Source organism: Devosia rhodophyticola (genome assembly GCF_028816475.1).
GTDB lineage: Bacteria > Pseudomonadota > Alphaproteobacteria > Rhizobiales > Devosiaceae > Devosia > Devosia rhodophyticola.
On record NZ_CP118247.1, the window covers coordinates 456,990 to 913,782 of the forward strand.

At 57.8% G+C, this 456,793-nt stretch carries 439 protein-coding genes, 5 tRNA genes, 13 pseudogenes, 3 riboswitches and 1 other annotated feature (1 of these 461 running past the window's edge); of the genes and pseudogenes, 187 read left to right on the forward strand and 270 right to left on the reverse strand.

Translation table 11 applies throughout. The features are described 5' to 3' along the window. The 3 genes in view from PSQ90_RS02215 to PSQ90_RS02225 are tightly spaced (at most 60 nt apart) and all read left to right on the forward strand, a layout consistent with a single transcriptional unit that may run on beyond the window. Positions 1-411, forward strand: the 3' portion of a protein-coding gene (locus PSQ90_RS02215; RefSeq protein ID WP_282211815.1) for a sterol desaturase family protein. Its footprint begins 408 nt before the window's first position; 411 of the gene's 819 nt are visible here — the last part of the coding sequence; its start codon lies beyond the left edge, outside the window; its stop codon occupies positions 409-411. 27 nt (positions 412-438) lie between these two features. Next, positions 439-1,185, forward strand: coding sequence for a TVP38/TMEM64 family protein (locus PSQ90_RS02220; RefSeq protein WP_282211816.1), 747 nt, complete (start codon positions 439-441; stop codon positions 1,183-1,185). A 60-nt stretch (positions 1,186-1,245) separates the two neighbouring features. Beyond that, positions 1,246-2,694 (forward strand): dihydrolipoyl dehydrogenase family protein, encoded by a 1,449-nt coding sequence (locus PSQ90_RS02225; RefSeq protein WP_282211817.1) that lies wholly within the window; start codon positions 1,246-1,248, stop codon positions 2,692-2,694. A 6-nt stretch (positions 2,695-2,700) separates the two neighbouring features. On the opposite strand, the gene PSQ90_RS02230 is transcribed toward PSQ90_RS02225, so the two are convergent. Then, a complete protein-coding gene (locus PSQ90_RS02230; RefSeq protein WP_282211818.1) occupies positions 2,701-3,348 on the reverse strand; it encodes an arylesterase in 648 nt (215 codons plus the stop codon). Between PSQ90_RS02230 and PSQ90_RS02235 the strand changes: the two genes are divergently transcribed. From PSQ90_RS02235 to PSQ90_RS02275, 9 genes are all read left to right on the forward strand, one after another. Next, the gene (locus PSQ90_RS02235; RefSeq protein ID WP_282211819.1) at positions 3,347-4,048 is read left to right on the forward strand and encodes an ABC transporter ATP-binding protein; all 702 of its coding nucleotides are present in this window, start codon (positions 3,347-3,349) and stop codon (positions 4,046-4,048) included. The two genes, PSQ90_RS02230 and PSQ90_RS02235, sit on opposite strands and share 2 nt — an antisense overlap. Next, positions 4,045-6,594, forward strand: a complete 2,550-nt coding sequence (locus PSQ90_RS02240) for an ABC transporter permease (protein WP_282211820.1) — start codon at positions 4,045-4,047, stop codon at positions 6,592-6,594. The genes PSQ90_RS02235 and PSQ90_RS02240 overlap by 4 nt, the downstream gene beginning before the upstream one ends. Before the next feature lie 75 nt (positions 6,595-6,669). Beyond that, the gene (locus PSQ90_RS02245) at positions 6,670-8,070 is read left to right on the forward strand and encodes a sigma-54 interaction domain-containing protein (protein WP_282211821.1); all 1,401 of its coding nucleotides are present in this window, start codon (positions 6,670-6,672) and stop codon (positions 8,068-8,070) included. Between the two features lie 173 nt (positions 8,071-8,243). Beyond that, positions 8,244-9,029: a 3-hydroxybutyrate dehydrogenase gene (locus PSQ90_RS02250; protein ID WP_282211822.1), complete on the forward strand. Its 786-nt coding sequence runs from the start codon at positions 8,244-8,246 to the stop codon at positions 9,027-9,029. After that, complete coding sequence (locus PSQ90_RS02255) at positions 9,026-9,811, forward strand: ABC transporter ATP-binding protein (RefSeq protein WP_282211823.1); 786 nt, start codon at positions 9,026-9,028, stop codon at positions 9,809-9,811. The genes PSQ90_RS02250 and PSQ90_RS02255 overlap by 4 nt, the downstream gene beginning before the upstream one ends. Further along, positions 9,804-10,547 (forward strand): ABC transporter ATP-binding protein, encoded by a 744-nt coding sequence (locus PSQ90_RS02260; RefSeq protein ID WP_407648153.1) that lies wholly within the window; start codon positions 9,804-9,806, stop codon positions 10,545-10,547. Before PSQ90_RS02255 ends, PSQ90_RS02260 begins: the two co-directional genes overlap by 8 nt. Positions 10,548-10,592: 45 nt before the next feature. After that, complete coding sequence (locus PSQ90_RS02265; protein WP_282211825.1) at positions 10,593-11,792, forward strand: ABC transporter substrate-binding protein; 1,200 nt, start codon at positions 10,593-10,595, stop codon at positions 11,790-11,792. A 64-nt stretch (positions 11,793-11,856) separates the two neighbouring features. Further along, positions 11,857-12,747 (forward strand): branched-chain amino acid ABC transporter permease, encoded by an 891-nt coding sequence (locus PSQ90_RS02270; RefSeq protein WP_282211826.1) that lies wholly within the window; start codon positions 11,857-11,859, stop codon positions 12,745-12,747. Next, complete coding sequence (locus PSQ90_RS02275) at positions 12,744-13,718, forward strand: branched-chain amino acid ABC transporter permease (RefSeq protein ID WP_282211827.1); 975 nt, start codon at positions 12,744-12,746, stop codon at positions 13,716-13,718. The genes PSQ90_RS02270 and PSQ90_RS02275 overlap by 4 nt, the downstream gene beginning before the upstream one ends. Positions 13,719-13,733: 15 nt before the next feature. On the opposite strand, the gene PSQ90_RS02280 is transcribed toward PSQ90_RS02275, so the two are convergent. Together PSQ90_RS02280 and PSQ90_RS02285 are read right to left on the reverse strand one after the other, a co-directional pair. Then, positions 13,734-13,892, reverse strand: a complete 159-nt coding sequence (locus tag PSQ90_RS02280) for a hypothetical protein (protein ID WP_282211828.1) — start codon at positions 13,890-13,892, stop codon at positions 13,734-13,736. Next, positions 13,889-14,521 (reverse strand): class I SAM-dependent methyltransferase, encoded by a 633-nt coding sequence (locus PSQ90_RS02285; RefSeq protein ID WP_282211829.1) that lies wholly within the window; start codon positions 14,519-14,521, stop codon positions 13,889-13,891. Before PSQ90_RS02285 ends, PSQ90_RS02280 begins: the two co-directional genes overlap by 4 nt. A 115-nt stretch (positions 14,522-14,636) precedes the next feature. Between PSQ90_RS02285 and PSQ90_RS02290 the strand changes: the two genes are divergently transcribed. From PSQ90_RS02290 to PSQ90_RS02315, 6 genes are all read left to right on the forward strand, one after another. Then, the gene (locus PSQ90_RS02290; protein ID WP_282211830.1) at positions 14,637-15,773 is read left to right on the forward strand and encodes an ABC transporter substrate-binding protein; all 1,137 of its coding nucleotides are present in this window, start codon (positions 14,637-14,639) and stop codon (positions 15,771-15,773) included. Between the two features lie 2 nt (positions 15,774-15,775). Continuing rightward, positions 15,776-16,852, forward strand: coding sequence for a FecCD family ABC transporter permease (locus tag PSQ90_RS02295; protein ID WP_282211831.1), 1,077 nt, complete (start codon positions 15,776-15,778; stop codon positions 16,850-16,852). Continuing rightward, entirely contained in the window at positions 16,846-17,601 is a 756-nt protein-coding gene (locus PSQ90_RS02300) for an ABC transporter ATP-binding protein (RefSeq protein ID WP_282211832.1), read from the forward strand. The genes PSQ90_RS02295 and PSQ90_RS02300 overlap by 7 nt, the downstream gene beginning before the upstream one ends. A 99-nt stretch (positions 17,602-17,700) precedes the next feature. After that, positions 17,701-19,449, forward strand: coding sequence for an ABC transporter ATP-binding protein (locus PSQ90_RS02305; RefSeq protein ID WP_282211833.1), 1,749 nt, complete (start codon positions 17,701-17,703; stop codon positions 19,447-19,449). Then, positions 19,433-21,190, forward strand: a complete 1,758-nt coding sequence (locus PSQ90_RS02310) for an ABC transporter ATP-binding protein (RefSeq protein WP_282211834.1) — start codon at positions 19,433-19,435, stop codon at positions 21,188-21,190. The genes PSQ90_RS02305 and PSQ90_RS02310 overlap by 17 nt, the downstream gene beginning before the upstream one ends. 84 nt (positions 21,191-21,274) lie before the next feature. Beyond that, complete coding sequence (locus PSQ90_RS02315; RefSeq protein ID WP_282211835.1) at positions 21,275-22,234, forward strand: nucleoside hydrolase; 960 nt, start codon at positions 21,275-21,277, stop codon at positions 22,232-22,234. A gap of 16 nt (positions 22,235-22,250) precedes the next feature. Here PSQ90_RS02315 and PSQ90_RS02320 read toward each other — a convergent pair whose 3' ends face one another. Next, positions 22,251-22,496, reverse strand: coding sequence for a DUF2934 domain-containing protein (locus PSQ90_RS02320; protein WP_282211836.1), 246 nt, complete (start codon positions 22,494-22,496; stop codon positions 22,251-22,253). 59 nt (positions 22,497-22,555) lie between these two features. Then, positions 22,556-22,951, reverse strand: coding sequence for a PRC-barrel domain-containing protein (locus tag PSQ90_RS02325; RefSeq protein ID WP_282211837.1), 396 nt, complete (start codon positions 22,949-22,951; stop codon positions 22,556-22,558). A gap of 290 nt (positions 22,952-23,241) precedes the next feature. On the opposite strand from PSQ90_RS02325, the pseudogene PSQ90_RS17100 reads away from it, so the two are divergent. The 10 genes and pseudogenes from PSQ90_RS17100 to PSQ90_RS02370 all read left to right on the forward strand — a co-directional run. Beyond that, positions 23,242-23,499 (forward strand): annotated as a pseudogene (locus PSQ90_RS17100) (hypothetical protein); the annotation flags it as partial. 176 nt (positions 23,500-23,675) lie between these two features. Continuing rightward, positions 23,676-27,896, forward strand: a pseudogene (locus tag PSQ90_RS02330) (NAD-glutamate dehydrogenase domain-containing protein); the annotation flags it as partial. Between the two features lie 88 nt (positions 27,897-27,984). Then, positions 27,985-28,953: a class 1 fructose-bisphosphatase gene (locus PSQ90_RS02335; protein ID WP_282211838.1), complete on the forward strand. Its 969-nt coding sequence runs from the start codon at positions 27,985-27,987 to the stop codon at positions 28,951-28,953. A gap of 108 nt (positions 28,954-29,061) precedes the next feature. Further along, the gene (locus PSQ90_RS02340) at positions 29,062-30,327 is read left to right on the forward strand and encodes an AGE family epimerase/isomerase (RefSeq protein ID WP_282211839.1); all 1,266 of its coding nucleotides are present in this window, start codon (positions 29,062-29,064) and stop codon (positions 30,325-30,327) included. Between the two features lie 132 nt (positions 30,328-30,459). Beyond that, complete coding sequence (gene nadC / locus PSQ90_RS02345) at positions 30,460-31,335, forward strand: carboxylating nicotinate-nucleotide diphosphorylase (protein ID WP_282211840.1); 876 nt, start codon at positions 30,460-30,462, stop codon at positions 31,333-31,335. Next, a complete protein-coding gene (gene cysQ / locus PSQ90_RS02350) occupies positions 31,332-32,138 on the forward strand; it encodes a 3'(2'),5'-bisphosphate nucleotidase CysQ (protein ID WP_282211841.1) in 807 nt (268 codons plus the stop codon). Before nadC ends, cysQ begins: the two co-directional genes overlap by 4 nt. A gap of 132 nt (positions 32,139-32,270) precedes the next feature. Beyond that, the gene (locus tag PSQ90_RS02355) at positions 32,271-32,822 is read left to right on the forward strand and encodes a PadR family transcriptional regulator (RefSeq protein WP_282211842.1); all 552 of its coding nucleotides are present in this window, start codon (positions 32,271-32,273) and stop codon (positions 32,820-32,822) included. Positions 32,823-32,833: 11 nt separating this feature from the next. After that, the gene (locus PSQ90_RS02360; protein WP_282211843.1) at positions 32,834-34,099 is read left to right on the forward strand and encodes an efflux RND transporter periplasmic adaptor subunit; all 1,266 of its coding nucleotides are present in this window, start codon (positions 32,834-32,836) and stop codon (positions 34,097-34,099) included. After that, a complete protein-coding gene (locus tag PSQ90_RS02365; RefSeq protein ID WP_282211844.1) occupies positions 34,096-36,297 on the forward strand; it encodes an efflux RND transporter permease subunit in 2,202 nt (733 codons plus the stop codon). The genes PSQ90_RS02360 and PSQ90_RS02365 overlap by 4 nt, the downstream gene beginning before the upstream one ends. After that, positions 36,258-37,448, forward strand: a complete 1,191-nt coding sequence (locus tag PSQ90_RS02370; RefSeq protein WP_282211845.1) for an efflux RND transporter permease subunit — start codon at positions 36,258-36,260, stop codon at positions 37,446-37,448. The genes PSQ90_RS02365 and PSQ90_RS02370 overlap by 40 nt, the downstream gene beginning before the upstream one ends. 77 nt (positions 37,449-37,525) lie before the next feature. Here the strand turns inward: PSQ90_RS02370 and PSQ90_RS02375 are convergent, their stop codons facing one another. Beyond that, a complete protein-coding gene (locus PSQ90_RS02375) occupies positions 37,526-37,939 on the reverse strand; it encodes a DUF5655 domain-containing protein (RefSeq protein WP_282211846.1) in 414 nt (137 codons plus the stop codon). A gap of 81 nt (positions 37,940-38,020) precedes the next feature. Between PSQ90_RS02375 and PSQ90_RS02380 the strand changes: the two genes are divergently transcribed. Beyond that, a complete protein-coding gene (locus tag PSQ90_RS02380; RefSeq protein ID WP_282211847.1) occupies positions 38,021-38,305 on the forward strand; it encodes a type II toxin-antitoxin system RelE/ParE family toxin in 285 nt (94 codons plus the stop codon). Next, a complete protein-coding gene (locus tag PSQ90_RS02385) occupies positions 38,277-38,591 on the forward strand; it encodes a HigA family addiction module antitoxin (RefSeq protein WP_282211848.1) in 315 nt (104 codons plus the stop codon). Before PSQ90_RS02380 ends, PSQ90_RS02385 begins: the two co-directional genes overlap by 29 nt. Before the next feature lie 508 nt (positions 38,592-39,099). Here PSQ90_RS02385 and PSQ90_RS02390 read toward each other — a convergent pair. The 12 genes from PSQ90_RS02390 to PSQ90_RS02445 form a co-directional block, all read right to left on the reverse strand. Then, on the reverse strand, positions 39,100-40,998 hold the full coding sequence (locus PSQ90_RS02390; protein WP_282211849.1) for an ABCB family ABC transporter ATP-binding protein/permease: 1,899 nt from the start codon (positions 40,996-40,998) through the stop codon (positions 39,100-39,102). Further along, positions 40,998-41,321 carry an ArsR/SmtB family transcription factor gene (locus tag PSQ90_RS02395; RefSeq protein WP_282211850.1) on the reverse strand — a complete coding sequence of 108 codons (324 nt, stop codon included), beginning with the start codon at positions 41,319-41,321 and terminating at the stop codon, positions 40,998-41,000. The genes PSQ90_RS02390 and PSQ90_RS02395 overlap by 1 nt, the downstream gene beginning before the upstream one ends. A 95-nt stretch (positions 41,322-41,416) precedes the next feature. Further along, positions 41,417-42,703 (reverse strand): LysM peptidoglycan-binding domain-containing protein, encoded by a 1,287-nt coding sequence (locus tag PSQ90_RS02400; RefSeq protein WP_282211851.1) that lies wholly within the window; start codon positions 42,701-42,703, stop codon positions 41,417-41,419. Between the two features lie 7 nt (positions 42,704-42,710). After that, a complete protein-coding gene (locus PSQ90_RS02405) occupies positions 42,711-43,445 on the reverse strand; it encodes a hypothetical protein (protein WP_282211852.1) in 735 nt (244 codons plus the stop codon). A gap of 118 nt (positions 43,446-43,563) precedes the next feature. After that, positions 43,564-45,174: a citramalate synthase gene (gene cimA / locus PSQ90_RS02410; RefSeq protein ID WP_282211853.1), complete on the reverse strand. Its 1,611-nt coding sequence runs from the start codon at positions 45,172-45,174 to the stop codon at positions 43,564-43,566. Between the two features lie 10 nt (positions 45,175-45,184). Then, positions 45,185-45,667, reverse strand: coding sequence for a GFA family protein (locus PSQ90_RS02415; RefSeq protein ID WP_282211854.1), 483 nt, complete (start codon positions 45,665-45,667; stop codon positions 45,185-45,187). Then, positions 45,667-46,626: a prolyl aminopeptidase gene (gene pip, locus PSQ90_RS02420; RefSeq protein ID WP_282211855.1), complete on the reverse strand. Its 960-nt coding sequence runs from the start codon at positions 46,624-46,626 to the stop codon at positions 45,667-45,669. The genes PSQ90_RS02415 and pip overlap by 1 nt, the downstream gene beginning before the upstream one ends. Further along, positions 46,623-47,105, reverse strand: a complete 483-nt coding sequence (locus PSQ90_RS02425; RefSeq protein ID WP_282211856.1) for a GFA family protein — start codon at positions 47,103-47,105, stop codon at positions 46,623-46,625. The genes pip and PSQ90_RS02425 overlap by 4 nt, the downstream gene beginning before the upstream one ends. Next, positions 47,092-47,466, reverse strand: coding sequence for a VOC family protein (locus PSQ90_RS02430; protein WP_282212969.1), 375 nt, complete (start codon positions 47,464-47,466; stop codon positions 47,092-47,094). Before PSQ90_RS02430 ends, PSQ90_RS02425 begins: the two co-directional genes overlap by 14 nt. Before the next feature lie 5 nt (positions 47,467-47,471). Continuing rightward, positions 47,472-48,935, reverse strand: a complete 1,464-nt coding sequence (cysS, locus tag PSQ90_RS02435) for a cysteine--tRNA ligase (protein WP_282211857.1) — start codon at positions 48,933-48,935, stop codon at positions 47,472-47,474. A 256-nt stretch (positions 48,936-49,191) separates the two neighbouring features. Next, positions 49,192-49,647 (reverse strand): c-type cytochrome, encoded by a 456-nt coding sequence (locus PSQ90_RS02440; RefSeq protein WP_282211858.1) that lies wholly within the window; start codon positions 49,645-49,647, stop codon positions 49,192-49,194. A gap of 102 nt (positions 49,648-49,749) precedes the next feature. Then, positions 49,750-50,766 (reverse strand): fumarylacetoacetate hydrolase family protein, encoded by a 1,017-nt coding sequence (locus tag PSQ90_RS02445; RefSeq protein WP_282211859.1) that lies wholly within the window; start codon positions 50,764-50,766, stop codon positions 49,750-49,752. 158 nt (positions 50,767-50,924) lie between these two features. Between PSQ90_RS02445 and PSQ90_RS02450 the strand changes: the two genes are divergently transcribed. After that, positions 50,925-52,100 carry a DUF2865 domain-containing protein gene (locus PSQ90_RS02450; RefSeq protein WP_282211860.1) on the forward strand — a complete coding sequence of 392 codons (1,176 nt, stop codon included), beginning with the start codon at positions 50,925-50,927 and terminating at the stop codon, positions 52,098-52,100. On the opposite strand, the gene gltX is transcribed toward PSQ90_RS02450, so the two are convergent. The 3 genes from gltX to PSQ90_RS02465 form a co-directional block, all read right to left on the reverse strand. After that, positions 52,045-53,373: a glutamate--tRNA ligase gene (gene gltX / locus PSQ90_RS02455; protein ID WP_282211861.1), complete on the reverse strand. Its 1,329-nt coding sequence runs from the start codon at positions 53,371-53,373 to the stop codon at positions 52,045-52,047. The genes PSQ90_RS02450 and gltX overlap by 56 nt on opposite strands. Further along, positions 53,370-55,037, reverse strand: a complete 1,668-nt coding sequence (locus PSQ90_RS02460) for an NAD+ synthase (RefSeq protein WP_282211862.1) — start codon at positions 55,035-55,037, stop codon at positions 53,370-53,372. The genes gltX and PSQ90_RS02460 overlap by 4 nt, the downstream gene beginning before the upstream one ends. A 118-nt stretch (positions 55,038-55,155) precedes the next feature. Further along, entirely contained in the window at positions 55,156-56,148 is a 993-nt protein-coding gene (locus PSQ90_RS02465; RefSeq protein WP_282211863.1) for a hypothetical protein, read from the reverse strand. Between the two features lie 204 nt (positions 56,149-56,352). Between PSQ90_RS02465 and PSQ90_RS02470 the strand changes: the two genes are divergently transcribed. Beyond that, complete coding sequence (locus PSQ90_RS02470) at positions 56,353-56,778, forward strand: response regulator (RefSeq protein ID WP_282211864.1); 426 nt, start codon at positions 56,353-56,355, stop codon at positions 56,776-56,778. 17 nt (positions 56,779-56,795) lie between these two features. On the opposite strand, the gene PSQ90_RS02475 is transcribed toward PSQ90_RS02470, so the two are convergent. The 5 genes from PSQ90_RS02475 to rpiA form a co-directional block, all read right to left on the reverse strand. Further along, a complete protein-coding gene (locus PSQ90_RS02475) occupies positions 56,796-58,709 on the reverse strand; it encodes a PAS domain-containing protein (protein WP_282211865.1) in 1,914 nt (637 codons plus the stop codon). 114 nt (positions 58,710-58,823) lie between these two features. Next, a complete protein-coding gene (locus tag PSQ90_RS02480; RefSeq protein WP_282211866.1) occupies positions 58,824-60,197 on the reverse strand; it encodes a class II 3-deoxy-7-phosphoheptulonate synthase in 1,374 nt (457 codons plus the stop codon). A gap of 112 nt (positions 60,198-60,309) precedes the next feature. Then, on the reverse strand, positions 60,310-61,683 hold the full coding sequence (gene gorA, locus PSQ90_RS02485; RefSeq protein ID WP_282211867.1) for a glutathione-disulfide reductase: 1,374 nt from the start codon (positions 61,681-61,683) through the stop codon (positions 60,310-60,312). Between the two features lie 94 nt (positions 61,684-61,777). Then, complete coding sequence (locus PSQ90_RS02490; RefSeq protein ID WP_282211868.1) at positions 61,778-62,293, reverse strand: DUF2059 domain-containing protein; 516 nt, start codon at positions 62,291-62,293, stop codon at positions 61,778-61,780. Positions 62,294-62,332: 39 nt separating this feature from the next. After that, positions 62,333-62,965 carry a ribose-5-phosphate isomerase RpiA gene (gene rpiA / locus PSQ90_RS02495; RefSeq protein ID WP_407648192.1) on the reverse strand — a complete coding sequence of 211 codons (633 nt, stop codon included), beginning with the start codon at positions 62,963-62,965 and terminating at the stop codon, positions 62,333-62,335. 312 nt (positions 62,966-63,277) lie between these two features. Between rpiA and PSQ90_RS02500 the strand changes: the two genes are divergently transcribed. Together PSQ90_RS02500 and moaA are read left to right on the forward strand one after the other, a co-directional pair. Next, positions 63,278-63,859: a L,D-transpeptidase gene (locus PSQ90_RS02500; RefSeq protein WP_407648193.1), complete on the forward strand. Its 582-nt coding sequence runs from the start codon at positions 63,278-63,280 to the stop codon at positions 63,857-63,859. 95 nt (positions 63,860-63,954) lie between these two features. Continuing rightward, the gene (gene moaA / locus PSQ90_RS02505; RefSeq protein ID WP_282211871.1) at positions 63,955-64,989 is read left to right on the forward strand and encodes a GTP 3',8-cyclase MoaA; all 1,035 of its coding nucleotides are present in this window, start codon (positions 63,955-63,957) and stop codon (positions 64,987-64,989) included. Here the strand turns inward: moaA and PSQ90_RS02510 are convergent. From PSQ90_RS02510 to PSQ90_RS02520, 3 genes are all read right to left on the reverse strand, one after another. Continuing rightward, the gene (locus PSQ90_RS02510; RefSeq protein WP_282211872.1) at positions 64,986-65,402 is read right to left on the reverse strand and encodes a VOC family protein; all 417 of its coding nucleotides are present in this window, start codon (positions 65,400-65,402) and stop codon (positions 64,986-64,988) included. The two genes, moaA and PSQ90_RS02510, sit on opposite strands and share 4 nt — an antisense overlap. Continuing rightward, entirely contained in the window at positions 65,392-65,877 is a 486-nt protein-coding gene (locus PSQ90_RS02515; protein ID WP_282211873.1) for an Lrp/AsnC family transcriptional regulator, read from the reverse strand. The genes PSQ90_RS02510 and PSQ90_RS02515 overlap by 11 nt, the downstream gene beginning before the upstream one ends. A gap of 151 nt (positions 65,878-66,028) precedes the next feature. Further along, positions 66,029-66,544 (reverse strand): thermonuclease family protein, encoded by a 516-nt coding sequence (locus PSQ90_RS02520; RefSeq protein ID WP_282211874.1) that lies wholly within the window; start codon positions 66,542-66,544, stop codon positions 66,029-66,031. A gap of 83 nt (positions 66,545-66,627) precedes the next feature. Here PSQ90_RS02520 and PSQ90_RS02525 point away from each other — a divergent pair, with 83 nt between their 5' ends. Further along, entirely contained in the window at positions 66,628-68,172 is a 1,545-nt protein-coding gene (locus PSQ90_RS02525; protein ID WP_282211875.1) for a sensor histidine kinase, read from the forward strand. A gap of 15 nt (positions 68,173-68,187) precedes the next feature. On the opposite strand, the gene cobT is transcribed toward PSQ90_RS02525, so the two are convergent. Continuing rightward, a complete protein-coding gene (cobT, locus tag PSQ90_RS02530) occupies positions 68,188-69,216 on the reverse strand; it encodes a nicotinate-nucleotide--dimethylbenzimidazole phosphoribosyltransferase (protein ID WP_282211876.1) in 1,029 nt (342 codons plus the stop codon). A 64-nt stretch (positions 69,217-69,280) separates the two neighbouring features. Here cobT and PSQ90_RS02535 point away from each other — a divergent pair, with 64 nt between their 5' ends. Further along, the gene (locus PSQ90_RS02535) at positions 69,281-70,123 is read left to right on the forward strand and encodes an adenosylcobinamide-GDP ribazoletransferase (RefSeq protein ID WP_282211877.1); all 843 of its coding nucleotides are present in this window, start codon (positions 69,281-69,283) and stop codon (positions 70,121-70,123) included. Between the two features lie 82 nt (positions 70,124-70,205). Then, positions 70,206-70,892: a retropepsin-like aspartic protease family protein gene (locus PSQ90_RS02540; protein ID WP_282211878.1), complete on the forward strand. Its 687-nt coding sequence runs from the start codon at positions 70,206-70,208 to the stop codon at positions 70,890-70,892. Between the two features lie 3 nt (positions 70,893-70,895). Here PSQ90_RS02540 and dusA read toward each other — a convergent pair whose 3' ends face one another. Beyond that, the gene (dusA, locus tag PSQ90_RS02545) at positions 70,896-71,885 is read right to left on the reverse strand and encodes a tRNA dihydrouridine(20/20a) synthase DusA (protein ID WP_282211879.1); all 990 of its coding nucleotides are present in this window, start codon (positions 71,883-71,885) and stop codon (positions 70,896-70,898) included. A 247-nt stretch (positions 71,886-72,132) separates the two neighbouring features. Between dusA and PSQ90_RS02550 the strand changes: the two genes are divergently transcribed. The 5 genes from PSQ90_RS02550 (at position 72,133) to PSQ90_RS02570 (ending at position 76,853) form a co-directional block, all read left to right on the forward strand. Further along, a complete protein-coding gene (locus PSQ90_RS02550) occupies positions 72,133-73,044 on the forward strand; it encodes a sulfurtransferase (protein ID WP_282211880.1) in 912 nt (303 codons plus the stop codon). A gap of 112 nt (positions 73,045-73,156) precedes the next feature. Beyond that, positions 73,157-74,377 carry a YeeE/YedE family protein gene (locus tag PSQ90_RS02555; RefSeq protein ID WP_282211881.1) on the forward strand — a complete coding sequence of 407 codons (1,221 nt, stop codon included), beginning with the start codon at positions 73,157-73,159 and terminating at the stop codon, positions 74,375-74,377. Positions 74,378-74,694: 317 nt separating this feature from the next. Beyond that, positions 74,695-75,303 carry a DUF6969 family protein gene (locus tag PSQ90_RS02560; RefSeq protein WP_282211882.1) on the forward strand — a complete coding sequence of 203 codons (609 nt, stop codon included), beginning with the start codon at positions 74,695-74,697 and terminating at the stop codon, positions 75,301-75,303. 156 nt (positions 75,304-75,459) lie between these two features. Next, on the forward strand, positions 75,460-76,443 hold the full coding sequence (locus PSQ90_RS02565; RefSeq protein ID WP_282211883.1) for a DUF3179 domain-containing protein: 984 nt from the start codon (positions 75,460-75,462) through the stop codon (positions 76,441-76,443). A 35-nt stretch (positions 76,444-76,478) separates the two neighbouring features. Next, a complete protein-coding gene (locus PSQ90_RS02570) occupies positions 76,479-76,853 on the forward strand; it encodes a hypothetical protein (RefSeq protein ID WP_282211884.1) in 375 nt (124 codons plus the stop codon). 27 nt (positions 76,854-76,880) lie between these two features. Here PSQ90_RS02570 and PSQ90_RS02575 read toward each other — a convergent pair whose 3' ends face one another. From PSQ90_RS02575 to PSQ90_RS02590, 4 genes are all read right to left on the reverse strand, one after another. Then, on the reverse strand, positions 76,881-78,137 hold the full coding sequence (locus tag PSQ90_RS02575; protein WP_282211885.1) for a bifunctional alpha/beta hydrolase/OsmC family protein: 1,257 nt from the start codon (positions 78,135-78,137) through the stop codon (positions 76,881-76,883). 5 nt (positions 78,138-78,142) lie between these two features. Beyond that, positions 78,143-78,847, reverse strand: a complete 705-nt coding sequence (locus tag PSQ90_RS02580; RefSeq protein WP_282211886.1) for a flavodoxin family protein — start codon at positions 78,845-78,847, stop codon at positions 78,143-78,145. A gap of 231 nt (positions 78,848-79,078) precedes the next feature. Then, positions 79,079-81,574: a beta-mannosidase gene (locus tag PSQ90_RS02585; RefSeq protein WP_282211887.1), complete on the reverse strand. Its 2,496-nt coding sequence runs from the start codon at positions 81,572-81,574 to the stop codon at positions 79,079-79,081. A 220-nt stretch (positions 81,575-81,794) separates the two neighbouring features. Continuing rightward, complete coding sequence (locus tag PSQ90_RS02590) at positions 81,795-83,657, reverse strand: ABC transporter ATP-binding protein (RefSeq protein ID WP_282211888.1); 1,863 nt, start codon at positions 83,655-83,657, stop codon at positions 81,795-81,797. A gap of 291 nt (positions 83,658-83,948) precedes the next feature. Between PSQ90_RS02590 and pepN the strand changes: the two genes are divergently transcribed. After that, positions 83,949-86,585: an aminopeptidase N gene (gene pepN / locus PSQ90_RS02595; RefSeq protein WP_282211889.1), complete on the forward strand. Its 2,637-nt coding sequence runs from the start codon at positions 83,949-83,951 to the stop codon at positions 86,583-86,585. A 193-nt stretch (positions 86,586-86,778) separates the two neighbouring features. Beyond that, a complete protein-coding gene (locus PSQ90_RS02600; RefSeq protein ID WP_282211890.1) occupies positions 86,779-88,221 on the forward strand; it encodes a sensor histidine kinase in 1,443 nt (480 codons plus the stop codon). Here PSQ90_RS02600 and PSQ90_RS02605 read toward each other — a convergent pair whose 3' ends face one another. The 7 genes from PSQ90_RS02605 to ccmE all read right to left on the reverse strand — a co-directional run bounded on the left by PSQ90_RS02605 (position 88,222) and on the right by ccmE (position 99,021). Then, positions 88,222-91,107, reverse strand: a complete 2,886-nt coding sequence (locus tag PSQ90_RS02605) for a bifunctional [glutamine synthetase] adenylyltransferase/[glutamine synthetase]-adenylyl-L-tyrosine phosphorylase (RefSeq protein ID WP_282211891.1) — start codon at positions 91,105-91,107, stop codon at positions 88,222-88,224. Positions 91,108-91,273: 166 nt separating this feature from the next. After that, positions 91,274-92,599 (reverse strand): sensor histidine kinase, encoded by a 1,326-nt coding sequence (locus tag PSQ90_RS02610; protein WP_282211892.1) that lies wholly within the window; start codon positions 92,597-92,599, stop codon positions 91,274-91,276. Between the two features lie 3 nt (positions 92,600-92,602). Next, entirely contained in the window at positions 92,603-93,274 is a 672-nt protein-coding gene (locus PSQ90_RS02615) for a response regulator transcription factor (protein ID WP_282211893.1), read from the reverse strand. 51 nt (positions 93,275-93,325) lie between these two features. Beyond that, entirely contained in the window at positions 93,326-94,846 is a 1,521-nt protein-coding gene (locus PSQ90_RS02620) for a Do family serine endopeptidase (RefSeq protein ID WP_282211894.1), read from the reverse strand. A gap of 169 nt (positions 94,847-95,015) precedes the next feature. Next, positions 95,016-95,483 carry a cytochrome c-type biogenesis protein gene (locus PSQ90_RS02625; protein ID WP_282211895.1) on the reverse strand — a complete coding sequence of 156 codons (468 nt, stop codon included), beginning with the start codon at positions 95,481-95,483 and terminating at the stop codon, positions 95,016-95,018. Beyond that, entirely contained in the window at positions 95,480-97,453 is a 1,974-nt protein-coding gene (locus PSQ90_RS02630) for a heme lyase CcmF/NrfE family subunit (protein WP_282211896.1), read from the reverse strand. Before PSQ90_RS02630 ends, PSQ90_RS02625 begins: the two co-directional genes overlap by 4 nt. Beyond that, on the reverse strand, positions 97,453-99,021 hold the full coding sequence (gene ccmE / locus PSQ90_RS02635; protein ID WP_282211897.1) for a cytochrome c maturation protein CcmE: 1,569 nt from the start codon (positions 99,019-99,021) through the stop codon (positions 97,453-97,455). The genes PSQ90_RS02630 and ccmE overlap by 1 nt, the downstream gene beginning before the upstream one ends. 141 nt (positions 99,022-99,162) lie before the next feature. Here ccmE and PSQ90_RS02640 point away from each other — a divergent pair, with 141 nt between their 5' ends. Both PSQ90_RS02640 and PSQ90_RS02645 read left to right on the forward strand, forming a co-directional pair. Beyond that, on the forward strand, positions 99,163-100,221 hold the full coding sequence (locus PSQ90_RS02640; RefSeq protein WP_282211898.1) for an FAD-binding oxidoreductase/lyase: 1,059 nt from the start codon (positions 99,163-99,165) through the stop codon (positions 100,219-100,221). After that, entirely contained in the window at positions 100,218-102,269 is a 2,052-nt protein-coding gene (locus tag PSQ90_RS02645) for an FAD-dependent oxidoreductase (protein ID WP_282211899.1), read from the forward strand. The genes PSQ90_RS02640 and PSQ90_RS02645 overlap by 4 nt, the downstream gene beginning before the upstream one ends. On the opposite strand, the gene PSQ90_RS02650 is transcribed toward PSQ90_RS02645, so the two are convergent. From PSQ90_RS02650 to PSQ90_RS02785, 28 genes are all read right to left on the reverse strand, one after another. Continuing rightward, complete coding sequence (locus tag PSQ90_RS02650) at positions 102,231-103,358, reverse strand: hypothetical protein (protein ID WP_282211900.1); 1,128 nt, start codon at positions 103,356-103,358, stop codon at positions 102,231-102,233. The genes PSQ90_RS02645 and PSQ90_RS02650 overlap by 39 nt on opposite strands. Before the next feature lie 180 nt (positions 103,359-103,538). Further along, entirely contained in the window at positions 103,539-104,018 is a 480-nt protein-coding gene (locus PSQ90_RS02655) for an RT0821/Lpp0805 family surface protein (RefSeq protein WP_282211901.1), read from the reverse strand. 60 nt (positions 104,019-104,078) lie between these two features. Then, positions 104,079-105,452 carry a sensor histidine kinase gene (locus PSQ90_RS02660; RefSeq protein ID WP_282211902.1) on the reverse strand — a complete coding sequence of 458 codons (1,374 nt, stop codon included), beginning with the start codon at positions 105,450-105,452 and terminating at the stop codon, positions 104,079-104,081. A 30-nt stretch (positions 105,453-105,482) separates the two neighbouring features. Then, on the reverse strand, positions 105,483-106,142 hold the full coding sequence (locus PSQ90_RS02665; RefSeq protein WP_282211903.1) for a response regulator transcription factor: 660 nt from the start codon (positions 106,140-106,142) through the stop codon (positions 105,483-105,485). Positions 106,143-106,168: 26 nt separating this feature from the next. Then, positions 106,169-106,465, reverse strand: coding sequence for a hypothetical protein (locus PSQ90_RS02670; protein ID WP_282211904.1), 297 nt, complete (start codon positions 106,463-106,465; stop codon positions 106,169-106,171). A gap of 68 nt (positions 106,466-106,533) precedes the next feature. Further along, complete coding sequence (locus PSQ90_RS02675) at positions 106,534-107,292, reverse strand: glycoside hydrolase family 108 protein (protein ID WP_282211905.1); 759 nt, start codon at positions 107,290-107,292, stop codon at positions 106,534-106,536. Continuing rightward, entirely contained in the window at positions 107,285-111,025 is a 3,741-nt protein-coding gene (locus tag PSQ90_RS02680; RefSeq protein ID WP_282211906.1) for a baseplate multidomain protein megatron, read from the reverse strand. Before PSQ90_RS02680 ends, PSQ90_RS02675 begins: the two co-directional genes overlap by 8 nt. A gap of 26 nt (positions 111,026-111,051) precedes the next feature. Continuing rightward, entirely contained in the window at positions 111,052-111,477 is a 426-nt protein-coding gene (locus PSQ90_RS02685) for an NlpC/P60 family protein (protein ID WP_282211907.1), read from the reverse strand. Further along, positions 111,474-112,364, reverse strand: a complete 891-nt coding sequence (locus PSQ90_RS02690; protein WP_282211908.1) for a DUF2163 domain-containing protein — start codon at positions 112,362-112,364, stop codon at positions 111,474-111,476. The genes PSQ90_RS02685 and PSQ90_RS02690 overlap by 4 nt, the downstream gene beginning before the upstream one ends. Next, positions 112,361-112,981, reverse strand: a complete 621-nt coding sequence (locus PSQ90_RS02695) for a DUF2460 domain-containing protein (protein WP_282211909.1) — start codon at positions 112,979-112,981, stop codon at positions 112,361-112,363. Before PSQ90_RS02695 ends, PSQ90_RS02690 begins: the two co-directional genes overlap by 4 nt. 43 nt (positions 112,982-113,024) lie before the next feature. Further along, positions 113,025-113,573, reverse strand: coding sequence for a phage tail tape measure protein (locus PSQ90_RS02700; RefSeq protein WP_282211910.1), 549 nt, complete (start codon positions 113,571-113,573; stop codon positions 113,025-113,027). Continuing rightward, the gene (locus PSQ90_RS02705) at positions 113,563-113,754 is read right to left on the reverse strand and encodes a rcc01693 family protein (protein ID WP_282211911.1); all 192 of its coding nucleotides are present in this window, start codon (positions 113,752-113,754) and stop codon (positions 113,563-113,565) included. The genes PSQ90_RS02700 and PSQ90_RS02705 overlap by 11 nt, the downstream gene beginning before the upstream one ends. Then, complete coding sequence (locus PSQ90_RS02710) at positions 113,751-114,065, reverse strand: gene transfer agent family protein (protein ID WP_282211912.1); 315 nt, start codon at positions 114,063-114,065, stop codon at positions 113,751-113,753. Before PSQ90_RS02710 ends, PSQ90_RS02705 begins: the two co-directional genes overlap by 4 nt. Before the next feature lie 23 nt (positions 114,066-114,088). Then, positions 114,089-114,502: a phage major tail protein, TP901-1 family gene (locus PSQ90_RS02715; protein WP_282211913.1), complete on the reverse strand. Its 414-nt coding sequence runs from the start codon at positions 114,500-114,502 to the stop codon at positions 114,089-114,091. 29 nt (positions 114,503-114,531) lie between these two features. Continuing rightward, positions 114,532-114,939, reverse strand: coding sequence for a DUF3168 domain-containing protein (locus tag PSQ90_RS02720; protein WP_282211914.1), 408 nt, complete (start codon positions 114,937-114,939; stop codon positions 114,532-114,534). 4 nt (positions 114,940-114,943) lie between these two features. Beyond that, positions 114,944-115,285, reverse strand: coding sequence for a phage head closure protein (locus PSQ90_RS02725; protein WP_282211915.1), 342 nt, complete (start codon positions 115,283-115,285; stop codon positions 114,944-114,946). Further along, positions 115,282-115,848 carry a head-tail connector protein gene (locus PSQ90_RS02730; RefSeq protein WP_282211916.1) on the reverse strand — a complete coding sequence of 189 codons (567 nt, stop codon included), beginning with the start codon at positions 115,846-115,848 and terminating at the stop codon, positions 115,282-115,284. Before PSQ90_RS02730 ends, PSQ90_RS02725 begins: the two co-directional genes overlap by 4 nt. 76 nt (positions 115,849-115,924) lie before the next feature. Continuing rightward, positions 115,925-117,142 (reverse strand): phage major capsid protein, encoded by a 1,218-nt coding sequence (locus tag PSQ90_RS02735; RefSeq protein ID WP_282211917.1) that lies wholly within the window; start codon positions 117,140-117,142, stop codon positions 115,925-115,927. Positions 117,143-117,152: 10 nt separating this feature from the next. Then, the gene (locus tag PSQ90_RS02740; RefSeq protein ID WP_282212970.1) at positions 117,153-117,641 is read right to left on the reverse strand and encodes an HK97 family phage prohead protease; all 489 of its coding nucleotides are present in this window, start codon (positions 117,639-117,641) and stop codon (positions 117,153-117,155) included. After that, complete coding sequence (locus PSQ90_RS02745; protein WP_282211918.1) at positions 117,641-117,769, reverse strand: hypothetical protein; 129 nt, start codon at positions 117,767-117,769, stop codon at positions 117,641-117,643. The genes PSQ90_RS02740 and PSQ90_RS02745 overlap by 1 nt, the downstream gene beginning before the upstream one ends. 3 nt (positions 117,770-117,772) lie before the next feature. Beyond that, positions 117,773-117,961, reverse strand: coding sequence for a hypothetical protein (locus PSQ90_RS02750; protein ID WP_282211919.1), 189 nt, complete (start codon positions 117,959-117,961; stop codon positions 117,773-117,775). A gap of 18 nt (positions 117,962-117,979) precedes the next feature. Next, on the reverse strand, positions 117,980-119,134 hold the full coding sequence (locus PSQ90_RS02755; RefSeq protein ID WP_282211920.1) for a phage portal protein: 1,155 nt from the start codon (positions 119,132-119,134) through the stop codon (positions 117,980-117,982). Positions 119,135-119,163: 29 nt separating this feature from the next. Continuing rightward, on the reverse strand, positions 119,164-120,420 hold the full coding sequence (locus PSQ90_RS02760; RefSeq protein WP_282211921.1) for a DNA-packaging protein: 1,257 nt from the start codon (positions 120,418-120,420) through the stop codon (positions 119,164-119,166). Then, the gene (locus tag PSQ90_RS02765) at positions 120,398-120,826 is read right to left on the reverse strand and encodes a hypothetical protein (protein WP_282211922.1); all 429 of its coding nucleotides are present in this window, start codon (positions 120,824-120,826) and stop codon (positions 120,398-120,400) included. Before PSQ90_RS02765 ends, PSQ90_RS02760 begins: the two co-directional genes overlap by 23 nt. A 47-nt stretch (positions 120,827-120,873) precedes the next feature. Further along, positions 120,874-122,109 (reverse strand): DUF2254 domain-containing protein, encoded by a 1,236-nt coding sequence (locus PSQ90_RS02770; RefSeq protein WP_282211923.1) that lies wholly within the window; start codon positions 122,107-122,109, stop codon positions 120,874-120,876. 73 nt (positions 122,110-122,182) lie between these two features. After that, positions 122,183-123,451: an Hsp70 family protein gene (locus PSQ90_RS02775; protein ID WP_282211924.1), complete on the reverse strand. Its 1,269-nt coding sequence runs from the start codon at positions 123,449-123,451 to the stop codon at positions 122,183-122,185. 60 nt (positions 123,452-123,511) lie between these two features. Continuing rightward, complete coding sequence (locus PSQ90_RS02780) at positions 123,512-124,198, reverse strand: GGDEF domain-containing protein (RefSeq protein ID WP_282211925.1); 687 nt, start codon at positions 124,196-124,198, stop codon at positions 123,512-123,514. 106 nt (positions 124,199-124,304) lie between these two features. Then, on the reverse strand, positions 124,305-124,760 hold the full coding sequence (locus PSQ90_RS02785; protein WP_282211926.1) for a YcgN family cysteine cluster protein: 456 nt from the start codon (positions 124,758-124,760) through the stop codon (positions 124,305-124,307). Between the two features lie 146 nt (positions 124,761-124,906). Between PSQ90_RS02785 and PSQ90_RS02790 the strand changes: the two genes are divergently transcribed. From PSQ90_RS02790 to PSQ90_RS02800, 3 genes are all read left to right on the forward strand, one after another. Further along, positions 124,907-127,069 (forward strand): transglycosylase domain-containing protein, encoded by a 2,163-nt coding sequence (locus PSQ90_RS02790; RefSeq protein WP_282211927.1) that lies wholly within the window; start codon positions 124,907-124,909, stop codon positions 127,067-127,069. 132 nt (positions 127,070-127,201) lie between these two features. Beyond that, positions 127,202-127,777, forward strand: coding sequence for a DUF1214 domain-containing protein (locus PSQ90_RS02795; RefSeq protein ID WP_282211928.1), 576 nt, complete (start codon positions 127,202-127,204; stop codon positions 127,775-127,777). Then, complete coding sequence (locus PSQ90_RS02800; protein WP_282211929.1) at positions 127,774-128,319, forward strand: DUF1254 domain-containing protein; 546 nt, start codon at positions 127,774-127,776, stop codon at positions 128,317-128,319. The genes PSQ90_RS02795 and PSQ90_RS02800 overlap by 4 nt, the downstream gene beginning before the upstream one ends. 1 nt (position 128,320) lies before the next feature. On the opposite strand, the gene PSQ90_RS02805 is transcribed toward PSQ90_RS02800, so the two are convergent. After that, entirely contained in the window at positions 128,321-129,103 is a 783-nt protein-coding gene (locus tag PSQ90_RS02805) for a hypothetical protein (protein ID WP_282211930.1), read from the reverse strand. Between the two features lie 403 nt (positions 129,104-129,506). On the opposite strand from PSQ90_RS02805, the gene PSQ90_RS02810 reads away from it, so the two are divergent. Continuing rightward, entirely contained in the window at positions 129,507-130,649 is a 1,143-nt protein-coding gene (locus tag PSQ90_RS02810) for a DUF2336 domain-containing protein (RefSeq protein ID WP_282211931.1), read from the forward strand. On the opposite strand, the gene PSQ90_RS02815 is transcribed toward PSQ90_RS02810, so the two are convergent. From PSQ90_RS02815 to PSQ90_RS02825, 4 genes and pseudogenes are all read right to left on the reverse strand, one after another. Continuing rightward, complete coding sequence (locus PSQ90_RS02815) at positions 130,646-130,984, reverse strand: DUF1491 family protein (RefSeq protein ID WP_282211932.1); 339 nt, start codon at positions 130,982-130,984, stop codon at positions 130,646-130,648. The genes PSQ90_RS02810 and PSQ90_RS02815 overlap by 4 nt on opposite strands. Next, positions 130,984-131,127 carry a peptidoglycan-binding domain-containing protein gene (locus tag PSQ90_RS17105; RefSeq protein ID WP_407648155.1) on the reverse strand — a complete coding sequence of 48 codons (144 nt, stop codon included), beginning with the start codon at positions 131,125-131,127 and terminating at the stop codon, positions 130,984-130,986. Before PSQ90_RS17105 ends, PSQ90_RS02815 begins: the two co-directional genes overlap by 1 nt. A gap of 503 nt (positions 131,128-131,630) precedes the next feature. Beyond that, positions 131,631-132,164, reverse strand: a pseudogene (locus PSQ90_RS17110) (peptidoglycan-binding domain-containing protein); the annotation flags it as partial. Then, a complete protein-coding gene (locus PSQ90_RS02825; RefSeq protein ID WP_282211934.1) occupies positions 132,134-133,945 on the reverse strand; it encodes a PAS domain-containing sensor histidine kinase in 1,812 nt (603 codons plus the stop codon). The pseudogene PSQ90_RS17110 and the gene PSQ90_RS02825, both read right to left, overlap by 31 nt. 321 nt (positions 133,946-134,266) lie before the next feature. Between PSQ90_RS02825 and PSQ90_RS02830 the strand changes: the two genes are divergently transcribed. Beyond that, the gene (locus PSQ90_RS02830; protein WP_282211935.1) at positions 134,267-134,560 is read left to right on the forward strand and encodes a hypothetical protein; all 294 of its coding nucleotides are present in this window, start codon (positions 134,267-134,269) and stop codon (positions 134,558-134,560) included. Between the two features lie 137 nt (positions 134,561-134,697). After that, positions 134,698-135,123 (forward strand): SufE family protein, encoded by a 426-nt coding sequence (locus tag PSQ90_RS02835; RefSeq protein ID WP_282211936.1) that lies wholly within the window; start codon positions 134,698-134,700, stop codon positions 135,121-135,123. A gap of 15 nt (positions 135,124-135,138) precedes the next feature. Here the strand turns inward: PSQ90_RS02835 and PSQ90_RS02840 are convergent, their stop codons facing one another. From PSQ90_RS02840 to PSQ90_RS02925, 18 genes and pseudogenes are all read right to left on the reverse strand, one after another. Beyond that, positions 135,139-135,906, reverse strand: a complete 768-nt coding sequence (locus tag PSQ90_RS02840; protein WP_282211937.1) for a DUF6456 domain-containing protein — start codon at positions 135,904-135,906, stop codon at positions 135,139-135,141. Further along, the gene (locus PSQ90_RS02845) at positions 135,893-136,159 is read right to left on the reverse strand and encodes a helix-turn-helix domain-containing protein (RefSeq protein WP_282211938.1); all 267 of its coding nucleotides are present in this window, start codon (positions 136,157-136,159) and stop codon (positions 135,893-135,895) included. Before PSQ90_RS02845 ends, PSQ90_RS02840 begins: the two co-directional genes overlap by 14 nt. A gap of 330 nt (positions 136,160-136,489) precedes the next feature. After that, a complete protein-coding gene (locus PSQ90_RS02850; RefSeq protein ID WP_282211939.1) occupies positions 136,490-137,590 on the reverse strand; it encodes an ABC transporter ATP-binding protein in 1,101 nt (366 codons plus the stop codon). Between the two features lie 10 nt (positions 137,591-137,600). Beyond that, entirely contained in the window at positions 137,601-138,632 is a 1,032-nt protein-coding gene (locus PSQ90_RS02855) for a LacI family DNA-binding transcriptional regulator (RefSeq protein ID WP_282212971.1), read from the reverse strand. Positions 138,633-138,639: 7 nt separating this feature from the next. After that, the gene (locus tag PSQ90_RS02860) at positions 138,640-138,765 is read right to left on the reverse strand and encodes a hypothetical protein (RefSeq protein WP_282211940.1); all 126 of its coding nucleotides are present in this window, start codon (positions 138,763-138,765) and stop codon (positions 138,640-138,642) included. Between the two features lie 4 nt (positions 138,766-138,769). Further along, positions 138,770-140,719: a beta-galactosidase trimerization domain-containing protein gene (locus tag PSQ90_RS02865; protein WP_282211941.1), complete on the reverse strand. Its 1,950-nt coding sequence runs from the start codon at positions 140,717-140,719 to the stop codon at positions 138,770-138,772. Between the two features lie 2 nt (positions 140,720-140,721). Beyond that, complete coding sequence (locus PSQ90_RS02870; protein ID WP_282211942.1) at positions 140,722-141,546, reverse strand: carbohydrate ABC transporter permease; 825 nt, start codon at positions 141,544-141,546, stop codon at positions 140,722-140,724. Beyond that, on the reverse strand, positions 141,543-142,469 hold the full coding sequence (locus PSQ90_RS02875; RefSeq protein WP_282211943.1) for a carbohydrate ABC transporter permease: 927 nt from the start codon (positions 142,467-142,469) through the stop codon (positions 141,543-141,545). Before PSQ90_RS02875 ends, PSQ90_RS02870 begins: the two co-directional genes overlap by 4 nt. 220 nt (positions 142,470-142,689) lie before the next feature. Further along, a complete protein-coding gene (locus PSQ90_RS02880) occupies positions 142,690-143,322 on the reverse strand; it encodes an extracellular solute-binding protein (RefSeq protein WP_328517538.1) in 633 nt (210 codons plus the stop codon). Then, on the reverse strand, positions 143,258-143,995 hold the full coding sequence (locus tag PSQ90_RS02885; RefSeq protein WP_282211944.1) for an ABC transporter substrate-binding protein: 738 nt from the start codon (positions 143,993-143,995) through the stop codon (positions 143,258-143,260). The genes PSQ90_RS02880 and PSQ90_RS02885 overlap by 65 nt, the downstream gene beginning before the upstream one ends. A gap of 469 nt (positions 143,996-144,464) precedes the next feature. Beyond that, positions 144,465-144,887 (reverse strand): MucR family transcriptional regulator, encoded by a 423-nt coding sequence (locus tag PSQ90_RS02890; RefSeq protein ID WP_282211945.1) that lies wholly within the window; start codon positions 144,885-144,887, stop codon positions 144,465-144,467. A gap of 130 nt (positions 144,888-145,017) precedes the next feature. After that, positions 145,018-145,365, reverse strand: a complete 348-nt coding sequence (gene mnhG / locus PSQ90_RS02895) for a monovalent cation/H(+) antiporter subunit G (protein ID WP_282211946.1) — start codon at positions 145,363-145,365, stop codon at positions 145,018-145,020. Beyond that, positions 145,362-145,655: a cation:proton antiporter gene (locus tag PSQ90_RS02900; RefSeq protein WP_282211947.1), complete on the reverse strand. Its 294-nt coding sequence runs from the start codon at positions 145,653-145,655 to the stop codon at positions 145,362-145,364. Before PSQ90_RS02900 ends, mnhG begins: the two co-directional genes overlap by 4 nt. Then, entirely contained in the window at positions 145,652-146,131 is a 480-nt protein-coding gene (locus tag PSQ90_RS02905; protein WP_282211948.1) for a Na+/H+ antiporter subunit E, read from the reverse strand. The genes PSQ90_RS02900 and PSQ90_RS02905 overlap by 4 nt, the downstream gene beginning before the upstream one ends. Beyond that, positions 146,128-147,750 (reverse strand): proton-conducting transporter transmembrane domain-containing protein, encoded by a 1,623-nt coding sequence (locus tag PSQ90_RS02910; protein ID WP_282211949.1) that lies wholly within the window; start codon positions 147,748-147,750, stop codon positions 146,128-146,130. The genes PSQ90_RS02905 and PSQ90_RS02910 overlap by 4 nt, the downstream gene beginning before the upstream one ends. Before the next feature lie 9 nt (positions 147,751-147,759). After that, positions 147,760-148,128: a Na+/H+ antiporter subunit C gene (locus PSQ90_RS02915; RefSeq protein WP_282211950.1), complete on the reverse strand. Its 369-nt coding sequence runs from the start codon at positions 148,126-148,128 to the stop codon at positions 147,760-147,762. A gap of 19 nt (positions 148,129-148,147) precedes the next feature. Further along, a pseudogene (locus tag PSQ90_RS02920) lies at positions 148,148-148,552 on the reverse strand (MnhB domain-containing protein); the annotation flags it as partial. Then, positions 148,552-150,894, reverse strand: coding sequence for a putative monovalent cation/H+ antiporter subunit A (locus tag PSQ90_RS02925; protein ID WP_282211951.1), 2,343 nt, complete (start codon positions 150,892-150,894; stop codon positions 148,552-148,554). The pseudogene PSQ90_RS02920 and the gene PSQ90_RS02925, both read right to left, overlap by 1 nt. Positions 150,895-151,096: 202 nt before the next feature. Here PSQ90_RS02925 and PSQ90_RS02930 point away from each other — a divergent pair, with 202 nt between their 5' ends. The 3 genes from PSQ90_RS02930 to PSQ90_RS02940 all read left to right on the forward strand — a co-directional run bounded on the left by PSQ90_RS02930 (position 151,097) and on the right by PSQ90_RS02940 (position 154,681). Continuing rightward, positions 151,097-153,175: a S9 family peptidase gene (locus PSQ90_RS02930; protein WP_282211952.1), complete on the forward strand. Its 2,079-nt coding sequence runs from the start codon at positions 151,097-151,099 to the stop codon at positions 153,173-153,175. Positions 153,176-153,276: 101 nt separating this feature from the next. After that, entirely contained in the window at positions 153,277-153,882 is a 606-nt protein-coding gene (locus PSQ90_RS02935) for a superoxide dismutase (RefSeq protein WP_282211953.1), read from the forward strand. A 253-nt stretch (positions 153,883-154,135) separates the two neighbouring features. After that, the gene (locus tag PSQ90_RS02940) at positions 154,136-154,681 is read left to right on the forward strand and encodes a hypothetical protein (RefSeq protein ID WP_282211954.1); all 546 of its coding nucleotides are present in this window, start codon (positions 154,136-154,138) and stop codon (positions 154,679-154,681) included. Between the two features lie 19 nt (positions 154,682-154,700). Here PSQ90_RS02940 and PSQ90_RS02945 read toward each other — a convergent pair whose 3' ends face one another. Both PSQ90_RS02945 and PSQ90_RS02950 read right to left on the reverse strand, forming a co-directional pair. Next, entirely contained in the window at positions 154,701-155,258 is a 558-nt protein-coding gene (locus PSQ90_RS02945; protein ID WP_282211955.1) for an LOG family protein, read from the reverse strand. A 1-nt stretch (position 155,259) separates the two neighbouring features. Continuing rightward, on the reverse strand, positions 155,260-156,768 hold the full coding sequence (locus PSQ90_RS02950; RefSeq protein ID WP_282211956.1) for a helicase HerA-like domain-containing protein: 1,509 nt from the start codon (positions 156,766-156,768) through the stop codon (positions 155,260-155,262). Between the two features lie 132 nt (positions 156,769-156,900). On the opposite strand from PSQ90_RS02950, the gene PSQ90_RS02955 reads away from it, so the two are divergent. Beyond that, positions 156,901-158,025, forward strand: coding sequence for a TIGR03808 family TAT-translocated repetitive protein (locus tag PSQ90_RS02955; RefSeq protein ID WP_282211957.1), 1,125 nt, complete (start codon positions 156,901-156,903; stop codon positions 158,023-158,025). Then, positions 157,989-158,228, forward strand: coding sequence for a hypothetical protein (locus PSQ90_RS02960; RefSeq protein WP_282211958.1), 240 nt, complete (start codon positions 157,989-157,991; stop codon positions 158,226-158,228). Before PSQ90_RS02955 ends, PSQ90_RS02960 begins: the two co-directional genes overlap by 37 nt. On the opposite strand, the gene PSQ90_RS02965 is transcribed toward PSQ90_RS02960, so the two are convergent. The 4 genes from PSQ90_RS02965 to PSQ90_RS02980 form a co-directional block, all read right to left on the reverse strand. Beyond that, positions 158,225-158,935, reverse strand: a complete 711-nt coding sequence (locus PSQ90_RS02965; RefSeq protein WP_282211959.1) for an asparaginase — start codon at positions 158,933-158,935, stop codon at positions 158,225-158,227. The genes PSQ90_RS02960 and PSQ90_RS02965 overlap by 4 nt on opposite strands. Before the next feature lie 4 nt (positions 158,936-158,939). Beyond that, positions 158,940-159,227 carry an asparaginase gene (locus tag PSQ90_RS02970; RefSeq protein ID WP_282211960.1) on the reverse strand — a complete coding sequence of 96 codons (288 nt, stop codon included), beginning with the start codon at positions 159,225-159,227 and terminating at the stop codon, positions 158,940-158,942. Positions 159,228-159,317: 90 nt separating this feature from the next. Further along, the gene (locus PSQ90_RS02975; RefSeq protein ID WP_282211961.1) at positions 159,318-159,656 is read right to left on the reverse strand and encodes an SH3 domain-containing protein; all 339 of its coding nucleotides are present in this window, start codon (positions 159,654-159,656) and stop codon (positions 159,318-159,320) included. A 119-nt stretch (positions 159,657-159,775) separates the two neighbouring features. After that, a complete protein-coding gene (locus PSQ90_RS02980; RefSeq protein WP_282211962.1) occupies positions 159,776-160,333 on the reverse strand; it encodes a hypothetical protein in 558 nt (185 codons plus the stop codon). Between the two features lie 101 nt (positions 160,334-160,434). Here PSQ90_RS02980 and PSQ90_RS02985 point away from each other — a divergent pair, with 101 nt between their 5' ends. The 3 genes from PSQ90_RS02985 to PSQ90_RS02995 all read left to right on the forward strand — a co-directional run bounded on the left by PSQ90_RS02985 (position 160,435) and on the right by PSQ90_RS02995 (position 162,747). Beyond that, entirely contained in the window at positions 160,435-161,301 is an 867-nt protein-coding gene (locus PSQ90_RS02985; protein ID WP_282211963.1) for an NAD-dependent epimerase/dehydratase family protein, read from the forward strand. Positions 161,302-161,376: 75 nt separating this feature from the next. Beyond that, positions 161,377-162,285: an alpha/beta fold hydrolase gene (locus PSQ90_RS02990; protein ID WP_282211964.1), complete on the forward strand. Its 909-nt coding sequence runs from the start codon at positions 161,377-161,379 to the stop codon at positions 162,283-162,285. A gap of 45 nt (positions 162,286-162,330) precedes the next feature. Further along, positions 162,331-162,747: a DUF1801 domain-containing protein gene (locus PSQ90_RS02995; protein ID WP_282211965.1), complete on the forward strand. Its 417-nt coding sequence runs from the start codon at positions 162,331-162,333 to the stop codon at positions 162,745-162,747. Positions 162,748-162,764: 17 nt separating this feature from the next. On the opposite strand, the gene PSQ90_RS03000 is transcribed toward PSQ90_RS02995, so the two are convergent. From PSQ90_RS03000 to osmF, 4 genes are all read right to left on the reverse strand, one after another. Further along, on the reverse strand, positions 162,765-163,517 hold the full coding sequence (locus tag PSQ90_RS03000) for an ABC transporter permease (RefSeq protein ID WP_282211966.1): 753 nt from the start codon (positions 163,515-163,517) through the stop codon (positions 162,765-162,767). Further along, entirely contained in the window at positions 163,514-164,446 is a 933-nt protein-coding gene (locus tag PSQ90_RS03005) for an ABC transporter ATP-binding protein (protein ID WP_282211967.1), read from the reverse strand. Before PSQ90_RS03005 ends, PSQ90_RS03000 begins: the two co-directional genes overlap by 4 nt. Then, positions 164,443-165,630 carry an ABC transporter permease gene (locus PSQ90_RS03010; protein WP_282211968.1) on the reverse strand — a complete coding sequence of 396 codons (1,188 nt, stop codon included), beginning with the start codon at positions 165,628-165,630 and terminating at the stop codon, positions 164,443-164,445. The genes PSQ90_RS03005 and PSQ90_RS03010 overlap by 4 nt, the downstream gene beginning before the upstream one ends. Before the next feature lie 92 nt (positions 165,631-165,722). Continuing rightward, the gene (gene osmF / locus PSQ90_RS03015) at positions 165,723-166,634 is read right to left on the reverse strand and encodes a glycine betaine ABC transporter substrate-binding protein OsmF (RefSeq protein ID WP_282211969.1); all 912 of its coding nucleotides are present in this window, start codon (positions 166,632-166,634) and stop codon (positions 165,723-165,725) included. Positions 166,635-167,007: 373 nt separating this feature from the next. On the opposite strand from osmF, the gene ybaK reads away from it, so the two are divergent. Beyond that, on the forward strand, positions 167,008-167,481 hold the full coding sequence (ybaK, locus tag PSQ90_RS03020; RefSeq protein ID WP_282211970.1) for a Cys-tRNA(Pro) deacylase: 474 nt from the start codon (positions 167,008-167,010) through the stop codon (positions 167,479-167,481). Between the two features lie 68 nt (positions 167,482-167,549). Here ybaK and PSQ90_RS03025 read toward each other — a convergent pair whose 3' ends face one another. Further along, positions 167,550-167,693: a DUF1127 domain-containing protein gene (locus tag PSQ90_RS03025; RefSeq protein ID WP_282211971.1), complete on the reverse strand. Its 144-nt coding sequence runs from the start codon at positions 167,691-167,693 to the stop codon at positions 167,550-167,552. Between the two features lie 345 nt (positions 167,694-168,038). Here PSQ90_RS03025 and PSQ90_RS03030 point away from each other — a divergent pair, with 345 nt between their 5' ends. The 10 genes from PSQ90_RS03030 (at position 168,039) to lhpI (ending at position 177,266) form a co-directional block, all read left to right on the forward strand. Then, entirely contained in the window at positions 168,039-168,989 is a 951-nt protein-coding gene (locus tag PSQ90_RS03030; protein ID WP_282211972.1) for a DMT family transporter, read from the forward strand. Between the two features lie 124 nt (positions 168,990-169,113). Further along, entirely contained in the window at positions 169,114-169,785 is a 672-nt protein-coding gene (locus PSQ90_RS03035) for a hypothetical protein (RefSeq protein WP_282211973.1), read from the forward strand. A 31-nt stretch (positions 169,786-169,816) separates the two neighbouring features. Further along, complete coding sequence (gene rbfA / locus PSQ90_RS03040) at positions 169,817-170,227, forward strand: 30S ribosome-binding factor RbfA (protein ID WP_282211974.1); 411 nt, start codon at positions 169,817-169,819, stop codon at positions 170,225-170,227. Between the two features lie 18 nt (positions 170,228-170,245). Then, positions 170,246-171,148, forward strand: coding sequence for a tRNA pseudouridine(55) synthase TruB (truB, locus tag PSQ90_RS03045; RefSeq protein ID WP_282211975.1), 903 nt, complete (start codon positions 170,246-170,248; stop codon positions 171,146-171,148). Positions 171,149-171,313: 165 nt separating this feature from the next. Next, positions 171,314-171,583 (forward strand): 30S ribosomal protein S15, encoded by a 270-nt coding sequence (rpsO, locus tag PSQ90_RS03050; protein ID WP_282211976.1) that lies wholly within the window; start codon positions 171,314-171,316, stop codon positions 171,581-171,583. A 354-nt stretch (positions 171,584-171,937) separates the two neighbouring features. After that, a complete protein-coding gene (gene pnp / locus PSQ90_RS03055) occupies positions 171,938-174,061 on the forward strand; it encodes a polyribonucleotide nucleotidyltransferase (RefSeq protein WP_282211977.1) in 2,124 nt (707 codons plus the stop codon). A 72-nt stretch (positions 174,062-174,133) separates the two neighbouring features. After that, the gene (locus PSQ90_RS03060; protein ID WP_282211978.1) at positions 174,134-174,559 is read left to right on the forward strand and encodes a bleomycin resistance protein; all 426 of its coding nucleotides are present in this window, start codon (positions 174,134-174,136) and stop codon (positions 174,557-174,559) included. A 151-nt stretch (positions 174,560-174,710) separates the two neighbouring features. Then, positions 174,711-175,331: a L,D-transpeptidase gene (locus PSQ90_RS03065; RefSeq protein WP_282211979.1), complete on the forward strand. Its 621-nt coding sequence runs from the start codon at positions 174,711-174,713 to the stop codon at positions 175,329-175,331. A gap of 88 nt (positions 175,332-175,419) precedes the next feature. After that, entirely contained in the window at positions 175,420-176,268 is an 849-nt protein-coding gene (gene sseA / locus PSQ90_RS03070; RefSeq protein ID WP_282211980.1) for a 3-mercaptopyruvate sulfurtransferase, read from the forward strand. A gap of 56 nt (positions 176,269-176,324) precedes the next feature. Further along, positions 176,325-177,266 carry a bifunctional Delta(1)-pyrroline-2-carboxylate/Delta(1)-piperideine-2-carboxylate reductase gene (gene lhpI, locus PSQ90_RS03075; RefSeq protein WP_282211981.1) on the forward strand — a complete coding sequence of 314 codons (942 nt, stop codon included), beginning with the start codon at positions 176,325-176,327 and terminating at the stop codon, positions 177,264-177,266. A gap of 1 nt (position 177,267) precedes the next feature. Here the strand turns inward: lhpI and PSQ90_RS03080 are convergent, their stop codons facing one another. From PSQ90_RS03080 to PSQ90_RS03130, 11 genes are all read right to left on the reverse strand, one after another. After that, entirely contained in the window at positions 177,268-178,299 is a 1,032-nt protein-coding gene (locus tag PSQ90_RS03080; protein WP_282211982.1) for a trans-3-hydroxy-L-proline dehydratase, read from the reverse strand. A gap of 23 nt (positions 178,300-178,322) precedes the next feature. Beyond that, positions 178,323-179,426 carry a cis-3-hydroxy-L-proline dehydratase gene (locus tag PSQ90_RS03085; RefSeq protein WP_282211983.1) on the reverse strand — a complete coding sequence of 368 codons (1,104 nt, stop codon included), beginning with the start codon at positions 179,424-179,426 and terminating at the stop codon, positions 178,323-178,325. 17 nt (positions 179,427-179,443) lie between these two features. After that, the gene (locus PSQ90_RS03090) at positions 179,444-180,445 is read right to left on the reverse strand and encodes a 4-hydroxyproline epimerase (protein ID WP_282211984.1); all 1,002 of its coding nucleotides are present in this window, start codon (positions 180,443-180,445) and stop codon (positions 179,444-179,446) included. A gap of 14 nt (positions 180,446-180,459) precedes the next feature. After that, a complete protein-coding gene (locus tag PSQ90_RS03095; RefSeq protein WP_282211985.1) occupies positions 180,460-181,710 on the reverse strand; it encodes an NAD(P)/FAD-dependent oxidoreductase in 1,251 nt (416 codons plus the stop codon). A gap of 13 nt (positions 181,711-181,723) precedes the next feature. Continuing rightward, positions 181,724-182,632, reverse strand: coding sequence for a dihydrodipicolinate synthase family protein (locus tag PSQ90_RS03100; protein ID WP_282211986.1), 909 nt, complete (start codon positions 182,630-182,632; stop codon positions 181,724-181,726). Positions 182,633-182,664: 32 nt separating this feature from the next. Further along, positions 182,665-183,390, reverse strand: a complete 726-nt coding sequence (locus tag PSQ90_RS03105) for an ABC transporter ATP-binding protein (protein WP_282211987.1) — start codon at positions 183,388-183,390, stop codon at positions 182,665-182,667. Beyond that, positions 183,387-184,172 (reverse strand): ABC transporter ATP-binding protein, encoded by a 786-nt coding sequence (locus tag PSQ90_RS03110; RefSeq protein ID WP_282211988.1) that lies wholly within the window; start codon positions 184,170-184,172, stop codon positions 183,387-183,389. The genes PSQ90_RS03105 and PSQ90_RS03110 overlap by 4 nt, the downstream gene beginning before the upstream one ends. 1 nt (position 184,173) lies before the next feature. After that, positions 184,174-184,914, reverse strand: a complete 741-nt coding sequence (locus PSQ90_RS03115; RefSeq protein WP_328517540.1) for a branched-chain amino acid ABC transporter permease — start codon at positions 184,912-184,914, stop codon at positions 184,174-184,176. Then, a complete protein-coding gene (locus PSQ90_RS03120) occupies positions 184,839-185,135 on the reverse strand; it encodes a hypothetical protein (RefSeq protein ID WP_282211989.1) in 297 nt (98 codons plus the stop codon). The genes PSQ90_RS03115 and PSQ90_RS03120 overlap by 76 nt, the downstream gene beginning before the upstream one ends. A gap of 2 nt (positions 185,136-185,137) precedes the next feature. Next, entirely contained in the window at positions 185,138-186,052 is a 915-nt protein-coding gene (locus PSQ90_RS03125; protein ID WP_282211990.1) for a branched-chain amino acid ABC transporter permease, read from the reverse strand. Between the two features lie 79 nt (positions 186,053-186,131). Next, the gene (locus PSQ90_RS03130; protein WP_282211991.1) at positions 186,132-187,229 is read right to left on the reverse strand and encodes a branched-chain amino acid ABC transporter substrate-binding protein; all 1,098 of its coding nucleotides are present in this window, start codon (positions 187,227-187,229) and stop codon (positions 186,132-186,134) included. Between the two features lie 182 nt (positions 187,230-187,411). On the opposite strand from PSQ90_RS03130, the gene PSQ90_RS03135 reads away from it, so the two are divergent. Continuing rightward, positions 187,412-188,086: a GntR family transcriptional regulator gene (locus PSQ90_RS03135; protein ID WP_282211992.1), complete on the forward strand. Its 675-nt coding sequence runs from the start codon at positions 187,412-187,414 to the stop codon at positions 188,084-188,086. 12 nt (positions 188,087-188,098) lie between these two features. Here the strand turns inward: PSQ90_RS03135 and PSQ90_RS03140 are convergent, their stop codons facing one another. From PSQ90_RS03140 to PSQ90_RS03155, 4 genes are all read right to left on the reverse strand, one after another. After that, positions 188,099-190,414, reverse strand: coding sequence for a glycoside hydrolase family 15 protein (locus tag PSQ90_RS03140; RefSeq protein ID WP_282211993.1), 2,316 nt, complete (start codon positions 190,412-190,414; stop codon positions 188,099-188,101). Positions 190,415-190,417: 3 nt separating this feature from the next. Continuing rightward, the gene (locus PSQ90_RS03145; RefSeq protein ID WP_282211994.1) at positions 190,418-191,203 is read right to left on the reverse strand and encodes an SDR family oxidoreductase; all 786 of its coding nucleotides are present in this window, start codon (positions 191,201-191,203) and stop codon (positions 190,418-190,420) included. A gap of 173 nt (positions 191,204-191,376) precedes the next feature. Continuing rightward, a complete protein-coding gene (locus tag PSQ90_RS03150; RefSeq protein WP_282211995.1) occupies positions 191,377-192,081 on the reverse strand; it encodes a J domain-containing protein in 705 nt (234 codons plus the stop codon). Position 192,082: 1 nt separating this feature from the next. Continuing rightward, on the reverse strand, positions 192,083-192,802 hold the full coding sequence (locus PSQ90_RS03155; protein WP_407648156.1) for a VWA domain-containing protein: 720 nt from the start codon (positions 192,800-192,802) through the stop codon (positions 192,083-192,085). 148 nt (positions 192,803-192,950) lie between these two features. Here PSQ90_RS03155 and lhgO point away from each other — a divergent pair. Continuing rightward, positions 192,951-194,158: pseudogene (gene lhgO, locus PSQ90_RS03160) on the forward strand (L-2-hydroxyglutarate oxidase). A 46-nt stretch (positions 194,159-194,204) separates the two neighbouring features. Here the strand turns inward: lhgO and PSQ90_RS03165 are convergent. Further along, on the reverse strand, positions 194,205-195,365 hold the full coding sequence (locus tag PSQ90_RS03165) for a mandelate racemase/muconate lactonizing enzyme family protein (RefSeq protein ID WP_282211997.1): 1,161 nt from the start codon (positions 195,363-195,365) through the stop codon (positions 194,205-194,207). 271 nt (positions 195,366-195,636) lie between these two features. Between PSQ90_RS03165 and PSQ90_RS03170 the strand changes: the two genes are divergently transcribed. The 5 genes from PSQ90_RS03170 (at position 195,637) to PSQ90_RS03190 (ending at position 199,456) form a co-directional block, all read left to right on the forward strand. Then, positions 195,637-196,326, forward strand: coding sequence for a GntR family transcriptional regulator (locus PSQ90_RS03170; protein WP_282211998.1), 690 nt, complete (start codon positions 195,637-195,639; stop codon positions 196,324-196,326). 62 nt (positions 196,327-196,388) lie between these two features. Further along, entirely contained in the window at positions 196,389-196,895 is a 507-nt protein-coding gene (locus PSQ90_RS03175; protein ID WP_282211999.1) for a hypothetical protein, read from the forward strand. A 150-nt stretch (positions 196,896-197,045) separates the two neighbouring features. Then, positions 197,046-197,396: a hypothetical protein gene (locus tag PSQ90_RS03180; protein WP_282212000.1), complete on the forward strand. Its 351-nt coding sequence runs from the start codon at positions 197,046-197,048 to the stop codon at positions 197,394-197,396. A gap of 47 nt (positions 197,397-197,443) precedes the next feature. Further along, complete coding sequence (locus PSQ90_RS03185) at positions 197,444-198,865, forward strand: multicopper oxidase family protein (protein ID WP_282212001.1); 1,422 nt, start codon at positions 197,444-197,446, stop codon at positions 198,863-198,865. A gap of 96 nt (positions 198,866-198,961) precedes the next feature. Continuing rightward, positions 198,962-199,456 (forward strand): DUF305 domain-containing protein, encoded by a 495-nt coding sequence (locus PSQ90_RS03190; protein ID WP_282212002.1) that lies wholly within the window; start codon positions 198,962-198,964, stop codon positions 199,454-199,456. A gap of 17 nt (positions 199,457-199,473) precedes the next feature. On the opposite strand, the gene PSQ90_RS03195 is transcribed toward PSQ90_RS03190, so the two are convergent. After that, positions 199,474-199,980 carry a DUF2249 domain-containing protein gene (locus PSQ90_RS03195; RefSeq protein WP_282212003.1) on the reverse strand — a complete coding sequence of 169 codons (507 nt, stop codon included), beginning with the start codon at positions 199,978-199,980 and terminating at the stop codon, positions 199,474-199,476. Between the two features lie 690 nt (positions 199,981-200,670). Here PSQ90_RS03195 and PSQ90_RS03200 point away from each other — a divergent pair. The 5 genes from PSQ90_RS03200 to rfbD all read left to right on the forward strand — a co-directional run bounded on the left by PSQ90_RS03200 (position 200,671) and on the right by rfbD (position 208,569). Further along, on the forward strand, positions 200,671-204,945 hold the full coding sequence (locus tag PSQ90_RS03200) for a peptidoglycan-binding protein (RefSeq protein ID WP_282212004.1): 4,275 nt from the start codon (positions 200,671-200,673) through the stop codon (positions 204,943-204,945). 212 nt (positions 204,946-205,157) lie between these two features. After that, positions 205,158-206,039: a glucose-1-phosphate thymidylyltransferase RfbA gene (gene rfbA, locus PSQ90_RS03205; RefSeq protein ID WP_282212005.1), complete on the forward strand. Its 882-nt coding sequence runs from the start codon at positions 205,158-205,160 to the stop codon at positions 206,037-206,039. After that, positions 206,036-206,587 carry a dTDP-4-dehydrorhamnose 3,5-epimerase gene (gene rfbC / locus PSQ90_RS03210; protein ID WP_282212006.1) on the forward strand — a complete coding sequence of 184 codons (552 nt, stop codon included), beginning with the start codon at positions 206,036-206,038 and terminating at the stop codon, positions 206,585-206,587. Before rfbA ends, rfbC begins: the two co-directional genes overlap by 4 nt. A 15-nt stretch (positions 206,588-206,602) precedes the next feature. Further along, the gene (rfbB, locus tag PSQ90_RS03215) at positions 206,603-207,676 is read left to right on the forward strand and encodes a dTDP-glucose 4,6-dehydratase (RefSeq protein ID WP_282212007.1); all 1,074 of its coding nucleotides are present in this window, start codon (positions 206,603-206,605) and stop codon (positions 207,674-207,676) included. Beyond that, positions 207,673-208,569: a dTDP-4-dehydrorhamnose reductase gene (rfbD, locus tag PSQ90_RS03220; protein WP_282212008.1), complete on the forward strand. Its 897-nt coding sequence runs from the start codon at positions 207,673-207,675 to the stop codon at positions 208,567-208,569. The genes rfbB and rfbD overlap by 4 nt, the downstream gene beginning before the upstream one ends. Before the next feature lie 14 nt (positions 208,570-208,583). Here rfbD and PSQ90_RS03225 read toward each other — a convergent pair whose 3' ends face one another. The 3 genes from PSQ90_RS03225 to PSQ90_RS03235 form a co-directional block, all read right to left on the reverse strand. Next, entirely contained in the window at positions 208,584-209,261 is a 678-nt protein-coding gene (locus PSQ90_RS03225) for a class I SAM-dependent methyltransferase (RefSeq protein WP_282212009.1), read from the reverse strand. Positions 209,262-209,351: 90 nt separating this feature from the next. Beyond that, positions 209,352-210,419 carry a LacI family DNA-binding transcriptional regulator gene (locus PSQ90_RS03230; protein WP_282212010.1) on the reverse strand — a complete coding sequence of 356 codons (1,068 nt, stop codon included), beginning with the start codon at positions 210,417-210,419 and terminating at the stop codon, positions 209,352-209,354. Between the two features lie 35 nt (positions 210,420-210,454). Further along, positions 210,455-210,826: a tripartite tricarboxylate transporter TctB family protein gene (locus PSQ90_RS03235; RefSeq protein ID WP_328517518.1), complete on the reverse strand. Its 372-nt coding sequence runs from the start codon at positions 210,824-210,826 to the stop codon at positions 210,455-210,457. A 277-nt stretch (positions 210,827-211,103) separates the two neighbouring features. Between PSQ90_RS03235 and PSQ90_RS03240 the strand changes: the two genes are divergently transcribed. The 4 genes from PSQ90_RS03240 to PSQ90_RS03255 all read left to right on the forward strand — a co-directional run bounded on the left by PSQ90_RS03240 (position 211,104) and on the right by PSQ90_RS03255 (position 215,526). Then, positions 211,104-212,267 carry an ABC transporter ATP-binding protein gene (locus PSQ90_RS03240; protein WP_282212012.1) on the forward strand — a complete coding sequence of 388 codons (1,164 nt, stop codon included), beginning with the start codon at positions 211,104-211,106 and terminating at the stop codon, positions 212,265-212,267. Positions 212,268-212,371: 104 nt separating this feature from the next. Then, the gene (locus PSQ90_RS03245) at positions 212,372-213,592 is read left to right on the forward strand and encodes an ABC transporter substrate-binding protein (RefSeq protein WP_282212013.1); all 1,221 of its coding nucleotides are present in this window, start codon (positions 212,372-212,374) and stop codon (positions 213,590-213,592) included. A 72-nt stretch (positions 213,593-213,664) separates the two neighbouring features. Next, positions 213,665-214,654 carry a carbohydrate ABC transporter permease gene (locus PSQ90_RS03250; RefSeq protein WP_282212014.1) on the forward strand — a complete coding sequence of 330 codons (990 nt, stop codon included), beginning with the start codon at positions 213,665-213,667 and terminating at the stop codon, positions 214,652-214,654. Then, positions 214,651-215,526, forward strand: a complete 876-nt coding sequence (locus PSQ90_RS03255; RefSeq protein WP_282212015.1) for a carbohydrate ABC transporter permease — start codon at positions 214,651-214,653, stop codon at positions 215,524-215,526. The genes PSQ90_RS03250 and PSQ90_RS03255 overlap by 4 nt, the downstream gene beginning before the upstream one ends. Before the next feature lie 53 nt (positions 215,527-215,579). On the opposite strand, the gene PSQ90_RS03260 is transcribed toward PSQ90_RS03255, so the two are convergent. The 3 genes from PSQ90_RS03260 to PSQ90_RS03270 all read right to left on the reverse strand — a co-directional run bounded on the left by PSQ90_RS03260 (position 215,580) and on the right by PSQ90_RS03270 (position 217,526). Next, positions 215,580-215,798 carry a hypothetical protein gene (locus PSQ90_RS03260; RefSeq protein ID WP_282212016.1) on the reverse strand — a complete coding sequence of 73 codons (219 nt, stop codon included), beginning with the start codon at positions 215,796-215,798 and terminating at the stop codon, positions 215,580-215,582. A gap of 234 nt (positions 215,799-216,032) precedes the next feature. Beyond that, positions 216,033-216,833: a hypothetical protein gene (locus PSQ90_RS03265; RefSeq protein WP_282212017.1), complete on the reverse strand. Its 801-nt coding sequence runs from the start codon at positions 216,831-216,833 to the stop codon at positions 216,033-216,035. A 618-nt stretch (positions 216,834-217,451) separates the two neighbouring features. After that, positions 217,452-217,526: transfer RNA gene (locus PSQ90_RS03270), tRNA-Gln, on the reverse strand. Between the two features lie 145 nt (positions 217,527-217,671). Between PSQ90_RS03270 and PSQ90_RS03275 the strand changes: the two genes are divergently transcribed. After that, positions 217,672-217,748, forward strand: a tRNA-Pro gene (locus tag PSQ90_RS03275). 156 nt (positions 217,749-217,904) lie between these two features. Further along, positions 217,905-220,277: a glucose/quinate/shikimate family membrane-bound PQQ-dependent dehydrogenase gene (locus PSQ90_RS03280; protein WP_407648157.1), complete on the forward strand. Its 2,373-nt coding sequence runs from the start codon at positions 217,905-217,907 to the stop codon at positions 220,275-220,277. A 64-nt stretch (positions 220,278-220,341) separates the two neighbouring features. Here PSQ90_RS03280 and PSQ90_RS03285 read toward each other — a convergent pair whose 3' ends face one another. Continuing rightward, a complete protein-coding gene (locus PSQ90_RS03285) occupies positions 220,342-220,956 on the reverse strand; it encodes a biotin transporter BioY (RefSeq protein WP_282212018.1) in 615 nt (204 codons plus the stop codon). A 264-nt stretch (positions 220,957-221,220) separates the two neighbouring features. Between PSQ90_RS03285 and PSQ90_RS03290 the strand changes: the two genes are divergently transcribed. Continuing rightward, on the forward strand, positions 221,221-221,967 hold the full coding sequence (locus PSQ90_RS03290) for an MBL fold metallo-hydrolase (RefSeq protein WP_282212019.1): 747 nt from the start codon (positions 221,221-221,223) through the stop codon (positions 221,965-221,967). On the opposite strand, the gene PSQ90_RS03295 is transcribed toward PSQ90_RS03290, so the two are convergent. After that, positions 221,964-222,776 (reverse strand): DUF1499 domain-containing protein, encoded by an 813-nt coding sequence (locus tag PSQ90_RS03295; protein WP_282212020.1) that lies wholly within the window; start codon positions 222,774-222,776, stop codon positions 221,964-221,966. The two genes, PSQ90_RS03290 and PSQ90_RS03295, sit on opposite strands and share 4 nt — an antisense overlap. A gap of 79 nt (positions 222,777-222,855) precedes the next feature. After that, positions 222,856-223,485 carry a pyridoxamine 5'-phosphate oxidase gene (gene pdxH / locus PSQ90_RS03300; protein ID WP_282212021.1) on the reverse strand — a complete coding sequence of 210 codons (630 nt, stop codon included), beginning with the start codon at positions 223,483-223,485 and terminating at the stop codon, positions 222,856-222,858. A 142-nt stretch (positions 223,486-223,627) separates the two neighbouring features. On the opposite strand from pdxH, the gene PSQ90_RS03305 reads away from it, so the two are divergent. Next, on the forward strand, positions 223,628-224,584 hold the full coding sequence (locus PSQ90_RS03305; RefSeq protein WP_282212022.1) for a DnaJ C-terminal domain-containing protein: 957 nt from the start codon (positions 223,628-223,630) through the stop codon (positions 224,582-224,584). Positions 224,585-224,606: 22 nt separating this feature from the next. Here PSQ90_RS03305 and PSQ90_RS03310 read toward each other — a convergent pair whose 3' ends face one another. Continuing rightward, positions 224,607-225,545 (reverse strand): L-threonylcarbamoyladenylate synthase, encoded by a 939-nt coding sequence (locus PSQ90_RS03310; RefSeq protein ID WP_282212023.1) that lies wholly within the window; start codon positions 225,543-225,545, stop codon positions 224,607-224,609. Between the two features lie 80 nt (positions 225,546-225,625). Between PSQ90_RS03310 and PSQ90_RS03315 the strand changes: the two genes are divergently transcribed. From PSQ90_RS03315 to PSQ90_RS03330, 4 genes are read left to right on the forward strand one after another with little or no spacing between them, the layout of a single operon-like run. Further along, positions 225,626-226,573, forward strand: coding sequence for a histone deacetylase family protein (locus tag PSQ90_RS03315; RefSeq protein WP_282212024.1), 948 nt, complete (start codon positions 225,626-225,628; stop codon positions 226,571-226,573). A 10-nt stretch (positions 226,574-226,583) separates the two neighbouring features. After that, positions 226,584-226,835 carry an exodeoxyribonuclease VII small subunit gene (locus PSQ90_RS03320; RefSeq protein WP_282212975.1) on the forward strand — a complete coding sequence of 84 codons (252 nt, stop codon included), beginning with the start codon at positions 226,584-226,586 and terminating at the stop codon, positions 226,833-226,835. A gap of 26 nt (positions 226,836-226,861) precedes the next feature. Continuing rightward, on the forward strand, positions 226,862-227,458 hold the full coding sequence (locus PSQ90_RS03325) for an SCO family protein (RefSeq protein ID WP_282212025.1): 597 nt from the start codon (positions 226,862-226,864) through the stop codon (positions 227,456-227,458). Beyond that, entirely contained in the window at positions 227,455-228,192 is a 738-nt protein-coding gene (locus tag PSQ90_RS03330; protein ID WP_282212026.1) for a TlyA family RNA methyltransferase, read from the forward strand. Before PSQ90_RS03325 ends, PSQ90_RS03330 begins: the two co-directional genes overlap by 4 nt. 4 nt (positions 228,193-228,196) lie before the next feature. On the opposite strand, the pseudogene glyS reads toward PSQ90_RS03330, so the two are convergent. The 6 genes and pseudogenes from glyS to PSQ90_RS03360 all read right to left on the reverse strand — a co-directional run bounded on the left by glyS (position 228,197) and on the right by PSQ90_RS03360 (position 234,964). After that, positions 228,197-230,220 (reverse strand): annotated as a pseudogene (gene glyS / locus PSQ90_RS03335) (glycine--tRNA ligase subunit beta). 78 nt (positions 230,221-230,298) lie between these two features. Next, positions 230,299-232,206, reverse strand: coding sequence for a DUF2207 domain-containing protein (locus PSQ90_RS03340; RefSeq protein WP_282212027.1), 1,908 nt, complete (start codon positions 232,204-232,206; stop codon positions 230,299-230,301). A gap of 4 nt (positions 232,207-232,210) precedes the next feature. Continuing rightward, on the reverse strand, positions 232,211-232,771 hold the full coding sequence (locus PSQ90_RS03345; protein ID WP_282212028.1) for a LemA family protein: 561 nt from the start codon (positions 232,769-232,771) through the stop codon (positions 232,211-232,213). Positions 232,772-232,874: 103 nt separating this feature from the next. Continuing rightward, positions 232,875-233,777 (reverse strand): glycine--tRNA ligase subunit alpha, encoded by a 903-nt coding sequence (locus tag PSQ90_RS03350; RefSeq protein WP_282212976.1) that lies wholly within the window; start codon positions 233,775-233,777, stop codon positions 232,875-232,877. Between the two features lie 73 nt (positions 233,778-233,850). After that, positions 233,851-234,090, reverse strand: coding sequence for a hypothetical protein (locus PSQ90_RS03355; RefSeq protein ID WP_282212029.1), 240 nt, complete (start codon positions 234,088-234,090; stop codon positions 233,851-233,853). An 88-nt stretch (positions 234,091-234,178) separates the two neighbouring features. Beyond that, positions 234,179-234,964: a tRNA1(Val) (adenine(37)-N6)-methyltransferase gene (locus PSQ90_RS03360; protein WP_282212030.1), complete on the reverse strand. Its 786-nt coding sequence runs from the start codon at positions 234,962-234,964 to the stop codon at positions 234,179-234,181. A gap of 83 nt (positions 234,965-235,047) precedes the next feature. Between PSQ90_RS03360 and PSQ90_RS03365 the strand changes: the two genes are divergently transcribed. After that, positions 235,048-236,076: a polyprenyl synthetase family protein gene (locus tag PSQ90_RS03365; RefSeq protein ID WP_282212031.1), complete on the forward strand. Its 1,029-nt coding sequence runs from the start codon at positions 235,048-235,050 to the stop codon at positions 236,074-236,076. Here PSQ90_RS03365 and PSQ90_RS03370 read toward each other — a convergent pair. The 3 genes from PSQ90_RS03370 to PSQ90_RS03380 are packed head-to-tail and all read right to left on the reverse strand — an operon-like array spanning position 236,070 to position 240,587. Then, positions 236,070-236,957, reverse strand: coding sequence for a 4-(cytidine 5'-diphospho)-2-C-methyl-D-erythritol kinase (locus tag PSQ90_RS03370; protein WP_282212032.1), 888 nt, complete (start codon positions 236,955-236,957; stop codon positions 236,070-236,072). The genes PSQ90_RS03365 and PSQ90_RS03370 overlap by 7 nt on opposite strands. Beyond that, positions 236,958-238,814, reverse strand: coding sequence for a tetratricopeptide repeat protein (locus PSQ90_RS03375; protein ID WP_282212033.1), 1,857 nt, complete (start codon positions 238,812-238,814; stop codon positions 236,958-236,960). 57 nt (positions 238,815-238,871) lie between these two features. Then, positions 238,872-240,587 carry an electron transfer flavoprotein-ubiquinone oxidoreductase gene (locus tag PSQ90_RS03380; protein ID WP_328517519.1) on the reverse strand — a complete coding sequence of 572 codons (1,716 nt, stop codon included), beginning with the start codon at positions 240,585-240,587 and terminating at the stop codon, positions 238,872-238,874. A gap of 115 nt (positions 240,588-240,702) precedes the next feature. Between PSQ90_RS03380 and PSQ90_RS03385 the strand changes: the two genes are divergently transcribed. The 3 genes from PSQ90_RS03385 to moaB all read left to right on the forward strand — a co-directional run bounded on the left by PSQ90_RS03385 (position 240,703) and on the right by moaB (position 243,417). After that, positions 240,703-241,518, forward strand: a complete 816-nt coding sequence (locus PSQ90_RS03385; protein ID WP_282212034.1) for a uracil-DNA glycosylase — start codon at positions 240,703-240,705, stop codon at positions 241,516-241,518. A 77-nt stretch (positions 241,519-241,595) separates the two neighbouring features. Then, entirely contained in the window at positions 241,596-242,888 is a 1,293-nt protein-coding gene (locus tag PSQ90_RS03390; protein WP_282212035.1) for an MFS transporter, read from the forward strand. Beyond that, on the forward strand, positions 242,881-243,417 hold the full coding sequence (gene moaB / locus PSQ90_RS03395) for a molybdenum cofactor biosynthesis protein B (RefSeq protein WP_282212036.1): 537 nt from the start codon (positions 242,881-242,883) through the stop codon (positions 243,415-243,417). Before PSQ90_RS03390 ends, moaB begins: the two co-directional genes overlap by 8 nt. On the opposite strand, the gene PSQ90_RS03400 is transcribed toward moaB, so the two are convergent. After that, positions 243,414-244,313 (reverse strand): aminoglycoside phosphotransferase family protein, encoded by a 900-nt coding sequence (locus PSQ90_RS03400; protein WP_282212037.1) that lies wholly within the window; start codon positions 244,311-244,313, stop codon positions 243,414-243,416. The genes moaB and PSQ90_RS03400 overlap by 4 nt on opposite strands. A 1,014-nt stretch (positions 244,314-245,327) precedes the next feature. Beyond that, positions 245,328-246,812, reverse strand: a complete 1,485-nt coding sequence (locus PSQ90_RS03405; RefSeq protein WP_282212038.1) for a SulP family inorganic anion transporter — start codon at positions 246,810-246,812, stop codon at positions 245,328-245,330. A gap of 80 nt (positions 246,813-246,892) precedes the next feature. Next, positions 246,893-246,948, reverse strand: a sequence feature (sul1 is cis-regulatory element that is thought to sense ions involved in sulfur or methionine metabolism; They are found in Alphaproteobacteria). 323 nt (positions 246,949-247,271) lie between these two features. Here PSQ90_RS03405 and infA point away from each other — a divergent pair. Then, a complete protein-coding gene (infA, locus tag PSQ90_RS03410) occupies positions 247,272-247,490 on the forward strand; it encodes a translation initiation factor IF-1 (RefSeq protein ID WP_282212039.1) in 219 nt (72 codons plus the stop codon). A 37-nt stretch (positions 247,491-247,527) separates the two neighbouring features. Here infA and PSQ90_RS03415 read toward each other — a convergent pair whose 3' ends face one another. Further along, on the reverse strand, positions 247,528-249,015 hold the full coding sequence (locus tag PSQ90_RS03415) for an MDR family MFS transporter (protein WP_282212040.1): 1,488 nt from the start codon (positions 249,013-249,015) through the stop codon (positions 247,528-247,530). Between the two features lie 220 nt (positions 249,016-249,235). Between PSQ90_RS03415 and PSQ90_RS03420 the strand changes: the two genes are divergently transcribed. Beyond that, positions 249,236-250,384, forward strand: a complete 1,149-nt coding sequence (locus PSQ90_RS03420) for a PA0069 family radical SAM protein (protein WP_282212041.1) — start codon at positions 249,236-249,238, stop codon at positions 250,382-250,384. 7 nt (positions 250,385-250,391) lie between these two features. Here PSQ90_RS03420 and PSQ90_RS03425 read toward each other — a convergent pair whose 3' ends face one another. Continuing rightward, a complete protein-coding gene (locus PSQ90_RS03425) occupies positions 250,392-250,964 on the reverse strand; it encodes a hypothetical protein (protein ID WP_282212042.1) in 573 nt (190 codons plus the stop codon). Positions 250,965-251,077: 113 nt separating this feature from the next. On the opposite strand from PSQ90_RS03425, the gene PSQ90_RS03430 reads away from it, so the two are divergent. From PSQ90_RS03430 to PSQ90_RS17115, 7 genes are all read left to right on the forward strand, one after another. Further along, complete coding sequence (locus PSQ90_RS03430; RefSeq protein WP_282212043.1) at positions 251,078-251,749, forward strand: ribonuclease HII; 672 nt, start codon at positions 251,078-251,080, stop codon at positions 251,747-251,749. 92 nt (positions 251,750-251,841) lie between these two features. Next, positions 251,842-252,975 (forward strand): site-specific DNA-methyltransferase, encoded by a 1,134-nt coding sequence (locus PSQ90_RS03435; RefSeq protein WP_282212044.1) that lies wholly within the window; start codon positions 251,842-251,844, stop codon positions 252,973-252,975. 178 nt (positions 252,976-253,153) lie between these two features. Then, positions 253,154-253,513 carry a GFA family protein gene (locus tag PSQ90_RS03440; protein WP_282212045.1) on the forward strand — a complete coding sequence of 120 codons (360 nt, stop codon included), beginning with the start codon at positions 253,154-253,156 and terminating at the stop codon, positions 253,511-253,513. A gap of 304 nt (positions 253,514-253,817) precedes the next feature. Further along, a complete protein-coding gene (locus PSQ90_RS03445) occupies positions 253,818-254,318 on the forward strand; it encodes a molybdopterin-dependent oxidoreductase (RefSeq protein WP_282212046.1) in 501 nt (166 codons plus the stop codon). A 76-nt stretch (positions 254,319-254,394) separates the two neighbouring features. Continuing rightward, positions 254,395-256,047: a putative bifunctional diguanylate cyclase/phosphodiesterase gene (locus PSQ90_RS03450; protein WP_282212047.1), complete on the forward strand. Its 1,653-nt coding sequence runs from the start codon at positions 254,395-254,397 to the stop codon at positions 256,045-256,047. Further along, entirely contained in the window at positions 256,025-256,696 is a 672-nt protein-coding gene (locus tag PSQ90_RS03455; protein ID WP_282212048.1) for an EAL domain-containing protein, read from the forward strand. Before PSQ90_RS03450 ends, PSQ90_RS03455 begins: the two co-directional genes overlap by 23 nt. A gap of 90 nt (positions 256,697-256,786) precedes the next feature. After that, entirely contained in the window at positions 256,787-257,272 is a 486-nt protein-coding gene (locus PSQ90_RS17115) for an FkbM family methyltransferase (protein ID WP_407648194.1), read from the forward strand. A gap of 135 nt (positions 257,273-257,407) precedes the next feature. Here the strand turns inward: PSQ90_RS17115 and PSQ90_RS03465 are convergent. Beyond that, positions 257,408-258,484: pseudogene (locus tag PSQ90_RS03465) on the reverse strand (A/G-specific adenine glycosylase); the annotation flags it as partial. Between PSQ90_RS03465 and PSQ90_RS03470 the strand changes: the two are divergent. From PSQ90_RS03470 to PSQ90_RS03505, 8 genes are all read left to right on the forward strand, one after another. Next, a complete protein-coding gene (locus PSQ90_RS03470; RefSeq protein WP_282212050.1) occupies positions 258,478-258,975 on the forward strand; it encodes a DUF721 domain-containing protein in 498 nt (165 codons plus the stop codon). The pseudogene PSQ90_RS03465 and the gene PSQ90_RS03470 sit on opposite strands and share 7 nt — an antisense overlap. An 88-nt stretch (positions 258,976-259,063) precedes the next feature. Further along, the gene (locus PSQ90_RS03475; protein ID WP_282212051.1) at positions 259,064-259,873 is read left to right on the forward strand and encodes a thioredoxin domain-containing protein; all 810 of its coding nucleotides are present in this window, start codon (positions 259,064-259,066) and stop codon (positions 259,871-259,873) included. Positions 259,874-259,909: 36 nt separating this feature from the next. Beyond that, positions 259,910-263,356 carry a chromosome segregation SMC family protein gene (locus PSQ90_RS03480; RefSeq protein ID WP_407648158.1) on the forward strand — a complete coding sequence of 1,149 codons (3,447 nt, stop codon included), beginning with the start codon at positions 259,910-259,912 and terminating at the stop codon, positions 263,354-263,356. 205 nt (positions 263,357-263,561) lie between these two features. After that, complete coding sequence (locus PSQ90_RS03485) at positions 263,562-263,951, forward strand: AtpZ/AtpI family protein (protein WP_282212052.1); 390 nt, start codon at positions 263,562-263,564, stop codon at positions 263,949-263,951. A 24-nt stretch (positions 263,952-263,975) separates the two neighbouring features. After that, positions 263,976-264,728, forward strand: a complete 753-nt coding sequence (locus PSQ90_RS03490) for a F0F1 ATP synthase subunit A (protein ID WP_282212053.1) — start codon at positions 263,976-263,978, stop codon at positions 264,726-264,728. Positions 264,729-264,807: 79 nt separating this feature from the next. Next, positions 264,808-265,035 (forward strand): F0F1 ATP synthase subunit C, encoded by a 228-nt coding sequence (locus PSQ90_RS03495; protein ID WP_035032694.1) that lies wholly within the window; start codon positions 264,808-264,810, stop codon positions 265,033-265,035. A 111-nt stretch (positions 265,036-265,146) separates the two neighbouring features. Next, a complete protein-coding gene (locus PSQ90_RS03500) occupies positions 265,147-265,749 on the forward strand; it encodes a F0F1 ATP synthase subunit B family protein (RefSeq protein ID WP_282212054.1) in 603 nt (200 codons plus the stop codon). A 6-nt stretch (positions 265,750-265,755) separates the two neighbouring features. Further along, the gene (locus PSQ90_RS03505; protein ID WP_282212055.1) at positions 265,756-266,259 is read left to right on the forward strand and encodes a F0F1 ATP synthase subunit B family protein; all 504 of its coding nucleotides are present in this window, start codon (positions 265,756-265,758) and stop codon (positions 266,257-266,259) included. 45 nt (positions 266,260-266,304) lie between these two features. Here the strand turns inward: PSQ90_RS03505 and PSQ90_RS03510 are convergent, their stop codons facing one another. The 8 genes from PSQ90_RS03510 to PSQ90_RS03545 all read right to left on the reverse strand — a co-directional run bounded on the left by PSQ90_RS03510 (position 266,305) and on the right by PSQ90_RS03545 (position 273,872). Beyond that, complete coding sequence (locus PSQ90_RS03510; protein ID WP_407648195.1) at positions 266,305-266,967, reverse strand: HD domain-containing protein; 663 nt, start codon at positions 266,965-266,967, stop codon at positions 266,305-266,307. After that, entirely contained in the window at positions 266,964-268,511 is a 1,548-nt protein-coding gene (gene gcvPB, locus PSQ90_RS03515; RefSeq protein WP_282212057.1) for an aminomethyl-transferring glycine dehydrogenase subunit GcvPB, read from the reverse strand. Before gcvPB ends, PSQ90_RS03510 begins: the two co-directional genes overlap by 4 nt. Continuing rightward, positions 268,508-269,851, reverse strand: coding sequence for an aminomethyl-transferring glycine dehydrogenase subunit GcvPA (gene gcvPA / locus PSQ90_RS03520; protein ID WP_282212058.1), 1,344 nt, complete (start codon positions 269,849-269,851; stop codon positions 268,508-268,510). The genes gcvPB and gcvPA overlap by 4 nt, the downstream gene beginning before the upstream one ends. A 32-nt stretch (positions 269,852-269,883) precedes the next feature. After that, positions 269,884-270,249, reverse strand: coding sequence for a glycine cleavage system protein GcvH (gene gcvH, locus PSQ90_RS03525; RefSeq protein ID WP_282212059.1), 366 nt, complete (start codon positions 270,247-270,249; stop codon positions 269,884-269,886). 27 nt (positions 270,250-270,276) lie between these two features. After that, on the reverse strand, positions 270,277-271,446 hold the full coding sequence (gene gcvT, locus PSQ90_RS03530) for a glycine cleavage system aminomethyltransferase GcvT (RefSeq protein ID WP_282212060.1): 1,170 nt from the start codon (positions 271,444-271,446) through the stop codon (positions 270,277-270,279). Positions 271,447-271,497: 51 nt separating this feature from the next. Continuing rightward, positions 271,498-271,602: riboswitch (glycine riboswitch) on the reverse strand. An 8-nt stretch (positions 271,603-271,610) separates the two neighbouring features. Then, a riboswitch (glycine riboswitch) is annotated at positions 271,611-271,697 on the reverse strand. Positions 271,698-271,810: 113 nt separating this feature from the next. Further along, positions 271,811-272,404, reverse strand: a complete 594-nt coding sequence (locus PSQ90_RS03535) for a hypothetical protein (RefSeq protein WP_282212061.1) — start codon at positions 272,402-272,404, stop codon at positions 271,811-271,813. Between the two features lie 25 nt (positions 272,405-272,429). Next, positions 272,430-272,924, reverse strand: a complete 495-nt coding sequence (locus tag PSQ90_RS03540; RefSeq protein WP_282212062.1) for a peroxiredoxin family protein — start codon at positions 272,922-272,924, stop codon at positions 272,430-272,432. A gap of 138 nt (positions 272,925-273,062) precedes the next feature. Beyond that, positions 273,063-273,872: a protein-disulfide reductase DsbD domain-containing protein gene (locus tag PSQ90_RS03545; protein WP_282212063.1), complete on the reverse strand. Its 810-nt coding sequence runs from the start codon at positions 273,870-273,872 to the stop codon at positions 273,063-273,065. 131 nt (positions 273,873-274,003) lie between these two features. Here PSQ90_RS03545 and PSQ90_RS03550 point away from each other — a divergent pair, with 131 nt between their 5' ends. Beyond that, positions 274,004-274,579 carry a YqgE/AlgH family protein gene (locus PSQ90_RS03550; protein WP_282212064.1) on the forward strand — a complete coding sequence of 192 codons (576 nt, stop codon included), beginning with the start codon at positions 274,004-274,006 and terminating at the stop codon, positions 274,577-274,579. Between the two features lie 12 nt (positions 274,580-274,591). Here PSQ90_RS03550 and PSQ90_RS03555 read toward each other — a convergent pair whose 3' ends face one another. The 11 genes and pseudogenes from PSQ90_RS03555 to coxB all read right to left on the reverse strand — a co-directional run bounded on the left by PSQ90_RS03555 (position 274,592) and on the right by coxB (position 287,056). Continuing rightward, positions 274,592-277,471, reverse strand: a complete 2,880-nt coding sequence (locus PSQ90_RS03555; protein ID WP_282212065.1) for an EAL domain-containing protein — start codon at positions 277,469-277,471, stop codon at positions 274,592-274,594. A gap of 173 nt (positions 277,472-277,644) precedes the next feature. After that, positions 277,645-278,247 (reverse strand): GNAT family N-acetyltransferase, encoded by a 603-nt coding sequence (locus PSQ90_RS03560; protein ID WP_282212066.1) that lies wholly within the window; start codon positions 278,245-278,247, stop codon positions 277,645-277,647. A 48-nt stretch (positions 278,248-278,295) separates the two neighbouring features. Next, the gene (locus PSQ90_RS03565) at positions 278,296-279,558 is read right to left on the reverse strand and encodes a M16 family metallopeptidase (RefSeq protein WP_282212067.1); all 1,263 of its coding nucleotides are present in this window, start codon (positions 279,556-279,558) and stop codon (positions 278,296-278,298) included. A gap of 62 nt (positions 279,559-279,620) precedes the next feature. Further along, on the reverse strand, positions 279,621-281,012 hold the full coding sequence (gene thrC, locus PSQ90_RS03570) for a threonine synthase (RefSeq protein WP_282212068.1): 1,392 nt from the start codon (positions 281,010-281,012) through the stop codon (positions 279,621-279,623). Positions 281,013-281,080: 68 nt separating this feature from the next. Further along, positions 281,081-281,848, reverse strand: a complete 768-nt coding sequence (locus PSQ90_RS03575; protein WP_282212069.1) for an SURF1 family protein — start codon at positions 281,846-281,848, stop codon at positions 281,081-281,083. Between the two features lie 66 nt (positions 281,849-281,914). Then, entirely contained in the window at positions 281,915-282,754 is an 840-nt protein-coding gene (locus PSQ90_RS03580; RefSeq protein WP_282212070.1) for a cytochrome c oxidase subunit 3, read from the reverse strand. Positions 282,755-282,756: 2 nt separating this feature from the next. Next, on the reverse strand, positions 282,757-283,308 hold the full coding sequence (locus PSQ90_RS03585; protein ID WP_282212071.1) for a cytochrome c oxidase assembly protein: 552 nt from the start codon (positions 283,306-283,308) through the stop codon (positions 282,757-282,759). A gap of 2 nt (positions 283,309-283,310) precedes the next feature. Beyond that, the gene (locus tag PSQ90_RS03590; protein WP_282212072.1) at positions 283,311-283,493 is read right to left on the reverse strand and encodes a hypothetical protein; all 183 of its coding nucleotides are present in this window, start codon (positions 283,491-283,493) and stop codon (positions 283,311-283,313) included. After that, positions 283,490-284,425: a heme o synthase gene (locus tag PSQ90_RS03595; protein ID WP_282212073.1), complete on the reverse strand. Its 936-nt coding sequence runs from the start codon at positions 284,423-284,425 to the stop codon at positions 283,490-283,492. The genes PSQ90_RS03590 and PSQ90_RS03595 overlap by 4 nt, the downstream gene beginning before the upstream one ends. 63 nt (positions 284,426-284,488) lie before the next feature. After that, the gene (gene ctaD / locus PSQ90_RS03600; RefSeq protein ID WP_282212074.1) at positions 284,489-286,189 is read right to left on the reverse strand and encodes a cytochrome c oxidase subunit I; all 1,701 of its coding nucleotides are present in this window, start codon (positions 286,187-286,189) and stop codon (positions 284,489-284,491) included. Between the two features lie 22 nt (positions 286,190-286,211). After that, a pseudogene (gene coxB / locus PSQ90_RS03605) lies at positions 286,212-287,056 on the reverse strand (cytochrome c oxidase subunit II). Positions 287,057-287,490: 434 nt separating this feature from the next. Between coxB and PSQ90_RS03610 the strand changes: the two are divergent. After that, positions 287,491-287,949, forward strand: coding sequence for an invasion associated locus B family protein (locus tag PSQ90_RS03610; RefSeq protein WP_282212977.1), 459 nt, complete (start codon positions 287,491-287,493; stop codon positions 287,947-287,949). Between the two features lie 12 nt (positions 287,950-287,961). Continuing rightward, positions 287,962-288,207 carry a PilZ domain-containing protein gene (locus PSQ90_RS03615; RefSeq protein ID WP_282212075.1) on the forward strand — a complete coding sequence of 82 codons (246 nt, stop codon included), beginning with the start codon at positions 287,962-287,964 and terminating at the stop codon, positions 288,205-288,207. A gap of 163 nt (positions 288,208-288,370) precedes the next feature. Here PSQ90_RS03615 and PSQ90_RS03620 read toward each other — a convergent pair whose 3' ends face one another. After that, the gene (locus PSQ90_RS03620; RefSeq protein ID WP_282212076.1) at positions 288,371-288,628 is read right to left on the reverse strand and encodes a hypothetical protein; all 258 of its coding nucleotides are present in this window, start codon (positions 288,626-288,628) and stop codon (positions 288,371-288,373) included. Positions 288,629-288,782: 154 nt separating this feature from the next. Here PSQ90_RS03620 and PSQ90_RS03625 point away from each other — a divergent pair, with 154 nt between their 5' ends. Together PSQ90_RS03625 and PSQ90_RS03630 are read left to right on the forward strand one after the other, a co-directional pair. Beyond that, the gene (locus PSQ90_RS03625) at positions 288,783-289,673 is read left to right on the forward strand and encodes a LysR family transcriptional regulator (protein WP_282212077.1); all 891 of its coding nucleotides are present in this window, start codon (positions 288,783-288,785) and stop codon (positions 289,671-289,673) included. A 138-nt stretch (positions 289,674-289,811) separates the two neighbouring features. Next, a complete protein-coding gene (locus tag PSQ90_RS03630) occupies positions 289,812-290,282 on the forward strand; it encodes a hypothetical protein (RefSeq protein ID WP_282212078.1) in 471 nt (156 codons plus the stop codon). A gap of 243 nt (positions 290,283-290,525) precedes the next feature. Here the strand turns inward: PSQ90_RS03630 and PSQ90_RS03635 are convergent, their stop codons facing one another. Both PSQ90_RS03635 and PSQ90_RS03640 read right to left on the reverse strand, forming a co-directional pair. Then, the gene (locus PSQ90_RS03635) at positions 290,526-291,896 is read right to left on the reverse strand and encodes a glutamate--cysteine ligase (RefSeq protein ID WP_282212079.1); all 1,371 of its coding nucleotides are present in this window, start codon (positions 291,894-291,896) and stop codon (positions 290,526-290,528) included. Positions 291,897-291,970: 74 nt separating this feature from the next. Continuing rightward, positions 291,971-292,720 carry a 16S rRNA (uracil(1498)-N(3))-methyltransferase gene (locus PSQ90_RS03640; RefSeq protein ID WP_282212080.1) on the reverse strand — a complete coding sequence of 250 codons (750 nt, stop codon included), beginning with the start codon at positions 292,718-292,720 and terminating at the stop codon, positions 291,971-291,973. A gap of 55 nt (positions 292,721-292,775) precedes the next feature. Here PSQ90_RS03640 and ubiA point away from each other — a divergent pair, with 55 nt between their 5' ends. After that, the gene (gene ubiA, locus PSQ90_RS03645; protein ID WP_282212081.1) at positions 292,776-293,711 is read left to right on the forward strand and encodes a 4-hydroxybenzoate octaprenyltransferase; all 936 of its coding nucleotides are present in this window, start codon (positions 292,776-292,778) and stop codon (positions 293,709-293,711) included. A gap of 144 nt (positions 293,712-293,855) precedes the next feature. Here the strand turns inward: ubiA and PSQ90_RS03650 are convergent, their stop codons facing one another. Then, positions 293,856-294,371 (reverse strand): DUF6101 family protein, encoded by a 516-nt coding sequence (locus PSQ90_RS03650; protein ID WP_282212082.1) that lies wholly within the window; start codon positions 294,369-294,371, stop codon positions 293,856-293,858. 303 nt (positions 294,372-294,674) lie between these two features. On the opposite strand from PSQ90_RS03650, the gene PSQ90_RS03655 reads away from it, so the two are divergent. Together PSQ90_RS03655 and PSQ90_RS03660 are read left to right on the forward strand one after the other, a co-directional pair. Next, positions 294,675-295,514, forward strand: coding sequence for a 3'(2'),5'-bisphosphate nucleotidase CysQ (locus tag PSQ90_RS03655; protein ID WP_282212083.1), 840 nt, complete (start codon positions 294,675-294,677; stop codon positions 295,512-295,514). Positions 295,515-295,523: 9 nt separating this feature from the next. After that, positions 295,524-295,763, forward strand: a complete 240-nt coding sequence (locus PSQ90_RS03660) for a DUF4170 domain-containing protein (RefSeq protein ID WP_282212084.1) — start codon at positions 295,524-295,526, stop codon at positions 295,761-295,763. Between the two features lie 12 nt (positions 295,764-295,775). Here the strand turns inward: PSQ90_RS03660 and PSQ90_RS03665 are convergent, their stop codons facing one another. The 3 genes from PSQ90_RS03665 to xseA are packed head-to-tail and all read right to left on the reverse strand — an operon-like array spanning position 295,776 to position 298,819. Continuing rightward, complete coding sequence (locus PSQ90_RS03665; RefSeq protein ID WP_282212085.1) at positions 295,776-296,924, reverse strand: glycosyltransferase family protein; 1,149 nt, start codon at positions 296,922-296,924, stop codon at positions 295,776-295,778. A gap of 2 nt (positions 296,925-296,926) precedes the next feature. Then, positions 296,927-297,151 (reverse strand): DUF2093 domain-containing protein, encoded by a 225-nt coding sequence (locus tag PSQ90_RS03670; protein WP_282212086.1) that lies wholly within the window; start codon positions 297,149-297,151, stop codon positions 296,927-296,929. A gap of 51 nt (positions 297,152-297,202) precedes the next feature. Continuing rightward, a complete protein-coding gene (gene xseA, locus PSQ90_RS03675) occupies positions 297,203-298,819 on the reverse strand; it encodes an exodeoxyribonuclease VII large subunit (protein WP_282212087.1) in 1,617 nt (538 codons plus the stop codon). A gap of 95 nt (positions 298,820-298,914) precedes the next feature. Here xseA and purD point away from each other — a divergent pair, with 95 nt between their 5' ends. After that, positions 298,915-300,201 carry a phosphoribosylamine--glycine ligase gene (gene purD / locus PSQ90_RS03680; RefSeq protein ID WP_282212088.1) on the forward strand — a complete coding sequence of 429 codons (1,287 nt, stop codon included), beginning with the start codon at positions 298,915-298,917 and terminating at the stop codon, positions 300,199-300,201. 28 nt (positions 300,202-300,229) lie between these two features. Then, complete coding sequence (locus tag PSQ90_RS03685) at positions 300,230-301,216, forward strand: patatin-like phospholipase family protein (RefSeq protein ID WP_282212089.1); 987 nt, start codon at positions 300,230-300,232, stop codon at positions 301,214-301,216. A gap of 9 nt (positions 301,217-301,225) precedes the next feature. Here PSQ90_RS03685 and PSQ90_RS03690 read toward each other — a convergent pair whose 3' ends face one another. From PSQ90_RS03690 to PSQ90_RS03700, 3 genes are all read right to left on the reverse strand, one after another. Next, positions 301,226-301,681, reverse strand: coding sequence for a nucleoside deaminase (locus PSQ90_RS03690; protein ID WP_282212090.1), 456 nt, complete (start codon positions 301,679-301,681; stop codon positions 301,226-301,228). A gap of 39 nt (positions 301,682-301,720) precedes the next feature. After that, positions 301,721-302,584: a DMT family transporter gene (locus PSQ90_RS03695; protein WP_282212091.1), complete on the reverse strand. Its 864-nt coding sequence runs from the start codon at positions 302,582-302,584 to the stop codon at positions 301,721-301,723. A 69-nt stretch (positions 302,585-302,653) separates the two neighbouring features. Further along, on the reverse strand, positions 302,654-304,894 hold the full coding sequence (locus PSQ90_RS03700; RefSeq protein WP_282212092.1) for an AAA family ATPase: 2,241 nt from the start codon (positions 304,892-304,894) through the stop codon (positions 302,654-302,656). 731 nt (positions 304,895-305,625) lie between these two features. Between PSQ90_RS03700 and mutL the strand changes: the two are divergent. Continuing rightward, positions 305,626-307,430 (forward strand): annotated as a pseudogene (mutL, locus tag PSQ90_RS03705) (DNA mismatch repair endonuclease MutL). A 3-nt stretch (positions 307,431-307,433) separates the two neighbouring features. Here mutL and edd read toward each other — a convergent pair. From edd to PSQ90_RS03725, 4 genes are all read right to left on the reverse strand, one after another. Next, positions 307,434-309,248, reverse strand: a complete 1,815-nt coding sequence (edd, locus tag PSQ90_RS03710; RefSeq protein WP_282212093.1) for a phosphogluconate dehydratase — start codon at positions 309,246-309,248, stop codon at positions 307,434-307,436. A gap of 61 nt (positions 309,249-309,309) precedes the next feature. After that, on the reverse strand, positions 309,310-310,005 hold the full coding sequence (gene pgl, locus PSQ90_RS03715; protein WP_282212094.1) for a 6-phosphogluconolactonase: 696 nt from the start codon (positions 310,003-310,005) through the stop codon (positions 309,310-309,312). A 1-nt stretch (position 310,006) separates the two neighbouring features. After that, on the reverse strand, positions 310,007-311,488 hold the full coding sequence (zwf, locus tag PSQ90_RS03720) for a glucose-6-phosphate dehydrogenase (RefSeq protein WP_282212095.1): 1,482 nt from the start codon (positions 311,486-311,488) through the stop codon (positions 310,007-310,009). Between the two features lie 27 nt (positions 311,489-311,515). Beyond that, complete coding sequence (locus PSQ90_RS03725) at positions 311,516-312,397, reverse strand: BadF/BadG/BcrA/BcrD ATPase family protein (RefSeq protein ID WP_282212096.1); 882 nt, start codon at positions 312,395-312,397, stop codon at positions 311,516-311,518. Positions 312,398-312,568: 171 nt separating this feature from the next. On the opposite strand from PSQ90_RS03725, the gene cobU reads away from it, so the two are divergent. Further along, positions 312,569-313,123 carry a bifunctional adenosylcobinamide kinase/adenosylcobinamide-phosphate guanylyltransferase gene (gene cobU, locus PSQ90_RS03730; RefSeq protein WP_282212097.1) on the forward strand — a complete coding sequence of 185 codons (555 nt, stop codon included), beginning with the start codon at positions 312,569-312,571 and terminating at the stop codon, positions 313,121-313,123. On the opposite strand, the gene cbiB is transcribed toward cobU, so the two are convergent. Genes cbiB through cobA form a run of 4 tightly spaced genes read right to left on the reverse strand, consistent with a single transcriptional unit; the run spans position 313,120 to position 317,663 of the window. Beyond that, on the reverse strand, positions 313,120-314,088 hold the full coding sequence (gene cbiB, locus PSQ90_RS03735) for an adenosylcobinamide-phosphate synthase CbiB (RefSeq protein ID WP_282212098.1): 969 nt from the start codon (positions 314,086-314,088) through the stop codon (positions 313,120-313,122). The genes cobU and cbiB overlap by 4 nt on opposite strands. After that, entirely contained in the window at positions 314,088-315,551 is a 1,464-nt protein-coding gene (locus tag PSQ90_RS03740; RefSeq protein ID WP_282212099.1) for a cobyric acid synthase, read from the reverse strand. The genes cbiB and PSQ90_RS03740 overlap by 1 nt, the downstream gene beginning before the upstream one ends. Then, a complete protein-coding gene (locus PSQ90_RS03745) occupies positions 315,548-316,834 on the reverse strand; it encodes a cobyrinate a,c-diamide synthase (RefSeq protein WP_282212100.1) in 1,287 nt (428 codons plus the stop codon). Before PSQ90_RS03745 ends, PSQ90_RS03740 begins: the two co-directional genes overlap by 4 nt. Further along, positions 316,827-317,663 carry a uroporphyrinogen-III C-methyltransferase gene (gene cobA / locus PSQ90_RS03750; protein WP_282212101.1) on the reverse strand — a complete coding sequence of 279 codons (837 nt, stop codon included), beginning with the start codon at positions 317,661-317,663 and terminating at the stop codon, positions 316,827-316,829. Before cobA ends, PSQ90_RS03745 begins: the two co-directional genes overlap by 8 nt. A 41-nt stretch (positions 317,664-317,704) precedes the next feature. Between cobA and PSQ90_RS03755 the strand changes: the two genes are divergently transcribed. Next, positions 317,705-318,799, forward strand: a complete 1,095-nt coding sequence (locus tag PSQ90_RS03755) for a cobalt-precorrin-5B (C(1))-methyltransferase (RefSeq protein ID WP_282212102.1) — start codon at positions 317,705-317,707, stop codon at positions 318,797-318,799. Next, positions 318,800-319,516 carry a cobalt-precorrin-6A reductase gene (locus PSQ90_RS03760; RefSeq protein ID WP_282212103.1) on the forward strand — a complete coding sequence of 239 codons (717 nt, stop codon included), beginning with the start codon at positions 318,800-318,802 and terminating at the stop codon, positions 319,514-319,516. Here PSQ90_RS03760 and cobM read toward each other — a convergent pair. The 6 genes from cobM to PSQ90_RS03790 are packed head-to-tail and all read right to left on the reverse strand — an operon-like array spanning position 319,513 to position 325,752. Further along, positions 319,513-320,298 (reverse strand): precorrin-4 C(11)-methyltransferase, encoded by a 786-nt coding sequence (gene cobM, locus PSQ90_RS03765; protein WP_282212104.1) that lies wholly within the window; start codon positions 320,296-320,298, stop codon positions 319,513-319,515. The two genes, PSQ90_RS03760 and cobM, sit on opposite strands and share 4 nt — an antisense overlap. Next, on the reverse strand, positions 320,295-322,022 hold the full coding sequence (gene cobJ / locus PSQ90_RS03770) for a precorrin-3B C(17)-methyltransferase (protein WP_282212105.1): 1,728 nt from the start codon (positions 322,020-322,022) through the stop codon (positions 320,295-320,297). Before cobJ ends, cobM begins: the two co-directional genes overlap by 4 nt. An 11-nt stretch (positions 322,023-322,033) precedes the next feature. After that, a complete protein-coding gene (gene cobI / locus PSQ90_RS03775; protein ID WP_282212106.1) occupies positions 322,034-322,738 on the reverse strand; it encodes a precorrin-2 C(20)-methyltransferase in 705 nt (234 codons plus the stop codon). Further along, entirely contained in the window at positions 322,735-323,928 is a 1,194-nt protein-coding gene (cbiE, locus tag PSQ90_RS03780) for a precorrin-6y C5,15-methyltransferase (decarboxylating) subunit CbiE (RefSeq protein ID WP_282212107.1), read from the reverse strand. The genes cobI and cbiE overlap by 4 nt, the downstream gene beginning before the upstream one ends. Next, on the reverse strand, positions 323,925-324,554 hold the full coding sequence (locus PSQ90_RS03785; RefSeq protein WP_282212108.1) for a precorrin-8X methylmutase: 630 nt from the start codon (positions 324,552-324,554) through the stop codon (positions 323,925-323,927). Before PSQ90_RS03785 ends, cbiE begins: the two co-directional genes overlap by 4 nt. A 4-nt stretch (positions 324,555-324,558) precedes the next feature. Then, positions 324,559-325,752 (reverse strand): sirohydrochlorin chelatase, encoded by a 1,194-nt coding sequence (locus tag PSQ90_RS03790; protein ID WP_282212109.1) that lies wholly within the window; start codon positions 325,750-325,752, stop codon positions 324,559-324,561. 291 nt (positions 325,753-326,043) lie between these two features. Here PSQ90_RS03790 and PSQ90_RS03795 point away from each other — a divergent pair, with 291 nt between their 5' ends. Together PSQ90_RS03795 and PSQ90_RS03800 are read left to right on the forward strand one after the other, a co-directional pair. Continuing rightward, the gene (locus PSQ90_RS03795) at positions 326,044-326,958 is read left to right on the forward strand and encodes a cation diffusion facilitator family transporter (protein WP_407648159.1); all 915 of its coding nucleotides are present in this window, start codon (positions 326,044-326,046) and stop codon (positions 326,956-326,958) included. A gap of 43 nt (positions 326,959-327,001) precedes the next feature. Then, positions 327,002-327,487, forward strand: a complete 486-nt coding sequence (locus tag PSQ90_RS03800) for a hypothetical protein (protein ID WP_282212111.1) — start codon at positions 327,002-327,004, stop codon at positions 327,485-327,487. Between the two features lie 14 nt (positions 327,488-327,501). On the opposite strand, the gene cobO is transcribed toward PSQ90_RS03800, so the two are convergent. The 5 genes from cobO to PSQ90_RS03825 are packed head-to-tail and all read right to left on the reverse strand — an operon-like array spanning position 327,502 to position 333,919. Further along, positions 327,502-328,140: a cob(I)yrinic acid a,c-diamide adenosyltransferase gene (gene cobO, locus PSQ90_RS03805; protein ID WP_282212978.1), complete on the reverse strand. Its 639-nt coding sequence runs from the start codon at positions 328,138-328,140 to the stop codon at positions 327,502-327,504. Between the two features lie 7 nt (positions 328,141-328,147). Next, positions 328,148-331,885, reverse strand: a complete 3,738-nt coding sequence (gene cobN / locus PSQ90_RS03810) for a cobaltochelatase subunit CobN (RefSeq protein ID WP_282212112.1) — start codon at positions 331,883-331,885, stop codon at positions 328,148-328,150. Continuing rightward, positions 331,885-332,928: a cobalamin biosynthesis protein CobW gene (gene cobW / locus PSQ90_RS03815; protein WP_282212113.1), complete on the reverse strand. Its 1,044-nt coding sequence runs from the start codon at positions 332,926-332,928 to the stop codon at positions 331,885-331,887. The genes cobN and cobW overlap by 1 nt, the downstream gene beginning before the upstream one ends. Then, the gene (locus PSQ90_RS03820; protein WP_282212114.1) at positions 332,925-333,698 is read right to left on the reverse strand and encodes a CbtA family protein; all 774 of its coding nucleotides are present in this window, start codon (positions 333,696-333,698) and stop codon (positions 332,925-332,927) included. Before PSQ90_RS03820 ends, cobW begins: the two co-directional genes overlap by 4 nt. A gap of 38 nt (positions 333,699-333,736) precedes the next feature. Continuing rightward, on the reverse strand, positions 333,737-333,919 hold the full coding sequence (locus tag PSQ90_RS03825; RefSeq protein WP_282212115.1) for a CbtB domain-containing protein: 183 nt from the start codon (positions 333,917-333,919) through the stop codon (positions 333,737-333,739). 39 nt (positions 333,920-333,958) lie between these two features. Next, positions 333,959-334,171: riboswitch (cobalamin riboswitch) on the reverse strand. Positions 334,172-334,394: 223 nt separating this feature from the next. Here PSQ90_RS03825 and aztA point away from each other — a divergent pair. The 4 genes from aztA to PSQ90_RS03845 are packed head-to-tail and all read left to right on the forward strand — an operon-like array spanning position 334,395 to position 337,377. Continuing rightward, positions 334,395-335,162, forward strand: coding sequence for a zinc ABC transporter ATP-binding protein AztA (gene aztA, locus PSQ90_RS03830; protein WP_407648196.1), 768 nt, complete (start codon positions 334,395-334,397; stop codon positions 335,160-335,162). Beyond that, entirely contained in the window at positions 335,159-336,031 is an 873-nt protein-coding gene (aztB, locus tag PSQ90_RS03835) for a zinc ABC transporter permease AztB (protein WP_282212117.1), read from the forward strand. The genes aztA and aztB overlap by 4 nt, the downstream gene beginning before the upstream one ends. Before the next feature lies 1 nt (position 336,032). After that, positions 336,033-336,929, forward strand: coding sequence for a metal ABC transporter substrate-binding protein (locus tag PSQ90_RS03840; protein ID WP_282212118.1), 897 nt, complete (start codon positions 336,033-336,035; stop codon positions 336,927-336,929). Between the two features lie 22 nt (positions 336,930-336,951). After that, the gene (locus PSQ90_RS03845) at positions 336,952-337,377 is read left to right on the forward strand and encodes a Fur family transcriptional regulator (RefSeq protein WP_282212979.1); all 426 of its coding nucleotides are present in this window, start codon (positions 336,952-336,954) and stop codon (positions 337,375-337,377) included. Between the two features lie 4 nt (positions 337,378-337,381). Here the strand turns inward: PSQ90_RS03845 and rsmD are convergent, their stop codons facing one another. From rsmD to PSQ90_RS03895, 10 genes are all read right to left on the reverse strand, one after another. Continuing rightward, on the reverse strand, positions 337,382-337,936 hold the full coding sequence (rsmD, locus tag PSQ90_RS03850; protein WP_282212119.1) for a 16S rRNA (guanine(966)-N(2))-methyltransferase RsmD: 555 nt from the start codon (positions 337,934-337,936) through the stop codon (positions 337,382-337,384). Positions 337,937-337,939: 3 nt separating this feature from the next. Continuing rightward, complete coding sequence (locus PSQ90_RS03855) at positions 337,940-339,613, reverse strand: pseudouridine synthase (protein ID WP_282212120.1); 1,674 nt, start codon at positions 339,611-339,613, stop codon at positions 337,940-337,942. 90 nt (positions 339,614-339,703) lie between these two features. Continuing rightward, entirely contained in the window at positions 339,704-340,399 is a 696-nt protein-coding gene (locus PSQ90_RS03860) for a hypothetical protein (protein ID WP_282212121.1), read from the reverse strand. A gap of 123 nt (positions 340,400-340,522) precedes the next feature. Continuing rightward, a complete protein-coding gene (gene lspA, locus PSQ90_RS03865) occupies positions 340,523-341,080 on the reverse strand; it encodes a signal peptidase II (RefSeq protein WP_282212122.1) in 558 nt (185 codons plus the stop codon). A gap of 77 nt (positions 341,081-341,157) precedes the next feature. Further along, positions 341,158-344,199 (reverse strand): isoleucine--tRNA ligase, encoded by a 3,042-nt coding sequence (ileS, locus tag PSQ90_RS03870; protein WP_282212123.1) that lies wholly within the window; start codon positions 344,197-344,199, stop codon positions 341,158-341,160. A gap of 88 nt (positions 344,200-344,287) precedes the next feature. Beyond that, a complete protein-coding gene (locus tag PSQ90_RS03875; protein ID WP_282212124.1) occupies positions 344,288-345,145 on the reverse strand; it encodes an SDR family oxidoreductase in 858 nt (285 codons plus the stop codon). Positions 345,146-345,155: 10 nt separating this feature from the next. Further along, positions 345,156-345,545 (reverse strand): riboflavin kinase, encoded by a 390-nt coding sequence (locus tag PSQ90_RS03880; RefSeq protein ID WP_282212125.1) that lies wholly within the window; start codon positions 345,543-345,545, stop codon positions 345,156-345,158. A 112-nt stretch (positions 345,546-345,657) separates the two neighbouring features. Then, a complete protein-coding gene (locus tag PSQ90_RS03885; RefSeq protein ID WP_282212126.1) occupies positions 345,658-346,131 on the reverse strand; it encodes a nucleotidyl transferase family protein in 474 nt (157 codons plus the stop codon). A gap of 69 nt (positions 346,132-346,200) precedes the next feature. After that, positions 346,201-347,061, reverse strand: a complete 861-nt coding sequence (locus PSQ90_RS03890) for a TIGR01459 family HAD-type hydrolase (RefSeq protein WP_282212127.1) — start codon at positions 347,059-347,061, stop codon at positions 346,201-346,203. Between the two features lie 110 nt (positions 347,062-347,171). Further along, entirely contained in the window at positions 347,172-348,404 is a 1,233-nt protein-coding gene (locus PSQ90_RS03895; RefSeq protein WP_282212128.1) for an EAL domain-containing protein, read from the reverse strand. 228 nt (positions 348,405-348,632) lie between these two features. On the opposite strand from PSQ90_RS03895, the pseudogene PSQ90_RS03900 reads away from it, so the two are divergent. The 3 genes and pseudogenes from PSQ90_RS03900 to PSQ90_RS03905 form a co-directional block, all read left to right on the forward strand. Next, positions 348,633-349,561: pseudogene (locus tag PSQ90_RS03900) on the forward strand (sigma-54-dependent transcriptional regulator); the annotation flags it as partial. Continuing rightward, positions 349,541-349,996 carry an AAA-type ATPase lid domain-containing protein gene (locus tag PSQ90_RS17190; RefSeq protein WP_456077453.1) on the forward strand — a complete coding sequence of 152 codons (456 nt, stop codon included), beginning with the start codon at positions 349,541-349,543 and terminating at the stop codon, positions 349,994-349,996. The pseudogene PSQ90_RS03900 and the gene PSQ90_RS17190, both read left to right, overlap by 21 nt. Continuing rightward, entirely contained in the window at positions 349,938-350,060 is a 123-nt protein-coding gene (locus PSQ90_RS03905; RefSeq protein WP_456077454.1) for a helix-turn-helix domain-containing protein, read from the forward strand. Before PSQ90_RS17190 ends, PSQ90_RS03905 begins: the two co-directional genes overlap by 59 nt. Here PSQ90_RS03905 and PSQ90_RS03910 read toward each other — a convergent pair whose 3' ends face one another. Beyond that, on the reverse strand, positions 350,061-350,423 hold the full coding sequence (locus PSQ90_RS03910; protein ID WP_282212130.1) for a DUF427 domain-containing protein: 363 nt from the start codon (positions 350,421-350,423) through the stop codon (positions 350,061-350,063). Positions 350,424-350,638: 215 nt separating this feature from the next. Between PSQ90_RS03910 and groES the strand changes: the two genes are divergently transcribed. The 4 genes from groES to PSQ90_RS03930 all read left to right on the forward strand — a co-directional run bounded on the left by groES (position 350,639) and on the right by PSQ90_RS03930 (position 353,465). Further along, a complete protein-coding gene (gene groES / locus PSQ90_RS03915) occupies positions 350,639-350,929 on the forward strand; it encodes a co-chaperone GroES (protein ID WP_282212131.1) in 291 nt (96 codons plus the stop codon). Between the two features lie 50 nt (positions 350,930-350,979). Next, entirely contained in the window at positions 350,980-352,629 is a 1,650-nt protein-coding gene (gene groL, locus PSQ90_RS03920; protein WP_282212132.1) for a chaperonin GroEL, read from the forward strand. Between the two features lie 143 nt (positions 352,630-352,772). Further along, positions 352,773-353,006, forward strand: a complete 234-nt coding sequence (locus PSQ90_RS03925; RefSeq protein ID WP_282212133.1) for a BrnA antitoxin family protein — start codon at positions 352,773-352,775, stop codon at positions 353,004-353,006. Between the two features lie 12 nt (positions 353,007-353,018). Continuing rightward, positions 353,019-353,465: a GNAT family N-acetyltransferase gene (locus PSQ90_RS03930; RefSeq protein ID WP_282212134.1), complete on the forward strand. Its 447-nt coding sequence runs from the start codon at positions 353,019-353,021 to the stop codon at positions 353,463-353,465. Positions 353,466-353,500: 35 nt separating this feature from the next. On the opposite strand, the gene PSQ90_RS03935 is transcribed toward PSQ90_RS03930, so the two are convergent. Then, positions 353,501-354,250: a TSUP family transporter gene (locus tag PSQ90_RS03935; protein ID WP_282212135.1), complete on the reverse strand. Its 750-nt coding sequence runs from the start codon at positions 354,248-354,250 to the stop codon at positions 353,501-353,503. 98 nt (positions 354,251-354,348) lie between these two features. Between PSQ90_RS03935 and PSQ90_RS03940 the strand changes: the two genes are divergently transcribed. After that, complete coding sequence (locus PSQ90_RS03940; protein ID WP_282212136.1) at positions 354,349-355,308, forward strand: glycosyltransferase family 2 protein; 960 nt, start codon at positions 354,349-354,351, stop codon at positions 355,306-355,308. A gap of 1 nt (position 355,309) precedes the next feature. Then, on the forward strand, positions 355,310-355,699 hold the full coding sequence (locus PSQ90_RS03945) for a GtrA family protein (RefSeq protein WP_282212137.1): 390 nt from the start codon (positions 355,310-355,312) through the stop codon (positions 355,697-355,699). Here PSQ90_RS03945 and hisG read toward each other — a convergent pair. From hisG to PSQ90_RS03970, 5 genes are all read right to left on the reverse strand, one after another. Beyond that, on the reverse strand, positions 355,696-356,403 hold the full coding sequence (gene hisG, locus PSQ90_RS03950) for an ATP phosphoribosyltransferase (protein ID WP_282212138.1): 708 nt from the start codon (positions 356,401-356,403) through the stop codon (positions 355,696-355,698). The genes PSQ90_RS03945 and hisG overlap by 4 nt on opposite strands. Next, positions 356,400-357,470 carry an ATP phosphoribosyltransferase regulatory subunit gene (locus PSQ90_RS03955; RefSeq protein WP_282212139.1) on the reverse strand — a complete coding sequence of 357 codons (1,071 nt, stop codon included), beginning with the start codon at positions 357,468-357,470 and terminating at the stop codon, positions 356,400-356,402. Before PSQ90_RS03955 ends, hisG begins: the two co-directional genes overlap by 4 nt. After that, positions 357,467-359,008 (reverse strand): histidine--tRNA ligase, encoded by a 1,542-nt coding sequence (gene hisS, locus PSQ90_RS03960; protein WP_282212140.1) that lies wholly within the window; start codon positions 359,006-359,008, stop codon positions 357,467-357,469. The genes PSQ90_RS03955 and hisS overlap by 4 nt, the downstream gene beginning before the upstream one ends. Positions 359,009-359,164: 156 nt before the next feature. Then, positions 359,165-359,413 carry a hypothetical protein gene (locus tag PSQ90_RS03965; RefSeq protein WP_282212141.1) on the reverse strand — a complete coding sequence of 83 codons (249 nt, stop codon included), beginning with the start codon at positions 359,411-359,413 and terminating at the stop codon, positions 359,165-359,167. 337 nt (positions 359,414-359,750) lie between these two features. Continuing rightward, complete coding sequence (locus tag PSQ90_RS03970) at positions 359,751-360,386, reverse strand: DNA-3-methyladenine glycosylase I (protein ID WP_282212142.1); 636 nt, start codon at positions 360,384-360,386, stop codon at positions 359,751-359,753. 70 nt (positions 360,387-360,456) lie between these two features. On the opposite strand from PSQ90_RS03970, the gene PSQ90_RS03975 reads away from it, so the two are divergent. The 4 genes from PSQ90_RS03975 (at position 360,457) to PSQ90_RS03990 (ending at position 363,648) form a co-directional block, all read left to right on the forward strand. Beyond that, a complete protein-coding gene (locus PSQ90_RS03975) occupies positions 360,457-360,888 on the forward strand; it encodes a response regulator (RefSeq protein WP_282212143.1) in 432 nt (143 codons plus the stop codon). A gap of 141 nt (positions 360,889-361,029) precedes the next feature. After that, on the forward strand, positions 361,030-361,644 hold the full coding sequence (locus tag PSQ90_RS03980) for a L,D-transpeptidase (protein WP_407648160.1): 615 nt from the start codon (positions 361,030-361,032) through the stop codon (positions 361,642-361,644). 64 nt (positions 361,645-361,708) lie between these two features. After that, complete coding sequence (locus PSQ90_RS03985; protein WP_282212145.1) at positions 361,709-362,782, forward strand: TadE/TadG family type IV pilus assembly protein; 1,074 nt, start codon at positions 361,709-361,711, stop codon at positions 362,780-362,782. After that, a complete protein-coding gene (locus PSQ90_RS03990; RefSeq protein ID WP_282212146.1) occupies positions 362,779-363,648 on the forward strand; it encodes a vWA domain-containing protein in 870 nt (289 codons plus the stop codon). Before PSQ90_RS03985 ends, PSQ90_RS03990 begins: the two co-directional genes overlap by 4 nt. Before the next feature lie 25 nt (positions 363,649-363,673). On the opposite strand, the gene PSQ90_RS03995 is transcribed toward PSQ90_RS03990, so the two are convergent. After that, complete coding sequence (locus PSQ90_RS03995; protein WP_282212147.1) at positions 363,674-364,423, reverse strand: SDR family NAD(P)-dependent oxidoreductase; 750 nt, start codon at positions 364,421-364,423, stop codon at positions 363,674-363,676. Positions 364,424-364,681: 258 nt separating this feature from the next. Here PSQ90_RS03995 and PSQ90_RS04000 point away from each other — a divergent pair, with 258 nt between their 5' ends. Continuing rightward, positions 364,682-365,404, forward strand: a complete 723-nt coding sequence (locus PSQ90_RS04000) for a FadR/GntR family transcriptional regulator (RefSeq protein WP_282212148.1) — start codon at positions 364,682-364,684, stop codon at positions 365,402-365,404. Here the strand turns inward: PSQ90_RS04000 and PSQ90_RS04005 are convergent. After that, positions 365,396-366,901, reverse strand: coding sequence for a sulfatase-like hydrolase/transferase (locus tag PSQ90_RS04005; protein WP_282212149.1), 1,506 nt, complete (start codon positions 366,899-366,901; stop codon positions 365,396-365,398). The genes PSQ90_RS04000 and PSQ90_RS04005 overlap by 9 nt on opposite strands. Positions 366,902-367,118: 217 nt before the next feature. Continuing rightward, positions 367,119-367,195: transfer RNA gene (locus PSQ90_RS04010), tRNA-His, on the reverse strand. Between the two features lie 287 nt (positions 367,196-367,482). Here PSQ90_RS04010 and PSQ90_RS04015 point away from each other — a divergent pair. The 7 genes from PSQ90_RS04015 to PSQ90_RS04045 all read left to right on the forward strand — a co-directional run bounded on the left by PSQ90_RS04015 (position 367,483) and on the right by PSQ90_RS04045 (position 378,056). Further along, a complete protein-coding gene (locus PSQ90_RS04015) occupies positions 367,483-370,089 on the forward strand; it encodes a sensor histidine kinase (protein ID WP_282212150.1) in 2,607 nt (868 codons plus the stop codon). Positions 370,090-370,290: 201 nt separating this feature from the next. After that, positions 370,291-371,337, forward strand: coding sequence for an extracellular solute-binding protein (locus tag PSQ90_RS04020; protein WP_282212151.1), 1,047 nt, complete (start codon positions 370,291-370,293; stop codon positions 371,335-371,337). A gap of 80 nt (positions 371,338-371,417) precedes the next feature. Further along, the gene (locus tag PSQ90_RS04025) at positions 371,418-373,028 is read left to right on the forward strand and encodes an ABC transporter permease (RefSeq protein ID WP_282212152.1); all 1,611 of its coding nucleotides are present in this window, start codon (positions 371,418-371,420) and stop codon (positions 373,026-373,028) included. 114 nt (positions 373,029-373,142) lie between these two features. Further along, entirely contained in the window at positions 373,143-374,624 is a 1,482-nt protein-coding gene (locus PSQ90_RS04030; RefSeq protein WP_282212153.1) for an ABC transporter substrate-binding protein, read from the forward strand. Positions 374,625-374,717: 93 nt separating this feature from the next. Beyond that, positions 374,718-375,671 carry an ABC transporter permease gene (locus PSQ90_RS04035; protein WP_282212154.1) on the forward strand — a complete coding sequence of 318 codons (954 nt, stop codon included), beginning with the start codon at positions 374,718-374,720 and terminating at the stop codon, positions 375,669-375,671. After that, positions 375,668-376,510 carry an ABC transporter permease gene (locus PSQ90_RS04040; RefSeq protein WP_282212155.1) on the forward strand — a complete coding sequence of 281 codons (843 nt, stop codon included), beginning with the start codon at positions 375,668-375,670 and terminating at the stop codon, positions 376,508-376,510. Before PSQ90_RS04035 ends, PSQ90_RS04040 begins: the two co-directional genes overlap by 4 nt. After that, positions 376,497-378,056 (forward strand): dipeptide ABC transporter ATP-binding protein, encoded by a 1,560-nt coding sequence (locus tag PSQ90_RS04045; protein WP_282212156.1) that lies wholly within the window; start codon positions 376,497-376,499, stop codon positions 378,054-378,056. Before PSQ90_RS04040 ends, PSQ90_RS04045 begins: the two co-directional genes overlap by 14 nt. Here PSQ90_RS04045 and bglA read toward each other — a convergent pair. The 7 genes from bglA to PSQ90_RS04080 all read right to left on the reverse strand — a co-directional run bounded on the left by bglA (position 378,053) and on the right by PSQ90_RS04080 (position 384,815). Continuing rightward, complete coding sequence (bglA, locus tag PSQ90_RS04050; protein WP_282212157.1) at positions 378,053-379,726, reverse strand: beta-galactosidase BglA; 1,674 nt, start codon at positions 379,724-379,726, stop codon at positions 378,053-378,055. The two genes, PSQ90_RS04045 and bglA, sit on opposite strands and share 4 nt — an antisense overlap. 158 nt (positions 379,727-379,884) lie before the next feature. Next, positions 379,885-380,961, reverse strand: a complete 1,077-nt coding sequence (locus PSQ90_RS04055) for an Mrp/NBP35 family ATP-binding protein (RefSeq protein ID WP_282212158.1) — start codon at positions 380,959-380,961, stop codon at positions 379,885-379,887. Positions 380,962-381,105: 144 nt separating this feature from the next. Further along, the gene (fsa, locus tag PSQ90_RS04060; protein WP_282212159.1) at positions 381,106-381,759 is read right to left on the reverse strand and encodes a fructose-6-phosphate aldolase; all 654 of its coding nucleotides are present in this window, start codon (positions 381,757-381,759) and stop codon (positions 381,106-381,108) included. A 79-nt stretch (positions 381,760-381,838) separates the two neighbouring features. Further along, positions 381,839-382,156 carry an aminotransferase class I/II-fold pyridoxal phosphate-dependent enzyme gene (locus PSQ90_RS04065; protein WP_328517541.1) on the reverse strand — a complete coding sequence of 106 codons (318 nt, stop codon included), beginning with the start codon at positions 382,154-382,156 and terminating at the stop codon, positions 381,839-381,841. Continuing rightward, positions 382,078-383,022 carry an amino acid aminotransferase gene (locus PSQ90_RS04070; RefSeq protein WP_282212160.1) on the reverse strand — a complete coding sequence of 315 codons (945 nt, stop codon included), beginning with the start codon at positions 383,020-383,022 and terminating at the stop codon, positions 382,078-382,080. The genes PSQ90_RS04065 and PSQ90_RS04070 overlap by 79 nt, the downstream gene beginning before the upstream one ends. A 90-nt stretch (positions 383,023-383,112) precedes the next feature. Then, complete coding sequence (locus PSQ90_RS04075) at positions 383,113-384,057, reverse strand: electron transfer flavoprotein subunit alpha/FixB family protein (protein WP_282212161.1); 945 nt, start codon at positions 384,055-384,057, stop codon at positions 383,113-383,115. Continuing rightward, on the reverse strand, positions 384,057-384,815 hold the full coding sequence (locus PSQ90_RS04080; RefSeq protein WP_282212162.1) for an electron transfer flavoprotein subunit beta/FixA family protein: 759 nt from the start codon (positions 384,813-384,815) through the stop codon (positions 384,057-384,059). Before PSQ90_RS04080 ends, PSQ90_RS04075 begins: the two co-directional genes overlap by 1 nt. A 180-nt stretch (positions 384,816-384,995) precedes the next feature. On the opposite strand from PSQ90_RS04080, the gene PSQ90_RS04085 reads away from it, so the two are divergent. The 3 genes from PSQ90_RS04085 to PSQ90_RS04095 are packed head-to-tail and all read left to right on the forward strand — an operon-like array spanning position 384,996 to position 387,579. Beyond that, on the forward strand, positions 384,996-386,165 hold the full coding sequence (locus tag PSQ90_RS04085; protein ID WP_282212163.1) for a M20 aminoacylase family protein: 1,170 nt from the start codon (positions 384,996-384,998) through the stop codon (positions 386,163-386,165). Continuing rightward, a complete protein-coding gene (locus PSQ90_RS04090) occupies positions 386,162-387,229 on the forward strand; it encodes an AbrB family transcriptional regulator (protein ID WP_282212164.1) in 1,068 nt (355 codons plus the stop codon). Before PSQ90_RS04085 ends, PSQ90_RS04090 begins: the two co-directional genes overlap by 4 nt. Before the next feature lie 47 nt (positions 387,230-387,276). After that, positions 387,277-387,579: a hypothetical protein gene (locus tag PSQ90_RS04095; protein WP_282212165.1), complete on the forward strand. Its 303-nt coding sequence runs from the start codon at positions 387,277-387,279 to the stop codon at positions 387,577-387,579. Positions 387,580-387,707: 128 nt separating this feature from the next. Here PSQ90_RS04095 and PSQ90_RS04100 read toward each other — a convergent pair whose 3' ends face one another. The 3 genes from PSQ90_RS04100 to PSQ90_RS04110 all read right to left on the reverse strand — a co-directional run bounded on the left by PSQ90_RS04100 (position 387,708) and on the right by PSQ90_RS04110 (position 390,952). Then, positions 387,708-389,285: an alpha-glucosidase gene (locus PSQ90_RS04100; RefSeq protein ID WP_282212166.1), complete on the reverse strand. Its 1,578-nt coding sequence runs from the start codon at positions 389,283-389,285 to the stop codon at positions 387,708-387,710. A 120-nt stretch (positions 389,286-389,405) separates the two neighbouring features. Continuing rightward, entirely contained in the window at positions 389,406-390,026 is a 621-nt protein-coding gene (locus PSQ90_RS04105; RefSeq protein WP_282212167.1) for a glutathione S-transferase family protein, read from the reverse strand. After that, positions 390,023-390,952 (reverse strand): 2-hydroxyacid dehydrogenase, encoded by a 930-nt coding sequence (locus PSQ90_RS04110; RefSeq protein ID WP_282212168.1) that lies wholly within the window; start codon positions 390,950-390,952, stop codon positions 390,023-390,025. Before PSQ90_RS04110 ends, PSQ90_RS04105 begins: the two co-directional genes overlap by 4 nt. Before the next feature lie 178 nt (positions 390,953-391,130). Between PSQ90_RS04110 and PSQ90_RS04115 the strand changes: the two genes are divergently transcribed. From PSQ90_RS04115 to PSQ90_RS04125, 3 genes are read left to right on the forward strand one after another with little or no spacing between them, the layout of a single operon-like run. Further along, positions 391,131-392,552 carry a circularly permuted type 2 ATP-grasp protein gene (locus PSQ90_RS04115; RefSeq protein WP_282212169.1) on the forward strand — a complete coding sequence of 474 codons (1,422 nt, stop codon included), beginning with the start codon at positions 391,131-391,133 and terminating at the stop codon, positions 392,550-392,552. Between the two features lie 2 nt (positions 392,553-392,554). After that, positions 392,555-393,499: an alpha-E domain-containing protein gene (locus PSQ90_RS04120; protein ID WP_282212170.1), complete on the forward strand. Its 945-nt coding sequence runs from the start codon at positions 392,555-392,557 to the stop codon at positions 393,497-393,499. Between the two features lie 26 nt (positions 393,500-393,525). Further along, entirely contained in the window at positions 393,526-394,332 is an 807-nt protein-coding gene (locus tag PSQ90_RS04125) for a transglutaminase family protein (RefSeq protein ID WP_282212171.1), read from the forward strand. A 12-nt stretch (positions 394,333-394,344) separates the two neighbouring features. Here the strand turns inward: PSQ90_RS04125 and PSQ90_RS04130 are convergent, their stop codons facing one another. Further along, entirely contained in the window at positions 394,345-394,863 is a 519-nt protein-coding gene (locus PSQ90_RS04130; RefSeq protein WP_282212172.1) for a CAP domain-containing protein, read from the reverse strand. A gap of 160 nt (positions 394,864-395,023) precedes the next feature. Between PSQ90_RS04130 and PSQ90_RS04135 the strand changes: the two genes are divergently transcribed. Further along, positions 395,024-395,458, forward strand: coding sequence for an EamA family transporter (locus tag PSQ90_RS04135; RefSeq protein ID WP_282212173.1), 435 nt, complete (start codon positions 395,024-395,026; stop codon positions 395,456-395,458). On the opposite strand, the gene PSQ90_RS04140 is transcribed toward PSQ90_RS04135, so the two are convergent. Then, positions 395,455-396,306: an aminoglycoside phosphotransferase family protein gene (locus PSQ90_RS04140; protein ID WP_282212174.1), complete on the reverse strand. Its 852-nt coding sequence runs from the start codon at positions 396,304-396,306 to the stop codon at positions 395,455-395,457. The genes PSQ90_RS04135 and PSQ90_RS04140 overlap by 4 nt on opposite strands. 235 nt (positions 396,307-396,541) lie before the next feature. Between PSQ90_RS04140 and PSQ90_RS04145 the strand changes: the two genes are divergently transcribed. Beyond that, complete coding sequence (locus PSQ90_RS04145) at positions 396,542-396,712, forward strand: hypothetical protein (RefSeq protein WP_282212175.1); 171 nt, start codon at positions 396,542-396,544, stop codon at positions 396,710-396,712. A gap of 1 nt (position 396,713) precedes the next feature. On the opposite strand, the gene uxaC is transcribed toward PSQ90_RS04145, so the two are convergent. After that, complete coding sequence (uxaC, locus tag PSQ90_RS04150; protein WP_282212176.1) at positions 396,714-398,123, reverse strand: glucuronate isomerase; 1,410 nt, start codon at positions 398,121-398,123, stop codon at positions 396,714-396,716. A gap of 182 nt (positions 398,124-398,305) precedes the next feature. On the opposite strand from uxaC, the gene PSQ90_RS04155 reads away from it, so the two are divergent. Then, positions 398,306-398,446: a hypothetical protein gene (locus PSQ90_RS04155; protein ID WP_282212177.1), complete on the forward strand. Its 141-nt coding sequence runs from the start codon at positions 398,306-398,308 to the stop codon at positions 398,444-398,446. Here PSQ90_RS04155 and PSQ90_RS04160 read toward each other — a convergent pair whose 3' ends face one another. The 14 genes from PSQ90_RS04160 to PSQ90_RS17010 all read right to left on the reverse strand — a co-directional run bounded on the left by PSQ90_RS04160 (position 398,447) and on the right by PSQ90_RS17010 (position 410,449). Continuing rightward, on the reverse strand, positions 398,447-398,731 hold the full coding sequence (locus PSQ90_RS04160) for a DUF6894 family protein (protein WP_282212178.1): 285 nt from the start codon (positions 398,729-398,731) through the stop codon (positions 398,447-398,449). A 233-nt stretch (positions 398,732-398,964) separates the two neighbouring features. Continuing rightward, a complete protein-coding gene (locus tag PSQ90_RS04165; RefSeq protein ID WP_282212179.1) occupies positions 398,965-400,002 on the reverse strand; it encodes an NADP-dependent oxidoreductase in 1,038 nt (345 codons plus the stop codon). A gap of 288 nt (positions 400,003-400,290) precedes the next feature. Continuing rightward, positions 400,291-401,493 (reverse strand): GIY-YIG nuclease family protein, encoded by a 1,203-nt coding sequence (locus PSQ90_RS04170; protein ID WP_282212180.1) that lies wholly within the window; start codon positions 401,491-401,493, stop codon positions 400,291-400,293. Beyond that, a complete protein-coding gene (locus PSQ90_RS04175; RefSeq protein WP_282212181.1) occupies positions 401,486-403,552 on the reverse strand; it encodes a DEAD/DEAH box helicase in 2,067 nt (688 codons plus the stop codon). The genes PSQ90_RS04170 and PSQ90_RS04175 overlap by 8 nt, the downstream gene beginning before the upstream one ends. After that, positions 403,549-403,761, reverse strand: coding sequence for a hypothetical protein (locus PSQ90_RS04180; RefSeq protein WP_282212182.1), 213 nt, complete (start codon positions 403,759-403,761; stop codon positions 403,549-403,551). The genes PSQ90_RS04175 and PSQ90_RS04180 overlap by 4 nt, the downstream gene beginning before the upstream one ends. After that, complete coding sequence (locus PSQ90_RS04185; RefSeq protein ID WP_282212183.1) at positions 403,754-406,570, reverse strand: class I SAM-dependent DNA methyltransferase; 2,817 nt, start codon at positions 406,568-406,570, stop codon at positions 403,754-403,756. The genes PSQ90_RS04180 and PSQ90_RS04185 overlap by 8 nt, the downstream gene beginning before the upstream one ends. Before the next feature lie 120 nt (positions 406,571-406,690). Beyond that, on the reverse strand, positions 406,691-406,945 hold the full coding sequence (locus tag PSQ90_RS04190; protein ID WP_282212184.1) for a hypothetical protein: 255 nt from the start codon (positions 406,943-406,945) through the stop codon (positions 406,691-406,693). Then, on the reverse strand, positions 406,930-407,808 hold the full coding sequence (locus PSQ90_RS04195; RefSeq protein ID WP_282212185.1) for a tyrosine-type recombinase/integrase: 879 nt from the start codon (positions 407,806-407,808) through the stop codon (positions 406,930-406,932). The genes PSQ90_RS04190 and PSQ90_RS04195 overlap by 16 nt, the downstream gene beginning before the upstream one ends. Positions 407,809-407,810: 2 nt before the next feature. Continuing rightward, positions 407,811-408,296, reverse strand: a complete 486-nt coding sequence (locus PSQ90_RS04200) for a helix-turn-helix domain-containing protein (RefSeq protein WP_282212186.1) — start codon at positions 408,294-408,296, stop codon at positions 407,811-407,813. Further along, on the reverse strand, positions 408,296-408,475 hold the full coding sequence (locus PSQ90_RS04205; RefSeq protein ID WP_282212187.1) for a helix-turn-helix domain-containing protein: 180 nt from the start codon (positions 408,473-408,475) through the stop codon (positions 408,296-408,298). Before PSQ90_RS04205 ends, PSQ90_RS04200 begins: the two co-directional genes overlap by 1 nt. A 105-nt stretch (positions 408,476-408,580) precedes the next feature. Beyond that, positions 408,581-408,934: a hypothetical protein gene (locus PSQ90_RS04210; protein WP_282212188.1), complete on the reverse strand. Its 354-nt coding sequence runs from the start codon at positions 408,932-408,934 to the stop codon at positions 408,581-408,583. 419 nt (positions 408,935-409,353) lie between these two features. Then, positions 409,354-409,674, reverse strand: a complete 321-nt coding sequence (locus tag PSQ90_RS17000) for a tyrosine-type recombinase/integrase (protein ID WP_328517521.1) — start codon at positions 409,672-409,674, stop codon at positions 409,354-409,356. Next, on the reverse strand, positions 409,671-410,093 hold the full coding sequence (locus tag PSQ90_RS17005) for a tyrosine-type recombinase/integrase (protein ID WP_407648161.1): 423 nt from the start codon (positions 410,091-410,093) through the stop codon (positions 409,671-409,673). The genes PSQ90_RS17000 and PSQ90_RS17005 overlap by 4 nt, the downstream gene beginning before the upstream one ends. Positions 410,094-410,098: 5 nt before the next feature. Further along, complete coding sequence (locus PSQ90_RS17010; protein ID WP_328517523.1) at positions 410,099-410,449, reverse strand: Arm DNA-binding domain-containing protein; 351 nt, start codon at positions 410,447-410,449, stop codon at positions 410,099-410,101. A gap of 314 nt (positions 410,450-410,763) precedes the next feature. Here PSQ90_RS17010 and PSQ90_RS04220 point away from each other — a divergent pair, with 314 nt between their 5' ends. Together PSQ90_RS04220 and PSQ90_RS04225 are read left to right on the forward strand one after the other, a co-directional pair. After that, positions 410,764-411,243, forward strand: a complete 480-nt coding sequence (locus PSQ90_RS04220) for a hypothetical protein (protein WP_282212189.1) — start codon at positions 410,764-410,766, stop codon at positions 411,241-411,243. Further along, positions 411,240-412,514 (forward strand): relaxase/mobilization nuclease domain-containing protein, encoded by a 1,275-nt coding sequence (locus PSQ90_RS04225; RefSeq protein WP_282212190.1) that lies wholly within the window; start codon positions 411,240-411,242, stop codon positions 412,512-412,514. The genes PSQ90_RS04220 and PSQ90_RS04225 overlap by 4 nt, the downstream gene beginning before the upstream one ends. Before the next feature lie 218 nt (positions 412,515-412,732). Here PSQ90_RS04225 and PSQ90_RS04230 read toward each other — a convergent pair whose 3' ends face one another. Continuing rightward, on the reverse strand, positions 412,733-413,446 hold the full coding sequence (locus PSQ90_RS04230; protein ID WP_282212191.1) for a hypothetical protein: 714 nt from the start codon (positions 413,444-413,446) through the stop codon (positions 412,733-412,735). 81 nt (positions 413,447-413,527) lie between these two features. On the opposite strand from PSQ90_RS04230, the gene PSQ90_RS04235 reads away from it, so the two are divergent. Further along, positions 413,528-414,673 (forward strand): TraM recognition domain-containing protein, encoded by a 1,146-nt coding sequence (locus PSQ90_RS04235; protein WP_282212192.1) that lies wholly within the window; start codon positions 413,528-413,530, stop codon positions 414,671-414,673. On the opposite strand, the gene PSQ90_RS04240 is transcribed toward PSQ90_RS04235, so the two are convergent. The 6 genes from PSQ90_RS04240 to PSQ90_RS04265 form a co-directional block, all read right to left on the reverse strand. Next, positions 414,658-415,419, reverse strand: coding sequence for an abortive infection family protein (locus PSQ90_RS04240; RefSeq protein WP_282212981.1), 762 nt, complete (start codon positions 415,417-415,419; stop codon positions 414,658-414,660). The genes PSQ90_RS04235 and PSQ90_RS04240 overlap by 16 nt on opposite strands. 8 nt (positions 415,420-415,427) lie before the next feature. Then, positions 415,428-415,832: a hypothetical protein gene (locus tag PSQ90_RS04245; RefSeq protein ID WP_282212193.1), complete on the reverse strand. Its 405-nt coding sequence runs from the start codon at positions 415,830-415,832 to the stop codon at positions 415,428-415,430. After that, positions 415,829-417,190, reverse strand: a complete 1,362-nt coding sequence (locus PSQ90_RS04250) for an ATP-dependent nuclease (RefSeq protein WP_282212194.1) — start codon at positions 417,188-417,190, stop codon at positions 415,829-415,831. The genes PSQ90_RS04245 and PSQ90_RS04250 overlap by 4 nt, the downstream gene beginning before the upstream one ends. Next, positions 417,105-417,422: an AAA family ATPase gene (locus PSQ90_RS04255; protein WP_328517524.1), complete on the reverse strand. Its 318-nt coding sequence runs from the start codon at positions 417,420-417,422 to the stop codon at positions 417,105-417,107. Before PSQ90_RS04255 ends, PSQ90_RS04250 begins: the two co-directional genes overlap by 86 nt. Before the next feature lie 142 nt (positions 417,423-417,564). Further along, on the reverse strand, positions 417,565-418,152 hold the full coding sequence (locus PSQ90_RS04260; protein ID WP_282212195.1) for a hypothetical protein: 588 nt from the start codon (positions 418,150-418,152) through the stop codon (positions 417,565-417,567). A gap of 14 nt (positions 418,153-418,166) precedes the next feature. Next, positions 418,167-419,000 (reverse strand): Cthe_2314 family HEPN domain-containing protein, encoded by an 834-nt coding sequence (locus PSQ90_RS04265; RefSeq protein ID WP_282212196.1) that lies wholly within the window; start codon positions 418,998-419,000, stop codon positions 418,167-418,169. Between the two features lie 91 nt (positions 419,001-419,091). Here PSQ90_RS04265 and PSQ90_RS04270 point away from each other — a divergent pair, with 91 nt between their 5' ends. Beyond that, positions 419,092-420,387 carry a hypothetical protein gene (locus PSQ90_RS04270; protein WP_282212197.1) on the forward strand — a complete coding sequence of 432 codons (1,296 nt, stop codon included), beginning with the start codon at positions 419,092-419,094 and terminating at the stop codon, positions 420,385-420,387. A 383-nt stretch (positions 420,388-420,770) separates the two neighbouring features. Here PSQ90_RS04270 and PSQ90_RS04275 read toward each other — a convergent pair whose 3' ends face one another. Further along, positions 420,771-421,757 (reverse strand): trypsin-like peptidase domain-containing protein, encoded by a 987-nt coding sequence (locus PSQ90_RS04275; RefSeq protein ID WP_282212198.1) that lies wholly within the window; start codon positions 421,755-421,757, stop codon positions 420,771-420,773. A 363-nt stretch (positions 421,758-422,120) separates the two neighbouring features. Here PSQ90_RS04275 and PSQ90_RS04280 point away from each other — a divergent pair, with 363 nt between their 5' ends. From PSQ90_RS04280 to PSQ90_RS04290, 3 genes and pseudogenes are all read left to right on the forward strand, one after another. After that, entirely contained in the window at positions 422,121-422,363 is a 243-nt protein-coding gene (locus tag PSQ90_RS04280; RefSeq protein ID WP_282212199.1) for a hypothetical protein, read from the forward strand. Positions 422,364-422,689: 326 nt separating this feature from the next. After that, on the forward strand, positions 422,690-423,025 hold the full coding sequence (locus PSQ90_RS04285; protein ID WP_282212200.1) for a hypothetical protein: 336 nt from the start codon (positions 422,690-422,692) through the stop codon (positions 423,023-423,025). Next, positions 423,022-424,023 (forward strand): annotated as a pseudogene (locus tag PSQ90_RS04290) (recombinase family protein); the annotation flags it as partial. The gene PSQ90_RS04285 and the pseudogene PSQ90_RS04290, both read left to right, overlap by 4 nt. Positions 424,024-424,047: 24 nt before the next feature. On the opposite strand, the gene PSQ90_RS04295 reads toward PSQ90_RS04290, so the two are convergent. The 11 genes and pseudogenes from PSQ90_RS04295 to PSQ90_RS04340 form a co-directional block, all read right to left on the reverse strand. Next, positions 424,048-424,389 carry a hypothetical protein gene (locus PSQ90_RS04295; RefSeq protein WP_282212201.1) on the reverse strand — a complete coding sequence of 114 codons (342 nt, stop codon included), beginning with the start codon at positions 424,387-424,389 and terminating at the stop codon, positions 424,048-424,050. Positions 424,390-424,534: 145 nt separating this feature from the next. After that, positions 424,535-424,610, reverse strand: a tRNA-Phe gene (locus PSQ90_RS04300). 130 nt (positions 424,611-424,740) lie between these two features. Continuing rightward, positions 424,741-424,950 (reverse strand): DNA gyrase inhibitor YacG, encoded by a 210-nt coding sequence (yacG, locus tag PSQ90_RS04305; protein ID WP_282212202.1) that lies wholly within the window; start codon positions 424,948-424,950, stop codon positions 424,741-424,743. 5 nt (positions 424,951-424,955) lie between these two features. Continuing rightward, positions 424,956-425,594, reverse strand: coding sequence for a Maf family nucleotide pyrophosphatase (locus tag PSQ90_RS04310; protein ID WP_282212203.1), 639 nt, complete (start codon positions 425,592-425,594; stop codon positions 424,956-424,958). A 146-nt stretch (positions 425,595-425,740) separates the two neighbouring features. After that, a complete protein-coding gene (locus PSQ90_RS04315; protein ID WP_282212983.1) occupies positions 425,741-426,241 on the reverse strand; it encodes an arsenate reductase ArsC in 501 nt (166 codons plus the stop codon). Continuing rightward, positions 426,227-426,700 (reverse strand): annotated as a pseudogene (locus PSQ90_RS04320) (UPF0262 family protein); the annotation flags it as partial. The pseudogene PSQ90_RS04320 and the gene PSQ90_RS04315, both read right to left, overlap by 15 nt. 6 nt (positions 426,701-426,706) lie before the next feature. Beyond that, positions 426,707-427,999: a histidinol dehydrogenase gene (hisD, locus tag PSQ90_RS04325; protein WP_282212204.1), complete on the reverse strand. Its 1,293-nt coding sequence runs from the start codon at positions 427,997-427,999 to the stop codon at positions 426,707-426,709. A 12-nt stretch (positions 428,000-428,011) separates the two neighbouring features. Next, positions 428,012-428,443, reverse strand: coding sequence for a DUF2948 family protein (locus PSQ90_RS04330; RefSeq protein ID WP_282212205.1), 432 nt, complete (start codon positions 428,441-428,443; stop codon positions 428,012-428,014). Between the two features lie 537 nt (positions 428,444-428,980). Further along, positions 428,981-429,715: an HNH endonuclease gene (locus PSQ90_RS17120; RefSeq protein ID WP_407648163.1), complete on the reverse strand. Its 735-nt coding sequence runs from the start codon at positions 429,713-429,715 to the stop codon at positions 428,981-428,983. A gap of 223 nt (positions 429,716-429,938) precedes the next feature. Beyond that, a complete protein-coding gene (murA, locus tag PSQ90_RS04335; protein ID WP_282212206.1) occupies positions 429,939-431,231 on the reverse strand; it encodes a UDP-N-acetylglucosamine 1-carboxyvinyltransferase in 1,293 nt (430 codons plus the stop codon). A 129-nt stretch (positions 431,232-431,360) separates the two neighbouring features. Continuing rightward, positions 431,361-431,516, reverse strand: coding sequence for a hypothetical protein (locus PSQ90_RS04340; RefSeq protein ID WP_282212207.1), 156 nt, complete (start codon positions 431,514-431,516; stop codon positions 431,361-431,363). Positions 431,517-431,692: 176 nt separating this feature from the next. Here PSQ90_RS04340 and PSQ90_RS04345 point away from each other — a divergent pair. The 3 genes from PSQ90_RS04345 to PSQ90_RS04355 all read left to right on the forward strand — a co-directional run bounded on the left by PSQ90_RS04345 (position 431,693) and on the right by PSQ90_RS04355 (position 434,870). After that, positions 431,693-431,767 (forward strand) — tRNA-Thr (locus PSQ90_RS04345). Positions 431,768-432,187: 420 nt separating this feature from the next. Continuing rightward, positions 432,188-433,459 carry a glycosyltransferase family 4 protein gene (locus PSQ90_RS04350; RefSeq protein ID WP_282212208.1) on the forward strand — a complete coding sequence of 424 codons (1,272 nt, stop codon included), beginning with the start codon at positions 432,188-432,190 and terminating at the stop codon, positions 433,457-433,459. An 88-nt stretch (positions 433,460-433,547) separates the two neighbouring features. Beyond that, complete coding sequence (locus PSQ90_RS04355) at positions 433,548-434,870, forward strand: DUF2793 domain-containing protein (protein WP_282212209.1); 1,323 nt, start codon at positions 433,548-433,550, stop codon at positions 434,868-434,870. Here the strand turns inward: PSQ90_RS04355 and PSQ90_RS04360 are convergent. Continuing rightward, on the reverse strand, positions 434,849-435,937 hold the full coding sequence (locus PSQ90_RS04360; protein WP_282212210.1) for a glycosyltransferase family 4 protein: 1,089 nt from the start codon (positions 435,935-435,937) through the stop codon (positions 434,849-434,851). The genes PSQ90_RS04355 and PSQ90_RS04360 overlap by 22 nt on opposite strands. A gap of 235 nt (positions 435,938-436,172) precedes the next feature. Between PSQ90_RS04360 and PSQ90_RS04365 the strand changes: the two genes are divergently transcribed. Beyond that, a complete protein-coding gene (locus tag PSQ90_RS04365) occupies positions 436,173-437,447 on the forward strand; it encodes a lipopolysaccharide biosynthesis protein (RefSeq protein ID WP_282212211.1) in 1,275 nt (424 codons plus the stop codon). 1 nt (position 437,448) lies between these two features. On the opposite strand, the gene PSQ90_RS04370 is transcribed toward PSQ90_RS04365, so the two are convergent. Then, on the reverse strand, positions 437,449-438,189 hold the full coding sequence (locus PSQ90_RS04370) for a hypothetical protein (RefSeq protein ID WP_282212212.1): 741 nt from the start codon (positions 438,187-438,189) through the stop codon (positions 437,449-437,451). A 1,087-nt stretch (positions 438,190-439,276) separates the two neighbouring features. On the opposite strand from PSQ90_RS04370, the gene PSQ90_RS04375 reads away from it, so the two are divergent. Beyond that, complete coding sequence (locus PSQ90_RS04375; protein ID WP_282212213.1) at positions 439,277-439,567, forward strand: hypothetical protein; 291 nt, start codon at positions 439,277-439,279, stop codon at positions 439,565-439,567. Positions 439,568-439,657: 90 nt separating this feature from the next. Here the strand turns inward: PSQ90_RS04375 and PSQ90_RS04380 are convergent. The 6 genes and pseudogenes from PSQ90_RS04380 to PSQ90_RS04405 form a co-directional block, all read right to left on the reverse strand. Beyond that, positions 439,658-440,414: pseudogene (locus PSQ90_RS04380) on the reverse strand (SDR family NAD(P)-dependent oxidoreductase). Between the two features lie 66 nt (positions 440,415-440,480). Continuing rightward, the gene (locus tag PSQ90_RS04385; RefSeq protein WP_282212214.1) at positions 440,481-441,482 is read right to left on the reverse strand and encodes a substrate-binding domain-containing protein; all 1,002 of its coding nucleotides are present in this window, start codon (positions 441,480-441,482) and stop codon (positions 440,481-440,483) included. 41 nt (positions 441,483-441,523) lie between these two features. Beyond that, on the reverse strand, positions 441,524-442,522 hold the full coding sequence (locus PSQ90_RS04390) for an ABC transporter permease (protein ID WP_282212215.1): 999 nt from the start codon (positions 442,520-442,522) through the stop codon (positions 441,524-441,526). Next, positions 442,519-443,523, reverse strand: a complete 1,005-nt coding sequence (locus tag PSQ90_RS04395; RefSeq protein WP_282212216.1) for an ABC transporter permease — start codon at positions 443,521-443,523, stop codon at positions 442,519-442,521. Before PSQ90_RS04395 ends, PSQ90_RS04390 begins: the two co-directional genes overlap by 4 nt. Next, the gene (locus tag PSQ90_RS04400; RefSeq protein ID WP_282212217.1) at positions 443,520-445,040 is read right to left on the reverse strand and encodes a sugar ABC transporter ATP-binding protein; all 1,521 of its coding nucleotides are present in this window, start codon (positions 445,038-445,040) and stop codon (positions 443,520-443,522) included. Before PSQ90_RS04400 ends, PSQ90_RS04395 begins: the two co-directional genes overlap by 4 nt. After that, positions 445,040-446,077, reverse strand: a complete 1,038-nt coding sequence (locus PSQ90_RS04405; RefSeq protein WP_282212218.1) for an aldo/keto reductase — start codon at positions 446,075-446,077, stop codon at positions 445,040-445,042. The genes PSQ90_RS04400 and PSQ90_RS04405 overlap by 1 nt, the downstream gene beginning before the upstream one ends. Before the next feature lie 167 nt (positions 446,078-446,244). Here PSQ90_RS04405 and PSQ90_RS04410 point away from each other — a divergent pair, with 167 nt between their 5' ends. The 8 genes from PSQ90_RS04410 to PSQ90_RS04445 all read left to right on the forward strand — a co-directional run bounded on the left by PSQ90_RS04410 (position 446,245) and on the right by PSQ90_RS04445 (position 452,937). Next, positions 446,245-447,132, forward strand: a complete 888-nt coding sequence (locus PSQ90_RS04410) for a dihydrodipicolinate synthase family protein (protein ID WP_282212219.1) — start codon at positions 446,245-446,247, stop codon at positions 447,130-447,132. A 12-nt stretch (positions 447,133-447,144) separates the two neighbouring features. Further along, complete coding sequence (locus tag PSQ90_RS04415) at positions 447,145-448,320, forward strand: L-rhamnonate dehydratase (protein WP_282212220.1); 1,176 nt, start codon at positions 447,145-447,147, stop codon at positions 448,318-448,320. A gap of 11 nt (positions 448,321-448,331) precedes the next feature. Next, on the forward strand, positions 448,332-449,207 hold the full coding sequence (locus PSQ90_RS04420) for an amidohydrolase family protein (protein WP_282212221.1): 876 nt from the start codon (positions 448,332-448,334) through the stop codon (positions 449,205-449,207). Between the two features lie 33 nt (positions 449,208-449,240). After that, entirely contained in the window at positions 449,241-450,014 is a 774-nt protein-coding gene (locus tag PSQ90_RS04425) for a FadR/GntR family transcriptional regulator (RefSeq protein WP_282212222.1), read from the forward strand. A gap of 13 nt (positions 450,015-450,027) precedes the next feature. Next, on the forward strand, positions 450,028-450,345 hold the full coding sequence (gene rhaM / locus PSQ90_RS04430) for an L-rhamnose mutarotase (RefSeq protein ID WP_282212223.1): 318 nt from the start codon (positions 450,028-450,030) through the stop codon (positions 450,343-450,345). Next, entirely contained in the window at positions 450,342-451,526 is a 1,185-nt protein-coding gene (gene rhmD, locus PSQ90_RS04435; RefSeq protein WP_282212224.1) for an L-rhamnonate dehydratase, read from the forward strand. The genes rhaM and rhmD overlap by 4 nt, the downstream gene beginning before the upstream one ends. A 256-nt stretch (positions 451,527-451,782) precedes the next feature. Next, a complete protein-coding gene (locus tag PSQ90_RS04440) occupies positions 451,783-452,562 on the forward strand; it encodes an SDR family NAD(P)-dependent oxidoreductase (RefSeq protein WP_282212225.1) in 780 nt (259 codons plus the stop codon). Between the two features lie 114 nt (positions 452,563-452,676). Continuing rightward, positions 452,677-452,937 carry a hypothetical protein gene (locus PSQ90_RS04445; protein ID WP_282212226.1) on the forward strand — a complete coding sequence of 87 codons (261 nt, stop codon included), beginning with the start codon at positions 452,677-452,679 and terminating at the stop codon, positions 452,935-452,937. Between the two features lie 47 nt (positions 452,938-452,984). On the opposite strand, the gene PSQ90_RS04450 is transcribed toward PSQ90_RS04445, so the two are convergent. Together PSQ90_RS04450 and PSQ90_RS04455 are read right to left on the reverse strand one after the other, a co-directional pair. Continuing rightward, positions 452,985-453,650, reverse strand: coding sequence for an OmpA family protein (locus tag PSQ90_RS04450; protein WP_282212227.1), 666 nt, complete (start codon positions 453,648-453,650; stop codon positions 452,985-452,987). Positions 453,651-453,758: 108 nt separating this feature from the next. After that, entirely contained in the window at positions 453,759-454,529 is a 771-nt protein-coding gene (locus PSQ90_RS04455; RefSeq protein ID WP_282212228.1) for an SDR family NAD(P)-dependent oxidoreductase, read from the reverse strand. 275 nt (positions 454,530-454,804) lie between these two features. Here PSQ90_RS04455 and hemA point away from each other — a divergent pair, with 275 nt between their 5' ends. Continuing rightward, the gene (hemA, locus tag PSQ90_RS04460) at positions 454,805-456,085 is read left to right on the forward strand and encodes a 5-aminolevulinate synthase (RefSeq protein WP_282212984.1); all 1,281 of its coding nucleotides are present in this window, start codon (positions 454,805-454,807) and stop codon (positions 456,083-456,085) included. Between the two features lie 102 nt (positions 456,086-456,187). On the opposite strand, the gene PSQ90_RS04465 is transcribed toward hemA, so the two are convergent. Then, a complete protein-coding gene (locus tag PSQ90_RS04465) occupies positions 456,188-456,652 on the reverse strand; it encodes an NUDIX hydrolase (RefSeq protein WP_282212229.1) in 465 nt (154 codons plus the stop codon). Between the last annotated feature and the right edge of the window lie 141 nt (positions 456,653-456,793).

Here is a 456,793-nt window from a genome sequence, read left to right on the forward strand (position 1 = left end):
ACCACCGCCCTGCGCTTCCATCCCCTTGAAATTGTGCTCTCGATGTTCTGGAAGGCTGCAATCGTTATTGCCCTGGGCGCACCGGCATGGTCGGTGCTGGTATTTGAGGTGGTGCTCAATGGCACGGCAATGTTCAATCACTCCAATGTGGCACTGCCGCTCTGGGTGGACCGGTTATTGCGCAAATTCATCGTGACGCCCGACATGCACAGGGTCCACCATTCGAGCACGCCCGCTGAAACCGACAGCAATTATGGTTTCAACCTGTCGATCTGGGATCGACTATTTTCGACCTATACCCAGCAACCGGCGGCGGGGCACGAAGGCATGGAAATTGGCTTGAAAGCCTATCGCGGCAAGGAACCCTCGGGGCTTTGGTGGATACTCAAACTCCCGTTTGCCAAGCGCTGATCGCGCGCCCGTGGAGAAAGAACTGTCATGGCCGAGAACGCGACAAAACCCACCGGGCGCCGTTTCCTGCGCTTCCTGCCGCTCGGTATTCTGGCCGGCATATTGATTGTCGGGCTGCTTTTGGGATGGCAACGCTATTTCACGCTCGATTATCTGGCCGAAGTCCGCACCACCATCAAAACTTTTGCCGCCGAACAGGGGATTGTTGCCATATTGGGCTATGTGCTGGCCTATAGCGTGGCCGTGGCCGTGGCGTTCCCTGCAACCTGGCTGCTGACATTGATTGGCGGTTTTCTCTATGGCTGGCTATTTGGCGGGGTGCTGGCGGCGGTTGGTGCCACCATCGGTGCAACAGCCCTGTTCTGGGCGGCGCGGACCGCTTTTGGCGACTGGCTGCGAGAACGCGCAAAGGGGACGGCCAGCAAGGTGGCAAGTGGATTTGAAGGCAATGCCTTTAGCTATCTGTTGGCATTGCGTCTGCTGCCGATCCTTCCATTTGCGCTGGTCAATATTGTGCCTGCCCTATTCAAAATTCCAACACGCATCTATGTGGCGGCAACTTTTTTGGGCATTCTGCCTGGTGTTTTCGTTTACGCCTATCTCGGCCAGGGTATCGAGGGTGCCTTGTCCCTCGCGGCGGAAAGCGGGCGAACAGTGGGGCTGGGCGATCTGGTGACACCCGAAATTACGCTTGGCCTTTTGGGGCTGGCCCTGCTGGCCTGCGTGGCGCCTGTCTACAAGTTTATCCGTTCGCGCCGCCAGCCCGCCGGATAATCGGCTCTGTAACGCGACAGCGGTTCGCAACACCAATGCACAACCAGTCAGGACTTTTATATGCCAGAAGCCAGTGCACGCCCCTCCACCATCGAGTGTGACCTTTGTATCATTGGCGCGGGGTCTGCGGGGCTGACAGCGGCTGCGGGCGCCGCTCAACTTGGGGCAAAGGTCGTGCTGATCGAGCGCGGTGAAATGGGCGGCGATTGCCTCAATACCGGCTGCGTACCATCAAAATCACTGATCGCCGCAGCACATATGGCGCACAGTTTTACGGCTGGCCTTGAAATGGGCGTTGGCGAAGGACTTGCGCCGCGGATCAATTTCCAGGCCGTACACGACCATATTCACGGCGTTATCGGCCAGATTGCGCCGCACGACAGTGTTGAGCGTTTTGAATCACTTGGCGTGCAGGTTCTCAAGGAAAGCGCGAAGTTTACCGGCCCGGACCAGGTGGTCGCCGGTCCCTATACTGTCAAGGCACGGCGCTTTGTTGTGGCGACCGGATCGCGCGCCGTGGTGCCACCAGTGCCGGGTTTGCGTGAGTTGGAACCAATGACCAACGAAACTGTGTTTGATCTCACCGAACTGCCCGAGCATTTGCTCATTGTCGGCGGTGGTCCGATCGGGCTGGAAATGGCGCAGGCATTTGCGCGACTCGGCTCCAAAGTCACAGTCGTCGATGTGGCCACTATCCTGCCCCGCGACGAACCGGAGGCGGCTGAACTGGCGCGCAAGAAACTGGGGGACGAGAGAATTGTCCTTTATGAGAATGCCAAGTTGATCGACCCCAAACGAACAGCTGACAGCGTGTCGGCGACCATTGAGGCCAATGGCGAAGACCACCAGATTGCGGCCTCCCATATTCTGGTGGCGGCCGGGCGGTCGGCCAATGTCAATGACATCGGGCTGACCGCAGCGGGTGTGGAGTTTACGCCTAAGGGCATTACTGTTGATGGTCGACTGCGCACCAGCAATCGTAAGATATTTGCCGTTGGGGACGTGGCCGGAGGTCCACAGTTTACCCATATTGCGGGCTATCACGCGGGGATTGTCATTCGCAATGCCTTGTTCGGACTTCCAGCCAAGGTGGATTATGCGGCCCTGCCGTGGGTTACCTATCTTGATCCCGAGGTTGCCCATGTTGGCCTGGTTGAATCGGAGGCCCGCAAACAGCACGAGGACGTGCAGATCCTGGTTGAGCACTTTGATGAGAATGATCGCGCTCAAACCGAAAAACGGGTGGAAGGCTTTATCAAGCTGGTTTTGACCAAGCGAGGCAAGGTTGTCGGGGCGACTGTTGTCGGGCCCCACGCCGGCGAGTTGATTGGAATTTGGGGGCTGGTGATCTCCGGAAAACTGTCGCTCGCAGCCGTTGCGGGCATGATTGCGCCCTATCCGACGCTTGCCGAAATTTCAAAACGGGTGGCAGGCTCTTACTATAAACCCAAGCTTTTCAGCCCTTTGACTCAAAATTTTGTCAAACTGATTCAACGTTGGCTGCCCTGAAATGGCTCAAGCGCCATCGAGCAGGCTGATGACATAGGGCATTATCGCGGCAATGATTTTCTTGACGCCTGCGGCATTGGGATGGCGCATATCCGGTTGGTTCAATGCCGGGTCGAGTGCCACCCCATCGAGATAGAACGGGTACAGGATTGCGCCATATTTGCTGGCAAGATCAGGATAGATGGCGTCGAATTGTTTGACATAGTCAGGACCAAGGGCCCGGTTTGCCATCATGCCAGCGATGAGCACTGGCACCTCCTTGGCCGCAAGCGCTGCCAGAATTTGGGACAGATTATCCCGGACGATTTCAGGCGATACTCCCTGCAACATGTCGTTGGCGCCAAGGCCGAGCAGGACGGCGTCCGGCGTGTCGACCAAGGCCCAATCGAGCCGTTCAAGACCTGCCGAGGTCGTATCGCCCGAAACGCTGGCATTGATCACCAGCACGTCGATGTTCTGAGCGTCCAGCGCTGCCTGCAATTGCCCCATGAACGCATCATTTTGTGATAGCCCATAGCCAGCGAGCAAAGAGTCCCCATATAGGAGCAGGGTTTTTTCGGCCGCCAGGGTCGGCGAGACCAGCAAGATGACCAAGGCAAAAGCTGCCGCCCATCCTCGAACGAGCCGATTTCGCAAATACAGGCCTGACTTCATGACAAATTCCATAGCAGACACGGCGGGGATGAACCTGCACCTCACCTCGGGTAAGGCGCAGTTGCACATTCTCAAGGATATCACGTTCGATATCAAACCGGGCGAGGTTGTGGCGGTGGTCGGCCCCTCTGGCAGCGGCAAAACGTCCCTGTTGATGGTCATGGCCGGTCTTGAACGCGCGACAGGTGGCAAGGTTGGAATTGCCGGGACGGTGCTTGATCAGCTTAACGAAGACCAGTTGGCCATCGTTCGACGTAAGAACATTGGCATTCTGTTTCAGAATTTTCATTTGATCCCCTCGATGACGGCGCTGGAAAATGTAGCGCTGGCGCTCGAAATCGCAGCCGACGATACCCCGATTGCCGATATCAAGGCACAAGCGGCAGCGGCGCTAAAAAGCGTTGGGCTGGGTGCGCGGCTCGATCATTTGCCCAGCGCGCTGTCGGGCGGCGAGCAGCAACGGGTGGGGTTGGCCCGGGCAATAGTGGGGCAACCCAAACTTTTGCTGGCGGATGAGCCAACGGGCAATCTCGATCAGGAAACCGCCGCAACGGCAATCGACCTGCTTTTTTCACATGCGCGGGCCGACAAGACCGCCATGCTTCTGATTACCCATGACATGGCGCTGGCGCGTCGCGCCGACCGGGTTATGCGGATGGATCATGGTACGCTGCAGGAAATCACCATGGTCCCGTCATGAACCGTTACGCCGACTGGCTTCGGGTTGCGCTGATCGACCTCCGGGGCAGCACAAAGCGATTTGTCATCCTGATTGCGTGTCTGGCGCTGGGCATTGCCGCCATTGGCGTCATCAGTTCAGTCAGTTCGGCGATCAATGGCGCGATTGTGCGCGATGCGCGGGTAATCCTGGGCGGCGATCTGGAACTGCGGGCCTCGAATAAGGATATCGGCGCGGCTGAAAAAGAGGCTTTGGCCGCGCTGGGACCGGTTAGTCGCGAGGTAGAACTCAATGCCCGCGCGACCAAGGGCGATCTCAGTGCCTTTTTGTCATTACGCGCCGTAAGCGGCCGGTTTCCGTTGGTCGGTTCGGTAACGCTGGAACCGAATGGCGCGGTCGGTGACATGTCCCAGTTGCTGGAGTCCAGGAATGGCGTTTTCGGTGCGCTATTGGCGCCGCAGGCAGCGCAACGGCTGGCGGTCTCCCGCGGCGACATTGTGCGCATCGGCAGTCTCGACTTCGAGCTACGGGGCATTATCGACACCGTACCGGATCAGGCCGCCCAAGGGTTTCAACTGGGCATTCCCGCGTTCATATCCGATGCGGCGCTGGACGCTTCGGGCCTTAGTCAGGAAGGGGCGCTCAACCGGTTCCACTACAAGGTTGATCTGGGCGACACGAGCTTTGCGGCGGCAAAAGCGACGCTGGACGAACAATTTCCCGACCATGAATGGCGACTGCGCGCGCCGCGCGATGCCAGCGCCAATATCGCGCGCTTCCTCGACATTTTCGGCAATTTCCTGCTGTTGGTGGCGCTTTCTTCGCTGGTGGTGGGCGGATTGGGCATCTCCAATGCGGTCACCGCCTATGTGGGCGAACGGCAAATGTCGATTGCCACGATGCGGGCGTTGGGGGCGAGCAATCACCGGCTATTGTTTCATTTCGTTGCCCAAATACTGGTGCTGTCGATGGTTGGGCTGGTCATTGGTCTTTTGATTGTTGCGGGCGCGTCGCTGATCCTTTTGCCCTGGCTATCGGGCGCGCTGGGTCTGGCGCTACCGGCGGGTATCGATATTGGTTCGATGCTGGGGGCGGCGGCAATCGGGCTGACAACGGCGCTGCTTTTTGCCTGGCTGCCACTTGGTTCGGTTCAATCCATTCGCCCGGCCCTGCTGTTTCGATCCGCGTCGGCGGGTAACTCATCGCATATGGCGTGGCGCGATGTGCTGCGTTGGCGCACCGGCCTGCCGCTGTTGGCGGGGCTGGTGTTGTTGCTCGGACTGACCGTTGCGATCACCGGCGATCTGGTGCTGGTTTTGATTTATTTTGTCGCCACGGCCTTGGCCCTGGGTCTGTTGCGACTGGCCGCAACATTGCTCACCGCGCTGTTGCGGCGGATGCCTGTGTCGTCCAATCGGGCGTGGCGCTTTGCCATTGCCGCTATCCAGCGCCCCGGCGCGCCGACAGCCACCGTTCTGGTGTCGCTGGGCATGGGGCTATCGCTGTTGCTGTTCATTATCCTGACGCAGGGGAACCTGACCAACCAGATCGCCGCAGAAGTCACCAATGATGCGCCAGCCTTTGTGCTGCTCGATGTCGACAAGGCCACGCAATCCGAACTTGAGGCGATGTGGGCGGACAATGGCGACATCACAGCACTTGATCTGGTGCCGATGTTGCGCGGCACGATTGTTCAACTGAACGGAAAACCGGCGCCTGACCCTTCGGGCTTGCCACGCGATGTCGCCGACATGTTTCGGGGCGACACAGCCCTGACATGGGCCGCAGACATGCCAGCCGACACTGTCATTTCATCGGGCGATTGGTGGCCTACTGACTATTCTGGCGATACGCTTGTGTCGCTCAGCACTGAAATGCAGAACGATCTTGGGCTGACGCTGGGCGACACCATGGAAATGAACATTCTGGGGCGGCCGATAACGCTGACCATTGCCAGTTTCCGTGCCATCGACTGGCGCGCCCCCACGTTCAATTTCCGCATCATCCTGTCCCCGGGCATCATCGACAAGGCACCACAATCCTATATGGGCACCATCAAGGTTGCCGAGGACGCGGGGCCAACTGTTGAACAGCAATTGGTCGAAGCGTTTCCCCTGCTCACCTTCATTCCGGTCGGCGATGCGATTGCGCGGGCGCAATCCATTCTGCAATCACTGATACAGGCAGTTGCGCTGGTCAGCGGACTGGCGCTGGTTGCCGGGGTATTGGTGTTGGCAGGTGCGCTCAGCGTTGGTCGCAGCCAGCGCGAGGCTGATGCGGTGGTCATGAAGGTGCTGGGCGCAACGCGGCGCGATGTGATCAGTGCGTTCCTGCTCGAATATTTGCTGCTGGGCGCCCTGGCGACGGTTCTGGCCACAATCATTGCCGGGCTCGGCGCATGGGCGGTCAGCCAATTTCTGCTCGAAATCGACTTTGCCATCAACATCGCATTGATCTTTGCGGTTGCGGTGGGTGTAATCGCTTTGACTGTGGGAACGGGGGCACTGACGACTTGGGCGGCGATGTCGGCGCGACCGGCCAGTCGATTGCGGGCGGAAAGCCAATAGGGTTACCCCTTTCTGCCCTATAGAGGTTTGCGGACAAGCCAGTTAGCATGGGGCGGCATAGTTCGGAGAAGAGAGTTGCCGACCCCACCGACCGAAACCGACCACACCATCGAGCACGCTGTCGATGCGTTCAGCCAATTGCGCGACTATTTCGAGGGCGCAATAGTCGTTGATAGCCAGACCCGGATTACCTGGATCGATGCGCGCTATCGGCAATTGCTCAAACTGGATCCGGCCTTTGACCCACTTGGGTTGCATGTTGAAGAGGTCATCCCGCACTCGCTGTTGCGACGCGTCGTGGACACTGGCCAACCGATCCTGCTCGACATCATGAATTTTGACGACCGACAATTTGTCGTTTGCCGCATTCCGCTCAAGGACGATGATGGGACCGTGCAGGGGGCCGTCGGGTTCGTTTTTTATGACAATGTCAATTATCTCGCCCCGATCCTCGAAAAATTCGAGCATTTGCAACGCCAGCTGAGCCGGGCGCAGGCGGCGCTGACGCGCGAACGCAAGACCAAATATTCGCTCTCCAGCTTTGTCGGGGTAAGCGACACGGTCAAGGAGTTGAAATCAGTCGTCCGTCGCTTTGCCCTGCGCGATGGTGCGGCGCTGATCCTGGGTGAAACCGGTACCGGCAAGGAACTGCTGGCCCATGCCATGCACCAGCAATCGGACCGCGCGGATGGGCCGTTCGTGGCGGTTAATGTCGCAGCCATTCCCGAATCCCTGCTCGAAGCAGAATTTTTCGGCGTGGCACCGGGCGCCTTTACCGGCGCCGACCGCAAGCCGCGACCGGGCAAATTCGAACTCGCCCACAGCGGCACCCTGTTTCTAGATGAAATCGGGGATATGCCGGCATCGCTGCAGGCCAAATTGTTGCGGGCCCTACAGGAAGGTGAGTTTGAACCGCTGGGGTCCAACACGGTTAAAAAGGTTGATGTGCGCATCATCGCCGCCACCTCACAGGATCTCGAAGCGCGGCTGGCCGACAAGTCGTTTCGGGCCGACCTTTATTATCGCATCGCTGTATTGACCGTGCACGTCCCGCCCCTGCGCACGCGCCTCGACGATATTGGCCCGCTTTGCGATGCGTTACTGGAGCAGACGCCGCGCGCATCCAATCAACACGGTTGGATCATCACGACAGACGCGGTCGAATTGCTGCAAGACTATGGTTGGCCCGGCAACGTGCGCGAATTGCGCAATGTGCTGGAGCGCGCAGCGGCGCTAGCAACAACCGAAACGCTTGATGGCAGCGTAGTGCGGCGTGCGATGCCGCGTCACGGCGGATCAGTGCCGCCTCTTGCCCCGACGCCATATCTGGCAGCCGCCAAGGCCAATACCGAACGGCAGGCGATCCTTGATGCGCTGGCCGCCAGTGGTGGCCAAAAAACGGCTGCGGCGACGCGCCTGGGAATCTCACGCTCGCAGTTCTATGAGAAATTACGCCGCCATAGCATTGATAGCTAACCGTCCGACTTTCCGGACAAATCCGCCAAATTTGTCCTGACACCCAGACACATGACCGGACGTTTGCCTGCGAAATTGTTGCGAATAGCCCACAAAACCGGAACTGGCACGGAACTTGATACTCTCTAGCCAAAAGACCGGGCCAAAAAGGCTCGCAACAGGGCGGAGCAAGAGTGACTGCAACCAAGCGCGTCGCGTTGGTAACTGGTTCGACGAGCGGAATCGGACTGGCCATTGCCAAGAAATTTGCGAGCATCGGATATGATGTCGCTGTAAACAGCTTTGAGAGCGAAACCGACATCGCCGAGGCGATGGCGGAAATTGGTGCCAATGCTTCGGGCCGGGTTGCGTATTTTCGGGCCGATCTTGCCGACCCCACCGACAGTTTCGAACTCGTAGGCTCCGTCATTGCAAAATTTGGCCAGCTCGATGTTCTGGTCAACAATGCCGGGGTTCAAAAGGTTGCGCCGGTAGAGGATTTTCCACCCGGTGATTGGGATCGCATATTGGCGATCAGCCTTGATTCAGCTTTTCACACTATTCGCGCCTCAATTCCAGGCATGACAGAGCGTGGATGGGGGCGCATTATCAATATCGCATCGGCCCACGGGTTGCGTGCGTCGCCATTCAAATCGGCCTATGTGGCCACCAAACATGCCGTTATCGGGCTGACCAGGACGGTTGCGCTGGAAACGGCGGAAAAGGGAGTCACCGCCAATGCGATCTGTCCGGGCTATGTCTGGACACCGCTGGTGGCGACCCAGGTTGCTGATCAGGCGCGCGCGCATAATCTGAGCGAGGAAGAGGTTGTCCGGCAAGTCATGCTGGCGCCTCAGCCGACGCGGCAGTTTGTGCAACCTGAGGAAATCGCTGAAATGGCAGCCTATCTCTGTTCCGATTTTGCCCGGTCCATAACCGGCTCAGCGATCTCGATCGACGGCGGATGGACCGCCAAATGATCGAAGCATTTGAACCAGCACCGGACACCAGGGGCGAAATAATCCTTTCGGCCCGCGATCTGACCAAACGCTTTGCGGGATTTGTTGCGGTCAATGGAGTCAATCTGAATGTCGAACGTGGCACGATCCACGCACTGATCGGCCCCAACGGCGCTGGCAAGACCACGTGCTTCAATCTTTTGACCAAATTCCTGCAACCCAGTTCAGGCACGATCCATTTCAATGGCCGCAATATAACCAATCTCCCCTCGGCTGACATTGCGCGGCTGGGCGTTGTGCGCTCATTTCAGATTTCAGCGGTTTTTCCGCGCATGAGCGTGACAGACAATGTGCGCATTGCCCTGCAGCGGCGGCGCGGCGACAGTTTTGATTTCTGGCGCTCGCAAAGCGTTTTGAGCGCTTTTGACGATGAAGCGCTGCGACGGGTCGATGAAGTGGGGCTCAGCGAATTTGCCCATGTGATGGCGGGCGACCTTTCCTATGGCCGCAAACGGGCGCTGGAAATTGCCACCACACTGGCGCTCGAACCAGAAATGATGCTGCTTGACGAGCCGATGGCGGGCATGGCGCAGGAGGATGTGACGCGCATTTCAGCGCTGATCCGCAAAATTTCGGCCAACCGCACCATTTTGATGGTCGAGCATAATCTGTCTGTGGTCGCCGATCTTTCGGACCGGATTACCGTTCTGGCGCGCGGGGAAGTTCTGGCCGAAGGAAGTTACGACGAAGTCTCCAGGCATCCCGGCGTTGTCGAAGCCTATATCGGGGCCAGCCATGAGTGAGGCGATGACAATGGATACTACACCAATGGCCAACGGTGCCCCGATGCTCAAGGTGGAAAATCTTGAAGGTTGGTATGCCGAAAGCCATGTGTTGCACGGCGTATCGTTTGACGTGCGCCCCGGCGAAGTGGTGACGCTTCTGGGCCGGAATGGCGCGGGAAAGACAACGACACTGCGCGCCATCATGGGCATTTTGTCCAAGCGGCAGGGGTCAGTGCAATTTGGCGGGCGTGAGCTGATCAAGCTGGCACCGCGCGATATTGCCCGTGCCGGAATTGCGTTTTGCCCTGAAGAGCGCGGGATTTTTGCCAGCCTGTCGGTTGACGAGAATCTGATGCTGCCGCCACAGGTCAAGTCCGGCGGTTTGAGCCGCGAAGAAATTTTGGAAATGTTTCCCAATCTGCGCGAACGGCTTTCGAGTCAGGGCACCAAGTTGTCAGGCGGGGAACAGCAGATGCTGGCGATCGGGCGCATCCTGCGCACTGGTGCAAAATTCCTGTTGCTCGATGAACCCACCGAAGGTCTGGCCCCAGTCATTGTCCAGCAAATCGGGCGGACGCTGGTTGATCTCAAGGCGCGCGGCTTCACCATCGTACTGGTGGAGCAAAATTTCCGGTTTGCAGCTTCGGTTGCAGATCGACACTTCGTTGTCGAACAGGGGCGGGTCATCGACATGATCCCCAATGAGGACATCAACAACAACATCGAAAAACTGCATGCCTATCTCGGCGTGTAAGAAACTGCCGGCAATTGGGCCGGTGCAATCGGGAGGATATCGACTATGAAATTAAGAACTTTGGCACTGGCCTCGTTGGCCGCCCTGCTCATGGCGGGATCTGCCATGGCGCAGACTTCGGTCAAGATCGGCGTGCTCAATGACCGCTCCGGCATTTATGCCGACTTGTCGGGCGAAGGCTCGGTCATCGCGGCGCGCATGGCTGTCGAGGATTTTGACGCGGCTGCCAAGGGCATCAACGTCGAAATCGTTTCGGCGGACCATCAGAACAAGCCCGATATTGCCTCCAACATCGCTCGCCAGTGGTATGATCAGGATGGTGTAGACGCCATTTTTGACGTGCCCACATCTTCGGCAGCTTTGGCCGTGGCTGAAATCAGCCGCGACAAGAACAAGATCTTCATGGATTCGGGCGCTGGTTCGGCCGATCTGACTGGCAAGTCCTGTTCGCCCAACACCGTACACTGGACCTATGACACTTGGGCCCTGGCTCATGGCACCGGTTCTGCCCTGGTCAAGGAAGGCTTCAAGAAGTGGTTCTTCCTGACCGCCGATTATGCCTTTGGGCAGGCTTTGGAAAAAGACACCAGCGCTGTGGTTGTCGAAAATGGTGGTGAAGTGGTTGGCGCCGTGCGGCACCCCTTCCCCGGCACCGACTTCTCGTCCTACCTGCTTCAGGCACAGGCCTCTGGTGCTGACGTTATCGGGCTGGCCAATGCTGGCGGCGACACCGTCAATGCCATCAAGCAGGCCGCCGAGTTCGGCATCACCCAAGCCGGCCAGAAACTTGCCGCGCTGCTGATCTTCATCACCGACGTGCATGCCCTTGGCCTGGAGACTGCTCAGGGTCTGGTACTGACTGAATCCTTCTATTGGGACATGAACGATCAGACCCGCGCATGGTCCAAGCGCTTTGCCGAACAGAACGGTGGCAACATGCCAACCATGGTGCATGCCGGCGTTTATGCCAGCGTATTGCACTATCTCAAGGCCGTCGAAGCAACGGGTGGCAAGGACACCACCGCCGTTATGGCCAAGATGAAAGAAATGCCAACCGACGATCCGCTGTTTGGCAAGGGCGAAATCCGCGCCGATGGCCGTCACATCCACGACATGTACCTGTTCCAGGTTAAATCCCCTGAAGAATCCAAGGGGCCTTGGGACTATTACAAGCTGCTCGCCACCATCCCTGCCAAGGACGCTTTCCGTCCGCTGGCTGATGGCGGTTGCGATCTGGTCAAATAAAGTCTGAAACTGACGCTCCCGCGCTGCGGGGGCGTCTCCCTATATTACAAGGCAGGATCACTTCATGTTCGAGCTATTGGGCATTTCACCTCAGGTGCTCTTCGGGCAATTGCTGCTTGGGCTGATCAACGGCTCTTTTTATGCCCTTCTCAGTCTCGGCCTGGCCGTGATCTTTGGCCTGTTGAACATCATCAATTTCAGCCACGGCGCTCAATATATGATGGGCGCGTTCGTCGCCTGGATGCTGCTGACCTATACCGGCATCAATTATTGGTGGGCCCTGGCTCTTGTGCCAATCATCGTTGGCGCTTTCGGGGTTGGTATCGAGCGGCTGATGATTTCAAAGCTCTACCATCTCGATCATCTTTATGGCCTGCTGCTGACCTTCGGGCTGGCGCTGATCATTCAGGGCGTTTTCCGCAATGAGTATGGCGTTTCGGGCCTGCCTTATTCCATCCCCGCCGAACTGTCGGGCGGACAAAATCTTGGCTTCATGTTCCTGCCCAATTATCGAGCCTGGGTGATATTCGCCTCAGCTATCGTTTGTTTTTGCACCTGGTTTGCCATTGAACGCACCCGGCTTGGGGCCTATTTGCGCGCCGCGACGGAAAATCCGACGCTGGTTGGCGCCTTTGGCATCAATGTGCCACGCATGATCACGCTGACCTACGGGTTCGGCGTGGCGCTTGCCGCTTTTGCCGGAGTGCTCGCCGCCCCGATCTATTCGGTCAATCCCAATATGGGGGCGGACCTGATTATCGTGGTGTTTGCCGTGGTCGTCATTGGCGGTATGGGATCAATCCTTGGAGCCATCCTGACCGGCTTTGGCCTGGGGATCGTTGAGGGGCTGACCCGGGTGTTCTATCCAGAAGCGTCTGCCGTTGTGATTTTTGTCATCATGGCCATTGTGCTGCTATTCAAGCCCGCAGGTCTGTTCGGAAGGGCCGCATCATGAGTTTGGAAACCCCGGCGCAGAGTCAGGCCGAAGCCCTGCCCGTAGGCACGCCGCGCCTGCACCTCATCATTTTCGCGGTGCTGCTGGTCCTGCTGCTGATCGCGCCATTTGTGCTCTATCCCGTGTTCTTGATGAAGGTGCTGTGCTTTGCGCTGTTCGCCAGTGCGCTCAATCTGCTGTTGGGTTTTGGGGGGCTGCTCTCGTTTGGCCATGCAGCGTTTTTCGGTTCGGCCAGCTATATAACCGCCTACGCCGCCAAGGATTGGGGCCTATCGCCAGAGTTGGCCATTCTATTGGGTACCGCTGCGGCGGCCGTTCTGGGGCTAGGCATTGGCGCCTTGGCCATTCGTCGACAGGGCATCTATTTTGCCATGGTGACGCTGGCCTTTGCGCAGATGGTGTTCTTCTTTGCGGTGAAAGCCCCGTTTACCGGCGGCGAAGACGGCATTCAGGCCGTGCCGCGCGGGCATCTGTTTGGCTTTATCGACCTCTCGTCGGATCTGACGCTCTATTTCGTGGTGCTGGTCATTGCCTTTGGTGGATTGCTCGGCATCTATCGGATCATTCATTCGCCTTTCGGGCAGGTGCTCAAGGCCATTCGCGACAATGAACCGCGTCTGATTTCGCTCGGCTACAAGGTGCAGCGCTACAAGCTGGCGGTTTTTGTCATGTCTGCCACGCTGGCCGGGCTCGCCGGGGCGACCAAGGCGCTGGTGTTTCAACTTGCCTCGCTCACCGACGTTTATTGGACAATGTCAGGCGAAGTTGTGCTGATGACGCTTCTGGGCGGCATGGGTACCGTGTTCGGCCCATTAGTGGGTGCAGCCGCACTGGTCACCATGGAGAATTATTTCGCCGGGTTGGGGGCTTGGGTTACCGTTTTGCAAGGCGTTATCTTCGTTGCCAGCGTATTGCTGTTCCGCGAAGGCATTGTCGGGGTCATTGCGCGGCTCACCAAAAAGTCGCTTTAGGCCTGCCGGTCGTTTTTATCGCAGGGGCTTGGTGACGCAGATGGCATAGCGATCCTGTGCCAGCCGCTCCAGCCCTTGCAACGGCCTCATCTTGCGGGCCTGCGCCCAGTGGATGGCGCCTAACTTCCGGTCGATAACCGGATTGGCAAAACCGGCCTCAAGCAGCAATTTCACCACCGCTTCGGCGGGCATGGCGCCAGAAAAATGGACCTGGGTGCGAATTGCGGCCAGACGCTGGGCCATAGCTGGGGCCAGGTGTTGGCGCGGTTTTGCCAGCGAAAAGCGCTCCAACACAGCGCGCAAATGCGATACCCAGCTTTTTTGCCCATATTGGCATCAACGATCAGCAGTTTGCCGCCGGGTCGGAGCAACGCGAACCATTCGGCGAATGCGGCCTTTGGATCAACCAGCGTCCAGACGAGGTGGCGATTGGTGATCACGTCAAAGCTTTGACGCGGCTCCATGGTGTTTTCGGCATCGCGCAGGATAAAGCGAATATCAGCCTGACGCTGGGCGGCCTTGTTGCGCGCCTGTTCGAGCATTGCCTCTGACCAATCGGCACCGGTTACACCAAATCCCGCGTCGTGCAGCAGGTGCGAAATAACGCCTGTGCCACTGGCCAGATCCAGAGCGTTTCGCCCTGCCCCGTCGCCCAAATGTCGGGCCAGCAATTGACGCCAGCCGCGCCGCTCGGCCTCAGAAAAAATCTCATGGCCGACGCCTTGATCAAAAGTTGCCGCGCGCTCGGACCAGAAAGCCTGAATTTCATCGCGAATGGAATAGTTTGAGCCCGTCCCGCTCATGCTCGTCTGCTCAGTCAAAACGCTATCACCTTGGAATTGCTCTAAAAGATATAACTTGATATTCGCCATCATGTTTTATATCGCAGCGATGTAGCACTAATTTTGTGAGATGAAAATGAACTTTATGCGTCGTCTGGCGGCACCAGCATTTGTGCTGGCCGCCCTGTTCGCCGGCCCGTCGTTTGCACAGGCTTTCAGCGTAACTGACATTGCGGGGCGTGAAATCAAATTCGACAAACCAGTTAAGCGGATCATTCTTGGCGAGGGGCGAATGATCTATGCCATCGCTTCGGTCACCGAAGGCGATCCATTTGCCAAGATCGTCGGTTGGCGCAATGATTTGTGGACCACCGACGTCACCAGTTTTGACCAATATGCGGCCAAGTTTCCGGAGGTCAGGAATTTGCCGTTCCTGGGCAACATCACTGACGGAACCTTGCAGACCGAGGCTGTGGTTGCGCTGCATCCCGATCTGCTATTGCTGCCAATCGGGGCCAAGGGCGCTGCCGACGAAATCAAGCTGCAAGACACGCTCGATGGCATTGGCGTCAAAATTGTCTATGTGGATTTCCGCGAGCATATCCTTGCCAACACTGAACCCAGCCTCGAAATTCTGGGCAAGATTTTTGGTGAGCATGATCGCGCCGAAGCGGTGGCAAAATTCCGCCGTGAGCAGTTGGCCCGGATCACCGATGTCATTGCGGCCAGCAATCCGCCCCGCCCCGACGTATTCATGTATCGCGCCGCCGGCCTGATCGAATGTTGCGGCACTTTTGGCCCCGATAATTTTGGCTTGATGGTGGATATGGCGGGCGGCAATAATCTGGGTTCGCAATTCCTGCCCGGCTATACCGGCTCGATCAACCCTGAACAGGTCATTGCGTCAAACCCCGATGTTGTTGTGGTCACCGGATCGGACTGGACCCATGTTGCCAATGGCAAGTCCTATGTCAGCGTTGGCCCGGGCACGGCTAGTTCAGCCGACGCCAGTCGCGCCGCCCTCAAGGCCTTGATTGATGTACCAGCCTTTACGGGTTCCAAGGCGCTTAAAACCAATAATGTTCATGCGATCTGGCATCAATTCTACAACAGTCCCTACCATTTTGTGGCGGTACAGCAGCTGGCCAAATGGTTCCACCCTGAACTGTTTGCAGACCTTGACCCTGAGGCAACCTTCAAGGCGTTTTCAGAGGAATTCCTGCCGATTGATTTCAAACCCGGCTATTGGGTTTCGCTGGACGACGGTAACTGATCATGGCCGTAGTCGAAGCCTTTGTTGGTGCGGCGACGGTTGAACCGGGGCGCGGTCTTTACCGCGTCCACACCCGCCGCAAATTGATGATATTGACTGCGATGGCAATAGCACTCTGCGTCAGTTTTGCAGTGGATCTGGCGTGGGGTCCAGCGCGATACGGGCTGGATCAGGTGCTTCTGGCGCTATTTGATCCGGGCGCGGTTTCTGATCAGGTTCGCACCGTGGTGTGGGACATTCGCATGCCCGTAGCGGTTATGGCCATTGTGGTTGGCGCGGCACTGTCGCTGGCCGGGGCACAAATGCAGACCATTTTGGCCAATCCGCTGGCCAGCCCCTTTACGCTGGGTATATCGGCCGCCGCCAGCTTTGGCGCCGGCCTTGCCATTGTTACCAGTGTGCCGTTGCTACCGGTTGCCGCCAGCCTGATCGTACCGGCAAACGCCTTTATCGCGGCCCTTGGGGCGACGCTGTTTATTTACCTGATTTCGCAGGCGCGCGGCGTTTCGGTGCAAACCATCGTCCTATTGGGCATTGCGCTGGTCTTTACATTCAATGCCCTGTTGGCGTTCTTGCAGTTTCTGGCTTCCGAACAGGCGCTCTCGGCGGTTGTGTTCTGGACCATGGGCAGCCTTTCCAAGGCTACATGGCCAAAGATCGGGGTTACGCTCGCCGTACTATTGATCGCGCTTCCGCTGTTTGCACGCAATGCATGGGCGCTGACGGCGATCCGTCTCGGCGACGACAAGGCCGCCAGTTTTGGCGTCAACGTGCGCCGCATCCGGCTCGAAACCATGTTGATGGTGTCCCTCTTGACCTCTGTTCCTGTCAGCTTTGTCGGCACCATTGGCTTTGTTGGTTTGGTGGGGCCGCATATTGCGCGGATGATCCTTGGCGAAGATCAACGGTTTTTCCTGCCCGGATCGGTGCTGGCGGGCGCGCTGTTGCTGTCGCTGACCTCGATTGTATCGAAATCCATCATACCGGGTGTGGTGTTTCCCATCGGCATCATCACGGCGCTGGTTGGTGTGCCGTTCTTCTTTTCCCTGATCATCACCACGATGAGGAAATCATGGTAGGGCTGCAACTGGATGAAGTTGGCGCCGCGTATGGCCGCAAGACCATCATATCGGGTGTTTGCGTTCCCAAAATTGCCGCTGGCGAGGTGGTGGCGGTAATCGGCCCCAATGCTGCGGGCAAATCTACCCTGTTCAAGCGGATCGCGGGCCTTGTCAAAGGACCGGGCACCGTGCAGGTCACGGGCAGCGACAAGGGCCGTAACGCCATCGGCTATATGCCACAGGACAGTTCGGCCAACGCGGTGCTGAGCGTTTATGAATCACTTTTGCTGGCACGCAAGCAGAAATCATCCTGGTCGGTGGCTGATGCGGACCTAATTTATATCGACCGGGTGCTTGGAGCGCTCAATATCACAGATTTGAGTTTTCGCGATCTGGGCGCGCTCAGCGGCGGCCAGCGCCAACTAGTTTCGATGGCGCAGGCACTGGTGCGCGAGCCTGATATTTTGTTGATGGATGAGCCGACCAGCGCGCTGGACCTTCATCGTCAGGTTGAGGTGCTCGACTTTGTGACCACCCAGGCCCGCCAGCGCGGCATGATCGTGATGATTGCCCTGCATGACCTCAATCAGGCGCTGCGTTTTGCTGACAGGGTGGTGTTGATCGACCATGGTGTCATGCGCGCCTTCGGCACGCCAAGCGAGGTCATTACCGCCAGCATGTTGCGCCAGATCTATCGGGTCGAAGCGCGGATTGAAAAATGCTCACGCAATTTCGACCATGTAATCGTTGACGCCACGGCCGCCTGATTAATCGGCAAATCGTCGCGCACCTGACGTCGCGGGTTTCAATATCGCTGGGGCATGCTAGGAGTGTGCCGAGCAAAAATCAGTGCGGATACTGCACAAATGTCGTCGCCTAATAGCGCCAGAGCGCGCCCCAATTCAGGTAAACTGTTCGCATTGCTTGTGCCTTACTGGCGCTGGATTGCCCTGCTTGTTGGGCTGACGATTGCCGGCAACAGCCTGAATCTGGTTGGGCCACAACTGATTGCGCGCGCCATTGACGGGGCGGGCACAGCCAATTATTCGCTCACCAGCCTGATTGAGCAGTTTCTGGCATTGGCCGCGGGCGTTTTCATTTTGACCTACGGACAGTCAATTGTTCAGACGCTTGCTGCCGAAAAAGTGGCCCGCGATCTTCGCACCAAATTGATTGCCACCATTTCGGGTCAGGACTTTGCCTTTGTCCAGAAGGTGACGGCATCGAAGCTTCTGACCAATCTCACCTCGGATGTTGATGCGGTAAAATCCTTTGTGTCGCAGGCGATTGCCTCAATCGTTTCATCCCTTTTCCTGATCGTCGGGGCGAGCATCCTGTTGATGCTGATCGATTGGCAATTGGCGCTGCTGGTCTTGATGGTCGTGCCGATCATTGGCTTTTCGTTCTATTTCGTACTCAGCCGGGTGCGCCCCCTGTTCCGGCGCGGACAGGAAGCGCTCGATTGGCTCAATAAAGTAATCAACGAATCCATTCTCGGATCATCCCTGATCCGCCTGCTCAATTCCCAGGCGTTGGAATACGACAAGTTCATCGTTGCCAACGGCGAATCCAAGGCGATAGGCCTGCGGATCGTCGGGATGTTTTCAGCCCTTATTCCCATCATCATTTTCGTGACCAATCTGGCGACGCTGGCAATCGTTTCCTTTGGGGGGCATCTGGTGATTTCGGGCACCATGACATTGGGCGATTTTACCGCGTTCAACAGCTATCTGGGCATTTTGATTTTTCCCATCCTGATCATCGGCTTCATGAGCAATGTGGTGGCGCAGGCCTCGGCTTCCTACGAGCGCATCGGAACGGTTCTGGCCAGCCCACCGCCCGAGCCCTGGGGCCGGCGCGACGACCCGCTGCATGGCGATATCGAGGTTGCCGGCCTCAATGTGCGCTATGGCGACAAGCTGGCGCTGGAAAACGTCAGTTTTAGCGTGCCCGCGGGCAGTCGCACAGCCGTTATCGGCCCGACCGCCGCAGGCAAGACCCAATTGCTTTACGCCATGAGTGGGTTGATTGTGCCCGAGAGCGGCCATGTCCGCTATGATGGCCACGAGATTACCGACTACGACAAGCAGGCCCTGCATCAACAGGTGGCGCTGGTATTTCAGGACAGCGTGACCTTTGCGTTGAGCCTGCGCGAAAATATCGCCTTTTCGAACACTGTCGATGACCTGAGCCTGCAAAAGGCCATTGAGACCGCCGAATTGCAGGATTTCGTCGCCACCCTGCCCGATGGGCTCGACACCATTATTTCGGAGCGCGGCACGAGCCTTTCGGGTGGCCAGAAGCAGCGGATCATGCTGGCGCGGGCCTTGGCCCTTAATCCCCGCGTTCTGCTGCTTGATGATTTTACCGCGCGTGTCGATAGCCGTACCGAAAGCAAGATTTTGGCAAATGTTGCCGCCAATTATCCCGGCCTGACCCTGGTGTCGGTTACCCAGAAAATCGGGCCCATCGAGAATTATGATCAGGTTGTCGTTCTGATGGAGGGGGCAGCGCTTGCCATCGGCACCCATGCCGAGTTGATCCACACTTCGCCCGAATATGTGCAGATCCATAACTCCCAGCAAAGCACTGACGATTATGCATTACAGGCTTAATACCCAGGACACCAACCAGTCCAAAGAGCCGCTACGCGTTGGCCTCACGCGCCTGTTGCCGGTTATGGCGGGCGAAGGGCGCAATGTGGCGCTGGCGGTTTTTGCCATCATCATTTCATCGGCCACCACCCTGACTGCGCCGTTGATCATCGCCTATATCGTTGATCGCTTCATCGCGACAAATGATTATCAGGGCGTGTTTGTCTGGTCGGGGTTGTTGCTGGGCGTTTTTCTGATCGGGTTGGTTTCGTCTTATGTTCAGAGCCGCACCATGGGCGGCGTTGGTCGCCGCATCCTGTTCAATCTGCGCAATGCGATTTTCACTAAATTGCAGGCGTTGCCGGTCGCGTTCTTTAATCAGAACAAGTCGGGCGATCTGATTTCGCGCATCAATAACGACACCGACAAGATCAACCAGTTCTTTGCGCAGGCCCTGATGCAGTTCCTGTCAAACGCTGCCCTGATGCTGGGCGCGGGCGTCTTGCTGGTAAGCCTCAATGTGCGGCTGGGGCTGGCGGCGCTGGTCCCGGCCATTATCGTGTTGATCGCAACCCGGATGTTGAGCGGCTGGGTCAAGCGCGCCAGCTTCAAAAGCCTGCAAACGCTGGGCGGGCTGAGTGGCGAGGTTCAGGAGAGCCTTGCCAATTTCAAGGTGATCGTGGCCTTCAACCGATTGGACTATTTCCGCAACAAGTTCGCGGGCGCCAATCAGGCCAATTATTCAGCCTCGGTCAAGGCCGGTGTTGCCAGCAACATTTTCCTGCCACTCTACGGCCTCGCCGCCAATCTGGGCACGCTGATCGTTCTGGCCTATGGCATCATTCTGATCGGCAATGGCGAACTGACCACAGGCCTGTTGATCGGCTACATTCTTTACGTCACCAATTTTTATACCCCGATGCGGCAGCTGGCCAGCATTTGGGCATCGCTGCAATTGGCACTGGCCGGGCTTGATCGGATTTCCGAAGTTCTGGCACTCAACTCGGACATGACCATCGTTCCATCCGATGAGGTTGTGGGCGACGCAGTCATGGCGTTTGACGACGTATCGTTCAGCTATTCTGGTGGTCAGGACGTATTGAGCGATATCTGCTTTTCGCTGGAGCGCGGCAAGACCTATGCATTGATCGGCCCCACCGGCGGCGGCAAGACCACCACAGCCTCGCTGATGGCGCGGCTTTACGATCCCAGCGCCGGAACCGTGCGCCTTAATGGGCGCGACATCCGCGCCTTTACTGCCGAGGAACGCGCCGAAACCATCGGCTTTATCCTGCAAGAGCCTTTTCTGTTCAGCGGCACGGTGGGCGACAATATCGTTTATGGCAATCCGGCCTATGCCGATCTGGCCGGTGGCCAGCTTGTCGATCGACTCGACGAAGCCGGCCTTTCAGGCTTGCTGAAGCGGTTTGATCAGGGGCTGGAAACGCCGGTTTCGGCCAGTGGCGATGCGATGAGTCTGGGGCAAAAGCAGTTGATCGCCTTCATGCGCGCGGCGTTGCGCAACCCGCAGCTGTTGATCCTTGATGAAGCGACCGCCAATATTGATACGGTCACCGAAAAACTGCTCGAGGAAATTCTGGCCGCCCTGCCCGCGCAAACGACCACTGTCATCATTGCCCACCGCCTCAACACCATCAACAATGCCGACGAGATATTCTTCGTCAATGGCGGGACAGTGACCCCGGCCGGGTCGATGGAAAGTGCTGTCGACATGCTGCTTAATGGCCAGATGCAAAGCTAACACGCTTTCCCCCTTGGTCTGGGGGTAGCGCCGTCACCGGTTTTTCGTGTAGAGGGCAGGTTTACCCGCCAAAGGAAATCCAGCATGGCCCAGCACAAAGTGATTTTTGATACCGATCCCGGTGTTGATGATGCCATGGCCCTGCTGTTTCTCGACCAGCATCCCGATATTGATCTGGTCGGCATCACCAGCGTTTTCGGCAATGCCAGCATTGATACCACGACGCGCAATGCGCTGTTCCTCAAGCAATTATGGGCGATAGACGCCCCGGTGGCGCGCGGAGCCGGTCGGGCGGTTCATCCTGATCGTGTTGAGGGACCGCCGCCGACCTTTGTGCATGGCGACAATGGGCTGGGCAATGTCGCGGGCGTGCCCGACAGTGTTGATATTGCGCCGGACCCACGTCCGGCGGCGCAATTCATCATTGATCTGGTGCGCGCCAATCCCGGCGAAATCAGCATTGTTGCGGTGGGCCGAATGACCAATCTGGCGCTGGCTTTGGCGCTTGCCCCCGATATCGTTGGTCTGGTCAAACAGGTGGTGATCATGGGCGGTGCCTTTGATGTGCCCGGCAACCTTTCGCCGGCGGCGGAAGCCAACATCATTGGCGACCCTGAGGCGGCTGATAGCGTGATGACGGCCGATTGGAAGGTCGTCGCCATCGGTCTGGATGTAACGCACAAGACAGTGATGACCCGCGCCGAAATGGCCGAAGTTGCCCGGATTGGCGGTCCAAAGGCGCAGTTCCTGTCCGATGTTTCCCAGTTCTATATCGACTTTTACCAGCACATTATCGCCGACGGGATGTTTGTGCATGATAGTTGCGCTGCTGTTTATGTGGTGGCGCCCGAACTGTTCACCCTGCGGCGCGGCGCCATTCGCGTTTCATGCGAAGGCATTGCGGTAGGCCAGACCATCCAGAAGCCTGATGGGATGTTTTTTCCACCCGGGCCATGGGACGGGATGCCGAGCCAAAGTGTCTGCGTCGAAATTGATGCGCCTGCAGTCATGTCGCTGATCAAAAAGACCCTTTCGGGGCAATAGCGCCTGCCCTTTTCGGCTATTTGCCGGAACGCCGCTCAAAGTCCTTTTCGCCTCCATCCGAGGTGCCTTGGCGTAACCGGACATCATAGGCGCGCTGACGAAGGTGCTTTTCTTCGGCGCGCTGCCAATATTGATCGGCCCTGCCTTCGGGAGAGCCGTCCTGTTGCCAGAGAAAATAGGCTGTATTGGCGATAGCCTGATGCCACGCGTCCAGTGCTGCCTCGTCTTCTTCGGGATCCGCGGGTGGTTCTGGCGGTAACATCGTTCAAGTCCAAACAGGAAATGCCCCACCCGAGTGTTCGGGCGGGGCAAGGTATGCGCTTAGATCCAATAGGGTGCAATGCCATAGTAGTCGTAAACCTGGCGACCGCGTTCAGGCGTCCACACATAGTCGTCTTCGTCGTGATATTTGGGGGCGCCCTCAAGCTGCTCCTTGGTCACATCGACGCTATAGCCGTTGAGGTCTTCGTCATAATCGAGCTTGGACCAGGGCAACGGATAGTGATCGTGCCCCATGCCCATGAAACCGCCAAAAGCCAGCACCGCATAGGATACCTTGCCGCTACGCTTTTCGATCAGCACGCGTTCAATATTGCCGATATGTTCGCCCTGAAGCGAATAGACCTTGGTGCCTTCAACTCGATCGCTGGCGATCAGATTGTGGCTTTCCCTGATGTCAGCATTCTTGTCCGAAACGTCAGAATATTGGCTTGCCATTGTCATTCTCCATTGCTGGGTGGAAGTGACAGCACAACGGGTGTAAATCGCGCATGGTTCCGTAAATTTGATTGGGTACGGGTTCGTACAAAACCCCGTCTGGCGCGATTCCGGCATTCGCAATTTCCCAAGATTTTCTGTTGCGGCCGGGCAAAAAGGGCATTGATGTCACACTATTGAGGCAAGGCAATAATACAGAGCTTTTGACAGGTTCAATTGCGTGACTAGACTGGTTGAGGCTCTTGGGGAGACAGCAATTGACCGATTCGATTCTGGACGGACGTGCCGCCATGCTGACGCGGGCCAATGGGTTGCAAACCAGTGACCCTGAGTTTGCCGCCTTTCTTACCCAGGTCGTTGAGGCGGCTGACGAGGACGACCTGATCGGTCTTGATCCCGCCGTCATAGAGCGCATCCTGCGCCATTCGCTGACCCATTTGGGCTCCAGGGTGCCCGAGGCCAGCCAGACATTTATCGACAGCGTCGACGATGGCGGGCTGATTATCGATGTCGTTTCCCCCGATACCCCGTTTATCGTTGATAGTGTGCTGGGCGCTGTGCGCGCGGCGGGCGGCACGGTCCGCATGTTTGCCCATCCGGTGTTCGAGCGTTCGGGCGGCAAGATTTCAATGCTGCACATTCACACCGATCCAGTTAGCGATGTGGTGGCGTTACGTGCTGAAATCGAAACCGCCATGAGCGAAGTCGCAAAGGCGGTCCGCGATTGGCAGTCGATGCTGAACCGGATCAATAATGCGGCGGCGGCGCTCCAGACATCGAAAGCCAGTGTGCCCAATGCGCAGCGCGATGAGGCCATCTATTTTCTCGGCTGGCTGACCGAACATAATTTCACATTTCTAGGGATGCGCGAATATCGGTTGGGTGATGGCATGCAGCTTGAGCCCATTGCTGAGAGCGGATTGGGCATTCTCAGCGATGTCGAAACGCGTTTCCTGCGTTCTGGTCCCGACTATGTCGAAATGACCCCGCAGCATGTCGCGTTTCTCAAGTCGCGCGATCCGCTTCTGGTTACCAAGGCCAATATCCGGGCACGGGTGCATCGGCGCGCTCACATGGATTATGTCGGCATCAAGCTTTACGATGCCGATGGTCAGGTAAGTGGGGAGCTGCGAGTTTTGGGGCTCTATACCTCCAAAGCACTTGCCATGCCGCACAATGAAGTCCCGATGATCCGCCAGAAAATCACGGCGGTGATGCAAAAATCCGGGCTGGACCCGGCCAGTCACGCCGGTCGGGCATTGCTCAGCGCGCTCGACACCTATCCGCGCGATGAACTTTTCCAGATTGATGCCGATGTTCTGGCCGAATATGCCCATGCCATCGCCGGACTTTATGACCGGCCACGGGTGCGGGTGCTGCCGCGCATCGACCAGTTCGACAATTTCGTATCAATCCTGATTTTCCTGCCCCGCGACCGGTATGACAGCGATGTCCGGGTTCGGGTCAACGACTATCTGGCAGATCGCTACGATGGCCGGATATCGGCCTATTATCCGCACTTCCCGGAAGGGGATCTGGTGCGGTTGCATCTGATCATCGGACGCAACGGCGGGGCAACGCCCCGCCCCGAGCGGTCTGAACTTGAAGCGCGCGTCGAAGAATTGACACGCAGTTTTGGCGATATGCTGATCGCCGCAGCAAGCGATCCTGCGGGCATCGTGAAGTATCGCGACGCCTTTTCGGCGGCCTACCAGTCGCGCAATGATACCCAGGACGGTTTGCGCGACATTGCAGTGCTGCAGGGGCTCGAAAATGAAGCCCACATCGCGATCAAACTGCGCCATCGCCAAGGTGGTGAAGGCGATCTGGGGCTGAAATTTTATCATAGCAACAGCGCTATCCCCCTGAGCGACCGTGTGCCGATGCTGGAATTTTTCGGATTCCGCGTTATTGACGAGCGCACTTATACCGTCACGCCCACGGACGGTGTGGACCGCTACATCCACGACATGGTGCTGGCGGCTGCCGATGGGCATGCAATTGATATTGCCAGCGTCGCCGACCCGATAGAGGCGGGATTGCTGGCGGTCTGGGACGGGTTGGCTGAAAGCGACGGCTTTAACGGCCTGATCCTCAAGGCCGGATTGAGTTGGGATGATGCGGCGCTGTTGCGGTCATTGGCGCGCTATTTACGCCAACTCAACATATCCTACGGTCACCGTTATCTGGCGCAGGTAATGGTCACTCAGGCCAGCGCGTCGCAGGCGCTGGTCAGTCTGTTTCAGGCGCTGCACGATCCGGCCGCACAAGATCGCGAGGGGCGTGCGAAGGCGGCGCGCGACTCGCTGGCCATCACGCTTGAAGCTGTCACATCGCTTGATGAAGACCGCATCGTGCGACGGTTTCTCAATCTGATCGATGCTTCGGTGCGCACCAACGCCTATCAGCGCGATGAGGCAGGCAATCGCAAACCAGCATTGGCGGTCAAATTTGACTGCGCCAAGGTCGAGGGCATGGCGGCCCCACGACCCTATCGCGAGATTTTTGTCTATTCGCCCCGCGTTGAGGGTGTGCATCTGCGCTTTGGTGCCATTGCGCGCGGCGGCATACGCTGGTCGGATCGGCCAGAAGACTTCCGCACCGAGGTTCTGGGTCTGGTCAAGGCGCAGCAGGTCAAAAACGCCGTCATCGTGCCGGTTGGTGCCAAGGGTGGCTTTTTCCAAAGCGTTCGACCGCCGGGCTTGCCCGCGAAGCGGTCCTGGCCGAAGGGATAGCCAGTTACACCGTCTTTATCGGATCGCTGCTCGATATCACCGACAATTTGGTCGGCGACACTGTGGCTCCGCCAGAAAATGTCCGCCGGATGGATGGCGACGACCCCTATCTGGTGGTCGCAGCCGACAAGGGCACGGCGAGTTTTTCAGATACCGCGAACGCCATCGCCATCAACCGTGATTATTGGCTGGGCGATGCTTTCGCCTCCGGCGGCTCGGCGGGTTATGACCACAAGGAAATGGGCATCACCGCGCGTGGCGGTTGGGAAGCGGTCAAGCGTCACTTCCGCGAAATGGATCGCGATATTCAGACCAGTCCCGTCACAGTGGCCGGCGTTGGCGACATGTCGGGCGACGTGTTTGGCAACGGCATGCTGCTATCGCGCGAGATCAGGTTGGTGGCCGCCTTTGACCACCGTGATATTTTTATCGACCCAACGCCCGACGCCGCCAGCAGTTTCGCAGAGCGGCAGCGCCTGTTCGAATTGCCGCGATCAAGCTGGAAGGATTATGATCTCAAACTGATCTCGCAGGGCGGCGGGGTGTTCCCGCGCACGCTCAAGGCCATCCCCATCAGTGCCGAAATGCAGGAACTTCTGGGCATCAGTGCCAGTGCGGCCACGCCGCAGGAGATCATGTCGGCAATTTTGGCGGCCTCAGTCGATCTGTTGTGGTTTGGCGGTATCGGCACCTATATCCGCTCCAGTCACGAAACCAACGCTGATGCAGGGGACCGCGCCAATGATTCAATCCGTATTCCGGCAACGCTGGTTCGAGCCAAGGTCGTTGGTGAAGGTGCCAATCTGGGGATAACCCAGCGCGGGCGCATCGAATATGCGTTGGCGGGAGGGGCCATCAACACCGACGCCATCGACAACTCAGCGGGCGTCAATTCGAGTGACCTTGAGGTCAATATCAAGATCGCGGTAGCGCCCCTGTTGGCCGATGGCAGCTTCAATCAGGAGCAACGCAACAGTTTTCTGGCGGAAATGACTCCAGAGGTGGCAGCGCTTTGCCTGCGAAACAATTATCTGCAGAGCCTTGCCCTGTCGTTGGCAGAGCGCTCGGGTCTTTCAGAATTGCCCGACCATCGCGAATTCATGGCTCGGCTGGAACAGCGCGGACTTCTGGATCGACAGGTGGAATTCCTGCCCTCAGAGGTGGTTATCACTGAACGCGCTGCCAAGGGCCATGCATTGAGCCGACCGGAGCTGGCGGTTTTACTGGCCTATGCCAAGTTATCGCTTTACGCCGATCTTTTGGAATCCCCGCTGCCGGACAATCCCCATCTGGGCGATGAGCTATTCCGCTATTTCCCGGAAACATTGCATAACCGCTATCCCGAATGTGTCATTACCCATCGGTTGCGGCGCGAAGTCATCGCCACGGTTCTGGCCAATGCCATCATCAACCGGGGCGGGCCAGCCTTTGTCACCGAACTGATGGCCGCGACCAGCACCGGGGTTGGCGATGTTGCCATTGCCTATGTGGCGACGCGGGACATTTACGGACTGGGCGAGCTTAACGCGCTGGTTGACGCGCTGGACAATAAAGTATCTGGCGATGTCCAGCTTGAGCTTTACGAGCGAATGCGGGCGCTGCTGCAGCAGGAAGTCTTGTGGTTTCTGCGCAATAGCGATTTAAGCCAGCCTCTACCCGATATCATTGCCCGCCATGCTGGGGGTGTCGCCACCCTGCGCGATATGCTGCCCGAACTGGTTTCCCCCAGCATCACCGAGGCAATCTCTGCCGAGGTTTCAAAGGCCGAGGCGCATGGTGTTCCGGCACAAACTGCCCGCAGGATCGCCGAATTGCCGGTGCTTTCCTATGCCAGCGACATTGTCCTGATCAGTGAACGGGGTGGTGTTTCGGTTGGCGAGGCCGCCCACGCGTTCTTCGGGGTGTTTGCGATCTTTGAGCTTTGGTCCATCCTTGATCAGGGGCGCGCCATCAAGCTGGATGATCGGTTTGATCGCATGGCACTGGATCGGGCCCTGGCCAATCTGATGCGTGCCCAGCGCGATTTAACCATTGATGTGCTTGGATCGGGCAAAGGCAGCATGGCCGATCGGCTGGCGCGCTGGCGCAAGTCACGAGCCGCCGGCATCGAACGGGCGGCAACCGCTGTTGGCGAATTGCGGCAGGGCCAGTTAAGCGTCTCGCGCCTTTCGGTTGCCGCGGGTCTTTTGGGTGATCTGGCGCGACAAAGTTGATTGGTCAAGTGCAATGTCGCGCTTGCCAAATGCGGGCTTTCGCGACATTACCAATTGACCCATACCAGTATCGAGGAAGCTATTGATGAGCGCGCCCAAGACTTTGCAGGACTGGCTTCAGGCCGAGGCTCCCTCGTCCGAACTGGCTGGCGTCATCACAACGATTGCGGCGGCCTGTGCCGAAATTGCCAAGGTGCTGCGCACCGCACCGACCGACGGCTTGGCCGGTGCCACCGACCACACCAATGTGCAGGGGGAGACGCAAAAGCAGCTCGACGTTGTTTCAAACGATATATTCATCAAGCACATACGCCAGAATGCTGCCATTTCGATTCTGATATCGGAAGAGTTGGATGAAGAACTTCACATGCAGAATCAAGGGCGCTTCGCCATCGCCACCGATCCTTTGGACGGGTCTTCAAATCTGGACGTAAACGTCACGGTGGGCTCGATTTTTTCGGTTCTCGCCGTCGATCCCAATGCGCCCGATCTATTGCAACCCGGCAGCGAACAACTCGCGGCGGGCTATGCAGCCTATGGCCCCTCGACCAGCCTGCTGTTGACGTTTGGCAAGACGACGGCGGCGTTCACGCTCTCTAACGAGGGGGTGTTCATGCTGGATCGCGAGGCGGTTCAGGTGGCGGCACAGTCGGGTGAATATGCCATCAACAGTGCGCGCCAGCGGTTCTGGGACGCGCCAACCTCAACCTACGTAGCCCAAAACATTGCGGGCGAAGAGGGCGAACTCGGCAAGCGCTACAATATGCGCTGGGTCGGTTCGATGGTTGCCGACATTCACCGCATTCTGATGCGTGGCGGTATTTTTCTTTATCCGCTCGATAGCGAAACCACGGCCAAGGGCGGCCGCCTGCGCCTGTTGTACGAAGCCAATCCGATGAGCCTGCTGCTCGAAGCGGCGGGTGGGGCTGCCTCGACCGGCCATGGGCGCATTCTGGATGTGGTCCCAACCGACATTCACCAGCGCGTGCCGGTGATCATGGGATCATCGGCCGAAGTGGCGCGCCTCGATGCGCTATATGCCAAAGCCAAATAGACAAGAGAGGTAAATCGTTAGCCGGACAAATTGCATGGTTGCGATTGTCCCGATATAGGAAGGGTAGAACACCAGAAATCGGCAGCCGACCGATTTGAGGAGCCCCCTATGTCCGATTATGCCAAACTCCTGCCCTCCACAAATGCTGCATCTTGGGCGGGCCGCCCCTTCCATAGGCAATGGCTGATGCGGCAGGCCAACAATCTGTTTGATTTTTTTCAGGAAACCTCGATCGATCCTGATGGCGGGTTCTACGAACTCGATGACAAGGGCAACGCCCTTAACGCCGACCACAATATCTGCCAGATCCACACAGCCACACGCATGGTGCATTGCTTTGCTGTTGGTGCCCTGATCGGGCGCCCCGGTTCCGATGAAATGGTTGACCACGGCATGCGCTTTATCTGGGAGCGTCTGCGCGACGAGCGCCACGGCGGCTATTTCTGGTCATGTGACCGTAACGGCCCGGTCAACACGATCAAACAGGCGTACGGCCATGCCTTCGTGCTTCTGGCGGCCTCGAGCGCCAAACTGGCCGGACACAGACTGGCGGATCAAATGCTGGCGGATGTTACCGAGGTGATCAACACCCGCTTCTGGGACGATAAACGCGGGGCGGTGCGCGAAGAATTTAACGCTGACTGGTCCCCGGTCGCTGAATATAACGGCCAGAATTCCAATATGCATATGACCGAAGCGCTCATGGCCGCCTTTCAGGCCACAGGCGAAAAAAGCTATCTGGACAAGGCCGAACGCATTGCCGAATTGATCATTGGCAAACACGCAGTTGCCATGGACTATCGGGTTGCCGAACACTTTGATGGCGATTGGGTGCTCGACAAATCCTATCTGGGCAACGAAATGTTCCGCCCGGCGGGCACCACACCCGGCCATTGGCTGGAATGGTCCCGCCTGCTGCTGCAATTGTGGACGCTTGGCCACAAGCGGCTAAGCTGGATGACCGATGCCTCGCGCCAATTGTTCCGCCGCTCGATTGAGCTGGGCTGGGACGATAAGCATGGTGGGTTCTTTTACACGCTCGATTGGGACAACAAGCCGGTCATGACCGAAAAGCTCTGGTGGCCGCTCAGCGAGGCCATTGGGGCGGCGGCCTATCTCAGCGACCATGATCGCGATCAGTTCTTTCAGCTCTGGTATCGCAAATTGTGGGATTTTGCGGCCAATCACCTGATCGACACCAAGAGCGGGGGCTGGCGGTCGGAATTGACGACAGATTTACGCCCCAGCGCCCGGCTGTTTACCGGCAAGCCTGACATTTATCACGCGCTACAGGCCTGCCTCATTCCGCTCTATCCCACGACGGGGAGCCTGGCCAACGCCATTATTGAGGCAGACCACACCAGTCACTATTGATCTGACGCGTTTTCCGTTTCACACCCCAGGTGCGAAACAGGAAAACGGTCAAGGAGTTGGCATTCGGCCCGCAACGGTTGCAAGTGATGCGGACCCCGCGTACATGTCCAGCAACGCAAATACAGGCTGGCCATGTCACATTCCCCTAGCTTTCCTGCGCACCTGCCGCGCCCTACTGTTGAACGCGCCGTTCTGGCGGCGCTGGAGGAAGATTTGGGGCTGGCTGGCGATTTGACCAGCCAGGCGACCCTATCGCCAAATGATCGCGCCACGGCCTTGCTCGGCGCGCGCGAGGCAGGCGTCATTGCCGGGCTTGATCTGGCAGCGGCAGCCTTTCGGTTGATCGGCGATGGCGTGACCTTCACGCCCCAGCTTGCCGACGGCGACAGCGTTGCGGCGGGAGCTCTGGTTGCGCGCATAGATGGTCCGGCCCGGTTGGTGATGTCGGCGGAACGCGTGGCGCTCAACTTCCTCAATCATTTGAGTGGCATTGCGACCCTCACCCGACGCTATGCTGACGAGGTGGCGGGCACCTCGGCGCGCATCTGCGACACGCGCAAGACAACGCCCGGATTACGGGCGTTCGAAAAATACGCTGTGCGCTGCGGGGGCGGTGCCAACCACCGCTACAGTCTGGATGACGCGATCCTGATCAAGGATAATCATATCGCCGTGGCTGGTAGTGTTACCGCCGCCTACAAGGCAGCCACGGCCTTTGCCGGACATTTGGTCGCCATTGAAATTGAAGTTGCAAGTCTTGACGAACTTGGTGAGGCGCTCGAAGCCGGTGCGCGGGTCATATTGCTCGACAATATGGACAATGAGAAATTGAAGCAGGCGGTCGCGCTGAACAAGGGCCGGGCCCGGCTTGAGGCTTCAGGAGGGGTCAAGCTGGATCGGGTCCGCTCCATTGCTGAAACCGGGGTAGATTTCATTTCGACCAGTCAAATCACAATGGCGGCGGTGCCACTCGATCTTGGCCTTGACGTGGAGATTTTGCGTCCATGAGCCAATCCATGGTTGAATTGATGGTCGATGCGTCGATGGCTGCGGCCCGCCTGATCAATATGGTCTATGCGCGCCCCATTGCGGCAACGCAGAAATCGGACGGCTCGCCCGTTACCGAGGCAGATGCCGCCGCCGAAACTGTCATATTGGAAATGCTGGCCGCAACCAGGTTGCCCGTCCTCGCCGAGGAAAGCGCCTCTGCGGGCCGAATTCCGGCCCTGGGGGAACGCTATTTTGTCGTCGATCCACTCGATGGCACCAAGGAATTTATCAAGCGCAATGGCGAGTTTACTGTCAATATTGCTCTGATTGAACATGGTCGCCCCACCATTGGCGTTGTTCTGGCACCCGTAACCGGGGCGACCTATGTCGGCAGTTCGGCGGGCGCATTCATTTGCGATACCAGCGGCGGCATCATCGAAAACAAGCGCCCGATAAGGGTCAGCCCGGCCGGCCCCATTCGAATTGTTGCCAGTCGTTCGCATGGGCATGAAGCGCTGGCGCACCTATGCGAAAGCCTCAAGGTTGTTGAGGATGTCTCAATCGGGTCCTCGCTCAAGTTCTGCCTTTTGGCGCAGGGCGCGGCAGAGCTGTATCCGCGTTTCACCCCCACCTGCGAATGGGATACGGCAGCGGGTCAGGCAGTTCTTGAAGCGGCAGGTGGTGCGGTTTTGACGCTTGATGGCCATCCCCTGCACTATGGCAAACGCTCGAGCGATTTTCTGAATCCGTTTTTCGTTGCAGCGGCCAGCACTGACCTTGCCAAGCAGGCCGCGCGCGAAATGGTGCACCTGGTCGCCTGAACCTTCCCTCCTATACGACAAATTAACGCAATGGGGTGATGAGTCACCTGTGCACACTTGCGTCAATCCGAACGAGCATATATAGCGCCGATATATGTTCGGCCACTATATACTCATTCGAGGGGCGTCCGCATGAACGTCAGAACACTTTGCCTGTCGATCCTGTTCGAAGGCGATGCCACCGGTTACGAAATTCGCCGCCTGTCCGTAGAGGGCGAGTGCGCCTATTTTGTTGAAGCCAGTTTCGGTTCGATCTACCCAGCGCTCGCCAAGCTTGACGAAGAGGGTTTGGTCACAAGCCGAATTGAACCGCAGGAAGGCAAGCCTTCGCGCAAGGTCTATTCGATTACCGATGCGGGGCGCGCCGAATTTGTTCAGGCCTTGCAGGGCCCACTGGAAGATGATGTTTTTCGCAGTCCCTTCCTGCTATTCGCCCGCTTTGCCCACCTGTTGCCAGCCGATCTGGTCGAGGCACGGCTGACGGAGCACTTGAACCGACACATAGAATCTCAGAAAAAATTCGATGACCTGCTTGCGGAGCGCTCCTCCACTGCGTCAGACGCATGGGTCATCAACTACGGACGTGCCATAATGGCGGTTGCAGAACACCATTTACGCACCCATATGCACGAACTGGTCACTTTGGCGCGATCTGAAGCCGACGACCGAGACGCAGCCGAATAAGGGGCAACATAATGCGAGCTTATATTTCATACGGTATAGCCGGATTGATCATTCTTGGCGTGGCCGCATGGCTTTCGACCGGAGTATTGGTGATCGGCGGCAACGGGCCGGGGCATGGCGAAAAGCCATTGATTGCAGTCATTGAAGGTCAGGAAGACGGCCCGATTGCCAATTCACTGGATGGCGCGGGCCTGTTGGCCGAGCCAGAGCATAACGCCGAAGCGTCCGATCCGGCCCTTACCATCGCTGAACGCGTCGCCTTGACCAGTACGGGCGACAATGTGCCGCTTCAGTCGGTGCGTACGGTAACCTACATGGTCAAACCCATGGCTCTTCAGGTTCCTTTGCGCGGCCGCACGCAAGCCAAATCCACGGTGACTGCGGTGGCGCAGACCTCGGCGATTGTCGACACCGTCCATGTAGCCAAGGGCCAGAAGGTTGCCGTCGGCGACAAACTTTGCACCCTTGATCAGGGTACGCGGGTTGCGGCGCTCGAGCAGGCCAAGGCGGGTCTTGAACAGGCCAAGGCATCTCAGGTTCAGGCCCAGCTTGATTTCGACACCAATGCGGAATTGCGCAAGAAGGGTCTTGCTGCGTCCAACAGTGGTCGCGGTCCCGAGGTGGCGCTGACAGCTGCCAAAGCGGGTGTCAGTTCGGCTCAGGCCGGTCTTGACAATGCCCAGGCTGAACTTGATCGCACCGAAATTCTGGCCAAGGTTGCAGGCATTGTGCAGGATCCTGTCGCCTCGGCAGGCTCCATGCTGGCCATGGGCGCGCCGTGTGCCAGCATCGTGCAGCTGGATCCAATGGTATTTGTCGGCCAGGTGCCCGAAGCGCGCATTGGATTGGCCAAGACCGGACTGGAAGCGCAGATCACTACAGTGACTGACCAGAAGGTTGAGGGCAAAGTCAGTTATATCGCGTCGACCGCCGACCCGGCGACCCGCTCATTCCCCGTCGAGATCGAATTTCCCAATCCCAATGGCGCGATCCGCGATGGCATTACCGCCACCGCTACCGTTGATATGGGTAGCGCACCAGCACATCTGTTGCCTCAGTCGGTTTTGACGCTCAATGACGATGGCGTGCTCGGTGTGCGGGCCGTTGATCAAGAAAAGGTCAAATTCTACCCGGTTCAGATTGCCAGCGACACGCGCCAGGGCGTCTGGGTACTCGGCCTACCCGCCAAGGTTGATGTGATTGTCATTGGCCAGGAATATGTGACTGACGGCCAGTCGGTCGATGCGACCAACGTTCCGGAGAGTGCTGCGCTATGATGAATATTCTCGAGCGCGTCCTGCGCATGCCGCGCGTGGTGCTGACGGTTATGGCACTGCTGCTTATAGCCGGCTTTGGCGCTTACACCACTCTGCCCAAGGAAAGCTTTCCAGCGATTGATATTCCTTACTTCTATATCTCGGTCTCCCAGACCGGGGTATCGCCGCGCGACGCCGAACAACTCCTGGCTAAGCCGATTGAGGACCGCATCAAGGACCTCGATGGGCTGGAGAATTATTCCACCACTTCGACGACGGGCCATGTCTCAGTATTCCTCGAATTCAACGTCAATACTGACAAGGATCAGGCACTGTCGGACATTCGCGCCAAGATGGACGGTGCCAGCGCCGACTTGCCTGACGACGCGAAGGCGCCGACGGTTAATGAGATTTCATTTACTGACACCCCATCCATCTCGGTAGCAGTCTATGGCAAAGTGCCTGAGCGCGAGTTGGTGCAGCGCGCCAAGGATTTGCAGACTGAGCTTGAGGGGATCAATGACGTTCAGAGCGTGACCATTTCGGGTTCGCGCGATGAAATGCTTGAGGTCACCATCGATCTCAACCGTCTCGAAGCCTATGGCTTGACCGCCTCCCAATTGTTCGACGCCTTGGCCAAGAACAATATGGTGGTTCCCGGTGGCACGCTCGATACTGGCCAGGGTTCGTTCAACGTCGAAGTCCCCGGTCTGATCAAGAGCGCCCAGGACGTTTATTCGCTGCCGCTCAAGACCAGTGGCGATACAGTGGTGACCTTTGGCGACGTGGCCAACATCAAGCGTACTTTTCAGGACGCAACCGAATATTCGCACGTCAACGGCCAGCCCGCCATTACGCTTGGCGTAATAAAGAAGCTTGGCACCAACGTCATCAGTGTGTCCGACGAAGTGCGTACGGAGACGACGAAATTCACCTCCGCGTGGCCTACTGGCATCCAGCACAGCTTCCTGATTGATCAGGCTGACACCACCAAAAACCTGTTCCGCTCACTTGAAGCGGCGGTTTTGACGGCCGTGGCTCTGGTGATGATTACCTGCGTTGCCACCCTTGGTGTGCGCCCTGCCCTGATGATCGGCATGTCGATCCCGATATCATTCATGATCGCCTTCCTTGTCGTTCAGATGATGGGCATGACCATCAACATGATGATCATGTTCGGTCTGGTGCTGGCGGTGGGCGTTCTGGTGGATGATCCGATCGTTGTGGTTGAATATGCCGAGCGAAAGCTGCAGGAAGGCGTGCCCAAGCGGGAAGCCTTCATCATGGCCGCCAAGAAAATGTTTGTGCCCGTCGTGTCGGCCACGTTCACGACGCTGGGTGCCTTCATTCCGCTGCTGTTTTGGCCCGGTATTATCGGCAAGTTCATGAGTTACCTGCCAATCATCGTGATCGTGGTGATGATTGCCTCGCTGGTGTCAGCGCTGATTTTCATGCCTATCATCGGTGCCTTCATTGCCTCGACCCATGTGGACGAAAAGGCGCGCGAAGCGGCTGACATCGTCATGTATGCCGACAAGTTCGACCCCAAGAAGGTCAAGGGCCTGACCGGCATCTACGTGCGCACCATGTCCCATCTGATGCACCAGCCCCTCCTGACGCTTGGCGTCGGCTTCACCATCGTGGGGCTGATGTTCTTTGCCTACATATCGAATCCGACCGGCACCGAAGCGTTCCCTGCCTCCGAGCCCGAGTTCGGCACGGTCAATGTGATTGCACGCGGCAATTATTCGCCAGTCGAAGTCCGCGACATGCTGATGGAGGTCGAAAATCAACTGCTGCAGGTCCAGGGCATCCAGGACGTGATCATGACATTTGGCGGTCAGGGTGGTTTTGGCGGCAGCGCGCCGCCTGACACCATTGGCTCGTTCAATCTCCAGTTGGTCGACTACAAGGAACGCGTCAAGGCTGAGGAAATCTTTACCGATATCCGCAAGCGTGTCGCCCCGATTTCGGGCCTTGAAGTTCAGATCGCGGCGCAGGAAAACGGTCCGCCAGCGGGCAAGTCCATCAATCTGCGGGTTGAGGGCAATACCTATGACGACCTTAGCCCGGCCGTTGCCAAGCTGCGCGACTATATCGAAAATGATCTGGGCAACACCATCGACGTTGAAGATGGTCGGCCCTCCCCGGCATTGACTGGCAGATCACGATTGATCGTGTGGAAGCGGCAAAATATGGCATCGGCGTCCGCGAACTGAGCCCCTATGTTCAGTTGGTGACATCGGGCGTCAAGCTGGGCAGCTACCGCCCTGAAGACGGCAATGATGAGCTCGACATCAAGGTTCGCCTTCCCGAGGACGAGCGCACCTTCAATGCGCTGGACTCGTTGCGGATCATCACCTCACAGGGTCTGATACCGGTGTCGAATTTCATCAATCGCAAGGCCGTGCCCAAGGTCGCCAACATCGCGCGTCGCAATGGCGTCTATGCGATGACGGTTGCCGCAAATCTTGAGCCGGGCACTGCCAGCGACGAGAAGATCAAGCAACTCAAGGCCTGGCAGGATACCCAGACCTGGCCTGATAGTGTCAAGATCGTCTATGGCGGTGCCGCCGAGCAGGTTGATGATACCAATGCGTTCATCGTCCAGGCTTTCGGGGCTGCGATGTTCCTGATCTTCTTCGTGCTACTGCTGGAGTACAACAGCTTCTATCAGGTGCTGGTCACGCTCTCGACGGTGATCATGTCGCTGGCAGGCGTGCTGTTGGGCATGCTGGTTACCGGCATGAGCTTTTCAGCGATCATGACCGGGTTGGGCATTGTAGCGCTCGCGGGTATCGTGGTGAAAAACGGCATCGTTCTGATCGATACCTATAACCACTATAATCGCGATGAAGGGGTTGAACCGATCAAGGCCATGCTGATCACCACTTCACAACGTGTGCGTCCTGTGTTGCTGACGGCAACCGTGACGGCGCTGGGCGTCATCCCGATGGCGATGAATGTCGAGTTCGACTTCATCCGTCGTGAAATCGTTGTTGGCGGCATTGCCGGTTCGTGGTTCATCCATCTGTCGGCAGCGCTGGTTTCGGGGCTGTTCGTTTCGACCGCCCTGACGCTGATCATGGTGCCGGTGATGGTGGTTGCGCCTACGGTATTGTGGGGCCAGATCAAGTGGGTGGGTGCGCGGTTTGCGGGCCTTGGCCTGCTGATTGCCAGCCCCTTCCGTCGTCGCGAGACAGCGGCCCCTGCCGGGTTTGATGGCATGGCGCTGGAAGTGCCCACCGGCACCGATAGTTCACAGCGCTATATTGTCTCCAAGGACGTCAGCGTTCCCAAGGATGTCGGGCTGGTTGAAAACGAAAAGAACGGCGTTACCGTCGTCAGCCGCCCAGAAGCGGCCGAATAGACCGAACCCAATCCAGACAAAGGCCCGCAGCGATGCGGGCCTTTTTTTGTTGGTTACCCTGGCGGTTTTCGTTTGGTTCACGACGTGGATCTCGTCCCCGGCCCAACATTTGCAGATGCTTCCTGTAGCCACGCCTTGATTTGCTGGTCGACCTTCTCTCCCAGTTCGAGCGTGAAGCGGTTGGTGACGACTTTCCTGGTTGTGTGAAACGATGCCTTGAGATGCTGATGGTCAACTGGGTGCAACAGATCGATCGAGCATTCCAGGTACTTGCCTTTGATATAAGCTGTAGCGAAAGTGCGCTTGACACGCCAGGCGACCATTGTTTTAGAGACCTTCTCATCAACGTCGGACCCAGCAGCGAGCGCGGCGGCGCGAAACGCCAGAAACAACGCTACCGCCGCCTCGTTCTTGTCCTTGAGATATTCAGCAATTTTCTCGTCTGACTCGCGCATCGGAAAAACCATGTCTTCGGTGTGACTTTCGGGCATTACATAGTCTGCCCCTCAATCCATTTCGGTTCAATGTATATAACGTATTGCGTTATATAACGTATCGCGTTATATTCCCACATGATCCAAAGTTTCGCTGATCCTGAAACCGAATTGATATGGTCAGGACGGCGAAGCCGCAAACTGCCGCCGGATATTCAGACGGTATCCCTGCGCAAGCTGCGCATGCTCAATCAGGCCCGTGTTCTACAGGATATGCGGGTGCCACCTGGCAATCGTCCTGAAGCCCTCAAAGGGCCGCACATCGGGCAGCATAGCATCCGGATCAATGATCAATGGCGCATCTGCTTTGAATGGCAGGATGGAGGACCGAGCAATGTCGAAATCGTCGACTACCATGACTGACCTTCTGCCCAATCCGCATCCCGGCGAAATTTTGCTGGATGAATTTTTGAAGCCGATGGGCATCAGTCAGAATGCGGTGGCGCGGGCAGTGCATGTGCCGCCACGCCGCATCAATGAAATTGTCCTGGGCAAACGTAGTCTGACTGCGGACACCGATCTGCGGCTTGCCCGCTATTTCGGCATGTCCGAGGGGTTCTTTCTTGGGCTACAAGCGGATTACGATCTTCTGGAGCGCCGCCGGGAAATTGAAAGCGATCTGAGCGCGATCAATCCAAGGGCTGCCTGAAAAAGGGATAGTCCGTCGCAAATTCTGGTGCGGTTAGGCACTATCATTTCTTAAACTTATCCCCTGCCCCCAAAACACCGCCATATTATTCGGGTCGCCCCCTCTTGCGAGGTCATGACGAGTGATGAGGGGGCGAGGCTGGTGGATCGGAGGTCGCTCCGGTTCGGGCCAAGCCGCAACGGGTTGGCTGTCTCGGGGTAGGCAGCTGTCTTAAAATGCCGCGACGGGGACTGTTTTCTTCGTCAAGACTGGCTCGGCTCACGGATTCGCTTGATGCGGCCAGTGGGCCAAAACGGGAGCCAAGCGGTGACGGGCAGTCCTTTATTGTCCCAAACCCTTGTGGAACAGGTCAAAAACTCCGGTCACCTCGGGCGAGGCAAGCCTCGTTACTTTAGCTAGTTTCTGGGGCTTGTCTCGCCCGAGGTTCGCGATCAATCTTACCGCAGGCGCAGGGCGTCGGCGCGCTTTTGCACGCCAACCTTTTGCAATATCATCACCTGATGCTCGCCTATTCGGCTGCCGGCATGCCGCGCTTGACGAAACCGTCGGGATCGTTGGCGGTGCGCAATAGCCGCTCTTCGGCTTCGGTCGCTTCACGCTGACGGTTCCACATTTGTGCATAAAGCCCGTCCCGCTTCAGCAGGTCGTCGTGACGGCCCCGTTCAGCAATATGGCCTTCGCGCAGCACCAATATCTCATCGGCGTTGATCACGGTCGACAGACGGTGCGCAATCACTACCGTGGTGCGATTGGCCGAGACGGCATCGAGCGCTGACTGAATGTCGCGCTCGGTCTTGGTATCGAGTGCGGACGTTGCCTCATCAAGGATCAGAATGGCCGGTCCCTTGAGGATAGTACGGGCGATGGCAACGCGCTGCTTTTCGCCGCCCGAGAGCTTGAGGCCGCGTTCGCCTACCGGGGTGTCATATCCCTTGGGCAATGTCTCAATAAAGTCGCCCACCTGCGCCATTTTGGCGGCATCGTGGATTTCGCTCTGGCTGGCACCGGGACGACCATATTCGACGTTATAGCCGATAGTATCGTTAAACAGCACCGTGTCCTGTGGCACCATGCCGATAGCAGCACGCAGGGAGTTCTGGCTGACGTCGCGCAGATCCTGCCCGTCGATAGTGATCGAACCATCGGTTACATCATAAAAGCGATAGAGCAGCCGCGAGATCGTGGATTTGCCCGCCCCGGTCGGCCCGACAATGGCCACGGTTTTGCCAGCGGGAACCTCAAAGCTTACGCCCTTGAGAATTTCACGATCCGGATCATAGTTGAATTTGACGTCGTTGAAGCGGATCACCGGACCGGTGACCTCCAGCGGCCTGGCACCGGGCTTGTCCTCGATTTCGGGGCTCTGATCGAGCAGCTTGAACATTTCCTCGATGTCGGTCAGCCCCTGCCGCAGTTCGCGATAGACAAAGCCGATGAAGTTCAGTGGCCGGTAGATCTGCATCAGGAAGGTATTGAGCAACACGAAGTCGCCCAGCGTCAGGGTTTTGTTCATGACGCCAACAACCGCCATGATCCCGATGACGACAAAGCCACTGTAAAAAATCACCGCCTGACCGAAGTTCAGAAAGCCCAGCGAGGTCCAGATGCGGATGGCGGAACGCTCATAGCCGGACATGGCATGGTCGAACCGGTCGGCCTCCATTTTCTCATTGGCAAAATATTTGACCGTCTCGAAGTTCAACAGGCTGTCGATGGCCTTGGAATTGGCATCGGTATCGCTGTTGTTCATGTCGCGGCGGATGCCGATACGCCAGTTGGAAGCCTTGATGGTGAAAAACAGATAGCCCCAGATCATCAGAATCAGCACGCCGAGATAGCTGATGCCGAACATGGTGACAAAGATCACTGCCGTTATGCAGAACTCGACAATGGTGGGGGCAATATTGAGCATGGTGAAACGCACGATGGTTTCAATGCCCTTGGTGCCACGTTCGATAACGCGGCTCAGTCCGCCGGTGCGCCGTGCCAGATGGAAGCGCAGCGACAGCCGGTGCATGTGATTGAACGTGCGGAAGGCCAGTTTGCGAACGGCGTTCTGCCCGACGCTGGCGAACAAGACGTCGCGGAGCTGCTGAAAGCCCGCATCGACAATGTTACCCACGCCATAGGCGAGCACCAGTACAATAGGTACAGCAAGGCCGAGTACCAGCGCGCTATCGGGCGCTGCAACATCAAGGCTGTCGATAATGCCTTTGTACGCGAAGGGGATGAGTGTGGTGGCAACTTTTGAAACCAGCAGAGCGCCAATGGCCAGAACGACACGCAATCGCAGGTCAGGACGGCCCACCGGCCACATGTAGCCCCAAAGGTTTTTGACAGTTGAAAGCAAAGAGCCTTCGTCCGCGCTCACCGTCGGTTTTTTAGTCCCATCGCTTTGTGACGTCATCAGACTGGGTCCATTTCCAGTTCTTTTACCGGACCACCGGTCAAACCGGCGAGCAGGCCCGTATAGGCGGCACCAAGCTCAGCGAGCCGATCGTGCCGGATGGTATAGCAATTGCGCGTGCCGCGAGACTTGCGTTCAATCAGGCCCGCGTCGAGCAGCACCTTGATGTGCTGGGATACCGTGGACTGCGCCAAAGGCAGCGACACGGTAACATCTGAACAACAACACGGAGACTGCTGCTGAGTTGCAAGAATGCGCAAGATATTGAGGCGCACAGGGTGCCCCAGGGCTCGCATAGCGGTGGCAATATCGTCGTCGCGCATTGGTTTTCTTCTTTAATCGGTACATTACGATAAAAGAAGGCAAGCCAACCTGCAAGCCCTATCGCCCCCGCCCGGTGGACAGGGACGATATTTTGTTATTGCGCTTCGCCCTCGGGCAAGGCGAACACCTGTCCGGGATAGATACGGTCGGGATCGCGGATCTGATCGGTGTTGGCATCATAGATGGTGGTGTACTTTATCCCCGCGCCATAGACCCGGCGGGCGATGGTCCAGAGATTGTCGCCGCGCCGGATAATTACCTTGCCGGACGCGAACCGCTGATTTTCAGGGCCACCAACTGCGGTACCAACCAGAGTGGGCACTTCGGGCTCGGTCGAGGCCGGTTCCGCTGTTGCTTGCTCAACCGATGGCGACGCCTGCTCGGTCGGTGCGACGGCAACATTGGCGGGTGTTGACTGGTCGGTCGCCGTCGTTTCCGGGACGGCCGCCGCAGGCTCTGCCGTCGCAACGGGTGCGGTTGAAGCGTCCGTTTCGGTCGCAACCGCCGAGGACGGCGCTTCGGTGCCCGCCTGCTCTGGTTGGGCAGGTTCGGGCGTTGGCACGGACGCTGTGTCCGCGTTAGCCGTTGCCACCGGAGGCGTTGGCGCTTCGACCAGCGGTGTTGGTGTGGCGACCGGTTGATCGTTGGTCGCGACGGCGACTGGTGCATCAGCGGCATCAGGCAGGTCGACCTTGAAATCCACTTCGGCGCGCGCCGTTACGGCGGCGGACCCGGATTTGAGAATATCCACCCGAATACGTTGGCTGGGCTTGGTCAGCACCTTGCCTGCTTCAACCAGCCAGCGGCCATCCTCCACCGTAGTGTCGGCCACGAACTGGTCATCAACATACAGCCGGACGGTTGCGCCATCAGGCCCGCCGCCCGCAATAAAGGTCCGATCGCCATCGATCTCAATGGCGTCAATTGTCGGCTGAACCTCGGCGATGGCTGTCGTTGCGGGCACAACTGGCTCGGCCGCTTCTGGTGCCTCAGGCGCAGTCGCTGTTGCCGTTGGCGTTGCGGTGTCGCTTACCGGTGGGACCGGCTGTGTAGCGGTTGCTGCATCGGGGGTCGCTAATTCAGCTGCGGGCTGAGACGTTGTCGCGTCAGACGTCTCCATGGTTGGTTCTGCCGTCGGCGTCGGTTCTGCCGATGCAACCGCCGATTGAGAGGCTGGACGGGGGGGCGTTTCTGGGGTTTGAACCGGCTCGGTCGTCGAGGCCACTACAGTTCCCTGATCGTCCACTGCCGTGTCAGTGGACGGCACAAGCGGAACTGAGACGGCCCCTGGTTCGGTTGATGGGGTGACAGCGGGCGTTTCGGCACCAGTCGTCGTTTCTGGAGCGGGCGCCGTGTCAGGAACAGCTGGTTCGCTGACCATGGCCATCTCAGGCGCTGTCGCGGCTTCTGGCTGCGTGTCGGACTGAGTAGTCGCTACATCGGGCGCTTTCTCGGCAGCTACAATCGAGATCGACGGCAGGCGTTTGCGGCGCGGTTGGTTCGGCAGTGGCTGTCTGGACAGGTGCCGGGCGCGACAGGCCCTGCAAAATATCGCTGGCCTGGCCGGGTTCACTGGTGACAACCAGCGGCTCGGTTTGCCTGTCGGGGTCGATGACGACGACAAAAGATTTATCGGCAACGGCTGTTTTACCGGTTTCGCCAAGAGTAATTTCTACCCCGCCCGGCGGCAGCGGCGCGTCGGGAACCAGTACCCAGTCGCCGCTCGATTCAACCGTTGTCTTGCCCAAAAGGTCGCCATTGGCGAAAACTTCGATCTCAGACGTTGGCGTCCCGGAACCGGCGATGACGACTGAACCATCGGGTTCGGCACGCAACAGGCCAAAGGTTGCGGCAACCAGATCGTCGGGTACCGTCAATCCTTCCGGCGCTGATTCAACTGGCGCATCGGTGGCGCCGTTCGGCGGCGTTACACTCACCTCGGTTTCACCTACCGCTGCCTGGGCACCGTCCGCGGCGGCCGCCTGTTCTGGCAAGGCCGCCGTTTCGGTTGTTGTTGCCGGCACGCCAGGCATGTGGCCGCGCAGACACAGGCCCATACCCTCGGGGCTATTGAAACAATTCACCACTGTTGGCCCGGTGAGAACACCAATAACAATGAGCAAAGTAACCGCAGCCGCACCTATGGTGAGCGCCAGGGGTTGTTTGGATGCGGAATCGGCCAGTGTTGCCTCCTGGGCAAGTTTGGCTGCGCGCCCACTTGGGTGCGCCGCCTGATTAAATTCACATCGCTACCAAAGACTGCGCCGCTTCAGTCTTCAACAGCTTGTATGTGATGGATTCATACAGTGCCTCAAACGAAGCATCAATGATATTGGGCGAGACGCCTATCGTATACCAGCGTTCTCCGCTGGCATCGCGACTTTCGACCAGTACACGGGTGACCGCGCCCGTGCCTCCGTTGAGGATACGCACCTTGAAGTCGACCAACTCCATATCGCCAATACGGTCCGAATACTTGCCCAAATCCTTGCGCAAGGCCAAATCCAAAGCATTGACAGGCCCATTACCCTCGGCGACCGACATCAATAGTTCATCATCGATCCGAATTTTGACCACCGCTTCGGTCAGTGCATCCAGCGTTCCGGCATCATCGACCCGCTGCTCGACACTCGCCCGAAAACTGGTGACGGTGAAAAAATGTGGCAAGATGCCCAGCACGCGTCTAGCCAGAATTGCGAATGAAGCGTCCGCGCCATCATAGGAATAGCCGCGCGATTCGCGGTCCTTGACGTTTGACAGCAACGTATTGAGGCGCGGATCGTCCTTTTCAACAGGGATGCCGTGGCGGGCCAGCGCGCTCAGCAGGTTGGATTTGCCTGCCTGCTGGCTAACCAGAATGGCGCGTTCATTGCCGACACTTTCGGGCGGCACATGCTCATAGCTGGAAAAATCCTTGGCCAGCGCCGAGGCATGAATGCCGGCCTTGGTGGTGAATGCCGACGCGCCGACATAGGGGCTCTGCCGCTCTGGAGCACGGTTCAACCGATCATCAAAAGCGCGTGAAACCTGCGTGAGATTGGCGAGTTGTTCGTCGGATATGCTGAGCGAAAATTGGTTGGCAAACACGGGCTTTAGCGCCAGGGTCGGGATCAGGGTTATCAAGTTGGCGTTGCCGCAGCGTTCGCCAATACCGTTTAGAGTGCCCTGCACCTGGCGCGCACCCGCCTCCACAGCTGCCAAAGTGTTGGCAACCGCTTGGCCGGTGTCATCGTGGGCATGGATGCCAATTTTGTCGCCGGGCACGACCGCCACGACTTTTCGGACGATCTCTGCGATCTCGGAGGGCATGGTGCCGCCGTTGGTATCGCAAAGAACAACCCAGCGAGCCCCAGCGTCTATGGCACCGAGAACGCAGGAAAGGGCGTAGTCGGGGTTGGCCTTGAAACCATCAAAGAAATGTTCGCAATCGATCATAGTCTCCTTGTTGGCGGCAACCGATGCCTGGACGGTATCAATCAGATTGGCCAGATTTTCCTCTGGCGAGATTTCGAGAGCCACGCGCACCTGCTCATCCCATGCCTTGGCGACAAAGCAGGTGGCTTCAGCGCTGGAATTGAGTAGCCCCTGCACGCCCGGATCATTGGCGGCGGACCGCCCCGCGCGCTTGGTCATGCCAAACGCGGTAAAGCGGGCTTGTTTGGTGCGCTTCTCGCTGAAAAACTCGGTGTCGATGGGATTGGCACCGGGATAACCACCCTCAATATAGTCGACGCCCAAGCGCTCAAGCAGCCCGACGATGGAAATCTTGTCTTCCAGTGAAAACTCGATACCCGCCGTCTGGGCGCCGTCTCTAAGGGTTGTGTCGAATATATAAAGGCGTTCTTTGGACATGCCGAATGCTCTATTTCTGGTCAGGCCAATTGGCCGTATCATGGTCAGGATGCTGGTGGTTGCTGGCGCGAATGAGCGCCGCGCCTTCGGGATCCTGCACTTCTGTTGCCGGGCGATCAGGAAGTCCACCCAGGCCATTAGCATAACTCAGCCGACTTTCCGTTCCGTGCTGGTCGACGGGCGGAAAAACCTCCGGGTGATCAAGTGAACCGATCGACACCGCTATGTATTTACCGCCGATGGCGCCAAAGGTCAGTGGAGTGCCGCAGGCTGCGCAGAAGCCGCGCTCGACCTGATCTGACGACTTGAAGACGCTCAGCGTGCCGCGCGTAAACTCAAACGTCGTTTTGAGCCCGCCGACCAGTGGCGCATAAAAGCTGCCAAAAGCCTTTTGGCACATGCGGCAATGGCAGATATGGGCGTGACTGGGCGGCTGGGTAAAACGATAACGTATGGCGCCACATTGGCAGCCGCCGCTCACGGGCTGGTCCATTAGATATCCTTTCCGGCGAAACGATCCGTTGCCTCTATCAGATGGTGCAAAATACCGGGTTGGCTCAAGGCGTGACCGGCATCATCGACGAATTGAAACTCTGCTTCGGGCCAGGCGCGGTGCAATTCCCACGCAGTGATGGCAGGTGTGCAAACATCGTAGCGTCCCTGAACGATCACGGCTGGAATGTCGGCAAGCTTGTTAGCGTCGCGAATGAGCTGGCCCTCATCCATCCAGCCGGCATGGACAAAGTAGTGATTTTCGATCCGGGCAAAGGCGAGGGCATAGTGGCCGTCATAGAAGGCATCGCTGACCGACGGGTCGGGCAGAAGCGTCAGCGTTTCGCCCTCCCATTTGGCCCAGGCCTTAGCGGCCTCGAGTTGGACAGTTTCATTGTCGGAGACCAGGCGCTTGCGGTATGCGCCCATAAGGTCATCGCGTTCCGAAAGTGGAATTGGAGCGACAAAGCCCTCCCACTTGTCGGGATATATGTTTGATGCCCCCTCCTGATAGTACCAGTGAAGTTCGGAACGCCGCAGGGTGAAGATGCCGCGCAACACTAGTTCACTGGCTCGTTCGGGGTGTGTTTGGGCGTAGGCCAGTGCCAGTGTTGATCCCCACGAACCACCAAAAACCAGCCAGCTCTCGACGCCGACCATTTCGCGCAATTTTTCAATATCGGCCACCAGATCCCAGGTGGTGTTGTGATCAAGCCCGGCGTGGGGCGTTGAGCGACCGCAGCCACGCTGATCAAACAGCAGCACATCATAGAGGGCAGGATCAAATACCCGTCGCTGGCCGGCACTAGTGCCGCCGCCGGGGCCGCCGTGCAGAAACACCGCCGGCTTGGCGCTGGGCGTGCCAACTCGCTCCCAATAGACGCTGTGGCCGTTGCCAACGTCGAGATGGCCCGACGCATAGGGTTCAATTTCCGGATAATATGTGCGGCGCTGGTTCATTTCGTCTCGTTTGTTGGAGGCCAATCATCGGTGTCATGATCGGGATGCTGGTTGGAGTGAATACCGGCAAGAAAGTCGACCCATTCATCGCTTTGCTCGGTGCGAATGGGAAGGCTGGTCAAACCTTCAAAGAATGGCAGCTTGTCGTGCATGTTGACCTGAAGGGCCGGCGCCGCACTCGCCGGATCATCGAAAGCGCCAATGGCCAGTTCCAATCCAAAGCGGGTTTCGTAGGCCAAGGGCGTGCCGCAGTCACCGCAAAAGGCGCGGCGGGCGGCGTTGGAGCTTTGAAACCATTTTGGCGTGCCCCTCGTCCAAACAGCATCGTGGGCAGTGATTAACGGGCCGAAAAAGCCGCCGAAGGCTTTTTGGCACATGCGGCAATGGCAGATTGAGCCTCGCCCCAAAAGGCGCACGGCAAAGCGCACCGCGCCGCACTGACAACCGCCGGTCAGACTTGGCCGCTTATTGTTCGGCATGACAGACCGCCTCGATATTGTTGCCGTCCGCGTCGAGAACAAAGGCGCCATAATAGTGGGGATGGTATATCTCGCGCACGCCGGGGCCACCATTGTCACGACCACCAGCAGCAATGGCGGCGGCGAAAAATGCATCAACCTGTGCGCGAGTTGTGGCAGCAAATGCCATATGCAATGAGGTTTGCACCGTCTTGCCCGTGCCAATCCAGAATACCGGTCGGTCGACGCCAAAACCGGCGTGGCGATTATCGCTGTAGGTAAAATCGGTCAGAAGCGAAATGCCAAGCGGCGCGAGTGCCGTTCCATAAAACGACTTGGCTGCGTCAAAATCTGACACCACAAAGCCAACATGATCGAAAATAGCGCTCATCGCTTTATCTCCCATTTTGTTCGGCGTTCGCCGGTTTCCGAGTCCTTGTAATCCATCAGGGCAATGCCCTGTTCGCTCAACTCGTTGCGGATATTATCCGCTGTGGCAAAGTCCTTGGCGTTCAAGGCGTAGAGGCGCGCTGTGACCATTTCGGTGATTGCGTGCTCGCCGGGTCCATCGCGAACCTCCTGCCGCAAAAGAACATCTGAGTTCTGTTCTTCATATAGTCCTATTAGCTCAAGTGCTGCCCTCAGCCGTCCCGCGGCCTCGACCTTTGCGGTATATGTAGCTGCGGCATTGACCGACTTTGCCAGCGCATGCAGGATCGTTATGGTGCCCGAGGTATTCAAATCCTCACAAAGTGCGGCGAGCAATTCGGCAGGAACAGGCTGTGTTGGCGCGTCATGGGCCGCCATATTCCAGTCATAGAGCAACGAGCGGCATTCAAAGAGACGATCTGCTGTCCAGTCGATGGGTTGGCGATAGTGGGTGGTCAGCATCGCCAGCCGAAGCACGCGGCCATGCCATTTCTGACCGCCGAATTTTGTGGTTTCCAGCAGATCATTGATGGTGATGAAATTGCTAAGGCTCTTGGACATTTTCTGCCCTTCGACCTGCAGGAAGCCGTTGTGCATCCAGATATTGGCCATGGCGCGCGTCCCATGAGCGCAGCGGGACTGGGCAAGTTCGTTTTCGTGGTGAGGGAAAATCAAATCCAACCCGCCACCATGGATGTCGAAAACTTCGCCCAAAAAGGCGGCGCTCATGGCGGAGCATTCGATATGCCAACCGGGGCGCCCCCTGCCCCATGGGCTGTCCCAACCCGGTTCGTCGGCTGAGGATTGCTTCCACAGAACGAAATCGGCGGGATTTTTCTTGTGTGCATCGACGGCAATGCGGGCACCCGCAAGGTTGTCGGCAAGATTGCGGCCGGACAACTTTCCATAGTCGGGCATCGAAGTTACCTCGAACAACACCTCACCATTTGCTTCGTAGGCATTGCCTTTTCCAATCAGTGTGGCGATCAGACTGATCATGTCGGGCTTGCCATCGGTCCGGGGGGCAACAAAATCGGTGGCCCGAGGCTGATGATTGGGTCGCAGGCAGCCGAGCGCTTCTGAGTCGGCAATAAACTGCGCTGCAGTCTTCTCGGTCACCCGGCGAATGGCCTCATTGAGCGGTAAATCGGGGAAATCGCGAACTGCGCGGGCGTTTATCTTGTCATCAACATCGGTGATATTGCGCACATAGGTAACCTGATCGGCGCCATAAAGGTGGCGCAGGAGCCGAAACAGGACATCGAAAACAATCACCGGCCGCGCATTGCCGATATGGGCGAAGTCGTAGACCGTCGGACCACACACATACATGCGCACATTATTGTCGTCCAACGGGCACAACGGCTCCTTGGTGCGCGTCAGTGTGTTGTAGAGATTGATGGTCGTTTTGGCCGAAGTCATTGATTGCGTCCTGAGCATAAAGATGCACTGGCGGCGGAGTCTTCGGGTCATGTAATTTGGGATGAAGAGAACCGCGCCGCCAACAAGTGGTTAGCAGCTAATAATGCAGCCAATAATGCAGATTGCGTTTACGGTTTTCATTTGTGGCGAGATTGACCGCAGACGCGGTGGAAATCAAGCTTTTTTGCGTTGAGCAATCGGGCAAAGAAAAGGGGCGGCGCAAGCACCGCCCTAGATCGCTTTGGAGGCGATATATTTATTGGGGTTGGCGAAACTGCTGATGGCAAGCGCCACACGAGCCGCCGAGAGCCTTGAGCGCTGCGCCATATGCGGTGCCGTCGCCCGCTTCAGCCGCAGCCATGGCCGTTTTGGCAGCTTCGGTTCCGGTGTCAACAATGGCTGTGAAAGCATCAAAATCTTCCCAGATGACGGGCAAGGCTCCAGAGTCGCCAACAATGGAGCCTTCGGGGAACAAAGCTGGAATATGGGAATAGTTGGTGATGACTGTTTGCATGGCAGCGACCGCTTCTGCGCCCGAAAGCTCCCCAGCCTGGCGGAGAATACCGCCATCCTCCTTCATCAGCGCCTGACGGACGGCCACGATATCCTCGGGAGAGTCAGGGACAACAAATTCATCCTGCGCGAAGCCTAGGGAAGTGCCCACGAGAACGAGGGCGGCGCTGGCTAGAATTGAGAATGATTTGAGGCGCATGACAATTCCTTTTGGCCGACCCGCCACCGCAGCGGTCTGATTTGATTGCGACAGTTTGGCACGGGTATGTGACAGTTCGGAACCGCCACACATAATTGTTATCTAGGCCGAAGCATCGCCCCGAATAGTGACGATCTGGTCGATCTGGCCAAATACGGGCGAGCCGTCGCTGTCGATTGCTGCGATCCGGATGCGGTCGCCAGATTTGAGGAATGGGGTGCGCGCGCGGCCATATTTGAGTTTTTCAACGGTGCGCGCCTCGGCGATGCAGGCAAATCCGATGCCGCCTTTCTTGGTAGGCAGTCCCTCATCGTGCCGGTTGGACACCGTTCCCGAGCCGATGATGGTTCCGGCGCCAAGATCGCGGGTACGTGCGGCTTCAACGATCAGATCGGCGAAGTCGAAATGCATGTCGACGCCAGCATTCGGTTGACCGAACACAGCATCATTGATCAAGGTTTGGACGCGCAAATGCAGCCTGTTGTCGCGCCAGGCGTTACCGAATTCATCAAGCGTGACAACCAGGGGCGCGAAGGCGGTGGAAGGCTTGGCGTGGAAAAAGCCAAAGCCGTTCTGCAGATCATCCACGACCAGACGGCGCAACGAAACGTCGTTGCACACGGTCAGCAATCGGATGGCGGCGGTGGCAGTTGCGTGGTCGGCGCCCATGGGTACCGGGCCGAGAATGGCCGCAACTTCGGCTTCGAAATCTATGGCGAGCGTTTCATCGGTGACTGTAATCGGGGCCATGGGGGCGGAAAGCGAATCAGATCCGCCCTGGTACATCAGGGGGCGAGCCGATTGCAGCTCGGCGTCCTTGCTGCCCTTGAGCGACCGCACGCGTTCAAGATGACTGAGGTAACCGGCTCCATCGATCCACTGAAAAGCACGCGGCAGCGGGGCCAGGCACAAGGCGGAATCGAACATCTGGCCAGCAATTTCACCGGCATTCAATTGGTCGTAAAGGGCTGACAGCGCTGGGCTTACCTCAGCCCAATCGTCAAGTGCCGCCTGAAGCGTCGGGGCAATGCGGCTGGCAGACACGGTGCGTAGTCGGTCGCTTGATACAACGACCAATTGTCCGTCGGGTCGACCATTTTTCAAGGTGGCAAGTTTCATATGGGTTCATCCGGTCGCGACGGTGTGTCTTTGATACGCTACCAACATAAGCGCGATGGGACTATAATGTTGCACTACGCCCTAGCGTTGTCTTAAAGCCCCATTGGGTTAGACGCACCGACTAGGTAATAGCGTCAACATGTCGGATGCAAAGCCTGATGGTCGTTTCGAGTAGAGTATTTTTTCGCCTGATGGCCCTTGCGATGGCCGTTCTTGCGGCTGGTCTGGCCGATGTAACGACCGCCTACGCGCAATCCTCGACTTGTTCGCGGCTGCAATCCAGTCTGCGCACGTTCGACCGCAATGGCGATTTTCGCAACATTCAGGCGAATACGCGCAATGCGCGCGATCTGGCCCGGCAGGTTCAGGCCGCCGAAAGCTCCTATATTCGCAATGGCTGCAATGCCGATGCCAAAGCGGGTCGGACGTTGACCCGCGAGTGCCAGGGCATCGGCCGCACCGTTCTGAAGCTGCGCGATGATTATGCCAATGTTTCCGGCGCGGTTGAAACCGCCAATGCCGTGGCCCAGCAACGCGAGGCGATCCTGCAGGAGTTGGCCCGGTTTGGTTGTGGTGCCGAGCAGCGCGGTTCGAGCGCAACGTTTTCCAACCAGCGCCAAGGGATTTTTGACCGCATTTTTGGTAATGATTCAGGCGGCGGCTATCGCGATGGCGACATTGTTGAAGATGACAATTGGGGCTACGGCAATTCGGGCACAGTGCGTACCGTCTGCGTTCGGTTGAGCGACGGATATTTCTGGCCCGTGAGCTACGCGACACTGCCAGATATGGTGGGCAACGACGCGGCCATGTGCAAGAGGCAATGCCCCGGAACGCCGGTTGATATCTACTATTACGACAATCCCGGCCAGGAGCCGGAACAGATGCGTAATATGTTCAATCAGCCTTATTCCGACCTGCCCAACGCTTTTCGCTATCGGCGCGAGTATGACAGCGCCAGCACCTGCAGGCCCGAAGATCAGGCCGGCAATGTTTCGGTTGTCGAGTTGGCCAACGGCCAGAAGCGACAGTTCGCCGATCTGGGTGGCAATCGCTTTGCGCTACCGTTGCCCGATCCGCGCCGCAGCCAGGCCCAGACTGCTGTCGCCGCGCCAGTGGAAGCGGTTCAGCCAACACCCGCTCTGGTCGAAACGGCGCAATTGGCCGACATACCATTGCCGCGGGTGCGTCCACGCGCACCCGGCGAAACGCCGATTGCCAAGCCCATCATTCAGGCCGACAAGAGCATGCGGCTGGTTCAGTTTGGCGACAAGGTGGTCAGAGTAGTCGGTCCAGACACGCCTTACGCCCAACCAGCGCCAGCAGGAACTTAAGCTCGGGACCATCCGACCTTCCGGTCAATGCGAGACGCAATGGCAGGAAAAGCGACTTGCCCTTGCGACCCGAATTTTCCTTGAGCGCGTTGGTCCACTCGCTCCAGGTATCATTATCCCAGGGTTCTTCAGGCAATAGCTCACGAGCCTGCGTGATGAACTCGCGGTCTTCAGCGGCAATGACCGGTGCGACCGGGCCCGTTACCAGTTTGGACAATTCCCTTATGTCGTCGAACTTGTGCAGGTTGTCGCGCAGCAGGTTCCACATCGCTTCGTCGGCCAGGCCAGTGGCCTCCAGACGGGGCTTTGCATCCGCATAGGGCATGGCATGCAAAATGCGCGCGTTCAAACTATCCAGCTCGGCCGGGTCAAATCGGGCCGAACCGTGCGAGATCATCGACAGATCCAGCTTTTCGCCGATTTCGGCAAAGCTTGAATAGGGTTCGATGGGCAGACTGGTGCCTGTCAGGACTGCCATGATGGCGACCGCCATGGGCTCGTAACCCTGCGTCCGCAAATCCGACAGCGACAGCGAGCCGAGGCGCTTGGAGAACCCCTGCCCTTCGGCGTCGGTCAACAGGTTGTGGTGCGCAAAATCAGGTACCTTTCCGCCAAGCGCCTCAAATATCTCTATCTGGGTGCCCGAATTGGAAACGTGATCTTCGCCCCGGATGACGTGGGTGATGCCAAGATCAATATCATCGACCACGGAGGGCAATGTGTAGAGATAGCTGCCGTCTTCGCGCACCAGAACCGGGTCGGACATTGACGCGGTATTGACGGTCTGAGGGCCTTTGATCAGGTCATTGAACTGTACCGGCCTTCCATCGAGCTTGAAGCGCCAGTGAGGCCTGCGGCCTTCGGCTTCGAGTCCAACGCGATCCTCGTCGGTGAGGCGCAGGGCGGCCCGATCATAGATCGGCGGATTGCCCAAGGCTCGGGCGCGCTTGCGGCGGCGGTCCAATTCGTCGCCAGTTTCGTAGCAGGGGTATAAACGACCGGCGGCCATTAGCCGGTCCCGCGCCGCATCATACATTTGTGTGCGTTCGGACTGACGCACCAGACTATCGGGGCGAACACCCAGCCATGACAGGTCCGCCTCGATGGCGTCGGCGAATTCGCGCGTCGAGCGCGCCACGTCGGTATCGTCCATTCGAAGGACAAATTGCCCACCATTGGCCTTCGCGTAAAACCAGTTGAGCAGCGCTGGTCGGGCATTGCCAAGGTGGATGCGGCCGGTCGGAGACGGCGCGTAGCGGACTATTGGGGTCATGATGCGGACTCGTCGCGGTAACCGTTGGTGATGGGATATTTTCGGCCCATGCCAAAGGCTTTTGGGGACAATTTGGGACCGGGTGCCGATTGACGCCGCTTGTATTCGGCAATGTTGACCAGCTTTTCGATACGCTTGACCAGCGCAAGATCGAACCCGCTGGCGACAACTTCCGCAATCGAGCGTTCCTGCTCGACCATGGCTTCCAAAATCGCGTCGAGAACCGGATAAGGTGGCAGACTGTCCTGATCCGTCTGATCGGGGCGCAGTTCGGCACTGGGTGCCTTGTCGATGATTGCCTGGGGTATGACTTCACCTTCGGGGCCGAGGCAATTATCGGGCTTGTGCGCATTGCGCCACGCCGCCAGATGATAGACCTGCATCTTGAGCAGATCCTTGATTGGGTTGTAGCCCCCATTCATGTCGCCATAGATCGTGGCATAACCGACGGCCATTTCAGATTTGTTGCCGGTGGTGATCAGCATTGAACCCAGTTTGTTGGACACGGCCATCAGCATGACGCCACGCATTCGCGACTGGATGTTTTCTTCAGCCAGATCGGCGGGTCGGTCGCCAAAAATCGGGACCAGTTCGGTCAAGGCACCGTCAACCGGATCACCGATGGCAACGATGTCGTAGCGCACGCCAAGCCGTTCTGCACAATCCCTGGCATCGCGCAGGCTCGTTTCGGATGTGTAACGATAGGGCAGCATCAGACAATGGACGTTTTCGGGGCCAAATGCATCAACGGCCATAGCGGCGACAATGGCACTGTCGATGCCGCCGGAAAGGCCGAGCACCACCCGCTTGAAACCGTTCTTGTGGACATAGTCGCGCAGACCGAGGACGCAGGCGCGCCAAGGTGCGGCGTCGATGTCGGTCAACGGCGTGACTTCGCCGGAAACGCAGGTCCAGCCATCGTCCTCATAGGTCCAGTCCGAGACGATAAAATCAGGCTCGAACGACTTGCCCTGAAAGGCCAGCTTGTCGCCGGGTTCGATGGCAAATGAGGCCCCATCATAGACAAGTTCATCTTGCCCGCCGACCTGATTGAGGTACAGCATGGGCACGCCATCCTCGGCAACTCTGGCACGGACCAGTTCCTTGCGCACATGCTGCTTGTTGGTCCAATAGGGGGACCCGTTCGGGCACAGCAGGATTTCGGCGCCAAGGCGCACCAATTGGGCGCTGACCCAAGGGTGCCAAATGTCTTCGCAAATCGGGATACCGATGGAAACGCCCTTGATCATAACCGGCTCGGGCAGAGGGCCGGCGGTGAAATAGCGCTTTTCATAGAACACATCGGTGTTTGGCAGTTCACGCTTGTATCGGACCGCAGTAATTTCGCCGTTCTCGGCCACGACAACAGCGTTGTAAGAAACGCCCTGTTCGATCCAGACTGTGGGCAGGACCAGTGTGGTCTGAAGGCCTTTTGTGGCCGCGACCAATGACTTGGCAGCTGAAATGGCATCAGACACGAATTCCGGTTTGAACAGCAGATCATCTGGGAAATAACCCGTCAGAAAAAGTTCCGAAAGCATCAGCACGTCGGCTTTGGCCGCGACGGCATCGTTCAATGCGGATTTTGCAAGGGCAAGGTTGTCGTCGAGCGCGCCAACTTTGGGATTAAGCTGGGCGAGCGCGATGCGTAGACGATTGGTCAAGAAACTAGCTCGCTGCCAAGAGAAAAAGGCTCGGTCCGTTAATGAATACGGACGTGACAAACACTTATCCGCTCACCCCGGCAGGGGCAAGCGGACAAAGTGAAATTGCAGCTGTGGGTTAGAAGCGGCCGGTTAACTCAAACAGGGCACCGTAGCGGAAAATGCGGGCATAATTGCTCTTGAGGTTCATGTCGGCATTTTGAATGACGGCTGGCCCGACAACTGTGTTGGATTTAAACTCGGCCTCAAGATCACCCTGAACATACCAGGCGCGGCCACCGACACGCAGTGTCAGATTTTCCGTGGGATGGAAGCCGACCATCAGTTCGCCCATGGCGCCATACCCGTGACCACTAAGCGTGGTTGGTGCGCGCTCATAAACTTTTGCTCCACCAAGGGCTGGGAACATGAACGGCGACGAACCGCTGCCGCCGAGCGAACCGGTAACCCATGCGTATGGCACCGCCGCGACTTCGGCCTGCAAGTCGAATTGATCGCTCAGGTCAGCCTGCATCTTGACGCCAAGACGCAGGGCGTGAATGTCAAAGTCATCCTTGGCCGTGCCGTAGCTGGCCGGATTGCCCGCACCATCAAAGGATGCCGCGTAAGTGCCCTGCCCGATGTCGGGGGCATCTTTCCAGTATTGATAGCCAATAAGGCCGCCAATGGCGACGCCGCCATCCATATTGCCAAACGGCAGCCAACCAAAATCGGCGCCAGCATATCCGATGGATGAATTAGGACCGATATTACCAGAACTCGCTGGCGCTATGTTGTAGGTGCCCGACGTACTAAAGCCCAAGCCAGCAATGGCATTCACATAGGTCTGGGTGGACAGGTCGGTTATCTTGCCGTGCAGTTCGCCGATATGGGTTCGATCATCGACCGACAGATTGACATCGCCGATACCGGGTGCGGTGAAGCCCGCTTCCTGCTTACCCCAGGAATACCAATAGCGGGTGCCGAACTCGAAGCGGACAGGTCCCTGCCCTGAGTCGGAGAACATTTCGCTAAAAGCGGGCCGAAGCTCTGGCGCTTCGGGAAAATCCGCCGCCAACGCTGGTGTGGCCGCAACCAGAGTTGCAACAGCAGCTAGTTTGATCGAACGCACGGCGTGTCCCCCAAAGTGACGGATCGATTTCGGTCGGGTTTGGACAATAGTTATGATGGATTAGAGTTAACGTTCCGCTAACCGTAAGTGTCGATTCGTGCTGTATTTTTGGGATTGTGAACACGGTTCCGAGAATTGGCGCAACCGATCCTGACCCGGCGGGTTGGTGAGATAGACAGAATGGATTGACCCAAGAGAAGTGTGATGAGTTGCAGAATACTGGTCGTTGAAGATGAGATTTTCGTCGCCGCCGAGATCGAACATGTTGTAACTGAAATGGGTCACACAGCCGTTGGGGTTGTGGCTAACAAGCAGAGCGCCCTTGCACTTGGCCCCGAAACGGACATTGCGCTCGTAGATCTCAATCTGGAAGATGGACCGACGGGGATTGCGGTAGGCCGTATTCTGGCTCAAATCCATGGTGTCACGGTATTGTTCATGACCGCCAACCCGTCGCAGTTGGGTAAAGGGGTTTCTGGTACGCTGGGAGTCCTCGCCAAGCCGGTCGGCGGCAAAGAGCTGAAGCAAGCGGTTGAATATGCTGTTGCTCAGCATGAGAAGAAAAAGGCAACACCACCGCGTCGGCTTCAGCTATTTAACTGGGGTGGTGGCGGCGCATTGTTGGCGTAGGCGCGCCAAAGACGATTTCAGCTTTCAACCTTTTCGGGCAAAAGCTTTCCTGATCGGCGCAAGGCACTGAGAGGGACCTCAACTTCTATGCGCAGTCCATCCACTTCCCAGACGCGTTCCAGCTTGCCGTGGAGCTGACCTTCAACACTCAGGCTTATCAGGCGCGAACCAAAGCCAGCGTGATCACTTGGCTTCAACTGCGGTCCGCCTCGTTCTTTCCAGGTCAATGTGTACTTGTCGTTTGCAATCGAGCCCGTCAGCAATATTGATCCGTCGGGCACGGATAGGGCACCGTATTTGGCGGCATTGGTTGCCATTTCGTGCACTAGCAAGGCCAGCGGAGTGGCAGCGCCTTCGTCAATTATCGCGTTTGATCCAGCAAATTCCACCCGCCGCTGATCGCCAGCCTGATAAGGCGTAAGCAGTTTTTCAATCAACGCCCAGAGTTCAGACTGGATTTGCTCCTCCTGCCCGCCAGGTCCGTGCGGCCGCACGAAGTCGTGCGCTTCGGACAGGGCAAAAATGCGCTGGCGCAATTGATCGGCGAACTGTTTCATTTCGGGTTGATTGCGCGCCGATAGGCTGATTATGCCTGTCATCACCGAGAATATATTCTTGATGCGATGGCTTAATTCCTGGGCGATCAGTTCACGTTCTTCGGCCAGCAGGCGGGTTTCATGAATGTCTGTGCAGGTGCCGAACCAGCGAACGATCTTGCCGTCGGCATCGCGGATTGGCAATGCCAGTCCGAGCGTCCAGCGGTAATTGCCGGAGCGGTGACGCAGGCGATATTCAATCTTGTAGGGCTCGCCCGTTGCCAGACTGTGCCGCCATGCGGCCCATGCGCGGTCCCGATCATCTGGATGGAACATGCCGTTCCAGGCTTCACCATCGGTCGACCCCGGGGGAACACCGGTGTACTCGTACCAACGCGCATTATAGTAGTCATGCATGCCGTCAGGAAGCGTTGACCAGACCATTTGCGGCATTGTGTCGGCGAGCGTGCGGAATTTGGCTTCACTTTCGGCCAGCGCCTCAACGGCTTGCTTTTGTTCGGTAACATCGACCACAACGCCCGGAAAACGGGCGGCCTTGCCATCACTACCCACGCGGGCGCGGCCCGAAGCAACGAGCCAGCGCACGGTCCCATCCGAGGCGACAACGCGATGTTCGGAATGAAAATCGGCGCCGAACCGGAGTGCGGCTTCAACGCCCTCGGTAACCCGTTCAAGGTCGTCGGGGTGGATCGCCTCGCCAATCAACTCAGCCGGCACGCCTATACCGGCGCGCAGTGGATCGATATTGTGAAGTGAAGCGAAAAGATCATCAGCGGTCACCCGGCGCGCGTCAACATCCCAGTCCCACGTACCTACCAGATTGCTGCCACTCAGGGCCAGCGACAGTCTTTCCTCGCTGCGGGTCAACGCTGCCTCAGTCATGACCCGATCGGTCGTTTCGTGGACGATGCACAATGCGCCTAGAGACCGCCCGTCATCGCCCAGGATCGGGCTATAATTGAGATCGAGCCAAACGGGCTCGGGTTGCCCGTGCCGGTTCAATGACAGTTCGGCGTCGTGAAGAACCAAGGTTTCCCCGCGAAGGCCGCCAGCAATACGTTCCCGATTGAAATCAGCAACTTCGGGCCAGGCGTCCATCGCTGGCCTGCCAAAAATTTCGGGATGCCGGTCGCCGGCGAACTTGGCGTAGGCATCGTTGTAGATCAAGATGCCTTCAGGCCCCAAAAGTACAACCATCGGGGCCGATGCGGTGACCAACATGCGCACAACGCCTTTAACGCTGTCGGCCCAGGAACTTATCGGTCCCAAAGGGCTAGCGGCCCAATCGTAATCATTGATGAGCTTTAGAGTTGGAAACGCTTCAAGCTGAACGCGAAGTTCGGGCGTGGCGGCGGGGAACAGAGTACGGGGCATGGCTAGCGCCTGTGTCTCGCGGTTGGTTGCAACGGTCGCCGGGCCGATACTAGGGGCCGCGCGCTCTCAGTGAACGCGCGAACCCGTCAAACAGTTCATAGACAACAAGTATTATTATTCAGCCGATCGGAGCACCCGGACAGGCTTTTGCGCATGCACTTCCTCGGCGACCAGAAAAGCTAACTCCAGCGCCTGACTGGCGTTGAGGCGTGGGTCGCAATAAGTGTGGTAGCGATCCGACAGGGAAGCTTCCGTCACCGCCGAGACGCCGCCGACACATTCGGTTACATCATCGCCCGTCATTTCGATATGGACGCCACCGGCATATGTGCCCATTTCCCGGTGCACGTCGAAAAAGCCTTTCACCTCCGAAAGCACCTTGTCGAACGGGCGAGTCTTGAAGCCTGTCGAAGCCTTGATGGTGTTGCCATGCATAGGGTCTGAACACCAGACAACGGTACGTCCGGCGCGCTGCACGGTTTCGATCAAGCGCGGCAGATGCTCTTGGACCTTATCAGCGCCAAAGCGCCCGATCAGAGTTATGCGCCCCGCTTCGTCCTTGGGGTTTAACCGATCCAGCAAACGCAGCAAATCATCATCCTGCAGCGAGGGACCACATTTGATGCCGATTGGATTGTGAATGCCGGAGAAATATTCAACATGTGCGGCGTCCGGCTGACGGGTGCGATCGCCAATCCAAAGCATATGACCCGAGGTCGCATACCAGTCATTGGTTATGGAATCGCGCCGGGTCAGTGCCTCCTCATAGCCAAGCAGCAGCGCTTCATGGCTGGTGAAGAACCTCGTTTGGCGCAGGGCGGGCGTATTTTCGGGTGTCAGCCCGAGCGCCGCCATGAATTCGATGGCGTCATCAATCTTGCGGGCCAGTTCTTCGTAACGCGGATACCAGTTGGAGTCCTTGAGGAATCCGACGGTCCACTCGTGAATGCGCGTCAGGTCGGCGTAACCGCCCGAGGCGAAGGCACGAAGCAGGTTGAGCGTTGCGGCGGACTGCCGATAGGCGTGCAACATCCGATCTGGATCAGGTAGCCGCGCGCTCTCGTTAAACTCGATGGCATTGATAATGTCACCCCGATAGCTGGGCAGTTCCACGCCATTGACGGTTTCAGTGTCCGACGAGCGTGGTTTGGCGAACTGACCGGCAACGCGCCCAACCTTGACCACCGGCTTGGAGGAACCGTGGGTTAGAACAACTGCCATTTGAAGGAAAACGCGGAAGAAGTCGCGGATGTGGTCAGCGCCATGTTCGGCAAAGCTTTCCGCACAATCGCCGCCCTGCAGCAGAAACGCGTCGCCCTTGGCAACAGCGGCGAGCTGCGATTTCAGATCGCGAGCTTCCCCGGCAAACACCAGTGGCGGAAAAGTGGACAGTTGCCGCTCGGCTTCCTGAAGCGATGCAGCGTCGGGGTAGTTGGGGACCTGCGAGATTGGCCGGTCCCGCCAGCTACCTGGTGTCCATGTGCTCATGTCTTTTCTCACTCAGCCGGGCGGCAAATGCTGGTACCGCGATTGATCTGGCAGGGAGATAGCAAGCTATGCCCAACCTGCCAAGGCACAATTGCCGTTGTCGCCTACGCCGTTAGACCTTCTTGCCATCGCGATAGCTGTAACTTGGTGCCTTGAATGTCACCAGTTCTTCGGCCGCCGACGGATGCAGCGCCATTGCTTTGTCGAAATCGACCTTTGTTGCGTTCATAATGAGCGGGATGGCAACCAACTGGATCATTTCTGCCGCTCCCGGCCCCAGAATATGGCAGCCGAGAACCTTTCCGCCATCCGCTTCGGTGATCAGTTTGAGGATCATGCGATCGGTTTTCGTGGTAAGGGTATTGATCATCGGGCGGAAACGGGAAACGTAGACATCAACGTCGCCGTGGGTTGCGGCCTCTGCCTCTGTCAGGCCGACAACGCCGAGTTCGGGTTCTGCAAATACCGCCGTCGGGATCCTGGAATGATCCACCGCCATTGGGTTATTGTTGTAAACGGTCTCAGCGAAATACCAGCCCTCACGGATGGCCACCGGCGTCAGCGCTGCCCGCCCGGTCACATCGCCCACCGCATAAATTGATGGGGTCGATGTCTGGGAATAGCTATCAACTTTGATATTGCCGACGTCGTCCAATGCCACGCCTGCCGATTCCAACCCCAACCCTTCAACATTGGCCACGCGACCAGTCGCAAACATTACCGCCCCATATGGCGCGGTAACACCATCGCTTAGCGCAACCGAAATGTCGTCGCCCTGTTTTTCCAGGGACCGGATGGTGGTTTCGTAGATCAGCTTTACGCCGCGGTTCTGCAGCCCGGCTTCCAAGCCGCGGCGCATGTCGAGATCAAAGCCGCGCAGGACGCAGTTACCACGGTAAATAAGGGTTGTATCGACGCCAAGGCCGGCAAAGACCGTGGCAAATTCAACAGCAATGTAGCCGCCGCCTTCGATCAATATAGAATGGGGCAGCTTTTCCAGATCAAAAACCTCGTTGGAGGTAATGCCAAGTTCAACACCGGGAATATCTGGCAGTCGCGGATGCCCGCCGGTCGCGACGAGGATGTGCTTGGCCCGCAGTTCTTCGCCCGACTTGACCAGTTTGACGCTATTGGGTCCGGTTACGACAGCGCGATCGCGGATGATATCGACCCCTGGCGATTCCAGTGCCGAAACATAGGCCGCTTCAAGCCGGGTTATTTCTTTTTCCTTGTTGGCCACCAATGTTGGCCAGTCAAAGCTTGCGCTAACCTGCCAGCCGAAGCTTTGCGCAACATCGAACATGTCGGCAAAGCGACTGGCGTAGACGTAAAGTTTCTTGGGAACACAGCCGCGAATGACGCAGGTTCCGCCAACGCGGAACTCTTCGACAATCACAACGTTGGCGCCAAACCCCGCGGCCATGCGCGCAGCTCTCACCCCGCCTGAGCCCGCACCGATGACGACCAGATCATAATTCTTGCTCATTGGGGCACTCCAGATTGGCGACTACATGTGGGGTGCGAGTCGCATAAAAAAAGGCCCCGCACAAGCGAGGCCTCTGGTCAGCGACTGGCCGCGATTACAAATCGACGCCGTCGGCTTTTAGTTCGGCGCGAACCTTGGCAAAGAACTCGCGATTGAGATTATTGGTGAATACCTGAAGCACCTGCTGCATGTCGCTATTGACTTCGAAATTGGCCTTTGCCAGCTTTTCTCCGGTCGGAGAGCTGTAAAAGGCGACAATTTCCTGGAGCTCTTCGATACTGAACCTCAGCGCGTAAATGCGGGCAAATTGATCAAGCAATTCGCCTTTGCGGCTTTTATATTCCCCCAAGACCTTTTCGATTGCCTTGTTGGTAACATCAGCGAGATCGGGGCTTTGGGAAAGGATTTGCCTGGATGTCTGGATAGCCGTTTCGACCAATGTGGTCTCATATATTGCGGCGCGATCGGTCAAATCAACATATTCGCGCGCTAGCGCTAGATGATCGGGCGCCACTTCCTGTGCCATTGTCGGCGCAGCCAGAGCCAGCATGCTCAGACTGAGAACGATAGCTGTAACGGCCCGAAGGCGTTTGACTGCGCTCGTCATCATCGAAAAACCCATATTCTTGATCCACCCGTTGGTCAGCTTTTAGTCGTTGAGAGTTCTTACGCCATCTGGGCTTGCGACATAAGCCCTTTTGCACAACCCCAGAAACAGCCCGTGCTGAACAACACCGGGTATATTCAGCAACGCCTGTGAAAGCGCTTCTGGCGCGGAAATGCGGCCAAATAAAGCATCAAGAATAAGGTGACCGCCGTCGGTAACAAAAGGATTGCCTGCACTATTGAGGCGCAAATTAAGCGCGCCCTGCGCCTGATGTTCGACCAGAACCAATTCGAGGGAACGACGCGTTGCCCCAAGGCCGAAGCGATTCACCTCGACGGGCAGGGGGAAACGGCCCAGCGCTTCGACGACCTTGGAAGAGTCGGCGATCACCACCATGCGGTCAGATGCGGCCGCCACGATCTTTTCGCGCAACAGCGCCCCGCCCCCACCTTTGATCAAGGACAGGCCGGGACCGATCTCGTCAGCGCCGTCTATTGTAATATCGAGCCGGTCGATGGTTTCGAGGTCGGTCAGGGGAATGTTGAGGGCCGCAGCCTGATCTGCTGTCGTTTCGGAGGTGGGGACGCACAGGCACTCAAAACCATTTGCGACTCGCTCGCCGAGCAAATCCACAAAGTGCCTTGCCGTAGAACCAGTCCCAAGACCAATGCGCATGCCCGATCGGACTTCTTCCAAGGCGCAGGCGGCAGCTTGACGCTTTTCAATCTCGCTCACTTCAGCTCCTCATATGCCATTATGGCATCGTGATGCGGACTGACGCCAGATCTGTCAACCAAGACCAAAGAATGTCTTTTGGAAAATTGTAACCTGTCAGCAACACTATTAAGGCGATAGTGCCCGAAGTGTGGCAAAATCACGGCGGCGCTCTGTTCGGCTCCTGCCAAACCGCGTAGTTAACTCGTAATCTTTTCCCCGACCGGCCGTGTAGTCGGGCACAGTGATGAGGCGTTGCGACAAATGTCTAAAATGAAAACTGCAGCCATCTTATTGGCATCCATAGCGTTATCGATGACCTTTGTCTCCGAAGCCATGGCGACAAAACGCTACAATGCAGATACCAACACGTTTGAAGAAGTAACCTATGGTGCCCGTACTGGCGGCAGAAGTGCGATCAAGCGCGAAGTGGTGTCCTATCAATCCAATCAGCGCCCCGGCACCATTATCATCGAAACAGGAGAGCGGCGGCTCTATTTCGTGCTGGGTGATGGCAAAGCGGTCAAGTATGGCGTCGGTGTTGGCCGCGATGGTTTCCGCTGGTCCGGACAAAACCGGATTTCGCGCAAAGCCGAATGGCCAGGCTGGACTCCACCGGCGCAGATGCGCAAGCGCGTTCCCGATTTGCCAGCATATATGCCGGGTGGTCCAGACAACCCGTTGGGCGCACGGGCGCTTTATATCGGTTCGACGCTTTATCGCGTGCACGGCACATCGGAGCCTTGGACAATTGGCCAGGCCGTTTCATCGGGCTGCATCCGCTTGACCAACGAAGATGTGATGGACCTTTATGAGCGTGTCAGGGTTGGCGCCAAGGTTATCGTCAACAGGTAGTTCTGCCGCAATTTACGGTTTTGAGGGGCAGTCTTTTGACTGTCCCTTTTTGTTTGTGGCTTTCAAAATCTGACAAACGGGACCAAAATAGAGCGATGAGTTTACCCGCGCCTCCCCATTCGCTGCAGCCCAGCAGCCGCCCGCTTATTGATAGTTTCGGGCGCCATGTCAGCTATTTGCGCATTTCGGTTACCGATCGATGCGATTTCCGGTGCACCTACTGCATGGCCGAAAACATGAGTTTTTTGCCCAAGCGTGAGGTTCTCTCTTTTGAAGAGATTGAAACCATTGCCGCGGCATTTGTCGCGCGCGGGGTCACCAAGCTCAGGCTGACGGGCGGCGAACCGCTGGTGCGGCGGGACATTATTGATCTGGTCAATGCTCTGGGCCGCCACCTCGGAACGGGCGGGTTGAACGAGCTGACCATGACGACCAATGGTAGTCAGTTGGCGCGCCACGCCCAAGCGCTCGCAGCGGCGGGCATTCGCCGCCTCAATGTTTCGCTTGATACGCTTGATCCTGAAAAATTTCGCGCCATCACGCGCCGGGGCCGCATTGAAGATGTCCTGGGCGGGATCGAAGCGGCGCGCAAAGCAGGGCTGCAGATAAAAATCAATATGGTGGCGATGCGCGGCACCAATGACGATGAAATTGAACCGATGATGGCGTGGGCGCATGCCAAGGGCATGGGTTTGACGCTGATCGAAGGCATGCCGCTGGGTGAGGTTGGAATCGACCGTGTCGACAGCTACCTGCCGTTGCGGGAACTTCGCGACCGGCTGGCGCAACGCTATTCGCTCGAAAAACTGGATCGAACAACGGGCGGACCGGCGCGCTACGTAAAGGTCGCTGAAACGGGCGGAATATTGGGGTTTATTGCCCCGATGAGCCATAATTTTTGTGAAAGTTGCAACCGTGTCCGGCTGACGGCGACAGGGCAGCTATTTCTGTGTCTTGGGCAGGACGATCAGGTCAATCTGCGCGATGCGTTGCGTGATGGTGGATTGAGCGCTTTGGACGCGACGTTAGATCACGCCATGGTCATCAAACCAAAGGGCCATGATTTTGTCATTGACCGTAGTGCACCAGCTCCGGCGCTGAACCGACATATGTCAGTGACCGGCGGCTAGCGGCCCTCGGCGCGTTCTGCCAACTCGATCAAGATGCCGTCCGGATCGCGCACGAATGCGACACGTTTGAACATTTCAACATTGTGGGCCAGTCGCGGCGCCTCGACGGGTTCGGCACCAGCGCTGACAAGCTTTTCGAACATCAAGCCAATGTCATGATAGGCAAAGGTCAGATGGCGCAGGCCAGACTGGTTTGGCGCAACATCGCTGGCGGGGGCAGTCGGGCCCGTGCGCCCGAATATTTCAAGCATGGCACCGCCAGCATCAAGAAAAACCGTGTCCCCTTGCGCGTTGGGCTTGCGCAGGACCAGTTTAAGCCCAAGCTGGCCACAATAGAACGCGATGGTTCGATCAATATCTGCGACGGTCATGCCGATATGTTCAAAGCCAATCAGGCCCTGTTCACTTGTCATCGTCGGCGACCATGACATATTCCAACGGCAGCGCCGTGGTGTATTTGATCTGCTCCATGGCAAATGACGAACTGACATCGGTCAGGGCAATCTTGGCAATGAGGCGTTTGTAGAAGGCATCGTAGGCAGCAATATCGGGCACGACAACGCGCAACAGATAGTCGATATCGCCACTCATCCGGTAAAATTCGACGACCTCATTGAAATCCTCGACGGTGGTCGCAAATTTGCGCAGCCAGCCGTCGCTGTGCTCGTTGGTCTTAACCGAGACAAAAACTGTTACCCCAGCGTTGACCTTTGTGGGCTCGAGCACGGCAACGCGGCGCTTGATAACACCATCTTCTTCCATTTTCTGGATGCGACGCCAGCATGGGGTTGTCGACAGACCGACCTTGCGACCGATTTCGGCCACCGGCATGGTTGCGTCTTTCTGCAATAATGTCAGAATCTTGCGATCTATCTTGTCGAGCGCCACTTTAGCATCCTGGAAAATGTGATTGCGTGAATCGCGTGTATTTTGCCGAATTTTGGCGCGAGACCTAGGACATGTTGCCTGTCGGCGCAATATTCTTGCTAGAACCTACTATGGTGCAACTGGCATGTAAATCAGGTCCGGCACACGATTTTTATCTTGGATGACGATCCCGCCAGGCACGTGGATTTTCAAAGGTTCCGGCCCAAATACCCCTTTTAGCGGCGCGGGCCGATGATTGTTCACGATTGTAGCCCTCTGTTGCAACAGCCAACCCCTGCGACACCATGACCGCACCGATATCGCGGCCATCGCTTTGGCAATTGGCGAGAACGCGATCGAAGCGGTCCCGGCTGGATTGAGCGCAACTGACCTGCCCAAGCAACAGTGTTTCAAGTTGCTCGCGGGCGCGCTTGCCGCAGGCCCACTGTGCGCCGCTTGGAGACAGGCAGGTTTGAGCGAGCTCGGGGGAATCGATACCGAGCAACCTCACCCGGTCTGATCCAAAGTGAAAGCTATCGCCATCACTGGCGCGCAGCTGGCCGGAAAGCCTGTCTGACGGCGGTTCCAGCCGCGCGGCGATCACGGCGAAGGCGACGAGAATCATAACGGCGACCACCGCGCCACGGCGTCCGGAGAACAGTCGGCTTTTGCGAGAATAGGAAGGCAAGATTTCACCGGGCGTTAACTACGAAGTCGCTAAAGTCACAGACGAGCATTGCGAATGTGTTTCTGGTTCGCCTGATTTAGTAAATGAGTAATAGTGCCATGCCGCAAGAACCGGCGACGTTTGATATTGACGTCCGCGCCCGTATGGGTCGAGAACACAAGGGAAATGCGCAAAAAACGGTTTCGGATGCGCGCCAGCGCCTGACGTCCAGTTCAGGCACGCGCGCTTCCTATGATTTCGAACTCATGCAGGAATATGCCGACGCCCGGTTGACGGGCGCGTTTCCGATTGCGGCGATCGTGGTCATCCTTGCCTGCGTCTCCTCTCTTTGGGTGCCTGCGTTGTTTACCGCACTTTGGGCGGGTGTGGTGTTGCTCAGTCTGGCTACCGTTGCTTTGATCGCACGCCGCTTTCAGAGAACCAACCCGCAAAAATTCAACGCCAGCCAATGGACCACGACATTTGTAGTCGCCGAGTGCATCTACGGGCTTACATGGTCGACATTGGCGCTGTTCACGCTGGTGGCCAATCTGGAATCGCTGACAGCGGTGATGTTCGCCATGGTTCTGGTGTGTATTGCGGCCAATGCCGTTTCGACCCGCTCGCTGCCGCCCGCGACTATTTTCAGCACCCTGCCCGCAACACTGACTGTCAGCGTCAATTTGATCGCTTTGGGTGGCACGCTCAATTACACCCTTGCCGGGGTGACAATTTGCGGCGAAATCTTCTTTGTTTATATCGCCCGTCAGATGCATACGGCCGATCTCGACACCATCACCCACCAATCTGAAAAAGACGCGCTGATCAATGATCTGGAAGAAGCGCGGCAGATGTCGGACGAAGCGCGCCGCCACGCCGAACAGGCCAATATTGCCAAGTCGCAGTTCCTGGCGACGATGAGCCACGAACTGCGTACCCCGCTCAATGCGATCATTGGGTTTTCCGAGGTTTTGCAATCGGAACTTCTGGGGCCGCATCAGGTTGCGCAAGACAAGGAATATGCGGGCGACATTCATAGCAGCGGTCAGCATTTATTGAACCTTATCAACGAATTGCTTGATCTGTCGCGCATTGAGGCGGGCAAGTATGAGCTAAACGAAGAAGTGGTTTCACTGGTCGAAATCGCTGAAGACTGCCGCCGTATGATGGAACTGCGCGCCAAAGCCAAAGGCATCGAGTTGATCTACAATGTTGGCAGAAACCTGCCCAGGCTTTGGGGTGACGAACGGGCCATTCGGCAAGTGGTGCTCAATCTCTTGTCGAACGCCATCAAGTTTACACCGCAATCGGGCAAGGTCATCCTGATTGTTACCCGCAGCGGGGATGGCGGGCAGATGGTCTCGGTCAAGGACAATGGCCCCGGCATTCCCGATGAGGAAATTGCAACGGTGCTGTCCTCTTTTGGTCAGGGATCGCTGGCGCAAAAGACTGCGGAACAGGGCGCGGGCCTAGGCTTGCCAATTGTTCAAAAAATCATGGACCTACATCAGGGGCGCTTTGATCTGTTTTCCAAACTGCGCTTTGGGACCGAAGTCATTGCCACCTTCCCGCGCGCCCGCGTTATGGATGCACTGGCCCCGGTTGTTGAGCGCAAGCAGAAGCTGGAAATTTATTCTGATGCCAGCTGAGGCGCTGCTCGCATTCTAGTCTGATTGGCGACCGCTGACCGAAGCGCTGGCAAAGGTCGCCATATTGTTATGCAGGTGCAGGGCGGTCTTGGCGAGGACCGCAGCAAGAGCCGCGCCGCTGCCTTCCCCCAATCGCAGACCAAGATCCAACAGGCCGGTTTTGCCCATTGCCCTGAGTGCCTTTGGATGACCGCCTTCAGCAGACACATGGGCAAAAATGCAATGATCGATTGATGCCGGATTGACCGCAAAAGCCACAGCGGCGGCGGCAGTCGCCACAAACCCATCGATTATGACCGGAATTTTTTGCTGACGCGTAGAAATCAAGGCGCCGAGCATGGCTGCGATTTCACGACCGCCGACGCGCGCCAATATCGAGCAGGGGTCACTTAGTGCATCGCCGTGAAAGGCCAACGCACGATCCACGGCGTCGGCCTTGCGCCGTAGGCCAGCATCGTCAACGCCGGTACCGCGTCCTACCCAATCCGCACCGGTGCCGCCGAACAGGGCCGCATAGATCGCGGCGGCAACCGTTGTGTTGCCAATCCCCATTTCGCCGATACAAATCAGATCGGGCTTACCGGCAATGGCTTCCATGCCATAAGCGATAGTGGCGGCGCACATGCGATCATCGAGCGCTGCTGCCGTGGTGATGTCCCCTGTTGGTAGTTCCAGCGCCAGCTCGAACACCCGCAGGTTGATTTCGTGCAACCCGCAAATCTGCGAAATAGCCGCACCGCCATTGGTGAAATTTGCGACCATCTGGGCCGTCACTTCGCGCGGAAAGGCCGAAACACCCTGATCGGTAACGCCATGGTTGCCAGCAAAGATTGCCACCATAGGATTATCGAGGGTTGGGGTGGCCTTACCCTGCCAACGGCCCAAAAATTCTACCAGCTTTTCCAGCTGCCCCAATGACCCCGGCGGCTTGGTCAAGGTCGAATCACGCTCACGAATCGCGGCTACGGCTGCTTCGTCGCCCTCGGGCAGAATGGTCAAAAGTTCGATGACATCGGCGTAGACGGCGTTTGGCGAGGCGGGCATGGCTGGTCCGGCGGTAAAGTGCTAGGAATGGCGACCTTGTTACGCAAACTCGATGGAAATGCAATTGAGCGCCGAGCATCAGGGCAGCCCGCCGATTACAGAAGAACGCGAACCGACGGTGCCACTTGAAGCGCCGCCAGTTCCGGGGCTCAGAGCCGATTTCCTGATGGCGTTGCGGTTTTTTTCCCGGCTGCCGACCGGCGACGCAACGCACGAAATTCCCGATCTCAATCGAATCGCCTTGGCATTGCCCTTTGCCAGTCTGGTGATTGGGGTTGGACCGGCGGCCTTGTTGTTGCTGACGGGCTGGCTGGGATTGCCGAGCTATTTTGGCGCTGCGCTGGCCGTTGGCGCCGCCGTTCTGGTTGGCGGCGCCATGTCAGAGGACGCAATTGCGGACAGTGCGGACGGGCTTTTCGGTGGCGCAACGGCAGCGCGGCGCCTCGAAATCATGAAGGACAGTCGGCATGGCACCTATGGGGTGGCTGCACTATGCCTGTTTCTGGTCTTGCGGATTGCAGCACTTGGCGCCATTGCGATGGTCAATCCCCTCGCTGCAGCCGGATTATGGCTGGGCGCGAGCGTCATGGGGCGCTCCTGCGCGCTGTGGCTGGCGGCCAGTGCCGCGCCTGCCCGCACGGATGGGGCTGGCGCGACGGCGGGACAATTGCTCAAGCGCAATTTTGCCGTCGGGGCGGGTTTTGCGCTGTTGATCGGGTTTGTTTTGGCAGCGCCGTTCGCGGGTTTGCTTGGGCTCGGGCTTGGATTGGCCATCGGCTTGGCAACAATCCTTGGATGGACAGTGTTGTGTGTGCGGCTGGTTGGCGGGCAAACCGGTGATTTGGTCGGCGCGCTGGTGGCTTTGCTCGAAATCGGTCTTTTGACGGGCTTTCTGGCTGGCCTCTAGGTGGGCAGCGTATGCGACTTGAAAAAGCCGTATCGGTCCCCATTATCAATTGTAGGTACGCGGTGGTGAGGTAAGCGAAGCGATGGCATTTATCGGAATCGCATTGCTGATCGCCATAGCGTTGGCCTTGGTGGTTATTGCCGACGCCGGAGCCTTGGTCGGCCTGAACCAGTTCCAGACGGCGCAAGTGCTGCCGCTGTTGTTACTACTGGTCATATTTGCCGGCGGCCTGTTTTCCCGGCGTCGACGGGCCTCTGAGCTTTTTGGCAATCTGGCGATCTGGATTGCCATCGCGACCGCAGCCGGTCTGGGTTACGTCTATCGCTATGATCTGAGCAACGTTGCCTGGAAGGTGGCCGGGCAATTCCGGCCTGGCGTCGCCGTAATTGACGCTGAGCGCGGTACCGCCATTTTTTCGCGTGGGCTGGGCGGCCATTTTGAAGTGCGTGCCAACATAAATGGCCATGTCACACCCTTGATATTTGATACCGGTGCCAGCGCAGTGGTACTCAACAGCAGCGATGCCGCCGCTGCCGGAATTGACGTTGACCGCCTGCAATTCAACATTCCGGTTTCCACCGCCAATGGCACTGGCCAGGCGGCGTTTATAACGCTCGATCGTATGGAAATCGGTGGCATCACCCGCACCGGCGTGCGTGCTTTTGTTACATCCGATGATTCCCTCGAAAAAAGCCTTTTGGGGATGACTTTTCTGGAAACACTAACCCGGTATTCGGTCAGTCAGGATGCGTTGGAATTGACCGACTAGGCTCTAAACTGCCAATGCGCTCAACGCAGCAACGGCTGCAAGAGCGCGGTCCAGCACTTCTGGCCCCGCCTGAGGACGGCATGCCTCAACGCTCAGGATCTGGCGGAACTGGCGGGCACCGGGCAGGCCATTGGCCAGACCCAGCATATGGCGGGTGATCTGATTGATCCGAACGCCTTTACCTAGTTGGGCCTCGGCGTAGGAGGCCATTTCCATCATGACTGTTTCTAGCGTGACTGGATCGCCAGGTTCCCCGAAAATCCTGCTATCGACCTCGGCCAGCAGCATGGGCGTGTGGTATGCGGCGCGCCCCATCATGACGCCATCGGTGAGCGCCAATTGTTGGGTGGCATGTTCCAGCGTATCGATGCCCCCGTTGATCATGACGGGCAACGGCGCAAGGCGGGTCCGCAAGCGATGCACCCGGTCATAGTCAAGGGGCGGGATGGTGCGGTTTTCCTTTGGCGACAGTCCGTTTAGCCAAGCTTTGCGGGCATGCACATAAAGCGCATCAACCTTTGCCTCCACCATGGCGTCGGCGAACAGATCTAGCCCGGTTTCAACGTCCTGATCATCAATGCCAATGCGGCACTTGACTGTGATCGGACGGTCCGTGGCGTTGCGCATGGCGCGAACGCAATCGGCCACAAGGTCCGGCTCGGCCATCAGGCAAGCACCGAAACGACCCGACTGCACTCGGTCAGAGGGGCAACCGACATTGAGATTAATTTCCGCGTAACCGAACTCTGCCCCGATGGCAGTTGCCTCTGCCAGTTCGGTGGGATTGGAGCCGCCCAATTGCAGCGCTACGGGTTGTTCGACCGGATCAAACCTCAGCAACCGCTCCCTGTCGCCCCGCACCAGAGCAGCACTGGTGACCATTTCGGTAAACAGCAACGTCCGGCGGCTCAACAAACGGTGCAGATACCGGCAGTGGCGATCGGTCCAGTCCATCATCGGGGCGACGGAAATTGTTCGGTCTATATTTTTCAAGGTGTTACGGCTTCTTTTCGCGATGGCGTTCCGGAAACGATCATGAGTGGACGCCTTCTTTAATGCAAAATCGGGCAATTGTGCACCCTGCCGAATGTCATTGCTGCGATGAAACGAAATCGAATTGCTCAAAGATTAGGCATTGGGGCAGGATAATCTCCTAACGCCAATGTCTTTGCGATTGGATGCCCGGACAGATGCGGGGGCAATTTGGTACAACTCTTTCAGTAACAAATTGGAGCTCCCCATGCGTTTTTCAACGTTTGCTGCAACCGTTCTGATCGGGTTCAGCCTTATTTCTGGCGCTCACGCTGAACGCATGACCGACCAGCCACTGGTCAATGCGGATTGGCTTGAGCAACATCTGGGCGACAAGAGCCTGGTCGTTCTGGATAGCCGCGATGCCGTCAAGGATGTGTTGCCATATGACGTCGCTCACATCCCCGGCGCGATCAGCGCGCCCTACTCCACCTCGGGCTGGCGCAATTCAATTGATGATGTACCCGGCCAGTTTCCTGGCGTGGAAAAAACATCGGCTCTGATTGCAGCGCTGGGCATTTCTGATGACAGCCATGTGGTCATTGTGCCTGCTGGCACCAACTCAAGCGAGTTTGGCGCTGCAACGCGCATCTACTGGACATTCAAGGTACTGGGACATGATGCGGTTTCCATTCTTGATGGCGGATCACGCGCCTGGGATGCGACTGGTGGGGAAGTAACCAACGTCGCCACCGTCTTGCCCCCAGCAACCTTTACCCCCAATTTCCGTCAGGAACTGCTGGCCACGACCGCCGATGTCAAAGCCGCGATGGCCGATGGCACGCCGCTGATTGATGGTCGTCCTGCGGCGCAATACAAGGGTGAATCCAAGAGCCCCGTGGTTCGGGTTGCCGGCACCATTCCGGGTGCAGTCAACATTGAAAACATGAGCCTGTATGACAACGACAAGGCGTCCTTTGCTGACCCTGAAAAAGTCGCAAGTCTTGCCGCCAGCGTTGGTGTAGAAGCCGACGAGTCCAATATCGCCTTCTGCAATACAGGGCATTGGGCTTCGGTAGTCTGGTTTGGCCTTTCCGAAGTCCAGGGCAACAAGAATACCCGCATGTATGATGGCTCGATGGCTGAATGGGCCGCCGATCCTGAGCGCCCCGTTGAATAGGATCGACGGATCGTTATAGGCAATTACAATGTCCAGGGCCTTGCTCTGGACATTGACGTATCGGGCTCTTTAAAGCCTTTTCATTGGCTCCATCGTTGGCAGTATTGATCTCATGAGTATGGCTTCCGCCTCCGTTCCGCAGTCTTCTCCCGGTGCCAGCGGCATTAACGTCGACCGTGGCGTCGTGCTTTTGGTCAGTCTTGCCGTTGTGGTCGTGGCCCAGATTATCGGGCAGGTTATCAGCCCGCGCCAATCGCTGCTGTTTCTGGTCGGCGGGCTGTTAGGAGTCACGCTTTATCACGCCTCGTTCGGCTTTACCGGTGGTTGGCGCCGCATGGTAGTCGAGGGCCGTGGCCGGGCGATGCGGGCACAAATGCTGATGATCGGTGCCGCAGCGATTGCTTTTATTCCCCTTCTAGCTCTGGGTAATGTGTTCGGCCAACCTCTGGTTGGGGCAACCGCGCCGGTTGGGGTATCGGTGCTGGTTGGGGCGGCCCTGTTCGGGCTTGGCATGCAGCTGGGCGGCGGGTGCGGATCGGGCACACTGTTTACCGTGGGCGGCGGCAGCGCGCGGATGCTAGTGACATTGGCGTTTTTTATTGTCGGCGCATTACTGGGCACCGCACATCTGCCATGGTGGTTGGGGATGCCTTCAATGCCGCCAACAAGCCTTGGTTTAGTGCTCGGCGTGCCGGGTGGCGTTGCTGTGACGTTGCTCGGTTTGGCTGCTGTTGCAGGGGTAACCGTGTTAATCGAACGTGCACGTCATGGTAGCCTTGAGCGTCCCGCCGAACCATCTCGGCGTGGCTTGACGCGACTTCTGCACGGTCCATGGCCACTCGTCGGTGCTGGACTGGCACTGGCTGCCCTAAATTTGGTCACCTTGCTGGTGGCTGGCCATCCATGGTCGATCACTTACGGCTTTGGTTTGTGGGGGGGCAAGATTGCCAGCGCGGTTGGTGTGCCGGTGGCGAGTTGGGAATTCTGGACCTGGCCGGGTCAGGCGGCGGCTCTTAATGATAGCGTTCTGGCAGATGCGACGTCGGTGATGAATTTTGGCATATTGCTTGGCGCGGCGCTGGCGGCCGGGTTGGCCGGCAAATTTGCGCCGAAGGCCAAATTACCGTTCTTGTCCCTCTTGGCGGCAGCCATCGGCGGGGTGGCGATGGGCTATGGCGCCCGGCTATCATTTGGGTGCAATATCGGGGCGCTGTTTTCCGGCATTGCCTCGGGTAGCCTGCATGGATGGCTCTGGTTTGCCGCCGCGTTCGCCGGCAGTTTCGGCGGTATCCTGGCGCGTCCGCTGTTTGGACTGGATGGGTTCAAGAAATGAGTAATCGCAATACATTTCTTTTTGGCGCGGCGCTGGCCACCGCCGTGACAGCGGTGGCGGTTGATCACGTCAGCCATCGCGTGGCACCGGCCCCCGCGGCCGTCACAGCCGCGGTTGTCAGCGCGGTAGCAAGTGACGCGTCGCCATGTTCTGCCGCAGCTCCCTGCTCGGCTGCTTCACCGTGTTCTGCTGCAGCGCCCTGTTCTGCCGCAGCACCCTGTTCTGCCGCAGCACCTTGCGCGGCAGTGGCTCCGTGTGCTGCTGCGGCTCCGTGTGCGGCGGTTGCACCGTGTTCGGCGACGGGGCAGTAAAGGGAGATGCAACCCGACCGCACTCGCGCTGCTCAAGAGGCCTTGTTTTGCGAAGCAACGCTTGCCAAATCGGGCGACAATGTTTTGCTGGAGACGCTACGCGGTGCTGAGACCATCAAGGCCTGGAGCCATTATCCGGCGGGGGATGTGTTTGACCCGGAAAGTGGCGCGCAGTGGTATTATCATTGCCACGACCCACAGTCCGAGCAGGAACACGGTCATTTCCATTGCTTCGTGCGACCGGACGGCGCCAAGGGCCCCATCCACCATCTGATCGCGGTTGGGGTCGATCCCTATGGGAAGCTAGTTCGCCTTTTTAGCGTCAATCAGTGGGTGGTTGGCGACGATTGGGCCGATGCGGCAAAAACTGTTGATCTACTTGAACGGTTTGATGTGCAGATGGGGCGCCCCTCCTATCTGGTCAATCGTTGGCTGACGGCGATCATTGCGCTTTACCAAGAGGAAATCGCTGACCTGATCCGGCAGCGCGACGAGGTAGTCGCGGGCCTATCCGCTGTTGGGCCGGATGCAGCGCGGGCTGACAGGACTCTGGAAGTAGCGTCTGAACTGACGGTCGATCTTTCGGCCAAGGCAAAAGCGATCCTGGCCAACTAGTTTACCCACCTGCGACGAGCGCCCCAATCAACATTACATGCCGTCCCATTCGATGATTTTGTAACTTTGGGGCCTGCGTGAACGAATGACCCACATATCCCGCCAAAAATGTCCCGGCAGCCTCGCTGCCCGGTGTACAAAGTGGAGTTTGGGTATATGGAACGCAATCATCAGATCTATCCTGTTATGGCGTTGGCCTGCCTGATTTATCTCGCATCGGCCGCCTTTGCGCAGGCGCAGACCAGCGCCTGGAGCGGTGAAGGCTGGGAAACCGATTTTTCCCAATCAAGCATCGACCTATCGGAAATAATCTCGGGCGGACCGCCGCGTGACGGCATTCCGTCCATCGACAATCCTCGGTTTGAATCAGCCGATGCCATTACCGATATTGATGGGCGTGAGCCGGTTATTCAATTTCCAATCGAGGGCGATAGCCGGGCCTATCCGCTGCGCGTGCTGATCTGGCATGAGATTGTCAACGACGTTGTCGATAGCGTCCCTGTCGCCGTCACCTATTGCCCGCTGTGCAATGCAGCCATCGTTTTTGACCGGCGGCTGGATGGGCAGACGCTGGAATTCGGAACAACGGGCAAACTGCGTCATTCCGACCTGATCATGTATGACCGCACCACCCAAAGCTGGTGGCAGCAGTTTTCTGGCGACGCCGTTGTAGGCGCGCTGACGGGGCGTGATCTCAAGAAGATGCCCTCGCGGATCGTTTCGTTTGAAAAGTTCAGGCAGGACAATCCCAGCGGTCAGGTGCTGGTGCCCAATGATCCCAATTTCCGGCGATATGGCGACAATCCCTATCAAAACTATGACACCGCCGAGCGGCCCTTCCTGTTTCAGGGAGAACTGCCGGACGACATTGCGGCCATGGCCCATGTGGTTGTGGTCGATACCGGTGCCGAGCCGATCATTGTAAGTCTCGAACGTGTCCGCAAATCTGCCTATGAGCGCAACGGCTACACTGTGTCCTATCAGGATGGCGTTGCTTCAGCGCTGGATGCGCACAGCATCGAGCAGGGACGCGATATCGGTACGGTGGTTGTTACCAAGGACGGTGCCGATATTGTCCACGATCTGACATTCGCCTTCGTTGCGCATGTATTTTATCCTGATGTGCCGATCATACAATGATTGAACGCCCGACCGTTCCAAAGAGGAATTCTTGAATGCGGTTTCCCTTCCCGTTTGCACTGCTGCTGGCCGCAGCCATCACGCTTATCCTGGGCTATTCCGGCATTGTTACATTTCTGGGCGCGCACCCATTCTGGGCGCAATCGACATCGTGGATTGGGGCAATTGCCGGGGCAGCGGTCGCCCTTGTTCTGTTGTGGTTCCGTGTGCCCCGGATGCTGGCGCTGGGGCTCGCGGGCGTTGTCTTGTTGGCAGCTGGATTGGCCGCATATTTCGGCAAGGCTGAGTTTGTCGCATCCTACGCCGAAAACGGATTGGCGGGTCGGTTTTGGTATATTGGATGGATGGTTGGCCTTGGTGCCCTTACCAGCCTGATCGCAGTCGGCGTTGGCCGCGCACGCGGCGCCTGATCAGGGCCCGCTACAGCAATGGCGACTTCATGAATTTTGGCGGCACGCCTCGTCCATCGCCTCGGCGTGTTGGCTGGCCGTGTCGGGGGCGGGACTGAGTTCGACCACAGAGTGGGTCACGACGGCAGAACTGGCTTCCAAGGTCCTATGAACCGGGCACTTGTCGGCAATGCGCATGACGCTTTCATGTTGATCGGTACTCAGCTTGCCGTCATAGCTTATCTGGCGGTCAAATTCGTCGCGACCATCGGCCCCTTTGCCATTGTGGGTGACTTCGGCCCGGATGGCGGTAATCGGCAGGCTCTTGCGATCTGCGTAAAGCCGCAGGGTCATGACTGTGCATGCGCCTAGCCCTGCGGAGACCAATCCATAAGGGGTGGGACCGCTGGCCATGCCGCCAACGCTGACGGGTTCATCTGCCATGAAACTGCCCGAGGCGGTCGCGACATGAACCTGGAATTTACCAGCGCCGGTTTCGGTGACGACCACGCCATCGCCATTGGGCAGTTGCGGCTTCGTTGCAGTGGCAGGCGCTTCAAGATATCGCGTTGCCCACGCCGACAGACAATCGGCTGCATATTCGGCGTCGCGGCGGCGCGTCAGCAAATGGTCGGCATCATCGAGCGAGATGAAGCTCTTGGGGTGGCGGGCGGACGTGTAGATACGGGTGGCGTTGCCGATGGAAACCACGGCGTCGGTGGGGGCGTGCAGGATCAACAGGGCCTTGCCGAGTTTGGCGATTTCAACTTCGGGTTCGTATCGGGCAAGTTCGCTCGCAAAGTCGGGTGCAAGCTCAAACGCCCTACCCCCAATATTGACGGGAACCCGGCCTTCACCGTCATGCTCGGTGTCGGTTTCGACATGGGTCAGCACATGTTCGGGATCAAAAGGGGCGGCCAATACCGCAACTGCGGTCACGCCGGGTATTGAGGCTGCCGCGGAAAGCACTGCCGCACCGCCAAAACTGTGGCCGACAAGCAATTCGACTTTTCGGCCAGAAGCGGCCATCGACTCTGCGGCAGCAATAATGTCGGTTCTGTCGCAGGACAGCCCATTGCCAAACTCTCCCTCACTATCGCCAAGCCCGGTGAAATCAAACCGCAACACACCGATGCCCTTTTCGGCCAGGCGGCGCGATATCCGGGTGGCGGCGAGCGAAGTCTTGTCGCAGGTAAAGCAATGGGCAAATACAGCATAGCTGCGTGCCGGTGTATCGCTGGTTTCTAGCCGACCAGACAATTGCTCGCCCTTGGCATTGATGAAGGAAAACTCTTCAGTGGGCATGGCTATCACCGATATTCTGGGTTGGGATGATCGAAATGTTCGCCCTTATCCCAGGCGGGACGCTGGTTGCCATGAGCGGGTATGCCGCCGGCATCCTTGAGCATGCGCGCAAGGTGCAGCAGGTTCCAGGTCATGAACGTTGTGTTGCGCTGGGTGAAGTCATTGTCGAGCCCCACCTTGCCGTCGTCGCCATATGAGGGGCCCGGCCCTGCCTCGCCGATCCATCCGGCATCGGCCTGTGGCGGGATGACATAGCCAAGATGTTGCAGGGAATAGAGAATGTTCATGGCACAATGCTTGATGCCATCCTCATTGCCGGTAACAATGCAGCCGCCAGTACGACCGTAATAGGCGTATTGTCCGGCGTCATTGAGATTGCCTGAAAAGCCATAGAGCCGCTCGATGGCACGGCTGCAGATCGATGATTTTTCGCCCAGCCAAATGGGGGTTCCCAGCACCAGTATGTCGGCGGCCATGACCTGCTCCTGAAGGGCCGGCCATTCGTCTTTGGGCCAGCCATATTCAGTCATGTCGGGGTAGACGCCAGGGGGAATTTCGTGGTCGGCCACACGTATGGTCTGCGTCGTGACGCCATTGGCCTGCATGATCGCCTTGGAAACATCCATCAAGGTCTGGGTATGCGATTTTTCGGAAGAGCGCTTTAAACTGCAGTTCAAGAATATGGCTTTCAGATCCGAATAATCGGTCATTGGCAAATTTCCTCGCATTTGGTCGGCAGCGCCGATTGAACATAGCGCACGGGCACGGCTGCGCAAACTGACCACATCCGGCCAGCCTGACGTCAATCAGGCACGGGCGGAGAAAGTTCCAACTATGTCTGGCAATGGCGTCTGCTGTTACAGACAAACGCACCCCGAAACCAAATCGGCCTGCCGGGTTCACCGACAGGCCTTGCTTAATCGCACATTGGACGCCTGAGCCTAAAAAGTTTCTGACAAGTCCCGCAGTTTGAGCGATTTGGCCAATTCGGTGGCCGAAACCTTTTTGCCATGACGGGCAGTGAATTGCAGATTTGCGGTTCGGCCCGGCAGCAGGGTGATTGCGTTGTCGGAAAAATAGCCAGGCACATCGACCGTAGCGGTAACAAACAGCGCCGGGGTGTCGGTGATCAGGCTGAGAACGGGCTTGCCATCCCTGGTTGACCACTTTGTCTTGATTTTCGGCTGCGGCAGTTCGTAATTCTTATAGGCGGTTGGGAAAAAATCGTTCGTCCCCAGCAGATGGCCATCGGCATCGGTCCAACTGAAGAACAAGAATTCGTCTTCGGCGAGGTTGACGGCGGCCAAGCGGTGCAGGACCTTGGCGGCGTCAGGGCTGATCGAGGCCTTGCCCGAATGGATGGTGCGCTCGCCGCCCGCCATCTTGACCGCGAGAATCTCTAGATTGATGCTGGCTTTGGCGGCCGTATCGTTGATGCCGCTCAGAACGATGTTGCCACTCTCGGAATCAGGGACAGCCACCACATTGATCGGCAGGTAAAAGCGCTTGGCCATATAGTGCAGCAGTTTCCACTGCCCGCCATAATCGAGGCTGGCCCAGCTGGCAACAGGCCAGATATCGTTGATTTGCCAAAACAGTGTGCCCATGCAGCGCGGCTTGGTCGAGCGCCAATATTCAATGGCAGTCTTGATCGCCAACCCCTGCTGGATCTGGGACAGGAAGACCATCTGGTCAAAATTGGACGGAAAGCGGAAATACCGCGTCATGGTTTCAAGGATACGGGCGTTGCCGCCCTCGTTGCGCTGGTGATTTTCCATCACTGGCGAGGAGGGATTGCGATCCTTGGGCTCGGCAAAAGTTTCGATGACATTCATTGAGGTAAAAGACTGGAAACCGAATTCGGAGGCAAAACGCGGATTGACCGTCCGATAGGCCTCAAAGGGTTTTGCCGAGTGCCAGACGTCCCAATAGTGGGTGTCGCCGCGCGTATCGGCGTGCCAGCCGTCGGAAAAATCGAGATAGCCCATGGAGGGCGACGACGGCCAGAAACGACGGGCGGGGTCCTCGTCCTCGACAATGCGGCCCAGCATTGAGTTCAGCCGGTCATAGTTGGCGACGTAGCGTTCGGGTGCGGCTTTGGTTTCGGGGTACCAACCCAGCGAGCCAATAACTTCGTTGTCGCCACACCATAGGGCAAGGCAAGCGTGGTGGGACAGGCGGCGCACCTGCTGGGTGATCTCGGTGTGCACATCGTCCAGAAATTCACGATTGGACGGATAGCTCATGCAGGAGAACATGAAATCATGCCAGATGAGGATACCCAGCTCGTCACATAGTTCATAAAAGTAGTCGGGCTCGTACTGGCCACCGCCCCAGATCCGCAACATGTTCATGTTGGCTGCTTTGGCGCTTTCGAGCAGATCGCGCACTACGGCCGGGGTTATGCGGCTCGGAATGGCGTCAGCGGGGATCCAGTTGGCCCCCATCATGGTTATGTCGCGCCCGTTGACGCGGCATTTGAAGGTATGGTCGATGGCGTCTTTTTCCACGACCCATTCAAGTTTACGCAAGCCAAGCTGGCGAACGGCTTTTTCGCCATCCAGTTCGGTCGTCAGCTCATAGAGCGGCTGATCGCCCTGCCCGGCGGGCCACCAGAGCTTTGGATCTTTTATGGTGGCGGTGTGGATGAAGATATTCTCACCCAGCGACACCGAGACCTTGTCGGCAATAACCTGCCCGTCGATTGTATGGGTCAGTTCGATATCGCCGCTGGCAAAGGCGAATACGCGGGTCTTGATGGTCAGTTCGGCCGCACGCTTTGAATGGTTTTGATCGACCTGAACGCTTTCCTGCCGCGCCAGCCGAGACTTTCGCAGGCTCATGGTGCCATAGACGCCTATGGGCATCAGGCAGATGCCCCAATCCCAACCGGCATGGCAGGCGGCCTTGCGCACGAAGTTCATATGAACCCCGGTCAGGCCGTTGGTCTGGTAGTTGTAGGTAAAGGGAATTGGGAACGGATGGGCGTCAGCGCGAGCCTTGGCGACGTCGCGGGTAATACCGAATTCGATGCGCAGGGTATTTTTACCCTCCAGCACCTTGCCGCTGACGTCGATGTCGTAGCGGATGAAGGCGTTCTGGGCCGAGGCGATGACTTCACCATTAAGGAAGACCTTGGCGATGCAGTCAATTTCAGACAGGGTCAGCGTCAAATAACCGTTTATCTGGTCTGGGGTAGCGACAAATTGGCGTTCGACCGCCCAGGCTCTCTCATTGACCCACATGACAGCCTTTTCGTTGCTGCCGAAATAGGGATCGGGAATTTCACCGTTGGCGAGCAACGCAGTATGCACGTCACCGGGCAGGTCGATCGTGGCGGTAGTCTTGTGGATGGGTGATGAAAGGCGGTAGGTGCCCGCCAGATCCAATACCGAATAGCTGACATTGGCGCCATCGGGCGCAACAATTTGAACCAATTTAAGCTCCCCGCACCGGACATTTTGTTTGCCGGTCTGTTGGTCGGCTCGAACAGAGCCAACCGATGCAATCGATTTCATTGAACTATTAGGCGATAGTGAACCGGTTTCCAATGGGCATAAAACAATATTTTACGAACTGCGTCGCGGATGGGATGGCGGACGCGCCGTACCGATCCCCAGACTGCGTGAGGGCCGCAAAAATGGCTCCCGGCGCAGCTTATTGTGCCGCCGTTTCAACTGCGTCGGCGTCAATGAAGCCGCCGGATTGCCGATGCCAAAGGCGGGCATAGTGGCCACCCAGTTCGAGCAGTTCTGCATGGCTTCCCTGTTCGACAATCCGCCCTTCGTCCAGCACGATCAATCGATCCATGGCGGCGATGGTGGAGAGGCGATGCGCGATAGCGATGACGGTTTTATTGGCCATCAGCAGCTGCAACTGGCTCTGGATCGCCGCCTCGACCTCGCTGTCCAGCGCCGAGGTGGCTTCGTCCAGGACAAGGATTGGCGCGTTTTTTAGCAAGACCCGCGCAATGGCGACACGCTGGCGCTGGCCACCAGAGAGTTTTACGCCCCGTTCGCCAACGTGGGCGTCATAACCAGAGCGACCGGTGGGGTCAGTCAATGTCTCGATGAAAACATCGGCTTCGGCCTGTTCAGCGGCGTGGTGAATGTCGGACTCGCTGGCGTCGGGGCGGCCATAGGCAATATTGTCACGCACCGAGCGATGCAGCAGCGAAGTATCCTGGGTGACGACGCCAATATTGGCACGCAGTGAGTCCTGGGTGACGGATGAAATGTCGGTGCCATCAATCAGGATACCGCCTGCCTGCCGGTCGTAAAACCGCAACAGCAGATTGACAATGGTTGATTTTCCCGCCCCCGAGCGGCCCACCAAACCGATTTTCTCGCCCGGTCGGATGTGCAGGTTCAATCCATCGATTACCCCGCTTTCCTTGCCGTAGTGAAAGGCGACATTCTCAAACCTGATATCGCCGTTGACCGGCTCAATCGGTTGAGAATTCGGTTGATCGGCGACCATTCGCGGCAGTGAAATCGAGGAGATACCGTCGCGCACCGTGCCGATATTTTCAAACAGCGACGACATTTCCCACATGACCCACTGGCTCATTCCCTGAAAACGCATGACGAGCCCCAGCGACACCGCCAAGGCGCCAGGCGTCATGGTGCCAACCAGCCAAAGCCAGATGCCAACGGCGCCGACACCGAACAGAAGGGCGGCATTGAGCCAGGAGACAGCAACCTGAAGAATGCTTGCCAAGCGCATTTGGCGATAGACCGTATCGAGAAATCCATCCATTGCCTGGCGGGCATATTTCTCCTCCCGATTGGAGTGGGAGAACAGTTTGACGGTGGCGATATTGGTATAGCTGTCGACAATGCGACCGGTCATCATGGAGCGGGCGTCGGCCTGTTCCTGAGAAATCTTGCCCATCCGGGGGATGAAATAGATCATCAGCGCGACATAGGCCGCCAGCCAGGCGAGAAAAGGCAATGCCAGACGCCAGTCGCTGCTTGCCGCCAAAATGGTGGCGCCGGTAAAGTAGACGACCACATAGACCAGCATGTCGAGAAGCTTCATGACCACTTCGCGCACAGCCAGCGAGGTCTGCATCAGCTTGGCGCCAATACGCCCGGCAAACTCGTCCTGAAAATAGCTCATCGACTGGCGAATGAGATAGCGATGGCTCATCCAGCGGATGCGATGGGGGTAATTGCCCAACAGGGTCTGATGCATAGTCGCCGTGCTGATGACCCCGAGCCCGGGCAGAATCAGCAGTACGAAAGCGCCCATCAATGCCAGTTTCCAGCCATCGGTTTCGATAAAGGTCGACCGATCGGCCGAGGCCAGCCAATTGACCACGTCGCCGACGAATCCGAACAGGATGATCTCACCCAAGGCAATAAGCGCCGCCGCCGCCGCCATCAGGGCCAACCATTTCTTGGCGCCATGGCTATAATGCAGGCAAAATTCCAGAAGGCCTTTTGGCGGTTCTGAGGGTTCTGCTTCGGGATAAGGATTGAGCCGGGTTTCAAACCATTGCATTAGCCGCGTAATCATAATCGCCTCTCAAGAGGAGCCGACCGGTGGGGAAAACACCACCAAAGGGCGTCCCTGTCGCTGGCCAAGCCAGCCCGATCAACCAAATATCGGATACCATCCTCCCTACGTCGACGATATGACGCGGACGAGAATGTGCTGCGCTGCAAATCTTGCCCCCACGACTGCCCAATTTGGCGTAGAAGGATGTAGTTGGCGCACGCTAGCCGCACAGAATACACGAAATGGCCCAATTGGCTACCGTCATTGGACGGGATAGAACACAGATATCTGCAACTGGAATATTTGCCCATGCGCACCGAAACCGAGCACACCATTTTTCTCAAAGATTATGCGCCCAGTCCCTATCGGATTGTGGCTGTCGATCTCGATTTCGATATTTTTGACAAGGTGACCATCGCGCGGGCGCAGTTGAGCATTGAGCCGGAAGCTGAAACGCCGCCCGGTACGCCGCTGGTGCTGGATGGGGATGGCTTGAGCCTGTCCTCGGTTGCCATTGATGGTGCCCCGCTGATGCAATCGGCCTATGCGAGCGATGCCAATAGCCTCACCATCGTCGAACCGCCGCAACGTCGATTTGTGCTGGAAACCGAAGTGCATCTTGACCCGGCGGCCAACACGAAGCTGATGGGACTCTATCGCTCCAACGGAGTGTGGTGCACGCAATGCGAGCCTGAGGGCTTTCGCCGCATCACCTATTATCTGGATCGGCCTGATTGCCTTGCCGTCTTCAAGGTGACGCTGACGGCCGACGCAAAACTGGCTCCGGTCTTGCTCTCAAACGGCAATCTGGTCCGCGCAGGCGACGCTGGCGACGGGCGGCATTTTGCTGTCTGGCAGGACCTGCACCCCAAACCGGCATATCTCTTTGCCATGGTGGCGGGTGATCTGGGCTCGATTACCGACAGTTTCACCACGGCCTCAGGCAAAAAAGTGGATCTGGCGATCTATTGTGAGCATGGCAAGGAAAGCCAGTGCGACTGGGCCATGGACAGTCTCAAGCGCTCGATGGCGTGGGATGAACGGCGGTTTGGCCGCGAATATGATCTCGATATCTTCAACATCGTGGCGGTCAGTGATTTCAATTTTGGTGCCATGGAAAACAAGGGTCTGAATATCTTCAACGACCGGCTGGTTTTCGCACAGCCCGAAAGCGCAACCGATGCCAATTATGCGGGGATCGAGCGGGTCATCGCCCACGAATATTTCCACAATTGGACAGGCAACCGCATTACCTGTCGGGACTGGTTCCAGCTTTGCCTCAAGGAAGGGCTGACGGTCTATCGCGACCAGGAATTTTCCTCGGACGAGCGCAGCCGACCGGTGCAGCGCATCCACAATGTTCAGGGCCTGCGCAGCGCACAATTCCCCGAAGATAGTGGTCCTCTGGCACATGCGCCAAGGCCGGATCACTACAAGGAAATCAACAATTTCTATACAACCACCGTCTACGAAAAGGGCGCGGAAATTGTCAGGATGCTGGCGACGCTTCTCGGCGAAACGGCGTTCCGCAAGGGCATGGACTTCTATTTTGAGCGCCATGACGGGGAAGCCACCACGATTGAAGCATTTCTAGCGGTTTTCGCCGATAGCAGCGGCATGGATCTTGACCAATTCAAGACCTGGTATCTGCAGGCGGGCACCCCGCAGGTCAGCGTGCGCGACGCGTATGACGCCGAAAATCAGACCTATACGCTTGAACTGGACCAGTTGACCGCTGCGACACCCGGCCAGCTGGAAAAGTCGGCTTTGGTGATACCGATCCGGTTTGGACTGATCGGGCCCAACGGCAGCCCGATGGGCTGGTCCAGCGTTAGCGGGGCGGAGGTTCGCGACGACATGATTGTTCTGCGCGAGGATAGCGCAGTGTTGCGTTTTGAAGGCGTCGCCAATCGGCCAGTGCCGTCGCTGTTCCGCGAGTTTTCCGCACCGGTGCAGGTGCATGCGGATCGCTCGCAGGATGATCTGCTGTTTCTGGCGCAGCACGACAGTGACCCGTTCAACCGCTGGGAAGCCCTTCAGGACGTCAGTTCCGCGCTGCTGATCGACGCCGTTGATGGTAAGCGGTGGGACGACAAGGCGCTCGATGGATTGCGTCAGGCGGCGCTGCAGACCCTTGATAGCGACACTTTGGACGACGCGTTCAAGGCACTGGCACTGGAAATTCCCGACGCCTCTGTACTGGGTCAAAAGATCGGCAAGGACATTGATCCAGCCCGGATCCATTCAACGCGCAAGGATTTTATTGCGGCACTATTTGGGCCGGTCGTGGGCACTCTTGAAACTGCCTATGAGGCGCTGACCAGCAACAAGCCCTACGCGCCCGATGCCGCACAGGCCGGGCAGCGCGCCCTGCGCAACCAACTGCTCAAACTGATTGTCGGGGCAGGTGGCGATGATGCTTTGGCGGTCCAGCAATATAGCGAAGCCGGCAATATGACCGATCGCTTTGCTGCCCTGACGATAGTGGGCACCGAATGGACCCACGATGCGGCGGGCCTTCTGGCCGATTTTCACACCCGCTTTGCAACCCACGATCCACTGGTTCTGGACAAATGGCTGATGATCAGCGCGCGGGCAGATGACGACGGGGTAATCGAGCGCATGCAAGCGATCCTGGCCGATCCGGCCTTCCCCAAGAACAACCCCAACCGCCTGCGCTCGCTTGTGGGTAGCTTTGTCTTGTCCAACCCGGTGCAGTTTACCCGCGCTGATGGCGCCGGTTTCCGGTTTGTGACCGGGTTCGTGGCCGATGTGGATGCGCGCAATCCGCAAGTGGCGGCGCGGGTGCTTACCGGGTTCCGAATTTGGCCCATTCTGGAGCCAAAGCGGCGCGAAGCAGCCAAGGCGGCACTTGCAGACCTGCAACAATCAGCAAGTCTTAGCCGCAACACGGCTGACATTTTGGGGCGGATGCTGGCGGACTAGGCGCACGGTTCCAGTGGCGCCAGGATTGGAAGAATTTTTCTCTAACGCTAAGTGATTCAACTGACTCACGAAAATGGCGCGCGGGCAACCGGGCGTCATATAGGGGTATGGACAATCACACCCGGCTTGATTCATTGTTTGTTAAGGGCAAATCGGGGCGGGGACAATCTCCCGAAAAACCAAGGAGACTGGTATGCGGTCGGCGGATATTTCCGGCGCCGGGGCCGAAGGATTCGGCAGCGGAAGTCAGGCGAATGGCATTTACAGCAATGCAACTAATACGTCGTCGAGCCGGATAGCATTTTGTCACAATCCTGTTCCCAATGCAGTGGCATTTACAGCAATCGGCAGTGCAGGCCTTTTCATCATCTACGACATTGCGCGGACCAGCGCCGAAGTCGGCTCGATGGAAGGCATCTGGCAACGGGCGATGGTTGTAGGCTTGCTCGCCGTGGTGCTGATCGGCGCGGCGATGCTCAAATATGGACCGAGGCCAGACGCCAGCCAACGCGCCAGTTTTCAGACATTGGTGGGTGCCATTCCGCTGGGCGTTGCCTGCTGGACCGCAACGGGTAACCTGATCGTTTGCAACGATCAATATCGCAGCCGCCTGAACCTGGCGACCGGGAGTTTTCGCGGCGCGGTAAGTTATCACGACGCGGTCACCCAGTTGATCCGGGGTGGCTACATGAAATTGATCAACGAAGATGACGACAACCGCCTGCTCGAATTGCATCGGCAGGACGGCAGTTGCCTGTTGATTGATGAACGACCGCTGGAAACCGGCGGGTTCATCACGCTGGTTTCCGATGTTACCGAGCGCAAGAAAACCGACATGCTGCTCAATGCCATCAGAGAAGAACAACGCCTTTTGGCGCGGCGCTATCACGAGGAAAAACTCAAGGCGGAAGCAGCAAGCCGGTCCAAGACAAATTTTCTGGCCCATTTGAGCCACGATATCCGCACACCGCTCAACCACATCATCGGTTTTGCCGAACTCATGGCCCATGAAACCTACGGGGCGCTGGGTGATCCGCGGTATCGCGAATACATTCAAACCATCAAATCCTCGGGCGAAGGGCTTTTGGCATCGTTCGCCACCATTCTTGATCTGGCTGAACTTGAAAGCGGCCAAAAGGTTTTGCGCAGTGAACCGCTTCAGGTGGATGAGCTGATCGAAAGTTCGGTTCTGCGCTATCGTGGGCAGGCAGCGCGTGCAGGTATCGAGTTTTGCCTGGGCGAATGTACGCAGGCGATAATTAGCGCCGATAAGCTGGCATTACAGCGCATGCTGGGCAATCTGATCGACAATTCGCTGCGTTTTACGCCGCAGGGCGGCACCATCACCGTGGCGGCCTACGCAGCCAATGACGGGGTGGTGATCGAAGTTTCGGACACCGGCCTTGGCATGACCGAGGACCGGTTGGAGAGCCTGCAACAGCCATTTGCGCTGGGGGATGCGCGGTTTACCCGCGAGGGCGTGGGCCCCGGCCTTGGCATTTCGATTTCGCGCGCCATTGCCGAGTTGAGCGGCGGACGGATGGCAATAGATTCAAGCCCTGCCATGGGCACCACGGTGGCGATATCCCTACCTGCCGTCGAAGGCGATACCAGCGTTATGCAGGCAGCTGAATAGTTAGAGTTTTTCGGCCTTTTCGTACCACTGCGCCGCTGCTGCACTCACCTCGTCCTGCATTGTTGCCAGATCCAGTTCCAGCCGCGAATAGTCCGGGTAGTGGGTCAATGAGGCCAACAGTTCCTTGAAGGCCGCGCTCCAGGCTTCGTCCTTGAACGGAGAAACCAGCGCCACGCTCATCACCTGCAAAATGGTGGAATAGACCCGATGGATATCAGCCAGTCGGGCGCCCTGCTCCAAAAGCCCGGTATCGGCCATTCGCATCAGAACCTTCGTCGTCAGCGCTTGGGGCGCAGCGACCTTGTTGCCAGCGACCAGTTGGGCCGACTGAGCGATAAATTCGAGATCGACCAGACCGCCTTTGGCAAGTTTGAGGTCAAAGGGGTGGCGCGCCGGTCGCTCCTCGGCCATCAGTTTTCGCATGGCTACGACGTCGGCAATAGTCTTGGCGACATCACGTGGCCGCGCCATGACCTCGGCAATGGCTTCATCCACCGTGTGACCCAAATTCTCGTCCGCCAATATGACGCGAGCGCGGCTGAGCGCCAGATGCTCCCACGTCCAGGCGTTGTCGCGATGATAAGATTTAAAGCCCGCCAGACTGGTTGCCAGTGGCCCGGCGTTGCCCGAAGGGCGCAGGCGCATGTCGGCTTCATACAGCACACCCTCGGCGGTTGGCGCAGTGATGGCGGCAACAAGACGTTGAGTCAGGCGGGTAAAATAATGGTTGGTCGAAAGGGATTTATCACCATCCGATTCCGTATCGAGCGGGGCGTCATAGAGCAGGATGAAATCAAGATCAGACGAAACCGTCATCTCGCGGCTGGCCATTTTTCCAAAGGCCAGCAGCGCGACGCTAGAGCGCGCAATCTTGCCGTGGCGCTTTTCAAATTCGTGCCGCACGGCATCAAACAGACGACGCAGCAGGGCCTGCGCGAGCGCGGTAAACTGTTCGCCCGCAATGGTAGCGCTTAGCGTTCCGGACAAAAGGCCCGCCGCAATCAGGAATTTTTGCTCCTGACCAATGATGCGGGCGCGATCGATGGTTTCCTCATAACTGCGTCCTTCGCCCAGAAAGGCATCGACCTTGGCAACCAGCACATCTTCGTGGGTCACATCATCGGCGAATGCAGGATCGATCAGCCCATCCATGACGTGAGCGCGATGAATGACCGCCTCGGCCATTCTGGGGGCGGAGGCCATGAACTGGATCAACAGGGTGCGCAACTGCTGGTGATTGCGCAAAAGCGCGAACAACTGCACGCCGGTGGGCAAGCGCGACAGAAAATTATCAAACTGCGCCATTGCCTCGTCGGCATTGCCAGCGCCGCCAAGATTGGCGATCAGGGCGGGCAGCAACTCGGTCAAATGGGCGCGCGCCGCCGATGCCCGTGTGGCGGGATAGCTGCCGTAGTGCCAGCGGCGAACTGTCTCAATGGCCTTGCTGGGGTCTGAAAACCCCATGGCGGACAGGGTTTCAAGCGTGCCTGGATCATCGTCGGAGCCGGTGAAAACCAGATTGCCTTCGCCACTCCCCAGGCTTTCACCATCGGCGAACAGATCGGAATAATAATGGACCACCAGTTCAAGCGCGGCACGGTAATCGGCTTCAAAGCGGGATAGATCACCCTGCCCCATCAGTCGCGCAATGGTTGCGACCTCGTCGCTGGTGGCGGGCATGGTGTGGGTCTGCTCGTCGGCCAGCATCTGCAAGCGGTTTTCGACAGCGCGCAAATACCAGTAGGTTTTTGTCAACTCCGTCGCGGTCTGGTCGTTGATCCAGTTCGCCTCGGCCAGAGCTGCCAGCGCCTGCGTCGTTGGCTTGACACGCAGGGTGGCGTCGCGGCCACCGGCAATCAATTGCTGGGTCTGGGTAAAAAATTCTATCTCGCGGATGCCGCCGCGCCCCAGTTTGACATTGTGCCCTTCGACGCGAATATCGCCGACGCGCTTGGCAATGTTGATCTGGCGTTTCATCGCCTGAATGTCGGCGATGGTGGCAAAATCGAGATGCTTGCGCCAGACGTAGGGGGCCAGTTCCTTGAGGAACGCCGCACCGACCTGCTGATCGCCGGCGCAGGCACGCGCCTTGATCCAGGCGGCACGTTCCCAATTCTGTCCCCGGCTTTCATAATAGGCCAACGCCGCATCAAATGAGATGGCAACCGGGGTCGATCCGGGATCGGGGCGCAAGCGCAAATCAGTGCGGAACACATAACCATGCTCGCGCCGGTCCTCCATTAGACCGACCAGCTTTTGAACCATGCGCGAATAGATTTTGGTGGCTTCACCGGGATCGGTCAAAGCACCTTTTTCCGGGTCGAAGAAAGCCACGATGTCGATATCGGAAGAATAGTTGAGTTCGCGGCCGCCATGCTTGCCCAGTGCAAAAATGGCGAGGCCGCTATTGGCGGCGGTAGCGTCCCCGGCTGCCAAGGTCAGTTGGCCCTTGAGCCCAGCTTGTCGCACCAACAGATTGAGTGCGGCGTCGAGAGCGGCGTCGGCAAGATCCGAAAGCGCGGCGGTCGATTGTGCGGTTGTCCAGGCGCCGCCCGTCTCAGCAACGGCCGCAAGAAGGGCGGTGCGGCCCTTGGCAATGCGCAGAACCGGGGCCAATTCGTCTTCGTCCGCTGCTGACTTGCCGACCGATTCAACCTCGGCCAGGATCGACCGAAAAGCGGTATCGGCATCGCTTGCCAGCGCCTCGGCCAGCCACTCTGGGTTGATGCGGGCCAGATCGAGCAGATAGGGCGCCGATTGCAACAAGGGGCCAAGGCAAGGGGCCGCGGCGCTGATCCCGCCTTGGACTGCGGCAGGCAAGTCAGCCAGCCAAAGGTCAAAGTCCGGATGGTCGATGGTGGGGAGCGGCGAAAGAGCAATGGTCATTGCCAAGGGATAGCGTGACCGCTTGGGCGCGACAAGGCTTTCGCCATCGGATTTGACGCAATCAGATCGCTACGGCGATTTGCGATTCAGGCAACAGGCAGGTCGATGATGGCCCGCACGCCGGGATTGTTATCTTCAAGGCGGAAATGGCCCTTGTGCAGCCGGGTCACGGCGTCCACCAGTGACAGGCCAAGGCCGGAGCCGGGTTCGGTTCGGCTTTTTCAAGACGCACAAAGCGCTCGAGTACGCGCTTGCGGTCGGTAGCAGGAATGCCGGGGCCATTATCGCTGACCTCGACTATTACCCGTCCCTCGCTCTCGTGGACGCTGACCACGATCTTGCCAACCCCGTCATCGCCGGGTTCGTGATATTTCATGGCGTTTTCGACCAGATTGACCATGGCCTGGCCGATCAGTTCGCGGTTGCCGTGCAAATGAATGCCATCGGTCACTTTGGCTTCCAGCACAAGTCCTGCGTCCTCGGCAACCGGGCCGTATAGTTCGGCAACATCGGCAACCACGGCGCTGACATCGACATCGCTCAGAGCGCCAGAAGGTGCGCCCGCTTCGGCGCGCGCGATCATCAGCAGCGCGTTGAACGTCTGGATCAGCTTGTCACTTTCAACGATGGTGGTTTCCAGCGCGACGCGTCGCTGTTCGTTGTCCGTACCATCACGCAGCGCCGATTCCGCCTGATTGCGCAGCCGGGTCAGGGGCGTTTTCAAGTCGTGGGCGACGTTGTCAGTGACCTCCTTGAGGCCTTGCAGCAATTGCTCGATGCGATCCAGCATGGCATTGAGATTTGTCGCCAGACCGTCAAATTCGTCGTTGCGGCGGGTGATGGGAATGCGCTCGGACAGGTTGCCCGACATGATGGTGGTGGAGGTTGCGCTGATGGAATCAATGCGGCGCAGCACCCGGCGGGCGGTAATGCCTCCGGCGATCAGCGAGAAAAACAATATGCCGCCGACGCCAACCAGAAAGCTTTGAACAATAATGGCGGTAAAGCCGCGTCGTTCGACCACATCGCGCCCGACAACCAGCCGTAGGCCACTGTCGAGCAATATCGAGCGGGCAACCGCATAGCCGCGCCGCGCGTCTTCGGGGCTGTCGTCTTCAGCGTCGATGGGCAGCGAGCGCTGATACTCAAAACTGTACATGCCCGGATGTTGCAGAATATCGGCGGGAATGGTGGTGACATTGCCGAGCAGATACTGGCCGGAAAGATCGCCCAGATAATAGATGCCCGGCCCCGGATTACGCGACAGGCGCTCGATGGCAAACGCAATGCCGCGAACGCCCTGCTGGCGCTCGAGGCGCTGTACCTGACGCACCTCGCGGTCAATGTCGTTGGCCTGCTGGCGCTGAATCTGAATACTGGACTGCCAGCCGATAAAGCCCATCAGCAATATCGAAAACAACACGAAGATCAGAATGAAAGTCGCTGTCAGCCGTACGGTTGAGGTGCGCCAGATCTGGGCAAGCCGATACACGGATTACTCGCGGATCATGTAACCGGCGCCGCGCACGGTTTGCAGCAACGGATTGGCGTAGCCCTTGTCGATCTTGGAGCGCAGTCGCGACATGTGAACGTCAATAACATTGGTCTGAGGATCAAAGTGATAGTCCCAGACATTTTCGAGCAGCATGGTGCGGGTTACCACCTTACCAGCGTTTTTCATCAAATATTCGAGCAGCCGGAATTCGCGCGGTTGCAGAAGGATGGTTTCGCCCTCCCGCTCAACCTTGCGCGACAGGCGATCAAGCGACAGCCCGGCGACCTCGTAGCTGGTGGCGGCTTCTGAAGGACTGGAGCGGCGCGCCAGTACCTCGACGCGGGCCAGAAGTTCGGTAAAGGCATAGGGCTTGGTCAGATAGTCGTCGCCCCCTGCCCGAAGGCCGGTGACGCGGTCATCGACTTCGCCCAGCGCGGAAAGAATCAGAACGGGGGTCTTGTCGTCCTCGGCGCGCAGCGATTCAACGATTGAAAGGCCATCGCGGCGCGGCAGCATGCGGTCAACGATCAGGACATCATAGTCCATGCCCGAGGCCATGGCGTAGCCGGTTTCGCCGTCGGCGGCATGATGGGTAACGTGACCTGCCTCATCAAGCGCCTGAATGAGATAGCTGGCGGCCTCACGATCATCTTCGATTAACAGGATTTTCATGTGCGGCCCCAAATGCGGCCCCGGGACGATGCCCCGGGGCCATCAGTTCGTTTATTCGGACAGTGGCAAGCCGACGAAGCGGGCTTGGCCGTCGCGGCTGGCCTTGACCAGCGCTGTGCTCAGGCCCTTGTCCTTGACGCCCTTGATGGCGGCTTCGAACTCGTCGAGGGTCGCCACAGGCTTGTTGTCGACTTCAAGAATGGCGTCGCCAACGGCAAAGCCTTTTTCCGCTGCGGGGCTGTTCTCATCGATATTCTGGATGAGCAGGCCACCGCTTCCGTCAGAGTTTGGCACAAGGGTCAGCCCAACGCTGGACTTTGCCGGTGCCACTTCTGCGGGTGGTACGGGCGCGGATTCGCTGGCGTCAGCTGTTTCTTCCTTCAGCGTGTCCAGGGTAACCTTGACCTTGGTTTCGGCCCCATCGCGCCAGATGGTCAGTTCGACCGGTGTGGTCGGTGCCTTGCTGGCGATGGTGCGTGACAAGTCCAGAGCGTCACTGATCTGCTTGCCATCAACGGCGGTGATGATATCGCCGGAAACAACACCTGCCTTACCGGCAGGACCATCGGGGGTAGGTTCACGGACGATGGCGCCCTTGGGCGAAGGCAGCCCAACGCTGTCGGCGATATCGCGCGTTACGTCCTGAATGGACACACCCAGGAAGCCACGGACAACCGTGCCACCCTTGATCAACTGATCAACGATCTGCTGAACGGTCGAAGCTGGAATGGCGAAGGCAATGCCAACATTACCACCATTTGGAGAGTAAATTGCGGTATTTACGCCAACAACTTCACCTTTAAGATTAAAATCGGGTCCACCCGAATTACCTGAATTGACAGCGGCGTCGATCTGGAGGAAATCACCGTAGCTGGAGCCACCAATATCGCGGCCTTCAGCCGAAATAATGCCGACGGTCACGGTGCCGCCAAGGCCAAATGGATTACCAACTGCGACCACCCAGTCACCAATGCGGCTGCGTTCGGTTTCGAGTTTGACGAAAGGCATGTCGGTGCCGTCGATCTTGAGAACCGCCAGGTCCGTGCGCTCGTCAGTGCCCACGATTTCGGCGACCTTTTCATCGCCATCATCAAAGACAACGGTCACTTTGGTCGCGTCCTTAACCACGTGATTGTTGGTGACGATGTAACCGTCAGCCGAAATCACAAAGCCGGAACCGGCAGCGAGGAATTTACGGGGTTGCGGTTTTCCGCCCTGGCCGTTGCCATCCTGGCCAAAGTTGTCAAAGAAGTCCTTGAATGGATGCCCGTCCGGGAGATCGGGGAAATTGAAATTGGGCTGGCCACGACGCGGACCGGAGGCACCGGTTTCCTGCGCTTCAACCAGAATAGAGACCACAGCCGGTTTGACCGCCTCAACCAGATCAGCAAACCCTTGGGTCGGCGCGACACCCGGTGGCACGATTTGCGCGGCAGGCTGGACCTGAACCTGCGCAGTGGCCTGCTCACTGGTCATCACCAGCGCCGTAGAAACACCGCCTATGGCAACGAGTAACGCCAAAGCGGAGGCACCGAGCCAGCGACGGGTACGCGAAAGAAATGTCGAACGCATCTAATCAGTCTCCTTGGTAAAGCTCTCAACAGCTTGTGGCTGTGACCATATAAGAGCGGTCATTGCTGGTAAGTTGCGTTCACATTAAACTATGGTAATGCTCGGGGCGGCACCAAGGCAATAATTTGCCATGGATCAGCCGCATTTCTTGCGCCCTCAGCTCGGCTCATTATTGCTTTGCCTTGTCGCTTTGAAGCGCCTTGAGCACCGCTTTTTCTTCGCCGGTAAGGCTCTGGGGCGTTGCAGGAGTTCGGCGTCTGGCCGCGATAAACAGGATGATCAGGCCAATCAGCAGCAGAACGGGGGCAGCGCCCCACAAAAGAATTGTGCGGGCCTCCATGCGGGGGCGGAGCAGCACGAACTCTCCATAGCGGTCGACAAGATATTGGCGCACCTGATCGTCGCTGTCGCCCGCAACCAGTCGCTCGCGCACCAGGAGGCGTAGATCGCGCGCGAGATCGGCGTCGCTGTCGTCGATGGACTGGTTTTGACAGACAAGGCATCGAATCTCAGCAGATATATCGCGCGCCCGCGCTTCCAACGCAGGATTGTCGAGAATTTCGTCGGGGTTGAGCGCCAGGGCCGACATGGCAGGCAGGCACAGCAACATTACCAGCAGCGCGCGAAGCCAGTTCATTGAACAGCCTCTCTGACCTGACGCGCCTTACGCCGGGGTGCCCCTACCCGCAGGCGGCGGTCGGTCAGGGATAAAGCGCCCGCAAAGGCCATGAACAGCGTGCCGATCCAGATCAGGGTAATGTAGGGTTTGTGCCAGAGACGGACGACGTGGGTGCCGTTAACGGCTTCGCCCAACTGCAGGTAAAGCTGGGAAAAGCCATAGGTCTGGATGGCCGCTTCCGTGGTTGGCAGGCCACTGGCCTGATAGGTGCGGCGCGCCGCCTGCATCTGCCGGGTGCCGCCATCCGTATCGGTGATGGTAAAAGTGCCCACCTCGGCGGTAAAACCCGGTCCGTTCTCGGGATCAAAACTGTCAAAGGCAATGGAATAGCTGGCCAGACTGGTCGTTTCACCGGGATTAAGGGTTGTGACCAATTCGGTTTCCCAAGCGCTTGTGGCCACGATGCCCAGGACGGTGACACCGACCCCAAAATGGGCGATGGCCGTTGCCCAGGTGGTGCGCGGCAGCCCGGCGAGGCGGCGCACGCTGTCCATCGGCGGGATGCGGCCAACTTTGCCGCGCTCGACCAATTCAGCGAAGGCGCCAAAGGCCACCCAAAAGCCCAACAACAGCCCGATTGGCGCCATCGAGACTGTGGCCCCGCTCAGTGCCGCAATCAAAACGGCCAGAAACATTGCCAATGCCGCAGCCGCGACCAGTCGTTGCGCCGCTGCCACGACGTCGGCCCGCTTCCAGGCCAGCAGTGGCCCAAAGGGTAAGACAATCAGCAATGGCGACATCAGGACTGCAAAGGTCAGGTTGAAAAACGGTGGACCGACCGAGATTGAAACACCGGCCAAAGCGTCCAGCAGCAATGGATAGAGGGTGCCAACCAGTACGGCCCCGGTGGCAGTGGCCAGAAACAGATTATTGAGGATCAGTGCCCCTTCCCGGCTGACCGGTGCAAACAGGCCGCCGTGCCGCAGGGTCGACACCCGCAGGGCAAAGAGCAGGAATGCCCCACCGATGAACAGGGCCAGTAGCGCCAATATGAACAACCCGCGCGTTGGATCACTGGCAAAGGTGTGCACGGATGTCAGAATGCCCGAGCGCACCAGAAATGTACCCAGCAGCGAAAGGGAAAAGGTGATGATGGACAGGAACACAGTCCAAACCTTGAGCGCATTGCGCTTTTCCATAACCAAGGCGGAATGCAAAAGGGCGGTGCCCGCCAGCCACGGCATGAAGCTGGCGTTTTCGACGGGGTCCCAGAACCACCAGCCGCCCCAGCCAAGTTCGTAATAGGCCCAGTACGATCCCATGGCGATGCCCAGGGTCAAAAACAGCCAGCTCAATATCGCCCAAGGCCGCACCCAGCGTGCCCACGCGCCATCAATCCGGCCCGAAATCAGGGCAGCGATAGCGAAGGAAAAGCAGATCGAAAAACCGACATAGCCGGTATAGAGCAGCGGTGGGTGAATGGCCAAACCAACATCCTGCAACACCGGGTTGAGGTCAGACCCCTGAAGCGGGGCTGGTGACAAACGCCAGAACGGGTTGGAGGTAAAAATCGTAAAGCCGGAAAATGAGGCGGTCAGCAGCGCCTGCATGGCCAGGACAAGCGTCAACAAATCGCGCGGCAGGTTCTTGCCGAAGGCGGCAACCATGGCGCCAAATCCAACAAGGATCAGGATCCATAGCAGCATGGAGCCTTCATGATTACCCCAGACGCCCGAGATTTTGAAGAGCATAGGAATGACCGGATTTGAATTTTTTGCAGCGAGCGCCAGCGAAAAATCGGATACGACGAACGCCTGAATCAGGGCCAGAAACGCAATGGCGATCAGTACGAACTGCAATATTGCTGCCTGACTGACAAATTGGGCAATGCGTTCGCCGCTGCGCCAGAATGCAAATCCGCCAACGGCGGCGATGCTGGCAATTGCAAAGGCGAGGATGAGCGCGAAGTGGCCGAGTTCAATAGGCATCAGTTCGCGGCTCCTGCTTCTGGGCGCCATTCGCCGCGCGCCTTGAGCGAATCGACGATTTCCTTGGGAATGTAGTTTTCGTCGTGTTTGGCCAGCACATTGGTGGCGGCGAAATCACCCTGCGGGGTCATGCTGCCTTCGGCCACGACGCCCTGTCCATTGCGGAACAGGTCAGGGAGAATGCCAACAAAATCCGCCTTCACTTCGGCACCACCGTCGGTGATGACAAACGTATTGTTCTCCCCATCGCGCACCCAGGAACCATCCTTGACCAGCCCGCCCAGCCGGATGGCCTGCCCAGGCGCTACATCGTGCGCGCTCAAATCGGACGGTGTGTAGAAAAATACGATCTGGTCGCGCAGCGCCACCAGCACAAGGGTTGTGGCCAATCCAACGACAATGGCCAGACCGGCAATAACGGCGAGGCGCTTCTGTTTGCGGGTCCAGCCTTTTTTCTGGTTAGGGATGGCGATGTCATGGCTTGGCTCCTCCAATGTCAGCTCGCCAGCAGCGGCAATACTGTCAAGATCGGCACGGTCGAAGGTTTTTGGATAGGCCTTGACCGCCGCGTCATAGGTTTTCTGGGCCGCTTGTTTGTCGCCCAATACCAGATAGGAGCGAACCAGGCGCACCCACTCCTCGATCGGGCCACCCTGATCGGTCAGTCTCGTCGCCAGCCCGCTGACCATGCCTTCGATCATGGCCGCCTGGTCATCGGCAGAGGTGTCGGCAGCACTATCAACCACACCGTCAGCTTCGGCCAGCTTAAGCCCCCGATTGGCCGTTGGAACCCAGGGTTCGTCCCCTTTTGAAAGGGCCAGCAGCTCTTTCCAGGCGCTGACGGCGGCGGGAAAGTCGCCGGTCCGTGTCAACTCGCCCGCAATGTAAAAGCGGGCTCGAACATCGCTCGGATCAAGCGCTACGGCCTTCCTGAACAATTCCATCGGCTCGCCAGAGGCGTCGCCTTCAGCCTGCATCAGTAGTGCCTCGCCCAGATCGGTCTGCGCGTTGGCGGTCATATCGCCCAAATCAACAATCCGGCGATAGGCCTTTGCCGCGTCCGCATAGCGACCCGATTGCATATAGACTGGCGCAAGGACGCGCCAACCCCGCAAATCATCTGGATTGCTGGCCAGTTCGGTTTCAATCCGCGCCACTGCCTGTTTGATGTCGATGGCCGCGGCAGCGTCAGCGCGACCGGCAAGAGGCTGACTGGGCATGTTGGGGCTGCCGACCAATTGGTAGGTCCCCAGCGCCAGAACCCCAACGGCCAGAACGGCAGCAAACGCTGCGTTTCCGCCAAACAAGATGCCTTTTTCCGCGTCAGTATTCTCGGTTTTGTGAAGCATAATTTCACGCGCCAACTCGCCTTTTGCCGCTTCCGCCTCGACATCGCCGAGCTTGCCGGCGGCGCGATCAGCATCAATGGTCGCCAACACGGCCTGAAAATGCCTGTTCGTAGCGGCTGAATCGTCGGCTGCTGCGTTGACCGAACGCCGTGTAGCCGCATAATACAACGCAGCACAGGCGATGGCGGTAACAATAGTGACTATAAACCAGAGCAGCATGGGTTCCGATTGCTCGACGCCGAGAGAAAATGATTGTTCCGCATCTATAAGCTCAATGTGTCGGAAAATCACAAAAACGCTCGTGATAGAGGGGGGCTTATTGCCACATGTGCACAATTGGCCGCTGGCGGCTGGGGCGCAATGAGTGGACTGGATGTCGATATCGCCATCGTGGGCACCAGTCCGCTGGCGCTGCTGCTCGCCGCAATTCTGGCCGGTACGCACAAGCAGAAAATTGCGCTGATCGGGCAGCGGCCGTCACCCTTTGCACTTTTTGATAAGCTGACGCTTTCGGTTGCTCCGCTTACCCGGCCTGAAAGCTGGTCGATGCTGGCAGCCGGCGTGCCCGAAACGGAAAAACTGATCGGGCACCTTGGTGCCAAAGCCAGCCTGCTGCGGGTTGATCCGATATTTTCGGCCAATAGTGCTGATGGCGAACAGGGGTTGTCGCATATTCGACATATGGCGCGCGGCTTTGGCCATATGGTTGAGCGGGTGAGCCTTGACGGGCGCGCCTGTCAAGCAATCCAGTGGCGCGACGCGATCTGGATGGATCAGAATGCATTGGCCGCCAGCGTTCTAAGCTGGCTGGATCAGAACAAAGTTCCCCAATATGCCAACGCAACATTGGCAGGCCGTCGCGACGGTCAGGGGCGGGCGGTTTTCAATGCCAAAGGCCGCCAGATTACAGCGCGGCTGGCTGTTCTGGCCGATGCAAACGCGATCCTGGCCAACCTTGCGCCCAATGTGCTGCAAGCCCATTTCCGCTCGGCAACGGGCACCAGCATCCTGACCCAACCCGCTGGCCCGTTGGCATCGTCGGTATTGATCGAAATTGATAGCGGCGTTCAGCTGAGCCAAGGAGCGTCCGGTGGGATCGCCGCAACTTCTCCGCTGTCCCCCGAAATGGCGTTACCTCAATTGGCCCATCTGTTGCGGGCGCATCGCCACCTGCAGCTGGCCGGGCAAGACCAGTTCACCCATTTAACGCCACGCTATGGTGCACCGCTGATCGGCGCGCTGACGCCAACGGGACCAACGGTGCTGGCTGGTCTGGACCTCATCGCCCCCTTTATGGCGCCAGCCATCGCCCGCTATTTGCTGGGCAATACAAGCGAGGCTGAAACAGCCTATTTTGCGGTTCGCGGTGCCAACGCGGCCATGGAAATCAAGGACTTTGCCAGGGTGGGTGCGGCATGAAACGCCAGATCCTTCGCACTGATACAGCGACTTCCCACCCGATAGCGGGCAAGGCCATCGACCGCAGTAAGCCTTTGAGTTTCAAACTCAATGGCCGTCTCATAGAAGGTTATGCGGGCGACAGTGTGCTTAGCGCGCTATTAGCCAATGGCATTGACACGCTGGGCCTGCATCGCGGGCATCCTGTGGGGCTGTCTCAACGGTTGGCGCCTGCCGCCATCGCGGTTTCGCATGCCAATCAACTGGCACGAGCGATACCAATTTCCCGGCTGCCCGCGATAAATGGTAGCGAACTAACATTGGTTGGCAGTCATCGACGGGTCGGTCCAATTGCCCGCGCTGCAGAAATTGTGGGCCGTCGCCCCCAATCCCTTGGCGTCAATCTTGATGAAGCGCGCTCAATGCCGCCTGACTGGCTCGATGCGCCACGCGAACCATTGGCCGAGGCCGATTTGATCGTGATCGGCGGTGGCTTGGCGGGAATGAGTGCGGCGGTTGCCGCTGCCAAACGCGGCAACAACGTCATTTTGGTGGAGCGTCAGGGATGGCTTGGCGGGGTGGCTGAACTGTTCGGCACCATTGAAGGCGAGCCAACGCCCGCTGACAATGTCGCCCGGTTGAGCAAGGCAATCGCCGAGCATGATAATATCACCATATTGCTACACGCAGAGGTGGTGCTTTTGCGCCCCGGTCGGGTTCTGGTCCACCATGTCCTAGGGGGTGACGGTCCACCGCAGGGCAAAATGCAGCCCCTCACCAGTAAACGCATTATCCTGGCAACCGGAGCGGTCGAACGCCTGCCCCTGTTCAGCGGCAACCGCCTGCCGGGCGTAACCGGGGCGCTGGAAACTTTCTGGCGCGCTTGGCACTTTGGTGTCTGGAGTGGATCGTCAGCGATCCTGGCAAGCGTTACCAGCGCTCCCTATCGACTGGTGATGATGGCCAGCGACGCGGGCATCGCCATCAAACGACTGGCTGACAATCGTCTCAATCCCCAGTCGCGATTCATCGAATTTTCCAAAGCCTACGGCATGACCCAGGTTGGCGGCACCGCCCCGGTTCGGGTGGAACAAGGCAAAGGCAATGCTGACCGCCTGACCGTCAGTTTGGGATTGGCACTCGAGGGGTTGGAACGGCAGGCGGCACCGCTGTCCTGCGATCAATTGATCGTTTGCGGGGGATGGCAGCCCGATTTATCCCTCTGGCACGGCGTGGGCGGCGCCAGCTGCTGGAACGAGGATCGGCATCGGCTCGAAGCCATGGCCGGCCCTGACAAGATCGTGCTGGCGGGCGCTGCGGCCGGGTGGATCAGCAAGCACGCCTGCCTGCACAGTGGCACCGATGCTGCCAATCAATTGTTTGCGCGCAAGCGCAAGCCAGTGGTTGAGCGCGTCATTGATCCAATTTATGAAACGCCCGACGGCCCGACGCCGATCATGACGCACGTCCCCGTTTCGGGTGCGCCGGCCTATCTTGATGGTGGCGCCAGCCTCATCGGCGTTCAGGAGCCTGAACGCCGCCGCCTGCCGTTTGCCAAGCCGATCCCCTGGTCACTGGCGGATCAGCCGCAGGCGCTTGAAGTGGGCGACGTCGCGGCGGGCGTGCAGCTTGGGGACATCCCACGCGAGCAGGCAGGCATCATTGCGCAGGCGCGCTCGGTTGCCATTGCCGAGTTGGATCATTTTGTCTCAGATGCTGCGCCTGAAAATATCGACAGCGTGCCGCCGCCGCTGGTACCGGACTTTCTTACGGGTCGATTTGGCAGCGATCCGCAGCTTTGGAAACTCAAGCTCTCAGAGCCGCGCGCGCTGGATCCCGGCGCGCTCATATTTGCCAATTCGGATCAATCCAATCCCTTATTGGCAATCGGCGTCATCGTTGGCGCCGATCATTGCGCGCCGATTGGCTTGATGCGGTCAATTTCTGCGCGTGAAGGCGTTGGCTTAACCGTTCGCGATACCGATCGCCCCGTGGCCGCCCGGTTGGCAGGGCAATATCATTTCAAAGGATCAGCCGCGCCGCTCAGCGCCGAGGCGAGCGCGTCTTAGCGTATCGGCGTAATCGCGGTTAAACCGCACCTCGGCCATTTTGATTCCGACTTCAAGCCGCCGGGCCGTGATGAGATCATCCGGGTTGAGGCGCAGGGCTTCAAGATTGCGATTGAGATGCAGTTCGAGCGTTTCGCCGGTCTGGTTCCAGGCCTGATCGAGCAAGGCATTGAGCGCCAACGAGTCGCGACAGTCACGAATGGCCGCCAGCAGATAGATGCCATTAAGCGCGACCAGCAAATGGTCGTCGTCGAGACGATCCGCCCCCTCGCGCCCCTTGCGCAAGGTCTGGTTGATATCGGGCAAAATCTGTTTGAGGCGTGGCTCGAGGCGTTCCGAAACCTGCTTGGTCATCCCCCCGACCATCATGCCCCAACGACTTTTGCGGCTCAATTCGACAAACCCGGCAACGGCGCGAATCAAACGATGAAACCGGTCCAGCCCGCGACACGCCAGATCGATATCGGCAAAGGTGCCTGTGGGTTGGAGCAAATAGAGTTGATTTTGCGCATGGGCCAGCAAGGCATCGATGAGCGGGGCAAAACCGGAGCGCTCAACAACCGCCTCCTTGCCGCTGCCCAAGACGCGCACGACGCTCTTGATCAGCCGCGAGGGATTGGCGACCTGGCCAACAGCTGCGTGAAGCAATAACGAGGCGACCGGCACATCCTGCAACGGCATGGATTGCAAGGCAGCGCCGAGCGCTGTCTCATCGGCCATATCGTTGGTCGCCCGCCCAAAAGCCTGCGCTTTGGCTAAAAGACCTCGGCAGCGCAAGGCGGTCATAACGACAGGTAGACGCTCGTAGCCGTTTTCGCCACCCAATTGCGCGATGAGGCGACGTTCTGCCTCGATACCAGATTTTGCCCTGGCAACACTCTCTTTCATCCGCGCCAGAATTCTTGGCATGAGCAGCTCGAGCTCGCTCATCTCGTAACTATCGCTGGAGACGCGGTCGTGGTCGATAATGTCGCTGCACAAATCGCGCACAACCCAGGTCCAGATTGCCTCGGCCCGTTGGTGACTGATCGATCCGGAAAATGCAAATTCGACCGGATCTTCAACAATGACGGCGTCGATCAGACCCAAAAAAGGGCGAACCGCAGCCTGGCGTTCGCGCCGATTATGTCGGTTTGTTGATGGTTGTTTGCGTGCAGCTGACGTCGATAAAGGCATTGGGACTATTACTACTGGACCAGACTGGCCGACAGCCTAGCCCCGCAAGGTAAACAATCCGTCATTTTACCGTGTCAACCGAGCGCGAAACGCTTAGCCAACGTTGGCAACCACACCCCAATTTCCGGTCTGCTCGCGGCAGGCGGTGCCTTTGCGTACATAGTCCTTGCCGCCAATGGTAACAGTGTGGGTGAAATCGCGGCAATCGAGATTATTGACACGCACATACGGGCCGACATTGACGACGCCTGAAACGCCCTTGTCACCCTTCCAGGGACGGGGGGCACCGGGGCGACCGAACTGCAGCGCGTAATATTGAGCACTACTGGCCTGCGCCGAATCGTTGGACGACATCTGTGAGAGGGCCGATGAATCAACAAAGCCCGAGGAGACGCTGGTTGTCTGCAGCGCGGCCTGCGTGGTCTGGGCTGGCGTCGGGCCCGAATATACTGGCGCTGCAACGGCCGTACTGGCCACCGGTGCCTGATAAACTGTGGACGTCCGACTCATGCCTGTGCATCCGGCAAGGGTTAGAGCCAACAATGGCAGTACGAAACGAGTGATAGTGTTCATGTTGCTCAAATCTCTTGCAGGTCGCTTAGTTCTATGAGGGGCAATGAGTCTAAATTGAGTCTATGCTTGGCCCTTGGTCATGCCCCCAAGTCGAGCCGTTGGCAAGCGCAGTTCCACAAGAAGCCCACCCAAAGCCGACCGCCTCAACTCCAGGCTGCCCCCGTAGACATCTACCAGTTCCTTGACGATATCGAGTCCCAATCCGCTGCCCGGCGTTTTCTCATCCAGCCTGACACCACGGCGCAACACTTTTTTGGCGTCTTCCTCGGAAAGACCGGGACCGTTGTCGTCGATGCGCAAAAGCAAGACAGCGCCGTTGTCGCCACGCTCGCTCAACAGCCGCACCCCCACCTGGCCCTTTGACCACTTGCAGGCATTTTCCAGCAGGTTTCCGGCCATTTCCTCCAGATCAGCCTCGTCGCCACGAAACCAGGGCAATGACGCATCGGGGCGCTGGAAAGCAATGGTGCAGTTGGGGTGAATTTTGCGCATGACGCGCGTCAGGCGCAGCATGATCATGGTCGCATCGGACTTTTTGCCCACAATCGAGGTACGGGCTGCCAACCGCGCCCGCTCCAGATAAGTGGCCACCATGGTGCTCATCTTGTCGCTTTCCGACAAGACGATTTCGGCCAGACCGGTCTTGTCGTTGGTCGCCTCGTTGCGGAGCACAGCAATCGGTGTTTTCAGCCCATGTGCCAAATTGCCGACCTGATTTCTGGCGCGCTCGATAATCTGGGCATTGGAACGCAGCAATTCGTTGACCTCGTCGGCCAGGGGCGCAATTTCGGTCGGATAGGTGCCGCTAACTGTTTCGCTATCGCCCTCGCGCACGCTCTCGATTGCGGCGCGCAGGCGGCCGATTGGCCTAAGGGCAAATCGCGCAACGATGGCACTCATGATGGCCAGCATGGCGCCGACCGCCCCGAGCACAATGAAAGCCTGCCCGCGAAAATCACCGACCAGTTGCAATATTTCGGTCAGGCTGCCACTGACAGCGATCTCATAGGTATTGTCGCCAACAGTGACGGCGCGTTCCACCACCCGGATCTGCGTGCCAAAAACATCATCCATCACCGCGGTGCGAACGCCAGAAGGATTGGACGCCGCCGGAAGATCGGGCAGGCCGATGCCAACCAGCGACGTTGACAAATTATCGAGACCACCTTTGTCGTCGCGGATAGCCCAGTACCAGCCCGAACGGGGTCTGTCGAAGCGGGGATCATTGAGGGTGATGCTATTGGCCCGCGGATCGCCGGTTTCAAGCAACGCCCCGGTCAGGCTCTCGACGTGAAATTCCAGTGTTTCGGTGAGGCTTGTGTCGAGCGCGCGCGAATAGAGTTCGGTCAGCAAGAAGCCGGTCGCAACCAGGGCCACAACCAGCCATCCAGCCGACAACCAGAACAGGGACGCAGCGATGGAGCCTTTTTTCATCTGCCGCCCTGCCCCCGCGCGCGGCCCAACCTAGTCTTCCGCAATCTGATATCCGAGGCCACGCACGGTCTGGATACATTCATCGGGCAGTTTCTTGCGCAGACGCCCGACAAACACTTCAATGGTGTTGCTGTCGCGGTCAAAATCCTGATCGTAAAGGTGTTCGGTCAGTTCGGTGCGCGAAATGACCTTGCCCTTATGGTGCATCAGATAGCTGAGCAGGCGCAGCTCATGGCTGGTCAGTTTGATTGAATGGCCGTCCACCGTCACCTTGCCCGAGCGGGCGTCAAGGCGCACGGCGCCAGCGACGATCTCGTTGGAGGCGTGCCCGGCGGCCCGGCGCACCAGTGCCCGGATGCGGGCCAGTACCTCTTCCATGTGGAAAGGCTTGGCAACATAATCGTCGGCACCCGAATCAATGCCCTGTACCTTGTCGCTCCAGCGGTCTCGCGCTGTCAGCAGCAGGACGGGCATGGATTTGCCTGCCCGGCGCCATTCCTCGAGAACGCTGAGCCCATCCATCTGCGGCAAACCAATGTCCAGCACCACGGCGTCATAGGGTTCAGTATCGCCCAGAAAATGGCCTTCCTCACCGTCAAAGGCAACATCAACCGCATAACCGGCCTCGGTCAGCGCATCCTTGATCTGACGATTAAGATTGGTGTCATCCTCGACTACCAGAATACGCATCGGCCATCCCCCAAAAGCAAACAGCTCTACTGTGCGCCAAGAACCAAATTCTGCGCCTGCCCGTCCGGGCTGAGCACACCGATAACATATACCATCCGTCCGCCCTGGTCACAGACCTGAACGCTAAGGATTTTCTGGTTGCCGTCAATGCCTGCCGATGCCAACACAGCATCCAGCGACATGATCTGTCCAGAGGCGACCTCGTCCTGAATGGCCCGCTTGTCCAGGCATGCATTCTGGGCACTGGCAATATGGCCGGTGGCCAGCACCAGTCCCAATGCCAGGAGCAAGGAAGTCAGAAATTTAGCTATCGGTTTTTCCATGTCGCCAAACTATGTCAATCTTGCTGAATGGGACATGAATGTGGCGGCTCTGTCAAAATTCAATTTGATCAGGCCCCGCCACTCGCCGTATTCTTGATGCCGTGGCGCAAGAAAATCATGGCCAATGCCTGCATGATCAGCTGGCCCGCCGAGTTGCCATCCATTGCCGGAACATCAATTCCCAAGATCTGGGCGACGCCCGCCAGCACCATGATTGCGGCCACAATATAGGTCTTATAGCCACTGAAAAAGGCCATGAGGGTACTCCATAGGTTGGTTGAAGGAAAATTGATCGGGGCGTGGGAAATATCGGCCAACGCTGCGGTCTGAACCGTGTTGATCCGGCGCGTCCAGCCCGCACCAAATGTGGCAAATGTTGAAAGATCTCGCAGAAAATCCAACCGGTTGGCACAAAGTTTATTGATGAGGTCGACGACATCGCGCCGGGCCCGCAGCGCTGCCAGCGTTTGCGGCCCGACAATGCCATCGACCTCAACATCGAGGAGCCTCTGCAGCATTTTGACGGCGCGGTCGGGGCCCGAATTGACGGCAAAATCAAATAGCGCCAGGTCCACTCCCGCCGGAAGATCTTTGCCCCAGATGACATCCCAGTAGTTGGCGCGATAAATCCGCGCCGCCTCACCGCGATCCAGATTTTTTACCTCGGTCTTGCGCAGATCGGTCCAGGGACTGATATGGCGCCAAGCCGCCAGTGTCTTGCGGGTAATGCCCATATTGGTGGCGCCGCCCGGGTCTGCAGGATTGTCGGCATAGCCGCCCTCCAGTTGCAGAACCAGCGCAAGACAGGTCGCGAACCGATCAGCCATCAAACTCTCCTAATCCAGCATGGCCGGGGCCAAAAACCGGGTCGATCTGGGAAACCACAAAATCAAAATTGTCCGGCGCGCTGCCAAAATCGCTGATCTGGTCGGCCAGCGCGTATGTCCATTCAGCCGCGCCACATTCAACGGTTCGCTTGACAACCCCGCCCAGTGACACGCTCAACTGATAGGCTTCGGGGACCAGCACCAAAGGTGCATCTGCCGCCACCCAGCCATTGTCATCGGCCCGACTGCGCCGCACCCAACGGCAGACAATGTCGCCGGTCCCCGCGTCTCGACGCGCCTGCAAATGCACCGGCGACAGTGGCAGAACCGCCTCGCTTTGCCCTGTCACTGTCAGCTGCGTCCCAGTAATGTCGGCCGCACCGCCATAGACCCGCAACTCATGCTCGCCTTCGAGCCAGCTATTGTCCGAGGCCAAAATGGTGGTGCGACTATCAAGCAGCAGCACCCGGTTTCCAGCGCTCACGGTCCCTATGGCGGCATCTGATCCTTGCAGGCCGCGCAATAATTGTGTCAGCGCATAGGTTTGTGGCGCAATCAGTTCAGCACCGGCGAAGCCGATCACTTCCCACTGCCCCGCATCATTTTCCAGCGCCAATCGATTGCCACCAGCCAACACTGTTGCTGGCGCGAGCGAAGCAGGATGGCCGGCGTAAAGCCTGAGCGTGAGGACATTGCCCCGATCCCAGACCTGGGTCGGTCCGCCCGCGAGTGGCGCAATCGTCACGCCAACCCCACCACGCCGGCTCAATTGCACCAGTTGCACGCCGCTGGCCGCATCGACCACGCTCACTGTTCCCGGCCAGGGATTGGCAAAGGCCGCGACGGCAAGCCGTTGCTTGGTCGGCGCATCGGGGGCCGGTGGCAGTTGGGCAATGGTCACCAGTGGCATGGCTCGGGCCATCGGTGCCCGGTTGGTCTGGCGCGGCAGTGCCGCCAAAACCTTGATTCCGCCCGGATTGGGCAGGCTGCGCGCGGTGATCGTTCGCACATCGCCATCACGAATTTCCGTGATCTGCAATGGAGCGTCCCCGCCCATCGCCAACATATCGCCAATTTCGACGGCGGCCCGGGATGGTGGCAAAGCCAGATTGACAGTCTCGATTTCCTGACCAAGCCCCGCCAATTGCCGTTCAGCCACAACCCGGGCGCTGCCCACGTCCAGCACCAGCGCGCTCGACTGTCCAACCAGCACCCCGGCATCATTGCGCACCGCACTCACTTCGGCGCTCAGATAATCATGGTCGCGATCAACATAGGAGAGCGCCAACCGATTGACCGCCTCGCCCGGATCGCCGCGACGGCGCGCCAGGGTCGGTTTGTCGGTTGTCGCCAGCCGGTCGGGATCAATGGCAATGTTTGCCCGTTGTCCGGCAGGCTCGATCACCAGTCCGGTTGCCGATGATCGCACCCCCAGACCACAGGCACTCAGCACCGGCTCCAAGGCATCGCGGCAATTGCCAGCGCCCGCCAGTTGATAGCCCTGCAGGAATGGCCCATTGACCGCGACCCGGTCGGGCAAGACGCCATAATCGCCAGCGATAGCGCGGATCAATTCATCGGCCGCCACGCCGCCCAACCGCCCGGTGAGCCAGTGGCCGGTGACATAATTTGCCCCATCGGCCCAGACATCGAGCAAACCGGGAAAGGCCGGGAACGGGCGCGCATCCCACGTCCAGAGATAAAGCCTGTCGATATCAACCATGCCAGCGGGGTTATTGGCCGGGTCGCGCCAAAATTGCTGCTGCGCCCGCAAAAACTGCCGCTGCATCAGCGGGTCGGCATTGCCGTTGGAAAAATAGGGCAAACCGCTTTCCGCACTCTTGGGGTCGGCGAACTTGTTGGGCTGGTTGGCCCCTTTGTCCACCGCCCCGCATCCCAGCTCGGTAAACCAGACTGGCTTGCCACCCGGCACCCAGTCGGTCGACATCGCCTCTCGCACGCCACCGGGACGGTTATGGTGCGGTTGTCCCCACCAGTTGGCAATGTCCTTGAAACGCCAGATCCAGGGCTCACCCGCCCCATCGCTTATTGAGGTTCGAACGCCCGACAACCGATCCGCATCGCTGGCATAATACCAGTCATACCCTTCGCCCCCGGCAATGTTGCTCGTCAGATAATCAAGATCGTAGGCCGAATTGGCGTACACGGCATCCGCGTGATTTTCGCCATCGCGCCAATCGGCCAGCGGCATATAATTGTCGATACCAACCGCATCGATATTGGCAGACGCCCAAAGTGGGTCGAGGTGAAAGAATTTCTCCCCATCGGGTTGATAGCCACCATATTCGGACCAGTCAGCGGCATAGGTCAGTTTGGTGCCGGTGCCCACGATGGCGCGAACATCGCTGGCCAGCGCGGTCAGTGCGGCGACAAATGGAAAGCTGTTTCCGGCACCTCGCACGGTGGTCATGCCCACCATTTCCGAGCCGATCAGCAGGGCATCCACGCCGCCCGCTGCGACACTCAACTGGGCATAATGCACGATCATTTGCTGATACCGCGCCGAAAACGCCGCAATCTGCGCACCCACCGCGCTCAATTTGTCCGGCGTGCCAGCCCGTCCGGGCGCCGGATCGCAGGTGATGCGGCCGCGCCATGGGTAGCTCGGCTGACCGCTCCCGCCCGAATAGGGATCGGTGAGGCTATTGTCGCTGGCAATGTCCATCAGCACGATCGGATAAAGCGTCACCTTGATGCCGCGCGCCTTTAGGTCAGCGATGGCGGCCAGAACAGCGCTGTCGGACGGTGTGCCGCCATAGGCCGCGCCGCCATCGTGGCGCGTAACCATTGGCACCTCGCTCCGTCCCAGCCCCGCGACACTCCAATTCACCGCGTCTATGACCCGGCTATTGTCCTCGACTCGTGGGCCAATGGTGCAATTGGCGCAGCGCAGATCGTCGCCAAACCAGGCCACGACCAGCGCAACATGCTCAAGGTTGGGACATAGCGCCTGCAACTGGTCAATCGAGACGGTCCAGTCGCTTTGACTGGCCAGCACATGGCTGTTTTCGCCCCGCGTCTCGCCCGGTCCCAACAGCTGCAATCGCGGCGCGGGATCATAGCCAAATTCGGTCGCGCCGGGGATTACCGTGACCGCCTTGATCATCGGTTCAAGCGTGCCCAATGCCCGACACAATTCAACCGAAAACTGCGGAATGCGATTGCCAAAACGACTGAGCGGCAATTGCTCGAAGACAATGTAGCACATGCCACGATAGGCGGGCGCTGCGCCGGTGCCTTGCGTTGCCTCGATCAGGCTGTCGGGCAGTTGGTTGTTGCTGCCATTGTAAAAGCGGTAGGTCAGCCCTTCGGGATCGAGCAGCTGCCCGTCGGCCCAGATACGCCCCAGCACCTGCACCTCGCCCTCGCCAAAGGCCACGGCAAAGCTGCCCCCCACTTCGTCTTCATCGCTCTGGTCGCCAAAGCCCTTGGCCCCGGAACCCGCGACTTCAAGAAGCTCGAGTTCGCGCGCCCAGATGATATTGCCGCTTACCCGGTTCCAGCCATAGAGCCGGGGGATCGCCCCGCCTTCGCTCGATCCCTGCAGGCGCACATCATTGCCCCGGGTTTTGACCGGTTCGCTGCCAAATATGGCACTATCGACGGCGCTGCCCGCCAGTGCGCCCAGCGCCCGCCCGATCGTGGCGCCAATTGGTCCACCGACCAATCCACCCACCACCTGTCCAGCCAAAGACAAGGCCAGAGTTGCCATTTCGGCCTCCCTTCAAAAAACGTAAATCAGTCGATGGACGGAAAATCGAACCGCGCAGCCACTCGCTTTGCCCAGCCGGCGGTCAAATTTGCCTCGATCACCCCCAAGCGCTCCTGGGCGTGGATGAACCGGGTCGCATTCAGCAATATGCCGCAATGTTTGGGGTGCGGCGCGGCGTTGAGTTTGAACAGAACCACCTGCCCCGCCGCCAGCGGTCCGATGTTTTCCACCAACAGCGCCCGCGCGGCCGCCGAAAGCGTATCGGCGTGTTCATGGTCACGAATGTCAGCCCGATAGGGCGGCATCGCCATTGGCTCACCCCCGTACAGACTACGCCAAACGCCGCGCAACAGGCCCAGGCAATCGCACCCCGCGCCAAGCGTTGCGCCCTGATGGCGGTATGGCGTACCCAGCCATTGCCGGGTCGCTGCCACCACGCGCTCGGGGCTCATCGCACCACCGCCCGTCCATCGAGCGCATCGCCCTGCCGGGGGTAGCGCAGCACATAATCGCTGCCCGGAATGTGCGGAAAGCCGCGAAAATTGACGCCATTGCCGAACTTTTGTCGACAAGTGTCAAAGCGCCGGTCGCACCCGGCATAGACCGTCAGTTCATCACCCGCGCTGGCCCAATCGCCCACCGGCATCGAAAATTCGAGCAGATCGACACCGCCCAGTCTTGTTTGGCTCAAAACGGAATCGCGCAGGCCGATCCGCTGCCCACTGGCCCAGACAGCGTGGCCAAAATCGAACCAGCCGGGATCAAACCCATCCAACCCGCTCAGGCCCAGCCGAAAGCGTCCCTCGACCGAGGTGACCGTCGCAAAGCCGCGATACGCCGAAATTTCGAGATCAATGCCACATTGACTGTCGCCTAGACTGGCATTGCAGAGGCGTTGATAGACTCGCCCCTTGACCTGGTTGAGCGCCTGCTGACCCGAGCGCAGCTCGGCCCGAAACACCCCGTCCTCGCGCACGATCTCCCCGATCGTGTCGTGCCGCAGCAGATCGCGCTGACTGGTGTCGCGCCAGTTGACGCGAAAGGTTTCAACCCCCGCACCATCATAGCGCCCCAATGCAATATCGGTTTCGGTAATAGCATCGGCGTGCAGCACGCCCAGCACTTCGGCTGTGTCGACCTGCGCACCAAATTTTGCAGGCACTTCGCTGCCATCCAACCCATGAGCGGGGACAAAGTCAGTCTCGTCAAAATGCAAGGTCCGGTCATGGTCGGTAAATCCCAGCACCATCCCATCGGCTCGCGCCAGGCGCCAACAATAGGCCAATGTCGTTGCGCCACTGGCGATGTGGGTGGCATAGCCCGCCTCCAGCGCTTTCATGACAGAATCTCCACCAGCGGAATGCTGGGCACCTCGGCCCCATCAAAGCTGGTCAGCTCGATATCGAGCCGGTCCGTGTCGAACCGCACCGGCACGTCGAACAGAAATCCGGCGGTAATCACGGCACCGGCACTCGGCGCTGTGGCAAATTCGACAACCCCGGTATCGGCATTGACGGTCCAGCCGCCGGTTGCTTCAACGCCATCCGCCGCAACCCGCACGCTGCCCACAACCGGTTTTGTGATCGGGCGTAAGAAGGGGTCAAAGCTGGCACCATATTGCTTGGTCAGTTGAAAATGTGTGGTGCTGCCGTCGCCAGTGCCAATGGCCTGATCCGTCGGCATAGGCACAGTGGCGCCCGACGAAAAATCAAGCCCGTCGCGCCACAAAAAGCCATGAAAGCGCCCGCGCCGTTCTTCAAAAAACGCCAATACCGCCTGCATGTCGGCCCGTGACTTGACGCCATAACCGGCATTGTAGCGCCGCCGCGACAGCGCCCAGCGGCTGTTTCGTTCCTCGGCCCCGCTGGCCAGGGTGACGATATCGGTCCTGCGCTCCGGCCCGCCTCGCGCGCCAAGCGCAATGTCGAGCGGAAAGCGCACGGCATGAAAAGCCATGTTGCCCTCGGTTCAGTTTGAATTTCAAAAAAGTCGATGGTGCCTAGTTGGCACGCGTGCCGCGTTTGACCGCCCGCAGCAACATGGCGCTGACATCTGCCTCGCTTTGCAAAAAGCTACGTGCATCGCTGGCGGTCACATTAAAGGTCACATTGACCGCGCCGCCGCCCCCCGCGACGCCCAAGCGGCCATCGCTGCCGCGTTGCAAAGGCATGATTGCCTCCGCTCCTGCCTCGCCCATCAGCCCCATCCCGCCACCCATGGGAAAATAACTGGGGCTGGCAATCACTCCGCCCTTGGCGAAGGGCGTCACGCCACCCAACACCGGATTGGTGGCGCTGAACAGATTGCCCACCGCATTGCCGACCAGATCGCCGAGCGGCTTGATGGCAGCCTTGAGCGCAATGTCGCTAAAGGCGCTGGCGATATCCCCCAAAACGCTCTTGAACGATTTGCCGTCAGTCAACGCGCCCTGAAACGCCTTGCTCAGCGAGCGCGAAACGCCGTCGGCCAGATTGCCGATCCGTTCCAGCTCCACCGAGACATCGCCCAGCTCGCTGCCAAAATTGTCGGGAAAAAGATTATCGGCCATCGGGAAAGCGCTCCATCAATCGGGTCAGTTCATCTCGTCCCAGCGGCCCCGCCGCAATGGCGTGCCCGCCCCGCATGGCTGCTGCCAGTTCGCGCGGCGTCATGGTCCATAGGGCCTCGGGCGACAGCTTGAGCACCCCAAAACCGAATTGCATGACATTGGCCCAGGGAAAGGCGTTCACGCCGTTTCCCCGAAGGTGACGCGCAACAGGGTCGCGGCAATTTCGGCGGCACCTTTCAGTCCCCCTTCAATGCTCATGCGCGCCAGATCATCGTCGGAAATGGCATTACCCGCGCCGCGCAATCCAGCGCCGAGAATGGCCGTCAGGTCGCGCGCCGAAATGCGCCCGCCCGAAAATCGCTCGGCCAAGCCCACCAGATCACCGGTCTGCAACCGGCCCTCCAGTTCGGCCAGTGCGCCAAGCGTCAGGCAGAGCGTTTTGCACTCGCCATCAAATCTTGCTTCAACTTCACCACGCTGCGGATTTGCCATTTTCTTATGCTCTCCTCTGATTGTCAGGCGGCGGTAAAGGTCAGTTCGCCGGCACTTTCCAGCGCCAGATCGAAGGTGACTTCCCCGGCGTGATCACCCGAAAATTCCAGCGCCACGATCTGAAACAGGCCCGTCACCGTGCCAAAATCGGGGATGATCAATTGCCAGTTGCGAATGGTGCCGCCAAAAAACAGCGTGCGGATCATGGCGTCGGAGGCCTGATCCTTGAAAATGCCGGAGCCGGAAACCGAGGCGCGTTTGACCCCGCCGCCGGCCAGCAATTCGCGCCAGCGTCCGGCGCTTTCCTGGTCGGTGGTATCGACCGTTGTGGCATTGAAGGCCAGCGCGCGGCTGCGCAATCCCGCCACCGTCAAGAAACTGCCCGACCCGGTCTGGTCGAGTTTTAGCAACATGTTCTTGCCGCTCTGGGCTGCCATGTTTTTTCCTCTCAATTTTGAATTTTGGCTCAGGCAGGCTCAGAGAACAGTCGAAAGCTGACCGCCGCCCGCGCCTGCCCGCTCTTGGGGTCAATGTCGGTGTCTGTGCGCAAATGCTCGGCCAATGTCACCCGCCAGTCGCTATCGGACAGATCCACAGCCAACAGGGTTGCTACCATCGCCTCGACAATAGCCAACACCGCGCTGCGGCTGGCCTGGCTGGCCCAGACATGCAGCAATAATCGATGTTCATTGGCCGCCATCAGATCGGTGTCGTGGGCCAGCACATCGTGCCGGGCAATCACCACATAGGGTGCCGTCTTGTGTTTGGGCGGTGCGTCGAACACCGCATCGCTCCCCAGCAATCCGGCCAGTGTCGCATCAGCCGCCAACGCGGCCACCAACTGGGTCTGCACTGCCGCAATCGGATGCATCATGTCCCTAACCAATCATCTGGATTTCACTGCACAGGCAGCTCAGATAGGCGCGCCGTCCGTTGATATCGGCGGTACTGATCACCTCAAGATTGCGGCCGCGATAGATAATCCGGTCCCCGGCTCCAATATCGTTGCGGTAGCGCAAAACCACACTGTGGCTCACCACCACGGCCTGTCCATCGGCGCTTTGGCTGGCCCGTCCGCTCAAGCGCCGCACCCGCGCCCAGACTGTCGCCAACGGCACCAATAGCGTCGCAAGACCGCCCGCGTCCTCAAGGCTCATGTCCTTGCGCTTGAGTTGCACCCGGTCGGTCAGTGTGCCGATCGCCGGTACCCGCTCACTCATAACCGCACCCGCTTGTGGGGCGCGATCAACCGGTCAAACCCGGTGGGCACCACCGCACCGGACCCGGCCACGATCACCGCGTCGCGGTGCTCGAACCAATATCCAACCAGGCTCAACATCGCCTGCGTCAGATCGACGGGCACGTCTTCAGCGTCGCTGCCAAAACCGGCCACATAGTCAATTTCAATGCCGCCACGCTCACGCAATGTCGGCATCCCCACGACCATGATCGGCAGCAACAACCGGTTTGGTTCGGCAAAGAACTGTGCTGCCGCGATGGTGTGCGGCTCGCCGTCGCTGTCATAGGCGGTAATGGCGGTAATCGAGATCAGCGGCGCGACGGGCAGTTTGACCACGCGGTCGGCAGGCCAGCAATCCAGCCCCACCCGCCAGGTCTGGGCCATCAGCGCCTTGCCGGTCACACCTTCAATGTGCAGTCGCGCAGCGGTTATCAGCGTGGTGATCAGGCCGTCTTCGGCTTCATCATCCACCCGCAAAAAAGCCTTGGCCTGGGCGAGCGAAATCGGCTCCCCGGCGGGCCCCGCCAGCAGATAAGAGGTCATGACAATGTTTCCTGTTGTTGATTGGTTGTCACCCTCCCCTTTGGGGAGGGATCGCGGGAGAGGGTGACGTCGCGCCCTAGGAGGCGGCGAATTTGAGCAGTTTGATCGCGTCGAAATCGGCAACACCGCCGCCTACGCGCTTGGTGGTGTAAAACAGCACATAGGGCTTGGCCGAGAACGGGTCGCGCAGGATGGATACGCCCTGCCGGTCAACAATCAGATAGCCGCGCTTGAAGTCGCCAAAAGCAATCGAAAGTGCGTCCGAGTCGATATTGGGCATGTCTTCGGCTTCCACCAGATCAAAGCCCATAAAGCGCGCCTTGCCCTCGGCACTGGCAGCGGGCTGCCACAGATAGTTGCCGTCAGCATCCTTGAGTTTGCGCAAGGCCCCCTGGGTCTGGCGGTTCATCACCCAGCTGGCATTCTGGCGATAGCCAGCCTTGAGCGCATAGACCAGATCGACCAGTACGTCGCTGGCATTGCTCGTGGGCAAGGCCCCATCAGCGCCCGAAGCGATATAGCCCAGCTTGCCCCAGGCCCAGCTGCTTTCGGCTACCGTTGTCGACGCCAGAAAGCCGGTTGGCTTCTTGACGCCATTGCCGGTGACGAACGCTGTGGTTTCCTGCGCCGCAAACGCTGCGTTGACCTCATCGGCAATCCATTGGCCCACATCGACCGCCGCGTCCTCCAGAAACGCCGAGGTTGCTGCCGGCATGGCGTAAAGCTCCATGGTCGGATAACTCAATTCAACCAGCGGCTGACTATCGGTAATCGGGCGCGCGTCGGTTTCTCCGACCCAGCCCACCGCAGGCCCGGATACCGAAACGGCGCGCTTATAGACCGAGCCTGAAACCTGCCGCACCCCGGCAATGGCGCGAATGGGCGAAACAGCGGCCAAAAGGCGGGTGATTTCGGTTTCGGTTTCCGAAGGCACCACATAGCCGCCATCGGCATTGACGCCGACCGACAGCGCCTTTTCCTCGCCGCGTTTCACATAAGCGGAAAACGCGTCCTTGTAACCATCGGGTTGGCCCGAAACCACGCCATCGAGCGCCGGGCGAGCCCTGTCGATTGCCGCGCGTTCCAGTGCCGATTTTTGTCCGTCGAGCACCTGATTGAGGCGATCGAGCTTGCCTTCGAGCAAGCCATCGGCAGCACCACGCTTTTCAATGTCCTTGAGCCGCTGGTCATTGGTGGCCTTGAATTCCTCAAAGGCTCCCGCAAGCTCGGCATAGAGCGCATTGATATCGCCGCTACCGGCCTTGATTTCGAGGCTTGATGTCGTCTGGTCCATAGTTGGTCCTTTAAGGTTGGCGTAAGGCTGAAATAGCCGCCGCGATTGCCGCGCCGGTTGCCGGTCTGGGGGCCTGCGCAATGCGGGCCCCGTCCATCATCGGAAAGGTGACGATGGAAATTTCCCAAAGATCGATCTGCCAAAGCTGGCGTTGACCCCCTGGCTTGCTGCGGGTGGCACGAATGGTGCGAAATCCGATGGAGAGCCCATCAATCGCACGGCGTTCGATCAGCGCCCGCAACGCATCGGCGCGTGGCACCCCTGCCACCAGCCGCCCTTCGACCCAAAGACCAAACCCGTCCTCGGCAATGGTTTCCCACACCCCGACGGGTTCCTTGGGATCATGCTGAAACAGCAGTCGCACCCGGTTCGCATTGCGGCGCGTAAGGCTTTTGGCAAAGGCCCCCGGCATCACTACGTCGCCGCTGTCGTCGGGCAAATTGAAGACGCTGGCGTAACCGGCAAAACGGCCGTCGGCATCAATCGGGATCGGCCCCATCAACGCTTGCCTCCACCTGCCTTGGCGGGCTTGCCGGTCCCCTTGGCGCTGGCGAGGGTTCCCGCCAGATGCCAGGCAAACTGGCGAAATGTCTGCTGCGCGCTGTTTTGGCCGGATTTTTCCGCCATGGCTCAATCTCCCTTTTTGAACAGTCGGTTAAGGTTGGCGATTTCATGAACAAAGTGATTGAACCGCCGGTTTGCCGCCGCCAGCTCCCGCAATGTCCACACCAGCAATCCGCTGGCCCCGCTCGCCCATAAAAACAGCGCCAAATGCGCCAGATCGCCCCGCTCGATCACGGTGCGCGTCAACTCATCCATGTTGGAAAATCCTTGGCTCTAACCGTTTTCAACGCCGAGCATGGCGCGTTTTTCGGCGTCATTGAGAAAGTCGGCGGCCCCAATCCGCGCCCACATGGCGCTGCGATCCTCGGCCAGTGCTTCAACACCATCGAAATCGGCGGTAATCTGGGCGCCATCAAAGGCCGGGGCCAACCAGTTCGAGAGATCATCGGTCACCCGGCGCACCAGCGGAATGATGGTTTGCCGCCACAGGGCGCGATTGGCTTCGGCCAGATTGGCGTAGGTATTGTCGCCCGGAATGCCCAGCAACATCGGCGGCACGCCAAAGGCCAGGGCAATGTCGCGGGCCGCCGCGTTCTTGGCTTCGATAAAATCCATGTCGCGCGGCGTTAAACCAATGGTTTTCCAGTCCAGCCCACCTTCGAGCACCATGGGTCGTCCGGCATTGGCGGCCCCGGCAAAGCCCTGTTCCAGTTCGGCCTTGAGCCGGTCGAACTGCTCGCCGCTCAAATTGCCGCCTGCCACTGAATAGACCAGCGCTCCCGAGGGGCGTGCCGCATTATCGAGCAATGCCTTGTTCCATTTTCCGGCGGCATTATGAATGTCGAGGCTAGTCTGGGCGGCATCGAGCGGGGCCATGCCATAATGATCATCGAGCGGATGGAATAGCGCCATATGCAGAACGCTGGGCACCGGTTCGGTTGTCTGGCTCAACTGCATGGTGCGTCCTGCGGCGGTATAGGCATAGGCGGCGGGCCAGCCGTCGCGCCCCGGCACCACCCGCATCCGGTCGGGCCGCAGGCAATAGAGCGCCTTGACCTCGCCATCGACCATGCCCGCCTGCAAATAGGCATTCCCCGCCGTTTGCAGATAGGCATAGACCGCTTCAAGCATTTCCCCGCCCGACTGGCGCGAATTGGGCCGTCCCAACAGCGTCATGACCGGATGTTCGCTCAGGCGCTTTCCGTCATGGCTGGCCACAAGTGGCACCCGATTGGCCGCCTCGGCGATCAGACGCACGCAGCGATAGACCACCGGATTTTTGGCAAACCCTTCATTGGCCAGCGACGAAAAACCGCGATTGCTCCATTGCGCCTCGCCCAGAGGACTTAAACTCACCATTCCCCGCGCCTTGCTTTCGGCAGGCGCGTTCACCCGCCCACCCCGCAGGCGGTCGATCCAGTTCGGCATGTTCTGTTCCTTTGCTTGTGGCGTCAGCCCTAAACGCCGCGCACTTTTGGCGTCACATCATCGAGCATCAGTTCGGTCAGCGCCCAGACCAGCGCATCCACCCGGTCGGGAGAATGCCCCTGGCTGCGCCCATCGGTACCAAAGCCGCACATTTCGTCTTCCAGATCGGTCAGGCCGGGCACATGGCTTATCAGCCCCCGGCCATAGAGGGCGGCGACCGGCTCGGCCCGCAGCCACTTGCCGCGTTTGGCCCGCACCGGTTTGACCGGCACATTGGCATCGACCTGAGCGATGACCGATTTGACCAGATCGCCACCCTGATTGACCTCGACAACGATGGCATCGGCGCCGTGGGCATGAAACGCGGCCACTGCCCGGTGCGCCCAGGCCAGCGGCGCTGCTGGTTTGACCGTCCGATCTTCCAGCACCACCGCGCCCTCGCCAGCACGTCCGGCAACAACAATGCCACAGGCATCGGATTTGGCATGGCCGGTTACCGGCGGATCAACCGCCACCACGATCCGGCCCATCGCCAGATCATCGGGCGGCTTGAACATGGCGCGGCTCCACAAGGCATTGGGCAGGTCCTCAATCATTTCGCCGTCAAGTTCCTGACGCCCCAGTACCGATCCACGATAGCGCCCGACGATGGCCTCAAGAAAACTGTCGGCCAGATTGTTCCGATTGTCGGCGGTTTTCATCCGCGTCACTTCGGTGCGCGCGTCGGTCAACAACCGCTTGAGCAGCTTGGTCGGCTTAGGTGTTGTCGTGGCCAGCTGGCGCGGGCGTTTTCCAAGCCGCAGGCCAAATTGCAACATGTCCCATGCCGCTTCCGCGTCGGGCCATTTTGCGACCTCATCACACCAGGCAGCGGCAAATTGTGGCCCGCGAAACCGGTCCGGGTCCGATGCTGATAGCACCATGGCTTCCACCCCATTGGGCCAGATCAAACTATTGTGCCGCAAGATCGGCCTTTCGTCCGGCAAATGGACATTGAGCAGGCCGCTTTCGCCCTTGATCATGACCGCAATGGCCTCGCTGATGGTTTCGCCCACCAGCGCTATCGGGGTTACGCCCTTGCTGGCCAAGTCCCTCACCCATTCGGCCCCGGCTCTTGTCTTGCCCGAACCGCGCCCACCGATCAAAAGCCAGGTGGTCCAGTCCCCCGATGGTGGCAACTGCGCCGGTTCGGCCCAGAACGGCCAGTCAAAGATCAGCCGTTCAAGATCGTCTCGGGCAAGGCTTGCCGCCAGTTCGTCCGCTTCAGCGCTGTTTGAGCTGGTCAATGCGGCGGGCCAGCTTGTTGCGCAGCTCGGAAATGTCCTTTTTCTGAACCGGTTCGCTGCTGCGCTCGGCCTTTTCGATTTCGATCAGTTTTTCCAGCGTCTTGGCCATGGTGCCAAGCAAGGCCGCTTCCTTGTCGATTGATTGTGGCATCTGTTTCTCCAGCACACGCACTTGCTGGTCGAGCACCCTGAGCATGCGGTTGATGATGGGACCGCGTCCCTGCACCTTGGTGCGGCAGTCCAGCCAGTTTTCCTTTTGGCGGCGATAGCGCAGTTGGAAAATGGTGATGCCGTACTGCTCGCAGATGGCAGCTGGCGACATCTCGCGGCTTTCATAGGCGGCCCTGATGGCTACCCAATCGCGCCGGGCAGTGCCCGCTTCGTTCAAACCCAGTTTTTCGACCATGCCTGAACAATAGCATCGCCCCGACACGCGGGGATTAGATGGATAAATTACCGGGCAAAGGCGGCTGCGCGTTCCAGCGCCGCCAGATCGCTTTTGGCCGTCAGGGCCACCCGGGCGCGTTCGGCGGCATCACGCGCTGTAACCAGGGCAACTTCTGCATATTCCGGTTCACCCGCTGCAATAGTTTCAAGGCCTGCCAGCAGGCGCAGTACCACCTCGATGCTGGCCGCGCCATCGCGGGCGATGGAGCGAAATGCATCCTCGAGCAACTCCGCCGGTTCGAGCGCTGCCACCGACAGGCGGACATATTTTACAGCGCGTGGCCCGTCATCTTCCCTGTGGGCGGCCAATATCCGCACCAGCGTGCCAATTACATCTATGGCCGTGCCGGGATCATTGATGCCGGGCGACAATGCTTTTCCGGCAATTTCGCTCAAGGTGATCAGCCCATATCGCGGATCACTTTCAAACGTCCTGCTGTCGCCGATGACAAAGGCATTAGCCAGCCGTTCGCGCGTCTCGTCGTCAACCTCGCCCATCACCACCATCAGCGGCCAGTTCGGCGCGGCATAGGCACCGGGGCGCGAGACTATGGCAATTTGCAATTCGTGCTCGTCGGCGACGCGCTGGAGTTTGGACACATCAATGTGCTGCACATAGCCGATCTTGTCGGCAACCAGTGGCACGCCGGACGGTTCACCGCGCAAGACCGAGCAGCCGAACAATTGCCGGTTGGACAGCGCATCAAAAGCTCTGGTTGTCGCCGCCTCAACACGGTCGATGGTTTCGGTGACCCGGCCGATTGCCGAAATCTGGCCGATCCAGCGGATCAGTGCCGCGATGACCAGTACAACCACGACAATGGTCACCGCAAACAGCAATAACCGCCCCGCTTCACTATAAATGCCCGATGACAGGCCGATAATGCCAACAACTGAAAACAGGAACGCCCCGATGAAAATCGAAATCGAGGTCTGGGCGCTGCGATCGCCCACGATCAGCGGCACGGCGCGCGGCGTAGTGGATTGGGAGGCACTGGCCAGGGCGCTGACCATGGTCGACAGGGCAAAGACCGAAACCGTCAGCAGGCTCGATGCCAATATGGTCAGGATCGACACAACGCCGTTCGAGGGCACGGTGAATGGCAATTTGTCGGCGGCGGGGGCGTAGCGCGCGCCATAATAGGCGATCAGAATGGTAACTATGGCGCCGAGCGAGAATGCCGCAGGCAGAAACCACATGCGTTGCGCCATCTGGCGAAACTGAAAACTGATCTGACTCACCGAAGTCCCCCGTTGTTCAAGATGAACGCAGACAAACCTAAAGGGTTGTCAAAAAAGCGAAAGCCCCCACAGATCAGGCAACACCGCGGCCAAACTTTCGACGTGCGTCGAGCGCCAACCCCAGCCCCACGCTGCCCAGAACATCTGTGCGCACCATGTTTGCACCGGGAAAATATGACGCCAGCGTACGGCCAATCACTGGCAGTTGCGTTGAACCACCAGTCATGATGACGCTGTCAATCTGTGCTGCGTTGATGCCTGCAAGGGTCAGTGTCGCTCCAATGGTGTCGGCAATGCGCCCAACCGAGCCCGCAATGGCCTCGCTCAATTGGGCAATTGTGATGGGGGTGGCAATTTCAACGGCGCCCTGGCGATAATCGAACTCGATCGCGTCCACATCTGACAGAGCAATCTTGACGGCTTCCACCGCGCCGATCAGGCGGTGCCCCTGCCGCCCTTCCACCACGGCGATCATTTGGTCGACACGCTCGGCCTGCTGCGCCTCTCGCCGCGTGCTCCTGAGGTCGCGCAACGTTTTGGCCGTATAGAGCCGGTTGATCCGGTGCCAGGTTGATAAATCATAATAGGGCGCCGTTGGCAGATGCCGCTTGCCGTCCCGCGTCGTGGTGCCCAAACCCAGTTCGGGCATCACCTCGGCCATTGACAATAGCCGGTCAAAATCGGTGCCGCCGACATGAACCCCCGCTGTGGCCAGAATATCGTCGCTTCGATCCGGCTTGCCGGCAAGGTCGGGGCCGACGCGCACAACGGAAAAATCGGACGTGCCGCCGCCCAGATCGACGATCAGCGCCAATTGCTCGCGTTCGGCCTGCCGTTCATAATCGAGCGCGGCGGCAATCGGTTCATATTGAAAGTCAATGTGGGCAAACCCTTGCGCCCGCACCGCCTCGCGTAACTGGTTCTCCGCGTTGCGGTCGGCTTGGCTATCATCGTCGACAAAATGGACCGGCCTGCCGACGACGACACTATCAATCGGCCCGCCCAGCTGGACTTCGCCGCGCCGTTTGATCTCAGCAATGAAAATGCCCAAAATTTCGAGAAATCCGAGCGAGCGCACCTTGATCCGGGTGGTTTCCCCGATAAGCGCCGTGCCTAGGACGCTTTTGAGCGAGCGCAACAATCGCCCTTCAACACCAGCGACATATTCGGCCACGCCTGCCCGGCCAAAATGGACAAGATCATCTTCAAAGCTGAAGAACAGCACGCTGGGAATGGTGGGATTGTCGGCTTCAAGCGGTAATAACCGCGGGGCGCCGCCGGTTGAAACCATGCCCATGGTCGAATTGGACGTGCCGAAGTCGAGGCCGCAGGCAAAGGGCATGGTGGATCATCCGTTTAGAAGGATGGCCCTCTTATAGAATGGTGGTCAGTTTGAAAAGCCTCAGGCGGCCTTTGCCTTTCTGGCCGCGCCCGAACGGGCTCTGTCGCCCTTTGGTTTGCGCAGATCGACGGTCTGCAGTCGGCCCAGACCACGACGCGCCGCCTTGGCCTGCGCCTGGGCTGCCACTTCAAAGAATTTCTTGTCGAGATTGCCAGTTGGATTGGCCACCGCAATACCGATGCTTACCGTGACCACACCGGCATGGCTTTCCTTGTGCTGAACCGCTTCGTCATGCACCGCCTTGATAATCTTGCCAGCACCCTTGCGCGCCAGCAGCAGCGGATAGTCTGGCAACACCACTACAAACTGGTTCCGGCCGAACCGGAAGCATCTGTCCTGCTCGCGCGGCAGATTGGCGTTGATCGTGGCCAGTACCGTCTCGACGCATTCTTCACTTACCACCTTGCCATAGGCGGAAAAATAATCTCCAAACCGGTCGAGATCAATCACCATCAGGCACATTGAAACATTGATGACGCCCGAAACCATCCAGGCCTCGGCCATTTCAGCCTCAAGCTCAGCGCTGAGGCGCGGCTTCATGCCAAGGGATCGTGCAATGGCTGCCTTGCCGTAAGCTGGTGTGCGTTCGCGTTCAGAATCGCGACCAATACGCAGTCCCCCGAGGGCGGCGCGCACCTTGCCCCAAAATAGATCATTGCTTGCGGGGCTTAGGTCGGAGACGCTCATGGCTGGCCTGTTCTGGGCTAAGCTGCGGAAAATACTTGGGCTTATCTCGCCATATTATGGTTAATACCAAGTAAACCCGTTCGCTTGTCGGCCAACGTCAAACCCGTTAGAGTTCTTCGGGCGGCTCCCATTCAGGCCAGTCCACGGCGTGATTTTCCCAGTCGTCGGGGGCGATATCCAGTTCGCTGAAGGTGCGCCCTTTTACCGATACGCCAACATCGACAACTGTTTGCGGATCGCCCGACACCAGCGGATGCCACCAGGCCAGCCCCTTGCCCTCTGCCAGTCGGCGATAAGCGCAGGTGGTGGGGATCCATTTTATTTCGGTGATATTTTGCGGCGTCAGCTTGATGCAATCGGGCACCTGCTTTTGCCGACCGGGATAGTCGGTGCAGGCGCAGGTGTCGCCATCGAGCAGTTTGCAATGCACATCGGAGGTGATCAGCAGGCCCGCTTCCTCGTCCTCAAGCTTGATCAGACAGCAGCGGCCACAGCCATCGCATAGCGCTTCCCATTCGGCGGGGCTCATCTCCTCTAGCGATTTTTCGTCCCAGAAAGCCATATTATCCGTTCGCGCCATTCATGATATTGTGTGTTTGCTCTTGTAGCATGGCTCGCGCAATCATATTCAGGCGATTAACTTGCTATTGTGGCGTCATCGTTCAACATTTGGATGATGCCCACTGTGGGGCAATAACGAGCGTGGCGATGCAAGACCCCTTTTACACCAAACAGAAGCACGCCAAAAAATCCAACATGCTGGCGGCTGACGCGTGGCTGGATTCCTCGCTGTTCGAGTTTGGCCAGTCCTTGGGGCGTGGCTATACCCGCTTTCAGGATTTCATGGGGATTTTCAGGGTCCGTGGCATCAAGCGGCTGTTTGTCGAACTGGTATCGGACGGGCTGACCTTTGGCGCGCTTGGCACAATTTTGGTGCTGCTGCTGGCGTTTCCAGCCTTTGATGTGACGGCCACCGGCGAATTCAACAAGGCCGAAGACTATTCAGTGATCTTTCTGGACAAGTTCGGCAATGAGATTGGCCGTCGCGGCATTCGTTCCGATGATAGCGTGGCGCTGGCCGAGATGCCCGACTATCTGGTCAAGGCGACGCTGGCGACCGAGGACCGGCGCTTTTATGATCATTTCGGTGTCGATGTAGTTGGCACCTTGCGCGCCATCGTCTCCAATACCCAGGGCGACAGCAGCACCCAGGGCGGCTCCTCGATTACCCAGCAATTGGCCAAAAACCTGTTCCTGTCGCCTGAGCGCACCATCGAGCGCAAGGTCACTGAGGCCTTTTTATCGGTGTGGCTGGAATGGCATTACACCAAGGATCAGATCCTCAAACTATATTTTGATCGCGCTTATATGGGCGGCGGCAATTTCGGGGTGACGGCGGCGGCCGAATATTATTTCGGCAAGAAAGTCAGTGACATCAATCTGGCCGAAGCGGCCATGCTGGCAGGCCTGTTCAAGGCACCAACCAAATATGCGCCGCATGTCGATCTGGCCGCTGCCCGTGGCCGCGCCAATGTGGTGCTGACCAATATGGTCAATGCCGGTTTTCTGACCGAGGGACAGGTCACGGCCGCCCGCCGTCACCCCGCCTCGCCGGTCAACCGCACCGATGATGTCGACAGTCCCAATTATTTTCTCGACTATGCCTTTGAGCAGGCCAAGGACATCATCAGGGCCAGCCGACACACCTCCAATAATTTCACCGTCCGCACCACCATCGACACGACATTGCAAAAATATGCAGAGGACTCGATCAATTCGGTGATCCGTGAAAATGGCGAACAGTACAAAGTCGGACAGGCCGCCATGGTGGTCACCGATACCAAGGGTGCCATTCGCGCCATGGTCGGGGGCACCGACTATGGCAAAAGCCAGTTCAATCGCGCTATCGTCTCGACACGCCAGCCTGGCTCGGCGTTCAAGATTTTCGTCTATTCGCAGGCGTTCGAACAGCTGGGCCTGACCCCGTCCGACACCATTTCGGACAGGCCGGTCTGTATCGGCGACTGGTGTCCGCAAAATTATGGACGAAACTACAAGGGGCGGGTCACGCTGTTGAGCGCTTTTGCCGCCTCGATCAATACGGTACCCGTAACCCTCTCGATCAAGACCGGTCGCGACCCAATCGCGGCGTTAAGCCACCGCATGGGCCTGCAAGCCGATTATCCGGTCACCCGCTCGCTGGCGCTGGGGGTTGCTTCGGTGTCGGTGCTGGACATGACCTCGTCCTACGCCGTTCTGGCCGACGATGGCTACAAGACACCAGCCTACGGTATCACCCGCATCACCAGCCTTACCGGCGATGTCATTTTCAACAAGGATATCAACGCCCCGCGGGAGCGCGTCTTGAGTGAGAAGACGGTCGCCAACATGAACCTCATGTTGCGCCGGGTGATTACCAATGGCACCGGGCGTCGCGCCCAGGTTCCCGGCGTTCCTGCGCTTGGTAAATCAGGCACCACATCGTCCTATCGAGACGCATGGTTTTGCGGTTTCACCGGCAATTATGTGGCGGCGGTGTGGTTCGGCAACGACAATTACCAGCCCACCAACCGGCTGACCGGCGGCAGTCTACCGGCGATGGCGTGGCAGAAATTCATGGCCTTCGCCCATACCAATGTCCAGATCGAGCCGGTATTCGGCGTTGATTTCGTGCCTGAACAAACCATCGTCGCCGACGCGGAGACCGATGAAAACGCCGACGAAGCCGCGCAACGTCCGCCGGGTCTCAAGCCCGGTGCTGCGACCAAACTGATCGATCTGGCAGATCGACTCAAGTTGGCGCAGCAAGCACTCGAAACTTCGCCAGATCAGGCCATGGCCACGTCCGCCATCGTCCCAAACACTCGTTGAACGGTTGATGAAGGGCGGAAACGCCTTTCTAAGCGCGGGCGCGGTTGCTATAGGCAAAGGCAGCGGCCTTGCCGGTCGTCGGCGCTGATCGAGCCCCAGATGCCCATTTCAACCCGTTCGGACCGTTAGCCCTTGCGTTTCGTTTTCAATCTTCTGGCCATGCTGGTCGTGGCGCTGGGTACCGGGTTCGGGCTGAGTTATATGGCCCTATCCGATACCGGGCTTTTGGGCGGCCTGCATTCGGGACCCTGGGTCGCCTGGCCTGATGTCGGCACACCAAATCCCAACCCCTACACGCGCGCGCATCTGGCGCGACAGGCCAAGCTTCAGCTTGGTCAGTCCGAAGGGCTGCAATTTGTCGCCAGCACCGATGGCAATGGCGTCGCGCTCGATCTGGCCTGCACCTATCACCTGAGCGGTTTCACGCCGGTCGCGACCCTTTGGACGCTGGTGGCGCTGGATCCCGAGGGGATCAATCTTGCCCGTCCCGGCACCAGCGGCTGGATCGGCTCCAATCAATTGTCCCGCAACGAAGACGGTAGTTTTACCCTTTATATCGGCAGTCGGCTGGAGCCACACAACTGGCTCGAAGTGGGCGGCTCCGGTCCCTTTGTGCTGTCGCTGACCCTATATGACACCGTTGCCGCGTCGGGTTTGAGTTCAGCCGAGATCGCCATGCCGACCGTTACCCGGGTGCAGTGCTCATGAAACGCACGCTGATCTGGCTGGCGGGCGGGGTCTTGCTTGGCGGCATCATTCACCTGATCGTCATTCTGACGCTGCCCGCGCTTGCCGAGAATACGGTTTGGACGCGGATTGAAAGCCTTGATGCGCGCAACAAGATTGTCCTGCTGCCGCAGGTCAAACCCGGGCAGCCAAATCCATTGGGACTTGATCCCGGTCTGAGCTACGGGGTGTGCCAGCTCGATCTTTCCGATGGCCCGGCCTATTTGAACGGCACCCTGCCCGATGCCTTCTGGTCAATCGCGATTTATGACCGCAATGGCACCATTGAATATTCAACCACCAACCGCGACGGTATCGGCCGGACGCTGCAGATGGGCATTTTCAATTCGAGCCAGACGCGCCTTCTGGCCGAACAGCGGATTGATATTGCCGAAGGGTTGTTGATCATTGAGGCGAGCGCTAACGATCTGTTCGTCGTTGTCCGGCTGGCGCCACCGCATCGGGCTGTGCGTCCGCGCTACGAAAGGGCGCTGTCCGCTATTTCCTGCGGTCCCAAACAATAGCCTATTTGATGGCGATGACTTCGTTGTCGATGCGCATGGTCTGATAGCGCGAGGGAATGACAAAACCCGAATTGGCCCGCCCTCCCGCCATTTGCGAACAGAAATCGCCGCGATTGGCCCGATCGACATGGTTTTTCATGTCGGCGAGCTTGGCATCGACATCCATTGAACGTTCATCGGGCGTTTCCACCAACAAATGGTCGAGCGCATAATTGTAGCTGGCATAACGGTAATTCAGCGCCCGAACGAACCAGGCGATAGAGGCCAGGTTTTCCGTGCGACGCGCATCAACCCCGGCACGCACGTCCGGTTCAAGATCCGAAAGCGCATCGCGGGTGATCAGGCGCTGGCGATCAACCTCGATGACCTTGCAAATGGCCACAAAAGTTTCCGGCACTGTATCGGTGTCCGCCAGAATATCGGCCCCAACGGCGCTGTAGCGCACCGGCGCAGAGCGGAAATTGCTCCGTTGCAGCCATTCGTAATAGCTCTTTTCGGAAAAATTCTGGTCAAGCGGCGGTGTCAGACGCGTGCGTTGTAGTTCCACGGCGGTGTTCTGAAACCAGTTACTGGTGTGTTCGGCCACCAGAAAACGCCATACCCGATCGTGCATTTCCACTTCGATGTCGGTCTGGTTGAATTGAGAAACCGCATCGCCCCGGCCATAGGCCAATAGCTTGCCAGCCGCCGGCATGGCGGTGTCGTGGGTAAAGCTTGGCTGAGCGCGGCCGAAATCACCCGTTGGCCGGGCAACGCACCCCGCCCCGAGCAAAAGCGCTGTCACGCCAAGTGCGCGCGTAGTCCACCGAACCCAGTTATCCACGCTTGCGGCTGGGCTTTGGCTTTGATGGACCAATGCGCGTGTTGGGCACAGTTGCTGGCGTCGTTCCGCGCTCATAACGCACCCCGGTAAAAATCAATATCTGGGCCTCACCGGTCGTAGATCTGGCCCTTCTGGCCGTCAGTCGCCGTTGGTCGAATTTGACGAGCTTTCCCAAGCTGGCCTCCACATGTCGGTTCCCCCGTCCCTACCGGAGGCAACACAGTTCGAAAAAAACAGTCAGGCGCGACGCCCCTCGCGCATATCCCCATTAAGAGATCGTCAAGGTTAACAGTCTGCTAACGAATTGGCGGCAAGAGTGTGGATACGCACATTCTTCCGCGTTTAATGAGTCGATGGTTCAAAAATGCTTGGTTTCCAGCCCTACGAGACTTTCCAGCTGCTGATAGAATCCGGCGGTGTTGACCGAACCAACACTTTATTGATCGCCGCGTGCGACGCCTATGCGCGCCGCGGGCGACCGACAAATCCCGAAATGGAGCAGTTTGAGGCTCTGGCCTCGCGCCTGTTCCCGATTGCCGGGCCGCAGGCCAAGGCCAAGGGCGCTGCGATCCTTGGGCGCGCCGAAACGCTGTCGCCGACCCTTGAAGCCCTGGTTGTGGCCAATATCGGCGAAGATATGGGCGAATTCCTGCAGCGAAGCGACGAGATTTCCGAAGCAACGCTGATCGAAATCATTGCCCGAGGCGATGTTGCGGCTGCCAGCATGATTGCGCACCGCCCTGACCTGTCCAATGTGGTTTTGGCCAAGCTGTTCCAGATGAATTCGCGCAAGGTTTACCGGGCGCTGGCCGCCAATGGCGCGATTGCGCCTCGTGGTGCCTATCTCAGTGCGCTGGCCCGTTCGGCGCAAATGGATCATATCGTGGCCGAATCACTGGCCGAGCGTGACGATTTCGACTGCGCCCTGCTGGCCCCTGCCTTTTTTGATCTTTCCGATGATCACCGGATCAAGGTCATCAAGGCCTTCACCAATCGGCAGACCCCGGTTGCCCCGATCAAGAAGACCATCGAACTGCTTTCGGTCGCCAATCAGGAACTGACCAAGGCGTTGATGAAGCTGTTTTCAGAAAACCGCCGTCCCGAAGTTACCAAGCTATTATCCCAGATCAGCGGGCTGGACGAGGTCCGTTGCGGCCAGATCGCCCATGATGTGACCGGGGCTTCCCTGTTCGTGGTATTGCGCGCCTTTGGCTGCAGTGCCTATGACGGGCTCAAGGTCTTGATCCATGCCACCTCGCACGATCAGGAACGGTCGCGCGCGCTGGCTGATTTTGCCACGCTGTTTGGCAATGTAACGCCCGAATCCATGGCCTATCTGATGAGTGCATGGCGCGGGGAGGTCAATCTGCTCGATCTGGCCAAGCCCGAATACAAGGCCTTTACCCAGACCAGCCGCCGCACACCCATGCTGGCACCGGCCCACAATCCGGTGGTGGAACAGGCCATCGAGGCACTGGCGCGAATTGGTGCCAAGCGCGCCGGCTAATCGAGCATTTCGATACCGGCATCATCACCGCGCAGATCGAGACTTAATACCCATAGATCAGGGTCAAATTCGAGCTCGCGCTCAATGCGCGCCCGCACTTTTTCCGAGGCAACCCGAATCAGGCGCCGCTGAAACACCAGATCGGCGTCCCGTTCGACCAGCGCCATGCCCGGTGCCGGGGTCAATAACGACAAGGTGCCGTCGAGATGATCAATTTCGATAAAGACCTGTCCGGCAATCGGGTCGCCCCGACGCGACACCACGCACATATTGCCCAGATCATTGTGACGCCGCACGAATACGCCGCACCACAGGTCGCTGCGCAGTCGCGACATTAGAAGGTGGCGCCGGCTGCGGCGAGCAAGTCTACCAACTGGGGCGTCACCCGACCGGTCACGTCATAGTTGTAATAGACTTCAAAATTGCGGACGGCGCGCGCCGTTTCTTCGCCTGCTTCGCCGTCAATCGGTCCATGCATGAAGCCAAGGCTCGCCAGTCCCCGCTGCACCTTTTCGGTGATGCTGAGATTGGCGTTGCGCGCCGCCTGTCTGACGGGCGCTGCTGGCTGGCTGACAACGGGCTGAGCAACAGCTTGCGGGGGGAAACGATTGCCACGGGCGCTGCGTTGGCTGCTACCGGTTGGCGGGCAATAGTCCGTCCGACCGGCTGGCTGGGCACCGGGACATAGTTCGATGTCGGTGCGCTGCGTCCATTATCAATGGCGGAGACGATCCCGTCGATGGTGTTGGCGGCGCTTTGTGCGACAGTATTAAGTGCCTCGCCAATCTGGTCCTGCGGCTCGATGGGCGGCAGGCGGGCAATCAGGCGGTCTTGATACACAGGCTCGATGACAGCGGCCCGCAGCACCGGGGCTGCCTCGGTCCGCGTCTGCACCAGCGGCGGCATCGGGATGGGCGCAGCGGCTGCCTGCGGCCGCGGTGCGAGGCCCTGAGCATCGGCCCGCATGATGGCATCGACAATTTCAGAGCTCATGGCGCCGGTCGGCTTGTAGCCGTTGCGGGTCTCAAAGGCGCGGATAGCCTGGGCCGTCATTGGCCCGTAATAACCATCCAACTCGCCCTGAAACAGGCGCATCTCGCTTAGCTTCTTTTGCAAATTGTAAACGTCGGTATTGCCAACCGGGCCATCTGATTGCGGAGCAACGCTGCCGGTTACAGGCACCGGTTCAGCAACCACCGGCATCGGAGCCAGCTGTGGTGCCGGTGCAACGCGCGATTGCTGGACCGCAGGCAGCGGCGGCGGCACGGTTGGATCGGCCATGAACATTGGCGCTGGATGAATGGCAGTCTGAAAATAGAGCGCATTGCTCCCGGCAAGCGCGGTCATGCCTACCAGCGCGGCTAGCGCTGTGTTGGTCAGTGGTGCCCGGAAATATCGCGACAAGGCCCAAAGCCCCATGCGCCCGAGGGAAGTTGCGATGGCGCTTCCGGCTGCCAAAGGCAGATGGGTCAAGGTTGTGGCTGTCATATTGCGTTTCTTTTTTCGTCTTGCCATGGAATCGTTTCGATGGGCGCCGTGTCAGGATAAAGGGAGGTGACGGTTGCAGTCTCCCGCAGTTTTATTGCTGGACCGTTTATAGGCAGCAAAACAGTCATGGTTGTCCCTGCTCCAAATTCGGACATGGCACGCAATGTGCCGCCGTGCAGTTCCACCAGTCCCTTGACGATGGACAGGCCAAGCCCGGTCCCCTCATAGGCCCGTGCCAGACCATCATTGGCCTGATAGAACGGCTCGCCGATATGGGCAATCGCTTCGGCCGACATGCCAATGCCATTGTCGCTGACCGAGAGATTGAGGTACTGGCCCTGCTGCTTGAGCGATACCGTCACCTCGCCAGCATCATGGCTGAATTTGACGGCATTGGAGAGCAGATTGATCAGGATCTGACGGCAGGCGCGTTCATCAGCCACCACCGTGGGCAGTAACCTGGCGATGCGCGAACTGATTCGAATGTCGCGTTCATTGGCAACCGCTTGCACCATCTTGAGGCAGGGCTCGACCAGATCGTCGGGTGCCATATTGTCAGTGCTGATCTCAAATTTACCCGCCTCGATGCGCGACATGTCCAAAAGCATGCGCACGACTTCGAGCAAATGGGTGCCGCTTTGGTGAATCAAACCGGCATATTCGCGATGCGTATCCGACATTTCCCCGCCGATGCCGCTGGTCATCATTTCGGAAAAACCAACGACAGCGTTGAGCGGCGTACGCAATTCGTGCCCTATGGTTGCCAAAAACCGGGACTTGGCAATCGAGGCTTCTTCAGCCACGTGCCGTGCCGCTTCCATTTCAGCTGCCTGATCGCGGCGGCGCGTTACATCGCGCAGCAGCCCGACAACTTCAAAGCGCGAGCCGCTGGTGCGGGTTTCATCCACCGGTGAAAAATTGATCTCAACCCAGATAAATTGAGGTACAGCCGTGTTGGCGTGTGGATCGTCCTGACGCATCCGCACTTCGATGGTGCGCTGAATGCCGGCCTGATTGGCGTCGGCAAAGGCGGTCAGATAGGTAGGACGATCGGCAACATGAATGCGCTGACCCAACCCTGTCCCAGTCAATTCATAGCGCGGGCATCCAAAAAGCTTTTCGGACGAGCGCGACAGGAACAGCAACTCGCCACTACTCGAATAGCGGAATACGGCGTCCTGAACATGCTCGATCAGGTGCCGATAAGTCGCCAGTTGGGATTTTTCCTGAATTTCAAAGCTCATGCCGATCCGCCCGGCTGTGCGGGCGATCATGACAGCGCCCAGCGCAAAGCCGATCAAGCCGACAAGTCCCAGGTCCACATGTTCAACGATCAGCGGCGCTTTGCCAAAAGTGGCTGTGACGCTGGCGATCAGGCCAATGGCAACCATCAGGGTCCAGCTGATGCGCCTGATCTGAGGCCGCGCCATCAGTGAGGCATAGATTGGCCCCAGCAGGGCAATGGCCAGCCCGCCGTCAACAAAGCGACTATCGGCCAGCGTCAGCAGCATGCCCGCTGTCAACAAGAGATAGACCTGAGCGCAGGCAGCTTCCTCATAGCGCGCGTGGCGCTGCAGCATCAGTGTGGTTGCGCCACTGATCAGCGCAAGCACGGCGACAAAAAATGGCAGCGTTGCGCCCTGCAGTGCGGTGTAGATCACAATTGGCATGATCAATGCACTGGCCACGATGATGAAGATTGCATTGTCGGCCAGCGTCTGACGACGCAGGTCCTCGGGACGACTACCGCCACCGGTGATCGCCTCGGCAATCTCTTTGCTTTCGCCAAAAGAGAAAAAGCTACGCATTACATAAACTCACTTCCACGACGCCTTATGGACTAGCCACAGCCTGATAATTGTTCAGGTCTCATTGGCTGCCACCCTGCGACCCAAGGCCTAAGACACAATTAAATGCAGGGGGCCAGGAACGCCTGAAGCGAGGTTTGGAAGCTTGTTTCTACGGTTAGCGTAAACAAGACCTTGCCCAAAGTTGAGCGCGGCCCGTCGCCTTTAGCTAAAACTTTATTGAATTCGCGCAACCCGTCTTAAAGGGGACTGTCTAGAAATGGTCCTCAACAGCGATGGCTTGCCCGCCATTGTGTTTGATATTTGGCTTGGACCCGGATCATGTTTCTGTTTCGCTCTGCATTCTGGCTGCTTGTTGCCTTCATGGTGATCAAACCCGGCGTTGATCTGAATGCGGCTGCCGGTTCGATTTCGGCGCAGGCCATGACACGCGGCCAACAGTTGATTACCCAACAGATCGAAGCCACTCAATGCACTTCATTGCAGTGTGCCGGCGGCAGGGCGGTCTTGGCTGCTGCCCTTACCCCTTCCCCGCAGGTCGGCACTCCCATGCAGGCTTCGTCGACCATGGTTCAGGTGCCGCTACCGCGGCGGCGCCCGGGTCTTGCGGGTTAGAATGCGCTTGCCCGCGCATTCTTGACGCTCCGGAGGCTGGCGTCCCCAAATTCCGCCCACCCTCCGGCCTGAGCCACAAGCACGCTGCCCCGTGCTTGTGGCTCCTTTTTTGCGCCCCACTATACTAGATAGAGCGCATGGATCAGCCAGAAGCCTTTCAGGAAATTGCCGACAACCTTACCTTTCTTGATGATTGGGAAGAGCGGTATCGCTACATCATCGAACTGGGTCAGTCGCTATTGCCACTGGCGGAGGCGGAAAAGACCAATGCCAATAAGGTGCACGGCTGTGTTTCCCAGGTCTGGCTGGCCTCCGACAGGGGCGAGCGGGCGGGCGAACCGGTGCTCAATTATCGCGGCGAGTCTGACGCCATGATCGTTCAGGGGCTGGTTGCTGTACTGCTGGCGCTCTATTCTGGGCGCACCGCTGCCGAGATCGCGGCCACCGACGCCATCGAGATCTTTGACAAGCTTGGCTTGCGCGAACATTTGACCGCCCAGCGGGCCAATGGTCTGGTGGCCATGGTCAATCGCATTCGCGGTGAAGCCAAGGCACTTTCCTAGCGGAGAGCCAGTCCTTCATTCGAAACGTTGGGGGCGTTGCTCCAGCCAGAAATGCTCGCCCCTTGTAGTCGCGCCCCTTGTTGTAGCGGACAGACCAAAAAAGGTAGCCAATTGATCCAGCCCGATGCGCAACACCAGCTTGGCGCTGCGTCGCGGCCAGCCGCGCTCGCTTTCAACTACCTGCAACCCCTTGAGCAGCCCGCACACATCGAACACAACGCCCGCGCAATCTGTGGGCAAAGTCCGGGCGATGTCATTAAGCCTTCGCCGCGCGTCTATGGCCAGATCCCCCACATCGCCGACGCCCATCGCCGATCTGGCGCAGATCGAGCGGCTGGCATCGTAGCTCATGGTGGTGCGCGGGCTCAGTCCGGCACGTTCAACCAGATGGCGCAGCCGTTCACCGGCCTCAACCTGATGCGGTGCCAGAAACGGTTTTGCCCCGCCCCTGCCCGGTGCTGCAAGCCGGGCCAACGGGCTTTCATCGAGATTGCGGGTAATTGCATCACCATCAGTGCTTAAATGGCGATGCTGGTCGGCAAATCCCGCCGCGTCTGATTTTTGCCGGTTCAACCAGTGGCGCGCTTCTGGTGTCGGCGTGCAATATCCGGCATTGCCCGTCAGCACCCCTTGCGAGATCAAGCCTGCAACCGCATTTGCCGACAGTCGCGCTGTGCTTGTTGCCGTTGCAAGCACATATTGTCCCTGCCCGTCAGGCATAGCCTTTCCGTCAGGCATCAGCGCCCGCACGAAACGGATCGAACGAAGCTCAGCCCGCGCCATGACCGGTCCCCTCATCGCCCTGCAGCAGGCTTGCCTCAATCTGCCGTTCCAACTGATCGACAGCGGCGTCAAACCGCGCATCGTCTCGACCGTCTTCGATCAGGGCACAGGCATAAGAGACTGTAGTCCTATCACGACCAAAGACTCGCCCCACTTCAGTCAGGCTTCGTCCCAGCGAGACATGAATCAGATACATGGCAAGCTGACGCGCCTGTGCGGTGTTTCGGCGACAGCGCGATGGATGCGTCAGCAACCGCGCTGCTATCTTTTTTCTTTTGATACCAGATTGATAACCGCCAAGCTGGCGCTATCCTCGACGTAGGTTTCAATAGTGAATTTGCGCCGCTTGGCGTTTGCCGTTAAAGGCTCGCTGAGATGCATGATCTGTCTCTATCCATACAAGGAATTAATTCCTATACCATGGATCAGAAACGAGATAGCGGGGATAAGTTGTACAAATCCACACGCCCGGCATATCGCCAGGACTTTTTTGCCGCCAGGCAAAAGTTTGCAGCTAGGCAAAAGTTTACAGCCAGGGAGGAGAGCGCTGTGCCGCGCCTACAGGGCGCGGCGTTCAGACTCGCTACTGGGCAGCGCGCAGACGCAAACGCTGGCCGTTTGCCGCAAACATGCGCAGATCGGCACGGTTGAAGCCAACTTCGAGGGCATCGCCCGCCGCTGGCAGAGCACCGCCACGGCGTTCGCAAACGACCAGTTCGTCGGATTGGGTCTGGGCGTGGATAAAGTACGCGCCGCCCATATTTTCCACCACATCGACGTTGACCGGCAGGCGAATATCCCCGGCGCCTTCGTAATGGAACTGCTCAGGGCGGATACCGACGCTGATTTCTTCGCCATCGACCCAGCCAGCCGGGTCAATCGCGCCGAAATCAACAGTGCCGCCGGCCGCCAGCGTTGCGCTGGCCGTACCGTCGCTGGCCAATTTGACCTTGCCGCGCAGGAAATTCATTCGAGGTGACCCAATAAAGCCGGCCACAAAGAGGTTTTCAGGGTCGTCATAAAGTTGAACCGGCGTACCCTGCTGTTCAATCTTTCCAGCGCGCAGCACCACGATCTTGTCCGCCAGTGTCATGGCTTCGGTCTGATCGTGGGTCACATAAATCATGGTTGCCGCCAGTGCGCGGTGCAATTTGGCGATCTCAACCCGCATTTCAACGCGCAATTCGGCATCCAGATTGGACAAAGGCTCGTCAAACAGGAACAGTTTTGGCTCGCGCACGATGGCTCGGCCAATCGCGACGCGCTGGCGCTGGCCGCCAGATAATTGCCCCGGCTTGCGCTTGAGCAGCGGCTCGATCTTGAGGATGTCGGCAGCCTGGGCCACGCGTTTGTCAATTTCGGCCTTGCTCATATTGGCCATTTTCAGCCCGAAGCCGATGTTCTTTTCAACGCTCATATGCGGATAGAGCGCATAATTCTGGAACACCATGGCGATGCCACGCTCAACCGGAGTGGCGTCGCCCATCTGCACCCCGTCGATCAGCAAATCGCCTTCGCTGATTTCCTCGATCCCCGCGATCATTCGCAGCAAGGTGGATTTGCCGCAGCCGGAGGGACCGACGAAAACGGTAAAGGAGCCGTCTTCAACTTCAAGATCGAGTTTTTCGACAACCCGGGTCGTGCCGTACGATTTACCCGCGCCAACAAAATTCATCTGCGCCATGGCTCTGCTCCTAAACTGACTTTGGCCGGTACGGCCCAATGGACTCGCGGAAGTGAACGGCACAATCGACGACGCTGATCGGCGTCGTCGCGGGCCGTTTGGCCTTATTGTTCTCAAGCAGTCTGGCCTTGATTGCCTGAGCGATATCGTGAACCGGCTGGCCAATGGCGGCCACGCGCGGGGTCGAAAAGTGGAATGCCTCAACATCATCGAAGCTAAACAGTGACAAATCATCGGGTAGCGTGATGTCGTTCTCCTGGCAGAAAACCAGGATACCAAGCGAGATCTGATAGTTGGCCGCAAATATCGCGCTGGGTGGCGTGTCCATTTTCCAAAAATGCTCCATCGCCCGATGCCCATCGGCGCGATACCAGTCGCAGGGGAAAATCAGATCTTCAGGCGCCGGAATGTTGGCGGCTTCGAACGCGTCACGCCAGCCAGCCAGCCGCTCTTTTGCGGTCCAGCGACGCAAATCGCCGGTGACGGCGCCAATCCTCGTGTGTCCCAGCCGGATCAATTCGCTGACCGCCTTGAACGATGCTTCACGATTATTGACAACCACCCGGTCGCCGCCCGCAAAATCGATGATATTATCGTAAGTCACGATCTGCACGCCCTGCGCAATCATCTCGGTAATGTCGTTCCGGTCGGCATCGGGCCAACTCATGATCAACGCCCGTACTCGATGGGTGCGGAAAAATCGCATGGCTTCCTTGGCGACAGCGCTGTTGCTTTCGTGGCAATAGGTGAGCGTCACCAGCCCTTCCTGCGCCAACGTCGTTGCCAGATTGCCCAATAGACCGGCGTGGAATTCGTCATAGTCGGGTACCAACAACCCGACCATGCGCGAATCCGCGCTTTTCATGCCGCTCGCCAACGCATTGGGCGAAAAGGACAAATCGGCAATGGCGCGTTCAATACGCTCCTTATTGGCCGGTTTGACCTCATAGCCGTTGATATAGCGCGAAACCGTGCCGATCGACATGCCTGCCGCTATAGCGACATCGGTAATCGTGGCCGGTTTCTTGTTGGTGCGCGGCATGGCCAAATCAGGCGGCTCCCTTGGTAAAGCCGTTGGGAAAATCGAGCACAATGGCGCGGTGAATATGCAGACGCGGCAGGACAAATTCGACCTGACCATCGTTGATGGTAAAGGCGATATCCTCCCCGCTCAAGGCATCATAAACCCGGCTTGGCGTCTGTATTGAGCGCAGAGAAACCTCGATATCGGCCAAAACCGGAATGTCCTCGATCATTTCCATGAGCCGTTGCCCCGGCGAGATCGGGGGCCTTGCGGCCGCGCACTTGCGGGCCACCAAACAACAGGTGCGCCACCAGCCGCTTTTCCGCGGCCTGCTCGACCAGAGCCACGCGCGCCGCCGATGGCAAATTTGTGCGCAACAGGGCGTTGGGCATCAACCGTTCGATCAGATTATCGACCAGATATTTGTAAATCGGCTGGCCGACATCCTGATAGATTTCAAAGACCGGATAGGCGAGATAACCGACATTATCACTCACCGTCATCACCGGCCCCAGCGACTTGGCGTCGCTATCGACCGGCGCGTGCAAGTGCGAGCAGAAATGCTCATAAGTGCGATTGAAATAGCTTGGCTGCCCCTCGGCCAGAACTGTTGCCGAAGTCGCCCGCACCGCCTCGACCGGGCCATACATGACCACGGGTGATCCCGGAATATGCGCGCCAAGGCTTGCGTCGGTCTTGACCAGGTAGGATGGATCAAAGCCAATCGCGGGCTTAACCACCTCAATGCCAGCATCAATTGCCAGCGCGCCCGTTTGCGGATCGCGTCCGGCCGTGCCCGACAGGATGATCTTGCCGCCTTGGGCAACAAAGGTTTTGAGCTTCGTGGCGAGCCCCGCGTCGACCGGAATCACATCGGGCAATATCAGCAGCCGATAGGGCGCAAAGTCCATTTCAGGATCGACAATGTCGAAGGGACGTTTCAATTCCATCAGCATGCGCGCCGCGCCATCGTCGGCCGGGTTGCCCCGCTTTTCGACGCGGGTGACGAAATATTCCGCCGACAATATGGCGATTTCGCTTAGCTGGCGCGCGCCGCGCAGGAACGGTTCGAGCTTTTCAACCCGCTCATAGGCAGGCTTGATCGAGGCATAGGTGTCGGGGTCAACATGTCCCAGAGGATGCAACTGATCCCCGATCAGACATTTTGCGCCCAGAGCCACCATTTGCGCGCATTCATAAATCAGCGCGTCGGCCCGCTTGTAGCCGCCGAATTCACCCCAGGAGGTGTGGAACTTGCCGGTCTGGCCGAGAAAGTCCATGCCCAATGCCGCAGCATAGCGAGCGCTGGTTGGGAAATGGTCATAGCCCCAAACCCCGGTCGGCAGGCTTTCGAGTTCAAGATGGGAATAATCGTCAAATCGGGCCCTGCCCTGCTTGTCGATGTGCCCCGAATTAAAGAACAGGCGCATTTGCGGATGTTTGGCCCAGATACCAGCGCTGATTTCACGACGGAATTCGGCGTTGACGGCCGCGTCATTGGCCTTGCGATCCAATGGGGAATGGGGATCACGGCCATCGGCGTGCATGCGCTCAACGCAGCGCGGGCAAACGCATTCGAACGAGCTGATGATGTCATAAAACAAGCCCGGCGGTGCGTAGGCTTGCGCCACTTCCAGCCCCATATCGAGCAGATATTTGCGATATTCGGGATTATTAAGGCACAGTGAGTGCCAGGCTGCAGTCAGCTGATAGTTGGCAGAACCATCACCGGGCCAATTGTTGGGCGGGGTACCGCGCCCACTCATCACCCGCCATTCGGGCCGGGTACGCGCGAGATTTTCATCCCATTGCGCGGTAATATAGATCGGCGTTTCAATGTCGGCCTTGCGGCACGCGTCGACCATTTCGCCCAACAGATCTTGCCGCGCCAGCCTGGGATGGGGCGCGCCGACCTTGGTGGGATAATAGCACCAGCCATGATGGCAGCGGGCAAAGATCGAAATTGAATCGACGTGGGCGTCCCTGAGTGTTGCGACGAACTGGTCCGCATCGAAATCGCGGCCAATATCGGCAATGTGCTCCGAGGTATGGAAATCGAGATGGATTTGCCGATAACGCAGTGGCGAGAAGGTCGCGGTTGCCATAATTACTCCTTGGAACCAGATTTGGTCGACGCACCGGCGGTGAAGAACCGCTGAAAAACAACAAATATAACGAGCGGGACAACGGTGGTGACGATGGCGGCAACGGACATTTGATCCCAATTGCTTTCATATTGTCCCTGAATGCGCGCTAACAGCGCCGTCAGTGGAATGTCACTCCGCAGGAAGACCACCGGCAACAGAAGGCCGTTCCAGGTCCATAGGAACTGCAAAATGGCGACAGCGGCGATCGGGGTGATCGAATTGGGCAACACCACATGGAAAAAGCGCGCGATTGGCCCGCATCCATCCACCATTGCCGCCTCGATCAACTCCTTGGGAAAGTCTTCAAGATAGTTTTTGACCAGATAGACCGCCCAGGCAAAGGACATCCCGGCAAACGGAATGATCACTGCCCAGATATTGTCGATCATGCCCAGTTCGCGCCATAGCCGGAACAGGGGAATGACCACTACCTGATTGGGCAACACAAAGGCGTTGATGATCAGGATCAGCAGGACACGCCGGAAGCGGAACTTTAGAAACTGAAACGCATAGGCGGCCATTGGCGCCAGAATGACGGGAATAAGTGTCGAAAGCCCGGCAATCTTGACCGACACCCAAAAGGCGTCAAGCAGTGGATATTTGGTCCAGACCGTCGTCCAGGCGTCCAGCGTCAAGCTGAAATCGTCAGGATTCCACCAGCCCAGCGTCGTCTGGGTCAGCGGGCGCAGCGAGGTTACGACGACGCCGACGAGTGGGATCATCCACAACAGGGCGATGGAGCCGACGATTATTGTCACCCAGTTGGCAACGCTCTTGTTGATCATTTGGCTTCTCCCGTCCGCTGAATAATGGCCGGAACGGAAACGATCAGCACGGCAACCAGCAACACCACGGTGGCGGCGGCGCCATAGCCGAGTTTGAAATTCTGCATCGATTCCCGATACATGAAATAGCCCACGGTTTCGGTGGAGCGCACCGGCCCACCGGCGGTCAGCATATAGATCAGATCGAAGGCCTTAAGGCTCGACAGCAGGGTGATGAAGGTAGCCACGCGCACGCCGGGCATTGAAAGTGGCATGACGATATAGCGCAACATGCGCATTGGTGAGGCCCCATCCACATAAGCCGCTTCGCGCAGCGAGGTAGGAATGGACTGGATAGAGGCAAAGCACATCATCAGCGGCAGCCCGACCTGGGTCCAGACATAGGCTGCAATAACCGCCGGCATGGCGGTATTGGCGTCGCCGAGCCAGGGATGCGGTTGGCTACTCAGGCCGAGCGTTTGCAGCACCACATTGAGCAGTCCTGCGGCGTCCGGACGATAGATGCCCAGCCACATGAACCCGCTTACTGCCTCAGCCACACCATAGGCGGCAAAAATCATGACACGGAAGGGCAGCGTCCGTTTTGGCGCCAGCGAGCACAACATTGCCAGCATCCAGCCGATGGCGACCGCGAAAAACGTCGATGCCAACGTCCATTGCAATGTCGCCAGCATCGAGTGACGGAAATTGGCGTCCTGAAACAGGCGGAGATAATTGGTAATGCCGAAAAACTTGGGCGCGGCAACGCCTCTGATATCGTAGAAGCTGAGCCGGATGGTTTCGATCAGCGGGTAGACAATCGAAATCGCAAACAGGATGAGCAATGGCGTGATCAACACCCAGGCGGCGACCCCGTCGCCCTTTTTGGTGCGGCGATTGCCAACCTTTTGTCGGGGATCATTGGCTTCGGCAACAACCGTCATCAATCTGCTCCTGCTGAAGTTTGGAGTGCGTCATCGCCCTATCGGCAGACACAGGCTTGGGTGGCAGTTCAAGGGGCACTGTGTGCACTTTGGCCGTTGCTGATCTTGGGGATGTCAGTCTGGCCGTACTATTTCTATCCCAGGGGCCAACCGTTGGTCTGGCCGACCCCCTTGCCGGGAGAAAATTTGCCGCCGCACCGGAGCGCGGCGGCAAGTCAAATCAATAGGCGTTGACGGCAACCGCTTCGATTGCAGCGGTGATGGCGTCGATATTTTCGTCAGACGGATCCATCAGGAATTTTTGGATCTGCACGCGATATTCGCCACCCAGATCGCCGGGGAGCAGGTCGCCGAGAACGAACTGGACTTCATTGGCCGCTGAAACGGCTTCGACGGACTTCTGGATCACCGGATCATAAGCGGCAACGTCAGCATCGGTGCTGGGAGAGGCCATGCCATATTCAGCAAGAATCGCCGTGGCGTCCTTGGAGAGCATGTAGGTCATGAACGCGGCAGCGCCATCAACATTCTTGGCGGTTGAAAGCAGGTTGAACTCCTTGGAGTCGACCATGGAAACGTCATCGTGACCCATGCCCATTTCGGGGAACTGGAAGATCGAATAGTCGACGCCCGGTGTTTCGCCATATTCAGTCTTGGCGCGGGTGTTCAGCCACATGCCCATCAGCACATAGGCAGCATCGCCAGTCTTGAGTGCCGCGTCGACCGAGTTGTCCCAGTTGAGAGCCAGCATGGTGTTGGGCTCGTCGCAGCAATTGGCCTTGAGCAGCTCAGCCCATTTGCGGAACGCGGTCTTGACCGCATCGTCGGTCCAGGGGATTTCGTGACGGGCCAGCTTGCCGGCCGTTTCGACGCCAGCTGTACGAGATCAGCAGCGATTCAAACCATTCAGCGTGGGCCCAGACCTTGGCTGGCACCGAAATTGGCGTGATGCCAGCGGCGCGCAGCTTTTCAAAGCCATTGACGAACTCGTCCCAGGTCTTTGGTGGCGTGATGCCGGCCTTGGTCATGGTGTCGGTGCGATACCAGATGCCCGACCGGTCACCATAGGTATAGGTGACGCCATAATTGGTGTCGCCGATGCTGGACAGTGCCTTCCAGGAAGCGCCGAGCTTGGAATCAAGATCATTGGCGGCCCAAATATCATCGACTGGCTTGATCAGATCCGATTCGGCCAGTTCCTGCCGGAAAGCCGGCCATGTGTTGACCAAAAGATCAGCCTGCTCGCCGCCCAGGATAACCTGACGGATACCGCCGCGCTGATCGCCCGAGGTCTGGGGAAGGATTTCCCTGAAAGTGACGCCCTCATGCTTGGAAGCAAAATCGGCTTCCAGCTTGTGCAGCATTTCTGTTTCCGAACCGCCGAACCAGTTGATGATGACGATCTCACCGGTGACGTCCTGCGCCATGGCCATGGGTGCGCCGACAAACAGGGCTGCGGCGGCTACCGAGCCAGCCAAAACCCGGCGCGACAGGGCGGAAAATGTTGAATTGCGTGTGTGCTTCATATGAAGTCTTCTCCCAATAACTCACTAAGCCATTGACCTATAACGATCATTCTCCTGGCTGATAATTGAAACGTTATGATTTTGTTTGAAAAGACGCAAGGGGCTAGACGCCAAACAGCGTCGTTCCAACCCAATTCATCGGATGAATCGACGCAATTATCTATTGAAAACAAGGCGAAAAGCAGCGTTGGAATATTTTTCCAACTGTGCATATCATGGATATATGCTGGGCCAACTGCGTAGAACCGGGGCGTTATCAGGCCAAATTCGTCATCGTGACCATCGCTTCAACTGGGCGACCTGGACAACCGGTCTTTCGGCAACCAAGTTGCCCCCTTCCCAGTCCTCCCATCATTTGATGAGAACGGGTTTGCTGCCTGGCCATGAAAGACTTTCCAACACCAGGACAAAAAACGGGCGACTGTCCGCAAGGAACAGTCGCCCGTTTTGAATAGACTGAATCGTCGGATCAGGCGGCCTTGCGGCCCAATCCATTGTCCTTGGCCAGCTTGGAGCGGGTGGCCGAATAGCTTGGCGCGACCATTGGATAGTCTGAAGGCAAGCCCCATTTTTCGCGATATTCTTCGGGCGAAAGATTGTAATGGGTGCGCAGGTGACGCTTGAGCGACTTGAATTTCTTGCCGTCTTCGAGGCAGATAATATAGTCGGGTGCGACCGATTTGCGGACGGGAACGGCTGGCTTCAGATCTTCAACGACGACCGCAGCTTCATTATTTCGCAGAGCACGCAACGCCGCATGGACCTCGGCAATAAGCTTGGGCAAATCGGCTGGGCTCATGGCATTGTGACTGACATAAGCCGACACAATTTCTGTACTCAGCTCGATCAAATCGCTTTCATAACCATTCGCCGCAACAGCGGGATCAGACATTCTCTACCTCGTGCTAGATACTGGTGGCCCGAATAATTTATTCTCGACCGGAACTTTTGTTCTAATTCGCTTCGATAGGCATTTCAAGCCAGAACAAGCAAATCGGCGGCAACTAAGGCTCAAGGGTGGGCTACAATTGTGTCTTTATTTCGGAGGACAATTCATTTGTTACGCAAACGTCCCCACCATCGTTTGAAGAATGAAGACTTGAACGGGCCAGTAGATGTGCGGAAACAGGCGTCGTTAGCAGCAGAAATCCTATTCCCAGTATTGCGCGAACGGCTACAGCGAGCTCGAATGACACCAAGGCTACTGCCAAAAGGATCAATCCGCACCCCACACTACCAGCCATCGATGCGGCATGCATTCTGGTGTAGAGGTCGGGAAATCGCACGATGCCGATGGCGGCCAGAAGTACAAACAGTGCGCCCACAACCATAGCGATCGCCGCAGCGCCATAAAACAGGTCCACGATCATGGCTTCTGCTCCTGCTTGGCGTGGGTGAGCATATAGCGCGCAAAGGCCAGCGTGGCCAAAAAGCCCAGTAACCCCAAAGCAATGGCAATATCGAGATAAAGCATCAGCCCGGTGCGAATGGCAAAGGTTGCGACAAACGCAAGGGCGGTATTGGTCAACAGGTCCAGCGCCAGTACCCGGTCCCCAAGGCTGGGACCGATAATAATTCGAACAGTTCCCAGTAGCATGGCAGCGCCAAGGATGATGAGCGCAATCAGGCTGGCCCAGTCGATCAGCGTGACCCCGGTCATGCGAACACCGCCGCGATACGCGCTTCAAATCCACTGGCGATATCGGCGAGCAGTTCAGCACGCGTATCAAGCACCAGAACATGGACAAACAGTTCGGCGCGATTTTCAGAAACATCGACACTGAGCGTGCCGGGCGTCAGGGTAATGAGATTGGCCAAAAGCGTAATCTCCGCATCGGATGTGACTTTAAGCGGCACCGCGATGATCGCCGGATTGAGTCGCTGCCCCAAATTCGGCGTCAGCGCCAAAATGCTCACGCGGTAGGTACTGATGATCAGTTCCTTGAGAAAGAACATTGCCAGCCTGAAAATGCGCACCAGCCGACGCATGGCCACCGGCGCGGCGACCCGGTCGCGCAAAATGAATGTCACCAACATGGCAATGGTGACACCCAAAACCAGATTGAGGCCGCTGAATGCGCCCGATACGGCGGTCCAGATGAGCGCCAACACCAGGATCAGAAGCAAGAGACTCATGGTGAATTCCCCGCCAGACCAACCGCTGCAACATAGCGCGCCGGATCAATCAGGTCACGGGCGCCGCGCTGGGCAGCATCAAGAAGATAGTTTGGCGCCAGCCCGACGATCATGATGGCTGCGACCAGCACCACGCAGGGCCATAGGGCCAGCCGACTGTCGCGCCGCCCCAGCGGTTCGACCGGGGCCAGGGAATGTTCAGAGTTCTCCCCTTCCACCCCTGCGCGCCAGAAAATATGGGCCCAGAGCCTTGTTCCCGCAATAAGGGTGAAAAAGGCATTGAGCAAAAGCGCGACGATGATGGCGATGCCATAATAGTCGGGCGGCATGCCCGCTGTCGTGCCGCTTGCCGCGTCCATTCCCGCCTGCAACAGCAGGAGTTTTGGCCAGAACCCGAGGAACGGCGGCACCCCGGCGGCGGCCAGCACCAGCAGCAGGAACAATGCCGAGACAACCGAATTGGCAGCATAAACGCCCCCCATCTGACGGCTGTCCGTTTGGCCGGTAACTTTTTCGACCAACCCTGCCACCAGATAAAGCGCGGTCATGACCATCATCGAATGCACGATATACACGCCCGATCCGGCCACGCCATTTTGCGAGGGCAAGGCGATACCGGCCAAAATCACACCAATACCGCCCATGACGATAAAACCCATGGCCCGGCGCAGGTTGGTTTCGGCAATCGCACCTAGCGGCGAAATGACCAGTGTCAGCACGGCGATGACGACCAGCACCGGCTCCAGCGTGTCGCGGCTGTCGGGCAGCAGCAACACAAGCACGCGCAACAGTGCATATATCCCGACCTTGGTTAGCAGGCCCGCAAACAGCGCCGACACCACGGCGGGCGGGGTATGATAGGAGGCTGGCAGCCAGGCATTGAGCGGAAAAGCCGCCGCTTTCATGCCGAACGCCAGCAACATCAATGTCGCAACGCCCACCATTGCGGCCGAATTGGCGTGCGGCGCAGCGCCGATGATATCGGCCATATTGAGCGTGCCCAGCAACCCGTAAATCAGCCCGAGCGCCAGCAGGAAGAATGTCGTGGCCAGAAAATTGAGGAAGGCATATTTCAGCGCGCCGTCCAGCTGGATCGCCTTGCCGCCGTTTACAATCAGGCCGAACGAGGAAATCAGCATCACCTCGAACCAGACGTAAAGATTGAACAAGTCCCCGGTCAGGAACGAACCGGTGACACCGGCCAGCAGCAAAAGGATCAGCGCATAGTAGCCATCGAGTCCGAAATCGGCGTGGCGTTCGCTTTGCGAATAGACCAGCAGCAGCATGGTGACCATGGCGGCAATCAGGGCAAATCCGGCGCCAAATATGTCGGCGGTAAAACTGATGCCGAAGGGCGGCAACCATTTGCCCATGGTCATGCTGACCGGGCCATTCTGGAGCACGTGTGCCAGCAGCACGCCATCGCAGGCAATGATCGCGCCGACAATCACCATGGCAATACCGGCGTGATAGTTCTTGGCGTGCCGCGTCATCAACAAAAGAGCGGCCCCCATCAGGGCAAGCACCAGTGGCAAGACGATCACCCAGTCACCGGCCGGGGTCAGGGTCGAAATCATTGCTTCTGGCAATTCTGCGGCGGGGTGTGCGCTGGTGGCCATATCAGTAACTCAAGGGGGCTGCGGCCCGTTTCTGGGTTCGGCCACCCGCATATTGTCGGTATTGTCGGCGTCCAGTGATTGGTAGGAGCGATATGCCAGCACCAGTAGAAACGAGAACATGGCAAAGCCGATGACAATGGCGGTCAGGATCAGCGCCTGCGGCAGCGGATTGGCAATCTGGGTTTCGGGTTGATCCAGCCCGTCGGGCACAATCGGGGCGATTGCGCGCATCAGCCGACCAGCGGTAAAGATCAGGAGATTGACCCCGTTGCCGAGCACGACAACGCCTAACAGCATTCGAATGAGCGAACGGGACAGCAGAAAATAGATGCCAAAGACAAAGAAAAGGCCGGCGAGCGCTGCGATCATATATTCCATTAGCTGATCGCCCCCCGTCGTCTTCCAGCGCCAGCGCCACCGAAGTCAGTGTGCCAAAGACAACGAAAAACACCCCGATATCAAAAACCATGGGGGTGGAAAACGGGATGGTATCGCTTCCCACGGGCAGGTAGAGCCAGATGCTGGTCAGAAATGGTGAGCCGGTAAACAGCGACATCAGCCCCGAAAGTGCGGCGATGAAGACGCCAAATCCAGCATAGCCGAGCGGATCGAATTTGAGCGCGTTGCGGACCGCCTCGACTCCCGAAGCCATACCGAAAACTGCCATGGCGGAGGCCGCGATCAGCCCGCCGATAAAGCCGCCACCGGGCTCATTGTGGCCGCGTAGGCTGACATAGATCGCAAAAACGATCATGACGGCAACGATAAACGGGGCGATGGTGCGAAAGATTACAGTTTTCATTACCGCTCCTTCGTCCGGCTACGGATCAGGACCAGAATGGCGATACCGGCGGCCATGACCACGGAAATTTCGCCCAGCGTATCCAGTCCACGATAGTCCACCAGAATGACGTTGACGATATTGCGTCCGTGCGCAATCGGCAGGCTGGTGGCGGTGAAGAAATCACTGAGGCGTGTATCAAGCGTGCCGGTCAAAATAACCATCAGCATCAGCGCGACGCCAACCCCACAAACCAGCGCGATCAGACCATCACGGAAAATATCCTCATAGGGCCGATTATCACGCTCGCGCAGATTGAGGCGTGTCATGACCAAAGCGAGAATGACCACCGACAAAATTTCGACCATGAACTGAGTAAAGGCCAGATCGGGCGCGCCGAACAGCAGGAAGATCAGGGCAATGGACGTCCCCTGAACGCCCAGCGCCAGGATTGATCCCAAACGATTGCGCGCGACCAACAGGGCCACGAGCCCGACCACGGCCATGCCCAAAACGATCCACTCATAGGCCATCATTGTGGGCAACAGCGGATGGGCAATCCATTCACTAAACGGCAGCAGCACGTCATAACCGTGATTGAGCGCCAGCGGCAGCACCATGGCCAGGGCCAGAGCGACAAAAACGATCTGCAAATAGCGTTCCAGCCGTCCGTGATGCAACAATCGGGTGGTCGCGCCCGCAAAGCGGATGAGGCCGAACATCAGGCCGTCAAAAGCGCGATCAGCGTTGGGCAGATGCTGGGTTGCCCGACGCGTCATACTGCGCATTCCAACGAGTTGGAAGAACACCAACGCGCCCAACGCCCAGGTCAGGGCCGAAAGGAATGGAATTAGGCCGGTAAAATCAGGCACCAGAGTCAAATGCGATTCAACCTCGACATTCATGATTGCCGATGCGGTCGGCACCAGAACAGTGTGACCAAACCATGCGGTCGCCACCGCCATGGCGATCCCCAGAACGCCAAGCACCAGCGGGCCGATGACCAGACCGGGCGAGCCTTCGTGCGGATGTTTTGGTGTGGGCAACAGCGGGCCGAAGAACGGCTTGATGGCAATCGCCAGTCCAACGCCCGCCAGCAGCGCATTGCCGACAATGGCCACCAGCAGCAAGACGATCTGCTGCCAGTCTGGATTGGCGAGCGCAAGATACATTTCTTCCTTGGCCAGATAGCCCACGGTCAGCGGTAGACCGACCATGGCCAGCGCCGCCATGATGGCGGCGGCAAAGGTCAGCGGCATCTTGGTGCGCAGCCCGCCGAGCGCTGTGATATCGCGCGTACCGGTGCCGTGATCAATGGCGCCGACCAGCATGAAAAAGCCTGCCTTATAGAGAGCGTGGGCGACAAAATAGACCACCATGCCCGAAATGGCGGCCTCGCTGCCCACGCCGATCAACAATACGAGCAGGCCGAGTGAGGCGATGGTGGATTGGGCCAGCATTTGCTTCATGTCAGTCTGGCGCAGCGCAGAAATGCCGCCCCACAACAGAGTCACACTACCAAATATGGTCAGGATCGCGGTCCAGGCCACCGTCTCGCCTAGTACCGGGGTCAGGCGCGCCAACAGGTAAACGCCTGCCTGCACCATGGTGGCCGAATGGAGAAATGCCGAAACCGGGGTCGGCGCTTCCATGGCGTTGGGCAGCCAGAAATGGAACGGAAACTGGGCCGATTTGGTGAAGGCCGCGCCCAGAAACAGGATCAGCACCAGCGGATAAAGTGCATCGGCGCGTACCGTATCGCCCAGCCCGCGCAGCGCGCTCAACTCCCACTCGCCGGTCAGTTGATGCATGACGATGACACCCAACAGCAGCGATAGCCCGCCAATATTGGTAACGATTATCGCCTGAATAGCGGCACGGCGCGCCGCCTGGCGGGTGTGATCGAAGCCGATGAGCAGGAAGGAGGTGACGGCGGTCAATTCCCAGAAGGTAAAGAGCGCCACCATATTGTCGGACAGCACCAGCCCCAGCATGGCGCCCATGAATGCCAACAGAAAGCTCATGAAGCGGCCTTGATGGGTGTGGCCCGACACATATGCGCCCGAATAAAGCACGATCAGCGTACCAATACCCGAAATGGTCAGCGCAAAGGTGAGGCTCAGCCCGTCAATATAAAATGACAACGCCAGATTATAGCTTGGCACCCAGGCCAGACTGGCGCGGATGACCTCGTGGTGCATCACCGGTTCTATGAACTGGGTAAGAAACAGAAATATTCCGGCGGGAACCAGCGCCATGATCCAGCCGACGTGGCGGCCGGTGCCGCGCAGCACCATCGGCGCCACCAGGGCGGCAAGAAATGGCGCGATGGCGACCAGGACAATACTCAGATCAAGCGACAATCCCAAATCCGGCAATTTCCCCAAATATGCTGCCGAATCTGGCGAGCTGGACCGGCGTCAATCTAACGATTGAACGCCATCGAACAAGCCTAAAGGGGCGTTCTCCCCTCGCAATCTGCGTTTTTGCGGCCTACATCTGCACTCGATTCTTCTATCAATGCGTTTTGGTCACACCAATCCGCCTCAATATCGGGATGGTTACATGCCTCACCGCCTACCACCAGTCGCCAAAACCAACACTCATCTCGCCACTTTTCACGGCGTGACCCGCGATGATCCCTATCATTGGCTGCGGGCTGATAACTGGCAGGAAGTGATGCAGCGGCCGGAAACGTTGGCCGACGATATCCGCGCCTATCTCGAGGCCGAAAACGATTATTTCGAAGCCGAGTTCGGTGCGCCCACCGACAAGCTGCAGGAAAATATCTACAAGGAGATTCGCGGGCGCATCAAGGAGGACGACAGCGGCGTGCCGACCCCGGACGGCCCGTTCGCCTATAATTCGCGCATGCTCGAAGCCAAGCAATATCCCCAGATCGTGCGCACGGCGCGCGATGGCGGGCCAGAAACCGTCCTGCTCGATTGCAATCTGGAAGCGGGCGAGGATTATTTCGGCTTTGCCGGTGCCGAACACGATCCTTCCCACCGGTTCCTCGCCTGGGCGGCGGATCGCAGCGGCTCGGAATATTATGACATCGTGATCCGCGATCTTGAGACTGGCAGGGACAGTCCCGAAATCATCGCCAACACCGCTGGTGCTTATGTCTGGGCCCCAGATAGCTCGGCGATCTATTATACCGAATATGATGATAATCACCGCCCCTATCGGGTGCGCCTGCACGTCATCGGCACCGACCAGACCAGCGATGCCATTGTCTTTGAGGAAAAAGACCCCGGTTTTTTTGTCGGCGTCGGCATTACGCTCTCCAATAATTTCATCGTCATTGATGCCCATGATCATCAGACCTCCGAATGCTGGTTGATTGATGCCCATGCCGGTGGCGCGCCACGGCTGGTTGCGCCACGGGTCACCGACCGCGAATATGAAGTGGATGAGCGTGACGGTACGCTTTTCATTCGCACCAATGCCGACGGGGCCGAGGATTTCAAGATCGTCACCGTGTCCGCCGATGCGCCCGCCGTCGAAAGCTGGGTTGATCTCGTGCCCCATGTGTCGGGCGTGCTGGTCCTCGACATCATTGTGATCAAGAATCATTTGCTGCGGCTCGAGCGGTTTGAGGGCCTGCCGCGCATCGTGGTGCGCGATCTGCGTAACGGCCACGAGGAAACCGTCCGGTTCGAAGAGGAAGCCTATGCGCTTGGCATGTCGGTCGGCTTTGAGTTCGATACCTCGGTGTTCCGTCTGACCTATTCGTCCCCCACCACCCCGTCCCGCACCTATGATGTCGATCTTGAAACCGGGGTGCGCACCCTGCTCAAGGAACAGGAAGTGCCCTCGGGGCACGATCCGGCTGACTATGTCACCCGGCGTCTGTTCGCCACCGCGGCCGATGGGGAAACGGTGCCCGTGACCGTGCTCTACAAAGCGGGCCTTACGCTCGACGGCACCGCTCCTGCCCTGCTTTATGGCTATGGCGCCTATGGCATGGCGATGCCGGCCGCTTTTTCGGTATCAGCTCTGTCGCTGGTGGATCGCGGCATGGTCTATGCCATTGCCCATATTCGGGGCGGCATGGAAAAGGGCTATGGCTGGTACGCCAAGGGTCGGCGCGAGTTCAAGTCCAACACTTTTACCGATTTCATCGCCGCTGGCGAAATGCTGATCGAGCAAGGCTTTACGGCCAAGGGGACGATTATTGCCCATGGCGGCTCGGCCGGCGGCATGCTGATGGGCGCTATCGCCAATCTGCGCCCGGATCTCTGGGGCGGCATTGTGGCACAGGTGCCGTTCGTCGATGTGCTCAATACCATGCTCGATGAAACCCTGCCGCTGACGCCGCCGGAATGGCCCGAATGGGGTAACCCTCTGATTTCGCCCGAAGATTATGCCCGCATTGCCGCTTACGCGCCCTATGAGCAGGTCAGCGCCCAGGATTATCCGCCGATTTTCGCGCTGGCGGGGCTTACCGATCCCCGGGTAACCTATTGGGAACCAGCCAAATGGGTGGCTAAACTGCGCGCAACCAAGACCGGGAATGCACCGTTGTACCTGCGCACCAACATGGGCGCAGGCCATGGTGGCGCATCGGGGCGTTTTGATCGGATCAAGGAAACAGCCATAAGTTACGCATTTGCACTAAAGGCGGCTGGATTGGAATGATCGTTCTGACCTAAACAATTGTTGCCGTGTCACAAACGGCCTATATCAATGCGACCACCCAACGCGTCCAGCGTCGAGATTTTCACCAACCGGAGGCTATTATGTCCACCAAGTTTACTTTGCCCGAATTGCCCTATGCCTATGATGCGCTGGGACCCCACATGTCTGCTGAAACGCTTGAGTTTCACCACGACAAGCATCACCAGGCCTATGTGACCAACGGCGAAAAGCTACTCGAAGGCTCGGGTCTGGAAGTGCTGGCGCTCGAAGACATCGTCAAGGAAGCCTTTGGCAAGAATGCAGGCCTGTTCAATAATGCCGGCCAGCACTACAACCATACCCACTTCTGGAACTGGATGAAGCCCAATGGCGGCGGCAAAAAATTGCCCGGCGCACTGCAGGCAGCCATTGATTCCGATCTCGGGGGCTTTGACAAGTTCCGCGCCGATTTCATCGCAGCGGGCACGACTCAGTTTGGTTCAGGCTGGGCCTGGCTGTCGCTCAAGAACGGCAAGCTCGAAGTTTCAAAGACTGCAAACGGGGAAAGCCCGCTGGTCCACGGCGGCAAGCCGCTGCTGGGCGTCGATGTGTGGGAGCACTCCTATTATATCGATTACCGCAATGCGCGGCCAAAGTACCTTGAAGCCTGGTTCGACAATCTGGTGAACTGGGAACATGTCGAGCTGCTGTTTGAAGAAGCCCGCTAAAGCATCGTGCGGAAAAGTGGACACCGGTTTTCCGCAAAAAAACGACGCGACATAAAAAACTGGAGCGCAAGTTCCGATTCTATCGGAACGCCCGGTGTTCCAGGGTTTAATCGACCGCACGATTTCGCCGACTCTCCTGAGTCGGCGTTTTCCTGTGCACTACCAATTAAGAACTAATCATTAGCCGAACTGGCCACTTCATCCGCGCGCTCACCCATGATAACAGTTTGTTTACCATTGGGAGGAGCACCAGTTGAACCAGACTGTCCGGGTCATCGCCATAATCGCTGCAAACAGTGCCCTTTCGTCCATTCTTGCTATGGTGGTGAGTGGTGACACGCGGTTGCGCGTCCGGCAATTTGACAGTGTTCAGGGCCTGCGCGCCTATATGCGCGTTGCCCCTGTTGATGTGCTGGTCTGCGATTTTGACAGTAAAAACGCCCCGGCTGGCGATCTGGTCTATGACCTGCGCCGCGACGAACTTATTGAAAACGCAGGTTTTTCCGCAATTGGACTGACCCGGTCAATCACCACAACGACGCGACATCGCGCAATCCGCGCCGGCATTGACGAGGTCATCGTCAAGCCCATGTCGCCACGTCATATCCTGACTCGCGTGCAGGCTCATGTACGCAAACCCCGGCCGACCATTGCCAGCGGTAGCGGCTATCGCGGCCCGGATCGGCGCGACCGTGTCAGTTTTGCGCATCGCCCGATCCAGCCAATGCGCCGCTATACGGACAATGTCGTACCGCTGTTCCCCGATCGCCGCGCCGCGCCCGAACATCCCGGCCTTTAATTAAGCCTATCGTTCCCGATCAATGGACTTCGTTGATCAGCCGGTTGACCCGGCTCCACAAATCTTCAACCGTTTCGGAAAACTGAACGATCCGCTCGTACCCTCTAAGGCCGGGTGACAAGACGTCAGCCGCATAGCCACGCAGGACTTCAAAGGCGCGATGCTTGTTGAGGAACACGACCGGGCAACTATGGCCGGCAGCCTTTGCCGATGTCCATGCGCCAAACAGGCCCGTCGCGCTATCAAGCGAACCGGGCAACCCGATAAAGGCATCGGCGAGTTCGCCAACCCGCTCCCAACGCTGGTCCCTGTCAGCAATCACTTCCACTGGAATACCGGTCAGCGCTCTTGGCAAAACCATGCCGGCATCGGCAACGATGGTCACGGCTCCACCCGCGGCGCGGGCCGCCGTGATCAGGGGCACCGGCAGAATGCCATTTTCAGCCAGACATAGAATTTTTGCGCCGCGCCGCGCAAAATAGGTCCCGGCCTGCCCCATCAGGCTGGCGCGTTCGGGGTCGCCTGGCCCCTTGTCCGAAGCAAAAACGGCCAGCATCGGATGCGCAATCGTGGCCATCTCAGCGCCCCCGCTTCAGGCTGCCGAGAATGCCGCGCACCAACGCATTACCAAGGCGATTGGCAACGGTGCGCGCCAGCGAATTGATTGCAGCCTCGGTGGGGGTCTGTCGGCTGGAACGGGACCGGGTGGTACGGCGGCTCGGTTCGTGATCCTTTTGATAACTACGCTCGCGGTTTTCGCGCTCGTCCTCAATCTGCTGGCGCTGCTCGGCATCCTGCTTTTGCCGGGCACGATCTGCCAGAACCTCAAAGGCCGATTGACGATCAATGCCGGTGTCGTAAAGCCCGGCGACCGGCGAATTGGCAATGATATTGCGGCGTTCCTCGGGCAGGATCGGCCCCAGTCGCGAGGACGGTGGTCGGATCATGGTGCGCCCGACCATGGCGGGGATGCCCTTTTCCTCCAGCGTCGACACCAGCGCTTCGCCGGTGCCAAGTTGGGTTATGACCTCTTCAGTCGAAAAGGCCGGGTTGGGCCGGAATGTTTCCGCTGCCACCCGAACGGCTTTTTGCTCTCGCGGGGTATAGGCGCGCAGGGCATGCTGCACCCGGTTACCCAATTGGGCCAGGACCGGCTCGGGGACATCCATGGGGTTTTGCGTCACAAAGTAGACGCCGACGCCTTTGGAGCGCACCAGTTTGACCACCTGCTCGACCTTGTCGATCAATGCCTTGGGTGCGTCGTCAAACAGCAAATGGGCTTCGTCGAAAAAGAACACCAGTTTGGGCTTGTCCGGATTGCCGACCTCGGGCAATTCCTCAAACAGTTCCGAGAGGAGCCACAGCAGAAACGTTGCATAAAGCCTTGGCGCACGCATCAGTTCGTCAGCCGCCAGAACTGAAATATAGCCCTGCCCGTCACTGGTGGTACGCATCAGATCGGCAATTTCCATGGCGCGCTCGCCAAAGAAGTTCTCGCCCCCCTGCTGTTCCAGCACCAATAGCGAGCGCTGAATGGCGCCAATGCTGGCGGTTGAGACGTTGCCGTATTTGACCGATACCTCTTTGCCACGTCCCTGAATTTCAACCAGCAGCGCGCGCAGATCCTTGAGATCGAGCAGCAGCAATCCCTCATCGTCCGCCAGTTTGAAGGCAATGTTCAAAACGCCTTCCTGGGTGTCGTTGAGATCAAGCATTCTGGCGAGCAGCAGCGCGCCCATTTCGGAAACTGTGGTGCGTACCGGGTGGCCCTGTCGGCCGAAGAGGTCCCAGAAAATCGTTGGAAAGGCCTTGAAATCATATTCGTCGCCCAGCCCGATATCGGCGGCGCGCTTCAACAGGAAATCCTTACCCTCGCCCGAAACGGCAATGCCGGAGAGATCGCCTTTGACGTCGGCGCAAAATACCGGCACCCCGGCGCGCGAAAAGCCTTCAGCCATGATCTGCAACGAAACCGTCTTGCCCGTACCGGTTGCCCCGGTGATCAGCCCGTGGCGATTACCATATTTGAGCGCCAGATATTCGGGGCGCGTACTGGTACCAAGGTAGATCTTGTCATCAAGCAGCATAGGTGGGCCATCCTCATGTGGTTCGCCCTTATAGCCGTGTGGTGTGCGAGGGGACAAGCGTAGGCGTAATGCGTTCACCAAACCAATGGGCAATTGTAGCCGCAAAGCCCGAAAAAATGGCACAATCGGATCATGAAAACACTCATCGCGCCCAACCGTCGCAGTTTTTTGGCCACTCTTGGCGCGACCAGCCTGTTGCTTTGCGGCCCTTTGCTGGCCCAATCGCGACTCGACGGCGCCAGTTTCGGCATTGTTGCCGACGATGGCAGCGATCAGACCGCAGCGGTACAGAAGGCAATCGACAGCGCCGCCTCCTCGGGTCTGAGCCTGACGCTGCCGCCGGGCGAAATCGGTGTTGGCACGCTCAATTTTCCACCCCGTCTGGCTCTTGAAGGATCGGGGAGCAAAACGATTCTCCGTGCGCTTGGCAGCGATCCCATCGCCCGCATCGAAAATGGCGAACGCATTGTCATTGAAGACATTGCCTTTGCTGCCGCGCCCGACGCCCCGACCGACCAGGGGCCCCTACTTGATTTTGTTCGAAGCGTTGGTGTCGATCTGGTCCGCTGTCGGCTCTCCGGCGGAGGCGGGGGGATCCTTGCGCGCAATAGCGTCCTCAACATTGCCGGCTGCTCGTTTGCCGATCACGCCGATGCAGCCATTCATTCGGCCAATAGCGGCGGTATGTCGATCACCAACAATCGCATTGCCCGTTGTGGCAATGCCGGTATTCGCATCTGGCGTGACGAGGCTGGATCGGACGGCAGCATTGTTCGCGGCAATCGCATCAAGGCCATCGACTGGCGCGATGGCGGCAATGGCCAGAACGGCAATGGCATCAATATTTACAAGGCCGATGAGGTCATCATCGCTGACAACCATCTCGATGGTTGCGCCTTCTCGGCCATTCGCCTCAACTCGACCCGCAATGTTCAGGTGTCGGGCAATCTCTGTCTCAACTCAGGCGAAGTTGCGATCTTTTCCGAGTTTGCCTTTTCCGGTTCAGTCATTGCCAATAATATCATCGACACGGCAGCCACCGGCATTTCGATTACCAATCTGGATCAGGGGGAAGGCTGGCGGTGTGCTCTGGCAATATTGTGCGCAACATCACGCCAAAATCAGCGGTCAATCCCGACACCATCCCCATCGGCATTTACGCCGAAGCCGATACCGCGATATCGGGTAACAGCGTCAGCAATGTCCCGGGCATTGCCATCATGGCGGGCTATGGCAGCTTTCTCGATAATGTGCTGATTGCATCCAATGTGGTCAGCGACGCCGATTATGGCATCGGGGTCAGCGTGGTCGAAGGCAGCGGTCCAGTGCATATCACCAGCAATCTGGTTTCTGCCCGCACCGCAAAGCTGGTTGGCCTGCGCTGGCAGGAAGTCGTTTCGAGCGATCTGGCCGCAGACCTCGCCAAGTTCCCCAACGTTACGCTGAACGCCAACAGCTAGGCGATTATCGCCCGCAAAACCCCGACGTCGGCGCCGCGCACGCTGCGCAACGGTTGGCTGGCGATCTTTTCCAGCACCGCCTTTTGCGTGGCGTCCGGCTCGGCATAATGCATCAGCATGGCCGCCAGCATCGCCTGGGAGGCTGGAATATTGCCATCGTCGCATTTGAGCGCATAGCCCCAGCCCTTGTCGCGAATGGCCCCGCACTGCACCCCGTCGGCACCAACCTTTTGCATCACCCGGCCGCCAAAGGCTTCCATGATCAGCGTGTCGGCATGGCCAGTTCCGGCCACCAGATGCGGATGGCTGGTTGCCGCGTCAAACAGGCGTTGGGCGGCGCTGGCATAATCGTCGGGCAATCCCTCGCCCGTCGCCATGCGTGCAAAGCCAAACGCGAAGGCGCGCAGCGGGGCGGCAAAAGTGGGGATAGAACAACCATCGGTGCCGCACTTTCCCTCAGTGAGTGCTTCACCGATCACCGTCTCAACCGCGCCGCGTACCTGCACTTGCACCGCATGCTCGCGCTCGACATACCCATCGGGGCTCACCCCCAGGGCCAGCGCCACCGACAACATCCCAGAATGTTTGCCCGAGCAATTATTGTGCAAGGCACTTGGTGCCTGCCCCTGGGCGCGCAAAGCCGATCGTGCGGTCGAATTTGTGGGCATATGCGCGCCACATTCGAGCGCCTCAGGGGTTAATCCCATGCGTTCAAGAAAGGCTGCAACAGTTTGAGTATGAATCGATCTCGCCGTGGTGGGAGGCGCAGGCCAGTGCCAGCTCCTCGGCACTGTGGTGGAATTTTGCCGCGGCCTGCCGGGTAAAAATTGGCAGCGCCTGCATCGACTTGATGGCGGAGCGCGGAAAGATCGGCCGCTCGATGTCGCCGGCCGAAGCGATGATCTGACCATTGGCGTCAAGGATGGCGAAGGCACCGCGATGACGGTTCTCCACCCAATTGCCACGCACGGTTTCGGCTAGAACTGGGTTGGCGTCCATAAAAAAACTCCGGTCAGGGTTGCTCTGCGAACAACACCAGACCGGAAAAGTCAACATGCATGGGAGGGAGGCACGGCAAAAAGGCTAAGACTAGATCCCGCTCTGATCTGCGAGCTGCAGGTAGCGGCCATTGACCCAGCCACGGGTATTGTTGCGCTCGACAAGGCACCAGTCGGTGCTGTTTTCAACTTCGATGCAGCGCTCGATCCAGACGTGAACGTTTGGCGAAAGCGCACCGATCTTGCGGGAAAAACTGGCGGGCCATTTGCGCACATTGAGCTGGTCCCATTGGGCAACCCCGGTCACGCGGGCCAGATGGTCAACGCCATATCCGGCGGCCATGGCGGGTTGCACGGCAAAGGCGGCAGCGCCGGTGATGATCAGGCCGCACAGCGTGGCGACCAGCAATTTTTCATGGTTCTTGTTCATTTGAATGTCCCTTCACACGTTGGATATTGACCTGATGATGTGAGCTTGCGGCCTGGCCGTTGAACGGCCCCTGAAACCTGCGTTCATAATCGGTTCACCCAGGCCGCAAGCCCGGTGCCTCAGCGCATATCGCGCTGGTGCACGTACAGCAGCACGGCGTCATTGGCACCAAAGCCAAGCGAAACGACATCGTACTGGTCGTAGTCTTTGTCCCGGAGCGCCGACATCAGCGTGCTATTGCGGGCAATCGGCATCCGCAACCGGCCAACATTGCCTTCCACAAACAGCGATCCGTAGCTGGTGCGGCTCGCCATGGTCTGATCATCGCATACCGGGATCAGAACGACCTGCTGCCAGCTCTCTATGCCGGCAATATCGGCCTGATAGACGCGGCGCATATGCCCCATGTCATCAGCACAGCTGTGGGGGAATCGACTGATACCTCCGGTTTGTTCGGGGTCCGCTTCAGGATGGCAAACTGGGCCGAACTGGGCAGCGTAGAAAGCGCCATGGCGAGCGTGGCGATTGAAATTATCAAACTGGATTTTTTCATTTTTCTTCTCCTCAATCTGGTTTATCGAAAACCGGCTCGCTGGCCGGTGGCGTGGCTCTATTTGCCTTGCTTGAGTGCCATAAAGCGCCCACCCGCTTGAACCGGTGGTGAGCCGGGCGTTCATAAACTGTTTAGTTTTGTGAACGGCTTGGCAGCGCCGCATATTCCGTGCGAGTTTTGGGGCCAAGGCACTGGCGGCGGTGCAGATTTATTGAGGAGGCCAGCATGGCAAAAGTTTTGGTAACGGGCGGTAGCGGCAAACTGGGGCGCGCCGTTTTGAGGGATCTGGTCGCCCACGGCTATGACGTTCTCAATCTGGATCAGCACATTCCGGCTGAAAAAATCTGCCAGACGGTCAAGGTGGATCTTACCGATTTCGGCCAGGTCTATACCGCGATCAGCGGTGGCATCGACGAGCGCAAGGGTCCGTTTGACGCGGTGGTGCATCTGGCCGCCATTCCAGCGCCGGGGCTGGTGCCCAATGCTGCAACCTTCGCCAATAATGTGCCCTCATCCTATAATGTGTTTGAGGCCTGCCGCCTCTCGGGCATCAAGAATGTGGTGTTTGCCTCAAGCGAAACCGTGCTCGGCCTGCCGTTTGATAATCCGCCGCCTTATGCGCCGGTGGACGAGGAATATTTCCCGCGCCCCGAATCCGCCTATTCGCTGGGTAAATTACTCGATGAAACCATGGCCGCCCAATATTGCCGCTGGGACGCGGACTTGCGCATGGTCGGCCTGCGCTTTTCCAATGTGATGAACCCCGAGGACTATCACGCCTTCCCCGGCTTTGATGGCGACGCACACAAGCGTAAATGGAACCTTTGGGCCTATATCGACGCCCGCGATGGTGCCCAGGCCGTCCGCCGCGCCATTCAGGCCGATTTCACCGGCTTTGAAGCCTTCATCATCGCCAATGCCGATGGCGTCATGAGCCGCTCCAACACCTCGCTGCTGGCCGAAGTCTTTCCCGACGTCCCCCAAAAAGGCAACATCACCACCAACGGCACTCTGCTCTCCATCGAAAAAGCCAAACGCCTTCTCGGCTACTCGCCCCAGTTCAGCTGGCGCAATGAGGCTGGCGGGAAGTAAGGTCGTCCCGAACTTTTTGATCGTTCAAGTGCCGGCGCACATTCAGAATCCGACCGATGAGTGTTACAAGGAGCCATGGCGGCAATTTCGTCGGGCTCAATAATTACACGCGATGGCACAGCGCTCGCCCTCACCGAGCGGGGCAGCGGCGATGCGCTTGCGTTCGTGCACGGCGGCGTGTCGGATCAACGCACATGGACAGATCAACTGGATTTTTTTGCCGCCTCGCATCACGCAATCGCCTATAGCCGTCGCTATGCTGTGCCCAACGCGCCCATCACGGATGATGCCGACGATCCGATGCAGGTCCATGTCGAAGATCTGGCTGACCTGATCAAAAACAGGGCGACAGGGCCAGCCCACATCGTGGGTCATTCCTGGGGCGGTTTTATAGCGCTCGAACTGGCCATTCAAATGCCAGAACTATGCAAAAGTCTGGTTCTGATTGAGCCACCCGTGCTTACCTTGCTCATTGACTTTCCGCCCAACCCGGCCAAATTGTTCAAGCTTTTCCTCAAATCTCCCAGTTCGGCCCTTGCCCTTGTCAAATTGGCTGTCGGGGCAATGGTGCCGGCCGAAAAGGCCTTTCGACGTGGCGATGATCGCGCCGCCGTCGAAGCCTTTGGGGCTGGGGTTCTGGGAAAAAAGCGATTTCATGCGCTCTCGAAACAACGCTACGAACAGGTCTGGGCCAACCGGGCACCCGATCGGGCGCAAATTCTCGGGATCGGTTTTCCACCGCTGACGGAAAAGGAAGTCGCCAGTGTAAACCAGCCAGTACTCTTGCTGAGCGGCACCGAAAGCCCCACTATCTTCAACCGTCTCAATCAACATTTGATCGAGCTTTTGCCAGATGCAAGCCATCAAATCATTCCCAACGCCTCCCACCTGCTCCACGAAGACGCCCCCGAGGCTTTTCAGACTGCCGTCGCGACATTTTTGCGAACGAGGACTTCGGAGCGCGATGGGTCTTTGTCTGATTAACTTTATTGCGCGGCCAGTTGATCTCTGTCCTATCATGAGCATTCCATGAGCGCTCAAAAAGGCCCCGTCCTCCTTTCAGGCGGCAATCCGCAAATTCCCAAGGGCTACGGTGACGCGCCGGTGGAGGCTTATATTGCGGCCATGCCGGGGTGGAAGCAGGATGTCGGACGACTGCTCGATGGGCTGATTCTCAAAACTGTGCCAAACGTCCAGAAGGCGGTGAAGTGGAATTCGCCGTTCTACGGACTGGAAAAAGACCTTTGGTTCCTCAGCCTTCATTGCTTCACCCATTACGTGAAGGTCACCTTCTTTCGCGGCACCTCGCTTGAACCCATGCCACCGGGAAAATCCAAACATCCCGAAGTGCGCTATCTCGATATCCGGGAGGATGAGGCGTTTGATGAAGCCCAATTCGCTGCCTGGGTAAAGCAGGCCAGCCAGCTCCCCGGCGAAAAGCTATAGGTACGCCCTGCCCTCGCCTATGCGGCGGCGCGTTTGGCTTGGCCGGTGCGGGCCATCAGCCAGCGTTCGAGCGCGGCAAGACTATCGTAGATCAAAACGGCCAAAACCCCGACGATCAGGCCACCTTGCAGAACGAAGGCGGTGTTGTTGGAGGTCAGCCCGGCGATTATCACTTCGCCCAGCGTGCGTGCGGCGACGGTTGAGCCGATGGTGGCGGTGGCCAGCGAAATCACCGTTGAGAGCCGGATACCGGCCAAAATGACCGGCAGGGCCAGTGGCAGTTCGATCTTGAACAGGCGCTGTGCCCAGGTCATGCCGACGCCTTTTGCCGCCTCGGTCACCGACTGAGGCAGATTGACGAGGCCGGTCAGCGTGTTCTCAAAGATGGGCAATAGCCCATATAAAAACAGCGCCACCAATGTCGGTGCCGTGCCAAATCCCAGCACCGGCACGGCCAGCGCCAACACCGCCACGGGCGGAAATGTCTGGCCGATATTGGCGAGCGAGCGCGACAGTGGCAGGAACTCGACCCCGAATGACCGCGTCACCAGAATGGCCAGACTGACCGCGATCAGGGTTGCGGCGCTTGTAGCGGCAAAAACAATGGCCAGATGGTTGAACGTCAGGTCCAACAGGCTCCCTTGATTATAAATGGCGGGCTGCCCGTTCTTGGTCAGCAGGCCGAACACTGGCGCAAACAGATCAGGCACGATCAAAAAGGCCAGTAGAATGGCAAAGGCAATGATCCGAACAACGATGCCCGGCCTCATTGTGGCCTCGCGTGGCTGGAAAGCTGATCCAGCGTGATCTTGCCGATCAATTGGCCTTTTTCGCTGACCGGCAGCGCGGCGCGTCCTGACCACAATAGTTCTGCATAGGCATCGCGCAGGGTCGCGCCGACATCAATCGGATCGCCTTCAGCGCTGCCCGGCTCGACATATTTGCCAACCCGCGCCAGTGACAACAGCTTGAACGGGCGGTCGCCGGTGCCGATCAATTCAGCCACAAATGGCGTTGCCGGTTTGGAAATAATCTGCTGCGGGCTGGCATATTGCAGCAGCTTGCCCTCATCCATCACCGCAATCCGGTCGCCAAGGTGGATGGCTTCTTCCATGTCGTGGGTCACCAGAACGATGGTGGTCTTGAACTGGCGCTGAATGCTGAGCAGATCTTCCTGCGCCTTGGCGCGGATCACCGGATCAAGCGCACCGAACGGCTCGTCCATCAGCAGGATATTGGGCTTGGCGGCCAGTGCCCGCGCCACGCCGACACGCTGCTGCTGTCCGCCGGACAGTTCGCGCGGCAGGCGGTCCCTGAATTGGGCTGGATCAAGCTGAAACAGTTCGAGCAGTTCGGTGACCCGGGCTTTGGTCTTTTCCTTGTCCCAACCCAACAACTTGGGCACGGTGGCAATATTCTGGCCCACGGAGCGATGCGGAAACAGGCCATGACCCTGAATGGCATAGCCGATCCTGCGCCGTAGTTCATAGGCGTGGATCGTGCTTGTGTCCTCGCCATCAATGCGGATAGCGCCCGATGTTGGCTCGACCAGCCGGTTGATCATGCGCAGCAGCGTGGTCTTGCCCGACCCGGAGGTGCCGACCACGGCGCAGACGCTACCCGGTTCAATCGTTATCGTGACCTGATCGACAACCGTTGTCAGATCATAGGTCTTGGTAATGGCCTCGATTTCGATCATGGCTGTCCGCCCGTGCTCGTCATTTCCACAAAGGCGTCCAGAACCACGGCAGCGGCAAAGGCCAAAACCACCGTCGGCACGGCCCCCAGCAACACCAGATCCATCGCCGTCTGGCTGATGCCCTGAAAGATGAATACGCCAAACCCGCCGCCCCCGATCAGCGCGGCAATGGTCGTCAAGCCGATATTTTGCACCAGAACGATGCGGATGCCGGTCAGGATTACCGGAAAGGCCAGCGGCAATTCTACCCATCCCATCCGCTGGGCACCGGTCATGCCCATGCCCTTGGCCGCGTCATTGGCCGTTTCGGGCACGCTTTGCAGCCCCACAATCGTGTTGGAAACCACCGGTAGCAGCGAATAGGCAAATAGCGCCACCAGAGCCGGGGCAACGCCAATGCCCGATATGCCAATTGCCGCTGCCCCCGGCACTGTCGCGGCAATCCAGGCCAGCGGCGCGATCAGCAGTCCAAACAGGGCAATCGAGGGAATGGTTTGAACAATATTGAGCACATTGAGCAGCGCCGCGCGCAGTTTGGGTAGTCGGAAACTGATAATGCCAACCGGCACCCCGACAATGGTGGCAATCAGCACCGAGCCGAAGGCCAAAAGAACATGGGTCTGCGCTTCACTCCAAAAGCGGTCAGCGCGGGTGGCATATTCCTTGAGCGTGGAAACCCCATTGAGGCTCCCCGAAGCCAACAGGACGCCGATTGCCAGCGCCACCAGTGCCAAAATGCCAATGCGTGGCCATGGTTTCAGTCGCAATCGCGTCAGCGCATCGGCGGCCAGAAGGGCAAAGGCAAAGACCAGCAACCAGAAACCGGCGCCGGGCGAAACGCGGGCAAAATTGTCGTCGGGGGGTGTCAGAAAATAGGCGGATCGTCCCACCAGCACAAACAGCGCCACCAAAATAGTCAGGCTGGCCGCCAGTTTGAGCGCTGGCTTGAAGCGCAACAGGGCAATCAACATACCCGCCGCCAGCAACAGGGCCAGGACACCGGCTTCGGGAACCGGCAGGGCCGAAAAGATCGCACGCGGTTCGCCCAGAACGATGCGATTGGCGCGAAACAACATGAAAGGCAGCACGACGCCACCAAGGGCAATCGCTGCAATCAGAACGCCGAGCTTGTCAAAGCGCGGCCACGAAAACCGGGAAATGGCGGCGGCTTGGGAATTAGACATGCATCCGCCAGTTTCTGAACGCTCGAGCTAGGTGCCCCATCGGCTAAGCCGATGGCATTACGGGCCGGCCCTGAGGCCAGCCCGTTTACAGATTATTTTGCCAGACCGCTGCTACTCAGGAAGTCGGTAGCAACAGCAGAAGCGGCTTCACCGCCGACCTGCACGCGACCATTGAGATCCTGTAGCGTCACAAGGTCGAGTTTTGCAAAAACAGGGGCCAGCAAATCCGCGATCTGGGGATATTCATTGAGCACCGCCTCGCGGATTATCGGGGCCGGCTGGTAAACCGGCTGCACGCCCTTGTCGTCGGTCAGAACCGTCAATCCGGATGGTGCGATGCCACCGTCAGTACCATAGACCATGGCGGCGTTAACTCCATTGGTCTGCTGGGCCGCAGCCGCAATGGTTGCCGCTGTGTCGCCGCCCGAAAGAGTCACCAATTGGTCAGGGTTGAGGGCAAAGCCATAGACTTCCTGAAATTTGGGCAACGCTGCGGGGGAATTGACGAACTCGGAGGAGGCAGCAAGCTTGATGTCGCCCCCACCGGCTACATATTTGCCAAAGTCGGTGAAGGTCTTGATATTGTTGGCCTGCGCCACATCGTTTCGGACAGCCACAGCCCAGGTATTGTTGGCGGGCGCTGGCTGCAGCCAGACGATCTTGTTGGCGTCATAGTCAAGTTTCTTGACTTCCTCATAGGCCTTGGCCGCATCGTTCCACAGCGGATCGTCAGCCTTTTCAAAGAAGAAGGCGCCATTGCCGGTATATTCGGGATAAATGTCGATCTCGCCCGCCGTGATGGCGGCGCGTACAATCGGGGTTGCCCCAAGTTGAATGCGATCTTCAACCGGAATGTCGTTGGCTTTGAGTACCTGCAAGATGATATTGCCAAGAACGCCGCCCTCAGTATCAATCTTGGACGACACGACGACCTGGGCGCTGGCAGTTGTTATGGTCATGGCCAGAACGGCGGCAGTGCTGAGCATTTTTGTGATGAGGCGCATTGGAGTCTCCGTGCTTTGCCCGTTTATCCCCGGGATGGGTCTAGTCTAGCGGATCAGTTGAATTTTTCCGGGCCCAAATTACTCCCCGTTGGGCCGCACGCGAATTTTTCGTCTGATGCATAAGCATTCTGTGAGAAATTAGTTCAGCACCTTTGGCCGAAAAACCCAAGATAATTTGCCCCCGCAATATTCCTGTCAGACTAACTTCGCGATCCGGGTGCGCAACCACCCAACGCGAAGTTTACGGTTAGCCATGCACTGAATGCATAGTTAGCCAGCTTAAAACTGCGTGATGGGACGCGTCAAGGTTAGCAGATTGCTAACATTTTGGCACCCATGCTTGCGCAACGCCATAGGCTTGATAAAAGCGATTATGTCCAAGACCACGCCCGCCACATTGGCCCTTGATGCCGCCGGTATTGCCTATGCCCTTGCCAGTTACGACTATGATCCGGGGGCGGATCGGGTGGGGCTGCAAGCCGCCGAGGCCATGGGCGTTTCGCCCCGCATCGTCTATAAAACCCTGATGGCATTGGTTGACGGCAAACCGGTCTGCGCGGTGGTACCGTCAGACGAAGAAGTGAACATGAAAAAGCTTGCAGCGGCGGCGGGCGGCAAGGCGGCCCAGATGATGAAACCCATCGACGCCGAGCGCCAGACCGGCTACCGCGTCGGCGGCATCAGCCCGTTCGGTCAAAAGCGGCAAGTCACTACCATCATTGAAGAAACATCTATACTTGAGGAAGAAATATTCCTCAACGGCGGTCAACGCGGCCTCCAGGTCCGCCTCAAACCCGACGCCGCCATCCGCACCCTCAGCGCCATCCAGGCCGACCTGATCCGCTAGTCACCCAGACAAACAAAAGGCGCCCAATCGGACGCCTTCCCCACAATTCCCGCTCTGCTCAGAACCGATTAACGGCCCTTGTTGCGCGCCAGGTTTTTGATGTCGTAGCGGCTGATGCCGAGGTCGTTCAAAGAACGGTTATCAAGAGCGTTCAGCTCACGCACTGTCTGCTGGTATTGAGCGAATTGAGCGATTTTCTGACGAATGTTCATGGCTTGGTTCCCTTTCCTTCGTTGCCCAATAGCTAAGTTATCCCCGCCCCCATGAGTAGTGGTAGAATCTGCGATTCAGCCATGCAGAAAACGAATAGGTACTTATCCAACATCGCGTTAACCTAGGATTACCTATTGAAACTGGTCGCGATGAAACAACTCGCATATGCTCAATCTGGCGGGAATCGCTTGTCTCCAAAATTCCCCCAACTCCAACCCGCCATGGCTCCGGGCACGCCATTTGCGTGGCGAATGTGCCTGCCGAAGTGATATTGCTTCCCAACGCACGGGCATTTTCGAGGGTATACCCCTCGCCGCGCGCGTCCTCCCAATGAAGGTTTTGACGTGATTGACAGTGAAAATGCGCAGTCGGACACCACGGTATTTCTGGGTATCGGCCTCAAGATTGCGGCAGTTTGCATATTTGTGAGCATGTCCACCATGCTCAAGGCGGCCGAGGGTATTCCGGCAGGTCAACTTGTCTTTTTCCGCTCCGCCTTTGCCATCATTCCCGTGTTGATCATGCTGGCAGTGCGCGGGGAACTCAAACAAGGTTTTATGACAAAACGTCCCTTGGGGCATCTTTGGCGAGGCCTTATCGGCATTACCTCAATGAGTTTGGGCTTTTACGGGCTTACCCAACTGCCGCTACCCGAGTCGATTGCCATCAGTTACGCCACTCCGCTGCTTATCGTGGTGCTAAGCGCCATCATCCTTAAAGAGCAGGTTCGCCTCTATCGGTGGGCGGCGGTTATTGTTGGCCTGATTGGGGTATTGGTGATCCTTTGGCCACGTCTAAGCATTCTGAGTGGTGGCACGGCTGTTGGAGGGCAGTCGATCGGTGCGTTGGCGGCGCTTGGGGCAGCGTTCTTTGCGGCTGCTGCGATGTTGCAAGTCCGCAATCTGGTTCAGACAGAAATGACGGCAACCATCGTGCTCTATTTCTTTATCGCTGGCAGCTCTCTGTCGCTACTCAGCTTGCCGTTTGGCTGGGTGATGCCCAATCCGCAGCAATTGTCATTGCTGATTGGCGCGGGACTGGCAGGTGGGGTCGCGCAGATTTTGGTTACCCAATGTTACCGTTACGCCGACATGTCGGTTATCGCCCCATTTGATTATACCTCAATGCTGCTCGGCTTGGCAGTCGGATACATTCTGTTTGCCGAAACCCCGACGCTCCCGATGCTGGCGGGGGCAATACTGGTGGTTGGAGCGGGCATCTTCATCATTTTGCGCGAACACCAATTGGGCCTGAAGCGGCGTCGCGCCAATGCGGCCGCGACACCGCAAACCTGACGACCAGCGGCCACTCTGCCACACCTTGGAAATATTCCGATTGCAGCCGCTGTGGAAGGCCGGAATTTTCTTGCAATTTGTCGTGGGCAAATTCTATCGCTCGGACAACGTAGGAGAGGCCCAAATGAATATCATCCTTGCTCGCCACTCCATTCTGTCGGGTCTGTTGCTGGTCGCAGTGCTGGTCGGCAGCCCTGTCCAGGTTTGGGCGCAGTCGGCGCCAATAGCGCTTGACGGCGGGCAAATTTCGCTCAGCAGTCTGGGCCATACGTTGAAGATGCCTTTGCCATCATGGCTGGAAGGCGCTGGTGGGCGGTCGCTGGACGATCAAGCCAGCATAAGCTACAGCGACGATAGCCGGAAAGCTGAGCTCGATATCTTTCCCAAAGGCCAGACATCACTCAGCTGGACGAGCGCTGCGGGCGCGCGCATTTTATTGCAGCCAACCAGAGCATTGGCCGATTATCGGTCCAGCGAAATGACCTATTATTCCCAAACCTGCCAGCCGGAGACCAGCGGCTTTTTTCAGCTTGAAGCTGACAGCGCCGACAATCTTGCAACGCTTGGCTTTGTCTGTGGTGCCTTCATTGACACACTGGCCGATTATGCAGGCGACGGCGAAATTTTGCTGATGCAGTTCAAGCGCACGCCAAAGGGGCTGGCGATGGTCTATCAGAAATGGCGCGGCAAGGCATTTGATCCGGGCGTTCCTGTCAGCTGGCCTGTCGCCACAGATGTTATTCAAAAGGCGGTGCAACAACTCAAAGCTGATGTGACGCTGCTGGCAGCGGATTGACGGAACAACCCGGAACGCCTAAGTCGAGCCGATGAGCAGAGATAACAAGCCCACAGGGCCTTCCCAGCGGATGCTGCGGGTCGGTGAATTGGTCCGCCATGCCTTGGCGGCCATGTTTGCACGCGGAGAAGTTGAAGACGACGCCTTGCGCGGCGCGGTTGTGACTGTGCCTGAAGTGCGCATGACGCCCGACCTGAAACTGGCAAATGTCTACATCATGCCGCTGGGCGGCGAGCGCGCTGAAGAAGTCGTTGCAGCGCTTAACCGCCATCGCAAGTTCATTCGCGGCCAGGTTGCCCCGCAGATCAGCATGAAATACGCGCCAGACGTGCGGTTTTATGTCGATGATACTTTTGAAGAAGCCAGCCGGATTGATGCGCTGCTGCGCTCTGACAAGGTGCGTCAGGATCTGGAAGGCGACGAGGATGGCGATGTTGAATAGCGTTATGGCGGGACGAGCTTGAATCAGGTCAAGCGTGTCAAACGCAACGTTTCCGGCTGGGTTGTCCTCAACAAGCCATATGACATGACCTCGACCCAGGCCGTTGGCAAGATCCGTTGGCTGTTTGGCGCGGCAAAGGCCGGGCACGCGGGCACGCTCGATCCGCTTGCTACCGGCATCCTGCCGATTGCACTTGGAGAAGCGACCAAGGCCGTGCCGTTTGTTCAGGATGGCACCAAGGTCTATCGGTTTACCGTCAAATGGGGCGCAGCCACTGCAACCGATGATGCAGAAGGCGAGATCATTGCAACCAGCGATCATCGCGCCGACGCCGCCGACATCGAGGCTGTTCTGCCGGATTTTGTCGGTACGATCAGTCAGGTGCCGCCGACTTACTCCGCGCTCAAGATTGATGGAGAACGGGCCTATGATCTGGCGCGGGCCGGCGAAAAGGTCGAGTTAGCAGCGCGCGAAATCCATGTCGAATCCCTCACAATGCTCGAGCATGGCAATGAACAATCGGTGTTTGAAGCTATCTGCGGCAAAGGCACTTATGTCCGTTCGCTGGCGCGCGACATCGCCGAACGGGTTGGCACAAACGGCCATGTCGTGGCTCTGCATCGAGGGGCCGTCGGGCCATTTGACGATGAAGATGCCATAACAATTGATCAGCTCGAGGCGTTGGAGATTTTGGAACGGGATGCGCTGCTCAAACCAATTGCCGCCAGCCTGGCAGACCTGCCTGAAATCCGACTGACCCAACAGCAGCTTACTGGTGTCAAGCATGGCAACCCGGTCCTTTTGACCGGCGCAGGAGCGCCCATCGGTCTGGATGAAGCGTGGGCCAGTTTTGCTGGTAAAGTTGTTGCCACGGGCTATGTCGAACGCGGTCAGTTCGTGCCGCGCCGCGTCTTCAACTAGGCCCAGTGGCCGACGATCCCCAGTTGCAATAAATTCTGGCGCCGGACGTCACTTTAGACTATAGAGCGCGCAGCGTGGGCTATTGGCCCGTGCTATTCATGGCCTCTCCTGGACGACATCCCGGAAGAGGCGACCTTAATCCTCGTATCTGAAAGGATATATCCGATGTCGATTACCCCAGAGCGCAAAGCCGCGCTGATTCAGGAATATGCAATCAAGCCAAACGACACGGGTTCGCCCGAGGTCCAGATTGCAATCCTGTCGGAACGCATTGCCAATCTGACCGAGCACTTCAAGGGCCACGCCAAGGATAACCATTCCCGCCGCGGTCTGCTCAAGCTTGTTTCCACCCGCCGCAGCCTGCTTGATTATATCAAGAAGGGCGATGGCACGCGCTACAAGTCCTTGATCGAACGTCTTGGCCTGCGTCGCTAATCGCGATGCATCAAGAACATGCCGGTGCGGGGACATCTCCGCACCAGCGTTCCTGCAATGGCAGGAAATCAGCGTAGACCGGTATTTGACGGAGCATGGCAGGATTACTAGCCGCTCAAAGGCAGGCCTCAGGTCAACAAATCATTCAATGATTGGTTTCGTGAGGCTGTCCCAGTTGTGGGAGCGTCTTGTTGTCTTGCCCATGTTTCGCCAGCCAAAACCGGGCGGAAACCGTGTCTGAAATTGAGCCGCTATCGTGCACATGGGGTGTAGATGCGGTGCGGGCACAACGAGTATTCGCGCGGGCGCTGCGCCCCGCACCAGCGGATATTCGGCAAACGGAAAGACAAAACTATGTTTGACCACCATAAAGTGGAACTGAACTGGGGCGGCCAACCGCTGACCCTTGAAACGGGCAAGATCGCTCGTCAGGCCGATGGCGCCGTGTTGGCGACACTCGGTGAAACCGTGGTTCTGGCCACGGTCGTTTCGGCAAAAACGCCGAAGCCCGGCATTGATTTTTTCCCTCTGACTGTCAACTATCAGGAAAAGTACTTTGCCGCAGGCAAGATTCCTGGTGGCTATTTCAAGCGTGAGGGCCGTCCCTCCGAAGCCGAAACATTGACGTCGCGCCTGATCGACCGGCCGATCCGTCCCTTGTTCCCGGACGGGTACAAGCACGAGACCCAGGTCGTGATCACCGTGTTGCAGCACGACCTCGAAAACAACCCCGACATTCTGGCCATGGTTGCAGCATCGGCTGCCCTGACGATTTCGGGTGTTCCTTTCATGGGGCCAATCGGCGCAGCCCGTGTTGGTTATGTCGATGGCGAATATGTACTCAACCTGCCGGTTGATCGTCGCGACGACAGCAAGCTGGACCTCGTCATTGCCGGTACGGCAGACGCTGTGCTGATGGTTGAATCCGAAGCCAAGGAGCTTTCGGAAGAGGTCATGCTCGGCGCGGTGCTCTTCGGCCACGAAGAGAGCCGCAAGGTCATTGAGGCCATCATCAAGCTGGCTGAACTGGCTGCCAAGGAGCCCCGCGACTTTGAAGCCGCGGATCATTCGGCTCTTGAAGAAGAAATGCTGGCCTTCATCGAAGCCGATCTGCGCGATGCCTACAAGAACACCGCCAAGGAAGCTCGTTACGCCGCAATCGATTCCGCCAAGGCAAAGGTCAAGACTCAGTTTGCGGGCAAGGTCGAAGACGGCACCTATACCAATGAAGTCATTGGCGCTGTATTCAAGCACTTGCAAGCCAAGATCGTTCGCTGGAACGTGCTGGACACCGGCCTTCGCATCGATGGGCGCGACCTTTCAACCGTTCGCCCGATTGTTTCCGAAGTCGGCATGCTGCCCCGCACCCATGGTTCGGCACTGTTTACGCGTGGCGAAACCCAGGCGCTGGTTGTTGCCACTTTGGGCACGGGAGATGACGAGCAGTTCATTGATCAGCTCGAAGGTACCATCAAGCAGAACTTCTTGCTGCACTACAACTTCCCTCCATATTCGGTGGGTGAAGCTGGCCGCATGGGGTCGCCCGGTCGTCGCGAAATCGGCCATGGCAAGCTGGCTTGGCGCGCCATCAATCCTGTGCGCCCCAAGGCCGAAGAATTCCCGTACACCATCCGCATCGTTTCCGAGATCACCGAATCCAATGGCTCATCCTCGATGGCCACTGTTTGCGGCACCTCGCTGGCACTGATGGACGCAGGCGTTCCCCTGCCCCGCCCGGTTGCCGGCATTGCGATGGGCCTGATCCTTGAAGGCGAAAAGTTCGCCGTTCTGTCCGACATTCTGGGTGATGAAGATCACCTTGGCGACATGGACTTCAAGGTAGCTGGTACTGAAGCGGGCATTACCGCCTTGCAGATGGACATCAAGATCGCGGGCATCACCGGCGAGATCATGAAGATCGCGCTGGAGCAGGCTAAGGGCGGTCGTATCCACATTTTGGGCGAAATGGCCAAGGCGTTGACCACTGCTCGTTCCGAAGTTGGTGAATTTGCCCCGCGCATCGAAACCATGAAGATCCCGACCGACAAGATCCGTGAAGTGATTGGCACCGGTGGCAAGGTTATCCGCGAGATCGTGGAAAAGACCGGCGCAAAGATCAACATCGAAGACGATGGCACGATCAAGGTTGCGTCGTCCGACGGCAAGGCCATCGACGCGGCAATCAAGTGGATCAAGTCGATCACCGATGAAGCCGAAGTTGGTGCCATCTATCAGGGTACCGTGGTCAAGACCGCCGATTTTGGCGCGTTTGTAAACTTCTTTGGTGCCAAGGACGGGCTGGTTCATATCTCGCAGCTTGCCGCTGAACGCGTCGCCAAGACCACCGACGTGGTCAAGGAAGGCGACAAGGTTTGGGTCAAGCTTCTCGGCTTTGACGATCGCGGTAAAGTGCGCCTGTCGATGAAAGTTGTTGACCAGGAAACAGGCAAGGAACTGGTTGAGGAAAAGGCTGAATAAGCTGTTGTCTTAAGTCAAAATTTTAAAGTCCGGACCAATAGGTTCGGGCTTTTTTGTTTGTTGGAGAGGTAAATGGGCGCATTGGTTCCCGAATTGGCGGTAAGCGATTATCAACAAAGTTTGCACTTTTACCGCGATATTTTGGGGTTTAGCGCAGTTTATGAGCGGGCCGAGGACGGTTTTGCGTTTTTGGCATTAGGAGCGGCTGAACTCATGATCGACCAAATCGGGATTGGTCGAACCTTTGGGATTGCTGATGAACCCATAGCGTATCCGTTGGGGCGGGGCGTTAACTTGCAAATTGCAGTGCCAACAATCGAACCGCTGCTTAAAAAATTAGCCGTTTGCGGGATTTCGCTTTACCTGCCGTTAGAAGATAAATGGTATCGTAAGGTTAATAGCGAAATTGGTCAGCGCCAATTCGTTGTTCCAGATCCGGATGGTTATCTGTTAAGATTTTGTCAAGATTTGGGAATTCGACCTGCCAAGGGCAAATAGCGATCACATAAGCGAGAGCAGGCTTAGTGATGCCATTATGCAGGCAAGTGAGGATTTCCTGCACTCGACAAATCAGGGCCAGTCGACCTAGGTCGTTGCAAACAAGATTCTTTTGTACAGGTATGACCTCGTGATCAGTCGCCGTTTATTCATGATTGGGCTGCCTCTGGCCCTCGCCGCCTGCACCTCCACTTCACGTACCCCGGTCGAACCCACCATCAACCCGTTCTATCTGTCGATGTACGGGGCCGTGCTGGGCGAGCCATACCCGGTGGCAGGCGTTAACCTACGCCAGGTTGACCCGAAATGGTGGCGTCAGGACGTACCCTACGCGACGACTGAAAAACCAGGAACGCTCGTTGTCGACACCGAGGCCCATTACCTTTATCTCATCCAGGAAGGTGGCCGCGCTATGCGGTACGGCATTGGCGTGGGACGCGAACAAGCCCTGCAGTTCAAGGGCAATGCCAGCATTGGCCGTCGCGCACAGTGGCCAACGTGGACACCGACCCAGTCGATGATAAAACGCGAGCCGGATCGCTACGGCCCATACGCTGGCGGTTTGCCCGGGGGATCTGCCAACCCGCTGGGTCCGCGCGCGCTCTATCTATACAAGAATGGTCGCGACACTCTGTTCCGCATTCACGGCACGACCGAGCCCTACACCATCGGCACCAATGTGTCGTCGGGCTGTATCCGCTTGATGAATCAGGACATTATCGATCTTTACGGCCGCGTCCCGACGGGAACAAGCGTCGTCGTTGTCAGCTAATATTGGTGGGAGCGCCATTTGTGGCGCTCTCTTGTTTCCCGTCGTGCCTCGGTGCATTGTTGCCGCCCCATCTTCCGGTAACTAGTCCATGCACCACTCCCCTTTGATCTCTGTTCAGGATGCCGCCGCCCTGATCGATCAGCCCGGCACCGTCTTCATCGACGCTTCATGGCACATGCCCGCCGAAAAACGCGACCCGCACGCCGAGTATTTAGCCGGGCATATACCGGGCGCTGTGTTCTTTGACATTGACGCGATTGCCGATCAGACGAGCGGTTTGCCGCATACATTGGCGTCGGAAGAAGCATTTGGCGCGGCGGTCAGTGCGCTGGGTGTCAATCAGGCCAACACGATCATTGTTTACGACAGCGCAGGACTATTCAGTGCGGCGCGAGTCTGGTGGAATTTCCGGGTGGCGGGTGCCAGCGACGTACGCGTTCTCAATGGCGGCCTGCCCGCCTGGCGCGCGCTGGGGTTACCGATCTCCAGCGGCACCGAGGCCAAAGAGCCGGGACAGTTTACCGCTCAATACAATCAGGATCTCGTGCGTAGCTTTGAGCAAATGCTGAAGACAGTTCAGAATGGCGACGCGCAGGTAGTTGATGCGCGTGGTGGCGCCCGGTTTCGCGGCGAGGTGGTCGAGCCTCGCGCCGGATTGAAATCGGGACACATCGTGGGCAGTCGAAGTGTGCCATTTACCGACCTGTTGTCTGATGGGAAATTGGGCCCGGCGGCCGAACTGAAAGCGATCTTCGAGAATACGGGGGTCAATTTGACCCGCCCAATCGTGACAAGCTGCGGGTCGGGCGTGACGGCCGCCGTATTGGCTTTGGCGCTGGCGGTTATTGGACGCGACGACGTCAGCATTTATGACGGCTCATGGTCGGAATGGGGTGGACGCATGGAAAGCTCCGGGCTCATCGCAACCGGCGAATAGCAGGGCAAAACCGGGGTTCTGCTTGAAAGCAATTCGGCCCGACCTATAGTGCGACCATGAAAAATTATGCCGCCGAAGATGTTCGCCAAGGGCTCGAATGGCCCCTATTGATCGGTGCCCTTGAAAAGGCGTTTGCCCAAGGGGTCGATGCCCCCATGCGGCAGCACCTTGATGTTGGGGGCACTCGGGTCAATGGTAATTTGCTGCTGATGCCTGCCTGGCAGACGGGCGAGCATATCGGGGTAAAACTGGTGACGGTTTTTCCGGACAATGAGGCGATTGGCCTGCCAGCAGTGGCCAGTACCTACACGCTTTTTGATGGCAAGAACGGTGCCGTCATCGCGCAGATTGATGGCGGCGAATTGACGGCGCGCCGCACCGCGGCGGCCTCGGTTCTCGCGGCAAAATTTCTGGCGCGGCCCAAATCACGGAATCTGGTGATCCTCGGCACCGGCCGGGTCAGCACCAATCTGGCGCAAGCCTACTGCGCAATTTTTGATATTGAAAAATTGACGATTTGCAGCCGCGCGCTCGACAAGGCTGAGACATTGGCTATCGAGCTGGGGTCGATTGCGCCAAACGTGGTTGCCACAACCGACATTGCGACCGCCTTTGCCGACGCAGATATTGTGAGTGCCGCGACATTGGCGAAAAAGCCAATCGTGCCGGGCGATCTGCTCCGTCCCGGAACCCATGTAGATCTCGTCGGCAGTTTCCGCACCGATATGCGCGAAGCGGACGATGCGGTATTGGCTCGTGCTGGCGGTATTTACGTCGACACTTTTGAGGGCGCGAGCAAGGAAAGTGGCGATATCACCCAGCCAATGACTGCCGGCACGCTAACGCGCGATGGTCTCCTGGCGGACCTTGCCGTGCTGTGCCGGGGCGAGCACCCCGGCCGACAAAGTGATGATGAGATCACTGTCTTCAAGTCGGTTGGGACGGCCCTGGAAGATCTGGCGGCGGCAGTGGCTCTGGCCACCAATCATCCAGAATAGGCTATTTGATTTTGGGCCATGTGTCGGCCAGACGGTAGCCAGAGGGCCATGGATCGGCGGGATCGAGCATTTCCTGCCGCGTCCCAGTGATCCACGCGCGACCGGTTATAGAAGGTATGATCGCGGATTTTTCGCCCAGCACTGTCAGCGCTTCCAGGCGACAGAAGAATTCCGAACCAATAATGGAGCGACCGACGAACTCGTCGCCCACGGCCATCAGCCCGCGCGCGTGCAGAACCGCCATACGCGCCGAGCAGCCGGTGCCGGTCGGCGAACGGTCGACCTTACCGGGCTGGATGACCACGGCATTGGCACCGGTCAAGCGCCCCTTGACAGTCTCGACGGGCGCAGCAATCTGACAAAAGGAAATATGGGCCCAGTCCGCATTGGTGGGATGGGTAAATCCAAGTTGCTCATTGGCGGCACGGGTAATGCGAATGCCCGTTTCAGCGATATCGCGCGCCTCGTCCTCGGTAATGGCAAAGCCCAAGGCCTTTGCATCCGCGATTACAAAGCTGTCGCCGCCGTAGGCGGTATCGACGTCGAGCGTGCCCAGACCTTCGACCTCGATATGCGCATCGAGCTTGTCGACGAATGAGGGTACGTTGCGCACGGTGATGGATTGCGCCTTGCCGTCGCGACATTGCGCCACCACCTCGACCAAACCGCCGGGGGCCTCGAGTGTCATGCGCGTTTCCGGTTCTGTCATCGGCACGATACCGCTATCGAGCAGCACGGTGGAAACGCAGATGGAATTGGAGCCAGACATCGGCGGGGTATCTTCGGGCTCCATGATGATCCAGCCCATGACCGCGCGTTTATCCTTGGGTGGCACCAGCAAGTTGATGTGGCGAAACACCCCGCCGCGTGGTTCGTTCAGCACGAAATTGCGCAAGGTTTGATCCCGCGCGATAAACCGGGACTGATCCCAGAGTGTGTCCCCGGGCGGCGGCGCGACACCACCCACAATCACATCGCCCACCTCGCCTTCGGCGTGGCAGGAAACGATATGAATGGATTTGGTCGTGCGCATGGCGTTTCTTTCGCAAGGTCGATCTATTTGATATGCAGCGCCGGTTGGCCCAACGCGTCTGGCAAAGGCGTTACGCCAAGGCCGGGGGTGTCCGGCGCGGTCATGAAACCATTTTGACGCTGCGGCGCGCCGTCGGCGAGGCGCGTGGTCACATAGCTATTGAAATCGGTGGCCGAAAAGCAGAACTCTTCGGGGGTCGATCGCGCCAGATGGGCAATGGCGGCGGTGGTAATATCGCCGCCCCAAGTGTCCTCAATGGTCATCGGAATGCCACTGGCAACGGCCAGATCGCGCATCAGCCGCGCCTTGGTCAGACCGCCGACCTTGGAAATCTTGAGGTTGATGACATCCATGGCGTCTTCAGCCAATCCTTTGACGAGACTTCCGACATTGTCGATAACCTCGTCCAGAACGAAGGGGCGGCTGGTGCGGCGGCGGATCGACAGACATTCTTCGTAGGTCGGGCAGGGTTGCTCGATATAGACGTCGACATCAGCCACAGCGGCGACAACGCGCGCCGCTTCTGCGCGGGTCCAGCCAGTATTCGCATCGGCCACCAAAATATCACTGGGCGACAGTATTTCGCGACAAGCCTTGATCCGCGCGATGTCCTCATCGGCATTGCCGCCAACCTTGAGCTGGAACTTGGTATAGCCTTCGGCCCGATAGCCGGCGATTTTGGTTGCCATTTCTTCAGGGGATTGCTGGGAAATGGCGCGGTAAAGCGCCACCTTGTCCTGCGCGGCACCCCCCAGAAGCTTATAGACGGGCAAGCCGGTCAATTTGCCCAGAATGTCCCAACAGGCGATGTCGATGGGTGCCTTGATATAGTTGTGGCCGCGCAGCACCGCGTCCATATGACGATTGATACCGTTCAAATCCGTTGGATCCATGCCCAGCAGTTTTGGACCAATTTCCTGCAATCCGCTACGCACGCCCAGCGCATAGGCGGGCAGATAGGCTGACCCGAGCGGACAACATTCAGCAAATCCGGTAATGCCTTCGTCGGTTTCGATGCCAACAATTGTTGTATCAAAGACATCGACAAAATTGCCGTTGGACCAGCTATAGCGGCCTTCCTTGAGCGGCAGATCGACCTGCCAGGCGGTGATGGCTGTAATTTTCATGGGCAGAAATCCTTTGCTCAGGCGACTAGAAAACCGTGTTTGAACGGATCGCGATCATCGACGAATATGGTGTTGAGGCCGGTCATGCGTGCCCAGCCGGCAATCGAAGGAACGATGGCGGACAGGTTGCCAACGGTTTGTGTGTCTTCGACCTTGCCTTTGAAAATCGAGCCGATGATGCTTTCGTGGATGAACTCATCGCCCTTTTTCAATTTGCCGCGACCATACCATTGGGCCATGCGCGCCGAGGTGCCAGTGCCACAAGGTGAGCGGTCGATTGCCTTGTCGCCGTAAAACACCGCGTTACGGGCGGTCGAGCCGACATGTTTGGGTGAGCCAGTCCACATGATGTGGCTTAGTCCATTGATTTCCGGTTTTTCGGGATGCACGAAGCTGTGCACCTCATTTAGGCGCTGGCGCAATATAGGGCTCCAGCGGATAAAATCGGCGGCCGAATATTGGTCCATGTCGCCAAAATTCTGCTGCGGGTCGATAATGGCGTAAAAATTTCCGCCGTAGGCGACGTCGACCTTGAGCGAACCGAGATCGGGGCACTCGACTTCCAGGTCGGTCGCATAAAGGAACGAGGGGACATTGGTGAGTTTGACCTCTTCGACATAGTCGCCCTCCTGCCGATATTCGGCAATGACGAGGCCTGCGGGCACTTCGAGCCGAACTGTGCCCGGTGTCCTGGGCGTGATCAGGCCCTGTTCAATGGCCATGGTTACCGTGCCAATGGTGCCGTGACCGCACATGGCAAGACAGCCCGAGGTCTCGATGAAAAGGATCGCGACGTCATTTTCTGGATCGCTGGGGGCGTAAAGGATAGAACCGGACATCACATCGTGACCGCGTGGCTCAAACATCAAAGCAGTGCGGATCCAGTCGTATTCGGCCAGAAAATGAGCGCGACGCGCCAGCATGTTATCACCATTGAGACGTGGTCCGCCGCCTGCCACCAACCGAACTGGATTGCCGCAAGTGTGCCCATCTACGCAAAAAAAGCTGTGTCGTGCCATTTGTGTTGCCTGATCTAAAATCGGTCCGCCCTGAAGGGCGCTATGTCTATTGGTGTGGGTTGATGTTGCAAGAGATCGGTGACGAGGCGACCGGTGGCCGCGGATTGGGTCAGACCCAAATGGCCATGGCCGAAAGCGTAAACAATATTGGGCGAGGCCTTTGAACGGGCAATGACCGGCAAACTATCGGGCATAGACGGACGGAAGCCCATCCATTGCTTGCCGCCGGCCGTATTGAGCCCCGGCATGAACTCAGCAGCTTTATTGAGCATGGCATCGGCGCGGGCGTAATTGGGCTTGAGCTCAAGGCCACCCAACTCCACAGCCCCACCGATACGAATGCCCTGATCGAGCGGGGTCACGACAAAGCCGTGCCCGCCAAAGATCAGCTGGCGTTGAAGGTCAAAGGCACCGGCAGGAAGGGTCGTATTATAGCCGCGTTCGGTATCGAGCGGCAGGTTTTCGCCCAGGCCAGTCGTTAACGCCTTTGACCAGGCACCACAGGCGATCACAGCTTGCTCGGCATTCAAAGTGTTGCCATCGTCCATGGTTATGGTGACACCACCCTCGGTGGGGTGAACCGCAGCAACGGTCTGGGTTAACAGGCTTGCGCCCTGCCCGATCACGGCTTCACCCAGCGCACAGGCAAATTCATATGGTTCGGCAACGGTCTGCCAACGCGGCACGATCGTTCCGGCGATAAACCGTGGCGCGAGGCCAGGTTGTAGCTGGCTGAGCTGATTGCCGCGAACGTGTTCAAAATCAATGCCATGACGCTCGCGGACAGACCATCCCGACAGCGATGCGTTAAATTCGGCCTCGCTTTCATAAAGCTCGAGCGAGCCGTTTGAACGGACCATGTGCGCCGTTCCAGCGGCTTGGGTGAGGCTGGCCATTTCAGAGCTGGCGAGTTCCATCAATGCGACCTGAGCGGCAATGCTGGCTTCGCATTTGTCGCGCCAGCCGGCCCGCCAGAAGCGCACGAGCCAGGGCAAAATTGTGGGAAAATAGGTTGGACGGATGCTCAATGGCCCCAAGGGGTCCAACAACCAGCCGGGCACCTTGGCCAGCATACCTTTGGCCGAAAGCGGCAGCACGTCGGAAAAGGCGAAAGCGGCGGCATTGCCAAAGCTTGCGCCCTGGGCAATGCCAGCCTTGTCAATCAGCGTCACCTTGCGCCCCGCCTGTTGCAGGCGGAACGCAGTCGATAGGCCGATTATACCGGCCCCGACAATGACGACGTCAGCCCGTTCGGATTGGACCATCTGAAATTTACCGTCAGGCGAGGGGCTTAAGTTGTGGCCGGTTGTCGAGCGCTGTCTGGATAATCTTTTCGATCCGGGCACGTTCTTCGCCAACAAGGGTCAATCGTGGTCCGCGGACCCATTCGGCGCCCTCGCCCGCCATCTGATTGGCCAGCTTGATGTATTGAACCAGCTTTACCGCCGTATCGAGATGCAGCATGGGCATGAACCAGCGGTATATTTCCAACGCCTCCTCGATGCGTCCGGCCTTGGCGAGCTTGTACATCTGGACGGATTCGCGCGGGAAGCTGTTGGTCATCCCCGAGACCCAGCCCTTGGCACCAAACAAGACGTTTTCCAGCATCAGATCATCGACCCCGCAGAACAGCATGAAGCGGTCCCCGAGCACATTGATCATGTCGGTCATACGGCGGCTGTCGTGACTCGATTCCTTGACGGCAACGATATTTTCCTGCCCGGTCAGTTCGATGAAGTCCTCGGGCAGCAGATCGAGTTTGTAGGCGACGTGGTTGTTATAGATCATCATCGGCAGATCAACGGCGTTTGAGAGCGCTTTGAAATGCTCGACGGCCTCACGCGCGTCCTGCTGATAAACCATTGTTGGCAGCGCCATGACGCCAACAGCACCGGCCTTTTGCAGGCGCTTGGCCGTGTCGATGGCCAGGTCAGTCGTATATTCTGCTACGCCAGCGATTACGGGCGCGCGGCCGTTGGCGGCTTCAACTGCCGTGCGGACGACAGTTTCCTTTTCGTCCGGGGACAGCGAAGAATTTTCGCCAAGCGTGCCGAGCATGATAAAGCCTTCGCAACCTGCATCAAGGCAGGATTCAACATGGCGGGCGGTCGCTTGCATGTCCAAAGCGCCACCCTGCTTCATTTCGGTCATCAGGGCGGGGATAACACCTTGCCAATTCACGGTCATTTCAGTCTCACAGGTTCAGGATTGAAGGGAAGTTATTCGCCCAGATAGGCCTGGACGATGGAATTATCGGCGCGCAGCGTTGCCGCGTCGCCCTGCATGCGTATGTGGCCGCCTTCGAGGACATAGCCGTAGTCGGCCAGCTTGAGCGCCAGCCGTGCATTTTGTTCAACCAGCAGGATTGTCGTGCCCGCTTCGCTGAGGCGCTTGACGATCTGCATGGTTTCAATGACCAGCTTTGGCGCCAGGCCCATCGAAGGTTCATCGAGCAGCAGCAAGCGCGGCCCGTGCATGAGGGCGCGGCCGATGGCCAGCATTTGCTGCTCCCCGCCCGAGAGCAGCGAACCGTCGCCGTGCTGCCGCTTGGCCAACACAGGGAACAGGCCAAAAACTTCATCCATGCGTTTGCGCCTAGTGGCGGGATCCTTGACGGTAAAGGCGCCTAGCTCAAGGTTTTCGCGCACGCTCAGGCCGCGCAACACATGTCGACCTTCTGGCACATGCACGAGCCCGCGCCTGGCGATTTCGTGTGCTGGGGTCTGGGTAATGTCCTCACCCTCAAACAACACCTTGCCGCCAGTGGCGCGGACCAAGCCCGAGATCGTCTTGAGCGTTGTAGTTTTACCCGCGCCGTTAGCCCCGAGCAGGGTGGCCATGGCGCCCTGTTCGACCTTGAGGTCAATACCGTTGAGCGCAATGATGCGTCCGTAGCCAGCGGTCACGTTTTCCAGCTGCAGGATGGTTTCGGCCTCTGTGCTCATAGCAGGTCCTCCCCGTCTTCCTGGCCGAGATAGGCTTCGATCACCTTGGGATTGGCCTGAATTTCCTTGGGCGCGCCCTCGGCAATCATTACGCCATGGTCGAGCACGCTGATGCGTTCAGATATTTTCATGACCATGCCGGTGTCGTGCTCGATCAGCAGTACCGAAATGTCGAGTTCATCGCGGATGCGGCCTATGAGGTCGAGCAGATCCTGCTTTTCGCCGCTATTGAGACCTGCCGCGGGTTCGTCCAGCAACAACAGTCTGGGCCGGGTGGCAAGGGCGCGAGCGATTTCGACGCGCCGTTGATGACCATAGGCCAGATTGGTCGCATCGCGATCCATTTCATCACTGATGCCGACAAAGCGCAGGCATTCGATTGCGTGAGCGCGGATTTCAGCCTCTTCGCGACGCTGGCTTGGCAGGCCCAGAATGGCTGAAATTGCACCAGCCTTTGACCGGCAATGGCTACCGGACATGACATTTTCCAGCACAGTCATTTGATGGAAAAGGCGCACGTTCTGAAAAGTTCGGGCAATTCCGGCCTGAGTGACCCGATGCGGCTTGAGCTTCATCAATTCATGGCCGTCAATCTTGATTGAGCCCGACTGAGGTTTGTAGAAGCCGGTAATGCAGTTGAACAACGACGTCTTACCAGCGCCATTTGGCCCGATCAGGCTGGCAATGACGCCTTCGCCGACGACAAAGTCCACGTTGTCGAGCACAGTATTGCCGGCAAAACTCAGCGACACACCGGAGAGTTTGAGAAGAGGATTGCTCATCTTATTTCCCCCTCACCGGCCAGATGCCACTGGGGCGGAAAAGCATGACCAGCAACAGGCCGACCGCGAACAACAGGAGGCGATATTCACCCAGATCGCGCAGCAGCTCAGGCGCCAGCACGACGATAAAGGCCCCCAGAATAACGCCGGGTATTTTGCCCATGCCGCCCAGAATAACCGCCATCAGAATGAGCACGGATTGCTGGAAGGAGAAGCTCTCAGGCGAAATTGCGCTGAGGTTGACCGCAAAGAACGCGCCGCCAATGGAGCCGAAAATCGCGCCAATCACATATGCCGCCAACTTAACGCGGACTGTATCAATGCCCATGGCTTCTGCTGCATCCTCGTCGTGGCGGACATAAAGCCAGGCACGACCAAGTCGAGAATGCTGTAGGCGGACACAAACGATGACCGCAATGATCGCGAGCACCACGAACACATAGTAGAATTCGAGGGGGGTGTTGATGTGCCAGCCAAAAAGCCAGGGCTGCTGGATGCCCGAAATGCCGCTGGCACCGCCGGTAATATCGAGGTTGCGGGCTGTGAACCGAACGATTTCACCGAAGCCAAGCGTCACGATTGCCAGATAGTCTGAGCGCAGCCGCAGGGTTGGCGTACCAATGACAATGCCGGCGATGACGGCAGCGCCCACGGCGACAGGAAGCGTTAGCCAGAAATTGAGGCCAAACGTGTGGCTGAGAATGCCGACGGTATAGGCACCGACGGCAAAAAAGCTGCATATCCAAGATCGAGCAGGCCTGCATAGCCAACCACGACATTGAGCCCAAGCGCCAGCACGACGTAAAGTAGCGCATTGGTCAGGATCACGGTTGCATAGGGGCCAAGGGTCGCGGGTGCGATGATGAGCAGCCCAATGATGACGGCAAAGGCGATATAGCGGTTACGCGGTTCGTCGAACAGCGCCACGATATCGCCAAGTGAATTGGAGCGGGACTGTGCCATGATTACATCCGCTCCTGTTCAGACTTGCCCAAAAGGCCGGTTGGCTTGAGGACCAGAACGAGGATCAGCACGGAGAAGGAAAAGACATCCTTCCACTCGCTGCCGATGCCGGGAATTTGGGTACCGAAAGCTTCCAATAACCCAAGGATCAGACCGCCGAGCATGGCGCCGGGGATGGACCCGATGCCGCCGATGACGGCTGCGGTAAATGCCTTGATGCCGATCAGGAAGCCCATGAAATACCAGATTGAGCCATAGTAGGCGCCAGCCATGGTGCCAGCGGCGGCAGCAAGCGCGGAGCCGATGAAAAAGGTTACCGCGATAACGGCGGTCACATTGATCCCCATCAGGCGGCACATATCCTTGTCGATGGAGATTGCACGCATGGCGCGACCATATTGGGTGCGCGAAACGAATAATTCGAGTCCGATCATCAGGGCAGCGGCAGTGCCGACAAGGATCATCTGATTATAGCTTATGAACAAGAAGCCCAGGTTTACGCCACCAAAGCCGAGGTCGGCGCCGAAGGGCTGATATTGCCCGTTAGTCAGGGTCAGAACGCCGTTTTGCAGCACCAAAGAGACCGCAAGGGCTGTAATGAGAATGGAGAGGCGCGGTGCGTTGAGCATGGGCTGGTAGGCAATGCGCTGAATGAACACACCCAGAAAGCCAACCGCTATCATGGCCACGACCATTGAGATGGCAACCCCGGTCCATCCGGGTCCCACATACGGCGCCAAAACAGAAAGAATGAGAAAGCCGAGAAAGCCGCCGACCATGTAAATGTCGCCGTGGGCGAAATTGAGCAATTTGACCACACCGAAAATCATGGTGTAGCCAAGCGCAACGAGCGCATAAAATGATCCCAGTACCAGCCCGTTCACCAGTTGCTGGAAGAAAATATCAAACACCGACATTCGCAAGCTCCCCCTTGACGCCGATTGCAATTAACCCCGCCGCCCACAGGGGGCGGCGGGGCCTAAAATCGCGTCGCTATTATTCAGCCAGGGTCCACTTGCCGCCAGCACCCTGCAGCACAACAAAGTTTGAACGTGCAAGGGTATTTTCGGGGGTGAAGGTGATTTCACCTGCAAGGCCCTGATAATCGGCGGCCTTGAGTGCATCGACGATTGCAGCAGAATCGGTGCTGCCAGCAGTTTCGATGGCCGAAGCCAAGAGCTTCATGCCGTCATAAGCCAACGGCGCATAGGGGCCCGGGGCGGAGCCATAGGCAGCAGAATAATCCTCGATGAAGGATTTTGCTGCAGGCAGGAATTCAGCGGTAGGATTGGAAAAGCCAACCACACCCTCAGCTGCTGAGCCAGCAATGTTGAACAGTTCTGGCGAGTTCGAGCCGTCACCAACAGCGATTTTGCCCTGGTAACCGGCCTGACGGAGCTGACGGATCAAAAGGCCGCCATCAGCGTAGTACGCAGTCCAGAAGACAGCATCGGGATTGGCCGAACGGATGGCTGTTACAATGGCCGAGTAGTCTTGCTCGCCCTTGTTGGCAACTTCAAACGCTGGAACTGTGTTGCCAGCGGCTTCCCATGCCTTTTTGGTCAGATCGGCCAGGTCCTGCGAGTAAGCGTCGCCCTGATTGACGATGGCGAGGGATTTAATGCCATTGGCGCTAAAATATTCAACGGCCTTGGCCACTTGATCATTACCGGTGGAATTGATCATGAAGGCGTCGCCAGGATTGGCGGGGATCAGCTTGGTTGAATTGGCTGCCGCGATTACGAAAGGCAGACCGGCATCGCCGAAAATCTTCAAGGTCGGCACGGTTGCACCGGAGCAATATCCGCCAACAACGCCCACAACATCGGATGAAGCCAGTTTACTGGCAGCGTTGACCGCCTGCTGGGGATCACAACCGTCGTCGCCGACTACCGAGCTAAGCTGCTCGCCCAAAACACCGCCAGCGGCGTTGATTTCGGAAATAGCGAGGTCCACGGCATTGGCCATGTCCTGACCATAGGTGGCTTCCGAGCCGGTCGTTGGCACGAGAATGCCGATTTTCATTTCGGCGTAAGCTGGTGCGGCGAGCGCCACAGCAATCGCTGTGGTTGCAAGAAATGCAGTAATTTTCATGGTTAGGTTCTCTCCCATACCTGTTGTTGCCGTCGGCACTCCCTGACGCCTCCGGATCTGGCGTCAAGATTTGCACGATTGTATCCAATATACAACCTGCTATATTGAACTTGTCACCAAAGATTGCGGATGGCCCGAAACGCTCACATAGGCCAGTGTTTTTGACCGAGGGAGGGAATGGCTTGATCGACAAACTCAGTTTGCGGGCTTCTAATCTGGGTGCCAGTGCGTCGTCATCCGATGTCATCCACGACGCCCTGCGGGCGGCAATCATCCGTGGCGAAATAGAAGAAGGGCAGACCCTGCGGCAGGATGCCATCGCCAAGATGTTCAACGTCAGCCGAATCCCGGTACGCGAAGCGCTCAAGCGACTTGAGGCGAGCGGACTCGTGACTTCAGTTCGCTATAAAGGTGTGGTGGTCAGCCCGATTTCGGTAGCAGAAATCGAGGAAATATTTGAATTTCGCGCCACCATCGAACCGCAACTGATCGCCCATTCAGTGCCCAGGATGACAACGGAATCGCTTGATCATGCACAGGCGCTTTGCAATTCTTTTGCTCAGGAGAAGGAGGCTGGCCTTTGGGGGGATCTCAACCGGCAGTTTCATTCTTCGCTCTACCTCAACGCTCAAAGGCCATATTATTTTGCGGCTGCAGCGGCGGCCAACGACCGGGTCGAACGCTATATTCGCGCCCAACTCAGCCTCACGCATGGCCGGGATCGGGCGATTGAAGAACATCAGATGATTGTTGACGCCTGTTGCAAAGGCGATGCGCAACGGGCCGCAGCGTTAACCCGCGACCACATCATGCAAGCTTCGACCTCGTTGACAAAATTCCTTGATCGTGGCGACTGAAGCTATGGCCCGTTACCGGTCAAACCGGATGGCGAAGTCCTTCTCGCGCCAGACCTTTCGGTCCGGGTAGAAGAAGGTAAATTTCATTTCGCCCGTATCGGCGATCTGTTCATTGGTGAGCGTGACAATGTGCATACCAAAGGCTCCAGGCGATGAACCTATTTCTTCCTTGTTTTGCCAGTCGTCGCGCGTCAGGTGCAGAACGAAGGGCTCGGCAGCCTCAATATTGACGTCGCGGTCACGCGGCGCGGAATTGAACGGGCTCTTTTCACGCCAGTGCCATACCGCCGCTTCGGGAATGTTTCCGCCATAACGGCTTTCCACTTCATCAAGTAATTCGGTAGGCCGTTTGGTCGTTATGCAGGCCAGTAGTTTCAGAAACTCGCCATGGGCCCAGACCAACGGCATGGCGCTACCCGATGGCTTGCCGGGTGAGAGCCCTCGGTCGGGCAGCGCATCCCGGTCCCAAACCTGTTCAGGGATCAGTCCACCGGGGCCGGTCATTTTGGCCATGGCGGCCAGATAGGGACGCGCATCTTCGCCAGCGGCGACGGCATAATGGCCACGTTCGCCGGTCAGCAGCGGCCAGAGGCGACCAACACCTTGGCCGTCAAAGGGTCCGCCATCAGCGTGTTCGCCATAACCATCGCCATTATAGCGATGAAATGAGGGGCCGTTGGGCGTTTCGACCCGCAACTCTTCATCAACCAGACTAACTGTGTCGACGATCCGTTTGTCGTCAGCTTTGCGCAGACCCATTCGAACGAGATAAAGGAATTCCATCCCCAGCAATCCTGTCGCTGGTATTTCGCCATGGGCGACATTGCGCACATCAATCGAACCATGGATGCCACCATCTCTGGGTCGTGGCGACATTCGAATGTAGTAGCCATCAATGTCGCGATTAGCGCAGTATTCGCCGTCGGTCGTGTAGGTCCAGTCTTCGATGCGTTCATTCCAGCAATCGGCGAGCGACAACAGGTAGTCGGCCTCCTCGGCGCTGAAATAGTCGACTGACGAGACAAGCGCACAGATCGCCAGCGAGAGGGTGAAGGGGCTGGCGCCAGCATTTTCTTCCCAGCGGTCCTGATCGCTCATTGGCCCGTTGCGAACGATGAAGGCGATGGCGGACCGCACCATGTTTTCGGTTGGAATGGAATTGTTCAGATTACCCACGGCGCGTAGCTTTGCAGCCAGAATGACCGGCAACGCGACTTCATCGAGTTGGTTGCCCGTCCAATAGCCGCGCCCGTCGGGAAAATAGTTCTGCGCCCAACCGCCATCGTCGGATTGCGTGCCGATTAGATAGGCCAGCGTCCGCTTCGCGTCCTCGATCTGGCCGATAACAATCATTGCCAACGCCGCCTCGACGGTGTCGCGGGTCCAGACCAGATGATAGCCGCCCGCGTCATCATGGCTACTGCCCCAGGGGACACTGAGGCTCGCAACAACAGCCCCGGCATAGGTACGGTCTTCGTGTACCTTGATGACCGTTGCAGAGGTTTCAGCCACATGCGTCATTTCGGGCGAGGCGTATGGCACGACGAGCGTCTTGCCCCACTGCGCCCATTGATCAATGAACATGTGTCGAACGTCGTCATAATCCTCAGCAAGACTTGAGCGGGCCAGCGTGCGTGCACCTTCAAGCGTCTGAGCGAAGCTCAGCGCTAACGTTCCGCTAGCCGATGCCAGTTCCCCGGTCATGGCGACATTGCCGTCAGTGGCACACTTGTAGGTCCAGGTCATGGCGCCATTCCGGGAAAAGTCCTGCCATCCGTCAGATTCGCCGGCATAGCCGACACTGGTGCGCAAAAAACCGCAGTCACTGCGCAGGCAGATGGATACGGCGTCCCGTTGAGCGGTAAGGTCGCCGTCTGCCCAAGCGTTATTGGCGCGTTCGCCATCCAGATGAGGCGCCAACAGGCAATATAGTTGCAGCCCCTCGCCCATCAGATTGTAGTTTACCAAAAGTGTATCACGCAGCGGATGGGGCAAAAATTCCAGTTCCAGACGGTAGTCGTCGCCCTCATGGACGATGCGCGGTAGTGGCACGTGTGGTTCGGGCGTCGAAATCAGGTAGCGTTGGGCTCGTTTTACTTCGGTCCATCCGTTGGGCCCGGCAATGATGAAACCCAAATCGCGGATTTGAGGATGTCCAGTCGAGGGCCAATAGACTTCGTTACCGATACCGTAACCCAGGGTCGCCCAAATACGGCTCGAACCGAGCGAGGTGGTAACGACGTCCTTGGCACTTGATGTCCAGGTGGGACTAATGCCTGGTTGGCCGGGGGCCCAATCTATTGAATTGTATTTTGATTGGTCGTTCATTGGTCAGCCTCCGTGCGCGAAATCAGCAAAATCGGTCATGCCACCATCGACGAAAACGGTCGACCCAGTTGCATAGCTGGCCAAATCCGAGACCATGACAGCGGCCATTTTGGCGATTTCGGCAGTTTCGCCCATGCGACCCAGCGGAATTTTCAGGTTGAGGTCCGCCAGACCTTCGGGGTTGCTCCAGACGTTTTTGTTGATCGCGGTCTTGATTGCCCCCGGTGCCAGCGCCAACACCCGCACGCCATGGGGCGCCGCTTCTTGCGCCAAGGTCTTGGTCATCATGGAAAGACCAGCCTTGGAGGCCGTGTAGGCGCTATATCCGCTCCATGGAATGACCTCGTGTACCGACGACATGTTGAGGATAACCCCATGGCCCTGCGGCACCATGCGATTGAGGGCCTCCCGGCAACAATGGAACGCACCAAACAGATTGACCTCAATCACTTTGGTCCAGTCCGCAACTTCGCCTTGCCAGCCAAGCGCGGGGCGACCGTCTATGCCTGCATTGTTGACCAGAATGTCGATACCGCCCCACTCCTTGTCCAGCAGGGCAAACATTTTGCCGACCAATGATGGATCGGCAACGTCGGCCTGCATCGCGATGGCGCGACGACCGAGGGCCCTGATTTTGTCGCAAACCGCGTCAGCGGCTTCCGGGTGATTCAAATAGTTGACTGCGACATCGGCACCCGCCTGAGCCAGATGCAAGGCGATTGCTTCGCCAATGCCGGAATTCGCGCCAGTTACCAGGGCCCGTTTTCCGCTAAGATCCACTGCCAGCATGTTTTTCTCCAACTTGAGCATCCCCACTCCAGAAGATGGGTAGATGCCGACACTTTTAAGGCAATCGCTATCATGCTAACGATTTATCGCACTCAAAGTGACGGCGGCGGATGGTCGCACGAACCAGCCATGCTGTCGGCCAATGTGCTCACGCCCACGCTCTCGAAGAGCTGTTAATTCTGCTGGTTGTGTTTCAACAATAGGTCGCGTGCCTCGTTGATTTTCGCGGCAAGGTAGCCTGAGCCCCCGTGATCGGGATGAACGCCCTTCATCAAATTGCGATGGGCGGCGTTGATTTCAGCGTCACTGGCTCCGACCGCAAGACCAAGAACTTCGAGGGCCTGTGAAATTGGGTCGCCCGCTTGGGTGGAAGTTTCCGACTGGCCCTGCTCGGCAAAATACTCGCGCCAGCCCGAACGGTTTGCATCGAGCCAGGTTTCAAGCAAACTGACGCTATCGGGATCCCAACTGATCTCGTCGATCAGTTCACGGGTCTCAATCTCGCCCAGATCCATCAAGTCGTGGCCGGTATATTGGCCGATCCGGACCGCGCCCTTGACGGCCCCGGTATCGTGATCCAGCACCATCTCAAAATAGTGGCTGCGCACGCGAGATGTTTGTTCGGCATCCCACTGGCTGGTATCGAGAGAAAACGGGCCTAGTTTGCCGGTTCGATAAACTGTAAATGCTGCAGCCGCCAATATCAGGGCGATGTCAAACCGACGCGCCAAAAGAAAGCCTAACGCAACAAGCCCGGCAGCACCGGTGATGCCGTTGCGCAACCATGTGGCCCGTCGATGCGGGGGCAATTTGCCAAGCCCCTGATAAAGCGCCAGTAGCGCAAAAAGGGCAAAGCCAGCCAGAAATACATAACCCATCTTAGCGCAATTGCTCCAAAAGGGCTTGAGCGGAGGCGCTTTTTTGCAGTTTGAGCAAATCTCTTCCCCCGCTGGCAAAAGCCGCAACTGCCTTAAGCAATTGCGCCAGTTCATGGGGTGCAGAAGCGTCGAAACGCGCATAGGCACCCTTGGTCAATCGGGCGAACTCGCGGAACGCTCCCTCAACTCTTTTGTCGTGCCCTTCCTGAAAGATGAAAAGCGGCAGGCCAAGCAAGCCCAATTGCCCGGCCTTTTTTGACAGTTGGTCGACATTTTCCTCAAGGGCGTCGCCGACAAATATCAATGCCTGAATGCGTTGTTTGGCATGCTCGGCGCGGGCGTGGGTGAAAACCTTGCCAATCTGGGTCTCCCCACCCCGGCAATCTATGCTGCTCATCAATCGCGCCAGGGTTTGCGCGTTGACCACCCATTTGGATGCTCGGCACTCGCCAAAGCCTCGAAAATACTGAAGCTGGATCGCCAGCGCGTTATTGGTGGGAATAGCGCCGAACATCTCGCCCTGCAGTTTGCAGGCCAGATCCCAGGTCGGTTGCCGACTCATGGTGGCATCGAGTGCGAACAGGATACGGGCCTGTTGACCCGAGGCCGGACGCGCCAACGCCCCCACCTGCTTGACGAAGGCGGCAATATCGCTGCTGGCAGAAGGCTTCTTCACCTCTGCGCGCCCGACTGGCTTTAGGTCGCGTTGCTTGTCTCCCATAGTGTGAATATGTGACGCGCGCGGGTTTGGAACAAGGTCAACACGCACACAAAGGAGCGAGACGACGCCGGAATCGAGCCGTCATCGTATGGACCCGATGATTTGGACCCGCTATCAATTGACGGGAATTGGTTCAGGGGCACCGACAATGGTCTTCGACTATTGCGTTATTGGCGGGGGAATTGTCGGGCTCGCGACAGCTGCCAAAATTCTGGAGGCTCAGCCTGGCGCCAGCCTTTTGCTGGTCGAAAAGGAAAGCCGGCTCGCAGCGCACCAGACTGGGCATAACAGCGGGGTCATTCACGCGGGGATCTACTACGCGCCGGGGTCCCTCAAGGCGACGCTGTGCACGACCGGCGCCGAAATGACCAAGGCGTTTTGCGCCAAGCACAGTATTGAATTTGACCAATGCGGCAAACTCATCGTCGCAACGGGCCCCGACGAGGTGGGGCGCATGGATGCGCTATTTGAGCGGGCGGTGGCAAACGGCCTTACTCTTTCCCGGCTTGATGCGGCCGAACTGGCCGAAAAGGAGCCGGCCATCAAGGGCGCTGGTGCCTTGTTCAGCCCCAAAACCGGCATCGTCGATTACCGTAAAATATGCGAAAAACTGGGAGAAATCATCGGCGAGGCCGGTGCAGTGGTTCAACTTTCAACCTGCATTGACCGGATAATCGAGACCCCCAATGCTGTTGAAATTGGCGCGGGAGATCAAAGCTGGTCGGCGCACCAACTTGTGGTTTGCGGCGGGTTGCAAGCCGATCGCCTGGCGCGCCTGGCCGGCATTGAAATAGACTTCAAGGTTGTGCCCTTTCGGGGGAGTATTTTCGGCTAAAGTCGGAAAAATCAGGCATAATCAAGCACCTGATCTATCCAGTACCCGATCCAAAACTGCCATTTCTGGGCATCCACCTCACCCGGATGATTGATGGCAGCGTAACGGTTGGTCCCAATGCCGTTGTGGGGATGGCGCGAGAAAAATATCCCAAATTCTCAGTCGAAGCGCGCGATGCGTGGGACACGATCGGTTTCGGCGGCTTCTGGCGATTGGTTGCTGCCAATAAGGGCCATGCCCTGCATGAGCTTTACGGTTCGATCTCGAAAAGGGGGTATCTAAACGCCTGCCAGAAATACTGCCCTTCTCTGGAGCTCGATGATTTACAGCCCCATCCGGCTGGCATTCGCGCCCAGATTGTCAGGAACAACGGTGCAATCGTGCATGACTTCCTGCTTAAGCAGACGGGGCGCATGCTTCATGTTTGCAATGCGCCCTCGCCTGCCGCAACCTCGGCCCTGCCCATCGGCGCTATGATTGCCGAAAAGATCATGCGGCCCGGCCCGTCATTTTCGTCGTAGCAAACCTAAACTGCCGGTCGCACACCATATGGCCGACATCGCAAACCTACCAGTTGGTCACAGACCCATCGCGGCGCTTCAGCATGGGCGCCTGCCAATATTGGAAGTTCTGCTCCTTGACCGCGTCTTCGTTGATCTCAATGCCAATTCCGGGGGTCGGGTCGACGTCGTAGTGGACACCATTGAGTTTTGGTTGCCGCACGAAAATGTCGTCAACTTCTGAGGAGCCATAGAGATCATTGGTGCTGACGCGCGTTTCCAGCCAGGCAAAGTTGGGAACGGCGGCTGAAAAATGGATTGTTGCAGCGGTGCAAACGGGGCCCAGAGGATTGTGCGGCATCATGTCGACATAATGCGTCTCGCTCCAACCCGCGACTTTCATGGCTTCAGTCAGCCCGCCAATATTGCAGATATCAATCCGGTTGAACTGGTGAATGTCGCGTTCGATGTAGGGCACGAACTGCCATTTGCTGGAAAATTCCTCGCCGATGGCAAATGGAATATCAGTGAGGCGACGTAGGGATTCGTAGGCCTCGGGAGTTTCGTCACGAATCGGTTCTTCCAGGAAATCGAGAGTTCCTGACGGCATTTTCTGGCAGAACGAGGCAGCTTCGGCCACCGAGAGACGGTGATGCCAGTCGATACCCAAAACGACTTCTTCGCCCAGTTCAGCGCGCACATCACGGCAGGCGGCGGCTGTGATGGCGATCTGTTCGCGTGGCTCAAATGTCTTGCCGTCACCAAAATCGGGAAACAACCGAATGCAGCTCCAGCCCTTGGCTCTGAGCGCCTTGGCGCGATCCATCAATTCGTTGAACGCATTGGCATCGGTGCTGGCAAATGTGGGTACCCGGTCGCGCTGTTTGCCGCCCAGCAATTCATAAACCGGCACACCCAGCGCCTTGCCCTTAATGTCATGCAGGGCAATGTCGATCGCCGAAATTGCTGCCTGCAAGACGCGTCCACCCTCAAAATACTGGCTTCGATATATTTCCTGCCAGAGGGCGCCAATATCAAAGGACTGGCGCCCGAGCAGAAATTGGGTGAAGTGTTCGATGGCCCCCACCACGGCTTTTTCGCGTCCGGACAGCCCGCTCTCGCCCCAACCGAAAATGCCCGCGTCAGTTTCAACCTTGACGATCAACTGGTTCCGATTGCCGACCCAGATGATATAGGGGCGGATGGCTGTGATTTTTGGGGATTGCATTGGTGAATCCTTGTGATTTCGGCGGGGGTGGATGGGGCAGGCCCTAGTGGGAACACTCTTGAATTGGATGCATCCATAATACCTACCATCTGGATTGTACATTATCTAGTTCATATCCAGAGACAATCTTCCCCGAGTCAGACATATATCACGTTACGACTCACAACTTTATCTGTTAGCGTTTGGTGCACATTGGCTTCGCCGATGTCACGGGTTGGCTAATGGCCGGGGAAGGTCACGCGGGCTGCCACTGGATGGGGAACACGTGTCATTGGAACTGGAAACATCGATAAAAAAACCGGCAGAACGTTTGATAGACGAAACGCCATACGGTCGAATTCTTGATGACATCGGCAAGGGATTTTATCCCGGTGGCACCCGGCTCAAGGTCGAGGAACTGGCGGTACGCTATGGCACCAGCACAAACCCGGTGCGCGAAGCCCTGCGCGTTCTACAGGGCGAAGGGATGGTCGCAATCACCCCGAATCGCGGCGCAACTGTTGAAACATTTGATGCCGATACGTTGCGCGACATATTTGAAGTGCTGCAATTGCTGGAGCCATATTTCGTGGCGTCATTTGCCGAAACCTGCACCGCCAGCGATATCGCCGAACTTGAGGTCGTTCAACGTGAACTCGAGGGGCTTCCGGCCAGCGAGAAGGGCCCGTTCACCGAATGCGACGCCCGCTTTCATGGCCGGATTGGCTCTTCACACTACAACCGACGCGCTTTTTCGATGTGGGCGCTTCAAAAGCGCACCCTTAATGCCCTGGCGTCTCAAGTGCCGGTTTCAAATGCGCGTCGCAGCCAGATCATGGCCGAGCACCGCGCCTTGATATCTGCTTTCAAGAATAATGACGTGGCTGAGGCGCTCCGTGTCATCAAGAAGCACATCGCCAATGCTGGCGAGCAGATGTACGTACAGTACAGAGCCCGTGCGGCCAACAGTCAAAAGCGCTGACGGAACCGAGGACACCGCGGCGGGTTAGGCACACTGAATTCAAAGGACTTTAGTGGGTACCAATGGCACACTGCGTTACCGTCAATGACAACATGCAAAACGGGTACCAATATAGGCTGACTGCGCCGACGGGGGGCAATTTTGGAACTGATTTTCAACCCGATTTAACGCCAAAACAAATGCTCGAACTGGGTGTGTTCTGTGGAAAATACCTCACCGATTGCCAGGATGAATTCCCCACGAGCTGGTTCACAAAGGCAAAACTGTCGCCGGAACATCGCGACTGTTCGTTAAATTATTTCGGCGTTGATGCCAGTCAGCCCCTGTCAGTCTGGCGGTACAAAGGCTGGATATATCCAGACGATCCACGCGGTTGGTTCCAATGGTATTGCCGCTATTTTCTCGGCCGCCGATTGACCAATGAAGATGCCCGACAAATAAAGCGATGGAAGGCGATGAACCGGCACGTTTCGCAGGTGCGCAAAAATTGCGAACCGGGCGACCCCATGTGCCGTCCCCGCCAACGCCAGGCGCTCCTGCACTGGGCCTATGACAGCCGGGTAATATGAAATGATCCTGTCGGCGGATCCAGCCAATTTGGGCAACATCAATTCTTGATGATCAGCGTGCAGCGGCCTGATTTCTGCTTCGGAACCATCTTGACCTTTACATCATTGCAACCTTTAGCATGCGGGACTGAAGGTCAACGAGCAGAGTGAATGCTGGAACGCAGGATGCGCATATGGCTGTTGATCGCATTGCTGTCCCTGGGACAGTTTTTTGCGTTTCTGCCGACGCAGGTTGAAGCCGCGGCCACGGCGCCCCTCAACTCGTTTTCCGTCCATCTTGACACTGCTTGCCATAGCGGTTGCGCGATTTCTACCGACGCCATGGAATCCCACGGTGCCCACACACTGACCGGGCATTGCCTAGGGTGTGGCCTTCCGGGTGCCTATTTGCCGCTCCCAACCGGCTTCGAGCCAGACACGCCCAGTCCTGTTTTACGCATCGAGACGCCATCCATTGTGGTGTTTGCGCCATTTCGTCCGCCAATTTCCACCATCAGCTGAATGACCAGCCGACATATGTCGGTACATTTTTTGATGGAGTATGAACTATGAGCTTTACGCTCTCGCGCCGAGCATTTCTCGGCTCTGCAGCCATTCTGGGTACTGCAGCTATTTTTCCACCTCGCCTGGCTTTCGGCTCGACACACCTCAGGCCATTAACAATCGAAAAGCGTGTCATCGAAGTGCTCGGCAAATCGGCCGATGTGTTCGGTATTTCTGGCCCCGATGGCAAGCCGGGTTTGACTTTGGCAGCAGATGAACGCTTCGCGGTTTCGCTGAGCAACCAGTCTGGTGAAACCAGCATCGTGCATTGGCATGGACAGACCCCCACGCCTGAACTCGATGGCGTCGCCCTGACCGGCTATGTCGAGCCACTCAGCGCTGGGGAAGTTCGAGGTTATGATTTTGCCGCTCGTCCCGGAACGCACTGGATGCACTCTCATCAAGGGATGCAGGAACAGCGCCTGATGGCAGCTCCTCTGGTGGTGCGAACCGCTGAAGATGAGGCTGCGGACATGCAAGAAGTGACAGTGCTTCTGCATGACTTCAGCTTTGCCAGCCCTGAGGAAATTCTTGCAGGCCTTCGCACCGCGCAGCCGGACGGCATGATGCCCGGCATGGATATGTCGTCCATGGGCTCCATGCAAATGGGCACCTCGATGATGAGCATGGACCTCAACGACGTAAATTATGACGCCTATCTGGCCAACGATCGCACGCTGGACGATCCCGAGGTTGTGCGTACAGAGCGTAACGGGCGGGTACGTTTACGTTTGATCAACGGGGCAACGGCCACCGCCTTCTGGATTGATCTCGGCGACACACCGGCGACAGTTCTTGCTGTCGACGGCAACGAGGTCATGCCGGTGGCAGGAACGCGGTTTCCACTAGCCCAGGCCCAGCGAATGGATCTCTTGATAGAGGTTGCCCCGGGCGCAGTTGTACCCGTTTTTGCCGAACGCGAAGGCGCACGGGAACGGACAGGGGTCATTCTGGCTTCTCCTGGTGCATCCGTTGCGAAGTTTTCCAACCTGTCTGACACGGAAGCACCCCCGGTCGATATTTCGCTGGAAACGAGGCTCCGGGCGAAATCCGGCCTCAGCCCAGCCAAGGGTACCAAGGCGTCAGTCATGCTTATGGGGGACATGTCTCCCTATAGTTGGAATGTCGATGGCAATACCTGGCCCAACCATCGTCCGATAGGCGTAAAGCTGGGCGACCGGGTGGAACTGGAACTGATGAACCATTCAATGATGGCGCATCCCATGCATTTGCACGGCCATCATTTTCAGGTCACCTCGATCAATGGAAAAGCGCTGGCCGGCGCGGTCAGAGACACCATTTTGTTACCGCCAATGACACGCGTCACCCTCGCCTTTGACGCCGACAACCCTGGCCGCTGGCTGTTTCACTGTCACAATCTCTATCACATGGCCACGGGCATGATGACTGAACTCATCTACACCTGACGCACCACGGGCATGGGCGAGACCGAAAGGTTACGCCCATGTCGAACAAAAGCGCAGATCAATCGTTAAGCCCACGAAAAGTCAAAGGAGATCAGAATGAGCTACTACAGATATGCCGCGATGATTGTTACCTCGACTATCGTCATGTTCGGCTTGATGTATCTCAATACCTTCGCCCTGGATCATATATTCTGGAGCCAGACACGGGCGTGGATGGCCTTACTGATGGGCGCCACCATGGCCGTGATCATGCTGGCATTCATGTTGTCGATGTATAAGAACAAGAAGGCAAACATAGCCATCCTTGTTGGGGCAATCGTGGTTTTTGGCGCATCGCTCTGGCTGGTTCGCAGCCAGGAAACGGTTGGCGACGTTGACTATATGAAAGCCATGATCCCCCACCACTCCATTGCCATTCTGACCAGCTCGCGGGCTCATATCAAGGACCCCCGCGTGCGCGAACTCGCGGACGGGATCATCAAGGCCCAGGTTCGCGAAATCGATGAAATGAAGCAGCTTATCTCGGAATTGGAGGCAAACCCGCCAGCAGCCAACGTGCCGGATTTACCCCCGACGGTTCCGACGGAATAGTCGCCCGATTAGTGCGATCAAAGCGTGCCAACGCGGATCATCAGGCGAAAGGCTTCGCCCGTTTCGTCAAAATTTCCGGCCCATTCATGGCCGCATCTGTGAAGTTCCGGATAGAGAACAACGGGTTCGCCCCCCAGTAGGACGAACAGGACTTCGCCTTGCGGCAGGGCCTTGAGAGCCTCGAGAATGCGGGCAATTGACTCGGCCGGGTCTAATTCGGAGCAATCGAGATATTGCACGGGATCGGGCCACGTTTGTGGTGCTTGCGCATTGGATGTCACATCCGTTGGGCAGATGCCTGCCGTCGGCGTGAAGAGAACAACCCAGCATCCGTCCTCAAGTTCGGTCGCCTCGCTGGTGAAGCCCTTGTTGGCCATAACTGGCAGCAAGGGTTCGGGCTTGAACGTTGCCAAAAGTTTGAGACGTTGGCCGTTTTCCAGCTGGTTCACTGCCCCCATTATGGCGCCGAATGGTTCACCACCGCTTCTCAGCAGCGGACGTATGTCCAGTTCAAGGTCATTCATGGTCGTGTCCTTATTGGCGGGAGAACGCACTCCCGGGTCCTGGGTCGTTACGCGGCTGCCCGATGGCCCTGCTCCATGCGTCAAACCTTTGGGCCGCTCTCGATGCAGATCCAGGAAAAATTGTCCTGGGTATGCGACCTGCAACTGATATCGTAGTGGCTTAAACGGGATATCGCGGCCCTACTTTGTCGCCGAACAAACAAGTGCGACGCGATCCGTCAGGGGATGCCCATTTTCCGGCCTGAATTATTGACCCACCGTCCAATCTGTCATTCTGGCCCAAGGGCTAATCAATTTCAGCTAGCTCTAGATCGTTTGTATAAGAATTTTAATAATCACCATCAATAATCATAAGATATATCTATATTATACTTCTATCATATTGATATGACCGGCCAGAAACTAACTCTTGTCCAAAAATAACTTGATCAACTGGCAAATAAGACCTTAGTTAAACCGCATACAACATCAGGATCGCGAATAGGAGGCTTGATTTGTCATGCGTCTCCGCAAACTATTATTTTTGGTTTCATTGGCAATTGCGTTCTTCGCCCTGGCGAGCGCGGCGCAGGCCCAGCGCGGCCTGTTCACAACTTTGCTTGAGCGCGGCGTCGGTGGGCTGATCGAAAACCCGTCGCCGCCCGGACAACTCCTCCCCCCGCCACATCATCCAGGCCGCCATCGTCGCAAGTGCAGCGCATACAGCAACAACTCAGCGATATTGGGTTTGACGCGGGTCCGGCCGACGGCGTGATGGGGGCTAAGACCCGGCAGGCCATCGCCAGTTTCCAACACTCCATTGGCGCGGTTGCTACGGGTGAACTGAGCGGAACGCAAACCGATTTATTATTGGCCCAACAGCGAGGGCCGTCGGAAGTTCCTGTATCGGCGGTTCCGGTATCAGAAAATTTTGGGTTTTCAATGCTGAACGGGATCGATCTTCCCTACAATGACTTTCGCTCGGGGATGTCGGATCGCAGTCTCCGGGACATAGGCACGCGTGGGTGCCTGGCCGCTTGCGCTGCCGACCGCCAGTGCCGGGCATTTACCTATAACGTATCGGCCGGGGTGTGTTTTCTGAAAACCAACGGCGTCAACCAAACCGCTTTTCCGGGGGCGGTTTCGGGCGTGCGCGGTCCCACCAGTGCTTTCGAGCCATCTTCGGTCGATCTGTCCCGCCCCTTGTCACGAGAAGAGATCGCACGATTGCAGGCAGGCCTGAATGCGCGCGGATATGAGGTGGGACGACCCGATGGGGTCATCGGCACAAATACCCGGAACGCTATCGCTCGGTTCATTGCGGACAACCCTACGGTTGGCGCGGTAGGTGCGACCTCTGCCCTGCTACAGGCTGTGCTGCAGTCTCCCAATGCCGAAAGGGCAGAACAAACGCCATTTGAGCCAAATTCGTACCAACGTTTTGAAGACGTCGAAAGCGAATTGGCACTGATCTCAATCAATAGATTTCCCGAAATCCTGGACAAACGCTCGCTCTTGCTGCGCTGGTTTCAGCGCGAGTATCCGTCGCGGACCGAGCAGGAGCGCATTGATTTCGATTCCGCCAATGTCATTCGGCAGGATGCAATTCTGGAAGATTTACGCATGCGGATTATCCAGGAGGCCGAGGCATTTACAGCTGATCCCAACCATTTACCGATCAGGTTACGCATCTGGCGACCGTTGCAGATCAATGGGTTCAATGAGCAGGAGGGAATTGCTATTGGCGCAGGCGCGAACAGCAATCTATCACTGTTGAGCCTGCCATCCGCTGAAATCCAGCGAACCCTCGTTGGCGCGGCGCTCGACGCCCCAGATATCAAGAGCATACCAATAACCAATGCCGACAAGGCGAGCGCCTTTCTGGACCTTGCACGAGGGCCGAACGGCAACGGCCAGGTAGAACTGGTTGGTTGGTACACGATCACAGAAGTGGCAGGCGGGCAAAAATCCGGCCAGGCATATTTCTCCGACAATGCCCCCATTCAAATGACTGTTAGTCTGGACAGGGTATCGGTGGCAACGATGCGATCCGGCCCAAACCGTGCGAACGGTGGGGACGAGCTTTTCGTTCTGTATGAGCCGCAGACACGTGCACCCGCAGTCGGCGCGTTCGATAACATCGCGCTAGCGCAGCAGATGGGGATACCCATTGCCCAAGGTCATGTGTTGCTGCCGGCTGACCAAAACGTCAACTATGAAATAGAAGCTGCATTTGGGACGCAGAATGTAAACGAAGCCATCACGCGTTATTTGTCGCTCGCGGCGATCCATCTCGTCCCCGAGGCCGCAGGGGACCGCGTTACGGATACTGACATCTGGAATTTAATGTCGCGCGCACAACGGGCTCGCGTCTATGGAGCATTGGCAACCCATGCAAATTCATTCGCAAACGAATTTGAACGACGCCGTGCGACGCAGGTACTCAACGAAGAAATCATCCCCGAATGGATGGCTGAGGCGCCATCCCTGCCTGTGCCGGTTGTAACGGTCTTCCGGATTCAGTTGGGGGAATATGACTTTGCAGCAAAGGCATTCCCTATTTCATCGGTCAGAAATCGGCCGCTGTTCTATTTGCCTAGTGTCCTTGCCTCGTCCCTCGTTTACGAGAATCTGCCGACCAGTCTTGCTATGGACGAAGATATCGCCGAGCGCTTTGCGACGGAGAATGAAACATACGGGCGGCCATGGGTCTGGGTTGCGACCTTCGGAGAACTGTCCATATCCGGGGTCGAAGCGAACGGTCGGGGCGTTTACGGGCGGGTAAGTTTTGCGCCGTCGCATTCTGGCATATTTGCGGACCCACAACTGACCGAAAAACTGGCAGAAATCGATCCGGCCCAAACCGTCGTAGACCCCAGCACTGACGTAGTGGCGCCGGAAGAAGTGCAACGAGAGCCCGGAATATTGGCCAAGATCACCCCCGCCACCGAGCTGGAATTGTTGGGGCATGCCTATGCAAAGTTATTGCCGCGCGATCAGGCCGAGATAATGGTCGAAAGCAGTAACAGCGTGCGCACGGCAAATGAATTTGAGCAGGCTGACGCGCGCACCGCTGCGATGAATTTGCTGGCATCGATGCCAGGAGAAAACGAGGTCTGGCTCGTCGGTTCGGTGGATCTTGGGACCTATGATCTGAGCACAGGCAAATTTGCTACTTCCAAATTCGGCCTCACGCCCGCTGCGGGCGATAGCGGCTTTCACGCCAGTTTCAAATTTACCCTCGCCGACACAAGGGGACTCGATACCATTGGCGTCGATGAAGAAAACGCTCGCAAGATCGTTAAAATGAACCGGAGACGCTTACCATTGGTTGCGCGCGTCAACATTCTCGATGTCACGGTAGATCCGAATGGGACCACGCCGAACTATAATTTCTCGGTGGAAGTTGCAGAAATTGTGCTGTGGGGTCGTCTTGAAGGCGACGACAGCCCACCCACAGTTGTGGCCAACTTTGAGGTATCATCAGCCAAAACGGCCACTGCCGATGTTCCTCCGCTAAAGTACCTTGATCCCGAAGCTCTCGATTACTTGTTGATCAACTACGCGCCCCAGATGGCTACACCGGCCCAGTTTGGCCGGATGATGGCGGCGCGCTGGCTGCTCGAAAAAAGCAAGATGACTAGCGATGGCGTCAATTTCTTTCCTCCGGGGACCGATCTGTTGGCACCGGGCATACGCGAGCATTGGCTGCCCGAGTTCACCCGATGGGCTTCGGCGCGCGCCCAAACGCTCCATGGCAGGCTGACCATAGTGTTGGGAAATTGCGCCTCGAGCATTGCGAGCCAATACTGGCGTTCACCGATCAGTGCGCCCATGATATCGGCGTACCCCCAACTTGGATCATCAACAGAATTGCAAACCATTGCCGCCAAGTATCTGGAAGCCCACGCGTCGGGTCCTCTTGCTTTTGAAATTGAGGGATATCTTCTGGATGGCGACCAGTGCAATACGACCCTGTCCGGCGGCGCATCCGCGCAACTTGGCTGGTTGGACAACACCCGCAGCGGCGCCGTTGTGTTGATGGATTCGATCCTGTTGCCCGGCAAGGAAACCAAGATTTATTTGGCCAACGCCGAGATTGATATCGAAATTGAAACAGTCGAAATTGTGCCGGTGAGCGGGGCGAAACTGCCGGCCATGGCGATCAAGGCAAAATTTGCAGGGTTGCGCGCCGCTAACGGCGCTGGCCAGATTGCCAGCTTTACCGCCGGGGATCTGGCGGCGGCGCGTGCTTCTGAAGCGGCGGTCACCCCCCTACCCGAGGGTTGGGACATTGTCGGGTTGCGCCCCGGCATGACGCTGGCGGCGGCAGAGGCAGTGGTCCGTTCACACATGGATGTCGCAGCGGTGTACAAGCGCAAGCCGGGCGTTCGAACCACCCATTTCCTGAACGAACGCGCATTCGTTTCCTCGGATCTGACAGAGGCAATCGACCTTGTCTATCTGCCCGGCGCTGATGGTGACACAGTCCATGTCATTTCCCGCAAGGTCGCACAGAAGGCCGGCACTATGGCTGGCACGCTGCTTGAAGCACTGCGTGCCAAATATGGTGAGGAGCGCGAGGCTGATCAGCACTCGGACGGTTTTCGCGCCAACTGGGTTCTGCAACCAACGCCACGCTCCAACATGGAAGGTAGATATTGCAGGGCGGCGGAACCCGGATCATGGGAGGGTTGGGAGTTGGAGGAAGGCGACGTCGACGGAATTGATCAAGCGGTTACTGACTATCTTCAAGTGCGCGGCCAAGTCTGGCTTCCTGGACCGAGGGATATTGTTGCAGACGCGCTCGAATTTGGGCGGCTTGACTGCGGCGTTTCTATCGATGCATCCAAGCATGTATCCGGCAACAGCGATGTACTGCTCGTTCAAATCACGGACTTTGAGGGCTATGCCCGCGCCTTCGAGGCCGACCAAAAGCTGGCCGGGCAGGAAACGGAGGCACCCAAGCTGGATTTTGCACTTTAGCGTCGATACGTCCACTGGGTAGTCAATTTCTCTGGCCTATGGCTGCGCAAACAGTGGCTTACATCGAATGGCTTGGCGCGTCGCCCCGCTTCGATGCTTGCAGAGCCTCACGTTGGCCGCCTAATGTCATGGTCAGACTAGAACCTTGTTTTATCGACCTACGTCGCGATCCGAACCGAAACAACCAATACCAATATTGAAAGCGGGATCAGATGAAAGGCATTATTCTGGCGGGCGGAAGCGGAACACGCCTGTTTCCTCTGACACTTTCCATCTCTAAACAGATCCTTCCGGTCTATGACAAGCCGATGATCTATTATCCACTCAGTGTGTTGATGCTGGCGGGTATCCGCGAGATCATGGTAATTTCAACACCGCGCGACCTTGTGTGTTTCAAGGAACTGTTGGGCGACGGAAGTGATTTTGGCGTTGAATTTTCCTATGCCGAGCAACCGCATCCAAACGGGTTGGCCGAAGCCTTTATCATTGGGCGCGAATTTATTGGCAAAGACAGTGTCGCCATGATCCTGGGCGACAACATCTATTATGGTGATGGTCTTTCCAATATCTGTATGTCGGCCGCCGCGCAAAAATCGGGTGCCGCCGTATTTGCCTATCGAGTAGAAGACCCGCAGCGCTATGGCGTTGTTACCTTTGACCGTGAAAGCGGGCGGGCGCTGTCGATTGAGGAAAAACCGGAAAACCCGAAATCAAGCTGGGCAGTAACTGGCCTTTATTTTTACGATAACGACGTCGTCGATATCGCCTCATCAATTACGCCATCGGCGCGTGGCGAATTGGAAATAACTGCCGTCAACAACACCTATCTTGAGCGCGGTACACTGCAGGTTCATCGACTGGGTCGGGGCTATGCCTGGCTGGATACGGGAACGCACGACAGTCTGCACGAAGCGTCGTCCTTTGTGCGGACAATTGAACACAGGCAGGGGATCAAGATTGCCTGCCCTGAAGAAATCGGGATGGAAAAGGGCTGGCTTGATGCTGATAAGGTCACGGCCCGTGCCGACATGATGGGCAAGACAGACTACGGAGTTTTTCTAAGGCAGCGCGTGAAGGAATATTTCAGCCAATGACTATGGTATCGCCGCTGTCGCTCGGAGAAGTTCTTGAGCTTACGCCCAAAAAATTTGGGGATGACCGGGGATTTTTTTCTGAAACCTATAATCACGAGAGTTATTCAATAGCGGGTATTACCCACGAATTCGTGCAGGATAATCACTCCCATTCAGCCGCAAAAGGGGTCGTACGAGGCCTGCACTACCAACTCACCCCGCGCGCGCAGGACAAGCTGGTGCGCGTCGTCAGGGGCGCAATTCTTGACGTGGCGGTGGACATCCGCAAGAGCTCGCCAACTTTTGGGCACTGGGTATCTCTTGTGGTGTCAGCCGAAAAGTGGAACCAGATTTTTGTGCCCAAGGGCTTTGCCCATGGTTTTGTAACTTTGGAACCCAACACCGAAGTTATTTACAAGGTGACGGCTCTATATTCACCCGAGCATGACCGCTCCATCCGGTTTGACGATCCTGCCATTGGCATCCACTGGCCCGATGTGGGTGAGTTTCAGCTTTCGGAAAAGGATCGAAATGCACCGCTGCTGGCGGATGCTGCGGTTTTCGACTAGCGGGGGATTTTGGCGATGAGAACAATTATGGTCACCGGTGGTGCCGGATTTATCGGGTCCGCTGTGTGCCGTCTTCTGGTTGGCGAACCCGGTGTTCGTGTCGTCAATGTCGACAAGCTGACCTATGCGGGCAATCTGGCATCGCTGCGGCAGATCGAAGGCGATGAGAACTACCGCTTTCATCAGGCTGATATTTGCGACGAAGCGGCAATGCTCGCCATCATGCGCAGCCAAAAGGTCGATGCCGTTATGCACCTGGCCGCCGAAAGTCACGTTGACCGATCGATTGACGGGCCCGGCGCTTTCATCGAGACCAACATTGTCGGCACCTACCGCTTGTTAAACGCGGCACTGATCTACTGGCGGGAATTGCCATCCGATAAAGCGGAATGCTTTCGATTTCACCACATCTCAACCGATGAGGTTTTTGGGGATCTGCCGTTCGATAGCGGCATTTTCACCGAGCAAACGCCCTATGCGCCATCATCACCCTATTCTGCCTCCAAGGCGGCCTCGGATCATCTGGTTCGGGCTTGGCACGAAACCTACGGCCTACCGGTCGTACTTTCAAATTGTTCGAACAATTATGGCCCCTATCATTTCCCGGAAAAGCTGATCCCGCTCGTCGTGCTGAATGCCTTGGACGAGAAGCCGCTACCAATTTATGGCGCGGGTGCCAATGTTCGTGACTGGCTCTATGTCGAAGATCATGCGCGGGCGCTGTTTGCTGTCGTGACCCGTGGCACACCCGGACAAAGTTATAATGTTGGCGGTCGGGCCGAACGGACAAATCTCGCCGTGGTCGAAACGATCTGCGACATCCTCGACGACAAGCGACCCCGCGCTTCCGGCCAATCGTATCGCGATCTTATTGCGTTCGTGGGGGATCGCCCCGGTCACGACCGGCGCTATGCCATCGACCCTGCCAAAATCGGCCGCGAACTTGGCTGGCAGCCGCTTGAAACCTTCGAGACGGGCCTTGCCCGTACAGTTGATTGGTACCTTGAAAACGATTGGTGGTGGAAGCCGATCCGTGAGAAAGCCTATTCTGGTGAACGGCTAGGCACCAATGTGAAGAGCGCCCAATGAAGCTGCTGGTAACTGGACGCGAGGGCCAGGTCGTGCGCAGCCTCATCGAGCGCGCAAACAGGAATGGCAGGTTCGAGGTTGTAGCGCTGGGTCGCCCCGAACTTGACCTTTCCAGGCCCGAAACCATTCGCGAGACGGTTCTGGCGGTCCGGCCCGACATTGTCGTTTCTGCCGCGGCCTATACAGCAGTTGATCTGGCAGAGGATGAGCCCGATCTGGCTCATGCTATCAACGCCGTTGGCGCGGGTATGCTGGCCCAGTCAGCTGCCGAAGCTGGGGCGCCCATCATTCATCTTTCAACAGACTACGTTTTTTCCGGGACTTCGCAGGCCCCCTACCACGAAGGCGATGCGACTGATCCGCAATGCATTTATGGCCGCACCAAGCTAGCTGGCGAAGAATTGGTCAGGGCGGTCAATCGTGAGCATGTAATAGTGCGAACGGCCTGGGTTTACAGTCCTTTTGGCAAGAACTTCGTTAAAACGATGCTGCGGTTGGCGGCGGACAGGGATGAAATCGCAGTTGTGAGCGACCAATGGGGCAATCCTACATCTGCGCTCGATATTGCCGACGGCATTTTGCACGTTGCAGGCACGTTTATGGAGCAGCGCCGGCCCGAGCTTTTTGGCATTTTTCATCTTGCCGGCACTGGTGATATCAATTGGAGTGGACTGGCCGAGGTGGTCATGGATGTCAGCCAAAATCACGGTGGCCCCACCGCTAAAATCAGACCAATTTCGACGGCAGAGTTTCCGACCAAGGCTGTGCGCCCGACAAATTCCCGGCTTTGTACCGACAAGCTGGCCAGTCGATACGATTGGCGGGCGCCGAACTGGCAGTCCTCAGTAGACCTTACGGTCGCACGACTGCTTGATGGCAACCCAATCAGGTAGATTGGGCGGTGGTGCTACGCGTATCCGACCCAACCACGAAAGCTGAGGCCAGCGTAGAATAGGCTGACGTTCGAGAACCCTGCCTCCCCCAACATGGATTCGTCTTCCGCTGGCGACAGAATAGTCAGCCTCTCCGAGATGGCGCGCTTTGCCCGCTCCGCGTTGGCTGGATCGGTACCGCCGAATTTGAGATGGCGGGTGATCCACAGGGAGCGCTCGGGCTCGGTCTGGGGGAAACTGATGTGGGCGACAACGAACGGGGCACCCGGCACCAGACGTCGATGAATTTCTCTAAGCGTATCGAGGCGGTTGTCGTGCGGCACGAAATGCAACGTCAGCAAGCAAACAGCACCATTGAATGGTCCCTTTGGCGCGACATCAATGTAACCCTCATGCAGGCGAACGCGCCCCCGGTGCTCCCCAACAGCCTGCGCCGCGACGCGCAGCATGTCGGCAGATGGATCGACACCATCGAAAGTCCAATCGGGAAAATCATCGGTCAAAGCCTTTAGTTCCAGCCCACCGCCTGCCCCCAGAACAAGTACCCGCCCGTTGGAAGGAACTCGCTCTGCAAGGAGCATTCCGGTCATTCGGTGAAGGCTGGAAAAGCCGGGCACCTGTCGCGGGGGACCCTCGGCATAGGCATCGGCATGGGTCGCGTTGAATGGCGCCGGAACGTCAGTTCTGTCCATGAAAACCTCTGAACTCAGTTTAGTGCTGCAGCCGTGATTTCACCCAGTTTCCCGAGTGTACCGGTATAGTATTTAGAAAAATCAATGACGTCAGGTTGTTTCCCGGTGCAGTACTGCAACTGGAATTCGAATATGTTCGTCGCTTGTTGATTGATCCGTGGCGCGCGCCAAAATTTGCCGGGCGCCTTCCGCGATGACCCGCTGATAAGGAAAATCCAGACAAGTCAATTGCGGGCGCATCACCGACGTCAACTCTATACCATCGAACCCGCATAGCCCAATATCCTTGCCGGGCGCGATTCCGTTGACAAGGCAGTATTGCAGTGCGCCAACCGCTACCATATCTGACGCGAATAGCACCGCTTCCGGTCGATTTTCCCAGTTCGCCAGTTTCCCCATCAACTCAAAACCCGCGTGGAACGCCGTGGTTGATTTCAGCTCAATGCCGCAGATGTGGTCGCGCGGAGCCATCTGCTGTTGATTGTTGGTTTGGTCGCGTTCAGATCGGAGCAGAATCGGACCGCCCGCAACGCGAATAGCTTCGGTAAACCCGGCAAGGCGATCCGCATTGATGATATTTGCGGCACGCGCCGAATGTATGTAGCAGATCTTGCGATACCCCTGATCCAACAAATGGCTGGTTAGCAATGATGCGGCAAGGCGATGATCGTATCCTACTGAGGATGTGCCGCTACTCTCGGAATAGTTCAGCAACTCGACAACCGGCATCCGGGCATTCCGAATTATTTGCTGAGACTCTTCGGTCAATGTGGCGCCGAACAAGACGATAGCGGCGGGACGCCAACCTGCCAATTCGCGTAAGACAACATTGAGGTGTCCTTCAACGTCCTGAACTGGAAACAAGTTGACGACAAGGCCACTTCGATAGAGCAAACCGGATAGTTGCTCGACTATTTGTCCGTAGACGCCAGACATATATGCCGGCGTCACCAACGAAACAATATTGCTATGATCTGCCTTCAATCCGCGCGCGATTTGATTTGGAATGTAGCCGGTTTTGGCAACGGCCGCGTGGATGCGTTCAAGCGTTTCCTTGGCCACCAACTCCGGATTGGAAAAAGCACGCGAGACGGTTATCCGATTAACACGCGCTTCCCTAGCAATATCGGCCATTCGTGGACGCTTTTGTTCGTTCATTTGGCGTTCGACGACTTTCGCAAGGCCTATGGAAGTCAGGTTGGCAGGTCGATAATCATCACTTTGGTGAAGACGAACTGCAGGGCTACGCCTAACACGATTCCGGTTACCGCACTAACCGCCACTTCGCGCCATGCAATGGAGCGCGCCATGATAAGCGTGGCACCGATCACAAATGCGGTTGTCGAGATGTAAAACGGCAATATCGCGTACGCCAAGAGTGCGAAATAGCAAATAGTCACCGTGCCAAAGCCGATTGCCGCCAAGGCAGACTTGGGATCAATTGGCGCGGCAAGCGTACTTTCGCCGCGCCAAGCCTGCGCGACCTGCTTTATCAATTGAATAAGCGTTAGAGTGCCCACGACATATGCAACCACTGTGGGCAAGAAATCGGGCCCCACGAGCACCCGTCGCTGATGACACAGTAGGAACCTGCAAGTTCTGATTGCTATGTGCTCGAGTACATATCACGTTATGCTTTTTGCTGAAGAATAGCAACGCTTGCCAGATGTCGACGATTTCACTCGCGCACCCTGCGAACCCAAAAAGGCAACCGCTGCAATAACAATCCGCCTACGGGATTGTTGATAGCCTGTATCATTTATTGACTTTTGATGTATCATTCCGAACGATAAGCACACAAAATGCGGACAACCGCATACTGCTTGTCTGGAGGGACGTTCGTTGGCTAATGTCACGCTCAAAAACCTGACCAAGACTTATCCGGGTCAGGTCACCGCCGTGGACAATCTGAGCCTGGAAATCGCGGACGGCGAATTTCTGGTGCTGGTTGGTCCGTCTGGCTGTGGCAAGTCAACCGCATTGAAAATGATAGCCGGGTTGGAGCCGATCACGGCGGGAGAAGTTCTCATTGCCGACGAAGTCGTCAATGAATATGCATCGCGTGACCGCGATATCGCCATGGTATTTCAAAGCTATGCGCTTTATCCGCACATGAGCGTTTTCGACAATATTGCCTTTTCGCTGCAGATTGCCAAAGTGCCCAAGGCGGAAATCACCCGCCGGGTCGGCGAAGTCGCTCGCATCCTCCAACTCGAAGACTATTTGCGACGCAAGCCGGGAAACCTCTCAGGCGGGCAGCGCCAACGCGTTGCCATGGGGCGAGCAATTATCAGGCAGCCCTCGGTATTCCTGATGGACGAACCGCTGTCCAATCTCGATGCAAAACTGCGCGTGCAGATGCGCTCGGAAATTGCGCAAATTCAGCGTCGGGTCAAAGTCACCACAATCTACGTGACGCACGATCAGGTCGAAGCGATGACGATGGGGGATCGGGTGGCGCTGATGAAGGACGGCGTGCTGCAGCAAGTTGATACGCCGGATAATATCTACAACCGACCGGCCAATACTTTTGTCGCGTCGTTTATCGGATCGCCCTCGATGAACCTTTACCGGGCACGTCTTGAGGGCGAGGTTGCCAGTTGCACATTGGTGCTTGGTGGAAATCGGCTAGCCATTCCGGCAAGCGTTTTTGCGGACCGGGCCGAGCTTGCAGCCAAGATCGGCGCCGATATAATTGTCGGTCTCAGACCCGAAGATCTTGAAGACGCGGCACTGTTGCCAACGCATCCGGCCGATCAGCGGTTGGCAGCACATGTCATTCTAAATGAGTCCCTTGGCTCTGACCATATGGTCCACTTTCCCATAGATGCCCCGCTCGCCAAGGTTTCGGATCAAGATTCGCTCGATGAAATAGTTGTGGCCGAGGGCGTGTGCATCGGGCGTTTTGGCGCCCGCTCCCTTGTCAAGGCAGGTCAATCCATCGAGGTGGCGGTGGCCTGTGACAGACTTCACTTCTTCGACGCCGCTACCGGACTGGCAATATAGTCGGCGATGCAAAACGCCAGGACACCGGGAAAATCTGAACTGCAATCTCTCGAAAAGAAGGCGCGAAAATTGCGCCCACATTATGCAAACAGGAGGAAACGCAAATGAAAACCGTGATCAAGGGACTATTGGTTGGCGTCCTATTGGCGACCACCGCAATTTCTGCCATTGCCCAAGACAAGGTGGTTTTGACCATGTGGCACAACCATCCGGAGTGGAAAGATCGGGTGGAGGCGATCCTCAATAAATATGAGGAAATGAACCCCAATATCGACATTCAACTCGAAGAGATTTCGGGCACCAACTACAACACGCGGCTCAATACGGCTCTGACTGCAGGCGAAGCACCCGATTTATTCGGCCTGAACCCAGGTCCGGTGACTGCCGACGCGGCCGCCGCCGGTTATACCGTCGATTTGACAGATCGACTTGATATTTCTGGGCTAACTGACTCGGCAAAGGCGGCCATTACGCTCGATGGCAAAATTTATAGCGCCCCGATCCTGGGATCGTACACGGTTGGCCTTTACTACCAGCGCAAGATTTTTGAAGAGAACGGGCTGACGCCACCGACAAACCAGACCGAATTCATGGCGCTATGCGATACCCTACGGGAAAAGGGTATTACGCCAATGATTGCCCCGGCACAGGACGGTATCATTCCCTCGTTCCTTTACGCCATGATGGTTGCCAGTGTGGTCAAGGCAGAAGGATTTGATGAAATTCGTGCCGGCACGCGTAAGTTCACCGATCCCGATGTGCTCAAGGCTGCTTACTTCCTCAAGGATTCCTATTCGTGTTTCCAGGAGGGAGCCCTTGCAACGCCTTATGTTGAGGGCAAAGCTTTGTTCGCGCTCGGCCGTGGTGCCATGCTCGAAGGTGGTTCGGCGGATTACGCCGGGTTTCTTGAAACCAACCCCGACGTTGATGTCGGGGTCGTACCATTTCCAGCCGTCGATGGCGGAACGCCTGCTACCGTGACCGGGATGGAAGCGCCGTACAACGTCAACGCCAAGAGCGAACATATCGACGAAGCCGTCGCGTTCCTGCAGTGGATGATGACAGCCGAGCCAGCCCAAATGGTCGTGGACACCATCACCTTGACGACAACAAAAGGTATTGTTCCGTCGGACAATGAAGTGATGAAGGAAATGATCGAGGCCGGGCGATCCAACGATGTGCGGGTGTTCTATGAAATGCCCGAGACCGGCGCGGTATTTGGCGTGGTCCAACAGAATGCAGCGGCCCTTTTCCTCGGCGACATAACGCCCGAAGAATTTGCCCAGATCGTTCAGGACGCGGTCAAACCTTCATCCAGCATGTAGTTTGTTTCGGGTCGGACGGCATTCCCGCCCGGCCCTTTTTTGCTCTGTACCAATGATGTGGACCACCAAGCCATGACACAGAACAGCCCACCGAGAACGACGTCGGTGCTGGCACCACAGCTGGGCCGCAAGGAGCGCCCGGAGCGGCGTGCCACTTCGGAAATCATGCGCAAGTATGGACATTTGCTGTTTGTGTTGCCGGGGCTTGTGTTTTTTGTTGCTGTTATGGTGGGCCCAACGTTGTTTGCGCTGGTAATCAGCCTGACCAACTGGACCGGGCGCGGTATCAGTTTTGAGTTTATTGGCCTTCAGAATTTTCAGGATGCGCTGAGTTATTGGCCGCTCTACCGTGCCGCGATCAACAACGTCATCCTGTTCGTCGCAATGCTCATTTTTCAGCATACCGTCGGCCTGTTCATTGCAGTTCAGCTCAATGAAAAACCCCGTTTCATGGAGTTTTATCGTGCCGTTCTTTTCATGCCGGTGATCATTTCCCTGGTATCGACAGGTTTTATCTGGACACTGATGCTGAGTTCGAACATAGGCTTTATCAATCCGGTTCTTCGGGATTTGGGATTGGGATTTCTGGCCAAGAATTGGTTGAGCGATCCTGCCACCGCGCTCCCTACAGTCATTGCCGTTACCGCCTGGAATAGTGTTGGCTGGGCCATCGTCATATATCTCTCGGGCTTGCAAAACGTGCCCGAGGAATTGAAACAGGCGGCCCATATCGACGGGGCCAATGGGTGGCAGACATTCTGGCGGGTCGTGTTCCCGCAGCTCTCGCCCTCGTTTACCGCACTGACCGTCCTGACCTTTATCGGCACCTTCAAGACCTTCGATCTGGTTTACGTTTTGACGGGTCCACTGGGGTCCCCCAACTATCGAACTGACGTGGTTGGGACGCTGATATATCGAACCGCCTTTGGCGGATCAGGCAATTACACAGATGACATCAGCATGAGTTTTGCCATTGCATTGGCGCTGGTGGTCTTTGCCTTCATGACCCTGATAGCCTGGGCCCTGATTAAGATTTTGCGGCGTCGGGAGATCCAGTCATGACCGCTCTATCGCTGGCGGACCGCCGCCGTCGTGGCGCCAAAGCTGTGCGCACACGCCTTTTCGTCGGCATTGCACGCTCCCTGTTTCTGGCGATCCTGTCTTTGATGGTTCTGGTGCCGATCGCCTATATGGTTTTGGCGTCGTTCAAGACCGTTCCGGATTTCTTCGGCAATCCTTACGGCCTGCCGGGCACATGGGCCTGGGACAATTATTCGCGCGCCTGGCGCGACGCCCATATTTCGATCACGTTGCCAAATACCATCATTGTTACCGCCGTTTCGGTGTTCGGCAGCACGCTGCTGGCAGCATTGATTGCCTATGGGATCAGCCGCAAGGAAAAGCCGTTTGCGATGGGGCTCTATACCTTTTTTGTCGCGGGACTTTTGGTGCCGGTCAATATGATTGTCTTGCCATTGTTTATCCTGATCAAATGGCTTGGGCTGTTTGGCACGCTCATGGCGCTGATATTTCCCTACATTGCTCTCGGTTTGCCACTTGGCGTACTCATATTGGGTCCCGTCGCGGCGACATTGCCACGCGATCTTATCAGCGCGGCGCAGGTCGACGGGGCGACAGAGTGGCAGATATTTCGACGCATTGTGCTGCCATTGATGAAACCGGGGCTGATATCAGTGGCGATCCTGAATGGGGTGTGGATGTGGAACGAGTTCTTCATTCCGCTGATTGTTGCCTTCAAGCCGGAGAGCCAGACAATGCCGGTCGGCATCGTTTCGTTCGTCGGCGCCTATTCGACGGAATGGGGACTGGTTTTTGCCAGTGTCGTGGTATCGACCGCGCCAATACTCTTTGCGTATCTGCTGATGACGCGGCAATTCCAATCAGGCCTGACGGCGGGTGCCGTCAAAGGCTAGGCCGGACCATCACCAAGTGTGGGTTACCCACATTTGGTTTGGGGCAGCGCGCCTTATTGCAAAAGCTGAGCGATCAGACCAATGCCGACCGATTGCGAATCGCAGTCGCTTGAGGACACAACGCCAAATACAGGCGGCTGTCCCGACGGATAAAAATAGTTCACGAGCTTGTGCCAATAGTAGCCGAGTTTGCTGAGCATCACGGGCTGCTGCCCGTAGACATTACCGCCGTAAACATAAGCCAGATCCCGTCCCCCGGCGCGGGCGGCCATGGCCGACTGGTGCCATCCCAGTGGCGACACCGTGATGATCTGGATCTGGCAGTCGCCCTTGTCAGCAACCCAGGCGGGACCTTCGAGCCCCCCGCCTCCGTTAGGGTAAAACCGTCTGCTGCCAGCGCACCAAGAAGTACGGAACCGCTCGGCTGATCGCTTGGCTGATCGGCACTGGCAATGCTTCGAGCCTTGAGCCCAAGGCTTACAACGAGCAGGGCGATGAGCGCCAGCTTAGCCCAATGTGATAGCATCGCGCCGCACCGCAAAAAAGCCGACGACCACAATGAGCAGCGCTGTGAGCCAACCGGCAACGTCGGCTCCTACTTGCCCGTGGATGAGTTCGAACTGTCCGGGATAGTAGCCAATAAGGCTGATGCGGGTGATGTTGATCAGCACTACGAGGGCACAGGTGAGCACCGCCAACCCCAGCTTTGAGCTTGACCATCTACCCGAAGTAACATTCACCAAACCAACAAAGGCCAGGATCACCAAGGAGATATTGGTGAACGAAGAGCAGCCTGGCGCGATCCACATGGCGCCGGACCCATCGGCAAACGGGACGAGATTGCCGTTTCTTTCCGAACCAACTGCCCAGGCGGCGAGTGTGGCATCGGCGGCGAGGATGGCATCGTTAAATAGACTCATGGCGACGCGTGCCCAAAACATCGGGATGCTCACCGCTATAAGGATCGCGGCGCCGCGCCGCAGCGCACTGCCTGACGTCGAGCGAACAAGAAGGGACAGCGCCAGAATCGTGTAGGCGAGCCAACTTAGCGCTGGCACCGGCAGTAACATGGCAATAAAGACGAGGGACACGAGCGCCCAATCGCCTCGACTTGCTCCAATGGCAGGCGACCTGCCAACCAGCAGCAATCCTGCCACAAGGGCGAGCCAAACGAAGACGCTGACGTCAAAGGTGTTTAACGCCGCCGAGAGAAGTCCTCCCTCGGTGACTGCAGAAAATACACTTCCAGAAATGCCGTTGGCGAAGCCGATCGCGACCAGGCCGCAGAACAGCATAGTGCGAGACATCTCCCAGCTTCGCTCCAAGGCGACGCCGTTAGCGGCCTCTCGGCTCACCGCTTGCGCCGATCAGTTCTCCGCTTGCGGGACTTAATCCAGATGAACCCGCCGACTATCGCCAGAACAGGCAGACCAATCCCGGCCACCGGTCCGGGTACGCCCACCATCTGTCCCTGCGGCTGGTCAGCAGACCCACTCCGACTAGTTGAAGAGTCTGTCGAGACAGGCGTGCAAGCGGCAAGGGAAACGGCCAGTACCAAGGCCAGGCCTTTGAATTTTCTCATGTCAAACTATCCATTTCGTGCCGCACTTTTGCCTCAGAACAGGTTGAACCTCAGGACACCTCGGGTCCATACATCCAACGGTTAGGTTGAGGCGTCACTTTGAGTCCTGCGGACACGATGAAAACTAAGTCATACTGAATGTTGCATAAGCTGTCCGAGCGACCGCCCAGCGTCGCTACGACCATCATTGAGCTGTGGGAACTGGCACAGTTTCCGGCACGGTCGGGCCGAAATGCTACGGTGGAACGACCCGGGTTCTGAGGAAAGGCAGAGATTGTCGCGCACCATGGCGTTTCGGCCTGAGAAGGCCGCGCACAATGTCGTCAAACAACTAGCGAAAAGTTGGCTGGGGCGCCAGGATTCGAACCTGGGAATGCCGATACCAAAAACCGGTGCCTTACCACTTGGCGACGCCCCAACTGGCGCGGTTCCTACACGGTTTAAATGGTACTGGCAACACGGATTACCGTGTTTGATTTGCAAACTGGACCGGCTTGAACCAGAGCGAGCGCATCGCTATAAATTGGGGCTATGTGGTCGCCCCGATGGTTGGCCACATATGACGGAGTATGGCGCAGCCTGGTAGCGCACCTGCTTCGGGAGCAGGGGGTCGAGTGTTCGAATCACTCTACTCCGACCAACCAACCCCGGCCTCGCCAGAGACCGGGGTTTTCCGTGCCGAGATTAATGTTGGTCCTGCAATGCCTGCATCATCGGGCAGACCAAACCGTTCAGGCCATATTGGAACTCTCCCCCACTTGTGCCGTTGGGCTGGCAACAATGCGGAGAAACTTTCATGAAAAATAATTCTGATACAATTTATTCCCGCGTCGTTGCCGTCATCATTGGCCTGTGCGGTCTAGCGCTGGTGGTGGGCGGCGGCTGGCTGATCGGGTTGGGCGGCTCGTGGTATTATGCTTTGACCGGCCTGGCGTTCCTGGCAACAGCAACCCTCATTATTCAGCGGCGGGTGCTGGCGCTTTGGGTTTACGCGGGCACCATCGCCCTCACCCTTGTGTGGTCGATCTGGGAGGTAGGGCTCGACTGGTGGGCCCTGGCGCCGCGCGGCGACGTCGTTGTCATTCTGGGCGTACTGTTGGCCCTGCCGTGGGCGGTGAATGCTTTGGGCTCGGGCCCGGGCAGTCGTCGCAACGCCTGGTTCGGCCTTGTGGGCAGTATCGTTCTTTCGATGTTGATTGGCTTGGCCGCCCTGTTCATTCCAAGCAACGATCTATCGGGCGATCTGCCGGTACGCGAAACGGCAGTGCGTCAGGTGGATCCGGTTCCCGATGGGGAGTGGCATGCCTATGGCCGTACGGCGCTGGGCCAACGCTATTCACCCCTTGCGCAAATCACGCCCGACAATGTGGCCAATCTGCAGGTTGCATGGACGTTCCAGACCGGTGACGTGCGCGGCGATGATGACCCGGTGGAAACCACCTACGAGGTTACGCCGCTCAAGATTGGAGACACGGTCTATCTGTGTACCCCCCACGATCTGGTATTTGCGCTTGATGCGGAGACCGGCGCTGAAAAATGGCGGTTTGACCCGCAACTCAAGCAACCATCCTCACAAAACACCCAGCATCTGACCTGCCGAGGCGTTTCCTATTCGGATGGCACCACGCAAAATCCACCAGCCAGCCCAACCTCGCCCGATTGCATGGCGCGGTTGTTCCTGCCCACGGTCGATGCGCGACTGATCGCCTTGAGCGCCAGTACCGGCAAAGTCTGCCCCGGTTTTGGCGGCGAAGACGGTACGGTTGATCTCTGGTCCAACATGCCCAATGTTGTGGGCGGCTCCTATTATTCGACCTCACCACCGGTGGTCACACCTGACCTCATCATTGTTGGTGGTGCGGTCAACGATAATGTCTCGACCACTGAACCGTCGGGCGTTATCCGCGCGTTTGATATCAACACTGGCGCGTTGGTCTGGAATTGGGACAGCCGCAATCCCGACCAGACCGCGCCAATTGCGGATGGACAAAGTTACAGCGAAAATTCGCCCAATAGCTGGAGCGTCTCCAGTTACGATCCGGCGCTTGGGCTGATTTATATTCCGATGGGCAATCAGCCGCCTGATCAGTACGGCGCAAACCGCGACGAAAATGTTGAGAAATATTCCTCTTCTATCGTGGCGCTCAATGCCGAAACCGGCAAGGTGGCATGGGTTTTCCAGGGCGTTCACCATGACCTTTGGGACATGGATGTGCCGGCCCAACCGAGCCTTTTGGATCTGACCATTGGCGGGCAGAACGTGCCTGCATTGGTTGCGCCTACCAAGCAGGGCGAGATTTTCGTTCTCAACCGCGAGACCGGCGAGCCGATCCTGCCAGTAGCCGAAGAACCAGCGCCGCAAGGGGCTGTTGAAGGCGATTTTACCGCCCCAACCCAGCCGGTGTCGGCGCTGTCGTTCAAACCCGAACCGTTGCGCGAATCCTCGATGTGGGGCGCGACCCTGTTTGATCAGCTGGCCTGCCGCATCGAATTTCGTTCGCTGCGCTATGATGGTCGTTACACGCCGCCCTCAAAGCAAGGCAGCATCATTTATCCGGGCAATTTCGGCGCCTTCAACTGGGGCGGTGTCGCCGTTGATCCGGAGCGGCAAGTGGTGTTTGCGATGCCAGTCTATCTGGCCTTCACTTCAAAACTCGTGCCGCGCCCTGATTCCGAGGAGCGGGTTGTGACCCAAGCCGATGGCCCGGCGTTTAACGAAAATTTTGGTGCCCCGTACGCGGCCAAAATGGGCGCGTTTCTGTCACCGCTCGGCCTGCCCTGCCAGTCGCCGCCATGGGGCTATGTAGCAGGCGCGGATCTGACGACGGGGCAGATCATATACAAGCACGTTAATGGAACCGTGCAGGATCTGTCCCCCCTCCCTCTACCGCTCAAGATGGGCGTACCGGGCATTGGGGGCCCGATCCTCACCAAGGGTGGCGTGGCGTTCCTCTCGGGCACGCTGGATTATTATGCCCGCGCCTATGATGTGACCACCGGCAGGCAATTATGGCAGAGCCGCCTGCCCGCTGGTGGACAGGCAACGCCGATGAGCTATTGGTCTGAGGCCAGCCAACGCCAGTTCGTCATCGTGGTGGTTGGCGGTCACGGCTCAACCGGCACTGAAGCGGGCGATTCCATTATCGCCTACGCGTTGCCGGAAAGCTGAGCGCAAATGCAAAGGCCGACCCCTCGCAGGGCCGGCCTTTTTTGTAGATTTTGTTGGGCTTTGATCAGCGCTTGGCTTTGATCATCGACCAGGCGCCGGTAACGGTCAAGGCAGCCAATGCCATTTTCAGAATGTCCCAGACGATGAATGGCTGAACGGCCTTGGCAAAGGCGGATGCCACGACATTGGTCTGGTCGATCCAGCCTGCCTGTCCGGCCATCGCCAGCAACCAGACAAAGCCGAGGGCGAACAACACAATTTCACCCAGCAACATCGCTCCAAACAGCATTGCAGGCTTGTTGGCGGCGCCCAGATCGCTGGCACGACCGATGATGTAGGCCATTGGCAAATAGCCCAACAGGAAACCGGTTGTCGGACCGGCGAAATAGGCGAGGCCACCGCCGGCAGCAAATACGGGCAGACCCATTGCGCCTTCCAGCAGGTAGGCGGCAACAGTTGCAACACCCAGGCGCCAGCCAAAGGCGGCAGCGATGGCGGCAACGGCAAAACTGGTCAGGGTCACCGGCACAGGCCAGACCGGCACACTGATCTTGGCACTGATGGTCAGCAGCAAAGTGCCCAACAGAACCGTCACCAGATTGGTGGCAAGCCTGGCGGTGTTTGACTTGGGCGCAAGCGCTCCCAGAATGGTGTTCGGCGTGGTCAGGGTCAGGGCCATTTTATACCTTTCGTGCCTCGAAAATTCGGCCATTGCGCGCCGAATGCGTTAGGAGTGCTCAAGCAATGTCATAATCTGTCGTTATCGTGAGCGCAATGGCCACCCCAGCCCCGTCCCTAAGCTTCAATAAGACGTTCGATCCGCAAACGGGCACGGTTGTTCAGTTAGCGCCTGATCTGGTGCGTTTGACCGCACCCAACGCCAGCCCCTTTACCTATACCGGCACCAACTGTTTCCTCATCGGACAGGAGCGTTTGGCCGTGGTTGATCCCGGCCCTATTGATCTCGTTCCATCTTGGCGCACTGCACCAGGCGATTGGCGGGCGCCGCGTCGACGCCATCATTTTGACTCACACACACAAGGATCATAGCGCGGTCGCCGCTCAATTGGCGGGCGAGTTGGGCGCACCACTCTGGTTTGGTGGCAGGCACCGGCTGTCGCGTCCCCTGCGCCCCTTCGAGCGCAATCCGATTCAGGGTTCCTGCGATTGGGACCTAAAACCCGACCGGGTGCTCGAACACGGCGACAGTTTGATGATCGACAAGACCCGGATCGAGGTCATCGCCACCCCCGGCCATTGCGCCAATCATCTGGCGTTCGGCCTGGTGGGCACGCCGATTCTATTGAGCGGCGACCACATCATGGGCTGGAATTCGACGCTGATTTCGGTTCCCGACGGTTCAATGGCCGATTATTTCGCCTCGCTCGATCAGGTACTGGCCAGCCCCTACCAACTTTATTTTCCCGCCCATGGCGGTCCAATTGCCGACGGCCCTGCCTATACACGGGCGCTTCGCGCCCATCGACACCAGCGCAACGGCCAAATCGTTGCCGCTGTGACCGAGGGTGCCCATTCCGTGGCGGCGATCACCTCCAAAATCTATCCCAATGTATCGTGGATCATACGGCGGGCGGCGAAAATGACTGTTGGCGCGCATTTGGAATATCTCGAAGCCAGTGGCGCACTAAGGGTTCATCGTCGTCCATGGGGCACGCGGATCAATCTCTAGGGTTGCGGTTCAGGGGGATCGTCGTCTGCATCAAGTGGCTGATTGATATTAGGATTATCGCGCAGCAGGTCGGTAACCTGATTATCCAGTGTGCCGAGAAATTTTTCTATCCTCAAGCCATTGGCGCCCAGATCGTGCGTCGCATTGAGCGAGGCCGAGCGCATGTCAACGCTTGAACGGGTCGCATCGCCAGAAACGCGCACAACCGCCTCATCGCGAAACCCCAGGAGCGTCGTCATACGCGCGTTGATGGTGCCGGGATCATCGGATCCGGTGGGGTCGTGACGCCCTCTGATTTCCCAACCCTGATCATCAATCATGCGGGCCACCAGCGCAAAAGTCTGGGCCGCGTTGAGGGGATAGTTGCGCGTTTTGGCATTGGGAAATGCCTTTTCCTGACGCGCATCATCCAGCAGCCTGGGGGGCGACATCTGCCGCGTTGTCGGGTCAAACACCAGTGGCAGCAATTGCCGTTGAGTGGTCGCTACGTCGGTCGTCTCAGGATAACGCAGCAACAGTGCAGCGGCATAACCAAAGGGAATCAGGCACAAAATACACAGCAACAGTGCCGAAATTGCCCGTCCCCAGCCCTGATCGCCAATGATCCAAAGCCGCACCAGGGCAATTAGCGCCGAAATCAGCCCCATCACGGTCACCGCAAGGGTGATCATCGCGAGATTGAGAAAGCTGTCGCTAGCCAGCAATTGCAGATGGTGCAGCACCAGCGGAATAACGACCATGGGTACGGCGATGCTGGCGATACGCCGCGACCAGATCGCCCATTTCGAAGTTCTGATTAATATGCGCAAGCTGTCATCGGTCCGGTTTCAGGCCCAACATAGCGCCAAGAGGTTGCTCGAGTTTGAATGGGGCTACAAGCCTTGCCGATCAGGGATAAAGTCGCTGGTGAGACCAGGGCGCATCGGTAGCGGTCCGCGAAAAACGAACCCGGTCATGCAGGCGAAACTCGCCATCTTTCCAGAACTCGATTTCTTGCGGGACCAGGCGAAAGCCAGACCAGTGTTCGGGGCGCACCATGGCGGCCTCGCCAATCTGTTTGGTCAAGTCGGCAACTTCGGCGCTCATTTGCGCCCGGCTGGCCAATGGTCGCGATTGTCTTGAGGCGGCCGAGGCAATCTGGGAGCCTTTGGGCCGCGAAGCAAAATAGGCATCGGCTTCGGCGGGTGTGACCACTTCGACCGGGCCGCGCACCCGGATCTGGCGGCGCAAAGACTTCCAGTGCATCACCATTGCCGCCTTGGGATGGGCGAGCAATTCGACACCCTTGGCGCTGCCAAAATTGGTAAAAAAGCAAAAGCCACGCGCATCGCGAACATTGAGCAGCACCATACGCACGTCGGGCATGCCGGTGTCATCGACGCTGGCCAAGGCCATGGCGTGGGGATCGCTGGGTTCGGATTGTCTGGCCTGGGCAAACCAGTCCTCGAATATTGCAAACGGGTCCAACACCGTGGGATCGTCGTCATCAAACAATATGTCGGTCAACGCTTTGGACATTGGGCATGGCTCGCTGGGATGATATTGGCTCGCAGGAATGATAATCGAAAACCAGTGCAAAACTGGACAATGGTGATCACCCTCGCCATATAGGACGTGAAACATGGGCGAAGCAACGCCCCCACACAGATGATTGGATACAATGCGCGACCCCTACAGTGTTCTCGGGGTGGCCCGTTCGGCGAGCGAGAAAGACATCAAGTCCGCCTATCGCAAGCTGGCCAAGGCACACCATCCCGATCAAAATCCTGAAGATCCGAATGCCCACGCAAAATTTGCCGAGGCAACGTCGGCATATGACCTGCTCAATGATGCGACCAAACGAGCGCAGTTTGATCGCGGCGAAATTGATGCGGACGGCAACCCCAAGTTTGCCGGCTTCAATCCCGGCGCCCATGGGGGTGCACGTGGCGCTCGAAATGGAGCCGCAGGCTTTTCGGCCGAGGACATTCTCAAGGAATTCATGAGCGGCTTTGGCGGCCAGCAACGCCCCGGTGGCGGCGCTGCTGGTGGTGGTGGCGGTGGTCGCAGCGCCAGTGGTGGCCAGTGGGACCCGTTTGCTGGCGGCACTGCCAATGCGGGCCATGGTGGGCGCGGCGATGATATTGTGGTCAATGCCACGGTGTCGCTCGAAGACGCTCACAAGGCCAGTGCGATCAACGTGCGTATGCCAAGCGGCAAGATGCTGTCGGTCAAACTGCCCGAAAAAGTTGAAGAAGGTCAGCAAATTCGTCTTAAAGGCCAGGGTTCACCCTCTCCCTACGGCGAGCCCGGCGATGCGCTGGTCACCATCCGCTTTGCCAAGAGCAAGCAGTTCCGCAAGGACGGGCAAGACATTCGCGTCGACATGCCGATTGCGCTTTATGAAGCAGTCTTGGGCACCAAGGTGCGGGTGCCAACGCTGGATGGGTCAGTCGAATTGAACCTGCCGCCGGGCGTTGATACGGCCAAGTCGCTGCGCCTCAAGGGCAAGGGCCTTTATGGCGATGGCGACCTGTTCGTCAATCTCAAAGTGGTGCTGCCCAAGGGCGGCGATGCCGATCTTGAAAGCCTGATGCGCTTCTGGCGCGACCAAAAACCTTACAAGGTCAGAGACTGACGGGCTTGCGTCCGTCGCGTCCTTAGCGGGGTGCGGCGGCGCGTTCCAGCCGATCATTGATGGCCTCACCCAGCCCATGGGTTGGGATCGGCGCGACGGCGATGGCGGTGGCCCCGGTTTCATCAAGTTGCTGGAGCATGGCAAACAGGTTGCGTGCGGCCTCATGCAGATCACCATTGATCGAGAGATTGAGCTGGCCGTGAACCGCGCCAAAACCCAATAGAGTTTCGCTTGCCGCGGGCTCGGTGACGTTGAGGCGCACCTGCGCATTGGGCGCATAATGGCTCGCCAGCATGCCCGGTGCTGCAACGGGCGCGCTTGCCTCGACATCAAGCACGCGCAACCCGGTCACACTCTCAACGCGCGCCCGGGCCAATCCGCCAGCTCGCAATTGATAGAGCGCGTCGCCATCGACCGCGATAATCGTTGATTCGACCCCCGCCATGCAGGGTCCACCATCAAGCACCGGCACTTTTCCCGCGAATCCCTTACGCACCTGTTCGGCGCTGGTTGGTGACAGTTTGCCCGATGGATTGGCCGAGGGCGCCGCGAGTGGTTGACCCACGCTGGCCAGCAATTCCAGCGCCAGCGGGTGGGATGGAATGCGCAGGGCGACAGTATCCAGCCCCGCCATGGCGATATCGGACAGTCCGGTGTTGTTGCGCCGTGGCAGCACCAGCGATAATGGACCGGGCCAGAACACCTCGGCCAACTGCAACGCCCGTGGCGAGAATTCGGCCAGCGTCTTGGCCATCGCCAGATCGGCGCAGTGGATGATCAACGGATTGAACCGTGGACGGCCCTTTGTGTGGTAGATTGACAGCACCGCATCGGTATTGGTGGCGACGGCGCCCAGCCCATAAACGGTTTCGGTGGGAAAGGCGCAAAGCTTGCCTGCGCGCAGCAATCGGGCAGCGTCGGCAACTGTCATTGGATCATTTGGGGCGGCGGAAGCGTTCATTATCATGGGCGCTGTTTGACAACAGCACGTCGGCGCGTCAAGACGATCCTTCGAGCCCGGGACCAGGGAAAGGTGACAGGGTGACCACGCTACTCGTCAGCCAGCCCAATTTTGAACGACACACCACGCCCGTTGGCCATCCCGAGCGCGCTGATCGCATTCGCGCGGTCGAGGAAACCTTGACCCAACGCCAGTTCGACGGCCTGTTGCGGCGCAATGCGCCGAGCGCCGACCTGGTCCTGGCCGAACTGGTTCATGGCCCGCAATATCTGCAAAAACTGCGCAGCGCCCGCCCGGCCGAAGGCATCGGTCAGCTGGATGGTGACACTTATATTTCCTCCCGTTCGCTCGATGCCATCGCCACCGGTCTGGGTGGCGCGCTATCGGCCCTTGATGCGGTCATTCTGGGCGAAGTCGACAACGCCTTTTGCGCTATTCGCCCGCCTGGCCATCATGCCGAAATCGACACCCCCATGGGCTTTTGCCTGATCAACACCATTGCCATTACGGCGCGCGAAGCGCAGCGCAAATATGGTGCGGACCGGGTGGCGATCATTGATTTTGATGTGCACCACGGCAACGGCACCCAGGACATTTTCAAGGCCGACTCCAGCGTTTTTTACGCATCGAGCCATCAGATGCCGCTTTATCCCGGTACCGGCGATCCCAGCGAGACCGGGGTTGGCAATATTTTGAACGTTGGCCTGCCGCCGCTCAGCGATGGGGTGATCATGCGCGAGGCCTATGACACGCTGATCCTGCCAGCGCTTGCGGCGTTTGCACCAGATATCATACTGGTTTCGGCCGGGTTTGACGCCCACCAGCGCGACCCGTTGGCGCAGCTGAACTGGACCGGCGGCGATTTTGCCTGGATTACTGGCCGTTTGATGGAAATTGCCGAGGCCCGGTGCGGCAATCGCATTGTCTCAATGCTCGAAGGTGGGTATGACCTCAAGGGTCTGGCCAATGGTGCCGCTGCTCATGTCGGCATGCTGATGGATGGTGCGCTGGGCAATCTGGATGACTGACAAGGAGCCGATCATGGCTGAACCCACCAATGACGACGTCAAGACGCTCAGCTTTGAGGCAGCGCTTGAACAGCTTGAGCAAATCGTTGGCAAGCTGGAGAGCGGCAAGGCTCCGCTGGCCGAATCCATTGCCATTTACGAACGCGGCGAAGCGCTCAAATCTCATTGCGAAACCCTGCTCAAGACGGCAGAGGCCCGGATCGAGAAAATCACCCTGTCGCGCGATGGCCAGCCGGTAGGCAGCGAGCCGCTGGACGCCTGAGCCGAGCGCTTACCTCACGAGTTTTCATGTCGCCCCAATCTCTTCGCAATTTCCGCATCGTCTTGTGGACGCTGGTCGCCATTGTGGCGGTCGGTGCCACGGCAATGTACCTGTTCAAGCCCCCCGCCCGACCCTTGGGTGTTTCAGGCCAAAGTTTTGCCATGGCTGCAACCACGGGCGGCCAGTTCACCCAAAAGGACTTGCTGGGCGAGCCGAGTCTTGTGTTTTTTGGCTACACGTTCTGCCCGGACGTCTGCCCCACCACGCTGGCCGAAACCACAGCCTGGCGTCAGGAGCTTGGCCTGAAACCGGATGATCTGCGCATCATTTTCGCAACGATCGACCCCAGCCGCGACACGCTGCCAATCGTTAAATCCTATGTCGAAGGCTTTGATCCATCAATCATCGGTCTGGTTGGCGATCAGCAGCAGACCGATGATATCAAGGCGGCGTTCGGAGCCTATTCCGAAATTAATGGGGCAACTGATGATCCTTATTACCTGGTTGATCACACGGCGTTGATTTACATGATCGAAGCTGATGGCAGCTTTGCCGGCACCATTGCTTATGATGAGGCGAGCGATGTGGCGTTGGCCAAGATCAAACGGCTGATCCAGCCGTGAGCGAGCGCATTCGCCTCGATCTGGCGCTCGAACAACGCGGTCTGCTGCCCAGTCGCGCCCGCGCCCGCGATGCCATATTGCGCGGCACAGTGACCATTAACGGTGCGGTTGCCGTCAAGCAGAACCAAATGGTTGGTCCGAACGACAAAATCATACTCGATGATCCGGCTGCCCGCTATGTGTCGCGCGCTGCGCTCAAGCTCGTTGCGGGACTTGATGCCGGCGACATCGCCGTTAAAGAGCGCTTCTGCCTTGATGTAGGCTCATCGACGGGCGGTTTTACCCAGGTTCTGATGGAACGCGGCGCCGCCAAAATCTATGCGGTCGATGTCGGCCACGACCAATTGCATCAACGGCTCAAGGGCTCCAACAAAGTGGTCAGCCTTGAAGGGGTCAACGCCAGGGATCTGTCGGTCGCAATCGTCCCCGATCCAATTGATATTCTGGTCAGCGATGTGAGCTTTGTGTCGGTGGTCAAAATTCTTGTCGCCCCACTGGCGCTATGCAAATCCGGCGCCGACGCAGTAATCCTGTTCAAGCCGCAGTTCGAAGTGGGTCGGCGCAATATCGGCAAGGGCGGCATCGTCACCGACGATCAGGCAATTGCCAATGCGCTCGATGAAATGATCGCCTTTATGGACGAAAACGATTTTGCCCACCGCATGTCGATTGCCTCGCCGATCACGGGCGGTGATGGCAACACTGAAACAGTCGCCGTCTTCCGTCGCCGATAGGCCCCTACCCGGCAATCTTTGAGAAATCAGCAACCAGATGCATGGTGTCGCGCAAGCGCGCCAGAAGGTTCAGCCGATTGGCGCGCACGGCTGCGTCTTCGTCATTGACCAGCACCTGAGTAAAAAACGCATCAACCGGACCGCGCAATGTCGCCAGTTCGGTCATGGCGCCCTTGTAATCATCATGCTTGATTTGCTCGCCGACGGCCGCGTGCACGGCATCGACCGCAAAGGCCAGCGCCGTTTCCTCTGTCAGTTTCAGAACGCTCTGATCAACGGTTCCGGCAAAGCTGACGCCATCCTTTTTCTCTTCGGCCACCAGAATATTGGCGGCGCGTTTGTAGCCTGCCAGCAGATTGACCCCGTCTTCAGAGGATAAGAGCGCCGATAGAGCATCGACCCGTTGGGTAATCTGCAAAATGTCGTTGCTGTTCTCAGCAATCACCGCATCGACCAGATCATGGCGCGCGCCCGCGTCGCGCAAGACGCCCTTCAGCCGATCATGGAAAAAGGCCAGAAGATCGGGTTCAACCTCAAGCGGCAGGCGCAGATTGTTTTCCGAAATAATCCGGATCACACCGAGCGCGGCGCGGCGCAATGCAAACGGATCGCGCGATCCCGTCGGCTTTTCGTTGATCGCCCAAAAACCGGTCAACAGATCAAGCTTGTCGGCGAGCGCCACGGCAATCGCCACCGGTTCAGTCGGCACCTGATCAGAGGGGCCGACGGGCTTATAGTGCTGTTCGATCGCATTGGCGATGGCTGAGGGCTCGCCCTGCGCTGTGGCGTAATAGCGCCCCATCAGGCCCTGCAATTCGGGAAATTCGCCAACCATGCCGGTGACCAGATCGGCCTTGGCCAGCATGGCAGCGCGCTTGGCGGTTTCAACATCGGCGCCGACCTTTGGCGCAATCTCACCGGCCAGCTTGATCAGCCGATCCACCCGGGCAAACTGGGTACCCAGCTTGGCGTGAAACACCATGTCTTCAAGTTTGGGCAAACCATTTTCGAGCGGCAACGCCAGGTCGTTCTTGTAAAAGAATGCTGCATCGCTCAGCCGTGCACGGATAACTCGCTCATTACCCGCCGTAATCAACGCGCCGCCGTCGCTGGCTTCGGTATTGGCGGTGATGATGAAATTGGGTGCCAGCTTGCCCTCGCCATCACGCAGGCAGAAGCACTTCTGATTGGCGCGGATGGTGGCAATGATCACTTCTTCAGGCAGGTTGAGGAAAGCGGGATCAAAGCTGCCCATCATCACAACCGGCCATTCGACCAGTCCGGCAACCTCTTCCAAAAGCCCTTCGTCAGCAATGACGTTGAGTCCTTGAGCGAAAGCCAGATGTTCGGCATCGGTGCGAATGATGTCCTTGCGTCGGTCCAGATCCAGCACAACCTTGGCGCGTTCCAGCGCTGTGACATAATCATCAAACCGGCGGACCCTGATGGCGCCGGGGGCGAGAAAACGGTGCCCGTAAGTCGTTTGGCCGGCATTCAATTCGCTGGCCGCAAAAGGGATAACCACAGGCTCGTCATTGTCAGTGCCAAAGGTTGCGGTAATGGCGCGCAGCGGGCGCACCCAATTGAAGCCGCCGTTGCCCCAGCGCATGGATTTTGCCCAGCCAAAGCCAGTCAGGATTTTTGGCAGGACTGTCGCAAGAATATCGACAGCGTCGGCCCCGGCCTTTTCGATGACGGCAACATAAAAATCGCCCTTCTTCGGATCGCTCTCAATCTTGGCCTGCTCGACATTGTCCAGTCCGGCGGCGCGCAAAAAGCCATCGACAGCCTGTTGCGGCGCTCCAACCTTTGGCCCTTTTTTTCTTCGCGTGTGTCCGGCGAGCGCGCTGGCAGACCGGTTACTGTCAGCGCCAGACGACGCGGCGTCACAAAGGCGCTGGCGCCCTCATAGATCAGCCCCGCGTCGACCAGCGCATTGGTCACCGCCTTTTTCAGATCTTCGGCCGCGCGCCGCTGAAAACGGGCGGGAATTTCTTCGGAAAACAGCTCAAGCAGCAATTCAGGCATGGGATGACCAGTCAGTTGGAACGCGGCCTGCCTAGCAAGCCCGGTTGGGGTTGTCCACTTGGGATTGGGCGAAAATGGCTACCAGCCGCCGCCCCCGCCGCCGCCGCCGCCGCCACCGGACGAGCCGCCACCGCCGCCGCCAGAGGACGAAGATTGAACCGGTTGGGCCGCAACCATTGCGGCGCTCATCGACGTTGCCGCCGTGCTGATATCGGATGCAAAACGGTTGGCGGAGAAATTGCTGCCCGAGTACCACATCGGGTAATAGCCGCCCCCCGATGGCTGATCGGCCACCGCATTGCGGGCCAGTTCACCTTGAAAATGCTCCGACCATGGTTTTTCGACACCCAACGCAATGGCGAACGGCAAGAGCGCCTCAAACCGTTTGACGGTCATCGGCGGGGCCTTGTCCATATTGAGCCGGTTCTTTTCAGCGGTTTCGAGATAGAGCTTGAGACCGTCAATCTTGTCCATCGCAGCGCGGCCCACCACTGTGGGGGCGCGCATCAGAATGGCAAAAATTATGGTGGCGGCAACGATGGTGATCCCGGCCAGCGTCGCGCTGGAAAAGCGCAAGGTGCTCAAGGCCGTTAGCGCGCCACCGGCCATATTGATGCCAACGATCGCTATCCAGCCAAATAGCAGGATCTTGCTGAACGCGTTGCCGGCCATAATTTTTTTACTGGTTCCGCCAAAGCCACCGATGAAAACGCCGGCGACCACTGCAATGATCAGGAATGGCAATTCGATATAACCGAGCCAAACCATAACCCCCAGCATCGCCAGCGCCAGCACGCCTCCCAACAGCGAATAGCCGACATTGTTGCGGAACCACACACCCCCGTGCTGCCCCACAATGGTGCTGATGAATTCGGAACGTTTGGTGTTGAGTGTCGGCCCGGTTGCCTTGTTGATGGTAAAGCCGCCACTTGATCGGACGTAATCGAACAGTTTGGTTTCGGCCGGGGTCAAATCAGTGTTGGCGGTGCGCCCGGTGGGTGTCACTTTCAAATCCCCGGCATTGTCGATCTGCACCAATCCCTTGACGCCAAGGTTGAAAATGGCGGCGGTAAAGGCGGTCCAGCCATTGTTCTTCCAGCCCCAACTGTCGATATATTGCGCCAGCGCTGGCGACACATCATGTGGCGGATGAAATAGTGGGATGACAATGCCTTTTTTGGGGTCGCGCCCGACGCGCCACCAGGCCAGACTGAAATAGATCAAGGTCAGGAGCGCGCCCAGGCCGGGTATGATCGACGCCTGCCGGTCGGTGAGCCAATATAAAAACTGTGTCTCGGATGACGGTGGCACCAAAATGCCTTTTTGAAACGAAACGGCATAGGTCAACCCCTCTCCCGGGGCCAGGGCGATAGTTGAACGGATCGTGGCCCGGTTCGGAGCAGGTTGGGTCATTTTTACGTTCTGGGCGGTTGACCCCACTTCGCCTGTATAACCCGAAATATCGGAAATTCTGGCGCCATCGGGCAGCGTTACCGTGGCGATTGATGCCAGAATGGGGAAATTCCAGTAGTTGCCGGTGGCGTTCCAGTAGACCTCGTCATGGTCGGGGAAAAACCGCCCCATGCGGGTCATGGTGTAATTGATGCGATAGCGGTGAACGCCCGGCAGCACCAGCACATCGGGGTCACCAATCCAGATGCGGATGAAGTCGCCCATGCGCTCGGTACGGAACGGTTCCTGCAGCTTGCCGCGCATGACCGTCAAAACATGCAGAGCGGGCCGCACCCGCACGCCGTCATCGTCCAGCATCACCACGGGAATATCGCGATAGATGCCGCGCCTTATCTGATTGCCCTCGGCGTTGACGTCGAGAATCTCCGTGACATCAACAGTGCCGTCTGCTGCCAAAACCAGATTTGAGGTAAAGCTGCGTATTTCTTCGCGCGCCAGCCCCGGCGAAACCGCCAGCAACAGGCAGGCAATGGCCAGCAGCAGTCTTGGTAGCAGCCTTGGCAGCGCGTCCATCTTTCTAGTTGAACTTGACGTTGGGAACGGCACGATCCTCAACGTTCTCCAGCTCAAAATATTCAGCCTTCGTAAAACCAAAGGCGTTGGCGACAAAATTGGATGGCACCGATTCAACTGCAACATTGAGATTGCGCACCGCGCCGTTGTAATAACGGCGCGCCATCTGGATTTCATCCTCAACCGTTTGTAGCGCTCCCTGAAACTCAAGAAACGTCGTGTTGGCCTTGAGGTCGGGATAGGCTTCAGCCACCGCCAGCAAGCGCCCCAACGCGCCCGACAGCAGCCCTTCGACCTTGGAGCGTTCGCCCGGCGTGCCATTGCTGGCATTTTGCGCTGCGGCCCGCGCATTGGTGACTGCTTCAAGCGTTTCGCGCTCGTGGCCCATATAGCCTTTGACGGTTTCCATCAGATTGGGGATCAGATCGGTGCGACGCTTGAGCTGCACGTCGATCCCCGACCACCCCTCTTCAGCCATCTGCCGCTTGCTCACCAGCCCGTTGTAAAGACTGATGGCATAGCCGATTGCCACGACAATAATGCCAAGAATAATCCAGGTCGTCATAAGTCACCGCTCCCAAGCCCAACAGGAATCAACAATGGCATCGCGATCATTGTGGCGCAATGGCTGGTGTTGGGGCGGTTCTCGGCTAATGCGGTAGGCTACGTCAGGCGCCGCCACCCTCGGTCTGCAGCCAGGCAGCACCGCAGGCCTTGGCCATTTCGCGAATGCGCAGGATATAGCTTTGCCGCTCGGTCACCGAAATGACGCCGCGCGCATCGAGCATGTTGAAGCTGTGGCTGGCCTTGATCACCTGCTCATAGGCGGGCACGGCCATGGTCTGCCGGTTGGCACCGTCGGCACCCTGCTTCAGAATCGACTGGCATTCGTCCTCGGCATCCTTGAAGTGGCGGAATAGCATGTCGGTGTCGGCGGCTTCAAAATTATACTTTGAAAATTCCCGCTCATTTTGCAGGAACACATCGCCATAGGTAACCCTGTCGGCACCTTCGCGGCCGTTGAAGTTCAGATCGTAAACATTTTCAACGCCCTGCACATACATGGCCAGCCGTTCCAGCCCATAGGTGATTTCGCCCGGCACCGGCGAGCACTCAAACCCGGCCACCTGCTGGAAATAGGTGAATTGGGAAACTTCCATGCCGTCGCACCAGCACTCCCAGCCCAACCCCCACGCCCCCAGCGTCGGGCTTTCCCAATCGTCCTCGACAAAGCGAATGTCGTGCAGCTTGGCGTCCAGCCCGATTTCGGCCAGCGACTGCAAATAGAGTTCCTGGATATTGTCCGGGGATGGCTTGAGGATCACCTGAAACTGATAATAGTGCTGCAAGCGGTTGGGGTTTTCCCCATATCGCCCGTCGGTGGGGCGGCGCGACGGCTGCACATAGGCGGCCTTCCAGGGCTTGGGGCCGAGCGAGCGCAGCGTGGTTGCGGCATGAAAAGTGCCGGCACCCATTTGCATGTCATAGGGTTGCAGAATGACGCAACCCTGCTCGGCCCAGAAGTGTTGCAGGGTCAGCAACAATCCCTGAAACGAATTGCGGGGGTCCATGTGCGCGGGGCGGTCGGTCATCAGCTCGGTCCTGTCTTGTCGGCCAATTGTCTAGTTTGGCCGCTTCGCAGGGTCAACGCCGTTTGTTCTTCTCATCATCCCCGGGACGAAAAATTCCGTCGCCATCGCGCTTGAGATCAATGACATCATTGCGCTTGCGATCATTGAGGTCGCGTTCGCGCCGACGCGTGCGTTCCTCGATTTCCTCAGATCTGAACTGTTTGGTCCAATCGCGCCAGATCTTGGCAATACCGAGGTAGATGGCAAGCCCGATCAGGCCGAATATCAGGATGCGCAGCACGATTGCAGACATGGATTAGCGTTTCCTGTCGAATATTGAAAAGGGTTGAACCCTGACTACGTCTCCGGCGTCGCCCAGATTTAAGGTGTGTCGCGCCCAATTACCAGACAAGCCGCGCCCGTCCCCGGAATATGGCGTCAAATTCGGCTGCAAAGCCGCGCCCGGTTGGCCCATGAAGCGCTCGGCCCGCCAACATGTTGGTTGGTGCGCGCGACCCCTTGATCCCCTTGATCATGACGCGCGTCACCGGCTCGCCCGGACGCGGACTCATTGGCAGGATTATGACGCCACCAAAGCGTTGTTCGAACGCCGCCAACAGGGCACCAAGCGAATCGAGGGGATAGATAAATATGATTTCCCCACCCGGCGCCGCGCTTGCCGCAGCGGTCTTGACCCAGAGGTCGAGCAAATCCGCGCGCATATGCCGCGATCCCGCCCGACCTGGGTCAAGTGCAAGGGTGCCCTCGGTTTCCACAAAAAAAGGTGGATTGGCGATGACGCTGGCATAATAGTCGGTTTTAAGGCCCGCCGCCGCACGGACCGCGCCCTTTGCCGCAACATCGAGAACCATGGTTATCGCACGGTTGGCAAAATCATTGACGGCGATATTGTCCTTTGCCAACAACATCATATCCTGATTGTGATCAACCAGGGTGGCGTTTAGCGCCGCATTGTGGGCTAAACTGACAAGGCTTGCCGTGCCAACGCCAGCGCCCAGATCGAGCAGTGTTGTGCAGGCGCGATTGGTGGCGGCACCCAGCAAAACGCTGTCCAAACCGGCCCGAAAGCCGTTGCGCGGCTGCGACACTGTGAGGCGGCCATCGAGAAAGGCATCGCGCGTCAGCGTTTGGTGTTTTACAAATTCGCTTGGCTGGTCTAGGGACATCGCACCCAATTGGCCGGTTTTCAGGGCAACCTTATAGGCGCTCTGGCGGGTGTCTCAACCAGTTTTGCTGTCCCAGGGCAAACTTGAATGGTGTGGTAGTGTCGGTTCTGACGCAAAAAAAGCTAGAAATTGAGCCCAGCGCCATAGATCGGCTGCTGGAGAGTACGGCGTTGGACATGGCAAAGGTCAATGATCTGATCCTGACCCGAGCCGATTCTCATGTCGAAATGGTACCCGAATTGGCCCGCTATCTGATCGATAGCGGCGGCAAGCGCCTGCGTCCGATGCTGACCGTCGCGTCTGCGGCCCTGTTTGGTGGCGGCCACGGCAGTGCCATCAATTTCGCAGCGGCAGTTGAATTCATGCACAATGCCACCCTGCTGCACGATGATGTGGTGGATGATAGCGACATGCGGCGCGGTCGACCCGCCGCCCGGATGATCTGGGGTAATCAGGCCAGCGTTCTGGTTGGCGATTTTCTTTTGGGCCAGGCTTTCATGATGATGGTTGAAACCCGCGATGTCGACGCGCTGGGCGTTCTGGCCGCTGCCGCTGCTGCCATGGCGGAAGGCGAGGTGCTTCAATTGTCCAAGACGGGTGATCTGAGCACTACGGCGCAGGATTATGCCGCCGTCATCCGCGCCAAGACTGCGACCTTGTTTGAATCAGCGTGCGAAGTGGGTGCCATGGCCGGCGGGGCCGGCAAAATTGGCCGCCATGCCCTCAAGACCTTCGGTCTGGAATTGGGCAATGCCTTCCAACTGGTCGACGACGTGCTCGATTATCGCGGTGCGGCGGATACAATTGGCAAAAATCGCGGCGATGATCTGCGCGAGGGCAAGATGACGTTGCCGGTTATCCTGGCGCTAGCCGATGGCAGCAAGGCCGAACAGGATCTCATTACCGCAGCGCTTGGCGATGCCGAGGCCAGCGATGCAACGGTTGTGCAAATCGTGGAAATTCTTGAGCGTCACGAAACGCTCACCCAAACGCTGGATCAGGCGCGAGATCATGCCGATGCCGCTGTTGCAGCGCTCGAAGTGTTACCAACTTCAGAATTGCGGGACCTGCTGGCTGATGTCGTCCGGTTCAGCGTTTCACGCGCCTACTGATCAGGCACGATTAACGGCGCCGCCGTCACCCAATAATTGGCCGGGCTGGCGCGCAATTCGTGGGCTGCCTGATGGGCCTGACCATTCGAGCCGAAGAGGCCGAACACCGTTGCGCCCGACCCCGACATGCGCGCCAGAATACACCCCGGCGCCATCGCCAGCCGATCAATCAGCGTGCCGATTTCGGGTACAATCTTGACCGCAGGCGGTTGCAGATCATTGCGCGTTTCAGCCAGCCATATCCCCAGTTGCGCCGGCCGCGTCAGCGGGGAAGGCAATGCGGGCAGCGGATAATTGTCGTACCCGTTCATCCGCTTGAACACATCGGCGGTCGATACCTGGATCATTGGATTGACCAGAACAATATGGCAGGCGGGAAACTGGGCGAGCGGGGTGATCACTTCACCCACGCCCCGCGCCAATAATGGTTGAGAAATCAGGCAGGCTGGCACATCGGCACCCAGTTCGGCGGCCAGCGCGAACAGCTGTGGGTTATCGATTGTGCCCTGGCCCAACCGCGCCATGAGGCGCAACGCCGCTGCCGCATCGGCCGACCCCCCACCAAGCCCCGCGGCAATTGGAATGTTCTTGCGCAGTTCCAGCGCCAGTCCATGGGGCACGTTATCAGGCCATCTGGCCCTGAAGCCTGCGATGGCGCGAGCGACCAGATTGGTTTCGCCGTTGCTCAACCCTTCGCCAAACGGCCCGGTGATGACCAATGAATCCACTTCGGCTGCGCTGGCGTGCAGTTCGTCCGCCACCTCGGCAAAGACAAACAGGCTTTCAATGTCATGATAGCCGTTGTCGCGCCGCCCGATGACGTGCAGCGCGAGATTGATCTTGGCGGGTGCTGTCTCGACTGCCAGTTGTTCCGCCGTCACTCAGTTTGCCGCAGGCTTATCGCTGCTGGGCGAACCCATAGCTGGCTGCTTTTCGGTTAGAGGCGTTTTCTTTTTCTTGGTCGAGATCGCCGGAGCCGCCTCGGCAGCCTTGGCGGGTACGCCGGTGGCTGCCTCTGGCGCCATGGTCTCGGGAGTGAGGGCATGTTCGGCAAGTTTGGGCGCCACCCGCTCCGTCACTGTGCCAACTGTATCGACGGCCACGGCAATGGTCCATTGAAAGCGCGCCTCGAGCGAACGCCCGACCTTGAGATAGGCGTCGCCCAAATGGTCATTTATTTCGGGGTCATTGGGCAAGAGTTGCACGGCCTTTTCAAGCGTTGCCACTGCTTCCTGATCACGACCAAGCTTATAATAGGCCCATCCCAGACTATCGACGATATAGCCATCCTGTGGCGAAGCTTCGACAGCCTTCTTGATCATGTCCAGAGCGCGCAACAAATGCATGTTCTGGTCGATCCAGCTATAGCCGAGATAGTTGAGGACGGCGGGCTGTCCGGGCACCAGTTCGAGCGATTTGAGAAAATCGGCTTCGGCTTCAGGCCAGCGCTTGCCCCGTTCATAAGCGATGCCGCGCACATAATAAAAGCGCCAGTCGGTGGGGTGTTCACCGCCGGTCAGCGCCAATGCCTTGGTATAGGCAGCGGCCGCCTCATCGTATTTTTCGTCGTAACGCAACAGATCACCGAGCACGGAAACCGCGTCGAGATTATCGGGTTGAACCGCTACAATATTGCGCAATTTCTGCTCAGCGGCTGGCCGATCCCCCAACGCATCAAGATTTTGGGCAATCCGAACCGCAGCGGTAGAACGCATTATCGACTGGGGCGGGATGGTTTCATAAAGCTCGTTGGCCATCGCCTGTTGGCTGTTCTGGTCAAACAATTGGCCGACTGCCAGTTTGATCACGTCCGACTGCGGATCGAGATAAAGCGCCAGTCGTAAAAAGACCAGCGCCAGTTCGGTGCTATTGTCGCGCTGTAGAGCAACGCCGATGCCATGGTACATTTCAGCGGCCCCAATCAGGGCGCTGGTGGTGAATTTTCCCGGATGCTTACGCTCGGCAATCTCCTGCTTGACCCGGGTCACGACCGGGTGGGACAGGCCTCTGGCCTCGAAATTGTCGATGGCCGCCATGGCCTCGTCCCACTTGTCATTATCGGCAAAGACCCGGGCGTAGACTTCAACGATCCGGGCTACATAGGGTTCAGCCTCGAGTGCCTTGGCCACCAGATCCATGGCCTTGGCGTTGTCGCCTTCGGCTTCAGCCATCAGGGCACGGTGAAAGGCCAGAAAATCCTCCAATCCGTTCAACGACAATTCCTGCAGCAGCGCTTCGGCTTTGTCGACCTGCCTGTCCCCAATGAAGGCCCAGGCTCGCAGGACCGTGCCGGTAATGGCGGTAAAGCTGTCCTGGCTGACGGTGGACAGCATTGATTCGGTTTGAGCGTAATTACCGTTCTTGAGGGCCTGAGTACCGACCAGCACCTTGGCCAATTCGTTGCTTCCGTCTAATTCGAGCAGGCGCTTGGCCATGTCGGCGGCTTGGTCAACCTGCCCGTCGCTTGCCAGCGAAACGACGGCCCGCTCGACAATGATGCGGCTATCCCAATTGTCGCGGGCCGCTACGCCAAAATAGTCCGCCGCCTCATGGGTTCGCAGGTCATGCAATGCCTGTTGGCCTGCCACAAAGCTGCCGCTGGGGCTGACCCCGGGGGTCAGAAAATTCTTGATGATCGAGGCAGTCTTGGATTCGGCATGGGCGGCAGGAGCAATGGCTGCGCCAAGGACGACGGCCAGAAGCAGCGCACGCGCCAGACGGTTCAGAAGCTTTGTCACGAGGCGATATTCTCCCTTGGCCACCAGAGCCACAGTTTGGCGTAAAGATTGTCCAATTTAGGACTGCGCCGCAAGGCCACACGCGATTGTGTGAACGCAATAGATGCAAATCCCCAGACGTGGGGCGCTACATGCCGACATAATTGGGTCCACTGCCCCCTCAGGCGGCACCCAGGTAATGTTCTGGGCCGGGTCTTTGATATCGCAGGTCTTGCAGTGCACGCAGTTGGCCGCGTGGATGCGAAAAACCGGCTTGCCGTCCTGTTCACCGATCTCATAGACCCCAGCCGGACAATAGAGAGGGGCGGGTTCGCCATAACGCGGCAAATTCAGCGATATCGGCACGCCGGGATCCGCAAGTTGCAGATGCACCGGCTGGTCTTCATCATGGGCGATATTGGCCAGATAGACCGAGGAAGCGCGGTCAAACCGGGTCTTGCCGTCGGCGCGTTGATAGGCGCGGCCCGTTACGGCACTCCTGGGTTTGAGCGCCGCAAAATCGCGCTTCTTGTGATTGAGCCCGCCCAAAAACGACCGGCCAAGCAGGGCGCTACTCCAAAGTTCCACTCCTGCAGCGGCCACCCCGGCAACCGTGCCCAGGCGCGACCACAATGGCTTGACGTTCTGGACGGCGCGCAGTTCATCCTCGATGCCGGTGGTAAAGATCGTCTGTGCAAAATCCTCGATCACATCGTGCTGACGCCCCGCCGACACTGCACGAACCACCGCGTCGGCGGCACCGATGCCGGAGAAAATGGCATTGTGAATGGCCTTGAGGCGTGGCGCGTTCATGAAGCCCGCGGCGCACCCGATCAGCCCACCACCGGCGAACGCCAGGTGCGGTACCGATTGCCATCCGCCCGACGTCAGGGCGCGCGCGCCATAACTCAACCGCGTCGCCCCTTCGAGCAGTCTGGCAATGGATGGGTGGGTCTTGAAGCGTTGGAATTCATCAAACGGGGACAGGGTGGGATCGGCATAATCGAGATGCACCACCAGCCCCAGATAAAGTTTTCGATCCTGGGCATGATAGGCAAAGCCGCCACCAGAGGTGGCGTTGTCCAGCGGGAAACCCAGAAAATGATCGGCTTTGCCCGGCTGATGATTTTCCGCCGGTATTTCCCAGACTTCCTTGATGCCCAGCCCGTATTTTTGAGGCTGGCGCTCCAGATCGTGCGTGCCAATGATCTTTTTGGCCAGCGAGCCGCGTGCGCCTTCGGCCACCAGCGTATATTTGGCTTCAAGCGCGATACCGCTGGCAAAACCGGGCTTTTCATTGCCTTTTCGATTGCGTCCCAAATCGCCGGTAATGATGCCGCGCACCGGCCCGTCCTCATCGCCCAGCACATCAACCGCCGCCGTCATCGGAAAAATATCAACGCCCAGATCGGTGGCCTGTTCGCCTAGCCAGCGCACCAGATCGCCAAGGCTGACAATCACCCCATTTGGTGTTTTCATCTGCGGGGGCAGGGCAAAATGGGGAATGGTGAAATCGCTCCTGGCGGTCAGGAAATGATAATCGTCGCGGCTGACATGGGGGCCGACCGGTGCACCCATTTTGCGCCAATCGGGCAATAGTGCATCCAGCCCCGCCGGATCCATGACCGCGCCCGAAAGAATATGCCCGCCAACTTCGGCGGCCTTTTCCACGACGGTCACGGCGATTTCGGGATTTTTCTGCTTGATGCGGATGGCGGCGGCGAGCCCCGCAGGTCCCGCGCCCACGATCAACACATCGGTGGGCAGGGTTTCGCGGTCGCCAGCTTGGGCCATGGATTTGCCTCGGTATTGGTCTTAATCGGCCACGCCGGAAAATTCTGAGCAAATTTCGGGATCGGACCGGCAAATTCCGGTGACCCCATTCGCGGATCATGCTCTAACAGAAATCATGGTAAAAGATCGACCCCTCAATCACGCCGAAATGGTTTCGGTGCTCGAATGGTATCGCGACGCCGGGGTTGACCTGGCCGTGCTTGACGAGCCGGTGGATCGTTTTGCCCAGGCGACCGCCGCGTCCAGCCGCCGCCCTGCCCTGCCCCCAACCGAGGCCAGCGCGCCGGCCCCTGCCCCGATTGTCACCTCGATGGCTGCTGACCCGGCAGAGGCGCGGACGCTTGCCGCCAGTGCCCAAACACTTGAGCAGCTTGCCGAACTTTTGGGTGCGTACGAAGGGTGTGGCCTCAAGCAACGCGCGACCCAGCTGGTGTTTGCCGATGGCAATCCTGAAGCCGAAATCATGCTGATCGGGGAAGCCCCGGGTGCCGAAGAGGACCGGCAGGGCAAACCGTTCGTCGGCAAATCCGGGCAATTGCTCGATCTGATGCTGGCCGCCATCGGTCTGGATCGCACCAGGGTCTATATCGCCAATACGGTTCCCTGGCGTCCGCCGGGCAATCGCGCCCCAACGCCCGAAGAGCTGACCCTGTGCCTGCCCTTTCTTGTGCGCCAGGTCGAACTAGTCGCGCCAAAGGTCATTGTGACGCTCGGTGGCCCGGCCATGCAGTCGGTTTTCGGCGTTACGACCGGCATTCTCAAGATGCGGGGCAAATGGGATACGATCAGCCTGGGCGCCCATAGTGCCGAGGCCATGCCAACGCTGCATCCCGCCTATCTGCTGCGCTCTCCCGCGGCCAAGCATCAGGCCTGGCGCGACATGCTGGCGTTGCGTCTAAAACTGAATTCGCTCGAAATCACCCAAAGATAGGCTGACAAATCAATCCGGCTCGCCTTATGGTCGGTATAGTTGAGTTGCCCTACCATACCAGCCGCCGGAAACGCACCATGGCCTCGGTTATCAAGATTTACGCTCTGTTCCTGGGCTCGGCGCTGCTGATGTTCGGGGGCGGTCTGCAGGGGCTGCTGCTGTCGGTGCGCGGTGCCGAGGAAAATTTCTCCTTATTGGCACTCGGCCTTATCGGCACCGGCTGGTCGGTCGGTTTTGTCGCCGGATCAATCACCGTGCCGCTGGTGGTGCGCAAGGTCGGCCATATCCGCGCCTTTTCGGTCATGGCTGCCATTGGCACCATCACCATCCTGCTCAATCTGCTGTTGATCAACGACATTAGCTGGATCCTGTTGCGGGCGCTTTCGGGCTTCTGCTTTGCCGGCGCGGCCATGATTGTTGAAAGCTGGCTCAACGAAGTGGTCGACAATCGAAATCGCGGCACGATCTTTTCGGTCTACGTCACCATCAATATGGCTGCTTCGACACTGGGCCAGGTCGCCATGTCGATTACGGGGGTCACGGGTTTTCTGCCCTTTGTCATCGGCGCCATCAGCTTTATCTGCGCGGTCCTGCCGACCGCTATGACCTCGAGCCCGCAGCCGCGCCCGCTGGCTTCGGCCAAGCTCGATATCAGGCTCTTGTACAAGACCTCGCCAGTCGCCGCGATCGCCGCGTTTTCGGTGGGCATGGCAAATGGCTCGTTCGGCACGCTCGCCCCAGTCTATGGCTATCGGCAGGGGCTGGACGCCAGCGGCATCGCACTTCTGTTTGCCCTGACCGCGCTTTTGGGAGCAACGGCACAAATCCCCTTTGGGCGACTTTCGGACAAGATCGACCGGCGACTGGTGCTGATTGGTCTGTCGAGCGCTGCCGCCGTCATTGGGGCCCTGACGGTCCTGATCAATCCCGGCGATGGCTGGATCATGTATGTGCTGTTTGCCGCCTATGGCTTTTGTGCCAACCCGATTTATGCGGTGGCGGTGGCCCACGCCAATGACTTTGCCAGGGATGGCGACTTTGCCAAGATAGCGGGCGGCATGTTGCTGATTTTGGGCATCGGGCTGGCGCTGGGCCCAGTCGTTTCCTCGATGATCATGAACGCCTATCATCCGGTGGGCCTGTTCATCGTCACGGCTGCTTTCCATGGTGCGCTGGCGGTAGCAGCATTTTTGCGCATGCGGGTGCGGGCCAGCGTTGATGCGGCAGATCGTGCGCCGTTCCAACCGATGGGCAACGACAAGCAGAACACGCCTGAGTCCCTGGCCCTGGACCCGCGTGGCGAAACCGACGACATTGCCGACGTTGACGATATTGATCTGGATGCAGCGATAAAGGATGGCGATGTTTAAGTCCGCCCTCGATACCACCCGCAGTTTCAGGCCGCTCAATATCGGCGTCATCGCGGTTTCCGATAGTCGCACGCTTGAAACCGATACGGCTGGCGCACTGTTGATATCGCTTCTGGAAGCCGATGGGCACAGGAGCGCTGGCCGACAGGTGGTGCGCGACGATATCCAGCTCATTCGGCAGGCGGTTCAAAATCTGGTCGCCGACCCAAAGGTCGATGTCGTGTTGACTACCGGCGGTACCGGTTTTTCGGGGCGCGACGTCACCCCCGAAGCCATCGAGCCACTGTTTGATAAGCGCATGGATGGATTTTCGGTGCTGTTTCACCAATATTCGGCAACCACGGTAGGCACCAGTTCGATCCAGTCGCGCGCCACGGCGGGGCTTATCGGCACCACATTCGTTTTTGCTCTACCCGGCTCGCGCGGTGCCTGCCGTGATGCCTGGGAGGGGATTTTGAGCCACCAGCTCGATTATCGCCATAGCCCCTGCAATTTTGTCGAACTAATGCCTCGGCTGGACGAACGCTAACGCGCAATTGCCTCAAAATGGTCGGCAAAAACCGCGTTCAAGACGTGGCGCGCCGCGTCGGCCTTTTCGGGCGCATTGGTGTCCGCCAGCGTTATCAGTGCTTTCCATAGCGCCCAGCCGCGCGCCCGGGCCCAAAAAGCGAAGTCGGCGTTGATGGCCTGTTTGAAAATTGTTCGAGCGCTGGCATCGAGCAATGTCCAGGCAATGGTGAGATCGCAGGCATAATCGCCGACCCCGGCGCTGCCGAAATCAATGACCGCGCACAGGCAGCCGTCGGCGACCAGCAAATTGGGCGCGCTGACATCGCCGTGCACCCATACCGGGGGCCCGTGCCATTCTGCGCTCAGCGCCGCCTCCCAAATGGTCGTTGCCAGCCTCGCATCGAGGCTATCGGCCAACATTGCAATCGCATCGCGCGTTTCGCGATCATAAATGCCAAGCGATCCACCGCGGTAAAAATTGTGCGCACCGGCTGGCGGCCCTCCCTTCGCATCGGCGCGATAGAGAGCCTTGAGGAACCCGGCAAGATCGCGGGCCAACGTGTCCAGATCGGCGATCCGTTCGGGCAAGGCCGTTTCACCCGCAATCCAGCCATAGATCGACCACGGCGCAGGAAATTCGGGGTCCGGCTTTCCCAAACCAATCGGGGTTGGAATGGGCAGCGGCAATTGCTGAGCAAGACGCGGTAACCACTCATGCTCCTTTTCGACTTGCGCCACATAGTGTTCGGCGCTCGGCAGCCGAACGCTCATGGTGTCGCCAAGATGAAATGTGCGGTTGTCCCAGCCACCAGCCGCTACCGGACGCACCGGCAAATCCGCCCATTGCGGAAATTGGGCACCCACCAACCGGCGCACCAACGCCACATCGATCCTGTCGCCGTCCACCTTTTTCATCGCCCGATGCAATCACGCGCCACCGATTCTGTCACCACCAGCGCCTCCCCCTCACCTGATGTCCCCCGGGCTCGACCCGGGGTCCATCGTGACGTTTTTCCGCTCGCCAGATCGCCTGTCGACCCGCGATTGCGTCTTCTCACAATAGCTCCCCGCTTTCGCGGGGATGACACGCAGTGGTGGATGGCGCTTGGGAAGAAGCCTGTGTCGCGACACTCCCCGCCATCCCCCTCACCAGTTGTCACCCCGGGCCTGACCCGGGGTCCATCGTGACATTTGCCCACTCGACCAGATCGCCTGTCGACCCGCGATCGCGTCTTCTCACAATAGCTCCCCGCTTTCGCGGGGATGACACGCAGTGGTGGATGGCGCTTGGGAAGAAGCCTGTGTCGCGACACTCCCCGCCATCTCCCCTCACCGGCTGTCACCCCGGGCCTGACCCGGGGCCCATCGTGACATTTGCCCACTCGACCAGATCGCCTGTCGACCCGCGATCGCGTGTTCTCACAATGGATCCCCACTTTCGCGGGGATGACACTCTGGGTTTGGAGGACTCTCGGGGAACAGTCACCAACTCCAAAAACCAAAAAACAAAAAACAAAAGATATCCCCGCCCCCTCACCACTCCCGCATAATCCATCCCAGCCCTGCGCCAGAGCGCGATCATGACGAGTGATGAGTGCGGGGTGGTCGGGGGTCCGAAGTCGTTTGGGCCCAGGTTCTATTTTGGTGCCCCGTTATCTTCCCTCGCCGGGATAACGTTGAGCGCTGCAGCGCCAAGACAGGTGCAGCGACAACGCGGGATCATGGCCGTTACCCGCCAAGCGCCTCTATGGAATAAAAAATCCGGTCGCTGGGGCGAGACCTGGTCTCACTCAAAACTGCGGAAGACCCGCGACGAGACAAGGTCTCGCCCTGGCCGCTCAACGCGGCAAAATTTTGGGGATCAACCGGCGGCCCGCTTGTGGCCAACCGGGGCTTTGGCGCGACCAATTGAGCCGCGCCAATATATTTTCAGTGCTGGAACATGCGTTCGAGCGCACCGGGTTCATTATGGGTGGCCAATTCATCCATGATGGTGGTGCTGGCCTCGTTCATGCCAATGATCTGAGCCTCAACCCCTTCGCGGCGGAATTTGAGCACCGCCATATCGATGGCGCCGACCCCCGTCAGGTCCCAGATATGAGCATTGGACACGTCGATCTTGGCGCGTTCAATGGGTTCCTTGAAATTGAAGGCCTTGAGAAAATCTTCGGCCGAGGCGAAAAACACCTGGCCTTCGATCACATAGGTCCGCTCGCGGCCATCTTCCGAAAGGAGGGATTTGACACGGAAAATCTGTGCCACTTTCCAGGCAAAGAACAGGGCTGACAGCAACACGCCGACGCCGACGCCCAGCGCCAGATTATGCGTGCCGACGACGGTGGCAACCGTTGCCAGCATGACGAGGCTGGACCGACGCGGATGCTTGCGCAGATCGGTGAATGATTTCCAGTTGAAGGTGCCAATCGAAACCATGATCATGATGGCCACGAGAGCGGGCATCGGGATGATGGCCACCCAATCACCAAGAACCAGCAGCAGAAACAGCAGGAATGCACCAGCAACAAAGGTCGACAACCGATTGCGCCCGCCCGATTTGATGTTGATCACCGACTGCCCGATCATGGCGCAACCGGCCATGCCACCGAGGAACCCGGTGAAGAAATTGGCAACACCCTGCCCCATACACTCGCGGTTCTTGTCGCTGTCGGTATCGGTCATCTGATCAACAATCGAAGCAGTCAGCAGGCTCTCGAGCAATCCGACCGCCGCCACCCCAATCGAATAGGGCAAAATGATCCAGAGCGTTTCAAGCGTGAATGGCACATTGGGGATCAGAAAAGTCGGCAGCGCCGATGGCAGTTCGCCCAGGTCCCCGACCATGCGGATATCGGGCTGCAAAATCACAGTCAGGATGGTCAGAACGATGATGCTGACCAACGGCGAGGGCACAAGCTTTGTCAGGCGTGGAAACAGGTAAATGATCGCCAGACCGCCACCAACCATGGCATAGGTCTGCCACGACTGGCCGATCAATTCGGGCAACTGCGCCATGAAGATGAGAATAGCCAGCGCGTTGACAAAGCCGGTCATGACCGAGCGCGACACGAACCGCATGACGTTGCCGAGTTTCATATATCCGGCCAGCACCTGGATCATGCCGGCCAGAATCGTGGCTGCCAGGAGATACTCAAGCCCGTGGTCGCGTACCAGCGATCCCATCAGCACGGCGGTTGCCGCCGTTGCCGCCGAAATCATCCCGGGACGGCCACCGGTAAATGAAATGATGATGGCAATGGTAAAGGAAGCATAGAGCCCGACCTTTGGATCCACCCCGGCAATAAGGGAGAAGCCGATAGCTTCCGGGATTAGCGCCATGGCCACCACCATGCCCGCAAGCACGTCGCCGCGGATGTTGGAAAGCCAGTTGAGGCGGAAGGATTCGATATAATTCATAAGCGAGGTCCAGACAGCATGATTGGACTGGTTGCGCCACTTATTGGCGAAGCCGGCCCGACAAGGCGGTATACTTGCTGATTTATCCGGCGGATTGGCGGCCGGAAGAGCCACCCGGGGTTGCACCGGGTCCGATGAGTTGCGCCCTTTTGCCCTGTTAACTCAAAAAAGGCAAGTCCGGCTGGGACAGTTCAAGTCCAAACCGCGCCAAAAGGCACTGCACTATTGTATTTTTTGACAGATTGCCCATATCAACGTCGAAGACGTGAGGCTGGTGCGTTGGATGAATTGTTCCAGTTCACAAAGCAGCCGAGATGCTATAAGAAGCGCTTACCTCGAATTTTTGCGTGAGGGTGGTCTCTGGGGGAACCCGGTTGCCACATCAGCAATTACCTCAATATGCCCCTGCGAGCCCGGCCGAACAATTCGGCCTCTCAAGGCGGCTGCTCAGGAGCCCGTATGGCCAAAGAAGACGTACTCGAATTTCCGGGCGTTGTGACCGAATTGCTTCCCAATGCGACTTTCCGGGTCAAGTTGGAAAACGATCACGAGATCATCGCCCACACCGCTGGCAAACTGCGCAAGAACCGCATTCGCGTTCTGGCAGGCGACAAGGTATTGTGCGAGATGACTCCGTACGATCTGACCAAGGGTCGCCTTACCTACCGCTTCCGCTAAACCGGTCGGTGACGGGCGCCAGATGCGCCCCGCCGCATTAATGGCCTGGGCCTGGGCCATGGGCAGGATCGCCTTCGGGCTTTCTGACAAAGCAGGCACCCACTACTGCAAACAGGGAAATGATCGCGCCGCATAAGAAGGCGGCGCGAATGCCACCCGCGGCCGCCGCAATTGGCTCGGCCCCACCATTGGACAGATTGATTGTTTGCGCTGTCATCAGCGCCACAAACAAGGCCGTCCCGGCAGCCCCAGCGACCTGCTGGGTGGTGCCGATCATGGCGCTGCCGTGAGAATAAAGGTGCGGCGGCAGCGATCCAAGGCTGGCGCTGAACAGCGGGGTAAACATCAGCCCCAGACCAAGGCTAAGCACCAGATGCGCACCCAGCAACACAACAATGCTGGTATCCTGACTGACGGTCGTGAACACCCACATCACCGCGCTTACCAGAATCGCGCCCGGGACAACGAGAACGGTTGGGCCATGACGATCATAAAGCCTGCCAACATAGGGCGCGCATAACCCCATGGCCAAACCGCCCGGCAACAGCATAAGGCCGGTTTGCAGGGTGGTCAGACCGACGACATTCTGCAGATAGATCGGCAACAGGATCATCACGCCAAACAGGGCCAGCATCAGCACCGCCATCATGGCGACCGAAACCGAAAAGTTGGTGATGTTGAGTGTGCGCAGATCCAGCAGGGCCGCTTCGCGCTTTTGCAACGATATCTGCCGCAGAACGAAAATTACGACCACCGAGGCTCCAACGACAATCGGTATCCAGGCAGAGAGCGCTCCCCCCTCGCCCGCCCCGGCCTCGCCAACGCCGCTCAACCCATAGACCAATCCGCCAAAACCGATGGCGGCCAGAATGACCGAGAGTACATCGATCGGGGCGGCGCGAGGCGTCGACACATTGCGAATTTTAGAAGCACCCAGCGCCAACGCACCCAAGGCAATGGGCAGAACAAGAATGAACATCCAGCGCCAATCGAGAACGCTCAGGATCAGGCCGGAAATCGTTGGCCCGATGGCAGGCGCTACCGAGATGACAATCGAGATATTGCCCATCGTCTTGCCCCGCGATTCGGACGGCACAAGATGCATGACCGTTGTCATCAGCAACGGCATCATGATTGCCGTGCCGCTGGCCTGAACAACCCGCCCGACCAGGAGTGAAGCAAAGCCGGGCGATGCGGCGCAGATCAGCGTGCCTGCACTAAACAGGGACATGGCCAAAATGAAGACGGGGCGCGTATTAAACCGTTGCAGCAAATAGCCGGTAACCGGAATCACAACGGCCATAGTCAGCATGAAGGCCGCTGTCAGCCATTGGGCCGAACTTGCTGGAATATCCAACGCGACCATCAGACGTGGCAGGGCGACGCTCATGATGGTTTCATTGAGAATGACCACGAACGCCGACACCAGCAGCAACGAAATTACCAGTCTATTGCGCGCACCGATTTCCTGCTGGTTCAGTTCGGGCATCACCGTTTCGGGGTTCATAGCGGATTCGATGCTCATGGGATCCTATCGAGAGTTCGTTGCCAATTCTTGCGCTGAGTGCGCACAAGGGGCGATCACATCTGCTTTCTTGCAGACTTTGTCAATCAGGGTCTCCCCGCTCAGCGTCGCGCTCCACTGAGAGCTATAGTTCTTGTTTTGTTCTCGTGCAACTGTTAAAAGTTGATGGACGTTAACCGTGAAACGATTCGAAATTGTGTCACGCCGCAGGAGAGCAGACATGGCCCTCTATCAGGCCCCATCCTTTGAAGCATTGGAACGTTTGAGTTTGAGCCGGGACGCGGATCTGGCGCGGCGGGAGCTTGTTGATCCGACGCGCAATCGCGGCCGTGGGGCGCAATCCAACCGTACAGGGCGATTCGAAAAGGTCAGCCGGGAAGGTTTTGACGATGGCTGGAGCAGTGTCGAGCCCCTGCCCCTTTTTGAAACTGTTGAACATCTGGAACGCGCCAAATCGATCATCACGGCCAACGACAGTCCTGATATCAATTTTGAACGCTCGATCAATGCCTACCGGGGTTGCGAGCATGGCTGCTCCTATTGTTTCGCGCGTCCCTCTCATGCCTATCTCGGCCATTCCGCCGGCATTGAGTTCGAGCGCGACATTTACGTCAAGACAAACGCTGTAGAAGCATTGCGTGCCGAATTGGGGGCGAAGAACTACAAGGTCAAGCCGATTGCCATGGGAACCAACACGGATCCTTACCAACTGGCTGAACGCACGCACAAACTGACCCGTGGGATTTTGGAAGTTTTTCTGGAAACCAGGCATCCGACCATGATCACTACCAAGTCTGCTCTGATTGTGCGCGATCTGGATCTATTGAGTGAACTGGCCAAACACGGACTGGTCAAGGTTGGCATTTCAATGACCTCGATGGATCACAAGCTCAGCCGGAAAATGGAGCCGCGGGCCTCAAGCCCGGCACGACGGCTAGAGGCTATCAGACTGTTGAGCGAGGCGGGCATTCCCGTTGCCGTTTTGGCTTCACCGATGATTCCGGCAATCAACGATATGGAGCTTGAGCGGATATTGGACGCTACGGCGGCGCAGGGCGCCCGAGGTGCGGCAATGATTCTGCTGCGTTTGCCGGGTGAAGTGCGCGATGTATTCCGTGAATGGCTGTTGCGCCATTTTCCGGATCGGGTACGCCACGTACTATCGCTGGTCCGAGATACGCGCGGAGGACAAGACAATGATTCCCGTTTCGGCAGTCGGATGCGCGGAGAAGGCGCCTACGCCACCTTGTTGCGCCAGCGGTTTGAAAAGGCGCGCGCCCGCTATGGGTTGGACCAGAAGTTGCCAGCCCTGCGTTCAGATCTGTTCGAGCCCCCGCGTCTGGAGGACCGACAGATGAGCTTATTTTAGGTTGCGGTTAGTATTGGGCAAGCTTACGGGCATAGCTGGCCATAAAATCAAGTGAGGCTGTGACGCCGCGCAGTGAGAAATGAATGTCGCGGTCATCACTTTTCTCGCCGGTTATCGGCAGCGAGACTGTTAGAGTATTGCGCGCCTTCATGGCCGCGAGCAGGACATCGCGTTGTAAGCGATTGGCGACATAATATTGGTTGGCAGTATTGTAGCGAATTTCCAGGTCCAGCGTGAAGTCGAGGCTGATTGACGTCTCACCACCAATTTTGATCTGCATGGGCCGGGTGGGATCGACATCTGTGTCGTCTGTGGCGGCTGCGGTAAAGGCGATATCCAGCGCCCCGGTCAATCGGTTCAGCAGCAAGGTCAGTTTGTAAGCGGGTAAATTGGCTGCATTGAGTACCGTAGAACCGGTACTGGCAAAGCAGGAAAAGCCGTAGAAAGTGTCGGCATTCTCATCGATTGTATCGGGACATGCCGCCAGCCAGTCCTGATTATATTCTCGCCATTCTCCGTAAGGGTGGTGGAATGGCTGGGCAACGGACGACTGGCTGAACGTCATCAGAAGCCCTATCATCCATCCGATTCTGAATTGTTGACATTCACCTATCCCGCATCGGCTATTGCTCTGCCTTGGTTTACATCAACGATAACCCAGTGCCTGACAATTCCCAAACGGACGCGTTCGTTATGAAAACGAAACTTCAACGAACAACCAAGCAGTCGACGCCTGTTGCCCTTCCCGATTATTCCAATGAGGCCAGCGCTATAGGGTTGGGCGCCCGGGTAGTTGCGGGGGTTGATGAAGCGGGACGCGGGCCGTTGGCGGGACCCGTCGTGGTTTCGGCAGTCGTGCTCGACGCAGCCAATATTCCGGTTGGCCTCAATGATTCAAAAAAACTTACGGCCCAACGCCGCGAAGAGCTGTTTACCCAAATCGTTGAGACGGCAATGGTCAGCATCATCGTCGCGCCCCCCGAGTTGATTGCGCGCCGAAATATCCGGGGCGCGACCTTGTGGGCTATGCGGCAGGCCGCACTGGGACTGTGCCGAAGCCCTGATCTGGTGCTCGTCGACGGTCGCGATATTCCGCCTGGCCTGCCGTGTCGGGGGGCAGCACTGATCGGTGGCGATGGGCGCAGTGTGTCTATCGCGGCGGCGTCAATCGTGGCCAAGGTTACCCGAGACCGCATGTGCCGGATCATGGATTGCGATGCGCCGCAGTTCGGCTTTTCCGGGCACAAGGGCTATGGCACGCCCCAGCATATGGCGGCGCTCGGCGCCCATGGTCCATGCCGCCATCATCGGGCCGATTTCGCCCCTGTTGCCCAAGCCCGTTTTGATTTCATCGAAGCGGATTGAGTCTTTAACCTATCGCTAACCAATTGGATTAGTTCATCTTTAACCCTAACCCCGTACAACGGAATTGTTAGTACTGCGTTAGGGTTAAGTAGATGTTGCGTACCGCGCGTACGGCCAGTGTGGCCGCTGCGGAGAAGGCCGAAGGCCTTCCCATAGATACAATTCTGGTGGGTGATTGCGTCGACCACATGAATGCCTTGCCGGCCGGCTCGGTTGACCTCATATTTGCCGATCCTCCTTATAACCTGCAACTGGACCAGGGACTCACGCGCCCCGACCAGAGCAAGGTGGACGCGGTCGACGACGACTGGGACAAGTTTGACAGCTTTGCCCACTATGACAAATTCACCCGCGCCTGGCTCAAGGCGGCGCGGCGACTGCTCAAACCCGATGGCGCCCTATGGGTTATCGGCAGTTACCACAATATTTTTCGGGTCGGCACTGCCCTGCAGGATCTCGATTTCTGGATGCTCAATGACATTGTGTGGCGCAAGGCCAACCCGATGCCGAATTTTCGCGGCACGCGGTTTACCAACGCCCATGAAACGCTGATCTGGGCCGCCAAAAGTCAGAAAAGCCGCGTGACCTTCAATTATGAAGCCATGAAACTGGCCAATGACGACACGCAGATGCGCAGCGACTGGCTGTTTCCACTGTGTACCGGCAATGAGCGGCTCAAGAACGAGGACGACGAAAAAGTCCATCCGACCCAAAAGCCCGAAGCGCTGCTGTTCCGAATTCTCAATGCGACGACCAAGCCCGGCGATATCGTGCTGGACCCGTTCTTTGGTACCGGTACGACGGGCGCTGTTGCGCGCAAACTGGGCCGGCATTTCATCGGCATCGAACGCGAAGTCACCTATATTGCCGCCGCACTCAAGCGCATTGCCACCGTTCGTCCTGGTGCCTTCGAGGCATTGCAATCGGTCACACCCAAGCGCAAGGAGACGCGCATTCCCTTCGGTTCGTTGCTAGAACAGGGCCTTATTGCGCCCGGGGCCACCCTGTTTGATACCCAAAGGCGTTATAGCGCCATGGTGCGCGCGGACGGTTCGCTGGTTGCCGGTAAGCATCAGGGTTCGATCCATAAGGTTGGCGCGTTGGTGCAGGGTGCTGAAGCCTGCAATGGCTGGACCTTTTGGCACCACGAGATTGGTGGCTCCATAGCTCCAATTGATGACCTGCGCAGCGATATTCGCGCCAAACTTGACTTGCTTTCAGCCTGATTTTGATCTCCAGTCAGTCAAGGCTCAAACTAACCGCCGGTTTGCCCCGGCGGTTTTTTGCGTCTGAGGCAGGCTTGACGAAACCCCTCCAAATCTACTAGAACATATCAGGAACACATCAAGGTTAAGTCTTAACCGAACTGATCTTAGTTGTGCGCTCGACAAGGGGAAATGAGTGGTGTCGGAAGAAAAATTCCATGGAAGTTGTCAATGTGGTGCGGTTGAGTATGAGGTCATTGGGCTCAATTTGACGCAGACCGTCACCTGCAATTGTTCGCGATGCCAGCGGTTGGGATCAGTTTTGGCATTTGCGCCCCGGTCGAATTTTTCGTTGCTAAAGGGTCAGGAAGCCCTCAGCGAATATTTGTTCAACAAGAAGGCGATCAGGCATCAGTTCTGCAAGGTTTGTGGCATCCAAAGTTTCAGTTTCGGCGCAACCCCCGATGGCGGCGAGATGGTGGCCGTCAATGTGAATACGCTTGACGACGTCGATCCACGCAAACTGTCGTCCACCCACGCGGATGGGCGGTCTTATTAGGGTATCGCAGGAAAGCCCGGGCAGGCCAATGATCCGCAGACCGCGGCAAGGTAATGCCGCCTGACTTCGACCTCCAATGTGTTCAGGCTCGAACTAGCCGCCGGTTTGCCCCGGCGGCGTTTTTGTTGGTCGGGACCCTGAGGCTGTCTGCGGCAACGTTGGTTGCGGTTACCTACTTGTGGAGCCTTTAACCTTAATGATTTCCAGTGTGATCACTTTTTCGTCGCGGATAAAATTCCTGTTCCGCAATTAACGACATCTGAAGTTTTGAAGAGCAAGTTGGGATTCAATTAGGAGTATTATCATGGACGTTTCACGCCGAGTTGCCAGTCTGTTTGTTGCGGCATGCTGCACGCTAGCACCCGTGGTTGTGGCTCAGGCCGCCGAAGCAGAATTGCCCACGCTCAAGGTTGAAGGTCCATCTGCCGGGTCGGCGGTTTCCATCACATTTGACCGCGATGAGCTTGAGGCGATCGGAATGGTATCGGTCAAAACATCGACGCCATGGAACGAAGGTGTGGTCGATTTTGAAGGTGTGCCGATGGTGAGTCTGCTTGAGAAGGCGGGTGTCAGCGGCACTACGGCGACAATTATCGCCTTGAACGACTATAGCGTCGACATCCCTATGGAAGATTTTTCGCAATTCAACGTTATTTTGGCCGTCAAGCGCAATGGCGATTATATGCCGGTGAACGATCAGGGGCCGTTTTTTGTCATCTATCCATTTGACAGCGATCCAGCCCTGCAGGGTCAACCCTACCATGGCCGCGCTGTCTGGCAGGTAAAACAGATCTCGGTCGAGTAGTCAGTGCCCCGGATCTCGATTACGGGCTGGGCCAACACATCTGGATCCACTGCGCATCGCACTAACGATCGGCGTCGTGGCCTTTGTTGTTGCCGCTGTCTACATTGGTAGTTTGTTGTTGCAGCGGCAATCGGCGCTTGAGCCGATGGGCCGCGGCAATGTTACCTGGTTGATTGCGCAGAGCCCGTCAGAATATGCACGGCTCGAGCAAAGGATCGGCGCCTATGGGCTGGGCGACGCGGGCATCGACGTCAACGAGGTTACGCTGCGCTTTGATATTGTCAGCAATCGCATGCAGACCTTGCACAGCAACTCGTTGGCCCCGTTCATCGCCTCCGATCCTCGGCATGCCAGAACCCTGAAGCAATTGGACGGGGCCGTCGACTCTGCCCGACTGCTGTTGAGCGAAATCCATGTCAAAGGCACACCTGCCCGCATGCTGGCGTTGCTTGACCCTGTCTATCCCAAATTGGTCCGCCTGTCGGTGGACGCGAATTCCTGGAATGCGGAACGGTTAAACCGTGAGCGCGAGGAACTGTTTGGCCTGCAAAAAGTGTTTGCCTGGGTGGCCACGGGGTTGATTATTTGCGGCTTTGTGTTTGTCGTTTTGCTCCTGCTCAACAACCGCCTGCTCAAGCGCACGCATGAACAATTGCGCCGCAAGGATCGCGCCCTGCAAATCCAGTACAACTGGTTTGAGGCGGCGGTCAATAACATGTCCCAAGGGCTTTGCCTGACCGACTCCAATCAACGGCTGCTGGTTTCCAACCGGCAGTTTCTCAATCAGTTCGCGCTGCAATCGGGAGCAAACTGGCAGGGTGAACCCCTGGCAAAACTGTTGCCGTCCCGTATGTTGCCGACCCTTCAATCTGATGACCCTGGCGAGGCAAACCCGGATCAGCTTATCGAACCATTTCAGCGCCAAACTCATCGACTGGATGATGGAACGGTGCTTTTTGTCACCCACGAACCCATGGTTAACGGTGGTTGGGTTTCAACTTTTGAAGATATTACAGATCGTCAGCGAGCGCAGGACCGTATCGCCCACATGGCGCATCATGATGGGTTGACGGGACTGCCGAACAGGTTGCTTTTCTGGCAGCATACCGAGCAGGCAATTGTCGATCTCACGGACGATGGCGAACCATTTGCGATCCTTTATCTCGACATCGACAGGTTCAAGGAAGTCAACGACACGCTGGGTCATCCTACGGGCGATGCGTTATTGCGGGCCATTGCTGATCGGTTGGGAACTGCTGCGGCGGCGCCAGACATAATTGCTCGATTGAGCGGGGACGAATTTGCGGTGCTTCACCGACCGACCTCCCAGCTGTCTTCGAGCACGCAGGCGCTGGCCGAGTGGGTCTTGGAGGCAATTAGCCAGCCTTATCTGATCGACCACAAGGAACTTCAGATTACCACCAGCATCGGCATAGCCTTTGCCCCGCAGGATGGTGCGGACAGCGACGAACTGATCAAGAAGGCCGATCTGGCGCTTTATCGGGCCAAAGAGCTCGGCGCCAACAATTTCCGCTGTTTTGCCCCCGAGATGGAAGAAAAAATCCAGCGGCGGCGCAGTCTGGAAGTGGACTTGAAACGGGGCATCGCTGCGGGTCAATTCCAGTTGTACTACCAGCCGCTGATTTCGCTGCAGACGATGAAGATCGTATCGGGCGAGGCTCTCCTGCGCTGGAACCACCCCGTCCATGGATCTCGTTTCGCCGGCTGAATTCATACCGCTGGCCGAGGAAACCGGCTTCATCGACGAGTTGGGAGAATGGGTTCTGCAGCGTGCCCTGCGCGACGCCGGCCAGTGGCCGGAAAATGTTCGCGTTTCGGTCAATCTTTCGCCGGTGCAGTTCCGCAATGCTTCTTTGTCACACCGCGTCCAAGAGGCCTTGAACAAATCTGGCACGGCCGCTGAACGTGTGGAACTCGAGATTACCGAATCGGTTCTGCTGCATGACAGCAGCACGAACATGGAGACTTTGCGCCAAATGAGGGAACTGGGCTGCAAAATCGCACTGGACGATTTTGGAACCGGTTTTTCGTCGTTGAGCTATCTAATGCGGTTTCCCTTTGACAAGATCAAGATCGATCAGTCATTCGTGCGCGGCCTAGAGGATCGCGGCGACAGGTTTGCCATCGTTCAATCGGTGGCCCGCCTTGCCAAGCGCCTCAATATGACAACCACCGCAGAAGGGGTGGAAACACTGGCTCAACTCAACGTGGTCCTCGAGGCAGATTGCACCGAGGCGCAGGGCTTTTATTTCAACCGGCCCTTGCCCGAAAAAGAATTTCGATCACTGGTGCAGGGCGAGGCAAGCGCATCAGACGTCGGTCACACCACCCTGGCCAAACGTCGCGCGGCCTCCTGAGGTCATTGTTGCCAAATCTGAAAGCAGGCCATGAGCCGATCACTGTATATCGATATCGGCGCCAATGCGGGCGATACCATCGCTGAACAGATGGCTTCATCCACCACAGATTTTTGCTGGGGCATTGAGCCCAACCCGAGGCTTTGCGCAGTACTGCGGCAGCGTTTTGCAGGGCAACCCGTTGAAATTCTTGAGTATGCGGCGTGGATCAGCGCCGGTACGATGCCGCTTTATCTTGGCGATCCCGTGTCCTCGACACTGCTCGAAGGCAAGGTAACGCTTGAGAACTACCCCCAGTTTGCCATCACCTATGATGAATCAGTTGCCGTCCAAACTCTTGATACGGCGCAATGGCTCAACGACCACGTTACTAATGATGACGCTGTCATCGTCAAGATGGACATTGAGGGCGCTGAGTACCAGGTGTTGCGACACCTTTTGGACAGCGGAGCCATCGAGCTGATCAATGAACTGCGGTGCGAATTTCATGCCGAACGGTTTCCTGCCTCTGCGGGCGATCATGACCGGATCGTTGCTGAAGTTGGCGCGCGAACAAAACTGGTGATCTGGCGATAGCACTGCCATCCGCCTATTCGACCCCGGCTTCAGCCAAAACCTTGCGAAAAAGGGTTGGGAGCGCCTCGCGCCCCAGTGCGCGGGGGCCGCCCACCAGCCATGGTCCAGCGTCATTGCGTCCGCAATCTGAACTGACCAAACGTCGAGTTCGAGCCGGAAATGGGTAAAGACGTGCACTACCAAGCCATGGTGGTGCCAGTCGCCGGGCTGCGGAAATGTGGGGTCAGTCGCGGTTGCGGTCCAGTCGGAAGTTGGGGTCTGGGTCATTTTGGCCAACAAGCCCTTGTCGGGCCGTGTCTCCAGGAAAACATCGCCAACGCCATCCCTTAGCACAAAGGCATGGCCGTGCCGCGTCGGGCGGTTGGCCTTTTGCGGCTTGATCGGAAATATCGTTGGGTCCGGCGTGTGGCGTGCCAGACAACCGTCCTGCAGCGGACACAGCATGCATAAAGCATTGCGCGGCGTACAAATGGTCGCGCCGATATCCATCATCGCCTGGGCAAAATCACCGGCTCGCACCGGAACGGCGGTCTGCAATGCTGCGCGCAACGTCTCCTTGGCGTCTCGTACCGGAACGTTTAACGCATGATAGCGGGCCAACACGCGATCAAGGTTGCCATCAAGCACGGCAATCGGTTCATCGTAGCAAATGGCGGCGATGGCCGCACTGGTGTAAGCGCCGATCCCTGGCAGGGTTTGCAGCGCTAGCGTGGTTTTGGGAAATATCCCGCCATGCTGGTCAACCACGGCGACGGCACAGGCATGTAGATTGCGGGCGCGGGCGTAATAGCCAAGCCCTGCCCACTCCACCAGTACAGCAGCAAGCGGGGCAGCGGCTAGATCTAATACCGTTGGCCAGAGTTGGATGAACCGCGCAAAATACTTACCAACCGTGGCAACCGTTGTTTGCTGCAACATGACTTCGGAAAGCCAGACGCGATATGGATCCGGCTCCGTGCCGCGGGCGCGATCAAGCGGTCCAATGCGCCAAAGAAGATCGCGGGCATGGCGATCATACCAGGCCAATACGGCAGGGCTATTGATGGGTAATGTAGGCGTCAACTGCATGGCCGCATGATGTGGACAAGCCTGCCCGGCAAAGCAAGCCCCATTCGTCCAGCAACGCTTGCGCGCGATAGTCTGGCGCGATAGACCATCGGTGATCAATACGAGGCTTGGACAGCTTGCTGATGGCGGCAAAATCAATGACATTCAGGCGCCGCAACCGGACGGTCGGCATTGCCGATGCCTTGACCGGCGCGCTTGACCCGGTGCTCAAGAAGCGCGGTTTTGCCAGCCAGGACATCTTGAGCCACTGGGCGGCGATGGCCCCTGCCCCCTATGATCAGGTTGCCATGCCCGATAAATTGAGTTGGCCGCGCGGCGAGCGTAGTGCCGAGGGGGCAACACTATATTTACGCTGCGTGGCCGGGCACAGCCTTGCCATCGCCCACGAAGGAACCCGGATCGCGGCGGCCGTCAATCGCTATTTTGGCTATATTCTGGTGGGCCAGGTCCGACTATCGGCCGAGCCGTTCACCCCCGGTTCAGCAGCAACCGATAGACATATTATCGAGCCCAGTCCTGACGTTCGCGCCAGAGTTGGCGCCGATGTTGAAGTTGTGGACGATGACGGCGTACGCGAAGCGTTGCGCAATCTGGGCCATGCCCTGGCTCAAAAGAACGGCAAGCGGCGTGGGTAGGCCGTTCACTGCCTAGTGATAACCATGCCCTCTTGTGGTCGCGATACTGATGTGTAGTGTCCACAAAGCAATTTATGGAGCGTTCATCGTGAAGTTTAACCGTCGTGATACACTTGTTCTGGCCTCTGCGGCCGCTGCCTTTGGTATGGTCGCACCGGGGGTCATGGCCGCCGAGGGAGACATGATCGATACGGCCAAGCTTATGGCGCCCGCTGGCGGCTGGACCGATTATCCGCTCGGTTCGGAAGACGCGCCAGTGACAATGATCGAATATGCTTCCCCCACTTGCCCACACTGCGCTTCGTTCTCGAACAATGTATTTCCCGCTTTCAAGGAAGCCTATATTGATACCGGCAAGGTGCGTTTTCTTCTGCGCCCCTTGATGCGGGGTGGTCAGGCTGGCGCCATTGATGCGGCAATTTTCATGTTGGCGGAAGCTGCCGGTCCGATGCGCTTCCATCAGGTCATCGAAACCTACTACAAGACACAGGCCGACTGGATCCAGTCGCCAAAACTGAGGGATGCCCTGCAGGAAATCGCACGGCAGCTCGGATTTTCCGACGAACAGTTCGAAACTGTCCTTAAAGATGTGGATGGCTTCAACAAACTGGTTGCCGTACGCGATCAGGCCCTCAATGATTTCGGTTTGGAAGGCACGCCAACATTCTATATTGATGGCAAGACCATATCCGGGGACAAATCGGTTGAAGAGCTCGCAGCAGAAATTGATCCGCTGCTACCAGCTGGACAGAGTTTTACGCCACCATCTGATGCCATGGCCCCAGATGGGGGTGGCGCAATGGCGCCTGCCGCAGACGCAATGGCGCCGGCATCCGATGCGATGGCACCTGCGGCTGATGCAATGGCTCCCGCCGAAAGCAGCAGTCCGGCCAAATAGTACGCCCTCACGACTAACCCATCGGCGAGCCGCGCGATGAAATTTTCGCGACTTCGCCTGCTTGGTTTCAAATCGTTCTGTGACCAGACCGAGCTGGTCATGGAACCGGGCCTTACCGGCATTGTCGGCCCCAATGGGTGCGGCAAATCCAATCTGGTCGAGGCCATGCGTTGGGCGATGGGGGAAAGCTCCTATAAAGCCATGCGCGCCTCTGGCATGGATGATGTCATTTTTTCGGGGTCCGGCAATCGTCCGGGCCGCAACAGCGCAGAAGTGACGCTGGTGCTCGACAATTCGGACCGCACCGCGCCGGCAGTTCTCAATAATGCAGACATTTTGGAAGTGACCCGCCGGATTGAGCGCGAAGCTGGATCGGTTTATCGCGTCAATGGCAAGGAAGTGCGGGCGCGCGACGTGCAACTGCTGTTTGCGGACGCGTCGACCGGGGCCCATTCCCCCGCCATGGTGCGACAGGGACAAATCGGCGAGTTGATTGCCGCCAAGCCGGTGCAGCGGCGCGCCTTGCTCGAAGAGGCGGCGGGCATTTCGGGGCTGCATTCGCGGCGGCATGAAGCAGAACTGCGGTTACGCGGTGCCGAACAAAATCTGGAGCGCGTCGACGACATCATCGGCCAGATCGAAACTCAGCTTGAATCGCTGAAACGTCAGGCCCGGCTAGCGCTGCGTTATCGCTCGCTTTCCGGCGATATCCGCCGTTCCGAGGCAACATTGTTTCACATTCGCTGGGTGGCAGCGCGATTCGCCGAAAAAGAAACCGAGGCCCAACAGGGCGTCCTGATCCGTGATCTGGCCGATGCCACCCATCTCGAACTACAGGCGCAGAAAAAACTGGATGCCTCACAGGCCGCGCTGCAGCCCTTGCGCGAACGAGAAGCGGCAACCGGTGCGGCGCTGCAGCGGCTCAAGATATTGTCCGAACAATTGGTCGAGGAGGCGCGCCGCGCCAGCCAGCGACAAGCTGAGTTAACGGAACGCCTGCATCAGTTTTCGGCGGACAGTCAGCGTGAGCGGGACCTCTTGGCCGAAAGCGAGGCCAATCTGACGGGCTATGGTGAGGAATTGGCCACACTCGAAGATGAGGGAGAGGCCGCGCAGGCCGCGTTCGATGCGGCCCGAGCCGAGGCCGAAACCGCCCGTATTACTGCTCAGGAAATTGAGAGTGCGACCCGGCATGCCGCTGAAGCCGTCGCCCAGATCAAAGCCCGTCGAGCACAGGCGACCCGAGCCGCCGAGGATGCTCAAGCCCGCGTTGCGCGGGTACGTCAGCAAATTGATGAGGTTGAGCAACAAACCACAGACATCAATCGGCGTCTCAGCCAGGACGAAACGCTCCTCGACAGGCGGGCGGCGCTTGAGGCAGCCCAGCTAGCCGCCGAGGAGGCGGAAAGCCAGACGCTGGTCGCTGAAGCCACCACGACCGAGGCGCAGGCGGCACTCGATACCGCCCGTCCGAAACTGATGCAGATTGAAGCCGGTTTGAATCGGCTCGAAGCAGAGGCGACGACGCTGAATAAGATGCTCAATAGCGGAACGCGCCAATGGTCGGCCATTGTCGATGATTTGCAGGTCGAGCCCGGCTATGAAACCGCGCTTGGTGCAGCGCTCGGCGACGATCTCGAGGCGTCCGCCGACAACGATGCCCCGATCTACTGGGCCGATGGGCTTGATGGATCAGACGACCCCGCCTTGCCTCAGGGCGCCGAGCCATTGGCACGCCATGTGTCAGGCAACGGGAAGCTCAATCGTCGACTGGCACAGATCGGGCTTGTTGATCAGGCCGACGGTCCGGGCCTGATGCGAGCGCTGCGCGCCGGACAATTGCTGGTGACCATGGATGGCAACATTTGGCGTTGGGATGGCCTTGTGGCTGCCGCCGATGCGCCAAGCGCTGCAACCATGCGTTTGGCCCAGCGAAACCGGCTGACAGAACTTGACGAGGAAATCGTGCGGGCACGGGGCGAACAGCAGGCCTGGCAGCGCGATCTTGCCGCCCTCGGCGATGCGGTTGAGGCGGCACGGCGCGGCGAAAAAGCATGGCGGGACAGCTGGCGCGGTGCTCAGCATGGCATTGGTGCCGCGCAAACCGAGGTCGACAAGGCACAGCGCGCCGTCAGCGAATTAACCACCCAAAAGGGCGCGTTGGAAGATGCGCGCACTCGTCTGGGCGCAACGCTGACAGAAGCCGAGGCCGCACAGGTCACAGTAGAGACAGCCCTTGCTGACGGTAGCGAAGAGGCCGAGGCTGCCGAGACTTTGGCGGTTCAGGAAACCACCCTGACGCAGGCACGGGAGCGCGCCGAAATGGCGCGTGCCAAGTTAGCAGGGTTCGAAAGCGCAGCCCAAATGCGCCAAAGTCGGACCATGCAACTGATCCGTGACCAAACAGCCTGGCAGCGGCGATGCGAGGGAGCGCGTGCCCAATTGAACACGTTGGAGGCGCGCGCGCGGGAGGTTGAGGTCCAACTTGAGGCAGCCACGGCGGCACCGGCCGGCTACGATGACCGCGCCAGTGCGCTGACGGCGCAAATTGACGACGCCACTATTGCCCACAAGGCAGCAACCGATTCATTCAGCTATGCCCAATCGGGCCATCATGCCGCCGAAAAGGACTTGCGACAGGCCAGCGAAATTCTGATTGCGGCGCGGGTCGAACTGGTACGGATCGAAGAACGCCTCAAGGCAGCCATTGTCCAGCGCCAGCAAATTGAACGGCTAGCGCTCGAAACACTGGGCATTGAAGCCTCGCGCACCCTGGAGGCCTCAGGCATTCGCCCCGAGGCCCCCCTGCCCGCCGAATCCGCTGTCGAACACAAGCTTGAACGGCTGAAGGCGGAGCGTGAACGGTTGGGTGGGGTCAATCTGACCGCCGAACGGGAAGCCGAAGAAGTGGGGACAAGGCTCATGACGATGACCAAGGACCGCGACGATCTGATCGAAGCGATTGCCAAACTGCGCCTCGGCATTCAGTCGCTCAACCGCGAAGGACGGGCACGCCTTTCAGAAGCCTTTGATCGGGTCAACGACTTTTTTCAGGAGCTGTTCACCAATCTGTTTGGCGGCGGCACTGCCGAGTTGAAATTCGTTGAAAGCGAAGATCCGCTCGAAGCGGGACTGGAAATCATTGCCTGCCCTCCTGGCAAAAAACCCCAGACTATGACCCTGTTGTCAGGAGGCGAACAGGCACTGACGGCGATGAGCCTGATTTTTGCAGTTTTCCTGACCAATCCGGCCCCCATCTGCGTTCTCGACGAGGTTGATGCACCGCTTGACGATGCCAATGTGGAGCGGTTCTGCAATCTGCTCGATCTCGATGCGCCAGCGCACCAACACCCGCTTTATGACCATCACCCACAACCCGATCACCATGGCCCGAATGGATCGCCTGTTCGGCGTCACCATGGCCGAGCGCGGGGTGAGCCAACTGGTATCGGTCGATCTGGGAACAGCAGAATCTTTTCTTGAGGCCGTGTGAGCCAGACAGGTGGCGTTGAGGATTCTGTTGATGACACGGTGCCGCACCTCTCAACTAGCGTATAATATCATTATATTTCAATGGTTTATATGTTTATTCACGTTCTTGACACGTTTGGTGCCTGTCAGTATGGTGCGCACGACTTAGAGGGGCTCGAGCCAATATTGGTGCGGGTTGGGCAAGGTGGAAAGCGCGATGGCAATTTCGCCTGACCATGAACGCCGCAAAACGGGGAAAAGTGGGGTCACAAACGACCTTGCTGATCGCATTGCCTCTGCCAAACGGGACCGGAATGTCAAAGCCAGTCAGGCTGCGGCACGGACGTCGGGAAGCTCGACCAATGTAGGCCGCGCAGTACGGCTTGGTTCAGAGTTTATCGCCGCCATTCTGGTTGGCACAGGAATCGGGTTTGTGCTCGATCAGGTGCTTGGAACCCAACCGTGGATCATGCTGGTCATGCTCCTGGTGGGGTTTGCCGCAGGAATACTGAATATCACCCGCGCTGTGGGTGACATGAACAGGGCGGCACCACCGCCGCCGGGTTCGGATCTCGGTCCGGACGCAGACGAAGACGACGATCAATAGAACGACCAGCGAGGAATATGAGCCTTGGCCGATCCGACCAAAGTTGACCCGATTCACCAGTTTGGCATCACAACGATGGTGCCCCTTGGTGATAGTTTTGCATTCACCAATTCCGCGTTGTTCATGGTTTTGACCGTTGGTCTGATCGTGTCTTACCTGTTGATCTCGACCGCTGGTCGCAAGCTGGTGCCAACGCGCGCACAACTGGTCTCGGAGATGCTCTACGAGTTCGTGGCCAATATGTTACGGGGCGCGGCGGGGACTGAAGGCATGAAGTTCTTTCCCTTCGTGTTTTCGATTTTCATGTTCGTGCTTATCGGCAATGTGTTCGGCATGATCCCGTTCTTCTTCACCATTACCAGCCACATCATTGTTACCTTTGCGCTGGCGATTTTGGTTATCGGCGTCGTGCTGGTTTACGGGTTCATGAAGAACGGTCTAAAGTTTTTCAAGCTTTTCGTGCCGCAGGGCGTGCCGGGCTATGTGCTGCCTATCGTGGTGCCGATCGAAATTGTTTCGTTCCTGTCGCGCCCGATTTCGCTTTCCGTGCGTTTGTTCGCCAACGTTCTGGCGGGTCATATCACGCTCAAGGTGTTTGCCGGTTTCGTCTTCACCATGGGTACGCTTGGCTGGCTCGGCTTTCTGGGGGCGGCCCTGCCGCTGGCCATGACCGTTGCGCTGACGGCACTGGAATTCCTGGTGGCGGTGCTGCAGGCCTATGTGTTTGCCGTGCTGACGTCGATGTATCTCAACGACGCCATCCATCCTTCGCACTAACTACTCGTTTCACCTGGTCGTGGTGACCGGGCGTTAAAGCAAGTCCATCCAGATATCAGATTTCCAAAGGAGCATTAAAATGGATCCAATCGCCGCCAAGTACATCGGTGCCGGTATTGCAGCTATCGGCATGGCCGGTGCGGCTATCGGCGTGGGCAACATCTTCGGCAGCTTCCTGTCGGGCGCCCTGCGCAACCCATCTGCCAGCCAGAGCCAGTTCGGTAACCTGATTTTCGGGTTTGCCGTGACCGAAGCTTTGGGCATTTTCTCCTTCCTGATCGCTCTGTTGCTGCTGTTCGCAGTCTGATTGTTTCAGACGTTGGATTTCACGAACGGCGGCCATCAGGCATTTGCTTGAGGCTGCCGTTCGCTTAACCGGCCATTCGCGCCGGACGATTTGTCATCAGCGGGTATCGAGATGGAAACCACGACAACGCAAGACGGCGCCACGACTGAAGGCGAACACACAACCGAAAATGCCTCGGGTACAGTAGGCACGCATTCGAGCACTGGTGTTCCTGAGGAGCATGGCGAGGCGTTTCCGCCGTTTGACCCCTCTACATTCGGCACCCAGCTTGTCTGGTTGGCGATTACCTTCGCCGCCCTTTATGTGGTGATCAGCCGTATGGCCCTGCCGCGCATTGGGGCCATTCTGGATGATCGCAAGGCACGCATTGATGGCGATCTCAATGCCGCCGATGCTTCCCGTCAGAAAACCGATGCCGCTATTGCCGCCTACGAGGCCGAATTGGCCAATGCGCGTGCCAAGAGCCATGCACTTGCTGAAGAAACCCGTCAGGGTATCAAGGCCGATATCGACACCAAGCGTCAGGCTGTCGAAGCTGACCTTTCCAAAAAAGTTACCGAGGCGGAAACCCGCATTCAGGCAACCAAGACCGAAGCTCTTGGCCATGTCGGCGAAATTGCCGCTGATACCGTTGAAGCGCTGGTTCAGCAACTGACTGGTGCCGGATCGGCCCAGGAAGCCCGCGACGCCGTCGCTCAGGTCTCCAAGGAGTAAGCCAGCATGGACTTTTCAAACATCGACGCCACCACGTGGGCCACAATCTGGGCCACCATATCGCTGGTCATCTTCATTGGCATCACCATCTATTATGGCCTGCCCAAGATCGTTGCAAAGCTGCTTGATGAGCGCATTGCCAAGATTGAGGAAGAAATTGCCGAAGCCAAGCGTCTGCGCACCGATGCCGAAGCCCTTCTGGCCGAGTATGAAAGCAAGCGGGCGGAAGCCGAGAGCGAAGCCGCTAGTATCGTTACTGCCGCGCAGGAAGATGCCAAGCGCTTGACTGCTGATGCAAATGTTGCCCTTACCGACATGATTGCTCGCCGCACCAAGGCAGTCGAGGATAAGATTGCCCAAGCAGAATCGCAGGCAGTTGCCGAAGTTCGGGCCAAGTCAGCCGACGTCGCTATCGAAGCGGCCAAAATCTTGCTGACCAAGCAGATGAGCAACAAGGGCGACGCATTGGTGTCCAAGGCGATTGACGAAGTCAGCGCCCGGCTGAACTAGGCCACACCGCACAATAATAAAAGGCGGGCCATGTGCCCGCTTTTTTTATGCGCCGATTTCGTCGAAAAACTCTTCATAGAAGCGATGAAGGCGCTTTTGCCGCTCCGTTGCCATATGGCGACCGGTGACGGTTTGAAAGCCTTCTGTCAGCTTGAAAAGCTTGGTTTGGAAGTGATCAATGGCAAAGCGATTGTCGTCCAGATTCCGCGTCGCGGCGCGAGGATCGAGCGGATCATAAAGGCCGCTCCCCATGCGCCCGCCGATATAAAAGCAGCGCGCCACACCTACCATGCCAATGGCATCAAGCCGGTCGGCATCCTGCAGCATTTTGGCCAAATGCGATTCCGGCGTGATACCGGCCGAATAACTGTGCGCCTCAATGGCATGCGCAACCGCCTTTATCCGATCCGCTGCCCATCCCAGGTCCCGTAATAACTTACTTGCCTTGTTGGCCGCCAGCCGGGACGCCGACGCGCGATGGGGAGAATTTTTCTCCACCGACACACAGTCGTGCAGCAAGACCGCCACGGCCAGCGCTTCGACGTCCCCGCCCTCATGCCGATGGATGGCGGACGCATTATTCCACACCCGCAACAGGTGGGACGCATCGTGGGACCCATCGTCGGCAGCGAATGCATGGGGCAAAAGTTCGGCGGCCAGCACTTGAAACGGCGCAAAGCCTGCGGCCAATCCCAGGGTCATGGCTATTGCGCCGCCTCCGAAACCACCTCCTCGCGTTCCCATTTGAGGATCGGTGACCGCGCGGCCCGCGTTTCGTCCATCCGTCGGCGTGGCGCGTTGACCGGCGCAGACAAAAAGTTCTGCATGTTACCGGCAATGGCATCACTGGCCAATTCCAACATGACGTCACAGAACTGATCCAGCGTCTGCTTGGACTCGCTTTCAGTCGGCTCGACCAGCATGGCCCCATGCACGACCAAGGGGAAATACATGGTCATAGGATGGAAACCCTTGTCGATCAGCGCCTTGGCGAAATCGAGGGTCGAGACGCCGGTCTGGTTGAGGAAACTGTCATCGAATAGCGCCTCGTGCATGCATGGCTGGTCTGGAAACGGCACCGAAAACACCGTTTGTAGCCGTGCCTTGACGTAATTGGCATTGAGGACAGCGTCTTTGGCCGCCTGCGCCAGACCGTCACTACCGTGGCTCAGCATATAGGTCAGCGCACGGACATACATGCCCATCTGACCCTGAAACGCCGTTATTCGGCCCAACGCTTCGCCCTCGCTATGTTCGACCAGTTCCAGCCCGCTTTCTGTCCGCTGCACGAACGGCACCGGGGCAAAGGGCGCCAGCGCCGCCGAGAGCACGACAGGTCCTGCACCTGGGCCACCGCCGCCGTGCGGGGTTGAAAACGTCTTGTGCAAATTGATGTGCATGGCGTCGATCCCGAGATCGCCCGGTCGTACCACGCCCATGATGGCGTTAAAATTGGCGCCATCGCAATAAAAGAACGCACCGGCGTCATGTACCGCCTCGGCGATCTCAATGACCTGGGGCTCGAACAGGCCACAGGTATTGGGGTTGGTCAGCATGATCGCTGCAACGTCAGGAGACAGTGCCTCTCGCACGGCGGTAACATCGACAGTACCGTCCGCCCGCGCGGGAATCGCCTTGACGCTATAGCCGAGGAAAGCCGCCGTTGCCGGGTTGGTGCCGTGGGCGCTTTCGGGCACCAGAACAACCTTGCGGTGTCCCTCACCCCGCGCCGTCTGCGCCGCCTTGATCGCCATCATGCCGAGCAGTTCACCGTGGGCGCCGGCTTTGGGGCTAAGCGCCACCGCAGCTGTATTGGTCAGAGTCATCAGCCAGTGCGCGAGCTGGTCCATCAGCGCCAGTGCGCCTTGCACGGTCGAAACCGGCTGCAGTGGATGAATGTCGGCAAAACCGGGCAGGCGCGCCATTTTCTCATTAAGCCGCGGATTGTGCTTCATCGTGCACGAACCCAAAGGGTACATGCCGCTGTCGATGGAATAATTAAGGCGCGACAGCCGCACATAGTGGCGCATGGCTTCGGGCTCGGTCAGCCCCGCCAGATCCAGCGGCAGCGTGCGCGAAAAGCCGCCCAAACGATCTCTCTTGATGCTCACATCGGGCAGATCGACGCCAGAATGTTCGGTGTCGCCGATCTCGAACAGCAATGGTTCATTGGGCAGCAAGGCAGCCCCGTTAGCGGGTGAAGAAGTGACATTGCCAGTGCCGGTTGGACGGCCTTGCGTATTCATGCTCATGGCAAGACCTCTTCCAATGCAGCAATCAGCGCCGTAATGTCAGCATCGGTTGTCAATTCGGTTGCCGCCAGCACCAATAAATTATCCAACTCGGGGCGCCCCCGTTCAAGCCGCGAAACGGGCACGCCAGCCAGAATTCCTTTTTTGGCCAATTGCGCTACGACCGGTTCGGCTGCAACCGGCAACCGAATGGTCATTTCATTAAAGAATGTGGCATTGAGCAATTCCACGCCTTTGACTGTACCCAGTGCGTCGGCCAAAGCGCAGGCGCGGGCATGGTTGAGCCGCGCCAATTTGACCAGGCCCGCCTCGCCCAACAGCCCAAGATGGATGGAAAAGGCCAAGGCGCAGAGGCCGGAATTGGTACAGATGTTGGAGGTCGCTTTTTCACGTCGAATGTGTTGTTCGCGCGTTGAAAGCGTCAGCACGAACCCGCGCTGGCCGTCTGCGTCCACTGTTTCACCACACAGCCGCCCCGGCATCTGGCGCACAAATTGCTGCCGCGTTGCCATCAACCCCAGATATGGTCCGCCAAAATTAAGCGCATTGCCAATAGATTGGCCTTCGGCAACCACAATATCGGCTCCATAGGCGCCCGGCGCTTCGAGAAGGCCCAGCGAGACGATTTCGGTAACAACCACGATCAGCAGCGCGCCCTTGGCGTGCGCCGCATCTGCCGCAGTCTGAATATTGCGCAAATGACCATAAAAGTCGGGGGTCTGCACCACGATGGCGGCCGTCTGATCGTCGATTCGGTCCAGAATGTCGCCCTGCCCTTCAGGGGAAGCATCAAGGCAGATGAGATCGGCATCGTCCTTGAGGTAACCGCAGACAACGTCGCGATAGTGGGGGTGCAAACCACCCGAGAGCAGCACCTTGGTGCGTCGGGTCAGGCGACGCGCCATCAACACCGCCTCAGCCGTGCCGGTCGAACCGTCATAGAGCGAGGCGTTGGCCACATCCATGCCGGTCAACTTAGCAACCTGGGTCTGGAACTCGAACAGCATCTGCAGGGTACCCTGCGATATTTCGGGCTGGTAGGGCGTATAGGCGGTCAACCATTCCGACCGCTGGATCAGATGATCCACCGTCGCTGGCACATGGTGGCGATACGCCCCTGCCCCGACAAAGAACGGCCCGTCCGCGGCGGCATGATTTTGACCGGCCAGTCCGCGCATATGGGCTTCAACCAGAAATTCCGGGCTGTGATCGGGCAGATCGAGCGATTCAGATTGCAGCGCCTTGGCGGGTACAGCGCCGAACAGTGCTTCGATCGACGGCGCGCCGATGGCGGCCAGCATATCGGCACGTTCAGCATCGGAATGGGGTAGATAGCGCATCGGTTGGCCTTATTTGGAAACGTGGTCGGCGGCTATTTGGTCAGTTCGGCATAGTCGGCTTCACCGAGCAGGCCATCGAGTTCGGTTGGTGTGCTCAGCTGGATCTTGAAAATCCAGCCGCCGTCGTGGGGGTCCTGATTGACCAGTCCCGGTTCGCCGTTCAAGGCGGTATTGATTTCAGTCACGGTGCCCGAGACAGGGGAATAGATTTCAGAGGCGGCCTTGACGCTTTCCACAACAGCGGCCTCATCGCCCTTTTTCATCACCTTGCCGACGCTGGGCAGTTCGACAAAAACGATATCGCCCAACTGTTCCTGGGCATAAAGCGTAATGCCGACGGTGCCAGTGGCGCCTTCAACGCGGATATATTCGTGGTCGGTGGTGTATTTGGTGGTCATGGCGTCCTCAGTGAGCGCGAATAGCGGCTACGGCTTGGGTTTGCGGTAATAGCGGTGGGGAACGAAAGGGGTATCTGTGACCTCGGCGGATTGGGTGCGGTTGCGCACGGCAACGCCCAGCGTCGTGCCGGCAGCAGAATACGACGGGGGCACGAAGCCCAACGCGATGGCGCGGCCAAGGGTTGGCGAAAAGCCGCCGCTCGTGACCGTACCGACTTTATTGCCATGGCTATCGAGAATGTCAGCGCCTTCGCGCGCTGGTGCGCCATCAACCAGAAGACCAACGCGGATACGCTCCAGGTCGCCGCCATGTTCCTTGAGGATCCGCGCCGCGCCGGGAAAGTCGGCGGCCTCGCGGCGGCGTTTGGAAACAGCGAACCCCATCCCGGCCTCAACCGGGGAAACCGTTTCATCCAGATCGTGCCCGTAAAGCGGCAGCCCAGCTTCAAGTCGCAGGCTATCGCGCGCGCCCAGACCAATCGGTTTGACACGATCATCGCTGAGCAGTAGATCCCAGAAGGCTTCGGCAAATTCGGGCTCAACCAGGATTTCAAAACCATCTTCGCCGGTGTAGCCGGACCGCGCGATGATCAATGTGGTGTCGTTCCACGCGAAGGCACCGTAATGCATGAAACCCAGCTCTGTCGCGCCGGGCGCTATGGAAGCCATAACGTTGACGGCTTCGGGTCCTTGCAGCGCCAGGAGCGCACAACTATCGGCGCGATCCAGTTTGGCTTTGCCTTGGGCCGCTGCGGCGATGCGGGCAAAGTCGGCTTCCTTGGTGTCGGCATTGACCACGATATATAACGATCCGGCCCATTCGGGCGGCGCTGGCCGGGCAATCATCAAATCATCGAGCACGCCGCCGTCCCCGTTGAGCAGCAGCGAATAGCGCACCTGTCCCGGTTTGAGATTGGTGATGTCGCCACAAATGAGTGGCTCGACCAATGCAGCAACAGCGGCGTGGTCGGCTTGGGCATCCCCGCTGGTCTCATTGAACCGCAAAAATGATGGGCCCATGTGGGACACGTCAAAAAGACCGGCATGCTCGCGAGTCCAATTGTGCTCGGCCATGATGCCGGTTGGATATTGCACCGGCAGCCCATAGCCAGCAAAAGGCACGATGCGACCGCCCAGCGCCTCGTGGCGGGCAGAAAGCGGTGTGGTCTTGAGGTCGGCGCTTGATGTTTCGGCCATGAATGGACGGCTCCGGCTGGTGACACGATCAATCTCGCCCTGCGGCGAATTCCGTGCCCCCCTGTCCTGATCACCTGAGAGATTTCCCGGAAATCGTCCGGTTGCTCCGTCGGTGGGACGCCGCCAGTGGCGCGTCCGCTTTCCAGAGTTCATGCTGGGCCGAGGCCCGAACTGCGGTCCTTTTGCCTGAGAGTTTCCGGGGCGGTTGCTCCTTCGGCGCTGGAGAAACCAGTCTCTCCCGCAGTCGAGGCAACATGTGTCAGAAATGCCAAAAGGTCAATCGGGGTCCGACATTGACCACAGGATTGGCGCCAAACAAAAATGCCGCCCAATGAGCGGCATTTTTTAGATCAGGACGGTAAACCTAGCGTCGAGTATCGAAACCCACCCAGATGGTGACATCGTCACCGGCCAGATAGGGAATGGCCACGTCATTGACGACCTTGACGAATTGCTGGGTCTCAGCGCCGGCCAATGCAACATCAAGGTTGAATTTTTCCGAGTAAACGGCCTGCCCATTGCGCTCGACAGCGAAACGCAGTGGCACGGTGACGGATGTCTGCTTGCCGGATGGTCCCAGCAGCACACGGCCAACCGCACCCATATTGATGTTGATGCGGCCGTTGGAAACAATACAATTGCGCGTCGCTTCATCAATCACGCCCTGATAGTTGAGCGCATTGGGGTTTCCCACCTTGCCCCCACCATAATAGTACATCGCTTCGCCGCCTGGCCGCACCTTGATGGGCGGACATTGGGTGGCAATGGCTGGCAGGGCGGTTGCCTGAGCCTGGGCAATTTGATCCGCCGAAGCCGTCGTGTTGGCCAATTCTGCGTTGGTTCGTGCGGCATCCGAGCCACCGCCGAACATCGGGCCCATCGAGCAACCAGCCAAAACAGCCGCGATTGTGCCGCCAACGGCCAAACGCGCGGTCAGTTTCAATAAGCTCTTCCGCATCTTTGGCTCTCCTTGGGTGACCGCCTCAAGCATGGGTTTCCTCCAGCGCCATCAGCACCGCAGGCGCACCGCTGGCTGAAATGCCCGGTCCGTCCTCAACAAATACAGATTGCACCAGTCCATCGCGGATCACCAGAGCGGTGCGCTGAAAACGCTTGCCCATTCCAACGTCAGTCTTGTCCTGTGCCAGACCAAGCGCGGTTGCCAGATCACCATTGCCATCGGCAACGAAATCTATGATACCGAGCGAGCCGGTGGCCTCTGCCCATGCCTTCATCACATGATGATCATTGACCGAAGCGCAAACAATTCGGGTCGCACCGGCGTCAGCCAGTTTTTGCGCGTTGGCCAGAAAACTGGGCAAATGATTGACGTGGCAGGTAGGGGTAAAAGCGCCGGGGACTGAAAAGAACGCCACTGTTCCCTGGCCCAATATTGCATCGGCTGTGGCATCAGTGATGCCATTGGCATCAACGAGTTTGACCGCTACTGACGGTATGGCGTCGCCGCGTTCTACCATGAATCCTGTTGCCCCTGTTCCCAGACCGGTCGAGTGCGCCAATGGCGTGGCCGTTCCGCAATAATATGCTCTCTCGGATAAGCGGCTTTGCCCCCGCTGGCAAGCGATGAGCGACGGTCAGAACAAGACAATGGCTTGTCAGCGCGTCGGTTCAATAGCCTGCGTTACTTCGAACGATCCCATATCAGTCATGAACGTGAGCTGAACAGGTAATGAATTCAAAGCCTTTTCGTCAAATTTTCCCAAGATTGGCAGCAGCACTACGTCCGGTTCCGGGCTTTTTTGCGGCGCGCCAAACAGTGGATTGCCGCTTTGGGTGGCCGCGATCAGCGAGGCGGGATCAATTCGAGGGCTGCCGAGACGTACCGCAATCACGTGCTCGGCGGGGCGGTAGCTAACACTGGTTATCGCTTGTGGCTGATCATCAGGCCATGCAATGGGCGAGTCTGCCAGCGCCTGATGAATCCGCATGCTATTGGCGGCGTCGGGGCGATCAGACTGCAGCGCCAGGGCAAAACTGGCTTGCGCCGGCACGCAGATATCCGAACATATCCCCAGGGTAACCGTCACATCGAGCGTTGGCTGGTCCCCGGAGGTCGAAAGGGCAATGGGCAGCAGGGTGTCGCCCCAATAGACAAAATCGGTATAGCCGTCGGCAACCTGCACGCTGGGATAGGGCCAGACGAATTGTTCTGACTCAACACCCTGCGATCCTGTCACGTCGAGTACGGCCGGAATGCCGCTCTGGCCGGGAATGCGCCAATAGGTGCGGGTATTACCCGGCATGATGATTTCAAGTCCGGCCATCGTACGACCATCGCTTTGAATCTCGCCGCTCGACACCAACCTTATCTTGACGCCGGGGGCGACTTCCTGCCAAGCGGTTTCGGCACCAAGGGCGCTCGTGGCGGGCAGCAGTGCAGCGATCAGCAGAAACTGGAATTTCATAGCAATTGCCCATACTACACCCCGCTCATAACAGCCAGCACCTCAATCATCAGGGCTTCGTGAACGGCGCTGTCGGCCCAGCGGACCCCTTGCGGGTTGGCATCTTGCCTGCACCGGCCTAGAATAGCGCTATGAGTACGCTCGAAGGCAGCTTTTTGGTAGCGATGCCTGCTATGGTCGACGAACGCTTTAGCGGCAGCGTCATTTATGTGATCAATCATTCCGACGAAGGGGCGATGGGCATCATCGTCAACCAGCCGTTCGAAGATCTGGCCTTTGCCGATATTCTGGATGAGCTTGAATTGGGCGATCCCGACGCAATTATTCGGTTGCCCGACAAAATTCGTGACCGAATGGTCATGAGTGGCGGGCCGGTCGAACGCGGTCGCGGCTTTGTGCTGCACACACCCGATTTCAAAAGCGACAACACGTTTCCCGCGTCCAACGAGGTTTGCCTCACCGCGACGCTTGATGTGTTGCGGGCGATTGCTTTTGGTCCGGCCCCCAAGGCTTCGCTCCTGGCGCTGGGGTGCAGCGGCTGGGGTCCTGGACAGCTGGAGGCCGAAATTCTCGACAATGGCTGGCTGACCGTGCCGTTTTCGTCGGATATTCTGTTCGAGGTACCAGTCGCCGAGCGCTATGACGCAGCGCTTGGCAAGCTACACATTACCCGGGCCAGCCTGTCGCTGGAGTCCGGGCACGCCTAATTTGGGCCAATTCTAGCGGGCCATCTGGGCGTTGAGCTGCTTGGAAAACTCCGACGCCGACATGGCCGCGCCAAAGGCAAAACCCTGCGCATAGCGGCAATTAAGTTGGCGCAGCCGCTCGATCTCATCCAGCGTTTCCACCCCCTCTGCGACCACAAGAAGGTCCAGGTCGTTGGCGAGCGCAACCACGGCACGAATGATCGGCACCTGGGTCGGCGATGCGCCGTCGGCGTCAATCTGGACGAAATCGGCCGGTATCTTGATGGTATCGAACGGGAAGCGGTGAAGGTAGCTCAATGAGGAATGGCCGGTGCCGAAATCATCAAGCGCCAATCCCAGACCCAGATTGCGCAAGGCTTCGAGCATGAAGGCCGAGTGCTCGGGGTTGGTCATGATCTGGGATTCGGTCAGCTCCATTTTCAAATGCCCGGCGATTCCCGGATTTTGCTGCACAAGGATCCGGATATCATTGAGCAGGGTTTCGGTGGCCAGTTGGGTTGGCGACATATTGACCGAAATGAAAAAGCTTTCGGGCAGGTTGCGCATCTGATGCAACCAGTCGCGCGTATGATAGGCGGCCTGTTCAAAGGCTATCCGACCCAGCGTTTCAATCTGGCCTGACCGCTCGGCCAGCGCGATGAATTCTTCGGGTGGCACGATGCCACGGGTGGGATGATTCCAGCGCATCAGCGCTTCGGCACCGGCAATCTGGCCAGTAACGATGTCCATGATCGGTTGGAACTGAACCTGCAATTCGCCCTGTTTCATGCCGCGTTCGAGGTCTTCCTCATTGGCGCGGTTATAGGCCGAGATCGAACGGGCCGACGCGCGATAGGCTTCGATCCGATCCCCGCCCAAACGCTTGGCGTAATACATCGCCAGTTCCGCATCGCGCAAAACGTCAGCGGCGGTCGCGGGATTGCTGTCGTAAATCGTCACACCAATTGACGCGGACAGGGCCAAATCACGGTCGCCGAAATTGAATGGCGCCTTGAGTGCCTTGCGAATTTGTTCGGCAGTATCGGCGATCTTGGCGGCGGCGTGTTCGGACGACAGGATCACAGCGAACTGATCGCCACCAATGCGCGCTACGGTATCGAGTGGACGCATGATCCGGCTGATCCGGCGCGAAACGGCCAGCAGTACGCTGTCAGCGGCAGAGTGGCCGACGCGTTCCTCAAGCTCCATGAAACGGTCGATATCGATCAGGAAAACGGCGGGTTTGACCCCGTTTGGAGTGCGGGCGCGCACCAGCGCGCGTTCGAGCCTGTCGAGAAACAATTGCTTGTTGGGCAGGCCGGTCAAACTGTCATGGACAGCGTCATGCAACAGGCGCGCCCGCGAGGCGCGATCCTCGGTAACATCCTGCAGCGTGCCCACGATTCGATTGACCTGGCCGTCGCCACCCAGCACGGGTTTGACCCGCATGCGGAACGAGCGGTAGTTGCCGTCGTGACCGGCAATGCGCATGTCCGAGGACACCTTGCCGCGCCGCAGCTCCACCAGCGTATCAAACGCTGTGCGAAATCTATCCCGATCTTCAGGATGGACACGGTCGAGCCAACGCTTGATGGCACCCCGCAGAGCGCCGCGCTTTTCGCCTAACCGCGTCGCCAGTTCGTCACTGACCGATACGCGGTCGCGTTCGATATTCCAGTCAAAGACAAAATCTCCCGAACCGGTCAGCGCCAGCGCCCGTCGTTCCACTTCAGACAGCGTCCCAATGGAGACCTGTCCCTCGGAAAACGCGTGCTGGACCGCAGTAAACCCCAGCAACATCACAACCAGCACCAGACCGCCTGCCACAGCAGGCTGAGCAATATCGTTGGAGACACGCCCGGTAATGACCAGCCAGCTATAAAACAGCCAGGCGATGATAATGATCCAGGTGGGGACCAGCAAGACGGCGCGATCGTACCCGCGCACGGCGAGCAATATGATCAGGACCAGACCCGATGCCCCCAACAACGCCAGCACCAGCCGGGAGATGGTTGCAGCAATGGCCGGCTGGAAAAACGCAAAGGCAAACAGGGCCAGAAACAGGGCGGCCAGGCCCAACGCCAAATGGATGAAGCGCAAATGCCATCGGTGCAAATTGAGATAGATGAACAAAAAGCCTGCAAGCGTTGTGGCAATACCGGCTTCCGAAGCGGCCCGGATCGGCTGCATCGCCCCGCTTGATAGGCCCAGCAATCTTCCCAGCACACTGAAGTCGATCAGCAGGTAGATCAGTACCGCCCAGGCAAATGCCGCCGTTGCGGGGAAGACGCCACGCCCCTTGACCACAAACATGATGGTCAAAAATACGGCCGCCAGTGAAGCGATCCCCAGCACCACACCGCGAAACAGTGTGAATGAATTTACATAGTCGCGATAGGCATTGGGTTGCCAGAGATAGACCTCAGGCAATTGGTCCGAGGCGAGTTCGGCAACCAGCGTAACGGTGGCGCCGGGGTCAATGGTTATCTCGAAAACATCAGCTTCGCTGTCAGCGAGCCGCACTGGCCTGATACCGGCACTTGGCGTCAGGGCCGTTATTCGGTCATTGCCAAGGTCGGGTTGAAATATGCCCGAGCCGGGCAATCTGAAAAAGGGGGCAACGAGCAGGCGCTCAATTTGCTGGTCGCTGTCATTGCGTAGCGCCAGCAACGCCCAGCCGGGATCAGTGCCAGGCTGGCTGGCGAGTACTTCAATGCGTCGGATAATGCCGTCTTCGCCGGGGGCTGTAGACAATTGCACGCGCCCGCCATCACCCGGACGCAGTTCGACAACGCCGGTCAGATTGACCGCGTTCACATCCTCGGGGACCGAAATAACCTCAAGAGCCGTGGCCTGTACGATGGTGGCCAACCCAAGCGTTATGAACACCACGAGAGCAATTAAATGACGCATTAGGGGCGAATATATCCTGCGGTGGGCTTCACTGTGACGGTGCCGCGAACCCATACGCGACCCTGTGCCCCGCTGCCGGAGCCGTCCTTTGGTAACGGGGTTTGCCAGTATCGACAAGCATCAGTTGGTGTGGCCAAAATACAACTCTTAAATATGCAATGGTTCCTTCTGGCTCAGCGTCGATAGCGGAATCCCTCATAGCGCTCGCGCGTCAGCCCGAACAGGATGTGGTCGGCCCAGCGGCCGTCAATCTGAAGGTAATTTTCGGCGTAGCCCTCTTCGGCAAAACCGTTTTTCTCCAGAACCCGGCGCGACGCCATATTGCCCGGCAGAAAAGCGGCGTGCACGCGATGAAGGTCCAGCGTATTGAAAACATAAGGCAAAGTGGTGGCAACGGCCTCGGTCATTAACCCTTGGCCCGCATAATTCTGGCCCATCCAATAGCCGAGATTGCATTGCTGGGCGGCGCGGCGGCGCACATTGGACACGGTTATGCCACCAACCAGTCTTTCGTGCGGTGAGGCGGGTAAGAAAATGAAGAACGAATAATCGGACCCCTCATCGGCCTCCTGACGAGCGCGCTTTACCCGGGCAGCATAAACGCGCTGTGCCAGATCAGCTTCCGTCCATCGTGGCTCGAAGGGGCGCAGAAAATCTCGACTTTGTAGTCGCAATTGGTACCAGGCGGCATAATCAGAATATGACGGCGGGCGCAACAATACCTGCTTGCCGCGCAGGAACGGCGTCTTGTCCGCTGTGAGCCACGACCAAGCCATCAGCACACCGGCATGCTGCAGATATTTGTCGTCTCGATCATTTGCCGCTTACCGCTTGATCTGTTCGCCAATTGCTTTGACATCGGCCAGGTTATCAATTGGACCGATTCCGGCCAACGAAATATCGCCGGACATGAAAATCTGCTGGGCGACGTCCTTGACCCGCTGTGCGGTGACGCGATTGATGCGGTCAACGGTTTCAAGCATCGGGATGGGGCGGCCCCATAATATCTGCTGCCGCGCCAACTGCCCGGCACGCGCCGAGGGGCTTTCAAGCGACATCAAAAGCCCGGCCCGAATCTGGTTGCGAACCCGCACCACTTCCTCGTCGGTGATGGTTTCAGTGGCGCGACGCAACTCGTCAACCAACACGGGCATCAGATCACCGACCTCGTCCTCGCCGGTTGCGGCAGCAACGCCAAAAACGCCGCTGTCGGCAAAGGCCCAGTGGAAGGCGTAAACCGAATAGCATAGCCCGCGCTTTTCGCGCACTTCCTGAAACAGGCGCGAACTCATGCCGCCCCCAAGAATGGAAGCCAGAATTTGCGCGGCATAAAAGCCGTCCGAATTATAGGCCCGCCCCTCGAACCCGAGAACGATATGGGCCTGCTCATGATCTGAAAACAACCGCTCCTGACCACCTTTATATTCAGCCCCTTGTGGTGCTGGAGAGCCATTTGGCTTGAGATCGGCAAAGCGATTTTCGGCCACCCGCACCAATTGGTCGTGATCAACATTGCCGGCGGCGGCCATCACCATATGGTCCCCGACATAGTTGCGGTTCATATATTTGCGGATGGTTTCAGGCTTGAACTCGCGCACCGATTCAACTGTGCCCAAAATGGTGCGCCCGATAGGCTGATCGGGAAAGGCGGCTTCCTGAAACAGGTCAAACACGTGATCGTCGGGATTATCGCGCGCCGCGCCGATCTCTTGCACGATTACCTGCTGTTCGCGCTCAAGCTCACGCTCGTCAAACAGCGAATTTTGCAGAATATCGGAAAGGATATCGGCGGCCAGCACCACATCCTCCTTGAGCACGCGGGCAAAATAGCCGGTGTGCTCGATGGACGTTGCCGCATTCAGGTCGCCACCGACATTTTCAATGGCTTCGGCGATTTCAAGCGCCGTGCGCGACTGCGTGCCCTTGAATGCCATGTGCTCGAGCAGATGGGAAATTCCGTGCTCGCTCTTCCGTTCCGAGCGGGCCCCGGCCTTGACCCAAACGCCTAAGGAGGCGCTTTCCAGATGCGGCATGTCGTCGGTGAGGACGACCACGCCATTGGCGAGGGTTGTTGATCTTACGCTCACTCTTTCCTCCTCGCACCTGCCCTTGGATGGGCCTTGGCACAACCTTGTTACACACGCCCGTCTCAGACGCGCGTGCGCGCCGTGATAAAATCTTCGACTGCTTTGTGGTCGTTGGCAAGAACGCTAAGACGTTCAGGACGCTCGTGCAAATCAGCCAACCAGTCGGGCAGTGGCGGTTCGAACCCCATGGCTTGCTTGACGGCATCAGGAAATTTGGCCGGGTGGGCGGTCGCCAAGGTAATCATGGGCACCAGAGGATCGCGCAATTGCTGAGCAACCTCTACCCCGACCGCCGTATGGGGATCGAGCGTATAGCCATTTTCCCTGGCAATTTTCGCAATCGTTGTCTTGGTCATGGGTTCGTCGCTGGTGGCGGCGGAAAACTCGCTACGAATGGAGGCGATGGTCTTTTCCGGCAAGGCAAAACCGCCCGACTGCTTAAGGCTATCCATCATCGCCAACACGGCTTTGGCATCGTGCCCCGAGGCTTCAAACAGCAACCGCTCGAAGTTGGACGAAATTTCAATATCCATTGATGGACTGATGGTGGGATGAACCCCGGCCATTTCGTAGCGTCCCGACGACAGGGTTCGCGCGAGAATATCATTGGCATTGGTGGCAATGATCAGTCGATCAATGGGCAGACCCATGCGTTTGGCGGCGTAACCGGCAAAGATATCGCCAAAATTGCCGGTAGGCACGGTGAAGGACACCTTGCGCACCGGGCCGCCCAGCGACACGGCCGCAGTGAAATAGTAGACGATTTGGGCAACAATCCGCCCCCAATTGATCGAATTGACCCCCGACAACCGCACCTGGTCGCGGAACGGATGATTGTTGAACATCGCCTTGACGATGTTCTGGCAGTCATCAAACGTGCCCTGGAGCGCGATGTTATGCACATTGGCGTCGAGCACCGTACTCATTTGCAGCCGCTGGACGGGCGAGGTGCGTCCCTGTGGGTGCAGGATAAAGATATCGGTGGTGTCGCGCCCTTTGAAGGCCTCAATAGCGGCCGAACCAGTGTCGCCCGAGGTTGCCCCAACGATCGTGGCGCGTAATCCGCGTTCGGCCAGAATATGATCCATCACCCGGCTGAGGAACTGCATGGCGACGTCCTTGAACGCCAGTGTCGGGCCATGAAAAAGTTCCAACAGGAAGTGATTGGGTTCGAGTTCCACCAACGGGGCGACCGATTTATGGCGGAACGAGAAATAGGCCTCGTCAATGATGGTCTTGAGAGCATCCGCACCAATATCATCACCGACAAACCGCGAGATGACGGCAAAAGCCACGTCGGCGTAAGGTTTGCCGGAAAAATCGGCTATTTCCTCTGTACTGAACTGGGGCCACTGGCGCGGCACATAAAGCCCACCGTCGGCCGCCAGCCCTGCCAGAACCGCATCCGAAAAACCGAGCACGGGCGCCTGGCCACGCGTAGATACAAACTGCATTGAGGGAATTTGCCCTTTTGAATTGTGTGCAAACTAGTCAAAGCACGGCCCGACCGCAAGTTCTGCGCTCAGATGGCCGCTGTCCCTTTCGGCCGCCGCTGCCGCCATAGCCAGAATAGCAGCATGACCGGTGCTACAATGGCAAAGCCATACCAGGTCAAAGCGTAACCAAAGTGGTTATTGGGAAATTCAACGACCGTACGTCCACCCAGCGGCAAAGTACCGTCGGCCCCGACGGGCAGATCGAGATAAAATGGCGCGACAGGGGCCAGCCCCTTATCCACCATGGCGGCCATTCGGGCGGGATCTCGGACCCAATCGATCCGGTCATCCGCGTTGGCTTGCGGGGTAAACATGCTGACACCGGCGCTGGGTCGGGCAACGCCCTCGATGGTAACCATGCCCGCAGGCGTTGCCGGATCATTGGCGTATTGGTCCGCGACCGCCTCGGGGACAAACCCGCGATTGACGAATACCGAACCGCCCCCGGCCAGTTTGAGCGGTGTCATGATCCAATAGCCGGGGCCAGAAATGTTGCCGCTGCCATTTTCAAGGCTGGTAAAGACCCGCACCGTCTGGTCTGGCCGATAGGTTCCGGTCGCCTGCAAAGGCACAAAATTGAGCGCGCCGATATCGAGCGCCGCCCATTGCTCTGGCGCGGGAAGCGGTTTGGCGGGTTGATGCAGACGCGCTTCAACCGCTGCCACCAACGCCTCTTTTTCACCCAATCGATGCATTTGCCAGTTGCCCAGAAACACAAAAACAATTGTCAGGGTCAGCATGAGCGCAACGAACGCCCATTGTTTGAAAGTTAGAGCGGACCGGGCTGCGGGCAATTTTGTGTCCTGTCAAAAAGTCGGGGCGCGGCTGATGCCGCGCCCCGCAAAACTCATAACCTCAGATCAGCCGTGGCTAAGCGGAACGCCCCAGCTGCCCCAAACATAGATCGAGGCAAACAGGAACAGCCAGACCACGTCAACAAAGTGCCAGTACCAGGCAGCAAATTCAAAGCCGAGATGTTTTTCCGGGGTGAACTGGCCCTTGATGGCGCGGATGAGGCACACGGCCAAAAAGATCGTACCGATGATCACATGGGCGCCATGGAAGCCGGTAGCCATGAAGAAAGTGGCGCCATACATGTCACCCGAGAACGAGAACCCGGCTTCGGAATATTCGGCGAACTGAACAAAGCTGAACAGCACACCCAGCGCAATAGTTAGCGCCAGACCCCATTTGAGGCCACGGCGATCACCTTCGAGCAACGCATGGTGGGCCCAGGTAACGGTTGTGCCCGAAGTCAGCAGGATCAGCGTATTGAACAGGGGCAGGTGGAACGGGTCAAACAACTCGACGCCCATTGGCGGCCACGTGCCACCAGTGGCTGCGACGCGAGCATATTGCTCAACATCATCGAGGCGGAAGAAGCCGTCGAAATAGGCCCAGAACCATGCCAGGAAGAACATGACCTCGGAGGAAATGAACAGGATCATCCCATAACGGTGGTGCATCTGCACGACCGGGGTGTGATCAAGACCGTTGTTGGATTCTTTGACGACGTCTGACCACCACGCATAAAATGTATAGAGCACGCCGGCCAGGCCAATGAAGAAAACCCATGGCGTCCAGTGGTGCATCCAGGCAACGCCGCCGATCGCCATGATGAGTACCGAAACGGAACCGACAAATGGCCAGGGGCTGGGTTGTACTAAATGATAGTCGTGATTCTTGGCTATCGCGGCCATGGTCAGCTTCCCTCGTTATCTGAAGCGTAGAAAGTATAGGACAGGGTAATGTCCTTGATCGTGTCCAAATCCTGATTTTTATCAAGATCCGGATCGACAAAGAACACTACCGGCATCTGGACGGTTTCACCCGGCTGCAGGGTCTGCTCGGTAAAGCAGAAGCACTGGATCTTGTTGAAATAAGATCCGGCGATTTCAGGCGAAACATTATAGATCGCGTGGCCGGTGACCACCTTGTCGCTCAGGTTGGTCGCAACAAAATTGATTGTGTCGACGGCCCCCACCTTGTCGGTTATCGGGCGCGCGGGCACAACTTTCCACGGCAAGCCATTATCGACATTAGAGTCGAACCGCACAGTCATCTCGCGCGCAATTGCGCCCTTGGGATTGTCGGTCGCTTCGCGCGTGGTGCCGCCGTAGCCAGTTGCCGAGCAAAAAATCTGATAAAGCGGCACGGCTGCATAGGCGACGCCGATCATCCCCAGGACCGTACCGGTCAACGCATATGCGATCCAGCTGTTGCGGTCGCGTGAAATCAGGCCACTCAATGCCACGGCTATATCGTCCGATCGAAAACGGCTGGCCCCATTTTGACGATGGTCAGCGCATAAAAAATAATTACCAGTGCCGCCAGGACCAACGCCAATGCAATCGAGCGGCGGCGTCGCGTCCGCGCACGCGCTGCAGCAACCTCAGGACTTTCGGTGGGGACCGAACGCAGTTCGTCAGGTGCACTCATGATACAAAGCCTCCAAATCGCATCAACAGATTGTCGGCAAGTAGTCCGAGATATACCACGAACAAATAGCTGAGCGAAAAAGTGAACAGACCACGCGCTGCCTTCCGCATCTCAACGCTCTCAGTGGTGCGATACAGCTTTACGGCAAAATAGAGGAACAACGCCCCAGTCACGACCGCAATGGCGGTATAAAGCCAGCCTGAAAAACCCAGGATGGATGGAACCAGGGCGGCGACGGCCAGAAGCGCCGAGTAGACAAGGATTTGCAGTTTTGTGGACTTTTCGCCTGCAACATTAGGCATCATCGGAATGCCGGCTGCGCCATAGTCACTTTGCTTATAGAGTGCCAGCGCCCAGAAGTGGGGTGGGGTCCACAAAAAGGTTATCAAAAAAAGCGCCAGACTTTCGGGCGGCACAGTACCCGTGACGGCTGCCCAGCCCACAATCGGCGGAAAGGCACCCGCAGCACCACCGATGACGATGTTTTGCGCGGTCGAGCGCTTCAACCACATCGTATAGATAACGGCGTAAAAGAAAATGGTGAAGGCCAGAAGGCCTGCAGCCACCCAATTGGCGGCCAGACCCAGCAAGCCGACCGAAAATGCCGACAGCACGACGCCAAATACCAGCACTTCACCGCGGCTGATCCTGCCAGCGGGGATGGGGCGGTTTTTTGTTCGGCTCATGATGGCGTCGATATCGCTATCGTACCACATGTTCAGGGCACCCGATGCCCCTGCCCCGATGGCGATGCACAGGATCGAAATGACCGCTATAACGGGATGAATGACACCCGGCGCGACAACCAGACCGACAAAGGCCGTGAACACCACCAGCGACATGACGCGCGGCTTGAGCAGAGCGACATAGTCCTCCACGCGAGCCTCGGCGGTCGTGCCGATTGGGTTGTCACTGTTGTCGATATAGGCCACTCGGGACTCTTTCATTGTTGCCAGGAGGCCGCGCAAACGCGGCTTCCCTATTTGGTCTTGGCCTTAATGGGCCTTGGTATCGTCGAATTCAGGCAAGGTCGAGAACTGGTGGAACGGTGGCGGTGAGCTCAGGGTCCATTCCAGTGTCGTTGCCCCTTCGCCCCATGGATTATCACCGGCGCGACGGTTGCGGATCTTCGCTTCGATCAGGACCGCAAAGAAAACCAGCATCGAAATGAAGGTGATGTAATAGCCGACCGACGACACCCGGTTCCAGAATGCAAAAGCATCTGGATAGTCGATATAGCGGCGCGGCATACCGGCAAGGCCGAGGAAATGCTGAGGAAAGAACACAAGGTTCACACCCACGAACATGATCCAGAAGTGCGCGTTTGCCAGTTTTTCGTTGTACATGACGCCGAACATTTTTGGTGACCAGTAGTACCAGCCAGCAAAGATCGAGAACACAGCACCCAGCGACAGAACGTAGTGGAAATGAGCTACAACGTAATAGGTGTCATGGAACGAGCGATCAACGCCGGCATTTGCCAACACGACCCCGGTCACACCGCCGATGGTGAACAGGAAGATGAAACCAATGGCCCAGAGGATCGGTGTGCGGAAGCTGATCGAGCCACCCCACATCGTGGCAATCCACGAGAATATCTTGACCCCGGTCGGCACGGCAATAACCATCGTCGCGGCAACGAAATAGCGCTGCACGTCAAGGCTGAGGCCGGTTGTGTACATGTGGTGCGCCCACACGACAAACCCCACGACGCCAATGGCGACCATGGCATAGGCCATGGCGAGATAGCCAAAGATCGGCTTTTTCGAAAAGGTCGAAATGATATGACTGACCATGCCGAAGCCTGGCAGGATCATAATGTACACTTCAGGGTGGCCAAAGAACCAGAACAGATGCTGGAACAGCACCGGATCGCCGCCTTCGGCCGGCTTGAAGAATGAGGTGCCGAAATTACGATCGGTCAGCAACATGGTGATGCCACCCGCCAGAACCGGCAATGACAGTAGCAACAGGAATGCTGTGACCAGCACGGACCATGCGAACAGCGGCATTTTGTGCAACGTCATGCCCGGGGCGCGCATGTTGAAAATGGTGGTGATCAGATTGATCGACCCCATGATCGAACTGACACCGGCCACGTGCAGGGCCAGAATGGCGAAGTCAACGGCCGGACCAGGCTGGCCAGTAGTTGAATAGGGTGGATACATGGTCCACCCACCGCCCACGCCCATATGACCTGAGGGGCCCTCCACGAACATGGAAATGACCAGCAGGATAAAGGCCGGCGGCAACAGCCAGAAGGCGATGTTGTTGATGCGCGGGAATGCTGTATCGGGCGCGCCGATCATCAAGGGCGCAAAATAATTGGCAAAACCGCCCATGGTGGCGGGCATGACCATAAAGAAAATCATGATCAGCGCGTGAGCGGTGGTGAACACATTGTACATGTGCTTGCCCGCATCAATTGCTGCATCGCCCTCAACGCCATATGCCATGGCCGCAAGACCGTGGAAAATCTGAATGCCGGGCTCCTGCAACTCCATGCGCATGGCGCCAGAGAGCAATCCACCAACGACGCCCGCGAAAATCGCGAACACCAGATACATCACGCCGATGTCTTTGTGATTGGTCGAATAGACGTAGCGGCGCCATCCAGTTGGATGGCCATGATCATGACTGGCACCGTCATGCCCGGTGGCATGAGCTTCCAGATTTGTTGCCTCGGCATTTGCCATTGCTGCTATCCCCTACTCTTTTCTACTGAACCGCGGCAAGCGTAGCAGTGGCGCTGTCATAGTCGCCCGCCTTATACGCCGCCATCCAGGTTTTATATTCGTCCTTGGTCACCACCCGCACCGCTATTGGCATGAAGGCGTGATCCTTGCCGCAGAGTTCGGAGCACTGACCGTAAAATATGCCGGTTTCGCGCGAATTGAACCAGGTTTCATTCAAGCGCCCCGGAACCGCGTCAATCTTGATGCCGAATGAGGGTACAGCGAAGGCATGAATCACGCCGCTGGGGTCAGACGTGATCTGCATCCGCACGGTTGTATCAACTGGCACGACCAACTCATTGTCAACGGCCAGAAGCCGCGGCTGGCCTGGCTTTTTTCCTTACGTTCGGCATCGCCCATGATGTTGCTGTCAAACGAGATATCATCATCAACATAGTCATAGTTCCAGTACCACTGCTGGCCGGTTGCCTTGATGGTCAACGCAGCGGCAGGCACTTCAACCTGACCGAATAGAATGTCGCCGCCCAGATATTTGCGAACGCCGTCTGGAATGGTCAGCTGATCGGTCAGGACGCCAAAGGATGGAACAGCAATTACGAATAGCACCAGCACCGGCAGAACGGTCCAGGCAATCTCAAGCGCAGTATTGTGGGTGGTCTTGGAGGGTACGGGGTTCGCCTTGGCGTTGAACCGCACCGCAACAGTGATCAGCAGCACCAGCACCAACAGAACGATCAGCGAGATTGTCCACATCAGCACGCCGTCGTGGAAGCTGGTAATCGCATCCATGATGGGGGTCACCGAGCGCTGAAAATGCCATTGGCCGTCGACGGGATGCCCGGCAACCCATTCTTCTGCCTGCGCCATGACCGGCGATAACGCCAGCGCGGCGGCCGTAGCAGCTCCCAAACGCTTCAAAAACTGTCCGGTCACCCTATAACCCCCTAGTAAACTGCGATCTGCGAAATGCTGCGCGATAGGTAAAACGGCACGGCGCATCATGCGCCGCCCCGACTCAATCCCGAAGCACAAAACTCTGGTTTGACCTAAATCACATCCGGCAAACCAAGTCCATTCCGACAAGCACCTCTCCTCATGCGTCAAATTGCATCGCCATGAACATCAAAGCGCCCCACACTGGCCACAGTTGGCAGGGCATAAACGGCCCAATTCCGGGGCAAAAAGTTGACACCGGGCAATAGCTGTCGGAACAGTTCGCTTAGCGAACGGACAAACGATTCGTCAGGAGTGGTGGGCAAGTGAAGCAGTTTTTAGCACGTGCTGGGTTGGTTGTGGGGCTGATGGTCGCCCTTGTGGGAGCATCTCAGGGGCAAGGACTGGTCAAGGCCCAGTATGGCGACTGGCAGATGAGTTGCGATACCCCGCCCGGCGCCAGCTTTGAACAATGCGCCATCATCCAGAATGTGACCGCCGAAGATCAGCCAAATGTCGGACTTTCGGTCATTGTGCTGAAGACCGCTGACAAAAAAGCCCGGCTCTTGCGGGTGCTGGCGCCGCTTGGTGTGCTGTTGCCCAATGGATTGGGCCTCAATATTGACGGCAAGGACATGGGCCGCGTCGCCTTTGTGCGCTGCCTGCCCAACGGATGCGTTGCCGAGGTTTTGCTCGACGACGCCATGATCGACACTTTATCCAAGGGAACGAATGCTATCTTTGTCGTGTTCAAGACCCCGGAGGAAGGCATCGGCATTCCCGTGTCGCTCAAGGGCTTTAGTGATGGTTTCAAGGAACTTCCATAAAGAGACGATGCGATGACGGAAAACAACCGCAATACCGAGCGCCACCGCACACTTAAGGGCGGCAAGATCGTTTTCAACGACAACAAGTCGACGCTGGACTGTACCGTGCGCAACCTGTCGCAAACCGGTTGCCTGCTTAAGGTAACCAGCCCTATCGGCATTCCTGACCGGTTTCGGCTGATCATGAGCGACAGCCAGCGCTTTGACTGCGAAATCGCATGGAAGCGCGGCAATGAAATCGGCGTCGCCTTTTCCTGAAAAAAGGACCGGCGCTGGTTCAAATGAACGCGGACCGGTCCAGTCATCAGGAAACTGGTCAGCACGGTGCTGACCGGGATGGCACAAGCTCGTTACAGTTCATGCCAACTGGTAACCCGCGAGGGGCGGGGGCAAACGGGAGTTTTTGAGTCGACCGTCAAGTCTAGCGTGCTGCTCGCGCTGAGCGCCTGAAGGCCAGAAACTGGCCCGCTGGAGCGCGGTGGGCGAGCGCATCAAGAACGTCCTGGCGGCAAATGCCCAGATCGTCGAGCCGGAATTCGTCATATTCAAGCAACGTTTTGAGCGCTTTCATGCGCGCCTTGTCAGCGCGTATCTGGGCGAAATGGCGGCGAACAGATGCGGCAAAACCGGACGAGTGTGCGACCGCAACGGACCGCTCGCCCGAAAGCGAGATAGTCATGATTTCATCTCCAATTTTGTTGGTGCCGGAGGGAGGCCGGCAGGTAGTGGCGCCAGTTGTGGTCGCCGCTGAAATCGAATTTACGCCTCTGGACATCCATTAGTCGAACAAATAGATTTTATCTTATGTATCAATTTTTGTGATGGAGGCAGAGATGGCCGCGCCCTTGGATCTTGACCAGTTGCAAAGCTTTTGCGCCATTGCCGATTGTGGCAGTTTCACCGAGGCGGCCCGTCGGGTGAACAAGACCCAATCGGCTGTGTCGATGCAGATCAAACGACTTGAAGAGCGTGTCGGCCATCCGCTGTTGTCGCGCGAGGGGCGCAGCGTCAGTCTCACACAGCATGGCGACGTTCTTTACGCCAAGGCGCGCCGTATGCTGCGGATCAATGCCGAAATTGTCGACCACTTTTCCGAGGGCGATCTGGCCGGCAGTATCCGGTTCGGCGTACCTGACGATTATGCCGTGCGGCTGTTGCCGGTGATATTGTCGAGCTTCCAGCGCACCCACCCGCGCATCGCCGTGGATGTTTCCTGCGTTGCCTCGGAACAACTGCTGGCCGGCATGCGGTCAGGGCGGCACGATCTGATCGTTTTCACGCAGGGCACCGAGCAGAATTTCGGCGAGTTGTTCCGCACCGAACGCATGTTCTGGGTGGCCTCGCACGGTGGGCAGGCGATAGCCGCCGATCCTTTGCCGCTGGCGAGCGGTCCAAGCTGCTGCATCTGGCGCCATGATGCGGTCGAAGCGCTCAATCGCGTCGGCAAGGATTATCGAATTGCCTATACCTCATCCAACGCCACCGCCATTTCGAGTGCCGTTTTGTCCGATCTTGCGGTGGGCTTTCTGCCTGAAAGCGCCATTCAGCCAGGCATGAAGGTGATTGCCGACGATTTCGGCCTGCCGCGTCTGGCCGACGCGCAAATCGCCCTGATGCGCGGCAGCCACGCCTATGGCGGCATTTATGACGCGCTGGCCAACCACATCGTCCAGTCGATGGGCAATCTCGACAACGCCAGTCCCACTGCCGAAGCGGCCGAATAGGTTGGTCATCAAGCAGTCCGTTGCCGGCGTACGGATTGGTGATGCCCTTAACGGATAAGCAAAGGGCGGCAAAGCTTCAAAGAAATCGACTCGCAATACCCAATAGAACGTCTTAGCTTTCCAATTTCGGAGCTAACAATGGCTGGTGAATTGATGACAGGCATGACTATATTCAAGTCACTCTTGGATACTGCGTCTGGCCTCAAGGACATCCACGACGCGACCCTCCGTGATCAAGTTGCCTTCATGCTCCAAAAACAAATTCTCGAAGCCCAAGCAGCGCAATTTGCGCTCGTTGAGGAAGTAGGCAATCTCAAGACAAAGCTTTCCAAGCTGGAAAACTGGGAAACAGAGAAACTACGCTACAAATTGGAGCGCCAAGACCCGGGGGTGTTCATGTACGGATTGAAGCCAGACATGGACAATGGAGAACCCGACCATAAGCTCTGTGCAACCTGCTACAATGACGGACAAAAGTCGATTCTTCACACTGATCATGGCAGTGGTCTCACATACTGGAAATGTCAAAAATGCGGGTTCGAAGAGCATAGCGGACGGTTCAATATTTCGGGCAACCGGAATGAAGGCGCAGGGTGGATGGGGCAATGATCAGTAGGCAACGAAGCTAAGCCGCCTTGGCGGCTTCCGCTTCTCTGGGCCTTCGTCATTTTCAGGTTAGTCTTTGGCTTCGGCGGCGTCTTCTCGCTTACGCCTTGAAGCCCTCGTTCAAGAAGACCTTCAATGAGCAGATGCGCAAACTCACTGGCAAGAGCATCAGATCCGCCAAACCGTCTTGGTTCTGCGACCAATAGGCCTCTACATCGTCACCGGCCTGTCGCACGAATCATAGGTCTAAAGCTCGGCGGCCTGATAGATTTTTGTCAGGTCGCCGCCCCATTTGGTGTGGTAGAGATCGAGCCAGCGTTTGGCCGGTGACTTGGCCTGCGAAATCGTTTCCTCGAGTGATGCCAGATGAACGGTCTCATCCTGCCCCTTGGCATTGAGCACACCGCGACGCACCAGGCCCGCCTCGGCGATGCCGACAGCCTGGGCGGCGATATCATAGACATTGGTTCGGTCGTAGGGGGTCATCAGGCCCTGACGCGGCACTTCGCGACGGAACATGTCGTGATCGTCGAGCGACCAGTCCTTTACCAGTTCCCACGCTGCTTCAAGCGCAATATCGTCGTAGAGCAGACCAACCCAGAAGGCAGACAGAGCGGTGACTGATTTTTCGTCGCCCATGTCAGCGCCGCGCATTTCCAGAAATTGCTTGAGGCGCACTTCGGGGAAAATCGTCGACAAATGGTCTTCCCAGTCCTTGATCGTGGGTTTTTCGCCCGGCAACTGCGGAAGGCGCCCGGCGAGAAACTCGCGGAAGCTTTCGCCTGCGACATTGACATATTGTCCGTCGCGAATGACAAAATACATCGGCACATCAAGCGCATAGTCGGCATATTGCTCAAAGCCAAAACCCTCATCGAAGGCGAACGGCAGCATGCCAGTGCGCTGATTGTCGGTATTGAGCCAGATGTGGGAGCGATAGGATAGATAACCGCTTTCCTTGCCGTCAACAAAGGGCGAATTAGCAAAAAGCGCTGTGGCAATCGGCTGCAGCGCAACCGAAACGCGCAGCTTCTTGACCATGTCGGCTTCGGAGGCAAAATCGAGATTGGTCTGGACAGTGCAGGAGCGGAACATCATTGATGTGCCGAGCGTGCCGACTTTTTCCATATAGGGCTTCATGATGCCATAGCGCGATTTGGGCATGGCGGGGATTTCGGCAACCGACCAGAAAGGCGTTACCCCGAGCCCCAGAAAATGAATATCGAGTGGCGCTGCGACCTTTTTGGCGACACGCATATGTTCGGCCACTTCATCGGCGGTGCCGTGCAAATCCTCTTGCTGGGCTCCCGACAGTTCGAACTGACCGCCCGGCTCAAGCGAAATGCCGCCTGCAACCTCGTGATTGCGCAAACCGATTATATTGTCGCCGTCGTAAAACGGCACCCAACCGGTTTCCTTTTCGATGCCTTCGAGCAACGCCTTGATGCCTTGTGGGCCAGCATAAGTCACCGGGCGCAGCGGGTCGGTATGGAACACGTGCTTTTCGTGTTCGGTACCAATGCGCCAGTCGGCACGTGGCTTGGCGCCACGGGCCATGGCGTCGATCAGGTCGGCCCGCGTTTCAATGGGGGGCGAAAAAATGTCGGCGCCGGCCATGCCGTCCTCGTTCAATAATTGTGCATCAATGTTGGCGGGAACATAGCGAGGTGGAAGCCGAAAGCAATCGCCTTTTATCGCCAATCGCCGATGATTGCTTGAATGAGTGCCAATCCGGCCACCGCAGCTGTGTCGGCCCGCAAGATGCGTGGGCCAAAACTTATTGCTGTTACAAAGGGTTGTGCGCGCAGGCTTGTCAACTCATCATCCGAAAATCCGCCCTCGGGTCCGATTAATAATCCGACAGGATGTCCCCGCAACGCCGCGATATCGTCCACCGGGGTCGCTGACGCGGCAGTTTCATCGGCCAGGATCAGCCTTCGGTCGCCTTGCTCAGTCTGCCAATTGGCCAGCAATTGGGATAGGCCAATCTCGCGCTTGACCCGTGGAACGCTCAACACTTCGCATTGTTCTGCCGCTTCTATGGCGTTGGCGACCAATCGTTCGTGCTTGAGTCTGGATATCTGGGTAAACTGGGTCAGCACCGGCTGGATGGTCCCTGCCCCCATTTCGGTTGCTTTCTGGATCACGTAATCGAGCCGCTCGGTCTTGAGCGGGGCAAAGCCATACCAGAGGTCGGAGGGCGAGGTTTGTGGCGCCACCTGTTCCAATAGGCCCAGCACCACGGATTTTTTCGCGTCGCTGGTCAATTGGGCCAACCAGGCGCCATCGCGGCCATTGAACAGCACCACCTGATCGCCGGTCTTTTTGCGCAAAACGGCTGCGAGATAGAGCGACTGCTCCTTGTTGAGCGCCACAGCGCCATCGCGCGCCAGATCCTGATCGACATGAAGGCGCGGCAGGGAAGCATGGGTGCGGGGCATTGACTTGTCAGCCTGTGGGTTTAGCAATCCGTTCAATAGCGTGACAGGATGGCCCATGCAAACCAGTGAACCGCCGCACGGCAGCGTTGCCGATGCCCCAACCGACAATTGGGTCGATAAATTTGCCCCCGATTGGCTCAAACCCTATGCGCGGCTGGCGCGCTGGGACCGCCCGATCGGATTTCAGTTGCTGTTCTGGCCCTGCGCCTTTGGGCTGGGATTGGCCGCAATTGCCGACCCGTTGCGCGGCTTTGACTGGATCGCGGCGATTCTGATGTTCTGTGGCGCGGTCCTGATGCGGGGCGCCGGTTGCACGTTCAACGATATCGTTGACCGCAATATCGACGACAAGGTTGCCCGCACGCGGCTACGCCCGATTCCCTCGGGTCAGGTCACCGCCAAACGGGCCATCGGCTTCATGGTCGCACAATCGCTTCTGGGCTTCATCATCCTGCTCCAGTTCAACGCCTTCACCATTTTCCTGGGTTTTGCCTCACTGGTTTTGGTGGCGATCTACCCGTTTATGAAACGGGTAACCTGGTGGCCGCAACTGTTTTTGGGTCTGGCGTTTTCCTGGGGCGCACTGATGGCGTGGAGTTCGCAAACCGGAGGGCTGAATGTTTCGGTGCTGCTGCTCTATTTTGGCTGCATCTTGTGGACCATCGGCTACGACACGATTTATGCGCTGCAGGATATTGAGGATGACGCGCTGATCGGGGTCAAATCCACGGCCCGCCTTTTCGGCCCCAAAGCCCGCGAGGTCGTTGGCGGGTTTTATGTCGGCGCCTGGATATTATGGCTGGCGGCAGCGATGCTGAGTGGCGCGGACGTTCTCTTTTCCCTCGCCAGTCTGGTGGTGGCGGCAACGCTAGGGTGGCAGGTTTACAGCCTTGATGCCAAAAATCCTGACAATACGCTGACGCGGTTTCAGTTCAACCATATGGTCGGCATCGCCCTGACGCTGGCGTTTCTGGTGGAATGGGTCTGGTAAAAGCAAAAAGACCGGTCGCACCACCGACCGGTCAATTCTGCTTTGGAGGCATTGTTCTTCCCGCTCGCTACGGATGCAGCCGATAAGAGCGGTTTGTTTGAGTATTAACGGGCGTTAACAGATTTAGTTGCACCGGGGTTGTTGCTAATTGGCCTGTGCCGGTCCGGGCTTGCGACGATTGAGGAAGCGCGGACGACGACCGGCCTCGGCAGCCAGCTTGCGGCGACCATTTTCCTGCCCCAGCATGACCCCGTCTACCTGCTGACTATAAGGCATGTAATTGCCATCGCCGGCCTTGATGAACAGTGGCAGGCGCAGTTTGCGGCCCCAGTTCTGCCATTCGGCCACGACCGAATGATTGCCCTGCTCTTCAAACACGCGATAATTGAGCTCATTGTCGCCATGGATCAGTTCGATCGAGGAGGACAGAACACCCTCGTCCGAAATGCTGGTGGCGACGGCCACACCGATATATTCATCGACGGGCACCTTGATCTTGATTGCAACGCCGCTCTTTTCGAGCTGTTTGCGAACGGTAACGGTCTTGACCGGCTCTTTTGGCCCGTTGTCGTTGGCCGCTACAAACCGCTTGGATGCCAATGCTGGCGTTGCAAAGGGCAGAAGCACCGCCGACCCGTCAATTTTCACACCGTGGCTCATGTTGATCTGCCTTCCTGTTAACCCCGAGAGCTTTTTGTTTGCTGCTCTCTTTTGTGACCCCAATCTAACTCACTCCCTTGCCAGCCAGCTTAAGAAGTTCGGTTAAGTTTAGGTTGTTTTGCAGCAGGGTTTACGGGTTCTAACCAGCTATAGGGGACAGTTAACCCATTGAGATCGCTTGGCGTTAACCACGCGGTTCGCGCCGGGCAAGATGCCAAAATTGTCAGTGAACCAAGTGCTTGAAACCCTTGTCCAATCGGCGCTTCAGGCCTACAAGCCCGCAACTGAGATTTGCGGATACCCATGGCGCCCAATACGCCGACCAGCTTCGAAACCGACCTTGAGTTGCTGCGCTCTTCAGCTGTGGCGGCTGGCATTATTGCATCGGGCTATTTCCGCCGCAGCCTCAAGACGTGGACAAAAGAAAACGCCTCCCCGGTCAGCGAAGCCGATATCGTGGTCGACAAGTTTCTTTTTGCCTCCCTTTTGGCGGCCCGGCCCGACTATGGATGGTTAAGCGAAGAGACTGCCGACAATGCCGAACGGTTGGGCAAGAAACGGGTTTTCGTTGTCGATCCGATCGATGGGACGCGCGGTTTCATCAAGGGCGAGGATAGTTGGACCGTCTCTTTGGCGGTTGTTGAAGATGGTCGTCCCGTCGCCGGCGTGGTTTACGCCCCCATACGCGACGAAATGTATGATGCCTGTCTGGGTGGCGGGGCGCGGCTTAATGGCAGCCCGATCAAGCGAAGCCGACGGCCGGGCACCAGCCCGCTGATCCCGGCCCCAGGCGCCGTGCACCAGGAAATGCAGGCGGCGGGGCTCGATTATGCTCGTGGACCGGCCTATCCGTCGCTGGCCTATCGGCTGGTGCAGGTTGCCACCGGCAAACTCGATGGCGCCGTGGCCCGGCGCGGTGCGCAGGACTGGGATATTGCTGCAGCGGCGCTGATTCTGACCGAATCCGGGCAAGATTTTGCTGATGTTTGCACTGGCTACCCCCAATTCAACAAACGAGATGTGCGTCACGGGGCGCTTGCGGCCCTGGCCGACCCCAGCTTAAAACCGGTGGTGCATGCGGCACTGATCAAGGTCTATGGGTGCCCGGCCGAAACTGCCATTTCCAATGCTTCCCAGTCGTGAGGTCCCGCCATGAGCACTGAACCCGAAAAGCAGCTATTGCATCTTGTCGTTGGCGGCGAGTTGTCGAACCTGTCCGAGAACACTTTTGCCAACCTTGATGAAGTCGATATCGTCGGGCTCTATCCCAATTATGCGGCGGCCTATGATGTCTGGAAGCAAAAAGCCCAGTCGACGGTCGACAATGCGCACACGCGCTATTTCATTGTCCATCTGCACCGTCTGCTGGAACCCGAAACCCACAAGCCCTGACCTAATACGAGGCTAGCTGCCGCTGAGCTCCTCGATAATTGCCGCCATGGCGCCCGGTCCGCCGATGCGCTGGCGGCCAATGTCGCCGAGGCGGGCGCGTTCCTGGCTATTGCGTAATAGGCCCCCCAATGCCTGCCCGACGCTGGCTGGGTCAGCCTCGGTCACAATCCGGGCCGACCCGAATAATTCCTGCTCATCGCGAAAGCGCGAACGGCGGTCGCGCGCGTTGACGAAAGTTATAGCGGGTTTACCCAACCCCAATGCCTGGACAGTTGCCGTTCCCGCTTGCGACAGGACAATGTCGGAGGTCGCCAGCAGGTTACCCATCGCGCCGCCGCGCGCCATATGCACGGTCAAATCGCCATCTGACAATTCACCGACATCGCTCGCCTCCCCGGTCAGCATTGGCGTACGCTGCAATTTGGCGGATCGTGCCAGATCATCCACTTTGACGCTGCCGGCCAGAGCCAGAAAAATATCAGGACGTTCGTTTGCAGATAGCGTGCGCAACGCATTGATCTGCACGGCAAAACTTTCGGCGGTCAGGGCCCGACTGCCCGGCAGCAGGGTCACCGCATGTGGCCGCGACCGGCGCGCGCCCGCGTCATAATCGCCGCTGGGGACCGTATCCATCATGATATTGCCGACGCAGCGTGCGTCGACGCCCTTGTCTTTGAGGATCGCCGCCAGATTGGCAGCACGGCAAAACACCGCTTTACAACTGCGCCGGATGGCCATGGCTTCGAGTGGCGAATAGAGCCGCGCCGCGCCGGTCTTATAGACATCCAGATAGGTCAGATCGCCGACGCCGGTTAACACGCAACCAAGCACCCCGACCATGTCACCCACCACAATGACGCGGTCATAGCGTCCCCGGATTTGCCGCAGAAAGCGCAGGGCCGGTGGAATGACGGAAAGCCCGCCGGTGGCAATATCCTTGCGCAGCGAGCCTTTGACATTGCGCCAGCCTTCAGAGGCAAGCGCCGCACGCGGCCCGACAATCGGACAGACATGAGCATAGGCGTTGCCCGCCCCGATCATCGGATAGGCTTCGGCCCTGATATTGTCCGGCAGGGCCTTGATCAGTGCCGCCGCAATCCAGTCCTCGCCATGCCCATTGGAAATGACGAGAAAACAGCGCTGATCAGCTTTGTCGGTCATGGTCAGTTCTGGCCGCGTCCAAACCGCTCAAAGGCTTCCGCCGCCGCCGCCGCATCAATATAGGCTTCCTGACGATCAACGCTCCAATAGAACAGTTCATCGAGTGGAATGGGCTTGTCGGTAATGGCACAGCGCACGAATGAGCCGGGCTTGAGCACCACATAGTCGGCATCGAGGTAGCGGACCGTTGCCTGGGTCGGGGCAAAGCCCTTTTCAAATATGTTCATCGCTCGATCCTTGGTCGCCCCCTTGGGCATCTTACCGGCTATGGCGGGCCTTCAAAAGAGGCTTTTCTGTTCGCCACCTTCCGGCTCAGAACGCACTTTCTTTTTGCTCTTCACCGGGGCACCCGATACCGTGACGCCAATATCGCCATCGTTGAATGTGACATTTAGCGCGTCACCCGGATCAAGTGCTTGTTTAGAGCCGACCAGATTGCCCTGCGCATCGCGCACCAGCGCATAGCCGCGCGCCAGAACGTTTGTATAGCTTAGCGAGGTCAGCAATTTTTCGATTGCCCCCAGTCGCTGGCTGCGTTCACGCAATTGGCGCACAATTGCAGGCGACAGCCGCGCCGCCAGCGGGCGCAAATGGTTTTGTGCCTGGCGCAGTTCATTGCGCAGGCCACTGGGAGACAGTTTTCCGGCCACCCTCGCCAATTGCGCGGCCTTGCGCTCCAACAGAGTCCTTTTGGCGGGCAGCAGTTTTTGCGCCACCGGATCAAACAGCAACCGGGTGCGATCAACCGATTTGCGCAGACCAGCCTCGCCGCGTCGACTGACATTGACCAGCCGTTCGGACAGTTCGCCCGTCCGTCGGGTCAGCAGCGATGGGTTGTGGCGTGGTTTGAGCCGCTCGAACTGGATGGCTTTTGCCTGACTGGCGTGACGCAACCCACCCAAGAGATTTGAGGCGGCGTGATCGAGCCGTTGGCGCTGGGTTGCCACCAGATCGCTGGCCCGAGGCAGGCCAGCCGTTGCCGCGCGCAGCCGATCCCGCGCGCTGGTCGCCTGTCGCCGCGTGGCGTTGCGCTGGCGCTGGCCCAGATCTTCGACATAGCCGATCAGTTCGGCCCGCACCGGCACCGCCGCTTCGGCTGCCGCGGTCGGGGTGGGCGCGCGCATATCCGAGGCATAATCGATCAGGGTGGTGTCGGTTTCGTGCCCGACCGCTGAAATAATCGGGATTGTGCTGTCGGCAACCGCGCGCACCACGCTTTCCTCGTTAAAACCCCAGAGGTCTTCAATCGAGCCGCCGCCCCGCGCCACAATCAAGAGATCAGGCCTTGGGATCGCCCCATCGGCGCTCATGGCGTTGAACCCGGCAATGGCGTTGACCACTTCGGGGGCGCAGGTATCCCCCTGCACTCGCACCGGCCACACCAGCACATGGGTGGGGAACCGGTCGTCGAGCCGATGCAGAATATCGCGAATGACCGCGCCGGTCGGCGAGGTGATCACCCCGATAACGCGCGGCAGATAGGGCAATGTCTTCTTGCGCTCGCGGGCAAACAGCCCTTCGGCCAGAAGCTTCTTGCGCCGCTCTTCAAGCAGCGCCATGAGCGCACCGGCCCCGGCGGGCTCTATGTTGTCGATGACGATCTGGTATTTGGACGAGCGCGGAAATGTGGTCAGCCGCCCGGTGGCAATGACTTCGAGCCCCTCTTCGGGCTTGAAGCTCAGTTTGGCGTAGTTGCCCTTCCAGACCACCGCGTCGATGGCGGCAGCCTGATCCTTGAGGGTAAAATAGGCATGGCCCGAGGAATGCTGGCCGCGAAAGCCGGAAATCTCACCGCGCACCCGCACATAGCCAAATGAATCCTCAACCGTTCGTTTGACCGCTTGGGCGATCTCGGAGACGCTGAATTCACTGGCGTTGGATTTGGGTGCTTCCATAAACTGTTGGTGCCCGCTCAGGCCATTGGCGTCAAGGGTGGCGAGATGACAACACCCATGCTAGAGGGCCGCATCGAGATAACCGAGGGCTGGGCATGCGCGTACTATTGATCGGATCGGGTGGTCGCGAGCACGCTTTGGCCTGGAAAATCGCACAATCGAAACGCCTCAGCCAATTGTTCATCGCCCCCGGCAATGGCGGCACGCGGGATCTGGGCGAAAACGTCGCGCTCGACATTACTGACCACAAGGCTATCACTGATTTTTGCAAACTGATGGCGGTTGATTTCGTCGTTGTCGGCCCCGATGCACAGGTGGTTGCCGGGCTGGGCGATGATGTTCGCGCAACCGGTATTCCGTGTTTCTGCCCTAGCAAGGCTGCGGGGCAACTTGAGGGCTCCAAGGGCTTTACCAAGGCGCTATGCGACGAAATGAACATTCCCACCGCCGCCTATGGCCGGTTCGACAATGAGGGGGCAGCGCTTGGCTATCTCTACCAGCAGGGGGCCCCCATCGTGATAAAAGCCGATGGGCTGGCAGCGGGCAAGGGCGTCACTGTTGCCATGACCATGGAGGAGGCAGAAGCGGCCATTATCGACTGTTTCGGCGGTGCCTTTGGCGCTTCGGGGGCCGAAGTGGTCATAGAGGCGTTCATGGAAGGCGAGGAAGCCAGCATTTTCGTGCTGTGCGATGGCAAGGACACGTTGCTGCTGGCGACCGCCCAGGATCACAAGCGCGCCTTTGACGGCGACACTGGGCCCAATACTGGTGGCATGGGCGCCTATTCGCCCGCTTCAATAATGACCGAGGCCTTGATCACCCAGACCATGGCCGAGGTCATCGAACCCACGGTGCGGGGATTGGCGGCCCGCGGCACGCCTTATCAGGGCGTTCTTTATGCCGGGATCATGCTGACGCAAAGCGGCCCGAAGCTGGTTGAATACAATGCCCGGTTCGGTGATCCCGAAACGCAGGTCCTGATGATGCGCCTCAAGTCGGATCTGCTCGATCTGCTCCTGGCCACCGCCACCGGCAAACTGGCGGGCCACACGGCGCAATGGCGCGATGACGTGGCGCTGACCGTCATCATGGCGACAAAGGGCTATCCCGGCAGCTATGGCAAGGGCAGCGAAATCGCTGGAACGGAAAAGCTCGACAGCGAGACGATTCAATTGTTCCACGCCGGAACCCGTTACGAGGGCGAGCGTTTAGTTGCCAATGGCGGGCGCGTACTCAACGTGACCGCGCTGGGGGCGAGTGTTTCGGAGGCACAGCGCCGCGCATATGAGGCGCTGGAAAAAATTGACTGGTCCGAAGGATATTATCGACGCGATATCGGCTGGCGCGCCATCGCCCGCGAAGCCGAAGACCAACGGACTTGAACCATTCCTAAACCTTGCAAGCCTAAACTTGTTTCGTCCCAGCGTGGACGAGGCACCAGCCAAACGCCCTTTGACGCCGCTGCAATTGCGCGGTATGGCCGTCGCGCATAAGCTGGCCAACAAGGGTAAGGAGCCAGAACGCAAGGTGAGCACGTCGGGGCCAAGGATTGGTGTGGCATTTGGCGGCGGATCAGCGCGTGGGCTGACCCACATTCCCTATATCGAGGCGATGGATGATTTGGGCATCAAGCCCGCGGTCATCTCAGGCACCTCGATTGGCGCGCTGATCGGGGCCGGTTGGGCCAGCGGTATCAGCGGCAAGGATATTCGCGAGCATACCCTTGAAGTTCTGGGCACCATGCGCACCATTGCCGGAAAATTGTGGGCGGTGCAGTTGCGCGGTCTGGGCGCCATTTTCAAGAACGGCATTTCGATGCAGCTCGACGCGACCTCGATTGTCGATGCGTTCATTCCGCCGGGCTTTCCCGAGGAATTCAAAGACCTCAAAGTGCCGCTCTATGTGGTCGCCACCGATTTCCAGTCCTGGCATCAGGTGGTATTCAACAATGGCCAGTTGCGCTCGGCCATCGCTGGCTCGATTGCGATTCCGACCCTGTTCAAGCCGGTCAGCTATGCCAATCACCTGCTGGTCGATGGGGGCGTCGTCAATCCGCTGCCGCTGGATCAGGCCGATATCGACACCGACTTTTTGATCGGCATCGACGTCAATGGCGATCCTTCCGAAGGCATTACCAAGACCGATCACCGGGCGCTCGACATCTGGTTCGGCTCGGCCCAGATCATGATGCATTCGCTGACCGCCCACATGATGGCCGCCTATCCGCCCGATGTTTATGTGCGCCCCCATGTTGCCGATTTCGGGGCGCTGGAATATTGGCGGGCGCGCGAAATCATCAGTCGGGGCGATGCCGACAAGGAGCGCTTCAAGCGCATTCTGGATCGCAAGATCGAGGATTACATCGCCGAGCGCATTCCGGTCACCGGTTCCAAATAGACCGCCGCCTCAGCGCCGCAAACTCTTGAAAAACTGCTGCAACAGCGCCGTTGCGCGTTGCTCGCCAATGCCGGACAGCACTTCGGGCGCGTGGTGGCAGGTGGGCTGGTCAAACAGTCGCACGCCATTTTCAACCGCCCCCGCCTTGGTGTCGCCCGCCCCGAAATAGAGCCGCCGCAACCGCGTATGGGCAATGGCGCCCGCACACATGGCGCAGGGTTCCAGCGTTACATAAAGATCGCACCCGTCCAGCCGCCCGGTGCCGCGCGTCGCCAGCGCCTGGCGGATGGCCAGCATTTCGGCGTGGGCCGTCGGATCGTTGAGCGCCCGCATCTGGTTGCGCGCACTGGCCAACAGCCGCTCCCCCTCCATGATGACAGCGCCCACCGGCGCTTCGCCATTGGCGGCGGCTTCCTCGGCCAGGCTCAGCGCCAGCTCCATCGGTGTCTGAACGGTGTTGCTCATGCCCGTGTGGTAATCGGGCCTGCCGCCAAGGGCAAGCGCTCAGACAAGCGGCACCCGGCGGCGCTCCGCCCCGACAATGGCAATGGCAATGCCGCCTAAAATAACGATCGAAGCCACGATCAGCCGCGCGCTCAGCACTTCCCCGAACAATAGCGCCGCCCCCAGCGCCGCGATGGCTGGCACGCTCAGTTGCACCACCGCCGCCCGCGTCCGGCTTAAAAATGGCAGCGCCGCATACCAGATGGCGTAGCCAAGCCCCGAGGCAATCGCGCCCGAACCAATGGCCAACAGTACGCCCGCGCTGGTCGGCGGATGCTGGACAATGCCCCAGATCGCCATGATCAGGGCAATCGGGACCAGCCGCACAAAGCTGCCGGCGGCATCGGCCAAGGGCCGCGCCGATCCCCGCCCCAAAAGCGAATAGGCAGCCCAGCTCAATCCCGCGATCACCATCAAGAAACTACCCAGCGGATCGGGCGCCGACAGCCCCGGCGATACCAGATAGACAAAGGCACCAATGGCAATGGCAATCCCCAACCATTCAATGCCGCCCGGCCGGTCGCCCGTCGCGATGGCGCGGGCAATCATGCCAAATTGCACGCTGACAAACAGAATTAGCGCCCCCGTGCCGGTGCTGAGCAGCGCATAGGCCAGCGAAAAGGCAATCGCATAGCCCAATAGCGCCCCCGCCTGCTGCCAATTGCCCAGTCGCGGCACCGCCCGCCAGCTTTTCGGCGCCCGCAGCGTAACCAGAAGCGCCAACATGATCGCCCCCGATACCAGCCGCACCCCGGCAAACCCCAACGCATCCATCGCCCCACTGCCCAGCGCCTGCCGCGTCAAAACCGAATTGGCCGCAAACGCCAGCATGGCCAGACAGGTCAGCGCAATTATTTTTGTCATTTTTGCGCTTTCAGGTTGGGGGGAGCTCCATAATGCACGTTGTGGAAGCCAAGGCCTAGCAACCCCTGACTAGTAGCTACCGACGATGGCCACGACTTTTTGGCAATGGGTCCGCAGCTCGTTGGGTACTGGAGCGTCGCCGCCACCATGCATGTTCGAGCGCGTATATTCATTCAGAGCGAACAAGTTGGTAGTGGAATGGCTTAGAGGATCGTCCCGCCCGGCGTTTTGTATTGATTGCGCCATTTCGAAAATTTGAGCTCTTGCCGGAAAGCGGCCTGGGAAGCGTAGGCGCAAGTAATCCTCAAGAAAAGGACGAATAGCCTGCTTAATACTATTAAGGGTCTGACCTTTCAAAATCTTCTGGTGGGATGCGTACTCTCTGATCATCTCGGACTGCTGCAGGTATAGCGACTTCAGTTCATCGGCGATCCGCCATTGGGTAATACTGCCTTCTCCTGAGTCGCTGCATTGGAGTTGGAAAGTGCGAACCGCCAATTGATCAGCGTTCTTCTCGATCAAGTTAAGGAATCGAGGATCATGCGACATAACGATCGTCTGGCACGCAGACGCGCCGATCGAACGAATGTGACTCGTCGTTTGGAACTGGCGGTCCAAGTCTTGACTGTTGAAAGGATCATCGAAGACCACTACTGCGTCTGCCAGCTTGAGGTCAGCGTTGACCTGCGCGATGAAAAACGCCAAGGCCAAAGTCGTTTTATCGCCGGCACTCAACACGGTTTTGAAGCTTGGCTCGATGTCTGATCTGTCCCCAGCTTTAACTTTTCTAGCACCAATCTCGATGGCGAATTCGGTGTTTGGGTCTCGACCCACAAAGTTGGTTTTGGCATCCACGATCCGGAAGCTTGCGCCAAAATCGAAAAGAAGGCTGTTCACTGCGGTTTGTCGCGCAGTCATCGTCGCTGCCGTGTATGAAGTCAGCGCTTTTTGCGCGGCCGCTTTGTCCGTTCTTATTGTCCGGAGGGTGTCGTCCGCACTTAAATATTCTTCAACGGCCGCTTTAACGGGGTCCACAGCCCTTTCTGCCAATGCATGCCATTTGGCTAGCATAATTTCCGTCTGAGCAATATCGATAGCCGTCGTGTCCGCGCGGGCCTGATCAATCACGGCATTCGCTGCGGCAACCTTTTCGTTGTATGCGATAAGCACGCCGACCGCATTGTGAATCGCGGGGCCGTCTGTCCCCATCTCGACGATCTCCAGAGGGTTGCGTTGTTTCGCCTCGGCCAGCGCCTTGAGTTTATCCAGCCCCTCTCGGACCATTTCAATTTCGTCAGCGACTAGTGTTGGGGTAACGCTGAGATTGCATAGATCTGCCCAGTAGGCGAACTCGACATCATTCGCGTGCACGAGGGCACCGAACTTGCCAAGGCCCGCAAGAACGCCAGTGAGAGAATCAATCCGGGCCTTGTAGTTTTTAAACTCGTCGCTGAAAAACGACTTGTAGGCTGCGACTAGATCGTTTCCCCGTGTGTCCTGATCGCAAAACGGGCAACTGTCCTGTGGAGCGTGGGCTGACCCGTATTCGAGCCAATTGTGAGCGCGCAGACCAAGATCGTGTATCGCCAAGTGATGCGCGACACGTTGGGCCGTGTTTTCGCCCAATCCGTCGATGGTCTCGCTCAGCAGCTCAACCACGACTTCTAGACCTTCTAATTCTAATGTTGACGGATTTGGCTTCTGCTTCACGACCGCTGCCTGTTTGGCGAGTTGAACCCGCTTTTCCCAGTCGTTGATTTTGTCCGTTAAGTTTTCGGGAATAATGGCCTTACAGAAGGCCAAGACTTTGCTCGCGTCGAGCGACCGACACCTGGCAAGAATAATCTGTTCCTGCACTTTCTGCTTCTCACTGACTGCTCGCTGCTCCTTGTCTAGCGAGATCACCTTCTCAGAAAGCGCCACACCGTCATCACCTAGGACCACGGGGAGAAGGCTTCGCTTGTTCTCCCGCGTCACACTATCGCCGACGTGCAGGTTCTTTGACACGTACTCTTGGTCAAATATGTAGATCTTACCGGGACACGCGTTCCACCTTCCCGCGCTATAAGCGTAAGTCGTGCCTGACGCCCATGAAGTTTCCACTCTTGAATCCCGGATGGCACCGAGCCGCCGTCTCATAGATATGTGGTTAGCTTGACCGTCGGTGGCCGATCTCAAGATAGAGCACAGTGTACTCTTACCATACCCATTACGTCCAAAAATCAGCGACAGCCTAGTGAATGGCTCCGCCTTGTGAGTGAGCTTGGAGAACCGGCCAATCTCCTCAATCGACTTAAATTTATGCAGCATGCAATTGCCCCGAACCAGCGGCAAGCTAAGATGCAGTTAGCGAGCGCGCAAGTAAGAATGAATATGGACAAGGTTTATTGAGAGAAACTTGCCAAGCACTACTAACATGCGTGTTATTCGTCCAATGATTGACGAAGCCGCAGCAATTTTGAATTTGAAATCTTGGATTGTTCCCCCGCCCTAGCCGATAGGTGCCGCAAGCGACCGCGTTGGAAGCATGGCGGCTGCCCCCACTCGGTGTCACCCCGGGCTTGACCCGGGGTCCATCATGAGATTTATCCGCCCTCACTGCCAGTACGACCGCCACGATGGATTCCGGCCTCCACCGGAATGACCGTATGGCGATGGAGGGTCAGCACCCCCCCACGCAAAACTTATCCCCACGCCCAAAGCCTCTGCCACAATAACACTCACTCCCCACGCGATTGCGGGGTCGCGACGAACGGTCCGTGGGAGAGCAGATGGGTGGGAGGCGGTCGCGCGCTCCTGGGTCCGTGTGACGGGTTTGTCCGGCCAGGCTGGAACAAAGCGCTCCATAGTCCTGAAAGCCCATCGCATGCGGCGAGACCAGTCTCGTAACTTAAAAATCACATGAGGCCGGTTCTCGCCGCATGTCGCAATCTTTTAAACCGCAGGCCTCGTGCCGGGCGGGATTTGGTCGTGGGCAAAATGCAAAGCGGGTCGGAAACCGCGTGGCGATCCCCTATGCTGGCCCAAAGGAGAATCGCTGCATGCCGATCCGGCAATTACCTGATGATCTGATCAACCGCATTGCGGCGGGCGAAGTCGTCGAGCGCCCCGCAAGCGTTGTCAAGGAACTGGTCGAAAACGCCATTGATGCAACCGCTACGCGCATTGTCATTACCACCGCTGGCGGTGGCAAAAGCCTTATCCGCATCGAGGATGATGGCCACGGCATGGATGCGCGCGATCTGGTGCTTTCGGTCGAGCGGCACGCCACCTCCAAATTGGGTGACGCCGAGCTTGACGATATTCGCACCCTCGGTTTTCGCGGCGAGGCGCTGGCCTCCATCGGATCGGTGGCCGAACTGACCATTTCAACCCGCACCAAAAACGCTGAAACCGGTCTGCGGCTTAATGTTTTGGGCGGCAAGAAGCATGGCCCCCTGCCCCAGGCGATGAATCGCGGCACCATCATCGAGGTCAAAAATCTCTTTGCCCATATCCCTGCCCGGCTGAAATTCCTCAAGACCGACCGGGGCGAAACCGCAGCGATCACCGACGTGGTCAAGCGTCTGGCCATGGCCAATCCCGAAGTCCATTTCGTTCTTAGCGGATCGGACCGCAGCACAACCAACTGGCCTGCCGTCACCGGCGATGGCGCGCTCGCCGGACGGTTGGCGCAAGTCATTGGCGACGATTTTGCCCAGAACGCGGTCCGGCTGGCCACCACCCGACACGGCGTTGTCGTTGCCGGTCTGGCGGGCCTGCCCACCTACACCCGCGCCAATTCGCTCAGCCAGTTCTATTTCGTCAATGGCCGCTCGGTGCGCGACAAGGTCTTGATGGGGGCGGTTCGCGCCGCCTACGCCGATTTCACCTTCCGCGACCGGTTTCCCGTCATTGCGCTCTATCTGGCGGTCGATCCGGGCGAGGTCGATGTCAATGTACATCCCGCCAAGGCCGAATTGCGGTTTCGCGATGCCGGTGGCGTGCGCAGCGCCGTCATTCGTGCCATCGGCGAAGCCTTGACCCATGCCGGTTTCAAGGCTTCGAGCAGCGTTGCCGAAGATGTCATCGGAGCGTTTTCCGCGCCGGGTCACGACGCCGCTGCCTCCGCCCCTCGCTCTGGCCCCTTGTCACCCACGCCCTTTGCTGCAACGCCATCAGCGTATGCGTCGCGCGATTATCCAATCGCCGCAGAGCGCGGCTTTGCCGGGTTTACTGAACCGAGCGGGCGGGTCGAGGACAGCGAACCGGCGGGGCTTGTCGACTATCCGCTCGGCACCGCCCGCGCCCAGATGTTTGACAATTTCATCATCGCCCAGAATGGCGATGGGCTATTGCTGGTTGACCAGCACGCCGCCCACGAACGCCTGGTTTATGAGCGTTTCAAGACCCAGTTGGCGTCCGGGCCGGTGCCCAGTCAGGCCCAACTTATTCCGGTGGTTATCGAACTGCCCGAGGAAGATTGCGTCCGCCTTGAAGACGCCGCCGCCGACTTTGAGCGCTTTGGTCTTTATATCGAGCGCTTCGGTGCCCGCGCCATTGCGGTGCGCGAAACCCCGGCCTTGCTCGGGCAAACCGATATTGAGGGCTTGATCCGCGATCTTGCCGATGGGTTGGCCGAGTGGGAAACCACCACTGCGCTCAGTGACCGGATGGAGGCCATTATCGGGCGCATGGCCTGTCATGGCTCGGTCCGTTCGGGCCGCCGCCTGCGGGTCGATGAAATGAATGCCCTTTTGCGCGATATGGAGGCGACCCCCATTCGGGCCAATGTATTCACGGCCGCCCGACCTATGTCGAACTCAAGAAGCGCGACATAGAAAGGCTGTTCGGGCGGACGCGCTAGCCTCTATTGAAAGACGCTGGCGCCCCGGTCGGCCACGCCAACCAGACTGCGCATGCCCGCGAACAATTCGCGCCCCATGCCAAAATGCTGGGGACGCAGATCCTCGGTGGCCGGGGTGCGTGAGAAGAATTCGCGCTCGTCGCCAAGGAATTGCAGCGTTCCTTCATTGGCATCGAGCCGGATCATGTCGCCATCGCGGATCTTGGCAATCGCGCCGCCGTCCATGGCTTCGGGCGTCATGTGGATCGCCGCCGGCACCTTGCCCGACGCCCCCGACATCCGCCCGTCGGTCAGCAGCGCCACCTTAAAACCCCGATCCTGCAACAGCCCCAGCGCCGGCGTCAGCTTGTGCAACTCCGGCATGCCAATCGCCCGCGGCCCGGAAAACCGCACGACAGCGATCAGATCGCCGGTCAGTTCACCCGCCTTGAACGCTTCCTGCAAGCCTTCCTGCCCATGGAACACCCGGGCAGGCGCTTCAACAACCCGATGCTCGGGCTTGACCGCCGACACCTTGATGACCGAGCGACCAATATTGCCGGTCAACAGCTTGAGCCCACCCGTTGGCTGGAACGGAGCCTTTGCCGAAGCGAGAACCTTGGGTAGCGCCGACTCCTTGGGAGCCGGTTCAAAGCTCAACTTATCCTCGATCAGTTTGGCTTCGACACAATAGCCAGACAGGCCTGTTCCCCAGACGGTCTTGACGTCTTCATGCAGATGTCCTGATCCAAGCAGTTCCTGAATGAGAAAGCCCATACCACCCGCCGCGTGGAAATGGTTCACATCAGCAACGCCATTGGGATAGACCCGCGCCAGCAAGGGAGTGGCATCGGACAGGTCGGACATGTCGTCCCATGTCACCGTCAGCCCAGCCGCCGCTGCGATGGCGATCAGGTGCATGGTGTGGTTGGTCGAACCGCCTGTCGCATGCAACCCCACGAGGCCGTTGACGATGGCTTTTTCGTCAATGACATGGCCAACGGGGGTATAATTGTTGCCCTGAGCCGAAAGCGAAAGCGCCCGGCGTGTCGCTTCCTGGGTTAGCGCATCGCGCAGTGGTGTGCCCGGATTGACGAAGCTGGCGCCCGGCAGGTGCAGACCCATGATTTCCATCAGCATCTGATTGGAATTTGCGGTGCCATAAAATGTGCAGGTGCCCGCCGAGTGGTATGATTTCGCCTCTGCCTCAAGCAGTTCGGCGCGCCCGACCTTGCCCTCCATATAGAGCTGGCGAATGCGTGATTTCTCGTCATTCGGCAGTCCCGAAGGCATTGGCCCGGCGGGCACGAAAACGGCGGGCAAATGCCCAAACGTTAGAGCTCCAATCAACAGGCCAGGCACGATCTTGTCGCAAATCCCCAGAAACACACCGGCATCAAACATATTATGACTCAGCGAAATGGCCGTCGCCATGGCAATGACATCGCGCGAAAACAAGCTCAAATCCATGCCCGGCTGGCCTTGAGTGACGCCATCGCACATGGCTGGTACGCCGCCCGCGACCTGTGCGGTTGCGCCGATCTCACGTGCCGCTGCCTTGATGATATCGGGATAGGTTTGGTACGGCTGGTGCGCCGACAGCATGTCGTTGTAACTGGTGACGATACCCAGATTAAGCGTCTTGTTCCCCGCCAGAGCGGCCTTTTCGGAGGGGCTGGAGGCGGCAAAGCCGTGGGCAAGATTTCCGCAGGACAGTCGGGAGCGATAAACGCCAGCTTCCTTGGCGGCATCAAGCCGATTGAGATAATCGCGTCGCGACTCGCGGCTACGGTCTGCGATGCGGTCAGTTACGTCCTGAATGGCTTTAAGCACAGTCATGGTTGCTCCTTTGTGGGCGGACGGAGCGGCCGAGGCGACCAATTGGGGATCGCCTCAGGAGCTATGGCGCCCAATAGACAGTTACAGGCTTTCCTGCGCGCAACACGGCGCGGATGGGCATTTGCTCGACCGGCCCTTCACCAAGCGCTGTTTCCAGCACCTGAGCCTTTTCCTCACCCTCAATATGGAGGTAAAGAGCGTCAGTATCGAGAAGATAAGGCAATGTCAGGGTCACGCGCGGCTCGCCCGCGCCGGGCGCCTCGATGGCCAAGGCCGGGCCAGCGGCCGACAACGCCTTGCTCAACGTGTTGCCGCCGGGGAAAAATGAGGCAGTGTGGCCATCGCCACCCATGCCAAGAATTACAGCGGCAAAGGGGCGCGGCAGATCGCCCAGAAGCGCATTGGTGCGCTCGATTGCAGCGTCATCGGGGGTTTGGCCACCAGTATAGAGCGGTAGAAAACGCGCAATGGCTGCAGGGCCTTGCAACATGCGTTCGTTGACCAGCATAGCGTTGGAGCGGTCGCTGGTTTCACTGACCCAGCGCTCATCCACCAGCGTAACAATCACCTTGGACCAATCGACGTCCTTATGCTTGCCAAGCGCCGCAAAAAACCGGGCTGGCGTCGAGCCACCCGAAACTGCAATTGCCGCGATGCCATTGGCCTCGATGGCCGAATTGATATGGTTGGCAACATTGATCGCCAGCTCTTTGGCAAGCGCCAGTCGGCCTTCGAAACTGCGTCGTTCGATGCTCACCTTAGTACTCATCCTCATGCCAGGTGCGGCCATCGCGTTCGATCAAGGCGATGGCGGCGGTTGGGCCCCAGGTACCCGCTGTATAGATTTGAGTCGGATCGGTAGATGCCTCCCAGGCTTCCCGGATCGGGTCGACCCATTTCCACGCGGCCTCGAGTTCATCACGTCGCATGAACAAGGTTTGATTACCCCTGACCACATCAAGCAGCAGGCGCTCATAGGCTTCGGGCGTGCGTTCGGCAAAAGTCTGGGCGAAGCTCAGATTAAGCGGCACTTCCCGCAAGCGCATCCCACCGGGACCCGGATCCTTTATCATCATCATCAGTTTGACGCCCTCATCGGGCTGCAAACGAATGATGAGTTTGTTTGAACGCGGCGCGCCCTCGGCATGATCAAAGATCGAATGGGGGATGGGCTTGAACTGAATGCAGATTTCGGAAACCCGCTTAGCCATCCGCTTGCCGGTGCGCAGGTAAAATGGCACGCCCGCCCATCGCCAGTTTTCAATCTCGGCTTTTACCGCAACAAAAGTCTCGGTGCGGCTGCCCTTCTTTTCCTCGGGCAACTCGTCCTGGTAACTCTTGACCGAAACGGTTTCCGAAGAAATTCCGCGATATTGACCACGCACCGTCATCTTGCCGACTTCGCCATTGGTGATCGGCTTGAGTGAACGCAGAACCTTGAGCTTTTCGTCGCGCAGGGCGTTTGCATCATCAGAGGCTGGCGGTTCCATGGCCACGAGGCACAAGAGCTGCAACATGTGATTTTGGATCATGTCGCGCAAAGCGCCAGATTCGTCATAATAGCCGCGCGTACCAGCACCAACGGTTTCGGCGACGGTAATCTGAACATGGTCGATATGGGCCGAATTCCAGATCGGTTCGAACAACATATTGGCAAAGCGCAGCGCCAAAAGGTTCTGAACCGTCTCTTTGCCAAGATAGTGATCGATACGGTAGACCTGATCTTCTCGAAAAATCTTGGCAACGCCATCATTGATTTCCATCGAGGATTCCAAGTCGTGACCCAACGGTTTTTCGATCACAACGCGCGCGTCGCGACGGTAAAATTTCTTCTTGGCAAGATATTCAGCGATCGGCTCGAACAGGTTAGGCGCAACCGCGAGATAGAAGGCGCGAACGACTTCGGGCTCTTCGCGCAATGCCCCCTTGAGATCGCCCCAACCGGCTTCATTGCTCACGTCGTTGACGATGTAGGAGAATATTGAGACGAAACGGTCGATAACGGCCTTGTCCTGATATTCCTTGTCGACGAATTCGCTGATCGCGGTGCGTGCCACCTTCTGGAAATCGGCATCACTGAGCTTGGAGCGCGACACTCCGATAATGCGCGACTGCTCGTCGAACTGGCCGTCCTTGAAGCGATAATAGAGCGCCGGGATGAGCTTACGCCTGGTCAGATCGCCGGTGGCGCCAAACACCACATAATCAAAAGGCTGGACTGGAATGATACGGCTGGACACGATAAAATAGTCCCTTCAATACAAGGTTCAGGCGGACGCAAAATTCTGTTTGGACAGAATCAGGGCGCCGTGCAGCGGTTCAAATTTTGGCAGAGCGACGAAATCGCCATAACGTTTTTCAAGCAGCGGAAAGAGCGCTTGTCCAAAACCACCAACAATTGCCATGACCTTGGCACCCCGGGCCTTGAACCAGTCGGCATAGGCGTCGATGTAGGAGAACTGCAACGCCATCAGTTTGATGGCAATGGCGTCCCCCTGTTGATAGTGCTCGATGAACATGGGCATCAATGCGCCATAATCGGCGGGGTTCCGGTTATCATCGAAAGACCAGTCCATAACGGCATCGTTGTTGCCACCCAGTTTGGCGATAACTGCCTTGGTCAGGGCAGAACCCTCGACCAATCGGTCTTCAGCCTCAACGGCGATGCGGACAAGCTCTCGTCCCAGAATGGCGCCAGACATTTGATCGCCGATCTCAAAACCCCAGCCACCGGCCTGATGGCGCTGACCATCAATTATTGCCAGACCCGCGGAGCCTGTTCCCACGATGATCACTGCGCCATCCTTGCCACCAAGGGCGCCGGCGTGGGCAATGTCGATATCATCATAGACCCGCACTTTGGCAAAGGGCCAATCTCTGAGGGCAAATTCTTCGCGGGCCGAATTCAGGCGACCGCCCGCCATGCCGAAACAAGCGTAGGTGTTTGCAGTTTCTGCGAAATCAACACCTGCCTTTTCAAAGACTTCACGTGTACCCGCGTTGACGGCAGCATAGGCAGGGTCGCCGTCGTCGATCTGCAGATTGGACCGGCCATTGCGGACTTCGGCGAGCGTTTCGAGATTTTCATTGGCCAGACGGACGCGGCAATTGGTGCCACCACCGTCCACGCCGAGATAATATCTGGGCACGCTTGCGTCTCCGTCCTATATGCTGGTCCTACAGCGAATAATTCGCGCGGACCATAATGCGAAAGATCATTAGACGAAAGTAGAATAAGGGACAAAATTGGCAGGCAAAGAGCTGTTTGAACATGGCACAAATGTGCTGGGTGCAGCGGAAGCACCACGGAGGGCCGTTTGATGGCGCGCCATGTGTTAATTTTAGGGGGAGCCCGCTCCGGAAAGACAGGGTTTGCGGAGCGTTTTGCGCTCGGCGCGGGTAGAAGGCCAGCCTATCTGGCAACCGCCGAAGCGATGGATGAGGAGATGCGCGAGCGCGTCGAAAATCATCAACGCATGCGTGATCAGCTGTTTACAACCATTGAGGAACCGCTGGATCTGCCCCGGGCCCTACTCGCAGCCGCCGGCGATCACGATGTGATTCTGGTTGATTGCCTCACGCTGTGGATTTCCAATCTTTTGGGGGAAGGCGCCAGCGTTGCCGATGCGGTCGATATGCTTGAAGCCGCCATGACGCAAATCGATGAGTGTCGGATAATTCTGGTCTCAAACGAGGTGGGTCAGGGGATCGTGCCCGACAACGCGCTGGCGCGGATGTTTCGCGATCTGGCCGGGTCAACGCATCAACAATTGGCCGAGGCGTGCTCCGACGTATATTTTGTGACGGCTGGATTACCGCTGACGCTTAAGGGTCAGGTAGTTGGGGCTTCTGGGCGGCCGGTCGCTCGGAGCTAACCCGTTGCCGAAAGCATCAGCAATGCAATCGCAAGGCTCAGGCCCAGCAGGATATTCAGCGTTGCCCGGTACAGTTGAAGGGCGCGCAAAATGTCGCTGCCGCGCAGTTCATGCTTGCCAGATCCCATCCGTGGCAGCTCAACAGTATTTCCATCATAAGAGCGAGGCCCGCCCAGTGAAAAGCCAAGTGCTCCGGCAAAAGCGGCTTCGGGCCAGCCCGAATTGGGCGAGGCGTGTCCAGAGGCGTCGCGGCCCGCTGTTGCCCATGCCTTGCCCGGACTTGCATGAGGCACGATGAAACAGGCCGCCGTGATCAGCATGGTACTTAGCCGCGCAGGAATCCAATTGACCACATCATCAAGTTTGGCAGCAGCCCATCCAAAGTCGCGATAGCGATCATTAAGATGTCCAATCATGGAGTCGGCGGTGTTGATGGCCTTATAGGCGACGATGCCCGGCAAACCGAACAGGACCAGCCAGAACCAGGGGGCCACAATGCCATCGGATGTACTTTCGGCCAATGTTTCAATGGCGGCGCGGCTGACCTCGGCCTCGTCCAATTGATCGGCGTCACGACCGACGATTTGGCTTACCTCGGCACGACCGGCGTCAAGCGAAATGTCCAATGCCTCGGCGACGGTGCGCACTGCGCGACCGAGCTCCTTTTGCGCGAAAAATGGCGTTGCCAACAGCATTTCAAGCAACCAGCCCTGCGGAATTTGGCGCGTCAATTGTTGGACCAGCAAGGCGACGAGGACCACGCCCCCCAGGAGGATCGTCATTGAAATGATACCGGCGTCGCGTCGCTGCTGTGTGGTTCTTTCGCGGCGATCGACGCGGGTTTCGAGAAAGTCGATGAGCTTGCCGAACCAGATAACGGGGTGGCCAATTGCATTCATCAGGTGAGGTGGGTAGCCGGTGTAGCGCTCAACCATCAGAGCCAAGGGGGCGATAAAGACATGCATCAGACAATTTCCAACGGCTGGGCAAGCGCCAGAAGCGCATCGAGATCGAGATGAGACTCAAGGTGGGTGGCCAAGGCGTCAAGCGCTGCTTCCACGCCGGCTTCATAAATGAGCCCGCTTGTTGTTCCACCCAGAAATGCGGCGCGAAAGCTGTCGGACGCAAAAACGCCGTGCAGATACGTGCCAAAGACCCGGCCATCGGGGCTGCAGGCACCTTCGGGCAAATTGCTGATCTGGGCGAACGGATTGGCGCAATCGGGACCCTGCGAACGGCCCATGTGCATATGATACCCGGTGATGGGGTGACCGCCGGCAATTTCAAAGCCATCGACCATGCCTAATGTTTTGACCGGTGCAAGGATGGTTTTGATATCGAGGAGGCCAAGGCCTTCGCTGATGCCGGGTGTGCCCTCTATGCCGTCAGGGTCGGCAATGGATTGACCCAACATTTGATAGCCGCCGCAAATTCCGATAATCCGCCCCCCTGCGCGATAGTGCGCCAGAATATCAATGTCCCAGCCCTGTTTGCGCAAGATGGCCAAATCGGCGCGAGTGGCCTTTGAACCCGGCAAAATGATGAGATCGGCGCTGCGGGGGAGCGGGCTGCCCGGCTCAATGATGATCAGATTTACTTCTGGTTCGGCCCGCAGGGGGTCGAGATCATCGAAATTGGCGATGCGCGGCAAACGCGGCACAGCAATGGTCAGTCGACCGCCACTGGCCTGACGCGGCGCGTCGAGCGCCAGCACATCTTCAGCGGGAAGCTTTGACGCGTCCGCAAACATAGGTAGCGGCCCAAACACCGGCCGTCCGGTGAGTTCGGCGATATAGGCCTTACCGGCATCAAACAGGCTCGGATCGCCCTGGAACTTGTTGACAAGTGTTGCCACGATCATGTCCCGATCCTTTGATGTGACGACAGAGAAGGTGCCGACAAGCGAGGCAATGACGCCGCCGCGATGAATATCGCCAATAACAATTACCGGCACATTGGCGGCGCGGGCGAAGCCAAAATTGGCGATATCGCCGGTCCGCAAGTTCACTTCGGAGGCGCTGCCAGCGCCCTCGACCAGCACCAGATCGGTGTCGTCGGCCAGTTCATGGAAGGCGGCAACCACCTGCGGCAGCAATTCGCCCCGCTTCTTGAAATAGTCCCGAGCCGGCATCGAGCCTACGCGCTGACCGCGAACCACAAGTTGGGCGCCGGTTTCCTGCTCGGGCTTCAGCAGCACCGGATTCATTGCCGTGATCGGCTGGCGGCGCGCGGCGCGCGCCTGCAAGGCCTGAGCGCGCCCGATTTCGCCGCCATCCTCGGCCACAGCGGCATTGTTGGACATGTTTTGCGGTTTGAATGGCGCAACCTTGAGACCGCGATTGGCCATGGCCCGACACAGACCAGCAACGATCAGTGACTTGCCGACATCGGAGCCGGTGCCCATGAACATCAATGCTCTTGCCGTCATGGCGTACCCACATCAATAACGTGGGCGTAGGAACCCATGGTTCTGCCAATCGCTGCGCCCATTGGTGGCAACGCTTCGCCGCGCGCATCGTTGGCATGGAAAAGCGGTGGCAGGCGCGATTGCTTTGCCGAGGAATAGTGGAACTCGTGACCCGCCAGCAATTGCGGCCACGGCAAGGCGCTCTGATGGGCCAGCCGCCGATAGCCGAGAATCCGTTTGGGGCGGTCAATCTGAGTTACCACGGGCAACAGGCCGGCCATTTCATGGGGAATGCCGGTCTTGTCGAGCAAGACCTCACCCATCACCATGAACCCACCGCACTCACCGTAAATGAGCGCGTCGCGATTTTGCGCAGCCAATAGCCCTGCCTTGAAGGTTTTTGCGGCGGCAAGACCCGCGCCGTGCAGCTCGGGATAGCCGCCGGGCAAATAAACAGCATCGGCAGAGGCATCAGGCGCCTCGTCGGCGAGCGGGGAAAAAAACGACAGTTCTGCTCCTGTCTGACGCCAGCCCTCTAGAAGATGCGGATAAATGAAGGCAAAAGCATCGTCCCGAGCGATCGCGATGTGTTGGCCCAACGGCGCCAGACGTGGCAAATCCTGCTCGGAAGGTACCGGCTGTGCAAGATTGAGCAGTTGGCCCAGATCAACATAATCACCCAAGGATTGAGCCGCTTCGGTCAGGAAGTGATCGAATGCCGTAACCTCGTTGGGCATGACCAGACCAAGATGGCGTTCCGGCACGACCAGCTGGGGATTGCGTGGAATTGCACCAAGGCAGGGAATACCGGTGGCCGACAGCGCTTCAAGCAACATTTTTTCATGTCGCGTGCTTGCAACACGATTGAGAATGACGCCGCCAATTTGTACGCCAAATCTCCAATTGGCAAAGCCGGATACCAAGGGCGCAATGGATTGGCTCTGCTTATCTGCATCGACGACCAGCACTACTGGCAGTTCGAGCAATTCGGCCAGATCGCCGGTAGAACCGATGCCGTCGGCGGCGCCGTCGAACAGGCCCATGACGCCTTCGATCAGTAAATGTTGGGCATCCACACTCGATGCCAGATGTTTGAGGCGATGGCCGCTCATGGCCCAGGGGTCAAGATTTATCGCGGGGCGCTGGGCTGCCCGTGCCAACAGGGTTGGATCGATGTAATCCGGCCCGGTCTTGGCGGCGGCAACATCGATACCGCGCTGCTTCAAGGCCGCGAGTAATCCAAGCGTTACAATTGTCTTGCCAGAGCCCGAGCGCGGCGCGCCAATGACCAGCCCCTTAACCAAAGCCGTTCTCCCGCGCCGGGCCGACGTACCAATCCAACGCTTCGCGATAGGCGCTGACGGGCCCTACAACGACAATGGCTGGTGTTGGCACATTTGCCAGAGTGCCGGCGTCGGCAAGGCTCGATTCGATGACGGATTGCTGAGGCGAGGCGGCGTTGGAGACGATTGCGATCCGATCTGCTGGATCGCGGCCGGCGGCTAGCAGTTTTTGGGTAATGGTGCCCAGATGCTTGACAGCCATGAACATGACGATCACCGGCGCCGCCCTTGCAATGGCGGGCCAATCAAGTGGCGAGACGTCGCCTGTTTCATCATGGCCGGTCAGGAAAATAACCGATTGGTTAGTTTCGCGGTGGGTAACCGGAATGCCGGCATAAGCCAGCCCGCCCAAGCCTGATGAAATGCCCGGCACGATGCGGAATTTTACTTTGGCGCGGAACAGGGCCCCAGCTTCCTCGCCACCACGACCAAAAACGAACGGGTCCCCGCCTTTGAGGCGCAAGACGCGTTTGCCTTTTTGCGCCCAATCGATCAATTGCAGCGTTATATCCGCCTGTTTGGGGCTTGGTTTGCCACCGCGCTTGCCGGCGTAAATTTTCTGAGCGCCTGGATTGGCTTGCGCCAACAGACGTTCACTCACCAGCGCGTCGTAAACAATGACATCGGCCTGTCCCAAAGCATGATAGCCGAGAAGTGAAATCAGACCCGGCGCGCCGGGGCCCGCGCCAACCAACCAGACCGAGCCGGGCGCAAATTCAGGAAAATCGGCAGCATCAAGTGCTGCGAAATGCCCGCGTCGCCCCAGCAAGGACTTTAGCCAATCCAACATTATGTTCCCCTGTTCGGGATCAGCTTATATAGGTCTTTGCCATGAGTGAAACCGTTGATCAGCACCTGCCCCACGCAAAGTCGCTCAGACGCGGTTGGACAACAGGTGCCTGTGCCACTGCGGCGACAAAATCTGCCCTGACGGCACTTCTAGGGAGTGGCTTTGTTGACCCTGTGGTGATTACGCTGCCCGGTGGCCAACAGCCTGCCTTTGCGCTGGCGCACGAGACGGCGGGCGAGGGTTTTGCCGAAGCCGGGATTATCAAGGATGCGGGGGATGATCCCGACGTTACCCATGGCGCGTTGGTTACGGTGCGGGTTGAACAAGGTCCGGTCGGTAGCGGCGTGCAATTCAGGGCGGGCAAGGGCGTTGGCATTGTTACCAAGCCGGGGTTGCCGCTGGCGGTTGGTGAACCGGCAATCAATCCGGCCCCGCGCTCGATGATGACTGGCGTTGTTGACGAGGTGGCAGCCGAATTTGGGGTCGCCGCCGATTTTGCCATTACCATTTCGGTGCGTGATGGCGAACAATTGGCAGAAAGAACATGGAATCCGCGCCTCGGCATATTGGGCGGCCTATCGATCCTGGGGACGACCGGCATTGTTATTCCCTATTCATGCGCGGCATGGATTCATTCGATTCATCGCGGCATTGACGTCGCGCGGGCGATGGGGTTGAACCACGTTGTTGGCTCAACCGGCGATCTGTCCGAAAAAGCCGCACAGGCGCACCTAGGATTACCAATAGAGGCCTATCTCGATATGGGCGATTTTGCGGGTGGGCTGTTGAAATATTTGAAGCAACATCCGGTGGAACGGCTGACCATTGCCGGGGGCTTTGCCAAACTGGTCAAGCTTGCCCAAGGCTCGCTCGATTTGCATTCGGCGCGCTCGAGCGTGGAATTGGCCGGCCTGGCGGCAATGTTGGCCGAATTGGGCGCAAACGCGGCACTTTTGGCGAAAGTGCCGACGGCAAACACCGCCAACGAGGTTCTGGGCATGGCAAATGAACTGGGACTGGCCAATGCCGTCGCCCGCGCTGCCAAAGCAAAGGTTGAAAAAACGCTTGGTGCATCTGGCGTTGCGGTAAGCATTTTGGTGGTTGACCGCGCCGGTGCGATTGTAGGCGAAGCGTAGATGAAAATTCTGATCCTTGGCGGTACAGGCGAAGCGCGGGCGTTGGCTGAAGCCCTGATTGGGCTGCGCCACGATGTAACGACGGCGTTGGCCGGGCGGACCCAATCGCCGTTGCCAATACCAGGCAATATTCGAACCGGGGGTTTTGGTGGAGCCGAAGGACTTCGAGAGTTCATCGTTTCGGAAGGGTTCGACCACATTTTTGATGCGACACACCCCTATGCCGAGCAGATTTCGCGCAATGCAATTTTGGCCACGCAGAGCGCGGGGCGACCACTGGTTCGGTTGTTGCGCCCAGCCTGGGAGGAACAACCCGGAGCCGACTGGTTGCGGGTCGCGGACGCGGGAGCCGCGGCTGTCAGTTTGCCGAGCGGTGCAATGGCGCTGCTGACAACAGGGCATCGGGGACTTGAAGATTTTCTGTCACGCGAGAATTGCATGTTCGTCCTGCGCTTGATTGAAAAACCAGAGGCCGTGCTTCCAGACAATGTGCGGCTCGTCATCGCACGACCGCCCTACTCGGTCGAAGAAGAGAGTGCGCTGATGCGAACCCATGCGATTACGCATCTGGTAACCAAGAACTCGGGTGGTGCGCAAACAACGGCGAAGCTGGTCGCCGCGCAAAGGCTAGGGGTCAAGATCGTAGTGATCGACCGACCGCAATACGATCCCGGCGTGGAGGTCACGAACGTAGCCGACGCGTTGAAAGCTCTCTAGCCGGCCAGTTTTGCCTTTTTCTTTTTGCCAACATTGCGTAGCACATGGGCAAACTGGGCGTCGTAGAGTTTTGAATCCTTGAACCGGGTTTGCCCGAACACCTGCCCGACGAAAATCAGCGCCGTTCGGGTGATTTTCTCCTCACGAACCCGCCCGCGCATTTCCGCCAGCGTCGTCACAATGATTTCTTCATCGGGCCACGTGGCGCGATAAATGATGATGACCGGGCAGTCGGGTCCATAGTGAGGCGTCAAGGCGGTTTCGACGTAGGCCAGATTGCGGATCGAAAGGTGGATCGCAAGGGTTGCCTTTGCTGCACCCAAAAGTTCGAGCCGCTCACCCTCGGGCACCGAAGAAGCCTTGCCCGATGTGCGTGTCAGAATAATGGTCTGGGCGATTTCAGGTAGCGTCAATTCGGTTTGCAGACGGGCCGCGGCACCGGCAAAGGCGGGAACACCCGGTACCACTTCATAGTCAATCCGCAAGGCATCCAGTCGACGCATTTGCTCGGCTACGGCACCATAAATCGAAGGGTCACCGGAGTGCACGCGAGCAATGTCCTGCCCTGCCTCATGGGCTAGGCGCATGTCTTCAATTATCTGATCAAGATGCATCGGCGCCGTATCCTTGATCAGCGCGCCCTTTGGAGCCGAGGCGACGATTTCAGGCGGCACGAGCGAACCCGCATATAGACAGACGGGACAGCGCTCGATCAGTCGCTGGCCACGCAGCGTAATCAGATCGGCTGCGCCCGGGCCGGCACCAATGAAATAGACGGTCATGACTGGCTCTTTCGTTCGTAGCCGCGCGGCGTATAGGCATAGGTCTGGCCATTGCCGCGTTTAAGGGCGCGGGAGGTGGATGCGCCAAACAGCACAATTGTCAGCATGTCGACTTCGCTCGGATCAAAGGTGCCAAGCGTCGTGACGCGCACATTTTCCTCTGGACGCCCGACACTGGTGCCGATGACGACCGGGGTATCCGAAGGACGGTGATCGAGATAGATGGCTTTGGCCAGTTCGATCAGATCGGTGCGTCGTTTAGAGCGCGGATTGTAAAACGCCGTCACAAAATCGCCCTCTGCGGCAGCGTGCAGGCGTTTGATGATATCTTCGCGCGGCGTCAGAAGATCAGAAAGGGAAATGGCGCAAAAATCGTGTCCGAGCAGAGCGCCAGCTGTAGCAGAAGCCGATTGGAGCGCTGATATTCCGGGGTGGCTGGCGACGCCGACGCGACACGCGGCATCGGACAACGCGCGAGCGCCGGTTACATCGAGCAGTTCGTAAACGAGCGCCGCCATCGCGTATATTTGAGCGTCGCCGGAACAAACCAACGCCACTATCTTGCCCGTCGCAGCCAATTCCAGAGCATGGCGAACGCGCGGTTCCTCATCGCCTAACGGGAAGCGATGTTGGTGCTGATGATCGTGTAAATCAGCGATCAGATCGAGGTAGAGGCCGTAACCAACCCAGTCGGACGCGGCGTCGAGCGCTGAGACTGCCGACGCGGTGCGCGAAATGGCTTCGCCCGGACCAATTCCAACGATATGCAACTGGCCGGGGGCGCGGCCAAATTGTTCAACCGTGATTGGTGATGGAGCCTTGCCAATGGCGCAGGTGGCGCGCTTTGATTTCTGTTTTGGCACGAGCAAGACACCTGCCTTGAGCGCCGCAGCCTCGGAAACACCGGGCGTGCCGGTTTCGGCGGCTACAATGGCGGAAGGGGTAACCAGCCGATCGCTTTCCGCGTTGAGGTCAGCGGCTGAGAACACCCGCAGCGGCACCCCAAAATGAGTGGCGGCGGTGTGAAGGGCCGCTTCATCGGCCTTGAGATCAATGCTGGCGATGGCGGCAAGCGATAACGGGGTCAGTCCAGCGGTGGCCAAGGTTTTTTCGATCAGACCGATAAGTTCGGATGGATCGGTTCCCCGTTCGCAACCAACCCCGGCGATGAGTATTTTGGGGTGGATTACCAGCCCTGCCCCGCCATTTTTTTCCGTAATCGTGATCGCGACTGTGCCCGACTGTGAGACCGGATAACCCGCTGCGGCAAGCCAGGGCGCGTCACCGGTCAGAGTGATAGCTTCCCCTTCGAGCACAGAGATCATGGCGGATTTTGCCGCAAGAGGATCGGCGATAACATAGCCCTCTGGCGGCTCATCCAGTCCGCGTGAAAATCTGGCGTCCGAAGCGGTGGTCAGCGCTGCAGTGCCCCCCAAGGCGCTCGCCAAATGCCGCGCCAGTTGATTGGCACCATGGTGACCGCCCAATAGGGGAACAATGTGAGTGCCGTCGGCGCTGACGGCAAGTACCGGCGGTTCGTCGTGTTTGTCGCTGATAAGGTCGGCAAGAAGGCGGATCAGGATACCGGCGGCGCAAACACCGATAATCGGGGTTCCAGAGGCGAACAGGCGCGGTAAGGCCGTCTTGCCGTCGGCTATGACAGTGCTGCCGGTGATGGCCGCAATTGCATTGGCCGTGGCGGCACCAGCGCTAGAAAAGGTCAATATGGCGGGTTTCAAGATTTGGACCAGGCTTCCTCTCCGGCTGAGCAGAGAATGATCGAGAAATAGGGGCGCGTGTCGTGCGCGAAATCGGAGAGTTTGGTGATGCGCTGGTTCTGGCCCGTGGCAAATTCGACAACGACGGCATTTTGAGCATGCCCTGTGGCTTCCAGAAGCCCCCGAATGCGGTCGAAATGGCGCCCCACCTTGATGATCGCGGCAGCGGGCGTTGTGCCGAGTTCGGCTTTCAAACGTTCATCGGGCAAGGGGGCGGGCAGGATTTTCAACGTCTCGTTTCGGGCGGCCAGCGGCCGGACAATGGCCGCCGCGGCTGCCGTTAGCGACGTTATGCCGGGGACCACGGCAACCGGTGCGTCAATTCGGTCAAGCAGATACATGGCCGAGCCATAAAACAGGGGATCGCCTTCGCAGAGATAGGCGACGTCGCACCCGGCATCGAGCTGCAGTTGAATGGCGCGGGCACCGATATCGTAGGCCGCTTGTGCTGGGGCACGGTCCAGACGCATTGGCAAGCTGACGGGTATCAGTTTCGCATTGGGGTTGATGTGTCTACGCGCAATCTCAAGCGCCATGGCACCTTGGTTTTCGGTCGCCGGGTAAGCAATTACCGGCACTTTCGCAAGCAGCCGCGCCGCCTTGAGTGTTAGCAGTTCAGGATCGCCCGGTCCCGTGCCGATCAGATACATGGTGCCGGTCATGGTTTTGTCACTAGATATTGGGTGACGGCCATGCGCGGGCGAAGGACGCGGTGGCGACCGATTTGATCGAGCACAGCGGTTTCAATACGCACAATGTCACCGCCAAGGCTGAGCTGGCGCTCAAACAATGCCACCTCCCCTTCAACTGTCACGGCATTGGCAAGCAATCGACCGCCGGGGCGCAGCGCTTCCCAACAGCCATCAAACAGCGCGCGATTGCCAACGTCGCCGCCTAGGAAGATGGCGTCTGGCATTGGCTTTCCATTAAGATTGGACAAGGCATCGCCGGACTCAATTCGCAATTGCGGCGTCCCGAGCGCTTCGGCGTTGGTAGCGATCAGTTGCAAACGAGTTGCTGATTTTTCAAAGGCGATTGCCTGACAGTCGCGCGCACTCCTGAGCCATTCGATGGCAATTGAACCGCACCCTGCGCCGACGTCCCAAAGCATGGCGCAGGGAAAGGGTGCGAGCTTGGCAAGGCTTGCAGCGCGAACCTCACGCTTGGTCAATTGACCATCTGAAACAAAGGCCTGATCGGGTAAACCTGGCACCGAAGGTAGCAAAGCGGCACCATCGCTGGCGACACAATCAATGGCCAGGACGTAAAAGTCGCCAATGGTGGCCGCCTCGAAATGTTCGGCATCGGCGTGTGAAATGCGCTCATTGGCGGCGCCCAGATTTTCCAGAGCCGTCATCAATGAGGCACCATAACCGCGATCGACGAGAATTTCGGCAACGCTGTTGGCGGTACTTCGGTCGCTGGTCAATGCCAGAATTCTGTTGCCGGGCTGAATATGGGCGTGAATGATTTCGGACGGACGCCCATGAAGCGAGATTGTTGCGACGTGCTGAAGCGGCCAGAGCAGTCGCGCCGCCGCGAGTTGGAATGCCGATGGATGGGTATGGATGGCAATCTCGTCGCGTCCATAGCGCTTGGCCAGCGTGGCGCCAATGCCAAACCACATTGGATCGCCGGTGGCCAGAATAAGTGTCGGTTTACCGCGCTGGGCATCAATCTGGTCCAGCATGGCGGACAATGGCGACTGCCATGGTACGTGACGAGGGTCGCCATCGGCGAAGCGCGGCGGCCCTATGATGGTATCTGCGGCAGCAACAATCGCTTGCACGCCAGGCGGTAAGTTAGCAAGACCATGCTCCCCCACCCCAACGATATCCAGCCATTTACTCATTCGTCGTTGGCCAATTTCGCAATGGCGTTGAACGCCGCACTGGTGATGGCCGAGCCTCCACGCCGTCCCCGCACGGTTACAAAGGGTATGCCAGCTGCAGTCGTAGCCAGCAGCGCCTTGCTTTCGGTCGCGCCGACAAAGCCCACGGGCGCTGCGATAATGGCGGCGGGGCGGTCGGCACCAGCAGCGATCATATCGAGCAGGTGAAATAGCGCAGTCGGCGCGTTACCGATCACAATAATGGCGCCCGCCAGCCGGTCCTGCCATAATTCCACGGCGGCCGCGGAACGTGTGGTTTTGAGCGATTCGGCCATTTTTTCAGTGAGTGGATCGTTGAGTGTCACCACAAGATCGTTGGCTTTGGCCAGGAATTTGGTGATGATACCAGCGCGGACCATTTCACAATCACACAATATCGGTTTTTCAGCGTCGAGCGCTTTGGCAACAGCCTCGACCAGATCATCTGACCCGATTATGTCGTCGGCCAGATCGACCATGCCGCAGGCGTGAATCATGCGGATGGCGACGGGGCGAAGAGTGGGCGGCAAGACTGACAGGTTCGCCTCATGCTCGATCGTGGCAAAGCTTTGAGCGTAAATACCGACGGGGTCACGCATATATTGCATTCGCCTACCCCTTATTGCCCTGGCTCTGGGCAAGTTTGCCCTGAATCTTGGGCAGGGTTACCGGCCCTAGCGGATGGTTTGCATGCGGATAGGGATGGTGATGGTGATCTCCATGATCGTGACTGTGGCCAGCTTTCCTGTTGAGCAAAACGTGATCATGACTGTGACTGTGAGCATGGTCACCATGAGGCTCGTGGCTATGGAGTGGGGTCCATGGCAGATCATGAGTTTTGCAAAAGGCCTCATCGCGGCAGGAGGCGTCGCAATCGCCGCCACAGGGGCAGTTTTCCAGTCCGCCACCGACGCCTTCTACATGATGGTGGTGACTTTCCTGGGCCATGCCGATCTCGGCCTCAAAACCCAGCACCTGCTCACGGTATTTGCACATGGCACAATTCATCAGGTTCTGGCCGACCAGCATTTCATCAAGCCGCTCAACGAAAGTGTCGATGACCAGGGGGTGGTCGTTCAAATAGGGCGCATTGAGGATTTCAACGTCGGGAAATTTGGCCTGCGCCTCTTCGGCAGCGGCATAGATGCGGTTGACCAGAACGCCGGTGAACAGGAAATAGGGAAAGACAATGATGCGGCGGTAGCCAAGCTTTACTGCGTGGTCGAGCGCAGGGGTAACCAGAGGAAAAGTGACGCCTGAATAGCTGACCTCGCCCCAGCCAAAACCCATCCCTTCCCAGATCATGCGCATGACTTTAGCGACATTTGAATTGGCATCGGGATCGGATGATCCGCGCCCTACCACCATCAACAGGGTTTCGTGTCGATCAATGGTTTGGTCAGGTGCGGTTGCAATTGCCTCTTCTATGCGCTCACCGGCGGCGCGGATCATCTTGAGATCGACGCCCAACTCGCGGCCATAGGTAATGTCAAAATCGTCGTGGCTGGCGGCGTATGTGTTCAGAACAGACGGGATGTCGTTTTTCGCGTGGCCAGCGGCAAACAGCATGCCAGGGACAGCGAGAACTTTCTTGACGCCTTGCTCACGTAACCGGTCTAGCCCCAGATGAATGACGGGATTGGCAAATTCGAGATAGCCGTACTCGACTGGAATGCCCGGCAATCTCTCGCGCAAGCGCTCGGCTAGATTGGCGAATTCGCCGACGGCCAGCTGATTTCGACTGCCATGGCCACACAGCATAATGCCGGTTTGGGGTGGCAAGGAGAACGGGGTTGAAGTGGTCATGATCGCCTCTTGGTTTGAATCAAAGAGGCAGGTTCGCAAAAAACCGTAGCAGCTCCGGACTTGGTCCCCGATTTGGGTCGACCGCACCGAACTCTGTTTCAGTTCCTGTGGGGAACGCTGCGCTGGCGCTGGTTCTATTGCGCCAGAACTGCGTGGTCAATCAAAGGCTTGCATGAATCGGTAACATCAATCGCCGCTTTTGAAAATCAATTGCAATAACAATGACTTGCCTATGTCACCCGCAATTGTTATGCCCGCCATCCGGTCTCGGGTGATACTTCTGGCCAGACAATGGGGCGACATTTGGCGGACAATTCGGCACGGCAGACCTTGATCGTTGCGGGCATCAGCCTTGCGATAGGGCTAATTGTGCTTGCCCTCAAAATATGGGCTTGGCGCATCACGGGGTCGATCGCGCTTTATTCGGATGCGCTGGAATCGGTAGTGAATGTCGTGACGGCGATAACGGCAATCGTGGCCGTACGCTTGGCCCAAAAGCCCGCTGACGCAGCCCTGCCCTATGGCTATCATAAGGCCGAATATTTCTCCGCTGTCATCGTCGGCGTCATGATCATTGTCGCGGCAATCCTGATTTTTCGCGAAGCTATTCTTGGTTTCTTCACGCCTGAGTTCACCAGCGCGCCGCTCAATGGCCTGTTAATCAGTGCCAGCGCCACCACGCTCAATGGCCTCTGGGGAATTGCGCTATTGCGCTATGCACGCAAGGTGCGCTCGCCAGCACTTCGCGCCGATGCCAAACATCTGTTTACCGATGTAGTTTCGACCGCCGGTGTGTTGATTGGTCTGGCGCTGGTAGTTGTTACCGGCTGGACTATTCTTGATCCGATACTCGCGGCCCTTGTGGCGCTCAATATTCTCTGGTCTGGATGGGGCGTAATCCGGGATAGCGTCGGTGGGCTGATGGATGTAGCAACGCCACCCTCGACCCTCAAGACCATTCGCGATGTCATCGCCAGCAACGCCGACGGTGCCCTTGAAGCACACGATATTCGGACACGGCAAGCGGGTCGACTGACCTTTATCGAGTTTCACCTGGTGGTTCCGGGTATCATGAGCGTTGAGGACGCCCACAATATTTGTGACCGGGTTGAAGCGGAACTGCGAAGAGCGGTTGAGGATGTGCAGATTACCATCCATGTCGAACCCGAAGACAAGGCCAAGCACTCGGGCATTGTTGTGGTCTAGCCGCGCCGCGCTTGCCTGCATTGGCAAGCACAGGCACATTGGCTTGATGAGAGCCCTTGTCTTAGTTGTGATGCTGGTTTGCGCCATACCTGCTTTGGCAAGCGATTGGGGGTATTATTCCAACGCCAGGTTTGGCTACGGCATTGATATTCCCCCCGACTTTACTGGTTTGGGCGAAAGTGACAATGGCGACGGGCAGCGTTTCGAGCGGACGGGCCGTGCCCAAATCCTCGTTGTATGGGGAGGCAATGCGCTCGCCGGTTTTGGGGTGGAGACGGCCGAACGCATCGGTTATCTCGCGCCAAAAGGCTGGAATGTTACCTATCAGGCGACGACGCCTACTTGGGCCAGCTTTTCGGCCGTTGCGGGGCAGCGCGTCTTGTACCAGCGGATGATCGCCTTATGCGGTGGCCAGCAGTACGCTGCGTTTCAGCTAAAATATTCGATGATCGACATCGCCAAAATGAATGCCGTCGTCGAGCAGCTGGTCGCCTCATTGTCAGCGGAAACGTCGCGAAACTGCCAATAACTACTGCCAGCTTGTTAGAATTCAATGCCAGCCTGCGCTTTGACGCCAGCACGGAACGGATGCTTGATTTCGGTCATTTCGGTGACCAGATCGGCAATTTCGATCAACTCGTCCTTGGCGTTTCGGCCCGTGACAATGACGTGGGTATCGCGTGGCTTGTTCCTGAGCACCTCGACGACTTCATCAAGCGGCAGATAGTCGTAACGCAGGCAAATGTTGAGTTCATCAAGCATCACCATCTTGTAACTGGGGTCGCCAATCATCTCTTTGGCCTGTTTCCAGGCGGCGGCAGCGGCGGCGAGGTCGCGCTGTCGGTCCTGAGTGTCCCAGGTAAAGCCCTCTCCCATGGCACGAATGGTCACAAGATCTTGAAATTTTTCTAAAATATCGCGTTCACCGGTGCCCCATGCGCCCTTGACGAATTGGACAACGCCGACCTTGAATCCGTGACCGATGGCGCGGAAGACCATGCCGAAGGCGGCGGTCGACTTGCCTTTGCCCTTGCCCGTGTGGACGATCAGCAAGCCGCGTTCTTCGGTCTTGGTGGCCAGCATGCGGGTGCGCGCTTCCTTCTTTTTACGCATCTTTTCAGCATGATAGGCGTCGCGCTCGGCTTCGGTCATCAGGTCGGTTTTCTTGGGGCGGTCAGACATGGGGCGGTCAGACATGGGGGGTCTCCTCGAGAAGAGCGTAGGCGGAGTTGGAGCGGGGTGTCCAGAGGCCGCGGGCAAGGGCTTCGCGGAATTTTTCAAGTAATTCGTCATAGCCGAAGCTATTGTTTTTTTTGATGAAATTACGTGTGTTCTCGTCCTCCACGAAGGCTTCGAAGGCGAGATCGAAATGGTGAGTTTTGACAGCGCCGGTCGTTGCGGCGAAGGCGAACATGTAATCGACGGTGGCGATGATTTCGAAGGCGCCCTTATAACCGTGACGGCGTAAGCCATTGATCCACTTCGGGTTTACGACGCGCGACCGCATGACCTTGGCAATTTCCTCGGTTAGCGTTCGCGTTAACACATGCTCAGGGCGTGAGTGATCGTTGTGGTAGACGGCAGGTTGGCTTCCGGAAAGGGTTTCGGCGGTGACAGCGAGCCCACCTTCGAACTGATAATAGTCGTCGCTATCAAGCAAATCGTGCTCGCGATTGTCCTGATTGTGCACGACGGCATCAATGTTGGAGAGGCGCGCGGCAAAGCGGTCGCGTTCGGGAGTGCCCGCGGCCTTGGCGCCGTAGGCGTACTGCCCCCAGTTCAGGAAGGCGTCGGCCAGATTGGCCTTGGTTTGCCAGTGACCAGAATCTATCAATGCCTGAAGGCCGGCACCGTAAGCACCTGGTTTTGAACCGAAAATGCGATGACCGGCCGCGAGGGCGGCATCCGCCTCGCTCGAGCCAGAGGCCATTAAACCCAGAGCATCGGCGCGCATAAGGGCGGCGATGGGGTTTTGATCATCGGGCTCGTCCAAGGCACCAACGGCCCGGATGGCACGGTCGAAAAGGGCGATCTGGGCCGGGAAGGCATCGCGGAAAAAGCCTGAAATTCTAAGGGTTACGTCAATGCGGGGACGACCCAACTTCGCCAAGGGAATTATTTCATAACCCGAGACGCGGAGGGAGGATGGGTCCCATTTCGGTTTGGCACCGATAAAGGCCATGGCCTGGGCAATATCGTCGCCGCCAGTGCGCATATTGGCGGTGCCCCAGACTGAGAGCGCCAGCGATTTAAGGTACACGCCATGGTCTTGAAAATGGCGCAGGATGGTGTTTTCAGCCGATTGGCGACCCAACTCCCAAGCGGTTGGCGTTGGCACGGCGCGGTTGTCGAGCGAATAGAAATTTCGGCCCGTTGGCAGCACGTCGAGACGACCGCGCGAGGGCGCGCCGGAGGGACCGGGGGCGATGAATTTTCCATCGAGACCGTCAATCAAGGCCTTGATTTCATTAGGACCGCTAGCGGCAAGGCGGGGGCGAATGGTGGTTTGGATGGTTTGTAGAACCGCCTTGGTGGCGGTCCATTCCGGTTCTGGGGATGTGCCTGAAACAAGGCTTGCGGCAAGGGTTTCGAGCACCTCGACCATGTCACCGTTGGTGCGCACGTCGGTTAGCACCGTGTTAGCGTTGAGTGTCACCTGGGGACCACGCCATGGAGAACCGAGCTTTGCGCTCAGTGCATCGAAGCCCAATTTCAGATCATCGGCCAAGGCGCGAATGATGGATGCCTCGCCGCCGCCATTATCCCCGCGCGGAACACGCGCCAGTGCCACGATCAGATCGCGCTCCAAATCGCCGGTGGGCGACTGGCCAAAAACATGCAGACCGTCGCGGATTTGGGCTTCCTTGAGATCGCAAAGGAAATTGTCGATTTCGGCTAGCGCGGCGTCGGGATCGTCCGGCAAGGCGATGTCGCGATCAAGGCGAGTGTCGCGCGTGAAATCGAGAATACGACGCTTGAGATCATTGAGGCGTCGGCGGTCCATACCGGAAGCGGCGTAGTATTCGTCGAGCAACGCTTCGAGGTCTTTGAGGGGGCCATAGGTTTCGGCGCGGGTCAGCGGGGGCACCAGATGATCAATAATGGTAGCGCCCGTTCGACGCTTGGCCTGAGTGCCCTCGCCGGGATCATTGACGATGAATGGATAGACGTGGGGCAATTGGCTCCAGAGCGCGTCGGGGTAGCTGGTTTCATCAAGCGCCGTCGCCTTGCCGGGAAGCCATTCGAGATTGCCGTGCTTGCCATTGTGAATGAGGGCATGGGCGGCGAACTCGTGGCGCAACCAGAGATAGGCGGCAAGGTAAGCGTGGGGCGGCACCAGATCGGGATCGTGGTAGCTGGCGGTGTCGTCGCGATCATAGCCGCGGGCGGGCTGCAGCAGGACTGTGAGATTGCCAAAGATCAGAGCCGGTAGATGGAAGATGTCGCCGCGCAGGAACGGGTCGGCTTCGGGTTGGCCCCAGCGGGTGGTGACTTCCGTTCGGATTTTTTCGGGCAGCGCAGCGAAGAGCGTATTGTAGCGGGCAAGGGTCAGTTGGGCCTTGCTGGTGCCGCGCTGCGGGTTGGCATTGGTGGGCCCCGATTGCAGGGCCTCGATCAGCGCATTGCCGTTTTCAGGAACGCTGAGAGCGTAGCCTTCAGTTTTGAGGACCTTGAGAATTTCAACGGTTGACTGCGGCGCGTCATAACCGACGCCATTGGCAATGCGACCATCGCGGATGGGGTAATTGGCAAGCACAAGGCCGATCTTGCGCTGGGCACGTGGCGTTGCGCGCAGGCGGGCATAGTTCTGGGCCAGCGTTGTGGCGCGGGCGATGCCGGATAGATCGGGGGCATAGGCCGAAAGCGGGCATTGGGTGCGACCGTGCCAAAGAGCCTGTTGCTTGTGGCCGACGAGAATGTCGCCAATGCGGCCATCCAGTTCGGGCAAGACGATCTGCATCGCCAGATCCTTGGCGGACAGGCCTTGCGGGTCGGCCTGATATTGCTCGACCGGTCGCCCGCCCTGCAGCAATTGTATGATGGGCGCGTCGGTGCCTGAGAAGGGATTGGCTTTGGCTTCGAGCCCGTCCAACCCCAGTGCGAAACCAGTCAGATTAAGGATGGCGGCGGGCGGGAAGGCTTTGAGTGCTGACTGGACGAACCGAACGCACGCGGCTTCCTTGAGCGATGAGATTACCAGCGGGACCGGCGCGAGATCGGCAGCTTCGAGCGCTGCGATCAGCGCTTCGAGCGTTGCTGTGCCCGCCCCTTCCAGTGCTGCACGATAGAACAGGATGGGGATGTTGGTTGGCGTTTTGCGATTGTGATGGGCGCGCAGCAGGGATTCGTCGGTGATGCCGAGCCGGGGGTGCCAGAGGCCAAACCGTGCAAAGGGCGATGGTGCATTGTTAAGCTGCGGCGAAATTTCCGTGTCGCGCTGGTGTGGCGCGGCGAGTTGATGGAGCGCTGCAAGGAGCCTATCGGCGTTGTCGGGACCGCCAGCGGTGAAAAGCGCGTGCAGGGATGTCCAATCATCAGGGTTGACGGTGGAGCGGTCGCGCAATATCGGGTCGGGGTTGGCGTCACCGGGAAGCAACGCCAGGGGGATTTTATGATTGGCGCAGATGGCGGTCAATTCGTCGACGCCATATTGCCAATAGGCAGCGCCGCCCAAAAGGCGGACAAGGACGATTTTGGCATGGCGCACAGTTTGCTCAAGCCAGAGATCTACTGAATAGTTGTGCGAGAGGCGCAGCGTATTGGCGAGGCGCAATTGCGTTTCGCCCGCCCGATCGGCGGCGCCTGCCAGCATCGCCAGTTCGCTATCGGCGGCGGAGGCAAAGATCAACGCGCCCGGCGTCTGTGCCAGGTCGATGGCTTCTCCGTCCTGCTGGATGGCGCCAGCCTGGGCCGAAAGCAGATGCATCAGACCGCCGCACCGTTAAGGCTTGCGGTGATGGCTGCGTGATCGAGCGGTTGTTCGCCAATGACGACCAGAGCGGTTTCCCGCACCTCGCCTTCGGCCCATGGCCGGTCGAAATAGGCGGTGACGCGGGGGCCGACTGCCTGAATGGAGAGGCGTGCGGGCGAACCGTCGATGGCGGCAAAGCCCTTGAGGCGCAACACGTCATGGGTGCGAATGGTCGTTTCGATAGTGGCCAACAGCTGATCCTTTCCCGAAATCTTTGGCATGCGGATGGAAAAACTGTCGAAATCATCATGCTCGTGGCCTTCACCATCATGCTCGAGTTCATGATGGCTCTGGCGCTGCTCGATATTGTCTTCGGTGGACAGGCCGAGGCCAAGCAGGGCGCCGAGATCAACATGGCCATTTTGGGCGTGGATGATGCCGGTGCCAGGACGCAGTTCAGCACGGAGGGCCGTTTCAATGGTGGCCAATTGTTCAGCTGTCACCAGATCTGTCTTGTTGAGAACAATCAGATCGGCGGCGGTCAGCTGGTCTTCAAAAAGTTCGCCCAATGGGGTTTCGTGGTCGAGCATGGCATCGGCCTGCCGCTGGGCATCAACGGCGGCTTCGTTTGAGGCAAAGCGACCTTCGGCCAGAGCGGCGGCATCGGCAACGGTGACCACAGCATCGACCGTGACGCGGGATTTGATTTCGGGCCAGTTGAAGGCACGGATCAAGGGCTGGGGCAGCGCCAGACCAGAGGTTTCGATAATGATGTGGTCAAAGGTGTCGGGCCGGTCGAGCAATTGGGTCATGGTGGGAATGAAATCTTCGGCCACGGTGCAGCAAATGCAGCCATTGGCCAACTCGACCATATCCTCTTCGCGGCAGGTTTCATCACCACAGCCAGCCAGGACTGCCTTGTCGACGCCAATATCGCCAAATTCATTGATGATCAGCGCGATGCGCTTGCCTTTTGCGTGGCTGAGCAAATGACGCACCAGTGTGGTTTTGCCGGCGCCGAGGAAGCCGGTGATGACGGTGGTTGGGATCTTGCTCATAGAGTGGCGCTCCGGGTTGCGGGGGCAGTATTTTGAAAGACCTGGTTGAAATAACCGATCAACGGGCCGACGAGCAGCCAGAAGAGGGCCGAGACAGTCAGGGCCGAGGCCGCAAAGGCGGTGGCCAGATGCGCAGGCACGACGCTCGGCTCGTCGGGGGCAACGGGGGCTCCGATGACATGAGGTGCCAAAAGCAGGAATGTCCCAATAGCAAAACTGACCGGATTGGGCCGTTTGGCGATCAACAGGAAGGCGCCAGCGCTGGCGATTGCGGTGCCCCACCACCAGAGCTGGCGAGCGCCAAGGTCGGCGGCGGCCATGCCGGGTAATTCGGGCGGCAGGCCAAAGGCAGGGGCAAGCTGGAAGGCAATCCACCCCCCAAGGCCCCAAAGTAGGCCGTTGCGCGGAGTGATGTCGATTTTTACCACGATGGCAGTGGCTACCAGCAGGAAGGCAAAGGCGATTGAGCCCAGCACATCGGCCAGCACCGTATAGAGGGCGCGTTCGAGCCCATCCTGTGGCGTCCACGCATTTTCGTCGTGGGCATGAGTGGGAGCCACTGTTGTGGGGACAGCATCGTCGTGTGCCGGGGTGCCGGGGGCATGTTCATGGGCCACGACGGCATGATCGTGGACCTGTTCGGTCGCCTCAAAGGTTTCGGCCTGTAGGATCAGGGGCACGACCTTCCATTGCTGGAAGGCGGACATGACAAGGCCTGCTGCGAGTCCGGCAAGGACCGCAGCGAAAAAAATTCGCTGAAACAATTGCATTTTATTCTCTCGGGCCGCTCAGCGGCATTCCAAAATGGCTAGTGGCAGGGAAAACCCATGGCATGGCGGGTATCGTGTGCGCCATTATGCAGGGCCATATCGCTGGCAAAACCGACGCCATAAAGCATGGTCAGGCCCAAAAACAGGGCAAGACCGGCCGCGATGGCGCGCTGGGAAATGGAAAGAGAGGCAAGAGTGGTCGTCTGGGTCGTGGTATTCAAAGCAACACCCTCCGTGTGCATGTGACAATATGGGCGACAAGCCCCTGATCCGTGCTGGCAGGTCTCCTGACTCGCGGTGGATACAGCTCCCCTCGCCTTCCCGGCCAATCGGCCAGTGGCATGTGAGAAAAGCGCACCGCTTACAGTTGCGGGGGCAGTCCCGGTTTTGGCCCCTGATGGGTAATCCGCACCGTGTTCCCTTTTGATCCTGTTGCCACCTGGGCGCGAGGAACCATCACTCCTTTGGTTTGGCATGGCGCGAAGGTCAGGTCAATGCAGTTGGCCGCTGACGATGGATTGACGGCGTGAATGTTATTACGTTACATGTAACTGTATTACATAGCGTTCGGCTTTGACGACCCGTGAGTGAATTAATGCGAAAAGTGAGTTTGGCGCGACTAAGCGCCGGGGTACGCGTCGGGCTGGTGCTGGTACCGATTGCGCTGATCTGGGTGATTGTGGGCTGGCTGGTGCAATCGTGAGCGCGATAATCAAGCTGGACAATCTGACGCTGGGATATGACGGGCACCCGGCGGTGCACCATGTCAGCGGTACGTTTGAACAGGGATCAATGACGGCTGTGGTGGGGCCGAACGGCTCGGGCAAATCGACGTTACTCAAGGCAATCGCCGGGGTGATAAAGCCACTGGACGGCAGCATCATCCGGGGCTCGGACTGGCGACAGGGCATGGCATATCTGCCGCAAAGCGCCGAGATTGACCGCAGCTTTCCAGCGGACGTTACCGATCTGGTGGCGCTGGGCCTCTGGAAGCAGCGCGGACTGTTTGGCGGGATCAGCCGTGCGGATGCGGAACGGCTCGAGGCGGCATTGCAGGCGGTGGGGCTGGCCGGGTTTGAGCGGCGCGGCATTGATACATTGTCGGGTGGACAATTGCAGCGGGCGCTATTTGCGCGGGTGCTGTTGCAGGACGCCAAGGTGATTTTGCTCGACGAGCCGTTTACCGCCATCGACGAGAGGACCGTGAGCGATCTGATCGGTTTGGTGCGGCGCTGGCATGGCGAGGGGCGCACGGTGATCGCCGTGCTGCACGATGCTGAAATGGTGCGGCAGGTGTTTCCTCAAACGCTGCTTTTGGCGCGTGAACTGATCGACTGGGGGCCGACTGAAGCGGTCATGACGCGTGAAAATCTGCGCCGGTCGCGCGGCATGACCGAGGCCTGGGACGAGCACGCGCCCTGGCACGAGGATGGGCACAACCACGGCCATGAGGCGGCGCAATGAGTTTTTATCAGCTATTGATTGAGCCGTTTGCCCAATATGGCTTTATGGGGCGGGCGCTGGCCGGGGCGATGATCCTGACGCTGAGTGCGGGGCCGGTGGGGGTGTTCTTGACGCTGCGGCGGATGAGCCTGACCGGGGACGCGATGGCGCATGCGATTTTGCCCGGTGCGGCGGCGGGGTTTTTGATCTCAGGACTGGCTATCCTGCCGATGACGCTGGGCGGGTTTGCGGCGGGGTTGATCGTGGCTCTGCTGGCGGGGCTCGTGGCGCGATTCAGCATTCAGCGCGAGGATTCCAGCCTTGCGGCGTTTTACCTGATTTCGCTGGCGCTGGGGGTGATGCTGGTCAGTTTGCGCGGGTCAAATGTTGATCTGATGCATGTGCTGTTTGGCACGGTTTTGGCGCTCAACAATGATGCGCTGATCATGATCGGGGCGATCGTCAGCATCTCGCTTGTCGGGCTGGCGCTGATCTGGCGGGCGTTGGTGGCGGAGTGCCTTGATCCAAGCTTCCTGCGCAGCGTCTCGCGGGCCGGACATCCGGTGCATCTGGTGTTTTTGGGGCTGGTGGTTTTGAACCTGGTTGGCGGGTTTCAGGCGCTAGGCACATTATTGGCCGTGGGGTTGATGATGTTGCCGGCGGCGGCGGCGCGGTTCTGGGTGCGCGGGCTTGAGGCGATGTGCGGGCTGGCAATCGGCATCGGGGCGGTATCGAGCTATTTCGGCCTGCTGATTTCCTATCATTTGAGTGTGGCGTCGGGTCCGGCGATCATTCTGGTGGCGGGTTTAATATATGCCGCGTCACTGATTTTCGGGCGGCGAGGCGTGGTGTTTTCAAGGCTGCATTCGCGGCGTCACAGGATTGCGTAAAATGGATGGCATGATGAAACGGGCAGTATTGGCACTGGTATTGGGACTGATAAGCGGGGGCAATGCCGTGTTGGCAGCCCCCGTCCAAGCGGTAGCAAGTTTTTCGATTTTGGGGGATATGGTCGCGCGGGTCGGCGGCGAGCGGGTGGTGGTGACCACAATTGTGGGCCCCAATGCCGACACCCATATTTATGATCCCAGGCCGGGCGATGTGGTCAGCCTTGCCAAGGCGGACGTGTTTTTCGTCAATGGATTGCATTTTGAGGGATGGCTTGATCGGTTTGTCGGTTCGACCGGTTTTGCAGGGCCGGTGGTGGTGGCCAGCGACGGGGTGGCAGCGCGCGAAATGGATGAGGATGGCACAGTGGTGGTTGATCCTCATGCTTGGCAGGATTTGGCCAATGGCGTGATTTATGCGCGCAATATTGCGGCGGGGCTGTGCGGCGTCGATGCGGCGGGATGCCCGACCTATGAGGGCAACGCCAAGGCCTATGCCGAGGAGATGCTGGCGCTTGATATGAAAATCAGGGCCAGATTTTATGCAGTACCGACAGCGCGGCGACAGGTGATTACCAGCCATGATGCCTTTGGGTATTTCGGTGCGGCGTACGGGATAGAATTCATGGCGCCGGAAGGGGTTTCGACGGAAAGCGAAGCCTCGGCGGCGGATGTGGCCAGATTGATTGAACAGGTGCGCGCATCGGGTGCAAAATCGCTATTTGTCGAGAATATGAGCGATCAGCGATTGCTGGAACAAATCGGGCGCGAGACCGGAGCGACAATTGGCGGGGCGCTTTATGCCGATGCCCTTTCTGAACCCGACGAGGGTGCGGGCAGCTATCTTGAGATGTTCAGCCACAATGTCGCACAATTATTGCCGGCAATGGCAGCGCAGTAACGGAGGCGGGATCATGGCGGGAATGGGCGACGATCATGCGGGGCATGACCATGTTTGGGCCGACGATCTGACCAAAAACCAGGGGTTGGTGCTGGGTACGCTGGCCCATTCGGACGGGCCGCTATCGGCCTATGACATTCTGGACAAGTTGCGGGAGGATGGGCTGCGCGCGCCGTTGCAGGTCTATCGGGCGCTCGACAAGTTGATGGAGCGCGGGCTGGCGCATCGGCTGGAGTCGCTGAATGCATTTGTTGCCTGTGCCGATGCCAATTGTCACCGGCGGGGGCTGATTGCCTTTGCAATCTGCGAGGATTGCGGCAAGGTCGATGAGTTTGCTGATCCATTGATCGACGAGCGACTGGGGGTATGGGCCGGAGCCAGGGGGTTTGCTGTGGCGCGGACGACCATGGAAATTCGAGGCAAATGCGCCAATTGCGCCGCCGCCTGACGCGTCAGGCCGTATAGGATAAAAGGTATATGGCGGCGGCACCGTAAACGCGGCGGTCGATCAGTTCAAAGCCGGTGGGCAGTGAGATTTCGGCCTCGGCACTTTCCTCAAATGCCAAAGTGGCAGCGGGGGTCAGCCAACCTTTGGTGAGCCCCGCCAGGGCGGTTTCGCCAAGGCCCTCATTATAGGGAGGGTCGAGAAAAACCAGATCGAAGGGTTTGATCGAGCCGGGAACGCCCAGATCTGTGGCGTCGCGGCGCAGGAGTTTTGTAACGCCGCCTGCCCCGAAGGCTTCGATATGATCGCGGATAATACCGCGCGCCTCGGTGCCCATGTCGACAAAAGTGACATGAGCGGCGCCGCGCGACAGGGCTTCTAGGCCCAGGGCGCCGGTGCCGGCAAACAGGTCGAGAACCCGCCGGCCTTCAAAATTGGGGCCCAGGCGACTGGCCAGAATATTGAACAGGCTTTCGCGCACGCGATCCGCCGTCGGGCGGATAGAGAGATCCGACGGCGATATCAGTTGCCTGCCGCGAAATTTTCCTGAAACGATGCGCATGGGCTAGCCGCGCGGCTTGCGCGGACCACCAGAGGGACGACCGCCACCGGGCCGACCACCGGGTGCCGGGCGGCCGCCAGAGCGCCCACCGGGACGTGGGCCACGCGCAGGGGCGGCACCATCGCGCTTGGGCTGAGGCTTGCCGTCAGGGCGGGTTCTGGGCTTGCCATAAGTCTTGCCGACCGAGCCCAATTCGTCGCGGCCGGGACGCTGGCGTTCCCCTTCTGGCCGACGGTTTGCCGGGCGCGCCGGGCGGTCGCCATCGGGACGGAAGCTGCGGGGTTTTTCAGAAAAATTACGGCCCGGACGACCGGTCACCGGATGGGGTGACTGGGTGCGTTCATTGTCGGGGCGAGTGCGGGGCGCGAAGGCGCGGGCTGGGCGCTCGGCATCGGGGCGACGCTGGGGGCGTTCGCCATCAGGGCGTCGCTGCGGACGGTCACCAAAATCGCGCTTTGGCTTGTCGGCAAATGAGCGTTTGGGGCGATCGCCGCCGGCATCGTCGCGGCGGGGGCCGCGCGGCTTGTCGTCAAACGATTTGCGCGGACCATCGGCGCGCGGACCGCCCTTGCCGGATGGTTTGTCGCCAGCATCGCCTCGGCCAGGCTTCTTGCCATAGGTTTTTTCGACAAAATCTTCTTCGCGGCCATCATCAAAGATGATTTTGCGTGGGGGTCCGGTTTCGCCCAGATCGCGATCATCGAACCGCTTGACCGGTGGGGCGGAGCGGGTGGCGCCAAAGCGGCCCGGACGATCCTGGCGCGGCTTTTCCTCACGAATTTCGCGCTCGGTCTTTTCCGCACTATCGGTAAAGCGAAAACGCTGTTTTGCGATTTCGACTGTATTGGTGCCGCGCCCTGTCAGACGGTCGCGGGTGGGTTTACCAACCAATTCTTCCTTGCCGGGCATTTCGCTGTCGAAATCCACATCGGCTTCTTCAGCGAGGCGTTTGCCAAGCTGTTCGCGTAGCATGCGGGCCTTAACGGTTTCAATCCCGCCGATGGGAATATCGCCCAGTTGGAACGGACCATAGCTGACGCGGATCAGCCGATTGACCTCAAGACCCAATGCACCAAGGACATTCTTGACTTCGCGGTTCTTGCCTTCACGCAGCGCCATGGTCAGCCAGACATTGGCCCCCTGCTCGCGTTCGAGTTTGGCTTCGATGGCCCCATAGCGGATACCTTCGATCTCAATGCCATTGGCCAGACCATCGAGCGCTGCCTGAGTGACGGCGCCATGGGCGCGAACGCGGTAACGGCGAAGCCAACCGGTGGCAGGCAATTCGAGCACGCGTTTGAGCCCACCATCATTGGTGAGCAGCAAAAGGCCTTCGGTATTGATATCGAGACGGCCAACTGTGACGACGCGGGGCAGGCCATGGCTGGCCAAAGCCTCAAAAATCGTCGAGCGGCCTTCGGGGTCTTTTTCGGTGACAACCAGCCCTGCAGGCTTGTGATAGAGCCAGACGCGCGTGCCCTGACGGGCAGCGAGCGGGGCCCCGTCGACCATAACCTTGTCGCGATCGGTAACGTTGAATGCGGGGGTCATGACCTTTTTGCCATTGACCTCGACGCGCCCAGCCGTGATCCAGGTTTCGGCATCGCGACGTGAACAGAGGCCCGAACGGGCAATGACCTTGGCCAGACGGTCACCGGTGGCGGGAGTTTCACTCATGAATTTGAGCCTTCATAACATGCGGGACCCAAATGGGCGGCGCGGGGAGGAAAAGCTCCGCCAAATGCGGCGGAGCGGAAAAGTGAAGGCTTAGTTGCCGTTGTCGTTACGGCCCAGAACATTGTTGACGTCGGAGCCGATGAGACCATCGCTGTTTGGCGTCGCACGTCCAAGTGCCTGACGAACATCGAGCGGGCACTTTGGATCGCTCAACGCGACCAATTCACCATTGGCAGCCTTGCAGACCGTGTCGCGACCGCCAACCGTGGTGAAATATTCATCGGGCGGCAGATAGAGCGGCCGCTTGCCATTGACCTTGACCGATTTGTTCGCCGCCATCATGCGCGCGGTCAGGGCACGCGATTCAACTTCGGTCAGTGGACGACCCGAGAGCGAGCGCAAATCGACGACGCGTGCATTGCGCAGGCGCGACAGATCAGCCTCGGTCAGATTGGACGTATCAATCTGGACGCTATCGCTATCCACCGGCAACTGGTTGGCAATCGAAGTGGTTGGGGTGGGAAGGCTGGCAGTACTGCGCGGCAGCGCCAGAGGCGCGCGGGGCGTGGTCGGCTCTTCCTTGGGCGGGCCTTTCGGGATCAAGCCAACGCCCTGAGCGGTCGAAGTGATCACCTCGCGCTCAAAGGTTCCGGGATCGGAGAGCGCATTGGTGCCTTCAACCGTCGTGCAACCGGCAAGGGCCACCAGCACCAACAGGCCAAAGGCCACACGGCCTGTCCGGGTTCCGGCCGAAAGAGCAATCTGCCCGGTCAATCCATTGCGCATGAAACGTCCTTCAAAGCTATCGGCGGCGCTTATAGCGCATTGTCGCGCCTAAGACCAGATTCTGGCAGTAAAGTGTTCGACCGGGATTTGCCCCAACAAGCGTGCCCCATACGACACATATTTTCAGGTCTTTGCGGCACGGGGGCGACCCACGCCCAGCAGGTCGAGAATCAACAGAATGACGCCAAAGGTGATCGCCACATCGGCAAGGTTAAAGATATAGAACCCCTGCCCGCCAATATGGAAATAGAAAAAATCAGCGACTGCACCATAAAGATAGCGATCCAGCGCATTGGAGAGCGCGCCGCCGATGCAGAGTGCCAATCCGACGCGGATCAGTTCGCTATCGGCCTTGAACCACCAAAATGCCAAAGCCACAATGGCGATGGCCATAACAAGGCCCAATGCCCAGACCGGCAGACCATCCAGCAGGCCATAGGAAATGCCGGTATTCCAGGTCAGCACGTAATCAAAAAAGCTGGTGACGTGGGTGATTTCGCCGCCGCGCCAGCCGGTCATCGAAAACGGCACATAGCCCGAAAACGGAGTGACGCAGACCGATTGCCCCGGCGCAATGCAGTCGGCGGCAATATGATAGGCCTTTTGCGCCCGGTCGAAGCCAAACGCCAGAATGGCGGCGACGAGCGAGACGTAAATGGCTGAAAGCGATTTTAGCGTCATTGCCCGTTCCTCCCCCTTCAGCCCTCCCCGCAGGCGGGGAGGTGAAGGGAGAGATGCCAATATTGGAACGCCCATGGCTAGAGACCGGCAGCGGCGCGTTCGCGCAACGCCTGAGCGTCGCGCGGGGTGACATCTGGATAGTCGGGGTCCGAGCCTACTTCGGGCAGCACTTTCCACGAGCGGGCACAGCGGGTGCCCGGGGCCATGGCGGGGACAACCGCGACCTCAGCAATGTCGTCGAGCCGGAAGGCGTTTTCCGGGCCCTGCCCTGCAATGATCTCAATGGCCGAGGTGATGGCGATATCGGCAAAATCATGCCCATCAATGGCGGCCAGAAGATCGGGATCGGCGACATAGACTTTGGGGGCGGCTTCAAGCGAGGAGCCAATGCGCTTTTCGCGGCGTTCGATTTCAAGCGCGCCGGTGACAACGCGGCGCACTGTGCGGATTTTGGCCCATTTGGCGGCCAGATCGGGGTTGAGCCAAGTTTTTGGCACGTCGGGGAACAAACGCAAATGCACCGACGAATCCTTGCCCGGGTGGCGCTCGAGCCATACCTCTTCCATCGTGAAGACCAGAATGGGCGCGAGCCAAGCCGTCAGGCAATCAAACAGGTGATTGAGCACTGTCAGGCCAGCGCGGCGACGGGTCGAGGAGATCGGATCGCAATAGAGCGCGTCCTTGCGGATGTCGAAATAAAAGGCCGATAGCTCGATGTTCATGAAATTGGAGATCAGCGAGACGATCTTTTTATAGTCGAAATCATTGTAAGCCTGGCGCACCTGGACATCGAGTTGAGCCAGTCGATGCAGCATCAGGCGTTCGAGTTCGGGCATATCGGCAAAGTCGACAGCGTCAGCAGGATCGTAATGGGCAATATTGCCCAACAGCCAGCGCAGCGTGTTGCGCAGCTTGCGATAATTATCGACCGTGGTCTGGATGGCTTCCTTGCCCAGGCGCTGGTCTTCCCAATAATCGGTCGAGGCCACCCAGAGTCGCAGGATATCGGCGCCGTACTGCTTGATGATGTCCTGCGGGGCAACGGTATTGCCCAGCGATTTGCTCATTTTCTTGCCGTTGCCGTCCATAGTAAAACCATGGGTGAGCACAGCGTCATAGGGCGCGCGGCCACGGGTGGCGCACCCTTCAAGAAGCGAAGAATGGAACCAGCCGCGATGCTGGTCCGAGCCTTCGAGATAAAGCGAAGCGGGCCATTTGAGGTCGGGCCATTTCTGCCTGTTTTCGAGGACGAAAGCGTGTGTCGAGCCGCTATCGAACCAGACATCGAGAATGTCGCGGACCATATCGTAATCGTCCGGATTATGCCGGTCTTTCAGGAAGCGCTCCTTGGCGCCATCGGCGAACCAGGCGTCGGCCCCTTCGGCGGCAAAGGCGTCGACGATGCGGTGATTGACCACTTCATCAACAAGAATTTCGTTGCTGTGTTTTTTGACAAAGACCGAGATGGGCACGCCCCAGGCGCGCTGGCGGCTGAGGACCCAATCGGGGCGGTCAGCGATCATGGCGCGGAGACGGTTTTGACCGGCACCGGGGACAAAGCGGGTGGCGTCGATGGCGTTGAGCGCGCGGGAGCGCAGGGTGTCACCCGCTTTTCCGGCAATGTCGCGATCCATATAGACGAACCATTGCGGGGTGTTGCGGAAGATCACCGGCTTTTTGGAGCGCCATGAATGGGGATAGGAGTGTTTGACGCGGCCACGGGTAAAAAGAGCATTGCGTTCGATCAACGCCGCTATGACTCGCTGGTTGGCGTCGCCAGTCTTGCCCGAGTCATCTATGACGCGCGCGCCCTCGAGGCCGGGAGCGTCGCTGGTGTAAAACCCAGCGTCGTCGACGACATAGGGGATTTTGGTGTCGATGCCACGCTCGCCCAACAGACGAGCGGAATCCATCCAGATGCCAAAGTCATCCAAACCATGGCCGGGGGCGGTGTGGACAAAGCCAGTACCGGCATCGTCGGTGACGTGCTCGCCATCGAGAAGCGGGACGTCAAAGTCATAGCCTCCAGCGAGCCCACGCAACGGATGATTGAGGGTTAGGGAGCCAAAATCGTGGGCAGAAACGTCGAAAAGCCTTTTGAATTGCACCTTAGCTTTAGCAGCGCATTCATCCACCAGCTTGTCAGCGAATATGAGCTTTTCGCCCGGTTGCGGTCCGAAATCGTTTGTCGCTTCAATTATTTCGTAAAGCCCATAAGCAATTTTTGACGAGAACGAAATCGCACGATTGGCAGGAATGGTCCAAGGTGTGGTGGTCCAAATGACGAGCACTGCGCTCCCGAGCGCCGAAAGATAACTTTCAAGTTCCTCGGTCTTGGCGGTATCCCGTTCTATCCCGCTATCTACTTGGAGGGGCTTCGAGCGGGCGAATTTTGACGAATGGGCATTGGCGATTTGGCTAGTATCCAGTTCTGACACCGGAAACTTCACCCAGATGGTGTCACTTTGGTAGTCGGCATATTCGATTTCGGCTTCGGCGAGGGCGGTGCGTTCGACGACGGACCACATGACGGGTTTGGAGCCGCGATAGAGTTGGCCGGAGGTGGCGACTTTCATCAGCTCGTTGGCGATGGTGGCTTCGGCATCAAAACTCATGGTCAGATAGGGATTTTCCCAATCGCCGAGCACGCCGAGGCGCTTGAATTCCTCGCGCTGCACATCGACCCATTTGGTCGCAAAGGTGCGGCATTCCTGACGGAATTCATTGACAGGGACTTCGTTTTTGTCGCGACCCTTGGCGCGATATTGCTCTTCGATTTTCCATTCAATCGGCAGGCCATGGCAATCCCAGCCCGGCACATAGGCCGAATTATAGCCCATCATCTGCATGGAGCGGGACACAAGATCCTTGACGGTCTTGTTGAGCGCGTGACCGATATGAATGTTGCCGTTGGCGTAGGGAGGGCCATCGTGCAGGGTGAACTTTGGCCGATCCCTGGCCTGTTCGCGCTGCATGGCGTAAATATCCATTTCCTCCCACCGGGCGAGCCAGTCGGGCTCGCGCTTGGGTAATCCGGCGCGCATGGGAAATTCAGTTTGCGGCAGGAAAAGCGTGGCCGAATAATCGGTTTCGGTAGGGGCGGAATTGGTGTCGGTCATTGCGGGCAATCAATCGAGGAATTGTTGTGGCCGCCTTGTAGCAAGGGCGGGCCCAAGGAGCAAAGGTTTTGGACCCGCAGTTTTTTGGTCAGTTCAGGAAGCGCTCGATCACCAGTGCCTGAAGCTTTTTGCCGTCGGGATCGGTGCTGGTCTTGAGGCTGGTCAGTTCCTCGGCCCAGGCAGAGGTGCGGATGCGTACAGGCGGATTGGGATTGGCAACAACGCCAGTGACGACGGCGGCGCATTCGTGCGAATCCTGATAGGCATCGGAAGCCCCTTGGCGGGTGCTGCTGCCACCTATGTATTTTTCGAGGATAGGCTTGTACTCATCGTCGAGCATGCCGCCGGTCGCCGCGACACCAGCCATGACATTATTTGCAAATTCGGTGCGGATGCCACCGGGTTCGACGGCGGTAAAATTGATGCCGAAGGAAGGCGTCACATAACTGGCTAGCGCCTCAGTATAGCCTTCGACGGCAAATTTGGCAGCGCAGTACAATTCGTTGAACGGCTGGCCGACGAGGCCTCCGACCGAAGTGATGTTGATGATATGGCCGCTGCGGGCGGCGCGCATATGGGGCAGAACAGCCTTTGTGGCGCGCACAACGCCGTGGAAATTGACGTCCATGACCCAGTTGATTTCGTCTTCGCTTGCCTGTTCGGTGGTCCGGACAAAACCGGCACCGGCATTATTGATCAGGACATCTATGCGTCCTTCGACGGCGATGATCCTGGCAACGGCATCGCTGACGCTTTCGCGTTTTTGTACGTCCAGCTTTAAAACATTGAGCGATACATTGGCGGCTTTGGCGGCTGCGTCAAGCGCGCCGCGCTTGTCCAGATTGCGCATGGTGGCATAGACGGTGTGGCCGATTTCGGCCAGTTGCACAGCAATGTCTATTCCCAGCCCCGTTGAGGTGCCGGTGACAAGTATGATTTTGCTCATTGGATTTCTTTCAGTCTGCGAAAAAACCGATATGGGCATCGAGCCCGCTGATCGGAAGTGCTGTGGTCAGTATTGTTTTTGCAGCGGCGCTATCGCGGTCCATGGCGGCAATCAGATCGGGCAATCCTGAAAAGACCTCCTGTCCGCGAATATGGCCTACCAGGGCAACAGACAGGGTTTTACCGTAAATATCCTCGGAAAAATCGAACAGGTGCGTTTCAAACGGCGGTAGTTGATTGTTGAACATTGGTTTGCCATAGGCGGCAACACCATTGAAGCGCCGATCACCGAGCATGGCGCGCACGGCATAAACGCCCTGAGCCAGATGAAAGCCGGGCGGCGTGCACAGATTGGCCGTGGGATAGCCCAGCTCGCGACCACGGCGATCACCCTCAATCACCACCCCATCAATGAACCAGCGATAGCCGAGCAGTTGATTGGCCCTGTCGACATCCCCTCCCCCAGCGCGGCGCGGATCAGCGAGGAAGAAATGATATCGACCCCCTCCCCGATCAGATCGAGCGTTTCAACACCAAAGCCTTCGGCGATGCCCGAAGCCTTGAGGAAATCGGGGTGCCGCGACGGCCACGACCGAAATGGAAATCGGAGCCGACGATGACGCCCGACACTGCCAGCGCCTTGACGAGAAAACGTGAGACAAAATCTTCGGCCTCGATCTGGGAAAAATCGCGGTCAAACGTCATGACAACAATGCCATCGAGCCCCAGCGCCTTGGCCAGTCGGGCCTTGGCGTCGCCATCGGTCAGGCGGAACATGAAGGGTTCGGGCGCAAAGACATCGCGCGGATGCGGCTCGAAGGTCAGGACAATGGCGGGCACGCCCTGTTCGGCAGCGCGCGTCTTGAGCGTTTCCATGACGTGCTGATGGCCGCGATGAAAGCCATCGAAATTGCCGATAGCCACCATAGCGCCGCGCATGGCGTCGGGGACTGCATCAAGATTTGACAGGCGGATAAAGTCGGTCACGCGGGGCTAGGTCCTCTGCTGGCGCGCAGGCGGGGCGCAAGGTGCATCGACGCAACGCATATTGCAACCCTACCAGACAAGGCGTGGCAAAAAGCCAGCCAGACGGGCGCCGCTGGGCGCCACCAACGCCTCGATGACGGCGGCATCAGGATTGGCGAAAGCATCAATTTCGGCGGCATGGATCGAGCCAGAGACAAACAGCAGATCAATGCCAAAACCGGCCGCGCCGGTTGCGTCGGTCCGCACACTGTCGCCAACCCCCAGAATGCGGGGCTTTTCGAGTTTTCGACCCGCGGCCACCTCGGCCAATCGAAAGGCTTCGTCATAAATGGGGGCAAAGGGCTTTCCTGCCATTTGCACTGTACCGCCCCGTTCAGCGTAATAATCGCCAAGGGCGCCGCCGCAATAAATCAGCTGGTCGCCATGCTCGACAACCTTGTCGGGGTTGGCGCAGATCATGGGCAGGTTGCGTTCTAGCCACTGGGCAACACGCGGGGCGTAGACCTCTGGTTCCTCATCGTCGTGGTCAAGATCGGTTACCACCACCACTTCGGCTTCGGCGGCTTGCCCGCGCACGAGACCCAGACCTTCATAGAGGGCATCATCGTTGGTTTGGGGGCCGACATGATGAATGATCCGGCCCTTGTATGGCGCCAGTAAAGCGCGCGTCGCATCACCCGACGACACGATGGCATCCCAAGCGGTGCGCGGCACGCCCAACCGATCCAGCATCTCGATAATGGGTTGGGAAGGAACGGGCGCATTGGTGATCAGCACCACGACACCGCCCTGGGCGCGATAGTTGACCAGCGCTTCGACGGCGGCTGGAAAGGCCTTGATGCCGTTGTGGATGACGCCCCATACATCGCAAAGCAACGCGTCATAGGATGGGGCGAGATGGGCGAGATTGGAAAGCTGGGTGGAGGGCATGAAAACCTGAGGTCTGGAGGGGCTGCCGTGGATTTGGCAGTTTTTGCAGAATAATCAAGTCATAAGAACGTCGACTAGACCAAAGTGCGGGTCAATGCGGACAACCAAGCCTACATTTCGGCGCGGCGCGGCATCATGGCCGACGGAACACGGTCGACGCCAAGATCCGGGCGGATTGGACCGGCACTTGCAATGTGGGTGCCCTGCGCCAGAACAATTCCGTCTTCAAGCAACTCAAGTATCTGGGCTTCGCGCGTCACATTGGTTGCCAGAAGCTCGATCCCGAACCGGCCGAGATAATCGGCAATATCGGAGGGATGAAAATCAGTCAGTGTCTCGGGCGATGAGATGAACTGGGCAGCATCGACCCGCAGCGAGCGCACCGACCGGGCGGCCAATTCGGCAACATCATTGCGCAACGATCGGGTTTTGGACAGCGAGAAGCCAATGCCCTTTTTGACCATGGCAGCAATAACTGCGCGCTCGACGCTGTTCAGATGGCCCCAATCTGAATCCGCGATCAAAAATACCAGACCGCCGCAAACGGCACGGTTGGCTTCAAGCGTTGCGAGAAGTTGCTCTGCGCCATTGGCATCGCTCAGAGTGGCCCGAGACAATGGGATAAACAGATTGGATGCCTGGCCATTTGTGCGGGCGCGCCGGGCAATGGTAACCGCTTCCATCAGGGCCAGTTGTTCGATCTGACGAACCACATCCTCACCGCCTCGACGCGGCATGAAGTCGATCTGATCGGCCAAATCGCCGTCTTCAAGCATCAGGCGCGGAACGAGATCGTGACCAAAAGCGCGGCGCTGAGGTAGTTTTACGGTTTGCAGGACGTGGAAAATCAGACGATTTTCAGTCAGCGACTGGCGCAATTGGGCCAGTGATATCCTGGGCTCGGGTTCGCGAACCGGCGCTTCGATGGCGGGGGCAACAGGTGCGGGACGCTCGGGTTCGGAAGATGTCGTTTTGCCGCGATCCTCGATTTCCGAGACAGCTTCGGCCACCTGCCGAATGACGGTGCCAAGAACCGAAATGTCGGCTTCCACGCCTTCGAGGCGCGGGCCAGCATCAATATCGGCCATGGCATTGATCCGCTGTCCGAGGACGGCACCGGCCTGGGCGTCGGTCGAAAGCAGCCGCGACAAGTCCTCAATGGCGCGTTCGAGCCGGTTCTCGGCGCGCTGGCGCAGTTGGCGTTCCACCAGAACCACCGCGACGCAGGCGAACATGACCGCAACCAGAAATGATTCCAGCGGGGTCAGGGTCAACCCGTAATAGCCAGTGGCCCCCAAACCGAGGGCAGCCAGCGCGATAAAAACATAAACCAGTGACTGCACGAGCGGTCTCGGGCTCCATTGCCGAAGATTCGGTTACTTCTCTTAGCATCATGGTTAAGAGCGCAAAAGCGGACTGTGGCCGCTATGCAGTATTGTTTTCATCGAGCTCAAGGCAAAAGCGGAACGGATTATTTACTCTGTTCGTCAACAATCGGGAAACCAAGCGGGCGGTGCGCCCACATCGAACCTTGGCCGAAATTGAAATACGACGAACAAGGACTGGGCTCCATGCCGAAGCTGAACCAAGCCGATGCTGCCAGAGGTGGTGCCCTGTTGCTGATCGAAGGCAATGCGGACAGCGCTCAATTGCTGGTGGCCAGCCTGACCGAGTGCCTGTCTGGCGCGCCGGTAATCGTGGCGGTCAGCAGTGGAAAGCAGGCGTTGGCCAGCCTTCGGGCCGAGCAGTTCGATATTGTGTTGGCCGATCTGGCAAGTCTGGGCGATATCAGCGCGCGCACTGAAGACGTGGTGGGACGGCTGGTCAAGCTGGCCAACGGCGCACTGGTTCTGGCCCTTTCGGACGGGGCATCGGTTTCAGGGGCCGTGGCGGCCATGCGGGCGGGCGCCCATGATTATGCGGTCAAGCCGCTCAATGGCGCGGCGTTGGCCGCGCGGATCGGGGAGATGGCCGAGCGGCATGGCAAATGCCGGACGCTATCGGTTGAGGCGACGCCGCAGATCGGGGTTGCTGATTTTGCCGGATTTATCGGTTCGTCGAGCGCCATGCAGTTTGTCTATGAGCAGATCGAGCGCATTGCGGCGTCGGCCGCGCCGGTGTTTATCACTGGGGAGAGCGGCACCGGCAAAGACGTTTGCGCCGAGGCGCTGCACAACAAGGGACCAAGGGCCGGCGGCCCGATCATTGCCATCAATTGTGCGGCCATACCGCGCGATCTAATGGAGAGCGAATTGTTTGGCGTGGCGCGGGGGCTTTTACCGGCGCACACGAAGATCGCAAGGGCGCGGCGGAACTGGCCGATGGTGGCACTCTATTTCTTGACGAGATCGGGGAAATGGACCTGTCGCTGCAGACAAAGTTATTGCGGTTTTTGCAGACGGGCACCTTGAGCCGGGTCGGCGAAGCGGGCGTTCGGCAGGTGGATGTGCGACTTGTCTGCGCCACCAATCGCAACCCGATGCAGTTAATCAGCGAGAAGAAATTCCGCGAAGACCTGTTTTATCGCCTGCATGTGCTGCCGATCCATTTGCCGCCTCTACGCCAACGACCGACCGACATTCTGGTTCTGGCGCGGCACTTTCTGGGGCGTTACGGCCAGGAAGAGCGCAAGAATTTTTCCGGGTTCAGCCCGGAGGCCGCCAATTGGCTGATATCGGGCGAATGGCCAGGCAATGTGCGCCAGTTGCAAAATCTGGTGCGGCGACTTGTGGTGATGTTTGATGGTGGCGAAATTTCGGCCAGCATGGCCAAGGCAGCCGACATTGAGGGGCAGCATCGACCGAACTCGCCCGGGGCCAGCAATGATGCCCGAACAAAGCTGTATCCTGCCGATGTGGCAGCAGGAGCAACGTATTATCGAAAATGCGGTCGCTCAGTTCGGTGGCAATATTTCGCTGGCGGCGGCGGCGCTTGAGATCAGCCCCTCAACAATCTATCGCAAGCGTCAAAGTTGGGCTGAACTCAGCCGCGTTGCCTGATCAGGCATCGTCGCGCTCGAATTTTATCTTGTCGCCCCAAAAGACAAGATGATCGCGGATCGCTTGCGCCGACGGGCCTGGATCGGGGTAGTACCAGACGGCATCCTCGGCGGTCGCGGTCAAGGTTTTCAGGGTAAAATATGCCGCGTCGCCCATATAGGGGCTGTGGCTCGTAGTATCGGATGTCTCCAGAATGTCCGGGCGTACTTCATCGCGCGGAATATAGAGCCGCACCGGCGCACCGGGCTCATCCACTTCAAGCGCATGGATGGTACTGACGATTTCAGCATCATCGAAAATGACGCGAACGCGACCGGTCGCTGGCCTGATCTTGATGTCTTTGGGCTGACATTTCTCGGTCATGAATTTTTGCCAGTGCTGGTTATGGGTCTTGGGGGAAGAACCATTCGCGCGGGTTTTGGTTGCCGCAAGGCATAAAATGAAAAATCTACGTCAGTGCCGACCTTGACGCTCACGAGGGCCTCGCCTATATCCCCGTTCAGCTGTTAGCACTCTCATTCAACGAGTGCCAACAAGCGTCAGATTTGCGTTTCATACAGTTTCTCATAGGAGCAAACATGAGCTTCCGTCCCCTGCACGACCGCGTGGTCGTCCGTCGCCTTGATGGCGAAGAAAAAACCAAAGGCGGGATCATCATCCCCGATACCGCCAAGGAAAAGCCCAGCGAAGGCGTTATCGTTTCAGTTGGCCCCGGTGCCCGTGATGACAATGGCAAGACTGTCGCCCCAGACGTCAAGGCTGGCGACCGCGTGCTGTTCGGCAAGTGGAGCGGCACCGAAGTCAAGGTCGACGGCGAAGACCTGTTGATCATGAAAGAAAGCGACATCATGGGCGTGATCGAAGGCTAAGGCTTTCGCCCCACCCGACGATTTCCCTTCATTATTAAGGAGCGCCTCACATGGCTGCTAAAGAAGTAAAGTTCTCCACCGATGCTCGCGACAAGATGTTGCGCGGCGTCAACATTCTGGCCAATGCGGTCAAGGTAACCCTTGGTCCAAAAGGTCGTAATGTTGTTATCGAAAAGTCCTTCGGTGCTCCACGTATCACCAAGGACGGCGTGACCGTTGCCAAGGAAATCGAACTGGAAGACAAGTTCGAAAACATGGGCGCCCAGATGCTGCGCGCTGTTGCTTCCAAGACCAATGACACAGCTGGCGATGGCACCACCACCGCAACCCTTCTGGGTCAGTCGATTGTCAATGAAGGCGTCAAGGCCGTTGCTGCCGGCATGAACCCAATGGACGTCAAGCGCGGCATTGATCTGGCCGTGCTCGAAGTTGTCGAAAACCTCAAGGCCCGCGCCAAGAAGATCACCTCGTCGTCCGAGGTTGCTCAGGTTGGCACCATTTCGGCCAATGGCGAAGCCTCGATCGGTGAAATGATCTCGGAAGCCATGCAGAAGGTCGGCAACGAAGGTGTTATCACCGTCGAAGAAGCCAAGACCGCCGAAACCGAACTTGATGTCGTTGAAGGCATGCAGTTCGACCGCGGCTACCTGTCACCTTACTTCGTGACCAATGCCGAGAAGATGACCGCTGTTCTTGATGAGCCGCTGATCCTTCTGCACGAAAAGAAGCTGTCGAACCTTCAGGCTATCCTGCCAATCCTTGAATCGGTTGTTCAGAGCCAGCGTCCGCTTTTGATCATTGCCGAGGACATTGAAGGCGAAGCCTTGGCAACGCTGGTTGTCAACCGTCTGCGTGGCGGCCTCAAGGTTGCTGCCGTCAAGGCACCTGGCTTTGGCGATCGCCGCAAGGCAATGCTGGAAGACATCGCGATCCTGACCGGTGGTCAGGTTATCTCGGAAGATCTCGGCATCAAGCTTGAGAATGTCACTATCGACATGCTGGGTACCGCCAAGCGCGTTGAAATCACCAAGGAAAACACCACCATCGTTGATGGTGCTGGCACCAAGGATGACATTTCTGGCCGCGTGAACCAGATCAAGGCGCAGATCGAAGAAACCACTTCGGACTACGACAAGGAAAAGCTGCAGGAACGTCTGGCCAAGCTGGCCGGTGGCGTTGCTGTGATCAAGGTCGGCGGTTCGACTGAAATCGAAGTCAAGGAACGCAAAGATCGCGTTGATGACGCGCTCAATGCTACCCGCGCCGCTGTTGAAGAAGGCATCGTACCTGGCGGCGGCACAGCCCTGTTGCGTGCTTCGTCCGACCTTAAAGCCAAGGGCGCCAACTCTGACCAGCAGGCCGGCATCAATATCGTTCGCCGCGCTTTGCAGGAACCAGTTCGCCAGATCGTTAATAATGCGGGCGACGAAGGCTCCGTGGTTGTTGGCAAGATCCTTGAAAACTCTTCGCTCGATTTCGGCTACAACGCCGCGACCGGCGAATATGGCGACATGATTGCCATGGGCATCGTGGATCCGGTCAAGGTGGTTCGCACCGCCCTGCAGGACGCCGCATCGGTTGCGTCGCTCCTGATCACCACCGAAGCCATGGTTGCCGAGGTCCCCAAGGAAGCTGCTCCAGCTATGCCTGGCGGCGGCGGCATGGGCGGTATGGGCGGAATGGGCGGTATGGATTTCTAATCCAGCCCATCCAGAAGCTACGAAGTCTCGTTACTTCCCAGTCACGAACTTTGCAGGAGGCGCAGTGGAAACACTGCGCCTTTTTTGTTGTGTCGCGCCGTGGGTAGTGGCAAGCCATTGTCCCAAAGCACGAGGACAAAGCCATGAAAACACCAACGCGACGCCCAACCAATGCGCTGGATCGCGCCGAGGCAGCGTTCAAGACGGCAACCAGCGGCCCGGCCCCAGAGGCGCCAAAGGTCAACCGGGCACCCGAGGGCAAGGAACAGGTTTCCCTGCGGCTGGACCGGGCGGTTCTGGAGCATTTTCAGGATGATGGCCCCGGCTGGCAGGATCGGATCAACGCTGCCCTTAGAACCGCGGCGGGATTGGACTAGGAGTGCCGGCGCATGGTCGAACGAGTTGATGATCCATCGTTTATCATTCGTGTGGCGACCCACGATGACCAAGATGCGATCACCGGAATAGATAATCTGGCGGCCAAGGATAGCGAGCGCATCGCGAATATCGGCAGGTGGATCTCGGATGGCTCATGCCATCTGATCGCGTGCGACGACACTGTGGCCGCCTATGGCGTTCTTACCGACCATTTTTTCGACAATGGTTTTATCGAGATGCTGATGGTAGCCGAACGTTTTCGGCGGCGTGGGTTTGGTCTGGCACTCGTTGAACATTTCAAGACCATGTGCATTGGGCCCAAACTGTTCAGCTCAACCAATTTGTCGAACCGACCGATGCAGCAATTGCTTCTCAAAGCCGGGTTTTGTACCAGCGGCTATATAGAGAATTTGGACAAGAACGATCCGGAAATCGTGTTTTTCCGATCCGTCGCATAGCGAATTGTGGCGGTCGGTTTTCGACGGCGTCCTAATCAGCGCCAGAACAGCAGTTTTAGTGCCAGGATAATCGAAACGACGACGACCAGTGGGCGAATGAGGCGGGCGCCGAAACGGATGCCGGTGTGGGCACCAAGATAGCCACCCAGCAATTGACCTGCGGCCATGGCGATGGCGGCGGGCCAGACGACGTCCCCAGCGGGAATGAAAATGGTGAGCGCGGCAAGGTTCGACGTCAAATTCAATACTTTGGTATTGCCGGCAGCGCGGGTGAGACCGAGGCCGAACAGGGTGACAAAGCCGATGGTAAAAAACGAACCGGTGCCGGGGCCAAAAATGCCGTCGTAAAACCCGATGATGAAACCGAGGACCGGCACGAAGCGGGCAAAGCCGAGCCGGGCCGCCTTGTCGGCATCGGAAAGATTTGGCGCGAAGAGGAAATAGAGCGCAATGGCGATCAACGCGACCGGCACAGCGATGTCCAAAAGACTGGTATCGGCCTGCTTGACGACCAGAGCGCCACACAGGCTACCGGCATAAGTCAGGACAATGGCTGGCAGCAGGGATTTGAGTTGAACAAAGCCGCGCCGCCAATAGGTAAAGGCGGCCATGCCGGTGCCAAAGACCGATTGCATCTTGTTGGTGGCAAGAGCGGCAACGGGTGGAATACCAGTGGCGAGCAAGGCAGGCAGCGCAATCATGCCGCCGCCACCGGCGATGGCATCAATAAAACCGGCCAGCATGCCGACACCGGCCAGCGCCAGCAAAATCATCGGATCCAGCATTGGCACCCCCGGCCCACAAGACCTCGGGGCGGTCCGTTACCCTTTTCCAACTCTTTCTGATTATACCTGTGTCCAATGCGCTGCAAATGGATGGCACTGTGACTGCACAACTTAAGAGCGGCAATCGCGTCGCCGTTATCATTCCCTGCTATAATGAAGCACTGGTGATCGGCGAGGTGGTGGATAGTTTCCAGCACGCCCTTCCGGGCGCGCGGATCTATATTTTTGACAATAATTCGACTGATGGAACCGCGGACAAGGCACGCGCGGCAGGCGCGGCGGTCCACCACGTCAACCACCGCGGCAAGGGCAATGTCGTGCGGCGGATGTTTGCCGACGTTGAAGCCGATATCTATGTGATGGCCGACGGCGACCATACCTACGACGCCGCACGGAGCGGGGAAATGGTGGATTTGCTCCTTTCGCGCGGGCTCGACATGGTGGTGGGCACCCGTGTGCCGGTGGGCGATGGGGCCGAATATCGGCCGGGTCATGCTTTTGGCAATCGGCTTTTGACCGGCATGGTTCGGCACGTGTTCGGCAACGGTTTTACCGATATGCTCTCGGGATATCGGATAATGTCGCGACGCTTCGTCAAATCGTTCCCGGCGCTTTCCAAGGGATTTGAGATTGAAACAGAGTTGACCATCCATGCGCTCGAACTGCGGGCGCCCTGTGCGGAGGTAGCAACCGACTATCGTTCGCGGGTCGAGGGATCCGAAAGCAAACTGGGAACGGTGCGCGACGGGCTATCAATCCTTAAATCGATTGTACGACTTTACGTGCGCGAGCGACCACGTCAACTTTACCTTGCGTTTTCGTTGGGGGCGGCTATTGCTGCGCTGCTGATGGCCGCACCGGTATTTGTCGAATATTGGCAGACCGGACTAGTGCCGCGCCTGCCGACAGCGATATTTGCCGGGTTGACGATGATGGCCGCGCTGGTGTCTGGCGCCGTGGCGGTCATTCTGGATAGTGTGGTGACTGGCCGGGCCGAAGCCAAGCGTCTGAGTTATCTGGCGATACCGATTAGCAGTCCTGAACTGAAGGATAAATAGTTTGAAACGCATCCTGCCCTTTGGAATTGCTGGAATCGCTGGCTTCTTCATGGATGCCTCGGTGCTGATGGCTATTGTGGATGCTATCGGGCCATTTTGGGCGCGGGTTGTTTCCTTTGCCTTCGCGGTTTTAACGACGTGGCTGATCAACCGCAATTTTGCCTTTGCCGATTGCGCGGCAGAAGCGGATGGTATGGGGCGAGAATTTACGCGCTATTTTGCTGCCATGATCCCCGGCAGTCTGGTCAATTGGCTGGTCTATGGGGCGATGATGCTGCAACTGCCCAGCAACGGCGGCTTTCCATTGCTGGCGGTCGCCATGGGCAGCGTTGCGGGCATGGCCACCAATCTGGCGATGGCACAACGATTTGCGTTCACGGCGCGCCGTTAGAGAGCGATGCTGGCGTTGAGTTGATGCAGCAAAGCCTCAAGTCGGCGTCGACGTTCTGGCGTCCAATTGGCGGTGCGCGAAACGATCAGATTGGCCTGGCTTTTCAGCATCACACCATCTTCAAGCACGCGCAGGGCGTTGGCGGTCAGGGTTGAGCCGGTCGAAGTGATGTCGACGATAATATCGGCAACGCCGGAGGCAGGCGCTGCTTCGGTGGCACCAAGGCTTTCGACAATGCGATATTCTGCGATCCCCGCACGGGCGAAATGCTGGCGGGTAATGGTGATGTATTTGGTGGCGACGCGCAGCCAGCGGCCATGGCGAGAGCGGAAATCGGACGCAACATCGGCCAGATCATGCATGTGGGTAACGTCGATCCATGGCGCGGGGACGGCTACCACTACGTCAGCATTGCCAAAACCCAATGGTTTGGCGAAGGCGACCGATTGCGGTCCGGTTTCGGCGGTCTCGTGGATCAGGTCTGTGCCGGTGACGCCCAGATCGATATTGCCGCGAATAAGTTCGCGGGCGATTTCGCCAGCGGGAAAGAACCGCACGGTGACGTTGGGGTGGCCTTCGAGCGCACCAAGATAGGAGCGCGGGCCGCCGGGGCGGGTAATGGTCAGGCCGTTTTGGGCGAACCAATCGCGGGTCAATTCTTCAAGGCGGCCTTTTGAGGGAACGGCCAGGGTCAATTCGCTCATCGAACACACTCCGCTTCGAGGCGATCCACCCAGACAGCGCAACCCGAGGCGGCGATAGGGGCGGCGGCGCCAAGGCGTTCGAGCAGGCGGTCATATTGGCCGCCCGAAACAAGGGCCTGTCCGTCCTGCCCGACCACTTCGAAAACGACGCCCGTATAATAATCGAGCCGGGGCGAAAAGCTGCCGTCAAAGCTGACATCGGCGACAGTACCCAACTCATCGAGGTGACGGCGCAGGGCGCGCAGGGGCGCTGCCAGATCGAGCCCATGGCGCAACGCCAATTGCTCGATACGGGTCAAAGCCTGCAGGGCGGGGCCGCTGATGGCAAGATAGTCACGCAACAACGCCAGCGTCGCGGCGGGGACAAGTTCGGCATCAAGGGCCTGCTGTTCGAGATAGCGGGAGGCGATTTCGTCGGGGGTGCGTCCCTCCGAAAGGCTGAGACCGGCATCGACCATCTGCTCGGTGATTTCGGTCAATAGCGCTTCGCGGGCAGGTTGGGGACTGCGTTCGAGCGTGGGCGCGACGGCAAGACGGGTCAACAGGCGCTCGAGCGCCTCGGTGTGACCAAAGCGCTGGCGAATGCGCGGGCGCCATGGGTCGGGCATATCGAGTTGGGCCAGAAGCGTTTCGAACAGGCCAACGCCACCGAGCCGAATGGCGGGGGCAGAAACGGCATAAAGATCCAACGCCGCACGGGCAAAGGTCAGCACCTGATGCAAGGCAATATCGCCATCGGGCTGGGCCAGCAATTCAAGCCCGGCCTGTTCAAATTCGGCAGGACCATCCTGACGCTGGCGGAAAATCGGGCCGAAATAGGAGAAGGCGGCGGGCTGGCCGACGCCGTTGGCAATGTAGTCGGTCACGATGGGCAGGGTATATTCGGGACGCAGGCAATATTCCTGGCCGGTGGTTGCGGTGGTCAGCATCAGGCGACGGCCAAATTCCTCACCCGCGAGGTCAAAATAGGGATCGGCAGGCAAGAGCAGCGGCGGGTTGGCGCGCGTGGCGGACTGCGCCTCAACCAAAGCTTCGAGTTGGGCGCGGCGCGCGGCGGGGCTGCTCATTGATAGGCAGCCAGAAGTTCTTTGATTTTGGCGACGATTTCGGCGCGGCCACATTCGAACTGGCCGGGGCGCGTGGCCTTCCATTCGGCATTATCGGAAATGGCGGCGGCAGCTTGCTTACCGGCGATCAGATCCTTGATCTGGACGATATTTTGCTCGCGCTCCTGGGTGCCCTCGATGATGACGGCAGGTGAGTTGCGTTTGTCGGCATAGGCGATCTGCTTGCCGAAATTTTTTGAATTGCCGAGGAACATTTCAGCGCGAATGCCAGCGGCGCGCAGTTCTGAGACCATTTTCTGGTAACCCGGAATTTGGTCCTTATCCATGACCAGAACGACAACCGGGCCAAGCGGTTCGGTGGCGGGCACATTGCCGGTGAGTTTTAAGGCGTTGAACAGGCGCGAAACGCCGATGGAAAAACCAGTAGCGGGGACAGGCTCGCGGCGGAAGCGCGACACCAGACCATCATAGCGACCGCCACCACCGACCGAGCCGAAGACAACCTGCTGGCCTTTTTCGTTGGTGACGGGGAAGGTCAGTTCGATTTCGAAGACCGGGCCGGTGTAATATTCAAGGCCACGGACGACAGAGGGGTCGATCTTGATGCGGTCGGGGCCATAGCCAGCGGCGTCGAAAAGGGCTTGCATAGCGGCGAGTTCGGCAATACCCCCCGCGGCCAGAGCGCCCTGCCCAAAATTTTCTTGCATGGCCTCGAAGAACGTCAGTTCGCCATCAAGTCCCACAGGGGCCGACTGAGCGGATTTGCCGTCAGGCCCAGCGGTGAAATCGAACCAGCGACCAAATTCGATAAGCCGCCCGAGTTCACTGATCTGTTGTTCGCCAAGCTCGGCACCCTTGGTGAAATCGCCGCTACTGTCTTTGCGACCGGCACCAAGGAGGAGTTTCACGCCTTCGGGGCCGAACTTGTCCAGCTTGTCGATGGCACGCAGCACCGTCAGCTTTTGCTCGTCAGAGGTCACGCCTGCGGCGTCCAGCACACCGTCCAACACTTTGCGGTTGTTCACCCGCACCACATATTTGCCTTCAAGGCCCAGCGCGTCCATGACGTCGGCCATCATCATGCACATTTCGGCGTCGGCTTCGGGGCCGGCGGCACCGACGGTGTCGGCGTCAAATTGCATGAACTGGCGGAAGCGGCCGGGGCCAGGGCGTTCGTTGCGGAAGACGTAGCCTTGCCGATAAGAGCGATAAGGCTTTGGCAGGGTTTCAAAATTTTCGGCGAAGTGACGGGCGAGCGGCGCTGTCAGATCATAGCGCAGGCTCATCCATTGTTCATCATCGTCCTGAAGGGAAAACACCCCAGCGTTGGGGCGGTCGGTATCGGGCAGGAATTTGCCCAGCGTTTCGGTATATTCGAACAGCGGGGTTTCGACCGGATCAAAACCATAGCGCTCATAAACCTGCTTGATCTTGTCGATCATTGTGCCGACCGCGGCGATTTCGCCGGGGGTGCGATCTTCAAAGCCGCGCGGCAGGCGGGGGGCGATAAGCTTGGGCTTTTGGGGCTTGTTGGTCATGCAGATAAATCCAAGCGGAATGAGGTCGAATGGCAATCGTTGCGGCGTTCCTAGCGGATCGCTGACGGAGTGACAACCACGGCACGGTGGTGGCGCGGCAAAAGCTCCCCCGCCCCTGGCTGGGGCGGGGATCAGAATGCGTGATGGATTGAACCCTCAGGTATAGCGGTCAAAATCCACGGTCGCGAAACCCACTTCGGTCCAGTGCCGATTCACGTTGGGTGGCGGCAGGCCGAGATCCTCACGCAAATGCTGTGGCAGGTCCGGCGGTAGGCGCGGACGCCGCCACCAAGCGCGCAATGCTGCGGCCAGAACCGGCAGCAGGCCAAGTCGCATGACTTCGTCGGCGATCAGGTTTTGCGGGCGCAGCGGCGTGCTCGCCTGCGTAAGCGTATCATAGCTCATAGGTGTTCCGGGCGCGCGCAAACGCGGCCGGCCTCTTGTTTTTGATGACGATGAGCCGGTTTCAGGGACGCATTTGTCCCTTGAGGTGGCACATCAGTTCAGGTTGGTGAAAATGTCCGTGGCTGGTCTGCAGCCAGTAAAATGCCGGGCAGAAGCGTTAGCTTCGGTGCGCGGTAAGCATTTTGAACCCGAGATGGTTGGCGTTGATGCATTCAGTCATTGAGCGCCTCCCAGGCTAGTGTGGACGACGCGAACTATAGCTCACGCTTTAGTGTTCGCCAAGCATGGATGCGGCGGGTTGACGCAGGCACGGTATTTTGTTGCGCAAAAGCCACAGCTATTTGACGGGCCGTCGCAGCTGTCCACGTTCCCATTCAACTTCGTGGCGGCAAAAGCAACCTTCGATATGATCGTTGACCAGCCCCATCGCCTGCATGAAGGCGTAGCAGGTTGTGGGGCCGACAAATTTGAAACCGCGCTTGCGCAGGTCCTTTGAAAGGGCTCGCGAAGCCTCGGTGTGTGGCATGGCCAGAACGTCGGCATGGCTGATGGTTTGCGGACGCGCTTCAGACTTGGGTTCGAACGACCAGAAATAGGCCGCGAGCGAGCCAAACTCGGCCTGGATTTCAAGAGCGCGAGCGGCATTATTGATGGTGGCAAGAATTTTGCCGCGGTGGCGAATGATGCCCGGATCGGCCAACAGGCGATCAACATCGACATCGGTCATGGCGGCAACACGGGGGATATCAAATCCGTAAAAAACCTCACGGAAACGCTCTCGCTTGCGCAGAATGGTGATCCAGGAAAGCCCGGCCTGAAATCCTTCAAGGCAAATCTTTTCAAATAGCCTGGTATCGTCGGTGACGGGCCGACCCCATTCAATATCGTGATATTCCAGATAAAACGCATCGGCACCGGGCCAGACGCAACGGGGCTTCTGGTCGTTTGTCAGACTGATTGGTGCAGTTGGCATGATAAGGCTCTGGTTACCTGAATACGATAGGCTAATGGGACGCCCGTCAGTCGGGATTCTGGCGAGGGAAATGCAGATACCTGGAAAAATCAAGGCACTGGTGGTTGACGATAACGCTTATGCGCGGGCCATTGCCAGCCTCAATTTCGGCAAACTCGGGGTCACCGATGTTGATGAGGCAATGGGCGGGGCCGAAGCCATTCTGGCGCTTCTGTCCAAGCGTTACGATGTGATGTTGATGGACTGGTATATGCCCGACGTCAGTGGGGCGGGTGTGTTGCACGTGCTGCGGGACACGAGATTTGGCCCTGCCAGCACAACGCCAGTGATCCTGATGACGGCCTATGCGAGCCGCGAAAATATTGTGCGGGCGCGCGAGATCGGGGTCGATGCAATATTGGTCAAACCCTTTACCGCCGAGCAGTTAGGCATGGCGATGAACCGGGTACTGACGCCAATTCCCAGAGACGATGCAGAGACGGCCGACGAGATATTTCTGTAGGTTAGGGCTGCCTTTACCATTCGGGCCAGCGATGGCTTAACCATGCCGGTTCACGCCTAATTGCAGATTTTGTCGCCATCATTGGCCCAACATATGGTCGACCCGAAACTTTGCGGTCGGCCGCAAATGATGGGGGCCACAATGGGCAGCAATTTTAATATCGGCAGGGGCATTCTTGCGCTGGCGCTGGGCATTGCGCTGAGCGTCGGTCCGGCAGCGGCGCGCGGATTTCGGTTTGTGCCACCGCCGGGTATGACCATTACCAATAGCACGCCGACCAATGCCCTGGCCCTTCGGGCCGACTATCACATTGCGCCACAATTTCTTCGTCAGGTAGTGCGCTATCCAACACGCGAGCGTAGCGGCACCATCGTCGTCAATACACGCGAACATTATCTCTATTTCGTTCTGGGGGATGGACGGGCGTTGCGCTATGGCATCGGCGTTGCAAAATCGGGCTTTGAATGGGGCGGAACGCACCAGATCACTCGCAAGGCCGAATGGCCCGGCTGGACGCCGCCGCCAGAAATGCTGAAGCGGCGCCCCGACCTGCCCCGGCATATGGCGGGGGGCCCAGACAATCCGTTGGGGGCGCGCGCGCTTTATATCGGTTCGACGCTATACCGTATTCACGGCACTACAGAGCCCTGGAGCATTGGTCTGAATGTATCGTCAGGCTGTATTCGCATGACTAACATGGATGTTATTGACTTATTCAATCGCGTAAAACTGAACTCCCGAGTGGTTGTGCTTTGATAACGAATCAAGCGCATTATCTGTGGGACTGCGTGAAGCAGATCGACGGGGAAATGTTGGCGAAATGACTAGACTGATCAGCGTTATCAAACGGTTCCGCTCAGACGAACGGGGCGTTTTTGCCGTTATATTCGGACTGGCCGCGGTCGTTTTGATTGCGCTATCGGGTGCAGTGGTCGATTTCGTTTCCATGGAGCAGACCCGCGGCCGGGCACAGGTGGCGCTGGATGCGGCAACGCTGGCCCTGCAAAAGCAGATTTTTGTGGCGCCACTGGATGAAGACGGGATCAAGGCCAAGGCACAGGCATTGATGCTGAACCGCATCAACGACGCCAACGTAACTGCCACAGTCGACGGGATAACCGTCAACATTGCTGATGGCTCACTGACGCTGACGGCGGAAATGAGCATGCCGACGATTTTCGTTCGGCTTGTTGGCGTCGACAACATGCGGGCGCGCATACTTTCTGAGGCGACCCGCAAAAAAGTGAAGCTGGAAATTGCCATGGTGCTGGACAATTCCGGCTCGATGGGCAGCTCAAGCCGTTTGACCTACTTAAAGCAAGCCGCCAACTGCGCCACCAACATTATTTTCTATGACAACAACGTCGATAACACCTCGTCGTGTAATCCTGTTACGGGTGCCAGCAAATCAACGCAGGTCAAAATGAGTGTGGTGCCCTTCACATCCACTGTAAATGTGGGGCCGTCCAACAGCAGTGCCAGTTGGATCGACACCACTGGCGTTTCCCCAATTTCCAATGACAATTTTGACAATGATGACAATGAAACCACGGCCTTCATCGGTAATGTGAACCGGCTGGCGCTCTATAATTCGATCACCAACGAGAGTTGGCAAGGATGCGTAGAGACGCGCCCACACATTGCTACGGGGGGGCGACAGGGTTTCTCGATACCGACGACACCCCTGCCACAACGGCTTTGCCTGCTTCAATGTTTGTGCCGTACTTTGCGCCCGACATTTCCGAGCGGACGAGCGGATTGGGCGGCGGCAACAATTATACTCAGGACTCCCCTCCCTCATGTGATCGCCCAGCAGATGGCGGCGCCAGTTGTACTAGAGTCGAGGTTTATACAAGATGCAATTCGAGCCACAGCAACGGAAACTGCGATGTGAACAGCTCGAGCTACGTTTTCACCGGACCGCAGAATACGACGGCTGGGGGAAAATATGTCGGTGCGTACCCGCCATCCTGCGATTGCCGTTCGTGGGGGCCGAGCGTCTGGGCCTATGTATCGGGCGGCGGCAATAATCGTACATTCGCAAAGACTCAGGTTTGCGTAAATGGTTATATTCCGACGGGCTTGAGCGATCGGGAATATCAGGAGCGGATGTGCAAATACGAGGGCGCGATCAGCTATTCGAGCGGCAGCATGGGGCCAAACTCCTATTGCAGCACGGCGCCGATCCTGCCGCTGACCAACAATCCTGCTTCAGTGCACTCCTCCATCAATGCCATGGTTGCCTTTGGCGCTACCAACATTCACGAAGGGACTGCATGGGGCTTCCGAGCCCTTTCACCGGGTGAGCCGTTCGCCGAGGGGGCTGCCTATGCAGAAGCCGTTTCCAAAGTCATGATCATGATGACGGACGGGGAGAACACCCATTACAAGTCGGGCGATCTCAACGGATCTTCGATCTACATGTCTTATGGGTATCCGTATAACTCGAACAATAGCGCCAGCTCTTATGGTAGCGATATCGACCGGCTGGGCGCCATCAACTGGTCGGATGGTCAATTGGAATCCGAGATGAACACGCGCACATCCCAGACCTGCGCCAATGCCAAGGCCGCGGGGATCAATGTCTATGTGATCGGTCTGGCGACTGACAACACCAGCAATCCCACCAACGTCAGGGCGATGTTGACCGGGTGCGCCAGCGATCCCGGTCAGGCCTATTTCCCTAGCTCGCCATCAGAACTCAACAGCGTGTTCAGAACGATTGCACAGCAGTTGGCTGCCCTGCGGCTGGCACAATAGACGGCCCGGAAATCCAGTGCGCGGCCTAGTAGGTCGCGCGCCCGCCCGAAAGGTCAAAGACCGCGCCAGTGGTAAAGGAATTGTCGGCCGACGCCATCCACAGGATCATATGGGCAATCTCCTCAACCGTTACGAAACGGCCGCGGGGAATTTTTGACAGCATATAGTCGATGAACTCCTGGCTCACCTGATCCAGAATGCGCGTCTTTGCGGTCGCGGGGGTAACGCAATTGACAGCGATGTCGTGTGCGGCAAGCTCCTTGCCCAAAGATTTCGTCAACGCGATCACGGCGGCCTTGGAGGCGGAATAGGCCGAGGCGTTGGGGTTGCCCTCCTTACCCGCGATTGAGGCCACGTTGACGATGCGGCCGTAATTGCGCGCCATCATTGCCGGGGTAACCACCTTGCAGCAATGGAAGGTCCCGTCGAGATTGACCGCCTGGATCTTGCGCCATATGTCGACGGGATATTCGGCCAATGTGCTGGTAGGGCCGGCGATGCCGGCGCAATTGATCAAAATGTCGACGCCGCCTAGCTGGGCCTCGGTTTGGGCAAATGCATTGGCAACGCTTTCGAGGTCGCTGACGTCGGTCTGGATAGAAAGGCAGTTTGCTGATTCCAAAGCCGCGATCCGGGCTTCGGGCGCGGAAATATCCATGTCCCAGATGGCAACCTTGGCGCCAGAGGCCACCAGGCGGGCCGTTACTTCCGCGCCGATTCCGTTGGCCCCGCCGGTCACGACAGCGCGCCTACCCTGGAAATCATAATTGTTCATGACGTGATCCTTGTTTCCTTTTGGCGCACCAGGTGCAAGCGGTTGGCTACTCGTAACAAAGGCTTAGACGGGAGCGCCACAAAGCGTCAAGGTGACAAGGTCAAGTTCCCCGACTCTGGCCTGTGATCTCCGACGGCGTCCACGTGCTCCAGATTTTAAGGCTGACACTCGTTGTGGTTCTGACTAGCTTGATCGTGAAATGGACAATCTCAACCTGCGTCCTGAAGTCAGGTCTGCAGACAATTACAGTTGGCAGTAATGAGCAACGCGAAATCGGCACAGGTCATTCAGGCGGTCAAGGACATGATCATTGCGGGGGAATTGCGCCCCGGCGACAAGTTGCCCAATGAAGATGTATTTGCCGCGCAGCTGGGGCTATCGCGCAATTCAATGCGCGAAGCGGTGCGAGCTCTTAGCGCTATGCAAATCCTGGTATCGCGCCAAGGCGACGGCACATATGTATCGAGTCTTGAACCCCATGAAATGTTGGAAAGCCTAAGCTTTGCCGTCGATATTGCGGGGGTGGATTCGGTATTGCAATTTTTGGAAGTGCGACGAGTGCTCGAGACGCAGGCGGCGATGACCGCAGCGGCGATCCGCACGCAAGACGATCTGGACGAATTGCATGACATTCATGCCGCCAGCGTCGAAACGGCGGGGGGCGAGGGCAATATGGCGCTCGACATTGCCTTTCACGCCAAGATTGCGGCGCTGGCGGGCAACCAGGTGCTCAGTTCGCTGCTCAAGACAGTGTCGAGCCCAACAGTTCGTGCCCGTATCTGGCGCGGCCGCAGCGAAGATGCCTCCAGTGCGACCCGACTTCGCGAGCACGCGCTCATACTTGAGGCCATCGAGCGACAGGATCCGCAAGGCGCCATGGTCGAATCCTACAATCATCTCATGGGCGTCGAACGCTGGATCCGCGCCAACAGGGCAGAAATAAGTGGCCGCGCAACTCGGGACGACGTTGCATCAGGTTGAAACCTCCTGCGCGGTGGCCTTGCTATCGAGACGATTGTGATGGGGTCGCATTGTCCAAACATGATTGCTCGGTGGCCCGACTTTATCGGCCCAGTTTTTAAGAAGGGTCTTGTCGGCGATATTCTGCTCGATTTCAGCTTCGATGGCGACTGGGTCCCAGCCTTTGAGCACCTCCCGCTCGAGTTGTAGACGAATTGCCGCATAACGAGGATCTGACGCCAAATCGTTGGTCTCGCACGGATCCGCGACAAGATCGAATAATTGGGATGGCAAGCGGTGATAGTAATTGAGCTTGTAGCGCTCATCGCGAACCATCCGGTTAAGGGTGGTTCCGGGCACGCCCCAGTCGATTTTTGATCCCTGACAGTATTCCGAAAATGTCAGATTGCGCCATGGGGCAGTCGCGTCTTTGGCCATGCCAAGGAAGCTGACGCCGTCGCTATTGCCCAGTGGTGGAGCGTCCATGGCGTCGAGCATTGTCGCGCTGAGATCAATCAGGTTGACGACCTGATCGCGCCGTTCGCCTTCAGGCAATTGCCCGGGCCATGCCATGATCATCGGCACTTTGACGGAGTCCTCATAAAAAGTGTGCTTCCACCAAAGCCCATGCTCACCAATCTGCTCGCCATGGTCTGAAGCGTAAACAACCAGCGTGTTCTCAGACAGACCAAGCTCGTCAAGTCGATCGAGCACCTGGCCGATCATTCGGTCCATCGAGAATACCAGGGCGTGGTAGGCGGTTCGCGCGCGCCGCTCCTCGGCTTCACTCACATCCTGAATATCGCGATATTGGCGCCATTGCGCCAACCATGCATGCTCAGCCCCCTCGCTTGGCTGCCTGCTCGTTGCTAAATCGATCTTGTCGGCAAAGCGGTCAAAGTCTGCTTGCTGGGCAACGAATGGCGCATGGGGCAACATTAAGCCGACCGTCATCGCGAAACGACCGACTTTGCCTGTTTCAAGGTCAGCGGCAATTTCGTCCAGGGTTTCGACTGCCTTGGCAACAACGTCGCCGTCCTTGACCTCGTAAGCGCTTAAACCAATGCCCGATTGGGTCAGACTGCGACGGTCCGGCGAGGCTGTGCCCTCAAGCGGGCCCATATCGACCCGCGCAACGCCGGCCCAATTAGGGTGATGATCGCCGATCTCGCGCCGGGCATATCCAAGCAATTGATCCGGCCCCACTGAATGAAGGCGTCCAACCAGTAACGGGTTCAATCCAGCAGCGCCCAACGCATGGGCGAACGTCGGCAAACCGGAATGCAGAATGTCGGCATTTCCCCAGACCTTGTTCCGAAATGGATGACGCGCGGTCATCATCGACATGCGCGAGGGTGTGCACAGTGGCGATGGGCAGTAGGCATTGTCAAAAACAACACCTCGAGCCGCCAATTTGTCCAGATTGGCGGTTTCTGCGATCGTGCTGCCATAACAACCAGCGACGCGAGCGGCATGTTGGTCAGAAAATATGAACAGCAGATTTGGCCCGGTCGTCATGTGCAGACGTTCCCCTCTAGGTGTTCAAGGCTTGCGGCGGTTAGTTGCGTCTCGGCGCGGTGATTTGAGTATGTGCTCGAGTACATACAACGATATGCTGCTTGTGAGAGAATAGCAACCCTCAGGTGGAAGCTTTGAAGTGCGGCCAAAATGACCGTCTGCCGCAATCAGTCGATCGCCAGCGCCTTGAAACGTCTACAGTTTCTGAGATTTTGAATGGTACCACCTCTCGGGATCGAACCGAGGACCTCTAGATCCACAATCTAGCGCTCTAACCAACTGAGCTAAGGCGGCACGTGCCTTGGCGGGGCGCAAAGCACCCGAAAGCGGGCGGAACATAGGTCGAGATTGGCGCGATGACAAGACCCGATTTTCAGGCACTCAAAATGGCACTCTTTTGCCGCTGGTGACGGTTCATAAGGCTTTGAAGCTTAACCATGCCAAAGGTTTGTACCGCTTGGTTTGGGCTGAATCTATGGACCGGTCCGCGTGTGCACTATATTGAAGAAAGCTTAAGGTTTCCGCCAAAATGTCCCGGAGTGGGACAGATGGGTGGACCAAGGGCCCGGAAAAGCTTGGTTATGAACGCCGACTGGATGACATCGCCGACCGGACGTCGCGTTTTGCAACACAGTGCAGACACGCGACCGGCCTGGCTGTGGTCACACGATGGGCAGTCGCTATTGTGGGCAAATGGGGCGGCAACCTATTTTCTGGCCAAAGCTAAAAAACATGGCATCAAGCTGGCCGCGCCTGCGGTGCCTATAAAGGGTCAGGTTGCGCGTATCATCCGGCTGGGCTCGATCGGGCGATCCAGCCTGTCGCGGGTGCAGTTTCTGGCAGGCGAAAAACCGGCTTCGCACACCTGCGCCTGCACACCGTTGAAATGGGGCGATGACCAGACCGCTGTATTGATTGTGGGCGTGGACCCGATTGCGCCTGTATTTCTGGATGGTCTGAAATCGGACGACGTAACGACGACGGTTGTTGATAGAGCTGAGGATTTAGCGGCCGAATCCCAGACTGCGCACGATGCCCCCCCAACGCAACCGTCGGTTGATGCGCCGCAGGCCGTGCACGAGCGGGCGGGTCTTGGGGGGCTGGTTGATCGGTGGGCGAAACGCGAAGCGACTGAAGCTGAGGATGACAGCCAGGGCACGGTAGAGAGCGAAGCGTCTGCAAAAGAGGCCACCCCGGTGCCGACATTGTTTCGGGTTACCGGGCGCGGTTTTACGAGCAAGGTCGCGGATTCGGATGAGCCCGCGGCCTCATTTGATAGTGCCGATGCCGAAGTTTCGGGCGCAACTGAACCTTCAGCCGAGGCCGAGGGTAGCGATGGGCACACGCAGGTCGACCCGGAAGCCTTGAACCGGCTGGACAATGAAGGCGGCTTACTGCCCGAAATCGCCGAATCTGAGGCATCTGAATTTGCCGAGCAGGCCGAGGATATGGCGGCGGCTGACCTCGACGTTGAGCCCGTCGGCGCGATGACGGCGGCCGAAATGGATATCTCCGAACTTGAACGCCTTGACGGAATTGAGGGAACTGAGCCGACCGAGGTCGAGAGTGTTTCGGAGCCAATCGTCAAGAGCAAACCCCGTGTTGCTGACACTGACGCAGTGGAACGAGTGTCGCGCTACAACTTTGATGAGTTGTCTCGCATTCTCAATGATCGCGTGGGCGAGACTGCTCCAGACGTGTCGGGCAAAGTCGAACCTATTGTATCGGATATCGTCACCACCCCCGCAACGACGTCCTCTGGGGCACTGATCAATCTTGGTGGCGAGACGCTGGTGCTCAATCGCTTGCCACTGGGCATATTGGTTTTCCGCGATCAGCAGGTGCTGTTTGCCAATCGCGCCATTACCGAAATGACGGGCTACGATTCGGTGGAACGCCTGCGCGCGGCAGGGCTGGCTGCGATATTTCCCGCCGCCGGACCTGGCGGGCACAGCGCGGGGCCAGTCAACCATCTGGTGCAGCGGGACGGCTCATTAGTGCCGGTGACAGCACGGCTGCAATCCATTTCCTGGCAGGGGCGCCCGGCACTGATGTTGTCGGCCAGTGCGACCGAGGTCAGAACCGGTCACGAAGCGGCCGTGCGCGCCTTTGCCGAAGCCTTTGCCGAGGCCCGCAGCGATGGCTATTTCGAGACCAATCGCGCCGGTATTGTTTCAAGCGTCAATGCCAAGGCCAGTACGCTTTTCGGCAAGTCGGCCGAAGAAATGGCGGGACGAGCGCTGACCAGCCTGATTGCACCGAGCGAAATCGCGGAGTTTCAGGCATTTTTGGAACGACCAGCGCGTTTTGCCGAGACGGCCCGTCCCTGCGTGGCGGTGGCGGGGGAAACCTCGGGCGTTGATCTGTTGGTCTTTGCACAAGGCCAAGCAGGCATTGTCAGCGGCTATTTTGGCTTTGTGCATCGCAGCGCGGAGCAAGCGGCCCTGCCCGCTCCGGGGGCCAGCATTTCAGGCGAGCCGGAGCCTGCACTTCTATCGCGGATCAGTCGCGGTGTCCGGCGGCCGCTGAATACGATCATCGGATTTTCCGACCTGATTCGGTCCGAAGTGTTTGGCGCCCTGCAGAATGACCGCTATGAAGACTATGCAACCGATATTCGCGTTGCCGGTCTGGAAATCGCGGCGCTGGTTGACGAGCTGGACGATTATGTCCGGCTCAAAGATGGGCGATATTTACCGCAGCGCGCCAGCATCGATCTGCTGGCGCTTTTGGAAAGTTGCGTGCAACGAGTCCGCCAGCAGGCAGGCGCGGCCCGGGTTATTGTGCGCAGCGCTATTTCGGAAAAACTGCCCCGGATCACGGCGGACCGTGCTTCGTTGGCTCAGGCGGTGTTGAACCTTTTGGCCAGTGCAATTGATCAGACCCCGCTGGGCGGCGCGGTGGTGATTTCGGCCAAGATCGAGGATGATGGTGCCATCGCCATCCATGTCCGGGACAGCTCGAGCGCCGCCGCCGACATGGGCGAGCGGTTCGTTGTGTTTCGTGATGGAGTCGGGCGCGACGGGGAAGCGCTGGCCCCGGTTCGCTCCAGCGTTGGTCTGGCATTGACGCGATCCCTGCTGGCGGTCAATGCTTTCTCGCTCAAAGTCGATCCGGCTGGCGCGCAAGGCATGTTGTTTTCACTGCTGATCCCGGCTGATTTGGTGGACTATCCGGCTCAAAGTTGAACGATGCCGATTTGTCGCAGACGAAAAGGCGACAATTACAATCAGCTAAACGCCTGAAACTGCTTTGCAATCGTCGTGGTTTTTTGAACCATTCCAAACTGTAACACATTGTTTTTGCTTGGCTTATTGACATTTTAGCGATGCTACCGCAGAACCCCGTCGAACGCCAGACTTGGCGATGCATGAGACGCGGAGGCTGAAATGAGCAAGAACATCGGCATGGTAGTGATGATGGCAGGGGCCATTATGACAGCCACCCTGTCCACACCAGCGCTGGCGCAGAATGGTGAAGTCAACATTTACAGCTTCCGCCAGCAGAGCCTGTTGCAGCCGCTGCTCGACAAGTTTACTGTAGAAACCGGCATCAAACCCAATGTGCTTTACGCCAGCGATGGTCTATTGGAACGCGTTCGGGCCGAGGGCGAACTGTCGCCCGCCGATGTGGTGGTGACGGTTGATATCGGCAATCTGGTCGGTGCCAAGGAAATGGGGATTACCCAGCCTATCACCGCCCCTGCCCTGACCGCACGCGTGCCCGAAGCCTATCGCGATGTCGATGGCGACTGGACGGCGCTGTCGCTGCGGGCGCGGGTATTTTATGTCTCGAAGGATCGCGTCGATGCGACCGCGCTGACCTATGACGATATCGCCAAGCCCGAATGGAAGGGCCGCCTGTGCACCCGTCCGGGCGAGCATGCCTACAATATCGGTCTGATCGCCCAGCGTATCGCCGCCGTCGGGCTCGATGAAACGCGCGAATGGCTGACTAAAGTGCGCGATAATCTGGCCTATCCGCCCAACGGTGCGGATCGTGAACAGGTCAAGAATATTCTGGACGGCACCTGCGATCTGGCGATTGCCAACACCTATTATATGGGCGTCATGCTCAACAATACGGCCGAACCTGAGCAGAAAAACTGGGCCAATTCGGCGCGGATCATCTATCCCGATGTTGATAGCGACGGGACACAGGTCAATGTAGCGGGTGCATTCATCGCCAAATACGCGCCCAACACTGAAAACGCCAACAAGCTGATCGAATTCCTGCTTTCTGATGAAGCGCAGGCGATTTATGCCGACACCAACTACGAGTATCCTGTGGTGCCGGGCGTGAACCCTGCCCCGCTGGTACAATCGTGGGGCAAGCTCAATCCTTCCCCCATTTCACTGGTCGAAATTGCCGCGCATCGGGGAGAAGCAGCCGCCCTTGTGGATGAACTCAAGTTCAATCAGGGCGCTCAGAACTAGCGTGCGCCAGTGATAGGATCACGACCATAACGGCGCCATTGAGCACCGCAAAAACGAACGCAACCGGCAGGAAATTTTCCTTGCCGGTTGCACCGTTATTACTATTGGGGCTGATGGGGCTGCCGATCTTGTGGCTGCTCTATGGTGCCGCAGGGGCCGTGGCGAGCGGCAGCAATGGTTTGGCGGCCACCATGTTGCCGCTGGCGCTGAGCGAAACCGTCACACTGATGGTCAGCGTTGGCTTAGTGACGGGAACAACCGGGTTGATCGCTGCCTGGCTGGTGACCCATTATGAATTTCCACTGCGGCGCATATTCGACTGGGCGCTGATCCTGCCGTTGGCAGTACCGACGTATCTGGCCGCCTACACCTACGTCGAGATTTTCGGCTTTGTGGGGCCAATACAGCAATTTGTGCGGCATGTGACCGGGGCGAGTTCGCTCAAGGACTATTGGTTCCCCGACATTCGCAGCAACTGGGGCGCTGTCATCGTCCTGTCGGCGGTGCTCTATCCTTATGTTTACGCTGCATGCCGGGCGTTTTTTCTGATGCAGTCGGGCTCGCTGAACATTGCGGCGCGCACGTTGGGCGCCAGTGGCTGGCGCACATTCTTGACCGTGACACTGCCGCTTTCACGGCCGCCGATTGTCGTGGGTATGACGCTGGCGATGATGGAAGTGGTCAACGATCTGGGCGCCGTGCAGTATTTCGGGGTCAATTCGATCACGGCCATTATCTATTCAACCTGGATCAACCGCTCCGATTTTGGTGGTGCTGCGCAGTTGGCGGTAACGGTGGTGCTGGTAATCGGGCTGTTGATTCTGGCCGAACAGCATGCGCGCAGACACCGGGTATATCTGGCCAATCGCGATAGTCGGGTGCCGCCAATACGAACGCGACTAAATGGCGGACGGGCGCTCGCGGCGTTGGGCTATTGTGGATTGCTGTTGGCAATGGGCTTTTTGCTGCCGGTCGGTGATCTGATCTATCTGGCGCTTCGGCGACTAACGCCGGACAGCTTTACCCTGACGTTTACCGCGCTGGTGCCAACGGTAACGCTGGCGTTTGCGGGCGCGTTGGTGACCGTGGTGATCGGCTTTTTTGCCGCCCGCCAAACCAGCGGGCGCGCCAACGGTGCGGCCAAGGGTGCCATTCGGCTGGCGACATTGGGTTATGCGATACCGGGAACAGTATTGGCGCTGGGACTGTTGCAGCCGCTGGGTCAGGCCGATTTGTGGTTCAATCGACTGACAATGGCGCTGGCGGGCTGGCGGCCCGGGCTGATCCTTTCAGGATCAATGGCAGCGCTGGTCTATGTTTATGCCATCCGATTTCTGGCCGTCAGCCATTCAACGCTTGATGCGGCGATGCGCAAGCGTGGCAATTCCATGCTGGATGCGGGACGGGTGCTGGGTGAACGCGGGCTGGGGCTGCTGCTCCGGGTCGATCTGCCGACATTGACCCCCGCGATCCTGACCGCTGCAACGCTGGTTTTTGTGGAAATTGTCAAGGAGCTGCCCGCTACGCTATTATTGCGGCCGCTTGGTGTCGATACGCTGGCGACCGTGGTTTATTCCAGCGCCAGTGTCAGTCTTTTTGCCGAAGCCGCGATGCCGGCGTTATTTATTGTGCTGGCGGGGCTGATTCCGGTAATTCTTGCTACCCAGATCGGCAATCGTAGGAAAGTATAACCCCCTCGCCTGCTGCCATGTTAGTAAGTGTGCCATATAATTTTGCGCGGGAGTCGACGCCACATGCGTCGACATATTTTTAGCGGAGACCCCGCTAAAATTGGAGACGATCTAATGGGCAAAACGATTAGGGTCGCGGGACTGGCCATGGCGCTGGTGCTTGGTTTGGCAGGCGTGGTGTACGCCGCACCCAGCGAAATCCGCATCGGCGTGGCGTTGGAGCCGCCTGTGCTCGACCCAACGGCTGGCGCCGCTGAAGCCATTGATATCGTGGTTTATCAGAACGTGTTTGAAGGACTGACACAGATCGACCAAAACGGCGCAGTCCAGCCCGATCTGGCTGAGTCCTGGACGATTTCGGCCGATGGCCTGACCTATACATTCAAGCTGCAGGCAGATGTGACCTTTCACGACGGCACCAGTTTTGATGCCGACGATGTCAAATATAGTTTTGACCGGATCAAGGCACCTGACAGTCTCAATGCCCATAAGGAATTTTTTGCCGATATCGAAAGCGTCACGGTGGTCGATCCGCTGACAGTCGAGATCAAGCTGGCCAAGCCGAGCGGTCAGTTCCTGTTTGATATTGGCCGCGGCGATGCGGTGATCGTAGCGCCTGAAAGCTCGGCCAACAATGCTACCGATCCAATTGGCACTGGACCATTCAGCTTTGTACGCTGGGACAAGGGTAGCCGCGTTGTTCTTGAGCGCTATGAGCCCTATTGGGGCAAAAAAGCCGCACTCAGCAAGGCAACCTATGTGTTCATCAGCGATACTGCCGCGATGACCAATGCGCTGTTGGCCGGTGACATTGATGGCACCAACAATTTCTCGGCTGAAGCGCTTGATGTGTTCAAGGCTGATCCGCGTTTCAAGATCCTGGTCGGTACCACAGAGGGCGAAACCCTGCTGTCGACCAACAACAAGAAGCCGCCGTTCGATAATCTCAAAGTGCGGCAGGCAATGGCACATGCCATTGATCGCAAGGCGCTGATTGATGGGGTTACCTATGGGTATGGCGTGCCGATTGGCAGCCATTTTGCGCCACATCACCCCTATTATGTCGATTTAACCAATACTTATCCCTATGACCCAGAGCTTTCAAAGGCGTTGTTGGCTGAAGCGGGCTATCCGGACGGGTTCAGCGCGACGCTGAAATTGCCACCGGTTGCCTATGCGCGCATCGGCGGTCAGATTATTGCCAGCCAATTCGCCGCGATCGGGATCAAGCTTGAATTGATCAATGTGGAGTGGGCGCAGTGGCTGGAAGATGTTTACGCCAACCACGATTTCGATCTGACTATTGTCAGTCACGTCGAGCCCTTCGACATTGGAAATTACGCCAATCCGAACTATTATTTTGGCTATGATAATCCAGATTTCCAGGCATTGATCGAAACGCTCAATGGAACGACGGATGAGGTGAAGCGCAAGGTATTGGCCATTGAAGCCCAAACGATCCTCGCGCAGGATGCGGTCAATGGCTATTTGTTCGAATTGCCGCAGATCGGGGTTTGGAATGCCAAGATCGAAGGTCAATGGCAAAATGCGCCTATCGAAGGCGTGGTCCTCAAAGACGTGCATTGGGTGGATTGAGATAGCCCATTCCCGGCCCCAAAAGGATTGTTCAATTGCAACGCAGCGTGTTGCGGTTGAACAACTCGGGTATCTAAAACATCGGCGCCGCGGATGACCCTGTTTGTCCTGCGGCGCCTTCTGGGTTTTGCCGTTACGCTGTTGCTGGCAGCGGCGGTCATCTTTTTCCTACTTGATCTGCTGCCGGGTGATCCGGCCCAGTTTATTTTAGGCATCAATGCAACCCCCGAAAATGTTGCACAACTGCGGGCCCAACTGGGCCTTGATGCTCCTGCCTGGCAGCGGCTGTTCATTTGGATATGGGGCATGCTGCAAGGCGATTTTGGCCAGTCCTATACGCAAAACGCACCGGTTGCCGACCTGATTGGCGAGCGGCTGTGGGTGACGATGCCGCTGGCGATACTGGCCATGGCCATTGCCATCGTGGTGGGATTGCCGCTTGGCATCCTGGCGGCGCGGCGGCGGGGAAAATTGCTTGATACCGGCATAATGGTCTTGGCGCAAACGGGGATTGCGATCCCCAATTTCTGGTTCGGCATGTTGCTGGCACTGTTGTTTGCGGTGACGCTGCGGTGGTTACCGCCGGGCGGCTTTACCTCCTGGAGCGAGGACCCGGCAGCCGCCATGCGGGCACTGGTATTGCCCAGTCTTGCCCTGGCGCTGCCACAAGCCTCGATCCTGGCGCGGGTGATGCGCACGGCACTGGTCGACGTACAGGGACAGGACTTTATTCGCACGGCGCGGGCCAAGGGCATGACCATGGGAGAAGCCGTATGGCGGCATGGCGTGCGCAATGCCCTGCTGCCGGTCTTGACAGTATTGGGTCTGCAATTTGCCTATCTGGTGGCGGGCACGATCATTGTTGAAAATGTGTTCTATCTGCCCGGACTTGGGCGACTGATCTTTACCGCGATTTCTCAGCGCGATCTGATCCTGGTGCGCGGGGCAACGATCGTGCTGATCGTCGCGGTAACGGCGACCATGTTGGTGATTGACCTATTGTATGCGCTGGTCGATCCGCGGTTGCGCGAGGGAGAGCAGCGATGAGAGGGGCGTTGCGTCATCCCAGCCTGGTATTGGGCTTAACGGCGTCGGGTCTATTTGCCGTCTTGGCGCTGGTGTCGCTGGTCTGGACGCCATACGCGATTGCGGACATCGATATTGGTCGCCGGTTTCTCGGGCCAAGCCTTAACCATTGGTTCGGCACCGACAATCTGGGGCGTGACATGGTTTCACTTATCATGTCGGGGACATTGACCAGTTTTGTCGTTGCGGCGCTGGCCGTGGGGATTGGCGCCGGGGTTGGCGTGCCCTTGGGACTGGCGGCTGCCGCCTGGGGCGGGGTGGTGGAATGGGCCGTGTTGCGGCTTTCCGATTTTGTTTTTGCATTCCCGGCCATTATCGTCGCCATATTGATTACGACATTGTTCGGGCCGAGCGCGATCAATGCTATTCTGGCCATTGGAATATTCAATATACCGGTTTTTGCGCGGGTGGCGCGTGGCGGGGCGCTGAGCATCAAAACGCTGGATTTTGTGGCGGCTGCACGGCTGGCGGGACTGGGCAACTGGGCCATCGCCTTTCGTCATCTGCTACCTAACATCGCCAGTCTGATCATTGTTCAGGGAACCATCCAGCTGTCATTGGGCATTCTTGCTGAAGCGGGACTGTCCTACATTGGGCTAGGCACGCAACCGCCGGCCACAAGCCTTGGGCTGCTTCTGCGCGACGCACAAAGTCTGTTCCTGTTGCATCCATCCCTGAGTCTGGTGCCTGGGCTGGCCATCGTGATTATCGTGGTGGCGCTCAATCTGGCCGGGGACGGACTGCGGGACGCCATCGATCCACGCCTCAAACAGCAAGGAGGCACTGGTGTCGCTTCTTGAGGTGCAAAACCTTGCCGTGCGGTTTGGTGACCACACGGCGGTAGCCGACGTCAGTCTGACGCTGGAACGCGGCGAACGATTTGGCATTATCGGGGAGAGCGGATCGGGCAAAACGCTGACTGCGCTCGCGATCACGGGCCTATTGCCAGAAAGCGCTGTCATGGCCGGCGCGATCCGTATTGACGACAACCCCATACCCTCCGATGAGCGCGCCATGGCGCGACTTCGGGGCAAGCGGATCGGCATTGTGTTTCAGGAGCCAATGACGGCGCTCAATCCGCTGATGCCGATTGGCGAACAGATTGGCGAGGCGATCCGGCTGAGCGACATCGGCGGGGTCGAACATATCGAACTGCCTCTGTTGTTGGGGGAAGTGGGACTGGAAAATCGACACGCCCAGCGCTTTCCGCATCAATTGTCCGGCGGACAGCGGCAGCGAGCGATGATTGCCATGGCGCTGGCGAGCCAACCGGACATTCTGATCGCCGACGAGCCCACATCGGCGCTCGATCTGATCACTCAGCGTCTGGTGCTGGACCTGATTGCCGAGCTCTGTACGCGTCGCAAGATGGCTCTGCTGTTCATCAGCCACGATCTCAAATCGGTTGCAGCGCTGTGTTCACGCGTGGCGGTCATGCATGATGGCCGGTTTGTGGAAGTGGGCAAGACCCGCACCGTGTTTGGCGAGCCGCGCGAGGCCTATACCAAGCTATTGGTGGCGGCGGCTGAGTTCAAAACGCCCCTGCGGGATCGCCAACCGATTGGGGAGACTCTGCTAGAAGTACGCGGTTTGACGCGTGATTATCGTCAGGGCGGGCTGTTGTTTGGGCGCAAAAAGCCGCTGCGCGCGGTCGATAGTGTCTGCTTCAGTATCGGACAGGCTGAATCCGTTGCGTTGGTTGGCCCGTCGGGCTGTGGCAAGAGCACATTGGCCCGTATGATCGTGGGGCTGGATAATGCCAGCGGGGGGCAAATGGCACTGTCGGGGCAGACCTACCATGGCAGAGACCTACCCACCGGGTTGCGTCGTGATGTGTCCCTGGTATTTCAGGATCCCTTTGGCAGCTTTGACCCACACCTGACGATCGGACAATCGCTGGCTGAACCGTTGCGGCTGGAACAAGGGCTGAGCCTGGACCAGCAGAACACCCGCCTGATCGAAGCGGTTCAGGCCGTTGGTCTGGATCCGCAGATGATGGGGCGGCATCCGCACGCGTTTTCGGGTGGACAGCGCCAGCGGCTAGCTATTGCCCGGGCGCTGGTGACCCGACCAAAACTTGTGGTTCTCGACGAGCCGGTTTCGGCGCTCGACATGTCGGTGCGGGCCGATGTGTTGGCGCTGCTAGCCCAATTGCAGGCTGAGTTTGGTCTGACCTACCTAATTATCAGCCACGACCTTGATATGGTGCGGGCGATAGCGGACCGTGTCATGGTGATGGATGCGGGCAAGATTGTGGAAACGGGAGAGCCGAACCAATTGTTCGCCGCTCCCCAACATGCCCTGACCCGGGAATTGGTCGAGGCGCGGCTGCCCGAACTGGTTTAGCCAAGCTTGCCGATATAGAAGTCCAACGGTCCCAACGTAATTTGCCCATTCGAAGGCGCGGCGGTGACGCCTGGCGCGTCGATATCGAGCAAAGTCATGTTGGCGGGCACGGCAAACGTAGCCGGTGTTGCATCCATATTGAACACGCACAGCAGCGTTTGATCATCGTGCTGGCGGGTGAACGCCAGAACGGTTTCCGGGGCGTCCACAAGAGCGATGGTCCCCTTTGAGAGGGCCGGGTTATTTTTGCGGAAGGCCAGATTGGCGCGATAGAACGCCAAAATGCTATCGTTGGCCAGCTCCTGCTGGTCGACCGCGCGTGTCATGTGATCGGCGGGAACCGGCAACCAGGAACGGGCGGCAGTTGAAAAGCCGCCGAGGTGGGCATGGGCCTGCCAAACCATCGGTGTGCGCGCGCCGTCGCGACCCTTGAATTCAGGCCAGAATTCGATGCCATAGGGATCAACCAGATCCTCAAAGGCCAGTTGCGCTTCCGTCAAGCCAAGCTCTTCGCCCTGATAAAGACAGACCGAGCCGCGCATGCTCAGCAATAGAGAGGCGGTAAGTCGGGTGAAGGCAGCTTCCTGCCCATGAATGGCCCAGCGGCTGACATGACGAACCACATCATGATTGGAAAAGGCCAGGCAAATCCAACCGTCAGGGGCCCTGGTCTCGGTTGCGGCAATGGAATCGCGAAAGTGCTCTGCAGAAAAATCGCCGCCGAGATAATCGAAGGTATAGGCCATGTGCAGATGATCATCGCCCGAGGTATATTGGGCCATGATTTCAAGCTGGTGCTGGCTGTCGCCGATTTCACCTACGGTCGTAGTGCCCGGATACTGGTCCATCAGCGCGCGGACCCGTTCAAGGAATTTCAGATTTTCGGGGCGCGATTTATCGTAAAGATGTTCCTGAAAATTGTAGGGGTTAACAGCGGGCGCGGTCGAGGCGTTGAAATCCTCGGGTTTGACGACCGGGTTGTTTTCCAGCGCCAACGAGCAGAAGTAGAAATTGACGGTATCGAGTCGGAAGCCATCTACACCACGCTCCAGCCAGAAGCGCATTTCACCCAATACGGCGTCCTGAACCTCTGGGTTATGAAAATTAAGATCGGGCTGGGACACCAGAAAGTTGTGCATGTAATATTGCATGCGTCGGCTGTCCCAGGTCCAGGACGAACCACCAAATATCGAGAGCCAATTATTGGGCGGGGTACCGTCGGGCTGCGGATCGGCCCAGACATACCAATCGGCGCGGGCATTTGTGCGCGACTGGCGGCTTTCGGCAAACCAGGCATGTTTGTCGGATGAATGCGATATCACCTGATCGATGATCACCTTGAGCCCAAGGGCATGGGCCTTGTGCACCAGATGATCAAAATCCTCGAGCGTACCAAAGCTGGGATCAATGTCGCGATAATTGGAAACGTCGTAGCCAAAATCCTTCATCGGCGAGGTAAAAACCGGCGACAGCCAGATGGCATCGACGCCCAGATCGGCCACATATTCCAGCCGACTGGTAATCCCAGCCAAATCGCCAATGCCATCACCGTTCTGATCCTGAAATGAGCGCGGATAAATCTGGTAGATCACCGCCCCACGCCACCAATCCGCGTCGAGCTTTGTTTTTGGCCTGGCCTTTTCTTCGGTCATATTTGGTAGAGCGGTCATGAATTGGCTCCGAGGGTTAGGCTAACCAGATAGCCCTCTGGCAAGGAACGCGCGCGGACGGCAGAGTGTGCTGCCCTGCCCCCGAGAGCATATCATTTGAGATGATGGAGCAAGCCCTTCATGCGCTTTTGGGCGCGAATGAGGACAGGTTTACCGTGCTAGGACCGCAGAGAGGGCGTGTCGGCGAGAATTTTGGTGGCGATGGCACGGAAAGCTTCGGCCTCGGGGCCTTCGGGATTGGAAACCAGCACCGGTTGCCCAGTGTCAGAGGTTTCGCGGATGGACATAACCAGCGGGACGGCGCCCAGAAAGGCCATTTTTTGGGCTGCGGCTGCCGCTTCGGCACCGCCATGGCCGAAAATATCGTAACGGTTGCCGGTGTCGGGGGCAATGAAATAGCTCATGTTCTCGACAAGGCCGAGCAAGGGCACGTTGAGGCGGCGCAGCATGTCGATGGCCTTTTTGGCGTCAATCAGTGCCAGATCCTGCGGCGTTGAAACGATGATGACGCCGTCCACAACGGCTTGCTGGAACAGAGAAATGTGAATGTCGCCCGTGCCGGGCGGCAGATCGACCACCAGAATATCCAGGTCGCCCCAGTCGGTCTCGCGCAGCAGCTGGCGTAGCGCGGATGTGGCCATGGGACCGCGCCAGACCACTGCCTGATCCTGAGTGAGCATCGAGCCAATGGAGATCGCTTTGAGCCCGAACGCATCGTGAGGGGAAAAAATGCCGTCCTCGCGCACGGCGGGTTTGCCTTCTAATCCCAAAAGCTTGGGAAGCGAGGGGCCATAGAGATCGGCATCGAGAATACCGACGCGCAAGCCCTCAGCCTTCAAGGCCAGAGCAATATTGACAGCGGTGGTGGACTTGCCGACGCCGCCTTTGCCGGAGCCGACCGCGATGATCTTCCTGACGCCGGGGACCGGCGATTTGGGCGCTGGACCGGGTCGGCCCTGCGCCGCTGCCTGGCCGGTTGCGGGGGGCTTGGAGGAGGTTAGCGACACCATGACCTTGTGATCGGGAGCAATGGCTTCGGCTGCAGATTGTGCGGCGACGCGCGCGGGGCCAAAAGCTGTTTCCATACCGGGCGCTACGGCAATGGCGAACGCCACGGCGCTCTTGGTAACGATGATTTCGGACAGTCCCGCGTAACCGGAAAGGGTACCGCCGCCAGGTATTTCAACCTTGGCTAGGGCGGATTTGACGGCGTTGGCAAGTTCGGTATCGGCCATTGACGTTCTTTCGGTTGGCGCGTGTGGCTCGCCTACCGGGCGTCATCCCGAATTTGGGGAAATCGTCGGGGCAGAAATGCCACACCATCATTGATGCGCCCGGCTGGGGGCCGAGCGCACAGCACAATATGGATTGAAATCGGCCTAAATAATCGACTGGCCGGTGGCTTTCCAATCCTTGAGGAAGCCCTCGATGCCAGCGTTGGTCAAAGGATGGTCAGCCAGCTTGCGAATGACAGCAGGCGGAATGGTGGCAACGTCAGCGCCAGCCAGTGCAACCTGGGTGATGTGGTTGGGCGAACGGATCGAGGCGGCCAGAATTTCTGTATCGAAATTATAGTTATCGTAAATCTGGCGGATGTTTTCGATCAGCTCGACACCATCAATATTGATGTCATCGAGACGACCGATAAAAGGCGAAATATAGGTCGCGCCAACCTTTGCGGCCAGCAGCGCCTGATTGGCGGCAAAGCACAGCGTGACGTTGGTTTTGATGCCTTTGCCTGCAAAATGCTTGGTGGCCTTGAGACCGTTCAGGGTCAGCGGCAGCTTGATCACGACATTGTCGGCGATCTTGGCGAGGCGTTCGCCTTCGGCAACCATGCCATCATATTCGAGCGAAGCCACTTCGGCCGAAACCGGGCCGGGGACGATGTCGCAAATTTCCTTGATGACTTCCTTGAAGTCACGGCCGGATTTGGCGATCAGCGACGGATTTGTGGTCACGCCGTCGAGCAGACCGGTCTCGTACAGTTCCTTGATATCTTTGATTTCAGCCGTATCGACGAAGAATTTCATCGCTTCCTCCAATAAAAATCGTTACCGCATACACAGTTAGCCCATGTGTAGCACGGCGGGGTCGTGTCGCAAGCAGCGATCAGGCGATTGCTGCGATCAGCGCGTCAGCCAAGTCGCCAACCCGATCTTCTGGGATGCCGGCGACATTGATGCGACTATCACCAATCATATAGATGCCATTGGTGGTTTTTAAATGATCAACCATGTCTTTTGGCAATCCCAGCAGCGAAAACATGCCGCGATGGGTGGCGATAAAATCAAAGTCCTTGGAATTTGAACGAGCACGAATGGCCTCGCTCAATTTTTCGCGCAGCGTGATCATGCGATTGCGCATGGCTTCCAGTTCGGTTTCCCACTCAGCGCGCAGCTCTGCATTCTCCAGAATGGTGCGGATGATTTCCGCACCATGATCGGGGGCTGGGAATAGCTTGAGCGGATGATGTTGAGCATTTGGGACTGGGCGATATCGGCCTGCGCTTCATCCCGGGCAATAAGGATGGCAGCACCAATGCGTTCGCGATAAAGGCCGAAGTTTTTCGACCCCGAAAAGGCAATGAGGGCCTCGGGCACCGAGGCCACAACCTTACGCGTGCCGTAACCGTCAGCATCCAGACCATCGCCGAAACCGAGATAGGCAAGATCGATGAATGGCAGTGCACCGGTGCGGGCAAGGCTTGCCGCGACCTGATCCCACTGGGCATTGGTCAGGTTGGCCCCGGTTGGATTGTGGCAGCAACCATGCAGCAGGACGACGTCGTTCTTGCCCAACTTATCGAGCGCCCCGAGCATCTGCTCGAACTTTACTCCACGGGTTTCGCTATCGAAGTAAGGATATTTTTCGATTCTGAGTCCGGCGTTTTCCGCAATGGGCATATGGTTGGGCCAAGTGGGGTCTGAAACATGGATGGTGGCGCCTGGGCGGGCGCGGTTGACCAGTTGCATCAAAACCCAAAGTGATCCGGTGCCGCCGGGGGCCTGAGCAACCCGAACGCGACCTGAAGGGACTATATCGCCCAAAGTGAGTTTGAGAACCGCAGCGCCAAAAGCCTTGTTACCGGCAATGCCGAGGTAGGTTTTGGTCTTGGCATCGGCCAGCATGCGCGCTTCGGCTTTTTTGACCGAGGACATGATCGGGGTAATACCGGCTTCGTCTTTATAGACGCCCACACCCAGATCAACCTTGTCGGCACGGGAATCGGCGGCGTATTCCCCCATCAAGGCCAAAATCTTGTCGCCAGCAGCCTTGGTCAGCGTCTCAAACATGAGTTCTATTTCCGATTAGAAAGGCGTGATCTTTATAGGCGGCGACAGAAATATTGCAATTGGTCTACCGCCAGATTCGGGATGATTGGACTAAGGTTTGACCCCAAGGTGTTCCAATTGGGCAATGAGCGCCGGAATCGTCTCAAAGAGATCGCCGATCAGGACGATATCGGCCAGCTTGACCAAGGGGGCTTCGGGATCTGTATTGATGGCAATGATCTTTTTGGCGCCCTGAATGCCGGCCAGATGCTGGAGCGCTCCGGAAATGCCGACGGCGATGTAAAGATCGGGCGCGATGATCTTGCCAGTCTGGCCGATTTGCCAGTCATTGGGCGCATAGCCTGCATCAACTGCGGCTCTGGTTGCACCGACGCCAGCACCGATGATTGCGGCCAGTTGCCCGACCAGTTTGAAGCCTTCGGCTGATCCAACCGAAACGCCGCCGCCGACAACAATCTGGGCTGTGGCCAGATCGGGCGTATTATTTTCTGTTCGGTGGGCAGCGACGATGGTGGCGATGGCGTTGACCGGATCGTAGTCAAGCGGGATGATCTGTGCGCTGCCCCCCTGCCCGGCCGCGCGGAATGCGCTGGCGCGAATAGTCAGGATCTGGCGCGGTTGGGCCGAAGAAACGGTCTGGATGGCGTTGCCCGCATAGATGGGGCGATCAAAGCGGTTGGGGCCGTGAATGGCAATGACATCTGTGATCGGCTGAATATCGAGTCTGGCGGCAAGACGCGGGACTATGTCGCGACCGAGCGCGCCAGCCGAAGCGATGATATGGGCGTAATCGGGCGCGAGCTTTGCAAGTACAGGCACAAAGGTTTCGGCGGTCTGGCCAACGAGCCCGGGATGCTGCGCCACCAAAACGCGCGCAACTCCGCTCAATTTGGCAGCGTCAGCAGCAACTTGATCAATGCCTTCACCCAAAACGAGCACATCAATTTCGCCCAGAACCGAGGCTGCGGCGACGACCCGCGCTGTGGCGGGTGAGAGAGCGCCAAGGTCATGATCGGCGAGGACCAGAATAGTCATCAGAGCGCCTCCATCTCGGCAATGTCGGCAGCAATCAGACTGGCCAGTTCGCCAACGTCGGCAACGGTCCGGCCCGCAACGCGTTCAGGTGGCGGGCTAGTTTTTTCGATGGTGAGTCGCGGTGTCAGATCAATATTCATGCAGTCGGCAGAGCGCACGGCCAATGGTTTCTGGCGCGCCTTCATGACCATGGGCAACGCAGCGTTGCGCGGTGTATTGAGGCGCAGGTCGGCTGTGACGATGGCTGGCAAAGGCATCGCCGTTGTGACGCGGCCGTAATCGACTTCGCGGCTGACGCTGAGTTGATCGGCCTCAATGTTGATCTCGGAGGCAAAGGTTGCCTGGGGCCAATCGAGAAGGCCGGCCAGCATCTGGCCCACATGGTTGCTATCGTCATCAACCGCCTGCTTGCCCAACAACACAAGATCCGGCTTTTCTTCGGCAACAATGGCGGCCAATAATTTGGCTATGGCAAGAGTTTCAAGGTCGGCGTCGGTTTCAACCAGAATGCCGCGATGGGCGCCCATGGCCAAGGCAGTCAGAATGACGTCATTGACCGCCTTTGGGCCAATGGACACGACAACAATTTCATCGGCCTTCCCGGCTTCGCCCAGCTGGACGGCAGCTTCCACGGCATGTTTGCAAAACGGGTTCATTGACATGCGTACCCCAGCGGTCTCAACGCCCGTCCCATCGGGACGAACACGAATGCGCACATTATGGTCAACCACCCGCTTGACCGCGACAAAGATCTTCATGGACCAGCCATCTCCGAGGTAAGTAGCGGTGTCTTTACAAATCCTTGGCGACAGAACAAGGCGAGGAAGAAAAAATCACCCACTGGAACGGTGCTTTGGTAGAAAACCCTGCCGCTGCGGAGTTGACGGCGGGCTGTTGTACGGCGACATTGGATCGTCTTTATCTACCCCGGAATTTGTATGCCCGTTTTGAACCGCATTGCGGATTTTCATGCCGAAATCACTGGCTGGCGCCAGGACTTTCACGCCCATCCCGAATTGCTGTTCGATGTTCATCGCACTGCAGGGCGGGTGGAGGAATTGTTGCGCCTGTTTGGCTGCGACGAAGTCGTTACCGGCATGGGGCGGACGGGGGTCGTCGGCATCATCAATGGGCGGCAATCCGATAGCGGGCGTACCATTGGACTTCGCGCCGACATGGATGCGCTGCCGATCCTGGAAAAAACCGGCAAATCCTATGCCAGCACCGCCGCGGGCAAAATGCATGCCTGTGGACACGACGGGCATACCGCAATGCTCTTGGGTGCGGCCAAATATCTGGCGGAAACCCGCAATTTCGATGGCCGCATTGCCGTAATCTTCCAACCCGCCGAAGAAGGCGGCGGCGGTGGACGAGAAATGGTGCGGGACGGGTTGATGGAGCAATTCAATATTTCCGAAGTGTTCGGCATGCACAATATGCCTGGGATTCCGCTGGGCCAGTTCGCCATTCGTGAAGGTGGCATCATGGCGGCGACCGACGAATTCCTGATCGAGATCACGGGGGTTGGCGGACACGCAGCCCGGCCGCACGCCACCATTGATCCGATCGTCATTGCGGCCCAATTAATTGTGGCGCTGCAAACCTTTGTGTCGCGCAATGTCGACCCGATGCGTCAAGCGGTGCTGTCGGTAACCGTCATGGATGCGGGCGGAGCCTATAATGTCATTCCGCGCGATGCGCGACTCAAGGGCACGATCCGTACGCTGGACCCGCAAGTGCGGCAGTTCATGGAAGATAGGCTCAAATCCTTTGTGCCCGAATTTGTGGCCAGTTTTGGGGCCAAGGCAAATGTCAGCTATCGCAGTGGCTATCCGGTCACGGTCAATGCGCCAGCTCAGACAAGCTTTGCAGCGAGCGTGGCTGAGGACGTGGTGGGAGCTGAGCGGGTTGAACTCAATGTCGATGCATCAATGGGGGGCGAGGATTTTGCCTATATGCTCGAAGCGCGCCCCGGTGCCTACATATTCATAGGCAATGGTCCATCGGCGGAATTGCACACCGACGACTACGATTTCAACGATGAAAGCCTGACGACGGGCGCCAGCTATTGGGTCCGTTTGGCGGAAAAAGCGCTGCCAGCGACATGACCGCCCTGCCGAGGGGATGGCACGCTATTGGGTGGACTCTCAGCACATTCCTGATTTCCGCGGTAGGCGGTTTTATTGCCAACAGTTTTGGCATTCCGGCCGGTTGGCTCATGGGCGGCGCCCTTGGGGTCAGTGTCGCAGCGATGGTGGGTTTGCCCGTGATGTTGCCCCGGTGGGTGCGCGACACGGCATTTGTGATGGTGGGTCTTTCGATGGGCGCGACTGTGCCCTCTGACACATTATCGCTGATATCGCACTGGCCAGTGACGCTGATAGCGATGGTGATCGAGCTTGTGTTGATTGTGACAATAACCGGCTGGATATTGGCGCGATTTTTCAAGCTGGACCCGGGCACCGCCTATCTCAGCTCTTTTCCCGGCCATTTGTCCTTTATAATGGGCATCGCTTCGGCGGGGGTCGGGGATGCACGCCAGATTGCCATGATACAGGTGATCAGGATTTTGATCCTGACGATCTGCGTGCCCATCGGGGCGTTGTTTTTGCCTCCGGTGACCGAGATGGTTACGGCAGGGCCGGTTCATACTGTTCCGGTGATTACATTGTTGGTTCTGGCGGCAGCCTGCGCGGCCATTGGGCTGGTGTTCGTTCGCCTTAGAATTCCGGCAGGCTTCGTTTTGGGTTCGATGGCAATTTCCACCAGTGCCAAACTTGCAGGCCTGTTCGAAGGCGCCTTGCCGCAACCGCTGGTCGTGGTCACGCTTATCATGGTTGGCGCTTTGATTGGTTCGCGCTTTGCGGGTATTACGCGCGCCGAATTCGTTCGCGCCGCGTTCGGTGGCATTGTGGCGACGCTTGCAACAGTGGGTATTGTCACGATCATCGCCTATGCCGCCAGCTTGATAGTTGACATGCCGCTGGCCCAGATCTGGCTAGGGCTGTCGCCAGGTGCGCTTGAAGGCATGGGTGCGCTTGGGGTGGCACTGGGTTATGACACAGCCTTTATTGGTGCCCATCACGTCATTCGACTATTGTTGCTCAGCTTTGCCATTCCGGCGGTCGTATTGTGGATCCGGCGACGCGAAACCCGACAGCCGCGAGCCTAAGTCTGCCACAATCACGGACCATATCGTAGCTGAATTGGAGATTCGCGATGACAATGAAATCATGGGTACCAGCAGTGCTGGCTTTGGCTGTATTCAGTGTGCCAGCCATGGCGACGCCGTTCTGCAATGATGATCGTGGCGGCGTCAGCATCACATTTGGCGTGGGCGGTCCGCGCTCGTCGAGCGAGTTTGACCAGAACCAGCTCGATTTAATGCAGTTGCGGCGCATGGGCGTCGACGCCAGTAGCGTTGAACGCTGGAATGGCTGCTTGCGCGCCTTTGTGCGCAGTCCGAGCGGTGGCGAAATCATGGAATATTATGATCCCAACACGTTCCGGCAGGTATTTTAGGGCAGACGGCGTTTCCAGCCAGAACCGGTTTTCACTGGTTTTGGCTGAATTTGATGATCAGGAAAATTGCACTGATACAGCGCTTGTGGCCGGGATTGCGAAAAAGCCGAAGCCGTTGGCACCAAAAGTCAGTTTTTGGCCATGATGCGCAGCCCTGCGCGACAGGGGGCAGGCTCGATGTCGTCGCCCAATCCATTCAGGGAAATTTCGAGGCTTTGCGCCGATAAATTGAACAGGCAGAGCATTGCGGTCTCACCATCGGTGCGGCGGAAGGCAAGCACGGGTTCGGCTGTGTCATAAAACTCGATATCGCCCGTCACCAGCGCTGAGCTCAATCTACGCCAGGCCAGAATCTGGCGGTAGAAGTTGAGCATGGAGGCCGCATCGCCATGCTGGGCAGCGACGCTCAATTGCGCATGGTTGGCCTTGATTGGCAGCCAGGGTTTGCCGGTGGTAAAACCATTTGGCGCTTCACCTTTTTCCCACGGCATTGGGGTGCGGGATCCATCGCGCCCCTTATATTCGGGCCAGAAGCGGATGCCAGGCGGATCGGTCAGTTCCTCAAAATTGATATCGGCCTCCGGCAGACCCAATTCCTCGCCCTGATAGAGACAGATTGAGCCTTTAAGCGACATGAGCAGTGCTGCGGCCTGCTGCCCGAGATCGACCAGGTTCTGGCTGAACGGTGCCCACCGCGAGATGTGCCGACGCACGTCGTGGTTGGAAAAACTCCAGCACGGCCAACCATCATCACCCTCACTGGCGTTGAAGAAATTTTCGATACGGCTGCGAAAGTGGGCAGCGGTATACTCCTCGCCAAGGAATTCAAACGAATAACACATATGCAGCTTGTCGCCGCCTGATGTGTATTCGGCCATCAACTCAACCGCCTTGTGACTATCGCCAACCTCCCCCACGGATGTAGTGCCGGGGAACTGGTCGAGCAGCGCCCGAACGCGTTTCAGAAACGCGACATTTTCAGGACGGCTCTTGGAATAGACGTGCTCCTGCATGTCGTATGGATTGACAGCATAGGGCAAATGTTCGGGGCGGCGCGCCGGAGGATTGGAGCGCAGCATCTGGTCATGGAAGAAATAATTGACCGTGTCGAAGCGGAAACCATCGATGCCGCGTTCCAGCCAGAAGCGCATGACGTCCAGCACCGCATCCTGGACAGCTGGATTGTGAAAATTCAGATCCGGCTGGGCGTTCAGGAAGTTGTGCAAATAGTATTGGCGGCGGGTGGAATTCCATTCCCAGGCGCGGCCGCCAAACACCGAGGGCCAGTTGTTCGGCGGCGACCCGTCCTCGAGCGGATCGGCCCAGACATACCAGTCGGCGCGCGCATTTGTGCGGCTAAGCTTGCTTTCGGTGAACCAGGGATGGTGGTCGGACGAATGGCTAAGCACTTGATCGACAATGACTTTGAGCCCCAGTGCGTGCGCACGAGCGATCAGGGAATCGAAATCTTCAATCGAGCCGAACAGCCGGTCTATATCGGTATAATTGGAGACGTCGTAGCCCATGTCTGCCTGTGGGCTTTCAAAAATCGGCGACAACCAGAGACAATCGACGCCAAGGCTGGCGATGTGATCGAGACGACTCATGATGCCGGGCAGATCGCCGACCCCATCGCCATCGCTATCCTGAAATGAGCGAGGATAGACTTGATAAATTACGCCGCCGCGCCACCATTCCTGCATCATAATACTCCTGGGCGATTTGTATTTGGGTGCTGGCGACTTACCGCAAAACCGGCATGAAGTTCCAGCATCCGTACGGGTGAGTGCCATGCGATGAGGGAATGGCGAAATTGAATGCGACCGCTAGCCGGGGGCACTGGCGGCGAATTGTTCAGCCGCGTTGGCGCGTGCCGAGAGAGCTGCAAGGCGAGGAAACTGGGTGCCTCGATCTATGGTCTTGATGGTGCCGACGAAGTCATAGGCCGTGATCACCGCGATATCGGTGCCATTGGCACTTTCGCCACCAAACCAGCCGCTTTCGGGCGTTCCGACCTCAAGAGCCGCCAGCCCACCGAGGACCTGAAGCTTCATGCGGTCGCGCCAATCTGGCCATTGCAATTGGGCAGGGCGCCGTTCGGTTTCATAGACATAGGCGACGCCTTTTTCGGCGGTCGCATTGGCAATCGCCATAGTCTGTTGGCATTTGAGGCGCGCCTCGCCTGTCGCCGGGATCAAGCGATTGCCCGCGGCGGCGCTATCCTCAAGATAGTCGATGATGGCGCTCGATTCGATCAGATGTTGGTCATTCGCCAGCGTCAGCGCCGGAACGCGGCCGAGCGGATTGACGATCTTGAAGGGTTCGAAATCGGCGCCAAAAACGCCGACATCGCGACGCTCGAAGGCACGTCCCTGCAGGGTCAGCCAAAGAGCAACGCGCCGCACGAAAGGTGAGCGGCGTCCGCCATGAAGGACCAATTGGGTCATACAACGGCACTCAGAAGCGGTTCACCGGCAAAATGGGCATCGAGATTGGCTACGACCAGCGCGCCCATGGCGTTGCGGGTCTGGTGTGTGGCGCTGCCTTGATGAGGTGACAGTACGACGTTTTCCAAGCCGAATAATTGCTCGGGCACGCTTGGTTCATCTTCAAAAACGTCAAGAGCCGCGCCGGCCAACTGGCCATTTGCCAACATTTCAACCATGGCTTTTTCGTCGATCAAAGTGCCGCGAGCGACATTGACCAGGTAGCCCTGCGGCCCAAGGGCTTCGAGTACTTCTCGGGATACGATGCCATCAGTGCCTTTACCGCCCGGCGCGATGACCACGAGCCAGTCGCAATCGCGCGCCATGTCGGTCAGGTTGTCGTAATAGACGTAAGGTTCTTTTTCCTGCCTGTTGCGACCGTAGTAAACCACGCGCATTTTCATGGCCTGTGCGCGCAGGCCGATTTCCTTGCCGATGCGCCCCAGCCCCAAAATGCCCACGGTTTTGCCCGTCAGTTCGCTGAAAAGGCCAAAACTCTCTTTGGGCCATTTGCCAGCACGGACATACTGGTCGCCTTGTGGCAGGCGGCGCGCCAAAGCAATCATCAAGCCGATGGTTATTTCGGCCATGGCATCATTGAGCACGTTGGGGGTGTTGGTGACGCGAATATTGCGCGATTTGGCAGCGGCAGAATCTATGGTGTCATACCCAACGCCAAAATTGGCGATGATTTCCAGTTTGGGCAATTTGTCCATCAGTGCAGCGCTGACATTGCCGCCAGCGATGGCGCGCAGCGATGGCGCCAATTGGGCCAGAAGTGCTTTGGGGTCGGCGGCCTCGTGCAGTTTGTGCACCTGGTAGCGTTCGGCGAGCGAAGCCTCGCAACTTGCAAGCAAGGGGCCAGTCTGCAGAATTTCGATGGGCATGGCGGACTCTTGGGTGGGAATTCGGACTCACGGTGAACAATTGATAGCTGTCCAATGCCGTCAAGTCGACATGGCTGGACCATGGTTTGACGAATTAGGCGGGACCCGCTGGACGTGGCCGTGCAAATGTGTAGCAATGGCAGGGCGATGGGACGAGCCGTAACGCAATCGGAGCACAATGGGCGACACAACGCCGTTCGATGAAATGTACAATGCGGATGGATCGGTCCGCGAACCCTATAGCGCCCTGGCCCAATGGCTGGATGAGCAGCCCGATAGAGGCTTGAGCCTTATGTCCTCGGACGCCGAGGCCATCTTTCGGCGGCTGGGAATTACATTTGCAGTTTATGGCTCGGATGAAGGCAATGAAAAACTCATTCCCTTCGATGTCATCCCGCGCATAATTTCGGCAATGGAATGGCGTCGCCTGTCCCGGGGCATTGAGCAACGGGTGCGTGCGCTTAACGCCTTTCTCTATGACATTTATCATCGTCAGGAGATCATCAAGGCCGGGCGCATTCCCGAAAAACTGATCCTTCAAAATTCGGCTTTTTGCCCCGAAATGATGGGGTTGGAGCCGGCCCGTGGCGTTTATGCCCATATTATCGGGGTCGATATCGTGCGGACCGGGCCGGACGATTTTTACGTTCTGGAAGACAATTTGCGTACCCCATCGGGCGTTTCCTACATGCTTGAGGATCGCGAGGCGATGATGCAGCTGGCGCCGGACCTGTTCCAGCGGTGCAAAGTTGCCCCGGTCGAAAACTATCCGGAAAACCTGCGGCGGACGCTGGAAAGTGTGGCTCCGCACAATACCAGCGGTTCGCCGACTATCGCGGTTCTGACGCCGGGGATATACAATTCAGCCTATTTCGAACATTCGTTTCTGGCCGACCAGATGGGTGCGCAATTGTGCGAAGGGCCGGATCTGTTTGTCGACGGCGGACGGGTCTATATGCGGACCACCACCGGCCCGGAACGGGTCGACGTGATCTATCGTCGGATCGATGATGATTATATTGATCCCCTGACCTTTCGGCCCGATTCAATGCTTGGTGTGCCGGGGCTGTTTGATGCCTATCGGGCCGGCAATGTGACGCTGGTCAATGCGCCGGGCACGGGGATTGCCGATGACAAGGCGGTATATACTTACGTTCCTGAAATCGTTGAATTCTATCTAGGTGAAAAAGCGCTGCTCAACAATGTGCCAACGCACAATTGCGTTGATAGCGACGAGCGGGCCTGGGTGTTCGACAATCTTCAGGATCTGGTGGTCAAGGAGGTGCACGGTTCGGGCGGCTACGGCATGCTGATCGGGCCAACGTCAAGCAAGGCGCTGCGCGAGGAATTCAAGAAGCGGATCGAGGCACGGCCTGATAATTATATCGTGCAGCCGACCCTGGCGCTTTCGACCTGCCCGACCTTTGTTCGGTCTGGCATTGCGCCGCGCCATGTCGATTTGCGGCCCTATGTGCTGATCGGCGACGAGGTGCGGATTACGCCGGGCGGACTGACGAGGGTGGCGCTGAAAAAAGGCTCGCTGGTGGTCAATTCGAGCCAGGGCGGCGGCACCAAGGATACGTGGGTGCTTGAAGAATGAGAATGCTGGGGCGGACTGCGCAACATCTGTTCTGGCTCAGCCGCTATGTCGAGCGCGCCGAAAACATGGCTCGACTGCTCGACGTCGGCTATCGCATGAGCCTGACGGCCCGGCGCGAAGGGGGAGCCAGCGAGCACATGCTCTCCATGATGCAGGCCGCCGAAGTCGAAGAGGCATTTGCGGCCAAATATGATCAGGCTGACCTAGATAGCGTCGTCCATTTCATGATGTTTGATCCAGACAATCCATCTTCGGTATTCTCATGTCTATTGGCGGCGCGCACCAATGCCCGCTCGGTCAGGACCGCGATTACGCTGGATATGTGGGAGAGCCTCAATAGCGCCTGGCTGACCTTTTCACAGATCAAGCCGCGTGATGTGAAAGGGGCGAAGCTGTTGGGCGTCCTGCAATGGGTCAAGCAGTTGAGCCACGAGTTTCGCGGAGCGCTATTGGGCACAAAATTGCGCGATGACGGGTATTGCTTCAGTCAGGTCGGCAACTTCATCGAACGGGCGGACAATACGGCGCGCATTCTGGATATGAAATATTATGTGCTGCTGCCCCGCGCCAAGATGATCGGTGGCGACCTTGATATCCAGCAATGGACGCTGATCCTGCGCGCGGCGTCGGCCCATCGCAGTTATCGCCACGTCTATCATGACCGCTACAAGGCTCACAATATCGCCGATTTCCTGATCCTGCGACCGGAAATGCCGCGCTCGTTGGTCTATTGCGCGCAGATGATCGAGGAGACTTTGGGCGGATTGACCAAACTCTATGGCGCCAAACAGGAGTGCCACGAGGCGGCAGCTGAGCTTGCCGCTATGGTTGCAAACAATAGCATGGACAAGATATTTGCCGACGGGCTGCACGATTTTCTGACTGAATTTTTGGCGCGCAATTACCGAGTCACGGAAACGCTGTCGGACAGCTATAATTTCTACTAGGCAAAGGCCAAGGAAAAGACAGAGCCATGCGAATTGCCATCCGTCACGAGCTTGCCATCACGCCGCCAGAGGGGGCGACCAATGCAGTGATGCATTTGTTGCTGACACCGCAAAGCGGGCCCACGCAGACCGTTGAAAGCTGGAGTGTTTCAACAACGGGAATCGGCAATGCTGCGCGGTTTTCCGACGCCTTTGGCAATACTGTGCATCTGGTCAATCAGGCACGACCAGATGGTGAGTGGAAAGTGAGCGTTACGGGTGTCGTCAATACGATTGACCGGCATGGCGTGTTGGGACGGTCCCACCACGGAGAGCCGGTGCCAACCATCTATAAGCGCGCCACCGTGCTGACCAAATCGCCTGTAACAATGTGGTCCAAATTTCGTGGTTCGAGCGAAAGTCGGCTGGACGTGTTGCATGGGTTGATGGCCCGCGTCGGTGAAGTCTTGGGTGATGGCGAGGGCGGGCAGGAACAGAGCCAGAGCGAGGGGAGGCAGAGCCAGTCACAGGGCGGCGAAAGCGAAACGGCCAACATGGTTGATCTCACACACGCCTTTGTCGGGGCCGCGCGGGCGCTCGATATTCCGGCCCGATATGTAACAGGTTATGTGGCGGCTTCAGAGGACAACGAAGCCAGTTTTCATGCCTGGGCCGAGGCATACGATGATCATCTGGGCTGGATCGGCTTTGATTGCCTATTGCAAATGTGCCCGGCTGAACGCCATGTGCGGCTGGCAGTCGGGCTGGACGCGGTGTCGACCCAGCCAATTCGAGCGGTTCCGGAGGGCGACGGCTTGAAACAGATCGCTGTCAGCGTCGAGATGGCGCAATAGCGGGATAACGATTTACTGCAGCCACGCAGAGAACGGACCGCCCGCAATCATGGCCCAATAAAGACCATAGCGGCTTTTTCGTCCCGCACTAACGCGGGCCACGGCCAGACCGAACTCAGTAAATTTTGGGCTGAGCAGCGTTGATCTGTGTCCGCTCGAGCCCATCCAGCCCTGGATGGCTTGCTCGAGGTTTTTATGGCCGCCCGCCAGATTTTCACCGACAGCCCCATAATAGCCAGCAGCGGTCACTCGTTCGCGCAGGGTTACACCAAGGTCGTGGCTGAGCTTATCCTTGGCGGCCATGAGATTGGCCTGCGAGCGGGCCGCGGTTTCAAGTTGCGGATTATAGGTCCATGCCGCTTGGCCGTTGGCTTTGCGCACCGCATTGATGGCCGCAAGAATTTGCTCGCGGGTCAAAGACTCGGGCCGCTTGTCGCCGGCCGGTATGAATTGGGGAACCGTGCCCGCGCAGGCGCTCAAGACTCCAGCGGCACCGAGGATGATAAAACTGCGGCGAGAACGATCCAGCATATGGCAATCCAAAAAAGACACCGTCGGATTGCCCGACAATCTTGTTCAAATGAGGCGGAAACCGCGATTGGGCAGTCCGACGTTGCGATGATCTATTGGAAATCGCAATTTGGCGCAATTGACGATATCGTGCCTTCCGAGTCCCACAGGATGTCACCAAATGAAAGCATTTCTTGATAGTTGGCAATTTTGGGCGCTGCTTTCAGCGGGATTTGCCGCACTGACGGCAATCTTCGCCAAAATTGGCATTGCCAACATCAACTCCGATTTTGCGACCCTGATCCGGACCGTGGTGATCCTGACGGTGCTGGCCGGCATCGTGGTCGCATCTGGACAATTTCAACCGCTTGAAAGCATTGCTGGCAAGACCTGGCTGTTTCTGGTGCTGTCAGGCCTTGCAACGGGGGCCTCTTGGCTCGCCTATTTCCGCGCGTTGAAGATCGGACAGGCGGCACAAGTGGCGCCGGTCGACAAGCTGAGCGTGGTATTGGTTGCCCTGTTCGGAGTCATGTTTCTGGGTGAAAAGCTCAGCCTGCCGAACTGGCTAGGCGTCGTGTTGATCATGAGCGGCGCGGTTCTGGTGGCCTGGCGCTAGGCTTGATCATAGGCGCTGAGCAAATGCGGCAGGACCGCCAGATCCATGGTGATGGGCTTGTCCGCCGCCATATCCCAGCAAGCAGAAAGTGCGGAGTGGGCGGCAGCAAATCCCAAAATGCGTTTCTTGTTGAATCCGAGGCGGGTCGAAAAGGCATCGGCCAGTTCGGCAATCCGGCGGGGGTCGGCCGCAAGTTTGGGCATGCCGACAGGATTGCGGAAAATATTGGCCACTTCGTATGTCGGGTCGCCCAGGAGGCCCTTGGGGTCGATTGCCAGCCAGCCGCGCGAAGAGGAAAGTACGTTGTCATGATGCAGGTCGCCATGTAGCGCCACCTGGGCGGACGGCTTGTCGAACAGCTTTAGTGCAACCCCAGTGGCGCGTGCATAAAGATCTCGTGCCGTATGGGGCCAATCGCGCGCTTCTGCCTCAAACAGGGCAGAAAAACTTTCACGTAGCGGGATCAATTGGGGTGGCGGTGTATCACGTGGGCGATGCAATTGACCGATGATGGTGCAAAGCGCGATGGTGCTTTCTGCATCCCGGCCAGCCCGGACCGGCTCGGCCAAAGTGCCACCGTCGAGCCATTCCATGAATGTGGTATCGCCATGGGTGTCAAAGATGGCGGCAGCGCCATTGCCGCCATACCAGTTCATCAGAGCCGCACCACGTTTTTCGTCCTCGCCAATGTCGGGCTTGAGGATTTTGAGCGCGGCGAAATTGCGACCGTTTTGTTCAACTTTGAAAACCCAGCTGGTCGCGGTTTCGGCAACCGGAGTCGAGCGGGTGAGTGACCAGCGGATCATGGCGCGACTAAGGGCGGTTTCGGCGGGTGACTGGTTCATCATTCAACATTAAAGCAGAAATGGGGTTTTGGTTCGAGATCGCGCCACGGATGACAGCGATCAACGCAGCATGGGGGTGGAAGGTTACTGAGGCGTAACTTTTGGTTAGCCATAAGGCTTGGCAGAGGGGTAACCGTGATTTTTGTGCGTCTTGTCGCGCAAACACTTCTTAAACACCGGCCGTGCCAGTCTCATGGCGACGCAAAAGACAGCGCCCGACACATCTGGAGGGACTGGCATGGCCGACATAGACGCGCATTCAGATCAAGCCAAAGACATAGACCCGGCCGTTGCCAAGGCGCGGCGGATGCCAATAATTACGCAATTGTTTAACGGCGTAGCCGGACTTTTGACACTTCTGATCGGCGGTATCGTCGTCTTGATCGTGGTCTTGTGGAAAGCGCCCTGACCTAAGATATGCGGTAGGCGTCCTTGGCCGCCTGATAGCTTAGATGCCCCGCAATATCACGGGCCGCTTCCTTTGATAGCCGATGTTCGGCAACCCATCGAGCCAGAAAGCCGCAAACCTCACGGCGCCAGACATCGTGGCGCGCTGGAATGGACAACAGGGCGCGGGTATCGTCGTTAAAACCCGCCAAATTGTAAAATCCGGCGGTTTCAACCACCTGATCGAGATAGCGCCGAATGCCCTGAGGGCTATCGTGGAACCACCATGGCGGGCCGATCATCAGTGAAGGCCAATAGCCTGCCATTGGTGCCAATTCGCGCGCATAAGTAGTCTCATCGAGAACGAACATCAGCAGGCGCAGGTTTGGTTCGTTTCCAAAGCGGCCCAACAAGGGGCGCAGACCATTGCCGTAGTCGGTCGCGGTTGGAATATCGGCACCAAGGTCTGCACCGCGCTCGGCAAACAGCAATGGATCGGTATTGCGGGCGGAACCGGCATGAATTTGCATGACCATGCCGTCTTCAACCGACAGCATTGCCATTTCGGTCAGCATCTGGGCGCGGAACAATTGGGCGTCTGCGGCGTCGTGTTGTCCCGACAGGATTTTGTCGAGCAACGTCTGCTTTTCGGACATTGGCAGATCGGCGGTCATGGCATTGGGCACGCCGTGATCGGTTGCGACGGCTCCGAACTGTCGGAAGGTTTGGCGGCGCTGGCGATGGGCATTGATCAGCCCTGCCCACGAACTGATGTCCTCACCCGTCAAAGCGGCGAAGCGGTGAAGGTTTTCAACGATGGCGGGACGGCTGGGATCGGTCACATCATCGGGGCGATAGGTGGTACGGACCCTGCCGATCATCCCCCGCTCCAGCATTGTGCTGTGGTGGGTTAGCGGATCTAGGGCAAATTCGGTGGTGGCGATGACCTCAACATTGGCACGGTCGAGAAGAGCCAGCGGCAGCAAATCAGCGTCGCCAAGGCGGGCCGCAATCTGCTGGTAAATTTTGTCGGCTGTCTCGGAATTGAGGGGCGTTTCTATGCCAAAGGCAAATTGGAGGGAATGATCAATCCAGAGACGTGACGGTGTACCGGCGAACAGGTGATAGTTGGCAGCCAACAAACGCCATGCACTCTGCGGGTCAGCAACCGGCTTGCCATCCTTTCGGGGTACGCCAAGGTCGTCATAGCTCAGCCCACGGCTGCGCAGAAGGCGAAGCACATAGTGATCGGGCGTCAGGAACAGTGCGCTCGGATCCGAAAATCGCTGGTTTTTGGCGAACCAAGAGGGATCAGTATGACCATGGGGGCTAATAATCGGCAGCGCGGTGATGCTGTCATATAGCTCGCGCGAAATCGAGCGCAAAGGCTCGGCTGCTGGAAACAATCGATCAGGATGCAAATGCTGGTTCATGGCGCCATTCATGGCAGAGGTTCCGGGGACGGTCAATAACTACCATACAAGATGCAATGTCACTCGTTCAGTAAATTTTGACTCTAATTGAAAGCCTCCAACCCGGTGATCGATAGCCACGCTAGGCTGATGCCGGTGGGGCGTCGAAATGGGCACCGTCGAAATATCAGATGGAGGATCTGATGGTCATCAATTCAGGAGTTTATCTGCGCGGCAAGACTCGGCCGCAGGTGCATTATCGGTTGATTATGCTGGCCGCGTCAGTGGTCGCTGCGACCAGCATTGTGGGCGCAGCGGCAGCAATCATGGTGATTTTGGCCTGATCAATGCAGCGTCGGCGGCTTGAGCAGTTCTTCGGCGTCCAGCGTACCCGGCTTGGAAGCAGATGCCCAAAAAACGATATAGAGAACCTCAACGCCCTCTTCGTCGACTATCTCGATACAACGGGCGGCATTGGGCTTTTCACCGTTTTCGAGCGCACGCGAAAGCATGGTTCGACCAATATCGGCGGCCTGTTCGTGTGCCGCCTCAACATCGGGCAGGTCCTGACCGATCTCATCGACCACAAAGTCATCGTCTGTCCGGTAGTGGAAGAAAAAACGCGGCACTGGCTGCACTCCATTGACTGTTCAGGATAAACCCGACGAAACCGCTATTGGTTGCTTTCAATAGGATCGAAGCTCTGAACAGGTGGTGATTGTGACTTGTGGAACAGCGTTTGGCCAGTGTTACACCGCAATTTTTGCATGGATTGACCGGCATTTAGACAAATGGCGGTCAACGAGAATGTTAGCCCCGGGTCGGTGCCGCGAAGATTTCTTTCGCGTTGTTTTGGGCAGGTTTAGTATGAATTGCCGACGCGAATAACCCTTTTGCCAAAGGCCTCTCCGTTCAAAAGGCCAACGAATGCCTGTGGGGCCCGTTCCAGCCCATCGATGACTTCTTCGCGATAATGAATGCGGCCCGCTTCGACCCAGGCGTTCATTTCCTTGGCGAACTCGGGGTACAGATGGCCAAAATCTTCAAAGATGATGAAGCCGCGCATGGTGATGCGTTTACGCAGGATCAGTCCCATCAACCAGTTCAGTCGGTCCGGGCCTTCCGGCAGGCCGGTCGCGTTATATTGAGAAATCAGACCGCAAACCGGCACGCGAGCGTTGGTGTTGAGTTGGCCGAGAACGGCATCGAGCACCTGCCCGCCAATGTTCTCAAAATAGACATCTATACCGTCGGGTGTTGCGGCCTTTAACCGGTCAACAAAATCATCGGCCTTGTAGTCTATGCAGGCGTCAAAACCGAGGGAGTTGACGGCATAGTCGCATTTAACTTTTCCGCCAGCGATACCGACGACGCGGCAGCCCAGGATTTTTCCAATCTGCCCAACTGTGGCGCCGACGGGTCCGGTTGCGCCACCTACCACGATGGTTTCACCCGGTTTCGGAGCGCCAATCTGTTTAAGACCAGCCCAAGCGGTAAAGCCGGGCATGCCCATAACCCCCAGCGCCCACGAGGGATGTTTGGGGTCGCGACCTAGATTGGCTACGCCCTTGCCTTCGGAAACGGCATAGTCTTGCCAACCATTGAAGCTTAGGGCCCAGTCACCCGACGCAAAGCCCTCAAGATTGGAAGAAACGACCTGTGAAACCGTGCCGCCGACCATCACTTCATCAATGCCAACCGGTGGCGCGTAGGATGGCGCATCACTCATACGGCCTCGCATATAGGGGTCGAGCGAAAGGTACTCAGTGCGCAGCAGCATTTGCCCAGCCTGCGGCTCGGGAACTTCGACGGTTTCCAAGCGTAGGGTTGATTCCGTTGGCTCACCCTCGGGCCGCTCAGCCAGTACAAGGCGGCGATTTGTTGTGTTGGATTGGGTCATAGTCTTTCCGTTTCGTGGTTAGTCGAACTAGACCAATCGTCTAGAACTGGCAAATTCGCATCAAATCGCCGATGCCGGAACAAAAATTGTGCAGAAGACGAGGAGAAGAAACGGTGCGGGGACCGGAGTCGAATTAACGCTTTAACTACATGATATTCAACGATCAAATGTTAGAAATTGTTCTTTGTACCCCCAATTACACCCCCATCTGCTAAATCTTCGTCCCAAATTTCGCGATTGGGGCCACCTAATTTGAACGGCAACAACACTGGCTTCGTGCGTGAAAATTCAGTCCGCTCGAACAAGCGAGGCGGACGTGGGGTCGTAGGTGTAATCGGTGATCGTTCCGTCCTTTATCCGCTCCACCGCTTCATCGATGACGAACAATGGCACCAGAAACCATTCGCGCGGGACAACGGGGTTACCGAACCGGTCAGAAATGGTGAGGTCCATGCGCGCGGGTGCGAACACCTGGTGGATCAGGTTTTCCAGCTTTGACCGGTTGATGTTGAACAGGCGGTAGGTGGCCACGACTTCGACATCGGCGAGGAGAAAGGTGGCATCGAGATTGGCATTGGCGATGCGGTGCTGAACGTCGCCGCCGGTTACCCCAATCTTGTGCAGAAGTTCGCGGTGTTGGGCAACATAGGGTTCGTCAGACTTACTGCGCAGCACGTAAATGGTGCCACTGGCCAGGTCGTCATCCTCATTCGTATCGGCGAAAAGCGGTCCCGCATTCGGTTCAGTTATTCGCCGCCCACCTTCGTCCTTGTACAGCGCCCGTTGAAGCGATCGCAGCAGCAGATTGCTTTCGGTGCCGTTGGAATAGACCACCCGTAGCCGGGCGTCGGTTTCGCCATTGGGGGCCTTGATCGTCTCGCCCACCTCGGCGACATAGGCGACTTGTCCGCTCAAAATGAAGAACTGGCCCTGAGTGATGTCAGCCTTGAGAAAACCGGCGTCTTTGACGAAGGGGCGCGTGACCCGGGTGCCAACATCAAGGTCGTGCTGGACAGTGTCGAACAGCGGCTCGAACCTTTCGAAGTCCTCACATTTGTCGCGGTTGGCGATTTCCTCGGCGGCCTTTTTCTCGGCGCCCGAACGGACGAAACGTAAGTTGGTAACGTCGTCGTCACCGGCGCTATCGACGCCGAGTTCTGCTAGCAACGCGTCATCGTCGAGATCGTCAACCGGCGCCAATGGTGCTTCGTTGGCGTCAAGAAGCCCTTGGTGATCGAGCGGTTCGAGCAATGCCCGACAATCGGACAGCTCGCGCAACCTATCGAGGCGCACGGCATAAAGGCGCTCAAAAATGTCCCGCTCTTCGCCATGTTGGGGCACCCTGCCCTTTTCTTCGACGAAACGTTGGATGTCTTCGAAGCCCGCAATGATACGCTCTTCTTTCGGAGAGCGGGCGGTGTGCTTGACGGGCTCGACCTCGACACCAAGTTCGCCCAGCAGCGCGTCGTCTTCGTCGGTGAATTTAGACACGGGCGGCCTCGGCCTTCATGCGGGCAAGAAAAGCGACGCCTTCGGCCATGCGCTTTTCCCACGGGTCCTGCGCCGTGATGGAGGGCAACCGCCCACGCTCCTGTTTGAAGCGCAAGGCACGGCGCGCCAGTTCGCGCGCTTCCTCAGGCGTCAGGCTGGCCTTCTTGCCCGCGATGACAGCGGCAACCTGCTTGAGGCTTTCTTCGCTCATGGCTTTGGCGAGGATCGCATAGGCTTCGCCGAAGGGATTGATGCGGTCGATCAGGTCAATGTCGAGTTCTTTGACGCTCATGGCAAACCGGCGCACGCCCTGGATAAATGCGGTGTTGAGCGTTTCCTCGGTCTCTCCGCCGACAGCGGGACCGCCGACCAACGCGCCCTTGGCTTGCTGGGTGACGTTCAGTGCGGCAATGGCGTGCTGACGGATCGCTTCCTGGTCTTCTTCGTCGCGCTCGGGGTAAAGGTCCTTGATAATCTTGCCCATGCGAAGCTGAGTCAATTCCTCGGGCACAACCTCGCTGTCGAACAAGCCCCGTTCGATATTGCGCTTGTCTTGGACGAAGGTAGCGATCACCTCGTTGAGGTCCTCGCGGCAGATGCGCTTGGCTTCCTCGCTTTTTGGTTCTGCCAGACCTTTGATTTCGATCTGGATGCGGCCCGTCTCGTCGTTGAAGCCGATATTGGCTTTGTTGGGATCGTAACCGCCCTCGCCATAATCGAAGCCCGGCGCGGCTTCGTTGTTGGGGTTCTTCGGCCTGAACTCAAAGCGCGGGGTCAGCACCTGCTCCATCAACAGGCTGGCGGCAATGGCCTTGAGGGTATCGTTGACCGCCTCGGTGACGGTTTCGCTGCTGGCGTCGGGTTCGGCGATCAGGTTGCTGAAGCGCGCGCGGGTTTTGCCAGGGGCGTCGCGCGTGGCGCGGCCGATGATCTGGACAATTTCGGTCAGGCTGGACCGGTAGCCGATGGTCAGGGCGTGCTCGCACCAGATCCAGTCAAATCCTTCCTTGGCCATGCCCAGCGCAATGATGATATCGAAATGGTCGCGGTTGTGCTTCTGCGTTGGGTCCTTGAGGGCGGCGGAGACGACGTCGCGCTTGCCGGGATCGTCGGTTACCAGATCGGCAATGCGGAGCAGTTTGCCGGTTGCGGTTTTGACCAATTGGAAGCCGGTTTGGGCATCAACGCCTTCCCAGGTGCCGAGCGCATCAATGATGTGTTCGACTTCGCGGATTTTGTCTTTGGTGCTTTCGCGCGCATTAACGTTTGGAATGTGAATAATGGTTTTTTCGTTGGGGTCCAACACTTTGAGAATATCGTCGGCATAGGCACCGGAATAGAAAAAATAGCCGATGTCGAGGCGCTTTAGATATTGGTAGCCGTTGAGTTGTTGGTAATAGGTGTAGGTAACCGTTTCGAACTTGTCCTCGTCGGTTGGCGAGAGCACGGCTTCGGAATCGCCGCGGAAATAGGAGCCGGTCATGGCGACCAGATGCACTTTGCCGCGGGCGATAAACGCGCCGAGATGGGCGCCCAGCTTGTTGTCCGGATTGGACGAAACGTGGTGAAATTCGTCCACGGCGATCAGCCGGTCGTCGAAGGCCTCGATGCCGAAGCGGTCGACGGCAAACCGAAACGTGGCATGGGTACACACCAGAATTCGATCGTTACTCTCGAGAAAAGCGCGCACCGAATTGACCTTGCCGCCATCCTCGCCGGGGGCGTTGCACAGGTTCCATTTCGGCACCACCGCCCAATCGGCCCAGAAGCCATGTTGGCTCAAGGGTTCATCGTTAAAGCTGGACCCGATGGATTTTTCGGGCACGACGATGATGGCCTGCTTGAGGCCCTGATTATGGAGCTTGTCGAGCGCCACGAACATGAGCGCGCGGCTCTTGCCCGAGGCGGGTGGCGATTTGATCAGCAGATATTGCTCGCCGCGATGGTCATAGACACACTCCTGCATTGGACGCATGCCAAGTTCGTTGGATTGGGTCGATGTGCCATTGCGGGCATAGGAGACCGAAACGGAGGGGACGGCTTTGGTTTCGATGCTCATGGCTTGTCCTTGCTGAAATGGTCCTGGAAGGCGCGCACGCTGCCATAGGTTTCGACCACGCGGGTCTGTACTTTGCGCATCATGTCGGCGCCGCGCTCGGGCCAGCTGTGATGTTCGAACATTTTGGCATAGTCGCCACTAAAATGGGTTTTGGCGATCGTGGAAATAGCCTTGGCGTCGCCCCCGGGTTGGTAAGTGCGGTCAACCATCGGCTCGGACCTTTCTGGTTTTGGTCTTAGGCTTGGCGGCGTCGTTGGCGACCATTTTGGTATAGAGTTCGAACAGCTTTTCCAGACGCTCGGTATCGTTGCGGAAGCGGCGGCCGATGTAGATGCGTTCGAGGGTTTCGTCATTGCGCTCATGGGCGGCGCGCAGGTCGGCGGGCATGGTTTCGGGGTCGTAGAGATCGGCGATGGTGGCGGGGAAATGGGCTTCGCGGGCCAACAGAATGTCCTCGGCGCAGCGGGTGAGATCGGTTTTGTTTTTTTCAGTGAGTGTGGGGACGGGAAAGGTGTTCCAGCCTAGGGTGTTGGAATAGGAGAAATCGGTTCGCATACGCACACAAACCGTGCCGATCCAGACCCAGTGTAGACGTGAGGCGATCAGCGCCATATTCCAGAGTGGGGCATCGTATAGGGCGAATGCCTTGTTATGCACCACCGCCCGAGCTCCAACTAGATCAACTGGAAGATAGGGCCTAGTTTCCGAGCTCACAATGGGGACCACCAGGAGTGCATGTCTTGCCTCATATTGGTCACGGAACCGATATGGCACATCGACTAGCTTAAGCGCCTGAGCATCAGAAGACTTTTCCACGCGCGCGGCTCGTACTGCTTTAACTTTACGGGCAATTTCGGGGATCTCGTTGGCTTCTTCCAGACTGTCCGCAGTTATCCATATGCACGCTCTCGGCGAGCCAGCAATAAGCTCTTTAGATCCATACAGCGGCCTTAGGAAAGCTTCGACTTTGGGAGCTTGCGTCAACAGTCTATGCGCCTCAGCAGGCTGAAGCATCAATGCATTTGCATAGTACGGGTGGTTGCCGAACTGCATTTGCGTTCTGTCATCGAAAGCCTTGCTTCGAGGGGCTACAAGAACGTTTTCAGCGGCCACTAGGTACGCGTTTATGTAGGTGGTTTCTCGCACTCCTACTACATCGTCATCCGCGACTACAAATAGTCTTCGCGTTCCACCTGCTTGTTGGGTCAACCCAATTATGGAGACAGTTACTCCAGCGTTTTGCTTGGCGAGATTTGCCCACTTAAACGACGGATAGGCAAAAGAGATGGACGAGCCGCCTGCAAATATCGCTGGCCAAAAGGATGAGACCTGAATGCCCTGGCAAAGTGAGTTTGTCGCAACAAATGCTGCAGCGCTTGTCGCTGATGATATAAAATCCGCTGCCTTCATGAACCAGCCCGACACGTAGTCCAACGACAAGGTGTCCCTGCTCCTTCCGTTAAAGACCGCTCGCAACTCAGCCTTCTGTTCGTCCGACTGATACTTCCTGCCCAAATATGGCGGGTTACCGCAAATATACGTCTCCCCACCCTCATTTTCGAAATCGATCTGCGCCTGATCCAGCGGCGTTTCGAACAAATCATCCGCCCGATGCTTTACGCCCGTTCCCGTCGACGGGCACACGCTCAACCAATCGATCCGCAAGGCATTGCCCTGCCTAATCCAATTTTCCTGATCGAGCGGCAGGAACGCCGCCAGGGCTTCCTTCTGGCCGCGATAGATCACATCGGCCTGATATTCGGCAATGATCAAGGCCAGCCGGGCGATTTCGGCGGGAAAGTGGCGCAGTTCAATGCCGCGAAAATTGGTCAGCGGAATATCGCTCTTGCGGCCCTGATCGCCGCGCCGCTGATTGATCACCGCTTCGATGCCGCGCATTTCCTTATAGGCAATGACAAGAAAATTGCCCGAGCCACAGGCCGGGTCGAACACGCGAATGCGGGCCATGCGATTGCGCAGGTTCAGCAGTTTGCGGGCATTGTCGCCTGCCTCGTCAAGCTTCTCGCGCAGATCATCGAGAAACAGCGGATTGAGCACTTTGAGAATATTGGGCACCGAGGTGTAGTGCATGCCCAGCGCGCCGCGCTCTTCATCATCGGCAACGGCCTGAATCATCGAGCCGAAAATGTCGGGATTAACGCGGGTCCAATCCAAGGTGCCGATATTGAGCAAATACGAGCGGGCGATGCGGCTAAAGCGGGGCACATCGGTGCTGCCGGAAAACAGCCCGCCATTTACATAGGGAAAAGCATCGGCCCAGGGGCGCAAGCCAGCGGCTTTGCGATAGCGATCATCGGGCGCGCCCTCATGTTGGGTCGGGGTATTCATGGCGGTGAAAATGGCGCTGATAATCTCGTGGGTATCGGCACCATCGCGGGCGCTCATTTGCTCCACGGTGGCGGTAAACAATTGTTTGCCGTTAAAAATATCGGTGTCTTCGGCAAAAAAACAAAAGATCAGCCGCGCCATAAAGTGGTTCATATCGGGGCGGCGTTCGGCACTGCCCCAATCGGGATTGTCTTTGAGCAATTCGACATAGAGCCGATTAAGCCGGCTGGTGGCGCGAATATCAAAGGTGCTTTCGCGCACCTGTTTTACCGTGGAAATGCCCGCCAGCGCCAAAAATGCGCCAAAATGATTGGGGAAATCGGCATAGGCGCAAATCAGCGGGGCGTCGTCGGCGCTCACATCCTCGGCGTAAAGCTCTTGCCCATCGGTTGCCAGCACAAAGCGGGCCTTGAACCGCTTGGTGGCGGGGCTGGCTTTGAGCGCTTCAAAGGCTTGGGCCGTGCCGCCCGGTTCGGCGATTTTTATATGAATGTGGTTGGTTTGCAGGACGCCGCCCAGATCGGATTTGTTGGATTCGCCGCTGCGCAGGCGCTTTAGGGTGGTGGCTTTGTTGCCAAAGGCCTGGAGGAACGCGAAGGGGAATTCGGCGGCGTCAAAGGGCTGTTCGGCAAGTTCCGATATCGCCTGTTCGATCTCAACTGCGTTCATTCTGGCCTCGACTTTTCGCGGCGACCGACCGCCCACCCGAATCTATTTAGCGTGTAACACTGTTGGGTGAAGCGAAACACGAGTGCAAGCGCTCATGAACAACTGTTTCTTGGTCGGGCACTAGGACAGTAGCACGCTACCATGCCCGACCTTTTTTGCCAGCGCCGCAAGCAGTTGCTGCACGTCGGCATCATCGAGCGTATCCGTGCCGGGTGTGGGCAGCGCCATACGGCGGATCAGATCGGCCTGCCGGTGATCGGGGACAGTTCCATAACTTGTCAGCGTCGTCAGCACGCCATTGTGGCCAAGGTTCTGCGACCATGCCTTGAACTCCTCCGGGGTTTTACAAACGCGCTCGCCTAATTGCGCCAGCATGTCGCGTACTGATGTGGATTGAAATAAGGCAGGCTCGCCGCTTCACATCCGGCCTTGAAGGCGTCGCGGATGGGTTGCGTCGTATTCCAGCCATGGCGAGACAGCCCCGCAGCGACAAAGCCACCATCAGGACCAATGCCGTTCAACGTCGCTGGAAACAGCGCATCCTCATCGCCCCACTGCCGCTCGCGCCGCAGCCAGCCGACCCAGTCGATGACGATCGCCAACGCTTCACTGCCCACGGGGAAAAACCACGTTGTGAAGGTCTTGGAAAACTTGGTCCTCACGTCGCGCGCATCCTGCACCACCGCACTGCGTTCCAGGTCGACATGCTTCAGCTTGAAGGACGCAAGCGCATCTACGCGCGCACCGGTCAGGATAGCGAAGGCTACCAACGCACGGTTGCGCCGTTCCTGATCAGTGCCAGTCGGCATGGCGGAAAGAATATGGTGCATTTGCTCCAGCGTTGGCACCCGCTTTTCGCGTTTTGCCCGCGAGACCGACAGTTCCTTTTCCGACAGGTTGAAATAGTCGGCATCGTCATAGCGAATTTTGGTCTTGTAGCCCGGCTGACCGGCCAGCCAGAGAAAGAACGCGCGCAGCTCGCGAACCGTGCTCTGGACGGTCGACCAGCTCAGGCGGTCGGTCGATTTTGCGTTGGTCTGCTCGGAAAGTGCGGATTTGAACGCCACCGCCTGCTCACGATGAAAACGCTTGAAATCGCGCCAACGGGTCGCTTCCTCAAAGCGGTGTAGCGCCTTGGCCGCGCCATCAATCGAGGCTTCGCCGCGCCGCTTGGCTTCCTTCAGGTAATGAAAGTACTCGCGTTTGATCCGCTCATTGGCGGGATTGTGTTTGGCCATAATCAGTCCTTCTTTGCCATGTCACAATTCAGGGAGGGGATAGGCTCCCCATTTAGTCGTGAAGGGCCTTCCGAAATCTGGACCTGCAAACCGGGCATAACGACCGCCAAGGCATCGCGTCGGGCGCGGCGATGCATCTCGGTGCCGCATGTCCCGCACAATGCCGTCAGGTTGCCGGTGCGGGCCTTGGTTGACGTCCAATCCACCATGCCCAGCGCCGGGGCGCGTGCCTCCCGACAGCGGAAGCAATAGAGTGTGCCGGGACGGCAGGGACGCTTGCGGCTGGCGTTGCGCTGCTCCAGAAACGCCCGAAGATCGCTACCCAAGAACAGCACTGGACGGCTATCGTCGATCGGCTTCAGGCCGCGTTGGCGCCAGCCCCGCACACTGTTCTTGTGAACGCCCAGCGCCCGCGCTGCTTCTTCCACCGAATAGGTCCGATGAAGCTTGATCGAGCGGGGATTGGGGCGTTGGCGAGACAACTTCATTAATCCGCGCCAGGCGCGCCTTCGCCAATCAGCGCGCGAACAGAGGCCGTCTTGACCAGCGTGCGACGACCCACTTTGACCGTCTCAAGGCGGCCTTCCTTGATCAGAGCATAGATAGACGTACGCCCCAGACTCAAAGCCTTGGCTGCGCCGTTGATGGAGGTTGCGATGGGTTCCATGTTCGTTCCTTCACTTGTGGCCGCCAGCGCTCTGACGGGTGTGAAGGTGAATGTACGGACGCTGGCGGATGGTGCAGCCGGATAGGGCCGGAAACAGCCGGAAACCTAGTTTCCGGCCGAACGAAGTCTTAGTAATGCAGCGCGAACTACAGGCTGTACGGTCGACCGGCTCAACGTGTCCAAGCCACGTGCCGCCAAGCGTTCTTCAATTGCCCCGATGACTGCATCCTGCCCCTCGGCACCGGAGCCGCTGGGCATGCCTTCTTCGTGAATGTAGTTCACCAACTCTGCGATCCAGTTGGTCCAGTTCTCGCTTTTTGGCCGCCCACCTCGCGCAACCCGCTCGAGTTGATCGGCGGGGCTGGTGTTGGTGGTTGGTGCATCAACAGGAAGGCTTGGGATAGGCGCGGAACTTGTGACGAGGCCGGCTGGCAGCATCGACATAATGTCGCTTTTCAAGAATATGACGCCATAGGCCCGCCAATGCACTTTGCTACGTATCCAGGTGTCAAAATCCCCCGAACCCCATTTCTGATTGAGCGCCGCGTGCCCTTTCGCCCACCAAAACATCGCCGGTATCTTTGCGTCCTCGTGCCGCTTATCGCCGACGACTAGCGTGTGTGCCTTGGCGGCAACTAGTCCGTCATGTGCCCGACTACATATGACCTCTGCGGCCCGAGACGGATGTGCCTTACGCACAAGGTCATAGGCATCCGCTGCGCTGATCCACTCATCATCCATATGGACGAGATTAGCGATTAAAATAGGCGCGGCAAGCGTTAGCGAACGCCAGCGATCTTTGGTTGTGGATCAGGCGCCAACGGTAACAGGGAAATGACTGCCTCGCCACCTTGACGCAGCATATCGAGGTGATCGCTTCACCACTGCGCCATCTGCACGCTCTCTTGCCAATAGATGGACCGATGGTAGGCCGCCCGAACTTGATTTCCCTCGCGGTGCGATAGCGCGCGTTCTATGGCGTCGGCGGGCCACATGCCGCTCTCGTTCAATAGCGAATTTGCGGTTGACCGGAACCCATGTGCGGTCATTTCATCGCCACCATAACCAAGTCTGCGCAGTGCGCCATTGATAGTGTTTTCCGACATGGGACGCGAAGTCGACCGAATGGACGGGAAGACATACAAGCCCCGCCCCGTCAAAGCTTGCATGTCGCGCAGGATCGCAATTGACTGCTTCATTGCATCTGACGGACTTCGCCGGGTCGCTGGAATATGTGAGGCGCCAGGCGAAGTGCGTAAACCGACGCGGGTTGCCCCTGATAACTCTCGATTGCCCGCAGCAACTCTCCCAAAGCGTTGGGATCGGTAATGGCCGCGTGATGCCTCACCTTCGGCGGCACCAGAGCGCCCATCAGCATATGCGCCGGGTCGTTGCTGGCCCGCGCCGTGGCAACTGCGTAGCGAAAAACGCGGCTGGCAAATGAGCGCATCCGGTTGGCCGTTTCGCGCTTCCCGGTTTGCTCAACCTTCTTGAGCACCGCCAGCAGTTCATGCGGGGTCACGTCCGCAACCGGCCGCGCACCAATCGCGGGAATCAGCAGCGCGGATAGCCAGCGGACCTTGTTCATTGTTGCCTGCGCCCGACCTTCCTGCTCCATCCTGTCTATGTATTCTTCTGCGATTGCTCCGAAGCTGTTGGCCGCCCCGAGGATGGTAGCAATCTTGGCGTCTTTTTTCTCCTGAGCCGGACTACGCCTTGGGCCAGACGCTTGCGTGCCTCGTCGCGCAGCGCACGCGCGTCCTTCAGGGTGACTGCGGGATAGCTGCCAAGCGACAGCAGCTTTTCGACACGCTTGGGTCGCCCCTGATCGTCTGCGCCATCTGCCCGGTACTTCATCCGCCACATAAGACCACCGGACGGCCGCACCAGCAGATGCAGGCCCTTCTCATCGGCTAGCTTGTAGGGCTTGGCCTTCGGTTTGACATTTTTAATCGCGGTATCGGTCAGCGCCATGGCGGCGAACCCCAAAATCATCGCCGTACTTTGGGGGTAACTTTATCGGCCGATTTGCCAACACCCCCAACCACACCCCCAAAAGGACGCGAATATTGGCGAACATGGCCGAACAAGCCCGACCATCACATGGTCATTTTTAGCAGTTTTCCGGGGTTTTCTCAATCATTCGCGGGGTTTAGCGAACAGAGAAATGGTGCGCCTTTCCGGCGACCAGTCGAACCAAATATTCACCGAACTTGCTCAGTGGGAGCAGATTTTAAAGGACACATCGTTGGCCAAGCCAACGCCGCCCTCCTTGTGAGGTGCGGGTCATGTCTAAGCTCACACCAAAATTCAACGCTGCCCGTAACCTGGTCACAGACGCCCTCGCATCTCAAGCTGCGGCGATGCCCGCTGCCGTGCCTCCGAAGGCCGTCGAGAAGCCGAAACGTCCTGGGCCATTTTCTATACGCCTGAGCGATGCTGACCGCGCCCGCCTAGCTGTTGAGGCTGCGGGCGCTCCGCTTGGGGGATACATCAAGGCCAAACTTCTCGGCTCGGTGGTCGTGGAGCGCAAGCACCGGAAGGGCCTATCCATACAGGACAGGGAGGCGCTTGCGCAGGCACTGGCGCTGCTGGGACGCTCCCACCTTTCCAGCAATCTCAACCAGATCGCCCATGCCGTGAATATCGGCGTGCTGCCCGTCACCCCTGAAACCGAAGCCGAACTGCTCGCCGCCGTTCAGGATGTGCGCCTGATGCGCCGCCTTCTGTTCAGCGCGCTCGGCTATCGCTCGGAGGATCAGCCATGATCCTCAAAGCCTCACAGCGTGGCGGCGGCCAAGATTTGGCCGTCCACCTCATGCGCATGGATGACAATGAGCATGTGAAGCTGCACGAACTGCGCGGCTTTGCCTCGGACAATCTCAAGGGCGCTTTCAAGGAAGCCGAAGCGATCAGCCAGGGCACGAAGTGCCAGCAGTATCTGTTTTCGCTTTCCCTCAGTCCGCCGGAAGACGCCCGTGTGTCCGTCGAGGATTTCGAGAACACGATTGGCCGCATCGAAGATCGGCTCGGTCTCAAGGACCAGCCGCGCGCCATCGTCTTTCATGAAAAGGAAGGCCGCCGCCATGCGCATTGCGTGTGGTCGCGCATTGATGCCGACACGATGACCGCCAAGCAGATGAGCTTTTACAAGACCAAGCTCATGAGCGTGTCACGCGACCTTTACCTTGAGCACGGCTGGAAAATGCCGCGCGGCCTCGAAAATGCGGCTGAGCGCAATCCCACCAACTTCACACTCGCCGAATGGCAACAAGCCAAGCGCCAGGGCATGGACCCGCGCTGGCTCAAGACCGCTTTGCAGGATTGCTGGAAGCGCTCCGACAACCAGACCTCCTTCGAAGGTGCTTTGCAGGATCGTGGGTTTTTTCTCGCCAAGGGCGACAAGCGCGGTTTCGTCGTCCTCGATCATCAGGGCGAAGTGTACTCGCTCCCGAAAATGCTCGACCTCAAAACCAAAGAGGTTCGGGGCCGTCTGGGTGATGGCGATAAGCTCAAGTCCGTCGATCAAACCAAGGCCGTCATCGGCGAACGCATGACGTCCTCCATCCGGCGCCATGTCGATGAATCGCGGCAAGAGTTCCAGCGACGCGCCACTGCGATCGCTCAGAAGAAAGCCGAGATGACGGAGGCACACCGCAAGGCGCGCGCCGATGCCGAAGGCAGGCAAGCGGTGCAATGGGAAGCCGAAACCAGGGAACGGGCCGCGCGCCTGCCAACGGGTTTGCGCGGTCTTTGGCATCGCATCACCGGACAATATCAGGAAGTCCGGCTCTCCAACGAACTGGAGGCCAAGGACACGGCGCTCCGGCATTCACAGGAACGCCAGCAGCTTATCGATGCGCAGCGCAATGAGCGCGCCGTCCTTCAATTCGACTTCAAGCAACTCCGTAGCGCCCAAGCCAAGCAGCTCCTGGAGCTGCGCGAAGATGTCGGGCGCTACCTCAAATTCACGCGTCCCAAAGACCAGTCGCAGACCCTCGCGCGTGATGTGTCCCTCGGCCTGCGGCTCGAAAGATAACCCCTTCAATCGGAGATACGGTCATGTCGTCCAATAACAATAACGAGTCCTCGGCAATCGCAACTGGCGTTGGAATACTCGGCGCTGGTCTCGTTCTAATCGCCGTGTTTTTGTTTGCCGTTTTTGCTTTCATCACGTTCGTCCTAACGATCCTCTGCCTATTTGCAATCTGGAAGCCGGTGCGGCTTGGCAAGTGGACCTTAGAGAGTGAGGCTGCCTTAAACTTCATATTTCGTGGCGTTATCGGCTCCTGGCTCATCCCCGCCTTCGTGTTCTTCTGCGATGTGGTTTTTAACCTCGGCATTGCCTGGACATACCTGCCGCATATGATGGGTGTCGGCTATGTGCTGGGCTCCCTGGGTTGGGAATTGCTCACGGCGGATTCCAACCCCCAGCCACAGCCTGAAGTCCTCCCGCCAGCTCAGCAAGTCACCTATCAACCAGGCAATTCGCAAACCTCCCTTGGCACCGCCAAGAGCCTGAACAGTTCGGATATGCGAGCTGGGATGATGAAGAGGAATTCCGCAAATGAGCTTCGGAAAGCTCATGGAGGTGTACCAATTTTTCTGGATGTTCGAATCCCATGCACAGCAACGCCTTGCATGGCGGGACGCAGAAGAAATGCGCATCGCCAGGGTACGGGCGGAGGCGCAAGCCTCTGCCCAGCTCCACGCCATGCTGGACGCCAACCCCAGCGGGTCGCTGGGGTCTTCGCGTCTCAATGACGAAGACATTCTCATTCGCTCGGGGCTACTATGAACGCGCTCACCACTACCTATCTCCATATCCGGCGCGGCATTGAGCTGGGCTTCTATCGCGGCCAACCGCTTATCTATGACGGGACAGAGCCAGTCGCCATTGATGCCCAGGCAGGCAAAGGCAAATTCACGCGCTTTCTTGGCGTCAACATTGTCTCGCCGCGAACCGCGCACCTGACCAAAATCCTGACCGACCCAAAAGACGCGGAGCTGGCATGGTCGACTTGGAAGACATTGGAGTGCCAAGGCTACCGCGTGCTGTTCATCAATCCTGGCCGTCTCTATGGCTATCCATCCGAAACCTTCAACTTCAACACGCGGCTCCTGGAAGTGGCGGCACGGCCTGAGCTGCGCACGATTGTCGGTGAAGCCGCCTATGATGCTGCAAGCTACTTGGTGCCTGTCGATCCGAACCCTGGACATCGTTGGATTGGCCAAGGCACGCGCACGGCATTCGCGACCTACAACGAAATTACTGCGTTGTTTCCGTCTGAGCGCTGGTCTTGCACGCCTGGCGGCTTGTGGGACTTCTTCGGGCGAAGCCGCGAAGAAATCTATGATGACCTTATGGTCTGGGCCAGTGATCGCCGTATGCAAAATCAATCAGGCATGTGCAGGCAGATTGCCAGCCTCACGGAATCCCGAGACCAGTGGAATGCTTATGGCTCGGTGATCGTGGAAAGATTGCGGGGTTTTCAGCCTGGATCGGCGGCGCGCATGGCCACGGACCGCAACTCGTTCGATCCGGCGGATATGAAGCATGAGCGCACGGCGCTCTTCATCATCGGCTCGGCGCGCAGTGAGACCAGTCGCACATTCGTAGGCGCGATGACGGCGGCGGTGATTGAAAGGTTTGCCGATGCGCACGGGCCTTTGCGCGCGCTGGTCGTCGGTGAGGAATGGGGACAGCTATACGTCTCGAACTTCCACGAAATCCTGACGCTCTATCGCCAGGGCGGCATCAATTTTCTGGGCGTATTCCAGAACGCTGCCGCCCAGATTGAAAGTCGATACGGCAAGGAAACGGCGCGCATTTGGAAGAAGGCCGTGGCGCACACGCTCTATCGCGGCCTGCCTGACACCGACACGCTGAAGGATATCGAGCATCGCTCTGGCAAGACCTCGGTCATGGTGCGCGGGTTCAACGTCAACATGAACCTGGTAAACGGCTCTGGAGACAACCTTTCGGAGCAATCGCGGCCGTTGCTCCAAGTGGAAGACATCCGCGCCGCGACTGGTGGAGAGTTCGCGCTATTGGAATCGCGCGACCATGGGTTTTTCGAAGTAGAAGTGCTAGATTTCTGGCAGCGTTCGGAACTCAGCGGCATGCTTCGCAATGTAAGGTTGAAGCCAGAAAAGTATGCGCACCTTACCCTATCGAGCGATCAGGGTTTTGACTGACGATCAATGTAGGTTTCGACCAAAAAGACCGCGATAGCGCCGGCTGTATTAACAGCCAGGCTCGCGTGCCTAGGCGATGGTTTAACGGGCAACGCACCGCCGCGCCCGTGGGAATCTGAGAGGCGGTTACGAAGCGTACCGATGCCGTTCACTAGGTTCATAGCACCGCCCAATATTGCCTTGATCGGCTCCTCGGTGTGCTGGCTCGGGGCGAGGGTCAAAGCCTGGGCTGCGCTCGAATACAGCTTGGGTAAATCGTCCTTATCGGAATACGGCACACTTGTTTCATCAAGGATGCGCTTAGTCACTGTTTCTAGCAAAGTCCTTGCGACAGTGATGGCTCCTTCGGGGTCTGTGTTTCGCCGGGCCAAGGCTTTCGCCCAAACGGCATGAACACCATCGGCATCGAAGCGTTCCAAGATATCTGTGGCGTCTTTGTCTGCCGGGGCGTTATTGCGTCCCTCTAGATGGTCCACCAACGGAGTAAAGGCAGCGCTGATGATCTGTCTGCGGCCAGCGTAGTTGTCCGCTTCTTGCTTGATGTGGGGCCAGAACGAATTGAGGTTGCGATAAGTCCGCACAAACGAGGGCAAAAGATCGCGGATCACCGGATCGTTCATGAATTCTCTGCGCAGGTGCTCATAGATATGATTGTCGGGGGAACCGCCAGTCGCGGACGCAACGAGGATACCTTCCATCATGGCGACCTGCTCCAACGCGCTGCTTGGAATATCATCAAAATCCATCAGTGCCACTACGCCGTGCCTGTTTGGGCCTGGGCGGGGGCCAATGAAACCCCAAGGACGACCTTGGCAATGCGCTCGAGATCGGCGCGCGGCTCTAGCGGAATCTGGTCCCAAAAATCATCTGCGGATACGAGCGCGATTAGTGCCCCCATATCCTTGCTCTTATGACCTTCGGGAAGGTAGTTTTCCAGCGCCCCTCTCCCCAGAATGAACATATCGTCCGCCTCTTTTGCGGCAATGAAGGCATCGAGGATAGCTTGGTCGGCGACGTCTAGGTTGGGGCGCAAACGCACGCGGTGCGATTTGATGTATGCCCACAGATCCTGTGCGTCTTTCCAGTCTCCTGAGGACATAGCCTCCTCAATGCGCTCAACAAGAGCCGCGCCATCAAGACTTTTAACGTTGGCGATCACGTCCTCTTTGATTTCATCGACATTGAGGACGAACAGGTTTTTACCTCGCCGCTGCCCACCTGCTCGATATAATCCAGGTCGGCGATCATGACCCACTTAACGTGGCATGCCTCGAGCAATTTCTGGTATGCCGCGAACATCCCCTTACCTCCAACGCTGACAACCTCAAGGGAAGGTATCCCCTGAATGCCGTTCTGCTTGGCTACGATCTCCAGCACCTTCTCGAAAACAATCCGGTCCGAAAGCCCTTCCACAAGGATCACCTTGTCGGTGAAAAATACGCGTTCGTTGTTCTGAGTATTGACGACATTGAATAGGTGCTTAGCGTTTGGCAGGGCCGTCGAGTTCAGCCGGACAATATCGCTCTTTTGGTTTTCAGAGAAAACACGGGACACATATTGAATCGACGCCGGAGAAATAAAGGTCGGTGAATGGGTCGCCAATACGAACTGGTTCCCGGTGGTTTTCGAGAGCTTCTCAAAAAGCGCGAATAGCGCGCTCTGCCAGCGTGGGTGCAAATGGAGTTCCGGCTCATCCACGATGATGAGGGCGTTTCTAACGTTCAGGGCATAGATAGCGAAAAGGTAAGTAAGCAATTCCCGCTCGCCCGAAGATGCCGCGCCTACAAGGAAGGACGACCCTTGCTTGGTGAGCCGCACGTCGTATGTGTTACTCAATGGATCGACCGTGACCAATTCCCAGCTATAATTCAGGTCTTTCAAATCACGGGATAGAGCGATCAGGTTCTCGTCCTCGTAGAAAATATCTTTGACCTCGATGTTCGATTGCTCTTGCAAAAGCCGGTATTTTTTTGCCAAGCGACCAATTGCAAGCGGGATCACGTTAGACCCTGATCTTGACGACGCAGCGTCTGCGGAACGTTTCTGATCAAAGTCATTGTAACCGGACAGACCGATCGATGAGCTGAAACCACTCGATGCGCGGTTCACTGGTAGGTAAACCATTGGCATTCGGAGCGTGCTCATCCCGGCCTCCGCTCTAAAATTATTGTCTGTCTCAAAGACGTGGAGATATCGCAGGAAGTGCTGCGCCCAGGCCTCCGGCGGTTGCACAATCCCACCATTTCTCCAAACTGCTACGACGCGCGCGCCTGGTACGATCGCACCAACATCCCAATCTTCAACTCCCTGCCAAGGGTTGTTGATAAAGCGCCGCTTCTGTGCGGCCAGCACCTTGCCCGCCTCGGCTTGGATCAAGTGCATGTTGTCGATGTCGTCTTGCGTGATCTCAAGCTCAAGCTCGATCACCTGATCAAGGGCCCCGCCTGCACTTGTTCTTCTCAAAAAAGAGTTGATTGAGCTGATCGTTGTATTCCTCCTGCCAGCGATCCGGTTCATCAGCGGTCGGTGAATGACGATAGTAGGGCGAATTAAATATGTAACGCCGAAGCATAATGACGAGCGTGTCGAGTAAGTTTGTTTTACCGCCGCCGTTCGGTCCGATGAGAATAGAAATCTGACCATCGAAGGAAATCTCTCGCCGGTCTAAAAAACTACGAACATTCTCAATTGCTAATCTTCGGATTTGCATAGGTGGCCTCTGCTTTCTCAGCCCAACAATATTGAACATCAATGAACGATTTCAATGCTTGTTTGGTGGTCATCCCCGTGAATGTTTGGCATTCTGTCAGCCTGAACGCCTGCCTCACCGCGACAAGGTCATACGGGAAGACCTTGTGGAAGGTGTTCCAATCTGAGTCCACTTCTCAATGTCACTCATTTTGGTCTAAATCTGTCTTATCTTCCACGTCCAAATCCTTAAAAGCATCGGGATTGAACGCCAAAACACCTTCAGTCAGCACTTCTATTTGCATAAGTCCTGCGCGCCCCAGGATATGCATCATCTTTCGCGAGCCCCTAATAAAAACAATCTCCAGAGCGCCGAGACTTCTGCAAAGCCTGTCAACATCTCTCTCGCTCATGTCTCCAGGCCAATTTCCAGTGTGGAAGAAGCGGTGAATGAAGCGATCCCGCTTCGATTTAAGCCAACGGAGGTAGCTAAGATCACTGGGTGTGATGCTATGTTTGGCCAGCAGTGAAATGAGAGTGCCAAGTGTTGAGTCCTGCAATTGCTTCTGTTTAAGCAGAAGCTGCTCCCAATTCGAAATATCTTGGCGCAGCACCGTATTCACCTTCAACCGGTCACACATTAGCATGGCCGAAATAACGGAATCCTCCAGCAATGCGCAGGCCACGAAGGTCGATCCGATCTGGTAGCAGTATCGCGTCCTCACCAAATCCAGGTCTGAAAGGTGTGCAATCTGGCGCCGCAGTGTCGAAGGTGAGAGATCATACTTCATGTTTACGTGCGGCCTTAGTCCCGACTTCTAGCATTCAGCCCATGTGTCGCGGCACAAATTCGGGGCCCGAATCTGCTCTCGAATTCGATTTCGAGAATATCGTAAAACTGGTCTAAGCGTTTCACGATGGATTTCGTTGAGACATTGAACTCGCGTTGAAGCTCGACCAGACCCTCTTTAAATGAGCGGCTGACGTTGATGCTCCTGCCGTGTTTATTCTTGCCTCTTAGTCCGTTGCCCCATTGCTCGAAGCGCGCTGCCATTTGGAAGGTCTGGCTGTCTTCGGTGAACCCGCGCTCCTCTCCATGATGAAACCGAGCGTTACGCTCGGTGCGGAGATTGCCCTGATCGGCTAGCATCTCTTCAAGAATCGAAAGGGCGGCTGGAGATACCCCTTTCTTTTTGAGTTGGTCGAACGAGCACTTTCGTGGCTCAAGCTCACACTCATATACGTTGTTTGCTAAGATCAGGGCGCAATCCACCACTGAGGTGTAGCGCATCAGAAAGACGTCCGCAGCAATCGTCAGCCATTCATACCGAGACACAGCGAAATCTTTGAAGCTTTCGGGAAGCCGCTCCGGCCAGATCAGTCCGCCTGCCAGGTTAAGAGACTCCACACGCCTCGTTAGACCCTTCAGGGCGTAGTTCACCTCAAGAGCATACTTGACGTCTGGGTACTGTGCCATTTCCTCAAAGCTATCGAAGTTTAAAGCTACGATGCTAAGATCGTATACCCGGCCGATGAAGTCATGGTTGTCCGATGGAAGGACATACCTCACCAGGGGTTTCGTGCGCGCCCGTTTACCCTTAGCGGGCTTGCTTTGAGCAGGATCAAGTGAATCAGGCATTAGCTCTTGTAGCTAAACGTGCAAATATCTGCAATATATGAAGATACTAACCAATAACGCACTAATATAACGCCATCATTTTGGGGGGTATATGATTATTAAGTCCGTAAATATTGTCGATCTTGTTGTAAATCGCGCAAATGACCGTCATGGAGAGCTCGAGAACGAGACGGCTGCCATCGCCTGGCTATTCAACGAGCGTGAAACGCACATGCGCAATCTCACGAAGGACATCGTTGATAAGGGCGAAATTTACGAGATGCCCCTCGTTACTCCGGAAGGCACAAAGTTTGTCGTTTTCGATGGCAATCGGCGGGTAACCTGCCTGAAGCTATTGGCAAATCCTCGAAAAGCGCCAAACACGGAGCTGCAAGAGTTTTTCACCGAACAGGGTGCGCGTTGGAAAGGTGAATTTCCGGTCGCCGTCCAATGTCAGGTTGAGGCAAACCGGGAGCGCATCGACGAGATACTTTTCCGTCGCCACACAGGTACGCAAAGCGGCGTCGGCCAATCTACGTGGGACGACCGCATGAAGGCCACGTTTGTGGAACGCACGGGACAAAGCAGCGGTATCAGCGTTGCTGATGAAATTGAAAGGCGGCTGAAGGAAGCAGACATGCTTCCGGGCGCCAAGAAGATACCTCGATCGACAATGAATCGCCTTCTGTCGGCGGAGCCTTTCCGGAACAGGCTCGGCTTCAGCGTTACGAAGGGGCGCTTTGAATTCACCCATGACGAAAATGTCGCATTGGTAGCGATGGCTCGTGTGGCGAATGATCTCGCCAACAAGAAACTTGTCCTAGGCGATATCTGGGACGTGGACGGAAAGCGCAAATATCTCGACAGCCTTGAGCATGATGGCGTTTTGCCCAACGCAACGCATACTCTCTCGGGACGGCCAGTAAGCGCATCCCCCTTAGTCGCGAAGCCCGCTGCTGTTGCGAGACAAGCTAAGCGTAATACGCTTATCCCACAAACTGAGTACGGCTTGGTATGGCCCGGCCGTTTGCAGCGCCACCACCATATCTGGGAAGAGCTTCAATTTCGTTTGCAGCTGACTGAGCACCCCAATGCCATTTCGGTTCTGTTCCGAGTGCTGCTCGAGCTTTCCATCGAGAATTACATCGTGCAGGCGGGTGTGCCGGTAAATGACGGCGACAAACTAGCCGCGCGGCTGATCAAGGTGGGTAAGCATCTTCAGACGGCAGGCAAGATTGATTCCAAGCAGCTAGGCGTGCTGACGAAGTTTCAGCAGTCGGACCAGCTCGTCTCTGCTGACACCTTGAACCGCTATGTGCATTCACCGAATTTCGCCCCGTCACCGGAGCATCTGGCGTCGATGTGGGACAGTCTGGCGAACGTCATCTGCCTCTGCCTTCAAGCCTAGTTCCAAGGGCCGCGCCTTTGGTCGTTTTCAGGGGCGAAACCCTGATGCGAGATTTCCAAAAGGCAGCACATGCTTTTTGGTCGCGATCCAGCGGTGAAACGCTGGCAGCATCCAATCGGTGGACGGTTGGTCGAAGGTCGGCAGGAGAGCGAGGTCTCCTGTCTTGTGGTCCAGCGGCAATGACGTTGGTCTGGGTGGGTCTTGGGAGGGGCAGGAACGCCCCACCTCAAGCGTGATAAAACGGCGACGTTTCTATGGTGAGGACGACGCTCAATGCCGAGGATGCACCAAGCTTGGGGGATGCAACGGGGCGCGCAGCGGTCCCCTTGCCAAGATTGCGGTACTACACCGCACATCTTGCACTCAGCCGAAACGCAACAGCCCTAATCCCGGAGCATGAAGTCACCCGACGCCAGGTCCACCGTTGCTCGCCTGACGGTTTTCGCCGCTCCTGTTGCAACAAGAGGGACGAGGTCATTTTCAGTAAGTGACACTTCTAGGATCGCATCATTGGAACCTAGCGCCAGGAATGCCTGGACCCAGCCAGGGTTGAGAGGATCGAGGCGTCCAAATGTATTCCGCCCTGCATCCCAACCCGCAAACAACGCTGCTGTGCCAATGTTTTCACCCGGTATGCCCGTACTAACCACGCCTATGACAACCCCTGCTTGATTGAAGACGGGGCCGCCGCTCATACCACCCGGCCAGTTTGCCTCTACCCTGGCGAGCGGCCAGGGTCTTCCCGAGGAAATGTCTGGCTTTTGAACGTCTACTACGATCGCATCGGATCTATAGAGACGTTGTTCCAAAGGACGATCGTCCCCATTACCTTGCTTATCCACATCAAGATCAGCATAGCCAAATGCGGTAATTTTGTCTCCCTGTCTGGGTATTGAGCCTGTGAGATCGAGCGGCAAATATTTAGCCTCTAAAGCCCTTACCGCATTCCCTCGTGGGCATAAGACAGCAGCTAACTCGGAAAAATTGCGAATCTTCGGTGATACGAATGGCTTCTCATCCAACGACAAACAACTAAAGATGCCGGTAATCGGGCGCCAAAAGGCCGGGATGATTGGTAACGTTCCGTAGCCAATTGGAGGCGTTTCTAACGCTGCGATTTTTGGTGTCGGTTTTAGGGCGATTTGTCCGCCATGCAATGTCAGTAATTCTTCGATGACGTGAAAGGCAGTTGCACAGCCATCCCAAGGATCAACTCGGAACAGAGTACCATGCCCAAGTACGCGTTCCATCGGAATGTTTGGGTCAACCGAAAAAATAGGGTGTATCAGCGACGTGAGTTCTGGATTTTGGACGAGGCTAAGGCCTCTGTCGTCAACTTTTCCGTCTGATTTCGGAATTACTATTTTCATGATTTAACAATACACGCCTCATGGTTCCGCAGTCTATATAAATGACAAAAGATGCTTATGTTGCACGACGGACAACAGCAGAAGTCAGTTTCGTGCCTTTGCATAATTTACGCGTTTTTTCTCGCGTTCTACGGCTTGTCGAGCAATTAGCTCTGCCGCTAGCTCTAGGTTTGATGGTCGGTCCCCGACTGGCCCACAGTAGGTTATTAGCTCCCAGAGGCATTCGCCCATGAATGTCCAGGTCTCCATGGCGTCGATGCTCAGCAAGTCGACGTGGTGCATACGCCATCTCGTCTCAGCCAAATGTGCCAAGCGCGATGTTTCAGAACCCTTCAAGCCGCGCATCTCAGATACTCGGAGCTGATGAAGGGCAAAAACTTGGAGACGGTACGCTACCAGGTCTGGTGGATGTTCGGTTGGGTCGGGTTTCTCATCATGAAGCGGAAAGAGGCCTACTTCGACGAAGAATGTGCGAAGTTTCGAAAAGATCGCGCGCACCGTATTGGTGCTGAGCCCGAGCTCGCCAGCAGACATGTATGCTGGCTTATCAAGCACAAAGCATCGCACCAGCACTTCGAAGCTCTTGCCGTCGATCTTCGATCCTAGATACCGGGGGTTTTTCAAGCGCCTCGGAGGACGTCGCAAAATGGCGTTTCCGTAGTGGAAGTTTGAGGCCTTGCAGACTGGTTGTGTTGATCGCAATCTGCTGCGTTTGATCATTCCGCCTATCGTAACAACCAATTGTTAAAGCAATAAAAACATCGACTTACAGAGAAAATGGCTGCTGTGGCGCGCCTCACGCTGTAATACCACTCCACAAATAATAGGAATTTATTCTTGAGTTTGGAACAATGTTCCTGTATTGTTCACCCTTATCGAATTGAATTTCTGGGACAACAATAACCGGAAGGAGCAAGCAGGGAGACGGAACTGTGAAAATAACAAGCTTAAATACACAAGATACTGCTCCGGCTGATCTCGCCGTATCCGAGTCCCTAGCTCGCTACCTGAGCTTCATTGCTCATCTAGACATGCCACTGTCTGCCAAGATCGAGATGGTTTCGGCCATGCGCCAGATCATGGCAAGCTTCGTCGATAGCGCCCACGGCGATGATCCGATCCAGCATGTGCATGAAATGCACGCGAGAGATGAAAAGCGGATTCCGCCCGTGGTATCTTCGGGCAACACACCCCCAGACACCAAAGCCGGCCTCTCCAGCGCGTTCGCTTCGCCTGCCAGTGGCAAGCGAAGAAAGGAGCGCCCATGACATCCCTCAAGCCCAGTAACGCAGTGATTTACTGCCGCGTGTCGAGCGTGAAGCAAACCAAAGAAGGCGACGGTCTCGCCAGCCAGGAAACGCGCTGCCGTGAGTTCGCGCAGTATCGCGGCTACGACGTTGCGGAAGTCTTCCGCGACGACGTATCGGGAAGCCTTAAAGAGCGTCCTGGCATGCGCCTGATGCTCACCTTCCTGAAGAAACAGAAGAAGGAGCAGCATGTCGTCATCATCGACGACATATCGCGACTAGCCAGAGGCGTCGAAGCGCATATCGAATTGCGCGCCGCCATCACGCTGGCAGGCGGTGTTTTGGAATCGCCATCCGTTGAGTTTGGCGAAGATGCAGACAGCGAGCTTCGCGAATATCTTCTGGCCACCGTGGCGCAGCATCAGCGGCGTAAGAATGCGGAGCAAACAAAGAACCGCATGCGCGCTCGCGCAATGAATGGATATTGGGTGGCTCGGCCTCCCATCGGCTACCGCATGGAGCGCCAACCTGGGCATGGGAAGTTTCTCGTGCGCGATGAACCGTTCGCGACCATCGTTGCCGATGCCCTGGAAGGATACGCCTCGGGGCGCTTCGAGACCATCGTTGAGGTAAAGCGCTTCTTGGAAGCGCAGCCCGCTTGGCCGAAAGACAAGCATGGTGAGATTCACCAAGAGCGCATCAACGAGCTGTTCGCACGTCCTGTCTACGCGGCGCACATGACACATGAGCAATGGGGGCTGCACCTTATTCCAGCGAAGCATGAGCCGCTGGTCTCTTTGGAGACATGGCTCGCCGTGCAGGAGCGTCATAGCGGAATGGCGAAGGCTCCAGTGCGTAAGGACTTCCGCGACGACTTTCCTTTGCGCGGCTTTGTCACTTGCGGCTGCTGCGGAGAGCCGCTGACGGCCTGTTGGTCGAAAGGGCGTAGTGCATCCTATCCGTACTACCTTTGCGACACGCGCGGCTGCGCCATGGCGCGCAAGTCGATTCGCAAGGAAATGATCGAGGGTGACTTCGATAAGCTACTCGGCGAGCTGCGCCCAGCCGAAGGGCTCTTCAATCTTGCCTCTCAAATGTTCCGCGACTTGTGGGACGCGAAGGCCAAGAGCGTTCAAGGTCAGACCGCACACTTGCGCCAGGAACTGGGGACAGTGGCCCGCAAGGTCGATCAGCTGCTTGAGCGCATCGTCGATGCCACTAGCGATTCCGTCGTGCACGCTTACGAGCGCAAGATCAAAGAACTGGAAGCACAGAAGGCCGTTCTGGCCGACAACATTGCAAATTCCGGTAAGCCCATCCGGGGCTTTAGCGAAACTTATCGAACCGCCTTCGACTTCCTCGCAAACCCCCAGAAACTCTGGCACTCGCCGCGTGTCGAAGATCGTCGGACAGTGCTGAAACTAGTGTTTGCGGAGAAGTTGCCATACGTGCGCGGTGAAGGTTATCGAACCGCGAAAATATCAACACCATTCAAGATGTTAGGAGACATTACAATGTCAGAAAAAGTAATGGTGCCCGGGACCGGAATCGAACCAGTGACACGCGGATTTTCAATCCGCTGCTCTACCAACTGAGCTACCCGGGCAGAGGGCGGAAGAACCGGCCCTGCGAAACGCTTGGGCCTTATAGGAGATCGAATTTGTTGGTGCAAGCGGGAAAGCGGGTGTGGATGAGGAGATTACCGCAAAAATCTTGATGGGGGATATTTTGGCGGCTCAGATGTTGTCGTCTTCGTTGTAGCCAAGCTCGCCATCGGCATCATCCTCGGTCGGTTCATCGTCGCGCGCGGGGATGACGTAGGCCCCGGTCAGCCAGCGATTAAGGTCAACATCGGCACAGCGGGCCGAGCAGAAGGGGCGAAACTTTTCAACGGACGGCTTCTGGCAGATCGGACAGGGTTTGCTGGCCCTTTCTGGTTCGCTCATGATTTTCACACCCCTGTCAGGCTCGATTGATTGAGCCAGTTGAAATGCACCGGATAGCCATCGCCCGCCAGCAAGGCGACGGTTTCGTGCAGGGGCAGACCAACAACGGCACTGTAGGAGCCGGTCAATTTAACCACAAAGGCCCCAGCGATGCCTTGAATGGCATAACCGCCGGCCTTGTCGCGCCATTCGGCACTGGCCAGATAGGCTTCCATCTCACGCGTCGACAGGCGCTTGAAACGGATGCGGGTTTCGACCAGACGGTGCCGCTTGCGGCCCGATGGGGTCAAAACGGTCAGCCCGGTGAAAACACGATGGGAACGACCCGACAAAAGGTTTAGGCAAAAGGAGGCCTCTTCCATGGTTTCGGCTTTGGGCAGAATCCGGCGGCCTACCGCAACGACGGTATCGGCGGCCAGCACCAGAGCATTGGCGCCAATTCCGGCCTGACGCGCCTTGTGCTGGGCGGTCAACGCCTTGAGATCAGACAGGCGGGAGGCCAATTTGCGCGGCAGTTCGCCCTTTTCGGGCGTCTCATCGACGTGGGCGGGCAACAAGTGCTCTGGATCAATACCAATCTGATTCAACAGGGCGAGACGGCGCGGCGATGCGGAAGCCAAGATCAGTTCGGGGCGGCTAGCCATTAAATGCGCTCTCTGGTTGCAGGCGAAAATCTGGTTTTGAATAGATCATGCAGGCCCTTGTCACAAAGACTTTCTGATTTTTTGCCAATGGGAAGGCCAGTCTAAGGGCAAATGATGTCGCGAACATACGGTGGCCGTCCATTCGATCAGGCCGTCGAGGCGGAAATGGCGACCAAGGCTTCAAGCCGCGCCCTTACGCGCTGGCGCAAATCGTTACGCAAGCTGCGGTAGGCTTCGAGCACTGTGGCGCGATTGCCTTCAACCAGCGATGGATCCTCGATGTTCCAATGTTCGATGGCGCCGGTTTCAAGACCCCGCCGTTGCACGGCTTCGGGCGCATCGGGGGACAGGGTTATGACCAGATCAAAATGATTGGCGACCAGTTCGGCCATGGTGTGAGGGGTGTGCACTGACATGTCGATGCCGATTTCTTCCATGACCTCGTGGACAAACCGGTCGGCCTTGCCGCCATTGACGCCAACCGAACGGGCAATGATGCGACCGGGAAACAATTGACGCGCCAAGGCGGCGGCCATGGGAGAGCGCACCGAATTCATCGAGCAGACAAACAGAACGGTGGGCAGTTCGCTTTTACTTTCGTCGATCCGGGCAGCATAGGGCTGGACCGCGCAGATCAGGGTGAACAGACGCCGGGCGGTATTGAGATCAATATGGAGCTTGTTGGTTAGCCGCGTGCGCAGCAGTTCGGCGGCCTCATTGTGCAGACCGCGCCGCGCCATATCGACGGTTTCAATCTGATAGGGCTGGGCTGACCGAATGGCTTCGTAATAGCTGTCGCGGATGCGGAAATAATCGCGGATCAGACGGCGAAACGGGGTCAACGACAGATAGTGGGCGGCGATGGGACGGAAATCGTGCGGATCGCGGACGTCGAGCACGATGTAATTGCCAATGATGGACAGGTGCAGCGCAAAGGGGCCGGTGGCGTCAACCCGGGCCGGAGAAAATTTATTGTCTTCGAGCAGATCATAAATGGCGATGCGCCATTCATGCACCACGTCTGGATCAATGGACGTGATGGTGGACGGATCAAGCGTTACCGTGATCAGGCGGTCGGTATCGGGTTGGAATATCGCCTCCCCCATCAGCAGCTACCGATTGAGCCGGATGGAGATGGAGCGGCCATGCCCATCCAACTGTTCGGTCTGGGCAATGGTAACCGCCGCATCGGCAAGCGCCGCCAAGGAACCCGGATCGCAGCCCAACACAGAGGTGCGCTTGACGAAGTCGAGGACGCCGAGGCCTGAAGCAAAGCGGGCCGACCTCGCCGTGGGCAACACGTGATTGGAGCCGCCAACATAATCGCCAATGGCCTCGGGCGTGTGGTGCCCGAGAAAAATCGCGCCAGCGTGCCGAATGTCGCCCATCAGCGCCTTGGGATCATCGATGGCGAGTTCAACATGTTCAGAAGCGATGCGATTGGCCAGTTTCACTGCAATTGCAAGGGTTGGCACGGTGATGATGGCGCCAAAATCGTCCCAGCCCTCCCGCGCTATGGTCTGGCGCGGCAGCAGGGCAATCTGGCGGTCCATTTCGGCGAGCACCGCGTCGGCCAAGGGCGCGTGGGTTGTGATCAAGATGGACTGCGCCCCGCCGCCATGTTCGGCCTGGGCGATAAGATCAGCGGCAACCCAGGCGGGGTTGGCGGATTGGTCGGCGATGACCAGCACTTCTGAGGGTCCGGCGATCATATCAATGCCGACGGTGCCAAAAACCTGACGTTTTGCAGCGGCAACAAAAGCGTTGCCCGGGCCGACAATCTTGTCAACGCGGGCAATGCTATTGGTGCCAAAAGCAAGCGCGGCAACGGCCTGCGCGCCCCCGATGCGATATATCTCGCTGACTCCGGCAATCTGGGCGGCGGCCAGAATGGAGGGGCTGATGTCGCCATTGGGCGTCGGCACGACCATGGCAATGCGTTCGACCCCGGCCACTTTGGCCGGTATCGCATTCATCAGGACCGAGGATGGGTAAGAGGCAAGTCCGCCCGGCACATAGATGCCGACGGCCTCGACCGCGCTCCAGCGCGTTCCCAGAGTAACCCCCAAATCATCCTGATAGATATGATCGACCGGCTTTTGTTTTTCGTGGTGGGCGCGGATGCGGTCATGGGCAAACTGAAGTGCGGCGCGCACTTTCGGATCGGTCCTGGCCGCCGCCGTTTCGATTTGCTCGGGGGTGAAGCGGAGCGTATCCGGGCTGACGCCAGCTGAATCGAATTTATTGGTGAGGTCGGCCACCGCCTGATCACCGTGCGATTTGACGTCGGCAATGATGGTTGTAACGATGTCGCCCACTTCTTGTGAGCTTTCGCGCTTGGACCCCAGAAGGGCCAGAAACTGCTGTTCGAAATCGGGCTGGGATGCGTCAAGACGAATGGGCACGAGTAACCTCTATCAGTCGAGGACGTGGGCAGGCTTGGCGGCTGCGGCCCAGGTGGCCCCCAGATCGGAGAGGCGCGCCTCAAGGCATTCGACCCCTAGCCGAACCGAGCCGCCACCGGCAAAATTCAGCTCGATAATGCCAGCGGGCCCATCAATGGCTTCATACTGGATCGACAACAGCTCGAGCACACCATCTTGAGCATTTGTATCTATGCCGGCGGTAGCGACCGACTGGACGCCATCAAAATGCAACGCGGCACGCTTGCGCTGGCCTTTGGCGCGGCCCGAGCCGCTTTCCCAATCGAAGCGATTCATCAGCATGGCAAAGCGGCGATCCTTGCGGGCATAGCCCATGTCGCCGACGCGGATCACCGCATCCTGCACGTGGGTCGAGATCACTTCGAGATCTTCGCTATCGAGAGCCAATAGCTTGAGGTCGGTCATCGTCACTGTCCTTGCCGTTCGGGGTGAACCCTATCTGGTCATGCCCGCCCCGATCTACAAGTTTGTCGGGATGGGGGCAATGTGTTTAGGCACCATGGCCGTGCGGAAACGCCGCCCGGCGCGAAAACCTGCGGTTGGAAAAGATTGCGACATGCGGCGAGAACCGGCCTCATGTGATTTTTAAGTTACGAGACTGGTCTCGCCGCATGCGATGGGCTTTCAGGACTATGGAGCGCTTTGTTCCAGCCTGGCCGGACAAACCCGTCACACGGACCCAGGAGCGCGCGACCGCCTCCCACCCATCTGCTCTCCCACGGACCGTTCGTCGCGACCCCGCAATCGCGTGGGGAGTGAAACCATTGTGCCAGAGGTTTTGGGCGTGGGGATAAGTTTTGGTTTCTTGGGGTGTGTCGGCGTGGAGGAAGTATCGGCGCAGGTGTGGTTTTGGTGTGTTGCTGACCTTCCGCCCGCACCATGTCATTCCGGCGGAGGCCGGAATCCATCATGACATGCCGCAACCGTGGGCGCGGAAGGATCTCACGATGGACCCCGGGTCAAGCCCGGGGTGACACTGAGAGGGGGAATAGGTGACGCGCTAGTGGGGACATGCCGGCGGGCTGGTTTCAGGCACCACTTTCCTTTGGAAAGTCTCGCCAAGACGTATGTCCGGTATGCTTTCGGACTGAGTGGGCGCTTTCGTTTATGTCGCCGATTATTGCAATACCAGCATGCAGCCACAACGTTTTCACGCGTGTCCTTGCCGCCCTCGCACCGGGCGAGTAGGTGCTCCGCCGTGCATCTGTTCAATTTCAGTCCATCAGCTGGCGACATCGGTCGCCTACAATACCAGCAGTGACCACCTTGGCGGTCGTGGGCATCGTCCCGCAATTTCCTAAGATTTGCCATGCAAACTTCCAAGATCAATGACGATCCAGAAAGTTGCCGCAACCTAAATAGGTGCCCCTGCACTCGGCCGTCATGAACGGGCAACGGACGGGCCTCACATGACCCGACCCTGATATGTGCGAAGAAAATATAGCATTGGTGCTGGTCGACCGCAAGGATGGGACAGCGTGCTATGGGCCAGTACCCATCTGCTCTCTCACGTACCGTTCGTCGCGATCCGCAGTCGCGTGGGGAGCGGGGACAACTGTGGCAGAGGTTTTGCGGGTGGGGATAAGTTTTGGTTTTTTGGGGTGTGTCGGCGTGGAGGAGGTATCGGCGCAGGTGTGGTTTTGGTGTGTTGCTGACCTTCCGCCCGCACCATGTCATTCCGGCGGGGGCCGGGGTCCATCATGACATGCCGCAACCGTGGGCGCGGAAGGATCTCACGATGGACCCCGGGTCAAGCCCGGGGTGACACTGTGCTTTGGGGGCAGGAAGTGCGGGTGTGTGGTGACACCGCGAGGGGGAAAAGAACACTGCGAGGGGCTAAAATCGGTGCCCCTGAACACGAGCGGGCGTCCCCTACGGGTTTTGAGGGCAGTGGATTTGATCAGCCGGCGAGGCGCTCGATTTCAGCGCCGCAGCGGCTGAGTTTTTCTTCGAGACGTTCAAAACCACGATCGAGATGGTAGATGCGATTGACGATGGTTTCGCCCTGAGCGGCAAGCCCCGCGATGACCAGCGACACCGAGGCGCGCAAATCGGTGGCCATGACCTGGGCGCCCTTGAGCGCCGGTTTGCCGGTAATGGTAGCCAATTGACCGTCAACGCGAATGTCGGCACCAAAGCGGGCCAGTTCGGCCACATGCATATAGCGATTTTCAAAGATGGTTTCGCGAATGTTGGAAACCCCATCGGCCATGGTCATCAACGCCATGAACTGGGCTTGAAGATCGGTCGGAAAATCGGGAAACGGTGCGGTATCCACATCGACCGAGCGAATGCCATTACCATTGCGCCGGACGCGCAAGCCGCCCGGCTCCTCGGTCAGTTCGGTGCCGGTTCCGGCCAACACGCCAAGAGCGGCCTGTAAATGTTGGGGCTTGGCACCGCGCAGCAGAAGATCGCCGCCGGTCATGGCGGCTGCCATGGCAAAGGTACCGGTTTCGATGCGGTCGGGAATGACTTCCACGGTAGCGCCGTGCAGCTTTTCGACGCCCTCAATGGTCAGAGTGCGGGTGCCGATACCGGAGATTTTTGCGCCCATCGCCACAAGGCATTCGGCGACGTTAGTGACTTCGGGTTCCTGGGCGGCATTTTCGATAATGGTGGTGCCGCGCGCCAGCGTTGCGGCCATCAATATTGTATGGGTCGCGCCGACTGAAACCTTGGGGAAGACAATATGGGCGCCGATCAGACCGCCCTCGGGGGCCTTGGCAACGACATAGCCTTCGTCAATGTCGATTTCCGCGCCCAGCGCCTTGAGACCGAACAGGAACAAATCGACAGGGCGTGTACCAATAGCGCAGCCGCCGGGCAGCGAAACACGGGCATTGTGCTCGCGCGCCAGCAAGGGGCCAATGACCCAAAAGCTGGCCCGCATTTTCGATACCAGTTCATATGGAGCCGTTGTATCGACGATGTCGGCGGCGTGGAAGGTCATGCGCTGGCCAACCCCTTCCGCCTCGCCGCGCCGACGGCCGTGAACGGCAATATCAACGCCATGGTTTTCCATGATGCGCTCGAGCTGCTTGACGTCGGCGAGGCGGGGCACATTTTCCAGCACCAGCGGCTCGTCGGTCAGCAATGAGGCGATCATCAGCGGCAGGGCAGCGTTCTTGGCGCCCGAGATGACGATCTCGCCACGCAGTTCATTTCCACCCACCAGGCGAATGCGATCCATGTCGTTTCCTAAGCTTACGGGCGCAAAAAGCCCAGTGCGCGGCAGGCAGCCGCAAAAGAGATTGGGTCAATAGCTGTTTCGGCCCGCCGCTTCAAGGCAGAGGCCCGGCCAGCTTGGGGCTAAAATGGTTTACGATTGCTTGCCGGGCGACGTTTCTGGCTCCAACGGGGCGGCGGCATCTGCATCCGCACGGGCTTTTGTCTGATTCTTGCGACGACGCAGGTTTTCACGCAGCTTTGCGGCCAATTTTTGCTCGCGGGCTTTGGCTTGCTCGGATTTGGTCATGGTTTTTCAGGGGTTGGCGGGCGAATGAGGCAGGTTGGTGCACGCTGGTCGCAATTATTGCGGCGCGCCCGGCTGTGGGCGAGTTGAGTTTATGCGCTTTTTGGCCTTGCGTCGAGGTTTACCCTATGGCAGTAGAGCCGCGGTGCCGAGCGTGGGTTTCCCCTCGCGCCAACAATGCTGCCGTAGCTCAGTGGTAGAGCACCCCCTTGGTAAGGGGGAGGCCGACAGTTCAATCCTGTCCGGCAGCACCATTATATCAAAGGTTTAGCGAGGTTTCGTGGCTACTCCCTGTTGCGAGGGGACTGGTCTGGGAAGTTCGCGTGCGCTGCGAAGCCGTTCCCCAACCGAGCTATTCTTTTAGCGACGGTCGCTGCGTTGTGGTGACCAGGTTTCGATGACGCGTGCGTCTTCAGCTCCGCGTTCGATTAATTCGCCATTTCCTCCCACGCTGCACTTGGCCAAACTGGGCCGCGCATTGCGACGTATCGGCTTCAACACCCGGCAACTATTGCAAATTTCCCAGCGTTTGATATTTAGCATGCTATTATTATGCTATCGAATCGTATTTGTGCAATTGAAATTGAGTGTCTCGTTCTGGAGGACATGTGCGGCCCTGCCTCAGGCGCAATTGTAATGCCGCCCTCAATTCTCCAACGAGATGAATTTTCCTGATGAATATCTGGTATTTCAACCACTATGCAGGCGGTCCCGGCATTGGTAGAGCGCTCCGTCCTTATCATTTATCGCGCGCCTGGGCCGATGTTGGCCATACCACCACAATTTTTGTCGCCAGCTTTCACCATCTGCAGGATACCCCCGAGCCGCTGCCACCGGAAATGGTGGTAGATGGCGTTCGCTATATATCGCTGCCGACGCGGCCCTATTTGGGCAATGGACTGGGTCGGCTCAAGAACATGAATGACTATTGCCGCGCAATGATGCGTTTGACCGCGCGGGTGCCCAACGATCTAGCCAAGCCCGACGTAATTATTATTAGCTCGCCCCAGCCATATGCGATTTTTTCGGCCGTTAAACTGGCTCGCCGCTATGGCGCGCAACTGACGCTTGAAGTGCGCGATCTGTGGCCCCTGTCGCTGGTCGAAATCAACGGCAACAGCAAATTTCACCCCTTTGTGTTGTTCACCGCCTTTACCGAGTGGTTTGCCTATACCAAAGCCCATCTGGTTGCCTCACTTTTGGGTGGTGCTGAAGCGCACATGCGCGCTCATGGGTTGGGTCCAAATAAATTTGTGCATGTGCCCAATGGTGTTTCCACTGCCAGCATGATTGCGCCCGAAATCCCCCGTAGTGCTGCGGGCAAGGAGGCTGCGGCGCAGATCGCCGCCTGGAAAGCCGAAGGCCGCCTCATTGCCATTCATCCCGGTGCTCAGGGGATCCCCAATGGTCTGGACAAATTGCTTGAGGTCATGAGTCGGCTGAACGCGCAGGGGCTGGAAAGCCAGTATGGCGTTTTGTTGGTGGGCAAGGGTGGGATGACCGACCAGCTCAAGGCCGATGCGGCGGAGCGCCAACTGCCCAATGTGCGCTTCATCGATCCGGTGCCCAACACCGAATCTCGCTGGTTAAGCAGCGCAAGTGACATCGGGTATTCTGGCAAGCGCGATGACCGCAATGTCTTTCGCCACGGCACCAGCTTCAACAAGACAATTGAGTTCATGCAGGCGGGTTTACCAATATTGCTGCCCATCTATTCGCCACACAGCCTAGTCGCGCAGTCCGGTTGCGGGATTGTAACTGGAACTGATGAAGCAAACGCCATCGCCAAAGCATTCACTCAATTGCTCGAAATGTCGCCAGATGACCGCGCTCGAATGGGCGAGAAAGGCCGCGCATATGTAGCCGAGCGGCTCGATTATTACAAAATCGCTGCCGACTATATTGCCGCGATTGAGCAAACGCAAAACGCCATCGCCAACAACTGACCGTCTATGCGACGCTTCTGTCCTGCTTATCCTCCCTCTCTTGAATGGTCCTAGTCTTGGTTGAAATCATAAAACCAGGATCTGGACCATGGACCGCACACAGCATTTGAGCCTTCCCTACATCATGCCCGAGCAGGCACAAAAATTTTTCACCCACAATCAGGGGTTAAATACGCTCGATGGGCTTGTCATGCTGGCGGTCACAAGCCGCAGCCTGTCGCTGGCTCCGGCAACTCCGGCACTGGGAGGGCGCTATATTGTTGCCGCCGCCCCTACCGGCGCGTGGAGCGGACAAGCCGATATGGTTGCGCTCTTTCAAGACAATGCATGGACGTTTCTGACCCCGCAGGAAGGGTGGCTGGCCTGGTGCAGCGCCGAAACACAAATGCTGGTCTTTACCGACAGCAGTTGGAGGCCATTGCAACCCGATCAATATGCGCGCCTCGGCATTAACACTGATGCCGATCTGACCAATCGTCTTGCGGTTTCTGCCCCCGCCACGTTGCTTACCCATGAGGGTGGCAGCCATCGGCTGGTGGTCAACAAAGCCAGCGGCGGCGATACTGCAAGCCTGGTTTTTCAGAACGATTATTCCGGCCGGGCCGAATTGGGCCTGGCGGGCGACGATCGGCTCTCGTTCAAAGTCAGCGCTGATGGCAGCACTTTTGTTGAGGCCATGAGCATTGATCCAGCCACCGGCAAACCCAGTTTCCCGCAGGCCAAGTTCCTGTCAAATTATGCGGTCAATCTTTATCAGGATAGCGGTCGTTTTGGTGGCAATGGCGTAACCGGCACCAGCATTGCTGCCTTCGCCTTTCCCAACTATTTGACCCCCTATAATGGCGCGACCGTTACAGGTCTGGCAAAATTCATCCACAACAACAATGACTATGGTGGGGCCTCCGGGGCACTGAATGCACACGTCCGGGATTTGATCGATACGATCCGAGATGCCAGCTATCGCCGGTATGGCCCTGAGTTCTGGGTTGCTCAAATCACTATGGGCAGCGGCACCGGAAGCGGCCCCGCATTGGTTGATGACCTATCAGGATATTTTTGCCTGTTCGGCGCCTTCACGGTTCAGCCACCGGCCATGACTTTCCATGCCTACGTGCGCGCTCTGGACCAGGCGATCATCGTCAAACTTTATCCCGGCCAAACTGCCACCGCCAATGGCACGACCCACGGCGAAACCTTTGCCATCTCCCCGGCCGACAATTGGGTGTCAGTGACAATCGCGCACGACCTTAACCCACGCACGAGCAATGGTTATAACCCGTCGCCCATCGGCATCTACGTGCAAGACGCGGGTGATAAATTCCTGCTTGCCTGCCCTGCCCTTATGGGCGGCATAGCCACAATCGACGACAATGTCGGCGTCATCGCCAGTTACAATAGCTGGTCCGCCTGATTCAAATCGCTGGCGTCACAACCCATGGTTTCTGCATAAAATTGCAGTAGTTTTTGTTCTTCAATGCTCCAATTGTAACGCTCGGTCACAGCGCTTCGGCCATTGGCGCCCAGACGCTGTGCCAGTGCCGGATCACCAACCAATTGGTCGATCGCCGCCGCAATCGCTACCGGGTCCCGCGGGTCAACTAGAACGCCGCAGTCATTGCCTGCAATAATCTCGCGCCACAATGGAAAGTCCGAGGCGATCACCGGTAACCCCGCCGACATATATTCGAACATTTTGTTCGGCTGAGACTCAATATGATTGGGTGCCGGCTTGAACGTAACAAGGCCAGCTATGGAACGTTTAAGAACCTCACGAACGGCAATGCGGTCCAAAAAACCCAGGACGTTGACGTGTTGCCATCCCGCGCGCCGCTTGGTTGCCTGCTCAGTAACAGGTTCTGAAAACTTACCAACCAAATTTAGCCGTGCGCCCGATGCCACGGTCTCAAACGCCTGAACGACTTCGGAGATGCCTCGAATTGCCGTTATGCCGCCAACATAGCAAACTTCGTTGTTTTTCTGGTTCCAACCGACGGCGGCGTCCAATTCACCCAGCATCGGGAAATTATTGATATTGATGCTACGGATACGGTTTTTCTCAAAGATGTCACGAATGTGGGGCGTGGCCGCGAAAACGGCGTCCAAGCGTCGGCAGACAAATTTTTCAACAATTTCAATGCACATGGAAATAGGCTTACGAAGAACCGGAGCGATATAAGGTTTGCCCAAAATCTGTCGGGGCAAATCCTCATGCACATCAAAAATGACCTTTTTGCCACGTCGCTTCAACAAATAGCCGATGGGCAATAACTCGGGATCGTGAAGATGATATATGTCCGCGTCCAGCGCCAATGCCTGCCGAAAAATCCGCCAAGCTGCCAAAGTGACGCGCTTTAGCCGCCCTCTAGCGGCGCCCACATCAATAATACTAACGCCATCCTTGATCTCCCCACCCCGCCCATCGGCCACCACGAGAGAAATCTGATACCCAGCTGCCGCCAAGCTGCGGCACTGTTTCAAAAATATCCGTGTGTCATATCGGGTGTGAACAGACGTAAGGTGGGCAACTTTAGATTGGAGCAAAATTTCCTCGGACATTTTTGTTGGTCATCGACCCGGCAGCTATTGACGGGACATTCAACCGACAAATCAAGCGGCGCTATTCTACGGAAAATGGCAGACAATAATCATTTTCTTTAATTTTTGGCACAGACTGGGTTAGGTCAAACGCACATATAACCGAGTAGTCGATAAATTGAATATCATTGATAAATTTAATAGTTTGAAGCGATCAGAAAACACCGCGCTTTTTTCTCAAAGCATGCTCATCCAACTTTCCGGCTACGCTATTTCGCTCGCTTTGACGCCATTGGCGATCGCCTTTTATACACCTGCTCAGTTTGGCATGTTCGCCGTCGTGATATTTGTCGCTAATCTTTTTGGCACTTTTGGGGGCTTCAAGCTTGAATGGGCGGTTATAAATGAGCATTCAAACAATATCGTCAATTTGCTCTTAAATTTTTGCGCTAGCTTGCTATTATTTTGGGGTTTCGCCATTCTAATCGGCGCTTGGCTTTTGCCAGAAAAGGTCTTTGCCGCCTTCAATATCGATCGCAATGCTATCTTCTTTGCCGCGCCGATCGCCCTTGTGACCGGATTGGGCATATTCTGGCAGGCATTTGGAATACGCCTACGGCGCTATCAGGACGTATATCTGGCACGTAACACGGTGATGGTATCACGCCAGCTTGTGCAGATTGGGTTGGGTCTATTTTGGCCCTCGATAACAGCGCTTTTGCTGGCTGAGGTCGTGTCCAGGGCCGCTGGCATTCAGATATTGCTTACCCGCTTGCAGACCCGTCTGCGATTTTTGGCTCCTAAACAATTCGTCCGGTTTTTTGGCCCAATTGTGCCTCAGCGATACGGGCACTATGCAAAAGTGGCACTGCCATCGAGTCTGGCTACGTTCATCATGACCAGTAGCCTGGCCGTCCTCATCGTGCCGCTTTATGGTGTTGAGGTTGCAGGGGCATATTGGCTGGTTCAACGCATATTCGGCATTCCCGTAGCCCTGATTGGAAACGTTGCTGCCGACCTATTTCAAGGGCAGATTGCCCGTCGCGCGGACAAGCACCAAATTGTCAGCCATATGCGGCAAATGACCGTGCTCTTAGGGGGCTTTGCATTACTCATCATGCCCACCGGCGCGTTGGCCTTCTGGTTTTTGACGCAGAGGTTCTATGATGGAAAATGGGCGCTAAGCGGTGAGCTGGCGCTCTATTTCATCCCCGCTGTTTGCATCCAGTTCGTCACCTCGCCCCTTAGCCGCGTCCTAATCGTTCTTAAAAAGATGAATTACAAATACGTATTCGACGCAATTTTGTTTTCCGGTTTACTTATTTGGGGAGTGACGACAGTACTCGGTTATTTGAGCTTCACACAATCCATAGGCCTCCTCGTTAGCGTGCAAACACTCGCATATCTGGCTTACATGTGGATATGCTTCTACTTGGTGCGGAACGCGATATAATTCAACTTATCTTTGATGTGTTCTTCACAAGGTCATTTGTAGTCGCGACCGCAAAAACCAGAAAAAAGAAGACCCTTCCCAAAGACGTAATATCGCCCGCTTTCATAGACACAAAAAATATGCCAGCCGCCAAAAAGCTAAGAGCGACCCAATTTCGTTTAATGTTTTTTGAACGTGCCGTCGAAACGGCAATAAAAATGGTCGCGAACAACAAAGCTGCAAAGAAAACAAAAAACGCAACGGGCCCGGTCTCATAATATATCTCCACGGCGATATTGTGTGGATATTTAAAATCACCATATTGTTTTGCAAAGCTCCCCAATCCATTTCCCGATACGACGCCAATTAAATTTTCTAACGATGCATCTGCAGGCCCAGCCTGCGCCTCTGCTGTCAATTTGGACTTGGCCAGAGTGCCATCGATCCCGGATAGGCCATCAAAGATAAGCTGGAGTCTTACTGCAACACTTGTGTTGAACAGCGCTCGCCAAGCATAGACATTTGCTTCGTTGTGAAGAGGAAATGCCAAGAGAAAAAATATAGCAAAACACGAAATCAATTTAAGTAATTTAAATTTTAATTGTTCACTTTGAGGAAATCTAACAATAAAAATGGCGATAATGCTAGATATGATTATAACGGTTTCAGCACGTCTATTAATCCAAAACGCAACAAATAAAAATAGCGGAGCAATGATCCACGTTTTGCGAAATGCAAGCGCGCCACAACTTCCCGCAACCATAATAATACCGTAACCAACTAACGAAAACCCCTAGCGGCGTCGTCAGAGTAAAATGAGCGTACCGATACGTAATCATATGACGAAATGGTTTCGAAATGAGTCAAAACTCTAAATGAAGAAACAATTGCGATGCAAATCGCAAATGTCATAAATCCGTTGATGTATTTCCCTCTATTTTCAGCGGTTGAAACTATCAGCATCGCAATCAACGCCGACGTTGATACCAAAATGTATTTCAACAATTTGGATAAATAATAGTCTTTTTCTACCGAATGCCAATCGAAAGGATGAAATAATACAGATATTTGATCTGAATCTGCAGAAATAATTACAAATATACACAATAATAAAAATAGCAATATCAAGTATAGAGAAGATTTTTTTCTTTTTTTGAAACACCAACGTACAATATTGGTAATATCATCGCCAAAGAGTACGAAACGTATGATCCAGATATCGGCCCAATTCTTCCAAAAAACGGCAATAGTATAACTGCGGACAACAGGAATCCAATTGTGTTGTTAATTGTTGCAAATTTTGATATGGTGATGTGTTTCAATTGAATTCTTCCGCCACGGTATGTAATATTTTCCAATTCTCTGACAGATTTATTTGATTATATTTACGTATTAATCTATTTTTTTGAAGATTATCCTGAATGTATTATTACTTTATATCAAGGTTGATTTAGTTTACTGCGACATAGTTTTTATTTTTGGGTCTATGGCTGCATTGAGATTGCGGCGTCGTCGCATCTTGATATGCGCCCCATTAGTTCAACACCCAGGATGAACTGGATAGCACGCGCTCACGCCAACATCGGCAGCCTGCGTTTGTTTGGACGCGAACAGATTGTTCCTATTGACCCCGCTTACCCGAAAGCTTGCGGCTTTGTAAACACGCTGCGCGCGTTTATTGTCGCGTGTCCGACTTTACTACAAATAGCCAGCGACCTGCTTTCCAATTTTTAAATTGGCCGTCAGCTTGGCGTAATGTGGGGTCTGGCAGGTTGGTTTGGCGGGCGGAAACTGGGCCGAACCTCCCCGGCTTTGACAGTTTTAGCGGCGCGGAAAAATGGAAAATGATCATGACCAGGAATTCTTACTCTCGCAAGATTGCCCATGGTGCGGCGGCTTTGGCACTGTTGGTGGCTGGTGGGTTTGCTCTTGCCACGCCGGCGAGCGCCAGCACCCAGAACTGCATGATGCTGGAAAATCCGCCGGTGTCGCTGACGCAGGAGCTGAGCACTGATGAACAATCCGCCATCAATGCTCGCATCACCCAGTGTCAGGAGGCCCAGGCCCAGCAAGTCGATCAGCAATTTGCCAAATCGACAGACAACGACACCAGCAAGCCGGTGTCTACGGTTCTTTATTAGACCGTTAGAGCATTGATACGAGCCTGGAGGCGCTGAAACACGATGTTTCAGCGCCCCTTTTTTAGGCTGCACCCACGGAACATCGCGCCGCTAATAGGTGGCGCGGCCGCCGGAGAGGTCGAAGGTTGAGGCGGTGGTGAAGGAGTTTTCCTTTGTGGCGAGCCAGCAGATCATCGAGGCCGCCTCGGAGAGTTCGAGCATTCGCCCGCGCGGTATCTTGGCGAGGATCATCTTGAGGAAGTCGGGGTCCTGACTCATGGCCATGGTGGTTTTCGCCACTGCGGGGGTTACTGCATTGACGGCGATGTCGTATCCGGCCAGTTCCTTGCCCAAGGACTTGGTCAGCGCCAGAACGCCAGCCTTGGTGGATGAGTAGGCGGGCGCATTGGGGTTGCCCTCCTTGCCCGCAACGGAACTGACATTGACGATGCGCCCATAATTTTGGGCGATCATGTGGGGCACTACGGCGCGGCAGACGTTGAAGGTGCCGATCAACCCGATCTGGACCACATCCCTGAAAGCCTCTGGCGGATATTCCCATGTTGGGGCATTAGGGCCGACGATGGCGGCATTGTTGATCAACACATCTATCCTGCCGAATTTTTCGAGCACGGCAGCCACACCGGATCTCGACCGCTGAAAGATCGGCAATATTGACGTTGAGCCCCAACAGTCGATCCGGGTCGGCGCCAAGATTGTCTGCCAGTTTATCGAGCAAGGCTGTGTCGATGTCCCAGACCGCAACCCTGCCGCCACTGGCCAGAATGCGCTCGGCAACGGTGAAGCCGATGCCCTGCCCACCCCCGGTGACGATGGCGACGTGATCGTTGAAGTCATAGGTGTTCATGATGATGTTCCAAACGGGCAGGACCGAGAAAGGCGCCGACACCAACGTGCCGGCGCCCAAGTCAAATCAGAAGTCGAAATCGTCGATATTGTCGGCGTTAAAGGTCGTGAGTTCGGCCTGTGTATTCATGACATTATGTTCGCCGATGGTGATAGTGCCCAGCTCGGGAACCTCAAAGGTAGCGCCAACCTCGTTCTTGATGGTGCCATTCTTGACACCAACAGCGAAATAGGCGGCCAACAGGCCTTCGTTATAGGGGCTCCAGAGTTGAACGGCTTCGACGGTACCGTCCTTGATGAAGGGGCGCATCTGGTTGGGCGTGCCCAAACCCGTCAACTTGACCTCATCGGCCTTACCCGCAGACTGGATGACCTGAGCCGCCGCGGCGACGCCAACGGTGGTGGGCGAGATGATGCCCTTGAGGTCAGGATAGGTCTGAAGCAGGGCTTCGGCTTCGGTTGTCGACTTTTGTGGTTCGTCATCGCCATAGACTGTGGCGACCAGATTCATGTCCTTGTATTTTGGATTGGTCTTGAGGCTATCCACCATCGCGGCGATCCAGGTGTTCTGGTCAGGCGCATCAGTTGTGGCCGAAAGGACGGCAATCTCACCCTTGTAGCCAATCATCGAGCCGACAAGTTCAACCTGTCCGGGGCCGGTCTTGGTGAAATCGACCGGCAGGATAGCCGCGTCGCGGTGCTCGTAATTGTCAACCAGATCGCCGTTGACGGCCAAGACCAGAATGCCGCGCGAACGGGCACGATCCAGCACCTGATTCATGGCATCGGGGCTATTGGGCGAAATGGCAATGACGTCCACGCCGCGTTGGGTCTGGGCGGTGATGAAGGGGATTTGCGAAGTGGCTTCAGCGGTCGCGGGTGCGGCCATGGTGAACTCGCAATTGAGCTCCTTGCAGGCATCTTCGAAGCCAGCAACCAAGGAGTCAAAATAGGGATTACCGGTGTTTTTAGGGATATAGACGATGGACACCGGATCCTGTGCCAAAGCGGCGCCTGAGATCAGCGCGACGCTGAGCGAAATTCCGAGAAGTAGCGATTTCTTGAACATTTGAGTCCTCCTGAAGTTAAAACGTTGTGCGGCTTTGGCCCTTACCTTTGGGTGCGGGCATAAATCGCGTTGGTCGCGATTATTGAAATGATGAGCAATGCGCCCATCACGATTAGCTGGGCGGTGATGGCGATATTGGCGACGGTCATGCCGGTGGCGATAATCACCAGAAGCCAGGATGCCAGAAAAGTGCCGAGGATCGAACCACGGCCACCGAAAATATAGGTGCCACCGAGCATGACCATCAGCACCATTTGCAATTCGCCGCCGGTGGCCATGTCATAGCGCACCGAGGCCAATCGCGAGGCGGTCAAAAGGCCACCGATCGAACTGGCAACCCCCATGGCGACGAACAGGCCCAACTTGATGCGGCGTACGCGAATTCCGGCGTGGATCGAGGCGATTTCGCTGGTGCCGACCTGATAGATCTGACGACCGATAACGGTGGTGCCCAGGATTGCGGCAAGTGCTACGGAAATGATCACAAACACAATGACCGGCACCGGCACATCAAGGATCAGACGATAATCGATGCCGTTGAACCATTGCGGGAATTTGCCGATGGACCGGTCGCCTGCCAGAACCTGGGCCAGCCCACGATACAGGGTCAGCGTGCCGATGGTGACGATGATCGAGGGGAGTTTGAACACAACCACCAAGATGCCATTGAACAGGCCCATCAACACCCCGGTTGCCAGCGAAGCGATCATGGCGAGGCCAATGGGCAGGCCTGCCTGATAGAGCGCGGCAAAGACGCAGGCGGACAGTGCCATCATGGCGGCGGGCGACAGGTCAATTTCACCTGAAATAATGACCAGTGTCAGGACCAGCGCGATGATGGAATATTCAACGTAGTAGGTTGAACTTTCCAGAATGAACTGTGCGTCGGAAAAGAATGGCGAGAGGTTGCTGGCAATGATGAATGCGCCAACAAGCAGGGCGAAGGTCATAACCTCCGGGCGCACCAGCACCACCTGCCACATCGGGCGGGCGTCGGCTGAATCGCGGGTCGGCTTGGCGGTCTCGGTTTGCATGGTCATGCGGCGCTCCTGGCTGCGGCCAATGCCCTGGCGCTACGGTCGCGCACTGATTTGTCGATCAGCAACGCAATGACGATGACGGCGCCGTAAATGACGTCCTGCCAGAAGGCGGACACGCCCAGCAACGGCAGGGCAACATTGACCATGCCCAAGAGGATTACCCCTAGAACCGTGCCCAGCACCGTGCCGACGCCGCCATTGATCGAAACGCCGCCAATAACGACGGCTGCAATGACGGTGAACTCAAAGCCCACCCCGGTGATGCCGGGATTCACATAGCCAAAACGGGAGGCGTAAATGATGCCGGTGAGGCCCGCCAGGGCGCCGGACATGGTGAAGACCAGAATGGTCAGGGGCACGACTTTTATACCGCGCAGGGGCGCCGCTACAGGATTGGAACCGAGCGCATAAATCTGGCGACCCAGCCGGACGTGATCGAGAAAGAAATAAGTCAGGAGCGCGATGACAAAGGCGAGGATGACGATCCAGGGAATGCCAAAGATCGGTGAGGTCTGGGACATTTCGATCAGCGATCTGGGGATATATTGCGGATCGACCTGACGAGCGCCGGACACGAGAAATACCAGGCCGCGATAAAGGCTCAGCGTGCCCAAAGTCACAATGATCGAGGGCAGTCTGAACAGGGTGACAATGACGCCATTGGCAAAACCGAGGGCGCCCCCGCAGGCGATGGCGGCGACAATGGAGATGATGATGGGCACGTCTGGCAAGTCCCGGAACATGATGCCGGCAATGATCGAGGAAAAGGCCAGGATTGAGCCGATTGACAGATCGACATGGCGAGCAACCAGCACCATCATCTGGCCCATCGCGGCGATCAGGATCAGCGGAATGGCGAGCGCGATGATGCGCAGAGTTTCGAGCGTCAGGAATCGCGGCTGAATGGCGCCAACCACCAGCGCCAGCAAGACGATCATGACAGCGATTCCGGCCTCACGCCGATGCAGCAACGTACTGAGGAATTTGGTGATCAGGCTCAAGCGGCGCTCTCCTGTGCGTGGTTGCCGGTCTTGGGCACGGCGGCGTGCATGATGGTTTCCTGCGTTGCGTCGGCGCGCAGGAGATCAGCGGTCAGTTCACCCTCGGCCATCACCAGAATGCGGTCGCACAGGGCGAGTAGTTCGGGCAGTTCCGAGGAGATCAAGAGAATGGCGCGGCCATCGGCGGCGAGTTTGCCGATCATGTCGTAAAACTCGGCCTTGACGCCAATATCGATACCGCGCGTCGGCTCGTCGAGAATGAGGATTTGCGGATCGGTATGCAGCCAGCGCGCCAGAATGGCCTTTTGCTGATTGCCGCCCGACAATTCGCCAATCGGCTGGCGAACCGAGGCCAGGCGGATACGCAATTGCTTGACGGATTGAGCGGTCAGCGCCTTTTCGATGCCGCGGCTGATAAAGCCGCGCGGGGCGATCTTGCCGGGCACTGTGGCGGTGATGTTGTGCTCGACCGAAAGGGTTTTGAAGATGCCGGCCACGGCGCGGTCTTCGGGCACAAAAGCCAGGCCCAGATCAATGGCGTCGGATGGCTCAGCAATGGTAACCGGCGCGCCATTGACGTTGATGGTGCCCGACTGGGCGGGGGCGACGCCGAAAATGGCGCGTGCCACGTCGGTGCGGCCAGCGCCGACAAGGCCGGCGAGCCCAACGATTTCGCCCTTGCGCACCGAAAAGCTGATGTTCTTGAACATGCCCGGCTGCGACAATCCGCTGACCTCTAGCGCCACCTCGCCGATTTCGCTGCCGGTCTTGTGAATGAGTTCGCGCAAGGGGCGACCGATCATCAGCTTGATGATGTCTTCGTCAGTGACGTCGACCACATCCACGGTATCGACAAGCGCGCCGTCGCGGAAAATCGTGGCGCGGTCACAAAGGGCCTGCACTTCTTCAAGGCGGTGGGAAATGAAGATGATGGTTCGCCCCTCGTCGCGCAGGCGGCGGGCGATCTTGAACAGGGTATCGACTTCCTTGGGCGTCAAGGGCGCGGTCGGCTCGTCCATGATGATCAAGCGACTATCGCTGGCCAGCGCGCGGGCGATTTCGACCATTTGCTGATCAGCAATGGAGAGGCCGCGCATTGGTTTGGTTACGTCGATCCGCACGCCGAGCTGGGTCATCAAGTCTTTGGCGCCCTGCTCCATTTCGGCCCACGGCACCCGCCCCAGCAGGGCGCTATCGGTGCGACCGAGCACAAGATTTTCGGCCACTGACATATCGGGGAAGGAAATGGGTTCCTGATGGATCAGGGTAATGCCGAGACGCTGGGCGGTGGTGGGATTGTTGACCTCGACCGGTTGGCCATTGAGGGCAAGCGTGCCGCGTGTGGGGCGGTGAACACCGGCCAAAATTTTGGCGAAGGTTGATTTGCCAGCGCCGTTTTCGCCGAGCAGCGCGTGAATTTCACCGGCCATCAGGTCCAGATCGACGTCGCTGAGCACTTCGACGCCAGCAAATTGCTTGGAAATGCCACGCGCGGCGATTAGGGGAGCGTCGGCCATCAATTTGATCCCGAGGGGGTGGGCGCCTGGGGATCAATCAAGGATTTTGCCTTGAGGTCGGCCCAGAAAGCGGATGGGATTTGGGCTTGCAACGAAGCAATGTTCTGCGTCACTTCCTCTGGGCGCGCTGCGCCGGGAATGACAGCGGCAACCGCAGGGTGCGCCAGAACAAATTGCAGGGCGGCTGCGGGTAATCCGACAGAATGGTCGGCGCAAACGGCCTCGATATCGCGTACTTTTTGCTGAATGGCGGCCGGGGCATTGTCATAGCCGTATTTGGTATCGGCCCCCGAACCAGTCACCAGAATGCCCGAGGCGAAGGGCGCACCGATAATGACGCTGGTCTTGTTGTCGATACAGGTCTTGAGCCCGGCATAAAGGCTCGATTGATCGAGCAAGGTGTAGGGCATGGCCACGAGGGCAAAATCGAGCTGGACCTGTGAGGCCACTTTTTCCAGCGCTTCGCTGGTATTTACGCCCATGCCATAGGCCTTGATGTCGCCCGCAGCTTTAAGCTCTTCAAGCGCCTTCATGCCGCTGGCAACCAGATCACGCTGGTGTGCAGCGAAGGCATCCGGGGCATGATAGGCAGCCTCCAGATCATGGATGACCAGCGCGTCGATAGTATCAATGGCCAGACGCTGCATGGCCTGCTCATAGGAGCGCATGATGCCGTCATAGGAATAGTCGAACACGACCTCAAAATTCAGCCCGCCGACCCAGGGCGAGCGATCAAACTGAGCCGGATTGGCAGGTCGTTTGAGCGTGCGGCCAACCTTGGTGGTGAGCAAGAACTGATCGCGAGGCTGGGTGCGCAGAAAACCGCCAAGGCGGTGTTCGGACAGGCCACGTCCATACCAGGGGGCCGTATCGAAATAACGGATGCCCGCATCCCAGGCAGATTGCAGGGTGGCGTGTGACCGACTCTCCTCGACCCTGGCATAGAGCTCGCCCAAATGGGCGGCACCAAACCCGAAAACCGGCAATTCGAGTCCGGTTTCGCCGATCCTCCGGCGATCTGAAAGTCTTGGAGCCATCGCGCCACTCTCCCGTTGTTTTTCGCGCCGGTTCAATCCGCCGCTTTTTCCGCTGCATGTAACTTGTCAGACAAAAATTAGTTTGACAAGTGGCATTTGTCGCGCCAATCCTGAAGGCACAAACAACGATGATGCCGCTTGCGGTCTGTGAGGAGATTGATCTCGCCATGACTATTTCCGGGACCTACCCGATGCTTTTTGCGTTTTTTGACGAAGCGAATAATTTGCGCCGCGACACCATCACACGGCAAATTGACGCCGCGCTATCGGTTGGGTCGGCGGGCATTGCGGTTCTGGGATTGGGCACGGAAGTGGCCAAACTCAGCCGGGGTGAACGCGAGCAACTGATCGATTGGACCATCAACGATGTTGGTGGTCGCGTGCCGGTTGCCGTAACCATCAGCGAAGGCAATGTGCCCGACATGATTGCGTCGGCAAAAGCTGCGCGCGCCGCGGGGGCCGCCTGGCTGATCCTGCAGCCGCCGCGCCCGCCGATTTCGGGCAGCCAACTGGTTGAATTTTTTGGCAAGGTCGCAGACGCAGTGGACTGCCCTATCGGCATTCAGAACGCGCCGGAATTTCTCGGCGTTGGGCTGACGGCCGCAGAGCTTGTGCAACTGAACAGGCAGCATCCCAATGTGGTGGTGGCCAAGGCCGAAAGCACGGCGTTGCAGGTTGGCGAGCTGATTGACGAATTGGCCGGGTGCATGAAGGTTTTCAACGGCCGCGCCGGGTTTGAACTGACCGACAATTATCGTGCTGGCGTCGATGGGATGATCCCCGGCGTTGAAACGATTGATCTGCAGGTGGGCGTGGAAAAGGCCATGCGGGCCGGGGACGAAGCCGAAGCCGACCGGCTTTACCGCCTGATGTTGCCCGCCGTCGGTTTTGCCATGCAGGGGCTGGGACAGTTTGTGCTTTACGGCAAGCTGATCGCCGCGCTCCGGCTCGGGATCGAGCCCAGCAGTAATCGCCTTCCCTCAAATATTGCCAGCCGCCGAGGCATTGCCTGGGCGCAGCGCTATGCGGCCGAACTTGGACCGCTACCTGTCTGAATGGAGAGTTGAATGCCTCGTATTACTGATGTTCGCACCACGATTTGGGAGTGGATTGGTCCTGTGGCACCGATGCCGCCGCATTTTTGCACGACGGCGGGCGATATCGTGTCCGACGTGACCGGTTCGATTGAAGGCTTTCGCTTTCTGGGCTGGCTCGTGGTCGAAATCGAATGCGACGACGGAACCGTCGGGATTGGCAATGCAGCACTGGCCCCGCACGCGACCAAGGCCGCCATCGACACCTATCTCAAGCCGCTATTGATCGGAACCGACCCGATGGACAGCGAATATTTGTGGCAATCCATGTATCGGCGTACCCTGCCCTTTGGACGCAAGGGGATCGGGATGACCGCCATCAGTGCGGTCGATCTGGCGATCTGGGATGCCAAGGGCAAAATTCTCAACCAACCCGTGTTCAAGCTTTTGGGTGGCCGAACGAAATCCAAGATCCCGGTTTATGCCAGCCGCCTTTATAGCCAACCGCTCGACACGCTTTATAACGAAGCCAGGGCCTATGCCGATCAGGGCTTTTCGGCGGTCAAGCTACGGTTTGGTTGGGGGCCCAAGGATGGGTTGGCAGGGATCAACAAGAATCTCGATCTGGTCAAGACGGCCCGCGAGGCAGTTGGCCCTGATGTCGATTTGATGGCCGACTGCTACATGGGCTGGAACGTTGAATACGCCAAACGCATGTTGCGTCTGCTTGAGCCACATAATCTGCGCTGGGTGGAAGAGCCAGTAATTGCCGACGATCTGGCGGGTTATGCCGAACTCAAGGCGATGAATCTGGTGGGTATTTCGGGCGGAGAGCACGAATATACGTTGTACGGTTTCCGCCAGGCTATGGATTTGCGGGCCTTTGATATTGCCCAATTCGACGTCAATCGCGTCGGCGGGATCACAGCGGCCAAAAAGATTGCCGATCTATGTGAAGCCTATGATGTGGCCGTCATCCCCCATGCCGGGCAGATGCACAATTATCACGTCTCGATGTCGTCCTATGGCGCGCCGATTTCAGAATATTTCCCCAAGGTGCCGGTGGAAGTGGGCAATGAATTGTTCTGGTACATTTTTGACGGCGAGCCGGTGGCCGAAAATGGTTTCATCAATCTGGCCGACGACAAGCCCGGCTTCGGGCTGACGCTCAAGACACCTGATCCCGCCGAATTCAAACTGACCCGCTAAGGAGCAGACGGATGCCCAATTTTCCGATCATCGACACCCATTTGCATATCTGGGATTTCGACCGGCTGAACTATTCCCTGTTCAAGGGGCATCCGCTTTTCGGCAAGTCCTACCAGATCGAGGACTATCAGCGCGACTGTGGTCAGCTTGATGTCGAGGCCATGGTGTTTCTGGAATGTTATGCGGATTTTGACGCCAAATCCGGCCAGTATATCGAGGAGATTGAGTTCGTCGAGGATTCGGCCAAGCGCGATCCGCGGATCAAGGCCATTGTGCCGATGGCACCGCTGGAGTGGGGCGATCGGGTCGAGCCGATGCTGGCGCAAATGCACGCCGAACATCCCACGGTCAAAGGCATTCGCCGCATTGTCGAATTTGATGAAGACCCAAGGGCGCTGACGCTTTCGGACGACTTCATCAAGGGCGTCAAGCTTTTGGAAAAATTCGACTATCACTTCGAGATCAATGTCAATCACACCCAGATGGACATTGTGCGCGAGTTCGTCAAACTCGTACCCAATGTTCGGCTGATCCTTGACCATTGTGGCAAACCAGGGATTGCCGAAGGGGCTATCGCCCAATATCGCGACGACCTCAAGGCGCTTAGCGCGCATGAAAACCTGGTGATCAAATTGTCCGATCTACCGGTGGAAGCGGATCACCAGCACTGGACCGAGGCCGACCTTGCCCCCTATATCGACGCCACGGTGGAGCATTTCGGCTTTGACAGAATGATCTATGCCGGGGACTACCCGATCTGTTTACAGGCCACGACCCTGCCGCAATGGGTCGAGGTGCTGGATCGGGCCTTTGCCGGGGTATCAGAAGACGACTTGCGCAAGTTCTACCGCAACAATGCCAACCAATTTTACCGCCTCGGTCTATGAGAGGCGGCAAATGGCCTGCTGGATGAATGAGATATGACCAAGTTTGATGACGACTTTGCGCTGCTGGTGAATGCCAGCAAATCGGCACCCGCCGCACCCAAGGACTTTGGTGGCGGGGCGCTGGAGCGACAGTCGATTTCAGAACAGGTCGCCAACCGGATCATGGCCATGATCAAATCGGGCAATCTGAAATCAGGCGATCGCCTGCCGACCGAAGCGCAAATGGGCATTGCCTTCGCCATATCGAGGCCACCCTTGCGAGAAGCATTGAAGGCGCTGGTGCTGATGGGGGTTCTGGAGAGCCGTCAAGGCGGGCGCTATACCGTCACTGACCTTTCACCAAGCCGGTTGATCGCGCCGTTCAATGTCATGTTGTCGGTCGCAGACTATGATGTGGACGAGCATTTTGAAGCGCGCGCGGTTGTCGACCTTGAACTGGTGCGCCTTTGCGCCGAGCGGGCGACCCCCGAAGTGCGCAACCGGATATTGCGACTGGCGCGGGACGGCAGGGCCTTTCATCACGATCCGGTTGCCTTCCGGCTGATGGATATTGAGTTTCACCAAAGCATCAACAAGGGCGCCCGCAACGGATTGTTGAGCGCGCTGGCGCAGGGACTTTACGACGTGGCGCTGGATGTGCGGCGCGAGGCGAGCACTGTGCCCGGGGTCATCGAGAAATCGGTGGAACAGCATTGCGCGGTCGCCGACGCCATTATGGCAGGCAACAGCGCGGCCGCTGTTGAAGCCTATCGGATCCATCTCGAGCATGTCCGCGACACGACCAAGCAGTCCATGGGCCATAAATAACGGGAGACAGACAATGTCTGAACGCATCGCCTTTCGCATGAACCTTAATCCGGGTCAGGCGGCAGAATATGAGAAGCGCCATGATGCGGTGTTTCCTGAACTGGCCAAAGCGCTCAAGGATGCCGGGGTTTCGGACTATACCATCTGGCACGATCCCGAGACCAACCATCTGTTCGCGATCTTGACGCGCACCAACGATCATACCATGGACGCGCTGCCCGACACCGAAATTTGCCAGCGATGGTGGAAATTCATGGCTGATGTCATGGAAACCGACGCCAACAATGTTCCAACGCAGGTGCCGCTCAAGCGCGTCTTCCTGTTGCCATGAGCACTGCATTTCGCATCAAGGATTTGCGGGTTTTTCTGGTCGATAAATCGAGCAAGGGCGGGGACTATTTCAACCAGGGCGGAGCCGAACATTGGCTGGTTGATAGTCTGATCGCCACACCAATGTCGGGATATGGCCAATATCGCGAGCGGCGCTCGTCCTGGGGCATTGATGTGCTGGGGTCGCTCGTGGTTGAAATCGAGACCGATGATGGTGTCGTTGGGGTCGCTACCGGATCGGGTGGCGCACCTGCGGCGTGGCTGATCAAGCATCATTTTGCCCGGTTTCTGATCGGGCAGGATGCCCGCAATATCAATCAGATCTGGGATCAACTTTATCGCTCGTCACTGCCCTACGGGCGCAAGGGCTTGCCGATCATGGCGATCAGCGCGGTTGACCTGGCGCTGTGGGATCTCAATGGCAAGGTGCGCAGCGAGCCGGTTTACAATCTCATCGGCGGGCTGAGCCGGTCCGAGATATCATTTTATTGCACCGGACCAGCGCCTGATGCGGTCAAGGCGATGGGGTTCTGGGGCGCCAAGGTGCCTTTGCCCCACAGCCATTTTGACGGCAGGGCGGGGCTGGAAAAAAACGTGGCGTTTCTCCGCGCCCATCGCGACAGCGTCGGCCCGGATTTTCCGCTGATGGTTGATTGCTATATGTCGTTGACCGTGCCCTATGCCATCGAACTGGCCGAGGCGTGTAAGCCTCTCAATATCCACTGGTGGGAGGAAGTTCTGTCGCCCGAGGATGTTGAAGGGTTTCGACAACTCAAGCAGGCGCATCCGACGCTGAAATGGACAACCGGGGAGCATGAATACACAAGATTCGGCTTTCGGCGGCTAATCGAGGAGCGCACCATTGATATATTGCAGCCCGATGTCATGTGGGTTGGCGGGCTCACCGAGCTGCTGCGGATCGCGGCGCAGGCCTCGGCTTACGAAATTCCGGTTATCCCGCATGGCAGCGGGCCCTATTCCTACCAATTCATCGCGAGCCAAACCGATCTGGCGTTTTGCGAATATGTGGCGGCCAGCCCAGACGGCCGCTCCATTCGGCCGATTTTTGGGGAACTGTTCGAGGGTGAGGCCCTGCCCGTTAATGGCAAGCTAATACTGGGTGATGCGCCCGGTTTTGGTATGGTATTGGCGGACCGCAGCGCGCTGGTCGCCGCGGGCTAGCACGCTGCCTCGGTGCCTCGGTGTCGGCTATATTTCTGGCGACGCCAATCTTACCAGTGCTGTTCTGCGGTGTTGAACTGCGACCTCAATTCCCGACGCGGGGCTGATCATGGGGCGTTTTGGATGGCCGTTCGGTCAGGCGTTTGTTCAACGGAAACTGGTGCCACGTCCCTTATGTCTGATAATCTGGTCCGGCGGCCCTGCCGTGCCTATATATGTTGTGACCAATCAGCGTGTTGACTGCCCGGAGACCGAAATGTCCATGACCAAACTTCACATTCCCGACCTTGATGGCAAAGCCGTGCTGATTACTGGCGCGTCTACCGGCATTGGGGCCGCATTGGCAAAAGCATTTGGCGCCCAGGGCGCGCTCGTCGGCCTGCACTACAATGCCAGCGTTTCCGCGGCAGAAGCCGTTGCCGAAACCATCCGGGGCGATGGGGGAACCGTGGCTTTGATTCAAGCAGACGCATCCAAAGCCGGGGAGATGGCGCGGGCGGTCGAGGAGACGGCGAAAAGTTTTGGTCGTCTGGACGGGCTGATCAATAATGCGGGCGGCATGGTGGCGCGGCAACCCTACGCGGAATGGACCGACGAAACCTATGACGCGATCATGGATTTGAACGCACGCTCGGTCCTCTCGGCCAGCCGCGCGGCTATTGCCCACCTCAAGGCCAATGGCGGCTTCATCATCAACACAACTTCGATTGCGGGACGGAACGGGGCGAGCGGCGGCGCCGGGCTTTATGGCTCGTCCAAGGCGTTTATCGGCAATGTGACGCGTGGCATGGCCAAGGAACTGATCCCGTTCGGCATTCGCGTCAATGCAGTGGCGCCCGGCGTCATTGATACCCCGTTTCAGGAGCGATATTCGACGCGGGCGCAGTTGGATACGCTGCTCTCCACCATTCCACAGGGCCGGCTGGGCGTTGCCGAGGACTGTGTCGGTGCCTATCTGTTCCTGGCCTCTGGCGTGCTGTCCGGCTACATGATCGGTCAGACAATCGAGGTCAATGGCGGCCAGCTCATGCCGTAGGGTGATATTCGCACCGTAACTACATCGAATGGGGAACCAGTTCATTATTGCCGCAGTTGGTCATCAGGCGCACGATGGTGTGTGCACAGAAACCTTGCAACAAGGAGACTTCTGATGGCCGAGACACCCGGCGTGACGCCGCCCAGGCAAAAACCGACGCAGAAAATGGCGGATCAGGTGATTGCCGAATCTGAACCGGTGGCGGCGCGGGCCAATACCCCGACCAATTGGTGGCGGGCGGGCCTGATCGGCCTGGCTATTGTCATTGCCGTGCTGTTGGCGCTGCAATTGCTTATGGGCGCGCCGGGCACAGATGTTCAACCCGGAACGCCAACGGCCGAACCGGTCGTTGAAACCCCTGCCTCCAACCCATGAAAAAGCGCGGCCCGTGAGCCGCGCTTGATGGCGTTGTCTGGCAGATATCAGCCCTGGATCGGGGACAGCCGGATTTCGACGCGACGGTTCTGAGCGCGGCCCGATTCGGTAGCGTTGGACGCGATCGGGGCCGATTCACCCTTGCCCTGAATGAAGAACCGCTGCTGGTTGATGCCCTGATTGGCCAGGATCGTGGCAACCGATACAGCGCGCCGCTGCGACAGATCCAGATTGTACTGGTCGTTGCCAGTCGAATCAGTATGGCCATAAACATCGACGATGGTCTTGTCGTATTTCTTGAGCACCAACGCGACCGAAACCAGGGTCTGGTTGAACTGGGGCTGGACCGAAGCCTGATCGGTGGCGAAGGTAATGTTGGATGGCATGTTGAGGACAATCTGCTCGCCAACACGGGTTACCGAAACGCCGGTGCCCTGTAGCTGGGCGCGCAGCTCGGCCTCCTGCTGATCCATATAATTGCCGATGGCAGCGCCGGTCAGCCCGCCAACCCCGGCACCGATCAAAGCGCCGATTCGGGGATCGCCGCCAACTGCGGCGCCGATCAGAGCGCCACCCAAGGCACCGCCGCCCGCCCCAATCAAAGCACCACCACTGGTTTTGCTGATCTCGGATTGGCCGGTATAGGGATTTGTGGTGGTACAGGCGCTCAGGGCCAATACAGCGAAGCTGGCGACGATAATCTTCGACTTCATGCGAGAATTCCTAAAGGTCTGGTTTTGGCAGTTGTCATTCGAGATTGCGGCAGCACAGTGGCTCGGCCGTTGGCGTGGCCCAACATAGGCTGATTTTGATTAAAATTTCTAGGCGTGTGCCCAACCGCCATCAACCAGAAAATCCTGAGCTGAAATCATGGCGCTGTCATCGGCGGCTAAAAACAGCACCATGCGGGCCACGTCGTCGGGATATACGCGCCCAGCCAGTGTCTGACTTTCCTCGAGCCATTTTTCGCTCTCCGCATCGAGCCAGCGGCTCATCTGACGTTCGGTCATGATCCAGCCGGGTGCCAGGGTGTTGACCCGGACCCCGCTTTTGCCGAGTTCACGCGCCATGGAGCGGGTCAAGCCATGGGCGGCGGCTTTGGCGGTTTCATAAATCGGAATACGCGGCGACATGATCATCCAGCTGATCGAGCCCATATTGATGATCGAGCCTTTTTTGGCAGCGACCATGGCGGGCGCTACCGCCTGTATGGCAAAAAATGCGTGTTTGAGATTGACCGCAATGCGTTGATCCCAAAGTTCCGGGGTCACATCGGCCCAATCGTGGCGCTCATCATAGGCAGCGTTGTTGACCAGAACCCGGGCATCGCCATGGGCGGTTGCAAAGCCCTCGATAGCCGCCTGATACGCGGTAGTGTCGGTCACATCGCAACGGGTGAAGCGCACGATTTGTCCCTGCCCCTTCAGTTCGGCGGCAAGCTGCTGGCCAGCCTCGTCGGCAACATCGACAAAGCCGACTTTGGCGCCTTGCGCTGCAAAATTGCGTACCAGGGCCTCGCCGATGCCGGCGGCACCGCCCGAAATAACAATTGGCGCGTCGCGCAGGCTTGGATAAGAAGCAAATTCCGGCATGGGGTCCCCTCACAAAATCGTGCACTACAGTGCTGGTATGGCATCAGGTGGGCCAGATGCAAGGGGGCGACGGCGGGCCGTGCCAATTAGCGGCTCCTATGTTGGAATTCAGGCCAATTCGCTTTAGAATGGTGAGGCGATGCCGTACCGCAGACAAAACTGGCGTACTGCGCAAAACGCGCGTCGAATTGACCTATGTCAACGACGCGCCCGGGCGAATAGGTTTGGATCGTCAGGCCAAACCAGGGCAAGGCGCGAATAAAAGGGTCGGTATGATGGACTATCGCAGCATGTTCGAGGACGCAGTGGATACATTGCGCCAGGAAAAGCGATACCGCGTTTTTGCTGATCTGGAGCGGATCGCCGGTTCGTTTCCCCGGGCGCGCTATCGCGATGATTCGGACAATGCGCGCGACATTACCATCTGGTGCTCCAACGATTATCTGGGCATGGGGCAGCACGAAAAAGTCGTGGCCTCGATGCAGGAAGCAGCGGGACGCTTGGGCGTTGGCGCGGGCGGGACGCGCAATATTTCGGGCACCAACCGGCCATTGGTCGAACTGGAGCGGTCGCTGGCCGATCTGCACCGCAAAGAAGGGGCGCTGGTCTTTACATCGGGCTTTGTGTCCAATGAAGCGGCGATTTCCACAATTGCGCGGCTATTGCCCGATTGTGTGATTTTTTCGGACCAGCTCAATCACGCTTCGATGATTCAGGGCGTGCGCCAGTCGGGCATGCAGCGTCATATTTTCCGTCACAATGACATGGCACATTTGCGCGAAATGCTGGCGGCAACCGATCGCAAGCGGCCCAAACTAATTTGCTTTGAGTCGGTTTATTCGATGGACGGGGATATCGCCCCGATCAAGGAAATCTGCGATCTGGCCGAAGAGTTCGGCGCGCTCACCTATATTGATGAAGTGCATGCGGTTGGTCTTTATGGCCCCCGCGGCGGCGGCATTGCCGAACGCGAAGGCCTGATGGACCGGATCGACATCATCGAGGGCACGCTGGCCAAGGGCTTTGGCGTCATGGGCGGCTATATTACCGCCAACAAGTCGATCATTGATGCTGTTCGCTCCTACGCGCCGGAATTCATTTTTACCACCGCCCTGCCCCCGGCGCTATGTGCGGCGGCGCGCACTTCGATCGAACACTTGAAAGTTTCGAGCCTAGAGCGAGAGCAACACAAGCGGCAGGCCCAGCTGACCAAGGACATTCTGCGCGATGCAGGCTTGCCGGTCATGGCAAACCAGACCCACATCGTGCCGCTATTGGTGGGCGATGCGCGCCAGTGCAAAGCGGCCAGCGACATGCTGCTGGAAAAGCACAATATCTATATCCAACCAATCAATTACCCGACCGTGCCCAAAGGCACGGAACGCCTGCGGATTACGCCGACGCCATTGCATAGCGATGAAATGGTATTTGAGTTACGCCATGCGCTGATCAGCGTCTGGGCAAGCCTTGAGTTGCCGCGCGAACGGGCCAGCGAAATGATCACAGCGAGCAAATTGACATCGGGCGATCTGACCCTGCCGACCATCGGCGGCTAGAGCGCCGGGCGTTCCGATAGAATCGGAACTTGCGCTCTAGTTTTTGGTGTCGCGTCGTTTTTCGCTGAAAACCGGTTCCCACTTTTCCGCACGATGCCCTAATCAGACGCTCAACTTCCTGGTCAGGTCGTCCGACGAAAGCATGCGGGCCAGGTCCTGCTCGTAAACGGCAGCGGCAGCATCGGACAGGGTGAACCAGCGACGTTCGCGCTGACCGGCTTCGGGCCACTCATCAAGCAGTTTGTTCACTTTCATGGCAAAGCAGTCGACGGTGCAGGGAACGGCCTGACCATCCTTCATCAACTTGTCGTAGTGGTATTTGCCGACCGGCCTGGCGTGTATTTTGCCGCGCACGCCTGCTTCTTCCAGCGCTTCCTGGGCTGCCGCCTCAACCAGGGTCTTACCGGTCATCGGCCAGCCTTTGGGCAGTAGCCAGTGCTGACTGATTCGGGATGTCACCATTAAAATTTCGATTTTTCCGCTCTTGGTCTTGCGCCAAGGCAGTGCGGCCAATTGCTGAGCATAATCAATGTCCGGGGACCAGCTGCCCCGATCAAGCTTGTTCAAATCGTCACCTTCAGGCGGGTTCCTTTGCCTCAAAAAGATTTAGGCACAATCCAACTCAACGCATGTTGCGCCCAAATGGTTCCAATTGCGCTAAATATCGTCTGCACACTCAGTATTGATGCTAGGGCGCGAAACTGATCT

What these genes read in the sequence shown, in the direction of transcription:
- PSQ90_RS02220 (WP_282211816.1), top strand. Translation starts at nt 439, where the DNA reads ATGGCCGAGAACGCGACAAAACCCACCGGGCGCCGTTTCCTGCGCTTC.
- PSQ90_RS02225 (WP_282211817.1), top strand. Translation starts at nt 1,246, where the DNA reads ATGCCAGAAGCCAGTGCACGCCCCTCCACCATCGAGTGTGACCTTTGT.
- PSQ90_RS02235 (WP_282211819.1), top strand. Translation starts at nt 3,347, where the DNA reads ATGACAAATTCCATAGCAGACACGGCGGGGATGAACCTGCACCTCACC.
- PSQ90_RS02230 (WP_282211818.1), bottom strand. Translation starts at nt 3,348, where the DNA reads ATGAAGTCAGGCCTGTATTTGCGAAATCGGCTCGTTCGAGGATGGGCG.
- PSQ90_RS02240 (WP_282211820.1), top strand. Translation starts at nt 4,045, where the DNA reads ATGAACCGTTACGCCGACTGGCTTCGGGTTGCGCTGATCGACCTCCGG.
- PSQ90_RS02255 (WP_282211823.1), top strand. Translation starts at nt 9,026, where the DNA reads ATGATCGAAGCATTTGAACCAGCACCGGACACCAGGGGCGAAATAATC.
- PSQ90_RS02260 (WP_407648153.1), top strand. Translation starts at nt 9,804, where the DNA reads ATGAGTGAGGCGATGACAATGGATACTACACCAATGGCCAACGGTGCC.
- PSQ90_RS02265 (WP_282211825.1), top strand. Translation starts at nt 10,593, where the DNA reads ATGAAATTAAGAACTTTGGCACTGGCCTCGTTGGCCGCCCTGCTCATG.
- PSQ90_RS02270 (WP_282211826.1), top strand. Translation starts at nt 11,857, where the DNA reads ATGTTCGAGCTATTGGGCATTTCACCTCAGGTGCTCTTCGGGCAATTG.
- PSQ90_RS02275 (WP_282211827.1), top strand. Translation starts at nt 12,744, where the DNA reads ATGAGTTTGGAAACCCCGGCGCAGAGTCAGGCCGAAGCCCTGCCCGTA.
- PSQ90_RS02285 (WP_282211829.1), bottom strand. Translation starts at nt 14,521, where the DNA reads ATGAGCGGGACGGGCTCAAACTATTCCATTCGCGATGAAATTCAGGCT.
- PSQ90_RS02290 (WP_282211830.1), top strand. Translation starts at nt 14,637, where the DNA reads ATGAACTTTATGCGTCGTCTGGCGGCACCAGCATTTGTGCTGGCCGCC.
- PSQ90_RS02295 (WP_282211831.1), top strand. Translation starts at nt 15,776, where the DNA reads ATGGCCGTAGTCGAAGCCTTTGTTGGTGCGGCGACGGTTGAACCGGGG.
- PSQ90_RS02300 (WP_282211832.1), top strand. Translation starts at nt 16,846, where the DNA reads ATGGTAGGGCTGCAACTGGATGAAGTTGGCGCCGCGTATGGCCGCAAG.
- PSQ90_RS02305 (WP_282211833.1), top strand. Translation starts at nt 17,701, where the DNA reads ATGTCGTCGCCTAATAGCGCCAGAGCGCGCCCCAATTCAGGTAAACTG.
- PSQ90_RS02310 (WP_282211834.1), top strand. Translation starts at nt 19,433, where the DNA reads ATGCATTACAGGCTTAATACCCAGGACACCAACCAGTCCAAAGAGCCG.
- PSQ90_RS02315 (WP_282211835.1), top strand. Translation starts at nt 21,275, where the DNA reads ATGGCCCAGCACAAAGTGATTTTTGATACCGATCCCGGTGTTGATGAT.
- PSQ90_RS02320 (WP_282211836.1), bottom strand. Translation starts at nt 22,496, where the DNA reads ATGTTACCGCCAGAACCACCCGCGGATCCCGAAGAAGACGAGGCAGCA.
- PSQ90_RS02325 (WP_282211837.1), bottom strand. Translation starts at nt 22,951, where the DNA reads ATGGCAAGCCAATATTCTGACGTTTCGGACAAGAATGCTGACATCAGG.
- PSQ90_RS02335 (WP_282211838.1), top strand. Translation starts at nt 27,985, where the DNA reads ATGAGCGCGCCCAAGACTTTGCAGGACTGGCTTCAGGCCGAGGCTCCC.
- PSQ90_RS02340 (WP_282211839.1), top strand. Translation starts at nt 29,062, where the DNA reads ATGTCCGATTATGCCAAACTCCTGCCCTCCACAAATGCTGCATCTTGG.
- nadC (WP_282211840.1), top strand. Translation starts at nt 30,460, where the DNA reads ATGTCACATTCCCCTAGCTTTCCTGCGCACCTGCCGCGCCCTACTGTT.
- cysQ (WP_282211841.1), top strand. Translation starts at nt 31,332, where the DNA reads ATGAGCCAATCCATGGTTGAATTGATGGTCGATGCGTCGATGGCTGCG.
- PSQ90_RS02355 (WP_282211842.1), top strand. Translation starts at nt 32,271, where the DNA reads ATGAACGTCAGAACACTTTGCCTGTCGATCCTGTTCGAAGGCGATGCC.
- PSQ90_RS02360 (WP_282211843.1), top strand. Translation starts at nt 32,834, where the DNA reads ATGCGAGCTTATATTTCATACGGTATAGCCGGATTGATCATTCTTGGC.
- PSQ90_RS02365 (WP_282211844.1), top strand. Translation starts at nt 34,096, where the DNA reads ATGATGAATATTCTCGAGCGCGTCCTGCGCATGCCGCGCGTGGTGCTG.
- PSQ90_RS02375 (WP_282211846.1), bottom strand. Translation starts at nt 37,939, where the DNA reads ATGCCCGAAAGTCACACCGAAGACATGGTTTTTCCGATGCGCGAGTCA.
- PSQ90_RS02380 (WP_282211847.1), top strand. Translation starts at nt 38,021, where the DNA reads ATGATCCAAAGTTTCGCTGATCCTGAAACCGAATTGATATGGTCAGGA.
- PSQ90_RS02385 (WP_282211848.1), top strand. Translation starts at nt 38,277, where the DNA reads ATGTCGAAATCGTCGACTACCATGACTGACCTTCTGCCCAATCCGCAT.
- PSQ90_RS02390 (WP_282211849.1), bottom strand. Translation starts at nt 40,998, where the DNA reads ATGACGTCACAAAGCGATGGGACTAAAAAACCGACGGTGAGCGCGGAC.
- PSQ90_RS02395 (WP_282211850.1), bottom strand. Translation starts at nt 41,321, where the DNA reads ATGCGCGACGACGATATTGCCACCGCTATGCGAGCCCTGGGGCACCCT.
- PSQ90_RS02400 (WP_282211851.1), bottom strand. Translation starts at nt 42,703, where the DNA reads ATGGTCAGCGAACCAGCTGTTCCTGACACGGCGCCCGCTCCAGAAACG.
- cimA (WP_282211853.1), bottom strand. Translation starts at nt 45,174, where the DNA reads ATGTCCAAAGAACGCCTTTATATATTCGACACAACCCTTAGAGACGGC.
- PSQ90_RS02415 (WP_282211854.1), bottom strand. Translation starts at nt 45,667, where the DNA reads ATGGACCAGCCCGTGAGCGGCGGCTGCCAATGTGGCGCCATACGTTAT.
- pip (WP_282211855.1), bottom strand. Translation starts at nt 46,626, where the DNA reads ATGAACCAGCGCCGCACATATTATCCGGAAATTGAACCCTATGCGTCG.
- PSQ90_RS02425 (WP_282211856.1), bottom strand. Translation starts at nt 47,105, where the DNA reads ATGCCGAACAATAAGCGGCCAAGTCTGACCGGCGGTTGTCAGTGCGGC.
- cysS (WP_282211857.1), bottom strand. Translation starts at nt 48,935, where the DNA reads ATGACTTCGGCCAAAACGACCATCAATCTCTACAACACACTGACGCGC.
- PSQ90_RS02440 (WP_282211858.1), bottom strand. Translation starts at nt 49,647, where the DNA reads ATGCGCCTCAAATCATTCTCAATTCTAGCCAGCGCCGCCCTCGTTCTC.
- PSQ90_RS02445 (WP_282211859.1), bottom strand. Translation starts at nt 50,766, where the DNA reads ATGAAACTTGCCACCTTGAAAAATGGTCGACCCGACGGACAATTGGTC.
- PSQ90_RS02450 (WP_282211860.1), top strand. Translation starts at nt 50,925, where the DNA reads ATGGTCGTTTCGAGTAGAGTATTTTTTCGCCTGATGGCCCTTGCGATG.
- gltX (WP_282211861.1), bottom strand. Translation starts at nt 53,373, where the DNA reads ATGACCCCAATAGTCCGCTACGCGCCGTCTCCGACCGGCCGCATCCAC.
- PSQ90_RS02470 (WP_282211864.1), top strand. Translation starts at nt 56,353, where the DNA reads ATGAGTTGCAGAATACTGGTCGTTGAAGATGAGATTTTCGTCGCCGCC.
- PSQ90_RS02475 (WP_282211865.1), bottom strand. Translation starts at nt 58,709, where the DNA reads ATGCCCCGTACTCTGTTCCCCGCCGCCACGCCCGAACTTCGCGTTCAG.
- PSQ90_RS02480 (WP_282211866.1), bottom strand. Translation starts at nt 60,197, where the DNA reads ATGAGCACATGGACACCAGGTAGCTGGCGGGACCGGCCAATCTCGCAG.
- gorA (WP_282211867.1), bottom strand. Translation starts at nt 61,683, where the DNA reads ATGAGCAAGAATTATGATCTGGTCGTCATCGGTGCGGGCTCAGGCGGG.
- PSQ90_RS02490 (WP_282211868.1), bottom strand. Translation starts at nt 62,293, where the DNA reads ATGATGACGAGCGCAGTCAAACGCCTTCGGGCCGTTACAGCTATCGTT.
- rpiA (WP_407648192.1), bottom strand. Translation starts at nt 62,965, where the DNA reads ATGCGCATTGGTCTTGGGACTGGTTCTACGGCAAGGCACTTTGTGGAT.
- PSQ90_RS02500 (WP_407648193.1), top strand. Translation starts at nt 63,278, where the DNA reads ATGAAAACTGCAGCCATCTTATTGGCATCCATAGCGTTATCGATGACC.
- moaA (WP_282211871.1), top strand. Translation starts at nt 63,955, where the DNA reads ATGAGTTTACCCGCGCCTCCCCATTCGCTGCAGCCCAGCAGCCGCCCG.
- PSQ90_RS02510 (WP_282211872.1), bottom strand. Translation starts at nt 65,402, where the DNA reads ATGACAAGTGAACAGGGCCTGATTGGCTTTGAACATATCGGCATGACC.
- PSQ90_RS02525 (WP_282211875.1), top strand. Translation starts at nt 66,628, where the DNA reads ATGAGTAATAGTGCCATGCCGCAAGAACCGGCGACGTTTGATATTGAC.
- cobT (WP_282211876.1), bottom strand. Translation starts at nt 69,216, where the DNA reads ATGCCCGCCTCGCCAAACGCCGTCTACGCCGATGTCATCGAACTTTTG.
- PSQ90_RS02540 (WP_282211878.1), top strand. Translation starts at nt 70,206, where the DNA reads ATGGCATTTATCGGAATCGCATTGCTGATCGCCATAGCGTTGGCCTTG.
- PSQ90_RS02550 (WP_282211880.1), top strand. Translation starts at nt 72,133, where the DNA reads ATGCGTTTTTCAACGTTTGCTGCAACCGTTCTGATCGGGTTCAGCCTT.
- PSQ90_RS02555 (WP_282211881.1), top strand. Translation starts at nt 73,157, where the DNA reads ATGAGTATGGCTTCCGCCTCCGTTCCGCAGTCTTCTCCCGGTGCCAGC.
- PSQ90_RS02560 (WP_282211882.1), top strand. Translation starts at nt 74,695, where the DNA reads ATGCAACCCGACCGCACTCGCGCTGCTCAAGAGGCCTTGTTTTGCGAA.
- PSQ90_RS02565 (WP_282211883.1), top strand. Translation starts at nt 75,460, where the DNA reads ATGGAACGCAATCATCAGATCTATCCTGTTATGGCGTTGGCCTGCCTG.
- PSQ90_RS02570 (WP_282211884.1), top strand. Translation starts at nt 76,479, where the DNA reads ATGCGGTTTCCCTTCCCGTTTGCACTGCTGCTGGCCGCAGCCATCACG.
- PSQ90_RS02575 (WP_282211885.1), bottom strand. Translation starts at nt 78,137, where the DNA reads ATGCCCACTGAAGAGTTTTCCTTCATCAATGCCAAGGGCGAGCAATTG.
- PSQ90_RS02580 (WP_282211886.1), bottom strand. Translation starts at nt 78,847, where the DNA reads ATGACCGATTATTCGGATCTGAAAGCCATATTCTTGAACTGCAGTTTA.
- PSQ90_RS02590 (WP_282211888.1), bottom strand. Translation starts at nt 83,657, where the DNA reads ATGATTACGCGGCTAATGCAATGGTTTGAAACCCGGCTCAATCCTTAT.
- pepN (WP_282211889.1), top strand. Translation starts at nt 83,949, where the DNA reads ATGCGCACCGAAACCGAGCACACCATTTTTCTCAAAGATTATGCGCCC.
- PSQ90_RS02600 (WP_282211890.1), top strand. Translation starts at nt 86,779, where the DNA reads ATGCGGTCGGCGGATATTTCCGGCGCCGGGGCCGAAGGATTCGGCAGC.
- PSQ90_RS02605 (WP_282211891.1), bottom strand. Translation starts at nt 91,107, where the DNA reads ATGACCATTGCTCTTTCGCCGCTCCCCACCATCGACCATCCGGACTTT.
- PSQ90_RS02615 (WP_282211893.1), bottom strand. Translation starts at nt 93,274, where the DNA reads ATGAAAATCCTGTTAATCGAAGATGATCGTGAGGCCGCCAGCTATCTC.
- PSQ90_RS02620 (WP_282211894.1), bottom strand. Translation starts at nt 94,846, where the DNA reads ATGCGTTCGACATTTCTTTCGCGTACCCGTCGCTGGCTCGGTGCCTCC.
- PSQ90_RS02625 (WP_282211895.1), bottom strand. Translation starts at nt 95,483, where the DNA reads ATGAACTGGCTTCGCGCGCTGCTGGTAATGTTGCTGTGCCTGCCTGCC.
- PSQ90_RS02630 (WP_282211896.1), bottom strand. Translation starts at nt 97,453, where the DNA reads ATGCCTATTGAACTCGGCCACTTCGCGCTCATCCTCGCCTTTGCAATT.
- ccmE (WP_282211897.1), bottom strand. Translation starts at nt 99,021, where the DNA reads ATGCTGCTCTGGTTTATAGTCACTATTGTTACCGCCATCGCCTGTGCT.
- PSQ90_RS02640 (WP_282211898.1), top strand. Translation starts at nt 99,163, where the DNA reads ATGAGTGGACTGGATGTCGATATCGCCATCGTGGGCACCAGTCCGCTG.
- PSQ90_RS02645 (WP_282211899.1), top strand. Translation starts at nt 100,218, where the DNA reads ATGAAACGCCAGATCCTTCGCACTGATACAGCGACTTCCCACCCGATA.
- PSQ90_RS02655 (WP_282211901.1), bottom strand. Translation starts at nt 104,018, where the DNA reads ATGAACACTATCACTCGTTTCGTACTGCCATTGTTGGCTCTAACCCTT.
- PSQ90_RS02660 (WP_282211902.1), bottom strand. Translation starts at nt 105,452, where the DNA reads ATGAAAAAAGGCTCCATCGCTGCGTCCCTGTTCTGGTTGTCGGCTGGA.
- PSQ90_RS02665 (WP_282211903.1), bottom strand. Translation starts at nt 106,142, where the DNA reads ATGCGTATTCTGGTAGTCGAGGATGACACCAATCTTAATCGTCAGATC.
- PSQ90_RS02670 (WP_282211904.1), bottom strand. Translation starts at nt 106,465, where the DNA reads ATGGAAAAACCGATAGCTAAATTTCTGACTTCCTTGCTCCTGGCATTG.
- PSQ90_RS02675 (WP_282211905.1), bottom strand. Translation starts at nt 107,292, where the DNA reads ATGGCTGATCGGTTCGCGACCTGTCTTGCGCTGGTTCTGCAACTGGAG.
- PSQ90_RS02680 (WP_282211906.1), bottom strand. Translation starts at nt 111,025, where the DNA reads ATGGCAACTCTGGCCTTGTCTTTGGCTGGACAGGTGGTGGGTGGATTG.
- PSQ90_RS02685 (WP_282211907.1), bottom strand. Translation starts at nt 111,477, where the DNA reads ATGAGCCCCGAGCGCGTGGTGGCAGCGACCCGGCAATGGCTGGGTACG.
- PSQ90_RS02690 (WP_282211908.1), bottom strand. Translation starts at nt 112,364, where the DNA reads ATGAAAGCGCTGGAGGCGGGCTATGCCACCCACATCGCCAGTGGCGCA.
- PSQ90_RS02695 (WP_282211909.1), bottom strand. Translation starts at nt 112,981, where the DNA reads ATGGCTTTTCATGCCGTGCGCTTTCCGCTCGACATTGCGCTTGGCGCG.
- PSQ90_RS02700 (WP_282211910.1), bottom strand. Translation starts at nt 113,573, where the DNA reads ATGGCCGATAATCTTTTTCCCGACAATTTTGGCAGCGAGCTGGGCGAT.
- PSQ90_RS02710 (WP_282211912.1), bottom strand. Translation starts at nt 114,065, where the DNA reads ATGGCAAATCCGCAGCGTGGTGAAGTTGAAGCAAGATTTGATGGCGAG.
- PSQ90_RS02715 (WP_282211913.1), bottom strand. Translation starts at nt 114,502, where the DNA reads ATGGCAGCCCAGAGCGGCAAGAACATGTTGCTAAAACTCGACCAGACC.
- PSQ90_RS02720 (WP_282211914.1), bottom strand. Translation starts at nt 114,939, where the DNA reads ATGATGCATCCGATTGCGGCAGTGCAGACCCAGTTGGTGGCCGCGTTG.
- PSQ90_RS02725 (WP_282211915.1), bottom strand. Translation starts at nt 115,285, where the DNA reads ATGAGTGAGCGGGTACCGGCGATCGGCACACTGACCGACCGGGTGCAA.
- PSQ90_RS02730 (WP_282211916.1), bottom strand. Translation starts at nt 115,848, where the DNA reads ATGACCTCTTATCTGCTGGCGGGGCCCGCCGGGGAGCCGATTTCGCTC.
- PSQ90_RS02735 (WP_282211917.1), bottom strand. Translation starts at nt 117,142, where the DNA reads ATGGACCAGACGACATCAAGCCTCGAAATCAAGGCCGGTAGCGGCGAT.
- PSQ90_RS02740 (WP_282212970.1), bottom strand. Translation starts at nt 117,641, where the DNA reads ATGGGGCCGATCCCGATTGATGCCGACGGCCGTTTTGCCGGTTACGCC.
- PSQ90_RS02745 (WP_282211918.1), bottom strand. Translation starts at nt 117,769, where the DNA reads ATGGCGGAAAAATCCGGCCAAAACAGCGCGCAGCAGACATTTCGCCAG.
- PSQ90_RS02750 (WP_282211919.1), bottom strand. Translation starts at nt 117,961, where the DNA reads ATGGATGAGTTGACGCGCACCGTGATCGAGCGGGGCGATCTGGCGCAT.
- PSQ90_RS02755 (WP_282211920.1), bottom strand. Translation starts at nt 119,134, where the DNA reads ATGCCGAACTGGATCGACCGCCTGCGGGGTGGGCGGGTGAACGCGCCT.
- PSQ90_RS02765 (WP_282211922.1), bottom strand. Translation starts at nt 120,826, where the DNA reads ATGGTCGAAAAACTGGGTTTGAACGAAGCGGGCACTGCCCGGCGCGAT.
- PSQ90_RS02775 (WP_282211924.1), bottom strand. Translation starts at nt 123,451, where the DNA reads ATGCCCTTTGCCTGCGGCCTCGACTTCGGCACGTCCAATTCGACCATG.
- PSQ90_RS02780 (WP_282211925.1), bottom strand. Translation starts at nt 124,198, where the DNA reads ATGAGCGTCTCCGACCTAAGCCCCGCAAGCAATGATCTATTTTGGGGC.
- PSQ90_RS02785 (WP_282211926.1), bottom strand. Translation starts at nt 124,760, where the DNA reads ATGGCTTTCTGGGACGAAAAATCGCTAGAGGAGATGAGCCCCGCCGAA.
- PSQ90_RS02790 (WP_282211927.1), top strand. Translation starts at nt 124,907, where the DNA reads ATGCAAGACCCCTTTTACACCAAACAGAAGCACGCCAAAAAATCCAAC.
- PSQ90_RS02800 (WP_282211929.1), top strand. Translation starts at nt 127,774, where the DNA reads ATGAAACGCACGCTGATCTGGCTGGCGGGCGGGGTCTTGCTTGGCGGC.
- PSQ90_RS02810 (WP_282211931.1), top strand. Translation starts at nt 129,507, where the DNA reads ATGCTTGGTTTCCAGCCCTACGAGACTTTCCAGCTGCTGATAGAATCC.
- PSQ90_RS02815 (WP_282211932.1), bottom strand. Translation starts at nt 130,984, where the DNA reads ATGTCGCGACTGCGCAGCGACCTGTGGTGCGGCGTATTCGTGCGGCGT.
- PSQ90_RS17105 (WP_407648155.1), bottom strand. Translation starts at nt 131,127, where the DNA reads ATGCATGGACCGATTGACGGCGAAGCAGGCGAAGAAACGGCGCGCGCC.
- PSQ90_RS02825 (WP_282211934.1), bottom strand. Translation starts at nt 133,945, where the DNA reads ATGCGTAGCTTTTTCTCTTTTGGCGAAAGCAAAGAGATTGCCGAGGCG.
- PSQ90_RS02830 (WP_282211935.1), top strand. Translation starts at nt 134,267, where the DNA reads ATGTTTCTGTTTCGCTCTGCATTCTGGCTGCTTGTTGCCTTCATGGTG.
- PSQ90_RS02835 (WP_282211936.1), top strand. Translation starts at nt 134,698, where the DNA reads ATGGATCAGCCAGAAGCCTTTCAGGAAATTGCCGACAACCTTACCTTT.
- PSQ90_RS02840 (WP_282211937.1), bottom strand. Translation starts at nt 135,906, where the DNA reads ATGGCGCGGGCTGAGCTTCGTTCGATCCGTTTCGTGCGGGCGCTGATG.
- PSQ90_RS02850 (WP_282211939.1), bottom strand. Translation starts at nt 137,590, where the DNA reads ATGGCGCAGATGAATTTTGTTGGCGCGGGTAAATCGTACGGCACGACC.
- PSQ90_RS02855 (WP_282212971.1), bottom strand. Translation starts at nt 138,632, where the DNA reads ATGCCGCGCACCAACAAGAAACCGGCCACGATTACCGATGTCGCTATA.
- PSQ90_RS02865 (WP_282211941.1), bottom strand. Translation starts at nt 140,719, where the DNA reads ATGGCAACCGCGACCTTCTCGCCACTGCGTTATCGGCAAATCCATCTC.
- PSQ90_RS02870 (WP_282211942.1), bottom strand. Translation starts at nt 141,546, where the DNA reads ATGATCAACAAGAGCGTTGCCAACTGGGTGACAATAATCGTCGGCTCC.
- PSQ90_RS02875 (WP_282211943.1), bottom strand. Translation starts at nt 142,469, where the DNA reads ATGACGGTTGTTGCCGAAGCCAATGATCCCCGACAAAAGGTTGGCAAT.
- PSQ90_RS02885 (WP_282211944.1), bottom strand. Translation starts at nt 143,995, where the DNA reads ATGAAGCACACACGCAATTCAACATTTTCCGCCCTGTCGCGCCGGGTT.
- PSQ90_RS02890 (WP_282211945.1), bottom strand. Translation starts at nt 144,887, where the DNA reads ATGTCTGATCCCGCTGTTGCGGCGAATGGTTATGAAAGCGATTTGATC.
- mnhG (WP_282211946.1), bottom strand. Translation starts at nt 145,365, where the DNA reads ATGATCGTGGACCTGTTTTATGGCGCTGCGGCGATCGCTATGGTTGTG.
- PSQ90_RS02900 (WP_282211947.1), bottom strand. Translation starts at nt 145,655, where the DNA reads ATGACCGGGGTCACGCTGATCGACTGGGCCAGCCTGATTGCGCTCATC.
- PSQ90_RS02905 (WP_282211948.1), bottom strand. Translation starts at nt 146,131, where the DNA reads ATGAGTCTCTTGCTTCTGATCCTGGTGTTGGCGCTCATCTGGACCGCC.
- PSQ90_RS02910 (WP_282211949.1), bottom strand. Translation starts at nt 147,750, where the DNA reads ATGGCCACCAGCGCACACCCCGCCGCAGAATTGCCAGAAGCAATGATT.
- PSQ90_RS02915 (WP_282211950.1), bottom strand. Translation starts at nt 148,128, where the DNA reads ATGGAATATATGATCGCAGCGCTCGCCGGCCTTTTCTTTGTCTTTGGC.
- PSQ90_RS02930 (WP_282211952.1), top strand. Translation starts at nt 151,097, where the DNA reads ATGCCTCACCGCCTACCACCAGTCGCCAAAACCAACACTCATCTCGCC.
- PSQ90_RS02935 (WP_282211953.1), top strand. Translation starts at nt 153,277, where the DNA reads ATGTCCACCAAGTTTACTTTGCCCGAATTGCCCTATGCCTATGATGCG.
- PSQ90_RS02945 (WP_282211955.1), bottom strand. Translation starts at nt 155,258, where the DNA reads ATGGCCACGATTGCGCATCCGATGCTGGCCGTTTTTGCTTCGGACAAG.
- PSQ90_RS02950 (WP_282211956.1), bottom strand. Translation starts at nt 156,768, where the DNA reads ATGCTGCTTGATGACAAGATCTACCTTGGTACCAGTACGCGCCCCGAA.
- PSQ90_RS02955 (WP_282211957.1), top strand. Translation starts at nt 156,901, where the DNA reads ATGAAAACACTCATCGCGCCCAACCGTCGCAGTTTTTTGGCCACTCTT.
- PSQ90_RS02960 (WP_282211958.1), top strand. Translation starts at nt 157,989, where the DNA reads ATGGCGGGCTATGGCAGCTTTCTCGATAATGTGCTGATTGCATCCAAT.
- PSQ90_RS02965 (WP_282211959.1), bottom strand. Translation starts at nt 158,935, where the DNA reads ATGGGATTAACCCCTGAGGCGCTCGAATGTGGCGCGCATATGCCCACA.
- PSQ90_RS02970 (WP_282211960.1), bottom strand. Translation starts at nt 159,227, where the DNA reads ATGGACGCCAACCCAGTTCTAGCCGAAACCGTGCGTGGCAATTGGGTG.
- PSQ90_RS02975 (WP_282211961.1), bottom strand. Translation starts at nt 159,656, where the DNA reads ATGAACAAGAACCATGAAAAATTGCTGGTCGCCACGCTGTGCGGCCTG.
- PSQ90_RS02980 (WP_282211962.1), bottom strand. Translation starts at nt 160,333, where the DNA reads ATGAACGCCCGGCTCACCACCGGTTCAAGCGGGTGGGCGCTTTATGGC.
- PSQ90_RS02985 (WP_282211963.1), top strand. Translation starts at nt 160,435, where the DNA reads ATGGCAAAAGTTTTGGTAACGGGCGGTAGCGGCAAACTGGGGCGCGCC.
- PSQ90_RS02990 (WP_282211964.1), top strand. Translation starts at nt 161,377, where the DNA reads ATGGCGGCAATTTCGTCGGGCTCAATAATTACACGCGATGGCACAGCG.
- PSQ90_RS02995 (WP_282211965.1), top strand. Translation starts at nt 162,331, where the DNA reads ATGAGCGCTCAAAAAGGCCCCGTCCTCCTTTCAGGCGGCAATCCGCAA.
- PSQ90_RS03000 (WP_282211966.1), bottom strand. Translation starts at nt 163,517, where the DNA reads ATGAGGCCGGGCATCGTTGTTCGGATCATTGCCTTTGCCATTCTACTG.
- PSQ90_RS03005 (WP_282211967.1), bottom strand. Translation starts at nt 164,446, where the DNA reads ATGATCGAAATCGAGGCCATTACCAAGACCTATGATCTGACAACGGTT.
- PSQ90_RS03010 (WP_282211968.1), bottom strand. Translation starts at nt 165,630, where the DNA reads ATGTCTAATTCCCAAGCCGCCGCCATTTCCCGGTTTTCGTGGCCGCGC.
- osmF (WP_282211969.1), bottom strand. Translation starts at nt 166,634, where the DNA reads ATGCGCCTCATCACAAAAATGCTCAGCACTGCCGCCGTTCTGGCCATG.
- ybaK (WP_282211970.1), top strand. Translation starts at nt 167,008, where the DNA reads ATGTCCAAGACCACGCCCGCCACATTGGCCCTTGATGCCGCCGGTATT.
- PSQ90_RS03025 (WP_282211971.1), bottom strand. Translation starts at nt 167,693, where the DNA reads ATGAACATTCGTCAGAAAATCGCTCAATTCGCTCAATACCAGCAGACA.
- PSQ90_RS03035 (WP_282211973.1), top strand. Translation starts at nt 169,114, where the DNA reads ATGAATATCATCCTTGCTCGCCACTCCATTCTGTCGGGTCTGTTGCTG.
- rbfA (WP_282211974.1), top strand. Translation starts at nt 169,817, where the DNA reads ATGAGCAGAGATAACAAGCCCACAGGGCCTTCCCAGCGGATGCTGCGG.
- rpsO (WP_282211976.1), top strand. Translation starts at nt 171,314, where the DNA reads ATGTCGATTACCCCAGAGCGCAAAGCCGCGCTGATTCAGGAATATGCA.
- pnp (WP_282211977.1), top strand. Translation starts at nt 171,938, where the DNA reads ATGTTTGACCACCATAAAGTGGAACTGAACTGGGGCGGCCAACCGCTG.
- PSQ90_RS03060 (WP_282211978.1), top strand. Translation starts at nt 174,134, where the DNA reads ATGGGCGCATTGGTTCCCGAATTGGCGGTAAGCGATTATCAACAAAGT.
- PSQ90_RS03065 (WP_282211979.1), top strand. Translation starts at nt 174,711, where the DNA reads ATGATTGGGCTGCCTCTGGCCCTCGCCGCCTGCACCTCCACTTCACGT.
- sseA (WP_282211980.1), top strand. Translation starts at nt 175,420, where the DNA reads ATGCACCACTCCCCTTTGATCTCTGTTCAGGATGCCGCCGCCCTGATC.
- lhpI (WP_282211981.1), top strand. Translation starts at nt 176,325, where the DNA reads ATGAAAAATTATGCCGCCGAAGATGTTCGCCAAGGGCTCGAATGGCCC.
- PSQ90_RS03080 (WP_282211982.1), bottom strand. Translation starts at nt 178,299, where the DNA reads ATGCGCACGACCAAATCCATTCATATCGTTTCCTGCCACGCCGAAGGC.
- PSQ90_RS03085 (WP_282211983.1), bottom strand. Translation starts at nt 179,426, where the DNA reads ATGAAAATTACAGCCATCACCGCCTGGCAGGTCGATCTGCCGCTCAAG.
- PSQ90_RS03090 (WP_282211984.1), bottom strand. Translation starts at nt 180,445, where the DNA reads ATGGCACGACACAGCTTTTTTTGCGTAGATGGGCACACTTGCGGCAAT.
- PSQ90_RS03095 (WP_282211985.1), bottom strand. Translation starts at nt 181,710, where the DNA reads ATGGTCCAATCCGAACGGGCTGACGTCGTCATTGTCGGGGCCGGTATA.
- PSQ90_RS03100 (WP_282211986.1), bottom strand. Translation starts at nt 182,632, where the DNA reads ATGACCGTGAATTGGCAAGGTGTTATCCCCGCCCTGATGACCGAAATG.
- PSQ90_RS03105 (WP_282211987.1), bottom strand. Translation starts at nt 183,390, where the DNA reads ATGAGCACAGAGGCCGAAACCATCCTGCAGCTGGAAAACGTGACCGCT.
- PSQ90_RS03110 (WP_282211988.1), bottom strand. Translation starts at nt 184,172, where the DNA reads ATGAGCAATCCTCTTCTCAAACTCTCCGGTGTGTCGCTGAGTTTTGCC.
- PSQ90_RS03120 (WP_282211989.1), bottom strand. Translation starts at nt 185,135, where the DNA reads ATGGCACAGTCCCGCTCCAATTCACTTGGCGATATCGTGGCGCTGTTC.
- PSQ90_RS03125 (WP_282211990.1), bottom strand. Translation starts at nt 186,052, where the DNA reads ATGTCGGTGTTTGATATTTTCTTCCAGCAACTGGTGAACGGGCTGGTA.
- PSQ90_RS03130 (WP_282211991.1), bottom strand. Translation starts at nt 187,229, where the DNA reads ATGAAAATTACTGCATTTCTTGCAACCACAGCGATTGCTGTGGCGCTC.
- PSQ90_RS03140 (WP_282211993.1), bottom strand. Translation starts at nt 190,414, where the DNA reads ATGAACGACCAATCAAAATACAATTCAATAGATTGGGCCCCCGGCCAA.
- PSQ90_RS03145 (WP_282211994.1), bottom strand. Translation starts at nt 191,203, where the DNA reads ATGCTGGCAGTGGATCTTAGCGGAAAACGGGCCCTGGTAACTGGCGCG.
- PSQ90_RS03150 (WP_282211995.1), bottom strand. Translation starts at nt 192,081, where the DNA reads ATGGGTTATGTATTTCTGGCTGGCTTTGCCCTTTTTGCGCTACTGGCG.
- PSQ90_RS03155 (WP_407648156.1), bottom strand. Translation starts at nt 192,802, where the DNA reads ATGGGAGACAAGCAACGCGACCTAAAGCCAGTCGGGCGCGCAGAGGTG.
- PSQ90_RS03165 (WP_282211997.1), bottom strand. Translation starts at nt 195,365, where the DNA reads ATGCAATCCCCAAAAATCACAGCCATCCGCCCCTATATCATCTGGGTC.
- PSQ90_RS03175 (WP_282211999.1), top strand. Translation starts at nt 196,389, where the DNA reads ATGGCACACTGCGTTACCGTCAATGACAACATGCAAAACGGGTACCAA.
- PSQ90_RS03180 (WP_282212000.1), top strand. Translation starts at nt 197,046, where the DNA reads ATGCTGGAACGCAGGATGCGCATATGGCTGTTGATCGCATTGCTGTCC.
- PSQ90_RS03185 (WP_282212001.1), top strand. Translation starts at nt 197,444, where the DNA reads ATGAGCTTTACGCTCTCGCGCCGAGCATTTCTCGGCTCTGCAGCCATT.
- PSQ90_RS03190 (WP_282212002.1), top strand. Translation starts at nt 198,962, where the DNA reads ATGAGCTACTACAGATATGCCGCGATGATTGTTACCTCGACTATCGTC.
- PSQ90_RS03195 (WP_282212003.1), bottom strand. Translation starts at nt 199,980, where the DNA reads ATGAATGACCTTGAACTGGACATACGTCCGCTGCTGAGAAGCGGTGGT.
- rfbA (WP_282212005.1), top strand. Translation starts at nt 205,158, where the DNA reads ATGAAAGGCATTATTCTGGCGGGCGGAAGCGGAACACGCCTGTTTCCT.
- rfbC (WP_282212006.1), top strand. Translation starts at nt 206,036, where the DNA reads ATGACTATGGTATCGCCGCTGTCGCTCGGAGAAGTTCTTGAGCTTACG.
- rfbB (WP_282212007.1), top strand. Translation starts at nt 206,603, where the DNA reads ATGAGAACAATTATGGTCACCGGTGGTGCCGGATTTATCGGGTCCGCT.
- rfbD (WP_282212008.1), top strand. Translation starts at nt 207,673, where the DNA reads ATGAAGCTGCTGGTAACTGGACGCGAGGGCCAGGTCGTGCGCAGCCTC.
- PSQ90_RS03225 (WP_282212009.1), bottom strand. Translation starts at nt 209,261, where the DNA reads ATGGACAGAACTGACGTTCCGGCGCCATTCAACGCGACCCATGCCGAT.
- PSQ90_RS03230 (WP_282212010.1), bottom strand. Translation starts at nt 210,419, where the DNA reads ATGAACGAACAAAAGCGTCCACGAATGGCCGATATTGCTAGGGAAGCG.
- PSQ90_RS03245 (WP_282212013.1), top strand. Translation starts at nt 212,372, where the DNA reads ATGAAAACCGTGATCAAGGGACTATTGGTTGGCGTCCTATTGGCGACC.
- PSQ90_RS03250 (WP_282212014.1), top strand. Translation starts at nt 213,665, where the DNA reads ATGACACAGAACAGCCCACCGAGAACGACGTCGGTGCTGGCACCACAG.
- PSQ90_RS03255 (WP_282212015.1), top strand. Translation starts at nt 214,651, where the DNA reads ATGACCGCTCTATCGCTGGCGGACCGCCGCCGTCGTGGCGCCAAAGCT.
- PSQ90_RS03260 (WP_282212016.1), bottom strand. Translation starts at nt 215,798, where the DNA reads ATGGCCGCCCGCGCCGGGGGACGGGATCTGGCTTATGTTTACGGCGGT.
- PSQ90_RS03265 (WP_282212017.1), bottom strand. Translation starts at nt 216,833, where the DNA reads ATGTCTCGCACTATGCTGTTCTGCGGCCTGGTCGCGATCGGCTTCGCC.
- PSQ90_RS03280 (WP_407648157.1), top strand. Translation starts at nt 217,905, where the DNA reads ATGAAAAATAATTCTGATACAATTTATTCCCGCGTCGTTGCCGTCATC.
- PSQ90_RS03285 (WP_282212018.1), bottom strand. Translation starts at nt 220,956, where the DNA reads ATGGCCCTGACCCTGACCACGCCGAACACCATTCTGGGAGCGCTTGCG.
- pdxH (WP_282212021.1), bottom strand. Translation starts at nt 223,485, where the DNA reads ATGTCCAAAGCGTTGACCGACATATTGTTTGATGACGACGATCCCACG.
- PSQ90_RS03305 (WP_282212022.1), top strand. Translation starts at nt 223,628, where the DNA reads ATGCGCGACCCCTACAGTGTTCTCGGGGTGGCCCGTTCGGCGAGCGAG.
- PSQ90_RS03310 (WP_282212023.1), bottom strand. Translation starts at nt 225,545, where the DNA reads ATGAACGCTTCCGCCGCCCCAAATGATCCAATGACAGTTGCCGACGCT.
- PSQ90_RS03325 (WP_282212025.1), top strand. Translation starts at nt 226,862, where the DNA reads ATGTCGCCCCAATCTCTTCGCAATTTCCGCATCGTCTTGTGGACGCTG.
- PSQ90_RS03340 (WP_282212027.1), bottom strand. Translation starts at nt 232,206, where the DNA reads ATGGACGCGCTGCCAAGGCTGCTACCAAGACTGCTGCTGGCCATTGCC.
- PSQ90_RS03345 (WP_282212028.1), bottom strand. Translation starts at nt 232,771, where the DNA reads ATGACGACCTGGATTATTCTTGGCATTATTGTCGTGGCAATCGGCTAT.
- PSQ90_RS03350 (WP_282212976.1), bottom strand. Translation starts at nt 233,777, where the DNA reads ATGGACCCCCGCAATTCGTTTCAGGGATTGTTGCTGACCCTGCAACAC.
- PSQ90_RS03355 (WP_282212029.1), bottom strand. Translation starts at nt 234,090, where the DNA reads ATGTCTGCAATCGTGCTGCGCATCCTGATATTCGGCCTGATCGGGCTT.
- PSQ90_RS03360 (WP_282212030.1), bottom strand. Translation starts at nt 234,964, where the DNA reads ATGTCCCTAGACCAGCCAAGCGAATTTGTAAAACACCAAACGCTGACG.
- PSQ90_RS03380 (WP_328517519.1), bottom strand. Translation starts at nt 240,587, where the DNA reads ATGGCCCAAGCTGGCGACCGCGAAACCCTGCCCACCGATGTGTTGATC.
- PSQ90_RS03385 (WP_282212034.1), top strand. Translation starts at nt 240,703, where the DNA reads ATGGTAAAAGATCGACCCCTCAATCACGCCGAAATGGTTTCGGTGCTC.
- PSQ90_RS03390 (WP_282212035.1), top strand. Translation starts at nt 241,596, where the DNA reads ATGGCCTCGGTTATCAAGATTTACGCTCTGTTCCTGGGCTCGGCGCTG.
- moaB (WP_282212036.1), top strand. Translation starts at nt 242,881, where the DNA reads ATGTTTAAGTCCGCCCTCGATACCACCCGCAGTTTCAGGCCGCTCAAT.
- PSQ90_RS03400 (WP_282212037.1), bottom strand. Translation starts at nt 244,313, where the DNA reads ATGAAAAAGGTGGACGGCGACAGGATCGATGTGGCGTTGGTGCGCCGG.
- PSQ90_RS03405 (WP_282212038.1), bottom strand. Translation starts at nt 246,812, where the DNA reads ATGAATTATATCGAATCCTTCCGCCTCAACTGGCTTTCCAACATCCGC.
- infA (WP_282212039.1), top strand. Translation starts at nt 247,272, where the DNA reads ATGGCCAAAGAAGACGTACTCGAATTTCCGGGCGTTGTGACCGAATTG.
- PSQ90_RS03415 (WP_282212040.1), bottom strand. Translation starts at nt 249,015, where the DNA reads ATGAGCATCGAATCCGCTATGAACCCCGAAACGGTGATGCCCGAACTG.
- PSQ90_RS03420 (WP_282212041.1), top strand. Translation starts at nt 249,236, where the DNA reads ATGGCCCTCTATCAGGCCCCATCCTTTGAAGCATTGGAACGTTTGAGT.
- PSQ90_RS03425 (WP_282212042.1), bottom strand. Translation starts at nt 250,964, where the DNA reads ATGATAGGGCTTCTGATGACGTTCAGCCAGTCGTCCGTTGCCCAGCCA.
- PSQ90_RS03430 (WP_282212043.1), top strand. Translation starts at nt 251,078, where the DNA reads ATGAAAACGAAACTTCAACGAACAACCAAGCAGTCGACGCCTGTTGCC.
- PSQ90_RS03435 (WP_282212044.1), top strand. Translation starts at nt 251,842, where the DNA reads ATGTTGCGTACCGCGCGTACGGCCAGTGTGGCCGCTGCGGAGAAGGCC.
- PSQ90_RS03445 (WP_282212046.1), top strand. Translation starts at nt 253,818, where the DNA reads ATGGACGTTTCACGCCGAGTTGCCAGTCTGTTTGTTGCGGCATGCTGC.
- PSQ90_RS03455 (WP_282212048.1), top strand. Translation starts at nt 256,025, where the DNA reads ATGGATCTCGTTTCGCCGGCTGAATTCATACCGCTGGCCGAGGAAACC.
- PSQ90_RS17115 (WP_407648194.1), top strand. Translation starts at nt 256,787, where the DNA reads ATGGCTTCATCCACCACAGATTTTTGCTGGGGCATTGAGCCCAACCCG.
- PSQ90_RS03470 (WP_282212050.1), top strand. Translation starts at nt 258,478, where the DNA reads ATGACATTCAGGCGCCGCAACCGGACGGTCGGCATTGCCGATGCCTTG.
- PSQ90_RS03480 (WP_407648158.1), top strand. Translation starts at nt 259,910, where the DNA reads ATGAAATTTTCGCGACTTCGCCTGCTTGGTTTCAAATCGTTCTGTGAC.
- PSQ90_RS03485 (WP_282212052.1), top strand. Translation starts at nt 263,562, where the DNA reads ATGGCAATTTCGCCTGACCATGAACGCCGCAAAACGGGGAAAAGTGGG.
- PSQ90_RS03495 (WP_035032694.1), top strand. Translation starts at nt 264,808, where the DNA reads ATGGATCCAATCGCCGCCAAGTACATCGGTGCCGGTATTGCAGCTATC.
- PSQ90_RS03500 (WP_282212054.1), top strand. Translation starts at nt 265,147, where the DNA reads ATGGAAACCACGACAACGCAAGACGGCGCCACGACTGAAGGCGAACAC.
- PSQ90_RS03505 (WP_282212055.1), top strand. Translation starts at nt 265,756, where the DNA reads ATGGACTTTTCAAACATCGACGCCACCACGTGGGCCACAATCTGGGCC.
- gcvPB (WP_282212057.1), bottom strand. Translation starts at nt 268,511, where the DNA reads ATGAGCATGAATACGCAAGGCCGTCCAACCGGCACTGGCAATGTCACT.
- gcvPA (WP_282212058.1), bottom strand. Translation starts at nt 269,851, where the DNA reads ATGCGCTATCTACCCCATTCCGATGCTGAACGTGCCGATATGCTGGCC.
- gcvH (WP_282212059.1), bottom strand. Translation starts at nt 270,249, where the DNA reads ATGACCACCAAATACACCACCGACCACGAATATATCCGCGTTGAAGGC.
- gcvT (WP_282212060.1), bottom strand. Translation starts at nt 271,446, where the DNA reads ATGGCCGAAACATCAAGCGCCGACCTCAAGACCACACCGCTTTCTGCC.
- PSQ90_RS03535 (WP_282212061.1), bottom strand. Translation starts at nt 272,404, where the DNA reads ATGCGGAAGAGCTTATTGAAACTGACCGCGCGTTTGGCCGTTGGCGGC.
- PSQ90_RS03540 (WP_282212062.1), bottom strand. Translation starts at nt 272,924, where the DNA reads ATGGTAGAACGCGGCGACGCCATACCGTCAGTAGCGGTCAAACTCGTT.
- PSQ90_RS03545 (WP_282212063.1), bottom strand. Translation starts at nt 273,872, where the DNA reads ATGAAATTCCAGTTTCTGCTGATCGCTGCACTGCTGCCCGCCACGAGC.
- PSQ90_RS03550 (WP_282212064.1), top strand. Translation starts at nt 274,004, where the DNA reads ATGAGTACGCTCGAAGGCAGCTTTTTGGTAGCGATGCCTGCTATGGTC.
- PSQ90_RS03555 (WP_282212065.1), bottom strand. Translation starts at nt 277,471, where the DNA reads ATGCGTCATTTAATTGCTCTCGTGGTGTTCATAACGCTTGGGTTGGCC.
- PSQ90_RS03560 (WP_282212066.1), bottom strand. Translation starts at nt 278,247, where the DNA reads ATGGCTTGGTCGTGGCTCACAGCGGACAAGACGCCGTTCCTGCGCGGC.
- thrC (WP_282212068.1), bottom strand. Translation starts at nt 281,012, where the DNA reads ATGCAGTTTGTATCTACGCGTGGCCAGGCGCCCGTGCTCGGTTTTTCG.
- PSQ90_RS03580 (WP_282212070.1), bottom strand. Translation starts at nt 282,754, where the DNA reads ATGGCCGCGATAGCCAAGAATCACGACTATCATTTAGTACAACCCAGC.
- PSQ90_RS03590 (WP_282212072.1), bottom strand. Translation starts at nt 283,493, where the DNA reads ATGAGTGCACCTGACGAACTGCGTTCGGTCCCCACCGAAAGTCCTGAG.
- ctaD (WP_282212074.1), bottom strand. Translation starts at nt 286,189, where the DNA reads ATGGCAAATGCCGAGGCAACAAATCTGGAAGCTCATGCCACCGGGCAT.
- PSQ90_RS03610 (WP_282212977.1), top strand. Translation starts at nt 287,491, where the DNA reads ATGGTCGCCCTTGTGGGAGCATCTCAGGGGCAAGGACTGGTCAAGGCC.
- PSQ90_RS03615 (WP_282212075.1), top strand. Translation starts at nt 287,962, where the DNA reads ATGACGGAAAACAACCGCAATACCGAGCGCCACCGCACACTTAAGGGC.
- PSQ90_RS03620 (WP_282212076.1), bottom strand. Translation starts at nt 288,628, where the DNA reads ATGACTATCTCGCTTTCGGGCGAGCGGTCCGTTGCGGTCGCACACTCG.
- PSQ90_RS03625 (WP_282212077.1), top strand. Translation starts at nt 288,783, where the DNA reads ATGGCCGCGCCCTTGGATCTTGACCAGTTGCAAAGCTTTTGCGCCATT.
- PSQ90_RS03630 (WP_282212078.1), top strand. Translation starts at nt 289,812, where the DNA reads ATGGCTGGTGAATTGATGACAGGCATGACTATATTCAAGTCACTCTTG.
- PSQ90_RS03635 (WP_282212079.1), bottom strand. Translation starts at nt 291,896, where the DNA reads ATGGCCGGCGCCGACATTTTTTCGCCCCCCATTGAAACGCGGGCCGAC.
- PSQ90_RS03640 (WP_282212080.1), bottom strand. Translation starts at nt 292,720, where the DNA reads ATGCCCCGCACCCATGCTTCCCTGCCGCGCCTTCATGTCGATCAGGAT.
- ubiA (WP_282212081.1), top strand. Translation starts at nt 292,776, where the DNA reads ATGCAAACCAGTGAACCGCCGCACGGCAGCGTTGCCGATGCCCCAACC.
- PSQ90_RS03650 (WP_282212082.1), bottom strand. Translation starts at nt 294,371, where the DNA reads ATGAGCCACGGTGTGAAAATTGACGGGTCGGCGGTGCTTCTGCCCTTT.
- PSQ90_RS03655 (WP_282212083.1), top strand. Translation starts at nt 294,675, where the DNA reads ATGGCGCCCAATACGCCGACCAGCTTCGAAACCGACCTTGAGTTGCTG.
- PSQ90_RS03660 (WP_282212084.1), top strand. Translation starts at nt 295,524, where the DNA reads ATGAGCACTGAACCCGAAAAGCAGCTATTGCATCTTGTCGTTGGCGGC.
- PSQ90_RS03665 (WP_282212085.1), bottom strand. Translation starts at nt 296,924, where the DNA reads ATGACCGACAAAGCTGATCAGCGCTGTTTTCTCGTCATTTCCAATGGG.
- PSQ90_RS03670 (WP_282212086.1), bottom strand. Translation starts at nt 297,151, where the DNA reads ATGAACATATTTGAAAAGGGCTTTGCCCCGACCCAGGCAACGGTCCGC.
- xseA (WP_282212087.1), bottom strand. Translation starts at nt 298,819, where the DNA reads ATGGAAGCACCCAAATCCAACGCCAGTGAATTCAGCGTCTCCGAGATC.
- purD (WP_282212088.1), top strand. Translation starts at nt 298,915, where the DNA reads ATGCGCGTACTATTGATCGGATCGGGTGGTCGCGAGCACGCTTTGGCC.
- PSQ90_RS03690 (WP_282212090.1), bottom strand. Translation starts at nt 301,681, where the DNA reads ATGAGCAACACCGTTCAGACACCGATGGAGCTGGCGCTGAGCCTGGCC.
- PSQ90_RS03695 (WP_282212091.1), bottom strand. Translation starts at nt 302,584, where the DNA reads ATGACAAAAATAATTGCGCTGACCTGTCTGGCCATGCTGGCGTTTGCG.
- PSQ90_RS03700 (WP_282212092.1), bottom strand. Translation starts at nt 304,894, where the DNA reads ATGCTGCATAAATTTAAGTCGATTGAGGAGATTGGCCGGTTCTCCAAG.
- edd (WP_282212093.1), bottom strand. Translation starts at nt 309,248, where the DNA reads ATGACTGTGCTTAAAGCCATTCAGGACGTAACTGACCGCATCGCAGAC.
- cobU (WP_282212097.1), top strand. Translation starts at nt 312,569, where the DNA reads ATGGCGCGCCATGTGTTAATTTTAGGGGGAGCCCGCTCCGGAAAGACA.
- cbiB (WP_282212098.1), bottom strand. Translation starts at nt 314,088, where the DNA reads ATGCATGTCTTTATCGCCCCCTTGGCTCTGATGGTTGAGCGCTACACC.
- PSQ90_RS03740 (WP_282212099.1), bottom strand. Translation starts at nt 315,551, where the DNA reads ATGACGGCAAGAGCATTGATGTTCATGGGCACCGGCTCCGATGTCGGC.
- cobA (WP_282212101.1), bottom strand. Translation starts at nt 317,663, where the DNA reads ATGTTGGATTGGCTAAAGTCCTTGCTGGGGCGACGCGGGCATTTCGCA.
- PSQ90_RS03755 (WP_282212102.1), top strand. Translation starts at nt 317,705, where the DNA reads ATGAGTGAAACCGTTGATCAGCACCTGCCCCACGCAAAGTCGCTCAGA.
- PSQ90_RS03760 (WP_282212103.1), top strand. Translation starts at nt 318,800, where the DNA reads ATGAAAATTCTGATCCTTGGCGGTACAGGCGAAGCGCGGGCGTTGGCT.
- cobM (WP_282212104.1), bottom strand. Translation starts at nt 320,298, where the DNA reads ATGACCGTCTATTTCATTGGTGCCGGCCCGGGCGCAGCCGATCTGATT.
- cobI (WP_282212106.1), bottom strand. Translation starts at nt 322,738, where the DNA reads ATGACCGGCACCATGTATCTGATCGGCACGGGACCGGGCGATCCTGAA.
- cbiE (WP_282212107.1), bottom strand. Translation starts at nt 323,928, where the DNA reads ATGAGTAAATGGCTGGATATCGTTGGGGTGGGGGAGCATGGTCTTGCT.
- PSQ90_RS03785 (WP_282212108.1), bottom strand. Translation starts at nt 324,554, where the DNA reads ATGCAATATATGCGTGACCCCGTCGGTATTTACGCTCAAAGCTTTGCC.
- PSQ90_RS03790 (WP_282212109.1), bottom strand. Translation starts at nt 325,752, where the DNA reads ATGACCACTTCAACCCCGTTCTCCTTGCCACCCCAAACCGGCATTATG.
- PSQ90_RS03795 (WP_407648159.1), top strand. Translation starts at nt 326,044, where the DNA reads ATGGGGCGACATTTGGCGGACAATTCGGCACGGCAGACCTTGATCGTT.
- cobO (WP_282212978.1), bottom strand. Translation starts at nt 328,140, where the DNA reads ATGTCTGACCGCCCCAAGAAAACCGACCTGATGACCGAAGCCGAGCGC.
- cobN (WP_282212112.1), bottom strand. Translation starts at nt 331,885, where the DNA reads ATGCATCTGCTTTCGGCCCAGGCTGGCGCCATCCAGCAGGACGGAGAA.
- cobW (WP_282212113.1), bottom strand. Translation starts at nt 332,928, where the DNA reads ATGAGCAAGATCCCAACCACCGTCATCACCGGCTTCCTCGGCGCCGGC.
- PSQ90_RS03820 (WP_282212114.1), bottom strand. Translation starts at nt 333,698, where the DNA reads ATGCAATTGTTTCAGCGAATTTTTTTCGCTGCGGTCCTTGCCGGACTC.
- aztB (WP_282212117.1), top strand. Translation starts at nt 335,159, where the DNA reads ATGAGTTTTTATCAGCTATTGATTGAGCCGTTTGCCCAATATGGCTTT.
- PSQ90_RS03840 (WP_282212118.1), top strand. Translation starts at nt 336,033, where the DNA reads ATGGATGGCATGATGAAACGGGCAGTATTGGCACTGGTATTGGGACTG.
- PSQ90_RS03845 (WP_282212979.1), top strand. Translation starts at nt 336,952, where the DNA reads ATGGGCGACGATCATGCGGGGCATGACCATGTTTGGGCCGACGATCTG.
- rsmD (WP_282212119.1), bottom strand. Translation starts at nt 337,936, where the DNA reads ATGCGCATCGTTTCAGGAAAATTTCGCGGCAGGCAACTGATATCGCCG.
- PSQ90_RS03855 (WP_282212120.1), bottom strand. Translation starts at nt 339,613, where the DNA reads ATGAGTGAAACTCCCGCCACCGGTGACCGTCTGGCCAAGGTCATTGCC.
- PSQ90_RS03860 (WP_282212121.1), bottom strand. Translation starts at nt 340,399, where the DNA reads ATGCGCAATGGATTGACCGGGCAGATTGCTCTTTCGGCCGGAACCCGG.
- lspA (WP_282212122.1), bottom strand. Translation starts at nt 341,080, where the DNA reads ATGACGCTAAAATCGCTTTCAGCCATTTACGTCTCGCTCGTCGCCGCC.
- ileS (WP_282212123.1), bottom strand. Translation starts at nt 344,199, where the DNA reads ATGACCGACACCAATTCCGCCCCTACCGAAACCGATTATTCGGCCACG.
- PSQ90_RS03875 (WP_282212124.1), bottom strand. Translation starts at nt 345,145, where the DNA reads ATGAGCAAAATCATACTTGTCACCGGCACCTCAACGGGGCTGGGAATA.
- PSQ90_RS03890 (WP_282212127.1), bottom strand. Translation starts at nt 347,061, where the DNA reads ATGCCCTCCACCCAGCTTTCCAATCTCGCCCATCTCGCCCCATCCTAT.
- PSQ90_RS17190 (WP_456077453.1), top strand. Translation starts at nt 349,541, where the DNA reads ATGCAGTTAATCAGCGAGAAGAAATTCCGCGAAGACCTGTTTTATCGC.
- PSQ90_RS03910 (WP_282212130.1), bottom strand. Translation starts at nt 350,423, where the DNA reads ATGACCGAGAAATGTCAGCCCAAAGACATCAAGATCAGGCCAGCGACC.
- groES (WP_282212131.1), top strand. Translation starts at nt 350,639, where the DNA reads ATGAGCTTCCGTCCCCTGCACGACCGCGTGGTCGTCCGTCGCCTTGAT.
- groL (WP_282212132.1), top strand. Translation starts at nt 350,980, where the DNA reads ATGGCTGCTAAAGAAGTAAAGTTCTCCACCGATGCTCGCGACAAGATG.
- PSQ90_RS03925 (WP_282212133.1), top strand. Translation starts at nt 352,773, where the DNA reads ATGAAAACACCAACGCGACGCCCAACCAATGCGCTGGATCGCGCCGAG.
- PSQ90_RS03930 (WP_282212134.1), top strand. Translation starts at nt 353,019, where the DNA reads ATGGTCGAACGAGTTGATGATCCATCGTTTATCATTCGTGTGGCGACC.
- PSQ90_RS03935 (WP_282212135.1), bottom strand. Translation starts at nt 354,250, where the DNA reads ATGCTGGATCCGATGATTTTGCTGGCGCTGGCCGGTGTCGGCATGCTG.
- hisG (WP_282212138.1), bottom strand. Translation starts at nt 356,403, where the DNA reads ATGAGCGAATTGACCCTGGCCGTTCCCTCAAAAGGCCGCCTTGAAGAA.
- PSQ90_RS03955 (WP_282212139.1), bottom strand. Translation starts at nt 357,470, where the DNA reads ATGAGCAGCCCCGCCGCGCGCCGCGCCCAACTCGAAGCTTTGGTTGAG.
- hisS (WP_282212140.1), bottom strand. Translation starts at nt 359,008, where the DNA reads ATGACCAACAAGCCCCAAAAGCCCAAGCTTATCGCCCCCCGCCTGCCG.
- PSQ90_RS03965 (WP_282212141.1), bottom strand. Translation starts at nt 359,413, where the DNA reads ATGAGCTATGATACGCTTACGCAGGCGAGCACGCCGCTGCGCCCGCAA.
- PSQ90_RS03970 (WP_282212142.1), bottom strand. Translation starts at nt 360,386, where the DNA reads ATGCCAACTGCACCAATCAGTCTGACAAACGACCAGAAGCCCCGTTGC.
- PSQ90_RS03975 (WP_282212143.1), top strand. Translation starts at nt 360,457, where the DNA reads ATGCAGATACCTGGAAAAATCAAGGCACTGGTGGTTGACGATAACGCT.
- PSQ90_RS03980 (WP_407648160.1), top strand. Translation starts at nt 361,030, where the DNA reads ATGGGCAGCAATTTTAATATCGGCAGGGGCATTCTTGCGCTGGCGCTG.
- PSQ90_RS03985 (WP_282212145.1), top strand. Translation starts at nt 361,709, where the DNA reads ATGACTAGACTGATCAGCGTTATCAAACGGTTCCGCTCAGACGAACGG.
- PSQ90_RS03995 (WP_282212147.1), bottom strand. Translation starts at nt 364,423, where the DNA reads ATGAACAATTATGATTTCCAGGGTAGGCGCGCTGTCGTGACCGGCGGG.
- PSQ90_RS04000 (WP_282212148.1), top strand. Translation starts at nt 364,682, where the DNA reads ATGAGCAACGCGAAATCGGCACAGGTCATTCAGGCGGTCAAGGACATG.
- PSQ90_RS04005 (WP_282212149.1), bottom strand. Translation starts at nt 366,901, where the DNA reads ATGACGACCGGGCCAAATCTGCTGTTCATATTTTCTGACCAACATGCC.
- PSQ90_RS04015 (WP_282212150.1), top strand. Translation starts at nt 367,483, where the DNA reads ATGAACGCCGACTGGATGACATCGCCGACCGGACGTCGCGTTTTGCAA.
- PSQ90_RS04020 (WP_282212151.1), top strand. Translation starts at nt 370,291, where the DNA reads ATGAGCAAGAACATCGGCATGGTAGTGATGATGGCAGGGGCCATTATG.
- PSQ90_RS04030 (WP_282212153.1), top strand. Translation starts at nt 373,143, where the DNA reads ATGGGCAAAACGATTAGGGTCGCGGGACTGGCCATGGCGCTGGTGCTT.
- PSQ90_RS04035 (WP_282212154.1), top strand. Translation starts at nt 374,718, where the DNA reads ATGACCCTGTTTGTCCTGCGGCGCCTTCTGGGTTTTGCCGTTACGCTG.
- PSQ90_RS04040 (WP_282212155.1), top strand. Translation starts at nt 375,668, where the DNA reads ATGAGAGGGGCGTTGCGTCATCCCAGCCTGGTATTGGGCTTAACGGCG.
- bglA (WP_282212157.1), bottom strand. Translation starts at nt 379,726, where the DNA reads ATGACCGCTCTACCAAATATGACCGAAGAAAAGGCCAGGCCAAAAACA.
- PSQ90_RS04055 (WP_282212158.1), bottom strand. Translation starts at nt 380,961, where the DNA reads ATGGCCGATACCGAACTTGCCAACGCCGTCAAATCCGCCCTAGCCAAG.
- fsa (WP_282212159.1), bottom strand. Translation starts at nt 381,759, where the DNA reads ATGAAATTCTTCGTCGATACGGCTGAAATCAAAGATATCAAGGAACTG.
- PSQ90_RS04070 (WP_282212160.1), bottom strand. Translation starts at nt 383,022, where the DNA reads ATGTTTGAGACGCTGACCAAGGCTGCTGGCGACAAGATTTTGGCCTTG.
- PSQ90_RS04075 (WP_282212161.1), bottom strand. Translation starts at nt 384,057, where the DNA reads ATGACTATTCTGGTCCTCGCCGATCATGACCTTGGCGCTCTCTCACCC.
- PSQ90_RS04080 (WP_282212162.1), bottom strand. Translation starts at nt 384,815, where the DNA reads ATGAAGATCTTTGTCGCGGTCAAGCGGGTGGTTGACCATAATGTGCGC.
- PSQ90_RS04085 (WP_282212163.1), top strand. Translation starts at nt 384,996, where the DNA reads ATGCCCGTTTTGAACCGCATTGCGGATTTTCATGCCGAAATCACTGGC.
- PSQ90_RS04090 (WP_282212164.1), top strand. Translation starts at nt 386,162, where the DNA reads ATGACCGCCCTGCCGAGGGGATGGCACGCTATTGGGTGGACTCTCAGC.
- PSQ90_RS04095 (WP_282212165.1), top strand. Translation starts at nt 387,277, where the DNA reads ATGACAATGAAATCATGGGTACCAGCAGTGCTGGCTTTGGCTGTATTC.
- PSQ90_RS04100 (WP_282212166.1), bottom strand. Translation starts at nt 389,285, where the DNA reads ATGATGCAGGAATGGTGGCGCGGCGGCGTAATTTATCAAGTCTATCCT.
- PSQ90_RS04105 (WP_282212167.1), bottom strand. Translation starts at nt 390,026, where the DNA reads ATGACCCAATTGGTCCTTCATGGCGGACGCCGCTCACCTTTCGTGCGG.
- PSQ90_RS04110 (WP_282212168.1), bottom strand. Translation starts at nt 390,952, where the DNA reads ATGCCCATCGAAATTCTGCAGACTGGCCCCTTGCTTGCAAGTTGCGAG.
- PSQ90_RS04115 (WP_282212169.1), top strand. Translation starts at nt 391,131, where the DNA reads ATGGGCGACACAACGCCGTTCGATGAAATGTACAATGCGGATGGATCG.
- PSQ90_RS04120 (WP_282212170.1), top strand. Translation starts at nt 392,555, where the DNA reads ATGCTGGGGCGGACTGCGCAACATCTGTTCTGGCTCAGCCGCTATGTC.
- PSQ90_RS04125 (WP_282212171.1), top strand. Translation starts at nt 393,526, where the DNA reads ATGCGAATTGCCATCCGTCACGAGCTTGCCATCACGCCGCCAGAGGGG.
- PSQ90_RS04130 (WP_282212172.1), bottom strand. Translation starts at nt 394,863, where the DNA reads ATGCTGGATCGTTCTCGCCGCAGTTTTATCATCCTCGGTGCCGCTGGA.
- PSQ90_RS04135 (WP_282212173.1), top strand. Translation starts at nt 395,024, where the DNA reads ATGAAAGCATTTCTTGATAGTTGGCAATTTTGGGCGCTGCTTTCAGCG.
- PSQ90_RS04140 (WP_282212174.1), bottom strand. Translation starts at nt 396,306, where the DNA reads ATGATGAACCAGTCACCCGCCGAAACCGCCCTTAGTCGCGCCATGATC.
- PSQ90_RS04145 (WP_282212175.1), top strand. Translation starts at nt 396,542, where the DNA reads ATGGCCGACATAGACGCGCATTCAGATCAAGCCAAAGACATAGACCCG.
- uxaC (WP_282212176.1), bottom strand. Translation starts at nt 398,123, where the DNA reads ATGAACCAGCATTTGCATCCTGATCGATTGTTTCCAGCAGCCGAGCCT.
- PSQ90_RS04155 (WP_282212177.1), top strand. Translation starts at nt 398,306, where the DNA reads ATGGTCATCAATTCAGGAGTTTATCTGCGCGGCAAGACTCGGCCGCAG.
- PSQ90_RS04165 (WP_282212179.1), bottom strand. Translation starts at nt 400,002, where the DNA reads ATGACCCAATCCAACACAACAAATCGCCGCCTTGTACTGGCTGAGCGG.
- PSQ90_RS04175 (WP_282212181.1), bottom strand. Translation starts at nt 403,552, where the DNA reads ATGAGCATCGAAACCAAAGCCGTCCCCTCCGTTTCGGTCTCCTATGCC.
- PSQ90_RS04180 (WP_282212182.1), bottom strand. Translation starts at nt 403,761, where the DNA reads ATGGTTGACCGCACTTACCAACCCGGGGGCGACGCCAAGGCTATTTCC.
- PSQ90_RS04185 (WP_282212183.1), bottom strand. Translation starts at nt 406,570, where the DNA reads ATGAACGCAGTTGAGATCGAACAGGCGATATCGGAACTTGCCGAACAG.
- PSQ90_RS04190 (WP_282212184.1), bottom strand. Translation starts at nt 406,945, where the DNA reads ATGCTGGCGCAATTAGGCGAGCGCGTTTGTAAAACCCCGGAGGAGTTC.
- PSQ90_RS04195 (WP_282212185.1), bottom strand. Translation starts at nt 407,808, where the DNA reads ATGGCCAAACACAATCCCGCCAATGAGCGGATCAAACGCGAGTACTTT.
- PSQ90_RS04200 (WP_282212186.1), bottom strand. Translation starts at nt 408,296, where the DNA reads ATGAAGTTGTCTCGCCAACGCCCCAATCCCCGCTCGATCAAGCTTCAT.
- PSQ90_RS04205 (WP_282212187.1), bottom strand. Translation starts at nt 408,475, where the DNA reads ATGGAACCCATCGCAACCTCCATCAACGGCGCAGCCAAGGCTTTGAGT.
- PSQ90_RS17000 (WP_328517521.1), bottom strand. Translation starts at nt 409,674, where the DNA reads ATGAAGCAGTCAATTGCGATCCTGCGCGACATGCAAGCTTTGACGGGG.
- PSQ90_RS17005 (WP_407648161.1), bottom strand. Translation starts at nt 410,093, where the DNA reads ATGGAGCAGGAAGGTCGGGCGCAGGCAACAATGAACAAGGTCCGCTGG.
- PSQ90_RS17010 (WP_328517523.1), bottom strand. Translation starts at nt 410,449, where the DNA reads ATGGCGCTGACCGATACCGCGATTAAAAATGTCAAACCGAAGGCCAAG.
- PSQ90_RS04220 (WP_282212189.1), top strand. Translation starts at nt 410,764, where the DNA reads ATGTCTAAGCTCACACCAAAATTCAACGCTGCCCGTAACCTGGTCACA.
- PSQ90_RS04225 (WP_282212190.1), top strand. Translation starts at nt 411,240, where the DNA reads ATGATCCTCAAAGCCTCACAGCGTGGCGGCGGCCAAGATTTGGCCGTC.
- PSQ90_RS04240 (WP_282212981.1), bottom strand. Translation starts at nt 415,419, where the DNA reads ATGGATTTTGATGATATTCCAAGCAGCGCGTTGGAGCAGGTCGCCATG.
- PSQ90_RS04250 (WP_282212194.1), bottom strand. Translation starts at nt 417,190, where the DNA reads ATGAACCGGATCGCTGGCAGGAGGAATACAACGATCAGCTCAATCAAC.
- PSQ90_RS04255 (WP_328517524.1), bottom strand. Translation starts at nt 417,422, where the DNA reads ATGTTCAATATTGTTGGGCTGAGAAAGCAGAGGCCACCTATGCAAATC.
- PSQ90_RS04260 (WP_282212195.1), bottom strand. Translation starts at nt 418,152, where the DNA reads ATGAAGTATGATCTCTCACCTTCGACACTGCGGCGCCAGATTGCACAC.
- PSQ90_RS04265 (WP_282212196.1), bottom strand. Translation starts at nt 419,000, where the DNA reads ATGCCTGATTCACTTGATCCTGCTCAAAGCAAGCCCGCTAAGGGTAAA.
- PSQ90_RS04270 (WP_282212197.1), top strand. Translation starts at nt 419,092, where the DNA reads ATGATTATTAAGTCCGTAAATATTGTCGATCTTGTTGTAAATCGCGCA.
- PSQ90_RS04275 (WP_282212198.1), bottom strand. Translation starts at nt 421,757, where the DNA reads ATGAAAATAGTAATTCCGAAATCAGACGGAAAAGTTGACGACAGAGGC.
- PSQ90_RS04280 (WP_282212199.1), top strand. Translation starts at nt 422,121, where the DNA reads ATGAAGGGCAAAAACTTGGAGACGGTACGCTACCAGGTCTGGTGGATG.
- yacG (WP_282212202.1), bottom strand. Translation starts at nt 424,950, where the DNA reads ATGAGCGAACCAGAAAGGGCCAGCAAACCCTGTCCGATCTGCCAGAAG.
- PSQ90_RS04310 (WP_282212203.1), bottom strand. Translation starts at nt 425,594, where the DNA reads ATGGCTAGCCGCCCCGAACTGATCTTGGCTTCCGCATCGCCGCGCCGT.
- PSQ90_RS04330 (WP_282212205.1), bottom strand. Translation starts at nt 428,443, where the DNA reads ATGACCGACCTCAAGCTATTGGCTCTCGATAGCGAAGATCTCGAAGTG.
- PSQ90_RS17120 (WP_407648163.1), bottom strand. Translation starts at nt 429,715, where the DNA reads ATGACATGGTGCGGGCGGAAGGTCAGCAACACACCAAAACCACACCTG.
- murA (WP_282212206.1), bottom strand. Translation starts at nt 431,231, where the DNA reads ATGGATCGCATTCGCCTGGTGGGTGGAAATGAACTGCGTGGCGAGATC.
- PSQ90_RS04340 (WP_282212207.1), bottom strand. Translation starts at nt 431,516, where the DNA reads ATGACCAAATCCGAGCAAGCCAAAGCCCGCGAGCAAAAATTGGCCGCA.
- PSQ90_RS04350 (WP_282212208.1), top strand. Translation starts at nt 432,188, where the DNA reads ATGAATATCTGGTATTTCAACCACTATGCAGGCGGTCCCGGCATTGGT.
- PSQ90_RS04355 (WP_282212209.1), top strand. Translation starts at nt 433,548, where the DNA reads ATGGACCGCACACAGCATTTGAGCCTTCCCTACATCATGCCCGAGCAG.
- PSQ90_RS04370 (WP_282212212.1), bottom strand. Translation starts at nt 438,189, where the DNA reads ATGGTTGCGGGAAGTTGTGGCGCGCTTGCATTTCGCAAAACGTGGATC.
- PSQ90_RS04375 (WP_282212213.1), top strand. Translation starts at nt 439,277, where the DNA reads ATGACCAGGAATTCTTACTCTCGCAAGATTGCCCATGGTGCGGCGGCT.
- PSQ90_RS04385 (WP_282212214.1), bottom strand. Translation starts at nt 441,482, where the DNA reads ATGTTCAAGAAATCGCTACTTCTCGGAATTTCGCTCAGCGTCGCGCTG.
- PSQ90_RS04390 (WP_282212215.1), bottom strand. Translation starts at nt 442,522, where the DNA reads ATGACCATGCAAACCGAGACCGCCAAGCCGACCCGCGATTCAGCCGAC.
- PSQ90_RS04400 (WP_282212217.1), bottom strand. Translation starts at nt 445,040, where the DNA reads ATGGCCGACGCTCCCCTAATCGCCGCGCGTGGCATTTCCAAGCAATTT.
- PSQ90_RS04405 (WP_282212218.1), bottom strand. Translation starts at nt 446,077, where the DNA reads ATGGCTCCAAGACTTTCAGATCGCCGGAGGATCGGCGAAACCGGACTC.
- PSQ90_RS04410 (WP_282212219.1), top strand. Translation starts at nt 446,245, where the DNA reads ATGACTATTTCCGGGACCTACCCGATGCTTTTTGCGTTTTTTGACGAA.
- PSQ90_RS04415 (WP_282212220.1), top strand. Translation starts at nt 447,145, where the DNA reads ATGCCTCGTATTACTGATGTTCGCACCACGATTTGGGAGTGGATTGGT.
- PSQ90_RS04420 (WP_282212221.1), top strand. Translation starts at nt 448,332, where the DNA reads ATGCCCAATTTTCCGATCATCGACACCCATTTGCATATCTGGGATTTC.
- PSQ90_RS04425 (WP_282212222.1), top strand. Translation starts at nt 449,241, where the DNA reads ATGACCAAGTTTGATGACGACTTTGCGCTGCTGGTGAATGCCAGCAAA.
- rhaM (WP_282212223.1), top strand. Translation starts at nt 450,028, where the DNA reads ATGTCTGAACGCATCGCCTTTCGCATGAACCTTAATCCGGGTCAGGCG.
- rhmD (WP_282212224.1), top strand. Translation starts at nt 450,342, where the DNA reads ATGAGCACTGCATTTCGCATCAAGGATTTGCGGGTTTTTCTGGTCGAT.
- PSQ90_RS04440 (WP_282212225.1), top strand. Translation starts at nt 451,783, where the DNA reads ATGTCCATGACCAAACTTCACATTCCCGACCTTGATGGCAAAGCCGTG.
- PSQ90_RS04445 (WP_282212226.1), top strand. Translation starts at nt 452,677, where the DNA reads ATGGCCGAGACACCCGGCGTGACGCCGCCCAGGCAAAAACCGACGCAG.
- PSQ90_RS04450 (WP_282212227.1), bottom strand. Translation starts at nt 453,650, where the DNA reads ATGAAGTCGAAGATTATCGTCGCCAGCTTCGCTGTATTGGCCCTGAGC.
- PSQ90_RS04455 (WP_282212228.1), bottom strand. Translation starts at nt 454,529, where the DNA reads ATGCCGGAATTTGCTTCTTATCCAAGCCTGCGCGACGCGCCAATTGTT.
- hemA (WP_282212984.1), top strand. Translation starts at nt 454,805, where the DNA reads ATGGACTATCGCAGCATGTTCGAGGACGCAGTGGATACATTGCGCCAG.